General features: G+C 54.9%; 434 protein-coding genes, 5 tRNA genes, 3 rRNA genes, 1 other RNA gene and 2 pseudogenes (2 of these 445 only partly in view). 140 read left to right on the top strand and 305 right to left on the bottom strand.

Translation table 11 applies throughout. The features are described from left to right. Positions 1-114, top strand: partial view of a histone deacetylase family protein gene (locus tag CPH17_RS03125; RefSeq protein ID WP_074396363.1) — the 3' end only. 828 nt of this gene lie to the left of the window's left edge; only the last 114 of its 942 coding nucleotides appear in the window; the start codon falls outside the window, past its left edge; it ends in the stop codon at positions 112-114. Positions 115-178: 64 nt separating this feature from the next. After that, positions 179-814, top strand: coding sequence for a helix-turn-helix domain-containing protein (locus CPH17_RS03130; protein ID WP_074396362.1), 636 nt, complete (start codon positions 179-181; stop codon positions 812-814). A gap of 25 nt (positions 815-839) precedes the next feature. On the opposite strand, the gene CPH17_RS03135 is transcribed toward CPH17_RS03130, so the two are convergent. The 5 genes from CPH17_RS03135 to CPH17_RS03155 form a co-directional block, all read right to left on the bottom strand. After that, positions 840-1,166 (bottom strand): TusE/DsrC/DsvC family sulfur relay protein, encoded by a 327-nt coding sequence (locus CPH17_RS03135; protein ID WP_074396361.1) that lies wholly within the window; start codon positions 1,164-1,166, stop codon positions 840-842. 23 nt (positions 1,167-1,189) lie between these two features. Further along, a complete protein-coding gene (gene tusB / locus CPH17_RS03140) occupies positions 1,190-1,480 on the bottom strand; it encodes a sulfurtransferase complex subunit TusB (RefSeq protein ID WP_074396360.1) in 291 nt (96 codons plus the stop codon). Positions 1,481-1,487: 7 nt separating this feature from the next. Next, positions 1,488-1,853, bottom strand: coding sequence for a DsrE family protein (locus tag CPH17_RS03145; RefSeq protein WP_074396359.1), 366 nt, complete (start codon positions 1,851-1,853; stop codon positions 1,488-1,490). Positions 1,854-1,861: 8 nt separating this feature from the next. After that, positions 1,862-2,254, bottom strand: coding sequence for a sulfurtransferase complex subunit TusD (gene tusD, locus CPH17_RS03150; protein ID WP_074396358.1), 393 nt, complete (start codon positions 2,252-2,254; stop codon positions 1,862-1,864). 107 nt (positions 2,255-2,361) lie between these two features. Further along, entirely contained in the window at positions 2,362-3,042 is a 681-nt protein-coding gene (locus tag CPH17_RS03155) for a Bax inhibitor-1/YccA family protein (protein WP_074396357.1), read from the bottom strand. A 160-nt stretch (positions 3,043-3,202) separates the two neighbouring features. Here CPH17_RS03155 and CPH17_RS03160 point away from each other — a divergent pair, with 160 nt between their 5' ends. Continuing rightward, positions 3,203-3,961, top strand: coding sequence for a dienelactone hydrolase family protein (locus CPH17_RS03160; RefSeq protein ID WP_074398492.1), 759 nt, complete (start codon positions 3,203-3,205; stop codon positions 3,959-3,961). A 50-nt stretch (positions 3,962-4,011) separates the two neighbouring features. On the opposite strand, the gene CPH17_RS20030 is transcribed toward CPH17_RS03160, so the two are convergent. The 6 genes from CPH17_RS20030 to CPH17_RS03185 form a co-directional block, all read right to left on the bottom strand. Continuing rightward, complete coding sequence (locus CPH17_RS20030; RefSeq protein WP_172822099.1) at positions 4,012-4,173, bottom strand: hypothetical protein; 162 nt, start codon at positions 4,171-4,173, stop codon at positions 4,012-4,014. Positions 4,174-4,250: 77 nt separating this feature from the next. Then, positions 4,251-5,273, bottom strand: coding sequence for a hydrolase (locus CPH17_RS03165; RefSeq protein ID WP_074396356.1), 1,023 nt, complete (start codon positions 5,271-5,273; stop codon positions 4,251-4,253). A 47-nt stretch (positions 5,274-5,320) separates the two neighbouring features. After that, a complete protein-coding gene (locus tag CPH17_RS03170; RefSeq protein WP_074396355.1) occupies positions 5,321-5,503 on the bottom strand; it encodes a hypothetical protein in 183 nt (60 codons plus the stop codon). 95 nt (positions 5,504-5,598) lie between these two features. Further along, positions 5,599-7,926, bottom strand: a complete 2,328-nt coding sequence (locus CPH17_RS20080) for a putative bifunctional diguanylate cyclase/phosphodiesterase (RefSeq protein ID WP_074396354.1) — start codon at positions 7,924-7,926, stop codon at positions 5,599-5,601. Beyond that, positions 7,919-8,320 (bottom strand): phosphate ABC transporter substrate-binding protein, encoded by a 402-nt coding sequence (locus CPH17_RS03180; RefSeq protein WP_096298250.1) that lies wholly within the window; start codon positions 8,318-8,320, stop codon positions 7,919-7,921. Before CPH17_RS03180 ends, CPH17_RS20080 begins: the two co-directional genes overlap by 8 nt. A gap of 26 nt (positions 8,321-8,346) precedes the next feature. Beyond that, positions 8,347-9,579 (bottom strand): porin, encoded by a 1,233-nt coding sequence (locus tag CPH17_RS03185; protein ID WP_082934228.1) that lies wholly within the window; start codon positions 9,577-9,579, stop codon positions 8,347-8,349. A gap of 593 nt (positions 9,580-10,172) precedes the next feature. Here CPH17_RS03185 and CPH17_RS03190 point away from each other — a divergent pair. Both CPH17_RS03190 and CPH17_RS03195 read left to right on the top strand, forming a co-directional pair. Then, positions 10,173-11,852: a putative bifunctional diguanylate cyclase/phosphodiesterase gene (locus tag CPH17_RS03190; RefSeq protein WP_074396352.1), complete on the top strand. Its 1,680-nt coding sequence runs from the start codon at positions 10,173-10,175 to the stop codon at positions 11,850-11,852. Between the two features lie 569 nt (positions 11,853-12,421). Beyond that, positions 12,422-13,624, top strand: coding sequence for a tyrosine-type recombinase/integrase (locus tag CPH17_RS03195; protein ID WP_074396350.1), 1,203 nt, complete (start codon positions 12,422-12,424; stop codon positions 13,622-13,624). On the opposite strand, the gene CPH17_RS03200 is transcribed toward CPH17_RS03195, so the two are convergent. The 11 genes from CPH17_RS03200 to CPH17_RS03250 all read right to left on the bottom strand — a co-directional run bounded on the left by CPH17_RS03200 (position 13,607) and on the right by CPH17_RS03250 (position 23,997). Then, positions 13,607-14,752, bottom strand: coding sequence for a glycerate kinase (locus tag CPH17_RS03200; protein WP_074396349.1), 1,146 nt, complete (start codon positions 14,750-14,752; stop codon positions 13,607-13,609). The two genes, CPH17_RS03195 and CPH17_RS03200, sit on opposite strands and share 18 nt — an antisense overlap. Further along, entirely contained in the window at positions 14,727-15,791 is a 1,065-nt protein-coding gene (locus CPH17_RS03205; protein WP_074396348.1) for a LacI family DNA-binding transcriptional regulator, read from the bottom strand. Before CPH17_RS03205 ends, CPH17_RS03200 begins: the two co-directional genes overlap by 26 nt. 75 nt (positions 15,792-15,866) lie before the next feature. Continuing rightward, complete coding sequence (locus CPH17_RS03210) at positions 15,867-16,391, bottom strand: gamma carbonic anhydrase family protein (RefSeq protein ID WP_074396347.1); 525 nt, start codon at positions 16,389-16,391, stop codon at positions 15,867-15,869. Between the two features lie 12 nt (positions 16,392-16,403). Beyond that, positions 16,404-17,336, bottom strand: coding sequence for a 3-keto-5-aminohexanoate cleavage protein (locus CPH17_RS03215; protein WP_074396346.1), 933 nt, complete (start codon positions 17,334-17,336; stop codon positions 16,404-16,406). Between the two features lie 28 nt (positions 17,337-17,364). Next, positions 17,365-18,300, bottom strand: coding sequence for a 3-hydroxyacyl-CoA dehydrogenase (locus CPH17_RS03220; RefSeq protein WP_074396345.1), 936 nt, complete (start codon positions 18,298-18,300; stop codon positions 17,365-17,367). A gap of 19 nt (positions 18,301-18,319) precedes the next feature. Further along, on the bottom strand, positions 18,320-19,093 hold the full coding sequence (locus CPH17_RS03225) for an SDR family oxidoreductase (protein ID WP_074396344.1): 774 nt from the start codon (positions 19,091-19,093) through the stop codon (positions 18,320-18,322). A gap of 22 nt (positions 19,094-19,115) precedes the next feature. Next, positions 19,116-20,384: a TRAP transporter large permease gene (locus tag CPH17_RS03230; protein WP_074396343.1), complete on the bottom strand. Its 1,269-nt coding sequence runs from the start codon at positions 20,382-20,384 to the stop codon at positions 19,116-19,118. Positions 20,385-20,386: 2 nt separating this feature from the next. Next, on the bottom strand, positions 20,387-20,899 hold the full coding sequence (locus CPH17_RS03235) for a TRAP transporter small permease (protein ID WP_074396342.1): 513 nt from the start codon (positions 20,897-20,899) through the stop codon (positions 20,387-20,389). 59 nt (positions 20,900-20,958) lie between these two features. After that, on the bottom strand, positions 20,959-21,957 hold the full coding sequence (locus tag CPH17_RS03240) for a DctP family TRAP transporter solute-binding subunit (protein WP_074396341.1): 999 nt from the start codon (positions 21,955-21,957) through the stop codon (positions 20,959-20,961). A gap of 316 nt (positions 21,958-22,273) precedes the next feature. Beyond that, on the bottom strand, positions 22,274-23,548 hold the full coding sequence (locus CPH17_RS03245) for a Y-family DNA polymerase (RefSeq protein ID WP_331710479.1): 1,275 nt from the start codon (positions 23,546-23,548) through the stop codon (positions 22,274-22,276). Next, positions 23,548-23,997 (bottom strand): LexA family protein, encoded by a 450-nt coding sequence (locus tag CPH17_RS03250; protein WP_074396339.1) that lies wholly within the window; start codon positions 23,995-23,997, stop codon positions 23,548-23,550. The genes CPH17_RS03245 and CPH17_RS03250 overlap by 1 nt, the downstream gene beginning before the upstream one ends. A 156-nt stretch (positions 23,998-24,153) precedes the next feature. Here CPH17_RS03250 and CPH17_RS03255 point away from each other — a divergent pair, with 156 nt between their 5' ends. The 6 genes from CPH17_RS03255 to radC all read left to right on the top strand — a co-directional run bounded on the left by CPH17_RS03255 (position 24,154) and on the right by radC (position 27,994). Next, complete coding sequence (locus tag CPH17_RS03255; RefSeq protein ID WP_074396338.1) at positions 24,154-24,492, top strand: hypothetical protein; 339 nt, start codon at positions 24,154-24,156, stop codon at positions 24,490-24,492. An 89-nt stretch (positions 24,493-24,581) separates the two neighbouring features. Beyond that, the gene (locus CPH17_RS03260; protein WP_096298252.1) at positions 24,582-25,550 is read left to right on the top strand and encodes a DUF932 domain-containing protein; all 969 of its coding nucleotides are present in this window, start codon (positions 24,582-24,584) and stop codon (positions 25,548-25,550) included. Positions 25,551-25,703: 153 nt separating this feature from the next. Next, positions 25,704-25,880, top strand: a complete 177-nt coding sequence (locus CPH17_RS19860; protein WP_156524104.1) for a hypothetical protein — start codon at positions 25,704-25,706, stop codon at positions 25,878-25,880. An 89-nt stretch (positions 25,881-25,969) separates the two neighbouring features. Next, positions 25,970-26,755: an ERF family protein gene (locus CPH17_RS03265; protein ID WP_082934227.1), complete on the top strand. Its 786-nt coding sequence runs from the start codon at positions 25,970-25,972 to the stop codon at positions 26,753-26,755. A gap of 41 nt (positions 26,756-26,796) precedes the next feature. Next, positions 26,797-27,408 (top strand): lambda exonuclease family protein, encoded by a 612-nt coding sequence (locus tag CPH17_RS03270; RefSeq protein ID WP_074396336.1) that lies wholly within the window; start codon positions 26,797-26,799, stop codon positions 27,406-27,408. An 88-nt stretch (positions 27,409-27,496) separates the two neighbouring features. Further along, complete coding sequence (radC, locus tag CPH17_RS03275) at positions 27,497-27,994, top strand: RadC family protein (RefSeq protein WP_074396335.1); 498 nt, start codon at positions 27,497-27,499, stop codon at positions 27,992-27,994. A gap of 236 nt (positions 27,995-28,230) precedes the next feature. On the opposite strand, the pseudogene CPH17_RS03280 reads toward radC, so the two are convergent. After that, positions 28,231-29,018 (bottom strand): annotated as a pseudogene (locus CPH17_RS03280) (M48 family metallopeptidase). 728 nt (positions 29,019-29,746) lie between these two features. On the opposite strand from CPH17_RS03280, the gene CPH17_RS03285 reads away from it, so the two are divergent. Both CPH17_RS03285 and CPH17_RS03290 read left to right on the top strand, forming a co-directional pair. After that, a complete protein-coding gene (locus CPH17_RS03285; protein WP_074396334.1) occupies positions 29,747-32,269 on the top strand; it encodes an McrB family protein in 2,523 nt (840 codons plus the stop codon). 95 nt (positions 32,270-32,364) lie between these two features. After that, positions 32,365-33,666, top strand: a complete 1,302-nt coding sequence (locus CPH17_RS03290; RefSeq protein WP_197703508.1) for an McrC family protein — start codon at positions 32,365-32,367, stop codon at positions 33,664-33,666. Positions 33,667-33,758: 92 nt separating this feature from the next. Here CPH17_RS03290 and CPH17_RS20185 read toward each other — a convergent pair. The 4 genes and pseudogenes from CPH17_RS20185 to CPH17_RS03310 form a co-directional block, all read right to left on the bottom strand. Beyond that, positions 33,759-33,907, bottom strand: a pseudogene (locus CPH17_RS20185) (IS481 family transposase); the annotation flags it as partial. Positions 33,908-34,019: 112 nt separating this feature from the next. Beyond that, complete coding sequence (locus CPH17_RS03300; RefSeq protein WP_074396332.1) at positions 34,020-35,264, bottom strand: hypothetical protein; 1,245 nt, start codon at positions 35,262-35,264, stop codon at positions 34,020-34,022. 347 nt (positions 35,265-35,611) lie between these two features. Next, positions 35,612-35,702 (bottom strand) — tRNA-Ser (locus CPH17_RS03305). Between the two features lie 48 nt (positions 35,703-35,750). Continuing rightward, positions 35,751-37,457 (bottom strand): potassium/proton antiporter, encoded by a 1,707-nt coding sequence (locus CPH17_RS03310; RefSeq protein ID WP_074396331.1) that lies wholly within the window; start codon positions 37,455-37,457, stop codon positions 35,751-35,753. Between the two features lie 306 nt (positions 37,458-37,763). Between CPH17_RS03310 and CPH17_RS03315 the strand changes: the two genes are divergently transcribed. Continuing rightward, a complete protein-coding gene (locus CPH17_RS03315; RefSeq protein ID WP_231896535.1) occupies positions 37,764-38,747 on the top strand; it encodes an ABC transporter substrate-binding protein in 984 nt (327 codons plus the stop codon). 33 nt (positions 38,748-38,780) lie between these two features. Continuing rightward, positions 38,781-39,605: a GIY-YIG nuclease family protein gene (locus CPH17_RS03320; RefSeq protein WP_074396329.1), complete on the top strand. Its 825-nt coding sequence runs from the start codon at positions 38,781-38,783 to the stop codon at positions 39,603-39,605. Positions 39,606-39,612: 7 nt separating this feature from the next. Here the strand turns inward: CPH17_RS03320 and CPH17_RS03325 are convergent, their stop codons facing one another. From CPH17_RS03325 to CPH17_RS03335, 3 genes are all read right to left on the bottom strand, one after another. Further along, entirely contained in the window at positions 39,613-40,419 is an 807-nt protein-coding gene (locus CPH17_RS03325; protein ID WP_096298255.1) for an alpha/beta fold hydrolase, read from the bottom strand. Positions 40,420-40,446: 27 nt separating this feature from the next. Further along, on the bottom strand, positions 40,447-41,115 hold the full coding sequence (locus CPH17_RS03330; protein WP_096298257.1) for a 7-cyano-7-deazaguanine/7-aminomethyl-7-deazaguanine transporter: 669 nt from the start codon (positions 41,113-41,115) through the stop codon (positions 40,447-40,449). A gap of 121 nt (positions 41,116-41,236) precedes the next feature. Further along, the gene (locus tag CPH17_RS03335; RefSeq protein WP_231898074.1) at positions 41,237-43,150 is read right to left on the bottom strand and encodes a propionyl-CoA synthetase; all 1,914 of its coding nucleotides are present in this window, start codon (positions 43,148-43,150) and stop codon (positions 41,237-41,239) included. Positions 43,151-43,438: 288 nt separating this feature from the next. Between CPH17_RS03335 and CPH17_RS03340 the strand changes: the two genes are divergently transcribed. After that, a complete protein-coding gene (locus tag CPH17_RS03340; RefSeq protein WP_074396325.1) occupies positions 43,439-43,756 on the top strand; it encodes an ArsR/SmtB family transcription factor in 318 nt (105 codons plus the stop codon). A 41-nt stretch (positions 43,757-43,797) separates the two neighbouring features. On the opposite strand, the gene sohB is transcribed toward CPH17_RS03340, so the two are convergent. After that, a complete protein-coding gene (gene sohB, locus CPH17_RS03345; protein WP_074396324.1) occupies positions 43,798-44,829 on the bottom strand; it encodes a protease SohB in 1,032 nt (343 codons plus the stop codon). 179 nt (positions 44,830-45,008) lie between these two features. Here sohB and CPH17_RS03350 point away from each other — a divergent pair, with 179 nt between their 5' ends. Next, positions 45,009-45,320, top strand: a complete 312-nt coding sequence (locus tag CPH17_RS03350; protein WP_096300887.1) for an SCP2 sterol-binding domain-containing protein — start codon at positions 45,009-45,011, stop codon at positions 45,318-45,320. A 17-nt stretch (positions 45,321-45,337) separates the two neighbouring features. Here CPH17_RS03350 and nudC read toward each other — a convergent pair whose 3' ends face one another. From nudC to CPH17_RS03370, 4 genes are read right to left on the bottom strand one after another with little or no spacing between them, the layout of a single operon-like run. Continuing rightward, complete coding sequence (gene nudC / locus CPH17_RS03355) at positions 45,338-46,117, bottom strand: NAD(+) diphosphatase (RefSeq protein WP_074396322.1); 780 nt, start codon at positions 46,115-46,117, stop codon at positions 45,338-45,340. Next, positions 46,110-46,841 (bottom strand): DNA polymerase III subunit epsilon, encoded by a 732-nt coding sequence (gene dnaQ, locus CPH17_RS03360; RefSeq protein ID WP_096298261.1) that lies wholly within the window; start codon positions 46,839-46,841, stop codon positions 46,110-46,112. Before dnaQ ends, nudC begins: the two co-directional genes overlap by 8 nt. A 9-nt stretch (positions 46,842-46,850) precedes the next feature. Beyond that, positions 46,851-47,312 (bottom strand): ribonuclease HI, encoded by a 462-nt coding sequence (rnhA, locus tag CPH17_RS03365; protein WP_074396320.1) that lies wholly within the window; start codon positions 47,310-47,312, stop codon positions 46,851-46,853. A gap of 53 nt (positions 47,313-47,365) precedes the next feature. Next, a complete protein-coding gene (locus CPH17_RS03370; protein ID WP_074396319.1) occupies positions 47,366-48,112 on the bottom strand; it encodes a methyltransferase domain-containing protein in 747 nt (248 codons plus the stop codon). A gap of 107 nt (positions 48,113-48,219) precedes the next feature. On the opposite strand from CPH17_RS03370, the gene gloB reads away from it, so the two are divergent. Genes gloB through CPH17_RS03400 form a run of 6 tightly spaced genes read left to right on the top strand, consistent with a single transcriptional unit; the run spans position 48,220 to position 55,921 of the window. Next, a complete protein-coding gene (gene gloB / locus CPH17_RS03375) occupies positions 48,220-48,987 on the top strand; it encodes a hydroxyacylglutathione hydrolase (RefSeq protein WP_074396318.1) in 768 nt (255 codons plus the stop codon). 26 nt (positions 48,988-49,013) lie between these two features. Then, entirely contained in the window at positions 49,014-50,234 is a 1,221-nt protein-coding gene (locus tag CPH17_RS03380) for a transglycosylase SLT domain-containing protein (RefSeq protein WP_074396317.1), read from the top strand. Between the two features lie 33 nt (positions 50,235-50,267). Next, a complete protein-coding gene (locus CPH17_RS03385) occupies positions 50,268-52,166 on the top strand; it encodes an extracellular solute-binding protein (protein WP_074396316.1) in 1,899 nt (632 codons plus the stop codon). Positions 52,167-52,186: 20 nt separating this feature from the next. Continuing rightward, a complete protein-coding gene (locus CPH17_RS03390; RefSeq protein WP_074396315.1) occupies positions 52,187-53,260 on the top strand; it encodes a microcin C ABC transporter permease YejB in 1,074 nt (357 codons plus the stop codon). Between the two features lie 2 nt (positions 53,261-53,262). Then, positions 53,263-54,336: an ABC transporter permease gene (locus CPH17_RS03395; protein ID WP_096298263.1), complete on the top strand. Its 1,074-nt coding sequence runs from the start codon at positions 53,263-53,265 to the stop codon at positions 54,334-54,336. Further along, entirely contained in the window at positions 54,329-55,921 is a 1,593-nt protein-coding gene (locus tag CPH17_RS03400; protein ID WP_096298265.1) for an ABC transporter ATP-binding protein, read from the top strand. The genes CPH17_RS03395 and CPH17_RS03400 overlap by 8 nt, the downstream gene beginning before the upstream one ends. A 130-nt stretch (positions 55,922-56,051) precedes the next feature. Here CPH17_RS03400 and CPH17_RS03405 read toward each other — a convergent pair whose 3' ends face one another. Then, complete coding sequence (locus CPH17_RS03405) at positions 56,052-56,756, bottom strand: pseudouridine synthase (protein ID WP_074396312.1); 705 nt, start codon at positions 56,754-56,756, stop codon at positions 56,052-56,054. Then, the gene (locus tag CPH17_RS03410; protein WP_074396311.1) at positions 56,756-57,571 is read right to left on the bottom strand and encodes an amidohydrolase; all 816 of its coding nucleotides are present in this window, start codon (positions 57,569-57,571) and stop codon (positions 56,756-56,758) included. Before CPH17_RS03410 ends, CPH17_RS03405 begins: the two co-directional genes overlap by 1 nt. Before the next feature lie 72 nt (positions 57,572-57,643). On the opposite strand from CPH17_RS03410, the gene rarD reads away from it, so the two are divergent. Further along, positions 57,644-58,537 carry an EamA family transporter RarD gene (rarD, locus tag CPH17_RS03415; RefSeq protein WP_074396310.1) on the top strand — a complete coding sequence of 298 codons (894 nt, stop codon included), beginning with the start codon at positions 57,644-57,646 and terminating at the stop codon, positions 58,535-58,537. Here rarD and CPH17_RS03420 read toward each other — a convergent pair. Beyond that, the gene (locus tag CPH17_RS03420) at positions 58,523-60,172 is read right to left on the bottom strand and encodes a methyl-accepting chemotaxis protein (protein ID WP_074396309.1); all 1,650 of its coding nucleotides are present in this window, start codon (positions 60,170-60,172) and stop codon (positions 58,523-58,525) included. The two genes, rarD and CPH17_RS03420, sit on opposite strands and share 15 nt — an antisense overlap. A gap of 246 nt (positions 60,173-60,418) precedes the next feature. Between CPH17_RS03420 and CPH17_RS03425 the strand changes: the two genes are divergently transcribed. Further along, a complete protein-coding gene (locus CPH17_RS03425; protein WP_074396308.1) occupies positions 60,419-62,125 on the top strand; it encodes a SulP family inorganic anion transporter in 1,707 nt (568 codons plus the stop codon). Between the two features lie 28 nt (positions 62,126-62,153). Here the strand turns inward: CPH17_RS03425 and CPH17_RS03430 are convergent, their stop codons facing one another. The 10 genes from CPH17_RS03430 to CPH17_RS03475 form a co-directional block, all read right to left on the bottom strand. Beyond that, the gene (locus CPH17_RS03430) at positions 62,154-63,989 is read right to left on the bottom strand and encodes a protein kinase domain-containing protein (RefSeq protein ID WP_074396307.1); all 1,836 of its coding nucleotides are present in this window, start codon (positions 63,987-63,989) and stop codon (positions 62,154-62,156) included. A 12-nt stretch (positions 63,990-64,001) separates the two neighbouring features. Beyond that, positions 64,002-65,255, bottom strand: coding sequence for a 2-oxo acid dehydrogenase subunit E2 (locus CPH17_RS03435; RefSeq protein WP_074396306.1), 1,254 nt, complete (start codon positions 65,253-65,255; stop codon positions 64,002-64,004). Positions 65,256-65,293: 38 nt separating this feature from the next. Beyond that, positions 65,294-66,271: an alpha-ketoacid dehydrogenase subunit beta gene (locus tag CPH17_RS03440; protein ID WP_074396305.1), complete on the bottom strand. Its 978-nt coding sequence runs from the start codon at positions 66,269-66,271 to the stop codon at positions 65,294-65,296. Position 66,272: 1 nt separating this feature from the next. Beyond that, positions 66,273-67,475: a thiamine pyrophosphate-dependent dehydrogenase E1 component subunit alpha gene (locus CPH17_RS03445; protein WP_074396304.1), complete on the bottom strand. Its 1,203-nt coding sequence runs from the start codon at positions 67,473-67,475 to the stop codon at positions 66,273-66,275. 134 nt (positions 67,476-67,609) lie between these two features. Then, positions 67,610-68,332, bottom strand: a complete 723-nt coding sequence (locus CPH17_RS03450; protein ID WP_074398489.1) for an ABC transporter permease — start codon at positions 68,330-68,332, stop codon at positions 67,610-67,612. Positions 68,333-68,375: 43 nt separating this feature from the next. Further along, positions 68,376-69,341, bottom strand: a complete 966-nt coding sequence (locus CPH17_RS03455; RefSeq protein ID WP_074396303.1) for an ABC transporter ATP-binding protein — start codon at positions 69,339-69,341, stop codon at positions 68,376-68,378. Continuing rightward, positions 69,338-70,558 carry an ABC transporter permease gene (locus CPH17_RS03460; protein WP_074396302.1) on the bottom strand — a complete coding sequence of 407 codons (1,221 nt, stop codon included), beginning with the start codon at positions 70,556-70,558 and terminating at the stop codon, positions 69,338-69,340. The genes CPH17_RS03455 and CPH17_RS03460 overlap by 4 nt, the downstream gene beginning before the upstream one ends. Next, positions 70,559-71,473: a glycine betaine ABC transporter substrate-binding protein OsmF gene (osmF, locus tag CPH17_RS03465; protein ID WP_074396301.1), complete on the bottom strand. Its 915-nt coding sequence runs from the start codon at positions 71,471-71,473 to the stop codon at positions 70,559-70,561. It lies immediately after the preceding gene. An 80-nt stretch (positions 71,474-71,553) separates the two neighbouring features. Continuing rightward, the gene (gene cysS, locus CPH17_RS03470; protein ID WP_096298267.1) at positions 71,554-72,960 is read right to left on the bottom strand and encodes a cysteine--tRNA ligase; all 1,407 of its coding nucleotides are present in this window, start codon (positions 72,958-72,960) and stop codon (positions 71,554-71,556) included. A gap of 11 nt (positions 72,961-72,971) precedes the next feature. Next, entirely contained in the window at positions 72,972-74,651 is a 1,680-nt protein-coding gene (locus tag CPH17_RS03475) for a glutamine--tRNA ligase/YqeY domain fusion protein (protein WP_074396299.1), read from the bottom strand. 156 nt (positions 74,652-74,807) lie between these two features. On the opposite strand from CPH17_RS03475, the gene CPH17_RS03480 reads away from it, so the two are divergent. Beyond that, on the top strand, positions 74,808-75,308 hold the full coding sequence (locus CPH17_RS03480) for a peptidylprolyl isomerase (protein ID WP_074396298.1): 501 nt from the start codon (positions 74,808-74,810) through the stop codon (positions 75,306-75,308). A 14-nt stretch (positions 75,309-75,322) separates the two neighbouring features. Further along, positions 75,323-76,093, top strand: coding sequence for a UDP-2,3-diacylglucosamine diphosphatase (locus CPH17_RS03485; protein WP_096298269.1), 771 nt, complete (start codon positions 75,323-75,325; stop codon positions 76,091-76,093). 61 nt (positions 76,094-76,154) lie between these two features. Here the strand turns inward: CPH17_RS03485 and CPH17_RS03490 are convergent, their stop codons facing one another. From CPH17_RS03490 to CPH17_RS03585, 20 genes are all read right to left on the bottom strand, one after another. Beyond that, positions 76,155-77,975 (bottom strand): SurA N-terminal domain-containing protein, encoded by a 1,821-nt coding sequence (locus CPH17_RS03490; RefSeq protein WP_074396296.1) that lies wholly within the window; start codon positions 77,973-77,975, stop codon positions 76,155-76,157. Between the two features lie 113 nt (positions 77,976-78,088). Further along, positions 78,089-78,361: a nucleoid-associated protein HU-beta gene (gene hupB, locus CPH17_RS03495; protein ID WP_027335814.1), complete on the bottom strand. Its 273-nt coding sequence runs from the start codon at positions 78,359-78,361 to the stop codon at positions 78,089-78,091. 185 nt (positions 78,362-78,546) lie between these two features. After that, the gene (gene lon / locus CPH17_RS03500) at positions 78,547-80,955 is read right to left on the bottom strand and encodes an endopeptidase La (RefSeq protein WP_074396295.1); all 2,409 of its coding nucleotides are present in this window, start codon (positions 80,953-80,955) and stop codon (positions 78,547-78,549) included. 176 nt (positions 80,956-81,131) lie between these two features. After that, complete coding sequence (gene clpX / locus CPH17_RS03505; RefSeq protein ID WP_074396294.1) at positions 81,132-82,412, bottom strand: ATP-dependent Clp protease ATP-binding subunit ClpX; 1,281 nt, start codon at positions 82,410-82,412, stop codon at positions 81,132-81,134. 74 nt (positions 82,413-82,486) lie between these two features. Next, complete coding sequence (gene clpP, locus CPH17_RS03510) at positions 82,487-83,104, bottom strand: ATP-dependent Clp endopeptidase proteolytic subunit ClpP (RefSeq protein WP_074396293.1); 618 nt, start codon at positions 83,102-83,104, stop codon at positions 82,487-82,489. A gap of 67 nt (positions 83,105-83,171) precedes the next feature. After that, on the bottom strand, positions 83,172-84,524 hold the full coding sequence (gene tig / locus CPH17_RS03515) for a trigger factor (protein WP_074396292.1): 1,353 nt from the start codon (positions 84,522-84,524) through the stop codon (positions 83,172-83,174). Positions 84,525-84,752: 228 nt separating this feature from the next. Continuing rightward, positions 84,753-85,028, bottom strand: coding sequence for a hypothetical protein (locus CPH17_RS03520; RefSeq protein WP_331712948.1), 276 nt, complete (start codon positions 85,026-85,028; stop codon positions 84,753-84,755). A gap of 107 nt (positions 85,029-85,135) precedes the next feature. Next, entirely contained in the window at positions 85,136-85,603 is a 468-nt protein-coding gene (locus CPH17_RS03525; protein ID WP_074396290.1) for a flavodoxin domain-containing protein, read from the bottom strand. A gap of 202 nt (positions 85,604-85,805) precedes the next feature. Beyond that, on the bottom strand, positions 85,806-86,108 hold the full coding sequence (locus tag CPH17_RS03530) for an integration host factor subunit alpha (RefSeq protein WP_074396289.1): 303 nt from the start codon (positions 86,106-86,108) through the stop codon (positions 85,806-85,808). A 61-nt stretch (positions 86,109-86,169) separates the two neighbouring features. Further along, positions 86,170-88,551 carry a phenylalanine--tRNA ligase subunit beta gene (gene pheT, locus CPH17_RS03535; RefSeq protein WP_096298273.1) on the bottom strand — a complete coding sequence of 794 codons (2,382 nt, stop codon included), beginning with the start codon at positions 88,549-88,551 and terminating at the stop codon, positions 86,170-86,172. A gap of 26 nt (positions 88,552-88,577) precedes the next feature. After that, entirely contained in the window at positions 88,578-89,597 is a 1,020-nt protein-coding gene (gene pheS / locus CPH17_RS03540; RefSeq protein WP_074396287.1) for a phenylalanine--tRNA ligase subunit alpha, read from the bottom strand. A gap of 165 nt (positions 89,598-89,762) precedes the next feature. After that, on the bottom strand, positions 89,763-90,116 hold the full coding sequence (gene rplT, locus CPH17_RS03545) for a 50S ribosomal protein L20 (RefSeq protein WP_018916261.1): 354 nt from the start codon (positions 90,114-90,116) through the stop codon (positions 89,763-89,765). A 57-nt stretch (positions 90,117-90,173) separates the two neighbouring features. Further along, positions 90,174-90,368 (bottom strand): 50S ribosomal protein L35, encoded by a 195-nt coding sequence (gene rpmI / locus CPH17_RS03550; RefSeq protein ID WP_074396286.1) that lies wholly within the window; start codon positions 90,366-90,368, stop codon positions 90,174-90,176. Positions 90,369-90,448: 80 nt separating this feature from the next. Beyond that, a complete protein-coding gene (infC, locus tag CPH17_RS03555; protein ID WP_156524103.1) occupies positions 90,449-90,940 on the bottom strand; it encodes a translation initiation factor IF-3 in 492 nt (163 codons plus the stop codon). Positions 90,941-91,000: 60 nt separating this feature from the next. Next, on the bottom strand, positions 91,001-92,923 hold the full coding sequence (gene thrS / locus CPH17_RS03560; RefSeq protein WP_074396284.1) for a threonine--tRNA ligase: 1,923 nt from the start codon (positions 92,921-92,923) through the stop codon (positions 91,001-91,003). A 206-nt stretch (positions 92,924-93,129) separates the two neighbouring features. Continuing rightward, on the bottom strand, positions 93,130-94,008 hold the full coding sequence (locus tag CPH17_RS03565; RefSeq protein WP_074396283.1) for an OmpA family protein: 879 nt from the start codon (positions 94,006-94,008) through the stop codon (positions 93,130-93,132). 290 nt (positions 94,009-94,298) lie between these two features. After that, positions 94,299-94,766, bottom strand: a complete 468-nt coding sequence (locus tag CPH17_RS03570; RefSeq protein WP_074396282.1) for a DUF2489 domain-containing protein — start codon at positions 94,764-94,766, stop codon at positions 94,299-94,301. 181 nt (positions 94,767-94,947) lie between these two features. Next, the gene (locus CPH17_RS03575; RefSeq protein WP_096298275.1) at positions 94,948-96,069 is read right to left on the bottom strand and encodes a COX15/CtaA family protein; all 1,122 of its coding nucleotides are present in this window, start codon (positions 96,067-96,069) and stop codon (positions 94,948-94,950) included. 33 nt (positions 96,070-96,102) lie between these two features. Then, the gene (locus CPH17_RS03580) at positions 96,103-96,618 is read right to left on the bottom strand and encodes a hypothetical protein (RefSeq protein WP_096298277.1); all 516 of its coding nucleotides are present in this window, start codon (positions 96,616-96,618) and stop codon (positions 96,103-96,105) included. After that, positions 96,618-97,337, bottom strand: coding sequence for an SURF1 family protein (locus CPH17_RS03585; RefSeq protein ID WP_096300888.1), 720 nt, complete (start codon positions 97,335-97,337; stop codon positions 96,618-96,620). The genes CPH17_RS03580 and CPH17_RS03585 overlap by 1 nt, the downstream gene beginning before the upstream one ends. A 19-nt stretch (positions 97,338-97,356) precedes the next feature. Between CPH17_RS03585 and CPH17_RS03590 the strand changes: the two genes are divergently transcribed. Next, positions 97,357-97,509: a DUF2909 family protein gene (locus CPH17_RS03590; RefSeq protein WP_331712955.1), complete on the top strand. Its 153-nt coding sequence runs from the start codon at positions 97,357-97,359 to the stop codon at positions 97,507-97,509. Between the two features lie 4 nt (positions 97,510-97,513). Here CPH17_RS03590 and CPH17_RS03595 read toward each other — a convergent pair whose 3' ends face one another. The 5 genes from CPH17_RS03595 to CPH17_RS03615 all read right to left on the bottom strand — a co-directional run bounded on the left by CPH17_RS03595 (position 97,514) and on the right by CPH17_RS03615 (position 102,116). Then, positions 97,514-98,374 carry a cytochrome c oxidase subunit 3 gene (locus tag CPH17_RS03595; RefSeq protein WP_096298279.1) on the bottom strand — a complete coding sequence of 287 codons (861 nt, stop codon included), beginning with the start codon at positions 98,372-98,374 and terminating at the stop codon, positions 97,514-97,516. 1 nt (position 98,375) lies between these two features. Further along, positions 98,376-98,960, bottom strand: a complete 585-nt coding sequence (locus CPH17_RS03600; protein WP_096298281.1) for a cytochrome c oxidase assembly protein — start codon at positions 98,958-98,960, stop codon at positions 98,376-98,378. Positions 98,961-98,999: 39 nt separating this feature from the next. After that, a complete protein-coding gene (gene ctaD, locus CPH17_RS03605; RefSeq protein WP_096298283.1) occupies positions 99,000-100,634 on the bottom strand; it encodes a cytochrome c oxidase subunit I in 1,635 nt (544 codons plus the stop codon). A 44-nt stretch (positions 100,635-100,678) separates the two neighbouring features. Continuing rightward, positions 100,679-101,794 carry a cytochrome c oxidase subunit II gene (gene coxB, locus CPH17_RS03610; RefSeq protein ID WP_096298285.1) on the bottom strand — a complete coding sequence of 372 codons (1,116 nt, stop codon included), beginning with the start codon at positions 101,792-101,794 and terminating at the stop codon, positions 100,679-100,681. Between the two features lie 148 nt (positions 101,795-101,942). Then, positions 101,943-102,116 carry a DUF2970 domain-containing protein gene (locus CPH17_RS03615; RefSeq protein WP_074396273.1) on the bottom strand — a complete coding sequence of 58 codons (174 nt, stop codon included), beginning with the start codon at positions 102,114-102,116 and terminating at the stop codon, positions 101,943-101,945. Between the two features lie 206 nt (positions 102,117-102,322). Between CPH17_RS03615 and CPH17_RS03620 the strand changes: the two genes are divergently transcribed. Next, on the top strand, positions 102,323-102,529 hold the full coding sequence (locus tag CPH17_RS03620; protein ID WP_096298287.1) for a hypothetical protein: 207 nt from the start codon (positions 102,323-102,325) through the stop codon (positions 102,527-102,529). 55 nt (positions 102,530-102,584) lie between these two features. On the opposite strand, the gene hrpB is transcribed toward CPH17_RS03620, so the two are convergent. Together hrpB and CPH17_RS03630 are read right to left on the bottom strand one after the other, a co-directional pair. Beyond that, positions 102,585-105,023 carry an ATP-dependent helicase HrpB gene (hrpB, locus tag CPH17_RS03625; RefSeq protein ID WP_074396271.1) on the bottom strand — a complete coding sequence of 813 codons (2,439 nt, stop codon included), beginning with the start codon at positions 105,021-105,023 and terminating at the stop codon, positions 102,585-102,587. Between the two features lie 6 nt (positions 105,024-105,029). Then, positions 105,030-105,689 (bottom strand): TetR family transcriptional regulator C-terminal domain-containing protein, encoded by a 660-nt coding sequence (locus CPH17_RS03630; RefSeq protein ID WP_074396270.1) that lies wholly within the window; start codon positions 105,687-105,689, stop codon positions 105,030-105,032. Between the two features lie 201 nt (positions 105,690-105,890). Here CPH17_RS03630 and xdhA point away from each other — a divergent pair, with 201 nt between their 5' ends. From xdhA to guaD, 4 genes are read left to right on the top strand one after another with little or no spacing between them, the layout of a single operon-like run. Next, positions 105,891-107,348 carry a xanthine dehydrogenase small subunit gene (xdhA, locus tag CPH17_RS03635; RefSeq protein ID WP_074396269.1) on the top strand — a complete coding sequence of 486 codons (1,458 nt, stop codon included), beginning with the start codon at positions 105,891-105,893 and terminating at the stop codon, positions 107,346-107,348. Further along, positions 107,332-109,755 (top strand): xanthine dehydrogenase molybdopterin binding subunit, encoded by a 2,424-nt coding sequence (gene xdhB / locus CPH17_RS03640; protein ID WP_096298289.1) that lies wholly within the window; start codon positions 107,332-107,334, stop codon positions 109,753-109,755. The genes xdhA and xdhB overlap by 17 nt, the downstream gene beginning before the upstream one ends. Next, positions 109,752-110,621, top strand: coding sequence for a xanthine dehydrogenase accessory protein XdhC (gene xdhC, locus CPH17_RS03645; protein ID WP_096298291.1), 870 nt, complete (start codon positions 109,752-109,754; stop codon positions 110,619-110,621). Before xdhB ends, xdhC begins: the two co-directional genes overlap by 4 nt. A 1-nt stretch (position 110,622) precedes the next feature. Next, on the top strand, positions 110,623-111,939 hold the full coding sequence (guaD, locus tag CPH17_RS03650) for a guanine deaminase (protein WP_096298293.1): 1,317 nt from the start codon (positions 110,623-110,625) through the stop codon (positions 111,937-111,939). Positions 111,940-112,045: 106 nt separating this feature from the next. On the opposite strand, the gene rrf is transcribed toward guaD, so the two are convergent. The 11 genes from rrf to CPH17_RS03710 all read right to left on the bottom strand — a co-directional run bounded on the left by rrf (position 112,046) and on the right by CPH17_RS03710 (position 125,870). Then, positions 112,046-112,161: ribosomal RNA gene (gene rrf / locus CPH17_RS03655) — 5S ribosomal RNA — on the bottom strand. A 131-nt stretch (positions 112,162-112,292) separates the two neighbouring features. After that, positions 112,293-115,284, bottom strand: a 23S ribosomal RNA gene (locus CPH17_RS03660). A gap of 270 nt (positions 115,285-115,554) precedes the next feature. After that, positions 115,555-115,630 (bottom strand) — tRNA-Ala (locus tag CPH17_RS03670). A 105-nt stretch (positions 115,631-115,735) separates the two neighbouring features. Continuing rightward, positions 115,736-115,812, bottom strand: a tRNA-Ile gene (locus CPH17_RS03675). A gap of 117 nt (positions 115,813-115,929) precedes the next feature. Continuing rightward, a 16S ribosomal RNA gene (locus CPH17_RS03680) occupies positions 115,930-117,462 on the bottom strand. Together the 16S, 23S and 5S rRNA genes with 2 tRNA genes alongside form the textbook arrangement of a ribosomal RNA operon. 363 nt (positions 117,463-117,825) lie before the next feature. Next, entirely contained in the window at positions 117,826-118,815 is a 990-nt protein-coding gene (locus CPH17_RS03685; protein WP_096298297.1) for an adenosine deaminase, read from the bottom strand. A 46-nt stretch (positions 118,816-118,861) separates the two neighbouring features. Further along, positions 118,862-120,574, bottom strand: coding sequence for a thiol reductant ABC exporter subunit CydC (gene cydC / locus CPH17_RS03690; RefSeq protein ID WP_096298299.1), 1,713 nt, complete (start codon positions 120,572-120,574; stop codon positions 118,862-118,864). Further along, the gene (cydD, locus tag CPH17_RS03695; RefSeq protein ID WP_074396262.1) at positions 120,571-122,247 is read right to left on the bottom strand and encodes a thiol reductant ABC exporter subunit CydD; all 1,677 of its coding nucleotides are present in this window, start codon (positions 122,245-122,247) and stop codon (positions 120,571-120,573) included. Before cydD ends, cydC begins: the two co-directional genes overlap by 4 nt. A gap of 4 nt (positions 122,248-122,251) precedes the next feature. Further along, positions 122,252-123,253, bottom strand: coding sequence for a cytochrome d ubiquinol oxidase subunit II (gene cydB, locus CPH17_RS03700; RefSeq protein WP_074396261.1), 1,002 nt, complete (start codon positions 123,251-123,253; stop codon positions 122,252-122,254). Beyond that, on the bottom strand, positions 123,250-124,659 hold the full coding sequence (locus CPH17_RS03705) for a cytochrome ubiquinol oxidase subunit I (RefSeq protein ID WP_074396260.1): 1,410 nt from the start codon (positions 124,657-124,659) through the stop codon (positions 123,250-123,252). The genes cydB and CPH17_RS03705 overlap by 4 nt, the downstream gene beginning before the upstream one ends. A gap of 236 nt (positions 124,660-124,895) precedes the next feature. Next, positions 124,896-125,870, bottom strand: coding sequence for a calcium/sodium antiporter (locus CPH17_RS03710; protein ID WP_074396259.1), 975 nt, complete (start codon positions 125,868-125,870; stop codon positions 124,896-124,898). Between the two features lie 255 nt (positions 125,871-126,125). On the opposite strand from CPH17_RS03710, the gene CPH17_RS03715 reads away from it, so the two are divergent. From CPH17_RS03715 to CPH17_RS03755, 9 genes are all read left to right on the top strand, one after another. Further along, complete coding sequence (locus CPH17_RS03715) at positions 126,126-127,457, top strand: paraquat-inducible protein A (RefSeq protein WP_231898108.1); 1,332 nt, start codon at positions 126,126-126,128, stop codon at positions 127,455-127,457. Continuing rightward, on the top strand, positions 127,450-129,135 hold the full coding sequence (pqiB, locus tag CPH17_RS03720; protein ID WP_074396257.1) for an intermembrane transport protein PqiB: 1,686 nt from the start codon (positions 127,450-127,452) through the stop codon (positions 129,133-129,135). The genes CPH17_RS03715 and pqiB overlap by 8 nt, the downstream gene beginning before the upstream one ends. A gap of 9 nt (positions 129,136-129,144) precedes the next feature. Continuing rightward, positions 129,145-129,726: a PqiC family protein gene (locus CPH17_RS03725; RefSeq protein WP_074396256.1), complete on the top strand. Its 582-nt coding sequence runs from the start codon at positions 129,145-129,147 to the stop codon at positions 129,724-129,726. 37 nt (positions 129,727-129,763) lie between these two features. After that, positions 129,764-130,246, top strand: a complete 483-nt coding sequence (locus tag CPH17_RS03730; RefSeq protein WP_074396255.1) for a helix-hairpin-helix domain-containing protein — start codon at positions 129,764-129,766, stop codon at positions 130,244-130,246. Positions 130,247-130,496: 250 nt separating this feature from the next. Beyond that, positions 130,497-131,750 carry a DEAD/DEAH box helicase gene (locus CPH17_RS03735; RefSeq protein ID WP_074398488.1) on the top strand — a complete coding sequence of 418 codons (1,254 nt, stop codon included), beginning with the start codon at positions 130,497-130,499 and terminating at the stop codon, positions 131,748-131,750. Between the two features lie 76 nt (positions 131,751-131,826). Further along, on the top strand, positions 131,827-132,330 hold the full coding sequence (locus CPH17_RS03740) for a hypothetical protein (RefSeq protein WP_074396254.1): 504 nt from the start codon (positions 131,827-131,829) through the stop codon (positions 132,328-132,330). 9 nt (positions 132,331-132,339) lie between these two features. Further along, positions 132,340-133,572 carry an MFS transporter gene (locus tag CPH17_RS03745; protein WP_074396253.1) on the top strand — a complete coding sequence of 411 codons (1,233 nt, stop codon included), beginning with the start codon at positions 132,340-132,342 and terminating at the stop codon, positions 133,570-133,572. 32 nt (positions 133,573-133,604) lie between these two features. Beyond that, entirely contained in the window at positions 133,605-134,642 is a 1,038-nt protein-coding gene (locus CPH17_RS03750; protein WP_074398487.1) for an asparaginase, read from the top strand. A gap of 73 nt (positions 134,643-134,715) precedes the next feature. Then, complete coding sequence (locus tag CPH17_RS03755; RefSeq protein ID WP_074396252.1) at positions 134,716-134,955, top strand: DUF2789 domain-containing protein; 240 nt, start codon at positions 134,716-134,718, stop codon at positions 134,953-134,955. 66 nt (positions 134,956-135,021) lie between these two features. On the opposite strand, the gene CPH17_RS03760 is transcribed toward CPH17_RS03755, so the two are convergent. Continuing rightward, positions 135,022-135,438, bottom strand: a complete 417-nt coding sequence (locus tag CPH17_RS03760) for an SRPBCC family protein (protein WP_074396251.1) — start codon at positions 135,436-135,438, stop codon at positions 135,022-135,024. 184 nt (positions 135,439-135,622) lie between these two features. On the opposite strand from CPH17_RS03760, the gene queC reads away from it, so the two are divergent. Genes queC through CPH17_RS03780 form a run of 4 tightly spaced genes read left to right on the top strand, consistent with a single transcriptional unit; the run spans position 135,623 to position 138,100 of the window. Next, positions 135,623-136,321, top strand: a complete 699-nt coding sequence (gene queC, locus CPH17_RS03765; protein ID WP_074396250.1) for a 7-cyano-7-deazaguanine synthase QueC — start codon at positions 135,623-135,625, stop codon at positions 136,319-136,321. Continuing rightward, a complete protein-coding gene (queE, locus tag CPH17_RS03770) occupies positions 136,321-136,965 on the top strand; it encodes a 7-carboxy-7-deazaguanine synthase (RefSeq protein WP_074396249.1) in 645 nt (214 codons plus the stop codon). Before queC ends, queE begins: the two co-directional genes overlap by 1 nt. Then, on the top strand, positions 136,965-137,798 hold the full coding sequence (locus CPH17_RS03775) for a 6-carboxytetrahydropterin synthase (RefSeq protein ID WP_074396248.1): 834 nt from the start codon (positions 136,965-136,967) through the stop codon (positions 137,796-137,798). The genes queE and CPH17_RS03775 overlap by 1 nt, the downstream gene beginning before the upstream one ends. Next, positions 137,795-138,100 (top strand): YkgJ family cysteine cluster protein, encoded by a 306-nt coding sequence (locus tag CPH17_RS03780; protein WP_074396247.1) that lies wholly within the window; start codon positions 137,795-137,797, stop codon positions 138,098-138,100. Before CPH17_RS03775 ends, CPH17_RS03780 begins: the two co-directional genes overlap by 4 nt. Here CPH17_RS03780 and CPH17_RS03785 read toward each other — a convergent pair. Further along, the gene (locus CPH17_RS03785; RefSeq protein ID WP_074396246.1) at positions 138,051-141,953 is read right to left on the bottom strand and encodes an AAA family ATPase; all 3,903 of its coding nucleotides are present in this window, start codon (positions 141,951-141,953) and stop codon (positions 138,051-138,053) included. The two genes, CPH17_RS03780 and CPH17_RS03785, sit on opposite strands and share 50 nt — an antisense overlap. Before the next feature lie 30 nt (positions 141,954-141,983). Further along, on the bottom strand, positions 141,984-142,640 hold the full coding sequence (locus CPH17_RS03790; RefSeq protein ID WP_074396245.1) for a tRNA-(ms[2]io[6]A)-hydroxylase: 657 nt from the start codon (positions 142,638-142,640) through the stop codon (positions 141,984-141,986). 420 nt (positions 142,641-143,060) lie between these two features. On the opposite strand from CPH17_RS03790, the gene acnB reads away from it, so the two are divergent. The 3 genes from acnB (at position 143,061) to CPH17_RS03805 (ending at position 148,272) form a co-directional block, all read left to right on the top strand. Continuing rightward, positions 143,061-145,664, top strand: coding sequence for a bifunctional aconitate hydratase 2/2-methylisocitrate dehydratase (acnB, locus tag CPH17_RS03795; protein WP_074396244.1), 2,604 nt, complete (start codon positions 143,061-143,063; stop codon positions 145,662-145,664). Positions 145,665-145,824: 160 nt separating this feature from the next. After that, positions 145,825-146,316 (top strand): ribonuclease E activity regulator RraA, encoded by a 492-nt coding sequence (rraA, locus tag CPH17_RS03800; RefSeq protein WP_074396243.1) that lies wholly within the window; start codon positions 145,825-145,827, stop codon positions 146,314-146,316. 69 nt (positions 146,317-146,385) lie between these two features. Next, a complete protein-coding gene (locus CPH17_RS03805; RefSeq protein WP_096300890.1) occupies positions 146,386-148,272 on the top strand; it encodes a glycerophosphodiester phosphodiesterase family protein in 1,887 nt (628 codons plus the stop codon). Positions 148,273-148,274: 2 nt separating this feature from the next. Here the strand turns inward: CPH17_RS03805 and ggt are convergent, their stop codons facing one another. Both ggt and ppsA read right to left on the bottom strand, forming a co-directional pair. Beyond that, a complete protein-coding gene (gene ggt, locus CPH17_RS03810; RefSeq protein WP_074398485.1) occupies positions 148,275-150,065 on the bottom strand; it encodes a gamma-glutamyltransferase in 1,791 nt (596 codons plus the stop codon). Positions 150,066-150,174: 109 nt separating this feature from the next. Further along, positions 150,175-152,550: a phosphoenolpyruvate synthase gene (gene ppsA, locus CPH17_RS03815; RefSeq protein WP_074396242.1), complete on the bottom strand. Its 2,376-nt coding sequence runs from the start codon at positions 152,548-152,550 to the stop codon at positions 150,175-150,177. A 227-nt stretch (positions 152,551-152,777) separates the two neighbouring features. On the opposite strand from ppsA, the gene ppsR reads away from it, so the two are divergent. Beyond that, positions 152,778-153,611 carry a posphoenolpyruvate synthetase regulatory kinase/phosphorylase PpsR gene (gene ppsR / locus CPH17_RS03820; RefSeq protein ID WP_074396241.1) on the top strand — a complete coding sequence of 278 codons (834 nt, stop codon included), beginning with the start codon at positions 152,778-152,780 and terminating at the stop codon, positions 153,609-153,611. A 17-nt stretch (positions 153,612-153,628) separates the two neighbouring features. On the opposite strand, the gene CPH17_RS03825 is transcribed toward ppsR, so the two are convergent. From CPH17_RS03825 to CPH17_RS03840, 4 genes are read right to left on the bottom strand one after another with little or no spacing between them, the layout of a single operon-like run. Then, complete coding sequence (locus tag CPH17_RS03825; protein WP_074396240.1) at positions 153,629-154,207, bottom strand: hypoxanthine-guanine phosphoribosyltransferase; 579 nt, start codon at positions 154,205-154,207, stop codon at positions 153,629-153,631. Between the two features lie 32 nt (positions 154,208-154,239). Beyond that, positions 154,240-155,265 carry a beta-N-acetylhexosaminidase gene (gene nagZ / locus CPH17_RS03830; RefSeq protein WP_096298301.1) on the bottom strand — a complete coding sequence of 342 codons (1,026 nt, stop codon included), beginning with the start codon at positions 155,263-155,265 and terminating at the stop codon, positions 154,240-154,242. A 57-nt stretch (positions 155,266-155,322) separates the two neighbouring features. Next, positions 155,323-155,847, bottom strand: a complete 525-nt coding sequence (locus CPH17_RS03835; RefSeq protein ID WP_074396238.1) for a L,D-transpeptidase — start codon at positions 155,845-155,847, stop codon at positions 155,323-155,325. Continuing rightward, entirely contained in the window at positions 155,825-156,502 is a 678-nt protein-coding gene (locus tag CPH17_RS03840; RefSeq protein ID WP_074396237.1) for a TetR/AcrR family transcriptional regulator, read from the bottom strand. Before CPH17_RS03840 ends, CPH17_RS03835 begins: the two co-directional genes overlap by 23 nt. Before the next feature lie 256 nt (positions 156,503-156,758). Between CPH17_RS03840 and lexA the strand changes: the two genes are divergently transcribed. Beyond that, positions 156,759-157,421, top strand: a complete 663-nt coding sequence (gene lexA / locus CPH17_RS03845) for a transcriptional repressor LexA (protein ID WP_096298303.1) — start codon at positions 156,759-156,761, stop codon at positions 157,419-157,421. A gap of 2 nt (positions 157,422-157,423) precedes the next feature. On the opposite strand, the gene purU is transcribed toward lexA, so the two are convergent. Beyond that, entirely contained in the window at positions 157,424-158,278 is an 855-nt protein-coding gene (gene purU / locus CPH17_RS03850) for a formyltetrahydrofolate deformylase (RefSeq protein WP_074396235.1), read from the bottom strand. 262 nt (positions 158,279-158,540) lie between these two features. On the opposite strand from purU, the gene CPH17_RS03855 reads away from it, so the two are divergent. Next, positions 158,541-160,136, top strand: coding sequence for a ribonuclease J (locus CPH17_RS03855; protein ID WP_074396234.1), 1,596 nt, complete (start codon positions 158,541-158,543; stop codon positions 160,134-160,136). A gap of 36 nt (positions 160,137-160,172) precedes the next feature. On the opposite strand, the gene moaE is transcribed toward CPH17_RS03855, so the two are convergent. The 10 genes from moaE to CPH17_RS03905 form a co-directional block, all read right to left on the bottom strand. Further along, the gene (gene moaE, locus CPH17_RS03860; RefSeq protein WP_074396233.1) at positions 160,173-160,625 is read right to left on the bottom strand and encodes a molybdopterin synthase catalytic subunit MoaE; all 453 of its coding nucleotides are present in this window, start codon (positions 160,623-160,625) and stop codon (positions 160,173-160,175) included. Position 160,626: 1 nt separating this feature from the next. After that, positions 160,627-161,433, bottom strand: a complete 807-nt coding sequence (gene moaC, locus CPH17_RS03865) for a cyclic pyranopterin monophosphate synthase MoaC (protein ID WP_074396232.1) — start codon at positions 161,431-161,433, stop codon at positions 160,627-160,629. Positions 161,434-161,437: 4 nt separating this feature from the next. Further along, positions 161,438-162,001, bottom strand: coding sequence for a molybdopterin-guanine dinucleotide biosynthesis protein B (gene mobB, locus CPH17_RS03870; protein WP_074396231.1), 564 nt, complete (start codon positions 161,999-162,001; stop codon positions 161,438-161,440). Positions 162,002-162,028: 27 nt separating this feature from the next. After that, positions 162,029-163,276: a uracil-xanthine permease family protein gene (locus tag CPH17_RS03875; protein ID WP_074396230.1), complete on the bottom strand. Its 1,248-nt coding sequence runs from the start codon at positions 163,274-163,276 to the stop codon at positions 162,029-162,031. Between the two features lie 81 nt (positions 163,277-163,357). Then, a complete protein-coding gene (upp, locus tag CPH17_RS03880; protein WP_074396229.1) occupies positions 163,358-163,987 on the bottom strand; it encodes a uracil phosphoribosyltransferase in 630 nt (209 codons plus the stop codon). A gap of 91 nt (positions 163,988-164,078) precedes the next feature. Next, positions 164,079-164,762: a uracil-DNA glycosylase gene (gene ung / locus CPH17_RS03885; protein ID WP_172898686.1), complete on the bottom strand. Its 684-nt coding sequence runs from the start codon at positions 164,760-164,762 to the stop codon at positions 164,079-164,081. A gap of 2 nt (positions 164,763-164,764) precedes the next feature. Beyond that, positions 164,765-165,244 carry a xanthine phosphoribosyltransferase gene (gene gpt, locus CPH17_RS03890; RefSeq protein WP_074398484.1) on the bottom strand — a complete coding sequence of 160 codons (480 nt, stop codon included), beginning with the start codon at positions 165,242-165,244 and terminating at the stop codon, positions 164,765-164,767. An 8-nt stretch (positions 165,245-165,252) separates the two neighbouring features. Next, positions 165,253-165,798: an adenine phosphoribosyltransferase gene (locus CPH17_RS03895; protein ID WP_074396227.1), complete on the bottom strand. Its 546-nt coding sequence runs from the start codon at positions 165,796-165,798 to the stop codon at positions 165,253-165,255. Positions 165,799-165,828: 30 nt separating this feature from the next. Then, a complete protein-coding gene (locus CPH17_RS03900) occupies positions 165,829-167,127 on the bottom strand; it encodes an NCS2 family permease (RefSeq protein ID WP_074396226.1) in 1,299 nt (432 codons plus the stop codon). A 218-nt stretch (positions 167,128-167,345) separates the two neighbouring features. Then, a complete protein-coding gene (locus tag CPH17_RS03905) occupies positions 167,346-167,975 on the bottom strand; it encodes a riboflavin synthase subunit alpha (protein ID WP_096298307.1) in 630 nt (209 codons plus the stop codon). A 436-nt stretch (positions 167,976-168,411) separates the two neighbouring features. On the opposite strand from CPH17_RS03905, the gene CPH17_RS03910 reads away from it, so the two are divergent. The 4 genes from CPH17_RS03910 (at position 168,412) to CPH17_RS03925 (ending at position 171,537) form a co-directional block, all read left to right on the top strand. Continuing rightward, positions 168,412-169,455, top strand: coding sequence for a methionine ABC transporter ATP-binding protein (locus tag CPH17_RS03910; RefSeq protein WP_096298309.1), 1,044 nt, complete (start codon positions 168,412-168,414; stop codon positions 169,453-169,455). Then, complete coding sequence (locus CPH17_RS03915; protein WP_096298311.1) at positions 169,436-170,089, top strand: methionine ABC transporter permease; 654 nt, start codon at positions 169,436-169,438, stop codon at positions 170,087-170,089. Before CPH17_RS03910 ends, CPH17_RS03915 begins: the two co-directional genes overlap by 20 nt. Positions 170,090-170,180: 91 nt before the next feature. Next, positions 170,181-170,966 carry a MetQ/NlpA family ABC transporter substrate-binding protein gene (locus CPH17_RS03920; protein WP_096298313.1) on the top strand — a complete coding sequence of 262 codons (786 nt, stop codon included), beginning with the start codon at positions 170,181-170,183 and terminating at the stop codon, positions 170,964-170,966. 91 nt (positions 170,967-171,057) lie between these two features. Continuing rightward, a complete protein-coding gene (locus CPH17_RS03925; protein WP_096298315.1) occupies positions 171,058-171,537 on the top strand; it encodes a GAF domain-containing protein in 480 nt (159 codons plus the stop codon). A gap of 86 nt (positions 171,538-171,623) precedes the next feature. On the opposite strand, the gene CPH17_RS03930 is transcribed toward CPH17_RS03925, so the two are convergent. Both CPH17_RS03930 and CPH17_RS03935 read right to left on the bottom strand, forming a co-directional pair. Beyond that, positions 171,624-171,700 (bottom strand) — tRNA-Val (locus tag CPH17_RS03930). 62 nt (positions 171,701-171,762) lie between these two features. Then, positions 171,763-171,839 (bottom strand) — tRNA-Val (locus tag CPH17_RS03935). A gap of 189 nt (positions 171,840-172,028) precedes the next feature. On the opposite strand from CPH17_RS03935, the gene CPH17_RS03940 reads away from it, so the two are divergent. Next, positions 172,029-173,099, top strand: a complete 1,071-nt coding sequence (locus tag CPH17_RS03940) for an endonuclease/exonuclease/phosphatase family protein (RefSeq protein ID WP_074396220.1) — start codon at positions 172,029-172,031, stop codon at positions 173,097-173,099. Positions 173,100-173,123: 24 nt separating this feature from the next. Here CPH17_RS03940 and CPH17_RS03945 read toward each other — a convergent pair whose 3' ends face one another. Continuing rightward, positions 173,124-174,500 carry a class II fumarate hydratase gene (locus CPH17_RS03945; protein ID WP_074396219.1) on the bottom strand — a complete coding sequence of 459 codons (1,377 nt, stop codon included), beginning with the start codon at positions 174,498-174,500 and terminating at the stop codon, positions 173,124-173,126. 296 nt (positions 174,501-174,796) lie between these two features. On the opposite strand from CPH17_RS03945, the gene CPH17_RS03950 reads away from it, so the two are divergent. Next, positions 174,797-175,171 (top strand): phasin family protein, encoded by a 375-nt coding sequence (locus CPH17_RS03950; protein WP_074396218.1) that lies wholly within the window; start codon positions 174,797-174,799, stop codon positions 175,169-175,171. A gap of 76 nt (positions 175,172-175,247) precedes the next feature. On the opposite strand, the gene hda is transcribed toward CPH17_RS03950, so the two are convergent. Continuing rightward, a complete protein-coding gene (gene hda / locus CPH17_RS03955; protein ID WP_074396217.1) occupies positions 175,248-175,952 on the bottom strand; it encodes a DnaA regulatory inactivator Hda in 705 nt (234 codons plus the stop codon). Next, a complete protein-coding gene (locus CPH17_RS03960; protein ID WP_074396216.1) occupies positions 175,949-177,055 on the bottom strand; it encodes an AI-2E family transporter in 1,107 nt (368 codons plus the stop codon). Before CPH17_RS03960 ends, hda begins: the two co-directional genes overlap by 4 nt. 192 nt (positions 177,056-177,247) lie before the next feature. On the opposite strand from CPH17_RS03960, the gene purM reads away from it, so the two are divergent. Then, complete coding sequence (gene purM / locus CPH17_RS03965) at positions 177,248-178,321, top strand: phosphoribosylformylglycinamidine cyclo-ligase (RefSeq protein WP_074396215.1); 1,074 nt, start codon at positions 177,248-177,250, stop codon at positions 178,319-178,321. After that, positions 178,318-179,052, top strand: coding sequence for a phosphoribosylglycinamide formyltransferase (gene purN / locus CPH17_RS03970; protein ID WP_074396214.1), 735 nt, complete (start codon positions 178,318-178,320; stop codon positions 179,050-179,052). The genes purM and purN overlap by 4 nt, the downstream gene beginning before the upstream one ends. 90 nt (positions 179,053-179,142) lie before the next feature. Here the strand turns inward: purN and dcd are convergent, their stop codons facing one another. The 4 genes from dcd to cobA all read right to left on the bottom strand — a co-directional run bounded on the left by dcd (position 179,143) and on the right by cobA (position 182,782). Further along, the gene (dcd, locus tag CPH17_RS03975) at positions 179,143-179,709 is read right to left on the bottom strand and encodes a dCTP deaminase (protein WP_074396213.1); all 567 of its coding nucleotides are present in this window, start codon (positions 179,707-179,709) and stop codon (positions 179,143-179,145) included. A gap of 11 nt (positions 179,710-179,720) precedes the next feature. Beyond that, a complete protein-coding gene (apbC, locus tag CPH17_RS03980) occupies positions 179,721-180,521 on the bottom strand; it encodes an iron-sulfur cluster carrier protein ApbC (protein ID WP_074396212.1) in 801 nt (266 codons plus the stop codon). Between the two features lie 144 nt (positions 180,522-180,665). Beyond that, the gene (locus CPH17_RS03985; protein WP_074396211.1) at positions 180,666-181,796 is read right to left on the bottom strand and encodes a kinesin; all 1,131 of its coding nucleotides are present in this window, start codon (positions 181,794-181,796) and stop codon (positions 180,666-180,668) included. Positions 181,797-181,948: 152 nt separating this feature from the next. Then, positions 181,949-182,782: a uroporphyrinogen-III C-methyltransferase gene (cobA, locus tag CPH17_RS03990; RefSeq protein WP_074396210.1), complete on the bottom strand. Its 834-nt coding sequence runs from the start codon at positions 182,780-182,782 to the stop codon at positions 181,949-181,951. Between the two features lie 272 nt (positions 182,783-183,054). Here cobA and CPH17_RS03995 point away from each other — a divergent pair, with 272 nt between their 5' ends. From CPH17_RS03995 to CPH17_RS04010, 4 genes are all read left to right on the top strand, one after another. Beyond that, positions 183,055-183,951, top strand: a complete 897-nt coding sequence (locus tag CPH17_RS03995; protein WP_074396209.1) for a GGDEF domain-containing protein — start codon at positions 183,055-183,057, stop codon at positions 183,949-183,951. A 40-nt stretch (positions 183,952-183,991) separates the two neighbouring features. Next, positions 183,992-184,330 (top strand): 4a-hydroxytetrahydrobiopterin dehydratase, encoded by a 339-nt coding sequence (locus CPH17_RS04000; protein WP_074396208.1) that lies wholly within the window; start codon positions 183,992-183,994, stop codon positions 184,328-184,330. Next, complete coding sequence (locus CPH17_RS04005; protein ID WP_096298317.1) at positions 184,331-185,521, top strand: amino acid aminotransferase; 1,191 nt, start codon at positions 184,331-184,333, stop codon at positions 185,519-185,521. A 210-nt stretch (positions 185,522-185,731) separates the two neighbouring features. Further along, positions 185,732-187,219, top strand: a complete 1,488-nt coding sequence (locus tag CPH17_RS04010; RefSeq protein WP_074396206.1) for a uracil permease — start codon at positions 185,732-185,734, stop codon at positions 187,217-187,219. Here CPH17_RS04010 and CPH17_RS04015 read toward each other — a convergent pair. From CPH17_RS04015 to leuC, 18 genes are all read right to left on the bottom strand, one after another. Beyond that, positions 187,206-188,495 (bottom strand): MATE family efflux transporter, encoded by a 1,290-nt coding sequence (locus CPH17_RS04015; RefSeq protein WP_082934320.1) that lies wholly within the window; start codon positions 188,493-188,495, stop codon positions 187,206-187,208. The genes CPH17_RS04010 and CPH17_RS04015 overlap by 14 nt on opposite strands. A gap of 137 nt (positions 188,496-188,632) precedes the next feature. Then, positions 188,633-189,217, bottom strand: coding sequence for a YceI family protein (locus CPH17_RS04020; RefSeq protein ID WP_074396204.1), 585 nt, complete (start codon positions 189,215-189,217; stop codon positions 188,633-188,635). Positions 189,218-189,299: 82 nt separating this feature from the next. After that, positions 189,300-189,845, bottom strand: coding sequence for a cytochrome b (locus CPH17_RS04025; RefSeq protein ID WP_074396203.1), 546 nt, complete (start codon positions 189,843-189,845; stop codon positions 189,300-189,302). A 190-nt stretch (positions 189,846-190,035) separates the two neighbouring features. Next, positions 190,036-191,235: an O-succinylhomoserine sulfhydrylase gene (locus tag CPH17_RS04030; protein ID WP_074396202.1), complete on the bottom strand. Its 1,200-nt coding sequence runs from the start codon at positions 191,233-191,235 to the stop codon at positions 190,036-190,038. A gap of 11 nt (positions 191,236-191,246) precedes the next feature. Then, positions 191,247-192,770: an amidophosphoribosyltransferase gene (gene purF / locus CPH17_RS04035; RefSeq protein WP_074396201.1), complete on the bottom strand. Its 1,524-nt coding sequence runs from the start codon at positions 192,768-192,770 to the stop codon at positions 191,247-191,249. Positions 192,771-192,833: 63 nt separating this feature from the next. Then, positions 192,834-193,382, bottom strand: a complete 549-nt coding sequence (locus tag CPH17_RS04040; RefSeq protein WP_096298319.1) for a CvpA family protein — start codon at positions 193,380-193,382, stop codon at positions 192,834-192,836. 2 nt (positions 193,383-193,384) lie between these two features. After that, on the bottom strand, positions 193,385-194,101 hold the full coding sequence (locus CPH17_RS04045) for an SPOR domain-containing protein (protein WP_074396199.1): 717 nt from the start codon (positions 194,099-194,101) through the stop codon (positions 193,385-193,387). Between the two features lie 21 nt (positions 194,102-194,122). Then, a complete protein-coding gene (folC, locus tag CPH17_RS04050) occupies positions 194,123-195,394 on the bottom strand; it encodes a bifunctional tetrahydrofolate synthase/dihydrofolate synthase (protein WP_074396198.1) in 1,272 nt (423 codons plus the stop codon). Beyond that, positions 195,387-196,406 (bottom strand): acetyl-CoA carboxylase, carboxyltransferase subunit beta, encoded by a 1,020-nt coding sequence (gene accD, locus CPH17_RS04055; RefSeq protein ID WP_074396197.1) that lies wholly within the window; start codon positions 196,404-196,406, stop codon positions 195,387-195,389. Before accD ends, folC begins: the two co-directional genes overlap by 8 nt. Positions 196,407-196,504: 98 nt before the next feature. Further along, positions 196,505-197,308, bottom strand: a complete 804-nt coding sequence (gene trpA, locus CPH17_RS04060) for a tryptophan synthase subunit alpha (RefSeq protein ID WP_074396196.1) — start codon at positions 197,306-197,308, stop codon at positions 196,505-196,507. A gap of 26 nt (positions 197,309-197,334) precedes the next feature. Continuing rightward, positions 197,335-198,588 carry a tryptophan synthase subunit beta gene (gene trpB / locus CPH17_RS04065; RefSeq protein ID WP_441316758.1) on the bottom strand — a complete coding sequence of 418 codons (1,254 nt, stop codon included), beginning with the start codon at positions 198,586-198,588 and terminating at the stop codon, positions 197,335-197,337. Between the two features lie 91 nt (positions 198,589-198,679). Beyond that, entirely contained in the window at positions 198,680-199,318 is a 639-nt protein-coding gene (locus CPH17_RS04070; protein WP_074396194.1) for a phosphoribosylanthranilate isomerase, read from the bottom strand. After that, a complete protein-coding gene (truA, locus tag CPH17_RS04075) occupies positions 199,318-200,241 on the bottom strand; it encodes a tRNA pseudouridine(38-40) synthase TruA (RefSeq protein WP_074396193.1) in 924 nt (307 codons plus the stop codon). The genes CPH17_RS04070 and truA overlap by 1 nt, the downstream gene beginning before the upstream one ends. Further along, positions 200,238-202,166 (bottom strand): type IV pilus assembly protein FimV, encoded by a 1,929-nt coding sequence (locus CPH17_RS04080; RefSeq protein WP_074396192.1) that lies wholly within the window; start codon positions 202,164-202,166, stop codon positions 200,238-200,240. Before CPH17_RS04080 ends, truA begins: the two co-directional genes overlap by 4 nt. Before the next feature lie 188 nt (positions 202,167-202,354). Beyond that, complete coding sequence (asd, locus tag CPH17_RS04085) at positions 202,355-203,467, bottom strand: aspartate-semialdehyde dehydrogenase (protein ID WP_074396191.1); 1,113 nt, start codon at positions 203,465-203,467, stop codon at positions 202,355-202,357. Positions 203,468-203,544: 77 nt separating this feature from the next. After that, on the bottom strand, positions 203,545-204,624 hold the full coding sequence (gene leuB / locus CPH17_RS04090) for a 3-isopropylmalate dehydrogenase (RefSeq protein ID WP_074396190.1): 1,080 nt from the start codon (positions 204,622-204,624) through the stop codon (positions 203,545-203,547). 32 nt (positions 204,625-204,656) lie between these two features. Further along, positions 204,657-205,304: a 3-isopropylmalate dehydratase small subunit gene (gene leuD / locus CPH17_RS04095; RefSeq protein WP_074396189.1), complete on the bottom strand. Its 648-nt coding sequence runs from the start codon at positions 205,302-205,304 to the stop codon at positions 204,657-204,659. 3 nt (positions 205,305-205,307) lie between these two features. Beyond that, positions 205,308-206,759 (bottom strand): 3-isopropylmalate dehydratase large subunit, encoded by a 1,452-nt coding sequence (gene leuC, locus CPH17_RS04100; protein WP_074396188.1) that lies wholly within the window; start codon positions 206,757-206,759, stop codon positions 205,308-205,310. Positions 206,760-206,934: 175 nt separating this feature from the next. On the opposite strand from leuC, the gene CPH17_RS04105 reads away from it, so the two are divergent. The 5 genes from CPH17_RS04105 (at position 206,935) to CPH17_RS04125 (ending at position 214,146) form a co-directional block, all read left to right on the top strand. Next, entirely contained in the window at positions 206,935-207,819 is an 885-nt protein-coding gene (locus tag CPH17_RS04105; RefSeq protein WP_074396187.1) for a LysR family transcriptional regulator, read from the top strand. A gap of 304 nt (positions 207,820-208,123) precedes the next feature. Further along, a complete protein-coding gene (pgaA, locus tag CPH17_RS04110; RefSeq protein ID WP_074396186.1) occupies positions 208,124-210,550 on the top strand; it encodes a poly-beta-1,6 N-acetyl-D-glucosamine export porin PgaA in 2,427 nt (808 codons plus the stop codon). Next, on the top strand, positions 210,547-212,508 hold the full coding sequence (gene pgaB / locus CPH17_RS04115; protein WP_074396185.1) for a poly-beta-1,6-N-acetyl-D-glucosamine N-deacetylase PgaB: 1,962 nt from the start codon (positions 210,547-210,549) through the stop codon (positions 212,506-212,508). Before pgaA ends, pgaB begins: the two co-directional genes overlap by 4 nt. After that, entirely contained in the window at positions 212,505-213,755 is a 1,251-nt protein-coding gene (gene pgaC / locus CPH17_RS04120; protein ID WP_096298321.1) for a poly-beta-1,6-N-acetyl-D-glucosamine synthase, read from the top strand. Before pgaB ends, pgaC begins: the two co-directional genes overlap by 4 nt. Next, the gene (locus tag CPH17_RS04125) at positions 213,745-214,146 is read left to right on the top strand and encodes a hypothetical protein (RefSeq protein ID WP_096298323.1); all 402 of its coding nucleotides are present in this window, start codon (positions 213,745-213,747) and stop codon (positions 214,144-214,146) included. The genes pgaC and CPH17_RS04125 overlap by 11 nt, the downstream gene beginning before the upstream one ends. A gap of 129 nt (positions 214,147-214,275) precedes the next feature. Here the strand turns inward: CPH17_RS04125 and CPH17_RS04130 are convergent, their stop codons facing one another. The 4 genes from CPH17_RS04130 to CPH17_RS04145 all read right to left on the bottom strand — a co-directional run bounded on the left by CPH17_RS04130 (position 214,276) and on the right by CPH17_RS04145 (position 216,538). Further along, a complete protein-coding gene (locus tag CPH17_RS04130; protein WP_096298325.1) occupies positions 214,276-214,776 on the bottom strand; it encodes a hypothetical protein in 501 nt (166 codons plus the stop codon). Positions 214,777-214,867: 91 nt separating this feature from the next. Next, entirely contained in the window at positions 214,868-214,954 is an 87-nt protein-coding gene (locus tag CPH17_RS20465; RefSeq protein ID WP_197703526.1) for a VOC family protein, read from the bottom strand. Between the two features lie 69 nt (positions 214,955-215,023). Continuing rightward, positions 215,024-215,413, bottom strand: coding sequence for a VOC family protein (locus CPH17_RS04140; protein ID WP_096298327.1), 390 nt, complete (start codon positions 215,411-215,413; stop codon positions 215,024-215,026). A gap of 192 nt (positions 215,414-215,605) precedes the next feature. Next, on the bottom strand, positions 215,606-216,538 hold the full coding sequence (locus CPH17_RS04145; RefSeq protein WP_096298329.1) for a LysR family transcriptional regulator: 933 nt from the start codon (positions 216,536-216,538) through the stop codon (positions 215,606-215,608). Positions 216,539-216,642: 104 nt separating this feature from the next. Here CPH17_RS04145 and CPH17_RS04150 point away from each other — a divergent pair, with 104 nt between their 5' ends. Beyond that, entirely contained in the window at positions 216,643-217,242 is a 600-nt protein-coding gene (locus CPH17_RS04150) for an FMN-dependent NADH-azoreductase (protein WP_096298331.1), read from the top strand. A gap of 107 nt (positions 217,243-217,349) precedes the next feature. On the opposite strand, the gene CPH17_RS04155 is transcribed toward CPH17_RS04150, so the two are convergent. The 5 genes from CPH17_RS04155 to CPH17_RS04175 form a co-directional block, all read right to left on the bottom strand. Then, complete coding sequence (locus CPH17_RS04155; RefSeq protein ID WP_172898687.1) at positions 217,350-217,973, bottom strand: glutathione S-transferase family protein; 624 nt, start codon at positions 217,971-217,973, stop codon at positions 217,350-217,352. Then, complete coding sequence (locus CPH17_RS04160; RefSeq protein WP_096298335.1) at positions 217,970-218,200, bottom strand: serine O-acetyltransferase; 231 nt, start codon at positions 218,198-218,200, stop codon at positions 217,970-217,972. Before CPH17_RS04160 ends, CPH17_RS04155 begins: the two co-directional genes overlap by 4 nt. A gap of 57 nt (positions 218,201-218,257) precedes the next feature. Then, entirely contained in the window at positions 218,258-218,872 is a 615-nt protein-coding gene (locus tag CPH17_RS04165; protein ID WP_096298337.1) for a LysE family translocator, read from the bottom strand. A 262-nt stretch (positions 218,873-219,134) separates the two neighbouring features. Then, complete coding sequence (locus CPH17_RS04170) at positions 219,135-219,485, bottom strand: VOC family protein (protein ID WP_074396177.1); 351 nt, start codon at positions 219,483-219,485, stop codon at positions 219,135-219,137. Positions 219,486-219,579: 94 nt separating this feature from the next. Beyond that, positions 219,580-220,044 carry a GNAT family N-acetyltransferase gene (locus CPH17_RS04175; RefSeq protein ID WP_074396176.1) on the bottom strand — a complete coding sequence of 155 codons (465 nt, stop codon included), beginning with the start codon at positions 220,042-220,044 and terminating at the stop codon, positions 219,580-219,582. A 403-nt stretch (positions 220,045-220,447) separates the two neighbouring features. Between CPH17_RS04175 and CPH17_RS04180 the strand changes: the two genes are divergently transcribed. Both CPH17_RS04180 and rlmF read left to right on the top strand, forming a co-directional pair. Continuing rightward, on the top strand, positions 220,448-221,221 hold the full coding sequence (locus tag CPH17_RS04180) for a bestrophin-like domain (protein WP_074396175.1): 774 nt from the start codon (positions 220,448-220,450) through the stop codon (positions 221,219-221,221). A gap of 95 nt (positions 221,222-221,316) precedes the next feature. Then, entirely contained in the window at positions 221,317-222,258 is a 942-nt protein-coding gene (gene rlmF / locus CPH17_RS04185) for a 23S rRNA (adenine(1618)-N(6))-methyltransferase RlmF (protein ID WP_231896533.1), read from the top strand. A gap of 175 nt (positions 222,259-222,433) precedes the next feature. Here the strand turns inward: rlmF and CPH17_RS04190 are convergent, their stop codons facing one another. The 10 genes from CPH17_RS04190 to CPH17_RS04235 form a co-directional block, all read right to left on the bottom strand. Further along, a complete protein-coding gene (locus tag CPH17_RS04190; protein ID WP_096298339.1) occupies positions 222,434-223,282 on the bottom strand; it encodes a sulfurtransferase in 849 nt (282 codons plus the stop codon). A gap of 295 nt (positions 223,283-223,577) precedes the next feature. Next, the gene (locus CPH17_RS04195) at positions 223,578-223,877 is read right to left on the bottom strand and encodes a helix-turn-helix domain-containing protein (protein ID WP_072795443.1); all 300 of its coding nucleotides are present in this window, start codon (positions 223,875-223,877) and stop codon (positions 223,578-223,580) included. Next, entirely contained in the window at positions 223,870-224,184 is a 315-nt protein-coding gene (locus CPH17_RS04200; protein ID WP_074398482.1) for a transcriptional regulator, read from the bottom strand. Before CPH17_RS04200 ends, CPH17_RS04195 begins: the two co-directional genes overlap by 8 nt. Before the next feature lie 65 nt (positions 224,185-224,249). After that, complete coding sequence (locus CPH17_RS04205) at positions 224,250-224,717, bottom strand: hypothetical protein (RefSeq protein ID WP_197668833.1); 468 nt, start codon at positions 224,715-224,717, stop codon at positions 224,250-224,252. 38 nt (positions 224,718-224,755) lie between these two features. Beyond that, positions 224,756-225,025, bottom strand: a complete 270-nt coding sequence (gene brnA / locus CPH17_RS04210) for a type II toxin-antitoxin system BrnA family antitoxin (protein WP_074396173.1) — start codon at positions 225,023-225,025, stop codon at positions 224,756-224,758. After that, positions 225,015-225,278, bottom strand: a complete 264-nt coding sequence (locus tag CPH17_RS04215; RefSeq protein WP_074396172.1) for a BrnT family toxin — start codon at positions 225,276-225,278, stop codon at positions 225,015-225,017. The genes brnA and CPH17_RS04215 overlap by 11 nt, the downstream gene beginning before the upstream one ends. A 138-nt stretch (positions 225,279-225,416) precedes the next feature. Next, the gene (locus tag CPH17_RS04220) at positions 225,417-225,746 is read right to left on the bottom strand and encodes a DHCW motif cupin fold protein (protein ID WP_074396171.1); all 330 of its coding nucleotides are present in this window, start codon (positions 225,744-225,746) and stop codon (positions 225,417-225,419) included. A 90-nt stretch (positions 225,747-225,836) separates the two neighbouring features. Continuing rightward, positions 225,837-226,370, bottom strand: coding sequence for an AAA family ATPase (locus tag CPH17_RS04225; RefSeq protein ID WP_074396170.1), 534 nt, complete (start codon positions 226,368-226,370; stop codon positions 225,837-225,839). A gap of 98 nt (positions 226,371-226,468) precedes the next feature. Beyond that, on the bottom strand, positions 226,469-226,930 hold the full coding sequence (locus tag CPH17_RS04230) for a GNAT family N-acetyltransferase (protein ID WP_231898075.1): 462 nt from the start codon (positions 226,928-226,930) through the stop codon (positions 226,469-226,471). A 63-nt stretch (positions 226,931-226,993) separates the two neighbouring features. After that, the gene (locus tag CPH17_RS04235; protein ID WP_231898076.1) at positions 226,994-227,455 is read right to left on the bottom strand and encodes a hypothetical protein; all 462 of its coding nucleotides are present in this window, start codon (positions 227,453-227,455) and stop codon (positions 226,994-226,996) included. A 225-nt stretch (positions 227,456-227,680) separates the two neighbouring features. Here CPH17_RS04235 and CPH17_RS04240 point away from each other — a divergent pair, with 225 nt between their 5' ends. The 3 genes from CPH17_RS04240 (at position 227,681) to CPH17_RS04250 (ending at position 230,982) form a co-directional block, all read left to right on the top strand. Next, positions 227,681-228,697, top strand: coding sequence for an IS30 family transposase (locus CPH17_RS04240; RefSeq protein ID WP_027336024.1), 1,017 nt, complete (start codon positions 227,681-227,683; stop codon positions 228,695-228,697). A gap of 413 nt (positions 228,698-229,110) precedes the next feature. Further along, complete coding sequence (locus CPH17_RS04245; RefSeq protein ID WP_096298343.1) at positions 229,111-229,965, top strand: mechanosensitive ion channel family protein; 855 nt, start codon at positions 229,111-229,113, stop codon at positions 229,963-229,965. Positions 229,966-230,046: 81 nt separating this feature from the next. Further along, the gene (locus tag CPH17_RS04250) at positions 230,047-230,982 is read left to right on the top strand and encodes a ketopantoate reductase family protein (protein WP_096300891.1); all 936 of its coding nucleotides are present in this window, start codon (positions 230,047-230,049) and stop codon (positions 230,980-230,982) included. Positions 230,983-230,999: 17 nt separating this feature from the next. Here the strand turns inward: CPH17_RS04250 and CPH17_RS04255 are convergent, their stop codons facing one another. From CPH17_RS04255 to CPH17_RS04295, 9 genes are all read right to left on the bottom strand, one after another. After that, positions 231,000-231,626, bottom strand: coding sequence for a glutathione S-transferase family protein (locus tag CPH17_RS04255; protein ID WP_096298345.1), 627 nt, complete (start codon positions 231,624-231,626; stop codon positions 231,000-231,002). 10 nt (positions 231,627-231,636) lie between these two features. Further along, the gene (mmsB, locus tag CPH17_RS04260; RefSeq protein ID WP_096298347.1) at positions 231,637-232,539 is read right to left on the bottom strand and encodes a 3-hydroxyisobutyrate dehydrogenase; all 903 of its coding nucleotides are present in this window, start codon (positions 232,537-232,539) and stop codon (positions 231,637-231,639) included. 42 nt (positions 232,540-232,581) lie between these two features. Next, positions 232,582-233,697: an enoyl-CoA hydratase/isomerase family protein gene (locus CPH17_RS04265; protein ID WP_096298349.1), complete on the bottom strand. Its 1,116-nt coding sequence runs from the start codon at positions 233,695-233,697 to the stop codon at positions 232,582-232,584. Between the two features lie 54 nt (positions 233,698-233,751). Further along, complete coding sequence (locus CPH17_RS04270) at positions 233,752-234,906, bottom strand: acyl-CoA dehydrogenase family protein (protein ID WP_074396615.1); 1,155 nt, start codon at positions 234,904-234,906, stop codon at positions 233,752-233,754. A 270-nt stretch (positions 234,907-235,176) separates the two neighbouring features. Continuing rightward, entirely contained in the window at positions 235,177-236,169 is a 993-nt protein-coding gene (locus CPH17_RS04275) for a branched-chain amino acid ABC transporter permease (protein ID WP_096298351.1), read from the bottom strand. Between the two features lie 3 nt (positions 236,170-236,172). Beyond that, entirely contained in the window at positions 236,173-237,060 is an 888-nt protein-coding gene (locus CPH17_RS04280; protein ID WP_096298353.1) for a branched-chain amino acid ABC transporter permease, read from the bottom strand. A gap of 83 nt (positions 237,061-237,143) precedes the next feature. Further along, positions 237,144-238,367 carry an ABC transporter substrate-binding protein gene (locus CPH17_RS04285; RefSeq protein ID WP_096298355.1) on the bottom strand — a complete coding sequence of 408 codons (1,224 nt, stop codon included), beginning with the start codon at positions 238,365-238,367 and terminating at the stop codon, positions 237,144-237,146. 111 nt (positions 238,368-238,478) lie between these two features. Further along, complete coding sequence (locus tag CPH17_RS04290) at positions 238,479-239,237, bottom strand: ABC transporter ATP-binding protein (RefSeq protein WP_172898688.1); 759 nt, start codon at positions 239,235-239,237, stop codon at positions 238,479-238,481. Then, positions 239,234-240,040, bottom strand: a complete 807-nt coding sequence (locus CPH17_RS04295) for an ABC transporter ATP-binding protein (protein WP_074396620.1) — start codon at positions 240,038-240,040, stop codon at positions 239,234-239,236. The genes CPH17_RS04290 and CPH17_RS04295 overlap by 4 nt, the downstream gene beginning before the upstream one ends. A 377-nt stretch (positions 240,041-240,417) precedes the next feature. Between CPH17_RS04295 and CPH17_RS04300 the strand changes: the two genes are divergently transcribed. The 14 genes from CPH17_RS04300 to CPH17_RS04365 all read left to right on the top strand — a co-directional run bounded on the left by CPH17_RS04300 (position 240,418) and on the right by CPH17_RS04365 (position 259,050). Further along, on the top strand, positions 240,418-240,870 hold the full coding sequence (locus tag CPH17_RS04300; protein ID WP_074396621.1) for a MerR family transcriptional regulator: 453 nt from the start codon (positions 240,418-240,420) through the stop codon (positions 240,868-240,870). Positions 240,871-240,926: 56 nt separating this feature from the next. Next, positions 240,927-242,096 carry an isovaleryl-CoA dehydrogenase gene (locus CPH17_RS04305; protein WP_074396622.1) on the top strand — a complete coding sequence of 390 codons (1,170 nt, stop codon included), beginning with the start codon at positions 240,927-240,929 and terminating at the stop codon, positions 242,094-242,096. 10 nt (positions 242,097-242,106) lie between these two features. Further along, positions 242,107-243,714, top strand: a complete 1,608-nt coding sequence (locus CPH17_RS04310) for a carboxyl transferase domain-containing protein (protein ID WP_074396623.1) — start codon at positions 242,107-242,109, stop codon at positions 243,712-243,714. Between the two features lie 12 nt (positions 243,715-243,726). After that, positions 243,727-244,560 (top strand): enoyl-CoA hydratase/isomerase family protein, encoded by an 834-nt coding sequence (locus CPH17_RS04315; protein WP_074396624.1) that lies wholly within the window; start codon positions 243,727-243,729, stop codon positions 244,558-244,560. After that, on the top strand, positions 244,557-246,596 hold the full coding sequence (locus CPH17_RS04320; protein WP_096298357.1) for an acetyl/propionyl/methylcrotonyl-CoA carboxylase subunit alpha: 2,040 nt from the start codon (positions 244,557-244,559) through the stop codon (positions 246,594-246,596). Before CPH17_RS04315 ends, CPH17_RS04320 begins: the two co-directional genes overlap by 4 nt. A gap of 9 nt (positions 246,597-246,605) precedes the next feature. Continuing rightward, the gene (locus CPH17_RS04325; RefSeq protein WP_096298359.1) at positions 246,606-247,514 is read left to right on the top strand and encodes a hydroxymethylglutaryl-CoA lyase; all 909 of its coding nucleotides are present in this window, start codon (positions 246,606-246,608) and stop codon (positions 247,512-247,514) included. Positions 247,515-247,575: 61 nt separating this feature from the next. Continuing rightward, positions 247,576-249,273, top strand: a complete 1,698-nt coding sequence (locus CPH17_RS04330; RefSeq protein WP_096298361.1) for an AMP-binding protein — start codon at positions 247,576-247,578, stop codon at positions 249,271-249,273. A gap of 62 nt (positions 249,274-249,335) precedes the next feature. Continuing rightward, complete coding sequence (locus CPH17_RS04335) at positions 249,336-250,169, top strand: class I SAM-dependent methyltransferase (protein WP_096298363.1); 834 nt, start codon at positions 249,336-249,338, stop codon at positions 250,167-250,169. 35 nt (positions 250,170-250,204) lie between these two features. Beyond that, positions 250,205-250,774: a hypothetical protein gene (locus tag CPH17_RS04340; RefSeq protein ID WP_096298365.1), complete on the top strand. Its 570-nt coding sequence runs from the start codon at positions 250,205-250,207 to the stop codon at positions 250,772-250,774. A 172-nt stretch (positions 250,775-250,946) separates the two neighbouring features. Next, on the top strand, positions 250,947-253,016 hold the full coding sequence (locus CPH17_RS04345; protein ID WP_231898077.1) for a type VI secretion system Vgr family protein: 2,070 nt from the start codon (positions 250,947-250,949) through the stop codon (positions 253,014-253,016). Continuing rightward, positions 253,017-253,973, top strand: a complete 957-nt coding sequence (locus CPH17_RS04350) for a DUF4123 domain-containing protein (RefSeq protein ID WP_074396630.1) — start codon at positions 253,017-253,019, stop codon at positions 253,971-253,973. Continuing rightward, positions 253,966-257,325: a T6SS effector BTH_I2691 family protein gene (locus tag CPH17_RS04355; protein ID WP_096298367.1), complete on the top strand. Its 3,360-nt coding sequence runs from the start codon at positions 253,966-253,968 to the stop codon at positions 257,323-257,325. The genes CPH17_RS04350 and CPH17_RS04355 overlap by 8 nt, the downstream gene beginning before the upstream one ends. A 22-nt stretch (positions 257,326-257,347) precedes the next feature. Continuing rightward, on the top strand, positions 257,348-258,097 hold the full coding sequence (locus CPH17_RS04360; RefSeq protein WP_096298369.1) for a hypothetical protein: 750 nt from the start codon (positions 257,348-257,350) through the stop codon (positions 258,095-258,097). A gap of 203 nt (positions 258,098-258,300) precedes the next feature. Continuing rightward, complete coding sequence (locus CPH17_RS04365) at positions 258,301-259,050, top strand: hypothetical protein (RefSeq protein WP_074396634.1); 750 nt, start codon at positions 258,301-258,303, stop codon at positions 259,048-259,050. A gap of 226 nt (positions 259,051-259,276) precedes the next feature. Here CPH17_RS04365 and CPH17_RS04370 read toward each other — a convergent pair whose 3' ends face one another. Beyond that, a complete protein-coding gene (locus CPH17_RS04370) occupies positions 259,277-260,269 on the bottom strand; it encodes an IS30 family transposase (protein ID WP_074394883.1) in 993 nt (330 codons plus the stop codon). Positions 260,270-260,611: 342 nt separating this feature from the next. Here CPH17_RS04370 and CPH17_RS04375 point away from each other — a divergent pair, with 342 nt between their 5' ends. Beyond that, entirely contained in the window at positions 260,612-261,103 is a 492-nt protein-coding gene (locus CPH17_RS04375) for a hypothetical protein (RefSeq protein ID WP_096298371.1), read from the top strand. Positions 261,104-261,248: 145 nt separating this feature from the next. Here CPH17_RS04375 and CPH17_RS04380 read toward each other — a convergent pair whose 3' ends face one another. After that, on the bottom strand, positions 261,249-263,141 hold the full coding sequence (locus CPH17_RS04380) for a monovalent cation:proton antiporter-2 (CPA2) family protein (RefSeq protein ID WP_096298373.1): 1,893 nt from the start codon (positions 263,139-263,141) through the stop codon (positions 261,249-261,251). 110 nt (positions 263,142-263,251) lie between these two features. Between CPH17_RS04380 and CPH17_RS04385 the strand changes: the two genes are divergently transcribed. Genes CPH17_RS04385 through CPH17_RS04395 form a run of 3 tightly spaced genes read left to right on the top strand, consistent with a single transcriptional unit; the run spans position 263,252 to position 265,619 of the window. Then, a complete protein-coding gene (locus CPH17_RS04385) occupies positions 263,252-263,530 on the top strand; it encodes a Trp family transcriptional regulator (protein WP_074396637.1) in 279 nt (92 codons plus the stop codon). Beyond that, a complete protein-coding gene (locus tag CPH17_RS04390; RefSeq protein WP_096298375.1) occupies positions 263,527-264,954 on the top strand; it encodes an anthranilate synthase component I family protein in 1,428 nt (475 codons plus the stop codon). The genes CPH17_RS04385 and CPH17_RS04390 overlap by 4 nt, the downstream gene beginning before the upstream one ends. Continuing rightward, complete coding sequence (locus CPH17_RS04395; protein ID WP_074396639.1) at positions 264,951-265,619, top strand: anthranilate synthase component II; 669 nt, start codon at positions 264,951-264,953, stop codon at positions 265,617-265,619. Before CPH17_RS04390 ends, CPH17_RS04395 begins: the two co-directional genes overlap by 4 nt. Before the next feature lie 11 nt (positions 265,620-265,630). Here the strand turns inward: CPH17_RS04395 and rluF are convergent, their stop codons facing one another. Genes rluF through cysM form a run of 7 tightly spaced genes read right to left on the bottom strand, consistent with a single transcriptional unit; the run spans position 265,631 to position 275,444 of the window. Next, positions 265,631-266,659, bottom strand: a complete 1,029-nt coding sequence (gene rluF, locus CPH17_RS04400; RefSeq protein ID WP_074396640.1) for a 23S rRNA pseudouridine(2604) synthase RluF — start codon at positions 266,657-266,659, stop codon at positions 265,631-265,633. Positions 266,660-266,702: 43 nt separating this feature from the next. Further along, entirely contained in the window at positions 266,703-267,248 is a 546-nt protein-coding gene (locus tag CPH17_RS04405; protein ID WP_074396641.1) for a DUF924 family protein, read from the bottom strand. A gap of 42 nt (positions 267,249-267,290) precedes the next feature. Next, on the bottom strand, positions 267,291-269,939 hold the full coding sequence (gene ppc / locus CPH17_RS04410; protein ID WP_074396642.1) for a phosphoenolpyruvate carboxylase: 2,649 nt from the start codon (positions 269,937-269,939) through the stop codon (positions 267,291-267,293). Between the two features lie 37 nt (positions 269,940-269,976). Beyond that, the gene (gene mazG, locus CPH17_RS04415) at positions 269,977-270,807 is read right to left on the bottom strand and encodes a nucleoside triphosphate pyrophosphohydrolase (protein WP_074396643.1); all 831 of its coding nucleotides are present in this window, start codon (positions 270,805-270,807) and stop codon (positions 269,977-269,979) included. Next, positions 270,807-273,083 (bottom strand): GTP diphosphokinase, encoded by a 2,277-nt coding sequence (gene relA / locus CPH17_RS04420; RefSeq protein WP_074396644.1) that lies wholly within the window; start codon positions 273,081-273,083, stop codon positions 270,807-270,809. Before relA ends, mazG begins: the two co-directional genes overlap by 1 nt. 60 nt (positions 273,084-273,143) lie before the next feature. Further along, on the bottom strand, positions 273,144-274,547 hold the full coding sequence (locus CPH17_RS04425; RefSeq protein ID WP_074396645.1) for a TRAM domain-containing protein: 1,404 nt from the start codon (positions 274,545-274,547) through the stop codon (positions 273,144-273,146). Further along, the gene (gene cysM / locus CPH17_RS04430; RefSeq protein WP_074396646.1) at positions 274,548-275,444 is read right to left on the bottom strand and encodes a cysteine synthase CysM; all 897 of its coding nucleotides are present in this window, start codon (positions 275,442-275,444) and stop codon (positions 274,548-274,550) included. A 95-nt stretch (positions 275,445-275,539) separates the two neighbouring features. On the opposite strand from cysM, the gene CPH17_RS04435 reads away from it, so the two are divergent. Further along, a complete protein-coding gene (locus CPH17_RS04435; RefSeq protein ID WP_074396647.1) occupies positions 275,540-278,233 on the top strand; it encodes an ATP-binding protein in 2,694 nt (897 codons plus the stop codon). An 8-nt stretch (positions 278,234-278,241) separates the two neighbouring features. Here the strand turns inward: CPH17_RS04435 and acpS are convergent, their stop codons facing one another. The 10 genes from acpS to CPH17_RS04485 form a co-directional block, all read right to left on the bottom strand. After that, positions 278,242-278,619 carry a holo-ACP synthase gene (gene acpS, locus CPH17_RS04440; RefSeq protein WP_074396648.1) on the bottom strand — a complete coding sequence of 126 codons (378 nt, stop codon included), beginning with the start codon at positions 278,617-278,619 and terminating at the stop codon, positions 278,242-278,244. A gap of 3 nt (positions 278,620-278,622) precedes the next feature. After that, the gene (gene pdxJ / locus CPH17_RS04445; protein WP_074396649.1) at positions 278,623-279,459 is read right to left on the bottom strand and encodes a pyridoxine 5'-phosphate synthase; all 837 of its coding nucleotides are present in this window, start codon (positions 279,457-279,459) and stop codon (positions 278,623-278,625) included. Positions 279,460-279,489: 30 nt separating this feature from the next. Beyond that, a complete protein-coding gene (gene recO / locus CPH17_RS04450) occupies positions 279,490-280,182 on the bottom strand; it encodes a DNA repair protein RecO (protein WP_074396650.1) in 693 nt (230 codons plus the stop codon). An 8-nt stretch (positions 280,183-280,190) separates the two neighbouring features. Next, positions 280,191-281,090, bottom strand: coding sequence for a GTPase Era (gene era, locus CPH17_RS04455; RefSeq protein WP_074396651.1), 900 nt, complete (start codon positions 281,088-281,090; stop codon positions 280,191-280,193). Next, positions 281,087-281,779: a ribonuclease III gene (rnc, locus tag CPH17_RS04460; RefSeq protein ID WP_074396652.1), complete on the bottom strand. Its 693-nt coding sequence runs from the start codon at positions 281,777-281,779 to the stop codon at positions 281,087-281,089. Before rnc ends, era begins: the two co-directional genes overlap by 4 nt. Before the next feature lie 61 nt (positions 281,780-281,840). Next, a complete protein-coding gene (lepB, locus tag CPH17_RS04465) occupies positions 281,841-282,635 on the bottom strand; it encodes a signal peptidase I (RefSeq protein ID WP_074396653.1) in 795 nt (264 codons plus the stop codon). 15 nt (positions 282,636-282,650) lie between these two features. Next, positions 282,651-284,465, bottom strand: coding sequence for a translation elongation factor 4 (gene lepA, locus CPH17_RS04470; protein ID WP_074396654.1), 1,815 nt, complete (start codon positions 284,463-284,465; stop codon positions 282,651-282,653). A gap of 189 nt (positions 284,466-284,654) precedes the next feature. After that, on the bottom strand, positions 284,655-286,064 hold the full coding sequence (locus tag CPH17_RS04475) for a DegQ family serine endoprotease (protein WP_096298378.1): 1,410 nt from the start codon (positions 286,062-286,064) through the stop codon (positions 284,655-284,657). Positions 286,065-286,125: 61 nt separating this feature from the next. Next, the gene (locus tag CPH17_RS04480; RefSeq protein WP_157742938.1) at positions 286,126-286,581 is read right to left on the bottom strand and encodes a SoxR reducing system RseC family protein; all 456 of its coding nucleotides are present in this window, start codon (positions 286,579-286,581) and stop codon (positions 286,126-286,128) included. A gap of 154 nt (positions 286,582-286,735) precedes the next feature. Further along, positions 286,736-287,488, bottom strand: a complete 753-nt coding sequence (locus CPH17_RS04485) for a sigma-E factor negative regulatory protein (protein ID WP_096298382.1) — start codon at positions 287,486-287,488, stop codon at positions 286,736-286,738. A gap of 35 nt (positions 287,489-287,523) precedes the next feature. Here CPH17_RS04485 and CPH17_RS19865 point away from each other — a divergent pair, with 35 nt between their 5' ends. Beyond that, the gene (locus CPH17_RS19865; protein WP_156524111.1) at positions 287,524-287,664 is read left to right on the top strand and encodes a hypothetical protein; all 141 of its coding nucleotides are present in this window, start codon (positions 287,524-287,526) and stop codon (positions 287,662-287,664) included. Positions 287,665-287,681: 17 nt separating this feature from the next. Here the strand turns inward: CPH17_RS19865 and rpoE are convergent, their stop codons facing one another. Beyond that, entirely contained in the window at positions 287,682-288,281 is a 600-nt protein-coding gene (rpoE, locus tag CPH17_RS04490; RefSeq protein WP_096298384.1) for an RNA polymerase sigma factor RpoE, read from the bottom strand. A 328-nt stretch (positions 288,282-288,609) separates the two neighbouring features. Here rpoE and CPH17_RS04495 point away from each other — a divergent pair, with 328 nt between their 5' ends. Next, positions 288,610-289,686, top strand: a complete 1,077-nt coding sequence (locus CPH17_RS04495) for a 3-deoxy-7-phosphoheptulonate synthase (protein WP_096298386.1) — start codon at positions 288,610-288,612, stop codon at positions 289,684-289,686. Between the two features lie 53 nt (positions 289,687-289,739). Here CPH17_RS04495 and dinG read toward each other — a convergent pair whose 3' ends face one another. Together dinG and rhlB are read right to left on the bottom strand one after the other, a co-directional pair. Then, entirely contained in the window at positions 289,740-291,866 is a 2,127-nt protein-coding gene (dinG, locus tag CPH17_RS04500; RefSeq protein ID WP_096298388.1) for an ATP-dependent DNA helicase DinG, read from the bottom strand. A gap of 5 nt (positions 291,867-291,871) precedes the next feature. Next, a complete protein-coding gene (gene rhlB / locus CPH17_RS04505) occupies positions 291,872-293,146 on the bottom strand; it encodes an ATP-dependent RNA helicase RhlB (protein ID WP_074396661.1) in 1,275 nt (424 codons plus the stop codon). 145 nt (positions 293,147-293,291) lie between these two features. On the opposite strand from rhlB, the gene CPH17_RS04510 reads away from it, so the two are divergent. Continuing rightward, on the top strand, positions 293,292-293,540 hold the full coding sequence (locus tag CPH17_RS04510; protein WP_074396662.1) for a hypothetical protein: 249 nt from the start codon (positions 293,292-293,294) through the stop codon (positions 293,538-293,540). Next, positions 293,540-294,373: an exodeoxyribonuclease III gene (gene xthA / locus CPH17_RS04515; protein WP_074396663.1), complete on the top strand. Its 834-nt coding sequence runs from the start codon at positions 293,540-293,542 to the stop codon at positions 294,371-294,373. The genes CPH17_RS04510 and xthA overlap by 1 nt, the downstream gene beginning before the upstream one ends. 48 nt (positions 294,374-294,421) lie before the next feature. Here xthA and CPH17_RS04520 read toward each other — a convergent pair whose 3' ends face one another. From CPH17_RS04520 to CPH17_RS04610, 19 genes are all read right to left on the bottom strand, one after another. Further along, positions 294,422-295,531, bottom strand: coding sequence for a tetratricopeptide repeat protein (locus tag CPH17_RS04520; protein WP_331710452.1), 1,110 nt, complete (start codon positions 295,529-295,531; stop codon positions 294,422-294,424). 15 nt (positions 295,532-295,546) lie between these two features. Next, complete coding sequence (locus CPH17_RS04525) at positions 295,547-296,293, bottom strand: energy transducer TonB (protein ID WP_074396665.1); 747 nt, start codon at positions 296,291-296,293, stop codon at positions 295,547-295,549. After that, entirely contained in the window at positions 296,290-296,697 is a 408-nt protein-coding gene (locus tag CPH17_RS04530) for an ExbD/TolR family protein (protein WP_074396666.1), read from the bottom strand. Before CPH17_RS04530 ends, CPH17_RS04525 begins: the two co-directional genes overlap by 4 nt. Next, entirely contained in the window at positions 296,690-297,232 is a 543-nt protein-coding gene (locus tag CPH17_RS04535) for a MotA/TolQ/ExbB proton channel family protein (RefSeq protein ID WP_074396667.1), read from the bottom strand. The genes CPH17_RS04530 and CPH17_RS04535 overlap by 8 nt, the downstream gene beginning before the upstream one ends. Before the next feature lies 1 nt (position 297,233). Beyond that, positions 297,234-298,595, bottom strand: coding sequence for a MotA/TolQ/ExbB proton channel family protein (locus CPH17_RS04540; RefSeq protein WP_231896445.1), 1,362 nt, complete (start codon positions 298,593-298,595; stop codon positions 297,234-297,236). 2 nt (positions 298,596-298,597) lie between these two features. Beyond that, entirely contained in the window at positions 298,598-299,377 is a 780-nt protein-coding gene (locus tag CPH17_RS04545) for a DUF3450 domain-containing protein (protein ID WP_074396668.1), read from the bottom strand. Between the two features lie 242 nt (positions 299,378-299,619). Beyond that, positions 299,620-300,018 carry an NUDIX hydrolase gene (locus CPH17_RS04550; protein WP_074396669.1) on the bottom strand — a complete coding sequence of 133 codons (399 nt, stop codon included), beginning with the start codon at positions 300,016-300,018 and terminating at the stop codon, positions 299,620-299,622. 235 nt (positions 300,019-300,253) lie between these two features. Further along, a complete protein-coding gene (locus tag CPH17_RS04555; RefSeq protein ID WP_156524112.1) occupies positions 300,254-300,865 on the bottom strand; it encodes a hypothetical protein in 612 nt (203 codons plus the stop codon). Positions 300,866-300,989: 124 nt separating this feature from the next. Continuing rightward, positions 300,990-301,472, bottom strand: coding sequence for a hypothetical protein (locus CPH17_RS19870; RefSeq protein ID WP_156524113.1), 483 nt, complete (start codon positions 301,470-301,472; stop codon positions 300,990-300,992). 16 nt (positions 301,473-301,488) lie between these two features. Beyond that, positions 301,489-301,986 (bottom strand): hypothetical protein, encoded by a 498-nt coding sequence (locus CPH17_RS04565; RefSeq protein WP_074396671.1) that lies wholly within the window; start codon positions 301,984-301,986, stop codon positions 301,489-301,491. A gap of 767 nt (positions 301,987-302,753) precedes the next feature. Then, positions 302,754-303,140, bottom strand: coding sequence for a hypothetical protein (locus CPH17_RS04570; RefSeq protein ID WP_074396672.1), 387 nt, complete (start codon positions 303,138-303,140; stop codon positions 302,754-302,756). Next, entirely contained in the window at positions 303,140-303,364 is a 225-nt protein-coding gene (locus tag CPH17_RS20470; RefSeq protein WP_074396673.1) for an HNH endonuclease, read from the bottom strand. Before CPH17_RS20470 ends, CPH17_RS04570 begins: the two co-directional genes overlap by 1 nt. 158 nt (positions 303,365-303,522) lie before the next feature. Next, complete coding sequence (nrdF, locus tag CPH17_RS04580) at positions 303,523-304,494, bottom strand: class 1b ribonucleoside-diphosphate reductase subunit beta (protein ID WP_074396674.1); 972 nt, start codon at positions 304,492-304,494, stop codon at positions 303,523-303,525. A 30-nt stretch (positions 304,495-304,524) separates the two neighbouring features. Beyond that, the gene (gene nrdE / locus CPH17_RS04585) at positions 304,525-306,705 is read right to left on the bottom strand and encodes a class 1b ribonucleoside-diphosphate reductase subunit alpha (RefSeq protein WP_441316759.1); all 2,181 of its coding nucleotides are present in this window, start codon (positions 306,703-306,705) and stop codon (positions 304,525-304,527) included. Continuing rightward, positions 306,687-307,121, bottom strand: coding sequence for a class Ib ribonucleoside-diphosphate reductase assembly flavoprotein NrdI (gene nrdI / locus CPH17_RS04590; protein WP_082934248.1), 435 nt, complete (start codon positions 307,119-307,121; stop codon positions 306,687-306,689). The genes nrdE and nrdI overlap by 19 nt, the downstream gene beginning before the upstream one ends. A 7-nt stretch (positions 307,122-307,128) precedes the next feature. Then, the gene (gene nrdH / locus CPH17_RS04595) at positions 307,129-307,350 is read right to left on the bottom strand and encodes a glutaredoxin-like protein NrdH (protein ID WP_074396676.1); all 222 of its coding nucleotides are present in this window, start codon (positions 307,348-307,350) and stop codon (positions 307,129-307,131) included. Between the two features lie 265 nt (positions 307,351-307,615). Continuing rightward, positions 307,616-308,227: a superoxide dismutase gene (locus CPH17_RS04600; RefSeq protein ID WP_074396677.1), complete on the bottom strand. Its 612-nt coding sequence runs from the start codon at positions 308,225-308,227 to the stop codon at positions 307,616-307,618. Positions 308,228-308,442: 215 nt separating this feature from the next. Then, positions 308,443-309,369, bottom strand: a complete 927-nt coding sequence (locus tag CPH17_RS04605; protein ID WP_074396678.1) for an electron transfer flavoprotein subunit alpha/FixB family protein — start codon at positions 309,367-309,369, stop codon at positions 308,443-308,445. A gap of 42 nt (positions 309,370-309,411) precedes the next feature. Next, positions 309,412-310,161 (bottom strand): electron transfer flavoprotein subunit beta/FixA family protein, encoded by a 750-nt coding sequence (locus CPH17_RS04610; protein ID WP_074396679.1) that lies wholly within the window; start codon positions 310,159-310,161, stop codon positions 309,412-309,414. Between the two features lie 430 nt (positions 310,162-310,591). Here CPH17_RS04610 and CPH17_RS04615 point away from each other — a divergent pair, with 430 nt between their 5' ends. Further along, positions 310,592-312,256 carry an electron transfer flavoprotein-ubiquinone oxidoreductase gene (locus CPH17_RS04615; RefSeq protein WP_074396680.1) on the top strand — a complete coding sequence of 555 codons (1,665 nt, stop codon included), beginning with the start codon at positions 310,592-310,594 and terminating at the stop codon, positions 312,254-312,256. Between the two features lie 76 nt (positions 312,257-312,332). On the opposite strand, the gene CPH17_RS04620 is transcribed toward CPH17_RS04615, so the two are convergent. The 15 genes from CPH17_RS04620 to CPH17_RS04690 all read right to left on the bottom strand — a co-directional run bounded on the left by CPH17_RS04620 (position 312,333) and on the right by CPH17_RS04690 (position 325,305). Next, on the bottom strand, positions 312,333-314,519 hold the full coding sequence (locus CPH17_RS04620; protein ID WP_096298390.1) for an ATP-dependent helicase: 2,187 nt from the start codon (positions 314,517-314,519) through the stop codon (positions 312,333-312,335). Next, the gene (locus CPH17_RS04625; protein ID WP_074396682.1) at positions 314,516-315,091 is read right to left on the bottom strand and encodes a DUF1285 domain-containing protein; all 576 of its coding nucleotides are present in this window, start codon (positions 315,089-315,091) and stop codon (positions 314,516-314,518) included. The genes CPH17_RS04620 and CPH17_RS04625 overlap by 4 nt, the downstream gene beginning before the upstream one ends. Before the next feature lie 28 nt (positions 315,092-315,119). Then, entirely contained in the window at positions 315,120-315,950 is an 831-nt protein-coding gene (locus tag CPH17_RS04630; RefSeq protein ID WP_096298392.1) for a TatD family hydrolase, read from the bottom strand. Between the two features lie 19 nt (positions 315,951-315,969). Beyond that, complete coding sequence (locus tag CPH17_RS04635; RefSeq protein WP_074396684.1) at positions 315,970-316,305, bottom strand: PilZ domain-containing protein; 336 nt, start codon at positions 316,303-316,305, stop codon at positions 315,970-315,972. 23 nt (positions 316,306-316,328) lie between these two features. Then, positions 316,329-317,315 (bottom strand): DNA polymerase III subunit delta', encoded by a 987-nt coding sequence (locus CPH17_RS04640; RefSeq protein ID WP_096298395.1) that lies wholly within the window; start codon positions 317,313-317,315, stop codon positions 316,329-316,331. After that, on the bottom strand, positions 317,306-317,959 hold the full coding sequence (tmk, locus tag CPH17_RS04645) for a dTMP kinase (RefSeq protein ID WP_172822134.1): 654 nt from the start codon (positions 317,957-317,959) through the stop codon (positions 317,306-317,308). The genes CPH17_RS04640 and tmk overlap by 10 nt, the downstream gene beginning before the upstream one ends. 20 nt (positions 317,960-317,979) lie before the next feature. Further along, a complete protein-coding gene (mltG, locus tag CPH17_RS04650; protein ID WP_074396687.1) occupies positions 317,980-318,990 on the bottom strand; it encodes an endolytic transglycosylase MltG in 1,011 nt (336 codons plus the stop codon). Positions 318,991-319,011: 21 nt separating this feature from the next. Continuing rightward, positions 319,012-319,815: an aminodeoxychorismate lyase gene (pabC, locus tag CPH17_RS04655; RefSeq protein ID WP_074396688.1), complete on the bottom strand. Its 804-nt coding sequence runs from the start codon at positions 319,813-319,815 to the stop codon at positions 319,012-319,014. A gap of 6 nt (positions 319,816-319,821) precedes the next feature. Then, positions 319,822-321,060, bottom strand: a complete 1,239-nt coding sequence (gene fabF / locus CPH17_RS04660) for a beta-ketoacyl-ACP synthase II (protein ID WP_074396689.1) — start codon at positions 321,058-321,060, stop codon at positions 319,822-319,824. Between the two features lie 198 nt (positions 321,061-321,258). Then, on the bottom strand, positions 321,259-321,492 hold the full coding sequence (gene acpP / locus CPH17_RS04665; RefSeq protein ID WP_008956801.1) for an acyl carrier protein: 234 nt from the start codon (positions 321,490-321,492) through the stop codon (positions 321,259-321,261). Positions 321,493-321,616: 124 nt separating this feature from the next. After that, the gene (gene fabG, locus CPH17_RS04670; RefSeq protein ID WP_074396690.1) at positions 321,617-322,360 is read right to left on the bottom strand and encodes a 3-oxoacyl-ACP reductase FabG; all 744 of its coding nucleotides are present in this window, start codon (positions 322,358-322,360) and stop codon (positions 321,617-321,619) included. 55 nt (positions 322,361-322,415) lie between these two features. Beyond that, the gene (gene fabD, locus CPH17_RS04675; RefSeq protein ID WP_074396691.1) at positions 322,416-323,375 is read right to left on the bottom strand and encodes an ACP S-malonyltransferase; all 960 of its coding nucleotides are present in this window, start codon (positions 323,373-323,375) and stop codon (positions 322,416-322,418) included. A 132-nt stretch (positions 323,376-323,507) separates the two neighbouring features. Beyond that, entirely contained in the window at positions 323,508-324,530 is a 1,023-nt protein-coding gene (gene plsX / locus CPH17_RS04680) for a phosphate acyltransferase PlsX (RefSeq protein WP_074396692.1), read from the bottom strand. A gap of 42 nt (positions 324,531-324,572) precedes the next feature. Then, positions 324,573-324,743, bottom strand: coding sequence for a 50S ribosomal protein L32 (gene rpmF, locus CPH17_RS04685; RefSeq protein WP_021820795.1), 171 nt, complete (start codon positions 324,741-324,743; stop codon positions 324,573-324,575). A gap of 34 nt (positions 324,744-324,777) precedes the next feature. Then, the gene (locus CPH17_RS04690; RefSeq protein ID WP_074396693.1) at positions 324,778-325,305 is read right to left on the bottom strand and encodes a YceD family protein; all 528 of its coding nucleotides are present in this window, start codon (positions 325,303-325,305) and stop codon (positions 324,778-324,780) included. A 155-nt stretch (positions 325,306-325,460) separates the two neighbouring features. Between CPH17_RS04690 and CPH17_RS04695 the strand changes: the two genes are divergently transcribed. Continuing rightward, a complete protein-coding gene (locus CPH17_RS04695) occupies positions 325,461-326,075 on the top strand; it encodes a Maf family protein (RefSeq protein WP_074396694.1) in 615 nt (204 codons plus the stop codon). Here CPH17_RS04695 and sppA read toward each other — a convergent pair. The 3 genes from sppA to CPH17_RS04710 are packed head-to-tail and all read right to left on the bottom strand — an operon-like array spanning position 326,063 to position 328,819. Next, positions 326,063-327,169: a signal peptide peptidase SppA gene (gene sppA / locus CPH17_RS04700; protein ID WP_074396695.1), complete on the bottom strand. Its 1,107-nt coding sequence runs from the start codon at positions 327,167-327,169 to the stop codon at positions 326,063-326,065. The genes CPH17_RS04695 and sppA overlap by 13 nt on opposite strands. Positions 327,170-327,217: 48 nt before the next feature. Next, positions 327,218-327,868 carry an HAD family hydrolase gene (locus CPH17_RS04705; RefSeq protein WP_074396696.1) on the bottom strand — a complete coding sequence of 217 codons (651 nt, stop codon included), beginning with the start codon at positions 327,866-327,868 and terminating at the stop codon, positions 327,218-327,220. A 9-nt stretch (positions 327,869-327,877) separates the two neighbouring features. Then, complete coding sequence (locus CPH17_RS04710) at positions 327,878-328,819, bottom strand: RluA family pseudouridine synthase (protein WP_074396697.1); 942 nt, start codon at positions 328,817-328,819, stop codon at positions 327,878-327,880. 664 nt (positions 328,820-329,483) lie between these two features. Between CPH17_RS04710 and rne the strand changes: the two genes are divergently transcribed. Continuing rightward, complete coding sequence (rne, locus tag CPH17_RS04715; protein ID WP_074396698.1) at positions 329,484-332,744, top strand: ribonuclease E; 3,261 nt, start codon at positions 329,484-329,486, stop codon at positions 332,742-332,744. A 66-nt stretch (positions 332,745-332,810) separates the two neighbouring features. On the opposite strand, the gene murB is transcribed toward rne, so the two are convergent. Genes murB through CPH17_RS04750 form a run of 7 tightly spaced genes read right to left on the bottom strand, consistent with a single transcriptional unit; the run spans position 332,811 to position 340,358 of the window. Further along, positions 332,811-333,827 (bottom strand): UDP-N-acetylmuramate dehydrogenase, encoded by a 1,017-nt coding sequence (murB, locus tag CPH17_RS04720; protein ID WP_074396699.1) that lies wholly within the window; start codon positions 333,825-333,827, stop codon positions 332,811-332,813. A gap of 1 nt (position 333,828) precedes the next feature. Further along, entirely contained in the window at positions 333,829-334,293 is a 465-nt protein-coding gene (locus CPH17_RS04725; RefSeq protein WP_074396700.1) for a low molecular weight protein-tyrosine-phosphatase, read from the bottom strand. 3 nt (positions 334,294-334,296) lie between these two features. After that, complete coding sequence (gene kdsB / locus CPH17_RS04730; RefSeq protein WP_074396701.1) at positions 334,297-335,073, bottom strand: 3-deoxy-manno-octulosonate cytidylyltransferase; 777 nt, start codon at positions 335,071-335,073, stop codon at positions 334,297-334,299. Continuing rightward, the gene (locus CPH17_RS04735; protein ID WP_074396702.1) at positions 335,074-335,283 is read right to left on the bottom strand and encodes a Trm112 family protein; all 210 of its coding nucleotides are present in this window, start codon (positions 335,281-335,283) and stop codon (positions 335,074-335,076) included. A gap of 16 nt (positions 335,284-335,299) precedes the next feature. Next, positions 335,300-336,295: a tetraacyldisaccharide 4'-kinase gene (gene lpxK, locus CPH17_RS04740; RefSeq protein ID WP_074396703.1), complete on the bottom strand. Its 996-nt coding sequence runs from the start codon at positions 336,293-336,295 to the stop codon at positions 335,300-335,302. Beyond that, positions 336,292-338,028, bottom strand: coding sequence for a lipid A export permease/ATP-binding protein MsbA (msbA, locus tag CPH17_RS04745; protein WP_074396704.1), 1,737 nt, complete (start codon positions 338,026-338,028; stop codon positions 336,292-336,294). The genes lpxK and msbA overlap by 4 nt, the downstream gene beginning before the upstream one ends. A 56-nt stretch (positions 338,029-338,084) precedes the next feature. Then, positions 338,085-340,358: a DNA internalization-related competence protein ComEC/Rec2 gene (locus CPH17_RS04750; RefSeq protein WP_074396705.1), complete on the bottom strand. Its 2,274-nt coding sequence runs from the start codon at positions 340,356-340,358 to the stop codon at positions 338,085-338,087. A 97-nt stretch (positions 340,359-340,455) separates the two neighbouring features. Here CPH17_RS04750 and CPH17_RS04755 point away from each other — a divergent pair, with 97 nt between their 5' ends. Continuing rightward, positions 340,456-341,007 carry a DUF2062 domain-containing protein gene (locus tag CPH17_RS04755; protein ID WP_074396706.1) on the top strand — a complete coding sequence of 184 codons (552 nt, stop codon included), beginning with the start codon at positions 340,456-340,458 and terminating at the stop codon, positions 341,005-341,007. On the opposite strand, the gene CPH17_RS04760 is transcribed toward CPH17_RS04755, so the two are convergent. Beyond that, on the bottom strand, positions 341,004-341,708 hold the full coding sequence (locus CPH17_RS04760) for an ABC transporter ATP-binding protein (protein WP_074396707.1): 705 nt from the start codon (positions 341,706-341,708) through the stop codon (positions 341,004-341,006). The two genes, CPH17_RS04755 and CPH17_RS04760, sit on opposite strands and share 4 nt — an antisense overlap. A gap of 10 nt (positions 341,709-341,718) precedes the next feature. Continuing rightward, on the bottom strand, positions 341,719-342,960 hold the full coding sequence (locus CPH17_RS04765) for a lipoprotein-releasing ABC transporter permease subunit (protein WP_074396708.1): 1,242 nt from the start codon (positions 342,958-342,960) through the stop codon (positions 341,719-341,721). Between the two features lie 202 nt (positions 342,961-343,162). Here CPH17_RS04765 and CPH17_RS04770 point away from each other — a divergent pair, with 202 nt between their 5' ends. Continuing rightward, entirely contained in the window at positions 343,163-344,251 is a 1,089-nt protein-coding gene (locus CPH17_RS04770; protein WP_074396709.1) for an agmatine deiminase family protein, read from the top strand. Then, positions 344,236-345,138, top strand: a complete 903-nt coding sequence (locus CPH17_RS04775) for a carbon-nitrogen hydrolase (RefSeq protein ID WP_074396710.1) — start codon at positions 344,236-344,238, stop codon at positions 345,136-345,138. Before CPH17_RS04770 ends, CPH17_RS04775 begins: the two co-directional genes overlap by 16 nt. A 71-nt stretch (positions 345,139-345,209) precedes the next feature. On the opposite strand, the gene CPH17_RS04780 is transcribed toward CPH17_RS04775, so the two are convergent. The 4 genes from CPH17_RS04780 to CPH17_RS04795 all read right to left on the bottom strand — a co-directional run bounded on the left by CPH17_RS04780 (position 345,210) and on the right by CPH17_RS04795 (position 350,717). After that, complete coding sequence (locus CPH17_RS04780) at positions 345,210-346,166, bottom strand: Nudix family hydrolase (protein WP_231896554.1); 957 nt, start codon at positions 346,164-346,166, stop codon at positions 345,210-345,212. 105 nt (positions 346,167-346,271) lie between these two features. Continuing rightward, positions 346,272-347,501, bottom strand: coding sequence for a bifunctional glutamate N-acetyltransferase/amino-acid acetyltransferase ArgJ (gene argJ, locus CPH17_RS04785; protein WP_096298397.1), 1,230 nt, complete (start codon positions 347,499-347,501; stop codon positions 346,272-346,274). 30 nt (positions 347,502-347,531) lie between these two features. Further along, the gene (gene secA, locus CPH17_RS04790) at positions 347,532-350,273 is read right to left on the bottom strand and encodes a preprotein translocase subunit SecA (protein WP_096298400.1); all 2,742 of its coding nucleotides are present in this window, start codon (positions 350,271-350,273) and stop codon (positions 347,532-347,534) included. A 75-nt stretch (positions 350,274-350,348) separates the two neighbouring features. Continuing rightward, entirely contained in the window at positions 350,349-350,717 is a 369-nt protein-coding gene (locus CPH17_RS04795; protein ID WP_074396713.1) for a hypothetical protein, read from the bottom strand. 111 nt (positions 350,718-350,828) lie between these two features. Between CPH17_RS04795 and CPH17_RS04800 the strand changes: the two genes are divergently transcribed. Then, positions 350,829-351,323, top strand: a complete 495-nt coding sequence (locus tag CPH17_RS04800; RefSeq protein ID WP_074396714.1) for a DUF721 domain-containing protein — start codon at positions 350,829-350,831, stop codon at positions 351,321-351,323. A gap of 75 nt (positions 351,324-351,398) precedes the next feature. On the opposite strand, the gene lpxC is transcribed toward CPH17_RS04800, so the two are convergent. The 17 genes from lpxC to rsmI form a co-directional block, all read right to left on the bottom strand. Next, positions 351,399-352,310, bottom strand: coding sequence for a UDP-3-O-acyl-N-acetylglucosamine deacetylase (gene lpxC / locus CPH17_RS04805; RefSeq protein WP_074396715.1), 912 nt, complete (start codon positions 352,308-352,310; stop codon positions 351,399-351,401). A 135-nt stretch (positions 352,311-352,445) separates the two neighbouring features. Then, entirely contained in the window at positions 352,446-353,618 is a 1,173-nt protein-coding gene (gene ftsZ / locus CPH17_RS04810; protein WP_074396716.1) for a cell division protein FtsZ, read from the bottom strand. 34 nt (positions 353,619-353,652) lie between these two features. Then, on the bottom strand, positions 353,653-354,942 hold the full coding sequence (ftsA, locus tag CPH17_RS04815) for a cell division protein FtsA (RefSeq protein WP_074396717.1): 1,290 nt from the start codon (positions 354,940-354,942) through the stop codon (positions 353,653-353,655). A 297-nt stretch (positions 354,943-355,239) separates the two neighbouring features. Beyond that, complete coding sequence (locus CPH17_RS04820; RefSeq protein ID WP_074396718.1) at positions 355,240-355,953, bottom strand: cell division protein FtsQ/DivIB; 714 nt, start codon at positions 355,951-355,953, stop codon at positions 355,240-355,242. Then, positions 355,950-356,891: a D-alanine--D-alanine ligase gene (locus CPH17_RS04825; protein ID WP_096298402.1), complete on the bottom strand. Its 942-nt coding sequence runs from the start codon at positions 356,889-356,891 to the stop codon at positions 355,950-355,952. The genes CPH17_RS04820 and CPH17_RS04825 overlap by 4 nt, the downstream gene beginning before the upstream one ends. Beyond that, entirely contained in the window at positions 356,888-358,297 is a 1,410-nt protein-coding gene (murC, locus tag CPH17_RS04830) for a UDP-N-acetylmuramate--L-alanine ligase (RefSeq protein WP_074398512.1), read from the bottom strand. Before murC ends, CPH17_RS04825 begins: the two co-directional genes overlap by 4 nt. Before the next feature lie 53 nt (positions 358,298-358,350). After that, positions 358,351-359,415 (bottom strand): undecaprenyldiphospho-muramoylpentapeptide beta-N-acetylglucosaminyltransferase, encoded by a 1,065-nt coding sequence (gene murG, locus CPH17_RS04835; RefSeq protein WP_231896555.1) that lies wholly within the window; start codon positions 359,413-359,415, stop codon positions 358,351-358,353. 51 nt (positions 359,416-359,466) lie between these two features. Further along, entirely contained in the window at positions 359,467-360,648 is a 1,182-nt protein-coding gene (gene ftsW / locus CPH17_RS04840; protein ID WP_074396721.1) for a putative lipid II flippase FtsW, read from the bottom strand. After that, the gene (gene murD / locus CPH17_RS04845) at positions 360,645-362,030 is read right to left on the bottom strand and encodes a UDP-N-acetylmuramoyl-L-alanine--D-glutamate ligase (RefSeq protein WP_096298404.1); all 1,386 of its coding nucleotides are present in this window, start codon (positions 362,028-362,030) and stop codon (positions 360,645-360,647) included. Before murD ends, ftsW begins: the two co-directional genes overlap by 4 nt. A gap of 62 nt (positions 362,031-362,092) precedes the next feature. Then, the gene (gene mraY / locus CPH17_RS04850; RefSeq protein ID WP_096298406.1) at positions 362,093-363,175 is read right to left on the bottom strand and encodes a phospho-N-acetylmuramoyl-pentapeptide-transferase; all 1,083 of its coding nucleotides are present in this window, start codon (positions 363,173-363,175) and stop codon (positions 362,093-362,095) included. A 9-nt stretch (positions 363,176-363,184) separates the two neighbouring features. Beyond that, positions 363,185-364,543, bottom strand: a complete 1,359-nt coding sequence (locus CPH17_RS04855; RefSeq protein ID WP_074396724.1) for a UDP-N-acetylmuramoyl-tripeptide--D-alanyl-D-alanine ligase — start codon at positions 364,541-364,543, stop codon at positions 363,185-363,187. After that, the gene (locus CPH17_RS04860) at positions 364,543-366,027 is read right to left on the bottom strand and encodes a UDP-N-acetylmuramoyl-L-alanyl-D-glutamate--2,6-diaminopimelate ligase (protein WP_074396725.1); all 1,485 of its coding nucleotides are present in this window, start codon (positions 366,025-366,027) and stop codon (positions 364,543-364,545) included. Before CPH17_RS04860 ends, CPH17_RS04855 begins: the two co-directional genes overlap by 1 nt. A gap of 15 nt (positions 366,028-366,042) precedes the next feature. Next, positions 366,043-367,749 (bottom strand): peptidoglycan D,D-transpeptidase FtsI family protein, encoded by a 1,707-nt coding sequence (locus CPH17_RS04865; protein WP_074396726.1) that lies wholly within the window; start codon positions 367,747-367,749, stop codon positions 366,043-366,045. Continuing rightward, a complete protein-coding gene (ftsL, locus tag CPH17_RS04870) occupies positions 367,746-368,081 on the bottom strand; it encodes a cell division protein FtsL (RefSeq protein WP_074396727.1) in 336 nt (111 codons plus the stop codon). Before ftsL ends, CPH17_RS04865 begins: the two co-directional genes overlap by 4 nt. Positions 368,082-368,095: 14 nt before the next feature. Next, positions 368,096-369,052: a 16S rRNA (cytosine(1402)-N(4))-methyltransferase RsmH gene (rsmH, locus tag CPH17_RS04875; RefSeq protein ID WP_096298408.1), complete on the bottom strand. Its 957-nt coding sequence runs from the start codon at positions 369,050-369,052 to the stop codon at positions 368,096-368,098. 49 nt (positions 369,053-369,101) lie between these two features. Then, positions 369,102-369,460: RNase P RNA component class A (gene rnpB, locus CPH17_RS04880), an RNA gene on the bottom strand. A 32-nt stretch (positions 369,461-369,492) separates the two neighbouring features. Next, on the bottom strand, positions 369,493-370,350 hold the full coding sequence (gene rsmI / locus CPH17_RS04885) for a 16S rRNA (cytidine(1402)-2'-O)-methyltransferase (RefSeq protein WP_096298410.1): 858 nt from the start codon (positions 370,348-370,350) through the stop codon (positions 369,493-369,495). A gap of 110 nt (positions 370,351-370,460) precedes the next feature. Here rsmI and CPH17_RS04890 point away from each other — a divergent pair, with 110 nt between their 5' ends. The 4 genes from CPH17_RS04890 to CPH17_RS04905 are packed head-to-tail and all read left to right on the top strand — an operon-like array spanning position 370,461 to position 373,582. Further along, the gene (locus CPH17_RS04890; RefSeq protein WP_074396730.1) at positions 370,461-371,990 is read left to right on the top strand and encodes a penicillin-binding protein activator; all 1,530 of its coding nucleotides are present in this window, start codon (positions 370,461-370,463) and stop codon (positions 371,988-371,990) included. Beyond that, positions 371,980-372,351: a YraN family protein gene (locus CPH17_RS04895; protein WP_096298413.1), complete on the top strand. Its 372-nt coding sequence runs from the start codon at positions 371,980-371,982 to the stop codon at positions 372,349-372,351. The genes CPH17_RS04890 and CPH17_RS04895 overlap by 11 nt, the downstream gene beginning before the upstream one ends. A gap of 21 nt (positions 372,352-372,372) precedes the next feature. Beyond that, positions 372,373-372,960 carry a phosphoheptose isomerase gene (locus CPH17_RS04900; RefSeq protein WP_074396732.1) on the top strand — a complete coding sequence of 196 codons (588 nt, stop codon included), beginning with the start codon at positions 372,373-372,375 and terminating at the stop codon, positions 372,958-372,960. A 34-nt stretch (positions 372,961-372,994) separates the two neighbouring features. Continuing rightward, entirely contained in the window at positions 372,995-373,582 is a 588-nt protein-coding gene (locus tag CPH17_RS04905) for a BON domain-containing protein (protein ID WP_231898078.1), read from the top strand. Between the two features lie 93 nt (positions 373,583-373,675). Here CPH17_RS04905 and CPH17_RS04910 read toward each other — a convergent pair whose 3' ends face one another. The 8 genes from CPH17_RS04910 to zapE all read right to left on the bottom strand — a co-directional run bounded on the left by CPH17_RS04910 (position 373,676) and on the right by zapE (position 380,077). Further along, positions 373,676-374,179, bottom strand: coding sequence for a ClpXP protease specificity-enhancing factor (locus CPH17_RS04910; protein ID WP_096298415.1), 504 nt, complete (start codon positions 374,177-374,179; stop codon positions 373,676-373,678). A 53-nt stretch (positions 374,180-374,232) separates the two neighbouring features. After that, positions 374,233-374,859, bottom strand: a complete 627-nt coding sequence (gene sspA, locus CPH17_RS04915; protein ID WP_074396735.1) for a stringent starvation protein SspA — start codon at positions 374,857-374,859, stop codon at positions 374,233-374,235. A gap of 148 nt (positions 374,860-375,007) precedes the next feature. Beyond that, positions 375,008-375,769 (bottom strand): cytochrome c1, encoded by a 762-nt coding sequence (locus tag CPH17_RS04920; protein ID WP_074396736.1) that lies wholly within the window; start codon positions 375,767-375,769, stop codon positions 375,008-375,010. Further along, on the bottom strand, positions 375,769-377,028 hold the full coding sequence (locus CPH17_RS04925) for a cytochrome b (protein WP_074396737.1): 1,260 nt from the start codon (positions 377,026-377,028) through the stop codon (positions 375,769-375,771). Before CPH17_RS04925 ends, CPH17_RS04920 begins: the two co-directional genes overlap by 1 nt. Continuing rightward, positions 377,028-377,627, bottom strand: coding sequence for a ubiquinol-cytochrome c reductase iron-sulfur subunit (petA, locus tag CPH17_RS04930; RefSeq protein ID WP_074396738.1), 600 nt, complete (start codon positions 377,625-377,627; stop codon positions 377,028-377,030). Before petA ends, CPH17_RS04925 begins: the two co-directional genes overlap by 1 nt. Before the next feature lie 217 nt (positions 377,628-377,844). Beyond that, on the bottom strand, positions 377,845-378,234 hold the full coding sequence (gene rpsI / locus CPH17_RS04935) for a 30S ribosomal protein S9 (RefSeq protein ID WP_096298417.1): 390 nt from the start codon (positions 378,232-378,234) through the stop codon (positions 377,845-377,847). A 13-nt stretch (positions 378,235-378,247) separates the two neighbouring features. Beyond that, complete coding sequence (gene rplM, locus CPH17_RS04940) at positions 378,248-378,676, bottom strand: 50S ribosomal protein L13 (protein WP_016913499.1); 429 nt, start codon at positions 378,674-378,676, stop codon at positions 378,248-378,250. A gap of 222 nt (positions 378,677-378,898) precedes the next feature. Continuing rightward, positions 378,899-380,077 carry a cell division protein ZapE gene (zapE, locus tag CPH17_RS04945; protein ID WP_096298419.1) on the bottom strand — a complete coding sequence of 393 codons (1,179 nt, stop codon included), beginning with the start codon at positions 380,075-380,077 and terminating at the stop codon, positions 378,899-378,901. A 195-nt stretch (positions 380,078-380,272) separates the two neighbouring features. On the opposite strand from zapE, the gene CPH17_RS04950 reads away from it, so the two are divergent. Beyond that, entirely contained in the window at positions 380,273-380,728 is a 456-nt protein-coding gene (locus tag CPH17_RS04950; protein ID WP_156524114.1) for a YhcB family protein, read from the top strand. Positions 380,729-380,767: 39 nt separating this feature from the next. Here the strand turns inward: CPH17_RS04950 and CPH17_RS04955 are convergent, their stop codons facing one another. Further along, entirely contained in the window at positions 380,768-381,529 is a 762-nt protein-coding gene (locus tag CPH17_RS04955) for a Nif3-like dinuclear metal center hexameric protein (protein WP_096298421.1), read from the bottom strand. Between the two features lie 121 nt (positions 381,530-381,650). Between CPH17_RS04955 and CPH17_RS04960 the strand changes: the two genes are divergently transcribed. Further along, positions 381,651-382,904, top strand: coding sequence for a Do family serine endopeptidase (locus tag CPH17_RS04960; RefSeq protein ID WP_074396743.1), 1,254 nt, complete (start codon positions 381,651-381,653; stop codon positions 382,902-382,904). A gap of 38 nt (positions 382,905-382,942) precedes the next feature. On the opposite strand, the gene hisD is transcribed toward CPH17_RS04960, so the two are convergent. From hisD to CPH17_RS05005, 9 genes are all read right to left on the bottom strand, one after another. After that, entirely contained in the window at positions 382,943-384,262 is a 1,320-nt protein-coding gene (hisD, locus tag CPH17_RS04965; RefSeq protein ID WP_074396744.1) for a histidinol dehydrogenase, read from the bottom strand. Positions 384,263-384,274: 12 nt separating this feature from the next. Continuing rightward, on the bottom strand, positions 384,275-384,931 hold the full coding sequence (gene hisG, locus CPH17_RS04970) for an ATP phosphoribosyltransferase (protein WP_074396745.1): 657 nt from the start codon (positions 384,929-384,931) through the stop codon (positions 384,275-384,277). 28 nt (positions 384,932-384,959) lie between these two features. Next, a complete protein-coding gene (murA, locus tag CPH17_RS04975) occupies positions 384,960-386,222 on the bottom strand; it encodes a UDP-N-acetylglucosamine 1-carboxyvinyltransferase (protein ID WP_074396746.1) in 1,263 nt (420 codons plus the stop codon). Positions 386,223-386,232: 10 nt separating this feature from the next. Continuing rightward, on the bottom strand, positions 386,233-386,484 hold the full coding sequence (locus CPH17_RS04980) for a BolA family protein (RefSeq protein ID WP_074396747.1): 252 nt from the start codon (positions 386,482-386,484) through the stop codon (positions 386,233-386,235). A gap of 102 nt (positions 386,485-386,586) precedes the next feature. Then, positions 386,587-386,922, bottom strand: a complete 336-nt coding sequence (locus tag CPH17_RS04985; protein WP_074396748.1) for an STAS domain-containing protein — start codon at positions 386,920-386,922, stop codon at positions 386,587-386,589. Further along, positions 386,919-387,554, bottom strand: a complete 636-nt coding sequence (locus CPH17_RS04990) for an MlaC/ttg2D family ABC transporter substrate-binding protein (RefSeq protein ID WP_441316768.1) — start codon at positions 387,552-387,554, stop codon at positions 386,919-386,921. The genes CPH17_RS04985 and CPH17_RS04990 overlap by 4 nt, the downstream gene beginning before the upstream one ends. Positions 387,555-387,680: 126 nt before the next feature. After that, positions 387,681-388,145: an outer membrane lipid asymmetry maintenance protein MlaD gene (gene mlaD, locus CPH17_RS04995; protein ID WP_074396750.1), complete on the bottom strand. Its 465-nt coding sequence runs from the start codon at positions 388,143-388,145 to the stop codon at positions 387,681-387,683. A 17-nt stretch (positions 388,146-388,162) separates the two neighbouring features. Next, a complete protein-coding gene (gene mlaE / locus CPH17_RS05000) occupies positions 388,163-388,963 on the bottom strand; it encodes a lipid asymmetry maintenance ABC transporter permease subunit MlaE (protein ID WP_156524115.1) in 801 nt (266 codons plus the stop codon). Next, positions 388,960-389,784 (bottom strand): ABC transporter ATP-binding protein, encoded by an 825-nt coding sequence (locus CPH17_RS05005; RefSeq protein WP_074396751.1) that lies wholly within the window; start codon positions 389,782-389,784, stop codon positions 388,960-388,962. The genes mlaE and CPH17_RS05005 overlap by 4 nt, the downstream gene beginning before the upstream one ends. A gap of 219 nt (positions 389,785-390,003) precedes the next feature. Here CPH17_RS05005 and CPH17_RS05010 point away from each other — a divergent pair, with 219 nt between their 5' ends. The 10 genes from CPH17_RS05010 to CPH17_RS05055 all read left to right on the top strand — a co-directional run bounded on the left by CPH17_RS05010 (position 390,004) and on the right by CPH17_RS05055 (position 397,100). Continuing rightward, on the top strand, positions 390,004-390,987 hold the full coding sequence (locus CPH17_RS05010; RefSeq protein WP_074396752.1) for a KpsF/GutQ family sugar-phosphate isomerase: 984 nt from the start codon (positions 390,004-390,006) through the stop codon (positions 390,985-390,987). Between the two features lie 20 nt (positions 390,988-391,007). Beyond that, on the top strand, positions 391,008-391,544 hold the full coding sequence (locus CPH17_RS05015) for a KdsC family phosphatase (protein ID WP_074396753.1): 537 nt from the start codon (positions 391,008-391,010) through the stop codon (positions 391,542-391,544). Between the two features lie 6 nt (positions 391,545-391,550). Beyond that, positions 391,551-392,129, top strand: coding sequence for an LPS export ABC transporter periplasmic protein LptC (gene lptC / locus CPH17_RS05020; protein ID WP_074396754.1), 579 nt, complete (start codon positions 391,551-391,553; stop codon positions 392,127-392,129). Between the two features lie 3 nt (positions 392,130-392,132). Further along, on the top strand, positions 392,133-392,633 hold the full coding sequence (gene lptA / locus CPH17_RS05025; protein WP_074396755.1) for a lipopolysaccharide transport periplasmic protein LptA: 501 nt from the start codon (positions 392,133-392,135) through the stop codon (positions 392,631-392,633). Positions 392,634-392,643: 10 nt separating this feature from the next. Continuing rightward, entirely contained in the window at positions 392,644-393,393 is a 750-nt protein-coding gene (gene lptB / locus CPH17_RS05030; protein WP_074396756.1) for an LPS export ABC transporter ATP-binding protein, read from the top strand. Positions 393,394-393,497: 104 nt separating this feature from the next. Next, positions 393,498-394,913, top strand: coding sequence for an RNA polymerase factor sigma-54 (locus CPH17_RS05035; RefSeq protein ID WP_074396757.1), 1,416 nt, complete (start codon positions 393,498-393,500; stop codon positions 394,911-394,913). 86 nt (positions 394,914-394,999) lie between these two features. Continuing rightward, positions 395,000-395,308, top strand: a complete 309-nt coding sequence (hpf, locus tag CPH17_RS05040) for a ribosome hibernation-promoting factor, HPF/YfiA family (protein ID WP_027335376.1) — start codon at positions 395,000-395,002, stop codon at positions 395,306-395,308. A gap of 4 nt (positions 395,309-395,312) precedes the next feature. After that, positions 395,313-395,786: a PTS sugar transporter subunit IIA gene (locus CPH17_RS05045; protein ID WP_074396758.1), complete on the top strand. Its 474-nt coding sequence runs from the start codon at positions 395,313-395,315 to the stop codon at positions 395,784-395,786. 90 nt (positions 395,787-395,876) lie between these two features. After that, a complete protein-coding gene (gene rapZ, locus CPH17_RS05050) occupies positions 395,877-396,758 on the top strand; it encodes an RNase adapter RapZ (protein WP_074396759.1) in 882 nt (293 codons plus the stop codon). 72 nt (positions 396,759-396,830) lie between these two features. Beyond that, the gene (locus CPH17_RS05055) at positions 396,831-397,100 is read left to right on the top strand and encodes an HPr family phosphocarrier protein (RefSeq protein WP_074396760.1); all 270 of its coding nucleotides are present in this window, start codon (positions 396,831-396,833) and stop codon (positions 397,098-397,100) included. Positions 397,101-397,117: 17 nt separating this feature from the next. Here the strand turns inward: CPH17_RS05055 and pmbA are convergent, their stop codons facing one another. Then, a complete protein-coding gene (gene pmbA / locus CPH17_RS05060; protein ID WP_096298423.1) occupies positions 397,118-398,458 on the bottom strand; it encodes a metalloprotease PmbA in 1,341 nt (446 codons plus the stop codon). 95 nt (positions 398,459-398,553) lie between these two features. Between pmbA and yjgA the strand changes: the two genes are divergently transcribed. Further along, entirely contained in the window at positions 398,554-399,072 is a 519-nt protein-coding gene (gene yjgA, locus CPH17_RS05065) for a ribosome biogenesis factor YjgA (protein WP_096298425.1), read from the top strand. A gap of 7 nt (positions 399,073-399,079) precedes the next feature. On the opposite strand, the gene tldD is transcribed toward yjgA, so the two are convergent. The 7 genes from tldD to CPH17_RS05100 are packed head-to-tail and all read right to left on the bottom strand — an operon-like array spanning position 399,080 to position 409,040. Next, positions 399,080-400,531, bottom strand: a complete 1,452-nt coding sequence (gene tldD, locus CPH17_RS05070) for a metalloprotease TldD (RefSeq protein ID WP_096298427.1) — start codon at positions 400,529-400,531, stop codon at positions 399,080-399,082. Then, positions 400,528-404,406 carry a YhdP family phospholipid transporter gene (locus CPH17_RS05075; RefSeq protein ID WP_096298429.1) on the bottom strand — a complete coding sequence of 1,293 codons (3,879 nt, stop codon included), beginning with the start codon at positions 404,404-404,406 and terminating at the stop codon, positions 400,528-400,530. The genes tldD and CPH17_RS05075 overlap by 4 nt, the downstream gene beginning before the upstream one ends. A 3-nt stretch (positions 404,407-404,409) precedes the next feature. After that, entirely contained in the window at positions 404,410-405,873 is a 1,464-nt protein-coding gene (rng, locus tag CPH17_RS05080) for a ribonuclease G (protein ID WP_074396765.1), read from the bottom strand. A gap of 18 nt (positions 405,874-405,891) precedes the next feature. Beyond that, positions 405,892-406,491, bottom strand: coding sequence for a Maf family protein (locus CPH17_RS05085; protein WP_096298431.1), 600 nt, complete (start codon positions 406,489-406,491; stop codon positions 405,892-405,894). Between the two features lie 54 nt (positions 406,492-406,545). Then, positions 406,546-407,034 carry a rod shape-determining protein MreD gene (mreD, locus tag CPH17_RS05090; RefSeq protein WP_096298433.1) on the bottom strand — a complete coding sequence of 163 codons (489 nt, stop codon included), beginning with the start codon at positions 407,032-407,034 and terminating at the stop codon, positions 406,546-406,548. Further along, positions 407,034-407,978 (bottom strand): rod shape-determining protein MreC, encoded by a 945-nt coding sequence (gene mreC, locus CPH17_RS05095; protein ID WP_074396768.1) that lies wholly within the window; start codon positions 407,976-407,978, stop codon positions 407,034-407,036. Before mreC ends, mreD begins: the two co-directional genes overlap by 1 nt. Before the next feature lie 24 nt (positions 407,979-408,002). Next, positions 408,003-409,040 carry a rod shape-determining protein gene (locus CPH17_RS05100; RefSeq protein ID WP_074396769.1) on the bottom strand — a complete coding sequence of 346 codons (1,038 nt, stop codon included), beginning with the start codon at positions 409,038-409,040 and terminating at the stop codon, positions 408,003-408,005. Between the two features lie 229 nt (positions 409,041-409,269). On the opposite strand from CPH17_RS05100, the gene gatC reads away from it, so the two are divergent. From gatC to gatB, 3 genes are all read left to right on the top strand, one after another. Next, positions 409,270-409,557 carry an Asp-tRNA(Asn)/Glu-tRNA(Gln) amidotransferase subunit GatC gene (gatC, locus tag CPH17_RS05105; protein ID WP_074396770.1) on the top strand — a complete coding sequence of 96 codons (288 nt, stop codon included), beginning with the start codon at positions 409,270-409,272 and terminating at the stop codon, positions 409,555-409,557. Positions 409,558-409,624: 67 nt separating this feature from the next. After that, positions 409,625-411,085 (top strand): Asp-tRNA(Asn)/Glu-tRNA(Gln) amidotransferase subunit GatA, encoded by a 1,461-nt coding sequence (gatA, locus tag CPH17_RS05110; RefSeq protein ID WP_096298436.1) that lies wholly within the window; start codon positions 409,625-409,627, stop codon positions 411,083-411,085. After that, a complete protein-coding gene (gatB, locus tag CPH17_RS05115) occupies positions 411,085-412,539 on the top strand; it encodes an Asp-tRNA(Asn)/Glu-tRNA(Gln) amidotransferase subunit GatB (protein ID WP_096298438.1) in 1,455 nt (484 codons plus the stop codon). Before gatA ends, gatB begins: the two co-directional genes overlap by 1 nt. 49 nt (positions 412,540-412,588) lie before the next feature. Here the strand turns inward: gatB and sixA are convergent, their stop codons facing one another. The 4 genes from sixA to CPH17_RS05135 all read right to left on the bottom strand — a co-directional run bounded on the left by sixA (position 412,589) and on the right by CPH17_RS05135 (position 416,599). Continuing rightward, positions 412,589-413,083, bottom strand: coding sequence for a phosphohistidine phosphatase SixA (gene sixA, locus CPH17_RS05120; protein ID WP_096298440.1), 495 nt, complete (start codon positions 413,081-413,083; stop codon positions 412,589-412,591). Continuing rightward, on the bottom strand, positions 413,076-414,143 hold the full coding sequence (locus CPH17_RS05125; protein WP_074396774.1) for an NAD(P)H-dependent glycerol-3-phosphate dehydrogenase: 1,068 nt from the start codon (positions 414,141-414,143) through the stop codon (positions 413,076-413,078). The genes sixA and CPH17_RS05125 overlap by 8 nt, the downstream gene beginning before the upstream one ends. A 104-nt stretch (positions 414,144-414,247) precedes the next feature. Beyond that, entirely contained in the window at positions 414,248-416,152 is a 1,905-nt protein-coding gene (gene htpG / locus CPH17_RS05130) for a molecular chaperone HtpG (RefSeq protein WP_096298442.1), read from the bottom strand. Between the two features lie 99 nt (positions 416,153-416,251). Further along, positions 416,252-416,599: a YkvA family protein gene (locus CPH17_RS05135; RefSeq protein WP_096298444.1), complete on the bottom strand. Its 348-nt coding sequence runs from the start codon at positions 416,597-416,599 to the stop codon at positions 416,252-416,254. A 97-nt stretch (positions 416,600-416,696) separates the two neighbouring features. Here CPH17_RS05135 and CPH17_RS05140 point away from each other — a divergent pair, with 97 nt between their 5' ends. Beyond that, the gene (locus CPH17_RS05140) at positions 416,697-418,631 is read left to right on the top strand and encodes a transglycosylase SLT domain-containing protein (RefSeq protein WP_096298446.1); all 1,935 of its coding nucleotides are present in this window, start codon (positions 416,697-416,699) and stop codon (positions 418,629-418,631) included. 57 nt (positions 418,632-418,688) lie between these two features. Here the strand turns inward: CPH17_RS05140 and CPH17_RS05145 are convergent, their stop codons facing one another. Continuing rightward, on the bottom strand, positions 418,689-419,345 hold the full coding sequence (locus CPH17_RS05145) for a LysE family translocator (protein ID WP_096298448.1): 657 nt from the start codon (positions 419,343-419,345) through the stop codon (positions 418,689-418,691). A gap of 133 nt (positions 419,346-419,478) precedes the next feature. On the opposite strand from CPH17_RS05145, the gene CPH17_RS05150 reads away from it, so the two are divergent. Then, positions 419,479-419,682, top strand: coding sequence for a cold-shock protein (locus tag CPH17_RS05150; RefSeq protein ID WP_027335354.1), 204 nt, complete (start codon positions 419,479-419,481; stop codon positions 419,680-419,682). A 71-nt stretch (positions 419,683-419,753) separates the two neighbouring features. Here CPH17_RS05150 and CPH17_RS05155 read toward each other — a convergent pair whose 3' ends face one another. The 4 genes from CPH17_RS05155 to CPH17_RS05170 form a co-directional block, all read right to left on the bottom strand. Continuing rightward, positions 419,754-420,470, bottom strand: a complete 717-nt coding sequence (locus CPH17_RS05155; RefSeq protein WP_074396779.1) for a hypothetical protein — start codon at positions 420,468-420,470, stop codon at positions 419,754-419,756. 70 nt (positions 420,471-420,540) lie between these two features. Beyond that, complete coding sequence (gene yegS, locus CPH17_RS05160) at positions 420,541-421,500, bottom strand: lipid kinase YegS (RefSeq protein WP_074396780.1); 960 nt, start codon at positions 421,498-421,500, stop codon at positions 420,541-420,543. Positions 421,501-421,535: 35 nt separating this feature from the next. Further along, positions 421,536-424,166 (bottom strand): aminopeptidase N, encoded by a 2,631-nt coding sequence (gene pepN, locus CPH17_RS05165; protein ID WP_096298450.1) that lies wholly within the window; start codon positions 424,164-424,166, stop codon positions 421,536-421,538. Between the two features lie 65 nt (positions 424,167-424,231). Then, the gene (locus tag CPH17_RS05170; RefSeq protein ID WP_074396782.1) at positions 424,232-424,717 is read right to left on the bottom strand and encodes a YajQ family cyclic di-GMP-binding protein; all 486 of its coding nucleotides are present in this window, start codon (positions 424,715-424,717) and stop codon (positions 424,232-424,234) included. A 202-nt stretch (positions 424,718-424,919) separates the two neighbouring features. Here CPH17_RS05170 and cobO point away from each other — a divergent pair, with 202 nt between their 5' ends. Further along, positions 424,920-425,519 carry a cob(I)yrinic acid a,c-diamide adenosyltransferase gene (cobO, locus tag CPH17_RS05175; RefSeq protein WP_074396783.1) on the top strand — a complete coding sequence of 200 codons (600 nt, stop codon included), beginning with the start codon at positions 424,920-424,922 and terminating at the stop codon, positions 425,517-425,519. 85 nt (positions 425,520-425,604) lie between these two features. Here the strand turns inward: cobO and CPH17_RS05180 are convergent, their stop codons facing one another. From CPH17_RS05180 to CPH17_RS05230, 11 genes are all read right to left on the bottom strand, one after another. Further along, positions 425,605-426,900, bottom strand: a complete 1,296-nt coding sequence (locus CPH17_RS05180; RefSeq protein ID WP_074396784.1) for an adenylosuccinate synthase — start codon at positions 426,898-426,900, stop codon at positions 425,605-425,607. Beyond that, positions 426,900-428,093: an ATP phosphoribosyltransferase regulatory subunit gene (locus CPH17_RS05185; protein ID WP_096298452.1), complete on the bottom strand. Its 1,194-nt coding sequence runs from the start codon at positions 428,091-428,093 to the stop codon at positions 426,900-426,902. Before CPH17_RS05185 ends, CPH17_RS05180 begins: the two co-directional genes overlap by 1 nt. 143 nt (positions 428,094-428,236) lie before the next feature. Further along, on the bottom strand, positions 428,237-429,121 hold the full coding sequence (hflC, locus tag CPH17_RS05190; protein WP_074396786.1) for a protease modulator HflC: 885 nt from the start codon (positions 429,119-429,121) through the stop codon (positions 428,237-428,239). Then, positions 429,122-430,375: an FtsH protease activity modulator HflK gene (gene hflK, locus CPH17_RS05195; protein ID WP_074396787.1), complete on the bottom strand. Its 1,254-nt coding sequence runs from the start codon at positions 430,373-430,375 to the stop codon at positions 429,122-429,124. It lies immediately after the preceding gene. A gap of 137 nt (positions 430,376-430,512) precedes the next feature. Further along, entirely contained in the window at positions 430,513-431,823 is a 1,311-nt protein-coding gene (gene hflX / locus CPH17_RS05200) for a ribosome rescue GTPase HflX (RefSeq protein ID WP_074396788.1), read from the bottom strand. A 37-nt stretch (positions 431,824-431,860) separates the two neighbouring features. Then, on the bottom strand, positions 431,861-432,109 hold the full coding sequence (gene hfq, locus CPH17_RS05205; protein ID WP_074396789.1) for an RNA chaperone Hfq: 249 nt from the start codon (positions 432,107-432,109) through the stop codon (positions 431,861-431,863). A gap of 136 nt (positions 432,110-432,245) precedes the next feature. Next, positions 432,246-433,184 carry a tRNA (adenosine(37)-N6)-dimethylallyltransferase MiaA gene (gene miaA, locus CPH17_RS05210; protein WP_074396790.1) on the bottom strand — a complete coding sequence of 313 codons (939 nt, stop codon included), beginning with the start codon at positions 433,182-433,184 and terminating at the stop codon, positions 432,246-432,248. A 62-nt stretch (positions 433,185-433,246) separates the two neighbouring features. After that, positions 433,247-435,133, bottom strand: a complete 1,887-nt coding sequence (mutL, locus tag CPH17_RS05215; RefSeq protein WP_096298454.1) for a DNA mismatch repair endonuclease MutL — start codon at positions 435,131-435,133, stop codon at positions 433,247-433,249. Positions 435,134-435,163: 30 nt separating this feature from the next. After that, a complete protein-coding gene (locus CPH17_RS05220) occupies positions 435,164-436,639 on the bottom strand; it encodes an N-acetylmuramoyl-L-alanine amidase (protein WP_096300895.1) in 1,476 nt (491 codons plus the stop codon). 23 nt (positions 436,640-436,662) lie between these two features. Continuing rightward, positions 436,663-437,160 carry a tRNA (adenosine(37)-N6)-threonylcarbamoyltransferase complex ATPase subunit type 1 TsaE gene (tsaE, locus tag CPH17_RS05225; protein WP_074396792.1) on the bottom strand — a complete coding sequence of 166 codons (498 nt, stop codon included), beginning with the start codon at positions 437,158-437,160 and terminating at the stop codon, positions 436,663-436,665. Positions 437,161-437,171: 11 nt separating this feature from the next. Further along, positions 437,172-438,665: an NAD(P)H-hydrate dehydratase gene (locus tag CPH17_RS05230; protein ID WP_231898079.1), complete on the bottom strand. Its 1,494-nt coding sequence runs from the start codon at positions 438,663-438,665 to the stop codon at positions 437,172-437,174. A 127-nt stretch (positions 438,666-438,792) separates the two neighbouring features. Between CPH17_RS05230 and queG the strand changes: the two genes are divergently transcribed. Further along, the gene (gene queG, locus CPH17_RS05235; RefSeq protein WP_074396794.1) at positions 438,793-439,884 is read left to right on the top strand and encodes a tRNA epoxyqueuosine(34) reductase QueG; all 1,092 of its coding nucleotides are present in this window, start codon (positions 438,793-438,795) and stop codon (positions 439,882-439,884) included. 13 nt (positions 439,885-439,897) lie between these two features. Here queG and orn read toward each other — a convergent pair whose 3' ends face one another. After that, on the bottom strand, positions 439,898-440,479 hold the full coding sequence (gene orn / locus CPH17_RS05240) for an oligoribonuclease (RefSeq protein ID WP_074396795.1): 582 nt from the start codon (positions 440,477-440,479) through the stop codon (positions 439,898-439,900). Positions 440,480-440,567: 88 nt separating this feature from the next. Here orn and rsgA point away from each other — a divergent pair, with 88 nt between their 5' ends. Genes rsgA through asd (CPH17_RS05255) form a run of 3 tightly spaced genes read left to right on the top strand, consistent with a single transcriptional unit; the run spans position 440,568 to position 443,291 of the window. Then, a complete protein-coding gene (gene rsgA / locus CPH17_RS05245) occupies positions 440,568-441,608 on the top strand; it encodes a small ribosomal subunit biogenesis GTPase RsgA (RefSeq protein ID WP_074396796.1) in 1,041 nt (346 codons plus the stop codon). Beyond that, entirely contained in the window at positions 441,605-442,447 is an 843-nt protein-coding gene (locus tag CPH17_RS05250; protein WP_074396797.1) for a sulfurtransferase, read from the top strand. The genes rsgA and CPH17_RS05250 overlap by 4 nt, the downstream gene beginning before the upstream one ends. Positions 442,448-442,457: 10 nt before the next feature. Beyond that, the gene (gene asd / locus CPH17_RS05255) at positions 442,458-443,291 is read left to right on the top strand and encodes an archaetidylserine decarboxylase (protein WP_074396798.1); all 834 of its coding nucleotides are present in this window, start codon (positions 442,458-442,460) and stop codon (positions 443,289-443,291) included. 3 nt (positions 443,292-443,294) lie between these two features. Here the strand turns inward: asd (CPH17_RS05255) and epmA are convergent, their stop codons facing one another. Together epmA and efp are read right to left on the bottom strand one after the other, a co-directional pair. After that, entirely contained in the window at positions 443,295-444,275 is a 981-nt protein-coding gene (epmA, locus tag CPH17_RS05260) for an EF-P lysine aminoacylase EpmA (RefSeq protein WP_074396799.1), read from the bottom strand. 71 nt (positions 444,276-444,346) lie between these two features. Next, complete coding sequence (gene efp, locus CPH17_RS05265) at positions 444,347-444,913, bottom strand: elongation factor P (protein WP_027335332.1); 567 nt, start codon at positions 444,911-444,913, stop codon at positions 444,347-444,349. A gap of 107 nt (positions 444,914-445,020) precedes the next feature. Between efp and epmB the strand changes: the two genes are divergently transcribed. Next, positions 445,021-446,040, top strand: a complete 1,020-nt coding sequence (gene epmB / locus CPH17_RS05270) for an EF-P beta-lysylation protein EpmB (RefSeq protein ID WP_074398515.1) — start codon at positions 445,021-445,023, stop codon at positions 446,038-446,040. Between the two features lie 310 nt (positions 446,041-446,350). Here epmB and CPH17_RS05280 read toward each other — a convergent pair whose 3' ends face one another. From CPH17_RS05280 to CPH17_RS05290, 3 genes are all read right to left on the bottom strand, one after another. Next, positions 446,351-447,478 carry a hypothetical protein gene (locus tag CPH17_RS05280; protein ID WP_231896446.1) on the bottom strand — a complete coding sequence of 376 codons (1,128 nt, stop codon included), beginning with the start codon at positions 447,476-447,478 and terminating at the stop codon, positions 446,351-446,353. A 31-nt stretch (positions 447,479-447,509) separates the two neighbouring features. Further along, positions 447,510-449,216 (bottom strand): 2-isopropylmalate synthase, encoded by a 1,707-nt coding sequence (gene leuA / locus CPH17_RS05285; RefSeq protein WP_074396800.1) that lies wholly within the window; start codon positions 449,214-449,216, stop codon positions 447,510-447,512. A 320-nt stretch (positions 449,217-449,536) separates the two neighbouring features. Beyond that, on the bottom strand, positions 449,537-450,406 hold the full coding sequence (locus CPH17_RS05290) for an ion transporter (protein ID WP_074396801.1): 870 nt from the start codon (positions 450,404-450,406) through the stop codon (positions 449,537-449,539). Positions 450,407-450,573: 167 nt separating this feature from the next. Between CPH17_RS05290 and CPH17_RS05295 the strand changes: the two genes are divergently transcribed. From CPH17_RS05295 to CPH17_RS05325, 7 genes are read left to right on the top strand one after another with little or no spacing between them, the layout of a single operon-like run. Next, positions 450,574-453,411, top strand: a complete 2,838-nt coding sequence (locus CPH17_RS05295) for a monovalent cation/H+ antiporter subunit A (RefSeq protein ID WP_096298458.1) — start codon at positions 450,574-450,576, stop codon at positions 453,409-453,411. Next, the gene (locus tag CPH17_RS05300) at positions 453,411-453,743 is read left to right on the top strand and encodes a Na+/H+ antiporter subunit C (protein ID WP_074396803.1); all 333 of its coding nucleotides are present in this window, start codon (positions 453,411-453,413) and stop codon (positions 453,741-453,743) included. The genes CPH17_RS05295 and CPH17_RS05300 overlap by 1 nt, the downstream gene beginning before the upstream one ends. After that, complete coding sequence (locus CPH17_RS05305) at positions 453,740-455,251, top strand: monovalent cation/H+ antiporter subunit D (protein ID WP_096298460.1); 1,512 nt, start codon at positions 453,740-453,742, stop codon at positions 455,249-455,251. The genes CPH17_RS05300 and CPH17_RS05305 overlap by 4 nt, the downstream gene beginning before the upstream one ends. Next, positions 455,248-455,745 carry a Na+/H+ antiporter subunit E gene (locus CPH17_RS05310; RefSeq protein ID WP_096298461.1) on the top strand — a complete coding sequence of 166 codons (498 nt, stop codon included), beginning with the start codon at positions 455,248-455,250 and terminating at the stop codon, positions 455,743-455,745. The genes CPH17_RS05305 and CPH17_RS05310 overlap by 4 nt, the downstream gene beginning before the upstream one ends. Then, positions 455,739-456,008 (top strand): K+/H+ antiporter subunit F, encoded by a 270-nt coding sequence (locus tag CPH17_RS05315; protein ID WP_074396806.1) that lies wholly within the window; start codon positions 455,739-455,741, stop codon positions 456,006-456,008. Before CPH17_RS05310 ends, CPH17_RS05315 begins: the two co-directional genes overlap by 7 nt. Positions 456,009-456,045: 37 nt before the next feature. Further along, the gene (locus tag CPH17_RS05320) at positions 456,046-456,432 is read left to right on the top strand and encodes a Na+/H+ antiporter subunit G (protein ID WP_074396807.1); all 387 of its coding nucleotides are present in this window, start codon (positions 456,046-456,048) and stop codon (positions 456,430-456,432) included. A gap of 21 nt (positions 456,433-456,453) precedes the next feature. After that, positions 456,454-457,287, top strand: a complete 834-nt coding sequence (locus CPH17_RS05325) for a DUF6694 family lipoprotein (protein WP_231898080.1) — start codon at positions 456,454-456,456, stop codon at positions 457,285-457,287. Positions 457,288-457,313: 26 nt separating this feature from the next. Here the strand turns inward: CPH17_RS05325 and serB are convergent, their stop codons facing one another. The 3 genes from serB to CPH17_RS05340 all read right to left on the bottom strand — a co-directional run. After that, positions 457,314-458,519, bottom strand: a complete 1,206-nt coding sequence (gene serB / locus CPH17_RS05330) for a phosphoserine phosphatase SerB (protein ID WP_096298463.1) — start codon at positions 458,517-458,519, stop codon at positions 457,314-457,316. Between the two features lie 3 nt (positions 458,520-458,522). Beyond that, positions 458,523-460,769 carry a DNA topoisomerase IV subunit A gene (parC, locus tag CPH17_RS05335; protein WP_074396809.1) on the bottom strand — a complete coding sequence of 749 codons (2,247 nt, stop codon included), beginning with the start codon at positions 460,767-460,769 and terminating at the stop codon, positions 458,523-458,525. 109 nt (positions 460,770-460,878) lie between these two features. Next, on the bottom strand, positions 460,879-461,373 hold the final stretch of the coding sequence (locus tag CPH17_RS05340; RefSeq protein ID WP_074396810.1) for a methyl-accepting chemotaxis protein. It continues 1,458 nt past the right edge of the window; 495 of the gene's 1,953 nt are visible here — the last part of the coding sequence; its start codon lies off the right edge, out of view; its stop codon occupies positions 460,879-460,881.

The following is a 461,373-nucleotide window of genomic DNA, read 5'->3' on the forward strand; positions in this document are numbered from 1 at the left end:
GATAACCGGCTGGTCTCATCGCTGGAAGGTGGCTATAACCCAACATCGTTAGCAAGCGGTGTCGAGGCTCACCTGAAAGCCTTGCTGGGTTTACCCTTTTCAGTTGCGCCCTAACCAAACAGCCCTTATGCCACCTATGCTATGATGCGCGTTTTTAACAGACGCTATCGTGACCATTATGACCGCAACTTCGGAAGAGCATGCGGCGTTGCGCATTGCATCGGGATGTAAGCCCTTTGTTGAGCCGCTGCGTCTGGGCGAGCGGCTCAAGCAGATCCGCCTTGCTAACCACTGGACATTGGAAGACGTCAGCCAGCGTACCGGTTTGGCGAGATCCACGCTGTCTAAAATTGAAAACGATCAGGTGTCACCCACCTTTTCAGTGGTGCAAAAGCTGACAACGGGCCTCAATATTGACCTGCCCCAGTTGTTAACACCACCTAAGCGGGAACGTTACACGATGGGGCGACGGGATCTTACCCGCAAAGGCAAAGGCCAGCTGCACCCCACGCCGACCTATGAGCATGAACTTTTAGGCCATCAGCTAGCGCAAAAACGCATGATTCCGTTTAAGACCATTGTTCGGGCGCGGCATTTCGACGAATACCACCAGTGGGTGCGTCACGACGGTGAGGAATTTCTCATTGTTTTACACGGCGATGTGATGCTTTACACCGAATTTTATGCGCCTTTGGTACTGGCCGAAGGTGACAGCCTGTATTTTGACAGTGATATGGGCCACGCATTGATTTCGACCAGCGAGGACGACGCTGTGGTGCTGTCAGTCTGTACCCGCGGGGAAGACCCCAACTGATGTCAATGAAACACCTGAATACGCTTCAAAGGCAGTTGGTGGGTTTGGGAAGCCCCGCAATACGCGCCACCACCTTGGCGGTGCTGCCAGGGAAGAGTCGCATCAGGTAAATAGAGCGGCCTTTGTCATTGCCCAGCGCCTGCTGGGTGGCTTTGACGAGGGGACGCATCGCAGGGGCCATTTCATAGCGCGTATAGAAATTTCGCGCCAGGCGGATGATTTCCCAGTGCTCAGGCGTTAATTCGATCCCTTCATCGTCGGCCAATTGTTCAGCAACGGCTTCCGACCAGTCATTCATCTCGGCCAAGTACCCTTCCGGGTCAAGCGTCACGATAGTGTCGGTATTCTCCATCGGTCTACTCACTCGTTACGAATCTAATACCAGGTGACTGACTGTGCATGTTGCTCAGTCAGTGTTACAAATCCGGCCATGTCCACGGTTGCCAACCTATGATGGGTAGCGGTGCCGGCTAGCCCCCTGGCAACAAGGTCTTCTTCCAGCAAAAACACCGCGTACTCTGTTTGTGTCCAGCAGGGTAAACCCGGGTTTAACGCCGCCGTTACCCCTTCCTCGATCAGCAACAGCGTATCGCCCGCCTGAATGGCCTGCTCGACCTGTTGGGCTACTTCGCTGGTGGGCGCAGTGGTCAAAATATGCAGGATCATGGAACACCTAGAAGTTGAGGATCGGCCGATCTTGGCTAAACAGGGCTTTCACCTGTCCCTCGCTGAGCGGCGTTATACCATCCACCAATGCCTCCAGGGGAAGGTTGAGGTCATCGAGCGTTCGCTGGGGGACGTTTAACTGGTCGATATCATACATCTCAAGCATGTTGATCGTTGGCAGGCTGGCCTTTTGCCCCGGTGCGCCGGCCTGCTGTTCCTTGCACAGTGCCAGAGCCCCCTGCCCCATAAACATCAGCCTGACGGATTGACCAAAGGCGGCAGCTACCAGCGCAGCGTCGAGACCCTCGCGCAGCCAGTTCGAGTTATGGGGAGCATGACGGATGATTACCAGCAGGTCTTCAGATGCGTGCATGATCGGTCTCAACTGGCAAAGGTAATCAAACGATCGCAGCGCTGTTGAAGCGTCAGCAACTGGCCTAACCCCGTCAACTCAAAAGGCGCCGCCAAGTTAAAGGCATCGTGACCATGGCGCGTCGCTTCAGCCTGGCTGACGATTCCACGTCGCAGCGCCGCAGCAATACAGACATCCAGCGTCACAGCGTGTTCTTCGTGTAGCGCCTTCCAGGCATCGCGCAGGTTCAGCTCATCCTGCGGCGGAGTCATTAGCAGTGATGCATTATGAACACCGTCATGATAAAAGAAAACGCCAACAAGCTGGTGTCCTTTGGCAAGCACCGCATGAGCAAACCTGAGCGCCGAATGAGGCGCTGGTTGGCTGTAGGGAGCCCCCATTACTAATAGTCCGTAGTCCATTGCCCTTGCCTATCGTGGTGGCTAATGACATCGCCCATGTAATAAAAAACAGACCCTAATAATAGGGTCTGTTGAGACATGCAGCTCTGCGCCTAACGCCAGATGGGTTAGTCGTTGCTCATAAAGCCGAGCAGCGACAGCAGGCTGATAAACAGGTTGTAGATGGAAACGAAGAGCGTGATGGTCGCCAGAATATAGTTGGTCTCGCCCTGGCGATGAATGATTTCACTGGTTTGGTAAAGAATGGCTGCTGAAGAAAACAGCACAAAACCAGCCGATACCATCAGCGATAGCGCGGGGATATTGAAAATAAGCCCCGCCACCATCGCGAGCACCAGCACAATGGCACCTGCCAGCATAAAGTTGGCAAGGAAGCCAAAGTCTTTCTTCGTTACCAGTGCGACGGCTGAAAGACCGATAAAGGTAACGCCCGTCATTGCCAAGGCGTTCATTATCAACGCGCCGCCATTGGGCAGTGCCAAATAGGCTGACAGGATAGGCCCTAACGTAAAGCCCATAAAGCCAGTGAAGGCAAATGTAGACAGCAGCCCTAACGCTGAGTTGGCCGTTTTATGGACCAGGAACATCAGGCCATAGGCACCGATAAAGAACACGAAGATGTTCATTTGCTGAACGCCCATCGCGACGGAGGCGCCTGCGGTTACCGCAGAGAAGAGTAGCGTCATCGCCAACAGCGCGTAGGTGTTACGCAGCACTTTGTTGGTGCTAACCGAGTTGGCTACACCGCCAGTGGCTGATTGCGCAATATGTGAGTCGTTGTAACTCATGTGTTCATGCTCCGTAATTATCTGTCGAACAATGGACCAGCATGCCGTTACCGAGTTCCAGACGCAAGCCTTTGTCTTCCACGCTAAACATCTTTCTATAATATGTCAGTTTAGCAAGTATTGGCTATGCTTGCTGGACATCTCTCTGGATACCAAAATGATGAAGAAAATTCTACTCCCCTCCTGCGCATTAGCGCTGTTAACGTTGAGTCAAGCGTCACTGGCTTTTTCTCCCGCTGGTGAAAGCATTTCATACACGGTGGATGAAGAAAATTTCGAGGGCTATTTCGTCTCAGGGGGCGACGACGTACAAGGCAGCGTACTTATCATTCATGATTGGGACGGATTGGATGATTACGAGCGTCAACGTGCTGATATGCTCGCTGATCAAGGCTACGATGTATTCGCCGTGGATCTATTTGGTGAGGGTAACCGGCCCCAGGCAGTTGAAGATAAACGAGCCGCCACCAATCGGCTTTACGACGATAGAGAACGGATGCGTGCACTCACGCTGGGCGGCCTGGCGCAGGCAAGAGAAGAAGGCGCCGCCGAGCAAACGGTAATCGCAGGGTACTGCTTTGGCGGTGCAGTGGCGTTAGAAATCGCCCGCTCTGGAGAAGCCGAGGGCATTGCGGCTTACACCAGCTTTCATGGTGGTTTAACAACGCCCGAAGACCAATCTTATTCAAGTGATACCGCGCCTATCTTTATTGCCCACGGGGGAGACGACTCCTCGGTGAGCCTCGACGATGTGGCGACCCTTGCGGATGAGTTGGAAACCGCGGATGTTACCTATGAAGTTGGTATTTATTCCGGCGCGCCACATGCCTTTAGTGTCTTCGGAAGCGATGCCTACCACGAACGTGCCGACCAGCGTTCGTGGGCGGCCTTCAATGACTGGCTGGACGAAATGCTTTAACTATCCGGGTCTTTGGCAGCGCATTGCGCCGCCAAAGATGGTGGTGTACGTTAGCTTTGCACTTCTTTCTCGTCATTTTTCTGCGGTGTGATTTTGACCACCGGCGTTTGACGGGCATCCTGAGGGGAGTTGTAGAGACGCACATCAATGACATGCAGTACTGCTAATTGTGCGAACAGCACAGCAAAACAAACAATCAGACCTTTTAGCATGGTGGTTGTCCATAAGGGCTCCCGATGAGCCTTATAGCTGCATAGTAGTGCAATGCTCCGCCAACACAATCGATATTTCACGCACAGCTTGCTAATTGTTTTGCACCTGACAGCGTAGACGCCAACCATGCTGGCAAGCGTCGTTCCAGATAATAACCAGGTGCCCAGGGCGTGCCCTCAATAAAACCCACATGCCCACCCTGGCGATGAAATTCAAGCGCCACATGAGCCGGTAAGGACGATGGTTGCGGTGCACTTTCAGGGTAAAGAAACGGGTCGTCCTGCGCCTGGATAATCAGGGTCGGTACACTGATCGACGAAACAAAATACAGACTGCTGCATCGCTGGTAGTAATCGGCAGCGCTTGAGAAACCGTGCAGCGGTGCCGTTACCCGTTCATCGAAATCCCAAAGCGTGGCAATACCTCTGAGCGACCCCAAGGCTAAAAGCTTGGCGTACTCGTCAGGGTCGCCATGTATTGCGAACCGCTGGCGTTTATCTACCATGTAGTGGCGTAAGTCGCGCAAAAAGCGCGCCTGGTAAATCTTCGACATCCCCTGGTTAATTCGCTTGGCACTGTGATCCAATCGGAACGGCACCGAGATAGCAGCCGCCGCCTGCAATGGCGTTGCACTGCCCTGCTCGCCCAGGTACTTCAACAGCACATTGCCGCCAAGGGAATAACCAACGGCCGCCAGAGGCCTGCCTGGTTGGCGAGCGGATAGCATTCCAATGACATCGGCTAGATCTTCGCTAACGCCCGAGTGATAGCCGCACGCCAGGCGGTTGGGCTCCCCCGAGCAGCCACGCCAATTCACAGCGACACTCTGCCAGCCTTTCAAAGCGAGCGCTTGCTGTTGTCCTAAAATGTAACGCGATGAAGAACTACCGGTTAGTCCATGCAGCAAAATGACGCACGGCGTGTTGTCGTCACTACGGCCAAACCAGTCGAGATCCACAAAGTCCACATCTCGCAGCGTCATACGCTCTCGCTTACGCGCTAAAGGCAGCCCTGATCGAAAAAAAGGGCTATACAGTGTTTGCGCATGGCCGCCAAGCAGCCATCGGGAAGCAAGAAAGGTGGACATCGACTGCATCATCCATGAAGAAAAGAAGTAATAATGGGAGCGATCAACGCTAAGAGGGATCAGTCATTAACGGTCACGTCTCTTAAATCATCAATGCTCACACCCTCAGGCAACTCTGATTCCGAGCTAGGTACCCACACTGGAGATAGGTCGCTATCTTCTCGACCATCGTCAAAATGGTGGCCGGGCAAACGATATACTACTCGCTGATTATGATGGTCCCAGGCGAAAATGCGGTCCATACATACGTCCTTATTCATAAGCCAGATAATGACTGCCAGTGTAGTACAGAGAGAGTGGACTCAGTAAACAAGTGTGATATCTAACAGTTGGCTTATCAATGATTGTAGAGCGCACGCATCATTAATCCGAACTCTCCAGCTGGTAACGGTTTATTGGCATAAAAACCTTGAAACTGATCACATGAAAGGGAGCGAAGATAGTTAAGCTGCTCTACCGTTTCCACACCTTCAGCAATCACTGTGAGGCTTAATGTTTTGCCTATTTCGATGATTGCCTCCGTCAGTTTTTGATTCTTAGTACAATCGATCATGGCATATATAAATGAACCATCGACCTTGATCGAATCGAGCGGAAAATCTTTCAACCTGGCGAGTGAGGAATAACCGGTACCGAAGTCATCAATTGCAACCCTGACGCCCATTTTTTTAAGTTCTTTGAGAATCCGCACCGTCTGCTTGACGTCATACATCATCATGCTTTCTGTGATTTCCAGCTCAAGTAGTTCAGGCGCCATACCAGTCTCCCGCAGCACGGTATTGATATCGTCGAAAAGGCCTTTATCAAGGAACTGGCGTGCGGAAAGATTCACCGCCATGCTCAATTCTGGAAACCCTTCCTTTTGCCAGGCTACATTTTGCCAACAAGCCGTCTTGAGCAGCCAGCGGCCAATAGGAATGATGAGCCCATTTTCTTCTGCTATAGGTATGAATTCCATGGGCGCCATCAGCCCTAAATCTGGATGTTGCCAGCGTAATAGTGCTTCCATTCCCGTGACCTGACCGTTCATATCCTGCTTTGATTGGTAATAAACTTTAAATTCTTGATTCTGCAGCGCACGGCGCAGGCTCGAGTCCAGGACAAAGCGCTCCAAAGAATCTGAATTCAATGTTTCGGAAGAGAACTGGACATTATTTTTTCCTTTCTCCTTGGCGTAATACATCGCAATATCAGCACTTTTGAGCAGTGATTGCTCGTCTTCCCCGTCTCTAGGGAATAGGGCGACGCCAATACTCACTGTGATGTGAAGTTCCTGGCCCGCTAGCGTGAATGGCACTCTGACAGTCGAAAGAATTTTTTCAGCGACGATTTCCGCTTGTTTGATTGCCTCAATTTCAGGAAGCAACACTACAAACTCGTCCCCGCCCAGGCGCGCTACAACATCGCTTTCACGCACCGCCTCACAGAGGCGCTGCCCCATTTCCTGAAGCAACTCATCGCCAGCGTCATGGCCCAGTGAATCATTGATAATTTTGAAACGATCAAAATCAAGATAAAATAACGCCAATTTTGTGTCGTAGCGACGCGAATGATGCATACCTTGGGTTAGCAACTGGGTGAAGAAGGCGCGGTTGGGCAGCCCAGTGAGGCTGTCATGAAAGGCGAGGTATTCCACACGCTGAGCATGGGCGATACGCTGTTCCATATTGCGAACTTGTGCTCGCTGGAGCTTCCAGCTCAGTCGGCCAAGTAAGGCCAAAACAATTAGAAGCAGAAGGCTTGCCAGCATGGCACGCCACAGGTACGTTTGCTTAAGCTCATTGGCGGCGGCCAAACGCTCAGCTTCAGAGAGCCCAACGACGATGGCGAGGGGGAACTCGAACAGTTCCCTGGCCACGGTATAACGCGGAACCTCATCCCACGGATTAACCGTTACTGCAGCCGATGTTTCAACGTCTCCGCTGTCGGCCAATATGGTTTCGTAATCGACTTTCTGATTCGCACTGATGTGATCGCCAGTCCGTTTGATTCGCAAAATACCATCGGTACCCACTAGGGCCAGCACCCCCTGCTCACCCAGCACCTCTGACTCATAGCTGCTGACGAAATAGCCAGCATGTACCGATACCGTCACTATGACTTCCGAGTCCATATCATCCACTTGTGCACGCCGACTGAAGAATAACTCCCAATCATCAGATTGCTGATTGAACCAAGGTAACCCCACCACCATTTCTTGGGTTTCCTGAGCGAAGCGATAGTAATTATGGATCGCCATATCCGGATGGGCGAGAACCTCTGTGCTAGCAAGCACGTTGCCCCAAGAATCGGTAACGCTAACCGTGAATAAAGACTCAGGCGGTAGCATGCCCCGTGCACGTAAATCTCCCAGTACCGAAGGTGCAGACTGGCCATCGAGGCTGTATAGAACTAGTTTCAGAGTTGTATCAATCTCACGCAGCGCCCGTACTATTTGTGCCTCGTAGGTATCAGCGGTGTCCTCGGCAAGCGCCGCAGCTGTGCGTTCTGCTGACGCTTGCTCCCTGCTAACAAGGTGAAGGGTTGTGGTCCAGATCACCACAAGTGCTATCACCGCAATGCTGGTAAACAAAACGTAGGGTTGGATCAAGCGATCTAACCAACACTGAACAACACTAGGGTCTGAAGACTGCCCATTACGTTTCATTTCATTGTTGTTATTCAATCAACACCACCCGTAGTCTCTCATCAGTGATACTCGAATCGAGATAGCCAATGGCACGTGGTGACGTCGCTATGGTGTTTGCCATAGCGACGTCGTTGGTAACCAGTGGCGGAGGCTGCCCACGGCCAGTGAAGATCAGCTTCGACCTATGCGCCTTGATCTGAGTGGGCGTCATTTCCAAGTAATATCGATAAAACTCGCTATATACAGGTGAGCTCTCCCGCTGGTCGAAAGGCTCCACGGCAGCGCCATTGGAAAAGCGATTCAACCTGCCCAAGTAAATATCTCTGAGCTCAGAGCGCGACAAGGTCTCGGTCGGGTTTTGTGCTGAGACCACTACCACCACTTCAGCCAAGGCGGTGTTAACCATTAGGCTGAAGAGTAGGCCCCACATACTAAATATCCGTCGCATGGGCACCCTTAAAATACAAAGTCGAGCGCGAAGCTGAAGAGGTTGACCGTACCGCCGGGTTCAAACTCCGGCTGGGTGTTAACCAAGAAACCGGGAGATCCTGAATCCAGGTTCATATGGTCGTATTGTGCTTTTAGCGCCATGTTAGGAGTAAAATCCCAACGAACGCCCAACGATAGGCTCTCCTGACGAGGCTGGGATTTCACAATGGACTGTAGGAACGCATCAAGTTCCTCGGTGTAAGGCTGTGACAGACCGGGGTTGGAGGAGCTATTGTGAATACGTTGCTGAGCGTAAGTCAGGTACGGCGTGATGGTTCCGAAGCGGTAGCCGCCGGTGACATACCAACTGCGGCTATCTGCAAACAAACTCCGGCTTTCCATTTGGGTCCATTCTCCCGTTAGGAACCAGTCGCCCGCATCATAACTCGCCCCGAGAGTGAGCACCTCGAAACGTTTGTCATCCAGATCGTAGCGGTTGGCGAGATCATTGCCCTCTGGCCCGAACATCCGATAAATATCGAAAAGGGGATTGAACTCATCAATGGTCAGGCGAGTTTGGCTATAAGCTGCAAAAAAACTGACGCTTCCACGTTCCAGCGTATTGCTGATCGTCAGCCCTTCCCTGGCCTGGGCTTCGCCCTTGGACCAGCCGCCGTTTCCGTCGGCAAAAGGAAATGCCTTGTCGGCTTGGCCGTAAGTAGCCTGAAGAGTATTGGTGAAGTCATCGAAGCGGAACCGATAGGCAGCATCAATACCATCAACGTTGGAGACGGGTACGGTGCGGTAGACTTCTTCAGGAGGTCGGATCCAGGGTATCGCGTATCCCACTTTGCGATACTCTGAATTCATGAAGGTAGGCAACACTACACGGCCCGCTCTAAGGCTCAGCTCAGGAGTTATATCGAACTTGACATTAGCCCACTCAATATCTGGCGTGTAGTGGCCTTTATAGTCCTGCTCTACTATTACCTGCAGAACGCTTGACCACTGTGGTGCAAGGTTAGCGGTAAGTTGCAATCCGAGACGACTATCGACCTCCGCACTCCACTCGTTCTTGTGCCCTGCCCCCTTGGGCACAAAAATGTTGGAAACGAACGTTGCCTGGTCTTCATCAGAATGAACTATGCCGAGCGTGCCAAAACCGTCAAATGAGACACTGGGAGTATCGCCTCCATGCGCCTTTACGTCAGTCACAGAAAGGACCAATGCAACCGCCAGCGCGCTTTTTCGCTTATCCAAAGTTCATCCTTCGCCATCAGCGTTGCCGTATCACAAAAGGTCGGGGTGCCACGAGTAACGTGGTCTGCCATATCCTTAGCAACACCGCTATCCCTCACGACGCTATATGCATCTATGCTAGTTATCGGCAATACTTAAGATTACTTTAAGGGGCAGAAGATGCTTTGTAGTAATTTGTTGCGTTCTCGGTAATGTTTTCGTCCATCGGGAATTTTCGGCAGCACTCTGATTAAGGTTTGCAACGCAGGAAAGTAACGACCTCGTCAAAAAGGGCTGTTTCCCGTTAAATTCGTCTCTATAACATTCGCCTATGACGATACCCCTTCGCTATCGACAAGCCCGAGCTCCTTTAAAACCCTCCCTCGTTTGAGCAGCAGCGGCCCTGTTGTACGGGCTTGACCAGTGAATCAAAGAAGGTTGCTTCATCTTAGGGGAGCGTTGACGCGGCCAAGAATACTGTTGAGCGCTTGGCATTATTATCGATAACAAAACCTGATACGGTAAAAACCTTTCTAGGGATAAACTTCTCAGCACCTGTCCGTAATGGGGCCCGTCGGGAAAATAATCATTAAACGGTATGGGAGTGTTGGCTTATGGCACGGCAGGCGTCGACGTGGCTCTTAGGTGTGAGGGAAAGAAAGACTTCATCGTCTTTTCTTCTGGTGGTTTTGTGCTGCATAGGCATATTGCTTTCCGCAGGAGCCTTGCTTGTAAATCTTACCGGTGGCACACCAAACGAGAATGCCCACTTCATGTATGTGCCTATTTTTCTGGCTGCCGCCATCTACGGAATCGTGGGTGGTGTGGTTGCCGGATTATTCGCGGGGTTGATGCTGGGGCCCGTTATTGGCGGAAACATAGACAGCATAAGTACGATCATAACCACCTGGGGTGTGCGCGCGCTCTGGTTCATGGCGATTGGTGCCAGCTCTGGATTATTGATCCAGATAATTAACTTCCTGAGCAATGAACAACGAAAAAAAGTGTTGCATGACCCTTCGACAGGACTACCCAATCAGGCAGCTTTGATTGAAGACCTTGCCGCTCAAATTACTCCGGAATCTCTTGAGAAAACGCCAATTGCCGTCGTCCTGATTCGTGCCACTGACCACAATGAGTTTGTTGAGGTGTTTGGTATTGAAGAAGGTGATCGAATTATCTACACGGTCAGCCAGCAACTAAATCAATCTTGCCCTGAAGTCCAGAAGAGTTACCGCTTCGGTACTTCTGAGTTAGCCCTGATCGTTGATTATAAAAATGATGAAGACCTCAAGCGTGTTTCTCATTTATTGCATGCTGCCGCCTCGGCGACCTTTATTGTCGATGATGTACCGGTGCGAATCGAACCGGCGTTAGGGTTCGGACATGTACATAATGAGACGGACGTAACGCGTCACCCGCTGGAAATCGTTCGGCGAGCCCGTGTAGCCCTTGAAAAGGCCGTAACTCTGGAACGGCAAATGATGAGCTATGAGCCTGATTTTGATACGGCTAATCGAGATTCGCTCGAACTGATCGCCCGAGCGGAGAAAGGGCTCAAAGCCGGAGAGTTCGAGCTCCACTACCAACCCAAATTGCGGCTGGCTGACCGACATCTTGCCGGTGTAGAGGCATTGATACGCTGGCGGCGCCCGAACGGAGAAATAGTACCACCAGGCATGTTTATGCCTAAACTCGAGAGAACAAGCCTGATTGATGCGTTCAGCTTATTTGTCATCCAGATCGGAATCGAATATGCCCGTTCCGGGCTGTTGGTCCCGGTAAGTATAAACCTTACCCCGCGTAACCTGACTAACGATAGCCTGGTTGACGCGCTGATTGACAGTCTGCATGAATCGGGCGTGCCACCTGAATACATCGAAGTAGAAATCACTGAATCGGGGCTGATGCAAGAACCAGAGTCAACAATCAGGGGGCTTGGTCGCCTCCGAGATCACGGTATCGGCGTGAGTATCGACGACTTCGGCACGGGCTACGCCTCTTTCGCCTACCTGCGCAAGCTACCGGTCACGGGACTGAAAATCGACCGGGAATTCATCAGGCTACTCGAAGACGATGCCAAGACTCGACGTCTGGTCCTCGCAATGATTGAAGCAGGCCATGCCCTCGATCTTACTGTCACGGCTGAGGGTATAGAGACTGAGCAACAGGCCAATATCCTTACTGAGTTCGGTTGCGATCTCGGCCAGGGTTTTCTCTGGAGCCCGGCCCTGGAGGAAAGCGTGCTCTGTCAGCGGATGGCCTCCCTAGATTTCAACCATTCTTCTTCGTGATGTTATGGAATAAATGGGTGGCATACTGCTGGCAGGTGGAAGGGCGATACAAGCAATGCTGGTGAGCCATTTCCCTCTGGCCAGCGCACTTACGAGAACGCTACTGAATGGCTCTATGAAGGCCTACCATTGATGGACGTCAAAGAGGTGCTTGGGCACTCAACGATCAAGATGACTGAGAAATATGCCCACCTGGTTCCCCACCTTGCACGCGATGCGCTCAACCAACTGGGGAATCGCTCAGTACGGAGCACGCCGGCAGAGGTCGTCGAACATTCCCAGACACAATCTGGACACACTGAAAGACCGGTGCATTTAATTGAAGGCATGCTTAGAAGGAAACGGAGGAAATATAAACGATAAAAGCCCCGTAAAAACGGGGCTTTTATGTCGTGTTGGCGGAGGGACAGTCCGTTATTTTTATGTCTATCGCCATTTCATAATGACTATTAACAACATATAAATCATTAAGTTGCATTGCCTTTCTGTCTACCGAAGTCTATGGTGATCTATAATATATGGGGGACTACTTGGGGGACTGCCCAAGCCTTAGCTTAGGGGATAAGACCATGGCAATACACAAACTGAGTCCACGCAAGGTAGCTACTGCAGCCCCTGGCAAACATGAAGATGGTGGAGGGCTACGCCTTGTGGTTTCTGAAGGCGGGGCAAAAAAGTGGGTGCTCAGGTTTACCTTTCACAGTAAACGCCGAGAAATGGGGCTTGGCAGCTTCCCTGATACAAGCTTGGCTGAGGCTCGCAGCAAAGCTGAAAATTTCAGAAAGTTGGCCAAGGATGGCATTGACCCCATCCATGCTCGCGAGCTTGAAAAACAGGAACAATCTACACCGACGTTTATAAATTGTGCTGCACGGTATATCCAGTCACACCGTCGCAGTTGGCGTAATGCTAAGCATGCACGCCAGTGGGTGAGCACATTAAAAACCTATGCGCGACCAGTCATCGGTGACCTACCCATTGATGAAGTAACTACCCAAGATGTTCTCAAAATATTGACACCCATTTGGACGGTAAAAAATGAAACAGCTAAGCGTGTACAGGGCCGTATTGAAAACGTACTAGATTTTGCGGCTGCTCACGGCTACCGAGAGCCCATCAATCCCGCACGCTGGCGTGGGCATCTTGATAAGCTATTGGCAAAGCCATCAAAGGTTCAGAAGGTTACTCATCACCCTGCCATGCCTTACGACCAAGTGGCTGACTTCATGGAAGCTGTTAAAGATTTCAATAGCATGTCATCAAAAGCACTGCAGCTGTTGATTTTAACCGCGACACGAACATCAGAAGTCCTGAATGCTGAGTGGCATGAAATTGACCTTAATAACGCCACATGGACGATTCCTGCTGAACGTATGAAAGCTATGCGTGAACATCGGATACCCCTTTCCTCTCAGGCTTCGCAATTGCTTTCCGATTTGCCACAAGTCAAAGGGAATTCGTATGTGTTTCCAGGCATGAGGGCTGGGCGCCCTCTTTCGAATATGTCTCTACTGCAATTTATGAGAGGAATTGGCTATGGGCAAAGTGGCGAAAAAGGTAACTATGTTCCGCACGGCTTTCGCTCTAGTTGTCGTGACTGGACCGGCGAAGTCACTAGTTATCCTCGGGATGTTGCCGAGATGGCGCTGGCGCACTCTATCGAAAATAAGGTTGAAGCGGCCTATCGCCGTGGTGACCTGTTTGAGAAGCGGCGTAAGATGATGCAGGAGTGGGCTAATTACATCGCGTCAACTTTAAATAAATCGTTGTAATACTGATTGGAACAAGCGTAATGCACTTTCGCTTCGATCTGATAGCAGCTCAGCACAGCGTAAAAGTGCCTCATCTAGTCCCATAGGTCCATCGGCTAAGGACATGGCAGCAGTAACGCCTTCGTTGTAAGCAGACTGCCATCCTTCACCAAGGCTACCCGCCAGCACCACTACTGGCACTCCCATTTCCCTTGCGCAGCGAGCAATACCAATAGGTGTTTTCCCTGACATGCTCTGACCATCCAGCCTCCCCTCACCTGTAATGACCAAGTCTGCATACTCAAGTCGTTGCCGAAACCCCACCTGATGCATTACCAGTTCAATACCTGGACGCAGCTCTGCCCCGAGAAAGGTGCGTGCTGCAAAGCCCATCCCTCCGGCTGCCCCTGAACCAGGTAATTCACGGAAGTCGCCTCCCTGAGCCTCAGCTACCTTGTCTGCGAAATGTGCAAGCGCAGCATCCAGCATGACGACATTTTTGTCGCTAGCGCCTTTTTGGGGACCGAACACTACACTGGCGCCGTGTTCACCAACTAGCGGATTATCTACATCCACGGCCGTCTCAAAGATCACCTCTGACAGGCGCGAATCTAGGCCTTCAAGCTCCACTCGAGCAAGATTGGTCAGAGCCGCCCCGCCCGGTGGCAAAGGTCGTCCTTGATCATCAAGCAATTTTGCCCCCAAAGCCTGCAACATGCCTGCGCCCGCGTCATTGGTCGCACTCCCCCCAAGCGTGAGTATTACGCGCTCTGCATCAGCGTCCATGGCGGCGAGAATCATCTCACCTACCCCATGCGTGGAACTATGCAATGCCGTGCGTTCAAGAGGTGTCAGATGCTGAAGCCCAGATGCCTCAGCTAGCTCAATATAGGCTGTACGATTGACGGAGTGCCAGCCCCACTCTGCTTGCCGAGGTCGACCTAGGGGATCATTCACCTTCTGATAACGTCGCTCCGCTCCCGTCGCACCAATCAGAGCATCTAAAGTTCCTTCTCCACCATCCCCCATCGGGCAAGCATCCCACTGTGCAGAGGGTAATGCTCTCCGAATGCCGTCAGCGATCGCGCTGACGGCTTCCCTAGCCGATAATGCATCTTTATAGCTATCGGGCGCTACGATGATGCGCATCACTCGGCTCCTTTAGATTCTCTTTGGAATGGCGAATTGACCGCCGGGTACTGTTGCGCAGCATCGGTGTCACCGGGAGCATGATATGTTCTGGAGCAGTGTCAATCTGGTTGATCTGCGCCATCAATAACTCAGTAGCCTTTGACGCCATCAATTCGACTGGCTGTTTCAGCGTCGTCAGAGAATGACTCGGCCAAGCCGCCATCGGCACATCGTCAAAACCAATAACCGAAACGTCATCGGGTACTGCAAGACCAAATTCATGACGCAAAGTATCAATAGCTGCGATTGCCATCAGGTCATTTGCACAAAAAAGTGCATCGGGTTGTGACGAATTGGCAAACAGCCGTCTCGTCGCATGGCAGGCATCTGCATAGCGGTAGTTACCAATTTCCGCTGCGTGGCAGGCTAACCCCTCGTCGGCGAGCCCTTCTAGAAAGCCAGCTTTGCGTTGGAGATCGGTGGAAGAGTCTGGCAATCCTGCCAAATAGGCAATGCGGCGATGACCAAGTGAGGCAAGGTAATGGCCTGCCCAATAACCCCCGCTGTGGTTGTCGCTGCCGACCTGGCTGATGCCATCAAAGTTGACGGTACGGTTGATCACAACGAAAGGTATACCAAAATCCGCCACCTCTTCGGCTTGAGCGCTGTCCAGAGTAATAGCCAACATCAAAACACCCTCCACTTGGCTTCTGATAATGTCGTCGATTACTGTGGCGAAACCGCTATCTGATGGAGCGAAGAAAAGCTGAAGATGGTACCCCTGTTGCTGAAAATAGCGTGACGCTTTTTCCAACATGAAACTGTAAAAAGGGTTTTCGAGACTGTAAGTCACCACAGCAATGGTACGACTCGACCTGGTGATCAGCGAACGTGCAATAGAGTTGGGGCGATACCCCAGTTCCCGAGCTGCCTGCATTACCTTTTTGCGGGTTTTCTCCGCTACCTTGGCATTAGGCGAAAAGCTGCGACTCACTGCTGATTGCGACACACCAGCAAGCTTCGCCACATCGCGGGAGGTTACGGATTTTCTTTTCATGCATCACGCTCTCAGAGGGCCAACTAGTGTTAGACAGCCCGATTCACCAGAACCAAAGGCGGTGGCTTACCGCCCTCACTCGCACAGCTTTTCAAGTGACCGATACTGATCGATCTTTTTCACGTAAACCGTGCTGTTATCTAATGCGCCTTGCACTTCTTCATCGGTAAGCTCTCTGACCACCTTAGCGGGTACACCCACAATTAACGAGCGCGGAGGAAATCGTTTGCCTGAGGTGACTAGAGCCCCTGCACCGATGATGCAATGATCACCAATCTCAGCACCGTTAAGTAGCGTGGCGTTCATGCCCACTAGTACGCCGTCGCCAACTTTACAACCATGTAGCATGGCTAGGTGGCCAACAGTTACCTGACAACCGATGTTGACTGGATGTCCGGGATCGGTGTGTACCACACAGCCATCCTGCAAATTACTCCCATCTCCAACGCTGATAGGTTCATTATCTCCGCGTAGCACAGCGCCAGGCCAGACAGATACTTTATTGGCAAGATGAACACGCCCAATCAGCGTAGCTTCTTCCATCACCAAGGCGCCCGACGCTATGTCGGGAGTGTTGCCTTCAAGTCGATACACTGGCATTTGATAACCTCCTTAGAAGCCGACTTGGTCGGCTCCTTTAAGCTGAAGCATTTCTCGTGCTTCTTCGGGCGTTGCTACTTCAAAGGAAAGACCCTCGAGTATTTCGCGAACTTTGGCTACTTGATCTGCGTTGCTTTCAGCTAGCTTTCCGGGGGAAAGCCATAGCGAATCTTCAAGACCGACGCGTACATGGCTCCCAATGGCCGTCGCTTGAGCGGCAATACGCATCTGGTTACCTCCGGCACCCAGAACCGACCATTCGTAGTCGTCTCCGAATAGGCGGTTGGCGGTTCGGCGCATATGCATAACATCCTCAGGGTGGGGGCCGATACCGCCCAGGATGCCAAACACACTTTGCACAAACACTTTTCCGCTAATAATGCCACGGTCCATCAGATTGCGTAGATTGTAGAGATGGCCAATATCGTAGCATTCGCACTCAAATCGGGTGCCGTTCTTTGCACCAAGCGTCATGGCCTTTTCGATATCAGCAAAAGTGTTCTTGAAGACCAGGTCACGACTATTCTCTAGATGGGCACGCTCCCATTCGTACTCGAGATTTTCATAGCGGTTGAGCATGGGGAACAGCCCAAAGTTGATCGACCCCATGTTCATAGAGGCAAGCTCGGGTTTGAACTCCATGGCTGGCCTCATGCGTTCTTCCACGGTCATATGCGGGCTGCCACCAGTGGTAAGATTGATGACCGCATCGGTGGCTTTCTTGATACGCGGTAGAAAGCGCTCGTAGATCGCTGGATCTTGTGTGGGCTTACCATTATTAGGATCGCGGGCATGAAGGTGAAGTATGGAAGCGCCCTCCTCAGCAGCAGCAATGCCGGCCTCGGCAATTTCCTCAGGTGTCACCGGCAGGTGTGGAGACATGGACGGCGTATGGATGGCACCGGTTACGGCGCAGGTAATGATGACTTTGCGCTTGTTAGCCATTGAAAGTCTCTCCTTGCAAGATCAAAAATTATTGGGTCTCGATATGACGCTGATGCGCCATCAATGCCATTAGGCGGCGGTCGCGCCAAGCTTGCCGCTTTGCTAGGCCTTCGGAAGGTAGCTGCTCTCGTCGTTCCTGTCCTAGGGCAGCCAGGGTGGTGACATCCCAGGGGTCATCATCCCCGCGCTGTCGGTCGACATCGCGGTAAAGTGGGCCATAGCGATCGCCATAATCTACGACTCCGTTAGGCGCATTAAGGTCGATGGTTTCGAATGGCCCCATAAACGACCAGCGCAGTCCAAGACCGTGTTTGACAGTCTTGTCCAGATCCTCAGCGGAAACATAGCCATCACGAAACAAGCGTAACGATTCGTTCAGTAATGCGCCTTGCAAACGATTGAGTATGAAGCCTTGAATTTCCTTGCGAACCAGGATTGGGGTCTGCTGCGCTTCTTCCATCAATTGCATGGTGCTGTTAACCGATACTTCCGAAGTAGCGGGTGATGGGGCTACTTCAACTAAAGGAATCAAGTAAGGTGGATTGACAGGATGGGCTACCAAGCAGCGCGCAGGGTGTTTCAGGTGATCCGTGAACCGGGACGCGGAGATACCGGAGGTGGAACTAGCCAGCACGGTATCTGGCGCTACCACCGACTCAAGCTCGTTATAAATACGCCGTTTGGCAGCAACGTCTTCTGGCCCACATTCCTGAACGTATTCAACACCCATCATGGCGTGTGCGAGGTCACTTTCTGTCTGAATGAGGGATAGAGGTGCCTCAACGTCCTCGATCAAGCCCACCTGTTGTAAGTCCTGAAGAGATTGACGAATAGCGTCTCGGGCTTGGTCCAGAGCATTAGCATCAACGTCATACAGGCATACAGTCATACCGCTTCGGGCAAAAACAATGGCCCAAGCGCGACCAATCAAGCCTGCGCCGATTATTCCTATACGTGCTGTCATGGGATGGCTCCTATATCGGTCACAAAGATTCGACGTTGGCACAGACACTCAGCGCCTGACCCGAAATATTGGTGCCCCCCGGAGCTGACAGGAACAGAGCCATAGCCGCAATATCGGAAGGCTCGACCATGCGTCGCATGGATATCTTGGAAAGATTTTCCTGTTCCATTTCGGCATAGCTGAGCCCGCGCTTGGCCGCTCGGTCTTCAATGACCTTTTCGATACGTGGCCCACGCACGATGCCGGGTAAAATTGCGTTGACTCTCACTCCCTCTGGGCCGAGCTCGCTAGCCAAGCTCTTGGTCAGGCCGACCACAGCCCATTTGCTGGCGGCATAAGGCGTACGGTAGGCGAAGCCCAGGCGGCCTGCGACCGAAGCCAGGTTGATAAGCAGTCCCTGGCTTTCCTTCAGTAACGGCGTCGCCCGGTGAGCAACCCGGTACTGACCATTGAGATTGATGTCGATGGTGCGGGTCCAGGTGTCATTGTCGATCTCATCGATCCCCCCGGTTGGCCCCGCGATGCCGGCATTATTAACCACAACGTCAAGCCCACCCAGAGAGGCGACATCTTGGAACAGCCGGTTGATGTCTTCTTCTAGGCTGACATCAGCCACAGTGTGTGATATTCCCTCGGGCAGCGAGGCCAATGCTTGGGTGTCGATATCACATACGTGCACTTGTGCACCTGCTTCCTTGAAGGCCTTGGCTATTGCCAAGCCGATGCCATTGGCGCCTGCTGTAATCAGCACTCTTAGGCCATAGCGCGGTGTCAGGCTTTCTAAGACGGTCATAGAGTTTTCTCCTTAAAGGGACTTACAGCGAAGGCAACCAAGTGGAAAGGAAAGGCAGCAAGCTGATGATTAATAGATTTATTAGTACGATGCCGACAAAGGGCAATACAGCCCAAGTGAGGCGCGAGATACCAACATTGGATATCTGAGACGCTACAAAGAGGTTGAGACCAACCGGTGGAGTGAACATGCCCATGGCCAAATTGACTACCATGATGATGCCGAAGTGGATCGGATCGAATCCGAAATCGATAGCAATAGGTAAAAGGATTGGCACGAAAATGAGGATCGCAGCTGCAGCCTCTATGAACATACCGGCTACTAACAGCAACAGATTCGCTAGGATAATGAAGAGCAACGGGCTATCAATGGCAGAAATCGCGAACTCGGATATCATATCCGGCACTCTAAGGCGTTGAAGAATGCGCCCATAGAGCCCTGCGGTGCCAATAATACTAAGCACCACAGCGGTGGTAACTGCCGACTGCTTGAGGATGCCGACTAGGTCAACCAACTTAATTTCGCGATAAATCACGAAGCCGACCATGAATGAGTAAACCACTGCAATAACTGCGGCTTCGGTCGGTGTAAAAATACCACCGTAAATACCACCTAGGATTATGACTGGCATAAAAATAGCTAGGATGGCCTTTCGCCCAGCGCGAAAAATATCCTTAAGGGAACTCTTTTCGTTACCTTTAAGGCCATTTGCCTTAGCAAAAAAGTAGGCAAAGATTATCAAAGTCAGTGTGACCAAAACTCCAGGCAGGATGCCGGCGATGAACATGTCACCTACGGAAACGTTTGCCGCAATCCCGTAGAGAATTAGCGGAATACTAGGTGGAATGATTACGCCAAGAGCGCCGGAAGCGGCTTGATTGGCAGCTGCATAACCACTTGGATAACCCTTGGACAACATTGCTGGGATAAGAATGGAGCCGATGGCTGCTGTAGTGGCGGCGCCTGATCCCGAGATGGCTGCAAAGAACAATGAAGTAACGATGGCTACCATCGCTAACCCACCCGTCATGCCACCGACTAGCGTATCCGAGAAATCTACCAGGCGTTTAGATATCCCACCCCCCTGCATCAAATAACCCGCCAGAATGAAAAACGGGATCGCCATCAATGGAAATGAGTTCACAGATGCTACGATCTGCTGGGCTACGACTACCAATGGCATTATGTCGCCCTGCCAGACTGTAACCGCAGAGGCTAACCCAAGAGAGAAGGCGATTGGTACACCGATGATGAACAGTGATATCAATAACAAGAACAGGAGAATAGCCATAGTCAAATCACCTCCTGCTTGGGACTTGGCGGTGTGCCGAGCACTTCGTCTATCAGCAAGCCCACGCTATTAATCATAATTACGATGCCACCTACTGGAACTGCGAGATATGGCCACATCATAGAAATCCGAGTGCTGGGTGCGGTTTGGGTTGAAACACGATCAGTCAATTCAAACCCGTATTTCACCATGATGAAGGCAAAGAGGAATGAACACAGAACGACGGCAATTCTCAGCAGGCTAGCCAACTTATTGCCGGAATATTCAAGCAGGATATCTACGGAAATTAGCAACCCATTTCGATAGGCATACCCGGCACCAAGAAACGTCAGCCATAACATGCAGAAACGAGCGATTTCATCAGAGAAATGCAGTGGGCTGCCTATAACGAATCGAGCAAATACCTGCCAGAAGATGAGCACGGTCATCACCAGCAGAAGCGTGGCTAGCCCCCAACCAATCAGCTTGTTGAAATGATCGATGACCCTGTTGGCTAGCAATAGATATTTCTTCATAGCTGCCTCACATTCAAGCGTAGCCCCGCAGAGGCTTAACCCCTGCGGGTATAGCGATTTCAGTAGTCGAAGTTGATGGCATCGTCGACGAGATCTTCACCGACAGTAGAGCTCCATTCATCGATCACCGGACGAACCGCCTCGCGGAAGGGATCAAGGTCGGGCTCGGTCACCGTCATTCCCAGTTCCTCAAGCTCTCCTTGGAAGCGCTCCTCCAGTTCCTGACTTGCTTCACGCTGAACGGGGAGAGCAGCCTGAGCCGCCTCCATGATGATGGCCTGATCTTCTTCACTGAACGAATTGAAGAGATCCAGGCCCATCATTAGAGGTGCTGGTGAGTAAACATGCTGAGTCAGGTTCAGGTAATCCTGCACTTCGTAGAAGTTGACGTCATAGATTGTGGCCAGAGGATTTTCCTGGCTTTCCATAACGCCTTGTTGCAGTGCCGTGTACACCTCAGTCCAGGCCATTGGAGTGGCGTCGGCACCTAAAGCTTCCCAAGTATCAACTTGAACGCGACTTTCCTGCGTGCGGTGATCAATACCATCTAAATCGCTTGGTTTCTCAAGTGGGCGTACCGAGTTAGTGTTATGACGGAAACCATTTTCCATCCAAGCAAGAAACTTAACGTTCATCTCTTCTTCGGCCAACTGAGCAAGCTCCTCACCATGCTCACTGTCCAGGAAAGCATAGGCATGCTCATGATTTTCAAAAATGTATGGAAGATCGAAGAGCAGGAACTCGTCCACAAAACCACCCATCGGGCCAGTCGATGCAATGCCAGCATCAATCATACCTAAACCCATGCCTTCGATGACCTCACGCTCAGCACCTAGAGCATTGTCATACTGAGGATCAATAGTTAGGCGGCCATCAGATAGGCGTTCAAGTTCTTCACCAAATTTAAGCACCCCGACGCCCTGCTGTGATTCGGGACCAAGCGGTAGACTCACTTCAATGACACGCTCTTCCTGCGCAAAAGATGAGCTAGAAGTGGCTAAAGCGACGGCAGCGGCCAGAGATGTAAGAGGTAAGGTCTTTTTGAGGAAATGTGTCATGCAGCACTCCTGGTCGTAGTCCAGCAATAAAGCTGTCTGTTTTGTGTTTGTAGTCAGTTACTTAATTCGATATGGGCTAACAGTCGAGACTCTGTCACGCTGCTCAAGCCCAAGTAAAGTTGTAGTAAATAATGAATACGTATGCAATAAAGCCTATTAAATATTTGGCAAACATAAAATATAAACCCATGATAATATTGAAAATATACTTTAGTATTATTTAGTGAATACGTATTCTATAATTTCCAAAATCTCTCTATGGGAGTATTTTGTCCTTAGAAAGCGGCCTACAAGTTTTGAATTGAATGTAGCCGTCTTACTTAACAGCCAGCAGCTCATTCCACTGTGTCGTGTAACGTGGCGTACGCCGCTCACTGCGTAGCGCCCAAGCGTTCCCTTTGCGGGGCAGGCCCATCTGGATGGTGCCTCGCCCCAGCTCCCGATTGAGCTTATCAACCGTGGCCATCAGACGCTCGCTTCGCTTGGCGTCTGCTTCGGTTTGCGGGGTCTCGGCGAGAGTGAGCTGGCGATTGGCCTTGGGGGAAAGGTCGAGCAGCATCAGGCCGGCTTTTTGGTAGGCGTAGCCCTTACGCCAAAGTTGCCGCAAGCCCTGTACCGCAGCGGCCGTGATCTCCCGATTATCGTCGGTGGGTCGTTCCAATGAGATGACGACGCGGTTGGTGTACTGCGGCAAGTCGTTGCGGAAGGGATTGGTGCGGATGAAGACCATCACGGCACTGGTCACGCTGCCTTGCTTGCGAAGCTTCTCCCCGGCCCTGGCGGCATGCTGCCTAAGCGCTTCGCGAAGATCATGCGGATTATTGGTCAGTCGTCCGAACGAACGCGATACCATGATCTGTTGTTTGGGTTCGCTCATGTTGTCCAGCTGTATCACCGGTTGACCCCTCAGCTCCCACACGATGCGTTCCTGGACCACGCTAAAATGCCGCCGTATGTGCTTCGGATCGGCTTCGCGTAGATCCCACGCTGTCTCGATGCCCATGACCCGCAGGCGCTCGCCAGTGCGGCGGGCCACACCCCACAGCTCCATGACGGGCAACTGTTTCAACAGCGCCTGGGTCTCGATGCTGTCAGCCATCAGCTTGCATACGCCCTGCTCCCTGTAGGCGGGGTGTTTCTTGGCGGCATGGTTGGCGACCTTGGCCAGGACGCGGGAGGGTGCAAAGCCCACCGAGACCGGAATGCCCGTCCACTGTTTAACCGTCTCTCGCAATTTTTGCCCGTAATCCTCCAGCTTGTCGGAGTCAAAGCCCTGGAACCCTACGAAGCTCTCGTCAATCGAGTACACCTCGACATGGGGTGAAAACTCGCCCAGCACCTCCGTGACGCGCCGGGACATGTCGCCGTACAAAGCGTAATTACTCGACAGTAGGATGGCTTGACGGCGGATCTGGGGCGACAGCAGGTGCATTGCCGCGCCCATCTCGACGCCAAGGGCTTTCAGTTCGTTGGAACGAGCCACCACGCACCCATCGTTATTTGAGAGCACGCCCACCGGCCGACCTTCCAGTGCCGGGTTGAAGACCCGCTCGCAGGACACATAGAAATTGTTGCAATCGACCAAGGCCATCATTGCAGGGTTGCCCCGGGCAGGCTGTGCAGCACATGAGTGACGACACCCCAGACGTGGTACTCCCGCCCGTCAATGGGAATGGGTGGGTAAGCGGGATTGCTTGCTTTGAGGTAGGTGCGTTGGCCAACCCGTTCCAGTCGTTTCACGGTCAGCTCGCCATCAACGCAGATCACCACAATCCGGCCTGGCAACGCATCCAGGCTGCGGTCCACGACCAACAAGTCACCGTGATGGATGCCATCCCCTATCATGGAGTCCCCCTCAGAGCGCACGAAGTAGGTCGATGCCGGGCGTTTGACCACATACTGGTGAAGGTCTAGGTCGGTATCCAGGTGATCATCGGCGGGGGACGGAAAGCCTGCACGCACGGCACTCGAATAAAGCGGTAACGGGCATAACGGGGCTGCAACGTCTGCTCGGCCCAGCAGGGAAACGGGCAATGACATGGTAAGGCGTCTCTCTATAACTGTATATATAGCCAGTATCAAGAAAGACGCCGGTTGACGCAACACCAACAAGGTCAACGCCACTTATTTTGAGATCTATATCACTCCCATGAACCCACCACAGGGATCGCTTCCCTGACCATAGGAGTGCCACTTATGCCACCACCCTGCTTTAACTGTGCTGAAACGCGCATGCTCAACCTTGATACCGCTCAACGGATCGGCACCACGGGGAGTTGCCTGATTGGCGGGGCGATCGGTGCCTGGCGATCAGTCGCGGTCACGGGGCCCTTGTCGATAGCCACTGCGCGCTTTCCGCTCGCCAAGCTGCCCGTCGCGATGATGGGTGCGATTGCCGGTGGACAGTCGGGGGCGCGGGTCGCCGCCCTGTTCTTCTCGCAATGGCTGCCGCCCGGTGAAGGCACCCCGTGGCTCTGCCTATCGTGCGGGCATATCTTTCGTCACCCCTTTCCGCCCCTGGCATCCGCACGCTGATACACCGCTTTATAGCGATACAGCTTATTCAACACCTACCCATGCGCTGGCAGCTCTGTCAGCGCTTTTTTTACGTCTGGAGAATGACCATGGCACATCTCGTTGAACAAATGGCTTACGTCGGCGCTACCCCCTGGCATGGTCTGGGGCAACAACTGACCCGTCATCAACCGCTAGAGGTCTGGCAACAACAGGCCGGTATGAACTGGCACATCGAAGAAGCGCCGGTGCGCTTTATTGCCGAAGGGGCTAGCCACCTGGGCAGCATTCATTCCTTCCCCGAGCAGAAGGTGCTCTACCGCTCGGACAACAAGGCACCGCTGTCGGTGGTATCGCAGCGCTACAAGGTGGTCCAGCCGGAAGAGATTCTGGAGTTCTACCGCGACCTGACGGAGTACGCCGGGTATGAGCTGGAAACTGCGGGGGTTCTCAAGGGTGGTCGCAAGTTCTGGGCCCTGGCACGCAGCGGGCTGAGCACGTCGCTTCAAGGCCAGGATGAGGTGAACGACTACCTGCTGCTGGCGACATCATGCGATGGCACCCTAGCGACGATGGCCACGCCCACCACGGTACGGGTGGTGTGTAACAACACGCTGCAGATCGCCATTGATGGCACTTCGCAGGCGGTGAAGGTCCCCCACCGGTCGGAGTTCGACCCGCGGGCCGTCAAGCGACAGCTGGGGATTTCCGTGTCCCAGTGGAACGATTTCATGTACCGCATGAAGGCCCTGTCGGAACGCAAGATCAACCGCCGTGAAGCCCAGCAGTACCTGCAGTCGGTGATTTGCGGGGCCGAAAAGCCTCTGGATGATCCTTCCAAGCTGCCGAACTACCGGGCACTGAATAAAGTGCAGAAGCTTTATAGCGGCGAAGGTCGGGGCTCGCACCTGGTCACCGCCAAGGACACGGCCTGGGGCCTGCTCAATGCGGTCACCGAGTATGTCGATCACGAGAAACGGGCGCGTAGCAACGATACCCGCATGGACTCGGCTTGGTTCGGACAGGGCGCGCAGCTAAAGCAGGAAGCGCTCGATGCCGCACTTGCGCTGGTGGCTTAATCAGCCCCTTAACGTCGCTTCATCGATTTCCCGGATATCCCATTATCACGCTATTCCCTATCCAGTGACACTAACCACCTCCACGGCATAAACGCCCGGCCCCATCAAGGCCGGGCGTTTTGCTGTGGGGCTTACCCTATACGAGGAACTGCCATGACATTCGTTTCCCACACCGTCGAAACCGGGCTGACACAACTGACCGAAGCCCTGCTGGCCAACCAAAAACATCACGCCGAGACCGTCGTCTGCGCCCAGGGGAAGTTCTACCGGGCGGAAGTCCACCTGGAGCCCCTGGATGCCGAGACATTGGCCGATCACCTGGGCGACTAACCCTACCCGCCTTACCGCTTCCAACCAGCCCAGCAACGTTTGGGCGTTGGATTATCCCTGTATCGATTCGAGATAACCGGAGGTGCCTCATGGCACAACGCACCCATGTCATCAATTCCAATCACCCCGAAACATCGTCATCAGCTATTCAGCCAGACGCTGCCTCGACAAACACACCGGCCTCCTTGGAGGCACATCCCACCGCCGACAGCACTGCGATCATTCAGGTGATCGAGCGTGCCGCGCTGAACCCGGACGTCGACATCGACAAGATGGAGCGTTTGCTGCAGATGCAGGAGCGGGTGATGGATCGCCAGGCCATGATGGCCTATAGCGCGGCCATGGCAGCGATGCAGACCGAACTGCCAAGCATCGAGGAGCGAGGGCAAACCAACAACGGCTTCTACGCCACCCTGGAGGATATCGTCGATACCGTGCGCCCGATAATGCAGAAACATGGCTTTGCGGTGAGCTTCCGTATTCAGACGCAGGAGCATGGTATCCAGATCACCGGTGTCCTGATGCACAAGGATGGCCACCGTGAAGAAACCAGCATGCTGCTACCCGCCGATATCAGCGGTAACAAGAACGCGGTACAGGCGTTTGGCTCCTCCACCAGCTACGGCAAGCGTTACGTGCTGTGCGCGCTGCTCAATATCACCACCCGCGGCCAGGACGATAACGGCAATGCCAGTACTAAAACGGGTACCAAGACAGTCACCGCTTTCCAGGCGGGGCAAATACAGAGGCTGATCAGTCAGTGCCCGGCGACGACCCAGGAATGGTTCAGCGGCAAGTACGGGTCTGCCGTGCAGGTGCCCTATAGCGACTTCGACAAGCTGCGGGCGTCCCTTTCCAAGCGGGCCGTTAAGTAACTGGCCTTTTAGTCCTATCTATCCAAGTAAAGGAGGCGACCATGCAGATCCTCAACATGGCGCAAGGCTCCCCCGAGTGGCTGGCGGCGCGTTTGGGGCGCGTCACCATGTCGGAGCTCAATACCTTGCTGGTCAACGGCAAAGGCCCTGGTGGATTCGGTGCCGGGGCCATTACCTACATGCACCAGTTGATGGGTGAGCGGATGACCGGCGAATTGGCCGAGCCGTTCCAGGGCAATGCGCATACTCGCCGCGGTCATGAGTTGGAAGGCGTGGCCCGCTCGCTCTACGTCAATACATCCGGTGAGCCGAAACCCCAGGAAGTGGGCATCATCCTCAACCATGACGTGGGCTACTCGCCCGACAGCCTGGTCGGCGCTAACGGGCTGCTGGAAATCAAGACCAAACTGCCCAAGTTCCAGATCGAGGTACTGCTGAGCGGGGAGATTCCGGCAGAGCACGTTGCCCAGTGCCAGGGCGGCTTATGGGTCAGCGAGCGGGAATGGATCGACTTTGTCAGCTACTGGCCCGGTATGCCGCTGTTCATCAAGCGCGCCTACCGCGACGACATCATGATTAGCACCATTGCCGAGCGGGTTGAGGCGTTCCATGAAGAGATGGAGCGACGCATCAGCCAAGTGATGGTGGCATGAGCCAACCTCATCATCGACGAACCTTCTATCACATAACGACATAGACGCCGGGGCCACCACCCGGCGTTTTCTTTTTTTGGAGACAACCATGACGAACAGCAAGCTCAAAGCCGGTGAAGTAGCTGGCACTTACCATGTCGTAGAACCGGTTACCGAAGCTGACATCATCAACCTCGCCAAAGGCTTTGCACGACGCAAGCTTGCCAAAGGCTGCAAGATCACTCAGCCGTCACAAGCGTTTGAGCACTTGCGGCTGCTGCTTCAGGACTACGAGCACGAGGTATTCAGCGTTCTGTTTCTCGACACCCTGCACCGTGTCATACGCTTCGAGGAAATGTTTCGGGGTACCATCGACACCGCCAGCGTCTATCCGCGTGAAGTGTTGAAAGCGGCGCTAGCCTACAACGCGGCTGCCGTCATTCTGGTGCATAACCACCCCAGTGGTGACCCGGAACCCAGCGATTCGGATAGGCAAATCACCCAGCAACTCAAGGAAGCCCTGGGGCTGATGGACATTCGGGTGATTGATCACGTGGTGGTAGGAAGTGAAGGATGCACGTCGTTTGCAGAGATGGGGTATTTGTAGCGGTATGGTAGATCGAAATGGATCCGCCCGCCGGGGCGGATCCAAGTTGGATGTTTTCTTTCTTTTTATGTCAGCTATCGGTCAAAAGCGGTCTTTCAGCACCTACGCATATACATACCCGCACTTTTCACCAGATCGCGTTTTAAACCAAATTTTCGAGGGAAACTGCTCATTTGATAGTCTGGGATCCAGCATGTATTGGATTTCAGGTGATGGACGACCCCAGCCTGCCGCTATCAGGAACAGTTAGTCGGTGAAGCATCGCGATAGGCTGCTACGACCGCTTCCATGCCCTGCTGCAATGCCTCGATACGTGATCCATGGGCAGGGTGAGTTGAGAGGAATTCAGGGGGCTGATCACCACCGGCGGCGGCCATGTTGCACCATAGCGCCACGCTCTGTTGCGGGTCAAACCCCGCCCGCGCCATGATTTCCAACCCCATTAGATCGGCCTCCTCTCCATGGGCGCGGCTGAACGGCAGGCGGATACCGAGTTGGGAGCCAAGGCCCAGGGCCTGCATCGACTGTTGCTGACCAAGATCCCCCTCTCCTAATTAACCTACCAGCAGCAATCCGGCTTTAATGCCCAACTGCTGGGTAAGCCGCTCATTGCCATGGTCAGCCAGCACATGCGCCACCTCGTGACCGATCACGGTTGCGAGCTGGGCCGGGGTTTCGGCCACCCGCAGCAATCCGGTATGCACGCCGATGCGTCCACCCGGCAGGGCAAAGGCATTGGGTGAAGGATTCTCGAAGACCACGACCTCCTAGGACTTCAGTAATTCGAGGTGCGAGTAGATTGCTTTGGCGGCAGCCACTACCTCCCGAGCTACACACTTTACTTGGCGATTAACATTCGTGTCATGTGACTCCGTTTGGCGACGAAGCAACTGGTCGAAGGCATCCTCGCCCATGTGCCATTAAGCTTTCAGGCACCAAGACCAGCTGGGGAACGCCCAGTTGGCGTCTTTTCACAGCCCGCCAGAAACACAAAAAACAGTATGACCCACAACAGTGGCAGCAAGTGTCAGACGCATCGCTCCTCTCCTTCATCAGGACACATGCCGCAGGCTATTCGGTGCTTCGGTTAACTCATTGCCTTCAAGCGAGATACTATTCCAAGCTTTTGAAAATTGGATTGAATGGTACGCTCAGTCGGCTGGCAAAGGCGGACATTTACCAAAAGATAAAACCGTAACCCAACACAGACGCCGCTGGAGGCTTTATCTTGAGAAGCCACTCGGAAAAATGTATGTTCGTGACCTTAGCCGCCGAGATGCTGTCGAAGCTCTCCAGAAAGTTGCAGCAGAGAGGGAATGTAAAACCTGTCCCCTCCGGCCGGAGGCAAGATGGGCGCTCAGAGTCAAGGTATAATTGGGTATGCTTAGAATGATGATTGAAGTGGCTTAATAGATGTGACGGAGCTCATGTTAATACAAATACTGGCTATGCCGTTCCAGAAACAGCTTGTTAAGAACGCCACAGGCATGATGGCCACAGGGATCAAGGCGGCCAAACTTAAAGAGATCCTAATATCTATGTCGCCACTTGAGTAGCAGCGTCGCATTGTCAAAAAAGTCGAAAAACTCATGGCCTTCTGCGAACAGCTCAGAACCAGCCTCCGCGAAGCCCGCAAAATCCGCACCCATCTTGCCGAAACGGTCGTCGAGCAGGCTGTTCACTGAGTCCAATCTGCCGGCAGAACCGGGGTGATTCAGACGCCGTTATCACCAACGCCAAGGAAATCGAGGCATGACCGACTTTCAGAAGCAATACGCCAAATGGGACGAATTTCTGGCCGCCTGGCCCCGCGAGCGCCTGGCGACCATGACGCTGGACGAATACACCCAGGCGGGGTCGACGGACACCTTTACCTACTGGATCGAGGCCGGCCTCGAAGAACTGGGTAGCATCTGGGGTGGTTCGGCATTCAAGTTCGGCGTGTACTCGAGAAAGGCCAACGATGAAAAATCATCGGGTGCCAAGCTCAGCTACTCCGAGACCCATGGGTGGTATTCCTCGCTCGGTGAGTCAGCCGAAGAGGCCTTCGAGAAGGTTCGCAGCTACGTGGCACAGGTGGCGGAACTTGCTGCCCGAGGCAACGTGGCGAGCATCGAGGCCTTCGAGTATCTGGGCGAAGCCTTCAAGTGGAAGATCGCGTTTCACTACCAGGATCGGCAGGCGCCGGTGATCGTGGGTGTCTTCAAGCGGGCGCCGTTGGCCATGTATGTTGGCAGTACCGCGAAGGACCCCATGGGCAGCCTGCAACAGGCAACCCTTGCCCAGAAACCGCCCGGTTTGGGGGTCCTGGAATTCGGTAAGCAGGTCTGGGAGGCATGGAGTCAGAAGAATCTGGCAATCTGGAAGCTCTCCCATGGGGGAACGGACTTCTCCGACGACGAGCGGCAACGATATATGCATAATCGCTTAGCCGTGATTTACGGCAACACGGCAAAAAAGCAAGGCGAGAACTTCATAAATGCCCCTGTCGGAACCCTTTTCTTCTTAGGCCATGGCAACAGCCCACAACTGGTGGGCCTGTTTGTCTCCAAAGCCAAGCCTTCCTCTAAAGGCGATGGCTGGGTACAACGAGAATACCGCGTGCTAAAGACCGCAACACGAAAGGACCGCTACAAGGATAATTCTAAGGGTTGGTCGCCGCAAGGCAACTCCACTTTCTGGAGAGTCGGCGAAAACGATCTTCCACTGTTCGAGAACACCCTGCTGAATCCCTACTTCGACACCGATTTGGGCGAACTGGCAACATTGGCCGGCGAGCTGCTGGAAACGAAAAGTTTGGATGGAAAGGGTGTGGCCGAACCAATCTCAGAGCCAGAGTCGCCAACGGTGAACAAGCCCATGGCCGCCTGCATCAACCGCATCTACTACGGGCCGCCGGGCACGGGAAAGACCAAGGCCGTGCTCGACCTACTCCGCACCGAATACACCGATGAACCTCAGCACATCAACGCCGAGGAACGGAAGCGACAAGCCATCGCCCAGCGCATGGCGACGGCACGGTGGTGGGAGGCGGCCGCCGCCGCGCTGTATGACATGGGCGGAGAGGCCAAGGTGCCCCAACTGGCTGAGCACCCGTTCATCGAGGCAATCGCCCAGGCCAAAGGACGGACGACGGGAATCAAGCAGACGTTGTGGGGCATGCTGCAGCGTCACACCATCACGGATTCTGAAACCGTGAACATCACGTTGAGACTCGCCCCGGCCATCTTCGACAAGGGAGAGAATTCGGTCTGGGGGTTTGCCGGCGAATGGCAGGAAGTCTGCTCGGACCTGGCAGAGTGGGTGGACTCGATCAACAAAGGCGAAACCGGCCGCCCCGAGCGCAAGCGCTATCGCTTCGTGACCTTCCACCAGTCCTACGGTTACGAGGAGTTCATCGAGGGGCTCCGTCCCGTACTGGCTTTGGATGACGAAACCGAGGTTGGCGGCATCGCCTACGAACTTCGGGCTGGTGTGCTCAAGGAGATGTGCCTGGAGGCCCGGCAATCACCGGACAAGCGGTTCGCGCTGGTGATCGACGAGATCAACCGGGGCAACATCAGCAAGATTTTTGGCGAGTTGATCACGCTGATCGAACAGGACAAGCGCGATCCCATGGGCGCGAGTTCATCGCCAACACCGGTCAGGCTGGCGTATTCCGGAGAACCTTTCCTGGTACCGGCCAACGTGGACATTATCGGCACGATGAACACGGCGGATCGCTCATTGGCCCTGCTGGATACTGCGCTGCGTCGTCGCTTCGAGTTCGAACCCCTGATGCCGGACACCCGTGCCGAGAAGGCCCCAGATGAACCCGACAGCGCTCCGCTGGCTGGTTTAACCGTTACCTCCTCCGGCGTTTTGATTGATGTGCGGCGTATGTTGGAACGCATCAACGACCGGATCGAGGCCCTTTACGATCGAGACCATACCATCGGCCACGCCTACTTGACCCAGCTTCGTGGTATGACCGACGAAGGGGAACAGTTCGCCGCCCTGGCACGAATTTTTCGCAAACGTATCTTGCCGCTGCTCGAGGAGTATTTCTTCGAGGACTGGCAGAAGATCCGCCTAGTGCTGGCCGACAACCAGAAAACCGACCCGGCGACCCAGTTCATTGCCGAGAAGGAGGACCATGAGCAGGATCTGGCATCACTGTTCGGCGGTGAGGATGACTTCGACTTCTACGCCGCCAAACGGCGCTACGAGATTCGGGAAACCGCCTTTGACAATCCCCGATCCTATCTCGGAATCTACGAGTCTCCGTCTCCCTGATGGTCGGTCGTCCGATACGCAGCATTACCTGTTTCGAGTATGACATCCTCGTCCGGGATGAGCCCGGGCAGTCCGTCGGTGGCAATCTGTGTGCTATGCCTTCCGCGGTTTTCGATTGGCTTGAAGCTGAGGCGCTGCGCCTGACCGATCCGTCGCGAGGCACACCCAACCGCTGGGTGCGTCTGACGCAACGGCGAGGACGCCGCGGGGTGCAGATGACGAGTTTCGTCGGCGTGATACAGGCACCGAACGGCTTTCAGATCGAGGTACTGCCAAAGGTGGGCAAGGCCATCGGGGGAGGCATCGTGGAGGCGCGTAGCCTGCTGATCGACATGCTGCGCTGCCTGGGCCCATTCCGCCACTTACAGACCGCCAGCGCCCGCCTCAAAGCAACACGCATGCCGCTGCTCGAGGTGTTCATCGCGGAGTTTCTGCAGAGCGTCGACCAGGTGGTCAAACGAGGACTGCACGGCGGATACGAGGTTCACGAGGGCAATTTATTCGCCCTACGGGGGAAGTTGCAGATGGCGCAGCATCTGCGCGAGAACCTGGTCCGCCGGGATCGCTTCTTCACCAAGTACGACGAGTTCACCTCCAACCGCCCCGAGAACCGTCTACTCCACGCGGCGCTGAGGGTGGTTCTCTCAGCCTCCGCCTCGCATGCAAATCAGCGTCTCGCCCGTGAGTTTTGCTTCGTGTTCGCGGAGGTGCCTGTTTCCGACGTTCCCGCCCGAGACTTTCAGCAGGTTCGACTTGATCGCGGCATGACGCAATATGCCGGCGCGTTGGCATGGGCACGGCTGATACTGGAAAACTCCTCGCCCCTGACAGGGATGGGCAACCACCACGCGCCATCGTTGATGTTCCCGATGGAAGTCGTGTTCGAGGCCTACGTAGCCAAGCACCTTGCCCGCCAGTTGGCCCCTTCATTCACCTTGAAAACCCAGACACGGGTCTTTTCGCTGGTGAAGCACATTGGGCAGAACTGGTTCCGCTTAAAACCCGATCTGCTGATCACCGAGGGGAAGAAGAAACGGGTGGTATTGGACACAAAGTGGAAATTGATCGACGCCGCAAAGGGGAACGGTACGGACAAGTACGGTCTCGACCAGGGTGACTTCTACCAGTTATACGCCTACGGCCAGGGCTATCTCGACGGCGAAGGCGATGTAGTGCTGATCTATCCCCGCACAGATACGCTGGAATACGCGCTCTCCGTGTTCGACTTTCCGAAGTCTAAGGGGCTGCGACTGTGGGTGCTGCCGTTCTGCCTCAGGACCCGGCGGTTGTCGGTTCCTGAAAACGCCCCTTTTGCGGATGTGCTCGTGGGCAAGAGATTGCCCGCAAGCACGCAGTTCGAGACCTCTGCTTCGACTAAAAATGTCAACGCCGAATGAAATGTGCTCCTTCTGGGGATCAAATCGCCGCCATAAAACTGCCCCTCTCGAGCTCATTATCGGTTGGGCTGTTGGTTCATCAAGCCCAGTTAGTAGTCTTTGAAGGGCTTGTATCGGGGCTTCCGGTTTTCGCGTCATCGCCCTTCTGCCGAGCCAATTTCGCCAGTGTCGGCACCTCGCGCCGCTTTAGCATGCGATGCAGACTCAAGCGTAACAAGCGGGAATCCAGCGAAAACTCTCTAGTACGACCAAAGCCCCCTGATGAAACAGGCTCACAAAGTCTAAGACCGTAAGCGTACCTGAGCATAGGTCTTCAACCAACTCTTGGATTCCTATGAGCACGAAGAGAGCCTTTACTCTTCAGGCCAAAGGTACAATGCTGGCTTCAGTTCTTCGTCTCGCCAGTCATCGCTCCAAAGGCTATTGCGATAAGTAAGACCGCCAAGCAGAGTTAGGCTGAGATCGCTATCGATTTGCTGGCCGGGCTTCCATACGGCGCTCGTAGTGGCGTTGGCCTCCAAGTAAGGACCACCTGTACCGTAGAGGATCAGTTCCAGCCGCGGTTCGAGGGCAAAGCTTGCATTTAGGCTGGAATTCAGCATCAAGGAGGGTAGCTCAGGGCCTTGATGTTGAGAATGACGCGGCTGGGGTTGCCACTTGCCGTTTTGAAGCTGTAAGGCACCAGCACTATCGTAGTGTAGTTGAATCGGTTCGCTAATACTGAGACGCCCACTGGTAGACAGCAATGCATTGAGACGAGCATTCACGGTAAACATGATGGGTAGCCAGCCCACCATGCGGTAGAATGGCCCTTGCTGGCGTAACCAGATTGTTTCGTCTCTCTGGAGCTTCTCTTCGAAGCTTGGTGTGATTTCGGTACCCTGGCACATGCGACCTTCCAACTTGGCCTCTTTCAAACGACCGCCTTCAAACGTCATCTGTCGTTTCAAGGCGAAAGTGGCTTGTAAGCGAATTGCGGCGCTGGCTTGCGGTGTAAAGTAAAGAGTTTTCTCGTGCTCGAAGGAGGTGTCTTCGGGTGGGCATGGTTCCCAGCTTCGATCCTGAAAAGTGGTCAGCAGCCATCGACCTGTCGCTGAGGGCGCTTTACCCAGCAAGCTCTCTACTGGAAAATCATCCTCTTCTGAGGTGACGCGCTCCACGACGATGATTGTTAACGTGCCGTCTTCCACCACATCTCCCAGCTCGGCGGACTCTATCGATAGCCTCAAGGTGCCATCTTCGTCTGTATCGGTCGCTGCAACGTGCGCGAGCAGACCTGAGTCCACCAGCTGCCCTTCGGCCTGCCCTAGCGGATGAAGTGGCGCGTCGGTAGCGGCAACCAGCCGCCAGCCGACTGCTAAGGGCTCGAGAAAACTTGGCGGCGACTTGATGACCAGTTCGAAGGCATCGTCGCCCAATGAGTCGATGTTGTCGACTGTATCGAACAGCTTGGCCGAATCATGGCTATCAAGAGCGAGTACTCGGGACTGAGGGGTTAAGTTACCGTCGATGAATGTCTCCCTGGCCAGGCCAGAGCTAGCCAGTCCAACCATCACCGGCACTGTCAGAAAGCGCATGATGAAACGGAAGGTAGACATGATGAGGGCTCGGTTGTGGAGTGGATTCATCTAAGTGTAGCTAGTGGTACCGTGCTTGGTATTCTTTTCTCCCGCTTGGTAAGCGCTCCAGTAACCGTATCTGTTGCGTACTGACTCAGGTCGGTAGAATGACTATCCAGCGCCAGAACTAAAGCACCGTCTTTAGCAGCCAATGCTCATTGGCATACTCTAGCTCAACGCGATCAAGATCATTACAAAAGGAAGGACAGTCCAATACCATCCTGTGATTTTCAGTGGAAGCCAACTCAATGGTGTGGGTCAGAATGTGGGTTAAAATCATAAAGACATAAAAAAGCCGCTGAAATCAGCGGCTTAATCGTAATACTTGGCGGAGGGACAGGGATTCGAACCCTGGAAAGGCTATTCACCTTTGCCGGTTTTCAAGACCGGTGCATTCAACCGCTCTGCCATCCCTCCGGCTTACGGGTGCATAGACTACCAGCTTTTCCTTGGAAGTCAACGTCTTTAGTACAATCTTAGCCCGACCCGGGTGATTTTTCCGCCCTGCATATCGCTGACGACCCAGTGAATGCCGTGCCAATCCACATCGTCGCCAACCACTGGATGGCCGCCAACGCGTAGCGATACAAAGTCGGCCAGGGTCATGTCTTTCTCACCTGGGCTTAGGGTCAGCCCGTAGGCCTGCGCAATATCCTGCATGTGCGCACTACCATCAAGCGTAAAGGTACCGAAGAAGGCGCGTTCTTGCTTTAGCTTAGAGTCTCCGTTGAACAGGCGGTTGAGGGCGTTTAGGTCTTCCGAACGGCCTATCACGCATATCACATCGCCTAATTTTAGCCGTGTGCTGCCTTTAGGATGCAGCATGGCATGTTCACGGAATAACGCTGAGATAAGTGCGCCAGAGGGAAAGCGCAGCAAACGAATAGGCACGTCGTCCAGGTCTTTATTTTCAACCGGGTAAACAAACATCTCGTAGTCGTTTTCCGGCAATATCCCCAGCGGACCTCGCCTGTCCGGTGTAGTGCCCGTTGGCACCTCGACTTTTAACCATCGAGCTATTAATGAGAGTGAGCCACCCTGGATCAGCAGCGACATTAATACCACCGCAAAGGCAATGTTAAAGTACAGTGACGCGTTCTCTACCCCGCCAATCAGAGGGAAAATCGCCAGTACAATAGGCACCGCACCGCGCAGCCCTACCCAAGCAATAAACCATGTTTCCCGCCAACGAAATTTAAAAAACGGCTTGATGGTGATCAGAACCGCCAGGGGGCGGGCAATAAAAATCAGCGCCAATGCCACTAATCCCGCTGGGAGGGCGACTTCCCAGAGCTCGCTTGGGGTGACGAGCAGCCCCAATACCAGGAAGAGCCCGATTTGGCTCAACCACGCCAAGCCATCGTGGACGGGTAAAATAAAATTGAGGTGGCGCCCCGGCTGGTTGCCAATCATCAGACCTGCCAAGTAGATTGCCAAAAAACCACTACCGCCTATAACGCTGGTAAGCCCGAACACGCTAAAGCCCAAGGCAAGCGCCAACATGGCGTAGAGGCCTGGTGCTAAATCAAGCCAGCGCAGCAGCTTGGCACTGAGCCAGCCGCCACCAATACCCACTACCAGCCCAATGCCGAATTGGCTAATAAAAAACATTAGTGTTTCGACGGGGCCGCCGATATCACCAACTAAAATATCGACCAGCATCAAGGTCAGGAAAATCGCCATCGGGTCGTTGGTACCCGACTCAATTTCCAGCGTGGCCCCTACCCGCTCATTGAGGTTTACTCCTCGCCCACTGAGCATCGAAAATACTGCCGCGGCATCGGTGGAGCCAACAATGGCGCCTACCAGCAACCCTTCCACCAAGGTTAAATCGAACACCAGCATCGCGATGCCGCCGACAATGGCGCTGGTGATAAACACCCCAAAGGTAGCAAGCGAAAGCGCCGGCCTGAAGCCGACGCGAAAGGTTTTGAGGCGTGTGCGAAGACCACCATCAAGCAGGATCATCGCCAGGGCGAGATGGCCGATCGTGAAAGCCATAAAGTAGTCATCGAACTCGAGACCCAGCAGCCCTTCTTCGCCGGCCACCATGCCCAATCCCAGGAAGATAAGAAGAAGCGGCACGCCCATCATGGCGGACAAGCGGCTCCCCAGAATACTGAGCGCCATTAATGAGCCGCCGATCAAAAAAAACGTATAGATTGCGTCCATGACTCTCCATCTCTTCCTAAAGCATGTCTATTATCGCATGTCAGCGTTGAATTTACTGCGGCTTATGGCTCGACAAGACGCAATTGAAGGCTGGTCAGATGCTTAGCGCGGCAGATACACTTTGGTTTCTGTTACTGGGAGTTATTGACGATGCTGACCTGTGTATGTCGCGCTTGGTATTTTTCACTGCTTTTAAAGGCCGTTTTATTACTCGTAAGTTCAATGACATACGCAAATGAGCCACAAGTTGACAATGATCCTAGTGAAGATAATCGCGAACTGAACAGTAGTGTATTGGTGCCTCCCATGTGGTGGACAGTCGAAGCCGAGGCCGAGGAGGCGCATCAGGGAGCCCCTACCGCCGCCGCCACGCCACCGCCACCGCTTGAGCCACCGCCGCTCAAACAAATCCGCATCATGCTGGATTGGTTTTTAAGCCCGCAGCATGCAGGCCTTGTTATTGCGCAACAACGCGGCTTATTTACGGCGCAGGGCATGGAGGTGGAGCTCCAAACCCCGGCGGACCCTGCCATAGCGCTTAAATTATTGGTCGCCGGTGAGATTGATTTCGCGTTAAGCCGCCAGCCTGCCCTGCATCTTTATGCGCACGATGGTGCGCCCATCGTGCGTATCGCGACGCTGATTGAAACACCGCTTACAGCGGTGGTCGTGGCAGGCGAGCTTGAAGAGCCTCTCAAGGAAAAGCTGGCGCCGCTGCGCTATGGCTATTCAAGCCTCGAAGGCCGCGACTTGTTCATACCGCACTTAATTCCTGACGCCCTGACACAGTCGGGCAACGTTGCGCCACCGGTTAACCTCCACTTTGACACTCGACGCGCTTTCGTTGAGGAGCAAGTGGATGCAGTCGTCGATGCACCTTTTCACTCATTGCCTGCACAGTTAGCCAGTGAAGGGATCAATACGCAGGTTATTCGCCACGAGGCGCTCGACATCCCCCGCTATGACGGCCTTGTGTTATTGGCCAACCGTGATGGGGCCATGCGGCGTGCAGACACATGGTCTCACGTCGTAATGGCTATTGAAGACGCGCATCACTGGATGCTGGAAAACCCCGACGCCGCATGGGAATTACTGATTAGCGCCGAACCGGTGCTCGACAACGCCATCAATGAGTCGAGCTGGCAAGACTTGCTCAGGCGTATAGCGTTGTCGCCTGGCGCGGTGGACAGCCGTCGTTATCAAGCATTTGAGCAGTATCTACAAAAGCAAGGCGTTAGCGATGAGTTGCTTCCGGTATCACGTTTAGCCATCGACCCACATGCCCAGTAGAAAGGCCGTTGTGTGATATTGACACGTACCTCAATGAATATTGAAAGTGATATTTTTAGGCAGCTACCGTGCGCACCTGGGGTGTATCTTTTCTATGGGCATAACCGGCTGCCGCTTTACGTCGGTAAAAGTATCCGGCTGCGTGATCGCGTGCGCGATCATTTTCAGCGTGCCCACCACCATCACAAGACCATGCGAATGGTCGAGCAGATACAGCATATAGAGTGGGAAGAAACAGCGGGTGACCTGGGCGCTCAACTACGTGAAGCACAGCTGGTAAAGTCATTGCTGCCGATTATGAACCGTCAATTGCGCAAGCAACGCAACCTGACCACCTGGCATTGGCCTGAGGAAGCGATAAAGCCACAACTGCTCAGCGGCACAGCGCTTAATCAACCGGTAACGGGCGCGTTCTACGGCCTCTACCGTAATGCCTCCGCCGCAAAAAAAGCGTTGCGAACGCTGGCCGAAACACACCGGCTTTGTCCGCGAGTGCTTGGTCTGGAAGCAGGTAAAGGCCGTTGCTTTGGCAGTCAGATAGGTAAGTGCCTTGGCGCCTGTTTCGGTAATGAAACGATGGGCGCTCATACACAACGCGCGCAGTCAGCCCTGCAGCCGCTTCAGGTCAACACCTGGCCATGGCCGGGACGAATTGTCATCAGGGAATCCCCTCCGGCACATAAGGCAGTGGCTTGGCACGTGGTGAACCAGTGGTGCTACCTGGGAAGTGTAGGGTCCCTTGCGGAAGCCAAAGAACTGGGCAGCAGCGATGTCAGTTTCGATATCGACAGCTATCGCATCCTTCAGCGCTTTTTACGCCACCCTGATCAATATGGCGTATCCATTATGCCGCTATAAGCGAAGCTCAGGGTGTTTGTGTTGTCAAAAACGCGTCGACTGACTGCTGAAAGGCGGCGGGTTGATCGGCATGTAACCAGTGCCCGGCTTGCTTTAGCGTCACAACCCGCGCGGTGGGGAGTATCTTACGCAGCGCTGGCAGCATGGCGTCGGTCACGTAGGGCGACTCATCGCCGCGCAGCACCAGCGTTGGCCCATTATAAGCAGCGTCCCCCGATGGCAATCCGATAATCCTTTCGTAGTCTTGGCGGATATGATCCAAGCCGACGCGCAGCGTGAGCCCGCCTTGCTCTGCGCGCACCAGATTGGTGGCAAGAAAGAGCCGGGTTGGACGAGAATCGACGTGTTCAGCGAGTAAATCATCAGCTTCTCGCCGATTAGCAGGCTGCCCTTCTCTAACGCGCTCTAACGCAGCAAAGACATCATCATGGCCGTGCTGGTAGGCCACTGGAGCAATGTCAGCTACCACCAGCGAAGCGACACGCTCAGGATGTTGGCGCGCTAAGCTAATGGCCACCTTACCGCCCATTGAGTGCCCCAGTAGATGTACGCGAGCAAGCGATAGCTTATCCATTACATCAACTACGTCAGCGCTCATCTGCGCGTAACTCATACCTGCCGCATGGGGCGAGCGACCATGATTGCGCAAGTCGACCGCAATCACTCGACGCAAGGTCTGCCACGTCTTGAGATGCGAGCGCCAGTTGTCGGCACTCCCCAGAAGCCCATGAATCACCACCAGGGGAATGGCATCGGGGTGCTCACCCGATGGCTGGTCCAGATAATGCAAATCTACTGGCGAGGCATCAGTCATCTAGGCTCCTTATCAGTCGAAGGGAAATCAGGCTGTACGCGGTGCGAGATCTGCCTGGTCGGTCCAAACCACCAAGCGGCGCGTCAACCAGGATAGCAACAGGCCATAAAGTGGCAGGAAAAATAGCAGGCTGATGGCAAGCTTAATGGCGTAATCGACAGCGGCAATTTCAACCCAATGGGTAGCCATGAAGGGGTCTGGGCTTTGGTAAAACGCAACTGAGAAAAATGCAAAAGTATCGGCCAAGTTGCCCATTACGGTAGAAAACACCGGGGCGACCCACCAAACCCACTGCCGCAAACGATCAAACACCTGCACGTCTAACAACTGGCCAATAACGTAAGCCAAAAAGCTCGCCAGCGCGATACGGGCGACAAACAGGTTCCAGTCACTCAACGCTTCTATACCCGCGAAACGTCCTTGGGGAAAGACCACCGATACCACATACGAGACGATCAGCGCAGGGAGCATTACGCGCAGTACAATAGCGCGAGCCGGCTCTTTGCCAAACAGCCGGACGGTCAAGTCGGTGGCCAAAAAAATGAATGGAAAGCTGAAAGCACCCCAGGTGGTATGGAAGCCGAACAGGGTAAACGGGAGCTGAACAAGGTAGTTACTGGCGGCGATAATACCAATGTGGAACGCCACCATCACGGCGAGGCAACGGCGGTGCTGAGCGTCGCTTAAAACAAACATACGGCGGGCCTTTTTTGTGTTGACGAGGGGTTAGGGAACCCTCAACGCATTGCGCACCTAGGTGCAGTGAGAAGCGCATTATACGCCTTCTCAACCGCAATAAAAGTCATCGGTAATCGGGTTAGGCAAGCGGAGGCATCTTATTCGCGCTACCGACCTGATGGTCACGCATGGCGCGATGTACATCATCCACGCTGGTGGGGTCATCAATCGTGGAGGGGATGCCCACCTCCTGACCATCGGCCAGGTTGCGCAACAGTTTACGCAGAATTTTCCCCGAGCGTGTTTTGGGCAGACGGTCCACGACGATAACGTGTTTAAAACAGGCAATCGGGCCAATTTGCTCCCGAACACGGGCAATTAAAGCGGCCTCCAAGGCAGCTTCACCTTCTATATAGCCATCTTTGGGAATCACCAAGCCGACGGGCAATTGCCCCTTTAGGTCATCATGGATCCCGATCACCGCGCACTCTGCAACTGCCGGGTGGCCGCCAACGACTTCTTCCATCTCGCCGGTAGAAAGCCGGTGCCCTGCGACGTTAATGACATCATCGGTTCGCCCCATGATGAACAGATAGCCTTGCTCATCAAAAAAACCACCGTCGCCGGTTAAGTAATAGCCCGGAAACGCAGCCATGTAGGCAGAGTGAAAGCGCTTTGGGTCACCCCAAACACCCGTTAAGCAGCCCGGTGGCATCGGTTGCTTGATGACCACACTACCCTGCTCCATGGGCGCGGCCTGCTGACCATCCCGGTTCAGCACTTGGACATTAAAACCGGGCACGGGCACGGTGGCTGATCCAGCCTTGGTGGGCATGGCTTCGATACCTGGCAGATTAGCGGCAATGGGCCAACCGGTTTCAGTTTGCCACCAATGGTCGATGACCGGGACGTCGAGCAGGTCATCCAGCCAATGATAGGTCGGTGGATCAAGCCGCTCACCTGCCACATAAAGATGCTTGAGACTACTGATGTCGTACTTTGCCAGCCAATGAGCGTCTGGGTCTTCTTTTTTAATCGCACGAAAGGCAGTCGGCGCACTAAAGAAGCTGGTGACGCTATATTTTTCGATAAGCCGCCAAAAACTCCCTGCATCGGGTGTTTTAACCGGTTTGCCCTCATACAGCACTGTCGAACACCCATGCAGCAGTGGGCCGTAAACAATATAGGAATGCCCTACGACCCAGCCAACATCCGATGCGGTAAAGAACACATCGCCAGGCGCCAAGGCATAGATAGCCTCCATGGAATAAGCCAGTGCAACGGCGTAGCCGGCAGTATCCCGCACAATGCCCTTAGGTTTTCCCGTCGTGCCTGAGGTGTACAGCACGTAAAGCGGGTCGGTCCCTTTTACCGGCACACAGTCAGCGGGGGTGGCTTGGCTAACGAGCGTTTCCCAATCGTAATCCCGCTCATTAAACTCAACCTCGCACTCAGGGCGGACTTTAATAATGCAGGCATCCGGCTGATGGGGGCTTAATGCAAGTGCTTGATCAATGATTGGCTTATAAGCCACGACGTTGCCTGCCTCGATACCGCAGGATGCCGCGACGACCACCTTGGGCGCAGCGTCTTCAATACGCGCTGCCAGCTCATGGGGTGCAAAGCCGCCAAACACGACAGAGTGAATCGCACCCAGTCGGGCACAGGCGTACATGGCGACCACGGCTTCCGGAATCATCGGCATATAAATGACAACACGGTCGCCTTTCTCGACCCCTAACTGCTTAAGCACGCCTGCAAAGGTGGCCACCCGCTCCAGTAGCTGGCGATAAGTAATGGTTTGCTGAGCCTGGGTCACTGGAGAGTCCCAGAAGATAGCAGTTTGTTCGCCACGGCCTTGCTCGACATGGTAATCCAGTGCCGCGTAGCAAAGATTCATCTCACCGTCGGAAAACCAGCGTGCATGCTGCTGTTCGTCGTAGCTCAAAATGGTCGCAGGCGGTGTGAACCATGGGATTCGCTTAGCCTGTTCAGCCCAGAAGTGCTCGGGCTGCTCGATAGATTGCTGATAAATCTGCTGGTAGCGACGCATGGGGTACCTATCTTTATTGTGATTAGATGAGGCTTGTAGAATTGTTGACACTTTATGCGCTAAAACGCCGTTTTGCCCTACAACTATGGGCTACAACCCCGTGGCAATTCAGCCGAGGCTGATTCTACTGTCGCTAAAAATGCATTTATTACCATTGATTAACCGTTAAACAACGACTTGGACAAATCCCGCTAAATTACTGATCATTAAATAATCAGATCCTACACGCGGCGATGCCTTCAACAACCAATAACAAAGCTACCTTGATAGGTAGGCCAGGAGATATCCATGTCGGCTTCCACAAGTGCTGCACGCCTGCTTGAACACAATGGCCACGCCATTGAGGCGGGAACCAACTTATTAAAAGCCCTAGCCAATGAAAAAAGGTTGCAAATATTGTGCTTGCTTGCCAGGAAGGAACTGTCGGTAACGCAAATCAACCAGCAGCTGGCATTAAGCCAGTCGGCGCTTTCACAACACTTGGCGATTTTGCGACGTGACCATTTAGTGGAGACCCGGCGGGAATCACAAACGATTTATTATTCTCTTAGCAGTGCGAGCGCCAAGGCCATTATTACGACCTTGGCGGACCATTTTGCGGGATAATGACACCTAAGCGATAAGTGCTTGGTATTGTTCGAGGGCGCCTAACGACGATGCCAGCCTGTCGCTTCGAGCATACTTAGTCCTTTAAGCACGGCGTTCTCTACACCGCTTGCAATCGCCAGCCCAAACTTACGCCCCACTGTTTTGGGGGGCTCTAACTTCACGCGATATACATGAGCTTGTGCGATACGCTCCATCAAATACGCCTCACTGGTGCCGACGCTATCCACCAGCTTGCGATCAAGCGCCTCACTGCCGTACCAAATTTCGCCCGTCGCCAAGGCATCAATATCCATGTCGGGTCGACGCTCGCCAACATAATGCTTGAACAAGCGATGCGTGTTCTCAAGATCTTCGAGGAATTTTTCACGTCCCTCATCCGTGTTTTCACCCAGCAAGGTAAGTGTGCGCTTGTACTTTCCAGCCGTTAGCAGTTCAACGTCCACGTCGTGGCGCTTCAGCAAGCGGTGAATATTAGGGATTTGAGCAACCACTCCAATCGAACCAATCACGGCAAAAGGTGCCGCTTTGATGTGGTGCGCCGTGCAAGCCATCAAGTAGCCGCCACTCGCGGCTACTTTATCTACGCAAACGGTAGTCGTAAGACCCGCGTCGCGAAGCCGGTCAAGCTGGGCCGCCGCTAACCCATAGGCATGAACTAATCCGCCAGGGGACTCAAGACAAATCACCACCTCATCCTCAGGGCTGGCTACTTCAATCAGCGCTGAAATTTCTTGGGCGAAATGCTCGGTCGCTGAGGCTTTCATATCACCCTTGAACGTTAGTACCCACACATTGGGAGTGTCAGTATCAGCTTTTTCTTTACGGCGATGTTTATCTTCTCGCCGGAACGTTTTGAGTAGCTTTTTGCGAATGCCTGCAGGCGTTGCAGCCAGCCGTAGGCGCCGTGCCCGGCTTCGCCGTCTTTCGTGCAACGGTTCCACATGCAAGGTTAAATCTCTCTCACCCTCCGCCTTAGCACGTGCGATAAGCAATACGCTGATGCCGATAACGGCGACGACAATGCAGGCTTGTACGATAAATGTACCAATTTCTACTACCCATTCGTTCACGTGCATCTCCTTGCTTACAATTTAGCGCTAAGCCGACACCGTTGGGCAATGCATTGAAAACGGTGCTTGATATGAAACATATGTTTGAAATATTCTCTTATCAAAGGCCGCAAATTTTACAATTGTTTGGCGCTTTATACGCCAAGAATTTTCTTCTCGCATTTAAATGGAACGCTATTATGTCAACGAATACCCTCGAAAAGTTGCAGGCTCGCTTTGATCCGAAAGCAGCTCAGGGGATGCATGAGATTTTCCAGTTTCATTTTTCTGATGCAGACAGTTATTACCTCGATATTCAGGATGGAAAACTCGACGTTCAACAGGGTGAGCATGATGATCCCTCCGTTAGCCTGAGTCTGAGCACAGATACGCTAAAAGGCATCATGAATGGTGATATCAACGGCATGACGGCATTTATGACGGGCAAGCTGAAAGCCACAGGTAACGTGATGCTGGCCACCAAGCTAACCACGCTATTCCCTAGCGAATAATCGACAGCCTGCCTTGCTTATCGCCAGCGTGCTAAGTGGGTTTCAATCAATTCGCGAGAAATCGAGTAAACAGGCGGCAAGGCGGGTAGTTGGCGTGGTGAAAACCAGGCAGCATCGCTAATTTCCACCTCATCAATACGTATACGCCGCGTGGTCGCCTCGGCAAAGAAGCCCAGCATTAGTGAGTGAGGAAATGGCCACGCTTGGCTTTGGTAGTACCGCAGTTGGCTGACATGAACGCCGACTTCCTCAAAAATCTCCCGATGCACAGCCTCTTCGGCCGTTTCACCCGGTTCAATAAACCCGGCTAAGGTCGAGTAGCGGCCTGGCGGAAAACGCGGGCTACGAGCCAGCAACATCGCCTCACCACTGGTGACCAGGGTAATAATGCAGGGCGAAATTCGTGGATAGTTACGATGGCCGCAGGCGTGGCAATGCATCGCAAACTCGGTTGCCAGCTTAGTGGCCTCGGCGCCACAGCGGCCGCAAAAGCGATGATTTTCCAGCCATGCCCCGACCTGCAAAGCCGTTGATAACAGCGCATACCATTCCGATGGCAACTCGCCCATCCATTGACGCCCATCTATCCATTCATCCCCAGGTTTAGCGGCCAATTGCAACGCAACCGGCTCGTCCTGCCAATAACACAACGGCTGCATGTCGCTGGTCCATGGCTGCCAAGGGTGGAGCGGGGTCAATACATCGCCATCAGCAGGTAACGCAGGTGCCAACCGGCTACGCGAGAGATATAGGACGCGGCCTTCATGTACCTGGTGGGGTATCTCTCTTCTAAGCATCGCTTACCGAGCCCTCACTCCAACGCAGTTGGTGCGCTTGGCATTTAGCCTGATGTGCTCGACGCTCTTCATCATTAGGCGCAATGACCCTAAGCTGCCCAGGCGTTAGCGTCATCCGTTGAATCGAAAGCCCTGATTCAGCGGGTGCATCACTGCGCTGAGATTGATTAGCTTCCGCATCCAGCGTTAGCGCCGTTTGCCCTCCCGTCATGGCCAAATAAACATCAGCCAGGATCTCGGCATCTAGCAGTGCGCCGTGTAATACGCGATGACCGTTATCAATATCGTAACGTTTGCATAGCGCATCAAGACTGTTGCGCTGGCCAGGGTGCATTTTTCTGGCCATGACTAGCGTATCAAGAATACGGCAATGATCCCTGACAGGACCTAGTGGTTGTGCACGGCCCTTGAGCATTTTCAACTCATGATCAATGAATCCCACATCGAAAGGCGCGTTATGAATGACCAATTCCGCGCCTTCGATGAATGCCCAAAAGTCATCGGCCACCTGCGCAAATACCGGCTCGTTGGCGACTTTGGCGTCATCAATGCCGTGAACGGCGACTACCTCAGCATCGATATGGCGCTCTGGGTTGATATATTGGTGGTAAGTACGGCCGGTATAACGCCGGTTGACCATTTCCACGGCACCAATTTCCACCAAACGATGGCCATCTTTAGGATCGATCCCCGTCGTTTCTGTATCCAATATGACTTGGCGCATCATGGTCTCCTACGCGCGTTGTGTTGCTTCATCAATGGCTTGGTTTGCAAGTGCATCGGCTTGTTCATTGCCAGGGTGTCCGCTGTGCCCTTTGACCCAATGCCACTCAACCTGATGCCGCTGGGCTTCGGCATCTAGCTGCTTCCATAGCTCAGCGTTTTTGACGGGTTGTTTCGCGGCGGTTTTCCATTGGCGCTTACGCCAATTATGAATCCACTGTGTAATGCCTTGGCGGACGTATTGTGAATCCGTCCAAATCGCCACCTGGCAGGGTTTATTCAACGTGCGCAACGCCATAATAGCCGCCATTAATTCCATTCGGTTATTGGTCGTCTGTGCTTCATACCCATACAAGGTTTTCTCATGCTGCCCACTTGCCAGCACAACCCCCCACCCGCCAGGGCCAGGATTTCCACGGCAGGCTCCATCGGTATACACGGTTACCTGAGGCAACCGCTCTGTTTCAGTCACGTTTGAGAGTCCTTAAATCGAAATTATCGCGTGCTTAGCGCCTAATGAAACCGTCAGTCATTTTTGGTGCGTGTCGCACCAAGCGAATTTGCTGCTACTGGAGATTTCAAACCAAATTTGATGCGTTGCATAGGCGCTCTGGGCTGGCGACGCTTGGCCAACACTATATAGCTTTCTCCCAGTGGACAGTTATAGCGCCGCCCCAGGGACTCCCAATGCTCCACGCAGCGCCCTCCAGGCCAGCTTCTAAAACAGCAGTAGTCTACGCGTTCGACCTCAAAGTCGACAAATGCTAACCAGTCACCCATTCGGCTGGCCGTGCGCCATTGCCCATTCCAGGGATATTGGCCTTGACGTTTGCGCCATTGCTTAACCACGCCGCTAACGCCGATGGGATTGAAACCAAACAGCACCAAAATACCGCTATCAGAGGTGACGCGCGCGGCCTCTTGCAATGTGTGGTGGGCATCCGGCAGGTGCTCAAGCCAGTGATGAAGCACCACAACATCCAGGCACCGATCAGGCAATGCCAATCGTTCAGCTGGACAAACCAACGTCTGCTCGTGGGGGGCACTCTTTCGGTTGGGCGCCCATTGAAGCGTGTGTGCAATTCCCGACATGGACATCATCGTAGGCCCCATGGCCATCTCAAGGCTATGGCCGCCAGAACGTGAGTCAACCAGGGGCCCCAGGCAGGCTCGCTGGGAATCCCATAACGATTTGCCTGCCTCAGATTCCCAGTAAGCTCGACTCGCGAATAACTGCTTGGCAAGTGTCTCTGTCGCTGCTGAATTTGACATGTACCGCACAACCCTCCAAAGTAACGGCTTTTTGACGTCTTGCATGCACCACGAAAGCGCTATCAAACTAACCGTAAGCGCTAATTCATCGTTAAAGGATCTCGCCTATGATGAGCGTGACACCGATCCCCGCCTTAAGCGACAACTATATTTGGCTGCTTCGACAAGATACCAGCCAAGAAGTATGCGTGGTGGATCCAGGTGAAGCGCTTCCCGTTATTGAGTTTCTGGAGCGCGAGTCGTTATCGCTTAGCACTGTTTTGATCACCCATCACCACCCTGATCATACTGACGGGCTGGGAGAACTGATCAAGCGCTACGCTCCACGGGTAATCGGCCCGAAAAATCCTTCAATTAATGGTGTCGAAGAGCGCGTAGGCGATGGCGATGAAGTTCGCGTCATGGGCCGATTATTTGAAGTCTTTGAGACACCTGGGCATACGTTAGACCATATTAGTTATTTTACACCAGGGATTCCCCCACTGCTGTTTTGTGGTGACACCTTATTTTGCGCCGGTTGCGGTCGCCTCTTTGAGGGAACACCCGAGCAAATGCACGCGGCCTTAAAGCGTCTTGCGGCGCTACCCGAAGAAACCTTTGTTTTCGCCGCGCACGAATACACTCAGGCTAACCTTCGCTTTGCCAGCGAAGCAGATCCTGAGAACGAAGACGTCAAACACGCCTTAATGGAGTGTGATAAGGCGCGGGCCTTAGACCGCCCCACCTTACCCAGCACGATAGGACGCGAGCTGAAAATCAACCCCTATTTGCGCGTCGGCACCGAAAGTGTCCGTAATGCTGCAAGCAAACAGGGTTCTATTGATAATGATCTCGCAACGTTCGCCACTCTTCGCGAGTGGAAGAATCGTTACTAAACGCTATCGCAACGACGTAACCCACTATGACGTATCGCACGATTCGCCAACGCCTATTATTAAGCGCCGGTAGTACAGTGATCATGAGCCTGCTTTTGGCAGCTGCGGCAAACTCGCAGGCCTCTGCGACTAGCTATGATACCTCTCCCCGCGCTACCTCAACGTCCAGCGCGACTAACGAGTCGCGTAACGCTCGCCCCTCATCTTTCCAAATGCATTTCTGGGAAGAACTTATGCTGGAGCCGCAGGATGCTTGGGGGAAACTGCGCGAAAGCTTCCACTGGCGTGAGCAATCGTTGCCCGCCGAGGCTCAAGCACGTGTAGATGAATGGATTGATCACTACAGATCACGCCCGGAAAACATTGTTGAAATCACCGAACGCGCAAGTCCATGGCTTGCCTGGATCACTCAGCAAATCAGTGAGCGCAATTTGCCGGGAGAGATGGCCCTCATTCCTTTCGTGGAAAGCTCATTTGACCCCGGCGCGCGCAGCCATAGTGGCGCTGCCGGGCTATGGCAGTTTATGCCCGGCACCGGCGATGCCTTAGGACTCGTGCGCAATGGGAACTACGATGGCAGACTGGACGTTGTCTCCTCAACCAATGCGGCGCTTGACTATCTCGAAACGCAGGCCGATCAGTGGTACGAAGGTGATTTGCAACTATCGGTCGCCGCCTACAACGCAGGCGCAGGTACGGTCAATAAAGCTAAGCAGCGCGCCGAGAGCGAGGGCCTAACCGGTGAATACTGGGATCTGAGCCTGCCTCAAGAGACCATGCAGTACCTGCCAAAATTGCTCGCTATTGCCACCATTATTGATGACCCAGAGCGCTACGACATCAGCTTGCCTGAAATTCATACGGAGCCCGCTTTTGCCAAGGTGAAGCTTGAGCATTCAGTTACCTTGACTGAAGCCTCCCAGCTATTGGACGTAGAAAAATCGGCGTTGGCTGAGCTCAATCCTGGTCTTATAAATGGTGCGCTCAACCCGTCAAGCGCTCAAACGCTGCTGGTTCCGGAAGACGTGGATCAACAAATGTTGGCTGAGCTTTCTAACGATAGTAGTAATCGTCAGACCGCTACCCGAGACAACGCGCCGGACACTTACCGTGTGGAAAGTGGCGACAGCTTATCGACAATCGCCAGTCGCTATAACCTGAGCGCCCAGGAGTTAATGCGCTTAAACGCGATTGACAGTCCGGATGCTTTACAAGCGGGTCAACTCCTGACACTTTCAGAACGTTGAGATTATCCGCCTTGTTAATAGGGAAACTGCCCCATGCACTGTGGCGTTATTGTGCGTCCCGCTTTATGCATTGCCCGGAACGCCTTGCTTGTGCTCTGCTCACTGGCAAGCTCTTTCGCCTATAGCGACACGGATATTGCCCCCACGGCCACGGACGGCACCGCGCCTATCGAAACGCGCCACGCGCTTTCGCTTTACGGCTCACCGGCGCTGGATGAGGATTTCGAACACTTTTCTCACGTCAACCCAGACGCCCCTAAAGGCGGCAGTATCACGCACACGGCCGTGGGCGGCAGTTTCGACTCGACAAACCCATTCATTACTCGCGGCACCCCGGCAACCGGCGTATCGCGGATTTATGACACCTTGATGGCGAGCAACCCCAACGAGCCCTTCAGCCTTTACGGCCTACTCGCCGAAGGCGTGCGCCTAGACCCCGATCGCGAATGGATCGAGTTTGATATTCGCCCAGAGGCGCGCTTTCATGACGGTGAGCCGGTCACCGCCTACGACGTGGTATTTTCGCTGAACCTGTTGCGTGAGGAAGGCAATCCGTTCTACAGCAGCTACTATGCAGGCGTCGAGCAGGCCGTCGCGCTCAATGAGCACCAGGTACGCTTCACCCTGACCGACACCGAATCCCGGGAGTTGCCGCTCATCGTGGCCCAATTGCCCATTCTGCCGCGCCACTACTGGGAGCAGCATGATTTTAGCGCGCCCTCCCTGGCCATTCACCCCGGCTCAGGCCCCTACAAGATCAGTGAAGTGGACCCGGGACGGCAGATCGTCTACGAGCGCGACGAAGACTATTGGGCAAAAGACCTGCCGGTGAACGTGGGCCGCAACAATATCGACCGGGTGATCTACGATTACTACCGAGACCGGGAGATTGCCTGGGAAGCTTTCAAGGCCGGACTGACAGATTTTCGCACCGATGCCCGTGCCGCCACCTGGGCCATTGGCTATGACTTTCCTGCCTATGAAGAGGGACTGGTCAAGCGCATCACGGTACCCGACGCGAATCCGTCCATGATGCAGGGGTTCGTGTTCAATCTGCGCAAGGAAAAATTCCAGGACCCGCGGGTTCGCGAAGCGCTCAGTCTGGCGTTTGATTTCTCCTGGCTGAATACCAATATTTTCTACGATACCTATCAACGTACCGAGAGCTTCTTCCAGAACTCCGAGATGGAAGCCGAAGGGCCGCCCAGCGACGCTGCCCTCGAACTGCTGGAGCCACACCGTGAAGCGTTGCTGGACTCCCATCAATCCGACCGACTGTTCACCGAGGCCCTGCCGATCGACCACCCCGAGGACCTTCGTGAACGCCTGCGGCTTGCCCTGGACCTGCTCCGTGAGGCGGGATACCGAGTGGAGGACGGCGTTCTCGTCCACCAGGACACCGGAGAGCCGTTGAGTCTGGAAGTCCTGCTCTACGATTCAGGCATGGAGCGCGTGGTTCAGCCTACGCTGCGTAACATGGCCCGCCTGGGCGTGCAGACGTCGTTACGTATTGTCGATATCAACCAGTATCACAACCGTCAGCGCAATTTCGACTTTGACATGGTGGTCAGCCATTTTCCGCAGTCCAATAATCCGGGGAATGAGCAGCGTGACTTCTGGACCAGCCAAGCGGCCGATTCACCCCAGAGTCGCAACCGCATGGGCCTTGCGCATCCGGCGGTCGATGACCTGGTCGAGCAGCTTATCCGCGCTGACGACCGCGAAGAACTGAATACCATTACCCGGACGTTGGATCGGGTGTTGCGCTGGGGATTTTATGTTATTCCTCATTACCATTCAGGCGAGACGCGGATCGCCATTTGGGATAAATTCGGTTATCCCGATCCTTTCCCTGAATATGCCATGGATCTAGACGCGTGGTGGGTAGACCCCGAACGTGAAGCCGCTTTACAGCGTCAATCCCGACGCTGAGCCGGTGTGAGGAGAACGCTGTGGCACGCTACACGCTACGTCGACTGCTGCTGATGATACCTACTCTGATAGGCATCATGCTGCTCAATTTCATTATCGTGCAGGCTGCGCCCGGCGGCCCGATCGATCAGATGCTGGCACGCTTCGAAGGCGCCGATGCCATGGCCAGCACACGCTTGGACATGGGCGGCGCGGATGTCCAGGTGAACGACGAGTCACGCGGAGCTCGCGGGATTGACCCGCGCTTCATCGAGCAGCTCGAACAGCAGTTCGGCTTTGACAAGCCCGCCCATGAGCGTTTTCTGGGCATGATGGGCGACTATCTGACGTTCGACTTTGGCACCAGTTTCTTCCGTGACCGCCCCGTCACGGAACTGATGATCGAGCGCCTGCCGGTGTCGATCTCACTGGGGCTCTGGACGACGCTGCTGGTCTACCTGATCTCGATTCCGCTCGGCGTTCGTAAAGCGCTACGTCACGGCTCGCGCTTTGACGTCTGGACCTCTGGCCTGGTGATCGTCGGCTATGCCATTCCCGGGTTTTTATTCGCCATTTTGCTGATTGTGGTGTTTGCCGGCGGCACCTACCTGGACTGGTTTCCGCTCAGGGGGCTGACATCACCGGATTTCGACCAGCTCTCCATCTGGGGCAAAATCAAGGACTATTTCTGGCATATCACCCTCCCCGTGATTGCCGCCGCGATCGGCAGTTTTGCCACGCTCACCATGCTGACCAAAAACAGCTTCCTGGATGAAATCCATAAGCAATACGTGCTCACCGCCCGCGCCAAAGGCGCCGATGAGCGACGTATTCTCTACGGTCATGTGTTTCGCAATGCCATGCTGATCATTATCGCCGGCCTGCCCTCAGCCCTGATCGGCATTTTCTTCACCGGCTCGCTGCTGATCGAGGTGATTTTCTCCCTCGACGGCCTCGGCCTGCTGGGGTTTGAAGCGGTCATGCAGCGCGACTATCCGGTCATTTTTGGCACCCTGTTTCTCTATACGTTGATTGGCTTGCTGCTCAAGCTGGTGTCGGACCTGACATATGTGTGGGTGGACCCGCGCATCGACTTTGCAACACGGGAATCGTGATCATGGCTGCCTTTTCGTCTCGATTTTCACCTATCACCAAGCGTCGTCTGGCGGCATTCAGATCGAACCGACGGGCCTGGGTATCGCTATGGGTGTTTAGCGTTGTATTTGTGCTTAGCCTGTTTGCTGAGCTGATTGCCAACGACAAGCCAATCGTCATGCAGTATGATGGCGAGTGGTATGTGCCGCTGCTGGTCGACTACCCGGAAACCGAGTTTGACGGTTTTTTGCCCACACGTACCGACTACCTGGACCCCTTTGTCCAGCAGCAGATAGCGGAAAATGGCTGGGCGCTATGGCCGCTGATCCCGTTTTCCTACCAAACGCTCGACATGCAGATGACCCAGCCTTCGCCTGCGCCACCCGACGAACGCCATTGGCTCGGCACCGATGATCAAGGCCGTGATGTACTCGCCCGGGTAATCTATGGCTTTCGCCTCTCGGTTGCTTTTGCTCTGGTATTAACCGCCGGTTCTCTGGTAATAGGAGTTATGGTGGGTGGTGTGCAAGGCTACTTTGGCGGCAAGGTTGATTTGGTGGGCCAGCGCATCACCGAAATATGGTCAGGCCTTCCTGTGCTATTTCTGCTGATTATTCTGGCTAGTTTTGTGCAACCTGGTTTTTGGTGGCTACTGGGTATTATGCTGCTGTTTTCTTGGCTTGGGCTGGTGGATATTGTCCGGGCCGAGTTTTTACGCGCGCGGAACCTTGAGTATGTTCGCGCGGCAAAGGCCATGGGGCTGCCCTCTCGCTTGATCATGTGGCGGCATGTACTCCCCAATGCCATGGTGGCTACCCTGACGTTTATTCCTTTCCTATTTACCGGTGCGATCGGTACCTTAACCGCACTGGATTTTCTAGGGTTTGGACTGCCGCCTGGTTCTCCTTCACTGGGCGAACTTGCCGCACAGGGGAAAAACAACCTGCATGCCCCATGGCTGGGCATTACCGCCTTTATAACCTTAGCCACCATGCTGTCGTTACTGGTATTTATTGGCGAAGGCTTGCGTGATGCCTTTGATCCTCGCCACGTTCAACTAAGCCCGTCGCCCGCTAAGGAAGCGCATCATGCCTGAGCCCCTACTTTGCGTCGATAACCTAAGCGTTGCCTTTAACGGTACTAGTGTTGTCGACTCACTTTCCCTGGAACTTCATGCAGGTGAAACACTGGCGATTGTCGGCGAGTCCGGCTCGGGTAAGTCGGTATCCGCCCTTGGGCTAATGAACTTATTGCCTGCCAATGCTCAGGTAAGCGGTGAACGACGGTTAAATGGCGCGCGCTTAGATTTGCTTAGCAACGCCGAGTGGAACGACTTGCGCGGTAATAAAGTGGGCGTTGTCTTCCAAGAGCCTATGACATCGCTTAACCCACTCCATCGCATTGGTAAGCAAATTGGCGAGTCCCTTCGTTTGCATCAAGGGCTCACTGGAAAGGCTGCGCGAGCAAAGGCTAAAACATTACTCGAACAGGTTAAACTACCCCGATCTGAAGAACTGCTTGATGTTTGGCCTCATCAGCTATCAGGTGGTCAACGTCAGCGGGTAATGATTGCCATGGCCATTGCCAATAATCCATCGTTGCTGATCGCCGATGAGCCCACCACAGCGCTTGACGTCACTGTCCAGCAAGACATTCTGAGATTGCTTAAAGAGCTACGCGACCAGCATGGCATGGGGTTGTTGCTGATTAGTCACGATCTTAATCTGGTACGCCGTCACGCAGACCGCGTATGCGTCATGTATCAGGGGAAAATTCAAGAATCGGGGCCTGTCGAGCGCGTTTTTGAGCAGCCACAGAGCGAATACACCCAGCGTCTTCTGGCCGCTGAGCCGGAAGGACGACCATCACCGGTTACTGAGAGCCCACCGTTACTGACTGTACGTCAGCTAAGCGTCAGCTTTAAACGGCCCAAAACCGGTTTATTCAAGCGCCAGCCGCCCGCATTTGAAGCGGTAAAAGCCACCGATTTAACGGTCGCCCCGGGTGAAACGTTGGGCATCGTGGGCGAATCGGGCTCGGGGAAAACCACCCTCGCCTCCGCGATCATGCGCCTAGTCGCTAGCCAGGGGGATATTACCCTTGGTGAGGCGCCCTTGAGCCAACTGAGCGGTAACGATTTGCGCCGCCAGCGCCATCGATTGCAGATGGTATTCCAAGATCCTTATGGCGCATTATCACCGCGCATGCCGGTATTTGATATCGTCAGTGAAGGATTGCGCTTCCACTCTCCTGATTTATCCGATACGGAAGTTACTCAGCGTGTCCATCAAACGTTGAGCGAGGTTGGGCTGCCGGAAAGCTGTGCGGCGCGCTACCCACATGAATTTTCCGGTGGTCAGCGCCAGCGCATCGCTGTCGCCCGGGCAATTATCCTCGAGCCTGAGCTGTTGGTATTGGACGAACCAACCTCTGCGTTGGATCGCACCGTTCAAAAACAGCTGGTGACGCTGTTGCGTGAACTTCAGGCACGGCGCCAGCTTAGTTATCTGTTTATCAGCCATGATCTAGCAGTGGTCCGCGCCATGGCGCACCGAGTTATGGTGCTTAAAGAAGGCGAAGTGGTCGAGCAAGGCCCTTGCCTGGAGCTGCTTGCCTCTCCTCAACATCCGTATACCAAGGCACTTATAGAGGCTGCTTACCTAAAAGACTTTGTTGGCTAATATTCTGCGCCACCCAGGTTCTCTCAGTCTTTTGCGTGTTAGCTTTAGAAACAAAGATAACGGTATAAAACTAAATAAAGAGGTTACTATTCAGCGATTCAAGTAACTCAGAACGTTAGCCATAAAAGAGTTAGAAGCTGGCTATTTCGTCAGGGGTTAGTTCGCGCCATTCGCCGGGTGCCAAGTCGTCCGTCAACACAAGCTCCCCGATGGAACGTCGATGCAGCGCCTCAACATGGTTGCCTAACGCCACAAACATGCGTTTAACCTGATGGTAGCGGCCTTCCGTGATAGTCAGCTCAGCTTGTTGCGGCGACAAAAAACGCAGTGTCGCTGGCTGAGTCGGCGTTTCTTCACCGTCAAGCATGATCCCTTCTGATACTTGGTGTATAGCCCAATCAGCGGTAGCGCCTTCCATGGGCTCGGCAAGCTCAGCAATATATACCTTGGCACAACGGTGACGTGGAGACGTCACACGGTGCGACCATTGACCATCATCGGTAAGCAGCAATAAACCCGTGGTATCCACATCAAGACGACCGACGGGCTGCAAGCGTTCCGCTTTGGGCAGGTCGATCAAGTCAATCACTCGCGGGTAGAGCCCTCGCCTAGCAGTACACTCTACATCAGCAGGCTTGTGCAGCATGATATAACGTAGCCCTACCAGCGCCAACGTCACACCGTTATGTACCACCACATCGTTTTCCGTATCAATGTGTGTCGCTGCTTGCTTGATCGGCTCACCGTTCAAGGTGACCTCACCATTTTTTAGCGCTCGCTTTGCTAAGCTTCGCGTTAACGGGGTCGTTTCACTTAAAAAGCGGTCAAGACGCATTAGTGGCCGACTCCTGACAGTAGCGAAAAGCGGTCGGCATCTTGCCAGGCAGGAAATTTTTCTCGAAAAGCATCTAAATCCGTTTTATTGAGGCATCCCGTTTCAAGAAACGGCGTATGCGCTGAATGATCGATAAGTGGTTCACCTTTAAAATCCACCAGCATGGAATCGCCGCTATAAGCCATTCCTTTGGCATCTTCGCCTACGCGATTAACGCCAATCACGTAAGTCAGGTTTTCAATAGCACGAGCTTGCAACAGCGTACGCCAGGGTTGACGGCGAGGTGCAGGCCAGTTGGCAACGCACAGCAGCGCATCATACTCGAAATGCTCGCCTTGTGTAGGCTGCTGGCGCAGCCAAACCGGAAATCTTAAGTCATAGCACACCGTCAGTAGTATTTTAAAACCGTTCAGCTCGACAATTTTGCGCCGCTCCCCCATGTCGTAACGTTCATGCTCGCCAGCCATGCGAAACAGGTGTCGCTTATCGTAGTAGGTCAGAGCACCTTGAGGGGTCGCCCAGATTAAACGGTTATAGAATTCTCCGCCCTGCTGGATAGCAACGCTACCGGTCATCACACAGTTACGCGACCGCGCCTGATCCAATAGCCACGCTACGCTTTGGCTGTCTTCCATGGGCTGCGCCATCTCACGGGAGTTCATCGTAAACCCAGTGGCAAACATTTCGGGAAGCACAATCAGGTCGGTATCCCGGCCATCAAGATCGCCAAGCAGTGTTTCAAGATGGGTATGGTTGGCGTGGGGGTTTTCCCAGCGCAAATCGCATTGCACCAGGCTAGTTCTAAGTTGGCTCATCGAATCACTCCTTTACGCCGCTCACGTTGTCACGGGTGTGTTAGATTAGCATTTTTAAATAATGAGGCTGCTATGCTTCCTACTCCATCACGCGATCCTGAAGCAGTCAAAGGCGTTACCTTTGCCCTGACGGCCTATATCATGTGGGGTTGTTTCCCGCTTTTTTTTGCACTGTTTGATGGCGTGCCGGCTGTCGAGGTGCTGATTCACCGCATTCTGTGGTCGTGTCTGTTTTTGGTGGGTCTTATCAGCCTCTTGCGTCGCTGGCCTCCCGTTGTTGCCGCTCTGGTGGAACCCAGGCGACTCTGGCGTGTCCTCGCCTGCGCTTTGCTGATCGCATTCAATTGGGGAATTTACATTTACTCGGTGGAAACCCATCAAGTATTACAGGCAAGTTTAGGCTATTTTTTGTCGCCACTGGTGAACGTGGCGCTAGGTATACTGGTGCTACGTGAAGTAATGGCGCGACTGCAGCTGGTTGCCTTGGGCTTGGCTAGCCTTGCCATCGCCATCCAGTTTGTCATGCTCGGTGAGTTGCCGTGGATTAGTCTGCTACTGGCATTGAGCTTTGGAAGTTACGGACTATTTCGCAAACAAGTGCCGCTTGATGGTCTATCAGGACTTTTTGTGGAAACGTTACTGCTGTTTCCTATTGCACTGCTTGCGTTGGCAGGGCTGAGTTGGCAAGGGGTTTCCCATTTTTTAAGCGATACACCAACCACCGCCCTGCTCGTTGCTAGTGGCATTATGACGGCCCTCCCTCTCATGGCTTTCGCGGGTGCAGCGCGGCGTTTACGTCTCGCCACGCTGGGGTTTCTAATGTACATCAACCCCAGCATTCAGTTTTTTATTGCGCTGACGATTTTCAACGAACCCCTGAGTCTTATCCAGTTAGTGACGTTCGTCATGATTTGGACAGGACTGGCCCTCTATTCGTGGTCAGCATGGCAATCACGCACTCGCTAACTGGCGACTAGGTAATGCCAGCGCCTCTTGATCATCAACTGTTAGTTGAGGCGTTGGTTCACGCTCTGGCTGATAGCCGATGCGAAACCCTCCCCAGTGCCGACCATTGATATAAATAGGCACTGATAGATCGTGCATAATTTCACCGGTATCACGTTTATAGGTTTGTAGTAGCAATGGTTTCTCGTGGGCACCGCACCGACGCCCAGTAGGATCATCGAAAATACGTTTGCTGCGACAAAATTTCAAATCGTGATCATAGTCACCGGTGGGTTTACGGCTCACCGCCTGATTATGGGTTGGCACATAGCCTTGCCGATCGCAGGTAATGGCATAGCTCAGCTCAAGCTGGCTGAGCAACGGTTCTTGAATATCGGGGAGATGTTTATCGGTGAAAGAATCAAAAGACGTGCGATAAAGCGGTGGCTGAGTATCGGGGATCTGCTGATATTCAGGCTGAAAAAGTGCCGACTCGCTTAATTCTCCTCGTTTAAGAGCACTTTCAAATAACTTGCCCAAACGATCTGCTGTTTTACGCGCCGCATGGAAAACTTGCTGATGACGGCCGTTAAGACGCTGTTGCGCCAGCTCTCCATCGACGCCTTCAGCCGCCTCCATCAAAGCACGTGCCTGGTTTGCCAGGTCGTGCATATTGCGGTTGCCTTCATCAACATCCGCCTCTAGCTGATGCAGGGTATCCGCGACGGTTTGGCTATGCTCGCGCGTATTATCAATGGCTTGCGCTACACTGCTGATTTCGCGTTGCACCTGATCAAATTCTTGGGTAATAGTGCCCAAACTGGTGCCAACGTGCTGCATATCAGCCGAGCGATGGCTAATGCGGCTCATCAAACTGCCCATTGATGAAACGACATTCTGACCGCTTTGATGCATATCCTTAACGAGTTCATCGACGCTTTGGGTGGCCGTTGACGTTTTGTGCGCCAGATTACGAACCTCTCCGGCCACTACCGCAAACCCGCGTCCGTGCTCGCCCGCCCGTGCGGCTTCAATGGACGCATTGAGCGACAATAGATGCGTTTGTTCGGCAATGTCTTCAATCATTGACGTAACGTTGCGAACGCGCTCAATTTTATCATTGAGCGACGTCAACATTTCCAGTGCTTGCTGGGATTGCTCAGAGACCTCGCTCATCTCATTGATAATATCAGTCAAGGCTTCTTGATTATGGTGACTGGACTCACGCGCGCTTTCTGCCAGCGCCGCCACCTGGGAGGCGCTGGCGCTGACTTGCATAATGGCTGTGTTGATCGCGCCCATACTAGCTGATGACTCACGCGCCATTTTTTCTTGCTTACTGAGACGCTGGTCCATCAAATCGGCATAGTGCGACACTTCAGCTGAAGCAATAGCGGTGCTGCTGGCGCGACGCATAAGTCGAAACGCCATCGCCCGAAGCGACGCGTAATCCGCCATGAGGCGATTGCCAGTGCGCTTGCCTTCTAACTGCTGCTGATCGGCTTGATAGAGTCCCCACCATGCGATCCAAACGCTCAGTGCACCGGCAAGTGCCGACAAACCAACCGCAATATATCCCCCGACGGTACCGTAAGACACCAGCCAGCCGGCAAGTGCCAATAGCACTATGGGAACCATCCATCGAATGACACGCATAGTCAGTACTCTTGTTATTAACGTGAAATGAGGTCCCAAACCCTTGAATGGGCTTAGCGTTAAGCTTACCCACTAATCAGGATTAAATAAGTAACACTTTGGGGGAAGAACCTGTCCAGGGCATGAATTTATCGGCGAGTACCGTAAATTGGCTTATAACGCGTTAATATAAAGCGCTACGTTCGCGTTAGGCTATGACGTAGCTTATTGTTTAGATAATTTGACGGCGAATCGCCCTTGGAGCTCATGCTAAAGCGCTACTTGCCCATCCTTTCGTGGCTGCCTTACTACCATAAACGGTTACTAGGGGCGGATTTACTCGCCGGCTTGATTGTTACCGTCATGGTGATACCGCAATCGCTCGCTTATGCGCTACTCGCAGGTCTGCCTGCGGTAGTGGGTTTGTACGCCAGTATCCTGCCACAACTGGTATACACCCTATTTGGCACCAGCCGCACCCTGGCCATTGGCCCGGTGGCCATCATTGCGCTGATGACCGGGGCCGCCCTTTCGGCTGTCGCCACGCCTGGTAGCGATGCCTATCTTCAGGCTGCGCTGGTACTGTCGTTGCTTTCGGGCGTCATGCTGGTAGCCATGGGGCTACTCAAAATGGGCTTTTTCAGCAATTTCTTGAGCCACCCTGTGATTTCGGGTTTTTTAACAGCCTCTGGCATTTTGATTGCGGTCAGCCAGCTCGGCAGCCTGTTAGGCATTGAAAGCAGCGGGTTTACCCTGGTCGAACGCTTGATAACGCTCACCCCTCACCTTAATGCCATCAATGTGCCTACGTGTGCCTTGGGCGTTAGCACACTGGTGTTTTTAGTCTGGCTTCGACGACATGGAAAATCGACGCTTCGGCGACTGGGACTGCGTGACAGCGTGGCTGATCTGGTGGCCAAGGCAGGGCCCGTTATCGCCGTTGTTGCCACCACGCTGGCTACTTGGTATTGGGGACTCTCGAACCAGGGGGTCAGCGTCGTGGGTGATGTACCCGCTGGCCTCCCCGCTTTCAGCCTACCTTGGGCCGACACCTCACTGTGGCGAGCGCTTTTCATACCGGCTTTGTTAATCAGCCTGGTCGGCTTCGTCGAGTCGGTTTCGATGGGGCAAATGTTGGCTGCTAAACGGCGCCAGCGTATTTCCCCTAATCAGGAATTGATCGGGCTCGGTGCTACTAACATAGCCGCTGCCATCAACAACGGTATGCCAGTCACCGGGGGCCTTTCACGCACGGTGATTAATTTCGATGCGGGCGCCCAAACGCCAGCCGCTGGCGCTTTTGCCGCCCTAGGCATTGCATTGGTGACGATGGCGTTTACCGGTTGGCTTTACTACCTGCCGATTGCCACTCTGGCGGCGACGATTACCGTATCTATTTTAACCCTCGTGGATATTCCCATGCTGCGCCAGACGTGGCGCTATTCGCGCAGCGATTTTTCCGCCATGGCGTTAACCATCACCCTTACACTTGTTGAGGGTATTGAGGCGGGCATCCTGGGAGGCGTTACCCTGTCCATCGCACTCTACCTATACCGCACCAGTCGCCCGCACAGTGCATTGGTCGGGCGAGTGCCTGATACAGAGCATTTTCGCAACGTCGAACGCCACGATGTCGAAACCGTCAGCCGTGTAGCGCTGCTGCGTATTGATGAAAGCCTTTACTTCGCCAACGCCCGATACCTGGAAGATACCCTCTATAACTTGGTGGCTAGTCGTCCCGAACTCGAGCACGTCGTGTTGATCTGCTCCGCGGTTAACCTGATCGATGCATCGGCCCTCGAGAGCCTTGACGCCATCAATGCCCGCTTAAAAGATTCAAATGTGAAACTGCACCTTTCTGAGGTAAAAGGCCCTGTAATGGACCAACTTAAGAAAAGTGACTTTCTCGACGCCCTCACCGGTCGCGTCTTTCTCAGCACCTACGCTGCATGGCGGGAGTTTTATCAGCCATAGATTTCACAACCGGCAGCCATTGCTGACATCAATTGCTAATATATTCCCGCGGATTACGCGGATAATAGCGTTCGGGCTGGCTTTCCAGATGGGTAAAGTAGCGGGTGTCTTTGTAGGGCATTTTCATAAAACCTGAAACTCCCAACCCTTCAATTTGGCTTACCGATGCAAGCATTCGCGCCAGTAACTTACGAAACTCATTTTCCCTGACGGGATCGAGAAGACGGTAGTAGCTATGAATTTTGAGGTGCCTGGGGAGTGCTTCAAAAATGATCATGCCGGTGTGGTGTATCTCATTAAGTTGCTGTAATACCCGCATAATCGACGCTGGAAGCACTAATAGCTCCTCGGGATCAGGGCCATCCTCGAAATAGCTATGCTGCCGCGTTTGGTCTTCTAGCTCGGGGACGGCGCTCATTTCATAGCTGATCGCCATACCCGGTTCGCAATAAAAAGGCTCTGTGGCTGCTTCCCTTTCCAGGTGCAACGTTTGGCGGGCATTAAATAAGCAACTTTTGAATACCCCTTGACGGTGAATCGCCCGCGCCAAGTGGACCATATTGTTAACCGCTTCGATAAACGCGGGCTTAAGCTCAGGGTTGTGCAGGTTTAATGACGAATCGATATACACCCCTTCCCGCTCCCAGCGCACCGCCAAGCCACCCACCACGGGATATTTACCAAGGCGACTGACCGAGGCCAAAAAAGCTTTTTCTGTTTCGCCCATGCCTTGCATGAACTGTTTGTAATAGCGGTCCAGCTGTACATCGTTGACGTCGTTAAGGGTTTCCGGCGCATTGGCTTCACGCAGAAAGGCCTTGCGCGAACTGTACACGACGGTATCGATTTCATATTCAGCGGGGCGCCCCCACACCGGCACCAGCGGTGATTGTGCCCGGCCGGGCAGATCAATCATTACCACCCTGGCCATGCGAGGCATCGCCTGCAGGAAGTAGTCGCCGGCCTGGCGGCGAATGTGGGGGTCAGGATCCAGCATACCGTCGAGTGTGCGGGCAAACTCCATGGGCAAGCCCAAGGAGTTTGCAGGAATGGCGCGGTGTCCAAAACGGCACGATTGCGCCGACGCCAACGCATAAAGAGTGCCAGCCACGCCCTGCTCGTCAAAGCGCGGTGAAGAAAGCGCGCCGTTTAATTGATCTTCGCCGATAAAGTAAACGTCGCCCAGCCGAGCATTGGTTTGTTGCAGGTTGTCCGACATCAGTTCCATCACGTTAGCGCCGACGAACTGCAACTGGGCATCGAGCTGGGCAAATACCGACGAGCCCCAGTCAATCAATGCAATGGACTCCTCAGCAGGGTCAAAGACCAAGTTGGAGGGTTTGATATCGCCGTGTACGACGGGCCGAGCCTGGGGCCCTGCCTCACAGCGCAGAGCGGCGAGAATATCCGCCAACTGGGCCGCAATGCGCATGATCAAACGGGGCGATAATCGCCCCTCTTTGAGGGATATCTGCTCCAGATTCCAGCCCGGCGCACGTTCCATCACCAGAATGGATTGACCTCGTGACCGTTGATAGGTGATCAGCCTGGGAATGCGTGGGTGCGAGACCTGCTCCAGCATGAAAGCCTCTTCTTCCAGGCGTTCTTGCAGGTGAGTGGGTAGCGTAATACGTGAAAATTTAAATACATAATGGTCGGTCGCGCCTAGGCTGGACGCGCTACCGGCGAACACAAACCCATAGGCACCTTTGCCAATCAGCTCAATGTCTTGATACCCCAACTGGGCAAGCTGTGCCTGGCACAGCGCCACCCAGTCCTTGAGTTTTCGGGCATCGTGATGACTCAGCAGATAGACCGATTGTTCTTCGGGTATGTAGAACTGCTGAAGCGGTGCCTGGGCCATAGTTCGCCTGCGTTAGCCTAGATGAAGAAGCATGGTCTCCGGGGCTTCCAGGAACGCTTTCCAGGCATTGCAGAAACGCGCGATAGTGCCGCCATCGATAAACCGGTGATCCCCCGCCCAGGTGATGGTCATGATCGCGCGCCGCTGCACGTCGCCCTGTTCATCAAAGCGCGGCAGCCACTGGGTTTTGCCAAGCGCTACAATGGCGGCTTCTGGAGCGTTAATAATTGGTGCCGCGTAGGTCCCTCCCAGCGCCCCAATGTTGGAAATGCTGATGGTGCCGCCCTTGAGGTCGGCCTGATCAACTCGCCCCTCCCTAGCCGCGTTGGTTAAGCGTCCTACCTCCCTGGCAATGTCCAATAGCGTCAAGCGTTCAACGCCTTTTACATTTGGCACTAACAAACCGGCTTTGCTATCCACTGCCATGCCGATATTGCACTGGGCATAGTAATGCAGTTCATCGCCTGCGGGGTTGAGTTGTGCATTGATAATCGGCTGCTCTGCTACGGCCAGGGCCATCGCTTTCATGAAAAACGGCATCAGCGTTAAGCGCTCACCGTGAGCCTCTGCTAGAGGCTTCAAACGCTCTCTCATGGCGAGAAGTGCCGTCACGTCTATCTCATCGCCATAGTGAAAGTGCGGAATAGTACTGGCCGCTTCTACCATACGCTTGGCCATCACCGCTCGCATGCCGCGCAGTGGCTCGACTCTGGCCGCTTCACCACTCCCTCGTGAAGCGGTGTACCCAGCGGGCGACACTGATGCCTCAGCCGGTTGGTCTAGGTGCGCCAATACGTCTTCCTTGAGTACCCGACCCTCTTTACCGCTGCCTGAAATCTCCGCCAGACTGAGGTGATGTTCCCGCACCAGCCTTCTGACCGCCGGGCTGGCAGGCACTTTTCCATGCCCTTTTACAGGTGTTGACAATCCAGACGCTGGCACCTCGGCTGGTTTTCCGGTGCTTGACGCTTGAGAGGCTTGGGGCGCGACTTGTTCATCCTTCGACGCGTTGGTCTCGATGGTCACTTCACCTTCCGCCTGGTAGGCATAAAGCGGCGCGTGAACTTTGGCAATTTGCCCCTGCTCGACATACAGTTTGCTGACCACACCCGCCTCAGGTGCGGTAATTTCCACCAGCGCCTTATCGGTCATCACCTCGACGATGGGCTGATCTTCTTCAATGCGATCGCCTTCCGCGACGCGCCATTCGACCACTTCACATTCAACAATGCCTTCGCCGATATCCGGCAGCATAAAATCGCTCATTGTGTTTCTCCCCATGCGTTCTTCGGCCTTTTAAGCCGCTAAAAGTTGACGCTTTCGCGAATCGCTTCAAAGATTTTGAGATGATCGGGCAGATACTCTTTTTCCAGCACCAGCGGGAAAGGCGTATCCAGCCCGGTCACCCGTGCAATGGGCGATTCCAGGTAGAGAAAACAACGTTCCTGTATCGTCGCGGCGATTTCACCGGCAAAGCCACCGGTCAGTGGCGCTTCATGGCTCACCACCAGGCGGCCGGTTTTGAGCACTGATTCAGCCACCGTATCGGCATCCCAGGGCAACAGCGAACGCAGGTCGATAACCTCACAGTTAATGCCCTGCTCTTCTGCCAGCTCCACCGCCTTGCCGATCACTTCCATTTGCGCACCCCAGCCCACCAAGGTAATGTCAGTGCCTTCCTTGATGATTTCGGCTTCGCCAATGGGCAGTTGATAATCGTCTTCCGGCACCTCGCCTACCGCTGCGCGATAAAGCCGTTTAGGTTCTAAAAAAAGCACCGGATCTGGGTCACGAATCGCCGCTAGCAAAAGTCCTTTGGCTTGATAGGGATTGCGCGGCACGACGACTTTTAAACCCGGCGTATGGGTAAAATAAGCCTCGGGCGATTGCGAGTGATAAAGCCCGCCGGAAATACCACCACCGTACGGCGTCCGAATGGTCAAACCGCCAACGTTAAACAGATCTCCTGAGCGGTAGCGGTACTTGGCAGTTTCGTTAACGATCTGGTCGAAGGCGGGAAAAATATAGTCGGCGAACTGAATTTCAGCGACCGGCACTGAGCCTTGAGCAGCCAAGCCGTTGGCAAAGCCAATGATGCCCTGCTCAACCAGTGGCGTATTGAAACAGCGAGCTTTGCCGTATTTTTCCTGTAGATGGCTGGTGGCGCGAAAAACACCGCCAAAGATACCCACGTCTTCGCCAAAGCAGATGACTTTTTCGTCTTCCGCCATAGCGATGTCGAGGGCATTATTGATCGCCTGCAGCATGTTCATTGTGGGCATGTTACGCCTCCCCCTGTGAGTCGGTATCCGTGCTTACGCCAAGGTCCAACGACTTGGCACCGCGGGGATAGGCATCCGGGTAACGGCGAATATGCTGCTTGAGCTGATCAAATTGACGCTGCAACGCCGGTGTTACGTCGGCATAGACATCGCTAATCAATGAATCGAGAGGCGGGGGCGAACGCTTTTCAGCGCGCTTCATAGTATCCAACACTTCGCGGCGCAGACTTTCCTGCTCGCGGGTTTCCTCTTCCTCGCTCCACCAGCCTTTGGCCAAAAGCCATTTCTGCATTCGTAACAGCGGATCTTTTATTCGCCAGGCTTCTTCTTCATTTTTCGAGCGATAGCCTGACGGATCATCGGAGGAAGAATGCGCGGCCAGTCGGTATGTCATGGCCTCAATGAGTACCGGCTGATTGCGTTCAACGGCAAGCTTGCGTGCCTGTCGGGTGGCTTCATAGACCGCCAGCACATCGTTGCCGTCCACCCGAATGACGTGCATGTGGTAGCCAAACGCCCGGGGAGCGATGCCATCGGCGGCGAACTGCTCGACCGCTGGGGTCGAAATGGCGTAGCCGTTGTTGCGGCAGAAAAAAATCACCGGCACCTGATGCACCGAGGCCATATTGAGCGCCGCGTGAAAGTCACCCTCCGATGCAGCGCCTTCGCCAAAAAAGGTCAGTGTACAGTGCCCATTTTCGGCCATTTTTTGACCGTAGGCGTATCCGGTCGCTTGGGGAATCTGGGTGGCGAGCGGTGACGAAATCGTCATGTAGTGAAGCTTGCGCGAGCCGTAGTGAATTGGCATCTGGCGGCCCTTGCCGTAATCCAGTTCATTGCCAAATAGCTGATTCATAAACTCGTCGATGGAGAAACCGCGGTACATCAATGCACCCTGCTCACGGTACTGGGCCATGATCATATCGGCATCGTCAAGTGCGGCGGTAGCACCCACCACGGCGGCTTCTTCGCCCGTGCATTGCATGTAGAAAGACAGTCGCCCCTGGCGCTGGGCCGCGAGCATGCGTTCATCAAGAATACGCGTGGCAAGCATAGCGTAGTACATACGCCTCGCATGAGCTTGTTCTAGCTGAGGAGCGTCAGCCTCGCTATAAAGTTCGCCCTCAGGGCTTAGCAAACTAAAGGTGGGAATCGAGAATTCATCGCCTGTTAGAAAAACAGGCTGGTGCGATTGCTGTGTCATCATTATTGTCCTTGTCGTACCCCTTTTGAGGGCAGTGTTGTCGGTGATGACCATTTATGCCAGTGGATTTATCTGCCATTGGTCAACGCAACACCTGCGACAATAACGCAGCTGAGACACATTAGGGATTCGACTTAAGAGGTATAGAGGCGCAAGCGCAGCCGTTCTTGGATTCGTTCAAACAGACTATCAACGGTCAACGCCAGCAACGCAATCGTCAGAGCACCCTGAACGATATACGCCATATTGCCATTCACAATACCGGCAATAATGGGGTCACCCAAATTGCGTGCGCCTACCGTGGCCCCGATCGCGGCCGTTGAAATATTGATGGTGATGGAAGTACGAATACCCGCCAAAATGACTGGCGCCGCTAGCGGTAACTCTACTTGGCGTAGGACTTGCCAGGGTGTCATGCCCATGGCAATTGCAGCACTTTTAATCTCTTTATCAACGCCTTGCAGCCCCCCTAGCGTGTTGCGCACAATCGGCAGCGTGCCATAAAGTACCAGGGCAACGATGATCGGAAGCGTGCCAAACCCTAAAGCAGGCACTGCGAGCGCCAGCACCGCCACCGGTGGAAAAGTTTGACCCAGCGAGGCGACCTGAGCAACTAAAGGCAAAAAGTTTCGCCCCCACGTGCGCGTTACCATAATCGCCGCCAGCACCCCACACACAGTGGTAAGCAAAGCGGCAACGCTGACCACGAGGAGATGCTGTACCAATAGTGAGGCAAGACTCGCCCGCCGGTAAACAACCTCATTAGCGCTCGGCTCAATAGCACGCAGAAGCGCATCGGCGTAGGGAAACCCCCAAACGCTTACCATCAAGAGTGTGAACCAGATAGCCGGCCACATTGCTTGGTTAACGCCAAGCGATGTATGCGAACGTTTCAACGTGCTATGACTCACGCACTTTTCCTTGCTCAGGTTGAGCTTCTTTTACTATTTTGCGCAACGTGAGTTCACCAACGGGTATGTCGTGTTGATCCACGACTGTGAGGCGATCGGTATGATCGCGCAGCATCATGGAAAGCCCCTGACGCAGGGAAAACGCAGCGGGAATTCGCGACTGTGCGGGTAACGTTGGCCCCATCGGCGACATATGATCCTGGACGCGGGTTAGTGCTGCTTGCTTTAGACCGCGCTCAAGACCACCCAGCAACGATTCGACAAAAGGATCTTTTGGGTGCTGCAGCAATGACAGCGGTGATCCCTGCTGGACGATACGACCCTCGCGCATCACCACTAAATGGTCGGCCAGCCTTAGCGCTTCATCCATATCGTGAGTAACAAACACCACTGTTTTATGCATTCGCGCCTGTAGCTTGGCAAGCTCGTCCTGCAGCTTCTCTCGAGTAATGGGATCCAAAGCACCAAACGGCTCATCCATCAATAAAATATCCGGATCAGCGGCCAACGCACGTGCAACGCCAACACGCTGCGCCTGGCCTCCTGAAAGTTGATGAGGGTATTTATGAGCGAATTCGTCTATCGGCAAGCCTAGAAGGCTCATTAACTCTGCAACCTTTGCCTGAACATCGGCCGTTGACCAATTAAGCAAGCGAGGTACCAAGCCAATATTGCGTGCCACCGTCCAATGCGGAAATAGCCCGGTATGCTGAATAACATAGCCAATACGCCGCCGCAGCTTAACTGGATCGTAGGCTGTAATCGGTTGACCGTCTAATATGATCTCACCATCGCCATGCTCAATAAGACGATTAATCATCCGCAACGTCGTTGACTTGCCGCACCCGGAGGTACCCACGAGCGCACAAAATTTTCCTTTTGCAATGCGCAGTGAAATGTTATCCACTGCCGCAACGTCACCAAAATGTTTGGAAACGTGGGCGAGCTCGATCATTCGTTTTCTCCAGGCCGTATGGTGTCTTTCGGCCGAAGAGCATCAGCTAAAGCCCCCAGCCCGGCATCGGCCATCAGCGCAAGTATTAGAATCGGCAGTGCACCCAATAGCACCATATCCATGGCCGCCTGTCCCAAACCTTGGAAAATAAAAGCCCCCAACCCTCCCGCGCCGATCAACGCAGCAACAGCCGTTAGACCAATCGCTTGAACCGCGGTAATCCGTATACCTTCCAGCAGCACCGGTAAGGCAAGCGGTAAGCGGACTTGCCAGAAACGTTGGCTATTGCGCATACCCATCCCCCTTGCGGCTTCGAGGGTCTCCGGGCTTACCTGCTCAAGGGCAACATAGGTATTACGCACCATGGGTAATAAGCTATAAGCGACGAGCGCCAGCAATGCCGGTGCCCAGCCAATACCGCTAACGCCGAGCTGTGACAGCAATGGCCATTGAGCCGCTAGCCACGCCAAAGGGCCTAGCATTAACCCGAACAGTGCAATGCTGGGTATCGTTTGCAAGAAGTTAAGTAGCCCAAAGGCGATCTTTTGAAATTTAGCGTAGCGCCGCATCAGCATGGCTAACGTCAGTCCTAAACCAATACTGATAGCAACGGAAACGCTCACCAATGTTATATGTTGGCGCAATGCTCGCCAAAACTCATCGTCTCGGGCGCGAAACTCCTGCCCCAACGCCAAAGCCTCGAGTCCCAGCATAGCGCACAGCCACCATATGAGTACTACGCCTAGCAATAACATGACGGTCCATCGCCGGGGTAGCATCAAGCGCAAACGCAGTTCAATCCAACATAGCAGCAATAGTGATAGCGTTACCCAATAGGCCATCCCAAGATTAAGTCGTGCCTGAGGGGTATCGCTGCTTATCAGCCGATTACTGGCAACCATTAAGCCAAATGGCATTAAAAAAAGCAGTAAGGAAACGCCGACTAAAGCAATACGATAACCCTGCTGGTTTGGCTGGAAGGCTAGCGCCAGTAAAGTGATAATGACACTACTGACTAACAGTGCCCCCAACCAGCCGACTGCCTCAATCAAGCCAGCGCCTTCCCCACTCACGATACGATTAGGCGCTATGCTAACTAGATCAAACACCCAAATAGCCAACAGCATCACGCTGAATAGCAACACCAAAACACTATTTGGCTGCCACTGCCGCCAAGACACCTGAGGGGGACTTGGCAATGCATCCAATAACGACATTCAGTCGTCGTCCAAGCTATCGAGGTAATCGCTTGCGACCTTATCCGGTGACATGCCATTCACTGCTACATCGGCATTGAGCTTCTGTAGCGTTTCGAGGTCCAGGGTGCTAAATACATCTTCAAGCAACGAATCGATGTCAGGATACGCTTCTAACACACTTTCGCGCACCACCGGGGCAGGCTGGTATACCGGTTGTACGCCCTTTGAATCTTCAAGCACCACAAGCCCTAGGGCACTTAAACCACCATCAGTACCATAAGTCATCGCTGCATTGACACCGTTGGTTTGCTCGGCTGCTGCTCGCATAGTGGCCGCCGTGTTACCGCCAGAAAGCACGAGAAGCTGGTCTTCGCTGAGCTCAAACCCGTATGCTTCCTGAAATGCGGGCAGTGCCTGCTCAGACTCGACAAACTCCGCACTTGCCGCAAATTTAAATTCGCCGCCCTCCTCAAGGTAGGTAGCCAAGTCGTCGAGCGTTGATAGGTCGTTCTCCTCTGCTACGTCGCTACGCACGCTCATAGCCCAGGTATTATTAGCACTCGCCGGGGTTAACCAGATCAAGCCCTGTTCTGCGTCGCGTTCGCGGACAGTCTCATAGGCTTGCTCGGCATCTTTCCACACGTAACTGTCGGCCATATCGAAGAAAAAGGCCCCATTACCCGTATATTCGGGGTAAAGGTCTATTTCTCCTGCTTCTAAAGCGCTACGTACGACACTGGTACCGCCAAGTTGCAAACGGTCTTCGGTAGGAATGTCCTGCCGCTCCAGTGTTTGGATGATCAGCTCACCGAGCACTGACCCTTCCGTGTCAATTTTCGACGAGACCACTACCTCATCGTCAGCATTAACCAAAGATAACGGTATAAATGAAAAACAACCGATAGCGATAGTTGATTTGGTGACAAAGCGCATTGTTATCATCCTTTTAGCATGAACTCTTTAGGAGTATATGCCCGTCGTGCGTTGAAGTCAGATTCCTCTCGCCGGGCAATCTAGTGAGAAGTATCAACCACCCAGGTCGTCCCTTCCCGTGAATCTTTAAGAATAACGCCCTGTGCCGCCAGTTCATCGCGAATCGCATCGGCTTGAGCAAAATCTTTATTGGCCTTTGCCGCCTGACGCTGAGCAATTTTGTCATTAATTGCGGATTCACTGATTGCCAGATTTTGTTGCTGTGAGCCCTTCAAGAATGCGTCAGGCGATTGCTGGAGAAGCCCTAACACGCTGGCTAACTCCCTTAACTCAGCCGCCAAACTTGACGCTTTTTCAGGTGTCTCTTGCTTAGCTCGGTTAATATCACGCGCCAAGTCGAACATTACCGCTAACGCGTCAGGGGTATTGAAATCGTCGTCCATCGCCGCCGTAAAACGTTCACGGTAGGCAGCAACACCCTGGTTATTAGCCATACTTGGGCAGTCAATCTCCACTCCCCCAAGCGCTGTATAAAGCCGCGTTAATGATTTCCGGGCCTCTAAAAGCGAATCCTGCGAGTAGTTGATTGCGCTGCGGTAGTGGCTGGCAACCAATAAATAGCGCACCACTTCAGGGTCATGTTCTGTCAGTACTTCACGAATCGTGAAGAAATTGCCCAACGATTTCGACATCTTTTCCTGATCAACCCTTACCGCACCTGCGTGCATCCAGGTGTTTACGTAGGGCTTGCCCGTAGCCGCTTCAGATTGAGCTATTTCATTTTCATGGTGGGGAAACGTCAAGTCCGGTCCCCCGCCATGAATATCGAAGGTATCACCCAGGCAGCAGGTCGACATCGCCGAGCATTCAATATGCCAGCCAGGTCGGCCATTTCCCCAAGGGGAATGCCAATGAGCTTCACCAGGCTTGGCGGCCTTCCATAACACAAAGTCGAGAGGGTCTTCCTTGTGCACGTCAACGTCGACACGGGCACCGGAGCGCATGTCATCCAGCTGGCGGTTATTCAGTTTGCCGTAGTCGGCAAAACGCCGAACGCGATAATACACGTCGCCGTTATCCGCCGGGTAGGCATAGCCTTTTTCAACCAGAGTCTCGATCATGGCAATGATATTGTCGACGTGCCCAGTCGCTCGTGGCTCATGGCTAGGCGGCAACACATACAGACGAGCTTCATCCTCGTGCATCGCCTCAATCATGCGCTCAGTAAGCGCCGAGATACTCTCGTTATTTTCATCAGCACGCTTGAGGATTTTATCGTCTATATCGGTAATGTTGCGCACATAATTAACGTCATAACCACGCTCACGTAAATAGCGGGTAATGACATCGAACGCGACCATAACGCGGGCATGGCCAAGGTGGCAGTAGTCATACACCGTCATGCCGCAGACATACATACTTACCTTGCCCTTTACCAGCGGGGTGAAAGGCTCCTTGCGACGTGTCAGCGTATTGTAAATATGCATATGCCGGTTCCTTAACCTTTCTGTTTGATTTTCGCCCAGCTATCTTTTAAACCCACGGTACGGTTAAACACCAACTGGCCTGGTACCGAGACGTGACGATCTGCGCAGAAATAACCGATCCGCTCAAATTGGAAGCGTGCCTCAGGCCCCGCATCAGCCAGACTGGGCTCACCAATAGCGTTGCAAACAGTTAGCGACTCAGGGTTTAAATGATCCAAAAAGTCGACATCTTTATCGCGGTCGGGCTGCTCGACCATGAACAAGTTGTCGTACAGGCGCACTTCTAGCGGAATACCGTGCTCGGCACTTACCCAGTGAATGACCCCTTTCACTTTGCGACCTTCCGGGTTTTTCCCCAGGGTGTCAAAATCGACCGAGCAATGCAGTTCCGTGACGTCACCTGCTTCGTTCTTGATCACCTCATCGCAACGGATGACGTAGCTGTTACGCAGACGAACTTCTTTACCGGGCGCAAGACGGAAGAATTTTTTCGGTGCGTCTTCCATGAAGTCATCCTGATCGATGTACAGCTCGCGGGTCAGGGGCACCTTGCGCACCGGCATATCCTCACGCGCGGGGTGGCCAGCCACCTCGTAGATTTCTTCATGGTCTTCCGGCACGTTGGTGAGCACCACTTTGAGCGGCTTGAGCACACACATCGCCCGCGGCGCATTGTCCTCCAGGTCCGAACGAATCGCGTGGGTCAACATGGCTATGTCAACCAGGCCGCCGTCGGCGCGGGTCACCCCGATCATGTCGCAGAACTTGCGGATTGACGCGGGCGTGTAGCCCCGCCGGCGCATCCCCGAGATCGTCGGCATGCGGGGGTCGTCCCAGCCGTCCACGATCTGTTCGTCGACCAGCATTTTCAACTTGCGCTTGGAGGTCAGCGTATAGTTGAGGTTTAACCGGGCAAACTCGATCTGGCGGGGTTTGGCCGGCACCGGCAGGTTATCCAGGAACCACTCGTATAGCGGGCGGTGGTCTTCAAACTCGAGGGTACAAATAGAGTGGGTCACGCCTTCCAGGGCGTCAGACTGGCCATGGGTGAAATCGTAGGACGGATAGATTTTCCATTTATCACCGGTCTGATGATGGCTGGCGTGGCGGATACGGTAGAGAATCGGGTCGCGTAGATTGATGTTTGGCGAGGCCATGTCGATCTTGGCCCGCAAGACTTTCTCGCCCTCGCCAAACTCGCCTTTGCGCATGCGCTCCAGAAGGTCCAGGTTTTCGTCGACGCTGCGTTCGCGATAGGGACTCGGCTGGCCCGGCTCGGTCAGCGTTCCGCGATATTCACGGATCTCATCGGGTGTCAGATCATCGACGTAGGCCTTACCCTCACGGATCAAATGCTGCGCCCAGGCGTAGAGCTGATCAAAGTAGTCCGAGGCAAACCGTACGGGACCCGCCCATTCAAACCCCAGCCAACTGACGTCATCCTTGATCGCGTCAATATAGGCCTGCTCTTCTTTGGCCGGGTTGGTGTCGTCAAAGCGCAAATGACACTCACCACCCATCTGCTCCGCCAACCCAAAGTTGAGACAGATCGACTTGGCATGGCCGATATGCAGGAAACCATTGGGCTCCGGGGGAAAGCGCGTCACGATTTTTGTGACCTGGCCGCCCTCAATTTCGTCGCGTACTTGGTTGCGAATGAAGTTCGGCGCTGGGGTGGTCTCGTTGGTCATGGTGGTGTTGATAACCTCATGGTGGATGGCGTGCCTGGCATCGTCTGCTCTACGCTAACGGTATAGCGCTTCGCGGTGCCAAGCAAAACCGTTATTATAACGTGACGCCGATGCACAGCGCCAAGGCGAACGCCTTTATTGAACAGGAATTTATCTATGATCGTATTACAGACTAACCATGGTGACATCACGATTGCGCTTAATCACGAAAAAGCGCCTGCCACCGCCGCCAATTTTGAGCAATACGTTCGCGATGGCTTTTACGACGGCACTCTTTTTCACCGCGTCATTGATGGCTTCATGGTGCAAGGTGGCGGGTTTGATCAGGATTTCAATCAAAAGCCCACTCGCGATCCGATCGAAAACGAGGCGGATAACGGGCTTAAAAATACCCAAGGCACCCTGGCAATGGCCCGTACCCAGGATCCGCACTCGGCCACCGCACAGTTTTTTATTAACGTTGGCGATAACAGCTTTTTAAACCATAGCGGGAAAAATCTGCAGGGCTGGGGTTACGCCGTTTTTGGTGAAGTCGTCGACGGAATGTCTGTTGTTGACGCCATCAAGAGCCTCAGCACTACCCGCCGTGGCATGCATGCCGATGTTCCCGCAGAGGACGTGATTATCGAGCGCGCCTATATCAAAGAAGCGGAATAACCCCTGGGAGCTCTATGCGTACTCTGCTGATAGCTGATATGCACCTGAGTGATGATACCCCTGAGATTAATCAGGGGTTCTATGATTACTTGGAGCACACTGCTAAAGGGGCTGATGCCCTGTACATTTTGGGTGACCTGTTTGACGCCTGGATTGGCGATGACCTTATCGATACCCCCCACCCGCTGGGGGCTATCGCTCGTGAGGTCATTCAGCGGTTACATAAGCTTAGCAGCGACGGAACCGCTATTTATTTTATACACGGAAACCGCGACTTCCTGATCGGCGAGCGCTTTATTACCGCATGTCAGGCGACTCTATTGCCTGATATAGAAGAAGTCGAGCTCCAAGGTCTGCCCGCCGTCATTCTGCATGGTGACAGCCTTTGCACCCAAGATGACGACTATATGGCATTTCGCCGACAATCCCGGGACCCTGAATGGCAAGCTCAAATACTTGCCTTGCCATTGGAACAGCGGGTGGCGTTAGCCAGCAGCCTGCGGATGCAGTCAGGCGATGCCAATGCTGGCAAGGCGGACGCCATTATGGATGTTACCCACAGTGAAGTCGTTGCACTAATGGAAAGTCATGGGGTTGCAACCATGATTCATGGGCACACCCATCGTCCCAAAGTGCATGACTTGACCGTAGAAGACGTGCCCGCTAAACGCTTCGTACTTGGCGATTGGGATGACCAACACGGTTGGGATATCGTCATTGAAAAAACCAATCATACCGAGCCACGGTTACGTCAATTTCCCTTAAAAAACCCGCCATCGCCCTAATTGAAGGCATAAAAAAGCCGATCATGACGATCGGCTTTTTAATTGGCGGCAAAGACTACGGTTAACGTTCTATGTCCGCATCACGGCGTAGGTCATCGATTAGCCCCTGGATAATCGACTGCGACCGTAATTGCTCCGACATCTGGGCAGCAAAGCGCTCACGCTCTTCATCGACATCACCGCTGGTCACCTCGTCAAGGGCGACAAGCGCAACACCGCTGGGCATTACCACCGTTTGATAAGTGCTCTCACCCTCATCAGGATGCGGCATACGGAAAGCGGCCTGAACAATCAACTGCGATGCGGTCACGTCATCCTGGCGGCGCACGTCGGCTGCTTCCAGCCATTCCATATCGATGGATTCGCCGTCTTTAAGCCGACCGATCATGTCGTCAGCTTGATCCTTTAGCCGCTCTTGCTGCTGTTGGGCACGCACGGCGGTTTCGACTTCATCGCGGACGTCATCCAGCGGTAGTTGGGTTTGCTCCCGATGCTCAGCAACACGAACAACCAATCGACGATCTTCGTCGAGTTCGATCACTTCGCTGTTATAGCCTTCTTCCAGCACATCGCCACTGAAAGCTTGCTCCATAACGCCTGGCTCAAAAAGAACGCTGTCACCCTCGTCGTCACGGGCAAGCCAGTCACTTTCCTCAAGAGACAACGATAGATCTTCCGCTACGCTTTGTAGATCGTCGGCAGCAAAGCTTTCATCAATCAACCGCTGTACTTTCTCGTTAAACTCATCATTCACGTCGCCCATCGCCACGTCTTCACGGAGTGAGTCGCGCTGGTCTTCAAACGCCGGCCGATCAATATCGGTGACTTGAATGATGTGAAAGGCGCCATCCATCTCCACAACCGAGGATGTCTCGCCTTCATCGATAGAAAATGCGGCTTCATCAAACGCATCGCCAAAAAAGCCGCGACTAATCGTCCCTAGATCGCCGCCTTCTTCTGCGCTGGCCGTATCATCTGAGTAACGTACCGCCGTATCGGCAAAAGAATCGCCATCTTCGAGGGCCTGAAGGGCCTCATCAGCTTTCTGTTGGGCTTCTTCTCGTTCCCGCTCATCGCCGAACGTAACCATAATATGGGAGACGCGACGGTCAGCATCTTTATTTTGCTCGCGCCAAGCCTCGCGTAGCGCGTCCTCGTCAACTTCGGTGTCGCTGGCCATGTCGCGACGATCAACTAATACGTACTCGAGGCGCACCTGCTCAGGCCGTTCAAAACGGTCGGCGTTGGCTTCGTAATACGTTTCAAGCGCCTCTTCACTGATCTCATTATCATCGTCAACATCATCAGTATCCAATATCACGTAACGAAAGCTACGCTGCTGACGCTGAAGCTCTGCTAAGCGCTGGCGTTCGCCCTCCAGCGAAAAATCGCTGAACGCTAGGCCCTGCTGAAGCTGTTGACGTTTTACGTCCACTTCAAGTTCTTCACGAAATGAAAGGGGAGTATACCCAGCGCCGGATAAACGATTACGAAACACTTCCGGGGAGAAGCGTCCGTCGTCATCCTGAAATTCGGGGATACCGACTATAAGTTGGTCGACCTGGTCTTCCGATACGTAGAGGCCCCCTTCTTCAGCGTATTGGGTAACCAGCTCTTGGGTAACTAATTCATCCATCACATCATTACGCAGTCCACGTTCTTGCTCGGGGGGGACCTCCCCTGAACGCATTGCACGCTGAACTTCCATTTCAACTTGTTGGCGCATGATGGGCTCGCCATTCACACTAGCTTCTTGATCTGGGTCATCACCAAACAGGCCAAACAATGACTCCACACCAAAGAGCGCCATGGCGGCCACCATGACACCAATAATAATCTTGGCTCCCCAGCTTCTGGATCCATTTCGAATACTTTGCAGCATGTTGGCCTCAGGTAGTCACAGCTAAACGGGTCGCCCGTAACGAGTGGGCTAAAAAATAACATGGGCGCATCGCGGTTGCGATACGCCCATAGATAACAACAAACGCGTACAAATTAGTTAACGGCGTCTTTCAATGCTTTACCGGCTTTGAAGCTAGGTACTTTTGCCGCACTGATCTGGATCGGCTGACCTGTTTGTGGGTTACGACCAGTACGCGCAGCACGTTCTTTAATCGCGAAGGTACCAAAGCCCACCAGTGAAACACTGTCGCCTTTTTTGAGGCTATCGGTGACAGACTCCACCATGGCATCCAATGCGCGGGTTGCCGCTGCTTTTGGAATATCGGCAGACGCGGCAATGGCTTCAATCAGCTCAGACTTATTCACACTTCACCCCTTGACTGTTTCAAAAATGGCTCTAATGGCATGGTCACCGATGTAATCGACGATCAAAGCATAGCAGCGTTTTATAGCAATGCCCTGAAACGACTGTCAAGCGACCTTACCTAGATATGCCCGCCCCAATGGCATTGGGCAATGATACAAAAAATGCTAGCGGTTGTCCGACGTTACTAATGTGTATTAGCGACGGCAGTATTACCAAACGCTTTATCCGTTTTAGGTAGCGGCGCCCCCTCAAGGGGTTCATCCGCCAACGCAACGGCCAGTACATCATCAATCCAACGCACCGGACGAATATCCAATGCGTCCTTGATGTTATCCGGTACCTCTTTGAGATCACGGCGATTTTCTTCCGGAATCAAGACTATCTTTATACCACCACGGCGAGCTGCCAGCAATTTCTCCTTTAGCCCACCAATCGGTAATACTTCTCCACGCAGATTCACTTCACCTGTCATCGCCACTTGGCACTTCACAGGACGCTGGGTGTAGGCTGAAACTATCGCTGTGACCATTGCGATCCCGGCACTGGGCCCATCTTTGGGCGTAGCCCCCTCAGGTACGTGGATATGCAGGTCTTCTTTCTCGAAGCGCTCAGCATCAATACCATACGACTGCGCACGCGCACGCACCACCGTTTGCGCAGCGCTGACGGACTCTTTCATGACATCGCCCAGAGAGCCTGTTTTGTTGATCCGACCTTTACCTGGCGTTACGACCGATTCAATATTGAGTAATTCACCGCCTACCGATGTCCACGCCAGCCCGGTCACGCGGCCGACTTGATCATCTTCTTCGGCAAGCCCATAACTATAGCGGCGCACACCCGCGTAATGCTCAATATGGGTGGCCAACAGCAGGTTCGGTGGCATCTCGTCGGCATTTGAGGCCGGCTCTAAATGCTCCCGCAGTACTTTACGACAGACCTTGGCAATTTGGCGCTCTAATTCACGCACCCCCGCCTCGCGAGTGTAGTAACGAATGAGCTCAAGCAATGCCGCATCCTCGATCGCTAACTCATCTTTTTTCAAGCCGTTAGCCTTCAACTGCTTAGGCAACAGGTAACGTTTGGCGATCGCCAGTTTTTCGTCTTCGGTGTAACCAGGCAGGCGAATAATTTCCATACGGTCCAATAAAGGACCTGGAATATTCATTGAATTCGCTGTGCAGATAAATAGCGTTTCTGACAGATCATAATCAAGCTCTAGGTAGTGGTCGCTAAAGCTGTTGTTCTGCTCAGGATCCAACACCTCTAACAGCGCCGACGCAGGGTCACCTCGGTGATCCATACCCAACTTGTCCACTTCATCAAGCAGAAACAGCGGATTTTTAACACCTGCCCGACTCATTCGCTGCATTAACTTACCTGGCAACGAACCAATATAGGTACGACGGTGGCCACGAATCTCAGATTCATCACGCACCCCACCGAGGGCAAGACGCACGTATTTACGGTTTGTCGCCCTGGCAATCGATTGACCCAATGACGTTTTACCTACCCCAGGCGGGCCAACCAAACACAGCACGGGGCCTTTCATCTTGCGCACCCGTTTTTGTACCGCCAAGTACTCCAAAATGCGTGCTTTGACTTCTTCTAGTCCGAAGTGATCTTCATCAAGCACCTGCTGGGCTTTGTGCAAATCGTGCTTAACGCGGGTGCGTTTTTTCCACGGCACCGCGATTAGCCAGTCCAGATATGACCGGACTACGCTTGCTTCAGCAGAGTTGGCCGCCATCATCTTAAGCTTGTTCAGCTCTTGGGTGGCTTTATCAGCCGCGTCTTTCGGCATGCCCGATGAAGCAATCGCCTGCTCATATTTTTCAGTTTCATTAGGTACATTATCGAGCTCACCCATCTCTTTTTGGATGGCTTTCATTTGCTCGTTCAAATAATACTCGCGCTGGGTCTTTTCCATCTGCTCTTTGACCCGCGAGCGAATCCGCTTCTCAACCTGCAATAGGTCAATCTCGGACTCGATAAGTGCCATCAAGTGTTCAATGCGATCACGCACGCGATCCATCTCTAAAAGCTCTTGTTTATCGCCAATTTTGAGCGACAAATGAGCACAGATGGTATCCACCAGACGGCTAGGATCCTCAATGCCTGACAACGAGTTAAGCACTTCGTTGGGGACTTTTTTGGATAGCTTTACATACTGCTCAAACTGATTAAGCAGCACGCGAACCAGTGCCTCTTGCTCTCGGGACGTCAGTGGTTCGCTTTCGCGGGCGGCAAGGTGGGCTTGAGTGTAACCATCGGCATGCTCCTCAATGCGAAGCACATCCGCACGATAGTTGCCTTCGATCAGCACTTTTACTGTTCCATCGGGCAGCTTTAATAGCTGCATGATGTCGGCAACCGTCCCCATTGCATAAAGGTCGGCGTTGTCAGGCTCGTCTTGAGATGCCTCACGCTGGGCTACAAGCAGGACGCGTTTATCCGCCTCCATCGCCGCTTCAAGGGCTTGGATCGACTTTTCACGTCCCACAAAAAGGGGGATCACCATCTGCGGATAAACCACCACATCGCGCAATGGTAATAGGGGTAGACATTGTGTCTGTTCGGCACTCTGCTGCATCGCAGACGTTCCTCGATAAATCAGATGAGTTCTGGGAAGAGAACTGACTACGTTTAAAGCACGGCCTAAGCACCATGTAGCACTGCGCTACGAATGACAAGGGGCCGCCTAGGCGACCCCTTGACTGGCGCTAACCGTGAAAGCGATAGAAAGCTATGCAATCTTGGGCGATGGCCTTAACCATCGGTGCCGTCGACGCGCGCCTCTTCTTGCTGGGAATAAATCAACAGCGGTTCACTTTCTCCGGCAATCACCGAGGCTTCTATCACCACTTTGCTGACACCATCCAAAGAAGGGATTTCATACATGGTATCAAGCAATACGGATTCCAGGATCGACCTTAAACCACGAGCACCGGTCTTACGCGCCATCGCTTTTTCAGCAACGGCGCGAAGCGCATCATCACGAAACTCAAGCGTTACGTTCTCCATTTCAAACAGCTTGGCGTACTGTTTGATCAACGAGTTCTTGGGCTCGGTCAGTATTTCTATCAGCGCTTCTTCAGTAAGTTCGGTGAGCGTGGCGATAACCGGCAGACGACCGACGAACTCTGGAATAAGACCAAATTTGACCAAGTCATCCGGCTCGACATCGGCCAGCATTTCGCCGACACCACGGGAGGATTCCTTGCTCTTCACCGTCGCATTGAAACCGATACCACCCTTTTCAACACGGTCACGTATGACTTTATCAAGTCCTGCAAATGCCCCACCGACAATAAACAGCATGTTGGCGGTATTGACTTGCACAAACTCCTGCTGCGGGTGCTTACGGCCACCCTGGGGCGGAACAGATGCTGTCGTGCCTTCAATCAGCTTCAAGAGCGCTTGCTGAACGCCCTCACCCGATACGTCACGCGTAATTGATGGGTTGTCAGACTTGCGAGAAATTTTGTCGATTTCGTCAATGTAGACGATACCGCGCTCTGCTTTCTCGACGTCATAATCACACTTTTGCAGCAGCTTCTGGATGATGTTTTCAACATCTTCACCCACATAGCCCGCTTCCGTTAGCGTGGTGGCATCGGCGATCGTAAATGGCACATTCAACAAACGTGCCATGGTTTCGGCCAATAGCGTTTTACCACTGCCGGTCGGACCAATCAGCAGAATGTTGGATTTACCTAGTTCAACATCACCATCGCGAACCTCAGATTTCAGTCGCTTGTAATGATTATACACCGCGACGGAAAGCACCATCTTGGCGCGGTCTTGCCCGATAACGTAGTCGTCAAGCGTATGACGTATTTCGCGAGGCGTAGGTAAACGCTCTTCATCGCTCTCGGCATCGGCTTCGAGAACTTCCTCGCGAATGATGTCATTACACAGATCGACACACTCATCGCAGATATAGACGGATGGACCCGCAATCAGCTTTCTTACTTCGTTTTGGTTCTTTCCACAAAACGAGCAGTAAAGCAGCTTGCCACCTTCGTCTTTGCCTTTGCCGTCGGCCATTCGCGTACCTCTTTCACTGCGGCGGTGAACACCGCCTTGTAAGCTCGTTGGAAATGCAGTATCCCATCACGCTATCAGGATGTAGGCCGCTTATCCAGCACTGCATCAATCAAGCCGTACTCTTGGGCTTTGCTGGCACTCATAAAGTTGTCGCGGTCAGTGTCGCGAGCAACGTCGTCAAGATCCTGGCCGGTGTGATGAGCAAGAATTTGATTCAGCTTTTCACGGATGCCCAATATCTCACGGGTATGAATTTCGATATCTGATGCTTGTCCTTGATACCCACCCAGCGGCTGATGAATCATCACGCGTGAATTAGGCAAGCAATAACGTTTGCCCGCGGCACCTGCCGTTAACAGTAGAGCACCCATACTAGCCGCTTGGCCAATACACACCGTCGAGACATCAGGTTTTACAAACTGCATGGTGTCATAAATCGACATGCCCGCCGTCACCGAGCCACCGGGGGAGTTAATATACAGATGAATATCTTTGTCAGGATTTTCTGACTCAAGAAATAGCAACTGAGCAACCACCAAGTTAGCCATATAGTCTTCAACGGGGCCAACCAAAAAGATGACGCGTTCTTTCAACAGCCGCGAATAAATATCGTAGGCTCTTTCCCCTTTGGCGCTTTGCTCCACCACCATGGGTACTAAACCGCCGGCGTTTTGAATATCAAACTCACTCATTTCGGTGATTCCTTGCGTCCGATAAGGGCATGGTGCACCCGCCAGCGGGTGCACCTACGTCAGGATATTAAGCGCTGGTTGTTTCGTCTTCCTCAGCACCCTCACCTGCCTCAGCCTGTTGCTGAGCCGCTGCTAGCACTTGCTGGTAGGACATATCAACGTCGGTTACGGCTGTCTGCTCAAGCAGCTTATCAACCGCCTTTTCTTCGAGAATGGCAGATTTTACCTGGGTTTTCATCTGATCGTTGCCCATGTAGTAATCAACCACCTCAGAGGGGTCCTGATACTGTTCTGCAAGCTCTTCTACTTTTGCTTTGATCTCTTCGTCCGAAGCATCCAGCTCATTCGCTTTGATAACTTCAGCTAACAACAGACCTACCTGTACTCGACTTTTGGCCTGCTCTTCGAAAAGTTCATTGGGCAATTGGCTAACGTCGAAATCTTCACCGAGGCCAAACTGCTGGGCAGCCTGACGCTTCATACCGTCAGTCTCTTGCTGAACCAACGTACTCGGCACAGCAATTTCATTGGCTTTTTTCAGTGCATCCAAAACTTGCTGCTTCACGCGATTATCGACCGCTTGAGCCGCTTCACGGGTCATATTCTTTTTGATTTCAGCACGGAATTTGGCTTCATCGCCGCCTTCAACGCCGAAACGCTCGATAAACTCAGCATCAACCTCAGGCAAAGCCTGGCGACTTACTTTGTGCACTTTCACTTTGAAGGTAGCTTCTTTACCCGCCAAATGTTCGGCTTGATAATCATCGGGAAAGGTCACATTGATGGTCTTATCATCGCCTGCTTTCGCGCCGATCAGTTGCTCTTCAAAACCAGGGATAAAGCTGTTCGAGCCAATTACTAGCTCGTGACCTTCTGCACTACCGCCTTCGAAAGGTTCATCACCCAAGTACCCCTGAAAATCGATAGTGATTTGATCACCGTCTTCAGCGGCAGCTTCTACCTCTTCCCAAGCCGCATTCTGCTTGCGAAGCGTGGCGATCATTTCGTCAACGTCGGCCTCAGTCACTTCAACCACTGGACGCTCAACTTCGGTACCTTCGATCGATGCAAGCTCGACCTCGGGATAAACCTCCATGGTCGCGACGAACTCGAAGTCTTTGCCGGCTTCGTTGACGGTTGGCTCAATTTGCGGGTAGCCCGCAGGGTTAAAACCTTCATCGGTAATCGCACGCACGTAGCGCTCACGCATCACTTCGCCAACCACTTCGTTACGCACGCTTTCACCGTAACGTTGACGAACCACGGCCATCGGCACTCGCCCCTGGCGAAAACCATTCAAGCGAACGTTCTTCGCCGTTTCTTTTAAGCGAGTATTGACAGCCTCATCGATTTCGCCTGCAGGCACTTGAATCGTGATGCGGCGCTCAATCTGGGAGGTCGTCTCGACGGAAACTTGCATGAATTGTCCTCTAACGGCTGGGCGTTGTGTTGATTGCTGTAAAATAAGTCCAATGGGCAATTTTAAGAACCCTAGCGCATGGTGGCAAGCGCCATGCTCGCAAGATGGGGGCATCAATGCGAAATACAAGGGGATCACCCTGGTTAAAAGGGGTAATCGTCACCGACCTGGGACCGAAAAAGGTTTATCTCAGCCAGCCATCGATACTTGCTAATTTACAAGCCCTTATCACGATTTAGCGCTCTCATTTTCTGTCGTCCACCATAGACTTACGATGTGTGTAACAAGTCCGAAAGTACTCGCATGCGAAATAAATACTTGCCAGCTTATCCAATCGGTGAATAACGCATGCCAAATACCCATCACCATCAGGCCTAAGATCATCATGAAAGCCAGGCGCTTAAGCATAGCGGGAAGCCGCCGCCGGCCGGCACTGGGCAACAGACGCCACTGGAAAACGGTGGCGACTAGTACAGCCACGAGCGCCATAAAAATCAGCGTCATGCGTGTTTCGTTTCCACCCGCCAGGTAGCGAGGCAATGTCGCGAGCATTACGACACACAGACCGAGCGCGCTACTCACTCGTTGAGCCGAAGTTGGTAACCGCTGCACTAGCCACCCACCGCTAGCTGTTGGGACTCAAGCCACGCTTCCACCCAAGGCAAAGCCGCATCGTCAGCCATAAACGTTTCCATGGCATCGATTTCCAGCCGATCACCCAAACGTACCGCACCATGGTCAGTCAGCAGCTCATCCAAACGACGACCCGCTCCGCAAAAAGTGTCTCCGTAAGAGCTATCGCCAAGCGCTATAAGTCCATAGGTTAGCGACGACAGTGATGGGCTCTTAGCCTGAAGGTCGCGGACAAAAGGTACAAAGTTCCCCGGAAAATCACCGCTCCCGGTCGTTGAAACGCAAAATAACGCAAGGTCCGGCGTTGAGTCGGTGATGTCAGTCAAAACGGGCTGCTCTAGGACATCAACCGTATACCCCGCCTGTTCAAATAGTGGCTTAACCTGCTCCGCCACATCTAACGCTCCGCCGTACATGGTGCCTACGAGTATACTTAGCCGAGGCATTACGACTCCTCAAACAAGATGATGTACTGCCGGCAGCAAGCCGATCAATACTTGATGAATTTACTCAAATATTAACATGGCCCAGTGAATTGACACACCCTCAAAGGCTTCTACTATGGATGAAAAGCAAAGCCCCCGATAACACCTAATAATGTCAACGGGGGCCGTAAGCAGGGCTACTCATGCACTAGCAGGAAGCTTTCTATGAAGCTGGACCTCGGTAGTATTCCACCTGCTGCTTAAGTTTTTGCCCGGGACGAAAGGTAACAACACGGCGCGCTGAAATCGGAATTTCCTCGCCTGTCTTGGGATTACGTCCTGGACGCTCACGCTTATCGCGTAAGTCAAAATTACCAAACCCTGACAACTTCACTTGCTCGTTCTCTCTCAGGCAGGCACGAATTTCCTCGAAGAAAGCTTCGACCATGGCCTTCGCTTCCCGCTTAGAAAATGATAGCTCGGTGTGTAAATGCTCCGCTAGCTCTGCTTTGGTCAACGCACCCATAGGACTCCTCCATGTAGCACAACGCCTCCAAGCTTACGAAACAGCTCGCAACTTGGCACTGTTAGCCGCGTAGCTCGGCACCTAACTCAGCTTGCACCTGCGCTACTATCGACTCTACCAACTGATTGATTTCTTCATCATTAAGCGTGCGCGATGGGTGCTGCCAGGTCAAGCCTAGCGCGATACTCTTGCGTCCTTCGGCAACGCCTTTACCAGCATAGACATCAAATAGCGTTATGTCTTTCAGGTATTCACCCGCTTTTACACGAGCACTATCCAGCAACGCCTGTACAGGGCGGTCATCGGGCATGGTAAAGGCTAGGTCGCGGCGCACTTCAGGAAAGCGCGATAATGGCTCAAAAGCGGGCACCTGCCCTTGGCTTAAGTAATCCAGCCGCACCTCGAACACAATGGCGTCAACTTTCAGCCCAAGCGTCGCCCGCACCTGGGGATGCAAAGTGCCAATCCAACCCGCTGACTTGCCTTCAAACAGCACTTGCGCGCTTTGCCCTGGGTGCAATGCAGGATGCTCAGCTGGCTCAAACCGCCATGCTTCGCGATTCCCGCCTAGCGCTAACAAGCTCTCCAAGTCGCCTTTAAGGTCGTAAAAATCAACGCGGGCTTTAGCGCCGCTCCAGCCTTCCGGGTCCCGCGAGCCACACACTAACGCGCCCATCATAGGTATCTGCGATAACGCATCCAGCTCGCCATTGAACACTAGGCCTGTTTCAAAAAGGCGCACTCGGTTTTGCTGGCGATTGAGGTTGTGCTCCAACGCACGAACCAACCCTGGTAGTAAACTGGCGCGCATCACCGACAAGTCTGCTGAAATAGGATTGGCCAGCACCGGCGACACCGCTTCGGGCAACATTGCGGACTGCAGTTCAGGAGCAACAAAGCTATAGGTGATTGCTTCTTGGAAGCCTTGAGCCACCATCTGACGACGCAACTGACTTAGCGGCAGCATTGCCTCATCAGCTGCACGTAGTGAGAGTCGCGCGGCGGGACGGCGCACTGGCAAATTGTTGTAACCATGAACCCGAGCAACTTCTTCGATAAGGTCTTCTTCAATAGCCACATCAAATCGCCAGCTGGGCACATCGACCAGCCAGTTGCCCCCACTTTCGGCCACCGCAAAGCCCAGCCGCTGCAAAATATCGGTCACATCATTGTTGGCCAATCGCTTTGAGAGGGCTTTTTCAAGCCGAGCTTCACGCAGTGTAATCCGCCCGGAAACCGGCATAGAGGCATCACTTATCGCCTCCACCACCGGCCCTGCTTCACCACCGCAAATTTCCAGGAGTAGCCGTGTGGCGCGCTCTACCGCGAACGGCGTGAGCTGCGGGTCTACACCGCGTTCGAAGCGATGCGATGCATCGGTATGTAGCCCGTATGAGCGGGCCTGGCCGGCAATCGCTAGCGGGCTAAAAAAAGCAGCCTCCAGGAAGATCGTCCGCGTTGCTTTACTAACGCCTGACATCTCTCCGCCCATAATACCCGCCATCGCAAGAGGGCCTGACGCATCGGCAATCACAAGCGTTTCGGGACGCAAGGCGATTTCCTGGCCATCAAGCAGTGTCAACGACTCCCCGGGGCGAGCCATCCTCACGACGATGCCGCCGCTAAGGTTGTCCCGGTCAAAGGCATGCATTGGCTGCCCAAGCTCCAACATCACGTAGTTGGTAACATCAACCACCGGGTCAATCGAGCGCACACCACTGCGCCGCAATCGCTCAACCATCCAAAGAGGTGTCTCAGCAGTGACGTCAACGTTGTTGATCACACGACCAAGATAACGTGGGCACTGTTGCGTTGCTTCAATGTCGACTGCAAACGTATCGTCAATCGTGGCAGGTACAGCCGTTATTTCTGGCCCTGTCACCGCCATACGATTGAGGACGCCAACTTCTCGCGCCATCCCTTTGATGCTTAGACAGTCGCCACGGTTAGGCGTGAGATCTACCTCAATGGTCATATCGTTGAGGCGCATAAACTCACGAAAATCCATGCCGACGGGCGCTTCGCTGGGTAACTCTAGGATACCGTCGGACGCCTCTTCCTCTAGACCAAGCTCAGAGGCAGAACAAATCATACCGCGGGATTCGACTCCTCTGAGCTTGGCTTTCTTAATTTTGAAATCGTGCGGCAATACACCACCTACCTGGGCAAAAGGCACCTTCTGCCCCACTCCCACATTGGGCGCCCCACACACCACTTGAACCGGCAAACCACTTCCATCATCCACCGTACACACGTTGAGCTTATCAGCATCGGGGTGCTGCTCTTTCGTCAACACCTTGGCCACGACCACTGCGCTAAACGAGGCCGCTACTGGCTCAATGGCGTCGACCTCCAGGCCTGCCATAGTGATCTGGTCGGCTACTGCTTGAGCACCAAGTTCTGGGGAAACCCATTCACGCAGCCACTGCTCTGAAAATTTCATACTCATTCCTATGGTTGGCCGTGGACTTAAGCGAATTGGCGCAAGAAACGCAAATCGTTTTCAAAGAACAAACGAAGGTCATTCACGCCATAACGGAGCATCGCCAAGCGTTCAGCCCCCATGCCAAATGCAAACCCTGTAAAGCGCTCTGCATCAATACCAGAATGCCGAAAGACTTCAGGATGCACCATGCCGCAGCCCATCACTTCCAACCAACCACTATGCGAGCAAACACGGCACCCAGAGCCGCTGCACATGACACACTGGATATCGACTTCCGCCGAGGGCTCTGTAAAAGGGAAATAAGAGGGCCGAAAGCGCACTGATAGATCGTCGCGCTCAAAAAACGCCTGCAAGAAATCTTCGATCGTGCCTTTCAAATCCGCAAAGCTGATGTCCTCGTCCACCAGTAGTCCTTCGACTTGGTGGAACATGGGTGTATGGGTCAAGTCTGAATCACTGCGGTAGACACGCCCTGGGCAGACAATACGGATAGGCGGCTCGGTACTTTTCATGGTTCGCACTTGCACAGGGGAGGTGTGCGTACGCAATAGCCGAGTCGCATCGAAATAGAAGGTATCCGCCATACCGCGAGCGGGGTGGTGCGCGGGAATATTTAGCGCCTCGAAATTATGGTAATCATCTTCAATTTCAGGCCCTACGGCAACGTCGTAGCCGATTCGGGTGAATAGCCCTTCAATCCGCTCTAATGTGCGGGTCACCGGGTGCAAACCGCCTGCAGACTGGGCGCGACCAGGCAATGTGACATCAATGCATTCAGCCGCTAAACGTTCGCCTAGCGCTTCATGCTCAAGCTGTTGACGTTTAGCGTCAATCTCTCCGGCCAGCGTCTGCTTGGCACGATTAATACGCTCACCCGCAGCTGGACGCTCTTCGGCGGAAAGTTTGCCTAGCCCCTTAAGCAAAGTCGTCATTTCGCCCTTTTTGCCCAAGTAGCGAACGCGCACTTCATCCAATGCAGCGACATTTTGCGCAGCCTGAATGGCGTCGCGCGCCTGAGAAACCAGCGCCGGAAGGTGGTCCATCCTGTTTACTCCGAATTAAGCGATTTCCACCCGTTAAGGATGGCGAGTCACATTATGATTGAAGGGCGTGACATAAAAACAGGGGAAGAGCGGCTGCTCTTCCCCTGTATGGGTCACACTAAAATGACCGTGGCTTCCTCTGGCGCGCTTAGCGCCGGGTGAAGCTTATTGGGCAGCCTTGGCTTTTTCCACGATCGCAGCAAATGCCGCTTTCTCGTGAACTGCCAGATCCGCCAGCACCTTGCGGTCGATTTCGATACCGGCTTTCTTAAGACCGCCAACAAAGCGGCTATAAGACATACCGTTAATACGTGCGGCCGCATTAATACGCTGGATCCACAGCGCACGGAACTGACGCTTACGATTACGACGGTCGCGATAGGCATACTGACCGGCTTTGATAACCGCCTGCTTAGCTACACGGAATACGCGCGAACGGGCACCGTAATAACCTTTGGCCTGCTTCAATACTTTTTTATGGCGACGACGGGCAACTACGCCACGCTTAACACGAGTCATAACACACTCCTGACTTTATGGCTGAGGCAAACGCACTCAGAATAAGAAAATTCGACGTTACAGATTCGGCAGCATTCGCTGAACGAGCGCTTTATCAGACGCGTGAATCTGCTTCATACCGCGCAGCTGACGCTTACGCTTGGTCGATTTCTTGGTCAAGATGTGGCTACGAAAAGACTGCTTGTGCTTGAAGCCATTGGCGGTCTTTTTAAAGCGCTTTGCAGCACCACTGTTGCTTTTGATTTTCGGCATGAGAAAAACTCCGCTCGATGTTTTTTAGAAAACCCAGGGCCAACTACCAGATAAGGTAGCCCGTTAACTTCGCCGTTGGATCACTTCTTTTTCGGGGCAAGGATCATAATCATCTGGCGGCCTTCCATTTTTGGAAATGATTCCACCGCTCCGATCTCTTCCAGGTCGGCGGCAATCCTTTCCATCAGCTTACGGCCGATATCCTGGTGCGCCATTTCACGACCACGGAAGCGCAATGTGACCTTACCCTTGTCACCACCTTCTAAAAAGCGTGTCAGGTTTTTAAGCTTAACCTGATAGTCGCCTTCATCGGTGCCAGGCCGGAATTTGACTTCCTTAACCTGGATTTGCTTCTGCTTTTTCTTTTGAGCCGCTTTTTGCTTTTTCTGCTCAAAAACGAATTTGCCGTAATCCATAATCTTACAGACGATGGGGTCGGCATTCGAAATTTGCACGAGATCAAAACCGGAAGACTGAGCACGCTCTAACGCTTCAGTGGTGGGCACTACACCCAACTGTTCACCGTCGCTATCAATAAGACGCACTTCTTCTTCGGTAATTCGCTCGTTCATTGGTGGGCGCTTGTCTGCTGGGCGCCCTCGCTGATTGCTTCGCTTGATCGCTCCGTCTCCTTAGGCAATTGACGATGTCGCCAGGGCTGCTCGCTCTGTACCAAACCGTTCGATAAATGCATCGACCGTCATGGTGCCGAGATCTTCGCCGCTGCGAGTTCGCACGGCCACTGAGTCAGCGTCGACTTCCTTATCTCCTACCACCAGGAGATAGGGAATTTTCTGTAACGTATGTTCGCGGATTTTAAAGCCGATCTTCTCGTTCCTCAAGTCCGCTTTCGCACGCATTCCATTTTTTTGCAAACGCTGCTCTAAAGCAAGGGCGTAATCACGCTGCGCGTCGGTAATCGTCATAACGATGACTTGCTGCGGCGCTAGCCATAATGGCATTGCGCCAGCATAGTGCTCAATCAAAATTCCTAAGAAACGCTCAAAGGAACCTAAAATTGCACGATGCAGCATCACCGGGGTTTTACGAGAGCCGTCTTCAGCAACGTATTGTGCCCCGAGCCGACCTGGCAAATTAAAGTCGAGCTGTAGCGTACCACATTGCCAGACGCGATTCAGGCAATCGCGTAGCGCAAACTCAATTTTCGGACCATAAAAAGCCCCTTCCCCCGGCTGCAGGTCCCATTCGAGCCCTGTCGCATTGAGTGCCGCTTCTAGCCCTTGCTCGGCTTGGTCCCACATGACCGCTTCGCCAAGAAAATCGTCAGGCCGCGTCGAGAGCTTAAGCTCTACATCCTCAAAACCCAGCGTTTTATATACTTGCAGCGTTAACGCAATGAAGGCTTCCGCTTCAGATTGAATCTGGCTTTCGGTACAAAAAATGTGCGCATCGTCTTGGGTAAACCCTCGTACGCGCATCAGACCGTGTAAGGAGCCAGATGGTTCATTGCGGTGGCAGCTACCAAACTCTGCCAAACGGAGTGGTAAATCACGATAGCTTTTGAGCCCTTGGTTAAAGACTTGCACGTGGCAAGGGCAGTTCATCGGTTTAACCGCGTACTCCCGTTTCTCAGATTCGGTGGTGAACATCAGCTCATTGTAGTGCCCCCAGTGGCCTGATTTCTTCCACAGGGACAGGTCCACGACCTGGGGCGTTTTTATTTCCTGATACCCGTGTTCGCGCTGGATTTGGCGCATGTAATCTTCCAGCGCTTGGTACATCGTCCAGCCGTTGGGGTGCCAGAACACCATACCCGGCGCTTCTTCTTGCAAGTGAAAAAGGTCCATTTTGCGGGCCAATTTCCGGTGATCACGTTTTTCTGCTTCTTCTAACCGCTTCAAGTAGGCCTTGAGCTGCTTTTTATCTCCCCAAGCCGTGCCATAAATCCGCGTCAACATGGCGTTCGAGGCATCACCGCGCCAATAAGCGCCCGCTAGCTTGGTCAGTTTAAATGCCTTGAGGTGACGTGTATTAGGCACATGAGGGCCACGACACATGTCAGTGTATTCTTCATGATGATACAGGCGGATGGTAGCATCTTCGGGAATATCGCGAATGATCTCTTGCTTATAAGGCTCATCACGATGCAGGAAGGTCAGCATGGCTTGATCACGATCGACGTATTCTCGAACAACGTCATATTCATGCTCAATCAGTGCTTTCATGCGTGCTTCAATCGCATCCAAATCATCAGGCGACACTGAGTTGCCAAATTCGATATCGTAATAGAAACCATCTTCGATGACCGGCCCGATAGCCATTTTGGCATTGGGATATAGTTGTTTGACTGCGTGACCAATCAAATGGGCGCAGGAGTGCCGGATAACATCCAGCCCTTCAGGGTCACGGGCAGTAAGAATTGCCACCTGGGCATCTTTCTCAATTAAGTCCGCGGCATCAACCAATACACCGTCTATCTTTCCAGCAACACAGGCCTTAGCCAAACCAGGGCCAATGGACTCTGCCAGCTGCATAATGGAAAGCGGTACATCAAACGTTCTCTGACTGCCGTCTGGCAGTGTCACAATGGGCATGCAAATTGTCCTTGAGCGCAGTGGTGATCCATACCAAGGATCACATTTCGCTATCAATGATGTCGAAGATAGTTAAATACTAAATCAGGCGACAAGGCTAACAGATGTTAGCCCTAGCATAAATAAAAAGCGGAAGGCTCAAGGCCCTCCGCTTCATTTAAATTAACGCGTGGTAAACCGTTAGGTAAACGCGCTAACTGCTTACCTTAATTCCACTCATCCAGCTCTACGCGACGGTTTTCAGCGCGACCTGCATCAGTGTCATTGGTTGCAACTGGCTGCTCTTCACCGAAGCCTTCAGCCATCATGCGATCTGACTCAACGCCACGAGTAGCGAGGTAGTCGGTCACGGATTCAGCACGTGCTTGAGAAAGCTCTTTATTGTACTCAGCAGAACCAACTGAATCGGTGTGGCCTTCGATGCGAACGCGAACATCGGGGTTATTAACCAGACGCTCGGCAACACCATTAAGCACGTTACGCGCTTCAGAAGTCAACTGGGCAGAATCAAACTCAAAGTTTACATCTTCAAGCACAACGCTTTCAGGGCAACCTAGTGAGTTAACTTCTTCGCCAGCCGGTGTGTTGGGGCACTGATCACGATAGTCCGGTACACCGTCTTCGTCTGAATCGATCGGGCAGCCGTCAGCGTCAACCTCAACACCCGCAGGAGTACCTGGGCACTGATCACGGAAGTCCGGTACGCCGTCATCATCAGAATCTAACGGGCAACCTTCAGCGTCAACAGCGGCACCTGCAGGGATGTCGCCATCAAAACTCGGACATTGCGGTTCTTCAGGTTCAGGAGTTTTATCCGCACACAGCAAACCACCAATTGTGGCACCCGTTGTTGCGCCAACAACCGTACCAGTATCTTCATCAGAGCTACCGCTCGTTGCGTAACCGATGCTGCCGCCAATAATACTGCCTGCCAACCCACAAATGGCAGGGTGCTGATACCAGCTACGGTCTCCACTAGCGCTCGCTTGGCTTTGCCCAGAAGACTGGGAGGCAGAGCTAGCACAGCCGGAAAGGCCAACTACCAAAGCGGAACCGATTAGTAAGCCAGTCGTTGATTTTTTCATACAAGACTCCTTCTTGATCCAATGCTGACATGGCCATTAGTGACCAAATCTATATAATGCTTCTTTTTTTAAAGCGAGAGCATCCATTTTTCGCCTGCTTAACATCGTACAAGTTGGCCTCCCTCGATGCCAAGCTATTGCCCACGGTACCAAACCAGTGTTCGTAAGCAAGTTGTCGATATATCAACTTGTTGCTGACCAACACCCTTCAGCATAGCAAAATAAGTGTAGAGAGCACTAAATACCAACGGCTATGCTAAAAAAATATGGACGATCAATCCATTGACAGCTCAATGAAGCCCCTGCCCGCCTTTTTTGCGCCATGTAATAACGGCCTGTGCAGCCGCTAACACAGCACTTCGCATCTGTTCCTCAGCTGCCAAGCGCTCACGGTCTTCTTGCATGCGCTCACGCGGCGTTAGTTGCTGCCGTGCAGAATGGGTTTTCAGATGTTTTGTGAGCTGGTAATGATCGGAAAAGGCTTTAAACTCAGGTTTCTCAGTTAAATTTGGGTCAATAATTTCAAGCAACACTTTGCAGCGCCAGGCGCCTTCGGTCACATCAACTTGTTCCTGGACCAATGCAGCCGTCACCCAATCAAGATTTTCCAAGCTGTTAAGCTGTGCACGCTGGTCTTCTGCAACGCGAAAGGCATCACGACGCTTTACTTCCTGACGTAGGCGATAGGCATAACCCGCCAAGCCTAAAATGACCACTATCGCGACGAACAAAAGTAACATTGCGCTCGTCAGACCCATGATACTCCTTACCCAAACTTATCAATTACTTTACTAGATTTGTACACCTTATACCATTGAGTACGTACAAGATATACCCTTTTGGCGCCATATATGCATTTTAGCAATATCGAAACAACCTTAGGGCCGGTATTTTTGAGTATTAGCTCTTAAAACAACACCTTCATGAAAACACACAACCTCAATCGAAACGTGCTGACCGGCTGGCATCAGGCGTTACAATGTCAGCGTGTGCACGCGCAGCATTATGGGTCAACACCTCAAATGGCCGATAACGACGCAATGACGAGGCACTGAAATGAGCAGTCTCATTGCCAAGCGGGCCATAGCGCCACCGCCACCAAGCAAGTAAATAGCTGACAGTAAGCGCCATAGCCCCTGCGGTGTGTAGTAGTGCTAACCAAAGTGGCAACCACAAAAGAACGCTGGCAATACCTAGCGTGACTTGAAGACAGTACATTTTTAATACACTTACCAAACCTCGCGCCGCTTTATAATGACGGTATCGCCACCACAACATCAGGATAGCCACCCCCAATAAGCCACCCCATAAGCGATGCACCATGTGAATGGCCGTTCGCGCATCAGCATGTAGCTTGCCGTGTAAATAATTGGGACCTACGGTTTGAGTTAGATGGAACCCCTCACTAAGGTCCATGTCCGGCCACCATTGCGTATTACAAGACGGGAAGCCCTGACATGATATCCCCGCATAATTGCTCGAAACCCAGCCACCCAACGCTAACTGACCAAGTAATAAAACCGCTACTAGCCACCAATACACAGATGCCTTACTGGGTGTTCTATAGGTACCGTTTTGCAAGGCTTTCAAACGACAGTGCAGCCAGACAAAAATCGATAGAATTCCCATGCCACCTAATAAATGTAGCGTTACAACTTGGGGCCACAATGTGAGCGTTACAGTCAGCGCGCCAAAAATCCCTTGAGCCACGATAACAAGTAACAAAAGCACACTAATGCGCCACGGATAGTGCTTAGTTCTTCTAAATGGCCAGCCTAGCCACAGCAGCAATATCGCGGTAGCACCTAGCAGCGTCGCGATATAACGATGAAACATCTCAAGCCACGCTTTTGAAGCTTCTAGCGGAAAGGCTGGATAGCTTACCGCCGCATCATATGCCGTGGGCACTACCCACTGACCATAGCAACCAGGCCAATCCGGACAGCCAAGGCCAGCGTCGGATAAGCGTGTCCAGGCACCTACCAACATCACTAAAGCAGTTAAGGCGATACCAATCAAGGAGAGTGCCTTTATGACGGCAATACGCTGATGATTAACCATTGAGACCCCTCCACGGCAAATATTAGCTCTGAACTACCTAGCGTTTACCTTGAATAAGTGCTGTGTATCATCGAGTATTTTCTCCACTGAAATAGAAGCTGGGAATGACAGTGCAGGACGTCCTTCTGGATCGATAAGCCATACACTATTCGCTTTCCGCCAAGGTGGAGATTCATGCCAACGTGCCAATTGCTCACCAGGCAAGGTTTCATCATCTCCTCCAATACGTAGGCGCGTTAAGCGATCAGCGTCACGCCCCAAAGCGCGATGCATCCGCCACAGAACATCCCGACGTTCAGCACACTGCTGCGAACAATCAAAGGCAAGCGTCCACCGTTTCTGCGAAGTGGCAAAATTTGCCTCTGTGTCAATGGGCCAGTCCTCGAGTGATGGTATTTGCTCAGCTGGCGAACCATTGGCGATACTTTGCTGTGGAACCCCCACTCGCCACTCAACCATTCCCCAAGCAGTGACAATAGGAGCAGCAAAAATAATGAATATCAGCAACAGCTTAACTCGCTGACGATTAGCCGAATTGAGGGCGGCCATTAAGTCTCCTTATTGTGTCCACGTTCAGAGTTAAAGTATCGTCCACCTATCCACATCGTAATTAGCGCGACGAGCGCAAGCCCCCACCACTGAAATGCATAGGCAAGGTGCCTACTGGCAGGCATCACATTGGCCTGCCACCATTCTGAAAAGACACCGCCACCATCTTGCGCATGCACCCACCCTTGATAACGAAAATCTGGTATTACACCTTGCCAAGGCGCTAAGCTAATTTGCTGCAGCCGAGTCCCCTCAATGTTTGGTCCAAACAGCAAGCCATCATCCTTTGTAGACTGCCATTCGCCCGTTAATGAGACCTGTCGGTCAGGTGTCGATACACTAGGAGGGTCGCGACTCGTGCCGGTTTCAATAAAACCGCGCTGAATCAGCCAGTAATGACCAAATTTATCTTTTAACGGCGTTAAAACGGCGACACCCAAACGCCCCTCAAGGATACGATTATCTAAAAAAAAGGTATGTTCAGGCATATACTCTCCGTTGAGCGTAACGTCTGCCCCTTCAATGGGCTGGGTTTGTGGGTCAACAAGGGCTGGGGCACTGGCTCGCGCCGATGCCGCTGCTTGTTTGTTGTCGGCTCGGTCCCATTGCCATACACCGAGGAACCCACCTAACAAAACCAACGAAAGCCAAAAGGCATACCAGCCATATTGACGCCAGCGACATAAGGAACGTTTTTTTATGCTACTTAAATCACTCATTATCATTATTTTTATCGCCATGTTGCTTAGTTTAGCGGCAGGTGCTGGTTACCTGTTACGCGATGGAACATCGTCCAAGCGGCTACTCACCTCATTGAAGTGGCGAATAGGCTTCGCCGCCCTACTCTTAGTACTTATTACGTATGGCTTTTTGAGCGGCCAACTCACTTAATAACTCAAACTACATAAACAAAGATAAACAACCCCAGCCATACAACGTCGACAAAATGCCAATACCAGCAAGACGCCTCGAAAGCAAAGTGCTGAGAATCCGAAAAATGCCCACGGAAAATACGCACCAACATCACCATAAGAATCAAAGTGCCAATAATAACGTGAACACCGTGAAAACCCGTTAATATAAAGAACGTAGAGCCAAAAATACCAGCTTCCAGTGTAATGCCATAATGTTGATAAGCTTCATAATATTCGACACCTTGAATAAAAATAAAACAACAACCAAGCAAAACAGTGCCAGCCAGCCAATTCCTACATACTGAGCGATGCCCCTCTTTAAGTGCCTCGTGCGCAATCGTTAAGGTGATACTTGAGGTAACCAATAACAAAGTATTCACCAACGGCAACTGCCAGGGACTGAATACATTATCAGGCCCCGAAATGGAGGCGTCAGGCGGGCTCAATAAAGGCCATTCGGCTATAAAGTTTGGCCATAAAAGTGCAGATACACCTTTCGTTCCTTCACCGCCTAACCATGGAACGGCAAACGTTCTAACGTAAAATAAAGCACCAAAAAAAGCAGCAAAAAACATCACTTCAGAAAAAATGAACCACCCCATCCCCCAACGGAATGAGCGATCCATTTGGTTATTATAAAGCCCGAGATGAGACTCTTTAATGACATCTCGAAACCAAAATGCCATTACCGTCACAATCGAAAGAAAGCCTATTGCGATTACCAGCGCAGTGGTACCATAAACAAGCTGCGCGCCTAAACCTATCATCAGCAAACCAACTGCCAGAGACCCTAATATCGGCCAGCGACTTGTTGCAGGAACGTAATAGCTAGCGCCACTCATATCAAATCTCCCCATTTTTGTTATTCATGTTTTTTGCTACAGCTGGGCTATCATCATTTTCTTTTATGGGGTATAGCGTATATACCAATGTAACGGTCGCTATATCCTTTGGCAATGTATTGTCTAATTGAAAAACAAGTGGAATTGTAAGGCTTTCATTAGCCTCGAGTCGTTGCTCCTGGAAACAAAAGCAACTCACCTTACGCACATGCGCTGTTGCAGAAGAGGGGCTAACACTGGGCACAGCCCGCCCCCAGCTAACCGACTGGCTGCGATTGGAAAACGTAAAATCAATCTCAGTCGTTTGGCCTGGATGAACCTGTACTTGGTGGCTTTCAACCCCTAGTTGCCAAGGCAGCCCTGCACTCGTGCGCGTAATAAACTGAACCGTCACATAACGTTCGCTATTAACGTCGTCGCCTAAAGCACGTTTCGCTGTCGTACTCACCTTGCCATTGATACCAGTTACATCGCAAAAAACGTCGTACAGTGGAACCAGCGAAAAAGCAAAAGCAAACATACCCACCAAAGCGAAAATTGTCTTAGTGACCGTTTTCTTAACCCCATCTGCTTGGTATGAATGCATATACCTCTCCATGTAATGCTACATAGTGGGATTAACTACTTATTTTTCTGCCGGACGAAATACAGGAGGCGTCTCGAACGTATGTAAAGGGGCCGGGCTAGGTACCGTCCACTCTAAATCGACCGCACCTTCCCATGCTTGAGCAGGTGCTTGCTTCCCCCCTTTCACGCATAAAACGATTACCAGCACGAAAAGCAGTTGCGACGTGCCAAAAAAGAAAGCGCCTATACTGGAGACCAAATTAAAGTCGGCAAACTGAAGAGCATAGTCCGGTATCCTTCTGGGCATGCCGGCTAAACCGGCAAAATGCATAGGGAAGAATGTCAAGTTAACACCAATAACGGAAAACCAGAAATGCCACTTTGCAAGCGTCTCGTTTGGATAGTGCCCTGTCCATTTGGGCAGCCAGTAATATACCCCCGCCATAATGGCAAAGATGGCACCTGGGACTAAAACGTAATGAAAATGAGCCACAACAAAATAGGTGTCGTGATATTGAAAATCAGCTGGTGCAATAGCAAGCATTAACCCCGAAAACCCGCCGATGGTAAATAACACTACGAAAGCAAGCGCGAATAACATTGGCGACTCAAAACTAATTGAGCCCCGAAAAAGAGTTGTCACCCAATTGAAAACTTTAACCCCCGTAGGTACGGCGATCAGCATCGTCGAATACATAAAGAATAATTCAGCGACCAAAGGCAGCCCCACTACAAACATATGGTGCGCCCATACCAAAAATGATAATAGAGCAATGGCAGCGGTTGCATATACCATGGAGGCGTACCCAAAAAGCGGCTTTCGGGCGAAAGTGGGAATGATCGCCGACACAATACCAAAAGCCGGCAAAATCATTATGTAAACTTCAGGATGACCAAAAAACCAAAAAAGGTGCTGAAAAAGCACAGGGTCACCGCCCCCACCCGCATCGAAAAAACTAGTCCCAAAGTTAATATCCATCAGCATCATCGTAATGACGCCCGCCAAAACCGGCATCACTGCAATGAGTAAGAAAGCGGTGATTAACCAAGTCCACACAAATAGAGGCATATCCATCAGACGCATGCCAGGTGCACGCATGTTTAAAATGGTAGCGATAATATTAATCGCGCCCAAAATCGAACTAATCCCAGCGATGTGTAAAGCGAGAATAAAAAAGGTTGTCGATGCCGGAGCATAGGTCGTAGACAAGGGCGCATAGAACGTCCAGCCGAAATTCGGACCACCCCCCGGCATTAATAGTGTGGAAAGTAGCAATGTAAACGCTACAGGCAGAAGCCAAAAACTAAAGTTATTCAATCGCGGCAATGCCATATCAGGTGCGCCGATTTGCAATGGAATCATCCAGTTAGCTAGCCCTGTAAAGGCTGGCATAACAGCGGCAAACACCATAATAAGGCCATGCATCGTTGTCATCTGATTAAAAAACTCAGGATTGACTAACTGCAAGCCCGGCTGAAATAGCTCCGCACGAACCACAAGCGCGAAGATACCGCCAACAAAAAACATGGTTAAAGAAAAAATTAAATAAAGCGTGCCAATTTCTTTATGGTTAGTGGTTAAAACCCAACGCCGCCAACCTGTTGGCGACGACGCATGGTGGCTAACACCACCAGCGCTGGCTATTGACTCGCTATTCTGTAGCGTCGACTGCAGAGGTATCTTTGGTGCCATATCCGTCTCCAAACATATTATTATCGGTTTTACCTGCAGTACATCTATGGGTCGATTTGTTCTGCAACGCTTGCGGGCTGAACTTGCTCTTGGGTGTCATTACCCCAAGCGTTTTGGGTATAAGTAACTACCGCAGCAATTTCAGCCGGATTCAAGGTACTGCGGAACGCCGGCATCGCCGCCCCAGAAACACCATTGATAACTTTATCTAAATGCCAATCGAGATCATCAATTAACTGTTGATTACCCGCGAGCGCCGGAAATGCCGGTGGAGACCCCTCTCCATCCGATTCATGGCACGATGCACATATCGACTCGTAAACCGTTTCCCCCCTTTCCATCAACTCATCCATGGCCCACTCGCGATCAACGCCTTGAGATTCTTGCTCAGCTGCTTGTTTACGCTCAGCAATCCATTCATCGAAGGCGTCTTCTTCCATTGCTTGAACCACCACAGGCATAAACCCGTGGTCAATGCCGCAAAGCTCTGCACATTGCCCCCGATAAATGCCCGGCTCATTAATTTTGACCCAGTTTTCGTTTATAAACCCAGGAATAGTGTCTTGCTTAACGGCCAGATCAGGCACCCACCAGGAGTGAATAACGTCGTCAGAGGTCATCAGAAAACGAATTTTACGGTTAATCGGTAGAACAAGAGGCTCGTCCACTTCTAGCAGATAATGCTCTCCTCGGCTTTCGTCGCCACCAATTTGGTTACGAGGGGTACTAAGATTGGAATTAAAGGCAACATCCTCGCCCAGATATTCATAACGCCAACGCCATTGCTGGCCCGTTATCATGACGTCCAACTCAGCATCGGAAGCATCGTACATATCTTTCAGTGTAGCCGTAGCAGGCACGGCCATGCCGACGAGAATAAGAACGGGAATTACCGTCCAAAGTATTTCTACCTTGGTGTTCTCATGAAAGTGGGCCGCTTTGGCTCCCCGTGCATGACGGTAGCGCGCAAGCGAATAAAACATGGCTCCAAAGACCACCACCCCAATGGCGACACATATCCAAAAAATGGTCATGTGAAGGCCGTGGATCTCACGACTCACATTGGTCACACCAATGGGCATATTCCACGATTGGGCGAAGCAAGCAGCACTACTTAACACACCTGCACAAACCACTAATGGTCGCCACCATAAGCGCATTGAAGCCCCCTTGTTATTGTTGTTGTGGCGGTACGCCACTTCCCAAATTTAGGTGCTAGACAGACAAGTACCGAAAAACGCTATCAAATGTAGTATAGAAAACACCCGCCAATGTTCACGTCATTTAAGAAAAATAAAGCCGTCTCGTTTAACCTGCAATAAAAAAAGCCAGCCCCCATAGCACCATAACGAACAATAAAGTGATGATAATGAAAGCAATAATAAACATAGCCGGGTGCTTGTGGCTGAAATCCTCACGCCGTTTGCGATCACTTTGCACCCCGATGAGTGCTGCAAGCACCGATTTAATTACCGACCACATACTCACCTCTTTGGATCGCTAGTGCCGCTAGCCTATCGCTATGCTCTGGTTATGCTTATTAATTCACAATAGCTCACTGCCAACATGTTACCGTACGAGCTTTCAACGCTTTAAACGCATCAAGCATTTGCTAATTTACACTTTACACTACTGGCTTCTATAGTTGATTGATAATATTGATTTTCAAAAGCCCAAGGAGACGACTGATGAATACTCGACTATTGAAAATTTTGGCCCCGTCCTTCACCGCCTGCCTATTGGTCGTGTCGCTTTCTGGGTGCACCACTTACACCTGGGAGGATGGCTCAAAAGAGACCCTATTAGGCGTGCCGCCAGAAGATGAAAGACTTACTGAAGAGGAGCGCCGCGCTCAAGGCGTCCGTTACCGCAAGCCCGGCGAGATACCCGAATAAATGTGATTTAGCGTTCTTTGCCAGACAAGGGCTGCGCTGATTACGGAGCTTTCGTTTATCGTCTCCGGTTCGTCCTTGAGGTGGCTGTCGCAGACAAGGGGTCTTCTGGCCATGGGTGCTTTGGATAGCGCCCTCGCATTTCTTTACGTACTTCTGGATAGCCATTAAGCCAGAAACTACGTAGATCCTGCGTGACTTGAAGGGGACGCCTGGCCGGTGAGAGCAAGTGAATCATGACCGCGACATGGCCATCGAGAAGAGTGGGCGTCTCCTGCCATCCAAACGCTTCTTGAAGCTTAAGCGCCAGAATCGGTGGCCGGTCCTCCAAGCAAGGCGTGTAATCAATAGCCACTTGCTTGCCACTCGGCACCGTCAGCAAAGTAGGCGTCAAACGCTCAAATGATACCTGCTTATCCCACTTCAGCGAGCCCAGTAAGTAGGTATGAAAAGGCATTTTTTCGAGCTGACTCATGCGCGACACCCCCTCCATATAAGGTGCCAACCATGCTTCTAGGCTACCTACCAGTTTTTTATCAGACCAGTCAGGCCACTCTTTCGGAGAGGCTTGATGAAGAAGCGCCATGCGCCCCTGCAACTGCTTAACATTGTCGGTAAACAGCGGTTCCGGTCGTTGCTTTAATGCCTTTAGCAGCGCGTCGATAACCGCGCCTGCAGGCAATTCCTCAAGCGGTTGAGTCGCCAGTATCAGCTCACCATGGCGCTGAATCGCTTCGCCGATGAGTTTTCCCTGAGCATCTGACCAATAGATGTGGTCGTGCCAATGCTGGGTAGCTGGGTAAAGGCTGACGAGCGTAGCGTATTCAAGTGGCTCAGCCACATATATCCTGGCCTCGCTAGACGCGCTTTCTACGCTTAATGCCACAAGATAGGGCTCATTCGCCAGTGGATGACTAATCGGCAGCGTGGCGGTTTTGCCATTTGCGAGTTTAAAGCGCCCCAGGCTGATAAACTGACCGATACGATCAGGATAAGCCAGTGCCAGCAATGTACTTAGCGATGCATAGCCAATATGGCGAGGAAAAGCCGTATTACCCATTACCGCCAAGCGTTTAGCCTCACGCTGCCAGTAGGGGAAGCGTGCAGCCTGGCAATAACGTTCGTCTAGCGCATCGCGAAGCGAATCGTTGATACGGTCCTGGCTTTCTAGCAGTGCAGCCAAGCCACAGGCCAGCGGCATCATGCCTAGTGAACCAGCTTTCGTTAGCATCGCAGCCAGCCGAGGCTCTAACGGCCAACCAGCACTTTGTTTACCAAAAGGGGTCAACATACCCGCTCGGTCAATGATGCCCAACTCACGTAGCAGTGCTTGGCCACTTTGCCAAGCACCTCTAGGTGGCGGAGTCATCCATGTTAAATCGTTTGGGGACTGTACGCCCCACGCCGCTAGTTCAAGTACCAGTCGGGATAAGTCAGCTTGCAGTATTTCCGGCTCACCGAAGGCAACTAATGGCTGTTCTGGAGACCATAATCTAAAGCAAAGCCCTGGGCATTGCCGCCCCGCTCGCCCGCGACGCTGATCGGCACTGGCCCGATTAACACGTCGCGTGGTCAATTGTGTAAGCCCTGTGCGCGGTTGAAACAACGGAACCCGCTCTAGACCCGCATCAATGACCACGCTCACACCGTCTACCGTCACACTGGACTCCGCGATAGCCGTTGACACGACAACGCGTTGGCGTAAGACATTTTGCTTGAGGGCCTGCTGCTGGGCCTCTATTGACATACGCCCGTGCAAGGCCCTCACCTCGATATCGAGATCGGCATTTTCCAGCAGCTCGATCAGGCGGTTAATCTCAGCCACACCAGGTAGTATTACCAGGATATCGCGAGTGTCCGGCTTCGCTAAGGCTTCACGGACTACTTGACAGCCCAGCGTTTCCAGCGCGATTTCACTTGTCGCTGGCCGATAGAAGGTGTCAACGGGATACTGACGCCCAGTGCTTTCAATAACCGGTGTCTCTAGCCCAAGGACGTTCTGCAACGCCACGACATCAATAGTGGCGGACATGACAATAAGGCGGAGATCGTCGCGAATACTTTGCTGGACATCCAGCGCCAACGCTAGCCCCAGGTCCGCCTCGATGCTGCGCTCATGAAACTCATCGAAGATAATCCCGCCAATCCCCTCAAGTAACGGATCATCCTGCAGCATACGGGTAAGCACCCCCTGGGTGACGACTTCTAACCGGGTATGCTCGCTGACTTGGCTGTCACCGCGCATTCGATAGCCCACCGTATGACCCACCGGTTCATTAAGCTGCAGGGCCATAAACGTTGCCGCCAGCCGCGCTGCGACTCGACGGGGTTCCAGCAGCAATAGCCTTTGACCTTGTGCCCACTGGCTAGAAAGCAGAGTCAGCGGGACACGAGTGGTTTTACCAGCCCCTGGCTGAGCCACCAAGATAAGTCGATTGTGTGCGGTTAAGGCCTCTTGCAGAGAAGCTAAATGCGGCTCGATGGGTAACGTCGACATAGACAGTCACACAGGAGCAGAACGTGGGGCAACTGGATGCTGAATACCGCACCCTTTTAAGATCACTTGTTCAAGGAATCGGGAGATCGATTCAAGGCCTTCTTCATTAAGCGCATCTTTACCTAGAATTGCGCTGACCTGAGCACTATATTCAGTGTAATGCTGAGTTGCGGACCAAATCAGAAAAATAAGTAAGCGTGGATCAATATTGTCCATTTTGCCTTGGCTTGACCACTGTCGAATAATGGCCGCCCGAGAAGCGACCCAATCGCGTAATTCGCCAGATAAATACTCATTTAGGAAAGGAGCACCCGCTAAAATTTCAGCGGCAAATAATTTAGAGCCTTCAGGATATTGCTGACCGAGCACCATCTTAGTGCGTATGAAATCGCTAAGGACACGACCAGGATCGCTTTCAGGCGTTATGTCTTCAAGAACCGCGTTCCAGCGAGTCATCATGCGGTTGAGCAATCGGACGTAAAGTGCCTGCTTGCTACCCATGTAATACAGAATATTGGCTTTGGGCAATCCTGCCTGATCAGCAATTGCCTGCAAACTGGCCCCCCGATATCCATGCTGCGAAAACACCTGCTCAGCAGCACTCAATATAATCCGCTCGATGCGGTATCGACCGGCGCTTTCCTGGTTAGCTGTTTCAGCCGTCATTCGCTGGGTTCCTTAATTCATTGCTAAAAGAGAGGAATATCGATGATAACCGCGGCTTCCATAAAATGCCCCAAAACCAAGCGCTATACGTTTCCTCGCACTACATAAGCGCAGCGATCAAAACCTTGCAAGAAGCGCTATTTTGTCTCAAGCTCAAGCAGTATTGACCGATCGGTCAAAGCAATTACGATGGAGTTTGGTATGGCTACAATTGAGTTTTTGCTCAATGGCACCCCCAAGCAGTGCAGCGTGTCACCAGACACTAGCATTTTAACGTTATTACGCGACCATTTGGGCATGACAGGCACCAAAGAGGGATGCGCTTCCGGCGACTGCGGGGCTTGCACGGTAGCTATTTGTAATCCTGAGAACGCTGCGCCCTGCTTTCAAAGCGTCAACGCCTGCATTACTCCAGCGCATCAGCTTCATCGCCGCCATGTAGCCACTATCGAAGGCTTAGCTCAAGGCGACCAGCTACACCCAGCGCAACAAGCCATGATTGAATGCCACGGTAGCCAATGCGGATTTTGTACACCGGGGATCGTCATGTCGCTTTTCACCCTGCACACCACTCAGCAACAACACCCCGCTCCTTTAACTCCAGAGCGATTGGAAGCCGTATTGGGTGGTAACTTATGCCGCTGTACTGGCTATCGCCCCATACGCGATGCAGCATTAAGTATGCAACAGATGCCCTGGCAGGCACCGCAGTGGTTCGATGCTTCGCTGCCCATCGCACCACCTTCTGGTGTGTCGGACGTCAAAGACAACAACGCGCCGTTGTTTGCTCAGCCAACCACACTTGGCGAACTCACCAATTCGCGCCGCCTTTATCCCAGCGCCCGGTTAGTCGCCGGCGCAACGGATTTATGGCTGGAAAATACTCAGCGGTTAGTAAAACTGGATCAGCTTATTGATGTTTCACAGGTTAGCGAGCTGCGCCAAATCGAGGAAATCACTTTCCATGAGCAGCCGGGCTGGTGGGTAGGCGCTGGAGTCACTTACACCCAGCTAGAGCCGCTGCTAGGCAACCACTTTCCGGCATTTGCGCACTTGCTACAACGTCTGGGCTCTCAGCAAATACGCAATAGAGGAACCATCGGCGGCAATATTGCCAACGCATCTCCTATTGGCGATACGCCACCTGTCTTACTAGCGCTTAACGCTTGGGTAGAGCTTGCCAACCACGATGGTTCAAGACAGCTCCCTTTGAGTGCTTTCTTTATCGACTATAAAAAAACCGCTCTGGCAGCAGATGAAGTTGTCAGTAGAGTGTTTATCCCAAAATTGGCTAGCACCGCGACGCTTCGTGTTTGGAAATTATCTAAGCGGCGCGAAGACGATATATCAGCAGTATTGGGTGCATTTTGCTACCGACTGGAAGATGGCGTGATACAAGACATGCGCATCGCGTTTGGCGGCATGGCCGCTACGCCTAAACGAGCGCTCGAAACCGAAGCGATGCTGGAAGGCCAACCGCTCTCCAAAACCAGTTTTCAAAAGGCGCAGCGGGCACTTGCCGATGAGTTTCAACCGATGAGCGATGTGCGGGGCAGCCAGAATTATCGTCAGCAAGCAGCCCTCAACCTGCTAGAGCGTTTATATATGACGCTTTCAGCGCCCGACCAGGAGGTGATGCTTCATGCGTACGCTCACTAAACTCGATGGCGACAGCAGTCGTGCGCGCCGTGAGCTATATGATCAGATTAAAGGCTCTAGCCCGCTTGCCCGCCACACGGTCGACAGTGATGGGCAACGCCAGGCAGGAAGCGCAAGCTTTCACGAAAGCGCGAAAAAGCACGTCACTGGCAAAGCAGCTTATATTGACGATTTAAAAACACCCGCAGATGCTCTGCACGTTGCGCTTGGCTTATCAACCGCCGCCCATGGCACGTTAACAAAACTTGAGCTTGATGCGGTTAAACAAGCACCTGGGGTCATCGACGTCATAACGTTTGACGATGTACCGGGCCACACTGATATTGGACCGGTATTTCCGGGCGACCCTATCTTTGTGGACCACGAAATCAGCTATGCTGGCCAGTGTATCTTTGCGGTGGCCGCGACATCGTTACAGGCAGCCCGCCGGGCCGTGAAGCTCGCCAACCTGCATATCGATGAACAACCTGCGAGCCTTGATCCCGTGGCTGCCGCCGAGCGTGAAGAATTTGTCCGCCCTACGCACGTACAAGAGCGTGGTGACTGGCAGGGAGCCTTGGAACAAGCAGCACAACTCATCGAGGGCGAACTCTTCATCGGCGGACAGGAACACTTCTATCTTGAGGGCCAAGCATGCATCGTGCTGCCTACCGAAGATGAAGGTGTCATAGTCCACACGTCTAACCAGCACCCCAGTGAAACTCAAAAGCTTGTTGCCGAAGTGTTGGGTATTCCCTTCCATGCGGTCACCGTTGAAGTTCGCCGCATGGGTGGCGGGTTTGGCGGCAAAGAAACCCAAGCCTCTCCCTGGGCGTGTATTGCTGCACTCATTGCCCGCCGAACGGGCAAAGCCACCCGCTTGCGCTTGCCTCGCAGCGAGGATATGCGCGCGACGGGAAAACGACACCCTTTTCATAACCGCTACCGGTTGGCGATTGATCAACAAGGCATCATTCAGGGCGGCGAGCTTACCCTTATCGGTGACTGCGGTTACTCCCCTGACCTCTCCGACGCCATTGTAGATCGTGCGATGTTTCATGCTGATAACGCCTACTCATTGGGCAATGCGCGCGTCACCGGCCATCGTGCAAAAACGCACACAGCATCAAACACAGCCTTCCGAGGGTTTGGCGGGCCACAAGGAATGATGATCATTGAGGCCGCAATGGATGACATTGCCCGCAAGGTTGGCGAAGACCCGCTAACCATCCGTAAGCGGAATTTTTACCGAGAGGGCCGCGACGTTACTCATTATGGCCAGCAAGTGGATCAAAAACAGTTACTTCACACCCTGGTGGAAACACTTGAGAACAGCAGTGACTACTGGTCACGCCGCCATGCCATAAATGAGTTCAACACGACGAGCCCAATTATCAAAAAGGGCCTTGCCCTTACGCCGGTTAAATTCGGCATTTCGTTTACCGCCCAGCACCTTAATCAAGCGGGTGCGCTGCTTCACGTGTATACCGACGGCAGCATCATGATCAATCATGGCGGCACGGAAATGGGTCAGGGGCTGCATACCAAGATTTGCCAAGTTGTGGCAAGAGAGCTTGGGCTTGATCTGGACAGCGTACGCATCAGTGCAACGCGTACCGATAAAGTACCTAATACGTCGCCCACTGCCGCCTCCAGTGGCGCCGACTTAAACGGCATGGCAGCACGGGATGCGGCAAGTAAACTACGCGAACGCCTCTTCGACTTCGCTGCAGAACATTTTACTGAGGGCTTAGACCGCGAAGGTATGCATTTGAAAGACGGCATGCTGGTGGCTGGATTCGGCGAGAGCGAACGCCGTATCCCTTGGGGCGAGCTTGTACAAACCGCCTACCTGAATCGTATCTCGCTCTCTGAAAAAGGCTTCTATGCCACACCACTGATTTATTACAACCGGGCCAGCGGCCAAGGGCGCCCTTTCTATTACTATGCCTTTGGCGCCGCCGTGAGCGAAGTGAGCGTGGATACGCTGAGCGGCGAGTACCAGGTGGATCGGGTGGATATCCTTCATGATGTCGGGGATTCGCTCAACCCGGCCATCGATATGGGCCAGGTGGAAGGCGGCTTTATACAGGGCATGGGATGGCTAACCAGCGAAGAGCTAAAATGGAACGATAATGGCGTGTTAGTCACCGATGGCCCAGCGACTTATAAGATCCCAACCTTCGGTGATCTTCCACCTATTTTTAATGTTGACCTGCTGGAGGGCCACCCTAACTCCATGGCTAGCCTATATCGCTCCAAGGCCGTCGGCGAACCCCCTTTTATGCTGGGAATTTGCGTATGGTCAGCGCTGCGGGATGCACTCGCCAGCCTTACGGATTATCGCACCTCACCTCACTTGGACACGCCAGCCACCCCTGAAAGAGTCATGCTGGCAGCCAATGCCATTAGGAATAAAGCGTTATGACGCAGGCTTCTGAAACATGGCACGCTGCTCTGCACCGCTTGCAGCGCAGCGGTACACCCCATGTGCTGGCTACACAGGTCACTAGCGCGGGCTCGACGCCACGTGAGCCGGGAGCGCGTATGGTCATTACTGCCGATGCTATCTTCGACACGCTCGGGGGTGGAACATTTGAGTGGCAAACCATCAGCGCCGCCCGGGGCTTTTTGCAACAAGGCAGCGCAGGCTTTCATTTAGAATCCTTTTCGCTGGGTGGCCGCAGCGGTCAGTGCTGCGGCGGCTTTGTGAATGTCCTGCTAGAAGTATTCCCCGGTGTAGAAGCGCATATCGCTATCTTTGGCGCAGGCCATGTCGGCCGCGAAATAGCTACCTTAAGCGCCCCACTACAATGGCAATTGCATTGGTACGATAGCCGTAGCAATGTCTTTAGTGGTCAGGATCAGCATCAATCACGGGTTAGCTGTCACCTGCTTAAGGATGTCTCTCAAAGTATCGCTGCATTGCCCTCGCAAGCCCATGCGCTGGTGCTTACCCATAGTCATGATGAAGATTACGCACTTATTGCAGCCCTCATCGAACGTAATGACGTTGCGTCTATCGGGTTAATTGGCTCCGAGAGTAAGTGGGCAAGCTTTCAAGGTCGCCTCCAGAGAAACGGCTATACCGCGGAGCAGATTGCCCGTGTGCGAAGCCCTATTGGCCGCATTTACGGCCAGAAGCTCAACAATAAGACGCCCTATGCGATTGCCCTAACAGTCGTGACTGAGCTGCTGTGGTTAACAGACACCTCTCCCTCTCAAGAAAACCGCGGACTTGACCCTCAGGCCCTGCGTGCGCTACTCGCCGATTCCCCGATTGCCTCGAGTTAATATGACTTCCTCTACCGATACGTTTATTCGTGCTGAATTAATTAGCTTTGCACACGATCCTGGCGAAGGAAATACGCCGTGCCCCGGCAGCCTGGAACACTACGCCGATGGGTTACTCTGGTTAAAAGGGCAACACATACACGCCGTTGGCCACTTTTATGAAGTAGCACCGTCGCTACCGGAAAATATTTCAATATTGGACTACCGCGACAAGCTCATCATGCCAGGGTTTATCGATACCCACGTCCACTATGTTCAACTGGACATTGTGGCCTCCTATGGGCGTCAGCTACTTGACTGGCTAAACGACTACACTTTTCCAGAAGAGTGTCGTTTTGCAAATCACGCCCATGCGGAGGCTTTATCAAATGCCTTCATAGACGAAATGCTGCGCGCTGGCACCACAACAGCCCAGGTCTTCGGATCTAGTCACCCAGGCTCCGTAGATGCGTTCTTTACCGCCTGTCAAAAACGAGATCTGCGTATGATCGCAGGCAAAGTGCTTATGGATCGTAACGCGCCAGATGCATTACTGGATGGAGCGTCAGGCATTGCTGACAGCGAACGACTCATTGAGGATTGGCACGGCAAGGGGCGACTAGGCTACAGCGTCACGCCACGCTTTGCGCCCACGTCCACGAAGGCACAAATGGATGCCGCTGGCGCACTTCTGCGTAACGACCCCACGCTCTGGCTACAAACCCACTTGGCCGAAAATAGTGGTGAGTTGGACTGGGTAGCGGAACTGTTTCCGGGAAGCCAAGACTATTTGTCCGTGTATGAAAAGGCAGGGTTAGTTGGCCCTCGTAGTACCTTTGCTCATGGCATTCACCTTGATAACGGTATGCGAAGGCGGTTAGCAGAGCGCGGCGCAAATATCGCCTTCTGTCCGAGCTCTAACCTTTTTCTTGGCAGCGGACTTTTTGATCGAGAGGCCGCTAAAGAGACTGGCATGGCGTTTACCTACGCCACCGATATTGGGGCTGGAACTGATTTATCTGGGTTTGGAACGCTAAAAAGTGCTTACCAGGTTGGCCAACTTCGAGGGCAGCCTCTTACCGCTTGGCAAGGCTTTTATGGCCTCACCCATGGTAATGCCAAAGCACTCTCTCTCGACAGTCATATTGGCCAGCTTGCGCCTTCCTATGAGGCAGACTTTGTGGTCATTGATCCACAGGCAACGTCGCTGCTTTCCAGACGCATCAAGCACTCCACTACACTCGGCGAGCGACTCTTTGCGTTAATGATGCTTGCGGATGACCGCGCCATTTATGAAACCTGGGCAGGCGGGCAGTGCCAGCACCGCAGGGACAGTTAATCGCCATATTCGAAGCCCCTCAATGGGCGGCTTTTACGCATATTTCTTTTTCTTTCGCGCAATAAAAAGCCCCAGCTTCGTTAGAAGCTGGGGCTTTGGTATAAGTGCCTGACAATGACCTACTCTCGCATGGGGAGACCCCACACTACCATCGGCGCGAAGCGGTTTCACTGCTGAGTTCGGCATGGGATCAGGTGGTTCACGCTTGCTATGGTCGTCAGGCGTAACTTTAAATGTCTATCATGCTGTGTTTTGTGGCGTCTCTCTTACCAAGCCCTGTGCCTTAAACACTTGGCTCAGTGCGCGTATCCGGTTTCATCATTATCATCACGACCAGACCCCTTGGGTGTTATAGGGTCAAGCCTCACGGGCCATTAGTACACGTTAGCTCAACACCTTGCAGCGCTTCCACACCGTGCCTATCAACCAGCTGGTCTCGCTGGGCCCTTCAGGAGGCTCTAGGCCTCAGGGATGTCTCATCTTGAAGGGGGCTTCCCGCTTAGATGCTTTCAGCGGTTATCCCGTCCGCACATAGCTACCCGGCAATGCCACTGGCGTGACAACCGGAACACCAGAGGTGCGTCCACTCCGGTCCTCTCGTACTAGGAGCAGCCCTTCTCAAACATCCAACGCCCACGGCAGATAGGGACCGAACTGTCTCACGACGTTCTAAACCCAGCTCGCGTACCACTTTAAATGGCGAACAGCCATACCCTTGGGACCGACTTCAGCCCCAGGATGTGATGAGCCGACATCGAGGTGCCAAACACCGCCGTCGATGTGAACTCTTGGGCGGTATCAGCCTGTTATCCCCGGAGTACCTTTTATCCGTTGAGCGATGGCCCTTCCATACAGAACCACCGGATCACTAGAACCTGCTTTCGCACCTGCTCGACGTGTCTGTCTCGCAGTCAAGCACCCTTATGCTCTTGCACTCATTGCACGATGTCCGACCGTGCTGAGGGTACCTTCGTGCTCCTCCGTTACGCTTTGGGAGGAGACCGCCCCAGTCAAACTACCCACCACACACTGTCCTCGATCCGGATAACGGACCTGAGTGAGAACGCCAATGATGCCAGGCTGGTATTTCAAGGTTGGCTCCACCCGAACTGGCGTCCGAGTTTCAAAGCCTCCCAGCTATCCTACACAGGCAACATCAGCGTCCAGTGTGAAGCTATAGTAAAGGTTCACGGGGTCTTTCCGTCTAGCCGCGGGTACACCGCATCTTCACGGCGATTTCAATTTCACTGAGTCTCGGGTGGAGACAGCGTGGCCATCATTACGCCATTCGTGCAGGTCGGAACTTACCCGACAAGGAATTTCGCTACCTTAGGACCGTTATAGTTACGGCCGCCGTTTACCGGGGCTTCAATCAAGAGCTTCGGACGAATCCTAACACCATCATTTAACCTTCCGGCACCGGGCAGGCGTCACACCCTATACGTCCGCTTGCGCGTTAGCAGAGTGCTGTGTTTTTAATAAACAGTTGCAGCCACCTGGTATCTTCGACCGGTTCTCGCTTAAGCCGCAAGGGCTCTCACAATACGCCGGCGTGCCTTCTCCCGAAGTTACGGCACCATTTTGCCTAGTTCCTTCACCCGAGTTCTCTCAAGCGCCTTGGGATTCTCACCCTGACCACCTGTGTCGGTTTGGGGTACGGTCGCACATGATCTGAAGCTTAGAGGCTTTTCCTGGAAGCGTGGCATCGATGACTTCAACACCTTAGTGTCTTCGTCTCGTCTCTCGGCCTTAAGGGTCCGGATTTACCTAAACCCTCAGCCTACGGACTTTCACCAGGACTACCAACGCCTGGCTCATCTAGCCTTCTTCGTCCCCCCATCGCAACCATGTCCGGTACGGGAATATTGACCCGTTTCCCATCGACTACGCCTTTCGGCCTCGCCTTAGGGGCCGACTCACTCTGCTCCGATTAGCGTCGAACAGAAACCCTTGGTCTTCCGGCGAGGGAGTTTTTCACTCCCTTTATCGTTACTCATGTCAGCATTCGCACTCGTGATACCTCCAGCAGACTTCTCAATCCACCTTCATCGGCGTACACGACGCTCCTCTACCGCGCATTCCTAAGAACGCACCCGTAGCTTCGGTACCTGGTTTAGCCCCGTTACATCTTCCGCGCAGGCCGACTCGACTAGTGAGCTATTACGCTTTCTTTAAAGGATGGCTGCTTCTAAGCCAACCTCCTAGCTGTCTGAGCCTTCCCACATCGTTTCCCACTTAACCAGGATTTCGGGACCTTAGCTGACGGTCTGGGTTGTTTCCCTTTTCACAACGGACGTTAGCACCCGCTGTGTGTCTCCCACGCTCGCACTCACCGGTATTCGGAGTTTGCCTCGGGTTGGTAAGTCGGGATGACCCCCTAGCCGAAACAGTGCTCTACCCCCGGCGGTGATACGTGAGGCGCTACCTAAATAGCTTTCGAGGAGAACCAGCTATCTCCGAGCTTGATTAGCCTTTCACTCCGATCCACAAGTCATCCAAATCTTTTTCAACAGATCCTGGTTCGGGCCTCCAATTGATGTTACTCAATCTTCACCCTGCTCATGGATAGATCGCTCGGTTTCGGGTCTATATCCAGCGACTGCGTCGCCCAGTTAAGACTCGGTTTCCCTACGGCTCCCCTATACGGTTAACCTCGCCACTGAATATAAGTCGCTGACCCATTATACAAAAGGTACGCAGTCACCCCATCACTAAGCCACCTCTGCTTGTTTGGGTGGGTTGAACGTTGCAAGCAACGTTAACCGTCAAGCGGGGGCTGATGGTGTTCCACATCACGAAGAAGCTTAGTGATGGGGCTCCTACTGCTTGTACGCACACGGTTTCAGGATCTATTTCACTCCCCTCTCCGGGGTTCTTTTCGCCTTTCCCTCACGGTACTGGTTCACTATCGGTCAGCCAGGAGTATTTAGCCTTGGAGGATGGTCCCCCCGTCTTCAGTCAAGGTTTCTCGTGCCCCGACCTACTCGATTTCACATGATCAGACTTTCGACTACGGGGCTATCACCCGCTACGGCCGCGCTTCCCAACGCATTCGCCTAATCAGTCACATGCTTAAGGGCTGGTCCCCGTTCGCTCGCCGCTACTGGGGGAATCTCGGTTGATTTCTTTTCCTCAGGGTACTTAGATGTTTCAGTTCCCCTGGTTCGCCTCCTGGCCCTATAGATTCAGGACAGGATACCGATCTTGTGATCGGTGGGTTTCCCCATTCAGAGATGCCCGGGTCACAGGTTGTTTGCCACCTCGCCGAGCCTTATCGCAGGCTTCCACGTCTTTCATCGCCTCTGGCTGCCTAGGCATCCACCGTGTGCGCTTCATTGCTTGACCCTATAACCCGAAGGAGTCTGGTATCTCGCAATGATAACGATTGCCGGATACGCTTGAGACGTATCACAAAACAATTACGTAGGAACGTGTTCAACACACGTTCCTGTCAGCATGATATACATTGTTAAAGAGCGGTTAGAGCTAGAAGCCCTAAGCTGGAAGCTTGAAGAGAAAACTTTCTCCCAAGCACCTAGCTTAAAACTTCGTCAAGACGGTTTTGATGTCGTTCAAGTTGGGCTTTTTCTTCAAGCTTCTAACGTCAAGCTTGATTGGTGGAGCCAAGCGGGATCGAACCGCTGACCTCCTGCGTGCAAGGCAGGCGCTCTCCCAGCTGAGCTATGGCCCCATTAACACACAATTTTTCCGGGAAATTTTATTCAGAACAAGGCATTTTATGGCGACGCATAGCCTGCTATGCGAGTCATAAAATAACGCAGTGCTGGATAAAATTTGGTGGGTCTGGGCAGACTTGAACTGCCGACCTCACCCTTATCAGGGGTGCGCTCTAACCAACTGAGCTACAGACCCGGCTATTCAGCCATTACAGATATTGGGAACCTGTAGCAGCTAAATTAACTACCGTTTGCTCTATCACTTGATCAGGTAATTCATTGTGAGCGCTTACCGCGAGCATGATGCATCGTTTAAGGAGGTGATCCAGCCGCAGGTTCCCCTACGGCTACCTTGTTACGACTTCACCCCAGTCATGAACCACACCGTGGTGATCGCCCTCCAAAGTTAGGCTAACCACTTCTGGTGCAGTCCACTCCCATGGTGTGACGGGCGGTGTGTACAAGGCCCGGGAACGTATTCACCGTGACATTCTGATTCACGATTACTAGCGATTCCGACTTCACGGAGTCGAGTTGCAGACTCCGATCCGGACTGAGACCGGCTTTAAGGGATTCGCTGACTCTCGCGAGCTCGCAGCCCTTTGTACCGGCCATTGTAGCACGTGTGTAGCCCTACCCGTAAGGGCCATGATGACTTGACGTCGTCCCCACCTTCCTCCGGTTTGTCACCGGCAGTCTCCTTAGAGTTCCCGGCATTACCCGCTGGCAAATAAGGACAAGGGTTGCGCTCGTTACGGGACTTAACCCAACATTTCACAACACGAGCTGACGACAGCCATGCAGCACCTGTCTCTGCGCTCCCGAAGGCACCAAGGTATCTCTACCAAGTTCGCAGGATGTCAAGGGTAGGTAAGGTTCTTCGCGTTGCATCGAATTAAACCACATGCTCCACCGCTTGTGCGGGCCCCCGTCAATTCATTTGAGTTTTAACCTTGCGGCCGTACTCCCCAGGCGGTCGACTTATCGCGTTAACTTCGCCACAAAGTGCGCTAGGCACCCAACGGCTGGTCGACATCGTTTACGGCGTGGACTACCAGGGTATCTAATCCTGTTTGCTACCCACGCTTTCGCACCTCAGTGTCAGTGTCAGTCCAGAAGGCCGCCTTCGCCACTGGTATTCCTCCCGATCTCTACGCATTTCACCGCTACACCGGGAATTCTACCTTCCTCTCCTGCACTCTAGCCTGATAGTTCCGGATGCCGTTCCCAGGTTGAGCCCGGGGCTTTCACAACCGGCTTATCAAGCCACCTACGCGCGCTTTACGCCCAGTAATTCCGATTAACGCTTGCACCCTCCGTATTACCGCGGCTGCTGGCACGGAGTTAGCCGGTGCTTCTTCTGCGAGTGATGTCTTTCCTGGCGGGTATTAACCACCAGGCGTTCTTCCTCGCTGAAAGTGCTTTACAACCCGAGGGCCTTCTTCACACACGCGGCATGGCTGGATCAGGGTTGCCCCCATTGTCCAATATTCCCCACTGCTGCCTCCCGTAGGAGTTCGGGCCGTGTCTCAGTCCCGATGTGGCTGATCATCCTCTCAGACCAGCTACGGATCGTCGCCTTGGTGAGCCGTTACCTCACCAACCAGCTAATCCGGCATAGGCTCATCCGATAGCGGGAGCCAAAGCCCCCTTTCTCCCGTAGGACGTATGCGGTATTAGCCTGGGTTTCCCCAGGTTATCCCCCACTACCGGGTAGATTCCTATGCATTACTCACCCGTCCGCCGCTCGTCAGCATCTAGCAAGCTAGATCTGTTACCGCTCGACTTGCATGTGTTAGGCCTGCCGCCAGCGTTCAATCTGAGCCATGATCAAACTCTTCAGTTTAAGATCGTTGCGGTTCTTACCTGCCACCCAAAAGCGACAGAAGCGAACCAAACTTGGCTCAAGGGTCAAACGAATTCATTCAGTATCGGCTTCGAAAAGCCGTAGTGCTTGAGTCGCTTGCCTTGATAATAGGTGATTTATCACCCTCATCGGCAAGCGCCCACATGAATTACCTGATCAAATTATTAAAGAGCCGTCGAAAAGCGTTGCCGTTCAACGTGGTGCGTATAATACGGTTTTTTCTTACAGAGTCAACCTGCACAGACAGAATTTACGCGCAGAATGTTACGCGCCAGATGTGCAGGAAGACCGTCCGGCGCTTACCATCAAAGATACTCAATCGCGGATCGCGCTGAGCAATTCTCAGGCCGCTAGCCGGGCCAACAAATCCGAGCGACGGTTTTCGGATACGAATGCCGCGTTGATGGCGTTTCGGGTTAGCGTTGCAAACACCTCTTCGGACCATCCGAAGGCATCAGCACATGCGATATGGTTGGCCAGCATGCCACCGCCGAAATACGCCGGATCATCGGAGCTGATGGTCACGTTAAGCCCTGCATCCAACAACGCGGGTAAAGGATGGTCGCGCAAGTCATCTACCACCTTCAGGCACACATTGGATAGCGGACACACCGTCAACACGACATGGTCGCGACGAAGACGCGCCACCACATCACTGCTTTCCAGACAACGTACGCCGTGATCGATGCGTTCGACGTCCAGGAGGTCCAGGGCTTGGGTAATGTAGGCCGACGGGCCTTCTTCGCCAGCATGGGCGACACGCGCCAGCCCGATTTCCTTGGCACGCTCAAATAGCGACGTGAATTTTTCCGGCGGATGGTCACGCTCGGCACTATCCAGGCCAATCGCATCAATCAACTTCCAGTAGGGCGCCGCCTGCTCGAGCACATGCAAGGCCTCGTCGGCGGGGCGATCGCGCAAAAGGGCCATGATCATGCCAACCGAGAAATCCATGGTCTGCTCAGCGTCCTGCTTGGCTTTCAACAGGCCGCCCATGACCACCTCCAACGGCACGCCCCGCTGCAGGTGCGCCTGAGGATCAAAATGCATGTCAATATGCACAACGCCCTCCCGGCGAGCTCGATGGAAATAGTCCATGGCCAGGTCATAAAAATCCGCTTCCGTGCGAAGCACATTCATGCCTTGATAATAAAGGTTCAAAAACGCCTGCAGATTCTCAAAGTCGTAGGCGTTTTTTGCCTCCTGAACGCTGGCATAGGGCAACTCAATACCGTTGCGCTGGGCCAAGGCAAACATCAACTCGGGTTCAAGCGACCCTTCAATGTGTAGATGGAGCTCTACTTTGGGAAGTTGACGCAAAAAGTCGTGCATACTGGGCTCCTTGGTAAACATGCGACGAAAATAAGCCAACCGCTGATTAGCTTACGTCAGTGGACGTCGCATTAAGCTTACCTGCATCAAGGTGCCAGTGGTAATCGATCCGGGGCAATAAGTCAGGCTGGTCGATTTGATGAACAAAATAGATGACCGTTCTGGTGGCTAGCCAGCGGTCAAGACTCGTAGCGACATACTGAGCTGTCGCCGCATCAACGCTGGCAAAGGGTTCATCAAGGATCACCACGTCCGGGTTACGCAGCATCAGCCGCGCCAAAGCGACCCGTCGCGCCTGCCCTCCTGACAGCTGCTGCCCCTTTTCGCCCACTGGGGTGTCAAGCGCCTTGGGCAGTTGCGTTACCCAGTCTGCCAAGGCCACATCGCCAAGCACCTGCCAAAGTCGTTCGTCAGTGGCTGACGGATCCGCAATGCGTAAATTTTCAGCCAGGGAGTCATCAAATAAATCCACCTGCTGGGTCAGCATTGCCATGTGTTCAGCACGATACGCCATCGATAGTTCGGCCGGTGCTTTGCCCAGCACATGGACAGCACCACTCGTCGCAACCAGACGCCCCATGAGCAGCGATGCCAGCGTGGACTTGCCAGCCCCCGACATCCCTGTGATGACGGCACGCTGCCCCGCAGGAAGGTGGAAACTGACATCATCCAGCGCCAGGTCGAGTGCGCCGGGGTAGCGAAGCGATACCTGCTCGAACGACACACCACGATCAGACAGCATCTTACCGGCAGTCGCCGCCATGGGCGCTGCGTCAGACTGGGCGAGCTTATTCAGGCGCTCGGCAGCGGCATAACTTGCCCCCAAACGCACAAACGCATTCGGTAGTACGCTGAACGCCTCATTCACCCCCAACGCCATCAGCACCGCCATCACCACAATGGGGCCTGCCACCAGGTCTTGCACAAACACCTCGCCAGCCACCCAAAGCACGGCTAACGCAACCAGACTGGTCACCGCTGCCACCAGCGCATTACCCATCGCCAGCCTGGAACCCACCAGGCGCTGATTGTGCAACGCCCGATGCTCATGCGAGTCCACGATGGCCCGATGCCAATGATGACTTCGATAGCTGGCCAATTCGGCGCTCCCCTGGACCTGGTCGACAACCAAGTGGCGCAGCACCTCCTGGTTCTCGACGTGGCGATAGCTTTGGCGCCACCCCCAGGCTGCCAGCCCCAAGGTGGTGACCAGCCAGAGCAGACCCAGCACGGCGGCCATAACAAGAGCCGCACCAGGGAGCCAGAAAGCAACAAAGGCAACGATGATCACGCTGCCGAGCAAGGCAACCAGCGGCGGTATGAGCACGCGTAGGTAGAAGTTGTCTAACGTATCGATGTCCGAGGTAAGCCGCGTCAGCCAGTCACTTGCCCGCTGTCGGCCCAAGGTCAGATCGTCGAGTCGGGTCAATTGACCAAAGACGTGAAAACGCAATTCTGCCAGCAATGCTAGCACGCTATTGTGGTTATAGACCCGCTCAACGTAGCGCGAGACGGTACGCGACAAGGCAAAGAAGCGTATGCCACCCCCGGGTACGTAGACATCGAGCGACACGGAAAGCCCCAGCGCCAGGGCAATGCCGGTTAACGCACTGGCGGTGATAAACCACCCGGATAACCCCAGCAGTGCAACACCGGACAGGAAGGTGGCGCCAGCCAGCAAAGCGCCCAGCATCAGGGCGCGACGCCGTCGCGTCAGCAAGCGCAGCCAGGGTAAAAACTGGCGATAAATTGCACTCAAGCGGGCACCTCCTGAAGCTGGCCGTTGTCCACGCGAAGATGGCGACTCGCCGCCGCTATGACGGCAGGATGGTGAGTGGCGACAACCAGCGTGCGCCCTTCTTTCGCCCAGTCAAACAAGGCCTCAACGACCGCTTTTTCCGTGGCGCTATCGAGCCTGGCGGTAGGCTCATCAAGCAGCACCAAGGGCGCACGGCTCAAGTAAACGCGTGCCAGGGCAAGCCGTTGTGCCTGACCACCGGACAAGCCCACCCCACGTTCGCCAAGCACAGTGTCGAGCCCTTGCGGAAGCGCATTCAGCACTTCACTGAATCCCGCACGCCTTAACGCCGACTGCATGGCCTCTTGCGTCGCTTCGGGGTCCGCCAAGCGCAGGTTATCGGCCAGACTGCCCTGCAGAAGACATGGCTGCTGATCCAGCCAGGCGACTTGGTTCGTCGCCGCATGACGACACGCGCCCTGGCTCGCGCCAACAAAGCCTGCCAGCAGCGCCAGCAGCGTTGACTTTCCACTACCCGACTCGCCGCTGACCGCCACCACATCACCGTGCCGTACGGTCAGATCCAACGGGCCCAGAACGACACCTCGGGCCGCATAGCTGACTTCAACCGCTTCAAGCTCCACCAGCGCTTCCGCGTCTTGAGTAGCGGGCGGAGAAGCAGTCCTCATGACAGGCGGCTCATTGAGCGTATTGACGATACTCTCTGCAGCGCCTAACGCCGCGGCACGGTCGTGATAGTGCATGGACAACGTTCGCAACGGCTGGAAAAACTCGGGCGCCAGCAGCAACACGGCCAAACCGGAAAACAGCGTCAGCGAAGGCGCAGGGCCATACTCGATGTAACCGAGCAGGCCAAAGCCCACATACATGGCCACCACAGCGATGGCCACCGACGAGAAAAACTCGAGGACTGCCGATGACAGAAAGGCCAGCTTCAGCGTGCGCATGCTCAAATGACGATAGTGATCAGCCGCCTGCCAAACGTCTTGCTGGGCGGCGGCCGTATGACCGAAAAGCTGGAGCGTGGTAATCCCGCGTACGCGGTCGATGAAATGCGCCGACAGCCGTGCCACCGCCGCGAACTGATCACGGTTCATGCGTTCAGCCCCCATGCCGACCAGAGCCATGAACAAGGGAATCAGCGGCGCCGCCAGCAGTAGAAAAATGGCGGCCAGGTAATCCAGCGAGACCACCACCGCCAGGATGACCAGCGGCACCCATACGGTAATACGCATTTGCGGATGGAAACGCGCAAAATAGCCGTCCAGGGCGTCAACATGCTCGAGGGCCTGGGCGGCAATGGCACCGCTTTGCTGAGTGGTCAACCAGACAGGCCCCAGCGCCGTGACTTTGTCCAGTAGCTGCGAACGCGCGTGACGTCTTATCCGCAGGCTGGCCTCCAGGCTCAGGCGCTCCGACGCCCACTGGCAAAGCGCTCTTCCGACAACGGCGACGGCCAACAGAATGAAAACTGATGATAAATCACGGGGAGCGCGGTCATGCACCATCAACTGATCGATCAACCACGCAAGGCCCGTGACTATCAAGACGGTCTGAAACCCCGCCAGACTACCGAGGAACGCCGCGCCCCTCAGTCGCTTGCGTTCCAACGATGCAAGCGACTGCAACCAGCGGCGCGGCGTTAACCCGTTTTGCTCAGATGTTGAGGCCATGGGCTCAGTGATAGCCCTCTCCTACACGCACCTTGCCGCGAAATACCCAGTACGTCCATGCCGTATAGGCCAGCACGATGGGGATGACGAACAGCACGCCGATAAGCAGGAAGAGCTGCGATTCGGGTGCCGAGGAGGCGTCCCAGATCGTGTAGTTGGGCGGCACAATGACCGGCCACTTGCTCGCGATCAGACCCAGGTAGGTAAAGATGAACAGGCCTAACGAGGCGACAAACGGCAGGCCTTCTTCCTGACGTTTAACGGCCCGGTAGAGAACATAAGCACACACCATGGCAAGGATCGGGAACACCCAGATCAGATGAATCTGGTTAAGCCAACGATCGCGCACTTCGGGGCTAACCAGCGGCGTCCACAGACTGACGATGCCAAATACGACCAGTACCGCCACCAATAGCTTGGGTGTGATGCGATAGGCCCACTGCTGGATGTAGCCTTCCGATTTGAGAATCAACCAGGTAGCCCCCAACAGGGCATAGCCCGCCATCAGGCCCAGGCCGGTCAGCACGGTAAACGGCGTTAGCCAGTCGAGGGCGCCGCCCACATAGACAAAGTCTTCAACGGCAAAACCCTGGATGTAGGCGCCGACAACGGCCCCCTGGGCAAAGGCCGCAACCGCCGACCCGCCGCAGAATGCTATGTTCCACCAATGGCGGTTTTTCTTGGATTTGAAACGGAATTCGAAAGAGATGCCGCGGAAAATCAACCCGGCCAGCATCAAAAACACCCCAATATAAAGCGCCGGCAGGAACACCGAATACACCAGAGGGAAGGCGCCCAGCAGCCCGGCACCGCCAAGGACCAGCCAGGTTTCATTACCGTCCCACACCGGCGCGACCGAGTTCATCATCACATCACGGGATTCGTCGTCGGGCGCGAAGGGAAACAGTATCCCCAGCCCCAAATCGAAGCCGTCCATGATCACGTACATGATAACGCCGAAGCCGATAATGCCGGCCCAGATTATTGCAAGGTCAAGGCTGATCATTTGCTCGCTCCTTCAAAATCACCATCGAACGGCGTATGGGCCGCTGAGAAAGGCCGTTTTGCCCGCTCGACTTCACCGGTTACTTCCGCAGTATCTGGGATCATGCCGTTACGTACCACACGGGTCAGGTAGTAAATACCTACCCAGAAAACGACGGTATAAACCGCGACGTATCCAATCAGGGTAAACAGCGCCATTCCGCCAGTGAGCGAAGGTGTCAGCCCCTGGGCATGGGTCATAACACCGTATACCAACCAGGGCGCGCGCCCCGCTTCGGTAACCACCCAGCCGGCAAGCACGGCAAGGAAAGGCGACACAATCATACCCACCAGCGTCTTGAGGAAGAGCGGCGATTGGAAGACGCGCCCCCTGCGGCGTAACAACAGCCCCGCAATCGCCACGCCGATCATCAACATTCCGATCGCCACCATCACGCGGAATGACCAGAACACCAGCGCCACAGGAGGCTGTTCGTCAGGGGCCGCTTCGCTGACGCCGGGAACTTCACCGTCGGCACTGTGCGTAAGCACGATACTTGCAAGGCTGGGGATGCCGATTTCGAAGTGGTTGGTCTGCGCCTCCTGGTCGGGAAGAGCGAACAGCAGAAGCGGAACGTTGGACCCGGTTTCCCAGTTACCTTCCATGGCCGCCACTTTGGTCGGCTGATGCTCGAGCGTATTCAGACCGTGGAAATCCCCGATGACGGCCTGCGCAGGCGCCAGGAACAAAAGCAGCCACAGGCACATCGAGAGCGCTTTTTTATTCGCCTCGACGTCGCGATTACGCAGCAGGAACCAGGCGCTGATTCCCGCCACCACAAAACCACCGGTCAGGAACGACGCCATCCCCATATGGACAAAGCGATACCAGAAGGAGGGGTTGAAGATTGCTGCCATCCAGGAAGTGATATGGAAATGACCGTCGATCATTTCATAGCCGGCAGGCGTCTGCATCCAGCTATTGGCGGAGAGAATCCAGAACGACGAGATGAAGGTGCCCACGGCCACCATGATAGCGGCAAACAGGTGGACCCCTTCAGGCACCTTGCCTCGACCAAACAGCAAGACACCAAGAAAGGCCGCTTCCAGGAAGAAAGCCGTCACCACTTCATAGCTCAGCACCGGCCCCAGGAAATTAGACGTTGCATAGGAGAAGTTGCTCCAGTTAGTACCAAACTGGAACGACATCACAATGCCGGTTACCACGCCCATGCCGAACACCACGGCAAATACCTTGGTCCAGAACAGCGCCAGGCGATCCCAAGCCTGGTTGTCCGTTTTATAGAACAGACCGTGCAGTACGGCGATATAAGACGCTAGACCGATCGTAAACACGGGGAAGATGGCGTGAAAGCAAACGACAAACGCGAACTGTATTCGCGAGAGTAACAGCGGATCGAGCTCCATAATTCGCTCCTAAGGCCTGAATGAACTCCCCTCTTGCGAGGGCGTGTAACAAGCTTAGTTGAGCCGCTATCGGTCACGCTTTATTCTTATAGTTACTAAGCTTATCGATTACCAACCCGTTAAGTTTACAGCTTAGAAGGCCCGTACGCGGCATGAGTTTGGGTATTTACCTGTGTCCCGTTGACGCAGATCAATTTTTAACGATCAGGCAAGCGTTTGTTAAAAAACTTAGTGACTTACGCGAGCACCACCAAGCTCACCATATAGCCAGTGTAGGCAATAAACAGGGCTAGTAAACCACCCCCTTCAAAGCGGTTGATGCGCCGTGGGCGACCCCGCCAGGAAAACGCAAAGATCATCATCAGCACGGTCATGACCAGCATGACGCTCCAGTCACGCTGAAGCACTTCCTGCCCGGTTTCAATCGGGGCGATAACACCCGCCAACCCCACCACGGCGAGGCTGTTAAACAGGTTCGACCCCACCACATTCCCCAGCACCATGTCATGTTCGTTGCGGCGCAGCGCCGTAATCGACGACGCCAATTCCGGCAGGGACGTACCAATGGCCACAACGGTCAAGCCAATAATCAGATCGCTGATACCAAAACGCACGGCGATCTCGATGGCCCCCCACACCAGCAGCCGCGAGCTGGCGATCAACAACACCAAGCCTACCAGCGTCCACATCATGGCTGTGCCACGGGACATCGGCTTGCTATCGAGGGTTTCGGCCACTTCAGAGACAAGCGCATCGTCCTGCTGGCCTCGCGAACGCACAATGCTGACAACGATAAATACCAGCAGCGTCAGCAATAGACAGACAGCCTCCCAACGGGCCACCCACCCATCGAGCAACATCAGGCCGGTTACCAGCATTACCACCAGTAACAACGGCATTTCTTTTCGGATGACGCTTGAGTGAACAGCCAAGGGGGCAAGCAAGGCCACGAAACCCAGCACCAGTCCAATATTGACGATATTCGACCCGTAGGCGTTACCCACCGCCAGCCCCGGGTTGCCCTGCATGGCGGCAAGAACCGACACCATCATTTCCGGGGCCGAAGTGCCAAAGCCAATCACCAGCATGCCGATCAATAGCGGCGATAGCCCCAGCCAGCGGGAGGTCGCCGCTGCGCCGTCAATAAACTTTTCAGCACTCCATATAAGTAGTATCAAGCCAACGACAACGGCGATGAGAGCAAGTAACATAAGATTCCCTTTGGTGACATATTCCAAGGACAGTCGTGATAGTTGGAGGTTGAAATTCTCGGCAGCCTCTGACCGGCGATATCGACGGAGCCGATCATTGTCCATTCACCGCTTTAGGTCAACGGTAAAGAAGCTACTGGGACACCAATTTTATCTGAAAATTGACAGACTTATCACCGACAGCGTATTGGTTTAGTTTCTCAACATGAGTGGGAACATTATTTGTCACAGCACTGGCTCCCTAAACGACCATCGTTGCATGTCAATGCGCCGCTGGTTGACCAGCAACCACCTGAAATCCGCACTCAGCGGCGACGCCTGCGCGCCTGCCACGAATGCGACTGGGTCTCGGCCCTACCACCACTCAAATCAGGCGAAAAAGCCAGCTGCCCACGATGTTCACATGTGTTAGTGAAACGCCATCGCTATCCAGCACAACGCAGTATGGCACTCGCTGCGGCATCGCTTATTGCTCTCTTGCTGGCGGTCTCCTACCCGTTTGTGAGTTTCAGCTATAGCGGAGTAAGCAACCGTATCGAACTTTCCGAAACGGCTAGTACGCTCATAACGTTTCATCAACCCGTGGTCGCTATTGGCGTTGTCATGACCATCGTAGTGCTACCTGCCGTGTATTTACTCGGCACCCTTTGGCTGCAATATGGTTTATTGCGTAACGATCCCCTGCCCTTTAGCCGATCAACGGCACGTTCACTAAGCCATTTAACTCCCTGGATGATGGCCGATGTATTTATTGTCGGCGCTTTGGTCAGCTTATTTAAAGTAGCCGGGCTTGCCGATATTGATCTTGGATTGGCTTTTTGGGCATTTTGCGTTTTTGCCATTTTGCTACTGATGACCGTTCAATCGATTGATGCGGACTGGATGTGGTTTGCCCTAGAAGGCGAGCCACTCGTCCCTGAGGGCACCCAAACAGGTATGTCAGCCGCTGCCCAGCGGCTTACCAGTTGCCCTACTTGCGGGCTAATTAATCGAATATCTCCGGACAGAAAACATCATTGCGTGCGCTGCCACGAGCGACTGCACCCTCGCTTGCCGCATAGTATTCAACGCACTTGGGCATTACTCGCCGCCGCTACGGTCATGTACATTCCTGCTAATATATACCCCATCATGACCACGACAAGCTTGGGCGATAGCTCACCGTCGACTATCGTTGGCGGTATTGTCGAGCTTATTCAAGCAGGCTCTTGGCCAGTGGCTGGCGTTATTTTTGTCGCCAGTATTATTGTGCCCGTCGGCAAGCTATGTGCATTGGCTTGGCTATGCACTGTTGCCAACCGAAGCCATGCCCTCAACGCCCAAACGCGGACAACGCTTTACCGAATCACCGAATTTATTGGACGCTGGTCGATGGTCGATATCTTTGTGGTCGCGATTTTAGTCGCGTTGATACGCGCAGATTCACTGATGACAGTCAACCCTGGGCCGGCTGCCCTCGCCTTTGGATCGGTGGTGGTCTTAACCATGCTGGCCGCAATGACTTTCGACCCACGTTTACTATGGGATGCGCCCATTACCAAACACCCAGGACGCCAAGCCGCCCGTAAGGAAATAATTGATGGCTGACGAAAACAATGTTCACTCCAATGAGCCACATAGTGATGCGGCTTTGCACCGAGCCAAACCCGGCCCCCAGACACGGCTCTCGCCTATTTGGATTGTGCCCATTGTCGCCTTAGTCATCGGTTTATGGCTGGTGTACGACAACTATTCTAGCCGCGGTACGATGGTTACCTTAACGATGGAGAACGCCGAAGGTATAGAAGCAGGTAACACACTGATTCGTAGCCGCAATGTGGAAATTGGCCGCGTGCAAAGCGTTCAGCTGTCTGATGATCTTTCTCAGGCGGTATTGCGAGCGCGCATTCAGCCTGAAGCAGAAGCCATGCTGCGTGAAGATAGTCGCTTCTGGGTGGTTAAACCGCGCATTGGGCGTGAAGGAATTAGCGGTTTGGGTACGGTCCTTTCGGGTGCTTATATCCAACTCCAACCCGGCTCTTCATCCGCACCTCAGCGAGAGTTCGAAGTAAGGGATACCCCACCTGTGGCGCCCGCAGGGGTCGCTGGATTGCAAATCAGCTTAGTCAGCCAGTTGGGCAATTCATTGAGAGTTGGCGACCCTGTTTCCTATCAGGGTTTCACCGTAGGTCGTATAGAAGAAACTCGCTTCGATGCCGAATCAAGCACCATGCACCATCAAGTATTCATTGAAGAACCCTACGACCAACTGGTCACTGAAAGCACGCGTTTCTGGACGGCCAGCGGCATCGATTTTCGCTTAGATGCCGACGGGGTGCGTGTCAATGTTGAATCAATTGAGGCCCTCCTGGGTGGTGGGGTTACGTTTGGCGTACCAGAAGACCTCCCAATGGGGAAACCTGTCGATAATGACACTCGTTTTGAGCTCTACACGGATGAAGATAGCGCTCGGCAAGGCACTTTTAACCGCTATTTGGAGTACGTCCTGCTTGTCGACGATACCGTACGAGGTCTCTCCAAAGGGGCTCCAGTCGAGTTTCGTGGCGTCCGCCTTGGTACCGTGGCGGCTGTGCCATGGAATTTCACAGCGCCACAGCCTGACTCCCGCGAGCAATTTGCTATTCCGGTATTGATCCGTATCGAACCGCAGCGTCTGGGCATTGAAAATAGCGAGGTCGATTTAGATGAGTGGGATGGTCGTCTAAAAAGAATGTTTACACTGGGTCTGCGCGCGTCACTTAAGAACGGCAACCTACTGACGGGTGCCATGTTTGTGGATTTAAACTTCCGCCGCGAGCTAGCTTCCCAATATGTTCCGGAATCGTTCTCCGATCGCACGGTATTCCCCACGGTCTCTGGTGGTTTTGCGCAAATCCAAGCCCAGGTAACCGATTTATTGGAAAAGCTTAACAGCTTGGAAATCGAGCCGTTATTAACGGGGCTTGACCAGAATTTACAGGCTTCTGAATCGGTGCTTGAAGAAGTACGCGGCGTAAGCGAATCCTTGAATCAGCTACTTAACGATCCAGAAACCCAATCCCTGGGCGGCAACGTGAACCGCACGCTTGAAGAACTACAAGAGACGCTCGATGGCTTGTCCCCCGAGTCGGCGGCCTATCAAGAACTGACGTCGACGGTCGAACGGCTTGACCGCGTAATACGCGATGTTCAGCCATTAACCCGAACGCTCAGCGAAAACCCACGCGCACTGCTATTCGACAGTGTCGAAACCGAAGACCCGATACCTCGCGCACCACGCGAATAAGGACACACAATGCGTTATTTGTCTCGAAAACTAGTTGTGATGTTACTGCTGCCGCTTTTACTCAGTGCCTGTGCCAGCAACACACCCTCGGCCAGCCGCTATGTATTGCCGAGCGGGTCATTATCAAGCCCGCCCAGCGCACCTGAAGGCACCCTTAAAGTGACAGCGCCGCGCTTGCCACACTATTTGGATGTCGAAGGTATTGTCATGCAAGTAGATGACATTACCTTGCAGGAGGCAAACAGCCATCAGTGGGCAGAAGCCATTGGCCGCCAATTGGAACGCGGGCTGCGGGCCCGCCTGTCCAATGCGCTGCCCACATGGCGCGTGGTGCGCGACACATCTAGCGACGAGCGAGTGATCACGCTACGCTTAGAGGTAGACCAATTCCAAGGACGCCATGACGGACGTGCCATTGCCAGTGGTCAATGGCAACTACTCAATCAACAGGGTGATGTATTGGCGATGGAAACATTCCATGCTGAAACACCGCTCGTGGAAGACGGGTACCCTGCGCTCGTTCGGGCCCTAGGTAAAAGTTGGGACACCGTAGGTGAGCAGATTGCCCAGGCGCTTGAAGATGTTCGATAGAATCGATTAAGCCCACAACAAACGGAGTTGAACGGCAATGACGGACTCGCCCCAACACTTAGATGGCTGCCTTGAAGCGGTTCAAACACTCTACAAAACAGTGGAGCAGCTACTCTACGAACCCGCCACCGAGGCGCGGCTTATTACCGCCATGACCCATTGCCATAAAGTCCATCAGACGCTGATGGCTGATACACCTTCAGCCGCGACAAGAGCTGCATTGGCACGTACAGAACAATTTATCATTGCCTCTGCCGAGGACTATTATCGCCAGCTACCTGATAGCTCCAAGACAACCCTCAACGGGAACGAGCGGACGAAGCTGTTTGGCAACCGTTTAATGGCCCTTGATGGCATTGGCCCTGCAACGGCTATGCAGCTAATGGAGCGTGGCATTTTTACCCCCGAACAGCTATTTGACCTATCGTTTAACGCACTTAAGGCACTGGACCTGCCTCCGGCGTCTCACGCTCGTGTCGCATCGCTCCACAGCACCCAACACGTCAAGACACCAGACTGAACGCCTATAGCATGATATAGTGCTCGCTTAATCAATCGTTCGTTATGAGTGAATCTTGTCACTGGTCACTAACGCCCCTCCTGGCATGCTCACGAGAGGCGTGAATCGTCAATTCTAAAGTGGCTGGCCATTGTTATCTTCAATTCATTACGGTTATTAGCGCTCTTCTAGAGCGCCCTTCATTCTCAATCTTAACAGTGCGCTGTTTAACGATGCCTAAAGCATGCGTGAGCAGCCACTGGGAGAACGCATGAACTTTTCTGATCTCGGCCTTGATGCCGACTTACTTCGCGCGGTAACCGATCAAGGATATACCGAGCCGACGCCTATTCAGCGTCAAGCCATCCCTGTGGTATTGCAAGGCCGCGACCTGCTCGCCAGCGCCCAAACCGGCACAGGCAAAACTGCCGGTTTCACACTGCCCATGCTGCAGCGTTTATCAGCAGGTAAGCCTGCCACCAAACGCCAAGTGCGTGCTTTAGTGTTGACCCCAACCCGAGAACTGGCCGCCCAGGTAGGTGAAAGTGTCACCACTTACGGGCGACATCTTTCTCTGCGTTCACATATCATCTTCGGTGGCGTCGGCCAGCAACCCCAAGTCGACGCACTGAAACGTGGCCTTGATATCCTGGTGGCCACACCGGGACGATTGCTCGACTTGCAACAGCAAGGGCACGTTGATCTGTCAAGCGTTGAAATTGTTGTTCTGGATGAAGCTGATCGCATGCTCGACATGGGCTTTATCCATGATATTAAACGTCTCTTGAAGCTGGTACCCAGCAAACGCCAGAACCTACTGTTTTCCGCCACTTTTTCTGACGAGATCCAGACGCTGGCGCAGCAGTTCTTGAGCGACCCGGCGTTTATCGACGTAGCGCCACGCAATACCACGGCGGACAAAATTGCCCAATCGGTCTACCGGGTTGACCGAGAGAAAAAGCGCGAACTACTGGCGCACCTCATCAAGCAACACCAGTGGTATCAAGTGTTGGTGTTTACGCGCACCAAGCACGGTGCTAACCGCTTGGCAGAACAGTTATCCAAACAAGACATCCCCGCGATGGCCATCCACGGCAACAAGAGCCAGGGTGCCCGCACACGTGCGCTTGGCGCATTTAAAGGTGGAGATTTGCAAGTATTGGTCGCCACCGATATTGCCGCACGTGGTCTCGATATCAATGAGCTGCCTCACGTGGTCAACTTTGAGTTGCCCAACGTAGCGGAAGATTACGTGCACCGCATCGGGCGGACAGGTCGTGCTGGCAGTAATGGCGAGGCGATTTCACTGGTATGCGTCGATGAGCACGCGTTATTACGCGGCATTGAACGGCTAATTAAACAGACCCTCACCAAGCACATTGAGCCCGGATTTGAACCCGACCCGAATGCCACAGCCCAGCCTATCGAAAATGGCCGTCGGCAACCGCGTAACGCTCGCAGCCAACGCAAACCGAGTCAGCATACCGACCGAGATGCGGCCCCCAAGCGTCGCGCTCGCCGCTAGCCCGGCCGAAAAGAATATGCGATGGTAGCGCTTTTATTAGGCTTACTCGTTAAGCACCGGTTTTCATGGAGTGATCATGGCGTCTTCCCAACTTATTGCGCAATACCGTCAGTGGCAAACGTTCCAACGTCAAGAGCAGTTAAGCAGAGAGCATTTTGGCGTTGTGCAACGCTTAGAAGATGCCCGTGCGTCTTCAACGCAAGTGGTTCAGGCGTATCGCAGCATGGCGGAAAAAGCCTCGACGGAAGGGGCATGTTACCGCACCATCTTTTTACGTAAGCGGGATGACCAGTATGCCCTACCCTGCGAAGGCTGGCTGTTCGTCCGCCGAGTACTAAGCGAAGGCAATAGCACTCGGGTAAGAGTCACTCTAGTCGAAACCTTTTCTCTCGAAGATGGGACCATGGCACCCGGCGATAAACCAGCGCGTAAACTGACTCTTGAAATTTTCGACCAAGTTCAGGTGGATAAAGGCATGCGAACCAGCGTACGCGTTGATTGCCTGGAAACCACCGAGGATTATCACTTTATTACGCTAATAGATGCCGTACGCGGAGACTTACGCCCCTATTTAAAATAAGCCGCCGCCATGAGGGCACGCCATACCGTATTTATTGCGCTGATGGTCATCGTAGGGCTCAATCTCCGCCCTGCGATGTCTTCGGTTGCACCGCTACTTAATCGCTTACAGGAAGTCGCTGGCCTTTCGGCTGCCTCAGCGGGCGTGCTCACCACGTTGCCGGTGCTATTTTTGGGCCTCGCGGCGCCGCTTGCCCCTATCCTTGCTCAACGCATTGGTAGCGAACAGGCGTTAAGCACTGCACTAGGTCTGCTAATGGTTGGCCTGATAATGCGAGGCTTGCCGTTTCCTGGGGTTCTTTTTATCGGTTCAGCGCTTTCTGGCGCTGCCATCGGGCTTGCGGGCACCCTGCTTCCTGCACTGGTAAAACGCCAGCTGCCGCATAGTGCCGACCTCCTGACCGGTCTGTATACCATGGCACTATGTCTGGGCGGCGCTTTAGGAGCAGGACTAAGCGTCCCCCTTACCCACTACCTTGGCAGTTGGCAAGCCAGTTTAATGAGTTGGTCCCTGCTGGCCTTTACCGCACTGGTGTTATGGGGCATTTATATGCCCAATACTAAAACCTCGTCACCCATTACTGCCGTACCTCAAACCGGTACGCTGAAGCTCCTCAGCCAGCCGCTTACCTGGTACGTCATGCTCTTTATGGGCATTCAATCATCGATGGCTTATATCGTGTTTGGGTGGTTACCGACACTCCTGGTCTACCGTGGTTATAACGAAGCCACTGCTGGATGGACCATGGCGATCTCGATTCTTTGCCAACTTGCCTCAGCGCTCACCGCCCCGTGGCTCGCCCGCCTAGGACGTGATCAGCGCCCGGCGTTACTCTGCGTTTTACTATCCACCGCCTGCGGTTTGTGGATGTTGTTGATAGCGCCACTTCACTGGCAATGGCCAGGCGCAGTACTTCTCGGACTAGGCCAAGGCGGGAGTTTTAGCTTAGCGCTCAGCCTGCTGGTCTTGCGCACGGCGAATGCACGCCTTTCAGGTCAACTCTCCGGGCTGGTTCAAGGCGGTGGCTATACCATCGCGGCAATTGGCCCTTTCGGAGTGGGCTTATTACTGCAGCACGGTGCTAGCGGTGCTCAAATCACATGGCTGCTGATTTCGCTGCTGTTGGTGTGCGGTGGTTTCGCACTGCTTGCCGGACGCAAACGCTGGCTCGACGATAGTTCGGGGCAGCTTTTAGTGCACAATGAAAAATACGATGACCGCCTAAATAAGGAGACGCCGTGAGCACCCCTGCTTCTTCTCGGCAATCAGCCACGATGCCGCGCCCTCGCCTGTTAATCATTTACACTGGCGGAACGCTAGGCATGCGCGCCGGCGAATATGGGCTAGTCCCCTCGGGCGATATTGAATCTCGATTAGCAAACGCGTTTCGTCAATTACCGCTAATGCAACAGCAGGCGTTACCCAGTTATGACGTATTAAGTTACCTTGAGTTAATCGACTCCAGTGCCGCGACACCCAGCCACTGGGCGCAGCTAGCGCATGATATCGCTGAGCGCTTAACTGACTACCAAGGGTTTGTGATCATTCACGGTACCGACACGCTCAGTTGGACAGCGGCGAGCCTCGCCTATCAACTTCAAGGAATTGACCGGCCTGTTATTTTCACCGGCGCCATGCTGCCTCTGGAAGCACCGGGCAGCGACGCTCTGGACAATCTCTACGGTGCGTTACGCTTTGCAGACGAATCAAACGTGCAAGAAGTGGCGATTTACTTTCACGGCAGATTGCTACGTGGCGTTCGCGCGACCAAGCAACACAGCGAATCGGTCGATGCGTTTACCAGCCCGAACTACCCGTTGCTGGGCGAACGTGTAGGTGACGATATTGTTCACTATCCCAGTCGCGGCTTGGCCGAACAGCAGCGAGGAGCCCCTCGTTTTGAACTACCCGACTACGACACACTCCGTGAAGGCTCTATCATTCGCTTGGTATTGTGGCCCGGTATCACGGCTTGGCAATTAGCGGCCTGGTTAGACGACCCACGCGTGAAAGGAGGTGTGCTCCAGTTGTGGGGGGCTGGCAACCTTCCCAACGATCCATCGCTGTTAGCCGTTCTTGCAAAGGCCAGTGGCGAAGGCAAACTGCTCGTCGCCATTAGCCAGTGCCCTCAAGGCAGCGTGCATTTAGGAGCTTATGCCGCCGGTCAGGGGCTGCACGATGCCGGCGTCTTATCAGGCGATGACATGACACCGGAAGCTACGTTTAGCAAACTCGTCCATCTGTTGGCGCAGCCGCTAACGAACGAGAATCGTCGTCAGCGCTTCTTAACACCTTTGGTAGGTGAGCGTTAAATACAGCCCTGGCAATCGCGACGTTTAACGCTAAGGTGAAAGCACACCCAGCGGATTAACAGGAATGTCATTTATGGAAAAGCCGGTCCATTACTTCAGCGAGCTGTTCGAGCAGCTAGGCCTTGCCTCTGATGCAGCGTCGATTGAACGCTTTATTCAACGTCATGCGCCACTTCCCGACGCGATGCCGCTAGCCGATGCGCCCTGCTGGAATGAGGGACAAGCAGATTTCCTCAAGGAAGCCGTAGAGGAAGACGCAGACTGGGCTGAAGTCGTCGACCATCTCGACGCATCCATGCACAAAACCCCCTAAGCTATAAAAATGCCAAGTTTTGCGTTTTTTATCACAGAAGGCTTGGCATCTTTAAGACCGACATTACTAGCACTGCAACCGCGCCTCCACCCGCTCTAGAATCTGACGACTCACTTTACCTACCAGAGGGGTGGCGGCCTTATTCACGGCTTTTTCCATCAAACGGCTACCTATTGCATAGCTAAGTGTTAGCCCTACCTCAGTTCCTTCCGGCACTTCACGCAGTTGATAGCGCCCTTGGTTTTTCACTCCGTCTACCGACTCCCAGGCGAGTACATGAGGCGATTTGACTTCAGTGATCACTACATCAAAAGTCCAGTCCATGCTGAGTGCGCGGACATGCCACCGGTAGCGTTCGTCACCAAGTGGCTCAATGGCGGTTATCAGATCCGAATAATCGGCAAAGTCCTCAACACGTCTTAACAATGCAAAAACCCGCTCGGGCGTTGCCTTAACGATGGCGCTGTGTTCGATAGTGGCCATAACGAAAATCCCTTCAATGAAGCCTCTAGCGTAGCACTTTCGACGTACTCTATGAGTGTACTTGCGCTAGCCAGAAACATGTCAATTGCGTACACTCACGCCCTTCCGGACCGGACCCCGGAACGCTGTAGCGACGTTTATTCACGCTACGATCAATAAATTCTCCGGCAAAAGAGTGCTTATCATGTCAACTTCTCCATCTCTTCATAGAGATACCGTCGTGGTGATCTATTCCGGCGGCATGGACTCGTTCACCCTGCTTCACCGTGCGCTAAATGAAGGTTATCACGTTCATGCACTGTCATTTGATTACGGTCAACGCCACGCTCGCGAACTCGATACCGCCCGCTTGGTATGCCAACGTTTGGACATCCCTCACCAAGTCGTAGATATCCGGGCGATCCATTCGCTAATCGATAATTCGGCGTTAACCAACCCCGACCATCCCATGCCTCATGGTGACTATGACCGCGACAATCTAGCCGCCACCGTCGTCCCCAACCGCAATATGATCTTGCTGTCATTAGCCATCGCAAATGCTGTCAATATTGGGGCGCAGCGCGTTGACTATGGCGCTCATGGCAGCGATCACGTCCTCTACCCCGACTGCCGCCCGGCCTTTGTGGAGGCCATGGATCAGGTGGCAAAAATTGCCAACTTTTCTCCCGTGTCAGTACATGCCCCTTACTTGCATGCCAGTAAAGCCGACATTCTTGAAGAAGGCTTGGCAATGGGGCTCGACTACCGCCACACCTGGACCTGCTATGAAGGGCGCGAACTTGCCTGTGGCCGCTGCGGTAGCTGTCGTGAGCGATTGGCCGCTTTTGCAGCCAATAACGTTACCGACCCATTGCCTTATGCTAAAACGCAGGAGGTACGTTGATGTATCAAGTCAAAGAAGCTTTCTACACGCTTCAAGGCGAAGGGGCACAGGCTGGTCGTGCTAGTGTTTTTTGCCGTTTCAGCGGCTGCAATCTATGGAGTGGCCGTGAACAGGATCGGGCAACAGCAAAATGCACCTTTTGTGATACCGATTTCATCGGCATCGATGGTAACGGTGGCGGTAAGTTTGCTACAACCGACGCACTTGCGAATCACATTACCTCGCTATGGCCAAGCGACGCAGGCCATGCCGTACCGTATGTAGTGTTTACCGGCGGAGAACCTCTCCTTCAGCTTGACGCACCTTTAATCGCTACGCTTCACAGCCTGGGTTTTGAAGTGGCTGTTGAAACCAACGGGACGCTTCCGCCCCCCGCCGGCATTGACTGGCTTTGCGTGAGCCCCAAGGGCAAAAACCCCTTGGTTGTTCATCAAGGCGATGAGTTAAAATTAGTTTTTCCTCAAGTTGAGGCGCCTCCTGAGGCATTTGCTCAGATGAACTTCCGCCACTTTTATCTTCAACCCATGGATCTATCGCCAGTGCACGATGGCACTGACACCGTTGCCCGCACCACTGCCTATTGTTTAGCTCATCCGCAGTGGCGTTTATCGCTACAAACGCACAAAATCGCAGGCTTTGACTGATGTCCCTATTTGTTAATCAATTGACCCATATCGACGCATCTCTGTGGTGCTCGAAAGAAGGCCTCAAGGGCGTGAGTTGGCAAGTCGACGCGCTACTTGAGGGTAAGCTTGGTGTGGATGGCATGCTGTTTGATTTTGGCGAAGTTAAGCCATGGATCAAACACCATCTGGACACGGGTTTGGACCACACGCTTCTGGTACCCGTTAATGCCCCTGGCGTCACCATCAATGAGTGCGAGGAAGGACTATGTGTTGCCACTACCACGCCTTACGCCATGGAAGTGAAAGGACCAGAGGAAGCGTTCACCTTACTACCTGTCGCCGCGATTGAGCGTGATGCTGTGGCCGAGACATTAAGCGCCCAGCTCACAGAGCATCGGCCGAACAATGTCACGCGTGTACATCTTACACTCAGCGATGAAGCTATCGAAGGCGCCGCCTACGGGTATAGCCATGGTCTTAAGCGCCATGCGGGCAACTGCCAACGAATTGCACATGGCCACCGCTCGCGCTTACATATCTGGCAGCAAGGCGCCCGCCAGCGCCAGCTTGAACAGCAGTGGGCGGCTTGGCTTGATGATCGCTACTTAGTAGAAGCGGATGATATTATCGAGCACGACAGGCAAACACTGACTTGCCGTTATCAAGCAGCCCAAGGAACGTTTAGTCTCACACTCCCCAGTGAGCGATGCGCTGTGCTGACCACTCCCACAACCGTAGAAAATATTGCCAGCTGGTTAGCCGACAAAATCGCCGCTCAAAGTCGCGAAACCACCAAGGTATTGGCGTTTGAAGGTTTCAATAAAGGTGCCATCGCAGTAGGCGAGTTATGACGGATGGGTGTCGAGCAGGATGCGGGGCATGCTGTATTGCCCCCTCTATCAGTTCAGCGATTCCAGGCATGCCTGATGGCAAGCCTGGGGGCGTAAGATGCGCTCAGTTAGACGAGCAAAACTTATGCCGCCTGTTCGGCGACCCTCGCCGGCCCGCCGTTTGCGAAAATTTTCAATTCGATGCTGCCATCTGCGGGCAACAGCGAGACGAAGCGCTGATCACGCTCACATGGCTTGAGCGTCACACTCAAACTAGCTCTCCAGACGCTCAGGAGATGCCAAGCGATGATCCAGCAGACTAACCCAGCGGACCAAAACCGGTGCGTCACTGTGACTTACATCGCCAAGCAGGCGGTGAAAGGCTTGCCGCGCAGGTTCATCGTCTGGCGCAATTCGGGTCAGCCATAATTCCAGTGCCGCCAGCTCCTGGTGGCGGTTACCGTGCTCGCGGGCCTGGGAAATGGCCATCTCAGCCAAAGCGCGTACTTCATTGGCGGGGTGATCGAGCATAATACGCACCCGGGCAAGCTGTGTCGCAAGTTCGGGTAGGAATAGCGTGGTTCTCTCCTTAGCAATCACCAAACACTGATCCAGATAATCTTCCGCTGCTCTTAGTTCCCCCAATGCTATACAGGCATCTGAATACCACAATACCGGTCGCTGAAAGCGATCGCGTCCATTGAGTTCAGCCATTTGATCAAGGCTATCCCGTAGTTGAGCAAGCCCTCCATGGTCACCCGCTAGAGCCCGCTGCCATCCCAGAATTCCCTGGGCTGAAATTTGCCATAGCTGCAAATCCGGTGTGGCGGTCATCGCCGCAGCCTTTTCAGCATGACGCGCGGCTAAATGGACGTGGCCAAGCTGACGGTAGAGCGAGGCAGCAAACAGAAGCGCCATGGCAAGCGTACCTGGATGGCCGAGTTTCTCAGCCAAGCGTATTGCGGCCGAAACTTGCCGTTCAGCCCGTTGGTAATCGCCACGTAAACACAGCGCCCATCCTTGGAAACACGCAGCGGTTACTTGAGGATGATCCGAGAACGGTAGCCATTCGATCATCATCGGCGCGTTTAGCGGATCGATTTCATTAAGATGATCATGAGCCTGGGGAATACGGCCCGCCCAGTATTCGCAGTGAGCGCGTGCGTAGTCCGCTAGCCGCTGGTAGCGCGGATCGTCAAGCCGAGCCGCGATATCCGCCAGGGTTGAGGCAAGCGCAAACGCATCGGCGTGGGCGTAGCGCTGGCTGCGCCCTACCCATAGCCCCCACTTAACCAGGAAGATTTGCTCAAGGTCTTCTGGGTCTTCCAACGCGTCGGCCCCTGAATGACGTAACAATTCGCGTGCGCGCACAAAGCTTTCATGGGCCGTGGGCGAACCATGTCCTTCCAGCGCGAACGCCGCCTGGCCCCGCACCGTCAGCAAACTCACCTCGCGCTCCACTTCATGCTCAACGTGCCGCAAGCTGGCGAGACCAAAATCCGCCATGCGCAGCGCGGTACGATTAGCGCTCACTTTCAAGGCTTCTCGGGCAGCGAGTTCAAAATAGCGTGCGCCTCTGGCGTAGTGCCCGCTGCGCCGCAGGTGGGTGGCAAAATCACCAGGATGACGGCTGATCCACATCGGGAATCGCTCTTCTATCAAGCTGACCACCTGCTGGTGGAGCGTGACGCGAACATCTCGAGGACAAGAAAGGTAGGCGGCCTCTTGCAGAAGCTGATGGCTAAACTGGAATTCAACTTCGCTGCTTGAACCATTATCCACTGGCTCGATAATTTCAAGCTGCCGCATATGATCCATCGCTTTTTGCAGGCGCGTGGTGTCATAACCGCTGCACTCGCGAAGAAAATCTAGACGAAACCGCTTACCTAACACGGCAGCGATATGCGCAATGTTACGATCGGCTTCCAACTGGTCGATACGACTGGCCAACAGTCCTAAAAGCCCCTTGGGTAACTCATCAAACTGCACACTACGCCCTTCACGGCGGTCCATATCCAGACGCCGACAAATCTCTTGCATGTATAATGGAACACCATCGCAACGCTCGATAATCTGATTACGCAGCCGCGGACTTAGATGAATCCGGTACCGCCGCGAAAGCTGAGATAGCAGCCGTGATGATTGCAGTGCATCCAGTCGACCCAAACTGATTTGCTGGTCCCAATGCAGCTTCACGGGTAAAGGCTCGCGGCCATGATGACTCGCCACTAGCATAAAGGCGGTATTAATCGGCAACCGGGCCTGAAGTCCTGACAGTACTTTAAATGACGGCTCATCGAGCCACTGAAGATCATCTACCATCAAAACCAGCGTATGAGTAGCCGCCTGGCGCTCAATTAGTCGGTGAAGCAACATAACCACCAGCTCAACCGCTTCACCGTTTTGCGTGAGCTGCGCTACTTCCTGCACGCTTCGCACTCCAAGCGCTTCTTCCAGCAAACATTGCTGCTCATCGCTCAACGCATTGAAGTCTAGGTCTGTTTGCAGGGTGTGAAGGGCATCAAGATCGGCCGCACCTTTCAGATACCAAGACAATAGTGTCCGTGCGACCCCATAGGGTTCCAAAACCGATAGGCGGGTAGTAGGCTGCCAGCAAATAGCGGCGTCTCGGCTCAGCTCAAGCTGGCGAAAGCCAACCATCAAGGCCGATTTGCCCATACCCGAAGCCCCGCGTACCAGCACGCTCTGGCGAAGCCCAATGCCAGCACGGGCTAACGCATCTCTAAGGGTTCTTAACGAGGTTTCGCGCCCGACAAGACTTGGCGGCAGCGCATCACGGCCACCTTCATTCTGACCCAGCACCAGCGCACGCTGGCGCACGCGACCATCACTTGCCAGCACACGTGAAACCAATCGTGGCTGAAGGTCGAGTGCCGGCGGCATATGCTGACTCGATTCCTGGGAGATCACCAACTCACTACCTTCTGCCACACTCATCAGCTCAAGGGAGATTTGCGTTACTTGGCCCAGCGGGTCTGCTAGCTGACGCTCGGGCAAGTAGACAACCCGACCGCTATGCAATCCCGCCGCTAATTCAAACTGCGGCGGCTCACCTTCACCGGTCCAATGTTTGGCAGATTCTTGCGGAAGCGTTTGACGACAGTGCTCGTAAAGCGCAACTAACTCAGCTAACTGATGGGCGGGACCATGGGTACCAAAACAAGCAAGCCCCAATCCCCCCGTAGCACCGGGCAACCAAAAACCACCCAAATGATGACACTGCTGTTCAAGCCAGCGCAGCAATTCCAGCTGAAGCGCAAGGCAATTACGCGTGGCTGCGCGATCCTGCCAGTCACCCTGAAGCCGTAAGCGAATGGCCATCACCGACAACTGGCGGAGCTCTATTTCATCTTCGCGCAAAGGCTTACTGTCAGTCGCCAGCGCGCGTGAAAATGCCCCCTGAGGCGACATGACACGAGCATCGTGGTGTCCATCAGACCAATAGCTGGCCAGCTGAAGAAAGCTTGGCTCGGGTTGCTGGCCGGATAGGGCAAGAAGCTGAAGATAGCTATTGTATTGCTCATGAGCCGCCGCCATCTGCTTTTGTTCGGCAAGCTGTTTAACCAGCCGCTCATGGAACGGGCCATACCCTGAAAAACGGCTAACCAAGGTTTCCAGGAGGCCATCAGGCACCTCCTGATGGTTATCTAGCACATGCTCAGCGAAACGAATAACACGCTGACGCCATTCATTTCGCGCTTGTACTAGCCAGCGCTGAAATTCACTGCAATTAGCTAGCTGCAACTCTTCAATGAGGTCACCTTGGTAGCAGGTTAATACCGCATTCAACGTAGCTAGGTCTCTTGGTCCCTCAAGCAGGGTTTGTAATTCATGCAGGTCTACCTGCCAACTGGCTGGCAGTTGAAAAGCAATCGTCTGGCGCGACACGTTGAGCACCTGCTCGGCATCCTCACCTAGCGATTGACGTAGGCAGTGCAGCGCGTGGCGCAGGTTGGTTCGGCCCGATGAAAGCCCTTGATCCGGCCAAAGGAGTTCTGCTAACGCGGCCCGATTGATCGGCTGACGATGCAGCAACAAGTAGACTAGCAACGCCTTCACTTTGTCGTAGCTAAAGTGAGTTAGTACGTCATCCCCTTGGTACAAGGCGAAATGGCCGAACAAGGTTAGTTGGTCATACTTATGAGCATCGCGCATAGTAAACATCCTATCTGGACGAACGGCGATTTACGCTGGCACGCCGCTATGAAAACGGAAAGCCGAATCCGGCGAAGTAATTAAGTCTGCTTCACATGCGACAAAAAAAGCGATTCGTTCATCAATCGATTGGTCGGTCTGCTGTCGAGCAAGTAACAAATAGTCTTCGAAATGGCGGCCTTCTGACTTGACGAGAGTGCGGTAAAACTTTGCCAACTCTTCGTCAAGATAAGGAATTAAGCACGCAAAACGCTCACAGCTCCGCGCTTCAATAAGCGCGCCAATAATCAGCACATCAATTAATCGCTCAGGATCCTGAGGGCGAATATGGCGACGTAATCCCTCTGCATAACGTGAAGCGGTCAAATGCCGGTATACGACGCCACGGCTCTCCATCAGTGCCACTACCTGCTCAAAATGCAGGAGTTCTTCACGCGCTAACTGTGACATCTTGCTCAATAGAAGCGGTTGATTCACATAACGATAGAGAAGACTCATCGCCGTGGAGGCCGCCTTTTTTTCGCATTGGGCATGATCAATGAGCAAAATCTCAGGGTTATCCAATGCCCACATCAGCCAAGCGTTTGGCGTTGGACAGGCCAAAAAACTGTGCAGGCTGTCGGGCAGCAAATCATCAGCGATGAGCGAATGATTGGCCTTGTTACCAGAGATTACTTGTATAGACATAACACCGTCGCCAAATGGTTATCAAACTATTGTACAACACTAGAACGCCTTGGGTAATGCGAACATTGCATTAAATTCGCCTTATCAGCGTATCAGGAGGCCATCAGCCCTCCCAGTAGTAACGCGGTGTTACGAGAATCACACTTTAAGCAACCTCTGTCGATAGTTTGTGGTTTTCCGCAAGTAAAGCATGCCAGAACGTTTGGTCCAAGCAGGCTTTGTATGCCTTGCACGCTTTTATCATCACAAAGTACAACGCCTTGACGACGGACTCACCTTAACATTGTCGACAGTTTCACGTAGAATTGCCGCCATCCAACCAGCGCTGTTTGTCAAGCGCATGTCAGTGTCCGGCGGCCTCGTGCAGCGTATTGCCCACCTACCGCCGCCACCATAAAAGCAGATGAGAGGGCCCCCAACGTGCTTGAAGCTTACCGCCAACATGTCGAGGAACGCGCCGCAGAGGGCATCCCAGCCAAGCCCCTGAACGCCGAGCAAACCGCAGCTTTGATTGAGCTACTAAAAACACCCCCGGCCGGCGAAGAGGAATTCATACTCGAGTTAATCACCAACCGCGTTCCTCCCGGCGTTGATGAAGCCGCTTACGTAAAAGCGGGCTTTTTAACCGCTATCGCCAAAGGCGAAGCCACATCCCCCCTCATTGATAAAGTGCACGCGGTTAAGCTGCTGGGCACCATGCAGGGTGGTTACAACATCGTCTCGCTGGTCGAGTTGCTTGACGACCAGGAACTTGCCCGGGAAGTCGGTGAACAACTCAAACATACGCTATTAATGTTCGATGCATTCCACGATGTTGAGCAGCGAGCGAAAGCAGGCAATACCGTCGCCAAAGACGTTATTCAATCCTGGGCGGATGCCGAGTGGTTCCTCTCCAAACCGGCACTGGAAGAAAAAATCACGTTAACGGTATTTAAGGTGCCTGGCGAAACCAATACCGACGACCTGTCACCCGCTCCAGATGCTTGGTCACGTCCTGATATTCCGCTGCATGCCAATGCCATGCTGAAAAACGAGCGCGAAGGCATTGAGCCAGTAACCCCAGGCACTACCGGACCACTCAAGCAAATTGAGGAGGTGAAAGCTAAAGGCTTCCCCGTGGCTTACGTCGGCGACGTCGTGGGCACTGGCTCCTCGCGCAAATCGGCAACCAACTCTGTGCTGTGGTTCTTTGGCGATGACATGCCTTATGTACCCAACAAGCGCGCTGGCGGTTTCTGTTTTGGCGCCAAAATCGCCCCGATCTTCTTTAACACCATGGAAGATTCCGGCGCACTGCCGGTAGAGATGGATGTCGAAAAACTTGCCATGGGCGACGTTATCGATGTCTATCCTTATGAAGGCAAGGTTTGTAAGCACGACACCGACGAAGTACTCACAACCTTCGAACTAAAAACACAGCTAATTCTCGATGAAGTACGCGCTGGCGGCCGAATCCCATTGATTATTGGCCGTGGCTTGACCGGCAAGGCGCGTGATTCCCTGGGCCTTGCTCCATCCGATGTATTCCGTCTTCCCGAGCAGCCTCACGACACTGGCAAAGGCTTCACTCTGGCACAGAAAATGGTCGGCAAGGCTTGCGGCCTTGAGGGTGTTCGCCCCGGTATGTATTGCGAGCCTAAAATGACCACGGTCGGCTCTCAGGATACCACCGGCCCCATGACCCGTGACGAACTGAAAGACTTGGCATGCCTTGGGTTCCAGGCCGACCTGGTAATGCAGTCGTTCTGCCATACTGCCGCTTATCCGAAACCAGTAGACGTGGACACCCACCACACCCTGCCCGACTTTATTATGAATCGCGGCGGCGTATCACTCCGCCCGGGCGACGGCATCATCCATAGTTGGCTCAACCGTATGCTGCTGCCAGATACGGTCGGCACCGGCGGCGACTCTCACACCCGTTTCCCGCTGGGCATTTCGTTCCCTGCCGGCTCTGGCTTGGTCGCGTTCGCCGCGGCAACGGGCGTTATGCCGCTCGACATGCCGGAATCTGTGCTTGTGCGCTTCAAGGGCAAGCGACAGCCGGGCGTGACACTGCGCGATCTGGTTCACGCCATTCCGCTCTATGCCATCAAGCAGGGCCTGCTCACCGTCGAGAAGTCCGGCAAGAAAAATGCCTTCTCAGGACGCGTACTGGAAATTGAAGGCCTGGAAGATCTGACCGTCGAACAGGCCTTTGAGCTTTCCGATGCTTCCGCAGAGCGCTCAGCCGCAGGCTGCACCATCACGCTTTCAGACGAAAGTGTGACCGAATACCTCAAGTCCAACATTACGCTGCTTAAGTGGATGATGGCTAACGGATACGGCGACGAGCGCACTATCAGTCGCCGCATCGAAGGCATGGAAGCGTGGCTGGCCGACCCGAAACTTATGCGCGCCGACCAGGACGCTGAGTACGCGGAAATTATTGAGATCGATCTCGACGAAATCAAAGAGCCGGTGCTGTGCGCGCCGAATGACCCCGACGATGCCCGCTTGCTTTCAGACGTTGCCGGCACGAAAATCGACGAAGTATTTATCGGTTCGTGCATGACCAACATTGGCCACTTCCGCGCCGCAGGCAAGTTACTTGAGAAGCAACCTGCCGGCAGCCTCAAAACCCGCTTATGGTTAGCACCGCCGACCAAAATGGATCAGCACCAGCTTACCGAAGAAGGTTACTATGGGATTTATGGCCGTGCAGGCGCACGCATGGAAATGCCCGGCTGCTCACTGTGCATGGGCAACCAAGCACGTGTAGCGGCCAAGAGTACCGTCGTTTCCACCTCAACGCGGAACTTCCCCAACCGCCTTGGCGACGGCGCTAATGTGTATCTGGCGTCCGCAGAACTGGCCGCCGTTGCCGCTGTTGAAGGGCGTCTGCCTACGGTCGACGAATATCGCCGCTACATGGGCGAATTTGACGCCATGGCGGGCGAAATCTATCGTTACATGAACTTTCACGAAATTGAGGAGTACCAGAAGGTTGCCTCAAACGTGATTCCGGTGGCTCAAGAAGCTTAGGCTTTATCGTCACCGCTCCATCGCCGATGCTCGCACCATCACAAAAGAGTTACGTACTCTTTTGAGTCGATGAACGAACGCCCCGCCACTGTTTTCTTCAGGGCGGGGCGTTTTTTTAAACTCATCATTGACGCAGGCTCAACACTGACAGGAATACCCCATGACGACGATTATCACCCCCGATATCTGCGATGCCTTTCCCAGCGTTCAGGTACTTGAACCTATTTTCGCCAACTATGGCGGTGTAGATGCATTCCACGGCCCCGTTCGCACGGTCAAATGCTTTGAAGATAATTCGTTGGTTAAACAGGCAGTCGCCGAACCCGGTGACGGTGCCATATTGGTGGTCGATGCAGGTGGCTCCCCTCGCTGCGCTATGCTTGGCGATATGCTGGCTGAACAAGCCGTTGAAAATGGCTGGGCTGGCGTCGTAATGTACGGCTGCGTGCGCGACGTGGACATCCTCGCTACGCTTGCGCTCGGCATTCAAGCGCTTGGCAGTCACCCGCGCAAAAGTGAAAAACGTGGAGAGGGGCAACGCGATGTGGCCGTTACTTTCGCAGGTGTCACTATCACGCCAAGCGACTGGCTTTACGCAGACAACAACGGCATCCTGATTGCTGACCATGCGCTAGCGCTTGATCGAGTATAAAGCACCTCCCTTGCCAGGGGTGGCGGTTGCTGCCACCCTAACCCTTCATATCATGACGTTATTGTGACCATGCAGCCTCTAACCCAGTTGGGCTCAGCACTTGTTCGCACGTTACGCGATCATTTGCGCCCACTTATTGCGTTTCATTTATTTTTCACCCTCCTTGCGTCAGCTCTCCTACTGCCCACCATTGCCTGGGTAGTGCGTGCCTTACTCGCGCAGCTACAACGCAGCGTGGTCACCAACAATGAACTCGTGACACTGGTATTTAGCCCTCTTGGGCTATTGGGTATGCTGATAGGCATTGGGCTGTTTTTTGTAGTGATTTATTGGCAACAAGCCGGCATGCTCCAAGTCGCTATACGCCCCCGAGATAACCACTACCGCCTCGCCTTTGAGGCTCTTTGGCTCAGTAGTCGCCGCTTGCCTGCACTCAGTGGTTTGGTGGTTTTACAAGTCGGCAGCCATCTTTTATTGCTCACCCCATTTATGGTGGCCCTGGCCTGGCTATATGATATATGGCTGAGCGGCATTGATACCTATTACTTACAGCGCGTTAAACCACCCTCTCTATGGTACTTTCTCGCCTGTGCAGTCCCCTTGCTACTCCTCTGGATGGGCTTGGCGGCCAAACTCTATTTACGCTGGCTATTGGCACTTCCCTTAGTGGCGCTGGAGCGCTACTCGCCCTGGCAGGCGCTACGCCGCAGTGTTGTGCTTACCCGCGGTTGGCACGGCTCCATTGGAGGTGCTGTTCTTTTGGTGCTGGTGCTAATTATTGCCCTACCGCTTGCCACCACACTGTTATTCGACCACCTATTCACCCCAATTTCATGGTGGTTACCCGAGCATACCGCCATCCTGGTTCCTGCCATGCTGGGCTATTTAACCAGCTATGTGCTGATTACCTTGGCGGTCACTTTTGTGGGCATCGCCGCCAATGCGCTGCTATCCGCCTGTCTGTATCTGCAACTGGTGCATCGCGAAGCGCGCCCCGCGCCTCCGCCAGCCGACGCCCACCCTGGGCGCCTGGCATGGGCAGTTGAACTCAGCGTACTGGCCTTCGCGGCGCTTCAAGCCTGGTGGATACTGACAAGTTTCGACATTCACGACGACGTAGACGTGATCGCTCACCGAGGCAGTTCAATGGCAGCCCCGGAAAACACCTTGGCGGCATTGGATCAGGCGATTGTGGATGGTGCCGACGCCATTGAAATCGACGTGCGTCTGACGGCCGACCAAGAAGTCATGCTCTATCACGACCGCAACATGGCACGCCTTACCAGTGATCAGCAGGAATTCGGAGACTTAACGCGTGAGGAGCTCAAGCGTTATGACGTCGGCAGCTGGTTTGGCGATGTTTATGAAGGTGAACCCATTCCAGGGCTGGACGATGCGCTCGCACTAGTACGTGGGCGCGCTGACTTGATGATCGAAATAAAACCCTTGCCCGGTCAAGGACAAGCACTCAGCGATGCGGTGGTTCGGGAATTGCAACAGGAAACCGACACGCGCTATCGCTGCTGGGCATCCGCTGGTAGCCCAATAGATGCTTATGCAGAGTGTGGCTACCCGAATGCCATGTACAGCATGCGTATTGCTACCATGTCACCTGGATTACTGACCTTTATCAAACAGCAGGCTCCAGAGCTCAAGGTCACGCTAATCGCACAGCTTATCTTGCCAGGTACATTGGATCGCAGTGCCTTTGACGCACTGGGATTACGTCACAATCGCATCACACCACAGGAAATACGCTTAGCGAGACTCTACGGCTATGAAGTACACGCCTGGACAGTCAACAGCCGAGCGCGTATGTCCACGCTGATTGATTTGGGTGTAGACGCCATCATCACCGATTACCCTAGTCAACTGGTGGAACTGCGTGATGATCGCCGCGCGCTAAGCGACGGCGCGCTGATGTTAGTAAAACTTCGCAACTGGCTGCGTCGTTAAGCTTAATCGCCCATCACCACCCCTTCCCGGCGCGGGTCGGCCCCGCCAAACAGCTCGCCATCCTCTGAGCGCATGATGGCCTGTAGACCGCTGGTTAGTTCACGCTCGCTGATGTTATGCCCCCGCTCTCTAAGTGCCTCAAGGGTCGCCTCAGGAAAACGCCCTTCCTCTACCCACACATCGTCTCCAAGGGTAACTGCATGGGGCAGGTTTAACGCTGTTTGTGCGTTCATTCCCCAGTCGCGAAGTGCCATCAGCGTGCGCGCCGTATAATGAATGATGGCCGCACCACCGGGGGAGCCGAGGCTTCCTATCAAGTCGCCGCTATCATTATCCAAGATCAACGTTGGGCTCATACTGGAACGTGGCCGTTTGCCGGGTTCAACACGATTAGCCACGGGCTCGCCGTCCTGCTCGGGCTCGAAGGCAAAATCCGTAAGCTCATTGTTGAGTAAAAAGCCCCCCGGCAGATCAGTACCGCCATCGGTCATAATTCGCGAGCCAAATGCCTGCTCAATGGTGGTCGTCATGGCAACCGAGTTACCCTCAGCATCGACAATACTGATATGGCTCGTCCCGTATTCGGGCTGAGTTGGCTGCGGTGCCCAACTGGTTTCAATATCACCGGGTTGGCCGGGCTCGGCATCGCTTCCCATGCTCTCTTGACCGATCATCGCGCTGCGTTCGGCAAGGTAGCGTGGCGCCAGCATTGTCGACCAGTCACCGCCGGGGGCATCAACAAAATCCGGATCGCCGATATAGTAGTTACGATCTGCGAAGGCTAAACGCGAAGCTTCTAAAAACTGATGTAGCCAGCCGCTGCTGGTCACGCCGTCATCAAGGGGCGCTTCGAGTAGAGGCTGTTGATCGAGCATGCCTAAAATCTGCATGACCGTAAGATGCCCTGACGAGGGCGGTGGAAAGCCGCACACCTTCCACTGCTGCCAAGGTGTACAAATCGGATCGCGGGTAACGGCTTCGTAGGCGTCAAGGTCCTCAAGTGACAGCTCCCCTGGCCGCTCGGGGTGCTCACTGACTCGGTCAACAATATCTTGAGCTATATCACCCTCATAAAAAGCACTGCTGCCTTCCTCGGCGATGCGTTTTAATATCTCGGCTAAAGCCGGATTTTTGAGGGTCTCGCCTACCTCAATGGGCTCTCCCTCCTGATCATAATAAAAGGCCCGCGCCAGCTCGTTATCGGGCAAGGCATCATCACTGTCTAAGCTAGAGTGGAGCCGCGGGCTCACTTCAAAGCCCTCTTCCGCCAGAGTGATCGCCGGAGTAAATAGCGCTTCCCAGGACAGGCTGCCATGGGCCGCATGCGCCTTTTCCATCAACCGAACAGTACCCGGTACGCCCACGGAACGGCCACTAGCCACCGCCTCCATAAACGCCAATGGCTCGCCATCTTCCATGAACAGTTCGCCGTCCACGGCGCTCGGCGCGGTCTCACGACCATCGTAAGCACGCACGTCCTCGCCATCGTAGTAAAGCAAGAACGCCCCGCCACCCAGGCCGCTGGATTGCGGCTCAACCAGCCCGAGCACCATCTGGACGGCAATAGCCGCGTCGATCGCATTGCCCCCGGCTTTTAATATCTGGTAACCCGCATCGGTGGCCAGCGGATTGGCAGCTGCCACCGCGAAGGAGTCAGCAGACCAGCCAGGCTTTTCCTCATAGCCAGAACCGTCTTCAGGTGAGATGGAGGGCGTTTCATAATCGAAGCCCCAACTATGGAGAGACACTACCAATAGGCCGGGCAGTAACCAGGCAATTTTTTTCGAGGGCATCACGACCGACTCCGCCAATTCGTTCAATCCAACCGCGTTAGATCGCTAGCCTATTAAACCCAAGCGCCCAGCACAATGGCCGGGCGCTTATCAACTAGCCTGCTAATTATTATTCTGCGATGGTTTCGCCAGCCAGCATAAACCAGGTTTCAATCACTGCGTCTGGGTTGAGCGATATTGAATCGATGCCCTGCTCCATCAGCCACTTCGCAAAATCAGGGTGATCAGAAGGCCCCTGGCCGCAGATGCCGACGTATTTGCCCTGGGCTTTACAGGCCTTGATGGCCATCGACAGCAGCTTTTTGACCGCTTCGTTTCGCTCGTCAAAGAGATGCGCCACGATACCGGAGTCGCGATCCAACCCAAGGGTTAGCTGTGTTAGGTCGTTGGAACCAATCGAGAAACCATCGAAATGCTCAAGAAACTCATCCGCAAGCAGCGCGTTGGCGGGTAGTTCGCACATCATAATGACCTTAAGGCCATTATCGCCACGCTTGAGACCGTTGGTCGCCAGCAGTTCGACCACCTCGCGAGCTTCTTCTGTCGTGCGAACGAAAGGCACCATAATTTCAACGTTATCAAGCCCCATTTCTTCTCGCACACGCTTGAGCGCCCGGCACTCAAGCTCAAAGCAGGGACGGAACGCCTCTGAGATATAGCGTGAAGCCCCCCGGAAACCGAGCATCGGATTCTCTTCGCCGGGTTCGTAAAGCTTGCCACCAATCAGGTTTTCGTACTCGTTTGACTTAAAGTCGGAAAGCCGCACGATGACGCGCTGAGGATAATAGGCTGCCGCCAACGTCGAAATACCTTCTACAAGCTTATCAACGTAAAAGCTGACCGGATCGGCATAGCCGGCGGTACGCATATCAATCACCTGCTGCAGATCAGACGGCAGTGTGTCGTACTCCAGCAGCGCTTTGGGATGAACGCCAATCATGCGGTTAATAATGAACTCAAGTCGCGCAAGCCCCACCCCGGCATGAGGAAGACCGGCAAACCCAAACGCGCGGTCCGGGTTACCCACGTTCATCATGATCTTGAAGGGGATCTCGGGCATGGTATCGACGTTAGAAACTTTACAGTCGAAGGCCAGCAGCCCCTCATAAACATGACCGGCATCCCCTTCGGCGCATGACACGGTAACGTCGCTGCCCTCGCTCAATCGCGTGGTGGCATCGCCACAGCCGACGACGGCAGGGATTCCCAGTTCCCGAGCAATAATCGCCGCATGGCAGGTTCTACCCCCACGGTTGGTCACGATGGCTGAAGCGCGCTTCATGATCGGTTCCCAATCAGGGTCGGTCATATCGGTCACTAATACATCGCCATCATGGATTTTATCCATGTCGTCAGGGGTCATGACTATCTTGGCAGTACCACGGCCAATGCGCTGGCCGATCGCGCGGCCGGTGACCAGGGTGCGGCCTTTCTCGCGCAGGTGGAAACGCTCAAGCTTGCCGCCTTCCTGCTGCGACACGACGGTTTCTGGCCGCGCCTGCACAATGTATAGTTCACCATCGTCGCCGTCCAGCGCCCACTCAATGTCCATGGGTCGTTGGTAGTGTTGTTCAATGGTCACGGCTTGTCGCGCCAATGCCATCACCTGTTGATCGTTAATGCAGAAACGCCCACGATCGACTAACGGCACATCGATAGTCTCAACCGATTTACCCGCACTGGCATCTTCGCCATAGACCATTTTGATCAGTTTTGAACCCAGGTTACGCCGAAGTACCGCAGGGCGCCCCGCCGCCAGGGTCGGCTTGTGAACATAGAATTCATCTGGGTTAACGGCCCCTTGCACAACGGTTTCGCCTAACCCCCAAGACGCTGTAACGAATACCGCATCGCGGAAACCCGACTCGGTGTCCAACGTAAACATGACGCCCGACGCGCCGGTTTCAGAGCGCACCATTTTTTGCACGCCCGCCGACAGCGCAACATTCTCATGCGCATACCCACGATGAACCCGGTAAGAAATCGCTCGGTCATTAAACAGTGACGCAAAGACTTCGTGGACAGCACGCTTGATATTGTCAAACCCCTCGATATTGAGGAAGGTTTCCTGTTGTCCAGCGAAGGAGGCATCGGGCAAGTCTTCAGCGGTGGCCGAGCTGCGCACCGCGGCTTTTAACGCAGGATGACGCTGCTGAAGCGTCTCGTACGCAGCGCGCAGTTCGTTTTCAAAGGTGGGGGGTAACGGCGTATCAATGACCCACTGGCGTATCATTTTGCCCGCTTCAGCCAGCGCCTTAACGTCATCAACGTCGAGACGCGCCAGGGTCTGGTTGATACGCTCATTGAGTCCCTCATGGGCAAGAAATTCGCGGTAGGCGTGAGCCGTCGTCGCGAACCCGCTGGGAACGGTAACCCCTGCCCCGGATAAATTGGAGATCATTTCGCCAAGCGAGGCATTTTTACCACCCACGCGTTCGACGTCGGCCATGCCCAGTTGATCGAACCATAGAATGTAATTGTTCACGCAACCCCCTCGCTCAATAGGCCAGCGGTCATGTCAACCGCTGAAGATGAATGCGCTCACCCTAGCACCGCCTCTGCGTATTCGCCATTAGTCTAATAGCGAAGAGAGTGGAGGATTTTTACAACAGGTGGCATTTTTGAGCGTTTGTTGTAGTCACCGATCAAGCACAGTTGTGCCCAACGCTATCCCAGCACACAATATGCGCAACGTTACGGGGAGCGAATACCATGCAGCGCACGGCTTTTTTTATTTCGGACGGGACCGGCATTACCGCCGAGAGTCTGGGCAGGAGCCTTTTAGCCCAATTCAGTGATGTCGAGATCAATATGCAAACCAAGCCTTATATCGACACCGTGGAAAAAGCTAAGGCCTTAGCTCAGATCATCGACGCCACGGCGGTCCACGACGGCCAAAGGCCAATTATTATCGATACGATTGTCGACCAACAAATCCGCGACGTGATTCGTCAAGCCTCCGGCTTCAAGGTAGATATTTTCTCTACGTTTCTTGAACCTCTGGAGCAGGAACTCGCCACCCATTCGTCCTATAGCGTGGGGCGAACGCACTCGATTGGTAGCGACGACGTCTACATGGATCGCATTCACTCAGTGCATTTCGCGTTGGATAACGACGATGGGGCGCGCACCCATCAGTACGATAAAGCCGATATCATCCTGGTAGGCGTATCGCGCTGCGGCAAAACACCTACCTCGCTCTATCTGGCCTTACAGTTTGGTATTCGCGCCGCCAACTACCCGCTTACAGAAGACGACCTGGATGAAGATGGGATGCTAAAACTGCCCAAGGCACTCGCACCCCACAGGCACAAATTATTTGGCCTAACGATTGACGCACGGCGTCTGGCGGCGATCCGCAACGAGCGCCGACCTAATAGTCGGTATAGCTCGATGGATCAATGTATGCAGGAAATTGAGCAGGCCGAAGCGTTGTATCGACGACTGCATGTGCCTTACATCGATGCCACTCGTTTCTCAGTGGAAGAGATATCCACTCGCATGATTGCCGAAACCGGGTTAGCGCGGCGTTTTTCGCCCCGCTAACCCCGGAAATCGCAGGCTCACATGCCCTTGGGTGCAAAAATCCCTGGGGCATTACGCCAGTAGCCTTTGTAGTCCATGCCAAAACCAAACACGTAACGGTCGGCAACTTCCAGACTGCAATAGTCCGCTTTTAAACCAGGGACTGCTTTTCGGTCATGACGCTTATCGACCAGCACCGCCGTGGTAATACTGGCCGCTTGCGCTTCCTGACAGTAATTCAGAATCGCAGCCAATGTCGTCCCTTCATCTAGAATGTCATCGACGATGACCACGTGCCGTCCGGCCATGGGGATTTCCGGCGACACCCGCCAGAACAGCTCACCACCGCGGGTTTCATTGCGGTAGCGCGTGGCATGTAAGTAATCCACCTCAAGGGGAAACCCCAGTCGGGTTAACAAGTGACCAGTGGTAATCAACCCGCCATTCATGACGCAATAAAAAACCGGCAGTTTATCGCCTAGATCGTCGCTGATCTGTTCGGCCATACGGTCCAGCGCCTGCTCCACCTGCTGCTGGGAAATCAAACAGTCGGCGTTGTCCATTAGCTCGCGCATGGAGTCGAGCGACGCGAGCGCTTCTTTATCTAGCTTTGCCATTAAAATTCCAACCTGCTGGGTAAAAACGGTCTTTAATTGCCAGTTGACAGGGTCGCCATTGCCTCAAGCTGGGCATGCGTGCGACGCCAGCGGCTGAGCGCGGGCAATGCATCCAAGTCTGGCCGAGCACGCTTATAGCGAAGTTTTCCAGGCCGGACGGACTGGGGTGCGGGGACGGCGGACACCACTTCAAGCGCCGCATTACGATCATTGCATACCAGCAACATATCGCAACCCGCTGCCAACGCAGCCGCCGCACGTTCGCGTGGCCCCCCGGCTTGATGAGCACCAGCCATGCTCAAGTCATCTGAAAAGATGCAACCTCTAAACTCCAGCGACTGGCGAAGCATGCCAAGCCAGCTAGGCGAAAAACCAGCGGGTCGCGAGTCAAAGGCCGAGTACACAATATGCGCGGGCATGGCTCCATCGAGCTTTTTCGCCAGAGCGCTAAAGGGAATCAGATCGTGTTGTTTCAGGGCTTCAAACGAGCGATCGTCAATCGGCAGCGCAAGATGCGAATCCGCCGCCACGCCGCCATGCCCTGGGAAATGCTTGCCAACCGCCGCCATACCGGCGTCATGAAGCCCCGCCACTAACGCCCCGCCCAATTCGCTGACTTGCTCGGGCTCAGGGCCAAAGCTGCGATCACCAATCATGCTGGACAATCCGCTGTCAACGTCCAGCACGGGGGCAAAACTAATATCCAAGCCGCAGGCGGCCATCTCCATGCCCAGTAGCCACCCAACATCCTGGGTAAAGGCAAGCGCCGCCGCGCGATCCTGCTGATAATACTCACCGAGACGCGCCATCGGCGGCAGGCGCGTCAATCCTTCCTTGATGCGCTGAACGCGACCGCCCTCCTGGTCCACTGCCAACAACAAATCAGGCCGTAACTTGCGCAACTCGCCACACAATCGACGTACCTGATAGGCGTCTTCGACATTGCGCGAAAATAGGATGACGCCTCCCACCGCGGGCGTTTTCAGCAACTGCCGGTCTGCAGCGGTCAACGTGGTCCCCTCAAGGTCCAACATGACCGAGCCTAATGGATGTGTCATAGCGGGATGTCCAAAAAAAGCGCCAATACTAGACGATGATTAGCGTGAATCCAACGATCAATGCCTGTCGTGAAGCCAGACAGGCGTTCCGGGTGGGGCCTGTTCAAAGAGCCAAAGGAGGTCGTCATTACGCAAACGCACACAACCATGCGAGGCTGGCTGGCCCATTGGTTGATCCGGCGGCGTACCGTGCAGATAAATATAACGACGCTGCGAATCCACCAGGCCGCCACGGTTTAACCCCGATTCAAGTCCACATAGCCATAGAATGCGCGTCAGAATCCAATCTCGCTCAGGGAACTCAGCAGCCATCTCAGTGTTAAACACTTCCCCCGTCCAGCGACGGCCTTTAAACACGGCGTTTTCCGGGGCATTACCGCCAATCGCGGCGCGAATATAGTGCCAGCCAATAGGCGTTTTCCCACTCCCGTCTTGACACCCAACGCCGGCACGCCCGGTGGAAATATTACACTCATAGCGACATACATCGCCTTGCCAGGCACGTAACTGCTGTGCCTGAATGGCAATTTCGAGCCATAACGCCTGGCGGGGAGGCAACTCAATGAGCGACGGTGTCTGCATGATTCTCAATGTCTTTCTCGTCAGGTAGCGGCGCGTTCATTGCCGCCACCACCACCGGTCGAAGGCGGCGAACCAAGTCGCGCACCGTGACGTGCTGGTGGTAATCCTTTTCAGCAATATCGCGCAGCGCATCCAGTCCCGAAAGCGTAAAGATGACGGTACCTAACATAAAGTGTAGCCGCCAAAAGCGCTCGGCGTCCGGCAAATCAGGAGTGGCGCGGCGCACTAAATCAGTGAATCGGCTAAAGACATCCCCGTATTCTTGCTGAATGTAGCGGCGCAAATGGCCCTGGGCTTGGCTGTACGCAAGGCCAAGCAAACGCATAAAGACTTTTAGGCTATTGCGCTCAGCGGGCACCGTCAGCACGGTTGTCGCCATGGTTTCGAGCAGCACCTCAAGGGGAATATCGCGCCCTTCATAGCGAGCTTCAAGATCGTCTAGAGCACTATGAAAACGCTGCGAAAACGGATCCAGATAACGCGCGAATACCGCCTGAATAAGCGCTTTTTTAGAGCCAAAGTGATAATTCACCGCGGCCAAGTTGACTCGCGCCTTACTGGTAATATTGCGTAAGGACGTCTCGGCAAAACCACGCTCTGCAAAGAGCACTTCCGCAGTATCTAGAATGCGCGTCACCGTATCCGATTGAGCCATGCTGCTCTCCATAAAAACGGTCCATAAAAACGGCTGTTTTAAACAAACTAGGATACTACGTTATCGCTAGATAGCTCTCAACGTTTACCTGGCGATAAAAGACGCACCTGTAGCGCAACCGCATCTCCTTATACATCAGGTTGTTAGCCAGACTAACTCAAAGATATACTGGACAGGGAAACATACTGTATACTTAACCACATAGCCAAAAGGTAAACAGACGCTGTCTTGCCCACTTATTCAATTGGAGGCTGGTATGTCGCGGCCGTTAACTGTTCGTCAACAAAATGTCTTCGACTTTATTGTCAAAACCATGGCCGAGCTTGGCTATCCGCCTACCCGGGCCGAAATCGCCAAAGCGCTAGGGTTTCGCTCGCCCAATGCGGCAGAAGAGCATTTGCGGGCACTTGAGCGCAAGGGCGTCATACGCATCATCCGCAACACATCCCGCGGTATCCGCTTACCCAACCAGGAGCCCCAGGAGACGCTTGATACCCAACCATCAGCAACGGATCAGGCGACGGGTTTACCTATTATTGGCGAAGTCGCGGCAGGCAGTCCTATCCTGGCCGCCGAGCACATTGACCGCTACTGCCCCTTACCCGCCGACTACTTCACGCCCAAAGCGGACTATTTGTTACGTGTGCGCGGGCTTTCAATGCAAAACATCGGCATTCTGGAAGGCGACCTGCTCGCTGTACACCGTACCCAGCACATTCGGGATGGGCAAATTGTCGTTGCCCGCCTGGAAGATGAAGTGACCGTTAAGCGTTTTAAACGCGAAGGCCATCACGTCACTTTAATCGCGGAAAACACCGACTTTGCCCCGATCGAGATCGACCTACGTAGCCAGCCACTCGAAATCGAAGGTGTGGGCGTCGGCGTTATCCGCGGTGGCAATGGCCAAGCGCTTGGCTAACGCTAGCTAAACACGATGGTTTTATTACCGTGCACCAGCACGCGGTCTTCCAAGTGCCAACGAAGACCTCGTGCTAGCACGGCTTTTTCCACGTCACGCCCAAAGCGCACCAGAGCCGTCGGTGTATGACAGTGACTGACCCGGTGGATGTCTTGCTCAATGATAGGTCCCGCATCCAGCTCTTGGGTAACGTAATGGCAAGTTGCGCCTATTAGCTTTACACCGCGCTCATAGGCTTGGTGATACGGCTTGGCACCGGCAAATGAGGGCAGAAAGCTGTGGTGGATATTGATCACCTGCCCCGCATAGCGCTGGCACAACGCTGGCGGCAGAATTTGCATATAGCGGGCCAACACCACGCAGTCTGCTCGCGCTTGGTCAATATGCGCTTGCACTTGCCCAAAGGCCGCTGGTTTATCCTTGGGATCCACGGGAACATGGTGATAGGGAATACCGTACCACTCGGTTAACGACCGCATATCATCATGATTCGATATCACGCCAACAATATCGCAATCAAGCTCACCTACCTGCCAGCGGTAGAGTAAATCAACCAAACAATGTGATTCTCGCGATACCATCAACACGACCCGCCGACGCTTCTGGGTATCGACCAACGCCCACTGCATATCAAACTGCGCAGCCACAGGTTCAAAGGCCGAACGTAACGCTTCCGCCGACATACCCAATGAATCCGCTAATATTTCGTAGCGCATAAAAAAACGCCCGGTTTGCAGATCAGAATGCTGACTAGCCTCAGTAATAGACCCGCCTTGCGCGGCAATAAAACTCGATACTTCCGCCACAATTCCCACCTGGTCTGGGCAGGACACCACTAAACGATAAAAATGCGACATAGTCATTACTCTTAACGGTTTACCACGCGGCTATTGTCATGGCCGTCCATGGGCATTCAACAAACGTCTAGTGTACCCAATGCGACGCCCGCAATCATCGACTGTCACGGCGATGATTGTTAGCCGACCGCCGCTTACCGTATAGTTGAGGAATTATTTTTTAGGCTTTATTACTCTGATGCATCCACCGCGCGCTCATATTCGTCCCCGTCGTCGCCCCCCATTGCGCATCTTGCCGTTAGGCGGTTGTGGGGAGATTGGCATGAATCTGACGCTATATGGCTACGAGGATCACTGGATCGCCGTGGATTGCGGCATGATGATTCGTCAGGATTTACCCAACGCTCCGCTCCAAGTCCCCAACCTGGCGACGCCGAAAGCATTGGGCATCGCGCCTAAAGCGCTGTATATCACCCACGGGCATGAAGACCATATTGGCGCAGTTGCCTGGCTCTGGCCTCACTGGCAATGCCCCATTTATGCCACGCCCCTGGCGGCAGGCTTATTGCGTCTCAAATTTGCCGAGCATCAACTCAGCAGCGCCGCCATCCATGTAGTCGAGCCCGGTGAGGCCTTGCAAAGCGGCCCTTTCATCCTTCGCTATCTGGCGGTTCCTCACTCAATACCCGAGAGCTGCGCGTTGATCGTCATGGCAGGTCTCTACCGCGTGCTGCATAGCGGGGACTGGAAGCTTGATCCCGAGCCGATCATCGGTGAGCCGATCAATCAAGCACAGTTCAAGGCACTCGCGCCAGTTGACTTGGTGATAGGCGATTCCACTAACGCTCCGATGCCAGGCCACTCGGGCAGCGAAGGTGATGTCGCCCGAGCACTTGCCGCAACGCTCGCCGCCTGCGAAGGCAGAGTGATTGTTTCCTGCTTCGCCAGTAATTTAGCCCGCGTGTTGGCAATTGGGCGCGCAGCTTATCAGTGCGGACGGCGTGTTAGTTTGATGGGACGCTCAATGGAACGCATGGTAGGCGTCGCCCGCGGTCTCGGCTATTTGGACGATTTTCCGACGTTAGTGCCCGCCCACGACCTCGGTTACCTCCCCCCCGATGAAGTCGTCGTCATTGCCACAGGCAGCCAAGGCGAGCCGCGTGCTGCGCTTCAACGGCTTGCTCAGGGCCGTCACCCTCACGTTGATTTACAGCCAGGCGACAACGTGATTTTTTCCGCGAAAGCGATTCCCGGGAATGAGCGACCCATTGAGCAGCTAAAAAAGCGTTTGCAACAACTTGGCGTTCGGCTCTTCGATGAATTCAGCCACCCCGAACTACACGCGACGGGGCACCCGGCACAGGAGGAAATGACTCGCTTTTATGAGTGGTTAATGCCAAGACACCTGCTGCCTGTCCACGGGGAAAGCCAACATCAACAGGCCCATCAACAGCTAGCGGCGACTCTTGGTATTAATGCACCGCTAGCACCCGTCAATGGCGACATGATTCGCTTTGATCAAGAGGGGCTGCATCACGAGCAGCACTACCCGCAACCACCATGCATCGTCAGTCAGAACAGTGTTGTCCCCCACCCTGGGCTGGAAAGCGACAGTAGCGCCCACCCGCGCCGGGGCAGCCTTTATTTAGCGCTGCCAGTTACCGCTACGACTACCGGCTGGGCGCGCATTGGACGCCTAATGCTGGATAACACAAGCGCCAATGCGCTGGACGAAGACAGCTTCAGCGAATGGTTGGATGACCAGCTTGCCGAACTGCACGCTGATACGTTAGCGGACCTGAGACTTGGCCTCCAGCCGCGTTTAATCGCCTGGTTAGCCGAGCGGCTACAGCATTTACCTGATGTTCACCTGCAGATTATGGCCAGCGAACTGCCTGCTCCCATCGTTGACGATTAAGACAACGCTACTTCGCCGTTCTGTCGGCCTGCGAAATTACCAGCGGGCGGCATCGTCGATATCTGAACGGCGCTCTTTAACCCAGTAATCACCCTGAAGGCCGTGTTCTTTTTTCCAAAAAGGCGCTTGGGTTTTTAACCAGTCCATAATGAAATCACAGGCCTCAAAGGCTTCCCGGCGATGCGCGCTTGCCACTAGCACTCTAACAATGGCATCACCCGGACGCATATGCCCCACTCGGTGAATAATCGTAACGGCGTTGAGTGACCAGCGCTGCCCCGCCTGCTCAGCAATACGCTGGAGGGTGGCCTCGGTCATTCCTGGATAGTGCTCCAGGGTCAGCCCCGTAACGTCAGGGGTTTCGTTAAAGTCACGTACCAGCCCAGTGAAGCTAACAACCCCTCCTATATCCGTGCGTCCGGCGATGCAGGCATCATAACCATAGGCCATATCAAAAGGCGCCGCTTGAACGCGGATGCTAATATCCATCTTAGCCCCCTGTAACGGGTGGGAAAAAAGCCACCTCGTCATCGTCGGTAATTCGCGCGCCATCGTTGGCCATGACCTGGTTGATCGCACAAAGCGTGCGTTGGTCCTGCAATAGTTGAAAGCGTTCGTCCTGAGCCGCTAAAGCGGCTTTCAGCCCCGCAATATCGCGACTGGGCAGTTGGTCAAAAGTCACCACCCGTTCGTTTTCACCCAGTTGCTCACGCAGCTCGGCAAGAAACTTGACCAGTACGCAAGGCGAATGACAACGATCTCCCAAGCTGACTTCACCGGCGGTGCCTTGGCCTGTGACAATCGGCGGCGGCGCTTCAGGCGTGGTCTCGCGCTGATACTCTCCCCGCTGACCGCCGCGTTTGCTATCAAGCTGTACCGCGTCAATACGCATGCTTTTATCTACCGCTTTACACATATCGTAAAGCGTTAAACAGGCCACCGAGACTGCTGTCAGTGCTTCCATCTCGACCCCGGTACGCCCATTTAATCGACAACTCGCGGTAACATGGACACAGCTTTCTGCGGGATCCACATCAAACTCAATGGCCACTTTAGAAAGCGCCAACGAGTGACAAAGCGGGATCAGCTCATGGGTACGTTTTGCCGCCTGAATCCCCGCAATACGTGCAGTTGCCAGTACATCACCTTTAGGTAAAGAGCCTTCACTTAGCTGCGTCAGGGTGGCAGGAAGCATCACAATGCGCCCAGATGCAACCGCCTCGCGGCGCGTCTCTTGTTTATCTGAAACGTCTACCATACGGGCTTCGCCGCGGCTATTGAGATGAGTTAACTGCATGGTGTCACCTATCAGTGCGTGAAACATCATTGAGCCGTTGGCCCGCCATCCATTCGATTATCCAACTTGCAATGGCGTCCGTATCATTAAGCGCTAGCTGCCTCCTTGCAGCGGGCAAGGCGACCGGCGACGGCCCATCAAGCGCGACGGCTTCAACGCCTGGGCCTAGTAGAATATCTGCGTCCCCAATGCCATTACGATAAAGCACCAGCTTGGCCAAGGGCCATGCTTTAAAGCCTTCCACCAGCACCAGATCAGGTGAGTGTACAGCCATCATCGCCAGTAGCTGATTTAAATCCGGCTCTTCACCGCCTGGGGTTTCCTGCATCAACGCTAGGCGTTGGTTTGATGCGACCAGAATAGGTGTCGCCCCGGCACTGCGTAGCTTATAGCTATCTTTCCCGGGTTGGTCGACATCAAAGCGATGGTGAGCATGCTTAATCACCGCCACCTTAATGCCCTCGGCCCGAAGCCGCGGTAACAACTGCTCGAGCAGCGTCGTCTTCCCCGTCCCACTCCAGGCAGCAATCCCCAACACGGGAAAAGCTAGCGATGAATTCAACTGCATAAGCGAGCTGCTCCAAATAGACAAGGGTTAGTGAGCATCGCCAGCGTCAGCTTTTTCCTCGGCTGGCAGTATCCAGTTCAACGCAATACCGACCAGCGCCGCCAGGCTAACGCCTTGCAGCGTAAACTGGCCACCGCCCACCTGCATGCCGCCAATACCAAAAACAAGAATCAACGAGACAACGACCAGATTACGCGGGGCGGTTAATGAATGCCCGGCACGCACCAACGTATTCATCCCGATGACCGCGATAGAACCGAACAGTAGCGTCATAATCCCCCCCATTACAGGCCCGGGGATGGTTTGCAGAAGCGCCCCCAACTTGGCAATAAAGGCCAGCGCAACGGCCAGTACCGCCGCGACCACCATATAGCGAGGGTTAAACGCCCGGGTTAGCGTCACCGCCCCCGTTACTTCTGAATATGTAGTATTGGGCGGGCCGCCAAATAGCGCGGCCACCGTGGTCGCTAAACCATCGCCTAACAGCGTACGATGCAGCCCCGGCTTCTCCAGGTAGTTACGCCGAGTTACCGAACCAATAGCCACCATATCACCAATATGCTCCACCGCTGGGGCAATCGCGACAGGAATCATAAACAGAATGGCCGCCCAGTGAAAACTTGGCGCAGTAAACGCAGGGATGGCCAACCAGTTAGCCTCACGCACCGGCGTAAAGTCGACCAGGCCCATTAACAGCGCCAGGCAATAGCCAACTATTATGCCGCCCATAATAGGGATCAAACGCAGCAATCCACGGCTAAATACAGCCAAGACCAAGGTAACCAGTAGACTTACCATGGATAAAAACAGCGCCGCACCATAACCGATGTGATCGCTGGTTTCGCCGGTGGCCATATCAACCGCCACTGGAGCCAACGCCAGGCCAATAACCATAATCACCGGGCCTACTACGACGGGTGGTAATAGGCGATGCAGCCACTCGGTTCCCTTCACGCGGATCGCCGCCGAAATGGCCACGTATACCAACCCTGCCACCATCAAACCACCGAGCGTTGCCGAGACACCAAAGTTAGCTATCGACCCTTGAATCGGTGCAATAAAGGCAAACGAAGAGGCAAGAAAGACCGGTACCGTTAAGCCGGTTACCGTATGAAACACCAACGTACCGACCCCGGCGGTGAACAACGCCACACTCGGATCAAGCCCCGTCAACAGTGGCACTAAGACCAAGGCGCCAAATGCCACAAATAGCATTTGGGCCCCGGTTAGCAACACTCTAGGCCAAGATTCAGGCTGGCTTGGGGCATCTTTCATCACGCGGCTCCTCTCAGATTTATGCTAGGGCAAAAAAATGCCCCTAACGTAAGACGCCAGGGGCCGGTTAACATGAAAGGCTTATCTTGTACCGAAGATTTTATCGCCAGCATCGCCTAAGCCTGGGACGATATAGCCGTTCTCATCCAGCCGCTCATCCACCGCGGCTGTGTAAATGTCTATGCCCGGATACGCCTCTTGCACACGCTTGATACCTTCTGGCGCCGCCACCAATACAATCACCTTCATGTGCTCGCAGCCGCGCTCACGCAGCATATCCAAGGTGGCCACCATTGACCCCCCGGTCGCCAGCATGGGGTCAATTACGATTGCCATGCGCTCTTCGATGTCATTGGTAAATTTGGCAAAATACGGAACAGGCTGCAGCGTCTCTTCGTCACGATAAAGCCCAACGACACTGACACGCGCACTGGGAATTAGATCAGTGACACCCTCAAGCATACCCAACCCAGCACGAAGGATCGGCACAACCGTGACTTTTTTACCCTTTAGCCGCCTCGTAGCAATAGGTTCACCATTCCATCCCTCAATAGTGTGATCTTCGAGCTCAAGGTCCTTGGTTGCTTCGTAGGTTAAAAGCTTAGCCACTTCACCTGCCAATTCCCGAAAGCTCTTGGTGCTTATATCAACTTCACGCATCAGTCCCAGTTTATGCTGAACAAGCGGATGATTAATGGAATAGACACTCATGGGACGTCCTCACTGCAGGGGGTGATAGGCAACGCGGCTGGTCGCAGACTTGCAAAATTGGGCAGCATTCTACCCGTAAGCCGCCGCCAGGTTAAGGGGTGGCGGGTAATTGCCACTCAACGGGAGCGCGCCCATGCTCGACCAAAAAGCGATTCGCCTGTGAAAAATGGCGGGTTCCAAAAAAACCCCGATGGGCAGATAACGGGGAGGGATGCGGCGCTTCCAATACCAAATGACGCTGTGTATCAATCAGCGTTTTCTTCTGGCGGGCGTGACTGCCCCAGAGCAGGAATACACTAGGCAGCGCATGCGCGCTCACCGTCTCAATCGCCCTATCCGTGAAAGGTTCCCAGCCTTTCCCTCGGTGAGACGCAGCATTGCCCCTCTCAACCGTTAACGACGTGTTTAGCAGCAACACTCCTTGCTTCGCCCAGGCTTCCAAATGCCCATGGCTAACAGGTTCGGCACCTACATCGCTGGCCAGTTCTTTATAGATATTCAGCAACGAAGGAGGCACCGCCACCCCCGCCTGTACCGAAAAACATAGCCCGTGTGCTTGGTTGGGTCCGTGGTAAGGATCCTGACCTAATATCACCACCTTTACGTCATTGAGTGGCGTTAACTCAAAGGCGCGGAACCACTGAGATGAATGGGGATAAATGATTTTTTTGGCCGCTTTTTCGTCAGCCAGAAAGCGTTTCAGTGACCGCATATAGTCAGCCTGAAACTCATTTCCCAGCCAGTGATTCCAGTCGTCGGGAAGCGGATTCGACATGATTATTTCTTCACTTGATCAACCAGTGGTTCAACATAGGCAACGCCCATATCCCAGGGGAACTGAATCCAGCAGTGCTGGGCAACTTCGGTTAAATACTGATCAACCAAAGGACGCCCTTCCGGCTTGGCATAGATGGTAACAAAATGCGCCTTGGGCAACATTTCGCTCACCGCACGAGCGGTTTTACCCGTGTCGACCAAGTCATCGACCAACAGCCATCCCTCGCCGTCGTGATCAACGCCTTTAAGAATATCCAGCCCACCTTGATCCATGTGGTCATAGCTTTTGATACACACGGTATCGATGAGCCGCACGTTCAGCTCGCGCGCGATCAAGGCGGCAGGAATCAGCCCCCCACGAGTAATCGCCACAATTCCATTGAAGTCACGTTCGACCAGCTGATGGCAAAGCTGGCGCACATCGCGATGGAGCTGATCCCATGAGACGGTAAAATGCTGATGGTAGCGTTCGCTGCTCATATCGTTCATTACTCGTCTTCGGTGAAAGAACAAACCGCGAAAACGCTGTAGCCCGCGTCGCGAATCCTTTGCGAGCCACCCAGCTCAGGCAAATCAATAATGGTGGCCGTCTCAACGACATGCCCACCGCTGCGCTGGATAAGATTCGCGGCGGCCAGCATGGTCCCGCCGGTAGCAATCAGGTCATCCATCAGCAAGATGCGGTCGTCTTTTTGGAAAGCGTCCGAATGAAGCTCAACTTCTGAATGGCCATATTCGAGCGTGTAAGTTTCGCTGATGGTTTTAAACGGCAGCTTACCCTTCTTACGCACCGGGACAAAGCTACAGCCCAGCTCGTAGGCCAAAGGAGCCCCAATGATAAACCCACGCGCGTCGATAGCCGCGATGGCATCCAGGTTCATTTCCTGATAGCGGTGTACAAAGCTATCGATCAGCTTGCGAAATGCCGCACTATTTTGCAGCAGCGGGGTAATGTCACGAAAGTTGACCCCCTTTTCTGGCCAGTCAGGCACTGTGCGTATCACGGACTTAATGTAATCGCCGTAGATGCTCATCGCGTCTCTCATTGGGTTAATAAAATTACGTTAGTCTAGAAACAGAAATTTCACCGCAAACAGCAGTGCCAGAATAATCACTGCTGGATTAAGGTCTTTAAAGCGTCCCGACAGGGTTTTGATCGCCGCATAGCTAATAAACCCAAGGGCAATACCCTCGGCGATCGAAAAGGTCAGCGGCATCGCCAGAGCCGCAATCAGCACCGGCGCGGCGTCGGTCGGGTCATCCCAGTTGGCATGCGCCAAGCTACCTGCCATTAGCACAGCCACATAAAGCAATGCACCGGCGGTCGCAAAGGCGGGAATTGAGCCTGCCAATGGGGCAAAGAACAAACTGAACAGGAACAGCACGGCGACGACGACCGCCGTCAGACCTGTCCGGCCACCCGATGCGATACCCGCCGTCGACTCGATATAGCTGGTCGTGGTGGAGGTACCCAAAGCAGCACCGGCCATGGACGCCGTACTGTCAGCCATCATGGCCCGGCCCAGACGCGGCAGTTTGCCATCTTTATCTAAAAGTTTGCCGCGATGTGCCACACCGACCAGCGTGCCTGACGTATCGAACAGATCAACAAACAGGAAGGCGAAAATTACGCTCAGCATGGCGACATCAAGCGCCCCCATGAGATCCATTGCCATAAAGGTAGGGGCAATTGAGGGCGGCATAGACATAAGGCCGCCATACTCATTATGCCCAAGCACGATAGACGCAATGGTGATCCCCAGGATACCGATCATGACGGCACCGGTGACCTTTAAATAGGACAGAGCGGTTATCACGAAAAAGCCCAGCAGCGCATAGAGTGCCGCCGGTTCAGAGAGATCTCCCAGCGCAACTAATGTCGCGTCATCAGCCACCACGATACCGGCATTTTTCAATGCAATCATGGCCAAAAACAGACCAATACCCGCGGCAATCCCTAAACGCAGCGAGAGCGGAATAGAGTTAATAATCCACTCGCGAATTTTAAAAATACTCAGCAAGAAAAAGCATAGACCCGAGAAGAACACGGCCCCCAATGCCGCTTCCCACGTATAGCCCATCCCAAGGACGACACCGTAAGTAAAGAAAGCGTTGAGCCCCATGCCTGGTGCCTGGGCAATCGGATAGTTGGCCCACAGCCCCATGATGAGACAGCCAATAGCGGCGGCTACGCAAGTGGCGACAAACACCGCCCCATAGTCCATCCCAGCTTCAGAAAGGATACTGGGGTTAACGAAGATGATGTACGCCATCGTAAGGAAGGTGGTTATTCCGGCGATGACCTCGGTCTTAACACTGGTTTGGTGCTCGGTAAGCCCGAATTGCTTATCCAGAAAATTCATAGGTATTTTTATCCTTCGCGTAAACGCTGATGCGCCCTGGCAGCGCGAAAAGCCGCACATACTACCGAAAGGTCACGCATGATGCGAACACCTCGTGCAGCCGTCGATAGCGGACTAGCGCCCGCTTGTTAAACCTCATCGCTTAGCATAAGCAATCTTCAGGCCACGTTATAACCAATCGGTCAGAAATGCACTATAACGCTTGCCAGCAGCGAAGATCAGCGCGTCTGACTCGCCAAAACACGCTCCACCGTTTCAACAATGACCTGTGTTTGGGGATCAATTTCAATATTGACCTGATCGCCGGGCAACCGCTCACCGAGCGTAGTGCGATGCAGTGTTTCAGGGATAAGATTAACACTGAACTCGACACCATCACCCTGCGTCGAAGCCCGCACATCGCCGATCGTCAGGCTTATTCCATCAACACCGATGTAGCCTTTTTCAAAAACAAAGCGCCCCATCGAGGCCGGTAACGCAAACCACAATCGACGGTTGTTGGGGGCCTCATCAATGGCGACTACGTCTGCCATGCACATCACATGACCCGACATGGCATGCCCGCCAATTTCATCGCCAAAGCGCGCTGCTCGCTCGATGTTGACGCATTGCCCGGGGGTAATTGCACCAAGATTGGTCAGGCGCAAAGTTTCACGCATTAAATCAAAGCTCACCCGATCACCTGAAATCTCAGTGACCGTCAAACACACCCCGTTATGCGCAACTGAGGCGCCAATTGCTAACCCCTCACGCAGTACATCTGGCATTTCCAATACGTGGGTACGGAATTTATCAAGCTCGCGTACTTCCACTACCTCTACCTTGTCTTGCACGATGCCAGTGAACATAGCGCCCTCGCATTAAATGATCCGCGTGCAAGCTTACTACTGCACGAACCTTCTTGTGCACCCCAAACGTCTCCTCCACTAAAGCAGTGACGACGCGATGGAGGCCTCTCGAGATGATAGATGCCCTACCCCAATAGGAATTAACACTTTTATAATTCAATTTTTTAGTTGAAAAAATTGCCATAATTCACAACCGCATAAGATACTGTGCTTTTAGATTGACTTCCTTTTACAGCCTCTTTAGACTTTCGCCGCAAATGTAAAGACGCCGATTTGTACCCAGATTGCGGGCGTCCACCAAGTACACGCTTGGTGAAGTGCAGCTAAAAGGGTGTGTCCAGCGTTGATGGCCACCCGCCAGGGTGGCCTTTTTTTATTTCCCGCCCTACGCTTGCGCTCTCACCTTCGTCTTTGGCCTATAGGAAAGGCAGACGCTATGATCGAACTTAATAATGTCAGCAAAACCTATGGTTCTGGCCGCGACGCCGTTCACGCCCTCAAAGGCGTCAATCTGGCGATCCCCAAAGGAGCCATTCACGGTGTTATCGGCCTATCTGGCGCGGGCAAGTCGACTCTCATTCGCTGCGTCAACTTGCTAGAACGCCCCACCCAAGGGACGGTCACCGTTGATGGCCAAGAGATCACGGGGTTAAGCACCACAGCGCTTAATCAAGCTCGTCACCGGATCGGCATGATATTCCAGCATTTTAACTTGCTTACTACGCGTAACGTGTTCGACAACGTGGCGCTACCGCTGGAGTTGATGGGCCAACCTCGCCGCGATATCCAAGAACGCGTCACTCCGCTGCTCAATCTGGTGGGGCTATCGGATAAATCAGACCAGTACCCGGCCCAGTTATCAGGCGGGCAAAAACAGCGCGTTGCAATTGCCCGCGCACTGGCCAGCAACCCTCAGGTGCTGCTTTGCGATGAAGGCACCTCCGCGCTCGACCCCCAGACGACCAGCTCGATTCTGGAACTGCTGCGCGATATCAATCAGCAGTTGGGTATTACCATTTTGTTGATTACCCACGAAATGGAGGTCGTTAAATCGATCTGCCATCGAGTCAGCTTAATATCCGATGGTGAACTGGTCGAGGACGCTGAAGTTGGCGATTTCTTTACCGCACCACGCACCCAGTTAGGTCGCGAGTTTCTCAACGACTTCCTGCAGCTTACGCCTCCCAAGGACCTGCTTGAACGACTCAGCGACGACTCGAGCGTCAATGCACACCCTGTTGTACGGCTGACGTTTTCAGGCGATGCAGTTTCCACACCGCTTATCTCCCGCTTAGCACGCGATTGCGGCGTCGACGTGAGTATTCTCCAAGCCAAGGTGGAATCGATCCAGGATCGCACACTTGGTTTAATGATCGCCGAACTACTGGGCACGTCTGAGCAAACCCAAGCGGCAATGAACTACTTGGCAGATCATCAATTACAGGTAGAGGTACTTGGCTATGTCCAGCGCAATGATTGAGCTTATTTTTCAGGCAACGCTAGACACGCTTTACATGGTCGCAATATCAGGGGTGATCTCAACGTTATTGGGGTTGCCGCTAGGTGTCATGCTTTACGTGACGCGCCCCAGACAGATTTTAGCCAAGCCTGCACTCAACCACACGCTTGGCATTGTGACCAACGTGGGTCGCTCCATTCCGTTTATTATTTTGATGGTGGCGATTATTCCCTTTACACGGATGTTGGTGGGCACCTCCATTGGCATCAATGCCGCCGCGGTGCCGCTGACCATTGCGGCAATTCCCTTCGTCGCTCGGCTGATTGAAGGGGCGCTGAATGAAATCTCGCCGGGCTTGATTGAAGCTGCCCAGTCCATGGGCGCAACACCGTGGCAAATTATCGTCAAAGTTCTCATCCCTGAAGCACGCGGAGGCATTATTACCGGCCTCACCATCACCCTGGTAACGCTGGTGAGTTACTCCGCGATGGCAGGCGCTGTTGGTGGTGGCGGCCTTGGCGATCTTGGCATTCGCTATGGCTATAACCGCTTTAACCCTACCGTTATGCTGATCACGGTGGTGGTGCTGGTTATTATGGTACAAGGCTTCCAAAGCGTGGGTGACTACTTGGTACGCAAAACCGACCGGAAATAGCGGCGCTGCTTTTAGTAGACATATAACGAAAAAGCATTAAAATTAACTTTATTATCACCAAAAAGAAAACCAAGACATAACAGGAGTTGCGATGAAAACGCTAGCCTTCAGTACCGTTACCGCATTAGCCTTGGCCGTTAGCGCCAGCGCTCAAGCCGCCAGTATCAAGATGGGCACCGTCGCCGGCCCTGAAACCGAAGTGATGGAAGTCGCCGCGCGGATTGCCAAGGAAGAGTACAACCTTGATGTTGAAATCATTGAGTTCACGGATTACGTAACGCCCAATGCCGCTTTAGACGATGGCAGCCTCGATGCCAACGCCTATCAGCACGAGCCCTACATGCAGTCGATGGTCAATGATCGTGGCTACGATTTCGCTATCGCAGGCTACACCTTTGTTTACCCTATTGGCGCATACTCTGAGAAATACGACAGCATCGAAGAGCTGCCGGAGGGAGCTCAAATCGCGCTGCCTAACGACCCTTCCAATGAAGGTCGTGCGCTAATTTTAATGCATAACGAAGGCCTCATCACACTCAACGACCCTGAGAACCTGGAAGCCACTCCCATCGATATCGCGGAAAACCCCAACGATTACCGTTTCCGCGAAATCGAAGCCGCCCAGCTTCCCCGCGTTTTGCCGGATGTGGATATGGCCTTCATCAATAACACCTTTGCACAGCCTGCCGGCCTAAGCCTCGACGACGCGCTGATTAAAGAAGGCCCTGAGTCTCCTTACGTCAACTTGATTGCGGTTAGAGGCGGTGATGAAGACCGTGAAGAAATCCAGCAGCTGGTGAGCGCCTACCAGAGCGAAGAAGTGGTTGAAAAAGCCGAAGAGTTGTTTGATGGCGGGGCCGTCCCCGGCTGGGAATAATCAATCACCCCGCCATTAACGTTAGGCAACTGGGCCGGCTACTGTCGGCCCAGTGCGTTAATAGCCGGGGAAACATAATGTGAGAGATGGCATGTCGGCTGATACCGTGGACTATGGTCTTTTGGATCGCCAACTCGCGGCGTTGCTAGATAGCCGTGACTGGCTAACCAACAGTGCGCAAACCTGTGCGTTTATCATGCAGGCTCTGCCCCATTTGAATTGGGTGGGCTTCTACCTGCAACGAACACCCGAGATGCTTGCGTTAGGGCCTTTTCAGGGAAAGCCCGCCTGCCATCCGATCCCGTTTAGCAAGGGCGTTTGCGGCGCGGCGGCTCGAAAGCAAGTCACCCAGCGCATTGATGACGTGCATAGTGTTGCCGACCATATTGCATGCGATAGTGCGTCACGGGCGGAGTTGGTTGTGCCTATTGTTAACGATGGTCAACTGTGGGGCGTGTTGGATATTGATAGCCCACTGGAAGCACGCTTTAGCCATGAAGACCAAACCGGCATTGAGGCCTTAATAGAGACCTTTAAACGCCAAACAGACTTACCTCTTTGGAAGCCCTGACAGCCGACACCTTAGCGGATTTATAGCGCTACTCGGATACTCGCCCATACAAAAAACGCCCCGTCATTAAATGAGGGGGCGTGATCTGGTAGGACCAGGCGGATTTGAACCGCCGACCTCCACGATGTCAACGTGGCGCTCTAACCAACTGAGCTATGGTCCTATAAAAGGTGAGCTATCACTACATTGAATAGCAAACGCTATCAACCACTATACAAAATGTGATGGTAGGACCAGGCGGATTTGAACCGCCGACCTCCACGATGTCAACGTGGCGCTCTAACCAACTGAGCTATGGTCCTGCCGAGCAACGGATGCGTATTTTACGTTTCCGGCACTGAATTGCAAGCTATTTATCCACTTCCCCGGGCTTTTACGACCCGTCAACACGGTGAGTATTTAGCCCGTTGCAAAATGCGCAGCCTAAAGAATCTAAGTGCTACACTGGTATCACGCCAAATCGACGAGCGCCCGACAAAAGGAGACCGGCCATGCTAGGCCTAATGCTAGGAAGCATCGCGATCGTCTTACTACTAGCGACTTTCATTGCCCGTATTAGGCTACGCTGGTGGTGGATTCGCAGCTGCGAGTTTCCACGTTTGCAGATTGCAAGCCTCGCTATCGCTTGCTTGATAGCAGCGCTACTGCTCCCCATATCGCCAACGTGGCAGATAATAACGCTCCTCGCTTGCCTGACCGTGATCATCATACAAGCCTGCTATATTCTTCCTTGGACACGTCTCTGGCCAAAACAGGTTCACTCGGTCAAGGTCGACAACCAAGCACAGGACGTGACACTGCTCATTGCCAATGTGCTAACGCCGAACCGTCAATCCGCCGGTTTGATCAAGCAAATCCATTCACATCAACCCGACATCATTCTTACCCTGGAATCTGATCAGTGGTGGCAAGACCAGTTGGATCCTGAGCTAGAGGCGCAATGGCCGCATAGCGTTAAAATCCCTCTCGACAACCTCTACGGCATGCATCTTTACTCGCGCCTGCCGCTTGAAGACACTTCCATCGAGTGGCTGATCCAAGACGATATCCCTTCTATTCATACCCACGTCAAGCTACCTAGTGGCGATTTGATCCGACTGATTGCCGTACATCCTCGGCCACCTGCGCCCGGCGAAAGCGAAAAATCGCTTTGGCGTGACGCCGAGCTGTTATGGGTCGGTAAAAAGATCCAAAAAACACCTGAGCCCACGCTAGTAGCCGGTGATCTTAACGACGTTGCCTGGTCACGTACCACGCGGCGCTTTTGCCGCGTGGGCGGCATGCTGGATCCACGTCGCGGTCGTGGCATGTTCAGTACCTTCCATGCCCAGTACCCAATACTGCGTTGGCCCCTCGACCATATTTTTGTGAGTGAACATTTCATGCTCGGCAACATGCGTCGCTTAAAAGGCTTTGGTTCGGATCATTTTCCGATCCTTGCCACGCTGTGCTATCGGCCCGCCCGCAAGGACGAGCATGAAACACCCACGGCAAGCGCAGAAGAGGAAAGCGAGGCTAGCCAAACGATCCGCCAGGGGCAACGCGAAGAGCAGAAAACGTAAAGAGCCTGCTAGCCGTTACTGTGATTAGTCAGGCACACCGCCCAACGTCAGCGCCTTCGGATCAAGTAACCGCTCGAGGGTATTACGGTCAAGGTCGGTGTGCTCTTCGGCCACATCGATAATTGGTCGTCCGGTCTGATATGCCTCTTTGGCAATAGCCGCCGCCGCATTGTAGCCAATCGCACTGTTAAGGGCCGTGACCAAAATTGGATTGCGGGCAAGCGGACCTTCAATGTTGTCTTGTCGAATTTTAAACGTCGCGATAGCACGGTCGGCCAATAGCCGCGTGGTATTGCTCATCAGCGATATACCAGTCAACAAATTATAAGCGACCAGCGGCAGCATCACGTTAAGCTGAAAGTTACCACTCTGCCCCGCCACGGTAATCGCAGTATCCAGCCCAATCACCTGTGCAGCAGCCTGAGCGGCAGACTCCGGAATCACAGGATTGACTTTGCCTGGCATAATGGAACTACCCGGCTGCAGCGCCTCGAGCTCAATTTCACCAAGCCCCGCCAGCGGGCCGGAATTCATCCAGCGCAAGTCATTAGCAATCTTCATTACAATGCAGGCTAAACCCTTGAGATGTCCGGAGAGCTCTACGGCCGCATCCTGGGAAGCGATGCTCGCAAAGAAGCTATCATTGGGCGTAAATGGCAAGCCTGTTTGGTTGCTTAACTGTTTCGCCACTTGATCGGCAAACCCTTCTGGCGCATTAATACCAGTGCCCACGGCAGTACCGCCTTGAGCCAAACGACACAGCCGTGTCATACAGCTATCCAAGCGCTCAATGGCTTGGCCCAGCTGGCTCGACCATGCCCCCAACTCTTGATCCATACGCAGTGGCATGGCGTCCATAAGATGCGTACGGCCGGTTTTGACCACGTTTGATAGCTCGGCCGCCCGTGAATCAATCGTGTTGCGAAGATGCTCAAGTGCCGGACGCAGCGACTCATGTACGGCCAGTGCAGCCGATACGTGTATCGCGGTAGGAATCACGTCATTACTTGACTGCCCCATATTGACATGATCATTGGGTAACACCTCAACCCCTTGGCGACTCGCCAAGGTGGCAATCACCTCATTAACGTTCATGTTGCTAGAAGTGCCAGAGCCCGTCTGAAACACATCCACTGGAAATTGGTCATCGTGCTCGCCGTTCATCACCTCTTTCGCTGCCTGCTGAATGGCCTCCGCACGGTCGGCGTCCAACTCACCCAGCGCTAAATTAGCCTGCGCGGCGGCCTGCTTAATCCGTGCGATCGCATGAATAAACGCAACCGGCATCGGCGTGTGTGAAACAGGAAAATTATTAACCGCGCGCTGGGTTTGGGCGCCATATAACGCCTCAATTGGAACTTCCAATTCCCCCATACTGTCGCGTTCAAGGCGCGTTGTCATGGTGATCTCCTTATAGATATCGGCTGGTAAATACTGAGTCGCCCGCTACACATGGTCATTAACTGGCGCACATAGTTAGCTCAATTCAGCGTCTCGCCTTATTAGGCTAGTGTTCGCAGGGTAAAACTCAAGTGACCTGTCTGAAGCAACATTGAACACCAATGTTGCACTGCACAAAAACGCCTGCTATGCTGCAACGCAGAACATCAGGGAAAGCACCACCGGACGAAATTTCGTCTAGCGTTGCTACCCATTTTATCTAGACGCGTTAGCACCGCTAATCAGGAGATTTAATTATGAGCACTTTCAATACTAACGAATGGACACAACAGTTTGATAATTTCTTCATGGCACCGGTACGCGCTTATGCCGCGTTGAGTGTCGACATGACAGAAAAACTGTTCAACACCCAGTTAGATGCTCAGAAAGCCTACATGGACACCAACATCGCCCAAGCGCGTCAGTTGATGAGCGTTAAAGACGCTGAAGGCCTACGCAGCTATATGGAAGGCCAGCAAAAAGTCGCGAAAGAAGTGGCTGAACGCCTGAAGAGCGACGCTGACAATGTGGTTTCCTTGCAACAGGATTTCGTGCAGAAAAGCCAAAAGCTCACCGAAGAAAACATCAAGCAGGCACAAACCGCTGCCAGCAAGATGGCTAAAACAGCCTAACAGTGATCGCTAAACGCAGCTAAGCTGCGATAGTGACATCCAAAAACCGCCAGCCAATCGCTGGTGGTTTTTTTTGTTACCAATTAAGTGCGGATTTCACAAACGGAATGGTTAATTTACGCTGCGCCGAAAGCGACGCTTGATCCAGGGTTTCCAGTGCCCGACAGAGTGCACCGAGCTCGCGGGGCCCGCGGTGAAGTATATAGCGCCCCACATCATCCGGTAATAGCATGCCCCTGACGCTGGCACGTAACGTTAGCGCCGCCAATCGCTCCTCATCATTCAGCGGGTGCAAATGAAAGATTGTTCCCCAGCTCAAGCGAGAAGCCAAATCAGGAAGCGCTACGCCTAACTGACGGGGCGGCGCATTAGCAGCAATAACCAGATGCTTACCCGCATCGCGCAAGCGGTTGAAGGCATGAAAAAGTGCTTCTTCCCAGCGCTTTCGGCCTAACACCTGTTCCAAATCGTCAATACACACCATGTCTAGTCGTTCAATATCTTCCAACATCAAGGGCGGGAAATGGCCCAGCTCGGCCAGCGGCAAGTACAGTGCCCGCTTGCCCTGATCCGAGGCGGCATGGCAAGCGGCCTGCAATAAATGGCTACGCCCTGAGCCCGGCGGGCCCCATAGATAAATGAAGTCCTCACCGGCCGTCGTACCTTGCTGCTGCAGACGATTCAACAAGGCAGCATTGGCTTTCCCAGGGTAATAGTTATGAAACGTAGCGTCGTCGCGCAAGCCAACCCCAAGGGGAAGTTGCGCCGGCACTTGGCTCATGAGGGCTCCCTTTTATCACCGATTGCGGGCAACTTATCGGGCTTTTGATCGTATTCGTCATCAGCATTATAAAGGTCGCTGCTCTTATAGCGGTCTTTCGCTTCCCGTAACAGCACCATAATGATCGCAGCCGCAGGCAAAGCAAGCAGCACCCCTGTCAGGCCGAATAAATTACCGCCCGCCAGCACCGCGAAGATGACCGCCACCGGATGAAGGCCAATTTTGTCACCTAGCAGCTTAGGTTGTAGGACCACGCTTTCCGCCACCTGGCCAATCGCAAATACGGCAATGACGCCCAACACTGCCCACAAGGTGCCAAACTGGAAAAGCGCGACAATCAACGCAATGCATAACCCTAAAATAAAGCCAAGAAACGGCACAATGCTCACTAACCCGGATACCACGCCGATTAATAGCCCAAAATCAAGCCCCAACAGGGTTAACCCGCCCGCATAAATAATGCCTAAGCAAAGCATAACCAGCAGTTGCCCACGTAAAAAAGACGCTAACACTTCATCACAGCGGCGCACCAGGCGGCCTACATCGTCTGCCCACTGACGCGGAATCAAGTTGGCAATATTGTTAATAAGACGGTCCCAGTCCAATAGTAAATAAAACGTCACAACGGGGATCAAAGCGACATAGGTCACCCAGGAGACGAATGCCATCCCCGAGCGGCCTATTTGGCCGAGCGCTTGGGCCAAATAGCCGCCGGCATCGCGCCAATTTTCCACCAATGTCTCACGCACGTTAACCAGTTCAGCACGCAGATCGTAACCGGTCCATTCAAATACCTTCGGCGCCAGGGAGTTTTCCCCCCAGGCAAAAATACCCGGCACGGCTTCGCCTAACTGCTTTATCTGCTGGATGACGAGCGGAATTAAAATCAACAGGCTGACCACGAGCACAGCCAACAGCACACAAAAAACGCTACTAACCGCTACCGCGCGGTTCATACCCCAGCGCTGGAATTGGTTAGCCAGCGGGTCCGCCAAATACGCCAGGATGACACCGGCGACAAACGGCATTAGTACCGAGTCCAGTAAATATACCAGCCCCACAACAATGACTAACAGCAGGATGCCCCACCATGAATTGCGCATATTTCTCCCTTAACGACCACTTTGGCGACAGCCTACTATGCCGTATATAAATAAAAACCGCCTGCTTTTGTTCACGTCAAGCGCGAGCGATGCGGGCCACGCCACCGGGTGTTACAATCCGCCTAGCTATTGCCAGCTCTGGCGGCGTACGCCAGTTACTATTGCACCGCACTTTGCTCCATAGGACCTGTCATGACCGAGACCTCTTCTTCCCACGCCTCATCGGCTCCATCGCTCAGCTACAAAGACGCAGGCGTTGATATTGATGCCGGCAATGCGCTGGTCGATCGCATCAAGCACGTTGCCAAACGCACGACACGCCCGGAAGTGATGGGTGGGCTTGGTGGTTTTGGCGCCCTATGCGAGCTACCCCAGGGATACCGGCAGCCGGTATTGGTCTCCGGGACCGACGGCGTCGGCACCAAACTGCGTCTCGCCATGACATTAGGTAAGCACGACACCATTGGCATTGACCTGGTGGCCATGTGTGTCAATGACCTTATTGTTGCCGGTGCCGAGCCGCTAATATTCCTCGACTACTATGCCACGGGTAAATTAAATGTCGATATAGCCGCCGATGTCGTTACCGGCATTGGCGCTGGCTGCGAACAAGCTGGCTGCGCCCTCGTTGGCGGTGAAACCGCCGAAATGCCGGGCATGTACGAAGGCGACGACTACGACCTGGCCGGGTTCTGCGTTGGCGTGGTTGAGAAGAGTGAGATTCTCGACGGCAGTCGCGTGGCTGAAGGAGACGTTTTGCTCGGCCTGGCCTCCTCTGGACCGCACTCTAACGGCTACTCGCTGATTCGTAAAATCATCGAACGCAGCAATACCCCTTTAGACACCCAGGTCGACGGCACCCCCCTTGGCGATGCGCTGATGGCCCCAACACGAATTTACGTCAAGGCACTGCTTTCCCTGCTGCGTGATAGCAACCTATCGGTTCACGCCCTATCACACATCACTGGCGGTGGCCTGCTTGAGAATATCCCCCGAGTGCTCCCCGACACGCTTGCTGCGCGCATCGACACTCAGGCGTGGAAGCGGCCAGCTGTTTTTGACTGGCTGCAAACCCAAGGCAATGTGACCGACACAGAGATGCACCGGGTGCTTAACTGCGGTATTGGCATGGTGGTCGTCGTTCCTGAAGCCGACGCCAGCCAAGCCATTGCGCACTTAGAAGCTCAAGGTGAAACCGTCTACCGTCTGGGAACAATTGAAGCGCGCCAGCAGGACGCCGTGGTGTTGGAGAATTTACCGGCATGAGCAGCACCGACTACAACAGCGACACCCTAACGGACATGACACCCGAGCCTGCGACGACGCCCCGGGTGGTTGTATTAATTTCCGGCAGTGGCAGCAATCTTCAAGCGTTGATTGAGGCTCAGTCCCATGACCGGCTAGGCGGCGAGATCGTCGCCGTTATCTCTAACGAGCCCGACGCCTATGGCCTTAAGCGTGCCCACGAAGCGGGAATCGATGCCGTTGCCCTGCCGCACCGTGAATACGATAGCCGTGACGCCTATGACGGAGCGCTGATCAAAGTCATTGAGCGACATGAGCCTGACCTCATTGTGCTGGCTGGCTTTATGCGGATTTTGACACCACGTTTCGTTCAGCGCTATCTGGGTCGTATGCTAAATATACACCCGTCGCTACTACCAGCTTACCAAGGCCTTAATACCCATGCCCGCGCCCTTGCAGATCAGGTTACTCAGCACGGCTGCAGCGTTCACTTTGTTACCGAAGAGCTGGATGGCGGGCCGGTCGTTTTGCAAGCCGAACTTAACGTTGCTGCTGATGACAGCGTTGAAACGCTAAAACAGAAGGTCCACGACCGGGAACATCTTATTTATCCCATCGCCGTGCAATGGTTTTTACAAGGTCGTCTTCAATATAGCGGAGAAGGCGTTACCATGGACGGCCATCTGTTACCGCCCCACGGCATGCGGCTTTCCCACGCCGATGCTGCTGAAGAACTCGACGAATCTATCTGACCACGGCAGGTCTCGCGACACTTTTGGCGATATCAAAAAAACCGAGCGGCCAACACCGCTCGGTTTTTTTAATATGACAACTCAAGGTAATCAAGTACGCGGCAACGTCACACCCCGCTGGCCCATGTATTTACCTCCCCGATCTTTATAAGAGGTTTCGCACACTTCATCGGACTCCAGAAACAACATCTGTGCAACACCTTCGTGGGCATAGATTTTAGCCGGCAAATTGGTGGTGTTCGAAAACTCCAGCGTCACATGCCCCTCCCACTCAGGCTCTAGCGGCGTTACGTTGACGATAATGCCGCAGCGCGCATAGGTTGATTTACCCAAGCAGATGGTTAGCACATTACGGGGAATACGGAAGTACTCCACTGTGCGCGCCAGCGCAAATGAGTTAGGCGGAATAATACAGACATCACCCTTCACATCGACAAAGCTCTTATCATCAAAGGCTTTAGGATCAACGATCGCCGAGTGAATATTGGTAAATACCTTAAATTCATCCGAACAACGTACATCATAGCCGTAACTTGAGGTGCCATAGGAGATGACGCGCTGATCATTATTATAACGAACTTGGCCGGCCTCGAACGGCTCGATCATGGCATCACTTTTCGCCATGCGCCGGATCCATTTATCAGACTTGATGCTCATTGGTTACGTATTCACTCGCTGAAGGAAATAGTAGGGCTTTCTTTATTTTGGCCATCCACGCTTTGCGCCACCTTGGTGGCAATCGCAGCAAATGTTTGACTGACGGCACTATCAGGTTCCGACACCACGCTAGGCCGCCCGGAATCAGTAAGCTCACGGATCGACAAGGTTAATGGCAAACGGCCTAACACTTCAGTTTGGTACTCTTCGGCAATACGGTCACCGCCGCCAGAGCCGAATATGGGTGCCTCATGGCCGCAGTTTTCGCAGTGGTAAAGGCTCATGTTTTCAACCACGCCTAGAACCGGCACGTTCACTTTACGGAACATCTCAATGCCTTTACGCGCATCCAACAAGGCGATGTCCTGAGGGGTTGTCACAATCACCGCGCCTGATACCGCTACCTTCTGGGCCAGCGTCAATTGAATATCGCCGGTGCCGGGCGGCATGTCGATAAGCAGGAAATCCAGGTTATCCCACTGAGTTTGATTGAGCATTTGCTGGAACGCCCCAACCACCATCGGTCCACGCCATACCATGGCTTCACGGGTATTGACCATAAATGCCATCGACATGGCTTGAAGACCATGCGCTTGGAGCGGTAAAAACTTATCGTTACCCGCCGCTTGAGGGCGCACCCCTTCGGCGACCCCCAACATTTGCGCCTGGCTTGGACCATAGATATCCGCATCCAATACGCCCACACGATAGCCTTGGGCGGCTAACGCCAGTGCCAGGTTAACGGTAACCGTGGACTTACCAACACCGCCCTTACCTGAGGCTACGGCTATTATATGTTTGACGCCTTCCATTAGACAGACTCCTCGTTTGGCGTTGTATCAATAAGTGTGCAAATCATACTCCTCGCGGGAGCATTCATAAACCAACGCCCAAAAAAACGGGTACTGACCATGTCAGCACCCGCTCGACTGAAGGGTTACTTTATAAAGAGAAGCTTAGCTAGCTTCCTCTTCCTCGCCGTCCTCTTCATTATCCCCTTCATCTCCAGACGATTCCTCTTCGCTGCTCTCTTCATTGTTTTGCGACTCACCATTTTGCTGGGCATCTTCACCCGCATCATTGGCGGCATCCGCTATGCGAGAATCCAATGTTGAAAGCTCATCGCGCCAATCATTCAATTGCTCTTCCAAGCGCTGCAGTTGCTCTTCACGATTAGCCACATCGTCTTCTACGCTGGCCAGCTCTTCGCGGCCCATATCCAGTGCCACCATTATATCTTCCAATTCAGTGCGCACATCGCTCAAAGAGCTTTCTTCTTCTTCGCGTAGCTCAGTCAGTGAATCGACTTCTTCTTGAAGCGTATCGCGCTCGCTGGTGGCGTTATCACGCTCTTCACGCGCTTCTTCGCGCTCAGACTCTGCACTTGCAATCTCGTCTTCGAGGGTAGACAAGCGTTCGTTGGCTTGTTCTATTTCGCTATTAAGTTCATCCAGCGTTTCGTTGGCAGCATCACGCTCATCAACCGCCTTCTGACGCTCACTTGCCGCTTCTTGCCGCGCATCTTCAGCCTCTTGTCGTGCGTCTTCAGCACTCTGACGTGCTTCTTCAGCCTCTTGGCGCGCTTTGTCGGCCTCATCACTGGCCTGCTGGACTTCTTCGCGCTCTTCACGCAGCGTTTCCATCTCGCTTTCAGCGTCACTCACCTGCTGGTTCAACTCGTCAACTTCACCCTGCCGCGAGTCACGCTCTTCTTCCAGCGACTCAAGCTCCGAACGGGTATCACTGACCTGTTGCTGCGTACTTTCCAGCGCTTCTTGCTCCTCTGCCTGCTGCTCCTCTAATGTACTCATTTCATCTTGCAATGCCGTGAGATCGGCTTCAGCATCATCAACTTCACTAAGCTGCTGTTTAAGCGAGTCATTTTCTTCTTCAACGCTGGTCACTTGGTCTTCAAGTGCCGCCACGCGGTCGTTGCTGGTGCCTACATTTGACTGCGCCATGATCGCCCAGATCACCGCTATCGCGGCGATGCCCGCAATCCCCTTCACGCGATTATCGCGGAAGAGAGTTTTCATATCCGGTTTACTATTGGTTGGCTTGTGATCGGAATGCTGCTCGTCTGACATGTCGCCTCTCCCTTAGATAGTCGCTGCACGTAACGCGTATTGCTACTAGCTGCGCAGACAGCGATTAAGTTTCAGCCTACTGTCTACCAGCATACACAGCTTAGTGTATCTAGCCAGTTTCGTATGACGACATAAACGTTGATTGGTTAACGTTAGGTTTCAGAATGGGGTGGCGGCGTGGGATGTTTACCTTCACTAAATCCCTTGGCGTGGGTCTGATCCACATCAAACCATGCGAGCTGTGCGTTCAATGACACAACGTGCCCCACAATCAACAAGGTTGGAGGCTTTATTCTGCCAGCAAAAAAAGCATCAGGCAGAGCATGCAAACTACCAATATGGGTCTGTTGCTGTTGTGTGGTGCCCTGCTCAATCAAGGCCAACGGCGTCTCTGGCGCCATGCCGTGGGCGATAAGCGCTTGGCAAATCACATCGACACTGCCTAACCCCATGTAAAACACCAGGGTCTGCCCAGGGCGCGCTAGGGTCTGCCAATCTAAGTCACACTTACCGTTTTTGAGGTGCCCGGTCACAAAACGTACCGATTGGGCGTGGTCACGATGGGTAAGTGGTATCCCCGCATAAGCGGCACACCCCGAAGCGGCGGTAATCCCAGGTATCACTTCCACGGGCACCCCAGCAGCTATCAGTGTTTCCAGCTCTTCTCCACCGCGGCCAAAAATGAATGGGTCTCCTCCCTTTAGCCTCACCACGCGATTACCTGCTTGAGCCCACTCGACCAGTGCTTGATTGATCCCCTCCTGTGGGACGCTGTGCGCCGAGCGCGCTTTACCGACATAAAACCGCTGAGTCTTCGACGGCAGTAACGCTAAGATTTCATCGCTAACCAAGCGATCATGCAACACCACATCGGCATGCTGTAAACGATGAAATGCCTTGAGCGTCAGTAGCTCAGGGTCCCCTGGCCCAGCGCCCACCAAACTCACGCGCCCTTGCACGGAAGAGAAGTCACCAGATATAGACATGCTGTGCGACAAGACACACCCCAAAGGAATAAAAAAAGTATTTTATATGCACAAAAATAATGCTTTTTACGAGCACGTGCCATCAGTAATCGTAAACCAACGTATTATATGCCTTTTTAATCTTATTTATTCATTAGATATAGCAAAAAGGTATAAAAATGTGTCGAATTGTAGGCGATCGCTTACATTTTAATTACGTTTTTAGCGCTACCCTTGTCGATTGATTTTTAAATGGCATAGCTTTTCAATGGCACAGCTTCGGAGATTCACGCATGCCCGTGAATGATAGCCCTTTAACGCTCAACGCCGAGCAACTTATCCGTCAAGTCCCTGGCGTCGTGTTTCAATTTCACCGTACCCATAATGGCCATATGGCATTTCCCTTTATGGAAGGCGCTGGGCTAACGGTGGCCCCTATTGACCGAGACCAGCTAGCGCAAGATGCCAACACCGCGCTCGAACAGCTGACCGGCACTGACTACCCAAAGCTGATGTCTGCCATTGAACGCTCGGCCCGCTGGATGTTGCCGTTAACCACTCGCTTTCGCTTAGCGCTACCTGGGCATAAATCCCCATGGATGGCTGTCAGCGCTACCCCCGAGCCTATCCCGTCCGGCGTGCGGTGGCACGGCATCATGATGGACATCAGCGACCAAGTCTCTGAAGAGCAGCGGCTGCGCAAACTGTGTGATACCGACCCGCTTACCAGCCTGCCAAACCGGCGTAAATTAATGGTGCATCTAACCAACCTGGCATCGCTCAGCTCTCGTCATGGCACCCCGCTTTCCATCATGATGGTCGACATTGATCACTTTAAACATCTCAACGATCGCTGGGGGCATTTACAAGGCGATGAGGTCTTAAAACAGCTGGCCAGTCTGTCCCAGTCGCTGCTGCGTAGCGAAGACATGATCGCTCGGCTGGGTGGTGAAGAATTCATGGCTGTTTTGCCGCTTACCCCTGTCAAGCAGTGCCATCAGTTGGCAGACCGGTTACGCCAACATATTGCAGAGTATGATTTCGGCATCGGGGTCGGACAAGTAACGCTGAGCATCGGCGTCGCCGAATATCGTTGCGGCGAACCCTTGACGAGCCTTATCGAACGGGCTGATCAAGCCCTCTACAGTGCCAAAGACGTTGGCCGGGACTGCGTCTGCCTTCTACCCTGAAAGGATGAGCCATTCATTATTAATGTTAAGGAGGCCGTCCATGACATCGCTTGCCCAACAATCGTGCGAACCCTGCAGCGGTAACGCAAAGCCAATGACCCAAAGCGAGTGCGAAAGCCAGTTAAAGGCCCTCCCCCAGTGGCGGATTGTCGATCACGATGGCATCATGAAGCTGACACGAAGCTATACGTTTCGTGATTTCGTTGGCGCTCTGGACTTTACTCAGCGCGTTGGCGAAGTGGCCGAACAGGCAGGCCACCACCCCGTGATCACCACCGAGTATGGGAAAGCCACGGTCACCTGGTGGAGCCACGCCATCGATGGCCTGCATCAAAATGATTTCATTCTTGCCGCTAGAACTGACGAGGTAGCCGAATAAATGTTTGAGCACATTGAGCGAGTCCCTGGAGACGCCATTCTTGGGCTAATCGAAGCTTTCAAAAAAGACACAAATCCTCAGAAAGTCGACTTAGGTGTTGGCGTTTACCGTGATGCACAGGGCAATACGCCGGTGATGCGCGCGGTCAAAGAAGCCGAAGCTCGCTTGCTCAGCAATGAAACCACCAAAACCTATATTGGGTCGCACGGCGCGCCCGCTTACGGTGGTGTTGTGCTGCCAATGGTATTGGGTGCCAGTTCACCGGTGCTGGAAGCCAATCGCGCCAGCGCCACCCAGTCGCCGGGTGGAACCGGGGCCTTACGCCTAGCCGCCGACTTTATTGCCACTCAGTTGCCCGGTAAAGGCATTTGGGTTAGCGACCCTACTTGGCCAAACCATCTCGGTATCTTTACCGCAGCCGGGATTGAACTGCATAAGTACCCCTACGTTGACCCAGACAACCGCCTTGATTTTGATGGCATGTTAGGCGCGTTGAAAAAAATCCCCCACGGCGATGTCGTGGTACTCCATGCCTGCTGCCATAACCCAACCGGATTCGATCTTTCTGAATCTCAATGGCAGCAAGTGCTTGAAGTAGTTAAAGAACGCCAGTTACTACCGCTGATCGACTTCGCCTACCAAGGGTTTGGGCAGGGGCTTGACGAAGATGCCTACGGCGTTCGGCTATTTGCCGAGCAGCTTGACGAGGTCATCATCACCAGCTCGTGCTCGAAAAATTTCGGCATCTACTGCGAGCGGACCGGCTGCTTGATTATGGTGGCTAAAAACGCCGAGCAAATGGAAAATATTCGTTCTCAGGTCGCGATCGTCGCGCGGGAAAACTACTCCAACCCACCCGCACACGGCGGCGCCATTGTCAGTGAAATTCTGCACGATGCTGAACTTTCTGCGATGTGGCGCGAAGAGCTGACCGAAATGCGTGACCGCATAAACACGCTGCGCCGTGATTTCGTAGAAGCCCTCAAACCCTACGGGCTTGATGAGAAGTATGCCTGCGTTGCCGAGCAGCGGGGCATGTTCTCTTACACGGGCCTTACACCGCAGCAGGTTGACCGATTGCGCGATGAGTTTGGGATTTATATGGTGCGCTCAGGCCGCGCCAACGTGGCAGGCTTCTCCCAGGAAAACCTCCCCTACCTCGCCAAGGCGATTGCGGCGGTTAACGACTAGACGATGACCACCGTCGTAACAATGTGCCCAGGCTTGCCTGGGCACTTTTATGTTTTGGCGAGTATTTTGAGTTGTGTAAAATCGCGCTTCGTCGCCAGTGCTTGGGAGGCCTCGCGGCGAAACCAGGAAAGCAGAAGTTGACCGATCAGTCAGATCGGCGGCACACTCACTTGAGCCTTGCTACAAAAAACCCATAACTCAGAGGCACTCATGGCGACGCAACATTACTACCCGTGGTACAAAAAAGAAGACACCGACGCATTTTTCGCGCTGTTCCAGAACAACATTGCGAATTTTGTGATTATTGCCATCACCATGCTCGGCATGGACTTCCCCGCTTCAATTGTTTACGGGCAAGTTCTTCCTGGGGCGGCCATTGCGGTGATGGTCGGCAATTTTTATTACGCCTGGAGCGCCTCGAGGCTAGCACGCAAAGAGCAGCGTACCGACGTCACGGCCTTGTCCTACGGTATTTCAACACCGGTGATGTTTGTCTTCTTGTTTGGCGTTTTGTTGCCCGCCAAAGAGCTGACGGGGGATGTGGATCTTGCCTGGAAAGTGGCGGTAGCCGCCTGTTTTATCAGCGGGGCGATTGAAGCGGCCATCAGTTTAATTGGCCGCTGGGTACAATATCACCTTCCCCGTGCTGCCATGTTGGGGGCCGTCGCCGGGGTCGCACTTACCTTCATCGCCGGTGAAATGCTGTTCAAAACACTGGAAATGCCGCTAATTGGCTTACTAGTCCTAGCCATTATTATCGTCGGCTTAATTGCCCGCGTAAGCATGCCGTTTAAAATCCCCACTTCACTATTTGCCATCATCGTGGGCACCGCCATGGCCTACATGATTGGCGACGCAGGCGGCGAGCGATTCAGCGATGCCTTTACCCACCTTGGCTTTTATCCTTTGCTACCCAACCTGGCCTGGTGGGAAGGCTTAGGGCTTCTCGCCACGGGGATGCTCGCTATTCTGACCGTGGTCTTGCCGATTACGCTGTACAACGCCATTGAAACCATGAACAACGTCGAAGCCATGGAAGCCGCTGGCGACAAGTACGATGTACGCGAATGCCAAGCGGTGGATGGCGTGGGCACCATGATAGGCGCACTGTTTGGCGGCGTGTTTCCCACCACCGTGTATATCGCCACCGTGGGAGCGAAATGGATGGGCGCTGGCCGGGGCTATAGCCTGTTAAACGGAGCCGTTTACGCCATCGCCACTATGTTTGGCCTAATCGCCATGATCTCGGCAATCATCCCTGTATCGGTGGTCGCTCCGATTCTGGTTTTTGTGGGGATTTCCATGATTGCCACGGCGTTTCAGGCCAACGATAGCCGTTACTATCCCGCCGTCGCACTGGCAATGCTGCCCTACTTTGCAAACTACGTGATGACGCGCTTTAATCGTGGTGCGGAAGAGGTTGTCAGCGATATTTCAACATCGATTGTAGCCGCCGGTCAGGGCGCGATGTTCATGGCGATTTTCCTGGGCGCGATGACGGTTTCAGTGATTGATCATCAGTTCCGCCGAGCAGCCGTTTTTGCGCTCATCGCGGCGGCCTTTTCGTTTGTCGGGTTAATGCATGCCCCTGAACTTGCGATCAATGCAGCACCCAACTTTGTCTTGGGTTATATCGCCATGGCACTACTATTTAGCTATTTCGCCTTTCAAGAGACGCCCAAATCTACTGCGGGGTGACGCCCGACTGGCGATGCGGACGAGACAAAATACGCTTAAGCAATAACCAGGCTAGCAACCCCGCTAGCACATTACCGATGGCCGCCCCGGCGGCCAGTCCCCACCACCCTGCCAACTTCTCGCCTATCCACAGGCAGGGTAAGTAGCATACGAACAGGCGCGCAGAAGACAAAAGCATGGCACGCAATGGCCACCCCAACGCATTACCTGCCGATACGATCAGCATGCAAATGCCGAGGGCAGCATAGCTGGGCAGCAGAAAGCGAATCAGTATTACCAGTTCCTCTTGGACGTCGGGATTGCCTGCCAACGCCATGCCAAGCCACGGCGCGCCTAGTGCCAGCAATATGCCCAGCGTTAACTGCCATACCATGGCAACGCCAAGCGCCAGCCGCAGAAGTCGATGGATTTGATCCCAATCACCTGCCCCATAGCAACGCCCCAACCATGGCGGCAACGACATCGTCATGGCGAGAATTACCATTAATGACAACGTTTCCAGTCGGCTGGCCAATCCCCAGGCAGCCACCTGGCTTTCGCCCAAGCCTGCCACCACCGAGATAGCCAGCATCGCCGCCAGTGGCGGCATCAATTGGCTCACCATGGCAGGCGCCGCAATGCCCATAAAGGGCCGCCATGACTGCTGGCCTTCTTGCCATAGCCCATCCCGTGAGGCCCACCCACGCCCCCACAGACGACCACCGGTAACCAGCAGTCCAACACTAAAGGCAATTGCCGTGGCCCAAGCGGCGCCGGGCAGGCCCCAGCCCTCCCAAGGCCCAATGCCAAAAATCAACAAAGGATCCAGCACCAGATTAATCAGGCTGGTGATCACCATCATTTTACCTGGCAACCTAGTGTCGCCGTAGGCGCGAAAAACGCTGTATACAAAGTACAGCAGCGCCCCTAGCCAGGCCGCTAAAAGCTGCGGTGGCCAATAACGTTGTAAATACCCATAGGTGTTACTTTCAGCACCTAACAAACTAAATATCGGTATCTGGAAAGCCCAAAGGACGAGGCCTAGACAGGCAATCACACCGCCACCGGCCATCAACACCAAACTGCTCAAGCGTTTTGCCCGCGCCTGCTCGCCAGCGCCCAACGCTCGGGAAATCAGCGCGGCAATCGCGATACCCATACCCACCTGGATACCAATAATCAGAAATGACAGCGGAAAAGTGAAAGACTGTGCCGCTAGCGGCACCGTTCCTAACCGTGCGATGAAGGCGCTGTCGACCAGTTGAAACCCAAGTAGCGAGAGCACACCAATGGCCATGGGCCAGGTTTGCCGCCACAGGGTCTTGACTAACCCTTCCGTTTGCTGCTTGCTAACAACCAACGCCTGTCTCCTAATGAATAAACGCAAAAAGCGCCACCACCCCGAATAGGGTGGTGGCGCTTTTCAGCGCTGTATTACTGGCGAATACCTTCAAACGTTACGTAAAGCTCTAACTCATGCATGGCTTCAGGGAAGTCGCTCATATCAATATCAAAATCGCTCAACGTAATCATGGTGCTGCCCTCAAAGCCAGCACGGTAGTCCCCCCAGGGGTCATCGCCTTCGCCCATTAACGTTACGGGCATTTCAATTTCTTGGGTTTGGCCGTGCAGGGTAAGGTCACCCGTCACCACACCTTCATTATCACCGCTCGACTCGAAACCTGTCGAAGTAAATGTGGCAGTGGGATATTCATCGACGTTAAGGAAATCGCTGCCCAAAATGTGGCGATCGCGCTCAGCATGGTTGCTGTTCAAGCTATCTACCTGAACTTCCATATCGACCGATGACGCCTCAAGATCGTCAGGATCATAGCTGAAGTCGCCCGAAAATTCTTCGAAGCTACCCAGAATATAGGAATACCCCAAATGGCTAATCTTAAACTGCACAAAGGCGTGCTGACCTTCGGTATCGATCGTATAGTCAGCGGCTTGGGCCTGACCCAGCGTTACAAACGCCGCAGCGGCGACTGCCGTGCTCAGTACGGTTTTCTTTAACATGCGTGCAACTCCTTTCTCGATGAACAAGCACCGTGTTGAGGGGTGCCCTTTTAAAGCCATCCCAATGGGGAAGCCTCATATCTTAACGCGTCGTAGGTTTAAGCATGCGTACCAGAGTGTCGTGGCCGTCGCGCCAATGATGTTTGAACGCTGCCAGCGCATGACCAACGGCTAGTACAATCAACCCCCATGCGCTATACCAATGCAGGTCTCCGGCAATACGCGCTTGCTGGGGAAGGTCATACACCAGTGCTGGCACCATAAACCAATCAAAAACACTGATGCCGCTCCCATCCGCCGTTGAAATCAAATAGCCGGTGGTCATTACTACTATCAGCAAGAGATACAGCGTGATGTGACCGACATGAGCTAGCAAAATTTCAACGCGACTACCCTGGCTACGGGGTGTCGGCTGCAACCATCGCCACACGATCCGCGCCAGCGTAGCCATGAATAGCAACAGGCCAATGGAACGATGCACCCAGGGCCCTAAGTTGTACCAAGTGTCGTAATAACCTAACCCGGTCATCCACCAGCCTAGGGCAAATAGCCCTACAATCGTAATAGCACTGAGCCAATGCAGCGCAATGCTGACGACTCCCCAACCCATTTGCGTGTTACGCCACATCGTGCCTTCCTTAATCTTACGCCCGCCGTGGGCGTTGTAATACCAAAGATGATAGCGTCAAAGCAGATCGTAAACTGCTGAAAAAAGCAGAACACACCATTCGTAAAAACCGTTGATCGACGCCAAGGTTCAGCGTTGTGAAATAAAAAACCGGCCTTTACGACCGGTTTTGTTAATTCAGGAGAAGCGGTTAACGCATCAGCAACGCATCAAGGCCCCTGGCAAGATCCGTTTGAATATCCCGCTGGCTTTCTAGCCCCACCGCGACACGAATCAGCCCCGGCGTGATGCCGGCGGCCGCTCTTTGCGCATCGCTTAAACGCCCATGGGTGGTAGTGCCCGGATGCGTAATGGTGGTTTTGACATCACCCAGATTACCGGTAATCGACAGCATGCGAGTAGCATCGATTACCTGCCACGCGCCTTCCTGTCCATGGATAACCTCGAATCCAAGCACTGCGCCAAAGCCTTCTTGCTGCTGTTTGGCGAGCCTATGCTGAGGGTGGTCTGCCAAACCACTGTAAAACACCTTGCTGACCGCCGGGTGGGCATCCAGCCACTGGGCAAGCACCATTGCTTGCTCGCAGTGCGCCTTCATGCGCAGCGAGAGCGTTTCCAGCCCTTTGGTAAATATCCAGGCATTAAAAGGGCTCATGCACGGGCCACAGGTCCGCACGACGCCAAACACTTCCTCTAACACATCGTGCTTACCGACCACCGCCCCCCCTACCGCACGGCCCTGCCCGTCCAGGTACTTGGTTGCGGAGTGAATGACCAGATCAGCCCCCAGCGCGATGGGCTGCTGAAGCGCTGGCGTTAAAAAGCAGTTATCAATCGCCAGCCAAGCATCATGGCGTTTCGCCAACGCTGACAGCGCAGCGATATCGGCAACTTCAGACAGCGGGTTCGACGGTGTCTCAGCAAACAACAATCGCGTTTTGGGGGTGATCGCCGCCTCCCACGCTGCTAGATCAGAAAGCTCCACATAGCGTGTGGTAATGCCGAACTTACCAAAGTACTTATCAAACAGGCTTACCGTTGAGCCAAACAACGAACGTGAAGCGACAATTTCATCGCCGGCGGATAACAGCGCCAGCACCGTTGACAAGATGGCGGACATCCCTGAGCTGGTCGCCACACAGCGCTCACCGCCTTCCAACGCCGCCAAACGGCGCTCAAAGGTATGCACTGTCGGGTTGGTGAAGCGAGAATAAACGTTACCGGCTTCCTGGCCACCAAACTTGCGCGCCGCCTCGGCGGCGCTACCGTAAACGAAGCTGGAGGTAGGAAAAATCGGCTCGGAGTGCTCCTGCTCAAAGGTGCGCTCATGTCCCGCCCGAATCGCTAGGGTTTCTAGCGACCACGCGTCTTGCTGGCTGTCATCATGCATGGGCTGGCCTCCTAGTCATCCAGATCGTCATCATCCTGATTATGCATATCGACAAGGGCATGGTCACCTGCGCTCTGGTCTTTGGCCAGGTCGTTACGGCTGGCTTCCAGCACCGCCAAGTAGGCGTCATCAATGTCACCGGTGACGTAGTTACCGTCAAACACCGAGCAGTCAAAGGCTTCCATCTCGGGATTTACTTCACGACAGGCATCTTTTAAGTCTTCTAAATCCTGGTAGAAGATGCGATCCGCGCCTATTAATTGGCCAACTTCTTCTTCCGTACGCCCATGGGCAATCAGCTCTGATGCCGCTGGCATGTCAATGCCATAAACGTTGGGGTAACGCACCGGCGGTGCGGCGGAGGCAAAATACACATTACGAGCCCCGGCATCGCGAGCCATTTGAATGATCTGCTTGCAGGTAGTCCCGCGCACAATCGAGTCATCCACCAGCAGCACATTTTTATCTTTAAACTCAATGTCGATGGCATTGAGTTTTTGGCGCACCGATTTCTTGCGCTGGGTCTGCCCCGGCATAATGAAGGTGCGGCCGATATAGCGGTTCTTCATGAACCCTTCACGATAGGTGACGCCGAGATGTTGCGCCATTTCCAACGCCGAGGTACGCGACGTATCGGGAATCGGAATCACCACGTCGATATCATGGTCGGGCCATTCGTTAAGCACGCGATCGCCGAGTTTACGGCCCATTTGCATGCGGGTGCCGTATACATAAGCGCCGTCGAGAATCGAGTCGGGACGCGCCAGGTAAACGTGTTCAAAAATGCACGAGCGTAGCTGGGGCCGGTCGGCGCATACTTGGGTATGAATTTTACCCTGCATGTCAACGAAGATGGCTTCGCCAGGCGACAAATCCCGCTCAAGCTCAAAGCCGCCCACATCCAGGGCAACTGATTCGGAGGCAATCATGACATCCTGGCCGTTTTCCGCCTGGCGCGTACCAAACACCACCGGCCGGATGCCGTGAGGATCACGAAACGCCACCATGCCAAAGCCGTTAATGATCGCCACGGCGGCATAACCGCCCTGACAGCGTCGATGGACTCTACGCACGGCATCAAAGATATCTTCAGCTTCCAAGTGCAGCCCCTGCTTGCCCAATTCGTGGGCAAACACATTAAGCAGCACTTCAGAATCGGAGCTGGTATTAATATGGCGTAAATCAGTCGAAAACAGCTCCTGCTTGAGCTGTTCAGAATTCGTCAGATTGCCGTTATGGGCCAGCGCAATGCCATAAGGAGAGTTAACATAAAATGGCTGCGATTCGGCTTCGCTGGAGGAGCCAGCGGTGGGGTAACGCACGTGACCGATACCCAGGTTGCCCTTGAGACGCGCCATATGCCGCGTATGGAACACATCACGCACTAAGCCATTACTCTTGCGCAGTAAAAAGCGTCCTTCGCTCCAAGTCATCATCCCAGCAGCGTCCTGGCCACGATGCTGAAGAACGGTCAGAGCATCGTAAATACCCTGATTCACCGCTTGCTTGGCCAGAAGGCCGACGATACCGCACATTCCCGTTACCTCGCTGTATGCTGGCTTAACCTACGTAAGCCGGTACATTACTGATTAAAACTATTAAAGTTCGCGCCCCTGACGTAAGTCAGGCAGCGTGATGTCGTTTAGCGAGGACGGCGCTTCGGGAAGTTCGCCGCCCCATTGATCTAATTGGCTGATGGCATAGTTACGCAATTCGATAAAAGTGGGGCGTAGCTCGGCCTCCTGCCACGCTTGCAGCTCAGAAAGTGGCGTGAGCGTAATCAGGACAGTCACCACCAAGAGTATGACCGCCCCTCGCGCGACACCGAACGCGGCCCCGGCAAACCGATTGAGTAAACCCATCCCTACCCACTCAACCGCGGCATGAACTAAGCGAATGACAATACCGCAAAGTAGAATCACCGCAAAAATCACTAACGCAAAGGCCAACACCAGGCGCGCGTCAAAACTTTCGATAAAACCACTCATCAACTCGGCAACGGGTTCCGCCAGCACCCGGGCCACCATCACCGCCACCACCCAAGCCGCTAACCCCAGCGCTTCACGTACAAAGCCACGTACAAAGCCCGCCAACATCGAAAGAGCCAATACGGCTAAAAAGGCGGCGTCTATCCAGGTGAGCGCCATGGTTATTCCCGAACTCGAACCAGCAAGCCTTGTACGTTAGCCCGTTGCTTAACATCGCTCACCGCGGTTTCACCCTCTTCCGAGGTTGCAAAAGGGCCAACATAGACGGTCGTCATTTCATTGTCGCGTTCGCGCTGATAAACGGTAAAACCTTCTTCGCTTAACTGATCACTCAAGCGCTGGGCATTATCCGCATCACCAAAGCTACCCACCTGAACGGCCCACTCACCGTTTGAGTCTGCCTGAGAGGTTGATTCAGTCTGCTCGTTGGAGGACTGCTCCTCGGACGAATCAGTTACCGCCTGACTATTAGAAGCAATAAGATCGGCTATCGGATCGCTCTGCTCATCCGCTGAAGGTTCTTCGGTCTCATTCGAAGTGTCCTCATCATCGGAGGCGCTATCGTCATCGCTTTCGTCGTTATTCGCCAGCTGGTCGGTATCGGGGCTCACAGGGTCGACTTCAAGCGGCTCTTCAGTCGCCTGGGCGGCCACACCCGGGTCTACCTGTTCCTGTTCGGCCGGATCGTCAATAGAGTCAGGTCGCTCTGGGGCTTCAACGTCACGACGTTCAGCCTCTACCGGTTGCTCAATCACAAAATTCGGTTGTGGACGTTCTTCACGCGGCGCGGGGTCGCTCATTAACCAAGGCACAATAATGGCCAACAGCGCGAGCAAGATGACGATACCGCTAATGCGTTCCGTTTTACCGTATTTCATATCCCTCTCCATCAAGCGACGCTACGCCTGTGGCAGTGGCTGCGCCAATAACGCTGCCACCGTAAAAAAAGAACCTGTTGCCAGCACACGATCTTCCGGGCTTAGCCGGGTCGCCAACCACTCCACCCCTGCTGCGGGCGTTGCCGCGCAATAATGCACGCGTCCGCCCTGGGCTGCAATCCGCTCGGCCAGTTCATCGGCGTGGCGAGCTCGTTCGCCGTCTAAACTTACGCACACCCAATCGCTAATACGTGATGATAACGCGGCGATCACCCCGTCGGCATCTTTATCGCTGAGCATGCCGATCACTCCCCACTGAGTCCCACCCACACCGACTGAAGGCAAGTGCTGCGCCAGGTAGGCTGCCGCGTGGGGGTTATGACCCACATCAAGACACCATTGGCCACGCCACTGCATACGCCCCGGCACCACCAGATTGGCCAGAGCTCCCCGAGTGGGGGCAACTGCAAGCGAAAGTCCTGATAATACCAGCGCTTGAAGCGCCGTGGCGGCGTTATCGAGAGGTAGGCCTGGGTCAGGCAAGGCATCCAGTGACAGCGGGTCACCATCGGTGGTACAGCCCTGCCAGCACCACCTAGCAGTCGGCTCACCCTCTTGGTTAAAGTGACTACCGAGTTGGTATACTGGCGTTTGTAGCGCCTTTGCAACGTCTAAGACGCTTTCGGGTAGTTCGCGGCTGCCTAATACCGCAGGCCGCCCCGAACGAAAAATACCGGCTTTCTCACGCCCGATTTGGGCGATATCAGTACCTAAAAAGCTGGCGTGATCTTGGGCGATGGTGGTAACGATGGCCACATCGGCATCAACGATATTGACGGCATCCAAACGTCCGCCAAGGCCGACTTCAAGTACCGCCAAATCCAGCGGTTGCTGAACCAAACACCACAGAGCGCATAGCGTACCGGCTTCGAAATAGGTCAGGCTAATCGCCGGCGGAGCAAGCCTGGCTTGCTCCACGGCTTCAAACCCCGCTACCAATTGATCGTCGTCTGCCATGCAGCCGTTAAGCTGGACGCGTTCGTTATAATGCAGCAAATGCGGAGACGTATAGGTGCCTACTCGCTGCCCGTGAGCGCGTGCCACACTGTCGATCATTGCCAGGGTTGAGCCTTTACCATTAGTGCCTGCGACGCTAATTACCCGCTTTGCAATGGGCCGATTTAAAAGCCCCATCCGTTCAGCTACCTGGCTTACCCGCGCTAACCCCAACTCGATGCCCACCGGATGGAGGGTTTCTAAATAGTCCAGCCATTGCGCCAGGGTTTTAGACATTGCGAGAGGAATCGTCGCGCTTGGCAGAATCCGACTCGCTGCTGCCGTTAATTGCCTCGATCCACTCGGGGTCTTCGGCGTAATCGGTCACCTGGGGCTCATCTACCACTGGTTCGGAGAAAACGGTTTCTTCGCTTGAAGATTCGTCATCCGCCACAGGCAGATGGGTCAGCTTGCGCAGCACACTTCCTACACGCTCGCGCATATCGTGACGATGCACGATCATGTCCACCGTGCCGTGCTCAAGCAGAAACTCGCTACGCTGGAAGCCTTCGGGTAGGGTTTCGCGAACGGTTTGCTCAATAACCCGCGGGCCGGCAAAACCAATCAACGCATTAGGCTCGGCGATATTGAGGTCGCCCAGCATGGCAAGCGATGCTGACACACCTCCAAACACCGGATCGGTCAGCACCGAAATATAGGGCACGCCTTCTTGCTTTAACTTTTCAAGGGCAGCCGAGGTTTTCGCCATCTGCATCAGCGAGAACAGCGCTTCTTGCATACGCGCCCCACCGGATGCCGCAAAGCAGACCAACGGCACGCGAGACTCCAGTGCCAAAGTGGCGGCGCGTACAAACTTCTCACCAACCACCGCGCCCATAGAGCCACCCATAAAGGTAAACTCGAATGCCACGGCCACTACAGGAAGACCATTTAACTCACCGCGCATGGCGACCAACGCGTCTTTTTCGCCGGTCTCTTTTTGCGCCGCAGCTAAACGGTCTTTGTATTTTTTGGAATCGCGGAACTTGAGGCGGTCAACCGGCTCAATGTCGGCGGCGATTTCCTCGCGGCCCGTTTTGTCTAGAAACCAATCCAAGCGCTTGCGTGCGGTTAAACGCAAATGATGCTCGCATTTAGGGCAAACGCTGTGATGTTTCTCTAACTCAGGAAGATAGAGAACGGCTTCGCACTTGGGGCATTTACGCCAGAGACCATCGGGAACGCTAGCGCGACGGTCCTTACGCTGGATACGCCCCATGGAGGGCACAATCTTATCTAGCCAGCTCATATCAAAAAGACTTCCGTTGTACGTCAACGCTTGGCAACGCCAAGCTTGATGAATGGGGTCAAACTAATGTCAGTTAGTGTAGACGATGAAAGGACTATTTAAGCATCCATGGCCGCCCGCATTTCGCCGAGCACTTGTTTTAACTGGGCAGCGATGGTGTCCGGCGCATCAGCACTCTCGGCAATCCGGTTGACCAGCGCACTGCCGACAATCACGCCATCGGCCACCTTGGCGACTTCTGCGGCTGTCGCGCCGTCGCGGATACCGAACCCAACACACAATGGTAAGTCGGTCATACCACGCAACGGCGCCAAGTGCTCAGCCACGTCATCAGCATTAAGTGTCGCCGCACCCGTCACGCCCTTGAGCGATACATAGTACAGATACCCCTCACCGTGGGCGCATATTGTAGCGGCCCGTGCATGGGAAGTGGTAGGTGCAACGAGAAAAATCGCCGCTAAATCACGTGCTTTCAAAAGCGGACCGAAAATATCCGCTTCCTCGGGCGGCATATCCACGGTCAATACACCGTCGACGCCCACGTTCGCTGCTTTATCAGCAAAGGTTTCGTAGCCAATCCGTTCGAAGGGGTTGAGATAGCCCATCAGTACCACAGGCGTGGTGGCATCGGTTTGGCGAAACTCGGCCACCATATCGAGCAGGTCGACTAACCGAGTGCCTTGTTTGATTGCGCGTTCACAGGCTTTTTGAATGACCGGGCCATCCGCCATTGGGTCGGAGAACGGTACGCCTAACTCAATGATATCCGCACCGGCTTCCACCAGAGCGTGCATAAAGCCGACGGTATACTGAGGCGCAGGGTCCCCAGCGGTAATGTAAGGGATTAGGGCCTTACGGCCCTGCTGCTTAAGTTCACTGAAACGCTGATCAATACGGTTCATGCTTACCCTTAAAATAACGTGGACCCTTAAAATTCGATGCCGTCAATTTTGGCTACCGTCATAATATCCTTGTCACCGCGACCTGATAAATTGATGATGATATGTTGATCAGAACGCATGGTGGGTGCCAAAACCTTGGCATAGGCCAACGCGTGTGCGGTCTCAAGAGCAGGCATGATGCCTTCCATGTGGGTGAGCTCGCGGAAAGCCACCAACACATCGTTATCATTCGCCGCGACATAGTTTACCCGCCCGACGTCTTTCCAAAGGGCATGCTCGGGCCCCACCCCAGGGTAATCCAACCCGGCTGAAATCGAGTGAGTATCCGATACCTGCCCGGCTTCGTCCGACATCAGGTAAGTACGGTTTCCATGCAGTACACCGCGCGGCGCGTTAGACGACAACGGTGCCGCATGACGCCCTGTTTCAACTCCATCACCACCGGCTTCAACACCGTACATGGCGACATCATCGTCTTCCACAAAGGGATAGAACAGGCCAATGGCGTTGGAGCCACCACCCACGCAAGCGACCAGAGCATCCGGCAGTCGGCCGATCTGCTCCAGCGACTGGCGACGCGCCTCGCGACCCACTACCGCGTTGAAATCACGCACCAACTGCGGATAAGGATGAGGTCCCGCAACGGTCCCGATAATGTAGAACGTATTATCAACGTTGGTGACCCAGTCGCGCAGCGCTTCGTTCATGGCATCTTTTAGCGTGCGGGTGCCCGACTCAACCGGAATCACCCGCGCGCCAAGCAAGTGCATGCGATACACATTCAGTTTCTGACGCTCAACGTCCGCAGCCCCCATGTAAACATCGCACTCAAGGCCCAGGCGTGCCGCAACAGTAGCGGTTGCAACGCCGTGCTGCCCAGCGCCGGTTTCCGCAATGACTCTTGGTTTGCCCGTTTTTTTGGCCAGCAACGCTTGGCCAATCGTGTTATTTACCTTGTGAGCACCGGTATGGTTCAGGTCTTCGCGCTTCAGCCAAATTTGGGCCCCACCCAACGCCTGCGACCACCGCTCGGCGTGATAGAGCGGCGAGGGCCGCCCTACAAAATGGGCTAAATCACGGTCAAACTTGGCCTGAAAGTCGGGATCGTCACGTAGACTTAAATATGTCTTCTCCAACTCTTCCAAGGCAAAGCTCAGAGTTTCTGACACAAACCGGCCGCCATAGGGGCCAAAATGACCACGGGCATCCGGCATTTTAGTCAGTTCACTGAAACGTGTTTTCGGAACGGTTTCAGAAGCACCAGTTGCTGAGACAGTCACAGGAATACCTCACAAGATCGCCAGAACAGGCAAACAATAAATGAATTCACATTACGACGCAGCACACCGGCGAGGCGAACGGCGTAGCGAACTAACGGGCGTCGGCTAACGCTACTTGACGCACAAACGACGCCATTTTTCCGGCGTCCTTACAACCGCGAGAAGCTTCAATCCCGCCGGAAACATCAACCGCATAAGGCATCACTTGGTGCACTGCCTGCGCGACATTATCCGCCGTTAGCCCGCCTGCGAGAATAACAGGTTTTGCCAGCGTTGCGGGGATTCTCGACCAATCAAATGACTCGCCGGTGCCGCCCGGAGTTCCCGGTCGATAGGCATCTAACAGCAGCGCCTGGGCCTGGAAATAACGCTCGGCCTCAAGGGCAAGATCAATGGCATCGCGCATGCGTAGCGCCTTGATCCAGGGGCGGCCAAAACTGTCACAGAATTCGGGCGTTTCATCACCATGGAATTGCAGCAGGTCCAGGTGCGGCAGACACGCTTCGACCAACTCGGCAGACGGGTCGACAAAAAGCCCCACGCGGCTGACAAACGCGGGCACCTTTGCCGCAAGCACCGCCAACTGCTCAACGTTGATGCTGCGCGAACTTTGGGGCCACATCACAAAGCCCAGCGCATCCACGCCCAGCGCCACGGCATGGGCGACGTCTTCATGGCGGGTAAAACCACAAAATTTCACTCGCGTACGCGTCAAGGACCCAGCACTCATCACGGCGTCTCCTGGGGCTTTTTGGCAAAGGTCAGCTTTCGCCTGGCGGCCACGCGCGGGGTCTCGGGGAGCTCCCGCTCACCGGTCCACTCCCCGGAAAAGGCCATCAGGTTTGGCCCCAGCGGCTCTTTGGGCAGCGCAAACCGCTCATCGTAGATCGAGTCGACAAAGTGCAGCCCACAGGCAGGCGCGGTGACATCGCCCATCTTGCGATTCTTGAGCGCCAGCAGCCGCTCGATATAATCTTCGTCTTGAGCGCCCCGACCTACACTGGCCAAGGCCCCGGCAATATTGCGAATCATATGGTGCAAGAACGCATTGCCCTGGATATCGATCATGACCAGCGGGCCATAGCGTTTGACGTCAACAAAGTGCATCTGTCGCCACGGCGTTTTCGACTGGCATCCCGCTGCACGGAAACTGGAGAAATCATGCTCTCCCACCAGCGCCTGGGCGGCACGGTGCATGGCATCAGCATCCAGCGGGTCTCTGCACCAAGTGACATTATGCCGCTCCAGCACCGGGCGACTGATTTGATTCAGCAGCAGGTAACGGTAGCGACGCCCCAGCGCGCCCAGCCGCGAGTGAAAATCATCTGAAACCGGCTTGACCCAGCGTATCGATACATCGCGAGGCAGGTAAGTATTCGCGCCGAACACCCAGGCTTTTTCCGAGCGTTGGGCAGGCGGATCCAGATGAACAATCTGACGGGTAGCATGCACGCCGGAGTCAGTTCGCCCGCTGGCATGAATTTGCACCGGCGCACCGGCCACTTTGCTCAGCGCGTCTTCCACCGATGCCTGCACCGAAGCGGCGTGTTTTAACCGCTGAAAGCCACAAAAACGCGTGCCATCATATTCGATGGCCATCGCCAAGCGGCCGGTTAACGGTTGCGTCTCATCAAAATGGTAAAACAGCGTCATCGCCTCTTATCAACATTGCCGGGAGTGGAAGGCGCACTATTATCGCGAGGTGTGGGGGCAAATGCCACCTCTTCAATATCCCACTCTTCCTCACGGGCAGCAGGAGATGGCGTCGGTGCAGGCGCCTGGGTATCGAACTCAACGGAGGGTTGCATAGGCGTTTCCTCTCTAGGCGCATTGCTTGAGGCCAGCGTTGGCGGCTGATAATCGATGACCCATGCCCGCTCGTTATCGGCCGGCACCTGAGCCTCACCAGGCGAAGCGGCAGGCGTTTCCTCAATCGGCCGCATCCCCATCGCCGACAGCATGGCCGCCACCGTTAAAGGGTCAGCGGGAGGCGCCAGCCATAACGCAGGGTTGTGCCCGACAGGTAGCGCCTTTAGCGCCAAACGGCGCTCCTGGCCAATTTCAATCAGCCCGGCCGCCTGGGTATTGGCCATGGCTGCTCGGTCAAATGGCGCCTCATAAGCGGGATATGTCTCATCGATATTGCCGGCGGGTGACCGGCTGACCGCTTCGTCTGTTGCCGTTTTGTTCACTGGCTCGGCGGCCATTGTTGCGTCAGCTTGTGGGGGTGGCGTCGGCGACACCATGGAGGGGTCACGCCTAGGACTTACGTTACTTGCCGACGGCGTATGAGGTTGATTGGTGCCCGGCGCCGCCATAGCAGGCGGCGCTTCCCAGTGCTGGCGACGACGGCGCATTATCACCAACAGCGCTAACAGCAGAATCAACGCAATCATCGCTAGCCACCACTGATACTCGCTCAGCCGCTCCATAATGGATCGGCGCTCAGTTGCCGGGGCTGGCGAGGCGGATACCATTTGCTGCGAGGCGACGGTTTCGCTTAGCCGTTCCACTTCTTCGCGAAGCGTCGCTATTTCACGGCGCATGTCGTCGCGTTCTTGCTGCCATTGCAGCGCAAGCGCTGGCGCAACCGAGGGTGATGGTGCTCTTTGATTCGCGCCCTCTTGCTCCCCGCCAGCAAGCACATTGACGGCGCTCACCACCGTGGGCTCAATCGATTGCCCGTCATTTTGCCCAGTCGCGGGCGCGGAAGCCACCGCCTGATTTGTTGAAGTGCTCTCTGGCTCCGCCGACTCGTCCTCTTGCACTTCAGCAGACGATTCACTTTCGCCAGTGCCATCCACTTCGGGTAACGCCACCGGAACGGGGACGTTTTCATCGCGGCGTTGCCCCCCAGTGTTCATTTCACGAATGGTGGTAGCGGCCTGCTCCGCCGAGCGGGCCGTTACGCGATCATCGTCCGGCAGGTTGAGACGTTGGGCCGCGCGCATGGCGTGGATATTACCCGAAGGGAACACGCTGGGATTGGCTTCCAGCAATGCCAACATCATTTGCTGGACGCTTGCCTGCTCAGGCTTGGTGCGCGCGGCAACACTCCACAGCGTATCGCCGCTGCGTACATAAGCGTCCCCTTGGGCAACTTCACGGCTGGGTGGCTCAGCGGACGCGTCATCTTCGGCGATGGGTTGAGCAGGCGCACGCTCGGCAGGCTCATCGCGGGCGCCGTAATCGGGCGGGTCAAACAACAACGTCATTTCTCGAGTTTGCTGCCCATCGGGCGATGACACGGTTAACAGCAGGTCAAGCCACGGCGACGTCACCGGATCGTCGCTGGTGAGCACCACTACGGGTTGGCCTTGACGCTCTTGAATGTTGGCCTGAACGCGCCCCGCAAGCGATGTCCATTCAACACCTGCGTCCTCAAATGCACGTTGATCAGACACACTGATTTCAAGGTCTGAAGGCGAATACTCTGCGCTATCGACAAGTGGCAACGTGGCTTGAAGTGGCTCCTCTAAACGTGACTGCACCTCGGCGGGCCCAAGATCAAGCGCCCAGCCCAATGACCCCACCATGCTTAGCCAAAGCCCAACGGCCAGCGCGCCTACCTGTTTCATGGATGCCCCTGTTCCCAATCTGGCTTTTTTATATGCAACCTAACGCCTTATCGTGTTGCGGTCTCATACGTTTTTACCATAGTACCGCCCCTTTACGCACAAAAAACAAGCGCGCATAAAAAACGGGAAGCGTCTGATTCGCTCCCCGTTTTCGTCCGCTAAGGATGCGGAATTAGCCTTGGCGAGGCTTACTGCTCGCGCAGGATCGTCAGCATACGCTTAAGCGGTTCGGCCGCGCCCCACAGCAGCTGGTCGCCAACGCTGAACGCGGAGAGGTATTCACCGCCCATCGCCAGCTTGCGCAGACGGCCTACTGGAACTTGCAGTGTGCCCGTTGCCGCGGCGGGCGTTAGACCTTCGATGGTAGCGTCTTTGTCGTTGGGAATTACCTTGACCCACTCGTTATGCTTGGCGAGGCGGTCTTCGATTTCATCCAGCGGCACATCCTGCTTCAACTTGATAGTGAACGCCTGGCTGTGCGAGCGCATCGCGCCGATACGCACGCACAGGCCATCGATGGGAATCGGGTTGCTATCGAGACCTAAAATCTTGTTGGTCTCGACGCTGCCTTTCCACTCTTCGCGGCTCTGACCGTTCTCAAGCTTGGTGTCGATCCACGGCAGCAGACTACCCGCCAACGGTGCACCGAAGTTCTCGGTGGGGAAGTCGCCACCGCGCATGGCCGCCGTCACTTTGCGGTCGATATCCAGGATCGCGCTTGAGGTGTCTTTCAGCTCTTCGCCCACGCTGTCGCGCAGCGTGCCCATTTGATTAAGCAGCTCGCGCATATGCTTGGCACCGGAGCCCGAGGCCGCCTGATAGGTCATGGAGGTCATCCACTCGACCATATCGGCTTCAAACAGACCGCCCAGGCCCATCAGCATCAGGCTGACCGTGCAGTTGCCACCGACAAAGGTTTTGGCCCCTTTGGCCAGCTGCGCGTCGATCACCTTGCGATTGACCGGGTCCAGCACGATGGTCGCGTCATCTTCCATACGCAGCGTGCTGGCCGCATCGATCCAGTAGCCTTTCCAGCCAGCGGCGCGCAGGTCTTTATAGACGGGCTTAGTGTAGTCACCGCCCTGACAGGTTACGACGACATCCAGCGCCTTGAGCGCTTCGATATCAAAAGCATCTTTCAGCGGAGGCACGTCCACACCGATGTCGGGGCCGGGTTGGCCGACCTGGGAGGTGGTGAAGAACACCGGCTCGATGCCGTTGAAATCACCATCTTCCAGCATGCGCTGCATGAGCACCGAGCCCACCATGCCGCGCCATCCCACGAAACCGACTTTCAACATTATGAAGTCCTCCTGCAAAGAATGAGTGCCTGCATTATACACGATTCTTTATGGTGATTTTGACCACGATAAATCGTTCACTGCTTAGCAAACGCCGCCAGCACCGCATCGCCCATGGCGTCTGTGCCGATGGTTTGCATACCTTCAGAGGCTATGTCCGCAGTGCGTAGGCCGTCATCCAGCACACTGCCCACGGCCGCTTCGATACGCTCGGCCATGGCGTTTTCGCCCAGCGAGTAGCGCAGCATCATGGCCACCGAGAGCATCATAGCCAACGGGTTGGCGACGTTTTGCCCGGCGATATCCGGCGCGCTGCCGTGGCAAGGCTCGTACATGCCCTGGCCGCTCTCGTTAAGCGATGCGGACGGCAGCATGCCGATGGAGCCGGTGAGCATGGCGGCAGCATCGGAGAGGATATCGCCAAACATGTTGCCGGTGACCACCACATCAAATTGCTTCGGCGCCCGCACTAGCTGCATGGCGGCGTTGTCCACGTACATGTGCGATAGCTCAACATCAGGATATTCCGGTGCTAGGCGTTCCATGACTTCGCGCCACAAGATCGTCACTTCCAGCACGTTGGCTTTATCCACCGAGCACAGTTTCTTACCGCGCTTCTGAGCCATTTCAAACGCCACGCGGCCGATACGTTCGATCTCGCTTTCGGAATACACGTAGGTATTAAAGCCCACCCGCTCGCCGTTGCGCTCTTCGATGCCGCGCGGCTGGCCGAAGTAGATGCCGCCGGTCAGCTCGCGGACGATCATGATGTCCAGCCCAGCCACCAGTTCAGGCTTCAGGCTGGAGGCGCTGGCGAGCTGCGGGTAGAGCATCGCGGGCCGCAGGTTGCCGAACAGGCCCAGGTTTTTGCGCAGCCCCAGCAGGCCTTTTTCGGGCCGCTTGGAGAGGTCTTCGAGCTTGTCCCATTTGGGGCCACCCACCGCCCCCAGCAGAATGGCGCTGGCTGCCTTGGCCTTTTCCAGCGTTTGCTCCGGCAGCGGATCACCGTGGGCATCGTAGGCTGCGCCGCCGACCAGCGCTTCTTCGACGTCGATATCCAGTCCGGCTTCCTGGCAGGCTTTTAACAAGCGCGCCGCCTGGGCAGCAATCTCGGGGCCAATGCCGTCACCCGGTAGTAATAGAACCTTATGTGTCATGCAACGTCCTTAGCATTTATTTGAGCGGTGACTTACGCAGGCTGGCGAAACAGCCAGGGGCGCTGTTGGCGATGCTGTTCTTCAAAGGTGCGAATCGCATCTTCGTCTTTGAGCGTCAGGCCGATATCGTCCAGGCCTTCCAGCAGGCAATGCTTACGGAACGCATCCACTTCAAATTCAAGAATCTCACCTTTCTGCGTGATGATTCGTTGCTGTTCTAAATCGACATCCAGTTGGTAGCCTTCTTTGGCTTCCACTTCGTTGAATAAGCGGTCCACCGCTTCTTCCGAAAGCGTGATCAGCAACAAACCGTTTTTGAACGCGTTGTTATAGAAAATATCGGCGAAGCTGGGCGCAATCACCACCTTGAAGCCGAAATCTTCCAGCGCCCAAGGCGCGTGCTCGCGAGAGCTGCCGCAGCCAAAGTTACGCCGTGCGAGCAGCACTTCGGCGTTTTGATAACGCGGCTGATTCAAGACAAAATCAGGGTTCAGCGGTCGCTGCGAGCAGTCCTGGCCGGGCTGGCCTTCATCCAGGTAACGCAATTCGTCAAACAGATTGACGCCAAAGCCAGTGCGCTTGATCGACTTCAAAAACTGCTTCGGGATAATCAGATCGGTATCCACGTTGGCGCGGTCCAGCGGGGCCACCACGCCTTCAAAACGTTCAAACTTGTTCATGGCTTAGGCCTCCTGAGCGTGGGTGGCGTCGTTGGCGGGCAGGCTGCGCACATCGACAAAATGACCGGCAATCGCCGCCGCAGCCGCCATGGCCGGGCTTACCAAGTGGGTACGCCCGCCGTAGCCCTGGCGCCCCTCAAAGTTGCGGTTGGAAGTCGAAGCGCAGTGCTCGCCCGCACCCAGTTTATCGGCATTCATCGCCAGGCACATGGAGCAGCCTGGCTCGCGCCATTCAAAGCCTGCCTCGATAAATATCTTGTCGAGGCCTTCCTCTTCTGCCTGGCGCTTCACTAATCCAGAGCCCGGCACCACCATGGCGAGCTTGATCGAGTCGGCGATTTTCTTGCCCTTCGCCACCTTGGCGGCTTCGCGCAAATCTTCAATGCGCGCATTGGTGCAGGAACCAATGAAGATTTTATCCAGCTTGATATCGGTAATTTTCTGGTGAGCTTTGAGCCCCATGTACTCGAGTGCCCGGGTGTGGCTGCGCTGCACGGTTTCATCCGGTGCGGCGTCGGGGTCCGGCACCTGGCCGGAAATACCGGTAACCATTTCCGGGCTGGTGCCCCAGCTAACCTGGGGTTCGATGTCTTCAGCCTGGAGGGTGACGACGTTATCGAACACGGCGTCCGGGTCGGAGACCAGATTGCGCCAGTCCGCTACCGCTGCTTCCCACTGCTCGCCGGTGGGAGAATAGGGGCGGTTGCCGATGTAGTCGATGGTGGTGTCGTCCACGGCAATCATGCCGACCCGCGCGCCCGCTTCAATGGCCATGTTACACACGGTCATGCGGCCTTCCATGGACAACGACTCGATGGCGCTACCGGCAAACTCGATGGCATAACCGGTACCGCCCGCCGTGCCAATCTTGCCGATAATCGCCAGCACCACGTCTTTGGCGGTCACGCCGAGGCCCAACTCGCCTTCAACGCGCACCTGCATGTTCTTCATCTTCTGGGTCAGCAAACACTGGGTCGCGAGCACGTGCTCGACTTCAGACGTGCCGATACCGTGGGCCAACGCCCCGAAAGCGCCGTGGGTCGCGGTGTGGGAATCGCCGCACACCACCGTCATGCCTGGCAGCGTCGCGCCCTGCTCCGGCCCCACCACGTGAACGATGCCCTGGCGCGGGTCGTTGATGCCGAACTCGGTGATGCCGTATTCAAGGCAGTTATCATCCAGGGTTTGTACCTGGATCAACGACACCGGGTCTTTAATGCCGCTGTTGCCTTGTGCTCGCTCAATCAGCGTGGTCGGCACGTTGTGGTCGGTGGTCGCGAGGTTCGTGTCTAAACGCCACGGCTTGCGGTTCGCCAAACGCAGCCCCTCAAAGGCCTGTGGCGAGGTCACTTCGTGGAGCATGTGACGGTCGATATAAATCAACGCGGTACCATCATCGCGCTGCTTGACCAAATGCTGATTCCACAACTTATCGTAAAGGGTTTGACCTGACATGTGCTTCTCCCGGGCTAGGCCCTGCTAGTTCGTAGCGACAGCTTTTTTTGGCGCTGCTTTATATTGCGTGTCGTAGGAGTGTCACGCGGCTCGCAGATAAAAGCAATTCATGTTATTCATAGATTGGATTCCAACATGGAATACAAGATAATTTGCTTAGTGGATACGCGACGCGATGGACACCCAAAGTCTTCAAGCCTTTTTGGCCGTAGCCGACACACAAAGTTTCTCCCGCGCGGCGGAACAGCTGCATTTAACACAACCGGCGGTCAGCAAGCGCATTGCCACTTTAGAGTCTCAGGTAGACGCGCGGCTGTTTGATCGCATTGGCCGACGCATCGCGTTGACCGAAGCGGGCAGCCTGTTGCTGCCCCAGGCGAGGCAGATTCTGTTCACGGTGGAAGACAGCCGCCGGGCGCTCGCCAATTTATCCGGTCAGGTGGGCGGGCCGCTCACCCTGGCCACCAGCCACCATATTGGCCTGCACCGCTTGCCGCCGGTGTTAAAGCAGTATACCCAACGCCACCCGGAGGTAGCGCTGGACCTGCATTTTCTGGATTCGGAGCTGGCCTACCAGGGGGTGCGCGATGGTTCGCTGGAAATGGCCGTGGTGACGCTTGCGCCCCACCCCGTCGAGCAACTGCACGTGGTGGAACTATGGCGCGACCGACTGTGCTTCGTTTGCGCCAACGACCACCCTCTCGCCACCCAGGCTCAGCAAAGCACGCTGTCACTCGCCGACCTGTGCGAACACAACTGCGTGATGCCGGGGGCCAAGACCTTTACCGGCTCGCTGATCGCCCTGCGCTTTGAAGAAGCAGGCCTTGAGCTGCCGGTAAGCATGGCGACCAACTACCTGGAAACGCTCAAGATGATGTGCAGCGTGGGTCTTGGCTGGAGTCTGCTGCCCGAGAAGATGATCGACCACGAACTGGTGGAGCTCGACGTTGCCACTGCCCCACTCCACCGTCCGCTGGGCTATCTGGTTCATACCAGCCGCACGCTCTCCAACGCCGCAAGGCAGATGATCGAAGCGTTGGAAGCCACCAGAAAAATCTAACACGATAATTCAAAGCCTCACAAAAACGCCATTGGCAGTTCGCCCAACCAGCAGCATCAAGTCACTCACACTGATATTTTATAAATAAAAACAAGCCGTTTTTGCTTATCATCAGTACTTTCCACCAAGAACATAAGCGTTGACCGCATTAGATAAACATAAACCTCCCCACCTTTTTTGCTGACGATAATCCTTTGCAAGTTAACAATTTTGTTCAGTATTTACTTAACGATACTTCGATACACTGGCAAACATCGTTGCGCACAAACATGTGCCCATTAGTTTCCAGGGTAGGAATATCAACATGCACCGTCGCCATAACTCCCTACTGCCAATTTGCCTTCTGGCCTGTCTGACTACGGGTGTGGCGCAGGGCCAAACCGTGACTGATGCGCAACGCGAAGCGCTGGTTATCCAGGCACGCCAAGGGGAGCTGGCACCGTCAATTGATGGCCTGAAGACCCTCTACCACCAAACGCGCAATGCGCGTGTTCGCGAGGATTTAGTGGCACTGCTGGTGCGTGCCAATCGGCATCAGGAGGCGCTAGCCGTTTGCTCCTGGTGTGAAACAGAGAATCACAGTGACTCCGAACTTGCCAACCTGGGCACAGCGGCTCGTAGTGAGGGTGACTACGAACAGGCGTTGACGCTATTTCGGACACTTACCTATCGCGATCCGTCAAACGAACAGGGCTGGCTTGGCCAAGCCTTGGTACATACCGATATGGGCAGCTATACCCTGGCGGATATCGCCCTGCAACAATACAACCAAGTGGCTGGCACCACCAAAGCGGGGCTAGAGGCTAAAGGTTACTTGGCAGCGGGCACCGCGAATGCGATGCAAGAGCTGGATGCCCGCCAGGCACTGGTTGCGCAAGACCCAGGCAACACAAGTGAACTACAAGCGCTTTACCGACTGGCCGTTGGCCTTGGCGCCAGCTCAGCGGCGCGCCGCATCATGCAGTCGAACCCGGATGTATTCTCTGGAAGTGACCGGCTTTGGCTGACCTACTATGAAGGCGTGACGGATATACGCCTCGGCATTCACACGGATCAACCCTCAAGAACCCGTAACGGCCTGGAGCAGTTGAATAGCGTACTCAGTAGCCCAGACGCGCCTGAGGAGCTTGTTACCATTACGGAATACGACAAGGTAGTGGCCCTGGCCCAATTAAGGCGTTTTTCCGAAGCGGTAGCGCTCGCCGAAAAGCTTGAAAACCAGCATGGCCAGTTACCAAGCTATGTGGATCGCGCCAGAGCTCACGCCCTGAATGGCATGGGTCGTCCCAAAGAAGCCATCACCCTTTACGAACACCTTATACGACAGTCCCCCGAGCAGGCGACTGACCCCGATGATCCTCTCAATGAAGGGCTTTTTTACAGTTACTCCGATGCGCAACGTTTCCGGGACGCTGATCGCCTGTTGCAAGACTGGATCGCAAGCGAGCCCGAAAAGCGCCTGGACTTCACCAGAACCACGCAAGTAGACAACCCCAATTATCAAAAAGTGTTGCTGCTTAGCGTACTGCTCGACAGTTGGCGTGGCCGCACAGACGAGGCCAGCGAACGCCTGGCTGCTTATCAGAACCAGGCACCTGAGGATCCTTATCTGTGGTTGATGAAAGGCGATATCGAACGTGATCGAGGTTGGCCCAGAAAGGCCGAAGCATCTTTCCAGCAGGCCCTCCCTTTACTGCCCCCAGAACGACAGGACTCCGCCCGTCACGGCGTACTGCTTTCACGATTGCAGCGCGGTCAGTGGAAAGGCACCACCACCGACATCGCCCGAGAAATCGAAGACGCCCAGCCAAGCGTTACACGGGATGACCTAGAGCGGGAATGGCGCGAACTGCGCGCCCCTCAGTTAAGCACTTCCTTCGAGCGTAGCGAGGGGCAAGGAAGCGGCACTCAAGCATCACGTGAGTGGACCTATGAAGTTCTGTTTGAAGGGCCCCGCAACGCGAATGGCTCTCGCCCCTTCGCCCAACGGATCGGCCAGTTCGGCGAGTTTGATGACGAGAATCTTTATGCGTCTTACAACATGGCTGGCTACGAATGGAACCTGCATCCATCCACGGTCACCTTGGCCGCAGGCCATGGATCACAGCTTAACGAAGATTTCCTTGCGCTTGCTGAACTGCGCTATGCCGCCTCCGACCATATCACTGCCACGGTAGGTATTGAGCGCAATACCACCGATACCCCACTACGGGCGCTGCGCGATGATATCAACGCCGACCGTTATCGTGGTGAACTGGCTTACCGGCGCAACGAGCGTGGCGCAGGCGCCATCGGGTTTATGGCGACCGATTTTGATGACAGCAACCTGCGGCATTCTGTCTACGGCTACTGGAATCAGACGCTCTACCACCTGGATCGCTGGCAACTCAACGGCGAAGTGCAGATTTCCGCGTCACGCAATGATGAAGTTGACGCCAGCTATTTCAATCCGCGCCGCGATGCCAGCCTCGCGGGTGTGCTGACGCTCGATTACGAGACGCCGCTCGACTATCGCCAGTCCTTCATTCAGTCGTTTTCCCTCGGTTCAGGCCGCTACTGGCAGAAGAATTACGACACAGAGAATACCTGGTCGATCGGCTATCAACACAGCTGGGAGCTGACCCCTACCGTAAACTTCGAATATGGCATCACCCGCGAAAGAGCCGTCTACGACGGTGTTCCTGAGTATGACAACGTTATTTCAGCCGGCTTTGTATGGAGATTCCTATGACACTCTGGCGCATCATTGTGATGGGCGCAGTTATGATAGCAATGGTGGGTATTCAACAAGCCCAGGCAGCCCGGACGCCGAATGATTACGTGGTAATCAGTTACCACGATATTGTCGATACCAGCGTTACCCCCAACCTTGATATCTATCCCCAGACCATTACCCGCAACCGATTGGTCGAGCACTTCAATTTAATTGATGTCGGCGGCTATAACCCGGTGAGTCTGCAACAGATCATCGATGCCAAAGCAGGTAAGCAACCTCTGCCGGAAAAAGCCGTGCTGCTGACGTTCGATGACGGATATCGCAGCTTTTACGACATCGTCTTTCCATTACTCAAACTATATGGTTTTCCCGCCGTGCAGGCAGTGGTCGGCAGTTGGCTGGATGTACCTGAAGGTGGCCGGGTGCCCTACGGCAATACCACCCTGCCCCGTGAGCGTTTTTTGTCATGGGAACAGGTTAAAACCCTGGACGAATCACCGCTGGTGGAAATAGCCTCGCATTCCTACGACCTTCACTACGGGGTTGTCGGTAACCCCATGGGTAACGAGCAAGCCGCCGCCGTTACCAGCACTTGGAACGCACGCAACGGGTATGAAAGTGAAACGGCCTATATCGAGCGGGTACGCAGCGATATGGCACGGACACAGCAGCGTTTTCAGGAACAGATGGGGCGAAGCCCTAGGATCATGGTTTGGCCCTACGGTGCCTATAGCCAGGCAACGCTCGATATCGCCGCGGAATACGGCATGGACTACACCTTCAGTCTACTCAGCGCACCCAACCGTCTCAGCGACTCGATGCGTACCATGAACCGCTATCTCATCGATCAGGAAACCAGCCTGCAAACCATCGAAGAGATTCTCTCCAACCGAATATGGGAGCCAGAAAAGCTGCGCATTGTTCACGTTGACCTGGACTACGTGTATGACCCGGACCCTACCCAGCAGGCACAAAATCTCGACAGGCTGATCGAGCGCATTGCTGAGTACGGCGTTAGCACCGTTTATCTTCAGGCCTTTGCAGACCCTGATGGAGACGGCGTTGCCGATGCCCTCTACTTTCCTAACCGCCATTTACCGGTCAGGGCAGACCTTTTCAATCGCGTTGCGTGGCAGTTGAAGAAACGTGCCAATGTAAAAGTGTACGCCTGGATGCCGGTGCTGTCCTTTGACCTGGGGAGCGGCCACCGGTATGTCACCGATGTAACAACCGGGCGCGAGTCCCCCGATCACTACTTGCGCCTATCGCCTTATGTAGAAAGCAACCGTCGTATAATCCGTGAAATTTATCAGGATCTCGGTCGGCTGACCAAATTCGACGGCCTGCTCTTCCACGATGACGCCTTCTTTACTGACTTTGAAGACGCCAACCCAGAAGCCCTAGCCGCCTATGAGCGCGCTTCGTTACCGGGGGATATCAACGCAATACGCAACGACGATGACTTGATGTCGACCTGGGCTCGCTTCAAGACAGAGTATCTCACCGATTTCACGCTGGAGCTGGAGCAGGCCGCTAACTACTATCGCCAAGCCGACAACGTGGTCTTTACCACCGCTCGCAACCTCTATGCCAAGACGGTGATGGAGCCGAGTAGCCAGCAATGGTTTGCTCAAGATCCCAGGGACTTCGCCACCGGCTACGACTATGTGGCCGTCATGGCCATGCCTTATATGGAAGAAGCCGAGAACCCCGATGCGTGGTTAAGAAGCCTTGCCCAGCGCTCGCTTTCGCAGGTAAGCGCCGACCAGCTGGTCTTCGAGCTTCAGGCGCAGAACTGGCACACCCAGACACCCATTCCCAGCGAGGAGATAGCGCAATGGGTTCGCGTACTCCGCGAAGAAGGCATCAAGCACATTGGTTACTACCCTGATGATTTTCACCAGAATCATCCTGATATCAATACCATGAGACCCGTCTTTTCCATAGGACGCCGGTTCAGGGCCATCCAATGAACCTACTAGATTACCTAGCCATCTTTACCCTCGGCTACCCAAGCTTGATGGCCACTATATGGATCTGCGGCGGCCTTTACTTCTATTGGCACTGGGAACTCAAGCAGCCCTGGCCAGCGACATTCGAGTGGGACGAAACTGCCCCCACCGTCACGGTTCTCCTGCCCTGTTATAACGAGGAAGCGAATGTAGAAGAGACGATTCATCACCTCTTCAAGCAGAACTATCCGCATATGGAGGTCATCGCCATTAATGATGGCAGCCTCGATGATACCGCCGATCGATTAAATGGGTTATCGCTAATATACCCAGCGTTAACGGTGCTACACCAAGCCAATGAAGGTAAGGCAAGCGCCATGAACCATGGCTTGAGCAAGGCCAATGGCGAGATTATTGTCGGGATCGATGGCGACGCCATTCTCGACTACGACGCCATTGGCTATATGGTAGGCCACTTCATTAGCAGCCCTAACGTTAGCGGCGTGACCGGCAATCCCCGTGTGAGGACCCGCTCGACTGCCATTGGTAAAATTCAAACCGGCGAGTTTTCCGCCATTATCGGCCTAATCAAACGCGCCCAGCGCATCTATGGAATGGTGTTCACCGTTTCCGGCGTTATCTGCGCCTTTCGGCGTAAGGCGCTGGAAGAGATTGGTGGCTGGAATACCGACATGGTCACTGAAGATATTGACGTTAGCTGGCGGCTACAGCTAGCAGGCGGGCAAGTGCGCTACGAGCCTAGAGCCCTCTGCTGGGTGCTGATGCCCGAGACATTGCGGGGGTTGTTCAAGCAGCGGTTACGGTGGGCTCAAGGGGGAGGCGAAGTTTTTCTACGCTACTTCCCTCAGACGATTCGCTGGGCTAATCGTCGGTTTTGGCTGCTCATGCTGGAATACATCATAAGCGTCATGTGGTGCTACTCAGTCATTACCCTATTGCTCGTATGGCTGGTTTCTCAGCTTGTCGCACCCACTGCATGGCCGATCACGGCCCATCTGCTTTCCTATTTCGGCAGCATCCTGGTCGCCCTTAGCTTTATCCAATTTACCGTCAGTTTTCATATTGATAGCCGTTACGACAAAGAGATATTCCGCTGCATTTACTGGATGATCTGGTACCCCTTCGCCTACTGGATTCTCAACATGACCACCGTTGTTATTGCCTTCCCCAAAGCCCTACTGCGGCAAAAGGGAAGGCAAGCCACATGGACCAGCCCTGACAGAGGAGAGCATTTTAATGAACAATAAACTAGTGCCTGTCATCATCGCCAGACCCAACCAAAAAGGCTGGGGATACCGTTCCCGTGATAGCCTTTTCGCCCTTGCTGCCTTCGCACTATGGACACTGGTGATGGCGAAACTGTTTTTATTTTTTATTATCGATGATGCCGCTCTGGAACACCTATATGAGTCCATCATGATCAAGGTGGTGTTGGTGGGTTTTATTGTCACCTTCCTAACATTCCACTGCTGGGCGCTTTATAACAAACGCCTGTACTCCAGCTATCTAAGACGCCAGCTGCACACCCCCCAGCAGCTATCGCCTGACCTGCCTAGTGAAGTAGATCATCAAGTTGAGAGCGAGCCTATTATGCAAACGCAGGCAAACGCCGAACTGAGCAGCCAAACGACAAATTAACACCCTCATCAACGCATCCATTTAGGCCACCGCTAGGCCTGAATGGATGCGCCGCCTTACAGCCAACCTGCCTGTATTATGTAAAGCGTCATATATAAAGCACGCATCAATGCGATCCCCTGCTCACTTTTAATCGCCAAAATAAGCCTGGTAGTTCACCTTAAGCAAGGAATCATCCTGCCCCATGGACATCAGAAAAACTCCAATCTTGCGGCTACCCTCAATCCAGCTCACGTTGGCTTTTCGCATGATGCCTGCCTTGGTGGTTTCGGAATCGACCTCTTCACCAAATTGCTCGCGCAGATCTTCCGTTAGCGCATCCACCAGCTCCATATTGGTATCGAAATCCCGCGCGTCGTCCAGTTTGAAGGTGACTTGGGTAAGCTGGCCATTCATAAAGTAAAACTGCTGGGTAAATGACTCGCCCGCGAGCTCCACGTCATCCTTGCGCACTTCTTCAACCGCCGTGGTGGCCAAGCGGCCGCCATCCTCAATGCGGTAGGCGTCATCCACATCGCGCAATACTTCTTTTACCGTCATCCCTGCATTAGTCGGCCCCCATAGCTGCTGAGCAAATGCAATATTGGGCAGCAGTAGTAACAGCATGGCACCAGCGATTAGCCTGCGCATTAGCGACCCTCCTTGAGTCTTATTGTTTGTTGGGTAAGCGTTTTTTCGGCACTCTGCTATTCCGCCAATAAGTATTATTCCCATATTAAGGCTAGAACAGATTGAGCTGCCAAGATACGCCGTATCTATCGTTCAACCACCCAAATTTTTGGCTAACCCCGGAGTTGTCCAAGGGCATTAACTCCGCTCTACCTTTGGCTAAAGCTCGATTCTGGACACCTAAAGTGCACCGCCGCGATTGCACTGGTTATGCATTTTCTATCTGAACAAGCACTAACTTGTTTCCATATAAGTCTGAGAAATGAACAGATATTGTTCCCTCAGCCGTTACCGGTTCCTCCGAGAACCGAACACCTGCTGCTTGGAGTCGAGCAAACTCATCGTAAAAGCTATCACTATAGAGGACTCCGATAGGCTGATCGCCCGCCTGTTGACCAACAGCAGCTACATCTCTTTCCGTTTCCGCTTTCAAGAGCCAGAGACCTGCATCTTGTTGGTTTGGAAAGGTCACATGGACGAAGCGACGCTCCCCAGCCTCAACATCCGTCGATAGTTCTAGGCCAAGCTTATCAACATAAAAACTCAGCGCATCCTCATAGTCTTTGACAAGAATGACCACCCTTCCAAAAGAGATCATGATTCCTCCCTTTAAAACTCTAAATATGCGTAACGCCACCCGTCAGACAGACCGTTAACGGCCCTACTGCCTTGGATTTTTATGCTCAGCGTTGTTTGACATCACCCTGCGATCTACGAATTGAACTGGGAAAATGACTGTACCGCTGCCTAAGTTGACCTGAACCCGACCTCTGGGCGGCCATGGCAGCAATCACTCCATGATGGCTGGTCCGATACCCCTTGAGCCTTCGCACCTATCCCTGAAGACCTGTGCCAGGCGCTCGACACCGGGGCCGATGGCCTCGACGTCCGCAAAAATCAGGTAAAAATCGGCCAGCCGCTCGCCACCACGCAATGGCAAAGGCCTGAGAACACCCGCATCCAGCTCGGGACGTATTTTGTCCGTGGCCAGCCAGGCAAAGCCATACCCGCGGGAAACCGCACCGATCAACGTCGCCATGTTGGTAACCGTCCACCGTTTGGCCACATCCACCGTATGGATTTTGTCGCTGCGTCTGACGGAGGTATCTCGCACGACAATATGCCGTTGTGTACGCAGGTCACGTACTGACAGCTCACGACCAAGCTGATGCAGAGGGTGATCAGGATGTGCAACCGGGACAATGGTTGCCCCTCGCAATAGGACCTCACCGCTATACCCCGGCGGTATCCGGGGTAAGATCGCCAAGTCCACCTTGCCCTGCAGCAATAGCTCAGCGCCACCGTCAATAACGGTTTCGTACAGATTGATCCGGGTCTGGGGACTGATATCACCGAATTCATCAAGGCAACCCAGCGTTAACCAAGTCGGGAACAGCACCTCCACCGCTATCGCAATCTCGCTCTCCCAGCCAGCGGATGCTCTACCCGCCGCCCGCTCCATTACCAGGGAATCTTCCAACAACTGGCGCGCCCGCTGGTACAGCATTTGCCCTACGGGTGTGAGCACGGCTTTTCGTCCCTGCATGGAGAACACTTTTACATCCAGTACATGCTCCAGCCTTTGTACCGCATAGGTAATCGACGACTGGCTCTTGTGCAGTGCTTCGGCGGCCTGCACGTAGCCGCCAGCGTCAACAACAGCAACCAGACTGCGCCATTGCTCCAAGCTGATGTGCGGGGTAGAGATCGGGTCGGACGCCATATATCAAACCATTCGATGGGTTTAAGTAATTTTTTACATTTTTATATCTAACCATTCAATGCTCAAATAACCCTATCGAACATCATCCTATGGGGGATAACACCATGAGCACCTTACTGAAAATCCAGAGCAGCATCTTTAATAACCAGGGGCAGTCGTCCGCCCTAGCCACTCGTTTCGCCGACGAATGGCTGGCAAAAAACCCGGACGGCCAGGTCGTCACCCGCGACCTGACCAAAGACCCGGTTCCACACCTCACCCTGGACAGTTTCCAGGCATTCATTACCAGTCCGGATGAAATGACCGAAGAACAACACCAAGTCGTTGCCTACTCGGATGCGTTAATTGAAGAGGTGAAAAATGCCGATGTAATCGTGCTTGGCGTGCCAATGTACAACTTCAATGTGCCGTCCGTGCTACATGCCTATTTTGACCACATCGCACGCGCTGGTGTCACATTCCGCTACACAGAAAACGGCCCCGAGGGGCTGATTACCGGCAAGAAAGCCTACGTCTTCATCAGCCGTGGCGGGATCTACGGCGAGGATCACTCCCAAACCCGCTTCCTTCGCGAAATTCTGGGATTCATAGGCATTACGGATGTCGAGTTCGTCCACGCCGAAGGCCTAGCTTTGAACGACAGTCACAAGGCTGAAAGCCTCACCGCTGCAGAGAACTGCATCGGCCATTTACTGAGCGCCTGAAACGAAATGTAAGGCGCTATTTTTGAGTGGCTTGTTATGCGGGTAATTATACAGTTTGCCAATTTTAGCGATTCGCATATGGATCCGTAGCGTTCAGCCATTGGCAATCAGTCCGCCTTCGCGAAATGCACGAGTTGATCTGCAAGGGCCTTTTTAAATGCAGGGCGCCCTGTGATCCGTGCCACATAACGTTCCGTCACCGGCCGATTTCCGAAAGAGCGAATTTTCTCAACACGCAGGACATCGGCCAGCAGCAGATCTGCGACAGTAAAGCGGTCGGCCACAAGCCATTCCCTGTTTTTCAGAATGCTCTCAATGTGATCGAGGCGACTTTCCATCCAGCCGGTAAGCTGATTCTCTTTTGCACCGGACACTTCTAGAAACCACCAGGGAACTGTCACCATCTCGATCGAATTAAGCGCACTGATTGTCCATTGCAGCGTTTGAGCTTCCCCAACGGGATCGCGCGGTAGCAGCTTTTCGCTTTTTCGGGCGAGATGTAGCAGCCCCGCACCACTTTCGAATATCTCAACCTCACCATCGCTCAGGAATGGGACTTGACCGAATGGTTGACGTGCCAAATGATCAGGACCGCGATCCTTGAAAGGAACGGTACGCACGGTATAGTCAAGCCCAGCTTCCTCGCACGCCCACCTCAGCCGTATGTCGCGCACAAAACCACGGGGGCCTTCCGGCACCCAGTCATAGGTCCAAACAATTAGCTCACTCATCGCCCTTTTGCCCATAGCCAGTGCCAGTGGGATACTCGATAAGCCTGCAAGGAGTGAACCCCCTTGTGATTCAGAAAAGGGGTAGACACACCATGCGCCTCAGGGTCACGACCAACGTCTGCCGCCAGATCACTGCGGATCGCCTCCCTGGTTCCGGGCGAACCAGAAAAGGATTGAGATATCACCTCATCACTTAACGCCTGCCAAGTAGCGTCTTCGACCTGCATGTGATTTGACCTCCTGAGTGACACTACTGGTCTACAGGTACAAGCAATCGTCAAGGCTCACCTCTCCGTCAGCGCAAGCTGTGTGCCAAGGCCTGCGAAAGCCGCGGCGAAGCTTCGACGCAGCCAGCTCTGAACCTTAGGCGACTCAATGACTACTGCTCGGAACGTATGGGCGAGTTGGCCATAGATCATGAAGACAGCAAAGGTCATCACCATAAAAATGGCGCTTAAGCCGAGCAACTGCCCTGTTGGTGACTGAGCATCAGTTGCAACAAACTGCGGCAAGAAGGCCAAGAAAAAGATGGTCAGCTTGGGATTAAGGATATTCAGCAAAAATGCCTTGATCATCAGCGACATGACGTCACTTTTGCGCCTCACCTCTTGAACGGAGAAAGCACTACGGTCACGCCAAGTAGCGACGGCAAGGTAAAGGAGATACACCACGCCCGCATACTTGAGTATCTGGAAGGCTATCGCGCTCGTATGCATGATGACGGCGAGCCCCAGAATAGTGGCCAGAAGGTGAGGAACAATGCCAAGTGTGCAACCAAGAGAGGCGAAGAAACTCGACTTACGCCCGTACATTAATCCAGTAGAGACAGTAAAGATGACTCCCGTACCAGGGATAAGCACAACAACCAACGATGTGAACAAGAACTCAGTAGTGAACATGCGTAATGACTCCTCTACAGGCCTGACGTTTTTGCTCAGTCACCAGTTTGGAGCGTCAGCGGAGAACCGGACGCTGCAGCCCTTGGTTAAAAAGACCTATAACGACTTTGTCGAGCTACATGCCTGTTTTGGCGACGAATTTCAGGAGTTTTGATAGCTCAGCTTAACGTCGATGCCACCAAATGCGCGGCTTTATAGTGGAAGCGAAGCCGCAACGAAAAAGCCGCCGCTGTGCTTGGTATTGTTAGAGCCTGCCCGAAAATCACTCATGCTGTAATACATTGATGAGCTTCCCAAAAGGATCACGGATATAGAATCTGCGAACGCCCCAAGGCTCGCTTACTGGCCCGTACTCAACCTCAATATTGTGGTTCTTCACTGTCTCCAAAACTGCTTCAAGGCTGTCAACTTCTATAGACACATCAGGAACCGGGGTACCAGATCCGCCCTGCGAAGCCACGCTTAACTGCGTGGTCATTTTCTCGCCTGAGCTATAGGTTCTTAACCACCCATGATCCATTACCACGTCTAGTCCGAAAACGGCAGAATAAAACTTCTCCGCGTCTTCAGGGTTGGACGCTGCAATGTTCAATACTATACGTTTTACCGTCATTCCCCCTCCCGAAGCAGGCTTCATCTAGCTCTAACGCCAGTAGTAATGGGCGGAAACGGAGCGCAGCGTAGTTGGCGCCCCGTTTACCACATGGTTAAGAGGCGATCTGCTTCCACATGACATCAACCGTCTCGCCCCTATATTCGCATCGCTCCAAATGACACCAGCCAAGGTTTTCATAAAGTTTCGAGGCGAACTCGGTGTAGAGATACCAGACATTAGCATTTGAGCGGACTGCCTCATCTTCGCACCGAGCAATCAATTTGGTTGCTATTCCTTGATGCCGGAAGCCCTCTTTTACATAAACAGCTGCCAACCAAGGGGATAAATCCAGCTTAGTGTCCATATCGTTCTGTACTAGCGCAGCTGAACCAATAAGCTGACTCCCTGACGTGGCAATAAAGATTGAAGGAATACCCCCTCGCCCCGCAGCTTTAGCGATTGCTTCGGCTCGCCCTTCCAGAGTAAGCGACGGATTAAGATGCTGCCACTCTGCGTGGTGAAGCTCCGCTAACTCGGCGATGAACTCCTTCTTATCAGCCAGAGGAAGGATTTCCACAGTCTTTGCCTCTTAACGCTAGGGCTGAGCCGCGGCCATTAGGGCGTCGGCTCGAGCCCATTGTGGGGCCACAGTGACACCTAGTTATCCCAAGCTGACACCGGCGACATCAATAGACTTGATAGAGCGCTCTCAAACTCAGGGTGTCTATGTTCGTGCTTTTGCCGGGTACATGAGTGTGCTATACGTAGCTCGTATCTTGCAGTTGGTGTCCTCGATTGCCCTGCCGATGTTATGCGGTAGCCAATAATAGTCGTATAAGAACGCAAGAACCGAGGTGAACGATGCGCCCGCTTTTCCTGTTGCCAACGCCTATCTCTGGGAAGACAAGCCGAGATTTCTTACGGCTGGGCCGGCCAACGGCAAGACTTGAGCCGTACCGCACCTCAGTCGACGCATTGCGATGATCCGCCTCTGGTTCGAGTTCCACCCCCTGTTGATCCTGCTGTTCCTGCTGATTCTATTTCTAGCTTCCGGAGCTTTGATCCACTGGCTCCAGTTTCATTCTTCACTCAGCACTCGCCTCAAGGGTAGCGCTCTAGGCTTGCCGACCTTCGTGGCCGTTTCGACCTTGTTTGCGCTGTTCGCGTCCTTCCTGCTCGCTGACACCATGGCCCGGAAAGATCGAGCGTCCCAAGCCGTGCAAACCGAAAGTGCGGCGATCTTCGGCCTCGGCGTCGCCAGTGAAACGACAATAGACAGCGAAGGAAGGATCCGCGCGGCAATTCTCGACTACGCTGACTCGGTGGTGGAAGACGAATGGCCGCGCCTGCTTCAGGAAAGCGGCAGCAGCAGGACGGAAAAAGCGCTGCTAGAACTGTTGCGCGCCGTTCGAGACGCCGCGAATGATGAGGGCTACTCGGCCACGGCCCATGGTCAGATGCTGGCGCTGGCACAAGATATTGTCGACGCGCGGACAGATCGCATCGCCGTTGTGGCCAATCATTACCAGAAATTCTCGTGGAGTGCCTTGTTCCTGCTCGGCTTCCTGACGCAATTTGTGATGGGCATGGGATTCCTCGATCGGGCGTCTTCGAACCGGCACGCGATTGTCGTCTTCAGCCTCGCTGCGGTCGTCGCCCTATGGCTGATTGCCATTCAGGATAACCCCTTCCGGGGAGCGGTCCAGGTCTCACCCGAGGCCATCGAACAGGCGGTGAGCACCTGGCGCGATTGAGTCCGATTAGAAACCGGCATTCGGCAGGCGGGCGAATTCATGACAACATCGGTTGTCCAGACCCACTCGACTCTTGAACGCTAAGACTTAGGCCTATGACAGTGAACACTCTCCATCACAGTAAAAAAACGAAAAAGCCTGTTCGCAAAGGCCTGCACCCGAAGAATCAACACAACCAAGGCTATGACTACCCTGCTCTGGTAAAAAGCCACCCAGATCTCGCCCCCTATGTGAAACCGAACGCTTATGGCGACCTTTCCATCGATTTCGCAGATCCATTGGCAGTAAAAACGCTCAACGCCGCGTTATTAAACCGGCACTACAACATTATCGATTGGGATATTCCAGAAGGCGCGCTTTGCCCTCCCATCCCCGGCAGAGCCGACTATATCCATTACATGGCTGACTTAATTGGGCTTGGGCGTGAACAGCCCAACATCAAGCTGCTCGATATAGGGACGGGAGCCAATGGGATCTACCCGCTACTGGCCTGCCAAATTTACGGCTGGCAGTGTGTCGGTAGTGACATTAATCCTCAGTCGCTTGAGAACGTCGCCGCGATTATCACCCACAACCCCACACTCAAAGATCGCTTCACGCTGCGCACTCAGCACGATAAAAACCATATCTTTGAAGGGATCATTCAAGCGGGAGAGTTCTTTGACGTCAGCGTATGCAACCCACCCTTCCATGCCTCGCTCGATGAAGCACTTAAAGGTAGCCAACGTAAACTCAATAACCTTGCGCGTAGTCGCGGTGAACAAAAAGCAGAAGCCAAGTCGCCTACCCTGAATTTTGGCGGACTGGAAGCAGAGCTTTGGTGTAAGGGGGGCGAACAGCTGTTTCTTAAAAAACTGATAAGAGAAAGCCAGGTGTATTCGACTCAATGCCGCTGGTTTAGCAGCCTGGTTTCAAAAGCCGACAATGTTAAGCCTGCCAAGAAGTTGATTCGCAAGCTCGGTGCCGTTGATAGTCGGGAAATAGAGATGAGGCAGGGAAATAAGGTTACGAGGGTGTTGGCCTGGACGTTTATGTGAGGCATTACTGGGGTGGGGTATGATTATTCGAGGTCTGCCGTGGCATTACTCTGGTATAGGCACATCGCCGGGGATGGGAAAAAGAGAAGTGGAGGCGAAGCCGCAATGGAGCCGACGCCGCCGTGCCTGTGATTGTTAGGAACTGCCGATTCATCTCGTAGCGAGATGATATCCGCTACGCCACCGGCAACGACTCACTGCTGCCCCAGTCGGCCCAGGAACCGTCGTACAGCGACAGCTGAGTATACCCGGCCAGCTCGGCCGCCAGTAGGATGATGCAGGCGGTGATGCCGGAGCCACAGGAAAACACCAGTTGGTGTCCGTTGCTGGGCTGAAGGGAGGGAGCAAGGTGGGCAAACGTTGACGCCAACTGGCTGGCTGGCTTGAACCGATAGCCCTCCAGCACCTCTGTAAACGGCAGGTTGAGGGAATTGGGGATGTGGCCACCGCGCACACCAGGCCTGGGTTCTGGCGCTTGCCCCAGGAAACGTGCCTGTGATCGCGCATCGATGACCGTTACTTGCTCGTCCTCCAGGTGCTGGAAAACGTAGGCTGAATCTCGAACCAGGGTGTCGTCGAGCTTGCCAACCACGCTGCCATGCTTGGCCGCATCCGGCACCGGAGCAGAAACGGTGTCCCGACCTTCGGCCAACCACTGCGGCAGGCCGCCATCCAGAACAAACACCTGTTTGAGGCCCATAGCCCGCAGAATCCACCAAGCGCGTGGTGACGAGTAGATACCCTGATCGTCGTACAACACCACCAGGCTCTCGGGCTCGATGCCCAATCTACGGGTCTCCGCCGTGACCTGCTCTTCCGTCGGGAAGGCGTGGGCTTGGGAAGCTCCGGTATCACAAAGCGCTCCTTCCAGGTCGATCCGGAAACTTCCCGGGATCAACATCGGACGGTCATAAATGATCGGCTCCTTACCAACGACATTGGCCATGCTAGCGTCGATCAGTACCAAATGTTCGTTATCCAGATTCTCCTGCAGCCAGTCGGTGGTCACGAGGGGGGAAGGCATGGCGTTCTCCGGTCTAGGTCGATAGGTAACAGTACACGATCGCGGACGGGCGCGACCAGCAAGTTGACGCGGAGCGCGTCATCCGCAGCATGCTGATCGACGAACTACACTAATAGCCGACACAGGCGAGGATTTCAGCAGCCGTGCCAAACCTCGCAATCAGGCCTGATATCACTTCGGGACTACTTATCTCGCAGCCGCAACTCTCCTCATCTGAGGATATTGCAGCATCCTAACGCCCGGCTTGGCGGCGCGCCGGAGCGACAGCCCAGGCGCGTCCGACAGCCGCCGCTTGTTAACCCCTTAGCTCAAGATCTTCTCGGATTACCTCTGGATGACGGAAAGCTATCTCGATGAGTGCTTTTGCCGGCCCGGAGGGTTTACGTCGACCTTGCTCCCACTCCTGCAGGGTACGCGGAGAAATATGCAGCACCTCAGCAAACTCTACCTGTGTCAGGCCAGTTTTGCCGCGGGCCTCTGCAACTTCGTTGGGCTCAACACGACTGACTCGTGCAGCTTTGCCCGCTTTCATCTCTTTAACAGATTGGAGCAGCTTGTTACCAAGTTCCTCTGCACTCAGGGTCTCGTTAATCATTTTCCAGTGCCTCACGAATCGACTTCAGGATATGCGCGGGTATGTTATCCTTAGCGTCCTTTTTGTAGATCATCAACAACCAGATCTCACCATTAGCCAACCTGGTGAAGTAGATGACTCGCACCCCTCCACGCTTTCCTGAACCCGCCACCGACCAACGAATTTTTCTACACCCGCCACTGCCTGGAATGGGATCCCCAATTTCCGGGTTGGCTGCTAACCAGGCGAAGAAGGAACTCCGCTCCTCCTCAGTCCAGATTTTTCTGGCATCTGCTTCGAATGTAGGGGTTTCGATGATGGTAAACATGACGACCAATATACGTCATTGACGGACTTTTGCAATATGGATGATTGGAGGGGTTAACGCCTGATTTAAGCCGTGCCGCGAAGCAGCATCGGCTTGGACGAATTGTTAGGCCGCACCACGACTCTCGAGATGCTGCGCGAAACGAAGTAGGTAGCCATCCGGGTCTTGAACAAGGAACTCGCGCCGCCCTTTTTTAGATCGGGCGAGACCGAGTACCACGTGTCCTTAACTTCCCTAAAGATGGTCACGCCGGCAGCCACCAAAGCAGAATGAACCGTATCGACGTCCGGGACCTCGATCTGGAAGTTAATGCCTCGCCCAAGTGGGCGATCAAGAGGGATGACATTCCATCCGCGCTCGTGCTGTTGTTCCAACATCAGCTGAGCGTGCCCAAGTTCTAGGTAGGCGAACTGAGGGTCGTCTCGCTGAAATCGAATAGAAAAGCCAGCAATTGTGTAAAAGCGAAGCGAGACTTCGATCTGCTCGACCGTGAATTCAGGTACAAGAGCGTTCCAGTTCGGTTCTTCGGGCATGTGAGAGAGTCCTCGGCGACTTGTGCGACAAAGCTCCGCTAATGTGCGCCGCCTGCGGCGTCACCATTGAGTGGCTTGTTAGCAGATTCTGCCTGAAGACGCTCCACCAGCCACACTTTGATGATTGATTGACGGGTAACGCCTATGCGTGCAGCCTCACGATCCAACGACTCGACAACCCAAGCCGGGAAATCGACGTTGATTCGCTTTTGTTCCTGATTAACGCGGCGAGCAGAGGACAAATCGAGGTCATCGACGATATCTTCCTGCCCTTCTTCAAATTTCTTGTCGAAGTCTTTAGCTTTCATAGAGCTCAACCTCCTTCTTACGGGAACGTCTGACTGAAATCAGACGAATACAAGCATCCCTGTATGTGACGACAGCCGACCAGTGCTTTTCACCAATCTTGCCTATCAGCAAAAACCTCTGCTCATCCTCTGATTTAGCGCGGATCTCCAGCAGGTATGGATCTTTCCATAGCCCTTGGGCAGCAACGAAATCTATACCGTGCTTGTCCAGATTGGCCTTGCTTTTGGCTTCGTCGAATTCAAACTCATCCATGAGTACAAATTATTCCTTTTTTACTCAACCCGCAAGATTCGGAAGGAAGCTGTAGCTGCTAACGCCCGCCATCACCGGTGACAAAGCCGCAGCGCAGCGGAGGTTTTGGCATCCGGTGCATAGCCTGGTTATGTGTGTTTAGTCGACAACGAATAGCTTAGCGCCTCGCTCTGTCGATGAACGGTGAAGCTCGGCATTATCTGCGACCTGATAGCTCGAACCGGGACTGAGTAAGAAATGCCGACCGTCTTCTAGTTCAGTATGAAGCTCGCCTTCCAGACAGAGAAGTATGTGCCCCTTGGCACACCAATGATCGGCCAGATAGCCTGGGCTGTACTCAACCATTCGCACTCTGATGTCGCCGAAGTTTCGAGTTTTCCAGTAAGCCACACCCTGTTCCCCAGAGTGCTCGGTCTTCTCAACTTCAGACCAATCAGTAACCCCAAAAGGCAAATTAGTGATGTTCAAGACTGTTCCTCCTTAAGCACATAACGCTGAACTTTGCGGCAATTTTGGAGCCGCGAAGCGGCGGAAAAATTGTCCGCCAACAGTGAATTGCTAGGGGGTATCTATACATTGCAAAATGAACGATACGCGCTCATGAACATTGTCACGTGGTACTTCTACTGTTTCGTAGCCCCATTGCGAATACCACTTTTTCATACCTTCAAAAACTTCTATAGATTCCTCAAAACTTTGATCACGCTCTGAGTCTTTAACGTAAATTTCTTCCCATGGGGGAAGCAGGAAAACAACGCCGTTATAGGGAAACTGTTGGACGTACTGCTCAATTTTATCGCGTTTTAACGCTCCCACTGCATTAAGCACATACAGTGCGTCCAGCACCCCGCGATCAAAGAATACAGCATGGTCGCAGGAAGCTGCACTTCGGTATTTTTCAACATCCGAACTGAGAATCGCTTGGCCGAAAGAAATCGGGTCTGGTCGAGGTGATAGCCCAGCCGTTAATCGTTCTTTGATGATTCGACGGGCAGCCTCCGTCACGACGCGATATCCACGACCCTCTAGGGCATTAAGGATTGTAGTTTTGCCGCCACCGGGGCCGCCAGTGACTACGAATCGATGGTTCATTTCACCCCTAACGCCCGGCTTTAGGGCTGGCTTATAGCCGCGCAGCGGCGGAAAGGCCGTCCCAGCCCCGAAGGGGCGATAACAGCCGTTTGTTAGCCTTACTCACTGATTCGCACCATTTCGTTTGCCAATACTGATTTTCCGTTGTATGACGCCTCAAACTCCCCAGTAACCGTAAAACCGTATTTATGGTACATGGATTTTGCTGGCAAGTTGCTCTTCGCAACGTATAGTTTAGTAGGAGTCCCAACCTCAGCAATCAGATGATCAAACAACGCGCTACCAACCCCTTCGCCACGATACAACGGATGGACAAAAAGAGATCTAATTTCATTTTGGTAAATAGCACCATAGCCAAGAATACCACCGTCCTCATAAACAAAAATTTCGGACTCCATGAGATCTCGAAGTCGTTTCTCGTCCTCCTTCAGGGGCAATAACTGGAATACCTCTCGCTCAAAGCGGAGTTCGTCCAGCTTCGACAGCGAGTAAATTTCGTTCACTTTCTCAAAATCGCTTTCTTGAAATTTCCGTATCATCATAGAGGCTAACGCTGCCAACACGCGCAGCTTTGGAGTGTAGGCATAGCCGCAACGGAAAAGCTGTCGCTGTGCTTGGCCTGGTTATGCATTTTTACCTGTATACAGAGGACTAGCACCATTATTTGTTGCCAGCCACTGCTCGAACCCTTCTATGGTTCGGCCACCTATGTTCAGAGTAAGCTCAACGCCGAAGATCGAAACCACAGAATAGTACTCCGAATAATCTGTGATAATCATGTCGAGCTCATGGAGAATTTCGTAGCTCTCCGTACCGTCGTTAAAAACTTCGTTAACCGGATGAAGGGTTCGGGCTATAAATGGCCAATCTTCGCCTTCGTTAAAGCGTACGTGCCTTCTCAGTTCATCAAGTGCGCTCTGTTCTACAATCTCCGTATTCCAAGAACTAACTTCCTGTGTCTTATGAACTAAAACCTCTAGGCCAACTTTTCCTAAAAATCGCCCCATCAGGCGTTTGCCTGGAAGGTCCAACCCATCTGAAGCATTCCATGCTGGAACTCGACCACGTTTTGAAGGAACTTGCATTCCAGCTCTCAGGTGCCGAAAAATCGGAGACTCCAACAAGGGCCTCTCAACTTTTCTGGCGAAGTACTGATTGCAGTTGTGGCAAACAGCCCCCGGCGGAAGAATATGGTTAACGTTCCCCATCGACTCCGGGATTATGTGCTCACGGGAGCGTTCATTCTTCGTATCTGCTTGGCCGCAAATTCTGAGTGCAACACCTGACCAAACCGGTAGGGTGTTGTATCCATGTCATATTCTGAACTCTGCACTGAAGAACGTGCCACGATCCATGTCAGCTTCGCGCAAGGCTTGAGCATCAGGAAGGTAGCGGCCCTGCTCGAGCGCTCCCCGGCAACGATTAGCCGAGAAATACGGCGCAATAGATCGTCCGATGGCAGCTATCGTGCGCCACATGCGCAACAATGCCGTGATCACCGTCGAGACGGTTGTCGACCAAGGCGCAAACTGCTTCCTGGCAGCCCTCGGTTCGCCCTGATTCAGCACATGCTGCGTCGGCGCTTGTCTCCCGAACAGATCAGCGGCAAGCTCAAGCATATGAATATCCCTGACCTTCGAGACGCCTACGTCTGCCGAGAAACGATCTACAGTGCCATCTACGCGTTGCCCGTCGGTGAACTGAGAAAGGAGCTGATCCATTGTTTGCGGCAAGGCAAGCCAACCCGTAAGCCGCGCCGTGGCCAGGTCGACCGGCGCAACCAGATCCCGGACATGGTCAGCATCCATCTCCGCCCTCCAGAGGTGGAAAAACGTGAATTTCCTGGCCACTGGGAAGGCGACCTGATCAAGGGCAAGAACAATGCATCGGCTGTCGGCACCCTTGTCGAACTCAAAAGCGGTTACCTGATCCTAGCGAAGATGAACGATGCGACTGCTACCTCTGCTGTAGAAGGCTTCAGCGCAGCGCTGAATCGCATGCCGTTGGCCGCACGGAAGAGCATGACGTATGACCAAGGACGTGAGATGACGCAGCACGCCAAGGTCACCCAGAATACTGGTGTCGCTATCTACTTCTGTGACCCACACAGCCCATGGCAGAGGGGCGCCAACGAAAATATCAATGGGCTCATACGACAGTACTTGCCCAAGGGAACGGATCTATCGATCTATAGCCAGCAAGAACTGGATGAGATCGCGCTTGAGCTGAACATGCGCCCGCGAAAGCGCTTCGACTTCAAGTGCCCTATTGAGGTGATGAGCGAGGAGCTGGCGAAGTACCATGAGGTTCCGTCATCGACACATTGACGGTGTTGCACTCAGAGCCTGCATCCGCCATGATTCTGTTCACTTTGGGTCGTTAACTGACTAGACCCAACTTTCAAAACGAGCCCATAAACCCTCGCAGGATATTCCTTTATCAATGCTCACGCGCTGACAACGTCGCCAGTGGCCTTCTGCACTCCATCTGCATAACGAAAGGCTAACTCCTCAACCACCTTAGCACCTGAGCATCGGCTCTGCCCTTTACTCTGCGATTTTTTCATGGGAAGCGTTGTTGCAAAATATCATGTTAATCATGAACTCCACAGCGCTTAAGGCCTTTGATAGCCAAGTCGCCGATATCACGCTTGGCGCTGGCCCTCAATCGACGGCGTAGTGTCACTGTGCCAAGATCATCATGAATCATTGACCCGCAGAAAGAGGAGCACAGAACCACCATGCCTGAGGATTCCTTCTGGTTGGAGCTGTTGAGCAACCGTCTGGTGAGCTCGATTGCGCTCGTGGCGATTCTTATAACGCTGCGCATCCTTGCCGTGCGCGTCATCCGCGGGCGAGAAGAGATTTTGTCCGATTACCGTCGCGCCTGGCTGGCCAGGATCCGCAACGTTGCCGTCATCCTTACGTTACTCGGCCTGGCGTTGATCTGGCTGCCTTCCCTGCACGCCTTTGCGCTGTCCATCACCGCCTTCGCCGTGGCCTTGGTGATCGCGACCAAGGAGCTGATTCTTTGCCTTTCGGGCACCGTGCTGCGTATTGTCAACCAGCCGTTCGAGATTGGCGACTGGGTCGAAATCGGCGACCTGCGCGGCCAGGTGGTCGACGAAACCATGCTGGCAACGACCCTGCAGGAAATCGGCGGCGCGGTGGGACGTTTTGAATACTCCGGCAAGACCATCGTGGTGCCCAACAGCATTTTCCTGACCACGCCGATCCAGAATCAGAACTTCTTCAAGAAGTGGGTGTATCTTGAAGTCTGCGTCGTTTTAGAGCCCAACGTGGATATGCGATCCGAACTGCCAGCCCTTGAGGAGGAGGTGGCATCGCTTCATGCCCCGCATTCCGAATTGGCCCAACGCTACAGCGAAGTGATCAGAAAACGCAGCGGCATCGACATCGCCGATCCACGCCCTCGCGTGACTCTTTCGACCACAGACATTGGCAAGCAGCGCATCGGCGTCACGCTTTTCTGCCCCACGCCCAGCGCCTTTGATATGGAGCACGCCATCAACGACGCTGTGCTGCGCCGTTATTGGCATTTGCGCAATGTGACGAACGCCTCTGCCCCCGCGTGACTAGAAATCGCCTAGTTTCATTTATTGGCAATGAACACGGTAAGCTTGGTCGCACACCACTGCTGAGTAACAATCTCGATGATGATATCCCACTGGATACTCGGCCCTGGCGCCATTGGCCGCCTGTTGGCGCACTCGCTCTCGCCCATGGCGGCGGTCACGCTGATTGGTCGTCGGGCGCTGGCTGAGCAACAATGGCTTACCACACCGGAAGGCGAGCAACGGTCGCAGCTCCTTAATACGTTTACGGTGGCCCAACTGGCTTCTGAAACGCATGCGCCACCTGCCTTTGTGCATATCACCACCAAAGCCATGGCGGCTGAAGCGGCGCTTGAAAGCATTGCAAAGGTCATCCCTTCGACTACCCCGCTGGTGCTTTGGCAAAACGGCTTTCTGGCACAGCCGCGGATTACCCAGGTATGGCCTGGGCCGGTGCTCTGCGCCACCACTACTGAAGGCGCTTATTTAACCGGCGGCGATGGCGTGGTGCATGCGGGGCGCGGGGCGACGTTTATTGGCGATTTGAATAACCAGCACGGTGCTCTGGCGGAAGCGCTGGCGCAGACGTTAACCCAGGTGGGGTTTGCCGCGACGGCAGTGGACGATATTCGAAGCCGCCTGTGGCAGAAGCTGGCGGTGAACGCGGCAATTAACCCACTTGTCGCGCTGCATGGGGTGCGCAACGGCGAGTTGCGTGAAGCAGCGTATGCAGGCCGGGTGAAAGCCATAGTGAAGGAAGTCGCGGCGATCATGCAGGCTGAAGGCATTCAGCCACCGAATGGTGGCCATGGCGAAGACGCATGGCGAGCGCTGGTCTTGCAAGTGGTGGAGAACACCGCCAATAACAAGGCCTCGATGCTTCAGGATGTAGAGGCCAAACGCCCCACCGAGCGCGAGGCGATTTTGGGGCCATTGATCGAAAGCGCCCGTCACCACCACTTGCCGCATGGCGTTCTGCAGGCACTTGATGATGAAATCACCGCATTAGAAGTGGGTTATTCAGTTTCGGCTACCTAAGCCATGAGGACCTTGGCTCACGCCACCGGAATCATCACCACCTTGCGGAAGCTGGGGCGTTCGGTGAGCGCTTGATACCAACGCTCCAAATGGGGGCGTGGCTGCCAGCTAAGGCCGCAGTTGAGCAAGTTGTAGACTGACGGCGCGATGGCAACATCACCCAGACCAAACGCTTCGCCAGAGAACCAGCGCTGCGTGGCAAGCGCGTCATCCATCATGCTAAACAACCCTTCACAGACCTTAAGGGACGCTTCAATGGCCGCATTGTCACGCTGTTCCGGTGGCGTTCTGACATAGCCCGCTAAAATAGCGCGATGCGTGGGCGAAAGCGCGCCAATCGACCAATCCATCCATTTTTCTGCTTGGGCGCGTTGGGCGGGTTCCTCAATCCAGAACTTACCCTCGCCGTACTGGGCCGCTAGGTAACGGATGATGGTGTTGGATTCCCACAGCAGACTGTCGGTGGCATCGTCACGAAATAACGGCACTAGCCCATTGGGGTTCATGGCTAGGTATTCCGGTGTGTTATTTACCCCGTGATGCAGCCCGGCCTGTATCTGCTCGTAGGGCAATGCCAGCTCATCCAGCACCCAGCGGACTTTCTTGACGTTGGTGGAAGTATCGCGACCCCAGAGTGTGATCATGGCCATTCCTTTATGCGTTAGACGCGTTGTCCTGATAAAACCGCATCAAGCTTGAAAAGTCGAGTTTGCCGTTACCGCCTGCTTTATGGAAGGTAAATAGCGAACGAGCGGCGGACCCCATGGGCACGGGCGAGGCACTTAGCTGACTGACATCCATGGCAAGCCCCAAATCTTTGATCATCAAGTCGACCTGGAAACCGCCTTGATAGTCTTTCGACGCAGGCGCATTTTCCATTACCCCTGGGTAGGGGTTATACACATTCAGCGCCCAGTTGCCGCCGGAGCTTTGTTTCATGATTTCTGACAGCACCGCCGGGTCTAGGCCGTTCTTGACGCCCATGTTGATGGCTTCACAGGTGCCCGCCATCAGGATCGACAGCAGCATGTTGTTGCACACCTTGGCGATTTGCCCGGCCCCATGGTCGCCGGCGTGGAAGATGTTTTTGCCCATGGCGTCCAGTACCGGTTTGGCCTGTTCGAACTGGGCTTCACTGCCGCCGACGATAAACGTCAGCGTGCCTGCCTGAGCGCCGCCTACGCCGCCAGAAACCGGCGCATCGACAAAGCCGATGCCCTTTTCGGCGCCGATGGCGGCTACGCTTCGGGCCGTATCGGCATCGATGGTGGAGCAGTCGATAACGATGGCGCTTGATTTAATAACGTCAAACAGCGGCGCGTCGCCTTCGGCGTACAGGCCCATCACATGCTTGCCTGCAGGCAGCATAGAGATCACAACGTCGGCGTCTGCCACGGCCTCCTGGGCGGAGCTTGCCACTTCGCAGCCCTGGGATTTTGCGGTGTCCAACGCGCTGGCTGAAAGGTCAAAAGCACGTACCTTAAAGCCTCCCTTGACCAAGTTAGCGGCCATCGGGCCACCCATATTGCCTAGACCGATAAATGCGACAGTTTTCATGGCGATTGTCCTTGTTATAAGTAAGCTAAAGGTCAGTAAAAATTAGTGAAGATCGTCGAGCGGGTTATTTGCCCACGGCGGTGTTAGCAGTTCATCAATGAAAGATGCCTCCACCGTGGCCACATCGGGGTAGGTCCAGTTGGGCTTGCCATCTTTATCCACCAGCAAAGCACGCACGCCTTCGGGGAATTCTCGGTGGCGGCAACACTGCACCGAAAGCGCCAGCTCAGCCTGGAACACTTCGGCCAATGACATGTACTTAGCGCGCTTGAGCTGTTCATCAATCAGCTTGATGGACACCGGGCTACCGTGGGCCAGTGTTTTTTGCGCTTTGCCAAACCACTTGTCGTCGCTTTTAACACCGGCTATGGCCGCCACAATTTGCTCGACGGTGTCGTGGTCCATCAACTCGCGGATCAGCGGCGAGAATTTATACACCGGCGCTTCCAACTCTTCGAAAACAGGTCGTGAGGCGTGCTCAAGCTCGCGCAGAATACGATTAACCACCCCATGGGTATCGGTCTGCTCGCCTTCGCCCCAAGCGGCGTCAGTTAACTTTTGCGCTAGCGCATCGCGCTGGTGGCTGGCAATGGCTCGGTCAGCAAGGCCCAGATGAACGGCATCCGGTGCGTTGATTTGGCTGCCGGTCATGGCAAGAAACCGGCCGGTGCCGTTGGGCAAACGGTTCAGAAACCAGCTGGCGCCCACATCCGGGTAAAGCCCAATGGTGACCTCGGGCATCGCCAGGCGCGAGGTTTCGGTCACCACCCGGTGGCTGCTTGCGCTAAGCAGGCCCATACCGCCGCCCATGACAATACCGTTGCCCCAGCAAATCACCGGCTTTGGGTAGGTGTGCAGGGCGAAATCCAAACGGTACTCGTGGTTAAAAAAGCGCTCCGGAAAGTCGGGGTCGCCCTCACCTTTTATGGCTTTATAAAGGTTGACCACATCGCCACCGGCGCAAAAGGCTTTTTCCCCTACGCTATCGAGCAGCACGGCAACCACGCGTTCATCGTCCTGCCAATCAGCTAAGCGAGGCAGCATTTCGTCGATCATTTCCAGGGTCAGGGCATTCAGCGAACGCTCAGCATTGAGGGTTATTTCTGCAATGACGTGGCCGTCCTGGGTGGGGTGTTCGGTAAACAGTACGCTACTCATCTAACCATCCTTATTTCGGGCAATCACCATAACGATAAGATCCACACGGCAGCGCTACAGCTCGGCAGCCCCCTCCGCCAGCACGCGGCGTGAAATGATCAGGCGCATGATCTCATTGGTGCCTTCAAGAATACGATGCACGCGGGTATCGCGCACAAAGCGTTCCATTGGGTATTCCTTGATATAGCCGTTACCGCCATATAACTGTAGCGCTTCGTCGCACACCTTAAAGCCTACATCGGTGGCGAAACGCTTGGCCATGGCGCAATAGGTGATCGCATCGGCATCGCCCGCATCCAGCTTAGTGGCCGCTAAACGCACTAGCTGACGCGCAGCGACCAGCTCAGTGACCATATCGGCCAGGCGGAACTGGAGCGCCTGAAAGTCCGCCAGGCGCTTGCCAAACTGCTTGCGCTCCAGCATATAGGCCCGCGCCTCGTTGATGGCCTGCTGAGCCGTACCAATCGAGCAGGTGGCAATGTTGATTCGTCCACCATCCAGGCCTTTCATTGCGATTTTGAAACCATCGCCTTCCTTGCCCAGCAGTTGGCTCGCGGGCACGCGTACGTCTTCGAAGGTGATCATGCGGGTTGGTTGGCTATTCCAGCCCATTTTGGCTTCTTTGCGCCCGTAACTGATGCCGTCAGCATTGGCCTCCACCACAAAGGCGGAAACGCCACCAGCGCCCTCTCCCCCGGTGCGCGCCATTACGATCAACACATCGGTACTGCCCGCGCCGGAAATGAACATTTTGCTGCCGGTTAGCAGGTAGTCATTTCCATCGCGCTTGGCGGTGGTTTTTAACGAAGCCGCGTCGGAGCCGGAGTTGGGCTCGGTGAGGCAGTAAGAGCCAAGCAGTTCGCCGCTAGCGAGCTTTTCACCCCACTGCCCAACGGCGTCAGGCGTGCCAAAGTCTGCAAGCATCCAAGTGACCATATTATGGATGGTGAGGTACGCGGTGGTTGAGGTGCAGCCCATGGAGAGCTGCTCGAAGATGATGCTGGCATCCAGCCTGGAAAGGCCAAGCCCGCCGACGCTTTCCGGCGCGTAAAGCGAGCAAAAGCCCAACTCGCCCGCTTTGCGTATTACATCAACGGGGAAAATAGCCTCCTGGTCCCACTCGGCGGCATGGGGGGCCAACTCGTTTTGGGCAAAGGCGCGCGCCATATCGGCAAACGCAACCTGGTCTTCGCTTAGCTCAAAATTCATAGCGTGTCTCCGCTGAAAGCCGCCCACTTAATCCCAATCGTTTTAAGCGCGCGCTTTCGTTGTTGTGATTGTGTGCTCGAAGCGTGTTGGCCGGTGAAGCCAAAGGGGTTAATTGACGTTTACGTTAACTTATATTTTAAGCCTATCGCAAGCAACTATCTTGCTTCCTCGACCTTTGGCGTAGGCAGATGCTTGGCATAAAAAAAGGGTGCCAAACGGCACCCAACAATGGACAGACTCGGTACGGCTGTATCGATAACACAGCAGAATTTACTTAAAGTTTTTGCGGTACATTTTGCCAAGCTCTCCCACAATACCGCTGCGAAAACTCAGTACGCAGACTACGAAAATAATCCCCAGGATGACGCTCACCCAGTTGCCCAACGGCGACTGAGCAAGGAGATGCTGGAGACTAACCACTAGGCTTGCCCCCATTACCGGGCCTAGCAAGGTGCCAACACCGCCCAGCAGCGTCATCAGAATCACTTCGCCCGACATATGCCAATGGGCATCCGTCAGCGAGGCTAGCTGGAACACGACGGTTTTAGTAGAGCCTGCCAATCCCGCAAGCGCCGCCGAGATAACGAAGGCCACCAACTTGTAAGCGTCCACGTTATAGCCAAGCGATACCGCACGCGGCTCGTTTTCGCGAATGGCCTTGAGCACCTGCCCGAAGGGCGAATGCACCGTACGCTGAATCAACGCAAAGCCAAACACAAAGATCGCCAGCACGAAATAATACATCGCCACGTTATTACGCAGACTAATAAAGCCAAATAGCTCTCCGCGCGGTACGCCGTGAAGGCCATCTTCGCCCCCAGTAAAGGGTGCCTGAACGTAAACAAAGAACATCAGTTGCGCCAGCGCTAACGTCACCATGGCAAAGTAGATACCCTGACGGCGAATCGATAGCACACCAAACACTAGCCCCAACAGGGTTGCCATTAACGTTCCGGCGAGAATACCCAACTCCGGCGTAAGGCCGGGGTAACTGGCCAGCAAATAGCCGGTCACGTAACCGCCACTGGCCAGAAAGGCTGCATGGCCAAACGATAGCAAGCCCGCATAGCCCAGCAATAAGTTGAACGCGCAGGCAAACAGCGCAAAGCAGAGAATTTTCATCAAAAAGACAGGGTAGGCCACAAAGGGGGCTACCAGCGCTATCGCCACCAGCGCGACAAGGAACAGCGTACGCCGCTGTTTGGCCCGCCGCTGCCGCTCGATGACGACCGAAGGGGCCGTTGCGTGTTGAGATTGCGTCATGATTTACGCCTCCTTACCGAACAGCCCTGAGGGGCGTAACAGCAGCACTAAGATCATCACCAGGAAGATCACCGTATTGGCCGCCTCGGGGTAGTATACTTTGGTTAACCCCTCAATAATGCCCATCGACAACCCCGTAATGATGGCGCCTAAAATCGACCCCATACCGCCAATAACGACGACGGCAAACACCACAATCAAAAGGCTTGAGCCCATGGTGGGCGAAACCGGATAAAGCGGCGCCGCCAAGACGCCAGCAAAAGCCGCCAAGCCGACCCCAAAACCATAGGTCAGCGTAATTAGCAGCGGCACATTAACGCCGAAGGCCTGCATTAACTGGGAGTTTTCAGTCCCGGCCCGCAGGTACGCACCCAATCGAGTACGCTCGATCATGAACCAGGTGAATAGGCACATAGCCAACGCGGCGACCAGCACCCAGCCGCGATAAACGGGTAAAAACATAAAGCCTAGATTCACCCCGCCTTGTAGCGACTCAGGCATCACATAGCGCGCGCCAGAGATGCCGAAAATATTGACCAACGTGCCCTCGAATATCAGCGCCAGACCAAAGGTCAACAGCAAACCGTAGAGGTGATCCAGATGGGCAATGCGACGAAGCAGAAAACGCTCCATCAGCATACCGAAAGCCCCTACCACCAGCGGCACCAAGATAAGTGCCAGCCAATAATTAATACCCAAATAGCGAAAGCCCAGCAGCGCGGCAAACGCACCCAGCATGTATTGCGCTCCGTGGGCAAAGTTGACGATCTTCAATAGGCCGAAGATGACCGCCAGGCCCAGACTGAGCAGCGCATAGAAGGCCCCATTCACCAGGCCCAGCGTCAACTGCCCCATGAACACGGCCATTGGCACACCGAATATCATCGTCATGGTACGACTCTCCCCGCCATCAAACGGGTAGCAGCCGGTGGCCGCTACCCGAGGGTGGTTGCTTAGTTATTGCGAAGCTTGGTTTAGTTCTGCACCAGCTTGCACTGGCTCTCAGACAGCGGACGGTAAGCTTCTTCGGCGGGAATGGTGCTGAGGATTTCGTAAAGATCCCACTCACCGGTGGATTCCTCGGGCGTTTTCACCTGAGCAAGGTACATATCGTGAATCATGCGGCCGTCTTCACGAATTTGACCGTTGCGAGCGAAGAAGTCGTTGATCGGTTCCTCGGCCATTTTGGCGCGAATAGTTTCAGGGTCATCAGTCCCTGCCGCTTCAACGGCTTTGAGGTAGTGCATGGTGCTTGAGTAGATACCTGCCTGCACCATGGTCGGCATGCGCTCTTCTTCTTCATAGTATCGCTCTGCCCACTCGCGGGACTCTTCGTCCATATCCCAGTACCAACCGGTGGTCAGTAGCAGGTTTTGAGTGGCTTCAAGCCCCAGCGCATGAACATCGTTGAGGAAGATCAGCAGCCCGGCAAGCTGTTGGCCCGAATCGGTCAAGCCAAACTCGCTAGCGGTGGTAATCGCGTTGACGGTGTCGGAACCAGCGTTCGCCAGACCCACAATCTTGGCACCAGAGCCTTGGGCCTGGAGGATGTAAGAGGAGAAATCATTGGTGGGGAACGGATGGCGCACGCTATCAACAATTTCGCCGCCGCTTTCTTCGACCACCTTGGTAACATCGGCTTCCAGGGCATGGCCAAAGGCGTAGTCCGCGGTTAGCATAAACCAACTATCGCCGCCCTGCTCGACCACCGCTTTCGCCGTGCCGTTAGCCAGCGGGTAAGTATCGTACACCCAGTGAATATGGTTAGGAGTGCAATGCTCGTTGGTGATGCTGGAAGCGGCAGACCCCGAGACAATACCCAGGCCGTCGTTTTCCTCCAGTACTTTGGTGACGGCAATGGATACCGACGAGGCTACCAGCCCGGCGACCATATCGACGTTATCCTCGTCAACCCACTCACGCACTGCGTTGGCCCCAACGTCGGCACTATTACGGTCGTCGGCACTAAATATCTCGATAGGCGTACCATTAACGCTGCCACCGAAGTCTTCAACGGCCATTTCCAGCGCGGTTAAGCCACCCGGCCCGGCTAGGTCGCGGTAGGTACCCGACATATCAGCCAAGTAGCCAATGCGAATTTCGTCATCGCTCATTTCTGCCTGAGCAGCAGAAGCCATTAGGCTCGAGGCTGCCGCAGCGGCAATACAGGTAGCTAGCGTTTTTTTGTTAAAGGTCATGCTGTTCTCCTGGCTCTTGGGAGCCTTTGTTGTTGTGGTGCAGGCGAAGCATTAAGTGCGCTTGGTCAAGCGTTAGCTTGGGCATTAGAGCAAAAAGGTCGTGTCGGTGAGTTATACCCCCAGCATTGAATTTAAATGGTCGCGACGTGACGGCAGCTCGGCTGCGCTAATTTCTTCTACGATTTGCCCGTGCTCCATAACGAAGTGGCGATCCGCCAGCGGGGCGGCAAAGCGAAAATTTTGCTCCACCAGCACAATGGTCATGCCGCGCGACTTAAGCTGCTGCAATACTTCACCAAGCTTTTGTACTATCACCGGTGCCAAACCTTCGGTAATTTCATCCAGTAACAGCATGCGCGCGCCGGTACGAAGAATGCGCGCCATCGCCAGCATCTGCTGCTCGCCGCCCGACAGTCGCGTGCCTTGGCTTTTGCGACGCTCGTACAAATTGGGGAACATGGCGTAAATGTCATCCAGGCTCATCCCGCCTGAACGCACGGTGGGCGGCAGCAGTAGGTTTTCGTGTACATCAAGGCTGGCAAAGATGCCCCGCTCTTCGGGGCAATAGCCAATACCTAAACGCGGAATATGGTGCGGCTTCATGTGCAGGGTTTCGTTGCCATTGATCACGATGGACCCGGTACGCCGCCCCACCATGTTCATAATCGCTTTTAGCGTCGTGCTACGCCCTGCCCCATTGCGGCCAAGCAAGGTCACCAACTCGCCGCGCTTTACGTCAAAATTAACCCCGTGAAGGATGTGCGACTCGCCGTAGAAAGCGTGCATGTCTTGAACACGCAACATTTCCAGAGATTGAGCATCCGGCGAGGCAGTATCGGTATGTGGTGCTTGGGTTTCGGCAGTGTTCATACGGCGACGCCCTCTTTTCCAGGACCCTCTTCTTCTGCGGCATCGCTGCCCATATAGGCTTCGCGGACCAACGGATTGCGGGACACATTATCGTAGTCGCCTTCAGCCAGCACCGCGCCTCGCGCCAGAACGGTAATACGGTCACACAAACGGCTCACCACGCTTAGATTATGCTCGACCATCAATACGGTTCGCCCTTTTGAGACGCGTTTAATCAGCGCCACAATGCGGTCAACATCTTCTGCGCCCATGCCCTGTGTAGGTTCATCCAGCAGCATCATAGTGGGATCAAGCGCCAACGTGGTGGCAATCTCTAGTGCTCGCTTGCGGCCGTAAGGCATCTCTACCGTTAACGTATCGGCATACTCAACAAGCCCGACTTCATCCAACAGCGCCAGCGCCCTTTCATTTAAATGGTCAAGTGATTTGCCCGACTTCCAAAAATGAAAGGACGTGCCCAGCGGCCGCTGAAGCGCTACCCGCACATTCTCAAGCGCTGTCATATGGGCGAACACAGCGGAAATTTGAAACGAGCGCACGAGCCCCAGGCGAGCTATTTCATTGGATTTCATCGAGGTAATCGATTTACCACGGTAGAGAATTTCACCCCGCGTGGGCGGCAAAAATTTGGTCAGCAGGTTGAACACCGTGGTTTTTCCGGCGCCATTAGGGCCAATCAAGGCATGAATGTGCCCCTCTTGTACCTGCAGATTGACATCATCCACCGCCGTAAAACCACGAAACTCCTTGGTCAGCCCTCGTGTTTCGAGGACATGTGCTTTTTGAACATCGTCTGCACACATGAAGTGGTAAGCCTCTTGTTGTTCTTGTGCTGACTCAGAAGGCCCTGACTTACGTTAACGCCGTATTGATCAGTAGCCTCCATACACCAGCCTCTACACTCGGGAGTGGAAATCGTTAGCTGGCAACGCATCCTTACCTGAACGTAAGGTGTAAGTGCAAACTAGCAACCTCTTGCAGGTGATTACAATTACAACTTTGGTCTACGAAAATATACAAAGCTGACAGAAACCTCCAATAATTACTTCAAATTCAGTTAATTACACAAAGTTAATAGCAAACATCGCATTGCAATAATTGCTTTACGTTAACGTAAACTTGTTTTAGCCTCATGGTCAGTGTTCCATAGGGGCATATACTTATTTAAGAGAAAGTCATCATGAGCAAAACCTACTCGATCAGTGAACTAGCCAACGAGTTTGATTTAACCACCCGCAGCATCCGCTTCTATGAAGATCAAGAGTTATTGCACCCGACACGACGCGGACAAACCCGCGTGTACAGCAGTAAAGACCGGGTGCGCCTTAAATTGACCATTCGCGGTAAGCGTCTTGGGTTTTCACTCGCCGAAATCCGCGAGCTATTCGAGCTATGGGATGAAACACGCAGCGGCAGTAAAAAACAGCTGCATTTAATGCTCAGCAAAATAGCCGAACGTCGAGCGGCGCTCGATCAGCAAATGAAAGACATCACCATGGTGCAGCTTGAGCTTGAAAGTGCCGAGATTCGCTGCCGCCAAGCGCTCGAAGAGCTACATCAGAAACAGAGAGAAGAAGAGCAGACGGAATCGTCTGATCAAGCATCGCCCTCTTCGTCCGCGACCACGCACTGACTCAGCCCCATACCGCCAGCACTCTTATCAACACAATGAACAACAGGTGATTGACCATGTTTTCACACTACTCAGAACTGAACTTCGGTCTTGATGACGAACTGAATATGCTGCGCGAGCAGGTCAACGCCTTTGCCTCCAGCGAAATTGCCCCGCGTGCCGCTGAGATCGATCAGTCCAATGAGTTTCCTAATGATTTATGGAAGAAGTTTGGCGATATGGGACTGTTGGGAATTACCGTATCTGAAGAAGACGGCGGCAGCGGCATGGGCTATCTCGCCCACTGTATAGCCATGGAAGAAATTTCCCGGGCCAGCGCATCGGTGGCGCTATCTTATGGCGCGCACTCCAACCTGTGCGTCAACCAAATCAAAATTAACGCTTCTGCCGAGCAAAAAGCCAAATACCTGCCCAAGTTAATCAGTGGCGACCACGTGGGGGCACTTGCCATGTCCGAACCCGGTGCAGGCTCGGATGTGGTCTCTATGCAGCTGCGCGCCAAGCGAGATGGCGATCATTACATTCTCAACGGCAACAAGATGTGGATCACCAACGGCCCGGATGCGGACGTACTGGTGGTGTATGCCAAAACCGATCCAGACGCCGGCTCCAAGGGCATCACTGCCTTTATTATCGAAAAAGGCATGCCCGGCTTCTCTACCGCCCAGAAGCTCGACAAACTCGGCATGCGCGGCTCCAATACCTGCGAGTTGGTGTTCCAGGACTGCGCCGTTCCCGCTGAAAACATACTCGGCGATGAAGGCAAGGGCGTTCGGGTATTGATGAGCGGATTGGATTTTGAGCGCACCGTGCTGGCCGCTGGCCCCATCGGCATTATGCAGGCCGCCATGGACGTGGTGTTGCCCTATATCCATGAGCGCAAACAATTCAATCAGTCGATAGGTGAGTTCCAACTGGTACAGGGCAAAGTGGCCGATATGTACACCACTCTGAACGCCTGCCGCGCCTATTTATACGCGGTCGCGGGCGCCTGTGATCGGGGCCAGACCTCCCGTAAAGACGCAGCCGGCGTAATCCTCTACTGCGCTGAAAAAGCCACCCAGGTGGCACTGGACTCCATTCAGCTACTCGGCGGCAACGGCTATATCAACGAATACCCCACCGGACGCCTGCTGCGCGATGCCAAGCTATATGAAATTGGCGCGGGCACCAGCGAGATTCGGCGCATGCTGATTGGCCGCGAACTGTTTACTGAAAGCAAATAAAGGTCGCGCCATGAGCACTGTGAATAGCCAAGTCAATCCGCGTAGCGATGTGTTTCAAGCCAACGAAGCCTCTATGCTGGGTGAAGTCAACAAACTACGTGCGCTGACCGCCGCCGTCGCCCAGGGCGGCGGTGCCAAAGCCCGCGAGCGTCACGAAAGCCGGGGTAAGCTGTTTGTGCGTGACCGAATCGATCACTTGATCGATGAAGGCTCGCCGTTTCTCGAATTTTCAGCGCTTGCCGCCCACCACGTTTATGAAAGCGAGATACCGGCGGCAGGTGTGGTGACCGGCATTGGCCGCGTTTCCGGCGTCGAGTGCGTGATTGTCGCCAACGATGCCACGGTGAAAGGCGGCACCTACTTCCCACTCACGGTGAAAAAACATATTCGCGCCCAGGAGATCGCCCGTAAACATCGCCTGCCGTGTATCTATTTAGTCGACTCCGGCGGCGCTTTTCTGCCCCGCCAGGATGAAGTCTTCCCCGACCGCGACCACTTCGGGCGCATCTTCTACAACCAGGCGACCATGTCCGCCGAAGGCATTCCGCAAATTGCCGTGGTGATGGGCTCCTGTACCGCGGGCGGCGCTTATGTACCCGCCATGGCGGATGAGTCGATCATCGTTAAGGAGCAGGGCACGATTTTCCTCGGCGGCCCACCCTTGGTAAAAGCCGCCACCGGCGAGAGCATCAGCGCTGAAGACCTGGGGGGCGCCGATGTCCACGCCAAGGTCAGCGGCGTGGCCGACCACTATGCAGAAAACGACGCCCATGCACTTCAACTTGCCCGCGCCTGTGTATCACGGCTGAACTGGCAAAAGCGCGGCAAGCTTGCCATGCAGGCGCCCAAGCCGCCCAAACTCGACCCGTCTGAACTGTATGGCATTGTCGGCACCGACCTTAAAAAGCCTTTTGATGTACGCGAAGTGATTGGCCGCATCGTCGATGACTCCGACTTTGACGAGTTCAAGCGCTACTACGGCGAAACCCTGGTCACCGGCTTTGCCCATATTCACGGCTACCCGGTGGGCATTGTGGCCAACAACGGCGTGCTGTTTTCCGAAAGCGCCGTGAAAGGTGCGCACTTTATCGAGCTATGCGCCCAGCGCAAGATTCCGCTGGTGTTCCTGCAGAACATCACCGGTTTTATGGTCGGTTCCAAGTACGAGCACGAAGGCATTGCCAAGCACGGCGCCAAACTGGTGACTGCCGTGGCCTGCGCCAAGGTGCCCAAATACACCGTGCTAATTGGTGGCAGCTTTGGCGCCGGCAACTACGGCATGTGTGGTCGCGCCTATGACCCCAACCTGCTGTTTATGTGGCCTAACGCGCGCATTTCAGTGATGGGTGGCGAGCAGGCAGCAGGCGTACTTGCGCAGGTAAAACGCGAACAGTACGAGCGCGATGGCAACGAGTGGACGAAAGCCGATGAAGAAGCCTTTAAGCAACCCACCCGCGACCAGTACGAGCACCAGGGCCACCCCTACTACGCCAGCGCCCGACTATGGGACGACGGCGTCATCGACCCGCTGCAAACCCGCGATGTGCTGGGGCTTTCACTAGCCGCCGCGATGAACGCAGACATCGAAGACACACGTTTCGGCGTGTTCCGCATGTAGAGGTTGGACATCATGGCTTATTCAACACTAAGTATCGAAGACAACGTGGCGCGCCTTACGTTAAACCGCCCCGAGGTGCATAACGCCTTTGACGATAGTTTGATCGCTGAGCTAAACGCGCACCTTGACCAGTTGCATACGTTGGCCGAAGCAGGCGATGTGCGCGCGGTAGTGCTGGGGTCAGAAGGCAAAAGCTTCTCAGCGGGTGCCGACCTGAACTGGATGAAGCGCATGGTCGATTACGGCCTGGAAGATAACCTCGCCGACTCCCGCAAGCTTGCCGCCCTCATGCACGGGCTCGATACACTGCCCTGCCCCACGGTTTGCCGCGTTCAAGGGGCTGCCTTTGGCGGCGCGGTGGGCTTGGCTGCCTGCTGCGATATCGTGATCGCCTCAGGAAAAGCCAAATTCTGCCTATCGGAAGTCAACATCGGCCTATCGCCTGCGGTCATCAGCCCCTATGTGCAGCGAGCCCTGGGCGAACGACAGATGCGCCGCTATGCGTTAACCGCCGAAGTCATGGACGCCGAAATAGCCCTCGCGCTGGGCTTAGTCCATATGGTGGTGGAGCACGATAAGCTAGACGACGAAGTGGACATCATGCTGGCAACACTACTAAAAGGCTCCCCTCAGGCCCAGCGCGCCACCAAAGCCTTAATGGCCACGGTGGCTCAAGCGCCTGACAGTGACGACACCCGCGAGCATACCTGCCAGGTGATCGCCAAGCTGCGGGTAAGCCAGGAAGGTCAAGAAGGCTTATCCAGCTTTCTTGAAAAGCGCCGCCCCGCCTGGACAGCGCCGTCCAGTCCTCAACAACATAACAACGCTGCGGAGCCACGCTTATGACGTCTAATCCCACGAAATTCGATACGCTGCTAGTGGCCAACCGAGGCGAAATCGCCTGCCGTGTAATGCGTACCGCGCGCCGCATGGGCTTAAAAACCGTGGCTGTTTACTCTGACGCCGATGCCAGTGCTCGTCACGTGCGCGAAGCCGACGAAGCGATACGCTTAGGCCCCGCCGCCGCGCGGGAAAGCTATCTGAATATCGAGGCGGTCATCGACGCCGCTAAACGTACCGGTAGCGGCGCGATACACCCCGGCTACGGCTTTCTTTCCGAGAATGGCAGCTTTGTAAAGGCGCTTGAACAAGCAGGTATTACCTTTGTGGGCCCGCCCGCATCGGCAATTGCCGCCATGGGCGATAAATCTGCCGCCAAGGTGCGCATGGCCAATGCTGGTGTCCCGCTGGTGCCTGGCTACCACGGTGATGACCAAGGCGACGCTCTGCTTCGTGATGAAGCCGACAAGATCGGCTACCCGGTAATGCTCAAAGCCAGCGCAGGCGGTGGCGGCAAAGGCATGCGCGTGGTCGAATCCACTGACGCCTTCCAAGCCGCGCTAGACGGCTGCCGACGCGAGTCCAAGGCCGCCTTCGGCGACGATCGCATGCTGATAGAGAAGTACCTTGTGCAGCCGCGCCACGTGGAAGTGCAGGTATTCTGCGACCATCAAGGCAACGGCGTCTACTTGTTCGAGCGCGACTGCAGCGTTCAGCGCCGCCATCAAAAAGTCATCGAAGAAGCACCCGCACCGGGTATGACAGCGGACCTGCGCCGCGCCATGGGTGATGCCGCAGTGCGCGCTGCCCAAGAGATCGGCTATGTAGGCGCGGGCACCGTCGAATTTTTGCTAGACGCGGATGGGTCTTTCTACTTTATGGAGATGAACACCCGCCTTCAGGTTGAGCACCCGGTCACCGAGATGATCACCGGGCAGGATCTTGTCGAGTGGCAGCTGCGCGTGGCGATGGGCGAACCGCTACCCTGCACCCAAGACGAACTGACCATTACCGGGCACAGCTTTGAAGCACGTATTTATGCCGAAGACCCGGATCAGGACTTTCTGCCCGCCACTGGACTGCTGACGCGCTTCGCGCTGGATCTAGAGGGTGCCGATTTAAACGCCGATCAGGTTCGATTGGATAGCGGCGTGGAAAGCGGTGATGCCGTGTCGATGCACTACGACCCTATGCTCGCCAAACTGATCGTTCACGGCGTTGACCGCGACGCGGCGCTCGCAACGCTTAATCGTGCCCTGGCGGCGCTGGACGTCCAAGGCGTGGCCACCAACCGCGCCTTCTTAATGCGTTTAGCAACGCATCCCAGCTTTAAAAATGTGGAGTTGGATACGCGCTTTATTGAACGCAATGAAGCCACGCTGTTCGCGCCGAAAACCTATAGCCGGGAAGCCTACGCCAGCGCCGCGCTGATTGGCCTGAACCAACTAGCGCAAGAATGCGAGAGCGACTCGCCCTGGGACCGCCATGATGGCTTCCGCCTGAATGCACCCCACACTATTCGCATTGCACTCTGCGATCCGGCAAGTGCTCAGGCACCGGATAACGACGAGGCCGTGGTGATTGTTGAGGGCAAGCGCAGCAGTGGCGAGTCGCTGTGGAATCTCACCATCGGCGATGAAACGCTTACCGCCAGCCTGCAGCCGCTCACAGGCGATGCCGTCGCGGTCACGCTGAACGGCCACCGCCATCGCCTTCAAGCACGCCGTGATGGTCATATTGTGGTAATGGCCGACCCCAGCGGCGAAACCCGCCTGTTCTGGCGGCGTATCGACGCCATCGATCACGGCCACCACGAAGCAGAATCCACGCTGACGGCACCCATGAACGGCACCGTCGTTGCACTACTCGTTGAGCCCAGCGTGGCCGTTGAGAAAGGCATGCCGCTGATGGTCATGGAAGCCATGAAAATGGAACACACCATGACCGCTCCGGCCGATGGCAGCGTGGCGTCGTTCCACTTCCGGGCCGGTGATACGGTCAGCCAGGGCGATGTCCTGCTCGACTTTGCCCCCAGCGAATAGGAGCTCACCATGGCGCTGCCTACGTCCGTCAAACTGTTTGAAATGGCCCCTCGCGACGGCTTGCAAAATGAGCCGGGTGACCCAGTGCCCACCGCTATTAAAATCGAATTGATTGAGCGGCTTGCCAAGACGGGTATAGCGCACATCGAAGCCGCCAGTTTTGTCTCCCCCAAGTGGGTGCCGCAAATGGGCGATGCCGCTGAGGTAATGGCCGGCATTCAGCGCCATCCAGGAGTGGTTTACTCCGCGCTGACACCTAATATGAAAGGGCTGGAAAACGCTTTAGCGGTTGGTGTTGAAGAAGTCGCGGTGTTCGGCGCGGCCTCCGAAGCGTTTTCGCAGAAGAACATCAACTGCTCCATTGCCGAATCCCTAGCGCGCTTTGCACCAGTACTTGAACGCGCCAAGTCGGCGGGCGTGCCGGTGCGCGGCTATGTGTCCTGCGTGTTGGGCTGCCCCTACGAAGGCGATATTGTGCCGCGCAAGGTGGCCGAGGTGGCCAAAGCACTTTATGACATGGGTTGCTACGAAATCTCGCTGGGCGACACCATTGGCGTTGGCACCCCGCTCGCCGCCAAGCGCATGATTGAGGCGACCCGCCAGCATGTGCCTGTTGAGCATCTCGCTGCCCACTTTCACGACACCTATGGCATGGCGCTGGCAAACCTCTACGCCGTGTTGGAAGAAGGCGTCAGCGTGATTGATGCGGCTACCGCCGGGCTCGGCGGCTGCCCGTACGCCAAGGGCGCGTCAGGCAATGTGGCCACCGAAGACGTGCTCTATCTATTAGCAGGACTCGGCATCGATACCGGCATTGACCTGCAAGCAGTGATTGATACCGGCTATTGGATTACCGGCGAATTGGGGCGCAAACCCAACTCTAAAGTCGCCCTGGCAAAAGGCCGCGCCAGCTCATAACACACAATAAACAGTCGCTGCCTATCCGCTCGGACAAGACAATAATATTTGGAGAGATACCATGGCATCACCTGCACTTACCCTCCCAAGCTACACCAGCAGCACCGCCGATAAGCCACTGCTGGGCATGACTATTGGCGATAAATTTGATCAGGTCGCTGCGCAGTATCCCGACAACGACGCGTTAATTTCGCTACACCAGAACATCCACTGGAGCTACCGGAAACTTCAGGAAGAGGTTAACCGCTGCGCCCGCGCGCTACTCGCCATCGGCGTTAAAAAAGGCGACCGCGTGGGTATTTGGGCACCCAACTGTAGCGAGTGGACGATCACCCAATTCGCCACCGCTAAAATTGGTGCGATTCTGGTCAACATTAACCCATCATACCGTACCCACGAGCTCGAATACGCGCTCAACCAGTCCGGCGCGCGCTTTCTGGTAACGGCCGATAGCTTCAAAACGTCGGACTACCGCGGCATGCTGTATGAGCTGGCCCCTGAGCTAACAGCCAGCGCCGAGGGCAAGCTTAGGTCACAAAAACTACCCGACCTTGAGTGCGTGATTAATCTAAGCGCCGACAAGCACAACGGCATGTGGCGCTGGGCCGACCTGATGGACGAGGCCCACCACGTCAGCCAAACCGACGTTAACGATCTACAGGCCACGCTGCAGTTCGATGATCCGATCAACATTCAGTACACCTCGGGCACCACGGGCTTCCCCAAGGGCGCCACACTGTCCCACCACAACATTCTCAATAACGGCTTTTTTGTCGCCGAAAGCATGGGCTTTACCAGCGAAGACCGCTTGGTGATTCCCGTACCGCTCTACCACTGCTTCGGCATGGTGATGGGCAACCTGGGCTGTATGACCCATGGCGCAGCGATGATCTACCCAGACGAAGGCTTTGATCCTGGCAAAGTGCTTAAGGCGGTACACGAACAAAAAGCCACGGCGCTTTATGGCGTGCCGACCATGTTTATCGCCGAACTGGATCACCCCGACTTTGCCAGTACCGACCTTTCGTCGCTACGCACCGGCATTATGGCGGGGTCGATCTGCCCGGCGGAAATCATGAAGCAGGTCATCAATAAGATGAACATGAAAGGCGTACAGATCGCCTACGGCATGACGGAAACCAGCCCGGTATCTACCCAAACCGGCGCCGACGACAGCATAGAAAAGCGCGTGTCGACTGTCGGCCGTACCCAGCCGCACCTGGAAACCAAAATTGTCGACCCAGGCAACGGAGGGGTTCTGCCCCGCGGTGAAATTGGCGAGTTGTGCACCCGCGGCTACAGCGTGATGCTCAAATATTGGAACAACGATAAAGCCACCGCCGAGGCCATTGACGAGGCAGGCTGGATGCATACCGGTGACCTAGCCACCATGGATGAAGAAGGTTACGTCCAGATCGTCGGGCGTATCAAGGACATGGTGATTCGCGGCGGTGAAAACGTTTACCCCAAAGAAATCGAGGAGTTTCTCTACGCTCACCCGGCCATTTCAGAGGTGCAGGTCACTGGCGTGCCGGACAAAAAATACGGTGAAGAGTTAATTGCCTGGGTCAAACTCAACGCTACTGCCGACGACATCACTGGCGAAGAACTGCGCGAATACTGCAAAGGTAAGATCACCCACTTCAAGATTCCACGCTACTTCAAATTCGTCGATGAATTCCCGATGACTGTCACTGGCAAAATCCAGAAATTTAAAATGCGTGAAATTTCCATTCAGGAGTTGGGGCTGGACGACTAGCCACAAGAGCGCCCAGCACGCCGCCCCCGTCGGCATGCTGGGCTAGCGGAGGAGCATCAACCATGGCTTTCCACTCGCCCCTCGTGGCGCATTATCAGCAGGCGCTGCGTGATCGCGAGGTGTTGGACCAAATCCGTGCCCACTATCCTGATGGCCCAACGCTGCGCCAGCTTGCTCCCCTCGACCAGCTGCATATTGGCGGTATGGCGGCTTCCGCCAAACTGCTCAATTTGATTGACCCCAGTGAGCCGACACGCGTGCTGGATATAGGCGCGGGGCTAGGCGGGCTAATGCGCCAGGGTGCGGCCCTTGGCTATCACATGGTGGGTCTTGATCTTACCCATCGTTTTAACGCCCTCAACCAATCGCTGAGCGCCCTGGCAGAAAACCCAGACACCCCGCCACTTGCTTGGATCACCGCTGACGCCTGCGCGCTCCCCATTACAGCGGGGTGTTTCGATGCCGTGGTGTTTCAACACAGCTTGCTCAACATGCCCGACGCGGCCAGGGTGATTGGCGAGTGTCACCGCGTGCTAAGCTCTCAAGGCCAATTAGTGATGCATGAGGTGGTCAGTGGACCTAACGTGGCGAATCTCACTTACCCCGTGCCATGGGCAACCTCGGCCGCGCATTCCCATCTACTTACCCAAGAGGGATTAGTCCAACTGCTCACGTCGAAAGGCTTTCACATTCAACACCTCGACGACTGGAGCGATACCGCCCTTGAGTGGCGCCAGCGCCAGCGCCAAAAAGAGCAGACCCCACGCCAGGCGGTGCTTTCCCCTCAGTGGGTCTTTGGCGAGCGTTTCATGGCAATGGGCCAGCATCTGGTCGAGAATCTGGTCAGCGGCGCAATTAAATTGGTAGAAATCAAGGCCAGTTGCTATTCTCAATAGATCTGCCTTTACTGGACGCCTCCAGGTATACAAAAATGCCAATAAAACGCTTGGCAAGCACCCTACTCTGTTGCGTCGTGCCCTACGCTAGCGCCTATGCTGACGAATACTCGCCTGCCATGGCGTATACGTCACCGCAAAGCGAGCTGATGCAACTCGATAACGGCGTTATCCTCGAAGGCAGCGACCTCACCAGTATCGATAGTTATACCAGCGGTTTTCGCTTAACGGCGGGATTTAGTCCTTGGCAGCTCCCCCAGGTCGATATTGGCGCTGAACTGGCCTACCGCGAGAGTGAAGAAGTCTCCATTTCATCCAGTATTAGCCCGTTGATTATGGATACCCTCAGTTTGGGCGGCGCCGTGGTAGCCGGTTTGCGCATGGGGGCATTCAGCGTGTACGCCAAATCAGGGCTGACTGAGTGGCGTGGCGAAAGTTACCGACCATTGCAAGATATCGATGAAAGTGGCACCGCGCTCTTACAGGGGTTTGGTGCCACCGTCACCATTGATCGTCTTGTCAGCCGTCTTGAATACGAACGCATCGACGCCCCCACCCTCGACCACCTCAGTATGCTCAGCGCTTCGCTGCATCTGCCGTTTTAACGACTCTACACCACAGCCTACTTCTCGTTCTCGTGATTACCTATTGCTCTGTAAGCGATCTCTTACGCGTGTAAGAGATCGCTGTGACTTGCCCTAAATGGGTTGTGCTTCGCTTCTGGCTCGCTATTCTGACCGTTTCTCATTAGCAGTTGACGATCCAGGGAGCGGCATTATGTCTGACAGGATGGGGGCGGATAAGACAGGCCTGCAATTCACCCTGACGCTACCTAGCGTTGACGACATCGCGGTGATCGACTTCACCCACCGCGAAGCGCTCTCCCAACCTTTCGAGCTGGCGCTTAACCTGGCCAGCCGCGACGGCAGCTTGGACGCGGCTGAGCTGCTGGATCGTGAAGCGTCATTAACCATCTGGCAGGACGGCGAACCGCTGCGCCGGGTGCACGGCATTGTCAGCGAGTTTGGCCGCGGCGACCGCGGCCACCGGCGTACCTTCTACTCGCTGGTGTTACGCCCCGCTGTGTGGCGGCTCTCGCTGCGCCACAACTCGCGGATTTTTCAAAAGACCAACCCGCTTACCATCATCAATACCCTGTGCGACGAGTGCGGCATTCGCGACGTGGCCTTTGCGGTCACCCGCGAGCTCCCCGAACGCGAGTACTGCGTGCAGTACCGTGAGACCGACCTTGCCTTTATCGAGCGCCTGGCCGCCGAAGAGGGCCTGTTTTATTTCCATGAGTTTGAAGCGCGTGATGGCGGCGCCCATCGGCTGGTGTTTGCCGACGACCCGCAGCTACTCACTAGCCTAGGCGAGCGCAGCTATCACAGCCGTGCCGGTGGCACCGCCCCCATGCGCCATGTGCGCAAGCTCAGCCACACCGCGAGGGTGGCGAGTTCATCCGCCACGCTGAAAGACTACAGCTTTAAAAATCCCGCCTATGCGCAACTCCACGACCATCTGGGCCGCGACGTCGAGCAGCACGGCCAGCAGGTGGATTACGAACACTACGACTACCCCGGCCGCTACAAGCAGGACGCCTCCGGCGAGCCGTTTACCCGCATTCGCCTGGAACAGCTGCGCCGCGAGGCGATTACCGCCAGCGCCGAAAGCGACCTGCCCGAACTCGCCCCCGGCCTGCGTTTCACGCTGACCGACCACGACACCGACAGCCTCAATCGCGACTGGCAGGCGATTGAAGTACGCCACGTCGGCGAGCAGCCCCAGGCGCTGGAAGAGGACGGCATCACGCAGGGTGACGCTGCCGGGATGACCCGCTACCACAACCAGGTCACGCTGATTCCCGGCGATGCGCCCTGGCGCGCCACGCCCAACCCAAAACCACGGGTGGATGGCCCCCAGGTCGCCTTCGTGGTCGGCCCCGACGGCGAAGAGATTCACTGCGACGAACACGGCCGGGTCAAAGTGCACTTTCCCTGGGACCGCTACGCCGAGCCCAATGAAACGTCGAGCTGCTGGGTGCGGGTTGCCCAGGGCTGGGCAGGCGGCGGCTACGGCAGCATCGCGATTCCGCGTATTGGCCACGAAGTGATTGTCTCCTTCCTGGAAGGCGACCCGGATCAGCCGCTGGTCACCGGGCGTACTTATCACGCCGTCAACACCGCGCCTTACCCGCTGCCGGAACACAAGACCCGCACGGTACTGCGCACCCAAAGCCACAAGGCCGAAGGCTTCAACGAACTGCGCTTTGAAGACGAAGCGGGCGAAGAACAGATATGGCTCCACGCCCAGAAAGACCTTGAGTTATTAACGCTTAACGACCGCACGGAAGAGATCCGCCGCGACAGCCACCTCAAGGTGCATAACGACCGCATCAGCGAGATTGATAACGACGATCACCACACGGTGCATAACAACCGCCATACCCAGGTAGACGGCGACGACCACCTGATAATCGACGGCACCCGCCATGAGAAAGTCGGCCAGGCGCAGTTGATGGAAGCAGGGCAAGAGATTCATCACAAAGCGGGCATGAAAGTCGTGATTGAAGCCGGTGCCGAAATTACCCTAAAAGCAGGCGGCAGCTTCCTGAAGATTGACCCCAGCGGCGTCACCATTGTTGGCCCGCAGGTCAAGATCAACTCCGGCGGCAGCCCAGCCTCGGGCAGCGGGCAAGCGGCGCAGGCGCCGCAGTTGCCGGAGGAGGTGGAGGCTGAGAGCCATCAAGTCGTTGCACCCATCAACCGCCCTGCTCAGCTTAAAAGCTTACTCAAAGCGCCCGCTAGCTGTGAGATTTGTGAAGATCAGCATCAAGGAACCCGATAAATGGAACATGTTCGGGAGGCGACGCACGCGCTAATAGATGGCGTGCGTTATCCAGAGGCTTTTAAGCGTCTCTATAGCCGAGACGACCTTGATGAGATTGAGCCGGTGTATTTAACGACACGCTGGGCTTCACTGGCCGAGCAGGGGCCCATACTGGTGCGGTTAAGGGGCACTAGTCTTGCCAATGAAGCCAGCGTCTGTGGCGAAGAAGCGCTTTACCGCTCGCTCTCGCTGTTGAGTAGTTCGGCGAGTACGGCATCGCTAGGCGAGCATCTACGCCAATGCGTCACATTTAAAGGTGAAGGTGGTCAGGAGAAACTACTGCGCTTCGCTGACCCACTTGTTACCCGCCACTGGTTAGCGAGTTATGAAAAGGCCCCGTTGAGGGCACTAATGGGCCCCATTGATCGCTGGTGGGTAGCGGACTGGGCGCCTAATTGGGAAGCATCACGCCCGCTAAAATGGCAATCGTTTAGAGCGGATGCCAGCCTTGAAGTGCCTGAGGCAGAGCAAACGCCCGACTTGCCTCCTTTTGGGCGCCATCAGTTTACCGCCCTGGATGCCGTGGTCCGCTGGCAGCTCAAGGAACGACTGACGAATTACCTTAGCGAGCATGCGATCACAGCGTGGGAACATCTTCCTATCAACGAGCGTGGTCAATGGCTTGACGACCGCTTAGACGATGCCATCGCGTGGGGAGTCAGCACGGAACGCCAGGTCGCCATCTGGGTGGAGCTCAGCTTGAACTGGGGCGAAGACTATATGACCGCGAGCGATGGCTTGTATGCCGATTGGGCACGGCATTCGCCTAACGACGCTCGCCTCTCCCGGCAAGATCAGCTTTATGCATTGGATGCTTGGAGCCGCACCCCGGCCGCTAACGCCCCTCAAAGCGCGCAGAGTCACGCATCACTTTCCCAAGAACCACTATTTATAGACGAGGAAGCCGATGGCTAACACGGATGCTCAAGCGCAGGCACGCGATGCCGCCTTTGATGAAACGCCCCTTGGTGGCGGTGTCTGCCCACTGTTTATCGACATCGATATTTTCCCCGTGCGTTACGCCATTGACGAGGCGCCCACCGAGGCAGATGCGCCAGCGCCACACCCGATTGACGATGATTGGCAGGGGCCAGATTACCCTTCACTCGAAACCCGCGACTACACGCTTCGACAACTGCGAGACGGCTGGCTCTATGTCTGGGTGGAGGAAGAGGGAGAGCAACGACTTGACGAATACCGCGTGGAAGGCGCTACGTTCAGCGGTGCCTCCCACCTCACTTACTCGACGTGCACGTCGCTGGCGTTGGCTTACTCATCGGTACAGTGGACCGAGCGTATTCGCGAGCACATGCTGGAAAATGCAGAAGTACGTCAGCGTTTGATGCGCCCCCTTGACCCGATGGCAGCATTGAACGCCACCGCAGACGGAACGTCATTCACTGCCCACGTAGGCCCTTTAACCCAACTCGCCAAGCACGTGGCGGATATCACGCCTAATGGGGCGGCCGATGGTTTTACCACCACCACGGTCTCGACCATTGAGCGGGATAATGATGCCGAAAACAGCTTAGTCGAAGATGACAGCCTCTACGAGCTGCTCAAGGTCAAACCTGAAATCACCCAGGACAGCGTGCTAGCAGACGTTGAGAAACACGACGAAGCACTCTTTATAGCCCTTGATGACGATTTAGGGATCGTTAACGATCTACACATGGCACTGGCCGGGCGCGAAATGGAGCTTGAGGCTTTTCTGGATGAACATGGACATCGATTAGAGATGGCCTCGGTCACGCAACTGTTATGCGGCCCTGACGATAGCGAATTACCCGAAGACGTACGCGATGATCCAGAACGGCATCGGCAGGCCCAGGAACTGCTTCAGCAGCGGTTGGAAGCCCTAGAGGCCCAGGAACTGTCTAGCGCCGTTAACCGCGGCTCTCCCTTTGGGCAGCAGGGCTCCACCCTAGAGCGCCATCATGAAGAACGGCTTGATACGATCGATTCCAATTTAGCCGCCCTGGGGATCGAGCCGCCAAGCCGAGAGGACCTGGAGGCTTGGAGAAGCAAACGTCCATGGCGTGATGATGTATATCATGACGAGGCTGTCGATTTTCTTACCACTTACGAACCCAAGCGAGAACGGTTACGTGGCCATGTGCATGCCAGCCTCAACGATATTATCGTCTGGCTTGAACGGTTACCGGCTCAAGCGGAAGAACTCTTTTATGACAACTGTGATGAGGCGCAAAGCCAGTGTCTGCTGGAGTTAGTCGCTTTGATCGCCGAAGTCATCGGAGCCAGTGAAACGGGCCGTGAATGGCTAACCCGCACCTTGCGTGAGCGCGCTACGCTGGTGGGCACCGGCCCCTACAACTTTTCACCAGTGTTGGCACAAGCTCTGGATCAAGTGGCGGCCCAGTGGCTGGCAGCCGGTGACCCAGATGATCAGGCAATCGCCATCGAACTGAGTGATGCGCTGAACCTTGGTAATGTGGCCGTTAACCTTGACACTGTCCTGGGCTACGAACATGTTCAACAGTCGGCCGTTTTTCAAGCGTTGGCGACGCCTGTCAAAGAGGCTTTCTCTGTACTCAAGCAAGTCGCCGCCGGAGCGGGCAAGGCGAGTTGGCAATCCATTGCTTATCATGCGCTTCCTACCGCTGGGGCGGGTGCCCAAGTCGCCTCGCAGCAGTTAGTCAGAAACCTCTCGATCACCATGGTGGTGGCCTTCGTCCATCCTGATAATGACGGCCTTTATTTAGAACAACACGACGCCGCACGCGCACAGCACCGCCGCTGGCGACGTGACATGCAGCGTTTATCGCAGTCCAAGGCACATCTCAAGGGCAGGTTAAGCTTGCCTATGTCACCTAGGGGGCGTGCCAATATCCATCGAGAAATCACTCACCTTGAACAGGAGCAGCGTTTGCTAGCGCTAAACGAACCCAAGCGCTTCACCGCAGGGGGTGGTAGCCAAGCGAGCGCAGGCGTGCTGGCTGACCTTGGGTTTGGTGAACTGCGCGAACAACACCAGCAGCGGTTTGGCAGGGCCACGGCGAACGCCGCCGCCGCGCGGCAGCGCATGCAGCGCTGGATAAATGCCCGTGGCATCGGTGGGCTACCGTTATTGATAGCGGCGATTAACCTAGCCAATGTGACTAATACCCTGCTTGATGCGGAAAAAGATGGCGTCGACCGCGAAGAGATGACCACCCTGGCTAGTCAGGCAAGTTACGCCACCTCAGCCGTGATGTCGCTCTGGGTAATACCGTATTGGCAACGGCATGCCAAAAACTTAGCGCCATTGCGTGACTCAATGACCAGGATTACTGGTGTGGGTATATCAGCTTGGAAAACCGCAGGACAATCTAATGCCGCGAGAATTGCTGGCAAACTCGCAAGTCGCGTTGCCGGTTTAGCCGCTTTTGCGGCGATTGGGGCGGGGGTAGAGTCGTGGCAGATATGGCAGCAACGCAAAGACTCAACAAGCAAGGAAGAGCGACAAGCTCTGACAGGAAAATTCTTAATGACGTCAATCATGACAGGTGTTGGTGGTGTGCAATTGGTTGGCGCGGCAGTTGGCCGCTGGTTAGCCTTTGGCTGGATAATGGCGCCCTGGGCGGGGTGGGCGATGCTGATACTCAGCGCCGGCTACCTGGTGTTCTCCGGATTGGCAGGACATTATCGTCGCGAAGGGGTGCGCTTATGGCTTTATCAAAGCACCTGGGGTAAAGCCAATAAGTGGACGGGAAGTGATGATGATAATAGTTCAGAACTGCGCGCCTTGAATGAGGCGCTGCTTGAACCTTCTCTAAAATTAACGCCCGTGACCACTTTGGGCGCGGAGTTCGATACTTCCCATACGATGTCACCTTACTCCCCTGGGAGACGTGTGCCTATCATACAAGGCTACTGGGTGCAATTAGCTCTGCCTACCAGCCTAGCGGGCGAAACCGTTACTATCTCGGAGCGATTGGTCGCAGGCTCCTGGGCCCCCTCGGATAGCTATCAAACGACACCGCCATCGGAAGTGCCCCTGCAGCTTCAAGAGTCTGTTTCTTATAACGCAGATGACCCGCTACGGGTATGGCAGGCTTGGCTATCGGTGGATAAGCTCCCCAAAGAGCAGGCGTTTCTGATGGAAGTTGTGTATGACAAGGCGGTCTACAGCGATAGCCAGGGGCCGTTACGTTTTCCCTTTTACAAGGCCGAGCCTGGTCAGGGTAATGGGATTGTCGAGGTCGATAAACGCTACAGATACTCAGACAGCTCAGCGACCCTATCTCTGACACTACCGACTACCTGATTGATCAAAGAGAGCATTCACCATGTGGTTTATTCAACCCAAGCGGGATTACGTTGCCGAAATGCCCTGGAAGCATGACGATGAACCAGCGGTGATGACGTGGCAGATTCGTGCACGTGATTACAATACGTTTATTGCCAATATTTTATTTTGTATAAATTTTATTATTTCACTCGCAGTAGGGTTTGCAATTTTCTCTTTTAATGAACCTGGTATATCCTCATTTTTATTAGGAGCTGGGGGAGGGGGATTTGTCTTGCTAATTAGCATGAGCATGACCCACCAAACGGCGATCATTGTTTATCGTTTAACCGATAAGCGCATCGAGGTATTTTCCTGGAAACCGCAGATCGATTCGGTCAAACCGGTGATGAAATGGACGGCCATTATTTCCGGTTTGGGGGTGTTGTGTTTGGTGTTTATTAATCCTGATTTCATTATTGCCGCGATTGGCCCTATTGGCATTGGCGTGATGGCGACGTTGATGGGGAATTCTAAAGACTACCAGTCGATGGTGCGCAATGAAGAATACCATGAGATAGATTGGCCAAATGCAGAAGATATTGCGGTTTGGAGAAAGCGCTGTCTGATTGGCCTGCGTTTTACTTGGTATAATGAAGATGGTTCACATTACTCTGTTTATAGCAAAGTTTATTGTCATAAAAAAGATTTTGAGAAGTGTCTAGATATATTTAAGCAGCGTCTCCCGAATACGCCCTATCGTGAAGGAAAGCTTGTTGTACATTCGCATTTTGCGACGCTGCCGGAATAAGCACTGATGGCGTGGTGAGTTCACCTAAGACCAGAAATAAAATAGGACTTGCTATGTCGCTCATGCTTTCACCTTTCCTTTCTATCAGTCAACTCCCAGCCAAGGGAATATCGAGATCGATAAACGCTACCGTCACACGGACAACTCAGCAAGCTTGCCTCTGACGTTACCGACTGCCTGATTGATAAAAGAGAGTATTCACCATGTGGTTTATTCAACCCAAGCGAGACTATGTAGCAGAAATGCCCTGGAAACATGCCGATGAACCAGCGGTGATGGCGTGGCAGATTCGTGCACGTGATTACAATACGTTCATTGCCAATATCCTTTTTTTTATTATGTTTTTTATAACTTCAGGTGTTGGCTTACTTTTGTTTTTTGTAGAAGCTACACTACTCGCTTCGGTCCTAGGTGGGGGTGGGATATTTATTTTTGGTGTGCTCATTACCATGAGCATGACCCACCAAACGGCCATTATCGTGTATCGTTTAACCGATAAGCGCATCGAGGTATTTTCCTGGAAACCACAGATCGACTCAGTCAAGCCGGTAATGAAATGGACGGCTATTATTTCCGGTGTGGGGGTGTTGTTTTTGGTATTTATTAATCCTGATTTTATTATTGCAGCGATTGGCCCTATTGGCATTGGCGTGATGGCGGCGTTGATGGGGAATTCTAAAGACTACCAGTCGATGGTGCGCAATGAAGAATACCATGAGATAGATTGGCCAAATGCAGAAGATATTGCTGTTTGGAGAAAGCGCTGTCTGATTGGCCTGCGTTTTACTTGGTATAATGAAGATGGTTCACATTACTCTGTTTACAGCAAAGTTTATTGTCATAAAAAAGATTTCGAGAAGTGCCTAGATATATTTAAGCAGCGCCTTCCGAATACGCCCTATCGTGAAGGAAAGCTTGTTGTGCATTCGCATTTTGCGACGCTGCCGGAATAAGCACTGATGGCGTGGTGAGTTCACCTAAGACCAGAAATAAAATAGGACTTGCTATGTCGCTCATGCTTTCACCTTTCCTTTCTATCAGTCAACTCCCAGCCAAGGGAATATCGAGATCGATAAACGCTACCGTCACACGGACAACTCAGCAAGCTTGCCTCTGACACTACCGACTACCTGATTTATAAGAGAGAGTATTCACCATGTGGTTTATTCAACCCTGAATTCAACTAATAAGTGCAGCACCCGCGGTTTCTAGCGCTCCTGAATATTCTCCTAAGAACACCTGGGCTGGGGTTCGGTATCCCAGCCGCTTTCTGGGTCTATCGTTCAGCTTGTGAACAACGCGTCGCAGCTCTACATTAGTCACCTTCCGGAAGTCTGTACCTTTCGGAAAATACTGCCTGATCAGGCCGTTGGTGTTCTCGTTTGTCCCACGTTGGCCTGAGCAGTAAGGATCACAGAAATACACGGAGGCGCTAACCGCTTTTGCGACCGTCTCGTGGTCTGCAAACTCCGAGCCATTGTCTAGCGTGATCGTCTTCACCGCGCCCCGACGAGGCTTAAGTAACCGAACCATGGCTTTCTGCGTTAGTTCTGCCGTTACCTTTGGAAGACGTGCCGCCAACAAGTAGCCACTTCGTCGCTCTACCAACGTCACTATCCCCGCTTGCTTGTGCCCATAAAGCACCGTGTCGCCTTCCCAGTGACCGATGGTGAGGCGTCTTTCGATAGCAGGCGGCCGATGCTCTATCCCCACACGCTTAGGAATCTTGCCTAGTCCTGCGCTTTTGGCATTGGCACGATGTTTACTGCGACGCTTGGGCTGGCGGAGGTGTCGCCACAAATCGCCACCCTTGGCCTTATCGTCCCAGATCAACGAATAGACCCATTGATGACTCACCCCTATACCCGTCAACGGCGCCATAAAACCGCTAATCTGCTCTGGACTCCATTCTTCCCTAAGCCTGTCAGCTACGGCATTGATCAGGCTAGGGAGTCGCTTTGTCCACTTCCAAGCAGAGCGGCGTCTCTGATCGCTGTAACGCTGCGCTTTTGCGGGTTCATATCCCTTGGCACCTGAATTACGTCTCAGCTCACGGCTCACGGTACTGCTGTGAATGCCAAGCTGTTGAGCAATCTGACGTTGGCTCACCCCTACATCCCTGTGGGCAAAAATTTGATATCGTTGTGCCTGGGTCAGTTGTCGGTATCCCATACTCTGCTTCACTTTGGTCGGTAAGGCGGAGAGGGTACCGCTGCTGGCCCTCCTGCCTCTACCGTATGATCCAAAGTGCTGCAGTTATTCTATGAATTCAGGAACCTAAGCGGGACTATGTAGCAGAGATGCCCTGGAAGCATGCCGATGAACCAGCGGTGATGGCGTGGCAGATACGTACTCGGGACTACTATACGTTTCCAGCCAATATCATTCTGTTAATAATGTCCTGCATCTCTATGATGTTGGGGCTTTGGTTTGCATTTGGGTGGGGGGTTGGAATCTATTGTTAGTAAAATGCTTTTGTGCGGAGGGGTTTTTTCATTTGGTGTACTTATTACTATGAGCATGACCCATCAAACGGCGATCATTGTTTATCGTTTAACCGAAAAACGCATCGAAGTTTTTTCCTGGAAACCGCAGATCGATTCGGTCAAACCGGTAATGAAATGGACGGCCATTATTTCCGGGGTGGGGGTGCTGTTTCTGGTATTAGTGAACCCTAACTTGATAATTGCGGCGATTGGCCCTGTTAGTATTGGCGTGATGGCGGCGCTGATGGGTAATTCTAAAGGCTATCACTCGATGGCTCGCAATCAGATGGAAGATAATGTTGCTTGGCGGGATGCGCAGAATATCTATGCTTATTCAAAGAGAAGCATCATTGGTTTGAACTTATACTGGCAGCATCCTGAGACTGGGAAAGAGATGAAAAATTTCGTTAAAGCCATATTCATCCCTAAAGAAAAATATGGCGATGTTTTGAGCTTTCTTCAAAAAGAGCTTCCCCACACCCCCGTTATCGAAGGAAAATTTGATGTGTACCATGTTTGAATCCGAGACACTTGCTTGGCAGAACATGGTGTAGTGACAACTAACCCAGACCCAACGATATCAGATTCAAGCTTGTATAAGAGCAAATCGACGACCCCACCCTTGATCATCTCAATATGCTCAGCGCCTCATTGCATTTACCGTTTTAACGATTTTCCAGGTTATCTGGCGGTGTCCAGATCGGTACATCTTCGCGCTTGGGTTCGGGCCAGTCTTGCTGCATGGCGCTGTTCAGCGCTTCTTCCAGCTTCATGAACAGCTCTCCATAGCGAGGGCTGAAGTTGATGCCTTCTTCGATCTCTTTCCAGGCGTCAAACAGTTCGTCCTCGTGGGCGTCCTCGTTCTGCACGAACGTCCAGGTCATCTGCTTAGCGCGCATAGGGTGAACCCCCATGGCCGTCAGCGCATGCCCGCCCAGCTCCAGTGCCGAGTGGTAGGTTTCACTGACGACATCATCGGCCCCAGCCTCGCGAAGCTGATAGCCGTGGCCGCGATCAAATCCCCGTGCTAACACCCATACGTTGGGATAGTACTGCTTTACATGCTTCACCATATGCACGGCGCGATCACGATCATCAATCGCGACAACCAATAGGCGGGCGCTTTTAATGCCGGCCATTTCGAGTAGGTCAGAGCGGCTGGCGTCGCCAAAATAGCTTTTAATGCCAATTTTTCGCAGGATCTCGATTTGCTCGATTTCGTGGTCAAGCGCGACGATGGGGATATTATTGGCCCGCAGCAGTCGGCAAATAATTTGTCCAAACCGCCCTACTCCAGCCACGATAACCGGCGCCTGCTCTTCGATAGCATCGGCGTCACGTTCATCGTTTTTAACACTGCTATAACGCGGCAGTACTAACCGGTCGTAGGCAATAAATAGCAGCGGCGTTAAGAACATCGATAACGCCACGACAAGCGAGAGGATCTGAGCAATATCAGTGGGAATAACGCTGTTTTGTACGCTGTAGGTGAGTAGTACAAAACCAAACTCACCGGCCTGGGCAAGGCTTAGCGTAAATAGCCAACCATTGCTGCCACGCACCCGAAACAGCAACGCCAAGCCGAGCAGAATGGCCGCCTTGACGGCAATCACCAGAGCGCCAAGGGCCAGCACCGTGCCCCACTGCGAGGCCAGTACCCGAAAGTCGATCCCCGCACCGACGGTGATAAAGAACAGGCCCAGCAGAAGCCCCTTGAACGGCTCGATATTGGCTTCGATTTCATGCTTGAACTCGCTGTTGGCCAGCACGATACCGGCCAGAAACGCGCCCAGCGCCGGGGAAAGATTTACCAGGCTCATGAGGGCGGCAATGCCGATGACCAGCATCAGCGCCGTGGCCGTAAACACCTCACGCAGGCCTGAGCCCAGCACATAGCGAAACAGTTTCGGGCCGAGGTAGTAACCGCCGGCAATCACGCTGCCGATCGCCGCGACCACCACCAGGGCATGCGCCCAGCCGGGCAAGTGCGCCACCAGGCTTATGCTCGCGTGACTCGCTTGATCGCCACCGCCCCCCACCAACTCGGGTAGCGCCAGCAGGGGAATCAACGCCAGCATGGGAATGACCGCGATATCCTGGAACAGCAACACGGAGAAGGCGCTCCGGCCGCCCTCGGTTTTTTCTAGGCCTTTTTCACTCAGGGTTTGCAGCACAATCGCCGTCGAGGACAGCGCGAACAGCAAGCCGATAGCCAGCGACGTTTGCCAGGTAAGCCCCAGCCACCAGGCAATGGCGGTCCCCGCGGCGGTGGTCAGCGTCACCTGTAGCCCGCCCAGGCCGACCAGCCGCACGCGCATCGCCCAGAGGCCTTTCGGGTCGAGCTCCAAACCCACCAGAAACAGCATCATCACCACGCCAAATTCGGCAAAGTGCTGGATCGTGGTGGTTTCCTGGCCCACCAGGCCGAGTATCGGGCCAATGACCACGCCGGCCATCAGGTAGCCGAGCACCGAGCCAAGCCCGTAGCGTTTTGCCAGAGGGACGGCAATCACCGCCGCCACAAGATAAATAAACGCCTGGATAAAGTACGCGGTCATCTGGGTTCCTTATATTTTTTCGAATAGCTTGACTTCACTGAGCAATCAGGTAGCGTACTAGTACGCTAGTACGACATATATCACTTGGTGTCACACGATGTATTCAAAATATGCGCTCAAATGATGATTACCAGGCCGAACTGATTGGGTATTTGCTCGCCATTGATTCCCCCGATGCAATGGACAAGGCGCTCGCCAGCCTGTTAACGCCTGCAGAATATCAAGAAATCAGTAAACGCCTGCAGATTTTTAGGTTGCTACGCGAGGGTGTGCCCCACCGCAAAATCGCCGAGACCCTAGGCGTGGGGATCGCCACGGTGTCGCGTGGCTCACGCGCCTTAACCACGTTGCCTTCTTTACGACCCTCTTCACGGAATGATCAGCTATGACGACTGCCGATACGCAAGACGCAAAAGGCCCAAAGCCCTTTACGCTGCCGCGCAAGCCTCACTACGTTACCCTGGCGGCAGACTGCGACTTTTTTGCCTTGTTTCAAAAAATCGAGCGGCGGTTTGCCTCCTGCTACATGCTGGAGTCGCTTGGCGAAGACAGCCACATGGCGCGCCACTCGATTATCGGTTTTGACCCCGAATACACGCTTTACGCCAACGGCCACACGCTGACGATCGAAGACCGCGATGGAAATGCCAGCCACTACCCAAGCGATAACCCTTATGAGCTGCTGCGCAGCCTGATACCCCAGAATATTATTTCGCGTAAGTATGCGGGCGGTTTGAGCGGCTATCTGGGCTACGATGCGATGCAGTATTTCGAGCCTTCGCTAACGCTAAAGGCCAGCAACGACTTCGATACGTTCCGGTTTGGGCTCTATAAAGATGGCCTGATTCTCGACAAGATGACCGGAGAGGTCATCTATTTCTACTATGACAATAGCCGCTATGCGTTTCTGCAAACACTGATCGACGCTGACGACACGCCGCCTGGCCCGCTGCACATCACCGCCCTGGGCGATACCATGAGCCAGGATGAGCACGCCGAGGCTGTGGCCAAGGTGAAACAGGACATCATCGACGGCAAAGTATTTCAGTGCGAAGTCGGCTTTAAAAAACGCTTCCAGATCCAGGGCGACACCCTCGCGCTGTACGACCAGCTACGTACCATCAACCCTTCACCGCAGATGTACTACGTCAAGTTTGGCGAGCAGAAACTGATTGGCGCAAGCCCAGAGTTGCTGTTTCGCCTGCGCCAGGGCGAAATGGAAACCTTTCCGCTAGCGGGCACCACCACCCGGGGTCAAACACCGCAGGAAGACACTCAGTTAGCCCGCGCGCTGCTCAATGACCCTAAAGAGATCGCCGAGCACAATATGATCGTCGACCTGCACCGCAATGATATTGGTCGCGTGGCGCAATTTGGTACGGTCAAAGTACGCAGCCTGATGGATATCAAGCGTTTTAGCCATGTGCAGCATATCTCCAGCGAGATCGTCGGCATTATTGCTGAAGGCGAGGATATGTTCAGCGCCCTGGCCAGCAACTTCCCGGCGGGCACCCTCACCGGCGCGCCGAAAATCGAGGCGATGAAAATTATCGACGATCTGGAAAATGACGGGCGTGGCCCCTACGGCGGCGCGGTGGGCCAGTTCTCGTTCAACGGCGACTGCACCTTTGCCATCCCCATTCGCACGGTGTTTGTGAATGGTGAGAATGCCTATGTGCAAACCTGTGGCGGCAACGTGTTTGATAGTAACGCCGCCGATGAATACGAAGAAATCCGCCGCAAATTTGCCGGCACCCGCAAAGCCCTTGCTCCTTTTATGAGTACGCATATGGACACGGAGAGCCCCGCATGAAGGTGCTGATTATTGATAACTACGACTCCTTCACCTATAACCTTTACCAGTTTATCGGTGAGATTCTGGCCACGGAGAAGAATCTCGGCAGGGTGCCTCACTTTGAGATACTCGTTAAACGCAATAACCAGATCGATTTCAAAGCAATAGAGGCCATGGCGCCGGATCGCATTATTATCTCCCCCGGCCCCGGCTCGCCGGATGATCCGCGCTACTTTGGCGTGTGTGCCGAGGTAATTGAAAAGCTTGGCAAGACCATTCCGCTACTGGGGGTTTGCCTGGGCATGCAGGGCATTGTGCACGTGTTCGGCGGCAAGGTAATCAAAGCGCCGCTACCCATGCACGGTAAGATCAGCCCAATTAACCACAACAACCATTCGGTATTTAACGGCGTACCGGACCAGCTTGAAGTGATGCGCTATCACTCGCTGATTGCCGATGCAGCGACTCTGCCCGAGTGTCTGGAAGTAACCGCCACCGTGGGCGCTCTGGCGGCTGACAACTTTGAACAGCGCAGCCGCTGGCAAGCGCTCGGCGAGTTTGAGCTGATGGGCGTGAAGCACCGCGACTACCCGATTCACGGTATTCAGTTTCACCCGGAGTCGTTTGCCACCGAAGGCGGCAAGGAGCTGATCGCTAATTTTCTGTTTGCCTATGACGTCTAACGTCCGAACGACTACTTTCGGCGCGCAGAGGCCTTCCCTTTCATAGGCTTGTTTCTGCCAGCAACGCCCTTGCCAGGCTTGCCTCGCCCCGCGGCTTTCTTGCCAGAAGGCATACCACTCGACTTGCCCTTAAGCGCTGGTTTACCGCCAGCGCTTTTGGGTTTGGCCCGCCCCGAACCGGTGGCACTGCGTTTCGCTGCGCCTTTACCTAACGCTTTTTCACCGGGTTTACCGCCCTTTCCTGGCCTAGCAGCGGCACTTTTTCGCGTTTTTTTCTGGCCGCTAGAACGCTTTGCAGTAGGTGGCGGCGCGGGCTTAGCCTCTGAACTTGCTGTTAACGCCTCAATCGTTGCGATCTCTTTCGGCGTTAAGTCTCGCCAGTCGCCTAACGCCAATCCCTGCAGCGATACATTCATGATGCGCGTGCGGATAAGCTGGGTAACGTCATAGCCGAAGTAATCGCACATGCGGCGAATCTGGCGGTTCAGGCCCTGCACCAGCGTAATGGTGAACTCGAACGTGGATACCTTCTCCACATGGCACTTTTTAGTAACCTGACCAAGAATCGGTACCCCGCTTTGCATCCCTTGAATAAAGTCATCAGTGATCGGTTTGTTGACCGTTACCCGATATTCTTTTTCGTGCTGATTATTGGCACGCAGGATTTTATTCACCAAGTCGCCGTTATTGGTGAGCAATATCAGCCCCTGGGAGTCTTTATCCAGCCGACCAATGGGAAAAATACGCGTGCCGTGTTTTACAAAATCGACAATGTTGTCTTTCTCGCTCGACTCGGTGGTGCTGACAATGCCCACCGGTTTATTGAGCGCAATGAGGACCAAATCCTCCTCTTCCTGCGGCTCGATATCCTGGCCGTTCACTTTGACCCGATCGCCCGCCACCACCTGATCACCCGTGGTCGCCCGGCGGCCGTTAATCCAGACGTTGCCCTGTTCCACAAAGCGGTCGGCCTCCCGCCGCGAGCACAGGCCGCTCTCACTAATGTATTTATTGATGCGGGTAGATTTTCGTAACGACATAGAACGCCATGTGGCTAAAAGGGATAAATGCAGCGTTAAAAACTTAGAAAGACGAACCGGGCTGCTTCAGGAACGCCAGTTCCTCATCGGTAGACGTTCGCCCCAGTAGCGCATTGCGGTGCGGGTAACGGCCAAAACGGTCGATAATGGCTTTGTGACGCACTTCATAATCTAGGTTGTTCTCCAACCCCGGCTGGTTATAAAGCGCCATTGCCCGCTCGTGAATCACCGCCGACTCGCTATGCATATAGGGCATATACAGAAACACCCGTTGATTGCTGGAAAGCTCTGCGTCGGCGCCAGCGGCCACCGCTTCCTGAGCAAGCGCCAGCGCCAACGCATCGGTGGCAAAGGCGCGGGCATCGTCGCGGTAGATATTACGCGAGAACTGATCCAGCACAATGATCTCCGCGAGCCGCCCTTGGGGCGTTTGCCGCCAAGCGTAGCACTCGCAGGCGGCCGCTTGAGCATGCAGAGCGCCGAACCGCTCGAGGATCGCCTGATCCATCATAGGGTCTTTTTTAAACCACTGAACAGGCGTTAATTCCTCAAACCAGAAATCAAGTACCGCTTGAGCATCCGACTTCATTGACGCCTCCTTGTCGTAATAAACGCTGTGGAAATAAAAAACTTAACCTGTATTGCGCAAACCGGCGGCAATGCCCGCCATGGTGACCATCAGTGCTCGTGAGAGATCGGCACTGATCGCCCCATCGGCATCGCGATTACGCTGCAGTAGCTCTGCCTGAAGACCATGGAGCGGGTCGATGTAGGGATTGCGAACATCAATCGCCTGGCGAATTAGCGGGGTATTTTCCAGCAGCTCTTGCTGCTGCAATATATCCAGCACGGCTTCCTCCAGCCGTGCAAAGCGTTCGCGTAGCTGTTTACCTAACGCTTTGAGGGAGGGCTCGTCCACCAGACGGTGCTCGTAGTAGGCCGAAATCGCCACGTCGGCCTTGGCCAGCAGCATCTCCAGCATGTCCAGGTAGGTACCAAAGAACGGCCATTCATTGCGCATTTCCTGCAGCACCTCGCGACCGCCAGGCTGTTCTAAGCGACGCGAGAACGCTTCGCCACTGCCCAGCCACGCCGGCAGCATTAGGCGAATTTGCGTCCAGGCGAAAATCCATGGGATCGCACGCAGCGTTTCCACCCCGCCGTCCTGGCGGCGTTTGGTGGGCCGCGACCCAAGCGGCAGCCTGCCCAGCGCGCCTTCCGGCGTGACCGCCCGGAAGTACGGCACAAAGTCAGGGTCTTCGCGCACCACCCCTACATAAGCGGCGTGGGCGACCTTGGAAAGCTGGTCCATCTCCTCGCGCCACTGAGGCTCGGGCGCTCTCGGCGGCAGCAGCGTTGCTTCCAGCACGGCGCAGGCATAAATCTCCATTGAGCGTAGGGCAATATCCGGCTGGCCAAACTTGAAACGAATCATCTCGCCCTGCTCGGTCACCCTGAGGCTGCCGTTTACCGAGCCCGGCGGCTGGGAGAGAATCGCCGCATGCGCGGGGCCGCCGCCACGCCCGACGGTACCGCCACGGCCATGAAATAGCGTTAAATCAACCCCATGGCGTTCACATACATTGACCAACGACTCCTGGGCCCGGTACTGCGCCCAGGCCGCCGCCAACTGGCCGGCGTCCTTGGCCGAGTCCGAATAACCAATCATCACTTCCTGGCCGTTGCGCATCAGCTTGCGATAGCCCGGCAGCGCCAGCAGCTGGTCGATCACATCGCCCGCGTGGTCAAGGTCGTTAAGGGTTTCAAACAGTGGCGCAATCGGCAACGTCACGTTGCCGCTGGCTTCTTTCATTAACAGCGCCACGGTGAGCACGTCAGACGGTTCAGCGGCCATGGAGATGATATAGGTGCCCAACGCTTCGGCATGTTCCTGTGCGATCACCTTGAAGGTATCAAGCACCTCGCGGGATTCCGCCGAACACTCCCAACGGCGGGGAATCAGCGGGCGCCGCGAGGCAAACTCGGCAAGCAAAAACTCCTGACGTTGGGTTTCATCCCACTCGCGATAGCGGCCAAGGTTCAGCGCATCCGTTAGTTCTTCCATTACCTGGGCATGGCGACTGGCTTCCTGGCGCAGGTCGAGCTTGGTCAGCGTGACGCCAAAAACCGCGACCCGGCGTAGTGTATCCAGCAGCGCACCGTTGGCGATGGTATCCAGGCCCACATCGCACAGCGAGCGGTAGCAGGCCAGCAAGGGCGCATATAGCTGGTCACGAGTCTCGATGATCGCGCCGCCGTCATAGTTTCGACCTTCAAGCTCGGCCTTGGCCCAGTCGCGGGTGGACTCCATCTTTGCCAGCAAGCGCTTCAGCACTTCGCGATAGGGCTCGGCCACATCGCCTGCCTCAGCCTTGAGGGCGCTATTGGCTTTCCACATGGAGAGCTCGGTCTTGAGCTGTTCAAGGTCGCGCAGGTAAAGGTCCGCCGCCATCCAACGACCTAACAAAAGCACTTCTTTGGTGACCTTTGCCGTGACGTTCGGGTTGCCATCCCGGTCGCCGCCCATCCAGGACGCATAGCGAATGGGCGCGGCATCCAGCGGCAAGCGCTCGCCTGCGGTATCCAGCAGCAGGTTGTCCAGATCCCGGTGAAAATCGGGGACCGCTTGCCACAGTGAGTTTTCGATAACCGCAAACCCCCACTTGGCCTCATCCACGGGTGTCGGGCGCTCGTGGCGAATTTCGTCGGTATGCCACGCCTGGCTGATCAACTCCTCAAGCCGCCCTTGGGCACGGGTGCCGCGCTCGGGGTAGTCTTCAGAGCCTTCAATGGCCGTCAGGCAGTCGTCGATGGCATCGTACTTTTGAATCAGCGTACGGCGAATGACTTCAGTCGGGTGCGCGGTGAGCACCAGCTCAACGCGCATATTGGCCAGTGTTTCGACCAACTTGCGCGGCGAGTTACCCGCCAGCTCGGCGCGTTTGAGCAGCTCGCCAAGCACCGGCTGCGAGCCCGGCTTATAGTCTTCAACGCGGCGAAAGCGTGCCCGATAGTGCTGCTCGGCGATATTGGCGAGATTTAGAAACTGGTTAAAGGCGCGGGTGACGGGCAGTAAATCCTGCTCGGGCAGTTGGCGCAAATATTCGATCAAATTGCGTTGCTGTAGCGAATCACCCTGCCGACCCTGCTTAGCGTGGGCACGAATGGTTTCAATTTTATCGACAAAGGATTGGCCTAGATCATCGGCAATGGTTCGCCCCAGGCTGTCGCCCAGGATACGCACGTTATCGCGTAGCGATTCGTGTAAGTCATGGCTCATAGCGTGGCCTCCTTGCAGGGGTCGCGGAAACGATTAATCAATGGGTTTCTTCGGCTTTGGCCGCCAACCAGTGAATTTCCATCTCGTCTAGAGAGGCATCCGCTAATGGCTGCCCAGCCGCTGCCAGCTCACGCTCGACAAAACGGAAGCGACGTTCAAATTTGGCATTGGTGTTGCGCAGGCACTGCTCGGGGTTGGCCCCAAGTGTGCGGGCTAAATTAGTGACGGCAAACAATAGGTCGCCGACTTCTTCCTGGGCGTGAACGTTATCGCCAGCGGCGAGGGCTTCTTCAACTTCATCAAGCTCCTCACGGATTTTGGCCAGCACGCCCTGCGAATCAGGCCAATCAAACCCGACCCGAGCCGCGCGCTTGGAAAGCTTGGCCGCACGGCTAAGCGCAGGCAAGGTGCGCGGCACGTCATCAAGCACCGAGGGCACTTGATGGTTGGATCGCTCGGCGCGCTCATCAGCCTTTAATGCCTCCCAGCGGCGATTGACCTGCTGGGTTTGCACGTCGTCGGCGCTGACGCCCGGCGGGCGGCGCGATTCCAGAGTGCCGTCGGGGAACACATGCGGGTGACGGCGGAGCATTTTCGCGGTCAACGTATCGACGATATCGTGAAAGTCGAAACGCTGCTCTTCCGCTGCAAACTGGGCGTAATAAACCACCTGAAACAGCAGGTCGCCCAGTTCGCCGGGCAGCTCGTCAAAGGCGCGCCGTTCGATGGCGTCGGCCACTTCGTAGGCTTCTTCAAGGGTATGGGGGACGATACTGTCCCAGTCTTGCTTGATATCCCAAGGGCAACCTTGCTCGCGGTCACGCAGCACGTGCATCAGGGTAAGCAAATCATCCAGCGAGTAACGCATTAGGCCCCTCCCCTACGCGTGGTTTTCTCGGGGTCGGTGTCGCGCAGGCGACGGACTTCGGTCACATTGGGCAGTTGTTGAATACGCGAGAAAAGACGCCCCAGCGCTTCCAAGCCATCGACTTCCAGGGTGATGCGCAGCCGCGCAATACCTTCGTCAGTGTCGGTCAGCGTATTCACCGCCAGCACGTTGACTTTTTCATTGCCCAGCAGGCCCGTGACATCGCGCAGCAGGCCCGAGCGGTCCCAGGCCTGGATCTCAATGGTCACAGGGTAGCGCGTCTCGGCGCGTTCGCCCCATTCCACCTCAATAATGCGTTGGGGTTCATCGAGACGCAACTGCAGGATATTGCTGCAGTCCTGGCGGTGCACGGTGACGCCACGCCCTTGGGTAATAAAGCCGACGATGGGCTCGCCGGGCACCGGCCGACAGCAGTTGGCCATGCTGGTTTTCAGGTTGCCGACGCCGAGCACGGTAATATCGCTTTTAGTCGCCTTGCTGGACTGACGCTTGGGCTTGGCCAACAGTCGGTCGAGCTGCTCCTGATCATCGGTTTCCCCAAATAGCTGCTGGGCCTGGTGAAGCACTTGCCCAATGCGCAAGTCGCCCGCCCCCAGCGCGGCGTACATATCATCCGCCGTCTGGTAGTTAACCGATTTAGCCAGTTTGGGCAGGTCGAGTCCATCGACATCCAAGCGGCGCATTTCGCGTTCAAACAGCGCACGCCCCTCGTCAAGATTCTGATCGCGGGCCTGGTACTTGAACCAGGCTTGGATCTTCGCCCGAGCGCGGGAGGTGCGTACATAGCCCAGGCTGGGGTTCAGCCAGTCACGACTTGGCCCGCCTTTTGTCGCGGTCAGAATCTCAACCTGCTGGCCGGTTTTTAGCTTATAGGTGAGTGGCACGATACGGCCGTTGATTTTGGCTCCCCGGCAACGGTGGCCGATCTCGGTATGCACGCGGTAAGCAAAATCAATCGGCGTGGCGATCCGGGGTAAATCGATGACGTGGCCGTCGGGCGTAAACACATAGATGCGGTCCGGAGCGACGTCGCTGGACAGCCCTTCGCGCAGGTCACCAAAGCCGCCAACCTCGTCCTGCCACTCCAACACTTGGCGCAGCCAGGCAATTTTTTCCTCGTAGCTACGACTCTTGGCGTTGGTGTCGTGGCCTTTGTAGCGCCAGTGGGCACAGACACCCAGCTCGGCTTCGTCGTGCATCGCAAAAGTACGAATCTGGATTTCCAGGACTTTATTTTCCGGCCCCATGACGGCGGTATGCAGTGACTGGTAGCCGTTTTTCTTGGGGTTGGCGATGTAGTCGTCAAACTCGTTGGGCACGTGGTGCCATCGGGAATGGACAATCCCCAAGACGGTGTAGCAGTCGGCCACTTCAGGCACCAGAATGCGCACGGCGCGCACGTCATGAACCTGGGAGAAATCAATCCGCTTGCGCTTCATTTTGCGCCAGATCGAATAGATGTGCTTGGCGCGCCCGTCTACATCGTAATGGTGGATATTCTGAGCTTCCATCAAGCCTTTGATGGTTTCCACCACATCGTGGATATAGCGATCACGGTCCAGGCGTTTTTCGGCCAGCAGCTTGGCAATCGCTTTGTATTCGTCTTCATGAAGGTAGCGGAACGATAGGTCTTCAAGCTCCCACTTGATTTGCCCAATACCCAGACGGTGCGCCAGCGGCGCGTATATATCGGCCACTTCCCGGGCGACCTGGAGGCATTTCTCCCGCGGCGCATCCTTGACCTGGCGCAGCGCACAGGTGCGCTCGGCAATTTTAATCAGCGCAACGCGTACGTCCCCCACCATGTTGACCAGCATTTTGCGCAGGTTTTCCTGCTGGTTGTGCTGGCCCATGCCGTGGTTGGGGGCCAACGGATAGCTAATTGCCGCCATCTGCAGGACGCCATCGATCAAGTTGGCGACTTCGCCACCAAACCGTTTGGTAACGGTCTCCAGGCTCAACAGACCTTCACGCACCGCACGGTAGAGGACCGCCGCCTCCAACGTCGACTGGTCAAGCTTGAGCTCACCTAAAATGTCGGCCATCTCCAGGCCCATGCGAAAGCTGGAACCCGGCGTCAGCCAAACGCGATGCGACCTTGGTGCGTCTAGCTCCAGGGTTTGGGCAAGCTCGCAGGCCTGTTGTAAACGTTCAGGTTCGGGAAGACGCACATCTTCTTGCAGGCGCGTTAACCATTGTTTTAGGTCCACCGTTCCGCTGTTGGTTAGCGGCTGGTCTTCACGCACTTTTACCATGACGATATCTCATCCATTCGAGGCAACGGTTTTCTAAACCGCTGCCGAGGCTAACTGCGTTTACGCACACCCCGTGTGTTCAAACAGCATCAGCGTTTCCATATGAGCAGTGTGCATGAACATATCCGCCACTGCGACTTGCTTAATGCGGTAACCTGCATGCACAAGGTGTGCCGCATCGCGGGCAAGCGTTGCAGGATCACAGGAAATATAGACCACCTTGGGGACCGGGTAGCGTGCCAATCCCTGACAAATGACTTCCGCGCCGCTTCGCGGTGGGTCGACCACGAGAGCATCGAGATCAGCCTGCGCCTGGAGCAATGAGGCGACGGTATCCGGATCACTTAAATCGGCCTGCTGGCCCGTCACATTCAGTCGATTTCTGTGCGCGTTATCGGCAAGTCGTTCGATCATGGCAGGGCTGCCTTCCACGGCATGCACCAAAGCTCCAGACGCCGCTAACGGAAGGCTGAAGTTACCAATACCGGCAAACAAATCCATTAGCCGCTGGCCCGGTGAGGGCATTAGCCAGCGCATGACGGTCGTGACCATTTGCTGGTTAACCGCGGCGTTGACCTGCAAAAAATCGCCCGGCTCGAAATTTATTGTTAACGGCCTATTATCAGGCGTTTTGAGCGTCTCTTCGAACACCGGTGGCGCACCATGCCAGTGCAATACCGGCGACTCACGCCCTAGCCAAGTGCCTAGTACGACCTGATATTGATCGGCAAATACCTGCCATCGCTCAGCATCAGCCGCATTGGCTTTCAATTGACGAACCAGCACGACCTGCTGTGTGGCCGTTGACAGCAGTTCGATATGCCCGACCTGGCGCGGTGCTTCAAGTGTTGCCAACAGCGTACGTAAGGGCGCTATGAGGGTTTGTAGCGCATCCACCAGCACTACGCAGCGTTCAATATCGATCAGCCGGTGGGAATGTGCGGCACGAAAGCCTAACCGCGGTTGGCCGTCACTATCGACCTTGACCCCCAAACGAGCGCGCCGACGATACCCTTGCACATCGCTGTACAACGCCTCAATCGCGCCGATGGCGATGCCTTGGCGGGCCAACAAATCGCGCACGGCTTCGGCTTTATGGGCACGTTGCGACACTATGTCCAGATGCTGTAAATCGCAGCCGCCACATTGGCCAAAATGCGGGCATGGTGGCGTAACGCGTTGGGCTGATGGGCTCAGCAGTTTTTTGACGTGGGCTTCGTCGTAACGCTTGCGAGTCAGGTGAACGGCCACTTCAACATGCTCACCGGGCAGCGCTTGGTCGATAAACACCGTTTTGCCCGCACTGTTATGGGCAACCCCTCGTCCATCGTGGGCTAAGCGCTCCACCACCAGCTCAGTTGCGTCGTGCAGCGTTTGATTGGGCGTCTTGCTCGTTTGTTGGCGTGCCAATCCTGAATGCCCTGAGGCAGGACGCGGTGGCCGCCGTTTACCCAACATGGCCATCTATACCTCCGGGGCAAATAAGCCCGTGGAGAGGTAGCGGTCTCCGCGGTCGCAGACAATAAACACGATGACCGCATTCTCGGCTTGTTCGGCGATACGCAGCGCTCCCGCCAGACTCCCCCCGGATGAGACGCCCGCAAAGACACCCTCTTCACGCGCCAGACGCCGCATGTGCTCTTCGGCTTCGTGCTGCGCAATATCCAGCGTGACATCTACGCGCGGCGCTTCAAAAATGGCCGGCAAATATTCCTGCGGCCAGCGCCGAATACCCGGAATGCTCGCCCCATCAGCGGGTTGCAGGCCGACGATCTGAATCGCTGGGTTTTGCTCTTTCAGATAGCGCGACACCCCCATGATTGTGCCCGTCGTTCCCATGGAACTGACAAAGTGGGTCATTTCACCGCCCGTTTGTCGCCACACTTCTGGCCCGGTTGTGCGGTAGTGAGCCAGCGGGTTATCCGGATTGGCAAACTGGTTGAGCGGCTTACCCTCACCCCGCGCAATCATGCCATCGGCAATATCCCGCGCCTCTTCCATGCCGCCTTCTTTACTCGCCGACACCAGCTTAGCCCCGAATGCCGCCATTGCCTGCTTGCGTTCTTCGGAAGCACTTTCAGGCATCACCAACACCATCCTATAGCCTTTGATGGCGGCAGCCATGGCCAGGGCAATGCCGGTATTGCCCGACGTGGCTTCGATCAGCGTATCGCCGGGAGCGATGTCACCCCGCGCTTCTGCTTCACTGAGCATCGACAACGCTGGCCGGTCTTTCACCGACCCCGCTGGGTTGTTGCCTTCGAGTTTCGCCAGGAGGGTATTGTTGCGCCCCGCGCTAATACGTTTCAGACGTACCAGCGGCGTATTGCCAATTACCTCTTCTAACGTGGGATAATCCATCGCATCGATTCCTTATCGTGACCGTTACCCTGCATTATATCGGTGCTACCGTACACTGGACAGGTTACCCTCTTGAATCTCAGCAGGCTGCTTTCATGTCTTTGAACACACGACTTCTTTTTGCGCTGCTTGGCCTACCGCTCGTGGTTTATGCCTGCATGGCGGTGCTGCTCGTCGTGCAAAACGACCATAAATCCCGGGCGCTTTTGGAAGAACGGATTGTCAGCGCCAGCGAATACATTGCCCCAAGCATGGCAGAGGCGCTGGCGGACACCGACATTGACCAGCTAGAGACCCACGCCTCACAGTTCCTCGAACAGGAAGGCGTTAACGCCGTTAGCGTGTTTGATGATCAAAATAGCCGCCTGCTGGTACGTGGACGCACCACCGACGCATCGCCAACCTCGTCACCACCTGACACCACGCGGCTCTCAACTACCGATGACGTGTGGCGCTTGCAAGTGCCCCTTGAGATCGCCGCAATGGATAATGCAGCCGCCCCACGGGTGGGTTGGCTGGAAGCCACGATAGATACTCAGTCGCTTAACCTTGCCCGCTATCAATTGATTGCCAGTTTAAGCCTGGGGGGAATGCTCCTCGGGCTTTGCCTGTTTTTGATTGCCTTTGCCATTAGCCGCTATGTCACACGTCCCATTGAAGAAGCTAGTCATGCTCTATATCGCCTGTCGCGGAGCGATTATGAGCAAACGGCTACGCCCCATAACGCCATTGAACTCGACCAACTAGCCAAACAAATCAATGCACTGGCCAGCCATCTACAGCGTGCCCAACACGATATGCAAGCGCAAATCGAACAGGCGACCAGCGAACTTCAAGAATCAATGGAAACCATCGAAGAACAGAATATCAAGCTCGACCTTGCTCACCGCAGCGCGGTGCGCGCCAATACGGTCAAGTCCGAATTTCTGGCCAATATGAGTCATGAAATCCGTACTCCGCTTAATGGTATCATCGGCTTTTGTCGACTGCTCGGCCGCTCGTCCCTCGATGAACGCCAACGCGATTGGCTGCAACACGTGCACCGTGCCTGCGATAACCTGCTGATGCTGGTCAATGATGTCCTGGATTTCTCCAAGCTGGAAGCTAACCGCTTAACTCTGGAAGAAGCCGATATCGACATCGTCACGTTAGTGGACGAAATTCTTGGCCTTCACGCCCCCGAGGCCCAGCGCAAGCACCTTCATCTGGTCGCTATGGTTTACGATGATGTGCCGACACCGCTATGCGGCGACCCACTCAGACTCCACCAAGTGCTCAATAACCTGATCAGTAATGCCCTAAAGTTCACCCACCAGGGCGATGTCGTGGTGAGGGTCATGCTGGAACACTACGCGGGTAAGCATGTCGTGCTGAATATAAGCGTGAGCGATACGGGCATCGGCCTGAGCGAAGACCACCAGCAACAGCTGTTCAGCGCCTTTTCCCAAGCCGAGCCCAGTCACCCTCGCCAGTTTGGCGGCAGCGGACTCGGTTTAACCATATGCCGTCAGCTCATTCAACGCATGGGCGGGGAAATTAGCGTTGAGAGCGAGCTAGACAAAGGCGCGACATTCTCATTCACCCTTCCCCTCCAGGCGCCAAACGCTGACGAACGCCGCCCGGAGTTACACCTTGACGGCCCAATCATTCGCGTGCACGAGCCACACACCACGACGCGTCATGTGCTTGAGCATTTACTGGAACGCTGGGGAGCGATTCCCGTTGCGCTTTCAAGCGACGCGACCAGTGACTTATTGCTGATCAGTCTTGATCAGGATGATTTACAAAACACTGCCCTTGCTCAGTGGCAGGCGCTTATCAGCGCTGCGGGGTGCCCTGCACTGGTCCTGGTGAACGGTTCCAGCTTTGACCTACCCCAGCTCGACTTCCCCTTCAAAGGTGAATTGCTCTGTAAGCCATTCACCCGCGCGCAATTGGTTGCCTCGCTGACCCATTTATTGGTGCCGGTCGGCGAGGCACGGCCTCAACCCAGCGCGCCCCTTCCGGCATTACCCGCCGCCGATGAGGGGTATCGGTTATTAGTCGTCGATGACAACACCTCAAACCGGCAACTGCTCAGTGCTTTATTGGAAGCACCTGGGCGGCATATCAGCCTGGCGGAAAGTGGTCAAAAAGCGCTTGAGATAGGCCGTGACCACACCTTTGACATGGTGTTTATGGATATACGCATGCCGGGAATGGATGGGCTACAAACGACCCAAGCGCTACGACGCATTAATGCCGCCTGGAGTCGTTGCCCAATTGTCGCGGTAACCGCCCACGCCCTGAACAGCGAGCGACAACGCTGGTTAGCAGAAGGGCTGGACGACGTGATTATCAAACCGATTGACGAGCATGAATTGGGGCAGTTGCTAAGCCGCTTTCTGGGCATCCCCCCCCCGGAAGGGTCTTCCCCGCAGCCAAAGAAGGTATCGCCTAGCGCTGCAGCCGCTACGCTACCGGTGATCGACCTTACGCTGGGCGCCCGCTTAGCGGGAGGCAAAGAGGATTTAGCGCGAGCCCAATTAAGGCGGCTGATCGATAACCTGCCCGCCACCCGAGCTGAAATGGACGCCGCTTTTCAACAACGCGATCTGGAAGCCCTGCTGGACAGCGTTCACGGCTTGAATGGTGCAAGCCGCTACTGCGGCGCGCCCGAGTTGGCGCTGATAGTCGAGACGTTGGAAACCCGATTGCGTACCAGCGGGCTAGACCATGTAGATACGTTAATTGATGATCTTTACCACGCCATGGACAAACTCATCGCCCAGCGCAGTTCGTTAGGGTAAGCGGGGACTTAGCGTTCTAAAACCACAAAAGCGATGGCATAGTCGTCTTCATCACTGAGGGTAATATGCATGGTAGTCACTCCGGCGACCGCCGCCTTTTCAGCGGCAGTCCCGTGAAGCTCAAGAAACGGCTTGCCCAACTCGTCGTTGTGCACTTGAATATCGCGCCACTGCAGCCCGTGGCGCAACCCCAAACCTAGCGCTTTCACAAACGCCTCTTTAGCCGCAAACCGCTTGGCAAGAAACGCAGTGGGCTGCGATTTTTGCTGCCAAACGGCGTGTTCGTCGGGCCCTAATATACGCAGCGCAAAGCGCGGCCCGTGGCGCTGTAACGCCCGAGCAAAGCGCTCAACCCGCGCAATATCAGAGCCAATACCGACAATCACGCGCTAGTGTCCGCAGCAGCCGCTATGGGAAGCGTCATGCCGATGATCGTGGTCGTGGTCGTGGTCGTGGTCGTGTGCATCCAACGCCGCCATAAGTCCGGCTTCCTGGCCCGCTATAATCAGCCGCTTCATCTCTTGAACGGCTTCTTTTAGGCCAACAAAAAGCGCACGGGCGATAATCGCGTGGCCAATATTCAATTCATTAACCCCAGGCAACGCCGCAATGGCTTCCACATTATGGTAATGCAAACCATGACCGGCATTGACCACTAACCCTAGTGAAACCGCGTGTGTTGCGGCCGCCGTCAACCGCTGGTACTCCGCCATTGCCATCTCGCTACCGGGGCGCGCTTCAGCATAAGCCCCGGTGTGTAATTCGATGACGGGGGCTCCAGCACGCTGGGCGGCATCAATTTGCTCATCGTCGGGGTCGATAAATAACGACACCTCGCAACCGGCGGCGGCAAGGCGTTGGCAGGCGCTGGCAATGGCGTCAAAGCCGCCGACCACATCCAGACCACCTTCGGTGGTCAGCTCTTCGCGTTTTTCGGGAACAAGGCACACGTGGGCAGGCTGAATCTCTTCGGCTAGCGTCAGCATCTCTTCGGTGACGGCCATTTCAAGATTCATACGCGTATTGAGCACTTCAGCAAGCAGCTTTACATCGCGCAGTTGAATATGACGGCGGTCTTCGCGCAAATGCACAGTGATGCCGTCGGCCCCGGCCTCCTCAGTTATCAGCGCCGCCTGAACCGGATCCGGATAGCGCGTACCACGCGCTTGGCGAAGAGTGGCGATATGGTCGATGTTGACCCCGAGCAGTATCCGAGGTGGATGCATAATGGCCTCCGGTGATAAAAAAGTGACAGCCTAGCGTTGACGACGTTTGGCGAGGTCGTGCATTAATTCGCGGGAGCGTAACGCCGTCGTACCAAGATGTGGCGCCAGTGCAGCGCGCATAATGGCTTTTAAGGCGTTGGCTAAAGCGGGTTCCTGCCAGTCATGGTGGTCAATATAGCGCAGAGTACGACCATCCAGCCCCTTGGCTGCCGGAATAAACGCGCGGCTCGATGCATCAAAGCGATACAGTGCTTGAGGGTCGAGTGCGCCACCATCGGGCGTACAGAAGCGCGGTGTAGCGTCCAAAACCTCCAGCAGCGACCACTCGTAACGCCGCAGAGCGAGCGCGCGGGCAGCGGGCACCGGCAGCGCTTCAAGCAAGGCCGTATAAAAAGCAAAGACGTCCCCAGCAGGAAGTTCCAACGGCAGCAGGCGCGTGGCGATTTCATTGGCATAAAACCCACACAACAGGCCCTCGCCAGCCAGCAGCGCCGTCTGCCCACGGGACTCCATCAGCGTCAGGCGTTTGAGTTCACGTTCGCCTCGCCACGTCACCAACAGCGGTGTAAACGGCTGCAGACGCTGACGCGACTTTGACGATGGTCGCTGACCGCCTTGAGCCACCGCGCGAATCCGACCATGATGCAGCGTAAGAAGATCCACCAGCGCACTGGTTTCTCGGTAGGGCCTGCGGTGCAGCAAGAAGGCCGGCTCCGCTGACATTGCCCTGCTCAATCGAGATCGTAGCCCAGGCTTTTAAGCGCGCGCTCATCGTCCGACCAGCCCCGTTTCACCTTCACCCACAGGTTAAGCATAATTTTGGTGCCCAACGCCCGCTCCATATCCAAGCGTGCCTCACGACCGATGCTTTTGATTCGCTCGCCGTTCTCGCCGATCAGAATGACTTTTTGCCCCTGACGCTCGACTAGAATCAGCGCGCTGATATGTGTAACGCGTTCAGTTTCGCGAAACTCTTCGATTTCCACGGTCATCTGGTAGGGCAACTCGTCGCCCAACTGGCGCATGACTTTTTCGCGCACCAGCTCTGCTGCCATAAACCGCAGACTTTTATCGGTAATTTGGTCTTCAGGGAAATAGTGAACGCTCTCGGGCAGATGCTTGGCGACTTCTTCTTCCAGCGTTTCTACCTGAGTCCCATGTTTAGCAGAAATAGGCACGATGGCGGCAAACTCGCGACGGGCTCCCACGTCGGCCAGCCAAGGCAGCAAATCGCCTTTGTCATTTAGCCGATCCACCTTATTAACCGCTAATACCACCGGTGCCTTAACGTGCTCAAGCCTTTTGAGCACCGCTTGGTCCTCATCTGTCCAGCGGGTGCGGTCAATAATAAACACCACGCAGTCTACGTCACGCAATGCCTGGGTCGCTGCCTGGTTCATAAACCGATTGATCGCTTTATTGCGATCTTTCGACATGATGTGCATGCCAGGCGTATCGACATAAATAAACTGGGCGTCCGCCTCCGTTTTAATTCCCATCACCTGATGGCGCGTGGTCTGAGGCCGCCGGGAGGTAATTGAAATCTTTTGCCCCAAGATACGGTTCATCAACGTGGACTTGCCGACATTGGGGCGACCGACAATCGCAACGAATCCACAGGTTTGGCTCATGCATTGTCTCCAGGACGTTTTTCAAGGTAGGCAAGCGCTTCTTCGGCCGCCTGCTGCTCTGCGTGGCGGCGGCTCGGACCTTTACCCGTAGTGTGTTCAGTTAACAAATCGATATAGCACTCTACGGTAAACATCTGCGCATGCGCTTCTCCCTTAACGCTCACTACTTCATAACGCGGCAGCGCAGCTTGTCGGGACTGGAGAAATTCTTGCAGCCGCGTTTTCGGGTCTTTTTGAGTATCTTGCAGCGAGATGTTCGCTAGCCGTTCGGCGTACCATGCCAGAACGCGCTCACGAACCGCGTCCATGCCCGCATCTAAATAGATAGCACCAATCACCGCTTCAACCGCATCCGCTAAAATCGATTCCCGGCGATGACCGCCGCTTTTCATTTCGCCTGAGCCTAACCGTAAGCACTCACCAAATGTCATTTCTCTAGCCAGTTCAGCAAGCGTTTGCCCTTTCACCAGACGCGCCCGCAGTCGGGAAAGCTGCCCTTCTCGCGCCTGGGGAAAACGCTGGTAAAGCGCTTCAGCAATCACGAAGTTGACGATTGAGTCACCTAAAAATTCCAGGCGTTCATTGTTACGACCGCCATAGCTGCGGTGGGTCATGGCCAGTTCTATCAGCGTGGCATCGCCGAACGTATGGCCGATGCGTCGGCAAAAAGCGGTTAACGAAGTACTCACAGGGCCCCTACGTCGTTGACGTTGACTAAAAAATAATGACTATACATAACGGTTGGCCTTATCACTCAATGCGGCGCACGTCGGTAAAGCTTGGCAGCCCACCGTCCCAGTGCATCCATACGGCAAAGGCGCGCCCGACAATATTTTCCTCAGGCACAAACCCCCAGTAGCGGCTGTCGTTGGAGTGATCACGGTTGTCACCCATGGTGAAGTAGTGGCCTTCAGGCACTTCAACTTCACGCATTTGCGGCCCAGAATCCCGGGGATTGTTATAAATATAGTGTTCAATTTCACCTAAACGCTCTTCAAGCAATAGCTGCTGAGAAACATCTTCTTCCATCAGCTCTTTGGGCACCGCTTCGCCGTTGACATAAAGCTGCTTGTCTTCATAACGAATACGGTCGCCGGGCAGCCCGACTACGCGCTTAATGAAGTTAACCGAAGGCTCTTCGGGAAAACGAAACACCATTACATCGCCACGTTCAGGGTCATCGACCTCAAGAAAGCGTGTATTGATGACCGGCAAACGTAGCCCGTAGGCAAATTTGTTGACCAGTATGAAATCACCCACTTCAAGCGTTGGCCGCATTGAGCCAGAGGGAATTTGAAACGGCTCGACGACAAAGCTACGCACCACCAGCACTACCAGCAATACCGGAAAGAAAGAGCGTGAGTAATCGACGGGCCACGGCTCTTTAAGCAGCTTGTCACGCGTCGCCTGATCGAGTCCCTCTACGGTATTCGCATCGGCGTGGGCAACCCGCTCACGCCGTTTGGGGCGTAACCAGACCACATCGAGCAAATAGATAACGCCAGAAAGCGCGACGGCAAGTACCAGCAGTAATGCAAAATCCATGGGTGGAAGTCGTCCCTAATCGTTAACCTTGAGTACAGCAAGGAAGGCATCCTGGGGGATTTCCACCCGACCGACCTGCTTCATACGTTTCTTACCAGCTTTCTGTTTCTCTAGCAGTTTTTTCTTACGGCTGACATCACCGCCATAACATTTAGCGGTCACGTTCTTGCGCAGCGCCTTGACGGTGGAGCGTGCCACTACCTGACCGCCAATAGCCGCCTGGATCGCGACATCAAACATTTGCCGGGGGATTAACTCTTTCATTTTCTCCACCAGCAGGCGGCCACGCGTGTGAGCGTGATCACGGTGAATAATCACTGCCAGGGCGTCTACTTTATCACCGTTAATCAACACGTCCAGGCGAACCAACTGGGCTGCCTCAAAGCGTTCAAAATTATATTCAAGCGAGGCATAGCCACGTGAAATAGACTTCAGTCGATCAAAGAAGTCCATCACGACTTCAGACATTGGTAATTCGTAAGTCAGCTGGATCTGATTGCCGAGAAACTGCATATCCAACTGAGTGCCACGGCGTTGTTCACACTCGGCAATTACATTGCCGACGAATTCCTGGGGCACGAGAATACTGGCACGCACTACTGGCTCGCGCATGTGCTCGACATCTGCCATATCCGGCAGTTTGGAGGGGTTCGAGACATAGTTGAGATCGCCATTTTTCATGGCCAGCTCATAGACCACGGTCGGCGCGGTGGTCAGCAAGTCTAGGTCGTATTCGCGCTCCAGGCGTTCTTGAATGATCTCCATGTGGAGCGTGCCCAGAAAGCCCACGCGAAAGCCAAAGCCCAGCGCATCTGAGTTTTCGGGCTCGTATTCAAGCGACGCATCGTTAAGCGCCAGCTTCTCGAGCGCATCGCGGAATTCTTCGTAGTCATCGGCACTGACCGGGAACATACCCGCATATACTTGAGGTTTGACCTTCTGAAAGCCAGGCAGTCGCGGCACATCGGGCGTTTTAGTGTGGGTAATCGTGTCCCCCACTGGCGCACCGTGGATGTCTTTAATACCCGCCACAATGAAACCGACTTCTCCCGCGCGTAAGATATTGGTCTGTTTGCGCAGCGGCGTAAAAATCCCTACTTCTGTGGAGTTCCAGTCCCGCCCGGTGGAGTTGATGCGGATCTTATCGCCTTTGCGCAGCGTACCGTCGAAAAGGCGGACTAAAGAGACGACACCCAAGTAGTTATCGAACCAAGAGTCGATAATAAGCGCTTGCAAAGGGGCGTCAGGGTCACCTTTCGGGGGAGGGATATCACGCACTAAGCGCTCTAACAGCGCGTCGATGCCAATCCCGCTTTTCGCTGAGACTTGGCAGGCATCGGTGGCATCAATGCCAATAATCTCTTCGATTTCCTGAGCTACCCGGTCGGGATCCGCTTGGGGCAAATCGATTTTATTCAGCACCGGTAATACTTCCAGGCCCTGCTCGACGGCGGTATAACAGTTGGCCACTGACTGTGCTTCAACGCCCTGGGCGGCGTCCACAACCAATAGGGCGCCTTCGCAGGCATATAGCGAGCGCGACACTTCATAAGAAAAGTCCACGTGCCCAGGCGTGTCGATGAAGTTGAGTTGATATACCTGGCCGTCAGGGGCGGTATAGTCCAACGTCACCGATTGCGCTTTAATGGTAATGCCACGCTCGCGCTCGATATCCATGGAATCAAGCACTTGTTCTTTCAATTCACGCTCAGTTAAACCACCGCAGGTTTGAATTAACCGGTCTGAAAGCGTGGACTTGCCGTGATCGATGTGGGCAATGATCGAGAAGTTACGTATATGTGTTAGCTTGCTTGGGTTTTCGCTGGTCATTGGCCGTTTTTAATCCGCTTGGAGTACGCACTCAGGAAAGACAAACCATCAGTCCTTGCGGTGCGCATCAAAATTTGTCGCCATTGTACCGTTACGACGGTCTTGGTGCTATGTACAAAAATCAGGGCAAAAAAACGGCAGCCCACCGATTTTGACGGCGGACTGCCTGACGGAGAAACGCTAATTCAATTATTCAAAACGCAGCGCTACGAAAAGCGAGCGGCCATCGCGATAGAGACGCAAGGGAATCGCTCGATCAGTGGGTAGCTCTTCAACGATGCGGCGCAACTCTTCGGGTGACGATAAGCTGCGATGATCCAAACTAACCAGCACATCGCCTGCGCGAAGGCCAGCGCGAGCCGCCACGCTGTCGGGCTCAACTTCACGCACTATTACGCCACCTTGCAGATTAAGCTGCTCTTGGGTTTCCTGGTCTATTTCAGCAACCGAAGCACCAAGGCGCACTTGGCTATCGCTAGATGATGAAGCGGGCGCCCCCTCGGCATCAGGCCAACTACCTAGCTCTACGGCTTCACTACGTTCTTCACCATCACGCATGAGCCGTAGATCCACTTCATCTCCCGGTGCCACCCGGCCAATCAGACGCGGTAGGCTGCTCGAGCGATCCACGGCTTCACCGTTAACTTCCAGGATGACATCACCGGCTTTAAGACCGCCTTTTGCTGCGGGGCCATCAGGATCCAAATCGGCGATCAACGCGCCTTCAGCCTCTTCCATGCCAAATGATTCAGCCAAATCACGCGACACCGGCTGGATCATGACTCCCAACCAGCCACGGTTAACGTGCCCATCTTCGCGAAGCTGATCGGCCACATCCAACGCAACGTTAATCGGGATAGCGAATGAAACTCCCATAAACCCGCCGCTACGCGTAAAAATCTGTGAGTTAATACCGATGACTTCGCCATCGAGGTTAAACAATGGCCCACCTGAGTTACCCGGATTGATCGCCACATCGGTTTGGATGAACGGCACATAGGCATCGCGCGGGAGCGTTCTATTAATCGCGCTGACAATACCCGCCGTCACCGAATGATCAAAGCCAAATGGCGAGCCTATGGCGGCGACCCATTCACCTACGCGAAGCTCATCCGAATCTCCCAGATTCAAGGTGGGCAGAGCATCCGCATCGACCTTAAGTAGTGCCACATCGGTTTGTGGATCACTGCCGATTAGCTCAGCGGTTAACTCGCGCCGATCGTTCAAACGAACGAGAATTTCGTCAGCGTCCTGCACCACGTGCGCATTGGTCATCACGTAGCCATCTTCGCTAATAATGAAGCCAGAGCCCAGTGATTGACGCTCTTCGCTGCGCCCCTGCCCCCCTCCTGGCGGCGCGGGGAAGCTATCGCCAAAGAAGTGACGAAAAATCTCCGGCATTTCCTGACCACCGAAGTTATCAAAGGAAGGCCCGCCGCGCTGCACCGTTCGGCTGGTAGAAATATTCACCACCCCAGGAGCGGCGTGCTCAACGAGGTCGGTAAAATCCGGCAGATTTTGTGCTTGGGCGCTTTGCGCCACAAAGAGCAACAATACAAAACACATCCACAACGCAGAGGGAAAGTTTAAGCGCTTCATGCAAGAGCTCCTACTGAAAACACCATCAAGCCAATCAATGCAGCTCACCGTGAGCCACCGATCAAGATGCATCAGCCAACCGCGGACGGAAGTGCTCCGCACGCCGACCTAACGCGTATTTAAGGCCTATCATGCCACTAATCAAGACGCTGAAGAAAAGACTCGGTGCAAACCACATCTCATCGCTGAGCGTGCCAAATAACCCAGCGATAGCCAAGGCCATTAAGAGCGGCAATCCGTAGACCAGCCACGCTAAACATGTCATGGACGTCTTAAGCATCACCAACGTTACCTCGCTATTCAGTGCCAGCTCGTCATCATTGTCGCGCGGCAGCCGCGTATCTACCGACACCTGCCAGGCAGGTCGGCGTTCAAGCAGCCCTGCCCCGCAGCCTTGACCTTTAGCACATTGCATGCAGCCAGGCGAGGCCGCGACTTCGACGATAACTCCATGCGCGTGGTAGCCCACGACTCGCCCTTGGCGCTTAATAAATGCTTCATTTGATGCTGCCGACACAACATTGACTCCCACACTGCTTCTTAAGAGCGCTGATTAAGTGGTTAACAACCGTTGTATTGTTTACGACCATAAAAAATGGACGTTGAAATAGAGTGCACCTCTTTCCAACGTCCATTTGTATAATTGTCCTATCGCTGACTAGCCGGACTGATCAGCGTTGCCCCAAAGGCTCTGTGGCACCGGATGAATGCATCAAAGGTGACCATTGATCGTTTTGGCCCCCTGCCGAACCTTGAGTCTGCTGCTCAAGATAAGACTGCAACATGCGAAGTTGCTCAACATCGATATTAGTACCCTGCTGAGCCGATACGCTTTGCTGCTGACCTGAACCGGAGAAGCCGCCTTCACTAACGTTCATCAGGCCATTTCCCGATCCTTGCCCACTCATCCTAAAAGGGGTTTGCTCAAACATGGGCATTTCGCCCTGCTGAGTGCCTGCTGATTGGCTATTGGTAACAGACGGTGTGGACGCGAGGTTTACCGGCTGCACCTGATTAGATGTCGTCGATTCGGAGCTTGAAGCCACTCCACCCCCCTGCTGCGACTGTGACGTTCCACTGCTATTGCCGAAGAACTGCACGCCGGTGATCACCATCAGCGATACCGCCGCTGCAACGCCTGCACCGCGCACAAATGACACATTACCCGTACGGCTATGTGCAGTCGCATCATCCAGCGCTGGAGCAGGCTCATCTTGCAAACGAGCCATGACACCAGCAGAGAGATCAACGCTGACATCCACATCACGTTCACGACGCATCATGCTACGAGCCAAATGATAGCGTCGCCACGTTTCAGCGGCATCGTCATCGTTCGGTAGTGCCTTCAACACTCGGCGCAACTCTAGCTCATCACTTTCACTATCCATCAATACCGAAAGTGATTCCCGTGTGTTTTGACTCATACTTCACACCCTCACACTGTTGAGAAGAAGCGCTAATGGCCATCGTACGTATTGCGTCTACGCTGGCATTCACCGGCAACTTCACTATAGCTTCCCATTGGGAATGTAATGGCTTTGACGGTGATGCCACCAAACAGTTCACGGTCATCCGTAGTTTTTCGCCATCACGCTTTTAACGTACCCACATTGACCATTAATCTTCTCGCCTGTTCCGTGCCGTGGTCACTAAAGGTCGAATATGTTCGTCAACGGCTTCGCGCGCCCTGAAAATACGTGAACGCACCGTGCCCACGGGACACTGCATAACCTGCGCAATATCTTCGTATGCCAGCCCGTCCAACTCGCGCAGCGTAATTGCAGTGCGTAAATCATCCGGTAACTTTTCGATTGCCTCATATACAGCGGCCTCCAACTGATCCCGCGCAATAGCAGCCTCAGGCGACTCGGAATCGGCCAAGCGACCGCTTTGGTCGATAATTTCGGCATCGACAATATCTAGGTCGCTACCTGGCGGGCGACGCCCGCGCGACACAAGATGATTTTTTGCGGTGTTGATCGCGATTCGATACATCCAGGTGTAAAAAGCACTTTCAGCGCGAAACTTTCCCAGTGCCCGGTAGGCTTTTATGAAGGCCTCCTGAGCAACATCGTGGACCTCGGCGTGGTCATGCACGTAGCGCCCAATCAAGCCAATAATTTTGTGCTGATATTTTTTTACCAGCAGATCAAATGCGCGGGTGTCGCCTTTTTGAGCACGCTCAACGAGCTGTTGATCTGTTTCACGAGTGCTCATTCACGCGCCCCCTCTCACTCGGGCAGTGATCACCGAGCACTACTCTTCCTTTTAACCCGATACACTGGGCATTAACAGCAAGCAACATAGCGTTCCTTGGGCATTGGTTAATTATACGAATGACATAAAACGGTACTGTAACGTGATCGCCGATTATTGGCTAAGTGTTACGCGTTCTACACGGCGCATCAAGCGTTTACCCCCTTGCTCAAAACCCAGCGGCTGACTTCATTTATCATTGTTAAGTTCCACAACAATTGATTTTTACTGCGTCGACAAGCGATAGTAGGCGTCTTTAGTCGCCCATTACGCATGCACAGGTAGCACAATGTCAGATCAGCAGGTCAACAACCTTAACGTCCTTGCCCAGGACGTGCTCACTACCCCTGAAGCCCTTAAGCAAGATGTGCCGCTTACCGAAGCTGCCGAGCGCACCGTCATTGAGGGCCGTCACACCATTCAGCGTATCCTGGACGGTAGCGACCCACGCTTATTGATGGTGGTTGGCCCTTGCTCTATTCATGATGTCGACGCCGCCCTGGATTATGCCAGGCGTCTGCGCACCCTCGCCGACCAAGTTAGCGATAGCCTTTACATTGTAATGCGGGTGTATTTCGAAAAACCCCGCACTACGGTGGGCTGGAAAGGTCTCATTAACGATCCTCATCTTAACGACTCCTTTGAAATCGATGAAGGCCTGCATATCGCGCGCAAACTGTTGGTAGATCTTGCCGAGATCGGCTTGCCGCTGGCAACTGAGGCGCTCGACCCGATCTCGCCACAGTACCTGCAGGACTGCATTAGCTGGTCGGCGATTGGCGCCCGCACCACCGAGTCGCAGACCCACCGCGAGATGGCATCAGGCCTTTCCTCACCTGTGGGCTTCAAAAACGGCACCGATGGCAGCCTGGATGTGGCCATCAATGCCTTACAGTCTGTTGCCCACCCACACAATTTTCTGGGCATTAACCAGTCAGGCCAAGTCGCCATTATACGCACCCGTGGCAACGGCTATGGACACGTCGTCCTACGCGGCGGCAACGGCAAACCCAACTACGATAGCGTCAGTGTCGCCTTGGCCGAACAGGAACTCAAAAAAGCCAACCTTTCCGCCAACATTATGATCGATTGCTCTCACGCCAACTCGAACAAGGACCCTGCACTACAGCCACTGGTCCTCGAAAACGTGACCAACCAAATACTCGAAGGTAATACCTCCATTATCGGTCTTATGGTGGAATCCAACATTGGCTGGGGCAATCAAAAAGTCCCTGCCGATATTAACGAGCTTCAATACGGCGTTTCGATAACCGATGCCTGCATTGATTGGCCAACAACCGTTGAAACGTTTACCCGCATGAATGACAAGCTCGCACCGGTGCTAAAAAAACGCCACCGGTCGTAGCTTCCCCTATCGCCCACTGCGTGCGACCTGCGCAGTGGGCGAGCGTAATGTCATTAGGCGATTTCTCGCCGGAAAGGTGGCAACGCATCCAGCAACGCCTGACCGTATCGACGCGTGATAACACGCTTATCCAATAGCGTAATCGTGCCTGTATCACTCTCCTTGCGGATCAGCCGGCCACAGGCCTGCACCAGCTTGATTGATGCGTCTGGCACACTGATGCGCATAAATGGATTACCGCCCTGACTCTCAATCCACTCGGCGAGCGTTGCTCCCACCGGGTCATCCGGCACCGCAAACGGCAACCGGGTGATGACAACATGCGTAAGATAATCCCCTGGCAAGTCGATGCCCTCGGCAAAACTCGCCAAGCCGAAAATAATACTGCCCTTACCGCTATCCACCGCCGCGCGATGGCGCTCGATCAACTCGCGCTTGGGCAAGGCATCTTGGGCCAGTACGCGCTCCTTGACCGATTCGCTCAGCGCTTTCTCTACCCCGCGCAGCTGTGCACGCGATGAGAACAGCACCAGCGCCGCCTCGCGATCCGCCAGCTTTGTCACGAAATCGACGATGGCTTTTTCGTGGGCTTCTTTATCGCTTGGATCAGTCGCCTCCTTGGGCACGCTTAATACAGCGTTGGCGTAATCAAACGGGCTGGGCAGCGCCTGATAACGGTAGCGATTGGCCAGCCCCGCTCGCTCCTGAAGCCGCTCGAAACGCCCCAGCGCCGTGAGCGTGGCAGATGTGACCACAGCGCCATGGCAGCGCCCCCACAAGTGTTTCGCCAAGGTATGCGCGGCAGATACCGGGCTTGCCGAAAATTCAAGTTCCGGCTCTCCCGCGACACGGCTTAGCGTGATCCAGCGCGCGCTAGGCGGCGCATTAGCGGCATCGCGCTCGCTGAACGCCTGCCATAGCGCGTGAGCCTCTAGTGCCCGGCCGTGAAGCAGCGCCACCAATGGCAGCCAAGCTTCCGCCTGCTCGCGCTCAAGGCCGGTTTGCTTATCCGGGTCGAGGCTTTCGCGCAAAATATCGTTGATACTTTCAAGGCTGCGCGACAGCGTGGCAAACATCACCACCAATTGCTCGGCCTGCTCGTGCAGCGCATCGGGAATTTGGCCCTTTTCAAACCGCGACTGAAGCGTGCTTTCTTCGTCAGCCAACCCATTCGCGCGCCCTGCAAGCTGATGCCCCATGCTGAACACATCGCCCAACGCCGGCTCCAGGGCATGAATAAGCTCGGGCAAGCCAGCAAGCAACCGAGCAATCGTCGGTTGGACGGCAAGCCCTTGATGCAGGTCGGTCAAGCTGCTTTTGAGGGTTTTAAGCCAGCGTAAACAGCCATTGATAGCGAAGCGATGAGCAAAATGCGACAGCGCCTTATCGGGCAGATGATGGCCTTCGTCAAACACAAAGATGCAGTCGGCCGGGTCCGGTAAGATGGCCCCGCCGCCCAGCGCCAGATCGGCCAGCACCAAGTCATGGTTGGCCACAATGACGTCGGCGTTTTCCAGTTCCCGGCGAGAACGGAAAAATGCACAGGCACCAAAATGGCCACAGCGTCGTCCGGTACACTGACGATGATCGACGGTCAAACGCCGCCAGTGGGCATCGTCAATCGGATGCGGCCAGTTATCGCGGTCGCCTTCCCACTCCCCCTGACCGTAAGCCTCAGCCATATCGCTGGCAATCAGGCCAAAATCACTGCTTTGTGCCTGTAAAGACTGCTCGAACAGCGACAGCGTGGGATTTGGCTCGGTCCCTTCCAACGCTTGATCAAGCCGCGCTACGCATACGTAGCGCCCGCGCCCTTTAGCCAGCGCGTAGCGAAATGCCAAACCGCTATGGTTCGCCAGAGACGGCAAGTCGTGGTTGAGCACCTGCTCCTGAAGCGCAACCGTTGCGGTCGAGACAATCAGCCGCTTGCCACGCGCTTTGGCGATAGGCAGCGCGGCGATTAGATAAGCCAGGGTTTTGCCTGTCCCCGTGCCAGCCTCAAGCACACACACATGACTGTCGCTTGTGCGCTTGCCGTCGCCATCGCTTTCGATATCACCCAGCGTGCGAGCAATCTCGGCAATCATCAGCCGCTGACCGTAGCGTGGAGTCAACTCAAGGTTTTCCACCACGCGACGGTAAGCGTCCTGAATTTCGCTTTTAAGGCCAGTATCTAGCATGCGGCTTAGAGCATACCTTCCGGCGGGTGCTCGCAGGGCAGCTTGTCGTTGATATAGCGCTCAATCTCCGGCAGGGAGAAAGCATCTTCTTCACCCACAAAGCTAATTGAAACGCCTTTTGCACCAGCCCGGCCAGTACGCCCAATACGGTGGACATAGTCTTCCGGATCTTCAGGCAGCGTGTAATTGATGACGTGGCTGACGTCTTCAATATGAATGCCGCGGCCCGCTACATCGGTGGCGACAAGCACTTGAATATCGCCTTCACGGAAGCTCTCAAGGGTTTTGATGCGTTGGTTCTGCGGCACATCACCAGACAGCATGGCGGCACTCACGCCGGCCTTTTTAAGCAGGTCGTCAAGTTTGCGCACCAGATCGCGGCGATTGCCAAACACCATCACACGCTCGAAGCTTTCCTGCTCCAACAGCTTGACCAGCAGACGCTGCTTGTCATCGTCAGAGACCATATAAACCCGTTGGTCGATATCGGCCTGGTTCTCCACGGTCACTTCGATCTCAACGTGGGCCGGGTCCATCGTCCACTGACTGGCCAGGTTGAGAATATCCTCGGTGAACGTCGCCGAGAAAAGAAACGTCTGACGCTCTTCTTTCTTGGGCGTGTAGCGGATGATCCGCTTCACGTCGGGAATAAAGCCCATCGACAGCATACGATCGGCTTCATCCAGCACCAGCACTTCCACTTCGGAAAGGTCGATATCACGCTTCTGGTGAAAATCGAGTAGCCGCCCTGGGGTCGCGACTAGAAGATCGATTTTTTTGCCTAGACTATCGCGCTGCTTTTGATAGTCCATCCCGCCCACAACGCTTGCCACGTTGAGCTTGGTAAAGCGGGCAAGGGCCTTGGCATCTTTCTCGATCTGCAGTGCCAACTCGCGGGTAGGGGCAATAATCAGCGCCCGCGGCGCCCCTGGCTTCTGGCCGTCCGGGGTTGGCTCTTCCAGGAAATAGGCCAGCGCTGAGATCAAAAACGCAGCGGTTTTGCCCGTACCGGTTTGTGCCTTGCCGACGATATCACCGCCCAACAACGTGTGGCGCAGCGCCTCTGCCTGAATAGGCGTGCAGTATTCAAACCCTTGGGCATGAATCGCGCGCATTAACGGCAGCGGCAGATCAAAGTCATGAAAGCGCCACTTGCCAGCCACGGCAGGCACCTGAAACTGACGAAGATCCCAGTTCGACTGGCGACGACGCGGTTTCCGACGACGACGTTTTGGCTTACGGTTCTGGGCCGATGCTGTGGTCTGTTCCGACTCGCTCATAGGCTATGTATCTGTCCATTGCTGTGGATGTTAGGCATCTTGACGTGCGCATTGTACCAGGGCTTGGCAATAAGAGCGCGCCCTGCTGTCGAAGGAGGTCGCTAGGCTGCTAGAATAGGCCTATTACCGAACCAAGGAGCGCGATATGACGCGTAAAAAAAAGACCCGTTCGCTGGCGGATAAAGTCACCATCCGTACTGGTCGGCGTAAAGACTTTAAAAAGTGGCGCCATGATAACCCCGATCAAGTGACGTCATCACGTCGCTTTGTGGCTAAAAAACAGCAGCAACGCAAATTGCAGGCGGTGCGTAAGCTGGCTCGCCAGCAGAGTGGCCAGGATATTGCCATTCACCCAGACAAAGATACGGACAACCCGCCGGGAGACCGCTCCTGATGCGCCTTGTTTCATTCAACATTAATGGCATTCGAGCGCGGCTTCATCAGCTACAGGCTCTTATTGATACACAAAAGCCCGATATTATCGGGCTTCAAGAGACCAAAGTACAAGATAGTGAGTTTCCACTCGCCGATGTAGAGGCCATGGGTTACCACGTTTTCTACTACGGGCAGAAAGGACACTATGGCGTCGCGATGCTTTGCCGCCAAAAGCCCCAAGCGGTATTTTACGGTTTCCCAGACGATGAGGAAGACGCTCAGCGTCGCATGATTGGCGTCAAGCTATTGACCGAGGACGGCGATCCCGTCACCGTTTGGAACGGCTATTTCCCCCAAGGGGAAAATGTTACCCATCCCACTAAGTTCCCCCACAAAACGCGCTTTTACCAGCAGTTGGCGCGCCTGCTTAGCGAGCAGCACCACCCTGATGAGCGGGTTGCCGTAATGGGCGACTTCAACATCTCGCCGGAAGACCAGGATATTGGCATCGGTGAAGCCAATCGCAAGCGCTGGCTGCGCGAGGGTAAAACCAGCTTCCAGCCCATCGAGCGGAAGTGGCTTGAAGGCATTAAAGCCTGGGGATTGCATGATAGCTACCGGCTTTGTTATCCAGCGGACGCCGAGTGGTTTAGCTGGTTTGATTATCGCTCCAAAGGCTTTGACCGCGAGCCCAAACGCGGACTACGCATCGACTATATTCTGGTGACCCAGCCGCTGGCCGACTGCGTCACTGCCGCCGGGATCGACTATGCGCTGCGCGGTATGCAACGCCCGTCTGATCACGCACCCACTTGGAGCGACTTTTCACTCACGCTGGCGTCTTCCGATTAGCCAGCGCGCATAACCTCCAGGTAAGGCGGCCATGTTATCGCGACCAGGCTAAGGTGAATGGTGAGGCGACTGCTCAAGCGTCGCCAGCCATTCAGCGGCTTGCTCATCGCCCAATGTATGAGCCCGCGACAGCGCCTTCTCGGCGCGCTCATCCTGCCCCCAGGCAAAGGCTAGTTGACCATATTGCCGCCAGTCGCCGCCATCCTCACTCAACGTCGCTAATGCCTGCCAGGCATCCAGCGCTTGGGTCTTATCCCTTGCCTGATGCCAGGCGTTCGCCAACAAGCGAAGGGTAGCTTCATCCCGCACTACTTCACCTTCTGCAAGCCAGTGCTCAAGATATTCCGCCGCTCTCGCCGGCGTACCGCCCGCCATGTGCAGGCGTATCAGTTGCCACCGGTCATCGTCTTCATCTAGCTTATCCAACTGCCAAGCGGTATCCCACAACGCCGCGGCGACACCCGGTTGGCCAGACTGCTGCGCAAGAGCAGCGGCCTGACGCCAGCTATCAATATCACTCTGTTCGTTGAGCCCGCGTAACAAAAAGTCGAGCGCTTGATCGGTTTGCTGGGTGCGTTGATAGATCGCCAACGCCAATCTGCGCTGGGCTTCATCGGGTTCAGAGGTCTGACTAAGGCTACGCTCAAGCCATTCAGCCGCCTCTTGCCAGCGCTGATCATTAGCTAACCAACGGGTCAGCTTCCAACGCTCTTGCCGTTGGCTACTTGCATCCTGGCCGGCCTGGGACTGCAAGGCGCTGGAAAGCAACTCGGTCGCCCGATCCGCCTGGCCCGCCGCGCGGCGTAACGACGCTTCTTCTCGCAGCCAGCGAGCGGCCTGAGCTTGCTCTTCACCGCTCAGTTCACGTGCTTGTGCCAGCCGGTCAGCCGCAGCACTCGGCTCGTCTTGGCGCGCCAGCGCGTTAGCTGCCAACTGCTGATAAAGCGCACTCGCCCATCGATCAGCATCGTTGCCAGCCCGCAAGCGCTCTGCCTGCTGAGTGGCTTGACTCACCACGCTAGCGTATTGCTGCTCGCGTAGCTGCGTTTGCAAACGGTTCAGGTCGTCAATGACATCGCTGGGCAGCGCAGGACTAGCATGCGCTAGCGACGTCCATAGACCTAGTAAACAGATGCACCACCATAAACGCATGGTCATACCTCAATAAAGTCGTTAGCGCAGTTGAAACTCGATACGCTGGGTGGCGTTGCGCAGCCGATCACTAGGCTCGAATTGCCATTCCCCAATCGCTTCACGGGCCGCATCATCAAATACGCGGCGTGGTTGGGCGTCGGTAACGCGGATCGAAGAACCCTCAACGCTGCCGTCACGACGAATGGTAAACGACACCTCAACATAGCCTTCCATGCCGCGACGCTGGGCACGCGCAGGATATGTCGGATTGACCCGGTTGGTCGGGGCGGCTTCGCCAACATTCACCGGCTCATCGGACTCAGTCGGCTCAGCTTCTGGCGCTGCTTCCCGCTCGGCATCAGAGGGCTCCGCCTCACTTTCTGCCTCCGCTGTCTCTGTCGGCTCTGGTTCCGGTTCCGGTTCCGGCTCAGGTTCGGGCTCCGGCTCTGCTTCGGTCATTTCCGGCAGTTCACTGTCCATTTCCACCGGCTCTTCGGGTGTCTCGGGCAGGTCAACTTCCGGCATCTCGATCGCACTATCAGCCACCGGCGGCGGCTCGGGCGTCGGCATGGGAGCCGAGGGGGCCGGCGTTGCTGCCTGGTTGGTCTCCGGCGGCGGTGTTTCTTCCTGCGGCGCTTCTTCCGGTGCTTCGACCATATCCATGGAGACGGTTTCTTCGGGGGGCTCGACTGGATCCTCCGGTGGTGCAACCAGTAACGCCAGCAGCCAAAACAGACCAATGGCCAACACCCCACCGACGATCAATGATACCGCTTGGCGCATCATTGGCCGCTCCGGTTGGCCGCCACCGCGACTTGGTCTACGCCTGCCTCCTGTAGACGGTCCATGACCTCAATCAGCAGCCCAGTGGTTGACTCACGATCAGCCTGAATAACCACCGAACCATCATCGCTGATCATGCCCGCCACCTCTTCACCCACCCGGTGGGCGTCGATGGCGCGACCATCCACCCAGACCGCACCTTCGGGTGAAACCGCGACCAATACCTGGGCATCAGGCCTGGGGCTCGCGTCACTCGACTCCGGACGGTTTATTTCAATGCCGCTTTCTTTAATAAAGCTGGTGGTGACAATAAAGAAAATCAGCATGATGAACACCACGTCGAGCATGGGCGTGAGGTTCACCTCGTTATTTTCTGCGGCGCTTTCCATCGAACGTCGTCTACGCATCATTTTCCTCCAGTGCCCGCGCCATCCGGTCGTGCAACCGCTGATCTTCGCGTCGAATAATATGTTCCAGGCGGCTAATAAACAGTAGGCCCACCACGGCGATTGCCATGCCGGTCAGGGTGGGCAGCGTTGCTCTCGCCACGCCATCAGCCATTGCCCGCGCCTGGTGCGTATCACTTAACGAAAGGCTATCGAAGACGCCGATCATGCCCGTGACGGTACCCAGAAGGCCGAACAGTGGACATAGCGCGACCAATAGCTTTAACCAGGGCAGCGGGCGACGCAGGCGGACCACAAGATCTTCCGTCCAAACGTTACGCAATGTGCGGGCGCTCCAGCTTTGGTGATCATCTCGCTTGGCCCAGCGTTTAATGAGCTGGCGCCGCGCTCGCCGCCAGGTGATGCGATAGAACCAGAAGCGCTCAATGGCCATGCCAAATACCAGCAGCGCTACCACGGCCAGCACCACCAGCACGACGCCGCCCGCATTCATCAGCCGCTCAACAGGCTCAAGCCAAAGGGGAACTGTGAACATATCAGGTCACCGGTGAGGCATGGGCAGGCTGATGGGCTTCCAAATGGTCCGCCAGCGTTGCGCTTGCCTGCCCTTCAATGACGTGAGTGAGATAGCGGCTACGGCTAGACAGTGCGGTTTGCGCAAACAGCAGCGGCACCGCGGTAATCAGGCCGAGCACAGTGGTTACCAGTGCCTGGCTAATCCCGCCGGCCATAAATTGCGGGTCGCCAGTGCCAAACACCGTGATCGCCTGGAAGGTGACGATCATACCGGTCACCGTCCCCAGCAGTCCTAGCAACGGCGCAATGGCGGCGAGCAGTTTGACAATCGGTTGGCCACGCTCGAGACGGGGTAGCTCGGCCAGCACCGCCTCATCCAGCCTGGCTTCCAGCGCTTCCGGCGTCTGGTGTTTGTCCATCTCTTCAAAGCGCAACAGGACGCGACCAAGGGGGTTGTTCGCCTGCAGCTGGTCGGGATGTTTAAGCTGACGATTCACCCGCTGGCTGGTAACCAGCAGGTACAGGTATTGCAGCATGGCAACCAGCAACCCTATGCCACCCAACGCGACCACGACATAGCCCACGTACCCGCCTTGATGAAAACGCTCCATAAGGGTGGGACGCTGCGCCAAGGCATCGATAACGCTGTCTTGGGTTGGGTCCATCGCGAACACGCGTGTCTCACCCTGATGATAATCCGCCAAATAATCGGCTACTTCTGCCGGGGTGCGGGGCAATACGGCCAAATGCCCTTCATCGTCCTGACGCAGCAGATCAGACTCTGTGAACGCAGCAAAGTCACCCAGCCGCACGATGGTCTGGGTTGAAACTTCGCCATTGGCATCGGCCACCGGGCGCTCCAACCGCTCAGCACTGCCGGTATTTTGCGTGAGCTTCGCCAGGCTATCGACGACATCTTCAAGAACCTCACGCTCCAGAACATCGACATCGCTGAGTCGTGGCGGCAACGCTTCTTCATTCAGGGTCAGCCAACTGTCATCGCCCAAAGCGTTGCGCACCTCGCTGCTATGTTCATTGAGCGCGGCCAGCAGGTTGCTCAACGCCTCACCTTGCTCAGATTGACGCGCGGAGAGGCGCTCCGCCTCCACTGACTGCGCTGTCTCCTGAGCCTGTAACGCTTCGTTGCGCTCCTGCGCGGCTTGCTGACGTGTCCGTGCTTGGTCGAGCGCGTCTTCCAGCGAGGCTTGGTCGTCAAGCAAGTTAATCAAGCGTTGCTGGTCGCGGACCTCAGCGGCTTCGCGGGCTTCACGCAACGACGTGGCGTCTTGCGACTGAGCGCTCGCCAGCGGGCTAATGCTCATCAGCCCCATCAGAAGTGCTACCGCTACGCCACGATAGCTTTTTTTCATGTCGCGTATCATGGCTACTCTCCCTGATCGGCTGAGACGGTGATGGATAGCGGCAACGTTAATAGGTCCGGCGCGCGTTGATCTTCCGCCATACGAAGCCCGTTGCGCACCTGCTGAACCTGCCGCGAACTGAGTGGCTGCCACTCATCGTCCTGGGCATTCCATACACCGCCCTGACGGCCATCGGGGGTCAGGTAGTAAAAACCGATGCGCCCAATGCGCAAGAAGTCCACTTCCAGCTGCTGGTCATCGTCAAGCTGCAAGCGCCCCCGCCAGGTATCCATTTCACGGCCGTAATCCAACTCTGTGCGCCAGATATCGAGCATGCCTTCGATTCGCTCGGCAGGCTCAGCGCCTTCGTCATTTTTCAGCGTTTCAACGCGTGCAAGCCGCTGTTCTTTAAGAAACGGCAGGTCGCGTTCGATCCATTGAGTTAGCTGCGTTTGCATGTTTTGTTCGATATCCGGCAGCGCGGCGCGCGTATCGGCAAGGGTATCAAGCGCGGACGCTAACCGGACCTGACGTTCGGCTTCCTCAGCCAATTGACCCGTTAGCGACGCATTCTGCGACTCAAGCTGCCTTGTTTCGCGCTCACGCTCGCGCAGCTCTTCCAAAGCTGCCCGCGTTTCGTCGTCCGAGTCATCTATCTGCTGCTGAAGTTCGGCTTGAATGCGCTGGGCATCGACACTTTCGCCCGCTTGATCGAGCGTCTCGTCACTTGCCGCTAGCGTGCTGCTGACGAGCATGCACGCTAGCCAGCACCCACCTATGGCAAAGAAAGGCTTGTTCAGCACATCGACTCTCCGTCACTGTTCACCGGCAGTCACACTGCCTTTATATAGGACACTTCAAATATAAGAACGATTTGCGTTTCATATCGACTGCGCATAGCCTACCATCCACAAAATAAATGACAATATTTATCATTAGCGTTTAAATAAATTTAGCTTGCTACCAAACAAAACGGGAGCCGCTAGGGCTCCCGATATCATCAATGTTAGTGATGGGCTAACACCATAATGTCAAACGTGTTTTGCTAATGGACCACGACGTACGCTTTCGTCAGAGGGGCTAGCGGAAGTTGCCAAGCCTCTTCACGGGTCACCCACCTGGCTTCGGCAATTTCAGCAGCGGCCTCGACCGGCTCGTCAATCACCAAACTGAACAAATGCGCTTCCAGCATCACACCCGGCTCATTGGCTGCTGGAGCGGTGTGTACGCCCATGGGGATCAGTTGATCCTGATTAATATGCAGGCCCAGCTCTTCTTTCAGCTCACGGGATAGTGCCTCAAGCGCGGTCTCACCCGCATCAATCTTGCCACCTGGTTGCATATAAATAGACGTATTGTGCTTACGCACCAACAACAAGCGACCATCCGGGTCGCTCACCACGGCAGCCGCTATTTCCAATACGTTAGCTGGGTTGGTTGGCATACTTTCTCCTTGGTGCACTGATAATATCCAATGCTACTCGTACTGTTTCCACCAAGCGAGACAGAGTTTGCAAGCGCCAGTTAAGGATTAGTCGGCTGCAGGCTAGCTCCGGGGCGGCTAACATCGTGCTTTGGATGGCGGAGCCGGTGGAGTTTCTAAAGAAGGCGGCGACTTCAGTCGCCGCTTTTTTGGCATCAAAGTGGTTGCCGGTGCAAAGCACCGGCAACCGAACAGGCTAGGCTTCGCTTAGCATCTGCTTATTTCGCGGATATATCTTGTTCTCGAACTCCCGCATGCATGAGTCCGCAACGGCCCTGAGCTCCCGCTTGAGTCGCTCGGCACCGTTTGCTAATAGCTCAGCATGGCTCGGTGAGTCATCGGTCTTATCCGGCTGCCTGTGACAATGGGCTTCAGCCACTGCCTGCATCGATCGCGTATCAATCACCTTAAGCTTTGCGGAATATGGCACATGGTAGGTTCTCATGGCGAAAGGATAGTAGGAAAAACCCCAGCCCAGGGTTTCAACATCTACCAGCAAGTCGCTAGACGCATAGTCTCTTGACAAGCCTGCCACCCCAGATTCCTTGGTCACAACTCCGTTTTCCTCAACTTGCTCTATACCAAGCCGCTCAGCAAGTGACGCCGCCAAGCCACTGCTTATATGGCCAGCTGGATCCTCGATCTCGTTCTCTTCAACGATGTTATTGCCTGATATCATCATTGCTGCAACACCCACCAGCCCGCCCACCATGGCTTTCCCTGCTGTCATGGCAGCAAAGCTAGGTTTTTCACGACTGGATATTGTGATCGAGGCTGGTGACGTCTGCTCTACCTTAGCGGTATCCATGGGGACTGTTTTGGTGCTAGCACAGCCGACCAACATGAAGCCTAAGATGAATATTGTGATCCCTTTCTACACCTGACACCCCTTTTCTAATTTTCGCAATATGACTTTATACAGCTTCGAAAATTTAACTTTCTGTTGTGGCATTATTACTAATTGGATGACACCACTGGGCCGGTGTGTAGCTTTCCTGACCTTCTTGAGATCTAACTTCCAGGACAAGCAGGTGGGCACTATATCCACGCACGACAACCTCTGTCTTATATTCTTTTCCTGCCTCGGCGACAAAGCATGAATACAAATATCTAGGCGAGCTTCCATAACTATAAAGAGCTTGGACATTTCTTTTTCCAGGCCTCAAGAAAGCCTCAGATGGATATTGGCACCCATTAGTATAAGAAGTCATAAAGCGCGGAGTTGGCCTTCCGTCAATGGCAGAAAAAAGCACAATAGGCTCACCGACCTCACATGACTCCGAAGCACTATTAACATTTCCCCTAAGATATGCACGCTCAGCTGTAGAAAGCTCCCCTTCGTAAGACTTGTAAACACCTATAGACGTACAGCCTTGAAGAAAAAGAAGCGTCATAAAAAGTACAGCCCTTTTCATTATATATTCCCCTGACTTATCCTACCGATTCACCTGCAATACAACGCTTGCCTGGCTCTCCCTGTACAGTCTCTGATCCAGGAACCCCTCCAACCTCTTCCCCAGTTTCCTGATCTTCAAGCCATATCCTCACTCTACTGCCTTGAGTATCATGTCGTATCAGGTAAATATCGCCCCCTTTAGCATCCACCCACACAGGCGTGTATGCTCGATACGTCCCAACATTATATACATATCTTTGATATAATATTCCTATGTAGCGAACACCTGTTGAAACTTTGGCTTCTTTTGTTGTCGAGGTCAGACCTAAGCTGCTTTCAATAAACTCTCCATCAACACACGCGATTACCGGCCCTCCCGGATCCTGGAGACGCTCTTTATATGTCGTAGAAGGAACCATGATTCGAGCAAACTGATCTGGCGGTGTATTCTCAGGCACACCCTCATAGGGTGCAGACACGCACCCCGCAATACCACTGAACAACATTAGCATGCCCCCCACTTTCTTAAGCATCCTGCTTCTCCCCTTCTCTTAACAAAAGAACCAACGTATTTATACTCAGCTATCTACACTTCCTAGTCGCTAGCTGCTTCCGCTAAACTTCTAACGCACTCCCCTCTATCTCCAACAGTAGACCAGGGCCAATCATCAGTTAGCCGGCACATTTAACTGCCAGACCCTATCTGGATGATGAACACAACGATTCCTTTTCGGACAGCCAGTCAAGTTCCACCACGGAAAACGACAAGCGAAAATAAGCCTGCGAGTTCACGCTCATGCTGATGGCGCAGTGCCCTTCGACCGAGTGCAGCATACCAGTCCCGACCAACACCAAAGGGCGCAAGAAATGGCGGAGCAACCTGCAGACTCTTCCGGCTGCCTCTTGGCCGACTGACTGTGAAGAGCAACCGGTAATTCCCTGTTGCACTGCGTCCATTGCACCACTTTCTATATCGCTTAAGCCTCATGGGTATATCGTGTGAGCAATGATTGCCACAAGGCTGTCAGCATCTAGAAACCGTCGTAAGCGCCTAATTGATATAGCTATCGGCCGATTGATCTCAAGCTTTAGGCCTGTTAGCAATTTTGACCTGCCGACGTCGGGAGCACTCGTGCTCCTAGGCGATCAAGAGTCCGATGTCGCCACCGAATCAAAGGGACATCACGCCATTTGGCTATGACGAATTATTGTGCCAAGCCCCAGAACTTCAGTTATAGCAACCAATTATTAAAAATTAAGCCAAGCGCTACATTTAGCCCTTGGACCGCCGAATCCAAAGTTACCAATCAATGAACGGGAACGTTTCTCTAAAACGTTTCTCAACGTGTGGGTTCCTATCGAGTTCTTGCAGCGCCACTTCACGTGGCACCGCATCGCTTAAAAAATCATTCCATCGTCTGTACCCAATTCCATCTAGAGCATCACTTTCGGACTCTGTATGCTCCCAAGAAGGATTGAACCCCATTACTGAAAAGGGTTTGAAGTCAAACTTATTCTCGATATCTAAGATATCCCAAAAATATGCAGGAACTTGATCTTGATGCTCGATGACATAATAAAGCCATTGCTTAAATTCGCTGAACTTTAAGACACCTGAAACCAAGCTTGCTTTCGCGAAACCAATATCATCGCTGTCATTTTTCTCAAGTCGAAAGTTACGTGTCATTATTTACCTCCTGACAAAGCTTCACCGCCTATGTGACCTGTTTCTCTATGAACTCTTTCCCTAACGAGTTGCATACACCCTCTGTCTTGATGGTGGTACCAAGTATAATCTGGAATTTTGGCGTTCCCAGATTGAATTGCCTGTAGCTGCTGATCAGTAAATAATGACCTCAATTGAGGGTTATTCTGAATCTGCGCTATAAGGTCTCTTGTCGCTATCCTCATTTGCGCCTGATAACTGGCTGCCTGAAAATCAGCGCCAGGGAGTCGAGTACCGAGGCTGAATGACTGTCAAAAAGAGGTTATTCTCTTATAGCCAGCTACAAAAAAACGGGAGCCGCTAGGGCTCCCGTTTTTTATTAGGTTTTATGCTCAATGATTGTCTAGAAAGCCCAATCATCATCCTCAGTGGCCACAGCCTTGCCGATTACATAGGAAGACCCCGAGCCTGAGAAGAAGTCATGGTTTTCGTCGGCGTTGGGAGATAGCGCCGCCATGATCGTGGGGTCGACATCCGTTTCGCTGCTGGGGAAAAGCGGCTCAAAACCGAGATTCATCAGCGCCTTGTTGGCATTGTAGTGAAGGAACTTCTTGACGTCTTCGGTCAGCCCTACTTCGTCGTACAGCGACTCGGTATAGCGGACTTCGTTATCGTAAAGCTCCAGCAGCAGCTCGTAAGCGTAGTCTTTGACTTCCTGCTGACGCGCCGGTGTTGCCTCAGCCAAGTCCTGCTGGAACTTGTAGCCGATATAATAGCCGTGCACCGCTTCGTCGCGGATGATCAGGCGGATCAGGTCGGCCGTGTTGGTCAATTTGGCGTGGCTGGACCAGTACATCGGTAGGTAGAAGCCGGAGTAAAACAGGAACGACTCCAGGAAGACGCTGGCGACCTTGCGCATTAGCGGGTCGTCTGAGCGATAGCGGCCGAGAATCAGCTCCGATTTCGCCTGCAGCATGGGATTTTCTTCGCTCCAGCGAAAGGCGTCGTCCACATCGCGGGTAGTGCACAGCGTCGAAAAGATCGAGCTGTAGGAGCGCGCGTGGACCGATTCCATAAAGGCAATATTGGTGTAGACCGCTTCTTCATGGGGGGTGCGTGCATCTTCCATAAGTACCGGCGCGCCGACACTGCTCTGGATGGTATCCAGCAGCGTCAACCCGGTAAACACGCGAATGGTCAGCTGCTTTTCTTTGGCCGTCAGCGTATTCCACGACTGGATATCATTGGACAGCGGGACTTTTTCCGGCAGCCAGAAGTTGCTGGTCAGGCGGTTCCACACTTCAAGATCTTTATCGTCCTGAAGGCGGTTCCAGTTAATCGCGTCCACCCGCGATAAACGTTGCATGCTGGTCATATCATCACTCTCTTCGAAGTCGTTATACGCTTACAGCGTGCAGGAAACGCAGCCTTCCACCTCGGTGCCTTCCAGCGCGCTCTGGCGCAGGCGGATGTAATAGAGGGTCTTGATGCCCTTCCGCCAGGCGTAAATCTGCGCCTTGTTGATATCACGCGTCGTCGCGGTATCCGGGAAGAACAGCGTCAGCGAAAGCCCCTGGTCGACGTGCTTGGAGGCTTCGGCGTAGGTGTCGATGATTTTTTCAGGGCCGATTTCGTAGGCGTCCTGAAAGTAATCAAAATTGGCTTCATTGAGGAACGGTGCTGGATAGTAAACCCGCCCCAGCTTGCCTTCCTTGCGAATCTCGATCTTGGCCGCGACCGGGTGAATGCTCGACGTTGAATGGTTGATATAGGAAATAGAGCCCGTCGGCGGCACAGCCTGAAGGTTACGGTTATACAATCCGTGTGCCATGACGCTTTCCTTGAGCGCCTGCCAGTCCTGCTGAGTAGGCAAGGCAATCCCGCTACGCTCAAACAGCTGACGGACTTTTTCGGTCCGCGGCTCCCAGGCCTGATCGGTGTACTGATTGAAGAACTCACCGGACGCGTAGGTAGAGTCGGCAAAGCCCGCAAAGGTATCCCCGTGTTCAATCGCCAAGCGGTTTGACGCCCGCAGCGCGTGGAAGGCCACGCAATAGAAATATAGATTGGTAAAATCGAGGCCTTCATCGGAGCCGTAATAGATATGCTCGCGGGCCAGGAAACCATGCAGGTTCATCTGGCCAAGGCCAATCGCCCGAGACTTGGCATTACCCTCGGCGATGGAGGGCACGCTGCTCAGGTTGCTCATTTCCGACACGGCCGTCAGACCGCGAATGGCCACCTCGACGCTGGTGCCGATATCGCCCGAGTCCATCACCTTGGCAATGTTCATGGACCCCAGATTGCAGGAAATATCCTGGCCGACCTGGCGATAGCCGAGGTCTTCGTCGTAATCCGTCGGCGTGTTCACCTGGAGAATCTCGGAGCACAGGTTGCTCATGTTGATACGCCCGGCGATGGGGTTGGCGCGGTTCACCGTGTCTTCGAACATGATGTACGGATAACCGGACTCGAACTGCAGCTCGGCCAGGGTCTGGAAGAAGGCGCGCGCGTTGATCTTCTGCTTGCGAATGCGCGCATCCGCCACCATCTCATGGTACTTCTCGGTCACGCTGATATCGCCAAACGGCACGCCGTACACCCGCTCGACGTCATAGGGCGAGAACAGGTACATGTCCTCGTTGCGCTTGGCCAGCTCGAAGGTGATGTCCGGGATCGTCACCCCGAGCGAGAGCGTCTTGATACGGATTTTTTCGTCGGCGTTTTCGCGCTTGGTATCCAGGAAGCGCAAAATATCGGGATGGTGGGCATTCAGGTAAACGGCACCGGCCCCCTGGCGCGCGCCAAGCTGGTTGGCGTAGGAAAATGCATCCTCGAGCAGCTTCATGATCGGGATAATGCCCGACGACTGGTTCTCGATGCGCTTGATCGGGGCGCCCGACTCGCGAATGTTGCTGAGCAGGAAGGCAACGCCACCGCCACGCTTGGACAGCTGAAGCGCCGAATTGATGGAGCGGCCAATCGACTCCATATTGTCTTCGATACGCAGCAAAAAGCAGGACACCAGCTCGCCGCGCTGCTGCTTACCGCAGTTCAAAAAAGTGGGGGTCGCCGGCTGGAAACGGCCGCTGATGATTTCATCCACCAACGACTTGGCCAGGGTTTCATCACCCCGCGCCAACGCCAGCGCGACCATGCAAACGCGATCTTCATAGCGCTCCAGGTAGCGCTTGCCGTCAAAGGTCTTCAGCGTATAGCTGGTGTAATACTTGAAGGCGCCCAGGAAACTGGGGAAACGAAACTTATAGGCATAGGCCTGCTCGAACAGCGCTTTTACGAAGGAAAAGTCATACTGCGCAAGCGTCCCCGCTTCGTAGTACTGCTCTTCAACCAGGTAATCAAGCTTCTCTTCGAGCGAGTGGAAAAACACCGTGTTCTGGTTAACGTGCTGCAAAAAATACTGACGCGCGGCTTCGCGGTCTTTATCCAGCTGTAATTCACCGTTGGCACCGTAAAGGTTCAACATCGCGTTCAGCGCATGGTAATCCATTGTGCGACCGTCGGTTGCCGCTGCAGGCCGTTTTGTTTCAGCCGAATTGTTCGTGGCTAAGGTTGTCGTTTCCAAAACTCTTCTACTCCTTTGCGGACCTTGGCGACATCGTCATCAGTGCCAAACAGTTCGAATCGATAAAGCAACGGTACGTGGCATTTTTTCGCAATAATGCGGCCCGCCAAACCGTACGCATCGCCAAAATTGGTGTTACCCGCCGCAATCACCCCGCGTATCAAATGGCGATTGTGCTCGTCATTTAGAAATCGGATCACTGGACCTGGAACCGCCCCTTTTGCCTGACCGCCTCCATAGGTGGGGGTCACCAATATGTAGGGTTGATCAACTTGCGGTATCGCCTCTTCGCGATTGAGCGGTAACCGTTGGGCGGCCAAGCCTAATTTTTCAATAAAACGGTGGGTGTTGCCTGACTTGGTAGAGAAATACACCAGATTGCCGACCATGGAGGAAGTACATCCATTTGCCAGCATGGGTGACTTATGCCAACGCTTGAATGCGGTCTGGACGAAAACCCGACCAATGGTCTTCACCGGCAACGACTACGGGAAGCTGACGATATCCAAGCGCTTCGACTTCTTGTTGGGCACTGGATTCAGCCGTGATATCAATCACGGTGTATTCAAGGCCCTGCTTGTCCAGCGCGCGGTAGGTAGCGGTGCATTGAACGCAGGCGGGCTTGCTATAAATCTGAATTTCCATGGTCATTTCCCTTTTCATAGCGGCATTTTTCGGGTAGGGCATATCTTGTGCCCACCCTCCCTAGAAGATACAACTCATACTATATATAGACCAGTAGAAAATCAATTCAAGCATATGTGGTATTTTTCATCCACAGGATATTGACAGCTAACACCCAACTCTATTCAGTGCTGGGGACAAACAACAAAAAAACCGCCCACTTAAAAGTGGGCGGTTTTTTATAACAAACGCCTTGAATCGGCGTCATACTTGGCGTGCCAGGACGTTAGGCGATGGCCGCTTGATAGCGACGTTCAACGTCTTCCCAGTTCACCACGTTAAAGAAAGCGGACACGTAATCAGGACGCTTATTTTGGTACTTGAGATAGTACGCATGCTCCCAAACATCCAGGCCTAACACTGGTGTGTTGCCGTGCATAAGCGGGCTGTCTTGGTTAAGCGTATTTTCAACGACCAGTTTTTTCTCAGGGGTAACTGAGAGCCAAGCCCAACCACTACCAAAACGGCCAAGGGCTGCTTTCTTGAAAGCTTCCTGGAAGGCTTCAAAACCGCCAAGCTCAGCGTCAATAGCTTTAGCGACGCCACCTTGTGGTTGGCCGCCGCCGTTAGGCGACATCATTTGCCAAAACATAGAGTGGTTGGCATGACCGCCACCGTTATTGATAACGGGCTGACGCTTGTCTTCCGGAACGCGATTCAGGTTAGCCACAAGCTCTTCTACCGGAACGTCTTCAAGCCCAGTGCCTTCAAGCGCAGCATTCAGGTTGGTGACGTAGGTATTGTGGTGACGCGAGTGGTGGATCTCCATGGTCATCGCATCAATGTGCGGTTCAAGCGCATCGTACGCGTAGGGTAATTCAGGAAGTGTATGTGCCATATTGATCATCTCCTTGAGTGGCTTTCGTTGCGTTCAGCAATTCTCGGCTTTAATAACTAGGTATGGTCACCTCTTAGCTTTTTCAACCACCGAGGGGGCTGATTTCGTTTTTGCCCCAGCATTTTAGTCAACTACTAGCAGTTTACCTAATCTAGCCCACACAAAAAAGCCGACTTCTCCAGAAGCCGGCTGTTAAGTTCTATCATTTCAGCAATTTATAGTTTGCTTTCAAGCTCAGGCAGAATCTCAAACAAATCGCCCACCAGGCCGTAGTCGGCCACCTGGAAGATAGGCGCTTCGTCGTCTTTGTTGATGGCGACAATCACCTTAGAGTCCTTCATGCCCGCCAAGTGCTGGATCGCGCCCGAAATACCCACCGCAATATACAGCTCCGGCGCGACGATCTTGCCGGTTTGCCCTACCTGCATGTCGTTGGGCACAAAGCCTGCGTCTACCGCTGCGCGAGACGCGCCAATGGCCGCTCCCAGCTTGTCGGCAATACCATCAAGCAGCTTGAAGTTCTCGCCGTTGCCCATACCGCGGCCGCCAGAAATCACCACCTTGGCGCCGCCAAGCTCCGGGCGGTCCGACTGGGCCAGCTCTTCTTTGACGAAGCTGGATTGGGCGTTCTCAACCACCACGTCAATCACCTCAATCGCAGCGCTGCCGCCCTCGCCCACCGCGTCAAAGCCGGTAGTGCGAACGGTGATGACTTTTAGCGCGTCGTCACTTTTCACCGTGGCGATGGCGTTACCGGCGTAGATGGGCCGCTTGAAGGTATCGGCGCTATCCACGGCGAGCACATCGGAAAGTTGGCTGACGTCTTTCAGCGCCGCTAGACGCGGTAGCACGTTTTTACCCGTGGTGGAGGCGCTAGCCAGTATGTGCGTGTAATCACCCGCCAACTCAAACAATAGCGCGCCTAGCGGCTCGGCGAGCTGGTAGGCATAAACGGCGTTGTCCGCGACGCGCACTTTGTTGACGCCGTCGAGCTTGGCGGCAGCCTCGGCGGCGGCTTGAACGCCTTCGCCCGCAACCAAGACGTCAATGTCGCCACCGATCGCTTTTGCAGCGGCGACCACGTGGGCCGTAGCGCCCGCCAACTGACCTTCATGAAGATCGGCAAGTACCAGAATGCTCATGGAATCTACTCCTTTCAAAGCTCTTTTATGCAAACAATGGGCTCAAAGAACTTTGGCTTCGTTTTTCAGTTTGTCGATCAACTCGTCTACCGAAGCGACTTTGACGCCGCCTTTACGCTCTGCTGGCGATTCCACTTTGAGCAGACTGACCTTGGAGGCGACCTCAATGCCGTAATCGGCAGGGGTTTTGACATCCATCGGCTTCTTCTTGGCCTTCATGATATCCGGCAGCTTGGCGTAGCGTGGCTCGTTGAGACGCAGGTCGGTGGTGATAATGGCAGGCAGCGTCAGCGCGACGGTTTGCAGGCCACCGTCGATTTCCCGCGTCACGTGCACCTTATCGCCGTCTACCGCGACTTCGGAAGCAAAGGTACCCTGAGGCAGGTTGGTCAACGCGGCGAGCATCTGGCCGGTTTGGTTATTGTCAGTGTCGATAGCCTGCTTACCCAGAATGACCATCCCCGGCTGTTCTTCATCGACCACTTTGGCCAGCAGCTTGGCAACCGCCAGCGACTCTGCACGCTCGTCGGTTTCAATATGAATAGCGCGATCCGCGCCCAAAGCCAGTGCGGTACGCAGCTGTTCCTGGGCAGCCTTGGGGCCAACCGTCACTGCGACCACTTCTGTCGCCACGCCCTTCTCTTTCAGGCGCACGGCTTCTTCCACGGCAATTTCGCAGAAGGGGTTCATGGCCATTTTGACGTTGGTAAGATCGACGTCAGAATGATCCGCTTTGACACGAATTTTGACGTTGTAGTCGATGACGCGTTTCACCGCGACAAGTACTTTCATAGGTTCCTCGCTTGGCTTGTGGTAGAGCCGTTAACCCTGGATGGCACCCACTAGGCAGGCACCTTGAGAAGGTTTGGTATCACGTTGCGGCACCTAGGATGGCTGCCAGCATAAAATTCATTCAAGCGTTTGATAGGCGTGCAAATGAAAAACCTTTTTAATTTGCCACAGCCTACCTGCCTGCAACAACAGGGATTGCTTACGGCCTTGGTCGAACCCGTCGAACCGAGATAGGGGTCACCTTTCACAATCGCTAAACGCGAAATCGCCATTTAGCATCGTAGGCGTGACCTGACACAGGTATTATGCCTATCATGAGGGATAACCAGAAGCAAACGACCGTTTAAAATTAAGGCCGTGTTTTTATAAGCTAGTTCCAATAGCTAGTTATTGTAAACGATGGCACTTATGAGAATAAGGAGACAACCAGGTGGATAACGTTGAACGCGATGTGATGGACTTTGACGTGGTCATCGTCGGAGCGGGCCCATCAGGGCTAGCGGCGGCCTGTCGTCTAATGCAACAGGCCAATGACGCGGAACAAGAATTGACCGTCTGCGTGGTTGAAAAAGGCTCGGAAGTCGGCGCGCACATTTTATCCGGCGCGGTATTTGAACCCCGCGCCCTTAACGAGCTGTTTCCTGACTGGCAAGAACGCGGCGCACCGCTCAACACCCCGGCCATCCGTGATGATGTTTATCTGCTAAAAGACGCTGACAAAGCGCAGAAACTGCCCAACGCGCTGGTGCCCAAGAGTATGCATAACACGGGCGGCGACCTTACCCGCTACGTGATTAGCGCAGGTAATTTATGTCGTTGGCTGGCGGAGCAGGCAGAAGCCCTGGGGGTCGAGATATTCCCGGGCTTTGCCGCCCAGGAAGCCATTGTTGAAGACAATGCGGTACGCGGCATCCTGATTGGCGACATGGGCGTTGCCGCAGACGGCACGCCCAAAGATGGCCATATGCCCGGTATGGAACTGCGTGCCAAATATACCCTGTTTGCCGAAGGCGCCCGTGGCCACATTGGCAAGCGCTTGATTGAGGATTTCTCGCTAGACGCCGGTCGCGACCCGCAACACTACGGTATCGGCTTAAAAGAGCTTTGGGATGTGCCAGCCGACAAGCACGAACCCGGCGTTGTTGTGCACGGCTCCGGTTGGCCGCTGGACAAGCATACCCACGGTGGCTGGTTCCTGTACCACGCTGAAAATCAGCAGGTAGTGGTCGGGCTGATCATGGACCTCAGCTATCAAAACCCGTGGCTCTCGCCGTTCGACGAATTCCAGCGCATGAAACATCACCCGGTGCTCAGCCAATACCTGGAAGGCGGCAAACGCGTCGCCTACGGTGCGCGGGCGCTTACCAAAGGCGGCTTCAATTGCTTGCCTAAAATGACGTTCCCGGGCGGCCTGCTTATCGGTTGCGATGCTGGCACGCTCAACTTTGCCAAGATCAAGGGCCTACACACCGCCATGAAGTCGGGCATGGTGGCGGCAGAAAGCGTGTTTGAAGCCCTTCAAGGCGGCGACGAAGGCGCCCAGGAACTGACGAGCTTCAGCGATAAATGGGAGGCCAGCTGGGCGTATCAAGAGCTGAAAGAAAACGCGAGCTTCGGTCCGGCGATACATAAATACGGTACGGTCGGCGGTGGCGCTTACAATTTTGCCAATCAGCTGCTGGGTGGCAAATTGCCTAATGTGCACGATACAACCACCGACCACGGGGCACTCAAGCCCGCCGCCGAATTTGACAAGATCGACTACCCCAAACCCGATGGTAAGTTATCGTTCGATAAGCCTTCGTCCGTGTTCTTATCCAACACTAACCACGAGGAAGATCAGCCGTGCCACTTGCGCCTGGATGATCCCGACCTGCCGATTCGCCACAACCTGCCCAAATACGCAGAGCCCGCTCAGCGCTATTGTCCGGCGGGGGTGTATGAAGTGGTCGAAGACGAAAAGGGTGAGCCGCGCTTTCAGATCAACTTCCAGAATTGCGTCCACTGCAAGACCTGCGACATCAAGGACCCCGCCCAGAACATCACCTGGGTAGCCCCGGAAGGCGGCGGCGGGCCCAACTACCCGAACATGTAGCGCCCGAGTCAGGCAGATCTGTCCGCAGTCCGATACCCCCGCGTCAGCATCCTGGCGCGGGGGTATTGTGTTTTGCTCAGGCCAATCGTTCGATGGGCGCACGACTGGCAATCAACCGTCGGCGCCCCGCTTGATCAAAACGCACGTCGATCACCGGATCACTGGGGTTGCCCTCCACCGTCGCCACCTCGCCCTCACCGAACACGGCATGATGCAGCCGCTGGCCGGGATAGAACGCGTTTGCGTTATATGCCGCTTTAGGTGCTTGAACCTCAGGCGCTGACAGCACGATATCGTCACGGCCCAGTTGAGTGAGATAGCGCTGCACCAGCGCCGGCTCGGTCACTGAGACCGTTGGGGATGGCGAGTTGGGGCTGGTCAAGCATGCTGCCACTTGCATGCTATCCTGCCATGCACTTTCGGCAATAAAGCGGCTGGGGCGATGCGACCCGCCATCATGCAACACCAGCAGCCGTTCTTTTGAGCGCGTAATCGCCACATAAAACAGCCGCCGCTCTTCTTCCAGGCGGTCATCAGTAAGCGGGTTATCCCGGCTATAATAAGGAAAATCTTCTTCATTAACGCCTGCAACGGCGACAAATGGCCATTCGAGCCCCTTGGCGCCATGCACGGTGCTCACCAATACACCCGCCGCCTGATTCTCGACGGGGCGCTCTAATAACTCGATAAAGGCATCCGGGTCTTCAACGCTTTGTGCCTGTTCAATGAGCACATCCAGCAAGCGCACGTCTTCCTCACCTTTATCACGACGCGCTGCAGCGCGTTTTAGGGTTTTCTCGGCCTCGATGGTGTCTACAACGTGCTGCAATAGCTTGGCGGGCGGCCACGCGCTTAGCTGCGGTAGCTCGCACAGTAAGGCCCAACGTTTTTTTAGCGTGCGTCGTTGAATGGGTTTTAAATCGCTAATCACCGGATCGTGACGCTCTGGCCACGCTTGACGGCTGGCGAGCTGATGCGCCAGGCGCTGCAGGCGCTCGCGGGCCACAAAGGGGGTCGGCTGCGCCAGCAGTAGAGTCAACTGCTCGGGGTTCTGCAGCAAGGCCGGGCGTCGGGAAAGTTTTAAATAACCCGCCAATGCCTGAACCAAAGGCAGGCGGAATACAAACCGGTCTTCCCGAGCCAGCCGAAACGGTATTCCCGCTTGTAATAGCGCCAGCTGGAACGGGACCGACAGCGCCCAACTGCGTACCAACAGACTCACATCGCTTAAAGCCCGACCCTGGGCTTGCCAATCGCTTAACGCATCCAGCAACTGACGACCGCCCTGCCCCACTGCCAAGCGGGTATCGGGGTTTTGCGTCGCCGCCAAACATAACTGATCGGGTCGTCTTTGATTGGCAGCAATCGCATGGTTGGCCGCCAGCGCCAGGGCATGACCATGACGAAATGTAGTTGAAAGGGGGTAATCGGTGGCTTGACCAAAGGTGGCGGTAAAATTCTCCAGCATAGTATCCGGCCGTGCGCCTCGCCACTCGTAGATGCATTGATTGGCATCACCAACCGCCATCACCGACGCCCGGCTACCCGCCAATACCGCCAGCAGTCGCTGCTGGGCCGCGTTAATATCCTGATACTCATCGATAATAACGTGATCCAAGAAGCCTTCTACCCGGCCACGTAACGCGCTGTCAGCTTCTAACACCTGTAACGGGCGATAAAGCAGATCGGCATAGGTCATCACCCTTTCGCTATCCAAGAGTCGCTCGGCTTCGTTGAAAGCGGCGGGGAAATAGTCGGTATCGGGGTCGTAATGAAGGCGCTCGTATAGTGCTTCAGGAGTCAGCATTTCGGCTTTTACCAAGCCGCAAAAATGCGCCAAGGCTTCGAGTCGATCTCCCTCAAGCGCTGCATCGCGCCGCTCAACAGCATCGCTAAGAACGTTCAAGCTGGCTTGGCGAAGCAGGCGTTCCAGTTGCCATTCCGCCGACAACAGCCGCCGCGGAGCCAAGGCGCCCCAGCGACTCAGGCTTTGGGTTAGCCGGTGACCCAGCGAATGGAAGGTGCGTACATCAGGTAGCGCCTGCCCAGGCGGCGCCATGCTGACCAGGCGGCGCTGAAAATCATCCCGTGCGGAACGGTTAAACATCAGCACCAGGATGCGCTTGGGTGGAACACCGCTTGCGAGCAGGTGAAGGACACGCGCTGCCATCGTCGTCGTCTTACCCGCTCCAGCAACGGCCGCGACGCGGGCATGGCCGTGCGCATGGTGAATGACAGCTTGCTGTTCGGCGGTTAACTTCACGACTCCTCTCTGGCCGCTAACCCATCAAGATCACCCGCGTCGAGGTAACCCAAAGGATGCCATTGACCGGCGCTGTAGACACTCAATGCCTGCTGGCCCGTCTCTGCTTCGCGTAGCGAGGCGGCCTCGGCCAGTTGATAATAAACGTGGCGATGCAAGCGGGCAGCGAGCCCGAACCGTACGGCAATTTCCGGCACTCGGTCGCCCTGTGGCGTGTGCGTCAAGGCTAGCGGGTGTTCGTGATCCAGGCGCACAACATCATCAAACTGGGTCGTTAACCACCACGCATCATCGTGAAAATCGGCCTCAACGGCGACCAGCGGCCGATCATCCACCTGAATACGCCAGCGCTCAACAGGCGTCACCAAGCAGTATCCCTCGGCATCATGGCGCAGCAGGGTAGACAGCAGCCGCGCAATGCTTGCACGGGCAAAAGGCTGGCCTTCGTGCCACCAGCCTCCTTGCGCATCGATACGTATATCCATGTCCCCCGACAACGCTGGCTGCCAGTCATTGAGCGGCGGTATGCTAGACGCTCCCTGACGATAATCAAGCAATCGATCTATGTTCATCGTATTATCCCGCCCGTGCCAACTTGCGCTATACGAGGCCCGCGTCTGCCAACGCTTGTTTAACCTGCTCAGGTGCCTCAGGCACTGCGCCACGAAATAGCTGATAGAAATTGGCAGTGGTCTGCATCGCCACTTCATCCACGCTAATATCTCGCGCTTGGGCAATACACTCGGCCACTTCGACTACCCAAGCAGGTTCATTGGGTTTGCCACGGTGTGGCACCGGCGCCAAGTAGGGGCTGTCGGTCTCGATCAATAGCCGGTCAAGGGGTAGCTTGCGTGCCAGCTCACGTAGCGACTCGGCGCTATTGAAGGTGACGATACCCGACAATGAAATATAAAAGCCCAGCCGCACGGCTTCTCGAGCCATTTCAATGTCTTCTGTAAAGCAGTGCAGCACGCCGCCAATACGCGGATCACAGTGTTCGCGCAGTAACGCCAGCGTGTCTTCTTTAGCCTCTCGGGTATGCACCACGACCGGCAATTCGAGTTCCCGAGCCGCCATCAGATGCCTTTTAAAGCGTTCGTGCTGAACCGCCGCCGGCACGCGATCGGCATAATGGTAATCAAGGCCCGTCTCGCCAATGGCCACCGCGCCGAATTGTTCAGCGGCTTCTTGAATATCGCTAACGCTGGGCTCAACCGATGCTTCATGAAGCGGATGCTGACCCGCTGATATCACCACATCCTCGTGTGCCCTGGCAATCTCGGCAAGCGTAGGCATATCCTCGAGCGTCACGGAAATCGCAAGAAACTGATTAACGCCAACGTTACGAGCCGCCGCCAGCGTCGCCGCAAGGCTGCCATTGTGGGTGGTATCGGATAAGCGGTCCAGGTGACAGTGGGAATCAGCAAACATGTCGCTCTCAAGGTGGGCATTAAAGAGTAAATGAGGGCGCGGCCTTGTCTAACTGGCCCGCCAATAGGGTTTCAATGCGGTCTCGCACCGTATAATCCTGCGCATTGAAATGGATACCAATTCCGGGCATGCGTCGCCCGCTGACGCCATCGGGAGACACCCAAATAACCTCGCCGCTAAGCGAAAGACGCTCGCTCTCGCCCGGTAGTGTCAGCAGTAAATAAACGGTTTGGCCTAATTCATAAAGGCCGCGCGTAGGGATAAACATGCCACCTCGGTCGAGAAAAGGCATGTAGGCAGACAATAACGTGGGTACATCGGGCACCGTGAGCGAGAGCGCTTTTTGCGTTGCCATAACACCTCATCGATTCGCCAAGCTTAAGAGCGTAGTAAGGCCGACCAGCGCACTAGCCACGCTTCTAACACCAACTGCGGATTAGGGTTAGCGCCCACGGCAAGCAATCGGCGTTGCTCGCGGGCATAATCCAGCAGTTTAAACCAATCCCGCACCCGGGCATTTTTCACCGCTTGACGATAAAGCGGGAGTAAATCCGGGTTACGTAAGGAGGCGGTGGTGCCTGACAAGCCCAACCTAATCAGGTCTTCCAGCCAGGCGATACCGTACCATAAAATGGCGTCTATCGCCTGGCGGTCTAATCGCGCGGCTTCCGCCACCGGCTCGCCACCGCGCACCAGCTGCTCGAAACAGTCATGCAATTGGTGGCGTAAAGCGCGTGCATCGGGAGCCGCCAGCTCAACCGCGCTTAACGGCAACCCACCTGACACCTGCCACCAAAAGCGGGCCTCGTCTTCGCTTGCCAACTGCTCGGTCAACCAACCAAGGCAGTCGTCTATTGCCACGCTGGGCAGCGTCCACTGCTGACAGCGTGAACGAATGGTCGGCAACACCCTTGATGGCACATCCGCCAGCAAAATAAATAACGTTTGCTGCCCCGGCTCCTCCAAGCTTTTCAACAACGCATTAGAGGCGGCTACGTTCATCGCTTCAGCGGGCGAAATAATGATCACACGATAACCGCCTTGCTGCGCTGTTTGCGAGACGAAGCGATTGACTTCGCGGATGGTATCAATACGAATGTGGCGCTTGCCTTCCTCAGGTGAAATACGCAGTAGGTCGGGGTGGGAGCCAGAAGTCAGCAGTTGGCAACTGCGGCAATGGCCACAGGCCTGGTCGCCAGGAGCAGCACACATCGTTCGTTCAATCAGTGCCTCTGCCAAGCGCTGCTTGCCTACACCATGCTCGCCGCTGAACAACAAGGCGTGGGGCATTCGATCGGTGTCGGCAAGACGACATAACTGCTGCCACGTCGCCTGATGCCATGGCAATACGCCGCTTAATCCCATAGCGAAACTCGCCCGGCTAGAGTGTCGCGGATATCGGACTGAACGGCGGCAAGAGGTTGGTCGGCATTAATCACGGCAAACCTTTCGGGCGATTGTTTCGCCCGTGCTAAGTAGGCGCTTCGTACGGACTGAAAAAAGTCTGCCTGCTCCTGCTCAAACCGGTCTCGCTGAGTATGCTGATCACGCAGCCGTGCTTCCAGGCGTTGTTTAGCGGCCTCTTGGGGCATATCCAACAGTAGCGTTACATCGGGAGTGAGGCCCTTCTGAACAAAATCCTCAAGGGCCGCAATCCGTTCTACCGGAATCCCACGGCCACCGCCTTGATACGCGTAGGTGGCATCAGTAAAGCGGTCACACACTACCCAAGCCCCCCGTGCGAGTGCCGGCAGAATTTTCTCGGCCAGGTGCTGGGCCCGGGCGGCGAACATAAGCAGCAACTCAGCATCGGTATGTAGCCACTCATCAGGAGCGGGGTCGAGCAGCAGTTGGCGAATCGCCTCTGCACGTGGCGTACCACCGGGCTCACGAGTGGCGACCACCTCTACCCCCTGGGCTTCCAGCCAGGCCACCACAAACTGCATATTGGTGGATTTACCCACGCCTTCACCGCCTTCTAACGTGATAAAACGACCGCGCTTCGTCATCATTGCCTCTGGTAACGTTGTTAGTCACGATTACGGATATACCGATTCACGGCATTATTATGTTCGCGCAACGTACTCGAAAATTGATGGGTGCCGTCTCCCCGTGAGACAAAATACAACGTATCGCCCGGCAAAGGATTTACCGCGGCTTCCAGCGAGGCCCGCCCCGGCATGGCAATAGGCGTAGGCGGTAGCCCCTCAATCACGTAGGTGTTGTAAGCCGTCGACTGGCGCAGGTCAGCCCGGGTGATCTTCCCCTCGTAGCGAGTTCCCATGCCATAAATAACGGTAGGGTCGGTTTGCAAACGCATGCCGCGCTCCATCCGCCGCTTGAATACGCCCGCAATCTCTCGCCGCTCTTCCGGCGCCCCGGTTTCACGTTCGATCAACGACGCCATAATCAGCGCTTCATAGGGTGAATCAATGGTCAGATCATCGTCACGCTCAGCCCACACCTCTTTAAGCATACGCTCCATGCGGTTGAGCGACTGACGGAGGATATCAACATCACTCATGCCCAGGTGATAGCGATAGGTATCGGGGAAAAACCAGCCTTCAGGATAGGTGCCCTCCCGATCAAGCAATGCCATGACGTCTTCATCGCTCATATCAGCCGTGCGCTGCTCAAGCTTTGGGGCATTTGCAAGTTGCTCGCGCATCTGACGAAACGTCCATCCTTCAGGAATGGTCAGCGGATAAGTGACAACGTCGTTACTGTCGAGCAGCGCCAACAGCTCCATGCCGGTCATACTAGGCTCGAGGAGGTATTCACCGGTGCGCAGGCTGGGCAGTTTTTCTGGCTCCAGCTTACTTAGCACACGAAATGCCCAGGCATCATCAATCACCCCCCGCGCTTCCAGCTCGCTGATTACGCGGCTAAAACCGGCACCCGAGGGGACTTGGTAAAGCACGGGTTCCTCAATCGTCAATGGCGTATTAAGCCGCTGCTGCCAATAGGCATAGCCACCAGCAGTACCGACAACGCCGATGACCACTACCACGGCAAGAGCCGCCAAGATGCGTTTCACTATGAGACCTCAATATTCAATGCGTTAAGGCGTTGCAGGATATCCCATCAATGGGTGCGCCACTGCTTGCAAGGGATCTGGCTTAGTGGGCTCCCAGCGACGTAGGCATTCGCCTTGAGCCGTCCATACGTCATTGACCGGCCACACCCCCTGAACAGAGTTCGCCAGCCAAAGCCGATCCACTGCAGCGACGTCATCCAACGCCAACTGCGCCGGCGTTACTAGCTGCGCATCAATCAATGCGGCACGCAGCGTTCCTGCGACGCCGCAGTGATCCAAGATAGGCGTCATGATGCGCCCCTCCTGCTGCCAAAAAAGATTCATGCTGGTGGCCTCCACCATCCATCCGTGGCAATCGGCCAACAGGCCTTCACGGTAGGCAGGTGTTTGCAACTCCTGGCGAGCCAGCACATTTTCAAGGCGGTTAAGATGTTTAATACCTGCCAAGCAAGGTTGTCGGGCCAGGCGCAGCGAACAGACACGCACGCTGACGCCCTGTGCCCAGGCCGATGGGTCCGGCTGAAAAGGTGTACGGCGGCTGATAAGACGCGGCGCCGCCACGTCGGGAGCCGCATAGCCACGGCCGCCACTACCACGGGTGACGATGATTTTAAGCACCTCCCAAGTAGCCGTGGGCAGCGCTTGCCAAGTGGCCGATAATGCCGCCTCCGAGGGAGGATCGATCGCCAACCGCTGACAACCCAGCTGCAGGCGTTCGACATGCTGCCGCCAAAGTACCGGTTGGCCTTCGCGCAGCAGCACGGTTTCAAATACGCCATCACCATAGGCCAGCCCACGGTCATCAAAAGGTACCCAGGGCTGACTCATAGGAAGTTACACCTTTTTGAATAGCAGTGACCCGTTGGTCCCACCAAAGCCAAAGGAGTTCGACAGCGCGACATCGATAGGCATATCACGGGCAGCGTGAGGCACATAATCGAGTCGGCAGCCTTCCTGAGGCGTATCCAGGTTAATGGTGGGAGGTGCGACCTGGTCGCGAATGGCCAGCACGCTAAACACTGCCTCGACCGCACCCGCGGCACCCAGCAGGTGACCAATCATCGACTTGGTCGAACTGACCGCCACCCGCTGAGCCGCCTGCCCCATAACGCGCTCGACGGCACGGCTTTCGGCTAAATCGCCAGCGGCCGTTGAGGTGCCGTGGGCATTGATATAATCCACCTCGTCAGGATTAATCTGCGCATCCTTGATGGCGTTGCTCATCGACAGCGCGGCACCACTGCCATCTTCAGGCGGCGCCGTCATATGATAAGCGTCATCGCTCATACCAAAACCCGCCAGTTCGGCGTAGATGGTCGCGCCGCGTGCTTTGGCGTGCTCGAGTTCTTCAAGCACCAGCACACCCGCTCCGTCTGACAATACAAAGCCATCACGGTCGGCGTCCCAAGGACGACTAGCGGCTTGGGGGTCGTCATTGCGCGTAGAGAGCGCGCGAGCAGCAGAAAAGCCACCCAGGCCAAGCGGCGTAGTGGCCATTTCTGCTCCGCCACACACCATCACATCAGCATCGCCATAGGCAATGGTGCGTGCGCTATAGCCAATGTTATGAGTGCCTGTTGTGCAGGCCGTGGTGATCGCAATATTGGGCCCTTTAAAGCCATGCTGAATCGCCATATTGCCCGAGATCATATTGATGATGGACCCAGGAACAAAGAAGGGCGAGATACGCCGTGCTCCGCCTTTATTCAGCGCATTGTGGTTGTGCTCGATCATTGGCAGACCGCCAATGCCCGACCCAATGGCTACACCAATGCGATCAGCGTTGGCATCGGTACATTCAATACCTGAATCCTGAATCGCTTGGCCACCCGCCGCCATACCGTACTGAATGAACAGGTCCATCTTGCGGGCGTCTTTGGGGTTCAGATACGGGCTAATATCAAAATCTTTAACCGACCCACCAAAGCGCGTGTTAAAACCGCTGGTATCGAAATGCTCAATCGGCGCAATACCGCTTTGCCCGGCCACAATATTGGCCCACGACGCTTGAACTGTATTTCCAACTGGGGTCACCAGGCCTAACCCAGTTACCACTACCCTTCTTCGTGCCATCAAGTTTCCTCCAGGCATCCATGGTGACTCGACCCTTGTGGGTCATTAGCAGCCGTCAATGTTGTCGCTAGTATAACGGAGATTGAACGTTATATTCAGTGGGACCGCAAAGCAAAAAAAGCCGTCCTACGGAAGGACGGCTTTTTAATGCGGGTAGACATAAAGCCACCTACCCGGGTTCGATGCATCAACTACCCCTTACTGATGGGCGTTAACGTAGTCGATGGCTTCTTGAACCGTAGTGATTTTCTCGGCTTCTTCGTCCGGAATCTCAGTATCGAATTCTTCTTCCAGCGCCATGACGAGCTCAACTGTGTCAAGCGAGTCAGCACCCAGATCTTCAGTAAAAGAAGAACTGTTCTGGATATCTTCTTCTTTAACGTTCAGGCGCTCAGCCACTACTTTCTTTACGCGCTCTTCAATAGTACTCATCAACGTACTCCAGTCATTCACATTAGCCGTTTTGGATAACCAGCTATTTGGGAACCGCAAGCCAAAAGCTGCGGGGTAGTTTATAGACGCCCTTAAGCTGACGCAACCGCCAAACTAAAGGCCATCAACGCATATTCATGCCGCCATTAACGTGCAGCGTCTCTCCGGTGATATATCCTGCCGCATCGCTGGCCAGAAAACCAACCGCAGCAGCAATTTCATCCGCAGAGCCTAAGCGCGCCAACGGAATTTGTTTCAACAGCATCTCGTGCTGCGCTTCCGGCAGCGCTTCGGTCATATCGGTGGCGATAAAGCCCGGCGCCACCGAATTAACCGTAATGGCCCGCGAGGCAACTTCACGGGCTAGCGCCCGGCTAAACCCTTCCATACCGGCCTTAGCCGCCGCATAGTTAGTTTGGCCCAGGTTGCCCATGGTCGCCACTACCGAACTGATCGATACGATACGCCCAAAACGCGCCTTGGTCATCCCCCGCAGACACGCTTTGCTAACCCGGTAGACGGATTTGAGATTGGTGTCCATCACCGAGTCCCACTCGTCCTCTTTCATACGCATCAACAAGTTATCACGGGTAATGCCAGCGTTGTTGATCAAAATTGTCGGTGCGGAAAACCGCTCAGCGATGGTTTTTAAAACGCTGTCGATACTCGCCTGATCGGTCACGTTCAGGCACAAGCCGGCCCCTTCAATACCTTGGGCCGCGAAGTCGGCATCGATTTTTTCAGCACCGGCGTCGGTGGTCGCCGTGCCGACAACAATACGCCCCTGGCGACTCAGCTCGTGAGCGACGGCTCGGCCGATGCCACGGCTCGCCCCTGTGACGAGGGCTACTCTACGTTCTTGGGTCATAAGGTCCTGCCTTTCGCCATGTAAACAAGCAAGGATAGCGGAAACTTACCACTTATCATGCATTATCAGCCAACGCATCGCGGGCTAACTCAAGCGCTGCATCTAAGCTATCGGGATCGTTAACCGCCAAGCTTTTACTGCCGCGCACAATACGCTTATTCAAGCCGGTGAGCACTTTGCCCGGGCCGCACTCAATAAACACATTAGCGCCCTGGGCCGCCATCGCTTCAACGCAAGACGTCCAGCGCACGGGTTGATATAGCTGCTCAATCAAACGGGTGCGCAGCGTGTCAACATCGGCATGCGCCTCAGCATCAACGTTTTGGATGACGGTATAGCGTGGGGGACGTAGTTCAATGTTCTGCATCGCTGCTGCCAAGCGTTCTGCCGCCGGGCGCATGAGATCACAATGTGAAGGGACCGAAACGGGTAGTGGCATCGCACGCTTAGCACCCGCGTCCTGGCAAGCCGCAATCGCCCGCTCTACGGCTGCCTTGCCGCCAGCAATCACTACCTGCCCTGGGGCATTATAGTTAACCGCTGATACCACCTCACCCTGCGCCGCCTTGGCACAGGCAGCCTCCACTGAAGCGTTATCCAGGCCCAAAATAGCGGCCATACCGCCTTCTCCTGCGGGCACCGCTTGCTGCATGGCATCTCCCCGCAGGCGGACTAACTTAACGCCCTCGGCAAACCCAAGCACACCCGCGCACACCATGGCGCTGTATTCACCCAGGCTGTGACCCGCCATGACGGTTGGCCGCGGACCTTCCAGCTCTTGCCAGACACGCCATATCGCGATACTGGCAGATAGCAACGCTGGCTGAGTGCATTCGGTAGCGTTTAAAGAGGCTTCTGGCCCCTCTTGAACGACTTTCCACAAATCGTAGCGTAACGCATCCGAAGCTTCCTCAAAGGTCGTTCCCACTACGCTGTAACGTTCGGCAAGCTCACGCAGCATTCCAAGCTGCTGAGAGCCCTGCCCGGGAAAGATGAGGGCAAGGGGTTGAGACATGTCGTTCACCTTTGCTCTTGTAGGCATTTGCTCAATTGAGCGATAGACGCGGTTATGGGCACATCCTGCTACTCGACATAACCCGCTAACGTGCGGCGCAATGACCTGATCATTACACCTATGAATTAGGCGCTACCCATAAAAAGACCAGCATTTGGCAAGCCGCTCAGGCAGGTTATGCTCAACCTCCTGCATAGCGCGGCGAATAGCATAGTAAAAGCCATCTGCATGGGTACCACCGTGGCTTTTCACCACAATACCCTGCAGACCTAACAAGCTGGCACCGTTGTAGCGCACCGGGTCTAGCTCTTGTTTTAAGTGCTTTAACACTGGCTTGGCGATCCAGCTCGCCAAACGCCCTCTTAGGCGTGACGAAAAGACCAGCTGTACGCGCTCGATCAACATACTGGCCAAGCCTTCACTGGCTTTGAGCACGGCGTTGCCCGCAAAGCCATCGCAGACGATCACATCCAGTTCGCCCTGGAAGATATCGCCTCCTTCGGCATAGCCACAATAAGCAAATGGCAAGGTCGCCGCCGAGTCACGCAATAACCTATCGGCCTCTCGCACACTGGCGCTGCCTTTGGTTGACTCTGCACCAACGTTCAGCAGCGCCACACGTGGCCGGTCGACGCCATCCATCTGCTGCGCCATTGCCGCCCCCATCAATGCAAACTCGACCAGACGACTGGCAGGAGAGTCGACATTCGCGCCTAAATCCAGCAAATAGCAGTGGCGACCATGACGCGCAGGGATTGCCGTACTGATAGCCGGTCGCGACATTCCCGCAAGCGTACCCAGCTCACGCCGTGAAAGGGCCACGAGGGCAGCGGTGTTGCCAACGCTCACGCCCGCCTGGGCATCACCTAAGGCCACACAGCGCAGCATCTGCGCCATGCTGGTCGATTGGCCATGGCGCAACGCCCAGGCGGCTGTTGCCGTGGGCGCCATGCTATCAACCACATCGTGAACCGCTAAACGTGACGTTGCCGCAGCCAGAGGCCGCGGCAAACGCAAAAGTTCAGCATCGATCTGCTGATGCGGACCAAACAGAATCAGTTCTAAGCCAGGGGTATCGGTGACGGCCCTGGCAGCCCCTTCAATTAGCGCGCGGGGGCCTTGGTCGCCCCCCATCACATCAATTGCTAGGCGCACATAGCACCCATTCGTTTAGTCGAATCGATAGGTAAAGACGCTTTATGCGTCTACTACCTTACGACCGCGGTAGAAACCATCCGGCGAAACATGGTGACGCAGGTGAGTCGTGCCGGTTTCTTTGTCTTGAGACAGCGTAGGAGCGCTTAGCGCATCGTGGCTGCGACGCATACCGCGCTTGGAACGAGTTTTACGATTCTGCTGAACTGCCATGGGAGTACTCCAGGGTCTGTCGGATTATGGGTGCTTACTTCTTGCCTTTCAGCGTGCTAAGCACCGCGAAAGGATTGGCGGGGGCTGTTTCTTCTTCCCCGCCTTCTGTCTTGCTGACCAGTTGTTCCGCCGAAACGTGGCACTCTGCTTCCTCGTGATATACCACTTGGGGCAGGCTGAGGATTAATTCATCCTCAACGACCGTCAGCAAGTCCAGCTGTTCATGTTCCACCAGCACCGGCTCGTGACTGGCTGGCAGCTCTGCGGCCAAGCTTTCATCAGCGACCATCCCTAACAGAAAGTCGCTGGTGACATCTTGGCTGAGCGGCTCCAGACAACGGCGGCACGGAAGCGCCAACGTTGCTTGCAGGTGACCACGAATTTCACGTCGCCCTTGAGCATCAACACCAAATTCGAGCACGACGAGACAGTCGCCCGATTGGTTACCGGCTTCTTCGGCAAGGCGCGGCAGCTTATTAAGCGCCACCAGGCCTTCGAGTCGTTCGCGGCGGGCTGCAAGCTTATAGGGCTCGACCCGGCTGGGGAGTTGTGAGGTCAACATAGGCGCGCAATGATAGGCACTCCCCATGCTGGTGTCAAAGCTAAGGCCACAATTCTTTGCGGTCGTGGGATAAGATAAGGCGCTGGCTTGGGCACACGGGATACAAACGTCGCCCCTTGAGTCACAAAGACACTTGCCCCAGAAAGGAAAACCGCATGCCTAACGCAACGCCTGAACTGGTATTAGCCTCAAGTTCACGTTCGCGCCGTGAGCTACTCGACCGGCTGCAAATGCCCTATCAATGCTATTCGCCTGACATTGATGAAACACCGCAAAGCGGCGAGACGCCGCACCAGCTAGTGCATCGACTGGCGTTAAGCAAAGCCACTGCGGTGGCGGACCGCTTTGCTCACCACTGCATCATCGGCTCCGACCAGGTGGCCGTCTTTGAGGGCGACATATTGGGCAAACCCCACACTATTGAGCGCGCCGAACATAATTTAAGACGTTTTTCTGGCCAGCGGGTGACCTTTCTTACCGGCTTGGCGCTACTCGATACGCGCCAACATACCCACCAGGCTCACGTGGAACCGTTTGAGGTAGTGTTTAGAAAACTAAGCGACGCAGAAATTCGTGTTTACGTTAACAAAGAGCGCCCCCTCGATAGCGCGGGAAGTTTTCGCATGGAAGGCTTAGGCATTAGTCTTTTCGAACGCCTGGAGGGACGCGACCCGAACGCACTAATAGGCTTACCGCTGATCGCGCTTTGCAACATGCTGCGCCAAGCGGGCCTCGACCCACTTGGCGCTGGCATTGATCAAGGCGCTTGAAAGCGCAGCGGCGAAGGAGACGTATCCACCCCCAGAAGCTGGGCAGCGGTCTGAGTGAAGCGCCGGGTTATACGATCAAACGGATCCAGGCTCGGCGTGTAGTTTTGCCACTCAGCCTCGTCGGCATACTGGCGGGCTACATCATCCATGCTCCCGAGTTGATCAACAAGCCCCAGCGCCTTGGCTTGTTCGCCACTCCATACCAGGCCGCTAAACAAATCGTCGCTATCGCTTAAGCGATCACCGCGCCCTGCTTTTACATCATCAATAAACTGCTGGTGTGTGCTGTTCAACACGCTCTGCCAAAACGCCTCGTCGTCATCGTCAAACGGTTGAAAGGGGTCCAGAAACGCCTTGTTATCGCCTGCCGTCAACACACGCCGCTCAACGCCTACCCGGTCAATGGCTTCTTCTAACCCAAAGCCGGCATATATCACCCCAATCGAACCGACGAGACTCACCGGCGATGCCACGATATCGTCAGCTGCCGCCGCTATGTAATAAGCGCCACTGGCACCAATGTCTTCAATAACGGCCACAATGGGTTTATCGCCCGACTCGCGAAGCCGCATGATTTCCGCAAAAATGCGCTGGGACTGCACAGGACTGCCGCCTGGGCTATTAATATGCAGCACTATTGCTTCGGCGCTATCGGCTTCCCAGGCATTGCGCAACCCTTCGATAATACGCTCGGCATTGGCCGGGGCATCCTCAGCGATCACCCCGTTGACGTCGACTCGGGCAAGGTGTGCTTGGTCCGTGGGCGCTCCCGTCGACGGGGCATAAAACTGGTAAAAGCCTAACCCCAGCGCCACCGCGAGCAAACTAAGCATCAATAAGCGAAAAAATAGCTTCCAGCGACGCGAACGGCGCTGTTCGGCCAAAACACCGCCAATCCAGTGATCCATCATTTCAATTTGCGCTAACCGCTGGCGCTCACGCAGTGTGGCAGCATCGTCGCTGGGCTGCCCTACGTCGCTGCTCCCCTTGGGAGGCACTTCGGGCCCCTGAGTCCAACGATCTTCAGCGTCTTGGTGCCCCGTCGGGGAGGATGTGTCTTGAGACGCATCGCTTCGCGAATCATCATCCTTCATAGTTCATCCGTTCCTCTGTTCATCCATTCTTGGCAATAAGATGGCCACTCATGCTTGTAGCCACGAAAACAGTTCATCGACACTATGCACAATTTTTTCCGGCTGACTGGCAGCAAGGCGCTCAGGCGTGTGGACACCGTAGCTAACGCCAACGCGTGGCATGCCTAGCGCCCGAGCCATTTCCAGGTCGTATTCGGTATCGCCGACCATGATCGCCCGATCAACGGGGACCGATAATTCGTCGAGCAACTCTTGTAGCATTTGCGGATGAGGCTTGGAGCGCGTTTCATCAGCGGTGCGGCTGGCGTGAAACCACTCGAGACTCCCCGTCTCGCTAAAAATCCGGTCGAGCCCCCGGCGGCTTTTACCCGTCGCAACCGCCAACCGCTGCGCTGTGTTTGTACGCAAGCGAGCTATGTGGTCCTCAACACCGCCAAAAAAACGCATCGGCGTAGTATCGACATGGACAAAATGGTGTGAGTAACGTTCGCGTAAGCGCTCTGCTTGGTCAGGCATGATGCCGGGGCAAAGCGTGTCGATAGCTTCGGGCAACCCCAAGCCGATGATATTTTCTATATCCGCCTGCAGAAGCTCCCCCACCCCTGCTTCAATACCCGCCGCCTGCATACACGACACAATACGCGGTACCGAATCCATTAAGGTGCCGTCCCAATCAAAAATAATCAGCTCATAACGCATGAGAAGTCCTTAGCGGCGCAGGCGATTAAGCACGTCTTCCAGCGCTTCGGGTAACGGCGCTTTGACCGTCACCAGACGTCCGTTGGAAGGTTCAGGAAAAGTCAGGGAGCGGGCATGCAAAAACAGCCTACCAACTCCCAACTGCTTGGTGAGCAAGCCGCTTTCGCGATTGGCATACTTGTCATCACCGAGCAGCGCATGGCCTGCATGCGCTGCATGAACGCGAATCTGATGCGTCCGCCCGGTCACCGGTTCAGCTTCGACCAACGTGGCTTTTTCAAATGTTTCCACCACAGAAAAATGCGTGCGCGATACCTTGCCGTTGGGATCTACTCTCACCCTTCGTTCGCCATTGCCAGCATCATAGCGATCCAAACGAGCGCTTTCGTAGGTTTTGCGTGCTGGCCACCGCCCTGCTACCAGCGCCAAGTAGCGCTTATCCATACCGTGCTTTTTAAGTGCTTCGTTCAGGGTAACCAGCGCATCGCGGGATTTGGCCAATAGCAGGCAGCCAGACGTGTCACGATCCAACCGGTGTACCAGCTCTAAAAACGTCAGGTCGTCGCGCACCTGCCGCAGCGCCTCGATCAGGCCGATCTTGACCCCACTACCACCATGCACCGCGAGACCCGACGGTTTATTGAGCACCAGCCAATCGGGGCCTTCCATAATGACACTGCCTAACAGTAGGTCGCGCAGGTTGTCGCTTACCTCTTTGACAGCATCACGAGGCGCCAAGCGAAGTGGCGGTATACGTAATAGGTCCCCGGCTTGAAGACGATAGTCGACTTTGATGCGTTTTTTATTGACCCGCACTTCCCCTTTACGCACGATCCGGTAAATCAAGGCACGCGGTGCTCCCTTCAAGCGTGTCATCAAAAAATTATCGATGCGTTGGCCTGATTGTTCTTGGGCAATTTCCACCCACTGTACTTCACGCCCTTCGGCCATTGCCGCGCACTCCTGCTGATAGGCTAAAAACGGCATTCTACCGTAGACCTAACTCCAATGCGTCAATTGCTGGTCGTTCGCTTTACTGTTATATTCCAAAACGCTTACCGGCTGATGCGGATCAATGATGCCATTGCGTTGTCATTAGGTAATTGAAGGTATCAACCATCATTGGCCAGCGCCTGCCCGACTAACACGCAGGCCGAAGCAAGAGGCGTGGTTCAGTGTACGCATTAACCCACCCTCGACGTAATAAAATGCAGTAACTCTGCCGCCCGTGTTCAAGACGGCAGACAAGATTGAGCCCAACCCTCATCGGTGGGCAATCGCTAAAAACGCCACGTCCTAAGTAGCCACGCTGAAACGTCACAACGCGCTGCCTGCTTAAGACGATAAAGTTCAACGCCGTGCCGATGGTCGGTGTTGGTGAATCTATGAATGCCAGGTGTTGGCGGTGTCAGCAGGGCCGGATGGACGTGACAGCCACCGAAACATGTCCTGCCTCCGCCACGTACTCAACGCCCAATTGGCCAGGTCGGCGATCACGCCTGCCTGGTAAAATGCGTCAGCATCGCTATGCGCCGAGCACAAGCACGCAGCACCCAGAGGTTCGCCACATCACCCCCGAGGTGGTTCGTCGGCACGCTTCGCTATGCGAGACACTATGAAAAGAATGCTGATCAATGCGACCCAGCCTGAAGAGCTGCGCGTCGCTCTGGTTGATGGACAACGGTTGTATGACCTAGATATCGAGTCCGGCGCACGGGAACAGAAAAAAGCCAATATTTACCGTGGTAAAATTACCCGCGTTGAACCCTCACTAGAGGCTGCCTTTGTTGACTTCGGCGCCGAACGTCATGGTTTTCTGCCGTTAAAAGAAATCTCACGGGAATATTTTGTAAAAGATGTTTCCGGCCGTCCGAGCATTAAAGAAGTGCTCAAGGAAGGCCAGGAAGTTATCGTTCAGGTCGATAAAGAAGAGCGCGGCAATAAAGGCGCTGCGTTAACCACCTTTATTAGCCTTGCGGGCCGCTTCCTGGTGCTGATGCCTAATAACCCTCGCGCTGGCGGTATTTCGCGCCGCATCGAGGGTGACGAGCGTAGCCAGTTGAAAGACGCCATGGGCCAGCTTACCGTGCCGGACAAAATGGGGCTGATCGTGCGTACTGCTGGTATCGGGCGAAGCCCTGAAGAACTCCAGTGGGACCTGGACTATCTCGTGCAGGTGTGGGAGTCGATCACGACCGAAGCCGGCAAACGCTCCGCCCCGTTCCTCATTTACCGCGAATCCAACGTGATCATCCGCGCGATGCGTGACTATCTGCGCCAGGACATCGGCGAAGTCCTCATCGACAGTCCGGAGATACATGCTGAAGCGCTGGCGTTTATCCGCCAGGTGATGCCCTCCTATCAGCAAAAGATCAAGCTTTACGCCGATGAGGTGCCGCTGTTCTCGCGCTTCCAGATCGAATCGCAGATCGAAACGGCCTACCAGCGCGAAGTCAAACTGCCGTCGGGCGGCTCAATTGTTATTGACCATACCGAAGCCCTGGTGTCGATCGATATTAACTCGGCTCGGGCGACACGCGGCAGCGATATTGAAGAAACCGCGCTGCAAACCAACTCCGAAGCCGCCGATGAAATCGCGCGCCAGCTGCGTCTGCGCGACATTGGTGGCCTGGTGGTCATCGACTTTATCGATATGGGGCCCGCACGCAATCAGCGCGAAGTTGAAAATCGCATGCGCGATGCCCTGAAGCTTGACCGTGCTCGGGTACAAATCGGGCGTATCTCGCGCTTTGGCCTGATGGAAATGTCTCGCCAGCGCTTACGCCCCTCGCTGGGCGAAACCAGCGGCGTGGTCTGCCCGCGCTGTAACGGCCAGGGCACCATCCGCGATGTACGCTCGCTCTCGCTATCCATCATGCGCCTGATCGAAGAAGAGGCCATGAAAGAGCGCAGCGCTCAAATTCGGGCCATCTTGCCGGTGCCTGTGGCGACGTACCTGCTTAACGAAAAACGTAGCGTGCTGGCCGATATTGAATCTCGCCAGGGCGTTCGCGTCGTGCTGTTGCCTAATCCGGAAATGGATACGCCTCACTACGATGTTCAGCGTCTGCGTGATGATCACATGGACGAAGACGACAGCCAAACGCTGTCTAGCTTTGAGCTGTCCACCGATAGCGATGTTGGCAAAGAACCCGCTCCCAGCTTTGTACCGCCTGCTCTGCGTGCCGAAGCCGCGGTTAAAAGCGTGACTCACAACGCACCCGCTCCTGCATCGTTGCAACACGAACCAACCCCGCAAAGCACTGCGCCTGCCAAAAGCGCTGACGAGGCCAGTATGCTGGGTCGTTTCATGCGTGGATTTGCCAAATTGCTAGGCAGCGATGAGCAGCGCCCGGCTGCAACCGAGCAGGCTCAGACACCGGTAGAGCAACCTGCGCCGCGTAAAACGGCTGATCGCTCATCCTCCGCTCGCAAGGAAGCACAGCCAAGTCGCGAGCGTAACGAGAGTGCTACGGCCAAAAATGAGGCGCAGAGCCCATCACGCGGTGCTAACAACGAAACGGGCGACAAGCGTAACGGCCCCAGCCGGACGCGCAATCGTCGTCGCCATCCCCAACAGGACGATGGCACTAGCACCCAGGGCAACAGCAACAAGCCTAACCGTCAAAAAGATACCGCTTCAGCGAGTTCCGCCAAGGACGCCGACAGCGAGACGACAGACAAAAGCGCGCCCACCAAAGCGCGCCGCGAGTCGAATCGAGACGCACCTCGCAGCACCAACGCCGTTCAAGAGCAAGATAGCGCCAACGCTGATGCATCATCAGCTCAGCAGGATGACGGCAAGCCCAAGCGCACGCGCAATAATCCGCGCCAGCGCTCGCGCAAGCAGGCCATTAATCCGAATGCCGAAGCCGAGCAGATGAAGCTTCAGGCACAAGCGGCCAACACGCCTGGCGAAGCAGAATCCAAGCCCAGCGAAACCCGTGAGGATAATGCAGCAGTTAGTCAACCGACGATGCCAGAGCCAACAACGTCCGCACCCGCTGATGCTGCCGAGGAAAGCCGCACTGAACCTGCAGCCGAGCAACTCGCTGACACTCGGGACGATACGGACAGCGAAGCGTCGGCGACCACTGCAGAACGCCCCGCCGCCTCTGCGGTAAAAGCGCGCAAATCGACGCACCAGCGTCGTCAGCCCAAGGAGTCGTCGCGTCAGGCAACTGACAAAACGTCGTCGACTGAAAACCAAGCCAACCAGACGGCACAGGCTCCTACTGCTGATTCAGCGCCTGAAGAACCCAAGGCAGAAGCGCGCACCTCAGAAGAGCCCAAGGCAGATGAAGCTACATCCCATGAGCCCGAGGTAGAAGCGCCCATGACGCAAACCACCGATGCCCCTCGCGCCGCCACCCAGGCGCCGATGACGGACGACGATGCGTCACCGCATGAGGAGACCGCCGCCGATAAAACCCAGGATAATAATGCGCCTGTAACGGCGACACCTGAAGCGGCAGACGAAGTAGCAGCATCTGAAGACGCTGGCGAAGCGGCCGTGGATACCGACAAGTCCGCCCCCCCCAGTGGCACTTTAGAAGCCTCGTCAACGCCGGCTCCAAGCGACACGTCAGCTGATGCTGATACGTCTCAAGCCAGCGACAAAAACGACGTGGTGGATGAAGCGCTGCCAGCGGATCACGAACGTGTCGCTGACGAGACTAAAACGCCAACTACTGACGACGCCACTGCACAAACGCCCGATCAGCTCGAAGCGACGCCTGCCGATGCGCAAGAACCGGCTACAAACAGCGAAGCCGTGGCCGACGAGGCCGTCAAACCACGTCGTCGTCGCAGTCGTGCGCACAATGATCCACGCGTTCGGCGCAAGCAACAGACGCAGGACGCTAGCACCGACTAATCGCTACGTGCACTGAAACCTAAACGCCCCGCTTATGCGGGGCGTTTTCTTTTGCTCAGGTTGAGATTAGGCCGCTATCAAGCGGGGCTCTGAGGTTAACGTCACTCCAAACTGTTTAGCCACTTGTGCCGCAACGCTATTGGCTAACGCAAGCAAACCCTGGCGATCTCCGCCCCCGAAATGGACGAGCACTAGCGCTTGACGCTCATGAACCGCGAAAGCCCCCTTGCGAAATCCTTTCAAGCCACACTGGTCAATCAACCAACCCGCTGCCAACTTTGTTTGCCCATTACCCTGGGGAAAACAGGGCATATCGGGATAGCGTTGGCGTAGTTGCTCGGCGAACTGATCGGTCACGAACGGGTTTTTGAAAAAACTGCCCGCATTGGCCAGTTCTTTAGGGTCCGGCAACTTCTCACCACGAATAGCACATACGGCGTTTGCCACCGCCAGCGGCGTGGGCGATTCAGGGACGCGCATCGCCAAATCCCCATAGCCGAGCGTCGGCCTGGGCAAACGCGAAAGTTTCAGTACCACTCGAGTAATAATTACGCTTTCCGCGAGTGCACCTTTGAAGATGCTGTCGCGGTAGCCAAACTGGCAAGCATCACAGCTTAACCAGCGCACCTTGCCGGTTGCCCGCTCCACTACTTGCACAGCCGCTAACACATCCGCAAGCTCAACACCGTAGGCGCCTATATTTTGCACTGGAGCCGCACCGCTATCGCCTGGGATCAAGGCAAGGTTTTCGGTGCCCCATAAACCCGACGCCGCCAGCGCCATGACCAGACGGTGCCAATTAACCCCTGCGCCCACATGGGCAAGTAGTTGGCCTCCCTGCGCTTGTACCCACCATTGATTAAGCGATGGCCTGATCACGATGCCACTAAGCCTTGCGGGTAACAGCACATTACTGCCTCCACCCAGCACAGTAATCGACCAGCCTTCATGGCGGGCCACAGCAAGCACCCGCTGCAACTCAGCAAGCGTGCCAGGCGCGGCGTAACGCTCAGCCCTACACGGCAGGCGCAGCGTATTGGCACCACTGAGGTCTACTTCTTGCTGGACGCCCGGTACATTCATCTCAGCGGCCACGCTGGATATGCTCGACCAGCCCTTTAGCAGCGGCTTCCAGCAGGTTTAGCACGTGCTCAAAACCTTCATCGCCGCCGTAGTAGGGGTCCGGCACTTCGTTCTCCGCCATGTCGGCAAAGTCCAGAAACAGCCCGACATGCGCGTTGGCGTGGTCGGGCTTCATGGCTTGCATGGCACGCAGGTTATCGCTATCCATACCCAGTACATAGTCGAAATCCATAAAATCCTGGGGCTTGAGCTGGCGAGCTCTTGAGCCACTGATATCGATACCCCGTTGTTTAGCCGCCGCCTGAGCGCGCAGATCGGGGCTACTGCCCACATGCCAATGCCCCACACCACAGGAGTCGACGCCCACCCGATCCTGCCATCCGGCATGTGCCAATTCACGGCGAAAGATCCCTTCAGCGGTAGGCGACCGGCAGATATTACCCAAGCAAACAAACAGCACTTTCACAGTTCACTCCTTCTGCGACGTTGGCGTTAATAACGCACGCACGCGGGCTAAGTCTTCAGCCGTATCGACCCCTGCCGGGTTTACGTCACAGGCCAAAGCAACCTGAATCGCATGGCCATGTTGGAGAGCGCGCAACTGCTCAAGCTGCTCAAGCTGTTCCAAACTGGAGGCGGGCCATTCGCAGTAGGCGTGGAGAAAGCTGACCCGGTAGGCATAAAGGCCGATATGACGTAGCCACGCATCGGTGTGGAGCACCGTTGGCGGCGCAGAAAATTGCTCACGGTCCCAGGGGATGGGCGCCCTTGAAAAATACAGCGCCCGCCCCTGAAACGAACGAACGACTTTTACGACATTAGGATTAAACAGGGAGTCGATATCGGTAATTGGTTCTGCCAGCGTCGCAATGGACGCCTCACCATCGTCTGCCAAGCGCTCGGCAACCTGATTGATCAGCGCCGGGGGGATTAATGGCTCATCGCCCTGAACATTGACTACCAACGCCGACTCATCCAGCGCCAACTGATCAGCTACTTCAGCCAGCCGGTCGGTCCCAGAAGCATGATCCGGACGCGTCATGACGACTTCGGCGCCGTAAGGCTGCATGGCCGCTTGAATGCGCGCATCGTCGGTAGCCACGACCACACGGCTGGCCCGACTTTGACAGGCACGCCGCCATACATGAGCGATCATCGGTTCGCCTGCAATGTCCAGCAACGGCTTGCCGGGCAATCGACTTGACCCATAGCGAGCGGGGATCACCACGGTAAACGCCAAGGTCATTCATCCCTCTCCTGTGCGACCCGGTGATGGGGGAAGCTTTTCGTCAACGTCCAGCGGGCGGGCAGCTTCGGGCAACATGACCGGGATTCCCTCGTCAATCGAATAGGCCAGACCATCGTAAACACAATGCAACTCCTGGGCCTCACGGTCATACTTCAGTTTGCCTTGACACAGCGGGCAGACCAACATTGCCAGCAGTTCCTTATCCATGAGAGTTTCTCCTGCCTCAGGTAAGTGCTGACAGTTTGTCTGCCAGCCAGTGCTCAAAATCAGGTGGAAGCGATGCTTCCACGTCGAGAACCCAACTATCAGGTGGGGCAAACGCCTGACATTTCACGGCATCCTTGGCGGTCATCACTAGCGGGCGCCCTCTCCACTGGTTCAATAAGACCTCCGTCAACGGCTGGTGATCCGCCAGAGGGTGCCATTCACCTTCCACCCCCAGCGACGCCAACACAGCAAAAAACCGCTGGGGGTTGCCAATGGCCGCCAGACCGTTAACCGGCCCCGTAAACGGCAGCGGCATCAGTGGAAACCGCTGGCCATCATGTATACGCCGCCAAGCACATGGCGTAAGGCGCATGGTGACGGTCTCCACCGGCAGTTCACACGCTGTGTCGCCATTAACGATCACGGCATCGGCACGCTTCAATCGGCTAGACGGTTCGCGTAAAGGGCCTGCCGGTAAGCAGCAACCATTGCCTAACCCACGCGCGCCATCAATGACCACCAACTCAATATCGCGTGCCAGGGCAAGATGCTGCAATCCATCATCGCTGATAATCACGTCACAGCCAGCTTCAACCAGCGCGGCCGCTGCCCGGCCACGCTGCGGGTCAACCATGACCGGAAGCCCTGTTTGCTGGGCGAGCATCAGCGGCTCATCGCCACTTTCAGTCACGGGGGTGGCCGTCGTTACCCGCAGGGGATAGCGCTTGGCACTGCCGCCATAGCCGCGTGACACGATTCCCGGCGACCATCCCTGTGCCACTAGCCGACGCCCAAGCCATGCCACCAACGGCGACTTGCCGGTGCCGCCCAAGGTGATATTACCCACAATGATCACCGGAACGGACACACGCCAGACGGTTCGCTTGCCGCGTTCGTACTGATTTGCTCGACGCTGCATCAGCCATTGATAAAGCCGACCTAGCGGCCGCAACGGCCACAGCCAACGGCTACCCTGATAGGCACCAGCAAGCCAACGCTCAGCAAGCTTCACTGCGGCTCCTGAAACTGCAACTGATGCAGCGCGGCGTAAGCACCGCCTGCCGACAGCAGCGCTTGATGGCTGCCCTGTTCGATGATACGCCCCTGGTCCATCACAATGATTCGGTCGGCGCGTTCAATGGTGGATAACCGATGGGCAATCACCAGGGTCGTGCGCCCTTGGCAAACATCTTCGAGCGCCTTTTGGATATAACGCTCTGACTCGGTATCCAGGGCGGACGTTGCCTCGTCCAGGATTAACAAAGGGGCATCCTTGAAGATTGCCCGCGCAATAGCCAATCGCTGGCGCTGGCCGCCTGACAGCATCACGCCGTTTTCCCCCACCACTGTGGCGTAACCTTTGGGTAGCTGATCAATAAACTCATCGGCATAGGCCGCCTCAGCCGCCGCTTTTACGGCGGAAGGGTCGGGGTTATCCACGCCATACGCAATGTTGTCGGCAATCGTGGCGTTGAACAGCGTGACCTGCTGGGACACCAACGCCATTTGCTGACGCAGGGGACGCAATGCGTACTCTTCAAGCGGCACGTCATCGACGCTAATGCGTCCTTCACTGGGATGGTAAAAACGCGGCAGCAAACTCACCAGAGTCGATTTTCCACTGCCAGAACGCCCCACGATGGCTACCATTTCACCAGGCGCCACTTGCAGGTTGATATCACGCAGGACGAAGGGTTGGTCATCGGCATAACGGAAACTGAGGTTTTCAAGCTTGACGTCGCCCGCCAGCCGTTCGACACGGTACGTGCCGTTATCACTCTCAGGGGCGACATCCAGCAGTCCGAACAGTTCCGACGCCGCGGCGATGCCCTTTTGGATCTCGCTGTTAATTTCCGTCAACTGGCGCACCGGCTTGATCATTAGCGCAGCGGCGGTAATAAACGCGACAAACTCACCCGGTGTCATGCTCGCCATCAACGCCGGGGCCATGGCCAGCCAGACGAGAATGGCCATCGAGATTGCCACCAGAATCAAAATCACCGGCGAACTGATGGCGCGGGTCATAGCTTCTTTCATGCTTTGGCGACGGTTCTCTTCGCTGACGCGTTCGAAGCGCTGTTTTTCATACATCTCAGCGCCGTGGGTGCGTACCACCCGGTGACCCGATAGCGCCTCAGACGCTACGTGGGTCACATCACCCATCGAGTGCTGAATACGTTTGGAAAGCCGCCGGAAACGCTTGCTGGCATAGCTGACCACGCCCGCGATAATCGGGGTGACCCCCAGGAATAGCAGCGTCAGCAGCCAGTTGGTCCAGAACAAGTAGCCCAGCAGACCAATCACGAAGAGTCCCTCGCGCAACAGAATCGTGAAGGCCTTGGTCGCCGCCCCGGCGACCTGCTCCACGTGATAGGTGACCCGCGACACCAGGTGACCACTGGAATGATGGTCAAAAAACATGCCGGGCAAATGGAGCATATGGGCAAAGACGTCACACCGCAGGGTGTGGATCACATAACGCCCCACATAGGCCATGAAATAGGTGCTCAGAAAGGTGCCGATACCCCGCGCGGTAAACATAATAATGACGAATAGCGGCAGAAACAGCCGGAATGAGGCGTCGGGATTTTGGATACCATCAATCAAGCGTTTCATCATTTCGGCCAGCGCCGTACTCGACGCGGCGTAAATGACAAACCCCACCAGCGCCAGGCTAAAGGCTCGCCAATGCGGTTTCACATAGCCTAATAAACGTTTATAGAGGACCCAGCCTGATTCAGTCACACGAGCTCCTAGCAATAGCGTGCAGTGGGGGAAATTCTACCTGATGGCGCACAGCATCAACACCGCTGTCGCGGATTAGCCGTTCGGCGATGGGTATTTATTTCAAGCGGAGCGTCGGGTGAGAGCTTAAGTTGTATCGCTCCGTCATGCGCCGTATTCCATAAACAACTTCCCTGCTCTCGAAAACGCCGCACAACGGCATCGTTAGGATGACCAAAAGGATTGTCTCGTCCGGCACTAAAAATAACATGCCAAGGGTCTGCCGCCCGCACGAATTGCAGCCCCGAACTTGAGGCACTGCCGTGGTGGCCGGCCACCAACGCTGTGATTGGCGGGTCCACATCGCCTATCAAACGCCTTTCGACTTGGCGACTTACATCCCCAGTGATCAACACACGCTGCTGCCCCACTTGAATGGATAGCACGCACGAACGGTCATTTGCCGAGGAATCGGCCTGATCAGCGTTAGGCCACAATACTTGATAGTGAACGCCATCGCGCTGCCACTGATCGCCTCGTTCACAGGATCGGGTCTCCACCGCGAGTGGCTCACTGTTCGGCGCACGCCACTCATCAACTTGATGCTGATCGAGCAGCGCCTGCACGCCGCCGGCATGGTCGGTATCCGCATGGCTAACCAATACCTGATCAAAATGCCTTCCGGGCGGCCATAGCGTTTCCAATGGCATAAACCCTGAGCGATAGCGCGGGCCAGTATCCACTAGCATACGATGATGAGCACTGCGCAGTTCGATCAACTGCCCTTGCCCCACATCGTATACGGTGATGGTTAACTCGCCATTCGAAGGACCTTGCGATACAGGCCAAAAAGGCACCAACATGACCATGATAAGCGAGCCGCGCTTCAACCACGTTGCTGTGCCGGGCAGTCCCCAACATAACGCCGTCAGAAAAAGCCCCAAGGCCCACGGCAAGTGCAAATATCGGGGAGGCTCCCACAGCGGCCAATGTACTACCGCGTGCTCCAGAGCATGGTAGAAGCCACCAAGCCCCTGCTCGAACAACCACCAAGCCGCCGTCGACGCATAAGGCAACGGCGTCAACAACCAACCCAAAAGCGCCAACGGCACCATCACAAGGCTCATAAAGGGCACGGCGACAAGATTAATCAGCGGGGCGGCAGGTGCCACGCGGCCAAACGCAATAAGTACCGCAGCCGCTATGAGTGGGGCTAGCAGTAACTGAGAACGCAGCAATGCCCAACACCATCCGCGCACTCCCTGTGGACGAGCCCGCCCCTGCCAGATGATGATCAGCCAGGCCACCGCTAGAAACGATAGCCACAACCCTGGCCGCCATAAGGCAATGGGATCAACCATTAACACCGCCGCAAGTGCTAACCACCAGCCTTGCCACGGCCCCGGTGCATGACGGCCACTCAACACCCATAACCCGACGACACTCATGATCATGGCGCGCATCGCGGGCGGCGCCATTCCCGCCAAGACCGCATAGCCTACCGCTGACATCCCGGATAGCCACCATGGCCAAGCACGCAAGCGCCAGTTGCCAGGCGTTATTAAACGCGCTGAGCGAGTTGCCAGTAACAACACAAATGACGCCACTAACCCCACGTGCAAGCCAGAGATGACGACCAAATGAGTGGTTCCACTGGCGTTAAGTAATTCCCAGTCCTCCTGGGTAAGCTGATCACCCAATCCAAGCGTAAGTGCCGCTAGCCAGCGCTGGGTTCGCGGTGCCAGCGGTTGCTCTTCTAGCATGGAATGCGCTTGATGCCGCAGCGAGAACGGGGCTGGGGCTAGCCGCTGCGGAGGCGGCTCTTGGCGCACATACCCGGTGGCATGAATACCTTCCCGCCAAAGCCAGTGGGCAAAATCGAAGGCGCCCGGGTTCATAAACCCATTGGGCGGCCGTAACCGCAAGGTCATCCGCCAGCGCTCGCCCGGCTGGGGTGTGGATGCCTCAAGATCATAAGCGCTGACCCGTACCCGTTTGAGACGTTGGCAGTCTGGTCGCTGAGCGGGAGCCACACAGTGGTCCACCTCCAGCAACAAGCGCAAACCTCCGGCAACCTGCTGGGAGTGCGCCACCCGCCCTTCTACTCTGACATCCTCACCAGTAAGCCCCTCCGGCAACTGGCGTGCCCATTGGGACTGGACAGCCACTACCCCCCAACAAACAATCGCTAACCACAGGCAGTAGCGAAAACGCACTGCTGCAAGCATTAGCAGCAAACTAGCTAATATGGTGGTCAAAAGCGTGGTGCTACCGCTTGGCCCAAGCCAGTTACCCAGCGCCCCACCTGTCATTACTGCCAACGCTGCTGGCATGGCAAGCCCAATGCGCATATTGCCCTCCCTGGCTCACGCTTACCCGCGTCTTGCCGTAGCCGAAAGCCTGCCCCTTGTGGATAATGGGCGGCATTCATAGGCAAGAGTGTCTGACATGCCTCGCCGTTTTTTGCAGCGTTACATGCCCAAGCCCGATACCATCAAGCGTCAGCGGTCGCTCCGTTTCATGGCCCCGCTAATCGCCGATCCGGGTTTATGGCAACTAACTCGTCGCAGCGTTGCCAATGCGTTTAGCGTTGGCCTGTTCTGCGCCATGCTGCCCATTCCTTGCCAAATGGTAGCGGCCGCGCTTGGCGCTCGCTTAACTCGTTGCAACCTAGCGCTGGCGGTCGGCCTCGTATGGATCACCAACCCACTAACAATGCCGCTGTTTTTTTACGGTAATTATTGGATTGGCACCTTCTTTCTGGACACACCGGTCCGCGAAGCGCCTTCACGCATCTCAACGCGCTGGCTAGCCGAGCAAATGCACGACCTTATGCCCGCGCTATTACTGGGGTCATTGGTGTCAGCGCTGGTACTGGCAGTGGTGGCCAACGTTGCGGTGCGCCTAATCTGGCGCTGGCACGTTTCTCACCACTGGAAACGCCGCCGCCAAAAACGTCGGCTGCGGCGCGCTAGCATCGAAGCCGAATTTGACGATTAAGGCTGCGCCACGAGTTTACCTGCATCCAACTTCATCACCCGATCTTGATGAGCAGCCAGGCTGATATCGTGGGTAACAATCACGAAGGCACAGGCGCTTTCCTGGGCAAGCTCATCCATCAACGCAAGGATAGTGGCCGCCGTGGTTTGGTCTAAATTACCCGTAGGCTCGTCCATCAAGACAAGGCTTGGGTCGGTGACCAACGCGCGGGCAATCGCCACCCGCTGACGTTCCCCCCCGGATAACTCGCCTGGTTTATGATCAGCCCTGTCTTGCATGCCCACTCGCGACAAAATCTGCATGGCGCGTTGCTCAGCGGTTTTCTTGGCTTGCCCACGAATGATCAACGGCAGTGCGGCATTTTCTACCGCCGTAAACTCCGCCAGCAGGTGGTGAAACTGGTAAACAAACCCGATATAGCGGTTGCGAAACCGCCCCAAAGCGGCCTCATTCAACCCCGATAGGGGCTGGTCGGCGATCACCACGCTACCTTCGCTGGGCCTGTCCAGGCCGCCTAACAGATTCAACAACGTGGTCTTGCCCGACCCCGAGCTACCCACAATGGCCACGCGTTCACCCGCATGCACTTGAAGGTCCAGCGTATCGAGCACGGTTAAATCCTGTGGCCCTTCGTTGTAGGTGCGGGTCAATCCTTGGCAATTGAGCATCACAGGGGCTTGAGTCGATGTCGTTTCAGACATGTTGGCATCCTTATTCATAGCGCAGCACATCCGCAGGTTGGACACGAGCCGCGCGCCAAGCTGGGTATAACGTTGACAAGAAGGTCAACCCAAAGGCAGCCAGCACAATGTCGCGGACATCTTCAAAGTGTAAACGCGACGGCAAATCACTAATGAAATAGACCCCTGCGTCTAAGAACTTAATATTCATAAAGCCTTCAACCCAGCCGATCAGGTCTGAGATCGTCAGGGCCAGCAGCACACCCACCGCCACGCCAAAGGCAATGCCAATCAGGCCAATGGCTAAACCTTGCACGATAAAAATACCCATAATCGAACGTGGGGTGGCACCGATGGTTCGCAATATCGCGATGTCGGCACGCTTGTCAGTGACGACCATGACCAAGGTGGACACAATATTGAAGGCTGCTACGGCGATAATGACGGTCAACAACAGCGCGATCATGCGCTTTTCCATCTGAATCGCTTGGAAAAGGTTGCCCTGGGAGTATGTCCAATCACTGCCGCGATAGCCTGGCCCCAGTTCGTTGAGAATGTCTTGTGTCTCACTACCGGCGACAAACAAGTCATCCAACTCAAGGCGCAGCCCGCCAATGGCATCATTCAGACGCCCTAATTTCTGCATATCCTCAATATTAGCATAGGCTAAATTTGCGTCCAGCTCGGCACCTACGCTGAAGATACCGCTAACGGTAAAGCGCTTAAGGCGAGGAAACACGCCAGCGGGGGTAATAGAAGCCTCAGGAACAAGCAAGGTCACTTGATCGCCCACTTCGACGCCCAATCGTCGGGCCAGCATGGAGCCCAGCACCACGTTCCACTCACCGGGCACCAGGTCACTTAGCTCGCCCTGCTGCATGTGATCGCCAATAATCGACACCTTGTCTTCCCACTCAGGATCAATGCCGTTGACCATTGCCCCTTCGTTGCGTCCGCCAACCGAAAACATGCCCTGCTGTTCCACGTAAGGGGCTACCCCCTCAACACGGTCACGCTCCATGAGCTCTTCGGCTAGCGACTGCCACTCCACCATACCCTCTCGGGCTTCAATTTTGGCGTGCGGCACCATTCCCAATACGCGAGTACGTAGCTCGTGATCAAAACCGTTCATTACCGAAAGAACGAGAATAAGAACGGCCACCCCCAGCATCAATCCGAGCATAGAGGTCAGCGATATAAATGAAATAAAATGGTTTCGGCGTTTAGCGCGCACGTAGCGCAGCCCCACCAGAAAAGGCAAACGATCAAGCATGGCGTCATTCCTTATAAGTCAGCGCTCATGGTACGGTTTTTTTAGCATCCCTGCATGTGTAAACGGGCTTTAGAGACACATCAGTCGCCAGCGTTCCCTTGTCGTGATCAGGACTTGCAACTTTTGACTTGAGCCCCTACATTGCGCCGGTTCGGCAAGCGCTTAGCATGCCTCTTTTCATCTTCGCTGCGAGCGATTATACGTGACGACTTCGACCTATCGTTTATTACCCGAATGGCATCCCCAGGATGGCATTCAACTTACCTGGCCACGCCCGGATGGCGATTGGCAGGCGCTCTTGGAGTGCATTGAAGGCACGCTGGAGCGCATCGTCGTCGCCGTGACACGTTATCAGCGGGTAATCATCAGCGTGCCTGACGCTGCCATACGCGCACGTCTGACAGCAACATTCGATGCCTATGGGGTACCCGAAGGTCAGATACTGTTGCGCGTCGCGCCCACCAACGATACCTGGGCGCGCGATCACGGGCCGATTACCGTCGCCGATGAAGAGGGTAGATTGCAACTGCTGGATTACACTTTTACCGGCTGGGGCGGCAAATTTCCCGCCAACCAAGATAACCGGTTAACGCAGCGGCTTGCTGAGTCAGGCCTATGGAACTGCCCTGTCAGTACCCGCGATCTAGTGCTGGAGGGTGGCGCGATTGAGACAGATGGCGAAGGCACCTTGCTCACCACCGAAGCCTGCCTGCTTAACCCTAACCGCAATCCGCAGATGACGCGGCGCACCCTTGAAGCACAGCTGTATCAGGATATGGGCATTGACCGCGTATTATGGCTAACCCAGGGTTATTTAGAAGGTGACGATACTGACAGCCACATCGATACCCTAGCGCGATTTTGCAACCCCGGAACCATCGCTTATGTACGTTGTGACGACCCGACAGACCCTCACTTCGACGCCCTACAAGCGATGGAGCAGGAATTACAGGCGTTTCGCAAACGTAACGGCGAACCCTATCAGTTGGTCCCGCTACCCTGGCCAAATGCCTGCTATGCTCCAGACGATGGCCGACGACTGCCCGCCACATACGCCAATTTTTTGATTATTAATGGGGCTGTTCTGGTACCCACGTATGGGGATCCCGCCGATGTTATCGCGCTACAAGCCTTGGCGGCGGCCTTTCCTGAGCATACGCTTATTCCCATTGAGTGCAGTCACGTCATTCGTCAGCACGGCAGCCTGCATTGCTTAACCATGCAACTACCCCGCGGTACGCTTGCCGTTGCTCACCCGCCTGATATGGAGTCGTCATGCCAAGTCCTCTAACCGTTGGCGTCGTGCAACAACCTGCTTGGCCCGATAAGGCCAAAAGTTTAGCGGCCAGCGAAGCTGGCATTCGTGAGGCCGTTCAGCGCGGCGCGCAATTGGTCTTACTTCAGGAGCTTCATGCGACGCACTACTTTTGTCAGTATGAAGACCCTGCACTTTTTGATTTGGCAGAGCCACTAGACGGACCAACGGGACAACAGCTTGCCAAGCTGGCCCGTGAGCTGGACATTGTTCTGGTTGGCTCCCTATTTGAACGTCGTGCGCCTGGGCTTTACCACAATACCGCGGTGGTTTACGACCGAGCCCTAGGGCGGGTTGGCCACTACCGCAAAATGCACATTCCCGATGACCCCGGGTTTTACGAAAAATTTTACTTCACCCCAGGCGACCACGACACCGAGCGCGCCGAAGGTTTTACACCCATTGATACCTCCGTGGGCCGTTTGGGCGTATTGGTTTGCTGGGACCAATGGTACCCCGAAGCTGCGCGGCTAATGGCGCTTGCCGGGGCCGACTTACTCCTCTACCCCACGGCGATTGGCTGGGACCCCGGCGATGACGATGCCGAAAAAGCCCGCCAGCAGGACGCATGGACGCTCATTCAGCGCGCCCACGGCGTCGCCAACGGCTTACCCGTGATTGTCGCTAACCGCGTTGGGTTTGAGGCTGACCCTTCTGGCACCGGGGGTGGCATCCAGTTCTGGGGAGGCAGTTTTGTCTGCGGCCCACAAGGAGAACTGCTGGCCAGGGCAGGCGAAACGGCAGAGCAACTGATAGTGGAAATCGATATGGCGCGCAGCGAAAACACTCGGCGCATTTGGCCTTACCTGCGGGACCGGCGCATTGATGCCTACGGCGAATTAACACGCCGTTTCAGAGACTAGCGCTTTACAATGTCTCAACCAACGCAAAACGCCTGCCCGGCTCGCCGGGCAGGCGTTTTTCTATGCCCGCATTACTTCCAGAAATCGCGAATAGAGGCAATGCCCTGTGCGCCGACGGCGCGGGCATGGTTGGCGTCAAAACGGGTCATTCCACCAAGGGCAAACACCGGCATGCCAGCCCGCTCTACCCACTGCTGGAAATCATGCCAGCCCATGGGGGCTACTTCAGGGTGCGACGGCGTAGTACGCAATGGCGACAATGTCACAAAGTCACAGCCCAGAGTGGCGGCCTGCGCCAACTGCTTGGGATCATGGGTCGAAGCCGATAACCATTTGTGTTCTGCGATGGGACGACGCTCTAGCTGCATAAGTCGTTCGCTCGTTAAATGAATACCGTCGGCATCCACCTGGTCGAGTAACGACGGGTCGCCGTTGAGCAGTAACCGTGCACCGACCTCACGGCATAAGGTGAGCGCTCGTTCAGCCCGAGCCACATAGGCCTCGGGTGTTAGCTGCTTAGCACGCAGTTGGACTAAGCGGATGTGATCTTCTTCCAGCGCACGGGTTAACAAGGCCTCGAAACGGGCTTCATCGGCTTCTTCGCCGGTAATCAGGTATTCAGTCGGTAACATGACGGCGCGCAAAATAGGCAGATTGGCCGCCGGGAACGGATAATTGACCAGCTCTTCCATCGGCACCCAACGCACCGCCTGACCTTCACGACCAAACGGCTCGCCGGCAAAAGCATGCACCTGCCATACATCTAGCAATATGTGCTTGTCCGAGTACTCGTGATGCACCCGGATCAGCGGCTGTGCATTGACAATTTCGACACCCAGCTCTTCATGCAGCTCGCGTTTCAAACCTTCTAACCCGGTTTCATAGGGCGCCAGCTTACCGCCTGGAAACTCCCATAACCCACCGTGATCCACGTTTGATGGACGCCTGGCAATTAACACCTGCCGCTGGTCAGCGCTGATAATGGCCGCTGCCGCCACATGAACCCGTCGTTTAACCATGATATTCATTACGTCTTTATCCACTGTGTGCATACCCGCTAGGCAATTGGCGGTGTTATCTTGCTGCATTAACGCTAGCTTTGACGACGAGTGAGCGACAACGGCTCACATTCGCTAGCTACGATAATCGGCGTTGATCGATACATAGTCATGGGAGAGATCCGAGGTCCATACGGTGGCGTTTTCTTGTCCTCGACCCAAGCTGATGCGTATCGTTATCTCGTCTTCAGCCATCACTCTGCTGCCGGCTTCTTCCGTATACCCTTCAGCCCGTCCGCCGTTTTCCACCAGGCGCACGTCGCCTAACTCAACCGTCACCCTCTTTACATCAAACTCATCCACTGGTGCACGGCCAATCGCTGCCAAAATACGGCCCCAGTTAGCATCTGATGCATATAGCGCCGTCTTGACTAACGGGGAGTGAGCCACGGTAAAGGCGACATCGAGTGCCTCCTGGCGCGTATGGGCCTGATCAACCTGCAATGTGACAAACTTGGTCGCGCCTTCGCCATCGCGAATAATCGCCTGCGCCAGCTCCGTCATTACCCGCTGCAAGCCGTTGCGGAATATCTCAATGTGCGCTTCGCTTTCAATCCGCGCGCCCGTGCCGGTGGCTGCCAGCATACAAGCGTCATTGGTTGAGGTATCGCTGTCCACGGTAATACAGTTAAACGACCGGTCGACCGTTTCGCGCAGCAAGCGATCCAGCAATGCTTGCTCAACGCCAGCATCGGTCACCACAAAGCCCAACATGGTTGCCATGTTGGGCTTAATCATCCCCGATCCTTTGGCGATACCGTTGATGACGACCTCGCTGTCTCCCATCGTCAAGGTGACACTCGCCCCCTTGGGACGCGTGTCCGTCGTCAAAATACCTTCAGCCGCATGCTGCCAGGCTTGGCTATCAGCCGCCAGGTCTGCAAACGCCACCGGGATGCCGTCCAGCAATCGCGCCATGGGCATCGGCTCCCCAATCACGCCCGTTGAGAACGGCAGTACCGCTGCATCGTTGACACGCGCCTGCTGGGCAAGCGCCGCACAGCAGGTCAACGCATCACGATGACCTGCGTCTCCTGTCCCCGCATTGGCGTTGCCCGTATTGATCAACCAATAGCGAGGCACCTCGCCGTTTTTACCCGCAAGCTGCAAATGAGCCTTGGCCACCGTTACCGGGGCGGCACAAAAGGCGTTACGGGTAAACACTCCCGATACCGTTGACGCTTCGGGAAGTTCAAACACCACGACATCGCGACGGTTCGGCTTTTTAATCCCTGCCATTGCCGAGCCCAAACGCACCCCCTCAAGGGTTGGCATATGGGGAAAAGGCATCGTTCCTACCGCCATATGGCTCTCCTTTGGCGTGGTTCATAGCGCTTAGTTAAGTTTACCGCAGCACTGCTTATATTTTTTACCTGAGCCACACGTGCAGGGATCATTGCGCCCTACTTTGGGCCCTTCGCGGCGAACGGGGCGACCATCTGCGCCGGGAGCTTCTTGGGGAGTGTCGCTGTCATCGGTCCCCGGCGATTCTGGCTCATCATGCCGGCTATCAGCGGTGGCTTTTTCGCGTTCTAATGCCTCACGACGCCTTTTCTCAAGTGCTTCCACTTGTTCAGGCTGGCGCACCTGTACATGACTGAGAATCCGCGTTACGTCTGCCTTGATGTTAGTTAGCAACTGCTGGAAGAGTTCAAACGCTTCACGTTTGTATTCCTGCTTAGGATTTTTTTGCGCATAGCCACGGAGATGGATACCGCGGCGCAAATGATCCATAGACTGCAGGTGCTCTTTCCAACGAGTATCCAGCACTTGCAGCATAACCTGCTTTTCAAAGCGGCGAATCAGCGCTTCACCGGCGGCATCCACTTTAGCGGCATAGGCTTCACGGTGCATGGTGTGAAGGCGCTCGCGTAGCTTATCTTCATTAAAGCGCTGGTCCGCCTCGGCCCACTCCACCACCGGCGCATCCAAATTAAACTCCGTTTTTAGATGCGCTTCTAAGCCAGGCAGATCCCACTGCTCGGCGAGGCTTTGCGGCGGTACAAAATCGCTAATACTGTTATCCATGACTTCTTCATGGATGCCTGCAACAGCGTCTGCCACATCATCTGCCGCTAATACATCGTTGCGCTGTTGATAAATAACACGACGCTGATCGTTGGCCACATCATCATATTCGAGTAGCTGTTTACGAATATCGAAGTTGCGTCCCTCGACTTTCTTCTGTGCCCGCTCGACGGCATTGGAGACCATCTTGTGTTCAATGGCTTCGCCCCGCTCCAGCCCAAGCGCTTGCATCAGGCGCTTAACGCGCTCAGAACCGAATAGACGCATCAAGCTGTCTTCAAGGGATAAGAAGAAGCGGGTAGAGCCTGGATCCCCCTGGCGCCCAGCACGACCACGCAGCTGGTTATCAATCCGCCGTGATTCGTGGCGCTCGGAGCCAATTACATGCAAGCCACCAGCTTCCAATACGGCGTCGTGACGCTGCTGCCATTCGGCTTTCAGGGCATCAATTTGCGCTTGGCTGGGCTGTTGTAATTTAGCCACTTCGGCTTCCCAGTTACCGCCTAACACGATATCGGTACCGCGGCCCGCCATGTTGGTGGCGATGGTCACCGCCCCAGGACGCCCTGCCTGGGCAATGATTTCCGCCTCGCTTTGGTGCTGCTTGGCGTTGAGTACGTTAAACGCCAGATTGGCTTCACGCATTAGCCGCGCGATGTACTCCGAGGTTTCAATTGATGCCGTACCTACCAGCACAGGACGACCGGCCTCTGTCTGTTCTTTGACATCCTGGATGATGGCTTCGTACTTTTCCTCCGCACTAAGATAAACCAGATCATTGAGGTCTTTCCGCGTGAGCGGTCGATTGGTGGGGATCACCACGACGTCCAGCCCATAAATCTGGCGGAACTCGAAGGCCTCAGTATCGGCCGTCCCCGTCATCCCCGCGAGTTTTTCGTAGAGGCGGAAGTAGTTCTGAAACGTTGTTGAGGCTAAGGTCTGGCTCTCACGCTGCACCGTGACGCCTTCTTTGGCTTCGACGGCTTGGTGCAAGCCTTCGGACCAACGACGTCCGGGCATCGAACGGCCGGTATGTTCGTCAACGATCACCACCTGACCATCGGAGATCATATAGTCAACGTCAACGTGATAGAGGTGACGCGCACGCAACGCCGAATGCATATGCTGAAGCAAGTTCAGGTTCTGAGCGGCATAGAGGGAGTCATCTTCGCCCAGTAGCCCCTCCTCGCGCATTAGCGCCTCGACCTTGTTATGGCCCTGCTCGGTCAGCTCGACCTGTTTTTGCTTTTCTTCAAGCAAAAAGTCGCCGGTAACTGGTGCGTCCTCGTCTTCGGACACCTCGCCTTTTTCTAGTTGCCGCGATAAACGATCAACTACGTTGTAGAGGTCTGTGTTTTCGTCGACAGCACCAGAGATAATTAACGGCGTACGGGCTTCATCGATAAGGATCGAGTCCACCTCATCCACAATCGCATAGTGAAGGCCTCGCTGGACTTTATCTTCCAGTGAAAAAGCCATGTTATCGCGTAGATAATCGAAGCCAAATTCGTTATTGGTGCCGTAGGTAATATCGCAGTGATACGCATGGCGCTTTTCAGCGCTGGTTTGGCCTGCAAAAATAACCCCGACGGTAAGGCCCAGAAATTCATAAAGCGGGCGCATCCATTCAGCGTCACGACGCGCTAGATAGTCGTTCACCGTGACCACATGCACGCCTTTCGCCGGCAGCGCATTTAAGTAAACCGCCAGCGTGGCCACCAGGGTTTTACCTTCACCCGTTTTCATTTCGGCGATACGCCCACGGTGAAGAGTTATCCCACCCACCATCTGCACGTCAAAGTGGCGCATCCCCATAACACGCTTACTCGCCTCACGCACCACCGCAAAGGCCGTTGGCAGCAAACTGTCCAGGGATTCACCGTCGTCTAATCGCTGACGTAACTTAGCCGTTGTGGCTTGCAGGTCGGCATCGCTTAACGCCTCAAACTCACTTTCTAACGCATTAACATGCTGTACGCTTTTATGCATGCGCTTAACATCGCGGTCATTCTTAGAACCAACGACTTTACGTAATAAATTATTGATCATGTAGTTTCCAACTAGCAGCGAGCGCCCTTTGTCGGGGACACCCCGTTCCATAAAAGAAGAAGGTTGGCTGACTTATCAGCGGTAAAACGGGGGGTAGCACGGCGGGCCACGACGACTGAACACATCGTGTGCAGCAACGAGCACACTTACAAAACACCGAAATACCGCACGCTGCGGTGACAACAAGGTGAAGGGTTTTATCACGACCCACCAGCGTCGCAGAGCGCGCCGCCGGGTTGCCATTAAACGAGTTCGGGCACGCAATACGGAAGGCACCCAAAAACACGCCACTACACTACGCTCACCGCCCCTGAACGCTTCCACATAGGTCAGGTTAGTGGGTAATAGGCAGCCGACCAACAGACCCGCCAGCCACCAACGCGCTAAGCCATGACGGCGCTGACGCCGTGGCAATACCGAGGCAATGTTTAACGCTTGCGACATGCTGTGGACAAGCTCCTGAGCGTGTTAGGCTTTAATGGCCGGGCGATATACTGCATGCTGCCCGAGAGCACCCTTTATGGTGCACTAAGCGATACCTTAGGAATCAAGTGTATGAGTATAAAGGTTAAGCGATCTCAGGCACAGCCCATCGGCCGTCTGATGGGCAAGTCGGGCGATATCGGCAAGCTTATGCGTCTCTCGAAGCTGATCGATCAGGCGCAGCGGCACTTGCAGGCGCATCTTCCCGAGCCCATGCGCGAGCACATTTATGTTGGCGGGTTTCGCGATGGACGATTGACGCTAATCAGCGGACAAGCGCAATGGCTAACGTGGCTACGCTATGAACAAGCACGTCTGCTCAGCCTCATCCATCAACTACCCGGATTCGAAGGCGTTACCGGGTTTACCTTTAAAGTGCGGCCAATTAGAACTATCCAAGCCCCTTTACGCAATACACGCTCGCTGTCTTGTTCGGCGGGTAAAACTCTAGCTGACTGCGCCCAGGACACTAACCACCCCGCGCTCAGGCAAGCATTGGAACGACTGGCCTCGCACGCCCCTAGCTCTCACCATCCTAACGAGCGCAACGATGAATCGACCCACTAAGTATAATATTGACGCGCAAAGCAAAACGCACCGCCGAGGCGGTGCGTTTTCAAAGCTTAAGGCGTGCACAGGCGATTACGCCATAGCAGGTGCCGCGTAGGAAATCGGCGCAACCGCTTTTTCTTCTTCAAAGGTCACGATTTCAAACGCATCCGGCTGAGCCATCAACTCTCGACAAAGCTGGTTGTTCAATGCGTGTCCCGACTTAACGCCGCGGAACTCGCCAATCAGGCTATGGCCTAGCTGATACAGATCACCAATGGCATCCAACACCTTGTGCTTGACGAACTCGTCTTCGTAGCGCAGTCCGCCTTCATTGACGATCCGATAGTCATCGACAACGATCGCATTATCAAGACTGCCACCTAATGCTAAATTGTTGGAGCGCAGAAACTCCAGGTCACGCATAAAGCCAAATGTACGGGCACGAGAGACTTCTTTTACGAATGACGTAGTAGAGAAATCTATCTGCGCCTTTTGCTTCTGCTGGTCGAACACCGGGTGATCAAAATCGATGGTGAATGAGACCTTGAAGCCCTGATGAGGCAAGAAAGTCGCCTCTTTGTCATCTTCCGTTACGCTGATGGGTCGCTTGATGCGAATAAATTTCTTGGCCGCCTCCTGCTCCAGAATCCCCGCTGATTGAATCAGGAATACAAATGGGCTGGCGCTACCATCCATGATGGGAACTTCCGGCGCGCTAACATCAACGTAAGCATTATCGATCCCCAGCCCAGCAAAGGCCGACATTAGATGCTCAACTGTCGCCACCTTAACACCCTGATAGCTGAGCGCGGTGCATAGCTTGGTATCTTCAACCAACTCAGCTCGGGCAGGTACATGAACCACTGGGTCAAGATCCGTTCTGACAAACACAATCCCCGTATTGGCGGGTGCCGGACGCAAAGCCAAGTGAACTTTTTTTCCAGAGTGTAAGCCCACTCCGGTGGCGCGAATGACATTTTGTAGGGTGCGTTGTCTGATCATGGGCAGTGGTAGAACTCTAATAACGGGGAAACCGCAAGGGATGAAAGTTATCAAACAGTGTTCACTTTAACAGCAAACGAGGGTTTTAACCAATAAAACTCTCGTTTGCTGGAAGCATGAACCTAATCGCTTGTATCAATCCGCTTGGCGGCGAAGAAACGCAGGGATGTCTAAATAATCGTCAGCATCCGCAGCACGACGTTTTTCAGGGCGCGCAGGAGCACTCTCAGCGGCTTCGGCACGACTGGTCGCCTGCTGGCGCATTACCGTCGGCTGTTGCAGCTTGCGATAATCGGCAGAGGTTTCCGTCGCACGACGAGCCGGTTCACGGGCTGCCGCTTTCGGCTGCCCACCATCCAAACCTGCCGCAACGACCGTTACGCGCAACTCGTCGGACATTTCCATATCGATGGAAGTTCCCACCACAATCGTTGCTTCTTGAGAAGCAAACTCTTGTACGGTGGCGCCTACGTCGTTAAATTCGCCAATCGAGAGATCCGGGCCTGCCGTGATATTGACCAGGATGCCTCGCGCACCATGCAAGTCGATATCTTCCAGCAGCGGGCTGCGGATGGCTTTTTCAGCGGCTTCGCGGGCACGATTTTCGCCAGTGGCACCGCCCGTACCCATCATAGCCATACCCATTTCTGACATTACCGTGCGCACATCAGCAAAGTCGACGTTGATAATCCCAGGGCTAGTGATCAGCTCGGCGATACCCTGTACAGCGCCCAACAGGACATCGTTAGCCGCACTGAAAGCGGTCAACAAGGTCGCGTTTTTGCCCAATACCGAGAGTAACTTTTCATTGGGGATGGTAATCAACGAGTCAACGTGCTCAGAGAGCTCTTTCATGCCCTCTTCTGCCGCGCGCATCCGCTTAGGCCCTTCGAACGGGAAGGGACGCGTTACCACCGCGACCGTCAGAATACCCAGTTCCTTGGCCACCTGCGCGACCACGGGCGCACCGCCAGTGCCGGTGCCGCCGCCCATACCGGCGGTGATGAACACCATGTCAGCCCCGTTGAGAAGCTCGGCAATACGCTCCCGGTCTTCCATCGCAGCTTGACGGCCGACGTCGGGATTTGCACCCGCGCCCAGCCCTTTGGTGATCTCTCCCCCAAGCTGCAGGACCGTTTTAGCGGACACGCGTTTCAATGCCTGGGCATCGGTGTTGGCGCAGATGAACTCGACGCCTTCGATGTTGCTTTCGACCATGTGATTAACAGCGTTGCCGCCACCGCCGCCAACGCCAACCACTTTGATGACCGCACTGCTCGAGGGTGCGCTATCTACCAATTCGAACATAAGCCCCGTCTCCTGAACCGCGCTTGCGGCCCTGTCAGAAATTTCCTTTGAACCAGCCTTTGATTCTTGCCAGCGCTGCACTGCCATCCTTGACGTCACGCCGGGAGACGTCAGTACGCCCCTTGTGCACAGGGATGACTCCCCGTTGACTTTCTCGACCATGCCCATGGCGGGATTCCTGCAATGCATAATGCAGTAAACCAACGCCCGTTGCATAGATAGGATTGCGTACCACGTCTGACAACCCTTTTACATTTTGCGGACACGCAATGCGAACTGGCATGTGAAAAATCTCTTCTGCCAGTTCACTCACGCCTTCCATGCGTGACGTACCGCCAGTCAGCACCACACCCGCCGCGACCATATCCTCATAGCCGCTGCGCCGCAGCTCGTCTCTGACCAGCGTAAAAAGCTCTTCATAGCGTGGTTCGACTACTTCGGCCAAAGCTTGTCGGGAAAGATCCCGTGCTGGCCGGTCACCCACGCTAGGTACTTTGATCATTTCATCACTTGCCGCTAACTGCGTCAGCGCACAGGCATACTTTACTTTAATTTCTTCAGCGTGCTGAGTCGGCGTTCGCAGCGCCATGGCAATGTCGTTAGTGACTTGATCACCGGCGATAGGAATAACCGCTGTATGGCGAATAGCCCCTTCGGTAAAAATCGCCATGTCGGTGGTTCCCCCACCGATGTCGACCATACAAACACCGAGTTCACGCTCATCTTCAGTCAGCACTGCCATGCTGGACGCCAGCTGCTCAAGAATAATGGCATCCACATCAAGGCCGCAGCGACGCACACATTTTTCAATATTTTGCACCGCGTTAAGCGCGGCCGTCACCAAATGAACCTGGGCTTCAAGCCGGACCCCCGACATCCCCAAAGGTTCGCGAATACCACCCTGGGCGTCAATTGAGAACTCCTGGGGCAGAACATGCAGCACCCGCTGACCTTCAGAAACAGCGCGCGCTCGTGCTGAGTCAATCACACGATCAATATCAGAGGGGGTTACTTCGCGCTCTTTAATCGCCACCACCCCATCGGAGTTCATCGATTTAATATGGCTACCCGCCACACCGACATAGACCGAATGAATATCACACCCCGCCATCAATTCAGCTTCTTCTACTGCACGCTGAATTGACTGAACGGTGGATTCAATATTAATCACCACGCCGCGTTTCATGCCCCGCGAGGGATGCGAGCCAATACCTGCAATTTCAATCCCGCCATCGTCAGTTGGCTGACCGACTATCGCGACGACCTTGGACGTTCCAATGTCCAGCCCGACCACCATGTTGGATGCGTTGGGTGAGCCTGCCATGAGTCGGGAAATCTCCTTGTCGTCTTAAATAAAAACAATTAACGCTCAATGCTACTTGGGCACTAGTTAATAAGAGTGCCAACTTTCGCCTTTGTGACGCTTGGCAATGAGCCAACTTAATCAATGGGATTAACATTTATAAATCCCAATTGGCACATAGTATAGAAACAATTGGCACAATACGACTAGTCAAATATCACAATAGTCGCGATAAAAGCGAAATAAAACCCCAAGCGCGCAGTTTTCACCGACAGCGACTGCTTACTTTACACCTTTAAACACCCTTTCATCCCCTGGTTACTCTTCTTGCACATCAAATTCACTTTCGCCATGCCAAGCTACCGCCACTCCATTGGGATAGCGTAAATCGATATAACGGATTCGTTCGCTTAAACGACTCAATTCGCGCTGCCAGGAAGCACTTAAACGCGCCAGTCGTACTTCATGTTGACGACGCCCCAACATAACCCAAGCGCTATCATTTAACTGTAAGCGCCAAGCACCACGAGGCTCTAAGCGTAGTTGTGTTAAACGTAAATCTAGTCGTGCAAAATGCGGCGTTAATTGATGATAGTAATTTAGCACTTCTTCACTGCTACCCGCTGGCCCTGCCATATCGGGCAATCCTTGAGGCACCCCTAATGGGGCGAACGCAAATGCTTCCCCCTCTTCATTAAGCAAAAAATCGTCATTCCAGCGGGCTACCGGGGTTTGTTCGACCAATTCAAATACCAGCGTGTTAGGCCACTCACGCGTAATGCGTACTTCATGTAACCAGCCAATGCGTAAAGCCTGTCGCCTTATTGCACTCAGATCAGCGGATAGCCACTGACGATCCTCAACGACCGGCGCCAACTGGGTGCGCAAGTAGTCAGCGTCAACATACTGCCAGTCGCCTCGTATAGATACACGCTCAATGGGGCGATCAAGCCACAGCCAAAGCGCCTGCCCCCCCGCTACTAACAGAAGGCCCAACATCAAACCACCCAACCAGGCCTGGCGTTTTTTCATGAGGCACTCTGCTGACCGGCCGTTTTTAATATACGCATGACGAGCTGGTCAAAATCGATACCTGCATATGCCGCTGACTGAGGCACAAGGCTGTGGTCGGTCATGCCCGGCACGGTGTTGACTTCCAGCAGCCAAAAACGCCCCTCATTGTCGTGCATCACATCAACACGCCCCCAGCCCTGCCCACCCACGGCGGCAAAGGCTTGTTGGCAAAGCGTTGCTAGGGCAGCTTCATCATCTTGGCTAAGGCCGCACGGCAAATGGTACTGTGTCGTGTCAGTTAAATACTTGGCTTCATAGTCGTAAAACCCACCTGGGACTTCAACACGAATGGCGGGAAGCACCTGATCGGCCAGCAAACTCACGGTGTATTCGTCACCTTGAATAAATCGCTCCGCCATGACCCGCGCATCGAAACGTGCCGCGTCGTGGTATGCCGCTTCAAGGGCAGCTTGGTCGTCAACGATACTGATGCCTAGCGTCGACCCTTCATGAACAGGTTTAACAATCAATGGCAAACCAAGCTGGGCCACAACTCCCGCCCAATCAGCATGGGCATGCAGCATAATGCTCTCAGGCGTTGGCAATGCAAGGGCATGCCATACTTGCTTGGTACGTTGCTTATCCATGCCTAATGCTGATGCCAATACGCCACTGCCCGTGTAAGGAATGCCCAGCAGCTCAAGCGCGCCTTGCAAGGTGCCATCCTCACCACCACGGCCGTGCAACGCCACAAAAACAGCCGTCGGTGCCAGCTTTTCAAGGCCAGCCAGCCCGCCTTCGCGAAGGTCGTAGCCCTGTACGTTCACGCCCTGCCGCTCGAGGGCCGCGAGAATAGCAGCACCACTTTTTAAAGATACATCGCGCTCGGCAGACTGGCCGCCATACACTACGACGACTCGCTCTAGCGACAAGGGTTGAGAGTTAACTTCGCTCACAGCTCTACCTCATTTAACGCCATCTTTGCTTGCGCTAAGCGCAGCGAGATACCACCTACATCACCCGCGCCCTGGGTAATCAAAATGTCGCCGGGGCGAAGCACGTTGCTTAATAGACTGGGCAATTCGTGTTTATGCTCAACAAACAGCGGGTCGACTTCCCCCCGCTGGCGAATGGAGCCCGCCAAGGTACGCCCTTCTGCGCCGGGAATAACCGCTTCGCCAGCACTGTAAACATCCAACAGCACAAGCGTGTCCACCTGAGATAGTACACGCACAAAATCTTCGTATAAATCACGGGTACGGCTGTAGCGATGGGGCTGATAGAGCATAACAAGACGTCGATCCGGCCAACCTGCGCGGACCGCCTGAATCACCATATCGACTTCCCGCGGATGGTGACCATAGTCGTCGACCAGCATAACCTCTCCACCGGTCGGAGAGGGGTAATGTCCATGCACTTGAAAGCGTCGCCCGACCCCGGCGAAACCTGCCAAACCGCGCATGATAGCCGTATCGCTAACCCCTGCATCGGTGGCCACGACAATCGCCGCCATGGCGTTTAGTGCATTGTGACGCCCTGGCATCGCCAGACGAATGGGTAGAGGCTCAGCTCCCGCTGGACGCAACGCAGTGAAAGAAACTTCGCCGCCATGCTGGGCAAAATCAACAATCCGATAGTCGGCATCCGCATCAAACCCATAGGTGACAAACTGACGTTTTACCTGGTCACTCAGCTCGCGCACATTGGCGTCATCAATACAAAGCACTGCTAGCCCATAGAAAGGCAGGTTATGTAGAAACTCGACAAAGGTGCTTTTAAGGCGGGAAAAATCACCGCCGTAAGTCGCCATGTGGTCTGCGTCAATGTTGGTGACAATAGAGACTAGCGGCTGGAGATGCAGAAAAGACGCATCCGACTCATCGGCCTCGGCCACTAAGTAATCGCCCTCGCCTAACCGCGCGTTAGTACCCGCACTGGTCAACTTACCACCGATAACAAACGTTGGATCAAGGCCACCCTCAGCCAATAGCGTCGCCGTCAAACTCGTCGTTGTGGTTTTGCCATGGGTGCCGGCTACCGCGATACCGTGGCGAAACCGCATCAACTCAGCGAGCATTTCGGCGCGACGAACCACGGGCACCCGATGCTCGTGGGCCCAGCGAATTTCGGGGTTGGTAGGATCAATGGCGGTCGACACCACTACCACATCAGCCCCCGCCACGTGCTCTTCAGCATGGCCAATCGCTATACTCACGCCGCAATGGGTCAAACGCTCGGTGACCGTAGACGGTTTCAAATCACTGCCGCTAACAGCATATCCTTGATTCGCCAACACCTCTGCGATGCCGCACATGCCTGCCCCGCCAATGCCGACAAAATGAATACGGCGAATGCGGCGCATTCCTGGGCCGCCAGTTGTGGCCGGCGAGGCCGCAGCCTTGGTTACAGAATCGGTCACGCAGTATCTCCTTGCGGTATCACAGCCAAACACCCAGCGACCAGCCGTTGCGTCGCCTCTAAGTGCGCGGCTTGGCGGGCGTTAGCGGCCATTGTCGCCAAGGTGTCGGGCGTTAATAGGTTTGCCAGTTCATGGCTTAGGCGCTCGTCAGTCAGTTCAGACTGAACAATGCATAGTGCTGCCTGCGCATCGACAAGCACCTGTGCATTGATCCGCTGATGATCGTCAACGGCAAAGGGAAAAGGCACCAACAGCGCTGGCTTTGCCGCTGCTGCCAGCTCGGCAACGGTCAACGCTCCGGCACGGCAGACGACTAAATCCGCCCAGTCGTAAGCGGCCGCCATATCGTCGATAAAAGGCTCAACGCGTGCCTCTATGCCATGCTTCGCATAAAGCGCTGCAGTATCGCTATCGCGTGCTTTTCCGGCTTGATGCCACACGTCTGGACGCTGAGACAACGGCAGTTTGGCTATCGCTGGAGCCAGACGCTCGTTAAGTGCAACCGCACCCAGCGACCCACCTACGACTAACAACCTGAGACAACGCGCCGACATGGCAGCCTCATCCCGCGGTGTATCGCCCAAAGTGGCGATATCGTCGCGCACCGGATTACCAATCACTTCCGCCCGCTGGCTAAATGCCTGCGGAAAGGCGGCATAGGTTTTCGTCGCCAAGCGTGATAGTACCCGATTGGTCAATCCCGCCACGGCGTTTTGCTCATGAATGACCAGCGGAATAGCTAATGTTTTAGCCGCCAGGCCGCCAGGGCCACTGGCAAAGCCCCCCAGTCCAACCACAACCTGGGGGTTGAAAGTCGCAATAATGCGACGTGACTGGAGCACCGCACGACTCAAATTTAATGGCGCTTTCAGCCAGCCCGCCACGCCGTTGCCGCGGAGCCCTGAAATGGCAATGGTATGCAAGCGGATACCCGCTTCGGGAACCAGTCGATTTTCAATACCTTTCGGACTGCCCAGCCACTCAACTTCAATGCCCTGAACCATCAAGGCGCGCGCCAATGATAAGGCAGGTATCACGTGGCCACCGGTCCCTCCCGCCATGATCATTACGCGGCGCGTTGACTGTGTCACATGCAACTCCTTAACCTTAAACTATGAAAGACGTGGCTCGCGACGCGGTCTATAGGGCGTCGAGGCACGCTTGGGATAACGACGCGTTTCAGCATCAGTGCGTAACAACAGCCCGATCATCACGCCCGTCACCAGTAAGCTGGAACCACCGTAGCTCATAAGCGGCAGTGTCAGCCCCTTGGTAGGCAGCAACCCCGAACTGACCGCCATATTGATAAATGCCTGAGCAGCAATAATAAAGCCGATGCCATAGCTGACGTAAGCACCAAATAAATGGCCTGAAAGCTCAGCTCGACGCCCTACCCACATGGCACGAGCAATCAACAGCGTAAATAGCACCACTACCGTAATGGCACCCAGCATCCCCAACTCTTCAGCAACAACCGCAAAAATAAAGTCGGTGTGTGACTCAGGTAGGTAATGCAGCTTCTGCACACTGTTACCGAGCCCGGTCCCAGTAACGTGGCCACGACCAAAGGCAATCAATGCCTGGGTCAACTGATAACCGGTCGCGAACTGATCGGCCCAAGGGTCTAGAAAACTGGTCCAGCGAGCCAAACGGTAGGGTTCCAGCGCCACCATCATCACGGCACCCGTTGCTAACAGGCTGCCACTGCCGATCAACAGCGTTAGCGAGGCACCCGCCATCATCAGCATGCCAATGACACACACGGTAAACACCACCATGCCGCCAAAGTCTGGGGCTAAAAATAATAGCCCCGCCGGCACGGCCAATACGGCCAACGGCCGCCACATACTAAATGGCTTGCGCCGAAGATCATAAGTAAAGCGTGACATAAAGGCTGCCATGTAGAGAATCAAGCCAACCTTGGCAAACTCAGACACTTGCAGGCTGGGAAGCGGCCCCGGCAGCGCTATCCAGCGTTTACTGCCATTAATCTCCTGGCCAATGAAAAGCACCAGCGTTAAGAGTGCGATACTGACTAGCAGGATCAGGCCAGCATTTTGTCGCCACACCTCGAGCGGCACGCATAGCATCAAAACGCAGATCGAGACGGCAAAAACAAGAAAAATGCCGTGCTGCCGCGCATAATGATAACTGTCATCCAATAATCCGATTGAGGCGGAACTTACCATCACCCACCCAAACCCGGCTAAGACCACAGCGATCACAATTAACCAAACATCGCAGGGCATCCCCTGGGTGGACAATGCTTGGCGCAGATCTTGTAGTCGCTTCATGGGGTTGCCTCGCTTTGCTGTGCTTTTTGGGTCACCCAATCACGAAATACATCACCCCTTGCCTGATAATTAGCGAATTGATCCAGGCTAGCGCAGGCGGGGGACAACAGTACGCAATCGCCCGGTTGGGCGAGCGCATACGCCTCTTCCATTGCGTGCGCTAAATCTGGCACCAAGCGGGTCTCGACGTGGCCAGCTAAAGCGTCTTCAAGGCGCAGCGCATCCTGCCCAAAAAGCACAACGCAGCGTGCGGCCCGGCGTAATGGCTCCGCCAAAGGAGCAAAATCGGCCCCTTTGCCCACCCCACCGGCCAGCAATATCAACTGACCTGTCAAACCAGCGCCAATGCCTTCAATAGCGGCGAGAGTAGCGCCCACATTGGTACCCTTAGTGTCATTCACCCACTTCACTCCGTTGAGTTCGGCGATGAATTCGCTGCGGTGAGGCAGACCTTTGAATGCCTTAAGGGCCTCGCACATGGCGGCCGGGTCAAAACCTAACGCATCCCCCATGGCCAGAGCGGCCAGCCCATTAACGTAATGATGCCGTCCCACCATGGCCAGCTGGTCGGCATCAAGCCAGGGGGTCGCCCCTTGCATCAGCATCAAACGTCCCTGCTGGTATGCCAATCCCCAGTCGTTCCCGCTTGGGGGCTGATGACCAAAGCGGGTCAGCTTGGCAGGCGGATGACTGGGGAAGGTCATTGGATCGTCGGCATTCACGATAGCGTGTTGCGCACCGCGGAAAATTCCTTGCTTGGCTTTGCGATAGCCCTGCATATCGCCATGCCGGTCTAGGTGGTCTTCAGATAAATTTAAAAACGCCGCCACCTTCGCTCCAAGGCAGGGCGTTGTTTCAAGCTGAAAACTGGAAAGTTCTAGGATGAATAACTCGGCGTCAGGCTGTTGCGCCAACAGGTCCAACGCGGCGGTGCCGAGATTACCGCCGACGGCGGCGTTGACGCCCGACGCCTGAGCCATCTTGCCGAGCAGGGTCGTCACGCTTGATTTGGCATTTGAGCCGGTGATGGCAGCAATGGGTGCACGTGTTGCGCGCGTAAACAGGGCCATTTCACCTACCAAGCGGGGGTCGCCTGTGCACGGGTTTAGGTGTCCCGCGAGCGGCGCCAATACCGGATGGTGTGGGTCAACGCCGGGGCTAATCACCACCTCTTCCGCTGCCTCAAGGTTCAACACCTCAAGGGGCCCACAATGCACGACCACCTCAGGATGCGCGTCGCGGAACGCTGCAAGCCCAGGCGGTTCCTCGCGGGTGTCGGCCACCATAAAAGGCACGACCAGTCGCGCCAGGTGGCGGCATATCGCCCGCCCTGAGACCCCCAGCCCCACTACTAACGTCATTCCTGGTGGAACACGAACCATCCCGGCTCCCTCAAGCCAAGCCGACAATGGCTCAGCCGTGTTAAAAATGAAAAATAAAAGGTTTAACGAACTTTTAGTGTTGCCAGTCCCAACAACACCAGCACAACGGTAATAATCCAGAAGCGCACAATAACACGCGGTTCTGGCCAACCTTTCAATTCATAGTGGTGATGCAAAGGAGCCATACGGAAGATACGTCGCCCCGTTAGCTTGTAAGAACCAACTTGTAAAATGACCGAAACGGTCTCCAGCACGAAAATACCGCCCATGATAAACAATACAATTTCCTGCCGGACGATAACGGCAACCACACCTAATGCAGCGCCTAGAGCAAGCGCTCCCACGTCGCCCATAAACACTTGCGCAGGGTAGGTGTTGAACCATAAAAAGCCCAGCCCAGCCCCGGCAATGGTGGCGCAGAAAACCGCCAGCTCACCGGTGCCCGCAATAAACGGAATATGCAGATAATTGGCAAACAAGGTGTTGCCACTAACATAGGCAAACACAGCCAGTCCCATCGCCACCAGCACGGTTGGCATGATGGCCAACCCATCGAGGCCGTCAGTTAGGTTGACCGCATTGGAGCTCCCCACAATCACCAAGTAGGTTAACAAGATGTAAAAAACGCCCAGCGGTATTGCCACGTCTTTTAACGTAGGTATTAACAAGCTGGTTTCCAGTGCAGAGGCCGCAGTGAAATATAGAATTAACGCCGCGCTCAAACCCACCACCGATTGCCAAAAATATTTCCAGCGTGCGGGCAGTCCTCTGGGATTTTTCTCAACCACTTTGCGGTAATCGTCAACCCAGCCAATAGCGCCAAAACCCAGCGTGACGCCCAGTACGACCCAAACATAGTGATTGGTCAGGTCGCCCCACACCAAGGTACTGATCGCCATGGCCATCAAAATCATCGCACCGCCCATGGTCGGCGTGCCGGCTTTGGAAAGATGTGACTGCGGCCCGTCATCACGAACAGCTTGACCGATTTGGCCTTCGACCAAGCGCTTTATTACCCACGGCCCCAACCATAAGCACAAAAATAACGCCGTTAGAGCAGCTAAAATCACCCGCAGCGTTAAATAATTGAAAACCTGAAAGACAGATTGATACTGCGCCAGAAAATTCGCCAAGTGAAGTAACATGAACGGCGTTTACCTTATTTCATCCGTGCGCAGGGCGGTGACAACATGTTCCATGCCTGCGCTGCGCGACCCTTTAACCAACAAACTGGCATTGGGCGGCAACGTATTATGAAGATGACGCACAAGCGTCGCGTGATCATTAAAATGCAATCCACCATCAAAGGCATCGCTGGCTGGCCTTGCGGCTTCACCTAGGGTTAAAAACGTCTCTACCCCCAATTGCGCCGCATAACGGCCAATCTCTGCGTGTAGCTCGCGAGAATCGCTACCCAGCTCACCCATAGCTCCCAACGCACACCAATGCGGCCCCGGCAGACTCACCAGAGTGTCCAATGCCGCTTTGACTGCACCTGGATTGGCGTTGTAAGTGTCATTGAGCACCTTCGCGCCCCGTGGCCCTGGAAGCACACTGAGCCGGTTAGGCAGCGCAGTTAAACACGCTAATCGCTCAATGACCTGCTCTTCCGACACACCCAAGCTGAGTGACGCTGCGGCCGCTGCTAAAGCATTACTGACATTATGTTTGCCAAGCAACGGCAGTTGCACCCGACCAAGGGCTCGCCGTTGATAGTTAAGCGTGAAAGCATAACGCCCTTGAGAGTCACAGGAAAGCGCTTCAGCATAGATATCTGCCGTTGCCTCAACGCTGTAGCTAATGACGCGGCGCGGCGCGGCGCAGGCTGTCCAGTAGGCAAAATACCGATCGTCACGGTTTAAAACCGCCACACCATCAGCCTGCAAGCCACCCAGCACCTCGCCCTTAGCCTGGGCGATTTGCCCCATTCCACCGAACTCGCCAACGTGGGCACCGGTTACATTAGTGATAATCGCGACCTTGGGCTGGGCCAAGCGGGTCGTCCAGGCGATTTCACCCAAATGATTGGCACCTAGTTCGACTACCGCCGCTTGATGGCTAGGCGCAAGCGCCAGCAAGGTTAGCGGGGCGCCAATGTCATTATTGAGGTTGCCTTGGGTGGAGTGAACGGGCCCCAGCGATGCTAAAAGCGTCGCAGTGATGTCTTTTACCGTGGTTTTGCCACTGTTCCCGGTTACCGCCACAAGGGGACCCTGCCAGGCTTGGCGTGCGGCAGCCGCCAACAACCCCAACCCTAAGCGGGTGTCGGAACACACCAACTGAGGCAGCGCGCTATCCACCGGTGCTTCCACCAAGGCAGCAACAGCTCCCGCCTGTTGTGCTTCAGTCAATAAATCATGTCCGTCAAAACGTGGCCCTTTTAGCGCCACAAATAAACCGCCAACCACCATATGGCGCGTGTCGGTGACGATATCTTTTATTGGCATGGTCGCCAAGGCAGGCGGCACTTCAACAGCAAGGGCAGCGGCTACATGACCCAATGTCCAGTCCATCAACGAACTCCCCGGGTCGCCAATGCCGCCTGCACCGCTTCCCCGTCATGATAGGGATAGCGAACGCCTTGAATTTCCTGATAGGGCTCATGCCCTTTCCCCGCGACCAGAATGACATCATCAGGGCTTGCATGACGAACGGCGTAAGCAATTGCCTCGCCCCGCTTTGCTATTTCAAGTGGCTGAGCCTGGTGGCTAAAGCCCGCCAAAATCGCTTGGCGAATACCATCAGCGGGCTCACCACGGGGGTTATCATCGGTCACGATCACGCTATCCGCATGAGTTTCTGCTACACGGGCCATCTCGGCGCGCTTACCGGTATCGCGCTCACCGCCACAGCCAAACACGCACCATAAGCGCCCTGCGTGACTCGCCAGTGCGCGCAGGGCGTTATCAAGTGCATCCGGCGTATGAGCATAGTCCACTACGACGCTGGGGGCGCCCGCTTGACGATAACATTCCATACGTCCTGGAACGGGAGCAAGCGATGCCGCCGCATCAAAAAGCGCCTCCAGAGGCTCGCCTAAGCCGTATAGCGTTGCCATTGCCAACAACACGTTATCCAGATTGAAGCGGCCCATCAGCGACAGCGACAGTGCTTTCTCCCCCTCTGGCGTGGCGATCAAGGCCTGCTGTCCTTGACTATGGGGATGCCAACCCACCACGCGCAGCGTCACCGCCTCGTCCTGGCCCGTCGCCAAAACGCGCACGTGACTATCGCATCCTGCCAACATCAGACGCGCCAGAGAATCATCACCGTTGACAACGGCCAGGGTGAGCTCCGTACGCCGGAACAGTTTGGCCTTAGTCGCTGCATAGGCAGCCATGCTGCCATGATAATCCAAGTGGTCACGGCTCAAATTAGTAAACACACCCGCCGTGATATCAACGCTATCCAGCCTAGATTGATCAAGGGAATGGGACGACACTTCCAACGCCACACGCTTTACGCCCTGGCGAGCCAATTCACCCAGCGCTGCATGCATGGTGAGGGTACCTGGCGTGGTCAAGCCCGTATCGCGCAGCGCACCTAATCGACCGACTCCCAAGGTCCCGATAACCCCCGCGGAGGTCCCCAAGGCATCGCTTAATGCGGCGATGTAATGCGTCACTGAACTCTTTCCATTCGTTCCGGTGACTCCAATCACCTCGGGCCCTTCAGGCAACTGAAAGAGCGCACGGCCAAGCTCGCCTAAACGACGCGTGAGATAGGGCAACTGAAGCACGCGCCCCTGCAGGGTAATATCCCCCTGACTCACATGCGCCAAGACCAAGCCCGCCCCTGCGGCAATGGCATTATCAATAAAATCACGACCATCGAACCGGCCACCGGGGATAGCCACAAACACATCTCCCGGAGTAATTTGCCGGGAGTCACTGGTGATATTAATCCGTTCGGGCAGCGATGGCAGCTCGCTTGGCAACCCGCCCGCGGGCCACACTTTGGCCAGTGCTTGTACCAATTCACTTGGGCTGAGCGTCATGCAATCTCCTTCCCACTAGTCCACCTCATGATCGGGCGGTACATCCAATAATCTGAGTGCGTTACCGGTGACACTTGAGAATACCGGTGCTGCCACTGCTCCACCGTAAAACTCACCTGCTTTCGGGTGGTCAATCATTACCACCGTCACAATGCGCGGATCCGATATCGGGGCAATACCAGCAAATACACTACGATAAGCATCTGTTGCATAACCTCCCTGCCCCGATTTACGTACCGTGCCGGTCTTGCCACCTACGCGATACCCCTCTACCCGGGCTCGGCGACCACCGGAGTAGGCACCTACTGACGTTTCAAGAATGTCAAGCAAATCATTGGCAACATTGGGAGACATTGCCGAGGTTCCCTCGGGAGGCGAAGATAGTCGCAGTAGTGACGGCGGTAATCGCGTGCCATCGTTTGCAATAGCAGTATACGCGCTGGCTAGTTGCACTGCTGATACCGACAACCCGTAGCCATATGAGAGCGCTGCCCGCTCACTACGCGACCAGCGTATCGGGGCAGGCAAATGGCCGTTGCTTTCCCCCGGAAACCCCGTTTCAGCGCTTTGGCCAAAGCCCATTTGATGATATTTTTCCCAAATCGCGTTGTCGTTAAGCTCCAGGGCGAGACGCGACATGCCAATATTGGAGGATTTCTCCAGAATACCCGCCAGATCCAGCTCACCGTAGTTGCGAATATCACGGATTGTGTATTCGTCGATACGCATCCAGCCAGGAGACGTATCGACGACGGTCTCGCTATCAAACCCCTCGCTCTCCAATATCGCCGACATCGCTAATGGCTTCATCACCGAGCCAGGTTCAAATACGTCCACCAGTGCCTGATTACGCAGCCCCCGGGGATCCATGCCGGCCCGATTATTAGGATTGTAAGAGGGCAGATTTGCCATGGCCAGCACCTCACCGCTGCGTGCATCCAGCATCACCACCGAACCGCCGTTTGCCTCGTTTTCGGCAACCGCTGAGCGCAGTTCGCGATAGGCCATATACTGCAGGCGCTGGTCAATCGAGAGAGTCAAATCACCGCCGGGCTGGGCGTCGCGGATAACGTCCAATTCCCTGACTAAGCGCCCTTGGCGATCTTTAATGATGCGACGCTGTCCTGGGTGACCAGCCAAATGAGGCTGGTAGGCAAGCTCGAGACCTTCCTGTCCCACATCATCAACATTGGTGACGCCAAGCAGTTGGGCAGCAACTTCGCCTGCGGGGTAATAGCGCTTGTATTCGCGCTCGGGATACACCCCGGTCGTGCGCAAATCGAGGATGCGCTGGGCGGCTTCTGGCGTCATTTGGCGACGCAGATACATGAATTCACGCTCGCTATAGCGCGCCACGCGGGCCTCAAAATCATCTAGCGACATTCCAAGCGCTTGCGCTAACACAATGCGCTGGATAGGGTCGCTGGGCAATTCCTGAGGATTCGCCCATAGCGTTACAACAGGTGTGGAAATTGCCAGCGGTTCGCCATTGCGGTCGGAAATCATCCCTCGGTGAGCAGGAATAACCTCGTTACGCAGCGTGCGGGCATCGCCCTGGCTTTGCAGAAAGGGGCGATCTATCACTTGAAGCAGCGTAATCCGCCCAATCAGAATGGCGGAGACGATAACGATCGCAAGCAAAATAAAGAAAAACCGCCCACCCGGAAGTGGCGGCGCAACAGGTGGTTGACGTGAGCTGACACCTCGACGCTGAGCACTCATGGCCGAATGACCTCAACATCATTGACGTCTGGAATTCGCATGCCTAAGCGTTGGGTGGCGATTTGTTCGATGCGCGCGGGCGTCGACCAAGCGCCTTCTTCAAGTAGCAGCTGCCCCCATTCGGTATTTAATTGACTCTGCTCCTGCTCTAACCGCTGCAGTTCGGCATATTGGCCACGCGTCGCGTGAGTTGTCGCCACTACGCCAAAAGCCGTTACCAGGCAGGCTACAAAAATCAAACCAAACACCACCGGCCAGGGCCGTAAGCGAAAAGTAAATGGCCACTCAGCTTGTAGGGTGGACAGCCACCGATCAAATTGCTCCATGCTCATGGTTGCATCCGTGGTCACACTCGTTTGCGCGCGGCTCGCATAACCGCGCTGCGGGCACGTGGATTATCGTTCACTTCGCCATCACTTGGACGTTTCCCTTTGCCTAACGCCTCAAGACGACGATTTAATTGATCATCACGAACAGGAACGCCCCGAGGCAAATGGGTATCGCCTCGTACGTGATGCCGGATGAATCGCTTTACGCGGCGATCTTCCAGTGAGTGGAAGCTGATGACCACTAGATGACCACCGGGTGCCAAGGCATCAAGCGCTGCTTCCAAGGCAGCATCCAACTGCTCCAATTCGCCATTTAAATAAATTCGCAGGCCTTGAAACGCCTTGGTCGCAGGATGCCGGCCTTTTTCCCAGGCGGGATGGGCCTGTTTCAGCACTTCGGCCAAATCGACGGTATGCGTAAAAGGCGATTCAACACGGCGTGTGACGACCGCACGTGCTAATCGTTTTGCAAAACGCTCTTCCCCGTAGGTTTTAAATACGTGCGCAATGGTGGCCTCACTGGCGTGGGCAAGAAACTGGGCGGCGCTTTCCCCTTGAGAGGGGTCCATACGCATATCCAGCGGCCCATTGCGCATAAAACTGAAACCACGCTCAGGGTCGTCGAGCTGCGGAGATGAAACGCCTACATCCAATAAAATCCCAGCAAGCTTGCCGTGAACACCTTGTTCACGCGCCACATCGGCCAAGCGGGCAAAGTCGCGCTGGACCATGGTAAAACGTGAATCGGATATCTCCGCTGCAGCCGCCACGGCTTGAGGGTCACGGTCAAGCGCAATCAAGCGCCCCGCCTCGCTCAAGCGCGATAAAATAACCCGTGAATGCCCGCCCCGCCCAAAAGTGCCATCAAGATAAGCACCCTCGGGTTGATGCACGAGAGCATCAACGGCGCCGTCCAGTAGCACGCTGGTATGTTGGAAAGGGGAAATAGCCTGATCCGCGTCAGGTGGCGACATAGTTCACTCACAGCATATTGAGGGGGCGCGCCAAAGCACGCCCCTATGGTTGGGGAGTCGGCCGATAAGCCGGGTTCTGTCGTGGACAGCCATTCCTCTAGGCGCTGCGTTACCCCAGCGCTCAAGCAACCTACCCGGACCCAGCGCGGGCCACGCCATTGGGTCCCTATTTGGTCTTGCTCCGAGTGGGGTTTACCTTGCCACGCACTGTTGCCAGGCGCGCGGTGCGCTCTTACCGCACCCTTTCACCCTTACCGGCCCCGAAGGGCTTAGGCGGTCTACTCTCTGCTGCACTTTCCGTCGGCTCACGCCGCCCAGGCGTTACCTGGCACTCTGCCCTATGGAGCCCGGACTTTCCTCCCCCAACACCTTTTGAGGGGTATTAGCGGCGACTGTCTGGCCAACTCCGGCAGCAAGCATACCAGCGCCCACCGTTCGCCTCAATGCTCGCCTTTCATGCCCTGCAGTCGGGCATACCACGTTTGCTTGCGACCGCCAAACAAGCCAGCCGCCACGCTCGCCGCTTGTTTCACTCCAACGCCCTCATTAAGCAGCGTATGCAGCAATATATCAGCCTCGATAGTCTGGTGTTCGCTTTGTGGCAAAGGCGGAGCACCTGCGACTATCACCACGAACTCCCCCCGCGCTTGATTAGGGTCAGCGGCTAACTGCTCCAATAACGATGCAGGCGTACCGTGAAGAAACGTTTCGAAGGTTTTGGTTAACTCGCGAGCCAGCACGACGTCGCGGCCTTCCATCTGCTCGTGAAGGGCCTCAAGGGTATGCACAATACGATGTGGAGATTCGTAAAATACCAGCGTTTCTTCTCGAACCTTCCATGTGTCCAGCGCCTGTCGGCGAGCTCCCGGCTTGGCCGGCAGAAAACCAGCAAACACAAACCGATCGGTGGGCAAGCCCGCCGCAGACAACGCAGTAATTAGCGCACAGGGACCAGGTATCGGCACGATATGGCGATTACGTGCGCGAAGCTCGCGCACCAACACAAACCCTGGATCGCTAATTAGCGGCGTGCCTGCATCACTAATCAGAGCAATATCCTCTCCCGCTGCAAGATAACCGTCTAACGTATCGACCCGCCTCGCTTCATTATGCTCGTGCAAAGACAGCATCGGTTTATTCAGCCCTAAGTGCGACAGCAAACGCGCACTATGGCGGGTATCCTCGGCGGCAACACGTGCCACGTCGCCAAGCAGGCGAACCGCACGAATGGATAGGTCATCCAAATTCCCAATCGGCGTGGCAACCACGTACAATGTGCCGGGTGCTATATGTGTCATTGTGACTCCCAATTCGTCAATGGCTTGCTCCACGGTACGCTATGCTTGTGCAGTAGCCGCCAAATCGTTGACAAGCAGCGACGGCGCAAATGAAAACTAAGGAAGGATACATGAAACAGTCATTACGTGGCTTTCTGGCCGCTACGCTCATGGCGCTTCTCATGGCGGGTTGTGCGACACAGTCTCCCAGCGTTGTCGACCGCGAACCCGACCAAGACCCTGGCCAACTGCTCAGCCAAGCGGAAGAACAGGGCCCCGAAGAGGCGGCTAAGACGCGCCTTGAAGCGGTCGACATTTTAGCCCGCCAGGGCGAGCGTGAGGATGCGTTTGACGTCGCCAAGTCTCTCGACGAGCAAGCGTTATCCGAGTCAGACCGGGTACGTTGGGCACTGGTATTTTCCGAGCTAGCCCGAGCGCTCGACGAGCCCGATAGCGTTTTGCGCGCCACCCAAGTGCTTAACGACGAACTGCCCATGGAGTCGGACCAACAGCGCACGCTTGAAGACCGCCAGCGCTGGGCGCGCGAGGCGCTCGACAAACCTGACCCAGAACGTTTTGCGCTCCCTGAATTAGAAGGCGAGACGATTAACCGCATCGCCGTAGCGCTACCCGAGTCCGGCACGCTTAGCAGCGTAGCCGAAACCATTGCCGACGCCATGCGCCGCCACCACGACATTCAAGATGACGATGTACAGCTGAGCTTTCTAGATGCTTCGGAATACTCGCTCAACGAACTTTATGATCGTGTTGAGCAAATGAACGCGCAGGTTATGATTGGCCCGTTAGATAAGGAACAAGTGACCCAGCTTGAACAGCGCGATAGCGTGCCGGTACCAACCCTGGCGCTCAATTACGGCAGTAGCGACCGCAATCAAGCAAAGCGGCTTTTCCAATACGGCCTCTCAGCTGAAGACGAAGCGCGTCAGGCAGCACGCCGCGCATGGCAGGATGGGCACCGTCAAATGTCCCTCATGGTACCAGACAACAACTGGGGGCAGCGCGTTGGCGAAGCCTTCTGGAATGAGTGGCATCGCCAAGGCGGCGATATCAGCAATGCAGTGCGTTACAATCCTGACAACCCAGTATCTGATGCGGTTGAAACAGCCTTAAACGTTCGCGGCGAACGTGCACAGCTTGATGACATTGACGCTCTCTTTTTGCTAGCGCTCCCGGACTACGCGCGCCAAGTTCCGCCCACAATGGATTACTACTACGCGCCAGACCTTCCCGTTTATGCCACGTCTCACTTACATGAAGGTCAACGCCAGACACGTCTTGACCAAGACCTCAATGAAGTGATGTTCATGGATATTCCGTGGCAAATTCCCGATGCCGCTGTGGGTGGCGAAGAAGTCCTGCCGTTCTATGACAGTTACCAGCGCATGCGTGAAGAGTCTGACGCCTCATTATTTCGTTTGATGGCAATGGGGGTCGATGCCTATGAAATCGCCACCCGCCTCTCTGACTTTTCTGAACTTGAAGGCTTTGATGGCAGCACAGGCAGGCTGTTCCTCACCGGCGATGGACGCATTTACCGCGAACTGCCCTGGGCCAAGTTCCAAAACGGCACGCCGTCGCCGATTCTGATCCCTGGTTTAATGGGTGATGAAGAAGATACCGACGAGCGCGATGACAACTAGCCCGAAGACGGCGCGAGCACGCGGCCAGGCCATTGAGCAGTTTGCTGCTCAATGGCTGCAGCAACAAGGGCTGCGTTTAATCGCCAGTAATCACCATGTTAAGGGTGGCGAGCTTGACCTGATCATGCAAGATGCGGATATTCTGGTCTTCGTAGAGGTCAAACACCGTAAATCAAGCCGCTATGGGCATCCACTTGAGTCAGTAACGGCTCAAAAACAGCAGCGGTTGGTTCGAGCAGCAAGGCTTTACTTAGCCACAATGCGCCACCCATCAGCGTGTCGTTTTGATGTCGTCGCCATCTCCGGCACGCCCCCTCAGGTGGAAGTTGAGTGGGTAAAAGCCGCGTTTGACGCCTTTTGAATTCACAACCAGGAAGCCCTAATGGACTTTCAATCACGCATACTGGGCCATTTCAACGCCAGCATTGATACCAAAACCTACGCCAGCGAGGTGCTACCACCTTTCATCGAGGTCGCCAGCCAAATGATGGTGCAGTGCCTGGTTAGCGAAGGCAAAATTCTCGCCTGCGGTAACGGCGGTAGTGCCGGTGATAGCCAACATTTCTCATCAGAACTACTCAACCGCTTTGAGCGTGAGCGGCCAAGTTTACCCGCGCTGGCATTAACAACGGACACCTCCACGCTAACCTCAATTGCCAATGACTATACGTATAACGAAGTATTTTCAAAACAAATCAGGGCATTAGGCCAGCCTGGCGATATTCTTTTGGCGATTTCAACCAGCGGCAATTCAGCCAATATTGTCCAGGCGATACAAGCTGCCCATGATCGCGACATGGCGGTTGTGGCGTTAACTGGCCGGGATGGCGGTGACATGGCATCGCTACTAGGCCAAGATGACTGCGAAATTCGCGTGCCAGCCACTTCCACGGCCCGCATCCAGGAAGTCCACTTATTGGTCATCCACTGTCTATGCGATTTAATTGATGAGCAACTATTCGGTGGCTAGTCCATCGCCACCGACGATGAAAAGGAACCTACCAATGACGCTACAACTCCCCTCCTTGCGCACGTCTCGCCTATTGATGGCTGCCGTGCTAGGTGCCAGCATTTTGCTTGCAGGCTGCGCGACTAACACCCGGGTTGATTCATCAAACTATGCCCAGCGTAGTGAAGACGTGGCCGCTGTTGACGCCACCATCGAACGAGAAGTGGGCCGCGCTTTAGAGCGCGCCGACGGACGCTTGGGTGATGCACGTATTCGCCCTCATAGTTTCAATGGCATCGTGTTGCTAGTCGGACAAGTGCCCAGCGAAGAACTACGCGAAATGGCAGAAAAAGTCACCTCTGACTTGCGCGGTGTCGAAGAGGTGCATAATGAATTGAACGTGGCAGCGCGCTTGCCATCTACCCAGCGTCTTACCGACACTTGGTTAACTAGCAACGTAGTGAGCCGACTGGCTACCAATGACAGCATCGACTCCTCGAAGCTAAAAGTAACAACGGAAAACGCTAGCGTTTACATCATGGGCATGGTGTCACGCGATGAGGGGGAGCGCATTGTTAACGCTGCCTCTAACGTGGCAGGTGTACAGCGCATTGTAAAAGTCTTCGAGTATATCGACGATTGAATTGCGCACTGTCATCGAAAGCTAAAAGGCCTCGCCGTTTTACGGCGAGGCCTTTTAATATTATAGCTAACTTAACAAATAGCTAAAAACAGACTACTTCACGACACGCAGTGATGGTTTTTTCTTGCTACTGCTGGGTTTATTTTTGAACTCTTCCTCTGACGCATCTGCCGACGTATCTTCAGGGGATGACTCGGCGTCAGGCGTTGAATCTGTCACCGTCAACGTTGGCTTGCTGGCAGAAGACGTGTCATCTAACGACTCTTCACCTTCGGACGAGGCCAATTCCGGCTCGTGTCCGAAAACCATTCCGGCCCCGTTTTCCCGCGCATAAATCGCGATCAGCGCCGGCGTAGGAATCATCACCTGCATAGGCTGGCCACCAAAACGCGCGTTGAAGCCAATCGCTTGGTTTTCCATGAACAAGTCTCGCACCGCTGTGGGAGCGACATTCAGCACGATTTGGCCGTTCTGCACAAATTGGCGCGGCACTTCAACACCGGGCTGAGTGGCATCCACGACGAGATGCGGCGTTAGCTCATTGTCTAGCAACCATTCGTAAAGCGCTCGGGCGATATAAGGACGGCTCGATTTCATCTAGACTCGCTCCTCCTAGAGACAAGGCCCCGCCACGCGAGGCCCAGGTGGGTTCAAGCACGCATCTCTTTTTCGCGCTCGTTCAACGCGGCCTTAAAAGCCTCGCGCTCAAACACCCGCGACATATAGCTTAGTAGCGGCTTTACCTGTTTTTCTGGCAGCTCAATATTCAGCGCCGGCAATCTCCATAGAATCGGCGCCAAGCAGCAGTCCACGAGAGTGAACTCGTCACTCATGAAATACGGCATATCTTCGAAAATAGGTGAAATACCAATCAAGCTCTCGCGCAGTTCTTTGCGTGCTTTTTCAGCGTCTTTTTTCCCACCGCTGATAATTTGCTCCACCATCGGACACCATTCGCGCTCAATGCGATGCATCCATAGGCGGCTCTGGGCACGCGCCACGGGATAAACAGGCAGTAACGGCGGATGCGGGAAACGCTCATCCAGGTATTCCATCATGACTTTCGACTCGTAAAGTACCAAGTCGCGGTCAAGCAGCGTCGGCACGCTGTTGTATGGATTCAAGTCGGCGAGCTCGTCGGGCACATTCTCGCCAGAGACATCGACAACGTCGACAGCCACGCCCTTCTCAGCCAGTACAATGCGCACACGATGACTGAAATGATCATCATTACCTGAATAAAAAATCATTGACGACCGTTTGGCCACAACACCCATGAAACCATCCTCGCAACGAATCAATCTTGGATAATAACACGTCCACCCCACCCTTGGGGAAGCCAACGCTCTGCATTACCGACAAGACTAACACGCAAAAAGGCGCACGGACCGGCCGCACGCCCTAGGTTGCCCTTTCCCATCACTTTCAGTGAATGTCGCGCCAGTACTCACGCTTGAGAAAATACGCAATGACGGCAAAAATAAATAAAAATATTAGCACCTTCGGCGCTAATGCCTGTGCTTGAAGTTTGGAGGGCTCGCCCACATAAGCGAGGAAGTTGGTCAGATCATAGACCTCACCTTCAAACTCCTCCGGAGTTAATTCCCCCTGCTCGGTAACCTCTAATGTATTGCAGTCGGCTTCTTCCTCGGAGGCTTCCTCTTCGTTACCCTCTGAGGCACTCTCTTCAGGGCATACCTTTTCTTGCACACCCTGCAAGGGCTCAAGCACGTTAGGCATGGCCACCAGCTCAAATACGGTGTTGTTAACCCCTGTGGGGCGCTCCGGATCCTGGTAAAAACTGAGCAGGTACGAATACAGCCAGTCAGTGCCGTGCAGTCGCGCTGACAACGTCAAATCAGGTGGTGGCGCACCAAACCAGGCCTCGCCGTCATCCTCGCTCATAGCCGTATTCATCTGATCATTGAATGCCATTTCAGGGGAGAAAATAACGTTGTCTTCAATGATATCCTGGGGAATCGCCAAATCCTCGGCAGCACGCGAGAACCGCTGGTATTCAAGCGAATGACACCCCATACAGTAGTTAACGTAAAGCTTCATCCCATTTTGCAGCGACGCCTTGTCTTGCAAGTCAGGCTCCATTGAATGAGGCGCACTCCCCCCCCCAGCAGCCATAACTGAGATGGGGGCCAGCGCGGCGAGCAGTGCGATCAGTGTTTTTTTCATTAGCCAGTCACCCTTTCTGGTACGGGTTTTGTTTTTTCTAACCGCGTATAGATCGGCATCAACAGGAAATAAGCGAAGTAGATCACCGTGCATAATTGGGCCACTAACGTTCGAGTGCCGGTTGAAGGCAACACTCCAAGCACGCCCAGCGTCACAAAGCTTGCCGCAAATAACGCCAGCATCAACTTGGAGATCCAGCCCTTATAGCGAATTGATCGCACGGGGCTGCGGTCCAGCCAAGGCAACACAAACATCACCGCAATAGCGGCGCCCATACACATCACACCCAGGAATTTTGCCTCCAGACCAAAAATCGAGAAAGTGATCGCTCTTAAAATGGCGTAGAAGGGCGTGAAATACCACACGGGGGCGATATGATCAGGCGTTTGCAATGGGTTAGCCGGTTCAAAGTTAGGCGTCTCTATGAAATAACCACCGCCTTCCGGGAAATAAAACACCACCACGCAAAACACAAACAGAAACACCGCCACGCCGACCAGATCTTTCACGGTGTAGTAAGGGTGAAAAGGTATGCCATCCCGAGGGTTACCGGCTTCATCCTTTTTCTGCTTGATATCGATACCGTCTGGGTTATTTGAGCCCACCTCGTGTAGTGCAATAATATGCAGCACAACCAGCGCCAAAATAACAATCGGCAACGCCACCACATGGAGCGCAAAAAAACGATTCAGCGTAATGCCCGAAATCAAGTAGTCACCGCGCACCCACTGCGCCAAATCCGGACCAATCGCCGGGATGGCCGAAAAGAGGGAAATAATCACCTGCGCGCCCCAATACGACATTTGCCCCCAGGGCAACAGGTAGCCCATGAATGCTTCGGCCATCAGCGTCAAATAAATCGCCATGCCGAAAATCCACACTAGCTCGCGGGGCGCCTTGTAGGAGCCATACAGCAAACCGCGAAACATATGCAGATAAATCACCACAAAAAAGGCCGACGCCCCTGTGGTATGCATATAGCGGATCAGCCAGCCCCATTCCACATCACGCATAATGTATTCAATGGAGTCAAAGGCCCCTTCAGCGCTCGGGTTAAAGCTCATGGTCAGCCAAATCCCGGTGAGGATTTGATTGACCAGCACCAACAGCGCAAGAGAACCGAAAAAGTACCAGAAGTTAAAGTTTTTAGGCGCGAAGTAATGAGACAGGTGGTCTTGAAATAGCTGCGTTGCCGGGAAGCGGTCATCCACCCAACGCATCAGGCCACGCAGGGCTTTAGCTTTATTCGGATTACCCATTAGGCCGTCTCCTCATCTTCGCCAACGACAATGATGTTATCGCCTTCAAAACGATAAGGGGGAACTTCCAGGTTGGTCGGTGCGGGAACATTGCTAAAAACACGCCCCGCTAAATCGAAGCGCGAGCCATGACAAGGACAGAAAAAGCCGCCGGGCCAATCGTCGACGCCAACGCCATCTGCGTCAGGCTCAGGACGATAAACAGGCGAACAGCCAAGATGGGTGCAAATACCGATCAGCACGCCAATTTCGGGACGGATTGAGCGCATTTGACCGGCACTATAGGTCGGCTGCAAAGAGGATTCAGAGTCCGGGTCAGCGAGACGATCAACAGCGAAGGCTTCGGTACGCTCGATCATCTCGGGCGTACGATTGATAATCCAGACGGGACGCCCCCTCCACTCGACCGTCATGCGTTGCCCTGGGGCCAATTTCGATACGTCCGCCTGAACAGGCGCCCCTGCCGCTCGCGCTTTTGCACTAGGTTGCCATGCCGACACAAACGGGATTGCGACTCCAACTGCCCCTACCGCGCCGACAACGGTCGTCGCCCCTACAAGGAAACGACGCCGCCCCTTGTTAACGCCGCTATTTGCCATCTCCGGTCTCCCCCACTTTTTCCTCGCCGCACCATTAAGCGCCTGGGCAAGGCTTGCTATTGTTATTTACTTGCTATGCATAAAGTTGGCTGGTCCGCATGCAACGCACGCTTAACATTCCATCATTAACGTACACCTTGTCGAGTTATTGTTGTAGCAAAAAAAAACGCCCAGGCCGATGGCCTGAGCGCTTTTCGCAGTGTTGCTGAAGCGTTGATTAACGCTTGGAGAACTGCGGGCGACGACGCGCTTTGCGTAGGCCGACTTTCTTACGTTCTACCTGACGAGCGTCGCGCGTTACATAACCAGCCGCACGTAATGTAGGACGTAAGCCCTCATTGTAGTCCATTAACGCGCGAGTGATGCCGTGGCGAATAGCACCGGCTTGAGATGAGCCACCGCCGCCTTCAACCGTGACGTAAATGTCGAACTGGTTGACAGTTTCGGTCAGCTCTAGTGGCTGGCGCACAACCATACGACCGGTCACACGACCAAAGTACTGGTCGAGTTCACGATTGTTGACGGTAATTTTGCCGGAGCCCGGCTTCATAAAGACGCGAGCGGTGGAAGTCTTGCGGCGCCCGGTACCGTAATACTGCTGTGTCATGGCGAAGATTTCCTCAGATGTTCAGTTCAAGCGGCTGTTGGGCAGCATGCGGATGCTCGGCACCAGCGTACACTTTTAGCTTTGAGTACATGGCACGGCCTAACGGACCTTTTGGCAGCATGCCTTTAACGGCAGACTCAATGATGCGCTCGGGAGCATGGTCGAGCATTTTATCGAACGTCATGGAGCGCAAACCGCCCGGGTAACCAGTGTGGCGGTAGTAGGTCTTGGCCTTCGCCTTGTTGCCGGTCACTTGGACTTTTTCCGCGTTGATCACCACGATGTAATCGCCGGTATCAACGTGAGGGGTAAATTCGGGCTTGTGCTTACCGCGTAAGCGGCGAGCAATTTCGGTAGCCAGACGACCGAGCGTTTTGTCCGTTGCATCAACAACGTACCAATCGCGCTGGACGGACTGCGGCTTAGCACTGAACGTCTTCATGGATGAAATCACCAGTTAAAATGTATTGGGTGCTACACACCGCCAAGCGGTATTGCACCATCCCTATTTTTTTTGGTTGTAGGTAACGTCCCTACAACGTGTAGCGAGGCGGCATTCTACAGGATGCCGCGCGCCAAGTTAAGCCTTAATGCGGTTGCCGAGCAATTTTCTGGGCGTCTTTTCCATCGACAAGCTCAAGAGGCAGCTATTTAAGCCGAATCATCAGGGCTTATGCGGAAGCGCCAGATACTCATGAGACTGCATTTCCTGCAGCCGTGAAAGCGTGCGCTGATATTCAAAGGTGAGCTTTCCGTCCTGGTAGAGCGATTCCACAGGGGCTTCGGCCGACATCAATACTTTGACGCCGCGGTCATAGAATTCGTCGACCATGTTGATAAAACGCCTTGCCTGGTCATCGTCAGCGCCGCGCATTGCGGGCACGTTAGAAACGATAATCGTGTGGAATTCCCGCGCCAGCTCTATATAGTCATTTTGACTTCGCGGCCCATCACACAGCTCGGCAAATTCAAACCAAGCGATATCATCGTGCAATCGGCGGGTCGTCAGCACACGTTGGTTGATTTCAAGGGGCGCATCCTCCTCCCCAGGTTGTCCGGCAATCTCACGAAAACTACGCGAAAGCTCTTTCTCGGCTGCCTCATCCAGCGGTGTATGAAAGATTTCAGCGCGTTCCAAAGCTCGCAGGCGATAGTCAACGCCCGAGTCCACATTTACCACACGACAATGGCGATTAAGCAAGTCGATCGCCGGCAGGAAACGTTCGCGCTGCAAGCCATCTCTATACAAGTCGTCAGGCACGATATTCGATGTAGCCACGAGAACAACACCTCGCTCAAAGAGGGCCTCAAGCAGATTCGCCAGTATCATGGCATCGGTAATATCTTTGACGAAAAACTCATCGAAACAAATCACCCGCGCCTCATTGGCGAACTTGCTCGCTACCAACGTCAGGGGATTTTTTTCACCTTTGTAGTGAGTCAATTCATTATGAACACGCTGCATAAACCGATGGAAGTGAGTACGCATTTTATCGGCAAATGGAAGCGTCTCGTAAAAGGTATCCACCAAGTAAGTCTTACCCCGGCCGACCCCGCCCCAAAAATAAAGCCCTTGGACACTTGGCGTGGCGGGCTCAGATACTGTGTTTCTTTTGCCCAGCAGGCCCGCCACTTTGGCTTTTAGCCCTTTATTGGCAAGAACCGTTTTCGGCACCGTTGATGGCGTCGACAGCAATGCATCGTACAAGCGTTGCAATTGAGCAACCGCCGCTTCCTGGGCAGCGTCATACTCGAAACCTTCGCGCTTAAGGTCTTCCCGATAACGCCCCATTGGCGTTGCCGCTCTATACGCTGGCTCACCACCGGCCGACGTCGCGCTCATCGTTTAACTCTCCCGTTATTTGCAGTTTGAGGTTGCTGAAAAGCACCAGACGAGCTGAAATAAAGCACTAATTATACGTGGTTACGCTTGCCAACGCATGAGCATTGACCCAACCATCATGAAGACGCCTATAATAGCGGTCGACTGTTATACGCGCTGCACGATAAGCAGCGGCAGGCATCAAGGGAGATAAATGTGGAAAGCGAGCCATTAACCTATGCAGCAATAGGCCTTGTGATCGGCTTAATAATCGGTGCAGGATGCTACCGGTTACTGAGTAAAAGCCAGCGTCAACTTGCATCGCTGCGCCAGACGCTACTTGAGCGTGAGCATCAGGTCGCATCACTCAAAAACGGTGTGAGCAATCAATTATCCAGTGTCCACGAATCACTAGCGGCCATACGTCAAGAAACCGACGAGCTGGAAAAAAAGCTCCACGATGATGCGGGCCAATGGCAGCTAGATAAGTTGACACACCACCCAGCCGAACTCAGCGACCTGCGTCTGACAGCCGATGCAGCCGTTGAAAAACCCAATGAGCCTGCTATGCCTCGCGATTATGCCGATGGAAAAAACGGCACGCTATCCGAAGATTTCGGTCTTAAAGATAAAGACGCTGACGAGGACACGGCAACGCCTCCGCGTTACTGAGATTGAGCCCCTCAGTTGCATTACCGAGGGGCCGAGGCTTCACGCAGGGTTATCAATATCAACAAAGCGGTGTTGTATAGCGTATTCGTCCGCTAACCACTCGCCCAGCGCCTGAACACCATAGCGTTCAGTCGCATGATGCCCTGCCGCCACATAATGAATGCCCATTTCTCTAGCCAAGTGGGTGGTTCGCTCAGAAATCTCTCCGGAGACAAATGCCTGAGCCCCACCTTCATAAGCCGCGCTGATCATGTCTTGCGCACCGCCCGTACACCAGGCAATACGCTCTATGTCGCCCACCTCTGGAGCTTCGATCAACAGGGGCTCACGCTGCAACATTTGGCCTATTTGCTCTGCAAAGGCGGTTGCGGACAGTGGCTTGGCAACACGCCCCGCCCATAGCAGACCCTCGCCAAACTCTCCATCCAAACAGCCTTCGACTTTCCAACCAAGACGCTTGGCAAGCTCCGCGTTGTTACCCAACTCGCTGTGGGCATCTAAAGGCAAGTGATATGCCAACAGATTTATCTCATGATCAAGCAACGTTTTAATACGCTTGTGTTTCATTCCGGTAATGGCGACCGGCTCGTTCTTCCAAAAATAGCCATGGTGAACAATCAGCATATCGGCTTGCCAACGCACCGCCTCGTCAAGCAGTGACTGACAGGCCGTCACGCCGGTCATAACCCGCGTCACCTGCTCACGACCCGCCACTTGAAGGCCGTTAATCGTAAAGTCCTTAAACTGTGAAGCTCGCAACTGATGGTCGCAGGCCGCCACTAATACATCGCGTTGAATCACCGTCACTCCTTTGGATCTGCAAGCACCCATGAGATATAAACCAATAAAGTGTTACCATTTACAAGTGTAAAACTGACGACCGGTCAGTGCTAATATTTAGACGTTTCCCAAGGAATCCCCAATGCGACGCTTTGTGCTGCCTTATGTATGGCCCATCATTACTGGCTTTTTGCTGGCAGCTTTAGTTTTGCTTGCGTTTCCTGAGCGCTTTCCACTGCCTTTTCAAAGCTCGCCGACCCAAATCGTAGAGCCACCGCCCGCCTTAGTGACCACGGCAGATCAAGATACCGACCCTGACCGAGCGGCACCAGACATTCGTCAAGCGGCTCCTTTGGCCCGCAACCAAGGGCCCGCCAGCTATTCTGACGCGGTCAATCAAGCGGCGCCCGCGGTGGTTAATATCTATTCGTCACGCATCGTTGAGCGCGACGAGCACCCACTGATGTCGGACCCGTTCTTCCAGCAGTTTTTCAACGGCGATGATACCACCAGCCACCAACGTATGCTGTCCAGTCTAGGGTCTGGTGTCATCGTCAGCGATGAAGGCTATGTGCTCACCAACCACCATGTGATCAACGGTGCCGACGAAATTCAGGTCGCGCTGCGCGATGGCCGTGAAGTGCTTGCTGAAGTGATCGGCACCGATCCGGAAAGCGACCTAGCCGTACTAAAAATTGACCTGGACGAACTGCCGGTTATTGAGCTGAGCGACTCGACGGATGTAGCCGTTGGCGATGTCACATTAGCCATTGGCAATCCCTTTGGCGTTGGCCAAACCGTGACGATGGGTATTATCAGCGCCACCGGGCGCAGCCACTTAGGCCTAAACGCCTACGAAGATTTTATTCAAACCGATGCGGCCATCAATCCAGGTAATTCAGGGGGGGCATTGATCAATCCAGAGGGCGCCCTGGTGGGTATTAATACCGCTATTTTCTCGCGCTCAGGCGGCTCGCAAGGCATCGGGTTTGCCATTCCAGCCAACCTTGCCCATAGCATTTTAGACGAGTTGGTCACCCAGGGCCGCGTTATCCGTGGATGGCTGGGCATTGAGGCTCAGGCGCTATCTAGGGAACTTGCCGCCTCCTTTGGCCTGCGCACGCCCCAGGGGGTTATTGTCGCGGGCATCGTTGATGGAGGACCAGCAGAAGCGGCGGGACTGGAGCCTGGCGATGTCCTGCTGGCAGTGGATGGCGAGCCGATCCTTGATGCCCGCGAGACCATGAGTGATATTGCCTCGATTGAACCGGGTACCTCGCTGCCGCTAACTATCGTGCGCGATAGCGAACGCATGGAGATGACACTAGAAGTCGGCGAGCGGCCAGTACCGTCGACACTTCCACAGCCCGACGGCACACGCCGAAGCAGCGACTAAAACCAGTTTCAAGACTGGCCGCCCGTCGCGTTAGTCCATCAAGAAGAATGGATACGGTATTCAGCCGAGCGCGCATGGGCAGTTAGCGATTCCCCCCGCGCCAACACGGATGCAATCTCTCCCAGCGCCGAAGCCCCCTGAGCGGAGCAGTGGATCAACGACGAGCGTTTTTGGAAATCATAAACGCCCAGCGGAGAAGAAAAGCGCGCCGTACCCGATGTCGGCAACACATGATTGGGCCCTGCACAGTAATCACCTAGCGCCTCTGCCGTATAGCGGCCCATAAAAATCGCCCCCGCATGACGAATCTCAGACAGCCAGGTTTCAGGGGTTTCCACCGATAGTTCGAGGTGTTCAGGCGCCACGCGATTGATCAACGCGATGGCTTCTTGGGTATCACGACAGTGGATTAGGGCGCCGCGTCGACGCAGCGACTCGCGCACGATGTCTTGCCTTTCCAGGCTGGGCAGTAAACGCTCAATAGCGGCTTCCACATCCGCCAGATGCTCTGCGTCCCAGCTCACTAAGATAGCTTGGGCATCCTCGTCGTGCTCCGCCTGAGAAAACAGGTCCATCGCCAACCAATCAGGGTCGGTCAGGCCATCAGAAACCACCATGATTTCCGAGGGGCCGGCGATCATGTCGATACCCACCTGACCAAACACGGCCCGTTTGGCCGTGGCCACATAGATATTGCCCGGCCCAACGATTTTATCGACCCTTGGTATGCTTTCTGTGCCATAGGCAAGCGCGCCAATCGCCTGGGCACCGCCGATGGTAAACACCTGATCCACACCGGCCACATACGCTGCCGCCAGTACCAGATCGTTAAGTATGCCATCGGGTGTGGGTACCACCATTATGATCTCTTGCACACCCGCCACATGGGCAGGAATCGCATTCATCAATACCGATGAAGGATAGGCTGCCTTGCCGCCCGGCACGTAAATACCCGCTCGGTCAATCGCCGTCACCTGCTGGCCAAGCACCGTACCGTCGGACTCTTCGTATTGCCAAGACGTGGGTTTTTGCCGCTCATGGTAGCGCCGGATTCGCTCGGCGGCACTCGCCAGAGCATCACGCTGCGCGACGGGTAGATGCTCAAAGGCATTGCGCAATTGCTCAGCCGTTAAGCGCAACTCATCCATACGGGTAACCGAAACGCGATCAAAGCGGTTGGTTGCTTCAATCACGGCCGCATCACCATGGCGCTTCACGTTAGTAAGAATGTCGTCAACGCGTGCCTGAACGGCACTGTCTGACACGCCTTCCCAGTCCAACAACGCGTTCAGCTGGGTATCAAATGACTCATCCGTCGTATTGAGTCGTGCTATCGTCGCAGCGGCATTCTCGTTCATAGCAACCTCACGTTAATCGGCGGGCGATATCGTCTTGCGTTCGGCAACGGCACGCTCCAAGCGAGCCAACAGCGGCTTAATACGCGCATGTTTCATCGTCATGGCCGCTTTATTAGCCACCAGACGAGTGCTTATCGATGCAATCAATTCGCGTGGCTCCATACCATTAGCGCGCAGAGTGTTACCGGTATCAACGATATCTACGATTTCATCGGCCAAATTCATCAACGGCGCTAACTCCATCGCACCGTAAAGCTTAATGACCTCAGCCTGGATACCCTGCTCCGCGTAGTAGCGCCGGGCAATATTGACAAACTTGGTCGCTACTCGGCGGCGCGCCAGCCTCGGCGGCTCGCCGGTAACGCCAGCGGTCATCAGTTTGCAACGCGCAATATCCAAATCGAGCGGCTCATAGAGCCCTTCGGCACCGTGCTCAAGTAATACGTCCTTACCGGCGACACCCAGATCGGCAGCCCCCAACTGAACATAGGTCGGCACGTCCGTCGCTCTGATTACGACAAATTTAACGTCGGGCAAATTCGTATCAAACAGCAGCTTGCGGCTTTTGCGGATATCCTCGATAGGGGTGATGCCCGCGTCGGCAAGTAACGGCAAGGTTTCATCCAAAATGCGCCCTTTCGAGAGCGCGACAATTAATTGATTACTCATTTCGTTTGCCAGTGGTTGGGGGCCAGGCTCAGCCAGGGATACGCCGGATGCGCGCACCCAATAGCTGCAACTTTTCCTCAATGCATTCATAGCCACGGTCAATATGATAAATACGATCGACCAAGGTTTCGCCTTCCGCCATCATGGCGGCAATCACTAACGAAGCGGAAGCACGTAAATCCGTTGCCATCACCGGCGCACCAGAAAGCTTATCGACGCCGTTAATCAAGGCGGCATTACCCTCCAGGACGATATCCGCCCCCATGCGATTCAATTCCTGAACGTGCATAAAGCGGTTTTCAAAAATCGTTTCAACAACTCTCGACGCCCCTTCCGCCACCGCGTTCATGGCTACAAACTGGGCCTGCATGTCGGTAGGAAAGGCCGGATACGGCGCTGTACGGATATTCACAGCACGAGGGCGCTTACCGTGCATGTCCAAGGCAATCCAATCATCCCCGGAGGTAATCTCGGCGCCAGCTTCTTCCAGCTTAGCGAGCACGGCTTCGAGGATATCCGCCCGCGTACGCTTTACTTTCACCCGCCCGCCAGTCATGGCCGCTGCCACCAGAAAGGTGCCTGTCTCGATCCGGTCGGGCATGACATCATGATGACAGCCGCTGAGTGTCTCCACCCCTTCGATGGTAATGGTATCGCTGCCGTGACCGCTGATGCGCGCACCCATCTTGATCAGGCACTCAGCCAAATCCACCACTTCGGGCTCGCGGGCGGCGTTTTCAAGCACTGTAACGCCATCAGCCAGCGTAGCGGCCATCAGTAGATTTTCCGTGCCGGTGACCGTCACGGTATCAAAATAAATCGTCGCCCCTTTCAAACGGCCATCCACTCGTGCGCGAATATAGCCCGCTTCAACGCGTATTTCAGCGCCCATGGCCTCCAGCCCACGAATGTGTAAGTCCACGGGCCGCGAACCAATTGCACAACCACCCGGCAATGAAACGTCGGCTTGTCCGAAATGCGCCAGCAAGGGGCCCAGCACCAGAATAGAGGCGCGCATTTTCTTTACCAACTCGTAAGGCGCATGACAGTGAGTCACTTGAGAACCATCTAATTGGATGGTCAGATTCTCACCCATCACCGGCTCAACGCCCATGCGGCCGAGCAGTTCTAGCGTGGTGGTAATGTCCTGCAAGTGCGGCAAATTACCGATAACTACCGGACCTTTGGATAATAAGCTAGCGCAAAGAATGGGCAGTGCCGCGTTTTTCGCACCGCTGGCCCAGACTTCGCCGTCAACCGACCCATTGCCGGTAATAATAAGTTTATCCATAGAATAACCGTTACTGCGCGTTTTCAGCGGCGGTTTGCCACTGTGCTGGCGTGTAGGTTTTGATGCTGATTGCGTGCAAGGCACCCGTGGCGATCTCATCGCTTAACGCGGAATACACCAGCTGCTGGCGCTTGACGGGCGACAACCCTTCAAAGGCATCACCCACTGCAATCACCTGGAAATTACAGCCTTCGCCCTGAATATGGAACTCGCATCCATCGATACGTGATTCGAGCAGGGCTTTCACCTCATGGGGTTGCATAGGTCAGACACTCCTTAAAGGACGTTATATAACGTGGAAGATGGGCATCAAGGGGAGAACATCATAAAGAAAAGCCTGCGGTTTGGCGACGCCCAAGGCTTATTAGACAGGCTTTTCACCCGGCGCGTTAATGAGTGCGTCCAACTCGGCAAGCTCCGCAAGCCGCATAAGCGGTGCTGATAGCGTGATAGATATGACGTTGATGCGATGCTGGTGGCAGATACGTAGCCACTGAAGTAAAACGCTCAAGGCAACGTTACGTGGCGTGTCCACCTCGCTAAAATCAAACGTTATCGCCGCAGGATGATGAGCAGCCAACCAACGCGAGCCCTCGGCAGCAAGCGCAGCTGCCGAGGTAACGTCCACATCGCCCTGCACACTCAAGCCGTCGGCTCGCTGGCAAAGCGATACGTCGCGATCGGTAAAAATCGCCGTCACGCATCGCCCCCTTCTTCCAGTTCGTCGACACCCACATCCGGCGACCACCCATCAATCACCGCGTCATAGTCGCGGTTATTGTCGCGCATGGCCTGATCGAACTGGTTACGGAAGGTAAGCCCCAGGTTGATGCCGTTAACGATGACGTTCACGACGCGCCACTCGCCATCGGATAAACGCAGGCTATAGTTGACTGGGTAGACATCCCCATTCGTGCCGACGACTTCCATAGCGACGCTGGCACGGTCTTCTTCGCGCTGAGGACGCTGATCATCAAGAACGCGAATTTCATCGTAGTCAAAGGTCACTAAGCCACGCGTATACGTATCGATGAGTGTTTGGCGAAAGACATCGACGAAACGGCTGCGCTGTTCCGGTGACGCATTACGGAAATAGCTCCCCATCACGCTGGCACCGATGTAGCGAAAGTCCGCCACTTCCTCGAGGCTTTCGTCCACCTCTTGTTTAAGTTCGTCAAGGTTGTCTTCGTAATACGATTCGCGACCTTCCAACTGCTCCATAAAATCACTGATATTGTCGCGGATCATCGCTTCGGGGGGCTCGGGCTGCGCGCTTGCCGACAGCGGCATCAAGGAGGCAAGTAACGCGGCGGCCAGGGTGAACCCTGTCATTAATGAGTATTTTTTTAACAACATCATTTTCTTCTCCTAGCGACGGCGAACATGTCCCCGTCATTTATCTCGTCTTGAGCGACCCGCCCGCAGCGTGGCAAGCCGTTCGCCATCACAACGATTAATTTAATTACTTGCCATATTGGATATAAATTGCTGGATAAGTTCTTCAAGCACCAGAGCCGATTGGGTATCACGGATCGTATCGCCTTCCTCCAGCATTTCAGGATCGCCTCCCATGCTCAGGCCAACGTATTGCTCGCCGAGCAAACCCGAGGTCAAGATAGACGCGGTGGCATCACGGGAGATCTGCCCTTCCAGCTCACTGTCCAAGCTCAGCGTCACGCGGGCGTCATACCACTCAGTGTCGAGTTCGATCGCTTCAACGTGGCCTACTGTAACACCTGCCATAGACACACGTGCCCGAGGCTTTAATCCGCCAATATTGGAAAAGTTAGCGTCCAACTGATAGGTGTTCGACGCCCCGGAAAGGGTTAACCCGCTAACGCGCAGCCCCAAAAACACCAGCCCCAAAATACCCACTAAAATAAACAGGCCGACGCCAAACTCCATGGTTCTACTTCGCTTCATGAAACTGCTCCACCTAATCAGAGGCCGCCGAACATAACGGCGGTTAATATGAAATCAAGCCCCAGAACCGCAAGCGACGAGTAGACAACGGTACGCGTGGTCGCTCGGGAAATCCCTTCAGAAGTTGGCAGCAAATCGTAACCTTGGAAGACCGCAATCCAAGTCACCACCACCGCAAACACAACACTTTTAATCATGCCGTTGCCAACGTCATTAATAAACGCCACGCTGGCCTGCATGTTGCTCCAGTAAGAGCCCTCGAATACGCCAAGCCACTGAACGCCGACGAGATAACCACCCCAAACGCCGACGACGCTGAACCCAACGGTAAGAATCGGTAGTGCGACAACGCCTGCCCAAAAACGCGGAGCAACCACTCTTCTGAGGGGGTCGACGCCAATCATTTCCATACTGGTTAACTGCTCGGTGGCTTTCATCAAGCCTATTTCAGCGGTTAGCGCCGAGCCCGCGCGGCCGGCAAATAACAGCGCGGCGACCACCGGAGCCAATTCGCGCAACAGCGATAGCGCCACCATCTGCCCAAGCGCATCCTCAGCACCAAAATCAATGAGAATCGTATACCCCTGAAGCGCCAACACCATGCCGATAAACAGGCCTGACACCAGCACAATCGCTAGCGATAATACACCGACAAAGTGCAACTGGCGTATCCAAAGCCGAATGCCCTCTGCCGATGGCACCCCTACCGCCGATTGAGCAAGAAATACCCCAGCGCGCCCCAGCGACTCGACCACGTCACAGCTGCGACGCCCCAATCGAGTAATGCGCGTGGCGACCTGCCCTTGCTTCATCGTCATTTGGCATCTCCCTGAGTCGCCACATCGCCCAACATATCCTGGTAAAAAGCCGGCGCGGGGTAATGAAAGGGGACGGGACCGTCGGGCTCACCGTGTATAAACTGCTTCACCCGAGCATCCTGATTGGCATCGAGTTCTGCTGGTGTTCCATGCGCAACCACATGGCCCTCGGAAATAAAATACAGATAATCGGCAATTGTCAGGGTCTCCTTGATATCGTGGGACACCACCACCGACGTCAGGCTTAATGCCTGGTTGAGGCGTTTAATTAACTGCACAAGCACGCCCATGGAAATAGGATCCTGACCAACAAACGGCTCGTCGTAAAGAATGAGCTCTGGATCAAGCGCCACGGCCCGCGCCAGCGCCACACGTCGGGCCATTCCGCCGGAAAGCTCGGCTGGCGAAAGGTGGCGCGCGCCACGCAAGCCCACAGCTTGAAGTTTGAGCAGCACCAAATCGCGGATCATCGCATCGGGTAGATCCGTATGAACACGCAGCGGAAATGCCACGTTTTCATAAACATCCAGGTCTGAAAACAGCGCGCCGCTTTGAAACAGCATGCCCATGCGCTTGCGCAGGGCGAACAATGCCTTACGCGATAACCGGTGGACATCGTCTCCATCAATCAACACGCGGCCCTGATCGGGTGTAAGCTGGCCTCCGATCAGCTTCAATAAAGTCGTTTTACCGGTACCGCTTGGCCCCATGATTGCCGTCACTTTTCCTCGCGGGATGGTGATATTCACCCCGCGAAAAATCTCGGTATCACCCCGCGAAAAATACAGGTTCTCGACTTCAATAAAAGGCACATCGCTCATGGAACCATCAACTCTCGCGTTAACGTGCGTACTCACTGGCTTCACGCAGCATAAAGAAAACAGTGTTTAAAAACTATTATCGAACATCGTATTCTAACCTTACCTGACGACGACAAGCGAGCCTCTGTTCACCTCACCACAAAACGATGGGGCAAAGTCCACTCAGTCAATGTTATTCTTATCTTCTATTTATTATTTTAACGAGCCACGCTAATACTCATGCCAGAGACAGCTGCTAGCACGCCTTTTCGTCAAAGCGCACTGCGCACGCTAAACATCGAGCAAGCCGCGATCGCAGGTTTGGCCGCCAAACTGGATGCGCATTTCGACCATGCCTGCGAGCTTATCTTGGCCTGCCAAGGACGCGTAGTCGTCACCGGTATGGGAAAATCTGGCCATATTGCGGGTAAGCTCGCGGCTACATTAGCCAGCACCGGATCGCCCGCTTTTTTCGTTCACCCGGGCGAAGCCAGCCACGGCGACCTGGGAATGATCACGCGCAGCGACGTCGTTATAGCGCTCTCTAACTCAGGGGAAACCGCCGAAGTGACCGCCCTGCTGCCGCTACTCAAGCGGCTGGGGACGCCACTAATCAGCATGACGGGGCGCCCCACCTCGACCCTGGCCCAGCATGCGGATGCTCATTTAAATAGCAGCGTGGATCGCGAAGCTTGCCCCCTTGACCTTGCCCCGACAAGCTCAACCACAGCGGCCTTGGCCCTCGGCGACGCCCTCGCGGTGGCGCTTCTGGAAGCGCGTGGTTTTACCGCAGAGGACTTTGCATTGTCGCATCCTGGCGGCAGCCTCGGCCGACGCCTGTTGCTGCGCGTTCGCGACCTTATGCATCAGGGTGAACGTTTACCGCAGGTTGCATTAGGCAGCCCACTACGCGACGCCTTATTGGAAATCACCCGGCAAGGCTTGGGCTTCACCTGCGTGGTGGACCCCAACGGCCAACTAGCCGGCGTCTACACGGATGGCGATTTACGCCGCACGCTGGATAACTTCCACGATTTGCGTGAAGTGCGGGTAGATGACGTCATGACGCGGCCCGGCAAGCGGATATCCCCCGACCTGCTGGCGGCGGAAGCCGTGCGCATCATGGAGGACAACCGCATTACCGCCCTCGCGGTGGTGGATGAACAACAACGCCCAATAGGCGCTCTACATATGCATGACCTGCTCGCCAGCGGCGTCATTTAATTGAATCGACCGGAGGCTCAATGACCCTTTCCACTGACCTACTCGACCGACTGCGTCGCATTCGCTTATTTGCCCTTGATGTTGATGGCGTACTCACCGACGGTCGGCTTTACTTTCAGGCCGATGGCGTGGAAATCAAAGCCTTCCACACCCAAGACGGCCATGGGCTCAAACTACTTAAACGCGCGGGTATTTCAGTCGCCCTGATCACCGGTCGTGACTCACCCATGGTCAGTCAACGCGCCGCTGCGCTGGGCATTCCTCACGTCTACCAAGGCTGCGAGGATAAATTGACCGTGCTGCGCGACCTTTGCCAACGCCTTGGGCTTGAACTGCCTCAAGTAGCGTATTGCGGCGACGACCTACCCGATTTGGCAAGCATCAAGCGAGCGGGGGTCGGGATCACGGTGCCCAACGCACCTGACTACATGCACACCCATGCTGACTGGGTGACAGAGCGCCTGGGCGGCCACGGAGCGGTTCGTGAAGTCTGCGATGCGCTACTCGACGCCCAAGGGCACTGGGGCGCCGTCATCGATACCTACTTACACGGCTGAGGAACTATGTTGAAGCAACTTCGCACGCGCGTGGGACTTGCGCTGATTGTGCTGGCCCTCGGCGGCATGCTGGTATGGCTGGACCCTGGCGGCCCGCAAACTGTCCCCCAGGACCCAGATGCGCGTGCGGAAGAGCCGGGGCATGTCCTACACAATGCCGAGCTCACGCTATTTGACGAACAGGGTAATATCCAGCAGGGGCTGACCACACCCCGCCTGGTACATACCCCTCAATCTGCGACGACCCAGACCGAAACACCCCACGCCACACTTTATGACAGCGAGCGACGCGTGTGGAACGCCACGTCAGAGGTGGGCACGCTTAACACTCGCTCCCAGGAACTGACGCTTTCCGGCAATGCCAAGCTCATAGCACCCGAAGAGGGCTGGCAACTCGATACAGATGTCCTGCACTATGAAGGGAAAAACGCCCATGCATGGAGTGACACCCACGTGCTACTCCAGCAACCGCCCCAGCGAACAACGGCGCAGCGGATGGATGCATGGCTAAACGAGGATGAGGTGAGGCTTGAAGATAACGTTCAAGGCCACCACCCCCCAGAGACGCAACCTGGACAGGAATAAAACATGAAAGCGTTTATCTACACGGCGGTTGCCGCTGCCTGCTTAGTCCCTTTTTATGCGCTGGCGGATAATCACCAGCAACAGCAACCGGTTGAAGTCGAAGCCGATCAGCTTGACCTTGACCAACGTGCCGGTACGGCGGTTTACACCGGCGACGTAGAGGTTCGCCAGGGAGATATGCTGATCAGAGGCGATGAAGTTGAAATCCAACGTAACGAAGAAGGCGAGCTCTCGCGGGCGACGGCACTGGGTGATCGCGCCTATTTACGTCAGCAACCCGAGGACCAAGATGGCCCGATAGAAGGCTGGGGCCGGCGCGTGATTTATCACGTCGCCGAGCGCCGGGTTGAGTTGATTGACCAGGCAGAAATCATTCAACAAGGCGACCGCTTCACCGGCGGACGTTTGGATTATTTCATCGACCGCGAGGTCGTCGAAGCACGTTCCGATGTTGAGAACCAAGAGCCGCAACGCATCCGCATGACGCTGCAACCCGAAGACTAAGGAGAGCCCGATGGTAGCTGCCGCCGAAAGCGCAACTCGAACGCTACACGCCCGCCATTTGGCAAAAAGCTATAAGCGCCGACGCGTCGTAAAAGATATTAACCTGGACATCTCCCAAGGCAGCATTGTGGGCTTGCTTGGCCCCAACGGCGCGGGTAAAACCACCTCGTTCTATATGATTGTCGGCTTGGTCAAGGCAGATGCAGGCAGCGTCGGCATCGACACCCTTGATCTTTCTCGCGCCCCTATGCACGAGCGCGCCAAGGCAGGCATTGGCTACTTACCTCAAGAAGCGTCTATTTTCCGCAAGCTTTCCGTCGCCGATAACATCATGGCCATTTTACAGACCCGAAGCGACCTGGACCGCGCCGGACGCGAAGCTCGTCTGGAAACACTGCTAGAGGATTTTCATATCACCCATATCCGCGACAATATGGGCATGAGCCTATCGGGTGGTGAACGGCGGCGCGTCGAAATCGCTAGGTCACTGGCCACTGAGCCTGCATTTATTCTGCTCGATGAACCCTTCGCGGGCGTAGACCCTATTTCAGTGGGCGATATCAAGTCGATCATCCGCGCATTGAAGGACCGGGGCATTGGCGTATTGATCACCGACCACAACGTGCGTGAAACGCTGGATATATGCGACATCGCCTACATTGTCGGCGATGGCCACATTATTGCCAGCGGCACACCAAACGCCATTCTTGACAATCAAGAAGTGCGCGACGTTTACTTAGGCGCTGATTTCCGTCTGTAAAGCTATCAATGGCATATTTATTGCCGGTGGCATGCTTATTGCACTTGCACCAAAACAAAACTCGCACTAGGGTGGATGCTTTCCGATAACCGAATGGTTCTCTGATGGTCATGAAAGCTTCTCTTCAACTGCGAATTGGCACCCAGCTCACCATGACACCTCAGCTGCAGCAGGCAATTGCTCTGCTGCAGCTATCAACGCTCGATTTACGCCAGGAAATTCAGCAAGCGCTGGACGCCAACCCCATGCTTGAGCAGGAGGATGAGTTCAGCGAACAAGCCGCCAGCGAGCCGGAAGAAGCTGAATGGGCAGACAGCATCCCCACAGAGCTCTCCGTCGACAGTGACTGGTCGGATACCTACCAGGACACGGGCAGTACCGGCAGCTCGAGTGGTGAGGGCCCTGACTTTGAACGCCAAGCGGCGGGGCAAAGCCTACACGGCCACCTCCTCTGGCAACTGGCCATGACCGACTTAAGCAGCCGCGAACAGCTGGTTGCCGAGAGCCTGATTGATGCTCTCGATACAAACGGCTACCTCACCCAACCACTCAACGATATCCGCGAAGGGCTGCGCGCCCAAGGCGTGGAAGGGCTCAGCCAGCGTGAGGTTGAAACCATCTTGTTACGGCTTCAACAGTTTGAGCCCACCGGCGTGTTCGCCCGTGATCTTCGCGAGTGCCTGATGCTTCAGCTCGCCACGCTACCCGACGATACGCCGTTATTGATTCCCGCGCGGCGTTTGGTGCGCCAGTTTCTGGAAGCCTTGGGCAAAAATGATCAACGTCTACTCAAGCGACGATTAAGCCTCGACGATGCGCAGCTAGACGAGGTCGTCCAGCTCATCCGCAGCCTTGACCCGCGCCCTGGCAGCGCTTATAGCGCCACTGACGACAGCTATGTGATCCCCGATCTAGTGGTTCGCCACGATAACGAAGGCTGGCACCTTGAGCTCAATCCAGAGGCGCTGCCTAAGCTCAGGATTCAACCCGACTACGCCAGCCTGATTAAGCGCGCCGACAAAAGCCAGGATAACCAATTCCTCAAAGACCACTTACAGGAAGCCCGCTGGCTGATCAAAAGCCTTTCCAGCCGCAACGACACGCTACTGCGTGTCGGCCGCGAAATCATCACTCGCCAAATCGGCTTTTTAGAGCAGGGCGAAGAAGCCATGAAGCCGCTTATTCTGGCGGATATTGCGGATGCGGTAGAGATGCACGAGTCGACGATTTCTCGCGTCACCACCCAGAAATTCATCCATACCCCAAGGGGTATTTTCGAGCTTAAATACTTCTTCTCCAGCCAAATAAGCGGTCAAGACGGTGACAGCCACTCCAGTACGGCGATTCGTGCACGGCTCAAAAAATTAATTCAGGAAGAGCCCTCCGGCAAACCACTGTCGGACAGCCGTTTAGTGACTCTACTGGAAGACGTCGGCATCCACGTGGCACGCCGCACTGTTGCCAAATATCGAGAAGGCATGGGCATTCCCTCATCCAGCGAGCGACGTCGTTTGCGTTAGATAAACGGAAACTCATCACAAGGGCTTTGCTTAACGGCAAAAAGGGTTACAATCGAAGAACAGTCCGATGGATAAGGAGTACGTCAATGCAAGTCAATATCACCGGTCATCATGTGGAACTGACTGACGCCTTGCGTGACTATGTCAACGAAAAGTTGGAACGCGTCGAGCGCCATTACGACAACATTACCACCGTGCAGGTAACGCTTTCGGTTGAAAAAGAGCGCCAACAAGCGGCCTGCACGTTGCACGCAGCAGGTGCTGACTTGCACGCCGAAGCCCTTGATAATGATATGTACGCCGCCATTGACGCCCTAGCGGACAAAATCGATAGGCAACTCGTTAAGCATAAGGAAAAAGCACAAGCCCGCGCCCAAGGCGCAGGCGTGCGTTAATTCAATGACGTTGGCCACTATCCTCCCCCCGGAGCGCGTTCTCTACGATGTGCCTGGGGGCAGTAAAAAACGGGTGCTGGAGTTTTTCAGCACCTTCATCGCGCAAAACATCCCAAGCCTCGATAGCCAGGAAGTATTCAGTCGCTTGATTGGGCGTGAACGCCTGGGCAGCACGGGAATTGGCAACGGTGTGGCGATTCCTCATGCGCGAAGCCCACACTGTGAATCGCCTATCGCGGGCTTTCTCAAACTCAATGAAGCGGTCGACTTCGATGCAATTGACGGCGATCCGGTGGATTTGGTGTTTGTCCTACTTGTGCCCGAAGAAGCGGACGACACGCATTTGGCCTTGCTGGGCCAAGTCGCTTCCATCATGAACGACGCCGACACACGCCAGCAGCTACGCAAAACGGGCAGTCAACGTGAACTGCTGGATCTCATCTCCGCCAAGATACGCGACCAAGCAGCCAGTCAGTAACCCGCTGGCACGTCCGGTGGGTATAGATTGAGTTAACGTCTTACTCTGGCTGGTTACCCACGTCACTTGACCGCAAGCAAGAGAGCCTTCATGCAACTCGTCATTATTAGTGGACGATCCGGGTCAGGCAAATCAATTGCCTTACAGGCGCTGGAAGATTTGGGCTATTACGCCATTGATAATTTGCCAGCCATGCTACTGGACTCGCTGATTGATGAGCTACGCGACCAGGGGGAACGCACCCATCTGGCGGTTAGCATTGATGCGCGCAATCTGCCGGGCGCGCTTGCTAAGCTTCCCAAGCTTCTCGAAGAGCTTCGCCAACGTACCATCAAGTGTCAGATTGTATATCTGACCACCGATGCACGTATTTTGCTGGAGCGCTATTCGGCTACTCGAAGGCGCCACCCTTTAACACGCAATAGCACGCTCACGCTTGAAGAAGCCATTGATCAAGAAGAGCAAACGCTGCACGAAATACGTGACCTCGCCGATCTCACTATCGATACATCGCGCCTGTCGGTACACGATCTTCGTCGTCGTATCACCGACCAGGTAGCGCATCAGCGACGTGATCAGCTAACGCTGACCTTTGAGTCATTCGGCTATAAGCGCGGTGTGCCGCTCGATGCCGATATCGTTTTCGACGTGCGCTGCCTGCCTAATCCTTACTGGGATCCCTCTCTGCGCTCGTCTACTGGCCGCGACGCCGATATAATTGCGTTTTTAGCTAACTATCCCCTGGTCGATGACATGGCCAGCGATATTCAGGCGTGGCTTGAACGCTGGCTTCCGGCGTACCAAAACAGCCAGCGCAGCTACATGACCGTCGCGATAGGATGTACCGGGGGTCAGCATCGCTCAGTGTATATGGTTGAACAACTGGCGCAGCGCCTCGCCGGGCAAGCAGGTGAGGTACAGTTACGTCACCGCGAGCTGGGCTTACAATACACGGTCAACGCGCCGCTTTAGCATTAGTCGCCCTAGCCGTTTAGCAAGGGCCATCATCTATTGCGACGACCCTAGCAGCCAAAAGGAATCAGGGTGCCCGAACGTAGACTTACCCTTACAAACCAGCGCGGCCTTCACGCTCGCGCCGCGACCAAACTTGTACAGTGCAGTCAGCAATTTGACGCCAACGTACGTGTCTTGAAGCAGCAGCAGGAAGCCGATGCCGCCAATATCATGGCCCTCTTGATGCTTGCAGCGCCTTGTGGCACGGAGCTATGCATAAGAGCAGAAGGCAATGACGCCGAACAAGCACTGGATGCGATTCAAGCGCTGTTCGACGCACGTTTTGACGAGGACAAGTAAAGCCCTGCCTTGCTAAGCTAGCTACCCGCGATAGTCATCCCATCAATCAGCCAACTGCCGGAATGGATACTACCCCGCCGGTCAATGTCATCACCCACGCCGATCAAGTTTGCGTACATACGCTCCAGATTACCGGCAATAGTGAACTCTTCTATGGGGTATTGAATCACGCCTTTCTCGACCCAGAAACCCGCAGCACCGCGTGAGTAATCGCCAGTCACGCCGTTAATTCCCTGGCCCATTAACTCGGTCACCCAAACGCCAGTGTCCATTTGTTCCAACAGCGATGCCTGGCTAGTTAACGGCGCGGTAATGCGCATATTGCGTGCGCCGCCAGCGTTACCCGTCGTGGTCATACCCAAGCGCCGGGCGCTGTATGAAGACAGCATGTAGCTCGCAATTTTGCCTTGGTCGATAAATCGGTTATTGCGCGTTTGTACACCTTCTCCATCAAACGGAGAGCTAGCTGTTGCCCCAACTTCCATTGGCCGCTCTTCGAGGCTAAACCAATCGGGGAAAAGAGGCGTGTTGAGCCGATCGCACAGAAAAGACGCCTGACGGTATAGCGCACCGCCCGCCAGGGCGCCCATTAGATGGCCCACCAGACCACTCGACAGACTGGGGTCGAACAGCACCGGGTAAGTTCCCGTAGGTGGTCGTTTGGCCCCCAGCCGACGCAGCGTTCGTCTGGCCGCTTCGCGGCCAACCGCCGCCGGGTCAGATAGCTGATCAGGATCGCGCGCCGAGGTGTAATCCATGTCACGCTGCATACCCTGCGCGTCTTCGGCAATCAGCATGCAAGAAAGCGAATGCCGACTACCTTTCTGGGTACCGATAAAACCGTGGCTGTTGGCATATACGCGCACGCCTTCACCGCTGGACAGCGAGGCGCCGTCTGATTGGGTAATGCCTGCCACCTCGCGACCCGCTTGCTCACAGGTCAATGCCAGCTCAATAGCCTGATCAGTGGTTAACGCCCAAGGATGATGAACGTTTAAATCGGGCAGCTCGGTCGCCATCAACGCCGCATCGGCAAGCCCTGCCGACGGGTCTTCTCCCGTGTAGCGGGCAATCGCCAGGGCTTTTTCGACGGTGGCCTGTAGCGAAGCGTCGCTGGCATCCGTCGAAGAGGCGCTGCCTTTGCGCTGGCCCACGTACACGGTGATCGCAATGCCTTGATCTCGGGAAAGCTCAACGGTTTCAACCTCGCCCTGGCGGACACTGACGCCAATCCCCTGATCCACACTTGCGCCCACCTCAGCGGCATCGGCGCCCATCCGTTTGGCCATCGCTAATGCACTTTCCGCACGAAGGATGAGCAGTGCCTGCTGGGCAGATGCATCGAACGCTTGAGCCATACAATCTCCTTAACCACCGACATAGCCGGTAGATCAATATTGAGCATCGCAGCCTGATATAATAAGGCCACGAATTCTGTTTAAGAGAACCCACGATGCCAAAACAACGCCCCGAGCCTATAGACGATGACATGGCAGAGCGCCCCAGCAAGTCCCAGTTAAAGCGCGAAATGCACGCGCTTCAGGCATTGGGGGAAACATTAATCGCCATGCAACCCGCCGAGCGGGCCCGTTTCCCACTATCCGATGACATGCTGCGCGCCATCGACGAAACCGCTCGCATCCGTTCCCATGAAGGGCGCCGTCGGCATATGCAGTACGTCGGCAAATTAATTCGCAAGGAAGACCTTGCGGCTATTCAGGCCGTATTCGACGGCATCGAACAGGAAAAACAGCAACGCGACCACGCCTTTCATCGACTTGAAAAATGGCGCGACCGATTAATCGATGAAGGCGACCCGGCAGCGGAGCAATGGCTCGTTGAGCACCCGGATACCGACCGCCAAACCCTGCGCCAATTAATCCGTAATGCCCAGCGTGAGCGAGATCAAAACAAGCCGCCGGCCAGCGCTCGCAAGCTGTTCAAGTTTTTACGCGATACCGTCCAGCTTTAATCCTGGTTTAAGACTGCGTGCCGCCGACGGTCAGCTCGTCAACTTTCAACGTCGGCTGACCAACGCCGACCGGCACGCCCTGGCCTTCTTTGCCGCACACGCCGATGCCGGTATCCAGCGCCATATCATGACCGATCATCGACACCCGGCTCATGGCCTCAGGGCCGTTGCCAATCAACGTCGCGCCTTTCACCGGCGCCGTTACACGGCCATCTTCAATCAAATAGGCTTCGCTGGCGGAGAACACAAATTTTCCAGAGGTGATGTCGACCTGGCCACCACCAAAGCTCACCGCGTAAATACCCCGCTTGACGCTCTTGATAATATCGCTTGGCTCATCCTGCCCCGCCAGCATGACAGTATTGGTCATTCGCGGCATCGGGATATGGGCAAATGACTCGCGACGGGCATTGCCAGTCGGCGCCATCCCCATTAGACGCGCATTAAGCTTGTCTTGCATGTAGCCGGTCAGGACACCATCTTCAATCAGCGAGGTATATTGCCCCGGCGTGCCTTCGTCATCGACGCTCAGAGAACCACGACCATCGCTTAACGTGGCATCATCCACCACCGTGACGCCTTTTGAGGCCACGCGCTGGCCCATACGTCCTGCAAAAGCCGAACTACCCTTACGGTTAAAGTCACCTTCTAAACCATGCCCCACGGCTTCATGCAGCAAAATGCCTGGCCATCCGGCACCCAACACCACCGGCATTTGCCCAGCGGGCGCATCGACCGCCTCGAGATTGACCAGCGCTTGGCGCACTGCCTCTTTGGCATAGCGCTCTGAGACCTGTTCATCGCGCAGCCGCGACATCGAATAACGCCCCCCGCCGCCAGCGCTACCGCGCTCCCGGCGGCCGTTTTTAACGGCAATAACACTGACATTGAAGCGCACAAGGGGGCGAATATCGGTTGCCAATGTACCGTCGCTGGCACGCACTAACACTACTTCGTAGGTTCCGGAAAGCGATGCACTAACTTGGCTGATGCTGGGATCTGCCGCGCGGGCAGCGCGATCCGCCTCTTTGAGCATGGCGACTTTTTCATCGGCGCTAAGGCCGGCGAGAGGATCGATGCCGGCGTAGTAAGGCGACGCCGTTACGGGTTTAACGGCCTGCCCGGTCAGACGCTTGCCACTGCGCACAATACCGGACGCGGTACGCCCCGTATCCATCAGCGCATCGGCAGTGATCTGGTTGGAGTATGCAAAGCCGGTTTTCTCGCCGGCAAGCGCACGGACGCCGACGCCACCGTCAATATTGTAGCTTGCTTCCTTAACTTCGCCGTCCTCCAGTACCCAGCCTTCTTGCCAGGTACGCTGAAAATACAGGTCGGCGTAGTCCACACCAGCGCCCATGGCGTAGCCCAGGCCAGCGTCAAGGGCGCCAAGGTCTAATCCGCCTGGGGTGAGCAAAATCGAAACGGCGGTTTGTAAATCGTCAGTGTGTGCGGTCATCGAGAACCTTCTAAAGTCACTTGCGGCGAGGCCCACGGCCCCTCCACACGGTAATAAATCGTGGTCGCCTGATCCAAGGCATCGCCAAACATCTGGTCGGCTAAAAACAGCGCGCCGCCCACCACGGGGGCCCCAATAGCGATCGCCGCCATGGGCAAGCCCTGGCTTAGCGGTAATGCGACGCCAAGGCGTTGATCAAGTTCACGGTTCACCAAATCAACGTCGCCACTAAGGGACAGCGTGGCGGCGGGCGCCTCGATTTGCAATGGACCGCGCAGCATAAGCTTACCGTCGGCGATATCCGCCGCGCCATGCACACGATCAAATGCCGTGCCCTGTCCGGTCACATCGGAAAAATCCAACCGCAAACGGCGTAAGATATTGTCAAAGTTTAACAGCCCCACCAAGCGGGCCGGTGCCGATTCAAGGGTAAGAAAGCGACCATCGCGTATGTCGGTGGTCATCTCTCCCCCGGCCTGGGCGAGATCCAACTGCCACGGAGCCCCCGGCCAGGCCAGTGTTGCATCCACCTGAGTGCTCCGGCTACGCATGGCCACCGGCTGGTCGAGATGCTCAAGCGCAGTGGCAATATTACCGCCCTTGATCGCCATTTCCGCGCGGGTTTTGCTAGTGGCGGCGCCACCTTCCCAATGCAGCGCACCGGTAGCGGTTAGTTGCCCAAGCGTCAAGCCAACCGGTTCTAGCGAAATACCGTCACCATCAGCTTGCCAGAAGGCTGTCAAAGGACCGATTCGCTTATTGTCGAGCAGCATCTCGGACAAGCGTAAGCGACCATTAGGAACATCGGCTAGCCACGCGGGCAATGCTATTGGGGTTGATGCTTCAGGCGTCGTTGTTTCAACCGACTCCGTCCAGGAAGACGGCATAGACACAATTTGCTGCTCGCTATTGCTTCCAGACACTGCATCAACAATGGGATCTAAATAGAGCTGAGAGAGCGCAATATCCAAGGGCGTCGCCCCTCTGGGACGATAATCAACCCGCCCTCTCACCAAATCGCTGTCGAGCACCAGCGATAAGTTGCTATCGTACAGGTCGCCCTCGGCTGTGCCACCACCCAAGCAATCCTGCTTGTATACCACGCAAGACGTGGTGACACTCAGCGAAAGCGGCGGGAATGCTGAGATTGACGCCTCGTCAGCATCTACCTTGTCGCCGCCCTGAACGATGGGCGAGAACGCCTTCTGCCAAGCGGCGATATCCAACCGCTCGAGTTCCGCACCCAGCTGCCAGCCAGGGGTGTTTCGCCAGTCCGGCGTACGACGAACGGCTTCGCCCAGGCGCACGCTGCCCGCAAGCTCACCGCCAGCGCTAGATTGAATATGCAAATCGGCAATCTCGGCTACACGGCTCTGGATACGTATGGGGTCAAGATCCGCTGTCAGGGTCCAGGGCCATGCCTGCTGGGCGCTTTTAGCAAACGGATCGGGCAGTTTGACGGCCACGCCTTGCCAATCACTTTCCATCTCCAATCTAGGGGAAGGCGATAGCGTTAGTTGCCCCTGCCAGGGTGAACGGCCCTCGGCAAGCGCCCCCGCCGCCTCCCGGCTCACCCCTGCCAGACTCAACAACCCACGGGCCGACGCCTCGCCCTGAAGCGCGACGCTGTCTTCCCGGGTGTCGATCGCCGCTTGAATCGCGCCATCCAAAAGCTGCCCATTCAACTCGCCCACCAGTGCACTTTGCTCGCCCTGCTGCTGCCAGGTAATCTGGCCCTGCAGCGACTCGATGCGCTCAGCAAGCTCCCCATAGCCTATCTGCATATCTCTGGGCTCGGCGTTGACTTCCAGCGTGAGGTCATCTTCATCGTCCAGCGACATGGCAAGTGCCACGTCACCGTCAATATCGCCCTGAAGGTCAAGGGCACTCATGTCAGGTGTCCCTATATCGGGCATCGCCGACAAAAACGCCAGCGCGTTTTGCCCGCTTGCCTGCCACTGACCAGACAGGTTCAGCACATCATCCTGTAACCGAACCGCCCCGCCGCTTAACACAACCCCTTGTGTTTGGCCACGCTCAACTTCGGCCAACAGACGGTCGTTTTGCCACTTCAAGCGACCGGCCAAACCTTCAATCTGTGGCCATTCCGGAGCCATGGGAAGGTGTCCATCGCGCAACCTCAGCTCAAGGGTGGACGTTAACGCATCAGCGTCAACGTCATCACCTAAAGGCTGGCTCAGCTTTAACGCGCCTTGCGTGACATAGCCGCCCACATCGTTACCCAGCCACTCGCGCAATTCCGGCTCTAGTGCCTTCATGGGCACCCACTGTGCGAGTGGGTTCTCCAGAGCATCGACATCCTGAAAGTCAATATCCAGACCAAAGTGGCCGCGATCCGCATCAGTGACCAACCCAAAGCCACCGCTGACGCGTGCGCCATCCCAGTCAAGCACGATGTCGCGCCCACTCACTAGCGCCCGCGGGCCATCGTAAACCCACTCCACCTGCCCTGTGGCGTGCTGCAGCTGCATGGGAGCATCGAATAATTCCGGGAAATAGAGCGTGCTCTCGCGATGATTGGCAAATTGAACCCGCCCTCTGAAATCGCGTGCCTGTACCCAGGCATCCAGCGGACCTCCCCCGGGGGCCTGCTCCCAGGGTAATACTTCGAGGTTGCTGATGGCTGCGTCAACGCCCCATTCACCTTCCTGCTGACCGATCCGGAACCCTTCTACCTGGCCACGCGGAGAAAGCGTTTGCAACACGCGGGTAACCGATTCCGGCATCAGCACATAGTCTCGCCATGCGGCGAGGGACGCCAGCTCAAAAGCGCTGGTGCGCAGCTCCCAATTATCAGGCTGGTGGGTCACGTACCAATGTCGAGGCAATGCCGGGCCATCGCTGATGCCCGAGGGCTGTGCCCACTCGACATTTTCCGCATCACCACTAATCCAGGCTTCACCACCATCGCCGTCTCGCCGCCACTGCCCCAGGGCTTCTACATTTCTCAATATGGCACGCTGTACATCGTGACGTAGCGTCAACTGCGGTATATCCACCCCCACACGCGCCTGGTCCAACTGGCCTTTGTACCACTGTCCCCAGAGGCGTGCATCACCTCCGGCCTGGGTAACCTGGGGAACATACTCAGGGCGGATAACGTCCGCCAGCAGCGCCAGGTGGTCAAGTTGAACGTCCAGGTTCAACACTGCCGAAAAGTCTCGATACCCCTCTTCCCCCGGCGAGACTTCCGCCTGCAGAAACGCCATCGGCAACGGCTCTGAAGGCTCCTCTTCGGTCTGATCGATAATATTGATGCTGCCTTCAAGCTGGGTATGCTCTTCGTCGCCCCCTAGCAACAGTGTCGGCGCATGTAAATCGACGGTGTTATCCTCACCGTGCAGTATCAGGCGAGTGTCTTCCACGCTTAACCGCTGGCGGAGAAGAATCCCCGTCCAGCGATCCAGCGCGGTTAAATTGATATCAGGCTGGTCCTCCACCACTGGTAATTTGGCAGGCGCAGGCCACTCCCATCTATCGCTGAAAAGGCGATAAAGGTGGAATTCGGTGCCGCGGATATCGGCGTCGTTGAAAATAGGCGTGAGCGCTTTAAGCGATGCCCAGACGTCGAGTCGTAATTTGGCATGGTCCAGTTTGAAAAGCGGGTAGCCATTGGGAGTTTGCGCGCTGACATCGCCCACCATGAGTTGGATATCGTTGCGCTCAAAGGCTAGCGTCAGTCGTTCGATGTTGACCGGCACGCCTACCCTGGTTTCTAGCAATGCCTCAATACGCGGCGTCAGCGCATCCGCCTGGCTCATCGCCAAACGCAGCAGCAGCAGCACAATTGCCAGTGCCCCTAGCCACCACGCTGTCAACCTCAATGCAGTACGCACCACCGGGTGAATCGTCATGGATTACATCAACACAATGTCATACTGCTCTTGAGAGTAGTGCTGCTCCACTTGAAAGCGTATCGTCTTATTAATGAAGGTTTCCAAATCGGCCACGGCGGCCGACTCTTCATCTAATAAGCGGTCAACGACCGACTGGGAAGCCAACACCATATACGTTTCGGCACTGTAGGCCCGTTCTTCGCGCAGAATCTCGCGGAAGATTTCATAGCACACCGTTTCAGGTGTTTTGAGCGTTCCCCGACCGCTACAGGTAGGACACGCCTCACATAGCGTTTGCTCAAGGCTCTCCCGTGTACGCTTACGGGTGAGCTGCACCAAGCCAAGCTCTGTGACCCCGGTACATTTCGTCTTGGCGTGATCCCGCTCCAGAGCCTTTTCAAGTACACGCAATACTTGCCGCTGGTGCTCGACATCTTCCATATCGATAAAGTCGATAATAATGATGCCGCCTAGATTACGCAGCCGCAGTTGCCGCGCTATGGCCGTTGCCGCTTCTAAGTTGGTCTTAAATATAGTTTCTTCCAGGTTGCGATGCCCGACATAGCCCCCGGTGTTGACGTCAATGGTGGTCATCGCCTCCGTGGGGTCAATTACCAAGTAACCACCCGACTTCAACTGTACTTTTCGCCCCAGCGCCTTTTGTATTTCATCTTCGACGCTGTACAGGTCAAATATAGGCCTTTCGCCGGGATAATACTCGATGCGATCCACCGCGTCGGGCATAAACTCCTCGGCAAACTCCACCAACTTGACGAAATTCTCACGGGAATCGATGCGGATTTTTTCGATATCATCGCGCATTACATCCCTCAACGTTCGCATAAATAACGGCAAATCGTCGTAAATGACCGTCGAGGGGGCCGCGGTAATTTTTCGCTCACTAACTTTGCGCCATAGCCGCAGCAAAAAATGCATATCACCGATGAGTTCCTCATCGCCGACACCTTCAGCCGCGGTGCGGACGATAAAACCGCCGACAACGTCTAAGGTTTGTTCGCCAATGCTGCTATCCAGTAATGCTTTCAGCCGCTCGCGCTCACGCTCATCTTCGATTCGCTGTGAAACGCCATGGTGAGGGGAATCGGGCATATAGACGAGATAGCGCGACGGAACTGAGAGATGAGTCGTCAGCCGGGCGCCCTTACTGCCAATGGGGTCTTTTGTGACCTGCACGACCAGCGCCTGACCTTCGTGAAGCAGTTGCCCGATCGTTTGCTGCTCTTCGACCGGCGTGCCGGGCGGCATCACTTCGTGGGCGTGGATAAAGGCAGCACGCTCGAGGCCAATATCAACAAAGGCAGCCTGCATTCCAGGCAGCACACGGACAATTTTGCCTTTGTAGATATTGCCGACAATGCCACGCCGACGAGAGCGCTCGATTAACGCCTCTTGAAGAACGCCATTTTCGACCAGGGCTACGCGGGTCTCCATCGGCGTTAAATTAATCAGAACCTCACCGCTCATGCAAAAATCCTTGTGGGTTTACGCGGGTAAATATCCATCCCATAACGGTACCCCCTGTCGACGCAGCAAGCACGCTGTTTCAAATAATGGCAGCCCCACCACTGCCGAATAGCTGCCTTCAATTCCTGCCACAAACACCGCTGCCATGCCTTGGATGGCATAGCCGCCCGCTTTGCCCCGAGGCTCAGAGGTACGCCAGTAAGCGGCTATCTCAGCGTCACTGATGCTACGCAGTGTCACACGCGTCTCCACACAGCACGTCAAAACGCCCTCTGGCCCTATCACAGCGACACCGGTCAACACCTCGTGTTGTCGTCCTGAAAGCCGCCGTAACATAGCCGCAGCGTGCTGCTCATCCGCGGGTTTGCCTAAAATCTGCCCATCAATCACTACTGCCGTGTCTGAGCCTAATGTAGGCAGAGATGTCATGGGCGTTGCGGCTTGCGCTTTGGCCTCTGCCAAACGCCTCACATAGCGCTCAGCAGGCTCATTCGTTAATGGGGCTTCAACAATATCGCAGGGCTGTATCTGTACCGATACGCCTATCGATGCGAGCAAAGACCGCCGCCGCGGCGACGCTGACGCTAGGCATAAAACCGGCGCTGACTCCAACGACATACATGCTCCAACTTGATCACTCAAAAGCACCCTTACAGCTCATCTTGAGACGTATCAAGAAATGGCAAAACGGCGCTGTAACGCTGCAAACATGGTTGCAAGCCAAGGCCATAAAACCGCGCTAACCAACGACGAGGTTAAAAATGCCAAATGAATGGAAAAATCGCCTACCAGGCTGCGCACCCACTGATCAATCAACTGCACCAACCCCAATAGCACCAGCACTAGCAGCGCTTGTTGGAGCAATGAATAGGCTCGGAACCTGGCATAAACCAACGCGCACAGAAACGCTAACAATGAAAACATGATGGCATGCTGACCTAAGGGCGTTCCCTCGATAAGATCCAGCAGAATGCCCAGCACGAAGCCGTGAAAAACGCCTACTTGATCCGGTTCGCGCATGCACCAGTAAATCAGCATCAGCCCCAGCCATTCAGGGCGAAATATCTGCCAGCCGTCGGCCAACGGCATCACCTGCAGACAAAGTGCCAACAGCAAGGTCAACCAAATAACCACCAAGGGTGTCACCGGGATGCGGGGCATTAGGGCACCTCCTGAGATAACGATGTATCGTCGGGATTAACTACCTGGTGTGCACTACGTAACGCCTCGACCGAGACCCTTAGGGTGTCGTCCCACTGTTGCTCATCAGGAGACACCTGCGGCGGCGGTGAAAGTAACAGGAAATGACGCGAGCGTTTTAACTGCGCCATGGGCTCCGCTGTCACTTTGGCAAACGGTTGGCCAGGGTCATGTTCCACCTCGGTGACACGGGCAACAGGGTAACCAGGCGGGAATCGCCCAGCCAAGCCTGATGTGGTCAGCACGTCCCCTTCACGAATATCTGCTGTGTTCGGGACATGTAATACGTTCACCCGGCCATAGCGGCCCGCTCCCTGGACGATGAAGCGCAACCCGTTACGATTGACCTGCACTGGCAAGGCATGACTGGCATCAGCCAGCAAAAGCACGCGACTGGAATACGTCGAAACGGCCGTCACCTGACCGACAAGCCCCGTCGCATCAATCACCGGCTGACCCACATAAGCCCCATGACGGTGACCGCGGTCTACCACCATTTGATGGCTGAAGGGATCGTTATCAAGCGACAGCAGCTCGGCGGTCATGTAGGGGATATCACGCTGCTTAGCGGCATCCAGCAAACGTCGCAGTTCGGCGTTTTCCTTGGTGAGATTGGCCATCTGCTGACCGCGATGCGATAGCGTCAAGATTTGTTCACGCAGGCGCCGATTTTCATCGACAAGCGCTTGCTGGTCGGAAAACGCCAGCGACCCCCAATCCAAAAAACGGCTCGGCACTCCGACCACCCATTGGATGGGAGCCACCACCATAGACATCTGGGCGCGCACGTTTTCCATGCGCGTGAAACGCTGGTCGACAAACATCAGCGCACTAGCAATCAGCACGCAAAAAAACAGCCGATATCCCGGTAACGGACCGTGCGAAAACAGCGGCTTGATAGGCAAATCCCCCGCAATTAACCGCTGCGATTAGTCGCTCGACAGCAACTCAAAGGTATGCTGATCGATCATTTCAAGGGCCTTACCTCCGCCTCGAGCCACGCAGGTCAGCGGATCTTCCGCCACAATGACGGGTAGCCCGGTTTCTTCGGCAATCAGCTTGTCAATATCGCGTAGTAGCGCTCCACCACCGGTCAACACCAGCCCACGCTCCGCAATATCAGAAGCCAGCTCGGGAGGCGATTGCTCCAGGGCATTCTTAACCGCCGATACGATAGCACCCAGCGTTTCTTGGAGCGCTTCCAGGATTTCGTGGGAATTGAGTGTGAAGCTACGCGGAATGCCCTCTGCCAAATTACGACCACGCACATCAATCTCGCGCAGTTCGCCGCCGGGGTAAGCGCAACCAATTTCTTCCTTGATGCGCTCGGCGGTGGCTTCGCCAATCAAGCTGCCGTAATGGCGGCGAACATAGGCGATAATCGCCTCGTCGAAACGGTCACCACCGACCCGAATGGATTCGGAGTAGACAATACCGTTTAGCGAAATAATCGCGATTTCGGTTGTCCCACCGCCGATATCTACCACCATGGAGCCTTGTGCTTCCTCCACGGGCAGCCCGGCGCCAATCGCGGCCGCCATCGGCTCTTCAATGAGATCCACCCGGCGCGCGCCTGCGCCTTCGGCAGATTCACGAATCGCTCTGCGTTCTACCTGCGTCGCCATATACGGGATACAGACAAGCACGCGCGGGCTAGGCGTGATGAACGTGCTTTGGTGCACTTTACGGATAAAGTGCTGAAGCATTTGTTCGGTGACGGTAAAGTCGGCAATGACGCCATCTTTCATCGGGCGAATAGCGGTAATGTTACCCGGCGTACGCCCCAACATGCGTTTAGCGTCGGCGCCTACCGCGGCTACGGTGCGCATATTACCGGATTGACGGATAGCAACGACGGACGGCTCATCAAGCACGATGCCACGACCGCGTACGTAAATCAGTGTGTTGGCCGTACCCAAATCGATCGATAGATCGCTGGAAAACAGCCCCCTCAGACGTTTGAACATGGATGTTGTTACCTAGTGCAGACTGGGAACCCTGTGCGGATGCAAACGGTATCACCGCAACCCCCTGGCAGCAAGCACGAGTCTCGCTAAACACTGCCCGTGCGCGCCAAGATGTGGTACCTTTTGCGGTTATTTTCCACGTCTGCAACACAAGACGTTATTTCGATGACTGTCTGTATACCGCGTTACACGGTATATGTTCCATCACCTTCGCGAGGAATTTCCGATCATGGCGCTTGAAGACTCCCATGTGCGCCGGGCCGCCCACTTAGCCCGACTCGCCGTTAGCGATGACCAAGCCAGCGGCTTCGTAGAGGACCTGAGCAGAATTTTGGACATGGTCGACCAACTACAAGGCGTCGATACCGAAGGCGTCGCGCCGCTGGCCCACCCGCTTGATGCCACCCAGCGCCTGCGTGCCGACGAAGTCACCGAATCCAATCAGCGTGACACTTTCCAACGCTGCGCGCCAGCGGTGGAAAATGGCCTTTATTTAGTGCCCCGCGTGGTTGAGTAATTTATCGCCTGAGCATTAGCGGGCTTTTTTTACCTTTATTTTTCGCTTCGAACGGAGCCCTCAGGTCATGCACGACAAGACACTGACGCAACTCGCCAACTCGTTAGACAGCGGTGAGCTGTCTAGCCGCGAGCTAACCGAGCACTACCTGCAACGCATCCAGCAATACGGCGCCACGCTGAACAGCTTTATTACCGTGACTGCCGATCAAGCCCTTGAGCAAGCCGATGCCGCCGACCAAGCGCGCGCCAAGGGAGCGGCGAGCTTGTTAACAGGCCTGCCGTTGGCACTGAAAGATATTTTTTGCACCCAGGGAGTTAAAACCAGCTGCGGCTCCAAGATGCTGGATAACTTTAATGCGCCTTACGATGCGACCGTGGTGGAAAAGCTCAAGGCGGCGGGCACTGTCACGCTCGGCAAGACCAACATGGATGAGTTTGCCATGGGCTCCTCCAATGAAAACAGCTACTACGGACCGGTTAGGAACCCCTGGGATCTCACTGCCGTGCCCGGCGGGAGTTCGGGAGGCAGCGCGGCCGCCGTCGCCGCGGGGCTAACCCCGGCAGCCCTGGGCACCGATACCGGCGGTTCGATCCGTCAACCGGCTGCGTTTTGCGGCATTACCGGCCTTAAGCCCACCTATGGCCGCGTTTCGCGCTATGGGATGATCGCCTACGCCTCAAGCCTTGATCAGGCGGGCCCCATGGCGCGCAGCGCCGAAGACTGCGCACACCTGTTAAACGTGATGGCAGGCCACGACGTGCGCGACTCCACCAGCGTGGCCCGCGGGGTGCCGGACTACGCGGAAACGCTCAATGCGCCACTTTCCGGGCTGAAAATAGGCCTTCCCAAGGAATACTTCGGTGATGGCCTGGACCCCGAGGTCGAAAAAGCCGTCCGTGAAGCGGTCAACGTCTACGAGTCATTGGGCGCCACAGTGCGCGAGGTCAGCCTGCCGCACACCCACTACGCTATTCCCGCCTATTACGTGATCGCCCCTGCCGAAGCGTCATCCAACCTGTCGCGTTTCGACGGCGTACGCTTCGGCCACCGCTGCGATAACCCAAGCGACCTGATCGATCTTTACAAGCGCTCGCGGGCCGAGGGATTTGGCGAAGAAGTGCAACGCCGCATCCTGATCGGCACCCATACGCTGTCAGAAGGCTTCTTTGACGCTTACTACACCAAAGCGCAGAAAGTTCGCCGCCTGATTCGCCAGGACTTCCTGGACGCCTTTGAAGACGTCGATGTGTTGATGGGGCCCGCCTCGCCTACTCCAGCCTTCGATCTAGGGGCCAAAAAAGATCCGGTCTCGATGTACCTGCAGGACATCTATACCATCGCAGTGAACCTCGCGGGCATCCCCGGCATCAGCGTACCGGCCGGCTTCGCCGGTGGCCGCCCGATCGGCCTGCAAATTCTCGGCACTCACTTCGCCGAAGCCCAATTGTTAAATGTTGCCCACCAGTTCCAGCAGGCGACCGATTGGCACACACAACGTCCTGCTTTTGTCGAGGAGAGCGCCTAATGCAATGGGAAACCGTGATTGGGCTTGAAGTCCACGTTCAGCTCGCCACTCACTCGAAAATTTTTTCCGGCGCCTCAACGGCGTTTGGCGCTGAGCCAAACAGCCAGGCTTGCGCGGTCGACCTCGGTCTACCCGGCGTGCTGCCGGTGCTCAACGAGCAGGCGGTGGCCATGGCGGTGCAGTTTGGTCTGGCGGTGCATGCCGATATCGCTGAAGTGTCGGTGTTCGATCGTAAAAACTACTTTTATCCGGATTTGCCCAAGGGCTATCAAACCAGTCAGATGTACCACCCCATCGTAGGGCCTGGCGAGGTGGAGATCACCCTGGACGACGACACCACAAAACGGATTCGCATCCACCATGCGCATCTGGAAGAAGACGCGGGTAAATCGCTGCACGAAGACTTCCACGGCATGACCGGGATTGACTTGAACCGCGCTGGGACACCGTTGCTGGAGATCGTTTCCGAGCCGGATATGCGCAGTGCCAAGGAAGCGGCCGCTTACCTGAAAGCGATCCATTCGATTGTTACCTATCTGGGCATTTCCGACGGCAACATGGCCGAAGGCTCGATGCGCTGCGACGTTAACGTCTCGGTACGCCCCAAGGGCCAGGAAGCCTTTGGCACCCGGGCCGAGATCAAAAACGTCAACTCCTTCCGCTTTGTGGAGCGCGCCATTGCCTTTGAAGTTGAGCGTCAGATTGAGCTGATTGAAGACGGCGGCAAGGTGATTCAGGAAACGCGCCTATTCGACCCTGAGCGCGACGAGACGCGCAGCATGCGCACCAAGGAAGAAGCCAACGACTACCGTTACTTCCCCTGCCCTGATTTGCTGCCGGTGGTACTCGACCAGGCTTACCTGGACCATTTACGCGGCCAACTGCCCGAGCTGCCCGCTGACAAGCGCGAGCGTTTCCAGCACGCGCTGGGCTTATCGGCCTACGATGCGGCGGTGCTTTCCGCCAGCCGCGACGTGGCCGAATATTTCGAGGAAGTCCATCGCGTATGTGGCGACGCCAAACAGGCAGCCAACTGGGTGCAGGGCGAGCTATCCGGGGCGCTCAACCGCGAAAGCTTAAGCATCACCGACAGCCCGGTCTCGGCCGTGCAGCTGGGCGAGCTGGTCCAGCGCGTGCTTGACGATACCATCAACGGCAAAGCCGCCAAGCAGGTCTTCCAGGCACTGTGGCACGGTGAGGGCGACAGTGCCGATGCGGTCATCGAGGCGAAAGGCCTCAAGCAGGTCACCGATACCGGCGCCATTGAAGCGATGATCGATCAGGTGATCGCCGACAGCCCCGCCCAGGTCGCGCAGTATCGCGACGCTGAGCCCGAGAAGCGCGGCAAGATGATCGGTTACTTTGTGGGCCAGGTGATGAAGGCATCGCGAGGCACGGCCAACCCGCAGCAGGTGAACGGCTTGCTAAAGGAAAAGCTCGACGCGCTACTTTAGGTCCAGGTTTTTCCATCATAAAAACGGCCGCGCTTGCGGCCGTTTTTTGTTACGTCAGCTGACCGGGATGCACAAAGCGTTTCAAGTGGGCACAACCTGACGCCCATACTGGTGCGGTCAACTCGGCAACCCCCGCGGTGGGAAACCCGATACCGCGAGCCGTGTGGCCTTCCACTAACATTGCGGCAAGCTCTCCCACCAGCGGCATATGGCTGACCAGAATCAGTTGCTTATCGGTTTGCGTAAGCAGCCACTCAATGACCGTTTCAGGTGCATCGTCCGGGGTAATTAGCGGCAGGGTTTCAACCGGCACCGACAAGGCCTCGCCCAGCCGCGTGGCTGTCTGTTGAGCACGACGATAGGGGCTAGCCAGCAGCCTCGGCGATGACCCAGCCTCCGCCGCTACATACGCCGCCAGCCACTCCGCCATTTTTTCCACTTCACGCTCGCCTTGCAGTGTCAGCCTCCGCTGCTCATCGGGGCGCCCGGGCCCCGCTTCGCCGTGGCGCATGATCCAAAGGCGATATGTAGATGAATTACTCATGCCAACGCCCTGTTTCACGGTGGGCTTGCTTAACGTCTTCACGCGGCAAGATGAACTCAACGTCGCTGCTTTGCTCGCCCATCATTAATGTCTTCGCCATGTCCTGGGCGGGCACGCCATCAAACAGCACGTGATAAAGTCCTTCGGCCAGCGGCATATAGACGCCAATCTCGGCCGCTTTGGTGCAAACGAGTTTGACAGTATTAACACCTTCCGCGACCTGCCCAAGGGCGTCGACGGCTTCATCCAACGAGCGCCCCTCACCAATGGCGTAACCCACGCGATAGTTACGCGACAGATCCGACGAGCAGGTGACAATTAAATCCCCCACCCCGGCAAGACCTAAAAACGTCATGGGGTTAGCTCCCTGGGCAACGGCAAAGCGACTCATTTCCGCCAACGCCCGGGTCATCAGCATGCTGCGGGTGTTTTCACCCATGCCCAGCGCGGCCGCCATACCCGCGGCAATCGCGTAGATATTTTTCAGCGCTCCACCGAGCTCTACCCCGTGGCGGTCGTTGCTTGCGTAAACGCGGAAATAGCGACAGCCCAATGCTTGCTGAACCCGTGTGCGGGTCAACGCATCCGCACTGGCAATCACCGTGGCGGTCAGCTGTTTATCGGCAATTTCCGACGCCAGATTGGGGCCGGCTATTACCCCGATATGCGTAAACCCGGTTTCCTGCTCAAGCACTTGGCTCATCAATAAAAAGCCTTTCTGCTCAATACCTTTCGTTGTACTGACCAGAATCTGCTCGGGTTTCAACCAAGGCTTGGCGGCCTGAACAACGCTGCGAAAGGCCTTTGAAGGAATGGCAATCAATACCAGTTCAGCGTCGTGCAGTACCGTTTCAAGATCGGTAGAGGCCTGCACAGCGGGGTTAATGGGATAATTCGGCAGGTAGCGACCGTTACGGCGCTCCCGATTAATTTGCTCCACCAGCGTCTCGTCACGCATCCATTGGCGCACCTGAGCGCCATTATCGGCAGCGATGCTGGCCAGGGCGGTACCAAAACTACCCCCGCCCAGTACGGCGACATGAATCTGCTGCTCAGCCATTGGAATTCCTGGATAGTTGATTAGCGAAACGTTAAGGGTACGACAAAAACAAACGGCCCGCTTGGGACATACCCAAGGGGCCGTTATACCTTAGCGAGCGTATGTTATGCCGCCAATACGCCGTTGAGACGCTTCACATAGGCGGCGGGGTCATCCAGATGGCCGCCTTCAGCGATAATCGCCTGATCCAGCAGGATGTGGGCCAAGTCAGCAAATAAGCTATCGTCAGCGTTTTCCAGCCGCGCCACCAGCGAATGGCTAGGGTTGAGCTCCAGAATCGGTTTCACTTCAGGAAGTGGCTGCCCTGCCGCCTCCATGATACGGCGCATTTGATAACCCATTTCATGCTCCGGAAGCACGACGCAGGCTGGCGAGTCGGTAAGACGATGGGTGACTTTTACGTCCTGCACGCCTTCGCCAAGGGCTTCCTTGACCCGCTTGACCAGCGACTCCTTGGCCTTGGCGGTTTCTTCCTGCTCTTTTTTCTCGGCTTCGTCTTCCACATCGCCAAGGTCGAGCTCGCCTTTGGCCACGTCCGCGAACGATTTACCGTCAAACTCGGTCAGGTGACTCATCAACCACTCGTCGATGCGGTCAGAAAGTAGCAGCACCTCGATGCCCTTTTTACGGAAGATTTCCAAGTGCGGGCTGTGCTTGGCGGCATTAAAGCTGTCGGCCACCACGTAGTAGATTTTCTGTTGGCCTTCTTTCATACGACCGACATAGTCGGCAAGCGATTGCTCCTGGGCGGCGGTGTCGGTATGCGTTGAGGCAAAGCGCAGTAGGCCAGCGATTTTCTCACGGTTGGCAAAATCCTCGCCTGGCCCCTCTTTAAGCACGCTACCAAAGGTGTTCCAGAAGGTCTGATACTGCTCGCCGTCTTTGGCAAGCTTCTTGAGCATATCCAACACGCGCTTGGTCAATGCGCCTTTGATCTTGTCGACCTTGGGGTCCTGCTGCAGAATCTCGCGGGAGACGTTGAGCGACAGGTCGCGGGTATCCAGCACCCCTTTGATGAAGCGCAGGTAAAGCGGCAGGAACTGCTCGGCGTCGTCCATGATGAAGACGCGCTGGACGTAAAGCTTCACCCCACGGGCGCCGTCGCGGTCGAACATATCGAAGGGCGCGCGACCAGGCACGTACAGCAGGCTGGTATATTCCAGCTTGCCTTCCACCTTGTTGTGGCTCCAGGTCAGCGGGTCACTGAAGTCGTGGGCGACGTGCTTGTAGAACGCCTTGTATTCGTCATCCGAAATATCGCTCTTGGGGCGTACCCACAGCGCCGTAGCTTCGTTAACGGTCTCCCAGGTGGTGACTTCGCTGCCTTCGACGGGATTGCCGTCATCATCCTTAGCCGTTTCGGTCTTGGGCATACGCACCGGCACTTCGATATGATCCGAGTACTTGCGCACCAGGTTTTGCAAACGGAAATCGTCAGCAAATTCCTTGGCGTCGTCTTTCAGGTGAAGCGTAATCTCGGTGCCATGCTGCTCAAGCTCGATATCGGCGACGGTAAACTCGCCCTCACCTTTGGAGCGCCATTCAACACCGGCGCTGGTCTCATCGCCTGCTTTGCGCGTGCGCACTGTGACGTCGTCGGCGACGATAAAGCTAGAGTAGAACCCCACCCCGAACTGACCGATCAACTTGGCGTCTTTTTGCTGCTCACCGGATAGCTGTTTGAGGAACTCAGAGGTCCCACTGCGTGCGATAGTCCCCAGATTGGAAATGACATCGTCACGGTTCATGCCAATTCCGTTGTCGCGCAGCGTCACCGTTCCAGCTTCGGCATCGTGTTCGATTTCGACCCGCAGTTCGCTATCGCCTTCATAAAGGCCATCGTTATCCAAGGCTGCATAGCGCAGCTTGTCGCAGGCATCCGCGGCATTGGATATCAATTCGCGCAGGAAAATTTCACGGTTGGAATACAGCGAGTGAATCATAAGATTCAACAGCTGCTTAACTTCCGTTTGAAAGCCAAGAGTTTCTTCGTGGTTCGTATTGGACATGCGCTCAGCCCTCGTTGATCTCGTTGCGTAAAGCGCCTTGCCAGAGCGACAAGGCATAAAATCAGGTGTGAACGAGATATGGGGCTGAGGGATGATTTTTCAAGCGGTAGGAGGCGATGAAGGCGCGGACTCACCCTCGGGGTATTTCCAGGCACGATAGCCGGCGAGCCGCTGGTCAATACGGTTAAGCAACCAACCGACGATCACAACGTCGTCAACCACGCCAATCAAGACCAGAAAATCGGGAATCAAATCAAACGGCAGTACCAGATAAAAAAGCGCTGCCGCCATCAACCCAAAAGCGGCCCAAGGCACCGGGCGAAAATGCCCCTTGATAACATCGCGGGTCATGGGCAGAAACAATTTCAGGGCACGCACAATGCGTTTGATTGCCCAGGCACGGGATTTAAGTCGACGCATCAACCACCACGTGGATAATGGAGCCATTAGTATTGAATCCTCTCAGGCGTTCGGTTGTCAGAACCTTTCGCGTTAGGATAGTTCATTATACCCAGGTGACCGAACGCCTTATCGAGGATGCATCATGCCCCGCACCGCACGCGTATTATCAATCGCTTTTATCGCCTGCTTGCCGACGATATCTTGGGCTGCTAGCGACAGTGCGTTACGCGACGCACTTGAGGCCGCACGTGACAAACAATGGGATCGCATTAACATGTCCGCCATTGAGGATCATCCGTTAAGCGGCTATGTCACCTATCATCGGCTACGCGACCAGCTACCCGAGCTACCGCCGGAGACGGTCAATCGCTACATCGACACGCACAGCGATTCACCACTCAGCGACTGGATGCGAGGTCAGGCTATCGACCAATACGGGGAAGCCAAGCAATACAGCGATGTGCGTGCGGTGAGCAATGGCGAGCCCACCGGGGCCGCCCGGCAATGTCACTACCACACGGCACATCTTGATAGCGCTCCTCAACAAACAGCGGAAGCTGGCTTACGCCTGTGGCACACGGGTCAATCCCAGCCCAACGCCTGTGATCCATTGTTTAAACGCTTGAGGGCTAACGGCACTATCGATGACGAAGCGATCTGGGAACGCCAGATGCTCGCCTGGCAGGCGGGTAACAGCCGTCTGGCTGACTATCTGAGCAAGCAGCTAAGCGGTGCTTGGCAAACCGCCATTGATACTTATGAAACAATAGATAGCGATCCACAGAAACTGCGTGAAGCCCCCACCTGCTTAGGGCCAGAATGCGCCGCTACAGCCACCTTTTACCAAGCGGCTATGCAGCGTCTCATCCATGAGGACACCTCCCAGGCCCTCGCCGTATGGCGCTCTCTGGCTGAGCGATTAAGCCTCCTACCTAGCGATCAGCGTCTTATCGAAGAAGAACTGGCGTATTATGCGCTGGTGCATGAGGTGCCCAACTCAATGGCGTGGGTCGATAGCGTTTTGCCACACCTGGAAAGCGAGCGCGCCTTTGGACTCCGGGTTCGCCGCGCCCTCCAGGCACAGCAGTGGGAAGGGGTGCGCCACTGGATCACCCAAATGCCTGCCGAGCAGCAAAAGGATGCACGATGGCAATATTGGCTCGCCCGCGCCAGCGAACAGCTAGGCGATCAGGCCGCTGCAGAAAGCCATTTCCAGCAAGCCGCTTCACAGCGTAGCTTTTACGGTTTTGCCGCTGCAGAGCGCTTGGGGCAGCCGCTGGCTCTGAATAACGAACGCTTCTATTTTGATGACGCGTCACGGGAACGTGTCGCACAACAGCCTGCGGTGCAGCGCACTCAAGCATTAATGCGCATTGGCGAAGATGGATTGGCTAATAGCGAATGGCTGCATGTCGTTCAGCAGGCGTCCACTGAAGAAGCCCGGGCGTTAGCCGATTTTGCCGCCGAACAAGGCTGGCATGCTCGACTGGTTCAAACCACTATTGCAGCAGGCTTATGGGACGCGCTGGAGTGGCGCTTCCCCCAGGCCTATCATGACGAATTCATCCACTGGGGACGTCTCAGCGGGGTTGACCCCTATTTACTAATGGCCATTACCCGTCGTGAAAGTGCCTATAACCCCAATGCTTTGTCTCCTGCCGGTGCCCGTGGGCTAATGCAACTGATGCCGGGCACTGCCTCCCAGGTAAGCCGCCAAATTGGGCTTGAAGACCCTGGCGCCTATGGCGTGCTAGATCCAGAGCTTAATATTCGCTTAGGCAGCACTTATTTGCGCGACAAATTGCAGCGCTACCAGGGCAACCGATTAGCCGCTACCGCCGCCTACAACGCAGGCCCTGGGCGAGTGGATCGCTGGCTAGGGGACTACAGCATTGAGGCCTTTGACCTTTTTGTTGAGCGTATTCCCTACCGTGAAACGCGGGACTACGTGCAGGCCGTGCTGAGCTATCGCGCCATTTTTGAGAGCCTTGCAAACGGCTCAAGTGATGGCGTATCGCTGCTTAGAGATGGCGAAAAGCAGGTGCGTTACAACCGTGCGTTGGTGCTGCGAGATTGATACATACAGCACTCTATTTTGAAGATTTATTCGGTGCCCTTAGCCACTATGTACGCACTAGACTGGCCGCTGCGAGAGCGCCAGCCGAATTCCCAGTACCACTAATACAGCGCCGGTCATGGCATTTAGCGTCTGAGCAAACCGCGCGCTGGCCAGCCATTTCCCGGCGCTGCCAACCATTAGCACTACGCTTATTTGCCAGAGGTTGGCAATTACGAAATGTACGCCCGCCAACCATAACGATTTGACCAACGCGGGGTCGCTTGGGGCAATGAACTGCGGCAAAAACGCCATATAAAACACCACTGTTTTGGGGTTAAGTACATTAGACAGAAACCCCTCTTTAAGCGGTTGCCAAAGCGGCACAGCGTCGCTCTTGGTCATCATCCCTTTCACCGGCAGTGTTTGACCACGCCTAGCGGCCAGTAAGCTGCCAATCCCCAGCCAAATCAAATAACCCGCCCCAACCAACTTCAATGCATGAAACGCCCAGGCCGATTGCAGCAAAATCAGCGAAATCCCCATTGCCGAGATGGTGGCATGCACAAACAGCCCGCTGCAGATGGCCATACTGGTAGCCACCCCGTCACGAAAGCCACCCCGAGCTGTGTTGCGTATTACCAACAGCGTATCAACGCCCGGGGTAATCGACAGCAAGGTAATGGCAATCACAAACGGCACGAACTGCCCGTCAATAAGACTAAAAGGAGTCATAACAACGCACTCATACAGTGGAAATGATTCGTCATATTGATACTGGACGACAGCTTTTTTTACATCTAAAGTGATTTTTGCGGGCACGCAATAGCGTCCCGTTTGATTATTAAGCTCGTTAAGGAAATGGATAATGGCAACTGGCACTGTCAAGTGGTTCAACGATACCAAAGGTTACGGCTTCATCTCTCCTGATGATGGCGGTGACGATTTGTTTGCCCACTTCTCCGAAATTCAAGCTGAAGGTTTTAAGAGCCTGCAAGATGGTCAAAAAGTCAGCTTTGAGGTGACACAGGGTAAAAAAGGCCTTCAGGCTTCCAACATTCGCTTAGCCTAATAGCGCTAATGCATAAGGCCCGCATTGATGCGGGCCTTTTTTGTTCCCTTCGCGCTCTCTTTTCAGATGACTTACTCCTCCTGATCAAGGCTTTCAGGACGCTCCTGTTCAATTGATTCGAATTGGTCATTCAGGCGCTCCTCGGCCTCTTCAAAACGACGCTCGGTATCTTCAATCAGCTCCTCAACGTCGCTGCTACTGGTTTCCTCTTCATTACGCGCCGATTCAGGCAGGCTACTTTCAAATTCCCAGCGCTCGTCCGCTTCTTCTTCACTGAGTGCCTCTCCAGCTACCGGCTCTTGCTGCTCTACTTCTTGAAACTGCTCTTCAAGGCGCTGCTGAGCCTCTTCAAAGCGGCGTTCGGTTTCGGCAATCATATCGTCAACATCAGAGCGGGTCGCCTCGCCCGGCATTGCACCACCTTCGTCTAACACCTCTTCAGGATCAGCGGCCAAAGTATCTTCATCGGCTTCAACGTCTTCGGTTTGTGTCGTGGCGGCTTCTTCCTCGGCCTGCTCACCTTCTAAAGCCTCTGCTCTCTCCAATTCCTCTTCCGCTTGGCGCGATTCAACTGCGTCACTATCTTCTGCACTGCCGTCGGTATCGGAAGCCGCCGCTTCGTCTTCCTCTTCACTAGCGGCTTCAGCATTAGTGGCCTCTGACTCTACGTCATTTGTGGACGAAGCGGACTCCTCCTGGTTGCCGTTCGACGTTTCATCGCTATCGCCACAGCCACTGATCACCAGCATGATAGCTGCTAGCACGGGTAGCCAAACGCGGTTAGCCATTAATCTTTTCTCCTCAATGTGTACTCCTCATCGCCTCTATACAATCGGTCAATGATAGGGATTATCGGTTTCAGACCTCTACGACCGACGTCAGTAGCGGACAATTATCGGGCAGTATCACCCGTACCGCCAACGGCACGACTTCGGCGCGAAAGCGTCTATAGTGGCGCGCTTCACCGTCGAGCGTGAGCGGCCAGGGCGGATCTTCGGGTAACGTCGAGACGCTCAACTCATTTACCGACAAATAGCGTACAAAGCGTCCCTCCCTCGGAAAATCCTGCAGTTCGCTGACTAAATCGGGCAACGCCGTCGCGGTGAGGAAGTCTTTCACCACAAGAACATCCAGCAGTCCATCATCTAATTTAGCCTTTGGGGCTAATACCTGACCTCCCCCTGACTGTCGGCCGTTGCCAATCGCCAGCAATAGCAGCGATGCCGATTCTTCTTGGTCGCGCCAGTGTAGCGTGCCACGATAGCAACGATGCCGCCATGCCTTGACGGCTCCCATTAAGGAATAGGCCCCCCCACCTAGCATGCGCTTGAGCATTTTAGGGGTCGACGAGGTAATTTCAGCGCCAAAGCCACCGGTCATCATATTGACGTAATAGCTAGTCTCCGACGTAGTGTCGCCCTCGGCACACAGCTTGACGACATCAATAGGGTAATCGGACAGCGACCACGCCGCTGAGAGTGCTTCTTTCGGCTCCAACGGCAAGCCGACCGAGGTGGCAAAGTCATTTGCACTACCCAGAGGCACAACACCCAACACGGGCCGTTGCGCCTTATCTAGGCGCATCAGCCCGTTTATTACCTCATTGACGGTACCATCCCCGCCGCAGGCAACGACATGGGTCATCCCCATGTCGACTGCCACTTCGGCGAAATGTGCTGCGTCACCTGCTTCCCATGTTACCCGAACACTGATCGGCATCCCTGCCTTTCGCTGCTCAGCCACTGCTTCACGTAGCGCCGTATTACCGGCAGATTTACCATTAACAATGAGTAAAAAACGCTGCTGTGTTGTTGTCACTGAGATTTCCTTTCGTTATCTCTCCATCGGGTTCGTCATGCCAGCGCCTTTTCCACCACCTCGTACACATTACTCGAGAGGGGTTCACGTTGGATGCGTTCAAGCTGTGACCGCATCAAGCCCTGTCGTGTTTCATCGAATCGCTGCCAACGAGTCAACGGGGTGATCAAACGCGACGCTATTTCAGGGTTCAGGCGGTTCAGCTCAATCACCACATCGGCCAACAGCGCATACCCTTGTCCATCCAAACGGTGGAAATTCACCCGGTTTTGGGCAAAGGCACCAATTAGGGCCCGCACGCGGTTGGGGTTTTTCAGCGAGAAGGCAGGGTGCGCCATCAAGTACTTCACCCGGTCGAGTACATCCGACTGAGGACGCGAAACCTGAATGGTAAACCATTGGTCCATCACTAATGGGTCGTGAGCCCACTTTTCACCGAAGGTTTTGAGCGCCGGCGACGAGAGATCGTCGCGATCGCTGTGAACCAGCAGCGTCAAGGCGTGGCGCACATCGGTCATGTTGTGGTTTGCCGCAAACTGACCCTCGCATAGCGCCACGCCCTGCTCGTCTTCAATCGACATTAGGTAGCTGAGCGCTACGTTCTTCAGGCTACGCTGGGCAATTTGCTCAGGCGTAGGGGCATAAGGTTCACTCGAAATATTGGCCTCAAAGGTGGCCATGAATTCATCGCGCAGCGCCATCGCCAGTGATTGCCGGACGAATTCTCGCGCCGCATGAATAGCATCAACGTCGACAATCGGCTGCTGCTCAGCGATGTATGCCTCAGAAGGTAGCGTGAGCATTTCAGCAAGTACCGCCTTGTCCGCCGGTGCATTGGCTAATAATGAGCGAAAGGCCTCAATAACCCGGCTGTCCATCACCTTTTCCACACCGTTACGATGCGCGGCAATCAAATCGTCAAGTGCCAGCATGGCCAGCCGCTGCCCGGCATCCCAGCGATTAAATCCGTCGCTATCATGGGTCAACAGAAAAGCAAGGTCTTCACGCGAATACGGGAAATGCAACTTCACTGGCGCGGAGAAGTTACGCAGTAGCGAAGGCACCGGCGCTTCTGCAACATCGGTAAACACGAAGGTCTGCTCGTCATCGCGGAGATGTATTACCGTCTCTTTACCGAGCTTTTCTCCCTCCAAAGAGAGCGTCAACTCTTGGCCAGACTTAGTGCCCACCAAGCCCATGGCAACGGGAATGTGCAACGGCGATTTGTCCACTTGGCCAGGTGTCGCGGGAGTTCGTTGGCGTAGCGTCAAATGGTATTCACCGTGGGTGTAATCATACTCACCGTGAGCATCAATCTCCGGCGTACCCGCCTGGGAGTACCAACGCATAAACTGACTGAGATCAAGCCCCGAGGCCTTCTCCATGCAACTGACAAAATCTTCAATGGTGACGGCTTGCCCGTCAAAGCGTTCGAAGTAACGATCAGCTCCCTGCCGGAAAGCTTCCCAGCCGACCAGGTTGCACAACATCCGGACGATTTCAGCGCCCTTTTCATAAATCGTCAGGGTATAGAAATTAGTGATTTCAATGTAATGATCGGGACGAACCGGGTGGGCCGTCGGGCCTGCATCCTCGGCAAACTGTGCCGTACGGAAAAACGACACATCTTGAATTCGCTTCACCGGCGCGGAGTTGGTCTCGGCGGAAAAACATTGATCACGAAACACCGTAAAACCCTCTTTCAAAGAGAGCTGAAACCAGTCGCGGCAAGTCACGCGGTTGCCCGACCAGTTATGGAAATACTCGTGGGCAACGATGCCTTCGACGGTCTGAAAGGCCGCGTCGGTAGCGGTATCGGGATGGGCCAAAACGGCCGCCGAGTTAAAAATATTGAGGCCTTTATTTTCCATCGCCCCCATATTGAAGTCGTTAACCGCCACGATCATGAACAGATCCAGGTCATATTCGCGCCCGTAAGCCTGCTCATCCCATGCCATGGCTCGCTTGAGCGAGCCCATGGCATGGTCGGTTTTGGCTAGATTCTCTTCTTCCACCCAAAGCTGAAGGGTCACTTCGCGACCGGACTGGGTGGTGAAGCGATCTTCTACCTTCTGTAAATCCCCGGCGACCAAAGCAAACAGGTAACAGGGTTTGGGATGAGGATCTTCCCAGGTTGCAAAGTGGCGGCCATCTTGGAGATCGCCTTGTTCAACCGGGTTGCCGTTGGCAAGCAGAATGGGTTCGCGCTGGCGATCGCCGATAACGGTCACTTTAAAGGTCGACATCACATCCGGGCGATCAGGATAAAAGGTGATGCGACGAAACCCCTCGGCTTCGCACTGGGTGCAAAACATGCCATTGGACTGATAGAGGCCTTCCAAAGCGGTATTGTCCTTAGGCGAGAGTTCCACATCGCTTTCCAGCGTGAAGCGCGCTGGCACCCGATCAATCCGCAGCCCCGCTTCGGTTAACTGATAATCGCTACTGGCCAACGGGGTACCGTCAATCGACAACGCCTGAAGGGTAAGCTGCTCGCCATCCAGTTGGAGTGGCGTGGCAGCATCGACACTAGCCTGGCGCTCAATCTGTAATCGTGCTTTAACTCGAGTTGCGGCGGGGTCAAGATCAAACGTCAGCTCGGTATGGGTCACCCGGTAGGCGGGGGGCTGGTAATCGCTTAAATAAACCGGCTGCGGATCAGACATGATGCGAAACTCCTTTATGGTCGGTGCTGTTATTGTCGGCGCAAAGAGGCGGTTAAGGCGTCGGGTCAATCGCGGAAATTGTCAAATTGCAGGGGCAGGTCGGGCCCTTCTTCACTGCGCAATAACGCCATAACGCTTTGTAAGTCATCACGCTTTTTACCCGTGACACGCACTTTCTCGCCTTGAATTTGCGCTTGAACTTTTAGCTTACTGGCCTTGATACGCTTCACGACGTCCTTCGCCTCGCTTTGATCCAACCCTTGCTTGAGCGCCACTTCCTGACGGGCTTTAACACCGGATAGAACGGGCTCTTGGGCATCCATGCAGCGTGCATCAATACCTCGAGCAATTAAGCGGTTACGCAGCACATCCAGCATCTGTTTGAGTTGAAAATCGACCTCGGCTTCGAGTTGGACAGTGTCTTTCTCAAGCGTGAAAGACGCATCTACCCCTTTGAAATCAAAGCGTGATTGGACTTCGCGGTTGGCTTGGTCGACGGCGTTCGACGCTTCGTGCTGATCAAACTCGGACACAATATCAAATGAAGGCATAGGCAAATTCCTGACAAGACATGACCCACTATTCTAGAGCAGCCAGCCCCCTACCGGCCAATTCTGTTCGCTGAAATAGCCAAAATATCGAATCAACACCAACTTATCGTTAAATAAACGAGACTGCGCCTTGATGTTAAAGCGCAATTGAATCGCTTAGGCTGGCGAACTGGAACGCCATATTCGACACCGAGGAAATCGCATGACTGACCGCAATACACGCCACAAAGCTTCGATGGAAAAACTCAAGGCGCGTGTCGATGAGAAAGTTGCAGAGGCTACCGAGCAGCGCGGCTTACTGCTAATTAACACCGGCAATGGCAAGGGTAAAACGACCGCTGCCTGGGGCACCGTGACCCGCGCCCTTGGCTATGGCTACAAAGTTGGCGTTGTACAATTTATCAAAGGATTGTGGGAATGCGGCGAACGCAACCGCTTGGAGGAAGACCCCAACCTAAGCGTTGCTATCATGGCCACCGGTTTCACTTGGGAGACACAAAACCGTGAAGCAGACACCGAGGCATGCCACGCCGTTTGGCAAGACGCAGAGAAAATGCTCGCCGACCCAGACACCTACCTAGTGGTGCTCGATGAGATCACTTACATGCTTAAGTTTGGCTATCTGGATATCGCCACGGTCAAGCAAGCACTGGATAATCGGCCGCGTGAACAAACCGTCATTATCACCGGGCGCAACGCTCACCGTGAACTTGTCGCCATGGCGGACACGGTGACCGAGATGCAGGAGGTACGCCATGCCTTTAACAACGGCATTCAAGCGCGTCGGGGCATCGACTTTTAACCGCTACTAGAAAATAAAAAGGGGCGACCCTGTCGCCCCTTTTTTCGCCTTACCGCAACACCTGTGCTGTCGATACCTTGCTTGCTTACCCGTCGAACGGATTACGCAGCACAATAGTTTCAACACGGTCAGGGCCGGTGGAAATAATGTCGATGCTGGTGCCAACCTGTTCTTCCAGGAAACTAATGTAGGCGCGCGCATTGGCAGGCAGGTCTTCGACTTTTTTAACGCCCAGCGTCGACTCTTTCCAGCCCGGCAAATCCTCATAAAGCGGTTCGATGGCTTCGTAGCCTTCTGAATCGACTGGCGTATCAAGTACGTCGCCGTCCTTGCTGCGGTAGCCCACACAAACGCGAATGTTTTCCAGGCCGTCGAGGACATCAAGCTTGGTCAGACAGATACCCGACACTGAGTTAATTTGCACCGCATGGCGCAGCGCTACAGCATCGAACCAGCCACAACGGCGCGGGCGGCCGGTAGTCGCGCCGAACTCATGGCCTTTTTCCGCCAGATGGCGCCCGTGGTCGTCAAATAGCTCGGTGGGAAACGGGCCTGAGCCTACACGAGTGGTGTAAGCTTTGGTGATCCCTAACACATAATCGAGATATAAAGGCCCGACACCGGAACCCGTCGCCGTTCCGCCAGCAGTGGTATTTGAGCTGGTCACGAACGGGTAGGTGCCGTGGTCGATATCCAACAAAGAGCCTTGGGCCCCCTCAAAGAGGATATTCTCTCCGGCTTTGCGCAGGTCATGCACCATGCTCACTGTGTCGCGAACCATCGGGCGCAGCTCGTCTGCCATCTGCATGGCTGTGTCGAGCACTTCCTGGAAGTCAACGGCTGGCTCGCCGTGGTAATTAACCAGGACGAAATTGTGGTAGTCGAGCACTTCGCCCAGCTTAGAGGCGAAGCGTTCGCGGTGAAGCATATCGCCTAACCGTAAACCACGGCGGGCCACTTTATCTTCATAGGCGGGACCAATGCCCCGGCCTGTCGTGCCAATTTTGGCAATTCCGCGAGCTTTTTCACGCGCTTGGTCCAAGCGAACGTGATACGGCAAAATCAACGGGCAGGCGGGCGACAAACGTAGCCGTTCTCGCACCGGCACGCCCTTTTCCTCAAGCTCACGAATCTCTTTGATCAGCGCTTCCGGTGAAAGCACGACGCCATTGCCGATAATACAGGTCTTATCAGGCCGCAACACGCCAGAAGGAATGAGGTGAAGCACGGTTTTTTCACCGTCAATGACCAGCGTATGACCGGCGTTATGGCCGCCCTGAAAACGCACCACCGCCGCTGCTGATTCGGTCAGCAAGTCAACAATTTTGCCCTTGCCTTCATCGCCCCACTGGGTTCCCAGGACTACGACATTCTTACCCATTATGCACTCGTCTCTTGTGTCAGGGCCGTTGGCTGCCAACGACCGTCGATAAACTCAAGACGGCGGTCACAATCGTGTTCCGCCGGTCCCGTGCGCTGCCCTGGCAGCGCCTGAATTACCCGCTCGCCCTGCGCACGCAGTGCGACGATGGCAGCATCAAGCGACGCGGCCTGCTCTGCGGGCGCCCAAATGGCACCTCTTTCCGATGTAGCAATGTCCAGAGAAGCCAATTGCTTCAAGTCCATCGAAAAGCCGGTAGCTGGACGCGCACGACCAAAGGCACGCCCGGTATCATCATAGCGCCCGCCTTTCGTCAGCGCATGACCATAACCTGGCACATACGCCGCGAACATCATCCCCGTGTGGTACTGATAGCCGCGCAACTCTGCCAGATCAAAATACAGCGATACATCAAACTGTGCCAACACACCTTGATAGAGGGCGTCTAGTTGGTCCAATGCCGCCACCACTGATGCGGGCGCACCGGCCAAGCGCTCTCGGGCGTGAAGCAAAATCTCAGCATCACCATGCAAATCACCAAGGGCTAGCAGCATCTCGGCGATCGCGGGATCGTTTACGCTGGCACTAACTTGCTCGGCCAATAGCCCCGGAGACTTAAGCGCCAAGGCGTCAAATAACAACGCTTCTTGCTCAGCATTTACGTCAGCGGCTTCCACTAGGCTTCGGTAAATGCCGATATGCCCTAGCGCCAAATGGATTTCTTTCGCACCCGCTGCCTGCAGGCTCGACAATGCCAGATGGATAATCTCTTTATCGGCATCCAAACCGGCATGACCAAACAGCTCAACACCCACCTGGACCGGGCTTCTTCCACCCTGGTGCTGGTCGGCTTTAGCGCGCAGGACGTTGGTGCAATAGCACAGTCTCACCGGCCCCTTGCGCTTGAGCGAATGGGCATCCATCCGTGCTACCTGCGGCGTAACATCCGCTGATGCGCCCATCATCCGCCCCGTCAATTGATCGGTCAACTTGAAGGTTTGGAGGTCAAGATCGGTTCCCGTTCCGGTAAGCAGAGAATCCAGAAACTCTACCGGGGGCGGCATGACTTGGTCATAGCCCCAGCAGTGGTATAGATCCAGCAACGTGCGGCGTAGCTCTTCCATACGGCTTGCCTGAGGCGGCAGCACTTCGTCCATGCCGTCGGGCAATAGCCAGCGGTCAGCGATGGTCATGTGAACAATCCTGCGAGACGACAATAATGAAGGCCCAATGACGTAGGGCCACAAAAAAACCGGGCGACGCCCGGTTAATAAAGTCTATCACGTTTTGTGACGGGTTGAACCCCGCCGATAGCGACGGGGCCAGCGTTAAACGACTATCCGTCTTCGTCGGGCATGGCACTGCGCAAGTAGCGGAAGAAGTCGCTATCTGGCTCTAGCACCAACAAGTTGTCATCACCCGAGAAGCTCTCACGATAGGCATTCAGGCTACGCCAGAAGGTGAAGAACTCTTGATCCTGACTGTATGCTTCCGAGAAGATACCAGCCGCTTCGGCGTCACCCTCACCACGCAGTGTTTCTGAACGCTCATTGGCCTGCGCAAGCAGAACCTGGCGGCGGCGGTCCGCATTAGCACGAATACGCTCGGCCTCTTCTTGACCCTGAGCACGCCATTCGCGGGCTTCACGCTCACGCTCTGAGCGCATCCGCTCAAATACGGCTGCCGAGACATCTTCGGGTAAGTCAATGCGCTTGATACGAATATCGCGAATCGCGACGCCAAGCTCATCGCGCATCAAGTCATCCAATTCTTCGGTGGGACCGTCCATCAAGTCATCACGCTGCTCTGCGATGATTTGCTGAAGATTCAGCCGACCAAACTCATTACGCAGACTTTCGTCAACGCGGGGCTGAATCAGACGAGTCGCCATCATTTCATCACCCGATGTCGCTTCGTAGTAGCGCGTCGGGTTGATGACTTGCCATTTCACATAGGAATCGACAATTACCGCTTTCTGCTCAAGGGTCAGATAACGGCTGGTATCGGTATCCAGCGTCAGCAGGCGTGTATCGAAGGTACGCACAGTCTGCGCAATCGGTATTTTAGCGTGCAGGCCTGGCTGGATATTTTCCTCGACAACTTCACCGAAGCGAAGTTTAACCGCACGCTCGGTTTCGTCGACGACGTACAGCGTATTGCTGGCAAGCCACGCGACGGCGGCGATGCCGCCAACGACTAGCAGGGATCGATTATTAATCATTTACCGGCCCTCCCTGCGGATGGAGCTACTACTTGATGAGGAACTACTGCCTGAACTGGTGTTACGCAGACGCTCCAACACTTGAGGGTCAACACCATCACTGCTGCTGCCTTCCGACGAACGGCCGGAGCTGCCCTGACCACGGTTTAACTGCTCAAGGGGTAAATACATCATCGGCGCGTTGTCACTCACATCCAGCAGCACCTTGGGCGTTTCGCCAAACACATCTTCAATGGCATCGATGTACATCCGCTCACGCATAATATCGGGCGAATTCTCGTACTCGGCAAGCAGCGAATTAAAGCGGTTTGCCTGACCCTGGGCTTCAGCCACTACCGACTCACGGTAACCTTGACCTTGCTCGACCACACGCTGCGCCTGACCCTGGGCTTCAGGAATAATCGCGTTAGCGTATGCCATGCCTTGGTTAATCGTGCGCTGGCGATCTTCACGAGCACGAATAACGTCATCAAAGGCATCAATAACGGGCTCAGGAGCCGTTGTCGATTCGATGTTGATCGTTTGCAGCTGAATACCGGCGCCGTAGTTATCCAGATAGGACTGCAGGCGGCTAGTCACCGAGCTACCCAAAATCTCACGGCCCGAGGTCAGGATATCGATCATGTCGGTACCCCCCACCACATGACGCAGCGCCGAATCGAGCGCGTTATCAATCGACAATTCCGGGTCGCGAACGTTAAGTACGAAATCACGCGGGCTGGCAACTCGATACTGAGCAGAAATTTCCACTTCGACGATGTTTTCGTCGCGGGTTAGCATCGATTGCGTTTGCGTCAGCGAGCGAACGCGCGTGACGTTTACCATCCGCACTTCATCGATTAAAGGCGGATGCCACTGCAGGCCTGGATTCACAATGTCTTGATATTCGCCAAAGCGTAATACGACACCACGCTCGGATTGGTCCACCAAGTAAAAGCCCATCGCGGCCCAAATAGCCAACGCGACGATAGTCAATAAGGCTGGGAGTGCCAGGACATTACGGGGCTTACCGCCTCCGCCACCTTTCTTACCACCACCTGATTTTTTGCCACCGCCAAATACGCCGCTAAGTTTTTCCTGAAACTTTTTCAGCGCTTCATCGAGGTCTGGAGGGCCTTGGTTATTGCCTCCTTTGTTACCGTTATTGTCGTCGTTATTGCCACCACGGTTTCCACCGCCGTCGCTGCCACCACGTCGGCCACCACCACTCCAGGGGTCATGCTGGTTGCCACCACCAGGCTCATTCCAGGCCATACTTCGTCTCCACTGAGGTATTCACTCACGCTCATGCCCCGACGTTAACACGGGGCCACAGCGCGTTTTAGTATTATTACGATACGGAGCTTATTCGGTCACTGTCCAAACTCTCAGGCCAGCCATTTTAACGAGGCTCACCACTCTTTCGTTTCGCGCAACTCTAAGGGTAAGTAGGTATTGGCGCGCTCGCCTAATTGCGCCATCAACTGGTTAAAATCACGGCGTGGCAAGCGCACATCCAGCACCGAACGCCCTTGGTCGTCAAACGCTTCCTCCCGCACGGCATTCAGTTCGTGAAGGCCAGCGCGCAATTTGCCTTGCTCAGGGGCAAGCGTTAACGAGAAACCAATGACATCGCTTGCCAAGCGCTCAGTGAGTGCTTCGTGAAGCAGGTCAAGGCCTTTGCCTTGCTGCGCCGAAAGCCATACGACCTCAGGAAGCCCCTGCCCGTCGCGCTCGATGCGCGGGGCGCTATCCAGCTTGTCGATTTTATTCATGACTTTCAGAACCGGTACGTCATCGGCACCAATTTCTTCTAGCACTCGCTCGACTTGCTCGACGTTGAGGTCACGATCAGGGTCGGCGGCGTCGATGACATGCACCAGAAGCGTCGCTTCAGCGGCTTCCTGAAGCGTCGCCTGAAATGCTTCAACCAGTTTGTGCGGCAGGTGCCGGATAAAACCAACGGTGTCGGCCATTACGACAGGCCCTACGTCCTCAATTTCCAAGCGCCGGAGCGTTGGGTCAAGCGTTGCAAACAGCTGGTCGGCAGCATACACGTCTGACTGCGTTAACGCATTGAAGAGCGTTGACTTCCCCGCGTTGGTATAACCTACCAACGAGACACTATGGATTTCGGCCCGAGCGCGGGCGCGACGGTTCTGCTCACGCTGACTGCGCACTTTATCAAGACGTTTGTGAATCGATTTAATACGACCACGTAGCAGTCGACGATCAGTTTCCAGCTGCGTTTCACCCGGGCCACGCAGGCCAATACCGCCTTTTTGGCGCTCTAGGTGGGTCCACCCGCGTATCAGGCGAGTGGATACATATTCAAGCTGGGCAAGCTCAACTTGTAGCTTACCTTCGTGGGTGCGTGCTCGCTGTGCAAAGATATCAAGAATCAAGCCCGTGCGATCTAATACGCGGCACTTGAGTTCACGTTCCAGATTACGTTGTTGCGAGGGACTTAAACCGTGGTTAAAGATAACCAGCTCAGCCTGGTGAGCTGCGAGCATTGCCCGCAGCTCTTCCAACTTGCCTGACCCAATAAAGGTGCGAGAATCAGGACGCTGTCGGCTAGCCGTGAGCAATGTCGCAGGCTCTGCACCAGCAGAGCGTACGAGTTCTAAAAACTCACCCGGGTCTTCACGCGCTTGTTCATCTTGAAAATCAACGTGAACAAGGATTGCCGTTTCACCGGCTTCGGGGCGTTCAAAAAACAATCAATACCTCGTGGACTGTTTTGCGGATCCCACCGAGTTACTCATCGACGTCCGGAGCGGCCGGATCTTGTACAGGTAAACGCACATTTCGCGATGGCACTACGGTCGAAATCGCATGTTTATAAACCATCTGACTGACGGTATTGCGCAACAAGATGACAAACTGGTCAAACGATTCGATCTGGCCCTGCAATTTAATGCCGTTCACCAGAAAAATAGAGACCGGAATGCGCTCCTTGCGCAAAATGTTCAGGTACGGGTCTTGAAGGGACTGCCCTTTGGACATGTTGCTCTCCCTAAAACTGTCGTTGGGGTTGATTATGGATGGCGTGCCCAACTGGTGCTACGCCGACATCTTGTTGCCCGAAAGGCCAGCTCACTCGGCCACTCGAAAACATCACTTACGAAACATCTATCTTACGCTAAGCACCGCTTTCGCGCACGAGTTTCAGCACCTTATCCAAGGGGTTGGCCTGCAGGGGGTCTATCCATTGCAGTGACGGCCAACGCCTTAGCCAGGTAATTTGACGCTTAGCCAGCTGTCGTGTGGCAATAATGCCGCGCTCAACCAGTGTATCGCCATCATAGCGACCGTCCAGATATTCCCAAACCTGTCGGTAGCCAACGCTTTTCATCGCTGGCAAATCGCCATGCAGGTCATTGCGTTGTTTGAGGGCGGCGACCTCATCTATCAAGCCCTCTTGCAACATTAATTCAAACCGCTGCGCAATTCGCTGGTGTAATACCGCACGTTCAGCGGGCAACAGCGCTATCGACAGCACACGCCATGGAAAGGTTTCAGGCCGCTGCTCAGCCCAAAGCTCGCTCATGGGTCGGCCGCTCGCGTAATACACTTCCAAAGCACGCATGAGCCGTTGCGGATCGTTGGGATGAATACGCTGAGCAGCAAGAGGATCAACGTCTGAGAGTGTTCGGTGCAGCGCTGAAAGCCCTTCTGCCTGCCACTGCGCCTCCAACCCTTGGCGGATAGACGCATCCGCCGAGGGTAGATTGGCGACGCCTTCAACCAAGTGTTTGTAGTAAAGCATGGTACCGCCTACCAGCAGCGGCACTTGACCCTCCGCGCTGATTTGTCGCATCTCATTGAGCGCGTCGCGGCGAAAATCCGCCGCCGAATATGGCTCAGCCGGGTCGCGTATATCGATTAATCGGTGAGGCGCACGGGCAAGCTCGTCGGCACTTGGCTTGGCGCTGCCGATGTCCATCCCCCGGTACACCATCGCCGAATCGACACTGATCAGTTGGTGGCCCAGCCGCTCATGCAGCGCCATTGCCATATCGGTTTTACCGGCTGCGGTCGGCCCCATTAAAAAAATCGCCCAAGGGCGTGTATCAGCCATGCGCTGGTAGAACTCCGCTAACTATCAAAATCTAACCATCAACAAACACACCGATATAATCGCTACTGACCACGCATAAACAGCCGGTCCAGTGCCTTTAGATCCATTTGCGTCCAGGTAGGACGCCCATGATTACACTGGTCGCTTCGTTCAGTACGCTCCATATCGCGCAGTAGCGCGTTCATTTCATCTACCGTCAGTCGTCGGTTGGCTCTCACACTACCATGACAAGCCATGGTGGAAAGCAGCTCGTGAATCCGCGCTTCGACTTGGTGCGAACGCCCAAAGCGTGCCAACTCTTCAAGCATTTCACGCACCAAAGCCTCAGGATCCGCCTGGGCAAGCAAGGCCGGGAGTTGCCGTACCAACAGGGTTTCAGGGCCGGCCACATCCAGCTCCACCCCAAGCTTGGCAATCGCCTCGCGTTCGCTTTCCACGGTGGCCACTTCAGCACGACTGGCCGCCAGCGACACGGGCACAAGTAGCGGTTGTGTGTCGACTCCCTGGGCCGCCGCAAGCTGATTTTTCATCCGCTCATAGACAATCCGCTCGTGGGCAGCGTGCATGTCTACCAGCACTAAGCCATGAATGTTCTGCGCCAGGATATAAATCCCATGAAGCTGCCCCAAAGCAAAACCTAACGGTGGAGCGCTGGTGGGGTCATTGTGCGGCATACTCAGTGGTGGCGCTTCGCGCACTTCCCCGTCCTCAAGAGGCGTGCTTTCTTGGGCGGCTGCCTGAGGTGTTAACAACGTCTCTTCGTGATTGGGGTGCAGCGCTTGGTAGCCCTGCATAAAGCGGCGCACCCGCTCACCGCCGGGATGTCGATCGGCCGGAGGGGAAAGCGCCATCCCCTGCTGCTGCCAGCGCGCCGAATCGTCGGGCGCCGTCTCAGCCACTGCGGGGTCCGAGGCCGAGGCGGCATGGGAGTCTTCCGTACTAGGTCGCGCATCGGCCAAACAGTGGTGCAAACTGGAGTAAAGAAAGTCATGCACCATGCGGCCATCGCGGAAACGCACCTCGTGTTTTGTGGGGTGAACATTAACATCCACCACATCAGGATCAAGCGTTAAGTAAAGTACGAAAACAGGACGGCGGCCATTAAAAAGCACGTCGCGGTACGCTTGGCGAACGGCATGAGCAACCAGCCGGTCGCGTACAACACGGCCATTAACAAAAAAGTACTGCTGGTCCGCCTGAGAGCGTGAATGAGTCGGCAAGCCTACCCAACCACTTAAACGCAGCCCGCCCGCCTCGCGCTCGATATAGCGCGCGTGCTCAATAAAGTTTTTGCCAAGTAACGAGGCAATCCGCCGTTCACTAGCCGAAGGCGTTTGCCCTGGCGGCAACTGATGCACCACTTTTTGGTTATGCCGTAGGGTCCAGGCGATGTCGTAACGCGATAAAGCCTGGCGACGAAACGCTTCCTCAACGTGAGCAAATTCCGTTTTTTCGGTGCGCAGAAATTTACGCCGCGCCGGGGTATTAAAAAACAGATCACGGACCGACACACTGGTGCCCCGCGGATGTGGCGCTGGCGTCACCCGGGCTTCCATCCCGCGCCCTTCCGCTACTACACGCCATCCTTGGCGCGGATCGTCCAGCGCGTTAGACACCAGTTCCAGGCGCGAGACCGAGCTAATCGACGCCAGCGCCTCACCGCGAAACCCCAGCGAGCTGACCCCTTCCAGATCTTCCAGGCTATCGATTTTGCTAGTGGCGTGCCGGGCAAGCGCCAGCGGCAAATCCTGCTCGCTGATACCTACGCCATCATCGCGAACTTTGATAAGCCTGGCACCGCCTGCCTCAATATCCACCTCGATGCGCTGGCTACCTGCATCAATGGCGTTTTCAATCAGTTCCTTGGTCACGGAGGCCGGACGCTCAACCACTTCTCCAGCAGCAATTTGGTTGGCCAACCGGGGATCCAATACGTGTATACGCGGCATAGCGGGCGTCGTTTCAGACAATTCGGCACCTCATGAACTGGGAATACGCAGCACTTGCCCCACCCGGAGGGCGTCACCGTTGAGGTCGTTGGCCTGCTTTAGCTGGTTCACCGGCACGCCATGGCGTACCGCTATCGCCGAGAGCGTATCACCGGACTGAATCCGATACTCATCGCCACTCGGGCTGCGTTGATTATCCCGCTGCCATGCCAACAGACTAGCCGGCGGGGGGTAACGCTCAAAATGGTTTTGCAGACCGCCCATAATCGCTTCGGAGACGCCTTGCTGATGTATAGGGTCGCGTAACCGCCGCTCTTCGTCAGGGTTGGATATAAAGCCAACCTCAACCAATAGCGAGGGGATATCAGGCGACTTGAGCACCATAAACCCCGCCTGTTCGACCCGCGATTTATGCAGTCGATTCACCCGGCCTAGCTGATCAAGCACCTGCCCGCCAATCGACAGCGAGTCGTTGAGCGTCGCCGTCATGGTCAAATCCAGCAGCACACCACGCAATACCTCATCTTTATCGCGCAGTGACAGGTTGCCATCCACCCCGCCAACCAAGTCGGAGCGGTTTTCGCTATCGGCCAGCCACTGCGCCGTTTCTGAGGTGGCACCACGCTGAGAAAGCGCATACACCGAACTGCCCTGGGGGCGTGGGCTGTTAAATGCATCGGCGTGAATGGATACAAAAAAATCAGCTTTTTGGTCGCGGGCAAGCTGTGTTCTCTGGCGCAAGCCGAGATAATAATCGCCATCACGAACCAGCACGGCTTTAAAACCATCGACCGCATTGATGGTGTCCGCCAGCCGCTGGCTAATGTCCAGCACCACGTCTTTTTCGCGGTTACCTGACGGGCCAATCGCCCCTGGGTCTTCACCCCCGTGGCCCGCATCCACCGCGATGATAATATCGCGCTTAGGATGTGGTTTGGCTTCTTCGGATGCCGACGACGAGTCCGCCTCTTCGTCCGATGAAGCCGTTTGTTGAGGATCGTCGACCTGACTCTGGGCGCTAGCACGTTGCGCTTGAATTTCCTGCTCGCGAATCATCGCCTCGATAGGATCGATGGGGTTTTCCACCGCGCTTTCGCCGGGGTATTCCAGATCAACCACCAGCCGGTGTCCGTACTGATCGTTCGGCGCCAAGGTGAAATGACGCGGCTCAACCTCCCGATTGAGCTCAAGCACCACCCGCAACCCATTACCTTCACGGCTACCGGTGCGCACGTCGCTAATCGCGCTGTCGTCAAGTGACAGGCTATCGGCATCGGTGTCCATCTGAGTGTCGTCCAGGTCGATGACCAGCCGGTCAGGATCATCTAAAGAAAATACGTTGGCCGGTGCTGCTTCCGATAAATCAAACACCAAGCGCGCATGATCCGGGGCCGCCCAGAGCCGCATTCCTTCCACGGTTGCCGCCTGGAGAGAAGTCCCCACCCCTGCGGCGATGACCGCTATGGCGCTGAGCACCACCCGGCGCAGTGAAATCGCTTTGCTCATCCTTGCACTTAACACCATCACGCTCACGACCATTGAAATACACCGCCCTGTTGGGAATAGCCCGACATGCGATCGCTTAACGCAGTCAGCACAGTGACGCCGAAGTCACTCCCGGCGCTTAGCTGGGCCCTACGGCCGGGCTCAACCACCGCTAATTGAAGGCGAATATCCGGCGCCGGCAGCCAACCGGCGCCACGGCTAGGCCATTCGATCAAGCACAGCGCATCATCAGCCAACACGTCTCGGCCACCAATAAATTCAAGCTCTTCAGGGTCAGATAACCGGTACAGATCCAAATGATAAAGCCTGCGGCCGTCGAGCTCGTAGGGCTCAACCAGCGTGTAAGTAGGGCTTTTTACCGCCCCTTGATAGCCATAGGCACGCAATACGCCACGCGTAAGCGTCGTTTTACCTGCACCCAAGTCGCCTTCCAGATAAATACGCCCGCGTCCTTGCAATACGTTACCCAGGATTTCGCCAAACGCTACCTGAGCCTCTTCATTATCCAGTTGCACCTGCATGTAGGCTGCCTTCACGGGTTAATTAATTCTCGCGCATAGGATGCCAGATCACTCGCCAGCAAGCCACGCTCACCGCACGCAGCCGCCGCCCGATCCGCCGCCAAGGCGTGCACCAAAGTACCCAACCAGGCACTGGTTTCGATATCACCGCGTTGGGCGATCAGCGCACCCAGCATACCGCTTAGCGCATCGCCCATACCGCCGCTGGCCATGCCCGGATTACCGTAGGGACACACCATCAAACCGCCCGGGCCAGCCACCAAGCTGCCTGCACCTTTCAAGATAACCACGCCGCCTCTGGCGCGCTGAAGGGCCTGAGCCGCCGCTGGCCGGTCCGCCTGCACATCCTCCACCGAGCAGCCCAATAAGCGGGCCGCCTCACCAGGATGGGGCGTGAGTACCCAATCGTCGCGGCGCAAATCCGGCCAGTGACGAGCCAGCAAGGTCAGCCCATCGGCATCCACTACCAGCGGCACGGTGGCGTGCAAAGCACTCTGCAGGATGGCCTGCCCCCAAGCAGCCTGACCAAGCCCGGGACCAACAACCACGGCATCCGCCTGCTTTGGAAGCTCACTGGCCTCAGCGCCGCCGCGAACCGCATGAGCCATCACTTCCGGACAACGCACTAAGCTTGCAGTAATATGCTCGGCAACGGTTGCCAGGCTGACTTTCCCCGCACCTAAACGCGCTGCCGCTTGAGACGCCAGCAGCGCGGCGCCGCCAAAGCCGGGGGCGCCGCCCATAACTAACACATGCCCCATGCGGCCTTTATGGCTGGTACGCAAACGCGGAGTGAAAGCCTCACTGAGCAAGGCGTCATCCAGGCGCCACGCGTAGGGTGGAATATCGAAAAACGCCTGGGCTTTCACGCTCAGCGGACGAAAGTCGATTTCGCCTGTATAGGCCGGCGCCTCGCCTGTATGCAGGCCAATTTTATCGCCAATAAAGGTGACGGTGCATGCCGCTTCTACCGCTATGCCAAGCACCGCGCCGGTATCGGCGGCCAACCCCGACGGAATATCAATTGACAGTACCGGCTGAGGCGCGGCGTTGATCAGCTCAATCGCCCGTTGGTAGCGCCCTGTTACCGCGCCACTTAGACCCGTTCCCAATAGCGCATCAACAATGACTTCTCCGGACAATACGACCCCGGGGTGCCACTCTTCACAGCTCACACCAGCCTGACTGGCCAGTTGGGCAGCACGAAAGGCATCATCCTGTAGTTCGTCCAGCGGCTTTAAAGCAATGCGCTGAACTTTAAGTCCCGACTGCATCGCCAGCGCCGACAACACATGACCATCACCACCGTTATTGCCGCTTCCGCACAGCACTGTAACACTACGCGCCTGAGGCCAGCGGGAGCGAAAGCTATGCCAGGCACTGGAGGCCGCGCGTTGCATTAAGGCAAAACCATCAATTCCCCCGGCAATCGTACGCCTATCCAACTCGCGCACTTGAGCCGCTTTATAAAGAGGGCGTAACGTAGAGGTTATTAAGCGAGACACGATCTCTCCTTTCGCATGTTGTGATGGCCAGCAATGCGTTAGCATAGCGCGGCTGACGCCTAACCGTTGAGTATCAACGCCCAATTTTCTCTGGCTTTTCTTTTTTTGCGACGAAGCGGCGCGCCCCATGCTTTCAGACAATACCCTTGCCGAACTTGCTGAGCTCATCAAAACCTGGGGGCGTGAGCTCGGCTTCCAGCAGGTCGGCATTACCGACACTCGACTGGACACCCATGAAACACACCTCAACGCCTGGCTGGACAAAGGTTACCACGGCGAAATGGGTTTCATGGCCAAGCACGGCACCAAACGTACCCGCCCGGACGAGCTAGAGCCCGGCACGCAGCGGGTCATCAGCGTACGCATGGATTACCTCCCCGCCGAGGTGGAAAGCACCAAGGTACTTGGTCAACCTAATCGTGGCTATGTATCGCGCTACGCCCTCGGGCGGGACTACCACAAACTGATGCGCAAACGCTTGGCGCAGCTGGCCAAACAGATCGAACAAGAGGTCGGGGCATTCGGCTACCGGGCATTTGTCGATTCCGCCCCGGTGATGGAACGGGCGCTTGCCCAGAAAGCGGGCCTTGGCTGGTTCGGCAAAAACGCCATGCTGCTCAACCCCAAAGCAGGCTCGCTGTTTTTCCTGGGCGAGCTTTACACTGACCTACCACTACCCGTCGATACGCCGTTTGAAGAGGAACACTGTGGTAGTTGCAGTGCCTGCCGCACCGCCTGCCCCACTGGCGCCATTGTCGATGACAAGGTGATCGACTCACGCAAGTGTATTTCGTACCTGACCATTGAACTGCACGGCGCCATTCCAGTGGAATATCGCCGCGCCATGGGTAACCGCATTTATGGTTGCGACGACTGCCAGCTTGTATGCCCCTTCACCCGCTTTACCCGTGTGACTCAAGAGGAAGACTTCGCGCCGCGCCATGACCTTGACCGCGCCTCGCTTGTCCGCCTGTTTAGTTGGTGTGAAGAAGAATTCCTCGCCAAAACCGCTGGCAGCCCCATCCGACGCATCGGCTACGAGCGATGGTTGCGTAATATTGCTGTAGGCCTAGGCAACGCGCCCTGGAGCGACGCGGTGGAAGCCGCCCTATGGGCACGACGCGCCTACCCCAGCGCCCTGGTTCGTGAACACGTTGCCTGGGCACTGGAAGAGCAGCGCCTTAAGCGCGCCACGCGCATTGCCACTGAAGCGTCTTAGGCGCTGCAGGTATCTATTCCTCTTCGTCACTCTGCGGCTCGAGGAGTAAAAACGTACTGCGATAATGAGAAAGCTCGGCAATTGACTCTTTAATATCGTCCATCGCCAAGTGCACGTTCTGCTTTTTAAATCCAGCCAGTGCGCCAGGGTTCCAGCGTTTGGCCAGCTCTTTGACGGTGGATACATCCAAGTTGCGGTAGTGGAAAAATGCCCACAGTGCTGGCATTTCACGCTCCAGGAAACGCCGGTCCTGATGAATGCTGTTGCCGCACATGGGCGAGGAGCCCGGGGTAACGTACTGACGCAAAAAATCGAGCGTTTGCTGCTCTGCTTCAGCCGTTTCCACCGCACTGGCTTTAACGCGTGCTACCAGACCTGACTCACCGTGTGTCTTTTGATTCCAGTCATCCATGCCAGCCAGCAGGCTATCGGACTGTTTCACGGCGATCACCGGCCCTTCAGCCACAACATTCAAGTGGGCATCAGTGACCAGGGTAGCGACTTCGATAATACGTTCCTTGTTGGGGTCAAGCCCGGTCATTTCCAGATCGATCCAGACCAGTAGGTCGTCACGCGGTGCGGCATGTTCGCTCATAGTGCTCTCCAACGGTGGTGGGGATATCAAGTTACCCAGCGGCAGTTAACAGGTACAATGAACCCATTGTACCGAGCATCGGGTGGTCATGAGCAAACGTAAATTAAGCCGTCAGCAACGTTGGCGGGTCGAGAAGGTTCAGGCAGAACGTGCCCAGCGCGCTGAAAAGCGCGATACGCAAGATGCCGAGAAGCTCGCCGCTGGCGAATACGGCGCCGAACAACCGGGTCGTGTGATGGCGCATTTTGGGCGCACCCTCGAGGTGCGCAATGCCGATGGCACGCCCGTGCGCTGCCACCTGCGCGCCAATATGGATGGCTTGGTGACCGGTGACCGGGTGATCTGGCGGGCAGGTCAAGACTGCTCAGGGGTGGTGGTGGCCCGCGACGAGCGCCATAGCGTGCTCAAGCGCCCAGACGCGCGTGGTTTGCTCAAACCAGTGGCGGCAAATATTGATCAGCTACTCATCGTTTTTGCTGTCGAGCCCGCGCCGCACCCCAACTTGATCGACCGTTATCTAGTCGCCGCCGAAGCCACTGGCATCGCGCCGGTACTAGTGCTTAACAAAACGGACTTGTTGCCGGACGACGGCGGTGAACTCGGCCAGTTGCTTGAGCGCTACCGCTCGCTGGGCTACCCGGTTGTGCGGACTACCACAGCAAGCGACGACGGCCTTAATGCGCTTCGCCAACAGCTAGAGGGGCGTACATCGGTATTTGTCGGCCAAAGCGGCGTGGGCAAATCATCGCTTATTGATTTACTTTTGCCCGATGAAACCCTGCGTATCGGCGCGCTGTCGGAAGATTCACGCAAAGGCACGCACACCACGACGACAGCACGGCTGTACACCATGCGCACTGACGAAGTTACCGATGGTGAGCTGATCGACTCGCCCGGCATTCGTGAGTTTGGGCTGATTCACCTTGATGAACAGACGGTTACCAACGGCTTTATTGAATTCCGGCCGTTTATCGGTCACTGCCGTTTTCGTGATTGCCGCCACCGGGCTGAGCCGGGCTGTGCTTTACTCGAAGCCGTAGAGGCAGGCAAGATTCATCCAGAACGATTTGCCAGCTATCGGCGTATTCTTGATAGCCTGGACGCTGAACCTATAAGGAGTCGCCCATGAGCACCGAGAGCCACTCGTCTGAAACCAACGTGCTACCGCTGATTATTGAACCTGAGCAGCTTCAGGAGTGCCTGGATGACCCACAACTGCTCATCATCGATGTGCCAGTAAACGCCGACAGCTACCGCCAGGGCCATGTCCCCGGTGCTATTTTCCTTGATTTTCGCCATCTCATGCGAGGCGAGGGGGCAGTGCCAAGCGATGTACCCAGTACCGAGGCACTGTCGCGGTTATTCAGCGCGCTCGGCCTCACCCGCGATACCCATGTGGTTGCCTACGACGACGAAGGCGGCGGCTGGGCGGCGCGCCTGCTGTGGACACTGGAGCTTATCGGGCATACCCGCTACTCCTATTTGAACGGCGGCATACACGCTTGGCGCGATGAAGGGCTTGAAGAAACCACCGAGCCCACGGCGCCTATACCAAGCGATTACCAAGCAGAGATACTTAACCCCCAGGCACTGATTACCTGCGACGAGATCAAGCAAAAGCTCGACGACAAGCAGTTTGCCGTTTGGGACGCGCGCTCAAAAGCCGAGTACGACGGCGAGAAAGGTAACAACAAGCATTTGGGTCATATCCCAGGCGCGGTGAATATGGATTGGCTGAACGCCATGGACCGCAACCGGGCGCTGCGTATCCGCGATTACGCCGAACTGGTTACCGAACTGGGTGCGCTCGGCTTGACCCCGGAGATGGAAATCGCCACCCACTGCCAAAGCCACCACCGCAGTAGCTTTACCTGGCTGGTCGGCAAGGCACTGGGCTTTAATATGCGCGGCTATGCGGGATCCTGGGGTGAATGGGGCAACCGCGACGACACACCGATTGAGAAGTGAAAATATTACTGTGACCTTTTCCCAAAAAGCCTTTTCGCTACTCCAATACCCGCTGCCCCACCACGCCATCTCGCGACTAACCGGCAAGTTTGCGCAGTGCGATAACCCCTGGGTGAAAAACACCCTGATTAACGCCTTCATAAAGCGCTTTAACGTGGATATGAGCCAGGCATTGGAGCCGGATCCGGCGGCCTACGCCACCTTCAACGACTTCTTCACTCGCGCGCTGAAAGACGATGCCCGCCCGCTGGAAGAGGGTATCATTAGCCCCGCCGATGGCACGCTTTCTCAGTATGGACGCCTTCAGGCCGGGCAACTGGTGCAAGCCAAGGGGCACACCTACTCCGCGCAAACGCTACTCGGAGGCGATACTGCCCTGGCGGAGGAATTTCTCGGCGGCAGCTTTGCAACGGTGTATCTCTCGCCAAGGGATTACCACCGTGTGCATATGCCGATCACCGGCACGCTACGGGAAATGATTTACGTACCGGGTCGGCTGTTCTCGGTTAACCAGGCCACAGCCAACTATGTGCCCGGGCTATTCGCCCGTAACGAGCGCTTGGTGTGCATCTTTGATACCGAACAAGGTCCGATGGCCATGGTACTGGTCGGCGCGATGATCGTCGCGGCGATTGAAACGGTTTGGTCGGGTCAAGTCACTCCACTTGCTGGACATCCTCAGCGAATGCAGTTTGGTCAACCGATCACGCTTGCCAAAGGCGCTGAAATGGGCCGCTTCAAACTCGGCTCCACCGTGGTGATGTGCTTCGCCAAGTCCGTTAACTTCAATGATCTTCCAACCAATACGATGGTGCAGATGGGCCAACGCCTAGGCGATGGGTAGCCGCTAACAATTAGGCGTTGAGAACGCGAGCACGTCTTCCAGGCGTGCTTTGCCTAGCGCCAGTTGGATCAAGCGGTCAATGCCCAACGCCACACCGGCCCCAGTGGGCATGCCGTGCTCAAGAGCCGCCAGCAGGCGCTCATCCACATCCACTTCCGGCAATCCCAGTCGGCGGCGCTCAGCGTTATCTTCGCTAAAGCGGGCACGCTGCTCATCCGCATCGGTCAGTTCATCGTAACCATTGGCTAATTCAATGCCATTTAGATAGAGCTCAAAACGCGACGCGACCCACTCACCGTCAGCATCCTGATGACGGCGGGCCAGCGATGCCTGACTGGCCGGGTAATCAACCACCACACTCAGTTCGTTGCGGCCTAACTGCGGCTCAATCACCAGGCTCATCAGCAAATCGAGGCAGGTATCGCGTCCCTCATTGGCCATCGCACTGGGCGGCATCTGACCGCGCTCAGCCGCCAGCCTGCGCAGGGTATCAAGCGGGCTAGTGAACGGGTCGACCGCTAAATGGGTATGAAACAGCTTACGGTAGCGATAATGTGCCACCGGCCCTTGAAAACGTGGCAGAATATTGGCGACCAGCGTCGTGGTTTCGTCGATCAAATCGGCCAGGGAAAATCCTGGGCGGTACCATTCCAGCATGGTGAATTCGATATTGTGCCGGGCGCCGACTTCGCCATCTCGGAAGCTTTTTGCCAGTTGAAAAATGGGCCCGCTACCCGCCGCCAGCAGCCGCTTCATATGAAATTCCGGCGAGGTTTGCAGCCACAGCCTGCGTTGGCCACGATCAGTACGCGCCAGCGTCGAAAGCGATACTAGGTGCACATCGGTACTGCCCCCCTGACCCAACACCGGCGTTTCTACCTCAAGCACACCCCGCTCGGCAAAAAACTTGCGCACTTTGGCCAGCAGCCTTGACCGCTCACGCAATGTTTCGATATCTGCCGTAGGCCGCCAGCTAGCACTCATTGCCGCCTCCCTAACGTAATAAAGCCACGCATGATGCGTGGCTATTGATGCAGATTCTTACGGCAGCGTGATCAAGCACGCGAGACGTATTCACCGCTGCGCGTATCAACCTTCAGAACTTCCCCCTGATTGATAAACAGCGGTACGCGCACCACCGCACCAGAAGACAGCGTCGCCGGCTTGGAGCCACCTTGGGCAGTATCACCTTTCAAACCGGGATCGGTTTCGACCACTTCCAGCTCGATAAAGTTAGGCGGGGCCACATGAATAGCGTTATCGTTCCACAAGGTAACGGTATAGGGTACCTGTTCTTTCAACCACTTTTCCGTATCGCCCAGCGCTTTCTTCTCGACCGCATACTGCTCGAATGAACCGTCTGTTTTCATGAAGTACCACATTTCGCTGTCGTTATAGAGATACTCCATCTCCAGCTCCATGACGTCGGCACCCTCTAACGAATCACCCGATTTGAAGGTGCGTTCCCCTACGCGGCCGGTCATCAGATTACGCAGCTTGACGCGGTTAAAGGCTTGGCCTTTGCCCGGCTTAACCAGCTCATTCTCTATGATTGAGCAAGGATCGCCGTCGAGCATTACTTTCAGACCGCCCTTGAATTCGTTGGTAGAATAGTTCGCCATATTGCCTCTCAATGATGCGTTTCAATAACATGAGGCGCCACGTGTCGTTTTGCCTCTAATGAACGTTGTGGAATAAGTGCGCGCATGATAACCCGATGGAGGGCTTTTTGCAGGAGAACATCATTATTGCTGACAAGGGCCCCACAAGCCAAACAGGGTCCTGGCAACAACAGCTCTCGCAAGCGATTCGCGACCCGGCGGCCCTTTGCCAGCGCCTGGGGCTGAGCGATACCTGGCTGCCGGGCGCTCGCACCGGCCACCAGCTGTTTGAGGTCTGCGTGCCCGACGCCTATTTATCGCGCATCAAGTCAGGCGACCCGCATGATCCACTGCTCCGTCAGGTGCTGCCGCTGGGCGATGAAGCCCTGACACCGCAGGGTTATGTGGCCGACCCCCTCGAAGAAGCTGATCATCAACCGGTCAAAGGCTTGATTCACAAGTACGCGGGCCGTGTGCTGTTAATCGCCAGCCCCACCTGCGCGATCAACTGCCGCTACTGTTTTCGCCGCCACTTTCCGTACAGCGACAATTCACCTTCCCGGGCACAGTGGCAACAAGCGCTGGATTACCTGCGCGCCGACACCACTATTCAAGAGGCAATTCTTTCTGGCGGTGACCCCCTCGCCGCTAATGATCGTCAGTTGGCGTGGCTGGTGGCGCAGCTTGAAAGCATCCCGCACCTTAAACGGCTGCGTATTCACACGCGACTACCGGTGGTCATCCCCGACCGCATTGATGACACGCTGGTCGAGTGGCTTTCCGCTACACGCCTGCAAAAAGTCGTGGTCCTGCATATCAATCACGCCAATGAGATTGACCAGGCGGTAGTCGATGCCTGCGCGCGGCTTAAACAAACAGGCGTCACACTACTCAACCAAAGCGTACTGCTGCGCGAGGTGAACGACAGTGCCGCCACCCTGGCCACCCTGTCTGAACGGCTATTTGAAGCGAGCATTCTGCCCTACTACTTACATGTGCTTGATCCGGTGCAAGGTGCTGCGCATTTTAATGTGCCGGATGAAGAAGCGCGCGAATTAGTCACCCAGCTTCGCGACTACTTGCCTGGATTTCTAATGCCACGGTTGGTCAGGGAAATTCCAGGTAAAGGGAGTAAAACGCCGCTGTGAAAAGTTAACTTAACCTCAACCCATCAATAGCGAAACAGGCACTTAGAAGGCAACGTCTCATTCCTTTCCATCGGAAGGGGATAGATGTCAAACCTTCTTTATCGGGCCAGCATACTTAGCCACCATCTCATCCGCCGTCAGCAGTAAAAACCCTTCGGCTTCCGCCTGAGCCACTAGAATCCGATCAAAAGGATCTGTGTGGATGGTGGGTAAATGAGCAACGTTGAGAGTATGCAATGAACTGATGGGAAGTTCTAAATAACCATTATCAACCAGCCCTCTTCGTAGCAAATGCGGGTCAACGTGAAAGTCAGAGCGTTGCAGCCCCGTTATTTCGTTTAACCGGGCGTTTGGCGAGTGAGCGGTCAGCGACCTTGAAACATAGCTTCAGCAGTGGCGCCACCAGCCACAACAGCGGCGTGAGTAGCCAGCGGTAAACAAATCGCGCAATGAAAAGAATTGGCAGCAGCACGACCAGCCAAATAACAAACTGACCAAGCCATGTTGGCCAACCGAGCCATTTGGACACGTTGACACCCAGGGCGCTCACTAAACTGGGATGGCGAACCACCACATAGGCAGTACCCGCTACCGCGGCCACTTTTGCCATACGCGGCAAGGCAGCAAAACGTCCGCCGGTGGCCAATGCGCCCTGACGCAAACCGGCGCGGGTGGCCTGCCCTTCAACGCTGCCCACTCGTGCAGCACGAGCAGCCTTGCCTGCCCTTAGCACTTTGACGGTGCTGGCCATGACCAGCAGATCAACACCGGCCCAACCAACATCGCTTGCACCTACCTCCTCGCCACGACGCCACTGGCTTTCAAGGTCGCGCAGGCCACTGGTAAAGAAATCCCCTACCCCCGTTACCACCCGCTCGCCCTGCAACCACTCCACGTTACCCTTATCACTCACCACAAACTGATTGAGCAGCGCGTGACCATTTTCATCCAGCAGTGCAATACCCACCTGGCCGCGGCGATGGGGGGTCAGCTCGCCCGACGCTGCTTCCGCTTCATCGCCCCACCAGCGGCTCACTTGACGATAACGCTCACCAAACCAGTGTTGGGCACTTAACGTGGCAATGTCATTATCGCGAAAGTAGCTGATGGGCAGCACGGCGTCTGCCCCGTAGCGGACCAATACGCGCTGAAATTCAGGCACGTGGCCAAAGTCGGTGAGCACCTCTCGGGCTACATCCCCATGACGGGTTAACGCAAGGTAGGCGCTCATCCATAGTGCCCGATCTGACGCGTAGCCAAGAAAGAGCACATTGATTTCCGATGATTCCTGTTCAAGCGTCGGCGCAAGTTCAGGCAACGCTTCCTGGGCTTCCAAGCGAACCAGTTTGGGCTCATAGGCCTCGTGAGAGGCGACGGCTGATGCAAGCCCTGCGATCACAATCGCGGTCAACACTATCATCTGCCAGGGCCGCATCATTACCTACCTCACTCAATGGGCATTCGACGGATCACACCAACGTCTCTGCCGTCACGTTCGCTGCGGGTTCCTGGTTGGAGTGGTGCCGATTGATGGCGCTCAATACGCCCTTCATCGATGCACTGGTGATGCTTTCATCATTGCCGACACCGAATACTGCTTTACCGTCGATGCGGACTTCAACGTAGGCAATCGCTTCGGCGTCGGCGCCTTGGCCACGTGAGTGCTCGTGGTAGTCAATGATTTCGACATCGTGACCAGCTGCCGCCAGCGCTTTAACAAACGCGGCTAACGGCCCGTTCCCCTCCCCACTGAGCGTTTGCCGTTCGCCGTTTTCCTCGACCACGGCGTCAAGCGTTACTTTAGGGCTATCAGGCTCCGACGACAAACGGTGGTTAACCAGCGCAAAGGGTGTGCGCTGCTCTAAGTACTCATCGGCAAAGGCCTGATAAATCATCTGCGAGGTGATCTCTTTACCGGTACGGTCGGCCACTTCCTGCACCACCTGGCTGAACTCGATGGAAAGACGACGCGGCAATTCGATACCATGCTCCTGCTCGAGAAGGTACGACACTCCCCCTTTGCCGGACTGGCTGTTAACCCGGATCACCGCTTCATAGCTGCGACCAACATCCAGCGGGTCGATGGGCAGATACGGCACGTCCCAAACCGCGTCGGGATTGGCGCGACGGTCGAGCATGCCTTTCTTGATCGCATCCTGATGAGAGCCCGAGAACGCAGTAAATACCAAATCACCCACATAAGGGTGGCGCGGATGTACCGGCAGTTGGTTGCAGTACTCCACTTCGCGCATGACCGGCGTGATATTGGAGAAATCGAGCTGCGGATGAACACCCTGGGTGTACATGTTCATCGCCAAGGTGACGATATCCACGTTACCGGTCCGTTCGCCGTTACCGAACAGCGTGCCTTCCACACGGTCAGCGCCGGCCATAAGCGTTAATTCCGCGGCGGCGACGCCAGTTCCCCGGTCGTTGTGGGGGTGCACGCTGACGATCAGGTGATCGCGATTTTTGACGTTGCGGCAGAACCATTCAATTTGATCGGCGTAGTTATTAGGCGTTGCCACTTCAACCGTTGCCGGCAGGTTGACGATCATCCGATTATCGGCACTTGGTTTGAAGGTCTCCATCACCGCTTCGACAATTTCAACGGCAAAGTCCATTTCTGTTGTGGTAAATAGCTCCGGCGAATACTGGAAAGTCCAGTTAGTGTCGGGAGCGGCGTCCATTTCAGCGCGAATCTGTGCGGTGGCGTCGGTCGCAATCTTCACGCATTCCGCTTTATCTACGTTGAATACCACACGCCGGAACATCGGGTCGGTGGCGTTGTAGACGTGCACAATGGCGTTCTTGGCGCCTTTGAGTGCTTCGAAGGTGCGCTCAATCAGGTGCGGACGCGCTTGGGTCAGCACTTGAATGGTCACGTCTTCAGGAATTTTATCTTGTTCGATCAGCGTACGGACAAAGTCAAAATCGGTTTGCGAAGCAGAAGGAAACCCCACTTCGATCTGTTTGAAGCCGACCTTCAGCAGCATGTCGAATAAGCGCTCTTTACGCTCTTGGTCCATCGGGTCAATCAGCGACTGATTGCCATCCCGCAGGTCAACGCTGCACCAGATCGGCGGCATTTCAATCCGCTTGCTGGGCCATTGGCGGTCGGGCAAGTCCACCGCAACGAACTGGCGGTATTTCTTGGCGGGATCAGACAACATCATGACGGCTCTCCTGGAAAATGGGGGCAAAGACTGTCGATTGGAATGACGGTGGGCGTGCCAACGAAAAACGCCCCATCGCCAATACAGGCAATGGGGCGCAAAAAAAGTCGATAACGGTGCGCGCACTAATGAAGAAAGTGCGGCAGCCAAATTGAATTGATTCAATAAATCCAGTGTATGTATCCATGTCTACCTCGCAACTAGTGTAACCCAACGACAATGCCAGCAGCACTGCCCGACCCTGATATTCAGAGACGGGCGATTAGTAGTCGTAGGTCTAGCGCAAAAGTATTCATGGATGTATTCATACCTATAGAAAATCAGTCTTGGTGAGTTTTGTCAACCTGCGAGTGCGCATTGCCAACCGCTTGCCTCGATATGGATGCCTCCATTCGATCTAACTGTTGGCGCATTTCACTGACCTCGTTACGCAAGATGTGTATCTCGTCGATTTCTTCCTCGTTGTTGAGTAAATCAAGCGCTGCACTCTCTTTCTGCATGACGTCCAACACAATGCCAATCATCATATTGAGGAAAATAAACGCCGTCAGAAAAATAAACGTCAGATAGTAAATCCAGCTCCATGCGTATACTTCCTGAGTTTCGTAAAGCACATCGGTCCAATCTTCAAAGGTGGCGATACGAAAAAGTGTCAGCATCGAAATGGAGATATTGCCCCACAAAAAATCGTCCACTTCAGCGAACAGGAAGCTGCCTACCGCGGCATAGATGTAGAAGATAATAAACATCAACAGCACCACATAGCCCATGCGCGGAATGGACTTCACCAGGGCTGAAAGCAGCATTTGCAACTCAGGAATCATCGAGACGAGGCGCAGTACGCGGAAAATACGCAGCAGCCGCGCCAGCAGCACCATCTCGGAATCGTCCATGGGGATCAGGCTGGCAGTCACGATAACGAAATCAAAGACATTCCATCCCCGCTTAAAAAAGCGCACCAAGCTGCCTTCTGCGGCTAACCTGATGAGGAGTTCAATCAAGAAAAAAATCGTGATCGCAAAATCCAGGTACAGAAGCCCCTGTTCGAACCGAGAGGTCTCCTCTTCATAGGTTTTGGCACCTATCACCAATGCGGAGATGACGATTATCGCGATTACAAAGGCTTCAAAATATTTGTTCGAACGCAGGGTTTCGAAACGCTGTTGCCATGTATCGAAAGGTTGATTCATAGGGTAAATAGACTCGCTACGGTGGACGGCGACACTTTATACTAAAACTTCACAACGGCACTACAAGTGATATCCTCTTGTTTCATTTGTGGTATCCCATGCCTCAGCCGACGCCTTTACGATGACGGCTAGCGGGCTTTTTTTGATTATTGCGCTGGATGACTTCCATGACACTGCTGTGGATAGCCTTACTACCGTTACTAGGCGTCTTGGTGCCGGTCCTCAACGCTCAACGCAGCCGCTTTACCTGCTCGTGGGCAACCGCCTTGCTGCCGGCTATTGCCCTACTGCTCACCTTGATGCAGATACCCGCACTGCTCGACGGCGAGACACTTCGCTTTGCCATCGGCTGGCTGCCCGAGCTCAATCTTGAGCTAGCCCTGCGCTTGGACGGTCTGTCGCTACTATTCAACATTTTAATCATGGGCATTGGGCTGCTGATACTGCTGTACGCCCATTTTTATCTAGCAAGTGACGAACCTGTTGGTCGCTTCTATGCTTTTTTAATGCTCTTCATGGCCTCCATGGTGGGCATTTCAATGTCAGACAATCTGATTTTACTGTGGCTTTTTTGGGAGCTCACCAGCCTTTCTTCGTTTTTATTGATCGGCTTTTGGTCGTATCGCAGCGATGCACGCAAAGGCGCACGCATGGCGTTGACCGTCACCGGTGCAGGCGGTCTGGCACTGCTAGCAGGGCTACTGCTACTCGGCGATATGGCAGGTAGCTTCAGCATGGGTGACGTCTTGGCCAGCAGCGAGGTCATTGTCGCCGACTCGCGCTATCCGCTGATGCTCGGCTTGGTGCTGCTCGGTGCCTTCACCAAGTCAGCCCAGTTCCCTTTCCAGTTTTGGCTTCCACACGCCATGGCCGCTCCGACACCCGTCTCGGCCTACCTGCATTCCGCCACAATGGTGAAAGCAGGCATTTTCCTGATGGCAAGGCTGCATCCGGCGATTGCCGACAGTGAATTATGGACCGTGGTGGTATCGCTGGTCGGCACGATAACACTGCTTTACGGCGCTTGGTTTGCACTATTCAAAACTGACCTGAAAGGCATCCTAGCGTTTTCCACGGTCAGCCATCTGGGGCTCATTACGGTGCTGCTGGGTATCGGCAGCCCAATGGCCGTTCTGGCGGCCCTGTTTCATATTCTGAATCATGCCACCTTTAAAGCCGCGCTATTTATGAGCGCTGGCATTATCGACCACGAGACTGGGACGCGTGAATTAAAACAGCTTGGCGGGCTCAGAAAGGCCATGCCGGTCACCGCGCTGCTGACCACCTTGGCTGCCGCAGCGATGGCAGGCGTTCCGCTGTTCAATGGCTTCCTCTCCAAGGAGATGTTCTTTACCGAAACGTTGGAAACGCCCGTTCTGGGTGGTTTAAGCTGGCTATTGCCTACGCTTGCCACACTGGGCGGTATCCTCTCTGTGGCTTACTCGCTACGCCTCGTTCATGCGGTTTTCTTCAAACCCGCCCGCGAGGCACCGCCTAAATCTCCCCATGAGCCACCGCATCTGATGCGTTTACCCGTGGAGATTCTGGTGGTGCTGTGCGTCGTTGTAGGTCTGCTTCCCGCCCTGATGGCAACTAACCTGCTTGATCTGGCTGCGCAAGCGGTACTGCAACGCCCGCTGGATTTTAAGCTGGCGATTTGGCATGGCGTCAACTTACCTTTGCTGATGAGCATTGCCGCCTTGGTGCTCGGCACCGCCCTTTACTGGCGTCACAACGATATGCGTTTGTTCACCAGACAATTCGCCAGTGTTGATGCAAGGCGCGTGTTTGAGCGCTTCGTGGTAACGATTGGCTACCGTGCAGAACAATTACTGGCCTTTTTTGAGGGCAACTCATTACAGCGCTACATGACGCTTTTGTTGTTCGCTGCTTTTTTAATGGGACTAATAGGTCTAGTACGGGTCACCGACCTAACGGGTGCCGCAGGTAACCAGCCAGTCGACGGCGTGGTAATTCTTGGTGCGGTGATGCTTATTTTCGGCGGCATCGCGACCGCGGCCACCCATCGCTACCGCTTGATTTCATTGCTCATGCTGTCAGTTGTAGGGCTATTTGTTGCTCTCACTTTTGCGCGTTTTTCCGCGCCGGACCTGGCCCTGACCCAGCTATCCGTAGAAGTGGTCACCATGATATTGCTGATGCTAGCGCTGTTTTTCCTGCCGCAAAAAACACCCCAGGAATCAAGCCCACTGCGCAACGTGCGCGACATGTTACTGGCGGGTTCTTTGGGTTTGGTGATTGCCAGCCTCAATTACGCGGTGATGACCCGAGAAACGCTGTCGATCTCCAACTTTTTTGTCGAAAACAGTAAACCCGGCGGCGGTGGCTACAACGTGGTTAACGTTATTCTTGTCGACTTCCGCGGCTTCGATACGCTAGGTGAAATCACGGTACTGGCCATTGCGGGGCTTGCCATCTTTAAGCTACTTAACCGCTTACGCCTGTTTATCCCGCATAGCGACGGCGAAGGACGCGTATGGTCGCCGGACCGCTACCCCGCTATTTTGACGTCTATTTCCATGACGCTATTGCCACTTGCCCTGCTGGTATCGGCGTTTATCTTTCTGCGCGGCCATAACCAACCAGGTGGCGGCTTTATTGCCGGTTTGATTACTGCTGTCGCGTTGATTCTATTGTATATGGCCCGGGGCGTGGAGTGGGCACAAGAGCGTCTCAACTTCCCCTTCCAGCCGGTGGCCGTTGTAGGGGTCGCGGTGGCGACGCTAACCGGGCTTGGCAGTTGGCTGTTTGGCTACCCGTTCCTGACCTCGTCTTTTGGCTACTTTACTCTACCCGTTGTCGGTGAGTTTGAGTTGGCGACAGCGCTGCTCTTCGATCTGGGTGTTTATCTCGCAGTGGTTGGCGCCACGCTCATGATCCTCGCCAACTTGGGCAAAGTGACCACTGCCCACCGCCCGGTACCCGAACAGCCCGAAAAAGACGCTGAAACGCCTTCCACCCCCTCCAGCAAGGAGCCTCGCTAATGGAATTGCTTTATGCGATCACGACCGGTGTACTGACCGCATCCGGGCTTTATCTGACGCTGCGTGGGCGCACCTTCCCAGTGGTGGTAGGCCTTACGCTACTCTCCTACGCGGTCAATTTATTTCTATTTTCGATGGGCGGGCTGACCACTGATGGCGCTGCACTGGTCGATGAAGGTGATGGCTTCGCTGATCCACTTCCTCAAGCCTTGGTACTAACGGCCATTGTGATCGGGTTTGCGATGACGGCCTTTGTGGTCATTCTGGCGATGCGCGCACGGAGTGAAGTGGGTAACGACCACGTGGACGGCAAAAAGGATGACCGCGAATGATCCAGCATTTGATTGTTTTACCCGTGGTTCTGCCGTTAATCGCGGGCATTTTATTACTCTACCAACGTCAGGGAATGGTTCGCTATAAACGCATCGTCAGCGTGGTAGCAACGCTGGGGCTTCTGTTGGTGGCCATTGGACTGGTCACTCAAGCCGCCAGCGGGGAAATCACCTATTACGCCTTGGGCGATTGGCAGCCGCCATTTGGTATAGTGCTTGTGCTTGACCGTTTATCAGCGCTTATGTTGATAGTCACCGCCCTGCTTGCAGTGGGCGCGGTGGTCTTTGCCTGCGGCGGTGATGACGAAAAGGGCAGCAACTTTCACGGCCTCTTCCAGTGGCAGTTGATGGGCATCAACGGTGCTTTTCTCACCGGCGACCTGTTTAACCTATTTGTGTTTTTCGAAGTGCTACTGCTGGCCTCGTATGCCTTACTGCTTCACGGCGGGGGCAAAGCACGCATTCAGTCCAGCGTCCATTACGTGGTGTTAAACCTAGCAGGTTCATCGCTTTTCCTGATTGGCGTGGGCATTCTTTATGGGGCGACGGGGACGCTGAACATGGCCGACATGGCTTCTCGCATGGCCGAGCTACCCGCCGAACGTGAAGGCCTAGTGATAGCCGGTGCCTTGATGCTGCTAGTGGTATTTGGCCTAAAAGCCGCCATTTTACCGCTGTATTTTTGGCTACCCCGCGCCTACGCCGCGGCCCCAGCCCCGGTGGCTGCCTTATTTGCGGTGATGACCAAGGTCGGCATCTATTCTATTTTGCGCGTCTATAGCCTCATTTTTGGCGACCAAGCAGGGGGGTTGGAAGCCATTGAGCAGTCCTGGGTGTGGTGGCTTTCGCTTGCCACCTTGGCTGCCGCCGGGGTTGGCGTGATGGCCGCCCGTGACCTTCGCCTTTTGATAGCCTACCTGGTATTGGTTTCCGTGGGCACGCTGCTCGCAGGTGTGGGCATGCGTAGCCCCGCTGCCACATCAGCACTGCTCTACTACTTGATTCACACCACGCTGATTACCGGTGGGCTGTTCCTGTTGGCTGAAATGATTGGATTGCAGCGAGGCAAACCGGGTACGCGACTAGTTAAGGGGCGGCCAATGGTACAAGGCGCGGCACTGGCACTGGCTTTCTTTTTCGGGGCAATTGCGGTCGCTGGATTACCGCCTCTCTCTGGCGCTTTCGGAAAAGCGCTAATGCTTAATGCCGCGGAAGACAGCCAACGGCTTTGGCTGTGGCCATTATTACTGCTGGCAAGCTTGGCATCACTCATTGCGCTCTCCCGCGCAGGCTCAACTCTGTTTTGGCGCAGCCATCGGGGCAATCTTAGCGGCAGCTCGCTGCCTCGTTACCAGTGGTTTGGCATGGCGTGGTTGTTAAGTTCCTCGCTACTAATGGTCGTGTTTGCGGGCCCCGTAAGCGACTATACCCAGGCCACCGCTGAGCAATTAGCCAACCCAAGTTTGGTGATTGACACATTAATCAATGATGCTGGAGGCACCCAATGATTCGACCACGCACTTGGTTGCCGACCCCGGTTTTTTCACTGCTGTTACTGGTCGTATGGCTATTATTAGTGCGCAGTGTTGCCGCGGGTCATATCGTATTGGGTGGGACATTGGCCATTGTTATCCCCTTGCTAACCCATCGCTTTTGGGATGCTCGCCCGCGCATCAAAAAGCCACTATTGCTACTGCGCTTTGTGCTGCGCGTACTGGGCGATATCATTACCGCCAACTTTGAAGTGGCTTACCTGATCGCCAACCCATGGCGTAAGCTAAATCCCCACTTTGTGGAATACCCCCTCATGTTAGAGGAGCGTTTTACCATTACGCTGCTTGCCAACACCATTAGCCTGACGCCGGGCACGGTATCCGCCAACCTGCGTATGGACGGTAAATCACTGCTCATTCACGCCCTCGACACAGACGATGAAGAGGCGCTGATTGAGCAGATCCGGGAGCGCTACGAACGCCCGCTAAAGGAGATTTACGAATGCTGAGCATCGCACTGTTCATCACCCTAACCCTGGTGGTAATGGCGCTGCTGTTAAACCTTTATCGGCTTACTGTTGGCCCCGATTTACCGGACCGCGTGTTGGCACTGGACACCATGTACGTTAACTCGATTGCGCTGATTGTGTTGCTCGGGCTGTGGCTGAATAGCAAGACCTATTTCGAGTCGGCACTGTTGATCGCCATGTTGGGATTTATCAGCACAGTAGCCGTATGCAAGTACATATTACGCGGGGATATTATCGAATGAACCCTGTCACCCTCTTCGTTGCTATGCAGGTGCGCTTATGTCGCTATGGGTAGAGGCACTTATTTCATTACTATTGATCGCAGGCGGCCTCTTTGTCTTTATCGGCTCACTGGGGATGGCTCACCTACGCGATTTCTATATGCGCTTGCATGGCCCCACCAAGGCCACAACCCTGGGTATTGGCTGTATGTTAATAGCTTCAATGGCCTATTTCTGGAGCGTTGAAGGCAGACCCGACATTCAGGAAATGCTGATCACCTTGTTTTTATTTATTACTGCCCCGGTCAGTGCCCATTTGCTCGCCAAAACGGGCCTTCACATGCGCCTGAAGCACATTGATATAACCCAGGGTAAGCCAGTCGAACTTCGCTCCGAGGAAGTAGGTAAAAAACCGGTTCCTCACCCCGATAAAGGGCATGGTTAATTACATCGTAAAGGAAATTGTATGTGGAGCCTGTTCAGGCTATCGACATTGTCACTGTCGATGATAATGCTCGCGGGTTGTTCAGAGCCTAAGATTGATACCAGCTCGATGCCCGCTGCCGTTGTATCGGTTGAAAAAGTACGCGAATCGCTGCCCACCTATAAACGCGACGAGTTTGATCAAGCGCTGACCATCATGGCGATGTCATCGTTTAGTGGTATCGATATACTCAACCCAAGACCGATGAACGCCGCAGAAATTGCTGAGTCGGCTAACGCCTATATGCATGGGCTAACGGGTGATGAGGCGATCGAAAAAGCCAATGAAATGTTACGTAACCGTCGCGCGCGCGAGCGTAATCAGGCGCTCGCTATTCTCTCAAGACTTGAAGAAAAGCAGGCTAACGCAAAGCATGACCGACAGCAGCGAGAGCGCATTACCATCGATAGCGCCGACTTTTATATGAGCACAAGTCCCTACGGGGCGTTAGAACCTATCATTGAGCTTGAAGTCACCAACGGCCCTGATGAACGTATCGTAGAGCTATCGCTTAGAGGCGTAGTTACCAGTCCTAATCATGAGGCACCCTGGGTCGATGAGTCTTTTTACTATGTGATTCCCGATGGTTTGGAACCCGGCGAAAGCGCCAAGTGGAGCCTGGCGCCCAATCGATTCGGCCCTTGGGGTAACCAGGACATTCCCGACAATGCAGAATTAGCCATCACCATTGAGAGCGTGCATGGCGATGACGGTAACGCCCTGTGGGATTCGGCGCCGCTAAGCGAACGGCAGCGCGAAAGGCTAGACGAGCTGCGCGATGAATATGGCGCTATTGCGGAGCATTCCCTCGAATAAAAGAGGCCCCGAAGGGCCTCAACGTTTTAGTCAATCAAATCGGTTTGGCGGTAGCCGATAAGGTACAGCACCGCATCAATGCCGAGGGTTGAGATGGCCTGCTGGGCCTGGGCACGCACCATAGGTTTAGCGCGAAAGGCAATGCCCAGGCCAGCTTTAGCGAGCATTTTAAGGTCATTAGCGCCATCGCCTACGGCAATGGTCTGCTCCAGCGTCAAACCTTCGCGCAGCGCTATTTGTTCAAGCAACTCGGCCTTACGCTCGGCATCGACAATGGGCTCGCGCACCTCACCGGTGACAACCCCCTGCTCGATGACCAACTCGTTGGCGTGGATTTCGTCAAAGCCAAGCTTGTCCTGTAGGTATTGGGCAAAGTAGGTGAAACCACCAGAAAGAATGACCGTGCGATAACCAAAACGCTTTAAATTGACCATCAGGCGCTCAAGGCCATCCATTAACGGCAATTCGGCCGCGATGTCGGCCAATACAGCTTCATCAAGCCCTGCCAGTTTGCTCATCCGCTCGCGGAAGCTGTCCTGGAAATCCAGTTCGCCGCGCATGGCCCGCTCAGTGACATCCGCCACCTCATCACCCACGCCATGACGGCGTGCAAGCTCATCAATCACCTCGGTTTGGATCAGCGTCGAATCCATATCGAAACACACCAAACGGCGGTGACGTCGCCAGATCGAGTCTTCTTGGATGGCAATATCCACGCCATGCAGGGCTCCCAGCGACAGTGCTTTCTCCCGCAGCGCCACCACATCGGCATCATCGCCGCGCAGCCAGCATTCGACACAAGCCCCGTTGGCGGGCGCGTCTCCTTCTAGCGGCTCTCGGCCCGAAAGGCGGTGAATCAACTCAACGGTTAGGCCAAATTCAGCGGTTAACGCCCCCACTTCCGCCAATATGCCCGCCGGAAGGCGTGGTGCCAATAGGGTCAGAATTAGCCGTGGCTGGCTTTCTTGTTCGCTCCAGCGCTGATAATCATCAGCGCTCACGGCAATCGCTTGTACATCCAACCCAAGCGTATCCCCTGCATCGCTTAAGGTGGCTTCAAGTGCACTATCGCGATCCAGCCCCACCAGCGCTTCCAGAGATAGCATGCCAAAGGTCACGCTTTGATTGATATCCAGCAGCCTTGCGCCGCTATGGGCAAGAGCTTTGCCCAACCCGGCTAATTGGCCGGGGCGCGCCAGCCCTGTTGCGCGAATCAAATAACGTGTAGCCATGACCTATTCCCCTGCGCCTATCCAATCAACTTTTTGGAAACCTCGCGGTAACTTACTACCACGACGCCCTCGCTCGCCGCGATAATACGCCAAATCATCGGCTTTCAGGGTGAGTTTTCGCTTACCGGCATGCAGCTCCAAGGCGTCGCTGTCTGTTATCACGGCAATACTGCGCACAAACTCCTCGCGGCGTGCAGCGCGTGGCCCGGGGATATCTAACATCTTATTGCCTTTGCCTTTGGCCATTTCCGGCAGCTGGCCCAAGGGGAACACCAGTAGCCGGCCTTCATTCGAGACCGATGCCACCCATAGGTTATCTCCCTCGGGCACTTCGATAGGCGACATGACACTGCATCCTTTAGGCACGCTCAATACCGCTTTGCCTGCTTTATTTTTGCCGGTGAGCGCATCCAAACGGGCAATAAAGCCGTAACCACCATCACTGGCCAGCACAAAACGCCGCTCGGCAGGCGCCAGCATTAACCCCGCCATGCGAGCACCCGCAGAGACATTCGCCCGACCCGTCACTGGTTCACCCTGCCCCCGCGCACTGGGCAAATTGTGGGCGCTGAGCGTATAGGCGCGACCTGTATCATCCAGCAGCACTAGCGGCTGGTTGGTCTTGCCTCGGGCGGCCAACTGGAAACGATCACCTGCTTTGTAGGAAAGCCCTTCGGGGTCAATATCATGACCTTTGGCTGATCTAATCCAGCCCTTTTCAGACAGCACCACGGTGATTGGGTCGGCCCCCAGCAGCTCGACCTCGGACAACGCTTTAGCATCGGCACGCGCCACCAGCGGCGAACGGCGCTCGTCACCATGCTCTTTACCCGCCGCGCGAATTTCTTTTTCGATCAACGTGGTAAGTTTGGCTTCGCTACCTAGCAGGCCCTCTAAATATTTGCGCTCTTTTTCCAGCTCATCCTGCTCACCGCGGATTTTCATTTCTTCGAGCTTGGCAAGATGACGCAGGCGAAGCTCTAGAATCGCTTCCGCTTGGCGGTCAGAGAGACTAAAGGTCGCGATCAGAGAAGCTTTGGGATCATCCTCTTCACGAATGATACGGATCACTTCGTCAAGGTCGAGATAGGCTATCAGCAGGCCTTCGAGAATATGCAGGCGGTCTTCTACCTTGCCCAGGCGGTGCTCCAAGCGGCGGCGCACCGTGCTGCGCCGAAACTGAAGCCACTCGCCCAGCATTTCGGGCAACGGCATCACCCGTGGGCGACCGTCCAGGCCAATCACGTTCATGTTCACCCGCACGTTCTTTTCCAGATCCGTGGTGGCAAACAGGTGGTCCATCAGCGACGCAACGTCGACGCGGTTTGAGCGCGGTTCAATCACCAGCCGGGTAGGCTCTTCATGGGTCGATTCATCGCGCAGATCGGCCACCATGGGCAGCTTTTTGGCCTGCATCTGCGCGGCAATCTGTTCTAGCACCTTGGCACCACTGACCTGATAGGGCACCGCGGTGATCACGATATTGGCGTCTTCCCGCTCGTAGCGGGCGCGCAGCTTGACCGACCCCCGCCCGGATTCATAAAGCTTACGCAGGTCTTCTTGGGGGGTAATAATCTCCGCATCGGTCGGGAAGTCCGGCGCGGGGATAAATTCCATCAGATCGACGGTGGTAGCCTTAGGATTACGCAGCAGGTGGCAGGTGGCATCGACCACCTCAGACACATTGTGGGGCGGTATATCGGTGGCCATCCCCACGGCGATGCCGGTGCCGCCGTTGAGCAACACATGGGGCAAACGCGCCGGCAGCACCAGCGGTTCCTGCATGGTGCCGTCGAAATTCGGCGCCCAGTCGACGGTGCCCTGCCCGAGCTCGCTAAGCAGCACTTCGGCAAACTTGGAAAGCTTGGCCTCGGTGTAACGCATGGCAGCAAACGATTTGGGATCGTCAGGGCTACCCCAGTTGCCCTGGCCATCCACCAGCGGATAGCGATAGCTAAACGGCTGTGCCATCAGCACCATGGCTTCGTAGCACGCGCTATCGCCGTGAGGGTGGAATTTACCCAGCACGTCACCCACGGTACGCGCCGATTTTTTGTACTTGGCGTTAGCGTGGAGTGCCAATTCGCGCATGGCGTAAATAATCCGCCGCTGCACAGGTTTCATGCCATCGCCTATGTTGGGCAAGGCGCGGTCTAAAATGACGTACATCGAGTAGTCGAGATACGCTTTTTCGGTGTAATCGCGCAAGGACAAGCGTTCGACGTCGCCTTCCGCTACCTGAATATCCATGGGGTATTCATCCTTTCCTGACAAGCAAAGCCGCCCCAACGGGAGCGGCTAATCCTGCTACACATTGATACACAACGTGTTAGTAGTTGCTTATGTCATATTAATTGCTTTACTGAGGCCCCGAGAGTGGTTTCACTTCCGGGGAACGTTCATTATCGCGCTGAAAGTCATCAAGTAAGCTTTTCAAACGCTGTGCCTGAACAGACAGTTCATTGGCCGCCCCCGACGCCTGACTAACCAGCCCTGCATTCTGCTGGGTGACAGTGTCCATTTGCGAGACGGCACGGTTGATTTCATCAATACCGTTCGTTTGTTCGCCAGACGCTTGACTGATTTCTCCTATGCGCTGGGCAATTTCTTCAATCGCTACTACGATTTCCTGCATTGCCCCTTCTGCCTCACGGGCATAGCCACTTCCAGTTTCAATTTGCTTGGACGTGGTTTTAATCAGCTCGTTAATATTACGTGCCGACGTGGCACTTTTGGATGCCAGTTCGCGCACTTCGCTAGCCACAACGGCAAAACCTCGCCCGTGTTCACCAGCCCGCGCGGCTTCTACCGATGCATTCAGCGCTAAAATGTTAGTTTGAAATGCAATATTTTC

Source organism: Halomonas sp. hl-4 (genome assembly GCF_900215475.1).
GTDB lineage: Bacteria > Pseudomonadota > Gammaproteobacteria > Pseudomonadales > Halomonadaceae > Vreelandella.

What these genes read in the sequence shown, in the direction of transcription:
- CPH17_RS03130 (WP_074396362.1), top strand. Translation starts at nt 179, where the DNA reads ATGACCGCAACTTCGGAAGAGCATGCGGCGTTGCGCATTGCATCGGGA.
- CPH17_RS03135 (WP_074396361.1), bottom strand. Translation starts at nt 1,166, where the DNA reads ATGGAGAATACCGACACTATCGTGACGCTTGACCCGGAAGGGTACTTG.
- tusB (WP_074396360.1), bottom strand. Translation starts at nt 1,480, where the DNA reads ATGATCCTGCATATTTTGACCACTGCGCCCACCAGCGAAGTAGCCCAA.
- CPH17_RS03145 (WP_074396359.1), bottom strand. Translation starts at nt 1,853, where the DNA reads ATGCACGCATCTGAAGACCTGCTGGTAATCATCCGTCATGCTCCCCAT.
- tusD (WP_074396358.1), bottom strand. Translation starts at nt 2,254, where the DNA reads ATGGACTACGGACTATTAGTAATGGGGGCTCCCTACAGCCAACCAGCG.
- CPH17_RS03155 (WP_074396357.1), bottom strand. Translation starts at nt 3,042, where the DNA reads ATGAGTTACAACGACTCACATATTGCGCAATCAGCCACTGGCGGTGTA.
- CPH17_RS03160 (WP_074398492.1), top strand. Translation starts at nt 3,203, where the DNA reads ATGAAGAAAATTCTACTCCCCTCCTGCGCATTAGCGCTGTTAACGTTG.
- CPH17_RS20030 (WP_172822099.1), bottom strand. Translation starts at nt 4,173, where the DNA reads ATGCTAAAAGGTCTGATTGTTTGTTTTGCTGTGCTGTTCGCACAATTA.
- CPH17_RS03165 (WP_074396356.1), bottom strand. Translation starts at nt 5,273, where the DNA reads ATGATGCAGTCGATGTCCACCTTTCTTGCTTCCCGATGGCTGCTTGGC.
- CPH17_RS03170 (WP_074396355.1), bottom strand. Translation starts at nt 5,503, where the DNA reads ATGGACCGCATTTTCGCCTGGGACCATCATAATCAGCGAGTAGTATAT.
- CPH17_RS03180 (WP_096298250.1), bottom strand. Translation starts at nt 8,320, where the DNA reads ATGTGGGGCCTACTCTTCAGCCTAATGGTTAACACCGCCTTGGCTGAA.
- CPH17_RS03190 (WP_074396352.1), top strand. Translation starts at nt 10,173, where the DNA reads ATGGCACGGCAGGCGTCGACGTGGCTCTTAGGTGTGAGGGAAAGAAAG.
- CPH17_RS03195 (WP_074396350.1), top strand. Translation starts at nt 12,422, where the DNA reads ATGGCAATACACAAACTGAGTCCACGCAAGGTAGCTACTGCAGCCCCT.
- CPH17_RS03200 (WP_074396349.1), bottom strand. Translation starts at nt 14,752, where the DNA reads ATGCGCATCATCGTAGCGCCCGATAGCTATAAAGATGCATTATCGGCT.
- CPH17_RS03205 (WP_074396348.1), bottom strand. Translation starts at nt 15,791, where the DNA reads ATGAAAAGAAAATCCGTAACCTCCCGCGATGTGGCGAAGCTTGCTGGT.
- CPH17_RS03210 (WP_074396347.1), bottom strand. Translation starts at nt 16,391, where the DNA reads ATGCCAGTGTATCGACTTGAAGGCAACACTCCCGACATAGCGTCGGGC.
- CPH17_RS03215 (WP_074396346.1), bottom strand. Translation starts at nt 17,336, where the DNA reads ATGGCTAACAAGCGCAAAGTCATCATTACCTGCGCCGTAACCGGTGCC.
- CPH17_RS03220 (WP_074396345.1), bottom strand. Translation starts at nt 18,300, where the DNA reads ATGACAGCACGTATAGGAATAATCGGCGCAGGCTTGATTGGTCGCGCT.
- CPH17_RS03225 (WP_074396344.1), bottom strand. Translation starts at nt 19,093, where the DNA reads ATGACCGTCTTAGAAAGCCTGACACCGCGCTATGGCCTAAGAGTGCTG.
- CPH17_RS03230 (WP_074396343.1), bottom strand. Translation starts at nt 20,384, where the DNA reads ATGGCTATTCTCCTGTTCTTGTTATTGATATCACTGTTCATCATCGGT.
- CPH17_RS03235 (WP_074396342.1), bottom strand. Translation starts at nt 20,899, where the DNA reads ATGAAGAAATATCTATTGCTAGCCAACAGGGTCATCGATCATTTCAAC.
- CPH17_RS03240 (WP_074396341.1), bottom strand. Translation starts at nt 21,957, where the DNA reads ATGACACATTTCCTCAAAAAGACCTTACCTCTTACATCTCTGGCCGCT.
- CPH17_RS03245 (WP_331710479.1), bottom strand. Translation starts at nt 23,548, where the DNA reads ATGGCCTTGGTCGATTGCAACAATTTCTATGTGTCCTGCGAGCGGGTC.
- CPH17_RS03250 (WP_074396339.1), bottom strand. Translation starts at nt 23,997, where the DNA reads ATGTCATTGCCCGTTTCCCTGCTGGGCCGAGCAGACGTTGCAGCCCCG.
- CPH17_RS03255 (WP_074396338.1), top strand. Translation starts at nt 24,154, where the DNA reads ATGCCACCACCCTGCTTTAACTGTGCTGAAACGCGCATGCTCAACCTT.
- CPH17_RS03260 (WP_096298252.1), top strand. Translation starts at nt 24,582, where the DNA reads ATGGCACATCTCGTTGAACAAATGGCTTACGTCGGCGCTACCCCCTGG.
- CPH17_RS19860 (WP_156524104.1), top strand. Translation starts at nt 25,704, where the DNA reads ATGACATTCGTTTCCCACACCGTCGAAACCGGGCTGACACAACTGACC.
- CPH17_RS03265 (WP_082934227.1), top strand. Translation starts at nt 25,970, where the DNA reads ATGGCACAACGCACCCATGTCATCAATTCCAATCACCCCGAAACATCG.
- CPH17_RS03270 (WP_074396336.1), top strand. Translation starts at nt 26,797, where the DNA reads ATGCAGATCCTCAACATGGCGCAAGGCTCCCCCGAGTGGCTGGCGGCG.
- radC (WP_074396335.1), top strand. Translation starts at nt 27,497, where the DNA reads ATGACGAACAGCAAGCTCAAAGCCGGTGAAGTAGCTGGCACTTACCAT.
- CPH17_RS03285 (WP_074396334.1), top strand. Translation starts at nt 29,747, where the DNA reads ATGACCGACTTTCAGAAGCAATACGCCAAATGGGACGAATTTCTGGCC.
- CPH17_RS03290 (WP_197703508.1), top strand. Translation starts at nt 32,365, where the DNA reads ATGCCTTCCGCGGTTTTCGATTGGCTTGAAGCTGAGGCGCTGCGCCTG.
- CPH17_RS03300 (WP_074396332.1), bottom strand. Translation starts at nt 35,264, where the DNA reads ATGTCTACCTTCCGTTTCATCATGCGCTTTCTGACAGTGCCGGTGATG.
- CPH17_RS03310 (WP_074396331.1), bottom strand. Translation starts at nt 37,457, where the DNA reads ATGGACGCAATCTATACGTTTTTTTTGATCGGCGGCTCATTAATGGCG.
- CPH17_RS03315 (WP_231896535.1), top strand. Translation starts at nt 37,764, where the DNA reads ATGTGGTGGACAGTCGAAGCCGAGGCCGAGGAGGCGCATCAGGGAGCC.
- CPH17_RS03320 (WP_074396329.1), top strand. Translation starts at nt 38,781, where the DNA reads ATGAATATTGAAAGTGATATTTTTAGGCAGCTACCGTGCGCACCTGGG.
- CPH17_RS03325 (WP_096298255.1), bottom strand. Translation starts at nt 40,419, where the DNA reads ATGACTGATGCCTCGCCAGTAGATTTGCATTATCTGGACCAGCCATCG.
- CPH17_RS03330 (WP_096298257.1), bottom strand. Translation starts at nt 41,115, where the DNA reads ATGTTTGTTTTAAGCGACGCTCAGCACCGCCGTTGCCTCGCCGTGATG.
- CPH17_RS03335 (WP_231898074.1), bottom strand. Translation starts at nt 43,150, where the DNA reads ATGCGTCGCTACCAGCAGATTTATCAGCAATCTATCGAGCAGCCCGAG.
- CPH17_RS03340 (WP_074396325.1), top strand. Translation starts at nt 43,439, where the DNA reads ATGTCGGCTTCCACAAGTGCTGCACGCCTGCTTGAACACAATGGCCAC.
- CPH17_RS03350 (WP_096300887.1), top strand. Translation starts at nt 45,009, where the DNA reads ATGTCAACGAATACCCTCGAAAAGTTGCAGGCTCGCTTTGATCCGAAA.
- nudC (WP_074396322.1), bottom strand. Translation starts at nt 46,117, where the DNA reads ATGCTTAGAAGAGAGATACCCCACCAGGTACATGAAGGCCGCGTCCTA.
- dnaQ (WP_096298261.1), bottom strand. Translation starts at nt 46,841, where the DNA reads ATGCGCCAAGTCATATTGGATACAGAAACGACGGGGATCGATCCTAAA.
- CPH17_RS03370 (WP_074396319.1), bottom strand. Translation starts at nt 48,112, where the DNA reads ATGTCAAATTCAGCAGCGACAGAGACACTTGCCAAGCAGTTATTCGCG.
- gloB (WP_074396318.1), top strand. Translation starts at nt 48,220, where the DNA reads ATGATGAGCGTGACACCGATCCCCGCCTTAAGCGACAACTATATTTGG.
- CPH17_RS03380 (WP_074396317.1), top strand. Translation starts at nt 49,014, where the DNA reads ATGACGTATCGCACGATTCGCCAACGCCTATTATTAAGCGCCGGTAGT.
- CPH17_RS03385 (WP_074396316.1), top strand. Translation starts at nt 50,268, where the DNA reads ATGCACTGTGGCGTTATTGTGCGTCCCGCTTTATGCATTGCCCGGAAC.
- CPH17_RS03395 (WP_096298263.1), top strand. Translation starts at nt 53,263, where the DNA reads ATGGCTGCCTTTTCGTCTCGATTTTCACCTATCACCAAGCGTCGTCTG.
- CPH17_RS03400 (WP_096298265.1), top strand. Translation starts at nt 54,329, where the DNA reads ATGCCTGAGCCCCTACTTTGCGTCGATAACCTAAGCGTTGCCTTTAAC.
- CPH17_RS03405 (WP_074396312.1), bottom strand. Translation starts at nt 56,756, where the DNA reads ATGCGTCTTGACCGCTTTTTAAGTGAAACGACCCCGTTAACGCGAAGC.
- CPH17_RS03410 (WP_074396311.1), bottom strand. Translation starts at nt 57,571, where the DNA reads ATGAGCCAACTTAGAACTAGCCTGGTGCAATGCGATTTGCGCTGGGAA.
- rarD (WP_074396310.1), top strand. Translation starts at nt 57,644, where the DNA reads ATGCTTCCTACTCCATCACGCGATCCTGAAGCAGTCAAAGGCGTTACC.
- CPH17_RS03420 (WP_074396309.1), bottom strand. Translation starts at nt 60,172, where the DNA reads ATGCGTGTCATTCGATGGATGGTTCCCATAGTGCTATTGGCACTTGCC.
- CPH17_RS03425 (WP_074396308.1), top strand. Translation starts at nt 60,419, where the DNA reads ATGCTAAAGCGCTACTTGCCCATCCTTTCGTGGCTGCCTTACTACCAT.
- CPH17_RS03430 (WP_074396307.1), bottom strand. Translation starts at nt 63,989, where the DNA reads ATGGCCCAGGCACCGCTTCAGCAGTTCTACATACCCGAAGAACAATCG.
- CPH17_RS03435 (WP_074396306.1), bottom strand. Translation starts at nt 65,255, where the DNA reads ATGAGCGATTTTATGCTGCCGGATATCGGCGAAGGCATTGTTGAATGT.
- CPH17_RS03440 (WP_074396305.1), bottom strand. Translation starts at nt 66,271, where the DNA reads ATGCCCACAATGAACATGCTGCAGGCGATCAATAATGCCCTCGACATC.
- CPH17_RS03445 (WP_074396304.1), bottom strand. Translation starts at nt 67,475, where the DNA reads ATGACACAGCAATCGCACCAGCCTGTTTTTCTAACAGGCGATGAATTC.
- CPH17_RS03450 (WP_074398489.1), bottom strand. Translation starts at nt 68,332, where the DNA reads ATGTGGCCGGCTATCTGGTTCACACTCTTGATGGTAAGCGTTTGGGGG.
- CPH17_RS03455 (WP_074396303.1), bottom strand. Translation starts at nt 69,341, where the DNA reads ATGATCGAGCTCGCCCACGTTTCCAAACATTTTGGTGACGTTGCGGCA.
- CPH17_RS03460 (WP_074396302.1), bottom strand. Translation starts at nt 70,558, where the DNA reads ATGTCGTTATTGGATGCATTGCCAAGTCCCCCTCAGGTGTCTTGGCGG.
- osmF (WP_074396301.1), bottom strand. Translation starts at nt 71,473, where the DNA reads ATGCGCTTTGTCACCAAATCAACTATCGCTATCGGTTGTTTTTCATTT.
- cysS (WP_096298267.1), bottom strand. Translation starts at nt 72,960, where the DNA reads ATGCATATTTACAATACGCTGACACGTCGCAAGGAGCCTTTCACCCCG.
- CPH17_RS03475 (WP_074396299.1), bottom strand. Translation starts at nt 74,651, where the DNA reads ATGACCAACGAGACCACCCCAGCGCCGAACTTCATTCGCAACCAAGTA.
- CPH17_RS03480 (WP_074396298.1), top strand. Translation starts at nt 74,808, where the DNA reads ATGATCGTATTACAGACTAACCATGGTGACATCACGATTGCGCTTAAT.
- CPH17_RS03485 (WP_096298269.1), top strand. Translation starts at nt 75,323, where the DNA reads ATGCGTACTCTGCTGATAGCTGATATGCACCTGAGTGATGATACCCCT.
- CPH17_RS03490 (WP_074396296.1), bottom strand. Translation starts at nt 77,975, where the DNA reads ATGCTGCAAAGTATTCGAAATGGATCCAGAAGCTGGGGAGCCAAGATT.
- lon (WP_074396295.1), bottom strand. Translation starts at nt 80,955, where the DNA reads ATGCAGCAGAGTGCCGAACAGACACAATGTCTACCCCTATTACCATTG.
- clpX (WP_074396294.1), bottom strand. Translation starts at nt 82,412, where the DNA reads ATGGCCGACGGCAAAGGCAAAGACGAAGGTGGCAAGCTGCTTTACTGC.
- clpP (WP_074396293.1), bottom strand. Translation starts at nt 83,104, where the DNA reads ATGAGTGAGTTTGATATTCAAAACGCCGGCGGTTTAGTACCCATGGTG.
- tig (WP_074396292.1), bottom strand. Translation starts at nt 84,524, where the DNA reads ATGCAAGTTTCCGTCGAGACGACCTCCCAGATTGAGCGCCGCATCACG.
- CPH17_RS03520 (WP_331712948.1), bottom strand. Translation starts at nt 85,028, where the DNA reads ATGACGCTGATTTTTATGGCGCTCGTGGCTGTACTAGTCGCCACCGTT.
- CPH17_RS03525 (WP_074396290.1), bottom strand. Translation starts at nt 85,603, where the DNA reads ATGCCTCGGCTAAGTATACTCGTAGGCACCATGTACGGCGGAGCGTTA.
- CPH17_RS03530 (WP_074396289.1), bottom strand. Translation starts at nt 86,108, where the DNA reads ATGGGTGCGTTGACCAAAGCAGAGCTAGCGGAGCATTTACACACCGAG.
- pheT (WP_096298273.1), bottom strand. Translation starts at nt 88,551, where the DNA reads ATGAAATTTTCAGAGCAGTGGCTGCGTGAATGGGTTTCCCCAGAACTT.
- pheS (WP_074396287.1), bottom strand. Translation starts at nt 89,597, where the DNA reads ATGGACCACCTTCCGGCGCTGGTTTCTCAGGCGCGCGACGCCATTCAG.
- rplT (WP_018916261.1), bottom strand. Translation starts at nt 90,116, where the DNA reads ATGACTCGTGTTAAGCGTGGCGTAGTTGCCCGTCGTCGCCATAAAAAA.
- rpmI (WP_074396286.1), bottom strand. Translation starts at nt 90,368, where the DNA reads ATGCCGAAAATCAAAAGCAACAGTGGTGCTGCAAAGCGCTTTAAAAAG.
- infC (WP_156524103.1), bottom strand. Translation starts at nt 90,940, where the DNA reads ATGAACGAGCGAATTACCGAAGAAGAAGTGCGTCTTATTGATAGCGAC.
- thrS (WP_074396284.1), bottom strand. Translation starts at nt 92,923, where the DNA reads ATGCCCATTGTGACACTGCCAGACGGCAGTCAGAGAACGTTTGATGTA.
- CPH17_RS03565 (WP_074396283.1), bottom strand. Translation starts at nt 94,008, where the DNA reads ATGAAAAAATCAACGACTGGCTTACTAATCGGTTCCGCTTTGGTAGTT.
- CPH17_RS03570 (WP_074396282.1), bottom strand. Translation starts at nt 94,766, where the DNA reads ATGGGTCTGACGAGCGCAATGTTACTTTTGTTCGTCGCGATAGTGGTC.
- CPH17_RS03575 (WP_096298275.1), bottom strand. Translation starts at nt 96,069, where the DNA reads ATGGTTAATCATCAGCGTATTGCCGTCATAAAGGCACTCTCCTTGATT.
- CPH17_RS03580 (WP_096298277.1), bottom strand. Translation starts at nt 96,618, where the DNA reads ATGGCCGCCCTCAATTCGGCTAATCGTCAGCGAGTTAAGCTGTTGCTG.
- CPH17_RS03585 (WP_096300888.1), bottom strand. Translation starts at nt 97,337, where the DNA reads ATGAGTGATTTAAGTAGCATAAAAAAACGTTCCTTATGTCGCTGGCGT.
- CPH17_RS03590 (WP_331712955.1), top strand. Translation starts at nt 97,357, where the DNA reads ATGTTGCTTAGTTTAGCGGCAGGTGCTGGTTACCTGTTACGCGATGGA.
- CPH17_RS03595 (WP_096298279.1), bottom strand. Translation starts at nt 98,374, where the DNA reads ATGAGTGGCGCTAGCTATTACGTTCCTGCAACAAGTCGCTGGCCGATA.
- CPH17_RS03600 (WP_096298281.1), bottom strand. Translation starts at nt 98,960, where the DNA reads ATGCATTCATACCAAGCAGATGGGGTTAAGAAAACGGTCACTAAGACA.
- ctaD (WP_096298283.1), bottom strand. Translation starts at nt 100,634, where the DNA reads ATGGCACCAAAGATACCTCTGCAGTCGACGCTACAGAATAGCGAGTCA.
- coxB (WP_096298285.1), bottom strand. Translation starts at nt 101,794, where the DNA reads ATGCGCTTATGGTGGCGACCATTAGTGGTTTGTGCAGGTGTGTTAAGT.
- CPH17_RS03615 (WP_074396273.1), bottom strand. Translation starts at nt 102,116, where the DNA reads ATGTGGTCGGTAATTAAATCGGTGCTTGCAGCACTCATCGGGGTGCAA.
- CPH17_RS03620 (WP_096298287.1), top strand. Translation starts at nt 102,323, where the DNA reads ATGAATACTCGACTATTGAAAATTTTGGCCCCGTCCTTCACCGCCTGC.
- hrpB (WP_074396271.1), bottom strand. Translation starts at nt 105,023, where the DNA reads ATGTCGACGTTACCCATCGAGCCGCATTTAGCTTCTCTGCAAGAGGCC.
- CPH17_RS03630 (WP_074396270.1), bottom strand. Translation starts at nt 105,689, where the DNA reads ATGACGGCTGAAACAGCTAACCAGGAAAGCGCCGGTCGATACCGCATC.
- xdhA (WP_074396269.1), top strand. Translation starts at nt 105,891, where the DNA reads ATGGCTACAATTGAGTTTTTGCTCAATGGCACCCCCAAGCAGTGCAGC.
- xdhB (WP_096298289.1), top strand. Translation starts at nt 107,332, where the DNA reads ATGCGTACGCTCACTAAACTCGATGGCGACAGCAGTCGTGCGCGCCGT.
- xdhC (WP_096298291.1), top strand. Translation starts at nt 109,752, where the DNA reads ATGACGCAGGCTTCTGAAACATGGCACGCTGCTCTGCACCGCTTGCAG.
- guaD (WP_096298293.1), top strand. Translation starts at nt 110,623, where the DNA reads ATGACTTCCTCTACCGATACGTTTATTCGTGCTGAATTAATTAGCTTT.
- CPH17_RS03685 (WP_096298297.1), bottom strand. Translation starts at nt 118,815, where the DNA reads ATGCACGACTTTTTGCGTCAACTTCCCAAAGTAGAGCTCCATCTACAC.
- cydD (WP_074396262.1), bottom strand. Translation starts at nt 122,247, where the DNA reads ATGGCCTCAACATCTGAGCAAAACGGGTTAACGCCGCGCCGCTGGTTG.
- cydB (WP_074396261.1), bottom strand. Translation starts at nt 123,253, where the DNA reads ATGATCAGCCTTGACCTTGCAATAATCTGGGCCGGCATTATCGGCTTC.
- CPH17_RS03705 (WP_074396260.1), bottom strand. Translation starts at nt 124,659, where the DNA reads ATGGAGCTCGATCCGCTGTTACTCTCGCGAATACAGTTCGCGTTTGTC.
- CPH17_RS03710 (WP_074396259.1), bottom strand. Translation starts at nt 125,870, where the DNA reads ATGTTACTTGCTCTCATCGCCGTTGTCGTTGGCTTGATACTACTTATA.
- pqiB (WP_074396257.1), top strand. Translation starts at nt 127,450, where the DNA reads ATGGCTGACGAAAACAATGTTCACTCCAATGAGCCACATAGTGATGCG.
- CPH17_RS03725 (WP_074396256.1), top strand. Translation starts at nt 129,145, where the DNA reads ATGCGTTATTTGTCTCGAAAACTAGTTGTGATGTTACTGCTGCCGCTT.
- CPH17_RS03730 (WP_074396255.1), top strand. Translation starts at nt 129,764, where the DNA reads ATGACGGACTCGCCCCAACACTTAGATGGCTGCCTTGAAGCGGTTCAA.
- CPH17_RS03735 (WP_074398488.1), top strand. Translation starts at nt 130,497, where the DNA reads ATGAACTTTTCTGATCTCGGCCTTGATGCCGACTTACTTCGCGCGGTA.
- CPH17_RS03740 (WP_074396254.1), top strand. Translation starts at nt 131,827, where the DNA reads ATGGCGTCTTCCCAACTTATTGCGCAATACCGTCAGTGGCAAACGTTC.
- CPH17_RS03745 (WP_074396253.1), top strand. Translation starts at nt 132,340, where the DNA reads ATGAGGGCACGCCATACCGTATTTATTGCGCTGATGGTCATCGTAGGG.
- CPH17_RS03750 (WP_074398487.1), top strand. Translation starts at nt 133,605, where the DNA reads ATGCCGCGCCCTCGCCTGTTAATCATTTACACTGGCGGAACGCTAGGC.
- CPH17_RS03755 (WP_074396252.1), top strand. Translation starts at nt 134,716, where the DNA reads ATGGAAAAGCCGGTCCATTACTTCAGCGAGCTGTTCGAGCAGCTAGGC.
- CPH17_RS03760 (WP_074396251.1), bottom strand. Translation starts at nt 135,438, where the DNA reads ATGGCCACTATCGAACACAGCGCCATCGTTAAGGCAACGCCCGAGCGG.
- queC (WP_074396250.1), top strand. Translation starts at nt 135,623, where the DNA reads ATGTCAACTTCTCCATCTCTTCATAGAGATACCGTCGTGGTGATCTAT.
- queE (WP_074396249.1), top strand. Translation starts at nt 136,321, where the DNA reads ATGTATCAAGTCAAAGAAGCTTTCTACACGCTTCAAGGCGAAGGGGCA.
- CPH17_RS03775 (WP_074396248.1), top strand. Translation starts at nt 136,965, where the DNA reads ATGTCCCTATTTGTTAATCAATTGACCCATATCGACGCATCTCTGTGG.
- CPH17_RS03780 (WP_074396247.1), top strand. Translation starts at nt 137,795, where the DNA reads ATGACGGATGGGTGTCGAGCAGGATGCGGGGCATGCTGTATTGCCCCC.
- CPH17_RS03785 (WP_074396246.1), bottom strand. Translation starts at nt 141,953, where the DNA reads ATGCGCGATGCTCATAAGTATGACCAACTAACCTTGTTCGGCCATTTC.
- CPH17_RS03790 (WP_074396245.1), bottom strand. Translation starts at nt 142,640, where the DNA reads ATGTCTATACAAGTAATCTCTGGTAACAAGGCCAATCATTCGCTCATC.
- rraA (WP_074396243.1), top strand. Translation starts at nt 145,825, where the DNA reads ATGACGACGATTATCACCCCCGATATCTGCGATGCCTTTCCCAGCGTT.
- CPH17_RS03805 (WP_096300890.1), top strand. Translation starts at nt 146,386, where the DNA reads ATGCAGCCTCTAACCCAGTTGGGCTCAGCACTTGTTCGCACGTTACGC.
- ggt (WP_074398485.1), bottom strand. Translation starts at nt 150,065, where the DNA reads ATGCCCTCGAAAAAAATTGCCTGGTTACTGCCCGGCCTATTGGTAGTG.
- ppsR (WP_074396241.1), top strand. Translation starts at nt 152,778, where the DNA reads ATGCAGCGCACGGCTTTTTTTATTTCGGACGGGACCGGCATTACCGCC.
- CPH17_RS03825 (WP_074396240.1), bottom strand. Translation starts at nt 154,207, where the DNA reads ATGGCAAAGCTAGATAAAGAAGCGCTCGCGTCGCTCGACTCCATGCGC.
- nagZ (WP_096298301.1), bottom strand. Translation starts at nt 155,265, where the DNA reads ATGACACATCCATTAGGCTCGGTCATGTTGGACCTTGAGGGGACCACG.
- CPH17_RS03835 (WP_074396238.1), bottom strand. Translation starts at nt 155,847, where the DNA reads ATGCAGACACCGTCGCTCATTGAGTTGCCTCCCCGCCAGGCGTTATGG.
- CPH17_RS03840 (WP_074396237.1), bottom strand. Translation starts at nt 156,502, where the DNA reads ATGGCTCAATCGGATACGGTGACGCGCATTCTAGATACTGCGGAAGTG.
- lexA (WP_096298303.1), top strand. Translation starts at nt 156,759, where the DNA reads ATGTCGCGGCCGTTAACTGTTCGTCAACAAAATGTCTTCGACTTTATT.
- purU (WP_074396235.1), bottom strand. Translation starts at nt 158,278, where the DNA reads ATGTCGCATTTTTATCGTTTAGTGGTGTCCTGCCCAGACCAGGTGGGA.
- CPH17_RS03855 (WP_074396234.1), top strand. Translation starts at nt 158,541, where the DNA reads ATGAATCTGACGCTATATGGCTACGAGGATCACTGGATCGCCGTGGAT.
- moaE (WP_074396233.1), bottom strand. Translation starts at nt 160,625, where the DNA reads ATGGATATTAGCATCCGCGTTCAAGCGGCGCCTTTTGATATGGCCTAT.
- moaC (WP_074396232.1), bottom strand. Translation starts at nt 161,433, where the DNA reads ATGCAGTTAACTCATCTCAATAGCCGCGGCGAAGCCCGTATGGTAGAC.
- mobB (WP_074396231.1), bottom strand. Translation starts at nt 162,001, where the DNA reads ATGCAGTTGAATTCATCGCTAGCTTTTCCCGTGTTGGGGATTGCTGCC.
- CPH17_RS03875 (WP_074396230.1), bottom strand. Translation starts at nt 163,276, where the DNA reads ATGAAAGATGCCCCAAGCCAGCCTGAATCTTGGCCTAGAGTGTTGCTA.
- upp (WP_074396229.1), bottom strand. Translation starts at nt 163,987, where the DNA reads ATGAGTGTCTATTCCATTAATCATCCGCTTGTTCAGCATAAACTGGGA.
- ung (WP_172898686.1), bottom strand. Translation starts at nt 164,762, where the DNA reads ATGTCGAATCCGCTTCCCGACGACTGGAATCACTGGCTGGGAAATGAG.
- gpt (WP_074398484.1), bottom strand. Translation starts at nt 165,244, where the DNA reads ATGAGCAGCGAACGCTACCATCAGCATTTTACCGTCTCATGGGATCAG.
- CPH17_RS03895 (WP_074396227.1), bottom strand. Translation starts at nt 165,798, where the DNA reads ATGAGCATCTACGGCGATTACATTAAGTCCGTGATACGCACAGTGCCT.
- CPH17_RS03900 (WP_074396226.1), bottom strand. Translation starts at nt 167,127, where the DNA reads ATGAATTTTCTGGATAAGCAATTCGGGCTTACCGAGCACCAAACCAGT.
- CPH17_RS03905 (WP_096298307.1), bottom strand. Translation starts at nt 167,975, where the DNA reads ATGTTCACTGGCATCGTGCAAGACAAGGTAGAGGTAGTGGAAGTACGC.
- CPH17_RS03910 (WP_096298309.1), top strand. Translation starts at nt 168,412, where the DNA reads ATGATCGAACTTAATAATGTCAGCAAAACCTATGGTTCTGGCCGCGAC.
- CPH17_RS03915 (WP_096298311.1), top strand. Translation starts at nt 169,436, where the DNA reads ATGTCCAGCGCAATGATTGAGCTTATTTTTCAGGCAACGCTAGACACG.
- CPH17_RS03920 (WP_096298313.1), top strand. Translation starts at nt 170,181, where the DNA reads ATGAAAACGCTAGCCTTCAGTACCGTTACCGCATTAGCCTTGGCCGTT.
- CPH17_RS03925 (WP_096298315.1), top strand. Translation starts at nt 171,058, where the DNA reads ATGTCGGCTGATACCGTGGACTATGGTCTTTTGGATCGCCAACTCGCG.
- CPH17_RS03940 (WP_074396220.1), top strand. Translation starts at nt 172,029, where the DNA reads ATGCTAGGCCTAATGCTAGGAAGCATCGCGATCGTCTTACTACTAGCG.
- CPH17_RS03945 (WP_074396219.1), bottom strand. Translation starts at nt 174,500, where the DNA reads ATGACAACGCGCCTTGAACGCGACAGTATGGGGGAATTGGAAGTTCCA.
- CPH17_RS03950 (WP_074396218.1), top strand. Translation starts at nt 174,797, where the DNA reads ATGAGCACTTTCAATACTAACGAATGGACACAACAGTTTGATAATTTC.
- hda (WP_074396217.1), bottom strand. Translation starts at nt 175,952, where the DNA reads ATGAGCCAAGTGCCGGCGCAACTTCCCCTTGGGGTTGGCTTGCGCGAC.
- CPH17_RS03960 (WP_074396216.1), bottom strand. Translation starts at nt 177,055, where the DNA reads ATGCGCAATTCATGGTGGGGCATCCTGCTGTTAGTCATTGTTGTGGGG.
- purM (WP_074396215.1), top strand. Translation starts at nt 177,248, where the DNA reads ATGACCGAGACCTCTTCTTCCCACGCCTCATCGGCTCCATCGCTCAGC.
- purN (WP_074396214.1), top strand. Translation starts at nt 178,318, where the DNA reads ATGAGCAGCACCGACTACAACAGCGACACCCTAACGGACATGACACCC.
- dcd (WP_074396213.1), bottom strand. Translation starts at nt 179,709, where the DNA reads ATGAGCATCAAGTCTGATAAATGGATCCGGCGCATGGCGAAAAGTGAT.
- apbC (WP_074396212.1), bottom strand. Translation starts at nt 180,521, where the DNA reads ATGGAAGGCGTCAAACATATAATAGCCGTAGCCTCAGGTAAGGGCGGT.
- CPH17_RS03985 (WP_074396211.1), bottom strand. Translation starts at nt 181,796, where the DNA reads ATGTCAGACGAGCAGCATTCCGATCACAAGCCAACCAATAGTAAACCG.
- cobA (WP_074396210.1), bottom strand. Translation starts at nt 182,782, where the DNA reads ATGTCTATATCTGGTGACTTCTCTTCCGTGCAAGGGCGCGTGAGTTTG.
- CPH17_RS03995 (WP_074396209.1), top strand. Translation starts at nt 183,055, where the DNA reads ATGCCCGTGAATGATAGCCCTTTAACGCTCAACGCCGAGCAACTTATC.
- CPH17_RS04000 (WP_074396208.1), top strand. Translation starts at nt 183,992, where the DNA reads ATGACATCGCTTGCCCAACAATCGTGCGAACCCTGCAGCGGTAACGCA.
- CPH17_RS04005 (WP_096298317.1), top strand. Translation starts at nt 184,331, where the DNA reads ATGTTTGAGCACATTGAGCGAGTCCCTGGAGACGCCATTCTTGGGCTA.
- CPH17_RS04010 (WP_074396206.1), top strand. Translation starts at nt 185,732, where the DNA reads ATGGCGACGCAACATTACTACCCGTGGTACAAAAAAGAAGACACCGAC.
- CPH17_RS04015 (WP_082934320.1), bottom strand. Translation starts at nt 188,495, where the DNA reads ATGGCCATTGGTGTGCTCTCGCTACTTGGGTTTCAACTGGTCGACAGC.
- CPH17_RS04020 (WP_074396204.1), bottom strand. Translation starts at nt 189,217, where the DNA reads ATGTTAAAGAAAACCGTACTGAGCACGGCAGTCGCCGCTGCGGCGTTT.
- CPH17_RS04025 (WP_074396203.1), bottom strand. Translation starts at nt 189,845, where the DNA reads ATGTGGCGTAACACGCAAATGGGTTGGGGAGTCGTCAGCATTGCGCTG.
- CPH17_RS04030 (WP_074396202.1), bottom strand. Translation starts at nt 191,235, where the DNA reads ATGCATGATGACAGCCAGCAAGACGCGTGGTCGCTAGAAACCCTAGCG.
- purF (WP_074396201.1), bottom strand. Translation starts at nt 192,770, where the DNA reads ATGTGCGGTATCGTCGGCCTTCTGGCCAAGCAAGCGGTGAATCAGGGT.
- CPH17_RS04040 (WP_096298319.1), bottom strand. Translation starts at nt 193,382, where the DNA reads ATGGCGCTCACCTGGATAGACGCCGCCTTTTTAGCCGTATTGGCTCTT.
- CPH17_RS04045 (WP_074396199.1), bottom strand. Translation starts at nt 194,101, where the DNA reads ATGAAATACGGTAAAACGGAACGCATTAGCGGTATCGTCATCTTGCTC.
- folC (WP_074396198.1), bottom strand. Translation starts at nt 195,394, where the DNA reads ATGTCTAAAACCCTGGCGCAATGGCTGGACTATTTAGAAACCCTCCAT.
- accD (WP_074396197.1), bottom strand. Translation starts at nt 196,406, where the DNA reads ATGAGCTGGCTAGATAAGATTGTGCCCTCCATGGGGCGTATCCAGCGT.
- trpA (WP_074396196.1), bottom strand. Translation starts at nt 197,308, where the DNA reads ATGAACCGTATTGATCAGCGTTTCAGTGAACTTAAGCAGCAGGGCCGT.
- CPH17_RS04070 (WP_074396194.1), bottom strand. Translation starts at nt 199,318, where the DNA reads ATGAGTGCTGGGTCCTTGACGCGTACGCGAGTGAAATTTTGTGGTTTT.
- truA (WP_074396193.1), bottom strand. Translation starts at nt 200,241, where the DNA reads ATGACGCTGTTTTACCATTTTGATGAGACGCAACCGTTAACCGGCCGC.
- CPH17_RS04080 (WP_074396192.1), bottom strand. Translation starts at nt 202,166, where the DNA reads ATGAAACAGGTAGGCGCGCTGGCCGTTGGGCTTTGGCTAAGCATGGTG.
- asd (WP_074396191.1), bottom strand. Translation starts at nt 203,467, where the DNA reads ATGTTGAAAGTCGGTTTCGTGGGATGGCGCGGCATGGTGGGCTCGGTG.
- leuB (WP_074396190.1), bottom strand. Translation starts at nt 204,624, where the DNA reads ATGACACATAAGGTTCTATTACTACCGGGTGACGGCATTGGCCCCGAG.
- leuD (WP_074396189.1), bottom strand. Translation starts at nt 205,304, where the DNA reads ATGAACAAGTTTGAACGTTTTGAAGGCGTGGTGGCCCCGCTGGACCGC.
- leuC (WP_074396188.1), bottom strand. Translation starts at nt 206,759, where the DNA reads ATGTCAGGTCAAACCCTTTACGATAAGTTGTGGAATCAGCATTTGGTC.
- CPH17_RS04105 (WP_074396187.1), top strand. Translation starts at nt 206,935, where the DNA reads ATGGACACCCAAAGTCTTCAAGCCTTTTTGGCCGTAGCCGACACACAA.
- pgaA (WP_074396186.1), top strand. Translation starts at nt 208,124, where the DNA reads ATGCACCGTCGCCATAACTCCCTACTGCCAATTTGCCTTCTGGCCTGT.
- pgaB (WP_074396185.1), top strand. Translation starts at nt 210,547, where the DNA reads ATGACACTCTGGCGCATCATTGTGATGGGCGCAGTTATGATAGCAATG.
- pgaC (WP_096298321.1), top strand. Translation starts at nt 212,505, where the DNA reads ATGAACCTACTAGATTACCTAGCCATCTTTACCCTCGGCTACCCAAGC.
- CPH17_RS04125 (WP_096298323.1), top strand. Translation starts at nt 213,745, where the DNA reads ATGAACAATAAACTAGTGCCTGTCATCATCGCCAGACCCAACCAAAAA.
- CPH17_RS04130 (WP_096298325.1), bottom strand. Translation starts at nt 214,776, where the DNA reads ATGCGCAGGCTAATCGCTGGTGCCATGCTGTTACTACTGCTGCCCAAT.
- CPH17_RS20465 (WP_197703526.1), bottom strand. Translation starts at nt 214,954, where the DNA reads ATGCCCTTGGACAACTCCGGGGTTAGCCAAAAATTTGGGTGGTTGAAC.
- CPH17_RS04140 (WP_096298327.1), bottom strand. Translation starts at nt 215,413, where the DNA reads ATGATCTCTTTTGGAAGGGTGGTCATTCTTGTCAAAGACTATGAGGAT.
- CPH17_RS04145 (WP_096298329.1), bottom strand. Translation starts at nt 216,538, where the DNA reads ATGGCGTCCGACCCGATCTCTACCCCGCACATCAGCTTGGAGCAATGG.
- CPH17_RS04150 (WP_096298331.1), top strand. Translation starts at nt 216,643, where the DNA reads ATGAGCACCTTACTGAAAATCCAGAGCAGCATCTTTAATAACCAGGGG.
- CPH17_RS04155 (WP_172898687.1), bottom strand. Translation starts at nt 217,973, where the DNA reads ATGAGTGAGCTAATTGTTTGGACCTATGACTGGGTGCCGGAAGGCCCC.
- CPH17_RS04160 (WP_096298335.1), bottom strand. Translation starts at nt 218,200, where the DNA reads ATGCAGGTCGAAGACGCTACTTGGCAGGCGTTAAGTGATGAGGTGATA.
- CPH17_RS04165 (WP_096298337.1), bottom strand. Translation starts at nt 218,872, where the DNA reads ATGTTCACTACTGAGTTCTTGTTCACATCGTTGGTTGTTGTGCTTATC.
- CPH17_RS04170 (WP_074396177.1), bottom strand. Translation starts at nt 219,485, where the DNA reads ATGACGGTAAAACGTATAGTATTGAACATTGCAGCGTCCAACCCTGAA.
- CPH17_RS04180 (WP_074396175.1), top strand. Translation starts at nt 220,448, where the DNA reads ATGATCCGCCTCTGGTTCGAGTTCCACCCCCTGTTGATCCTGCTGTTC.
- rlmF (WP_231896533.1), top strand. Translation starts at nt 221,317, where the DNA reads ATGACAGTGAACACTCTCCATCACAGTAAAAAAACGAAAAAGCCTGTT.
- CPH17_RS04190 (WP_096298339.1), bottom strand. Translation starts at nt 223,282, where the DNA reads ATGCCTTCCCCCCTCGTGACCACCGACTGGCTGCAGGAGAATCTGGAT.
- CPH17_RS04195 (WP_072795443.1), bottom strand. Translation starts at nt 223,877, where the DNA reads ATGATTAACGAGACCCTGAGTGCAGAGGAACTTGGTAACAAGCTGCTC.
- CPH17_RS04200 (WP_074398482.1), bottom strand. Translation starts at nt 224,184, where the DNA reads ATGTTTACCATCATCGAAACCCCTACATTCGAAGCAGATGCCAGAAAA.
- CPH17_RS04205 (WP_197668833.1), bottom strand. Translation starts at nt 224,717, where the DNA reads ATGCCCGAAGAACCGAACTGGAACGCTCTTGTACCTGAATTCACGGTC.
- brnA (WP_074396173.1), bottom strand. Translation starts at nt 225,025, where the DNA reads ATGAAAGCTAAAGACTTCGACAAGAAATTTGAAGAAGGGCAGGAAGAT.
- CPH17_RS04215 (WP_074396172.1), bottom strand. Translation starts at nt 225,278, where the DNA reads ATGGATGAGTTTGAATTCGACGAAGCCAAAAGCAAGGCCAATCTGGAC.
- CPH17_RS04225 (WP_074396170.1), bottom strand. Translation starts at nt 226,370, where the DNA reads ATGAACCATCGATTCGTAGTCACTGGCGGCCCCGGTGGCGGCAAAACT.
- CPH17_RS04235 (WP_231898076.1), bottom strand. Translation starts at nt 227,455, where the DNA reads ATGCAAGTTCCTTCAAAACGTGGTCGAGTTCCAGCATGGAATGCTTCA.
- CPH17_RS04240 (WP_027336024.1), top strand. Translation starts at nt 227,681, where the DNA reads ATGTCATATTCTGAACTCTGCACTGAAGAACGTGCCACGATCCATGTC.
- CPH17_RS04245 (WP_096298343.1), top strand. Translation starts at nt 229,111, where the DNA reads ATGCCTGAGGATTCCTTCTGGTTGGAGCTGTTGAGCAACCGTCTGGTG.
- CPH17_RS04250 (WP_096300891.1), top strand. Translation starts at nt 230,047, where the DNA reads ATGATATCCCACTGGATACTCGGCCCTGGCGCCATTGGCCGCCTGTTG.
- CPH17_RS04255 (WP_096298345.1), bottom strand. Translation starts at nt 231,626, where the DNA reads ATGATCACACTCTGGGGTCGCGATACTTCCACCAACGTCAAGAAAGTC.
- mmsB (WP_096298347.1), bottom strand. Translation starts at nt 232,539, where the DNA reads ATGAAAACTGTCGCATTTATCGGTCTAGGCAATATGGGTGGCCCGATG.
- CPH17_RS04265 (WP_096298349.1), bottom strand. Translation starts at nt 233,697, where the DNA reads ATGAGTAGCGTACTGTTTACCGAACACCCCACCCAGGACGGCCACGTC.
- CPH17_RS04270 (WP_074396615.1), bottom strand. Translation starts at nt 234,906, where the DNA reads ATGAATTTTGAGCTAAGCGAAGACCAGGTTGCGTTTGCCGATATGGCG.
- CPH17_RS04275 (WP_096298351.1), bottom strand. Translation starts at nt 236,169, where the DNA reads ATGACGCAATCTCAACACGCAACGGCCCCTTCGGTCGTCATCGAGCGG.
- CPH17_RS04280 (WP_096298353.1), bottom strand. Translation starts at nt 237,060, where the DNA reads ATGACGATGATATTCGGTGTGCCAATGGCCGTGTTCATGGGGCAGTTG.
- CPH17_RS04285 (WP_096298355.1), bottom strand. Translation starts at nt 238,367, where the DNA reads ATGACCTTTAACAAAAAAACGCTAGCTACCTGTATTGCCGCTGCGGCA.
- CPH17_RS04290 (WP_172898688.1), bottom strand. Translation starts at nt 239,237, where the DNA reads ATGAACACTGCCGAAACCCAAGCACCACATACCGATACTGCCTCGCCG.
- CPH17_RS04295 (WP_074396620.1), bottom strand. Translation starts at nt 240,040, where the DNA reads ATGTGTGCAGACGATGTTCAAAAAGCACATGTCCTCGAAACACGAGGG.
- CPH17_RS04300 (WP_074396621.1), top strand. Translation starts at nt 240,418, where the DNA reads ATGAGCAAAACCTACTCGATCAGTGAACTAGCCAACGAGTTTGATTTA.
- CPH17_RS04305 (WP_074396622.1), top strand. Translation starts at nt 240,927, where the DNA reads ATGTTTTCACACTACTCAGAACTGAACTTCGGTCTTGATGACGAACTG.
- CPH17_RS04310 (WP_074396623.1), top strand. Translation starts at nt 242,107, where the DNA reads ATGAGCACTGTGAATAGCCAAGTCAATCCGCGTAGCGATGTGTTTCAA.
- CPH17_RS04315 (WP_074396624.1), top strand. Translation starts at nt 243,727, where the DNA reads ATGGCTTATTCAACACTAAGTATCGAAGACAACGTGGCGCGCCTTACG.
- CPH17_RS04320 (WP_096298357.1), top strand. Translation starts at nt 244,557, where the DNA reads ATGACGTCTAATCCCACGAAATTCGATACGCTGCTAGTGGCCAACCGA.
- CPH17_RS04325 (WP_096298359.1), top strand. Translation starts at nt 246,606, where the DNA reads ATGGCGCTGCCTACGTCCGTCAAACTGTTTGAAATGGCCCCTCGCGAC.
- CPH17_RS04330 (WP_096298361.1), top strand. Translation starts at nt 247,576, where the DNA reads ATGGCATCACCTGCACTTACCCTCCCAAGCTACACCAGCAGCACCGCC.
- CPH17_RS04335 (WP_096298363.1), top strand. Translation starts at nt 249,336, where the DNA reads ATGGCTTTCCACTCGCCCCTCGTGGCGCATTATCAGCAGGCGCTGCGT.
- CPH17_RS04340 (WP_096298365.1), top strand. Translation starts at nt 250,205, where the DNA reads ATGCCAATAAAACGCTTGGCAAGCACCCTACTCTGTTGCGTCGTGCCC.
- CPH17_RS04345 (WP_231898077.1), top strand. Translation starts at nt 250,947, where the DNA reads ATGTCTGACAGGATGGGGGCGGATAAGACAGGCCTGCAATTCACCCTG.
- CPH17_RS04350 (WP_074396630.1), top strand. Translation starts at nt 253,017, where the DNA reads ATGGAACATGTTCGGGAGGCGACGCACGCGCTAATAGATGGCGTGCGT.
- CPH17_RS04355 (WP_096298367.1), top strand. Translation starts at nt 253,966, where the DNA reads ATGGCTAACACGGATGCTCAAGCGCAGGCACGCGATGCCGCCTTTGAT.
- CPH17_RS04360 (WP_096298369.1), top strand. Translation starts at nt 257,348, where the DNA reads ATGTGGTTTATTCAACCCAAGCGGGATTACGTTGCCGAAATGCCCTGG.
- CPH17_RS04365 (WP_074396634.1), top strand. Translation starts at nt 258,301, where the DNA reads ATGTGGTTTATTCAACCCAAGCGAGACTATGTAGCAGAAATGCCCTGG.
- CPH17_RS04370 (WP_074394883.1), bottom strand. Translation starts at nt 260,269, where the DNA reads ATGGGATACCGACAACTGACCCAGGCACAACGATATCAAATTTTTGCC.
- CPH17_RS04375 (WP_096298371.1), top strand. Translation starts at nt 260,612, where the DNA reads ATGAGCATGACCCATCAAACGGCGATCATTGTTTATCGTTTAACCGAA.
- CPH17_RS04380 (WP_096298373.1), bottom strand. Translation starts at nt 263,141, where the DNA reads ATGACCGCGTACTTTATCCAGGCGTTTATTTATCTTGTGGCGGCGGTG.
- CPH17_RS04385 (WP_074396637.1), top strand. Translation starts at nt 263,252, where the DNA reads ATGCGCTCAAATGATGATTACCAGGCCGAACTGATTGGGTATTTGCTC.
- CPH17_RS04390 (WP_096298375.1), top strand. Translation starts at nt 263,527, where the DNA reads ATGACGACTGCCGATACGCAAGACGCAAAAGGCCCAAAGCCCTTTACG.
- CPH17_RS04395 (WP_074396639.1), top strand. Translation starts at nt 264,951, where the DNA reads ATGAAGGTGCTGATTATTGATAACTACGACTCCTTCACCTATAACCTT.
- rluF (WP_074396640.1), bottom strand. Translation starts at nt 266,659, where the DNA reads ATGTCGTTACGAAAATCTACCCGCATCAATAAATACATTAGTGAGAGC.
- CPH17_RS04405 (WP_074396641.1), bottom strand. Translation starts at nt 267,248, where the DNA reads ATGAAGTCGGATGCTCAAGCGGTACTTGATTTCTGGTTTGAGGAATTA.
- ppc (WP_074396642.1), bottom strand. Translation starts at nt 269,939, where the DNA reads ATGAGCCATGACTTACACGAATCGCTACGCGATAACGTGCGTATCCTG.
- mazG (WP_074396643.1), bottom strand. Translation starts at nt 270,807, where the DNA reads ATGCGTTACTCGCTGGATGATTTGCTTACCCTGATGCACGTGCTGCGT.
- relA (WP_074396644.1), bottom strand. Translation starts at nt 273,083, where the DNA reads ATGGTAAAAGTGCGTGAAGACCAGCCGCTAACCAACAGCGGAACGGTG.
- CPH17_RS04425 (WP_074396645.1), bottom strand. Translation starts at nt 274,547, where the DNA reads ATGGCCATGTTGGGTAAACGGCGGCCACCGCGTCCTGCCTCAGGGCAT.
- cysM (WP_074396646.1), bottom strand. Translation starts at nt 275,444, where the DNA reads ATGGATTATCCCACGTTAGAAGAGGTAATTGGCAATACGCCGCTGGTA.
- CPH17_RS04435 (WP_074396647.1), top strand. Translation starts at nt 275,540, where the DNA reads ATGTCTTTGAACACACGACTTCTTTTTGCGCTGCTTGGCCTACCGCTC.
- pdxJ (WP_074396649.1), bottom strand. Translation starts at nt 279,459, where the DNA reads ATGCATCCACCTCGGATACTGCTCGGGGTCAACATCGACCATATCGCC.
- recO (WP_074396650.1), bottom strand. Translation starts at nt 280,182, where the DNA reads ATGTCAGCGGAGCCGGCCTTCTTGCTGCACCGCAGGCCCTACCGAGAA.
- era (WP_074396651.1), bottom strand. Translation starts at nt 281,090, where the DNA reads ATGAGCCAAACCTGTGGATTCGTTGCGATTGTCGGTCGCCCCAATGTC.
- lepB (WP_074396653.1), bottom strand. Translation starts at nt 282,635, where the DNA reads ATGGATTTTGCATTACTGCTGGTACTTGCCGTCGCGCTTTCTGGCGTT.
- lepA (WP_074396654.1), bottom strand. Translation starts at nt 284,465, where the DNA reads ATGACCAGCGAAAACCCAAGCAAGCTAACACATATACGTAACTTCTCG.
- CPH17_RS04475 (WP_096298378.1), bottom strand. Translation starts at nt 286,064, where the DNA reads ATGAAGCGCTTAAACTTTCCCTCTGCGTTGTGGATGTGTTTTGTATTG.
- CPH17_RS04485 (WP_096298382.1), bottom strand. Translation starts at nt 287,488, where the DNA reads ATGAGTCAAAACACACGGGAATCACTTTCGGTATTGATGGATAGTGAA.
- CPH17_RS19865 (WP_156524111.1), top strand. Translation starts at nt 287,524, where the DNA reads ATGGCCATCGTACGTATTGCGTCTACGCTGGCATTCACCGGCAACTTC.
- rpoE (WP_096298384.1), bottom strand. Translation starts at nt 288,281, where the DNA reads ATGAGCACTCGTGAAACAGATCAACAGCTCGTTGAGCGTGCTCAAAAA.
- CPH17_RS04495 (WP_096298386.1), top strand. Translation starts at nt 288,610, where the DNA reads ATGTCAGATCAGCAGGTCAACAACCTTAACGTCCTTGCCCAGGACGTG.
- dinG (WP_096298388.1), bottom strand. Translation starts at nt 291,866, where the DNA reads ATGCTAGATACTGGCCTTAAAAGCGAAATTCAGGACGCTTACCGTCGC.
- rhlB (WP_074396661.1), bottom strand. Translation starts at nt 293,146, where the DNA reads ATGAGCGAGTCGGAACAGACCACAGCATCGGCCCAGAACCGTAAGCCA.
- CPH17_RS04510 (WP_074396662.1), top strand. Translation starts at nt 293,292, where the DNA reads ATGACGCGTAAAAAAAAGACCCGTTCGCTGGCGGATAAAGTCACCATC.
- xthA (WP_074396663.1), top strand. Translation starts at nt 293,540, where the DNA reads ATGCGCCTTGTTTCATTCAACATTAATGGCATTCGAGCGCGGCTTCAT.
- CPH17_RS04520 (WP_331710452.1), bottom strand. Translation starts at nt 295,531, where the DNA reads ATGACCATGCGTTTATGGTGGTGCATCTGTTTACTAGGTCTATGGACG.
- CPH17_RS04525 (WP_074396665.1), bottom strand. Translation starts at nt 296,293, where the DNA reads ATGATGCGCCAAGCGGTATCATTGATCGTCGGTGGGGTGTTGGCCATT.
- CPH17_RS04530 (WP_074396666.1), bottom strand. Translation starts at nt 296,697, where the DNA reads ATGCGTAGACGACGTTCGATGGAAAGCGCCGCAGAAAATAACGAGGTG.
- CPH17_RS04535 (WP_074396667.1), bottom strand. Translation starts at nt 297,232, where the DNA reads ATGTTCACAGTTCCCCTTTGGCTTGAGCCTGTTGAGCGGCTGATGAAT.
- CPH17_RS04540 (WP_231896445.1), bottom strand. Translation starts at nt 298,595, where the DNA reads ATGATACGCGACATGAAAAAAAGCTATCGTGGCGTAGCGGTAGCACTT.
- CPH17_RS04550 (WP_074396669.1), bottom strand. Translation starts at nt 300,018, where the DNA reads ATGCCAACCAACCCAGCTAACGTATTGGAAATAGCGGCTGCCGTGGTG.
- CPH17_RS04555 (WP_156524112.1), bottom strand. Translation starts at nt 300,865, where the DNA reads ATGGATACCGCTAAGGTAGAGCAGACGTCACCAGCCTCGATCACAATA.
- CPH17_RS19870 (WP_156524113.1), bottom strand. Translation starts at nt 301,472, where the DNA reads ATGAAAAGGGCTGTACTTTTTATGACGCTTCTTTTTCTTCAAGGCTGT.
- CPH17_RS04565 (WP_074396671.1), bottom strand. Translation starts at nt 301,986, where the DNA reads ATGCTTAAGAAAGTGGGGGGCATGCTAATGTTGTTCAGTGGTATTGCG.
- CPH17_RS04570 (WP_074396672.1), bottom strand. Translation starts at nt 303,140, where the DNA reads ATGACACGTAACTTTCGACTTGAGAAAAATGACAGCGATGATATTGGT.
- CPH17_RS20470 (WP_074396673.1), bottom strand. Translation starts at nt 303,364, where the DNA reads ATGAGGATAGCGACAAGAGACCTTATAGCGCAGATTCAGAATAACCCT.
- nrdF (WP_074396674.1), bottom strand. Translation starts at nt 304,494, where the DNA reads ATGACCAGCATGCAACGTTTATCGCGGGTGGACGCGATTAACTGGAAC.
- nrdI (WP_082934248.1), bottom strand. Translation starts at nt 307,121, where the DNA reads ATGCTGGCAAATGGATGTACTTCCTCCATGGTCGGCAATCTGGTGTAT.
- nrdH (WP_074396676.1), bottom strand. Translation starts at nt 307,350, where the DNA reads ATGGAAATTCAGATTTATAGCAAGCCCGCCTGCGTTCAATGCACCGCT.
- CPH17_RS04600 (WP_074396677.1), bottom strand. Translation starts at nt 308,227, where the DNA reads ATGGCACATACACTTCCTGAATTACCCTACGCGTACGATGCGCTTGAA.
- CPH17_RS04605 (WP_074396678.1), bottom strand. Translation starts at nt 309,369, where the DNA reads ATGAGCATTCTGGTACTTGCCGATCTTCATGAAGGTCAGTTGGCGGGC.
- CPH17_RS04610 (WP_074396679.1), bottom strand. Translation starts at nt 310,161, where the DNA reads ATGAAAGTACTTGTCGCGGTGAAACGCGTCATCGACTACAACGTCAAA.
- CPH17_RS04625 (WP_074396682.1), bottom strand. Translation starts at nt 315,091, where the DNA reads ATGAACATAGATCGATTGCTTGATTATCGTCAGGGAGCGTCTAGCATA.
- CPH17_RS04630 (WP_096298392.1), bottom strand. Translation starts at nt 315,950, where the DNA reads ATGTTTGCTGATTCCCACTGTCACCTGGACCGCTTATCCGATACCACC.
- CPH17_RS04635 (WP_074396684.1), bottom strand. Translation starts at nt 316,305, where the DNA reads ATGGCAACGCAAAAAGCGCTCTCGCTCACGGTGCCCGATGTACCCACG.
- CPH17_RS04640 (WP_096298395.1), bottom strand. Translation starts at nt 317,315, where the DNA reads ATGGGATTAAGCGGCGTATTGCCATGGCATCAGGCGACGTGGCAGCAG.
- tmk (WP_172822134.1), bottom strand. Translation starts at nt 317,959, where the DNA reads ATGACGAAGCGCGGTCGTTTTATCACGTTAGAAGGCGGTGAAGGCGTG.
- pabC (WP_074396688.1), bottom strand. Translation starts at nt 319,815, where the DNA reads ATGAGTCAGCCCTGGGTACCTTTTGATGACCGTGGGCTGGCCTATGGT.
- fabF (WP_074396689.1), bottom strand. Translation starts at nt 321,060, where the DNA reads ATGGCACGAAGAAGGGTAGTGGTAACTGGGTTAGGCCTGGTGACCCCA.
- acpP (WP_008956801.1), bottom strand. Translation starts at nt 321,492, where the DNA reads ATGAGTACTATTGAAGAGCGCGTAAAGAAAGTAGTGGCTGAGCGCCTG.
- fabG (WP_074396690.1), bottom strand. Translation starts at nt 322,360, where the DNA reads ATGACCCAAGAACGTAGAGTAGCCCTCGTCACAGGGGCGAGCCGTGGC.
- fabD (WP_074396691.1), bottom strand. Translation starts at nt 323,375, where the DNA reads ATGTCTCAACCCCTTGCCCTCATCTTTCCCGGGCAGGGCTCTCAGCAG.
- rpmF (WP_021820795.1), bottom strand. Translation starts at nt 324,743, where the DNA reads ATGGCAGTTCAGCAGAATCGTAAAACTCGTTCCAAGCGCGGTATGCGT.
- CPH17_RS04690 (WP_074396693.1), bottom strand. Translation starts at nt 325,305, where the DNA reads ATGTTGACCTCACAACTCCCCAGCCGGGTCGAGCCCTATAAGCTTGCA.
- CPH17_RS04695 (WP_074396694.1), top strand. Translation starts at nt 325,461, where the DNA reads ATGCCTAACGCAACGCCTGAACTGGTATTAGCCTCAAGTTCACGTTCG.
- sppA (WP_074396695.1), bottom strand. Translation starts at nt 327,169, where the DNA reads ATGAAGGATGATGATTCGCGAAGCGATGCGTCTCAAGACACATCCTCC.
- CPH17_RS04705 (WP_074396696.1), bottom strand. Translation starts at nt 327,868, where the DNA reads ATGCGTTATGAGCTGATTATTTTTGATTGGGACGGCACCTTAATGGAT.
- CPH17_RS04710 (WP_074396697.1), bottom strand. Translation starts at nt 328,819, where the DNA reads ATGGCCGAAGGGCGTGAAGTACAGTGGGTGGAAATTGCCCAAGAACAA.
- rne (WP_074396698.1), top strand. Translation starts at nt 329,484, where the DNA reads ATGAAAAGAATGCTGATCAATGCGACCCAGCCTGAAGAGCTGCGCGTC.
- murB (WP_074396699.1), bottom strand. Translation starts at nt 333,827, where the DNA reads ATGAATGTACCGGGCGTCCAGCAAGAAGTAGACCTCAGTGGTGCCAAT.
- kdsB (WP_074396701.1), bottom strand. Translation starts at nt 335,073, where the DNA reads ATGACCTTGGCGTTTACCGTGGTGATCCCCGCTCGCTATGGGTCAAGT.
- CPH17_RS04735 (WP_074396702.1), bottom strand. Translation starts at nt 335,283, where the DNA reads ATGGATAAGGAACTGCTGGCAATGTTGGTCTGCCCGCTGTGTCAAGGC.
- CPH17_RS04750 (WP_074396705.1), bottom strand. Translation starts at nt 340,358, where the DNA reads ATGCGCATTGGGCTTGCCATGCCAGCAGCGTTGGCAGTAATGACAGGT.
- CPH17_RS04755 (WP_074396706.1), top strand. Translation starts at nt 340,456, where the DNA reads ATGCCTCGCCGTTTTTTGCAGCGTTACATGCCCAAGCCCGATACCATC.
- CPH17_RS04760 (WP_074396707.1), bottom strand. Translation starts at nt 341,708, where the DNA reads ATGTCTGAAACGACATCGACTCAAGCCCCTGTGATGCTCAATTGCCAA.
- CPH17_RS04765 (WP_074396708.1), bottom strand. Translation starts at nt 342,960, where the DNA reads ATGCTTGATCGTTTGCCTTTTCTGGTGGGGCTGCGCTACGTGCGCGCT.
- CPH17_RS04775 (WP_074396710.1), top strand. Translation starts at nt 344,236, where the DNA reads ATGCCAAGTCCTCTAACCGTTGGCGTCGTGCAACAACCTGCTTGGCCC.
- CPH17_RS04780 (WP_231896554.1), bottom strand. Translation starts at nt 346,166, where the DNA reads ATGAATATCATGGTTAAACGACGGGTTCATGTGGCGGCAGCGGCCATT.
- argJ (WP_096298397.1), bottom strand. Translation starts at nt 347,501, where the DNA reads ATGGCGGTAGGAACGATGCCTTTTCCCCATATGCCAACCCTTGAGGGG.
- secA (WP_096298400.1), bottom strand. Translation starts at nt 350,273, where the DNA reads ATGATCAATAATTTATTACGTAAAGTCGTTGGTTCTAAGAATGACCGC.
- CPH17_RS04795 (WP_074396713.1), bottom strand. Translation starts at nt 350,717, where the DNA reads ATGTCGCAAGCGTTAAACATTGCCTCGGTATTGCCACGGCGTCAGCGC.
- CPH17_RS04800 (WP_074396714.1), top strand. Translation starts at nt 350,829, where the DNA reads ATGAGTATAAAGGTTAAGCGATCTCAGGCACAGCCCATCGGCCGTCTG.
- lpxC (WP_074396715.1), bottom strand. Translation starts at nt 352,310, where the DNA reads ATGATCAGACAACGCACCCTACAAAATGTCATTCGCGCCACCGGAGTG.
- ftsZ (WP_074396716.1), bottom strand. Translation starts at nt 353,618, where the DNA reads ATGTTCGAATTGGTAGATAGCGCACCCTCGAGCAGTGCGGTCATCAAA.
- ftsA (WP_074396717.1), bottom strand. Translation starts at nt 354,942, where the DNA reads ATGGCAGGCTCACCCAACGCATCCAACATGGTGGTCGGGCTGGACATT.
- CPH17_RS04820 (WP_074396718.1), bottom strand. Translation starts at nt 355,953, where the DNA reads ATGAAAAAACGCCAGGCCTGGTTGGGTGGTTTGATGTTGGGCCTTCTG.
- murC (WP_074398512.1), bottom strand. Translation starts at nt 358,297, where the DNA reads ATGCGCCGCATTCGCCGTATTCATTTTGTCGGCATTGGCGGGGCAGGC.
- murG (WP_231896555.1), bottom strand. Translation starts at nt 359,415, where the DNA reads ATGGCGGGAGGGACCGGTGGCCACGTGATACCTGCCTTATCATTGGCG.
- ftsW (WP_074396721.1), bottom strand. Translation starts at nt 360,648, where the DNA reads ATGAAGCGACTACAAGATCTGCGCCAAGCATTGTCCACCCAGGGGATG.
- murD (WP_096298404.1), bottom strand. Translation starts at nt 362,030, where the DNA reads ATGGTTCGTGTTCCACCAGGAATGACGTTAGTAGTGGGGCTGGGGGTC.
- mraY (WP_096298406.1), bottom strand. Translation starts at nt 363,175, where the DNA reads ATGTTACTTCACTTGGCGAATTTTCTGGCGCAGTATCAATCTGTCTTT.
- CPH17_RS04855 (WP_074396724.1), bottom strand. Translation starts at nt 364,543, where the DNA reads ATGGACTGGACATTGGGTCATGTAGCCGCTGCCCTTGCTGTTGAAGTG.
- CPH17_RS04860 (WP_074396725.1), bottom strand. Translation starts at nt 366,027, where the DNA reads ATGACGCTCAGCCCAAGTGAATTGGTACAAGCACTGGCCAAAGTGTGG.
- CPH17_RS04865 (WP_074396726.1), bottom strand. Translation starts at nt 367,749, where the DNA reads ATGAGTGCTCAGCGTCGAGGTGTCAGCTCACGTCAACCACCTGTTGCG.
- ftsL (WP_074396727.1), bottom strand. Translation starts at nt 368,081, where the DNA reads ATGAGCATGGAGCAATTTGATCGGTGGCTGTCCACCCTACAAGCTGAG.
- rsmH (WP_096298408.1), bottom strand. Translation starts at nt 369,052, where the DNA reads ATGTCGCCACCTGACGCGGATCAGGCTATTTCCCCTTTCCAACATACC.
- rsmI (WP_096298410.1), bottom strand. Translation starts at nt 370,350, where the DNA reads ATGACACATATAGCACCCGGCACATTGTACGTGGTTGCCACGCCGATT.
- CPH17_RS04890 (WP_074396730.1), top strand. Translation starts at nt 370,461, where the DNA reads ATGAAACAGTCATTACGTGGCTTTCTGGCCGCTACGCTCATGGCGCTT.
- CPH17_RS04895 (WP_096298413.1), top strand. Translation starts at nt 371,980, where the DNA reads ATGACAACTAGCCCGAAGACGGCGCGAGCACGCGGCCAGGCCATTGAG.
- CPH17_RS04900 (WP_074396732.1), top strand. Translation starts at nt 372,373, where the DNA reads ATGGACTTTCAATCACGCATACTGGGCCATTTCAACGCCAGCATTGAT.
- CPH17_RS04905 (WP_231898078.1), top strand. Translation starts at nt 372,995, where the DNA reads ATGACGCTACAACTCCCCTCCTTGCGCACGTCTCGCCTATTGATGGCT.
- CPH17_RS04910 (WP_096298415.1), bottom strand. Translation starts at nt 374,179, where the DNA reads ATGAAATCGAGCCGTCCTTATATCGCCCGAGCGCTTTACGAATGGTTG.
- sspA (WP_074396735.1), bottom strand. Translation starts at nt 374,859, where the DNA reads ATGGGTGTTGTGGCCAAACGGTCGTCAATGATTTTTTATTCAGGTAAT.
- CPH17_RS04920 (WP_074396736.1), bottom strand. Translation starts at nt 375,769, where the DNA reads ATGAAAAAAACACTGATCGCACTGCTCGCCGCGCTGGCCCCCATCTCA.
- CPH17_RS04925 (WP_074396737.1), bottom strand. Translation starts at nt 377,028, where the DNA reads ATGGGTAATCCGAATAAAGCTAAAGCCCTGCGTGGCCTGATGCGTTGG.
- petA (WP_074396738.1), bottom strand. Translation starts at nt 377,627, where the DNA reads ATGGCAAATAGCGGCGTTAACAAGGGGCGGCGTCGTTTCCTTGTAGGG.
- rpsI (WP_096298417.1), bottom strand. Translation starts at nt 378,234, where the DNA reads ATGACACAGCAGTATTACGGTACCGGGCGCCGCAAGACTTCCACCGCT.
- rplM (WP_016913499.1), bottom strand. Translation starts at nt 378,676, where the DNA reads ATGAAGACGTTCAGTGCTAAGCCGCAGTCCGTCCAGCGCGATTGGTAC.
- zapE (WP_096298419.1), bottom strand. Translation starts at nt 380,077, where the DNA reads ATGAGCGCGACGTCGGCCGGTGGTGAGCCAGCGTATAGAGCGGCAACG.
- CPH17_RS04960 (WP_074396743.1), top strand. Translation starts at nt 381,651, where the DNA reads ATGCGACGCTTTGTGCTGCCTTATGTATGGCCCATCATTACTGGCTTT.
- hisD (WP_074396744.1), bottom strand. Translation starts at nt 384,262, where the DNA reads ATGAACGAGAATGCCGCTGCGACGATAGCACGACTCAATACGACGGAT.
- hisG (WP_074396745.1), bottom strand. Translation starts at nt 384,931, where the DNA reads ATGAGTAATCAATTAATTGTCGCGCTCTCGAAAGGGCGCATTTTGGAT.
- murA (WP_074396746.1), bottom strand. Translation starts at nt 386,222, where the DNA reads ATGGATAAACTTATTATTACCGGCAATGGGTCGGTTGACGGCGAAGTC.
- CPH17_RS04980 (WP_074396747.1), bottom strand. Translation starts at nt 386,484, where the DNA reads ATGCAACCCCATGAGGTGAAAGCCCTGCTCGAATCACGTATCGATGGA.
- CPH17_RS04990 (WP_441316768.1), bottom strand. Translation starts at nt 387,554, where the DNA reads ATGACAGGGTTCACCCTGGCCGCCGCGTTACTTGCCTCCTTGATGCCG.
- mlaD (WP_074396750.1), bottom strand. Translation starts at nt 388,145, where the DNA reads ATGAAGCGAAGTAGAACCATGGAGTTTGGCGTCGGCCTGTTTATTTTA.
- mlaE (WP_156524115.1), bottom strand. Translation starts at nt 388,963, where the DNA reads ATGACGATGAAGCAAGGGCAGGTCGCCACGCGCATTACTCGATTGGGG.
- CPH17_RS05005 (WP_074396751.1), bottom strand. Translation starts at nt 389,784, where the DNA reads ATGAGCGATGTGCCTTTTATTGAAGTCGAGAACCTGTATTTTTCGCGG.
- CPH17_RS05010 (WP_074396752.1), top strand. Translation starts at nt 390,004, where the DNA reads ATGCCAGAGACAGCTGCTAGCACGCCTTTTCGTCAAAGCGCACTGCGC.
- CPH17_RS05015 (WP_074396753.1), top strand. Translation starts at nt 391,008, where the DNA reads ATGACCCTTTCCACTGACCTACTCGACCGACTGCGTCGCATTCGCTTA.
- lptC (WP_074396754.1), top strand. Translation starts at nt 391,551, where the DNA reads ATGTTGAAGCAACTTCGCACGCGCGTGGGACTTGCGCTGATTGTGCTG.
- lptA (WP_074396755.1), top strand. Translation starts at nt 392,133, where the DNA reads ATGAAAGCGTTTATCTACACGGCGGTTGCCGCTGCCTGCTTAGTCCCT.
- lptB (WP_074396756.1), top strand. Translation starts at nt 392,644, where the DNA reads ATGGTAGCTGCCGCCGAAAGCGCAACTCGAACGCTACACGCCCGCCAT.
- CPH17_RS05035 (WP_074396757.1), top strand. Translation starts at nt 393,498, where the DNA reads ATGGTCATGAAAGCTTCTCTTCAACTGCGAATTGGCACCCAGCTCACC.
- hpf (WP_027335376.1), top strand. Translation starts at nt 395,000, where the DNA reads ATGCAAGTCAATATCACCGGTCATCATGTGGAACTGACTGACGCCTTG.
- CPH17_RS05045 (WP_074396758.1), top strand. Translation starts at nt 395,313, where the DNA reads ATGACGTTGGCCACTATCCTCCCCCCGGAGCGCGTTCTCTACGATGTG.
- rapZ (WP_074396759.1), top strand. Translation starts at nt 395,877, where the DNA reads ATGCAACTCGTCATTATTAGTGGACGATCCGGGTCAGGCAAATCAATT.
- pmbA (WP_096298423.1), bottom strand. Translation starts at nt 398,458, where the DNA reads ATGGCTCAAGCGTTCGATGCATCTGCCCAGCAGGCACTGCTCATCCTT.
- yjgA (WP_096298425.1), top strand. Translation starts at nt 398,554, where the DNA reads ATGCCAAAACAACGCCCCGAGCCTATAGACGATGACATGGCAGAGCGC.
- tldD (WP_096298427.1), bottom strand. Translation starts at nt 400,531, where the DNA reads ATGACCGCACACACTGACGATTTACAAACCGCCGTTTCGATTTTGCTC.
- CPH17_RS05075 (WP_096298429.1), bottom strand. Translation starts at nt 404,406, where the DNA reads ATGACGATTCACCCGGTGGTGCGTACTGCATTGAGGTTGACAGCGTGG.
- rng (WP_074396765.1), bottom strand. Translation starts at nt 405,873, where the DNA reads ATGAGCGGTGAGGTTCTGATTAATTTAACGCCGATGGAGACCCGCGTA.
- CPH17_RS05085 (WP_096298431.1), bottom strand. Translation starts at nt 406,491, where the DNA reads ATGTCGTTGGAGTCAGCGCCGGTTTTATGCCTAGCGTCAGCGTCGCCG.
- mreD (WP_096298433.1), bottom strand. Translation starts at nt 407,034, where the DNA reads ATGCCCCGCATCCCGGTGACACCCTTGGTGGTTATTTGGTTGACCTTG.
- CPH17_RS05100 (WP_074396769.1), bottom strand. Translation starts at nt 409,040, where the DNA reads ATGTTCAAACGTCTGAGGGGGCTGTTTTCCAGCGATCTATCGATCGAT.
- gatC (WP_074396770.1), top strand. Translation starts at nt 409,270, where the DNA reads ATGGCGCTTGAAGACTCCCATGTGCGCCGGGCCGCCCACTTAGCCCGA.
- gatA (WP_096298436.1), top strand. Translation starts at nt 409,625, where the DNA reads ATGCACGACAAGACACTGACGCAACTCGCCAACTCGTTAGACAGCGGT.
- gatB (WP_096298438.1), top strand. Translation starts at nt 411,085, where the DNA reads ATGCAATGGGAAACCGTGATTGGGCTTGAAGTCCACGTTCAGCTCGCC.
- sixA (WP_096298440.1), bottom strand. Translation starts at nt 413,083, where the DNA reads ATGAGTAATTCATCTACATATCGCCTTTGGATCATGCGCCACGGCGAA.
- CPH17_RS05125 (WP_074396774.1), bottom strand. Translation starts at nt 414,143, where the DNA reads ATGGCTGAGCAGCAGATTCATGTCGCCGTACTGGGCGGGGGTAGTTTT.
- htpG (WP_096298442.1), bottom strand. Translation starts at nt 416,152, where the DNA reads ATGTCCAATACGAACCACGAAGAAACTCTTGGCTTTCAAACGGAAGTT.
- CPH17_RS05135 (WP_096298444.1), bottom strand. Translation starts at nt 416,599, where the DNA reads ATGGCTCCATTATCCACGTGGTGGTTGATGCGTCGACTTAAATCCCGT.
- CPH17_RS05140 (WP_096298446.1), top strand. Translation starts at nt 416,697, where the DNA reads ATGCCCCGCACCGCACGCGTATTATCAATCGCTTTTATCGCCTGCTTG.
- CPH17_RS05145 (WP_096298448.1), bottom strand. Translation starts at nt 419,345, where the DNA reads ATGACTCCTTTTAGTCTTATTGACGGGCAGTTCGTGCCGTTTGTGATT.
- CPH17_RS05150 (WP_027335354.1), top strand. Translation starts at nt 419,479, where the DNA reads ATGGCAACTGGCACTGTCAAGTGGTTCAACGATACCAAAGGTTACGGC.
- CPH17_RS05155 (WP_074396779.1), bottom strand. Translation starts at nt 420,470, where the DNA reads ATGGCTAACCGCGTTTGGCTACCCGTGCTAGCAGCTATCATGCTGGTG.
- pepN (WP_096298450.1), bottom strand. Translation starts at nt 424,166, where the DNA reads ATGTCTGATCCGCAGCCGGTTTATTTAAGCGATTACCAGCCCCCCGCC.
- CPH17_RS05170 (WP_074396782.1), bottom strand. Translation starts at nt 424,717, where the DNA reads ATGCCTTCATTTGATATTGTGTCCGAGTTTGATCAGCACGAAGCGTCG.
- cobO (WP_074396783.1), top strand. Translation starts at nt 424,920, where the DNA reads ATGACTGACCGCAATACACGCCACAAAGCTTCGATGGAAAAACTCAAG.
- CPH17_RS05180 (WP_074396784.1), bottom strand. Translation starts at nt 426,900, where the DNA reads ATGGGTAAGAATGTCGTAGTCCTGGGAACCCAGTGGGGCGATGAAGGC.
- CPH17_RS05185 (WP_096298452.1), bottom strand. Translation starts at nt 428,093, where the DNA reads ATGACCATCGCTGACCGCTGGCTATTGCCCGACGGCATGGACGAAGTG.
- hflC (WP_074396786.1), bottom strand. Translation starts at nt 429,121, where the DNA reads ATGATTAATAATCGATCCCTGCTAGTCGTTGGCGGCATCGCCGCCGTC.
- hflK (WP_074396787.1), bottom strand. Translation starts at nt 430,375, where the DNA reads ATGGCCTGGAATGAGCCTGGTGGTGGCAACCAGCATGACCCCTGGAGT.
- hfq (WP_074396789.1), bottom strand. Translation starts at nt 432,109, where the DNA reads ATGTCCAAAGGGCAGTCCCTTCAAGACCCGTACCTGAACATTTTGCGC.
- miaA (WP_074396790.1), bottom strand. Translation starts at nt 433,184, where the DNA reads ATGGCTGATACACGCCCTTGGGCGATTTTTTTAATGGGGCCGACCGCA.
- mutL (WP_096298454.1), bottom strand. Translation starts at nt 435,133, where the DNA reads ATGCCGCGTATACACGTATTGGATCCCCGGTTGGCCAACCAAATTGCT.
- CPH17_RS05220 (WP_096300895.1), bottom strand. Translation starts at nt 436,639, where the DNA reads ATGAGCAAAGCGATTTCACTGCGCCGGGTGGTGCTCAGCGCCATAGCG.
- tsaE (WP_074396792.1), bottom strand. Translation starts at nt 437,160, where the DNA reads ATGCAGGTGCAACTGGATAATGAAGAGGCTCAGGTAGCGTTTGGCGAA.
- queG (WP_074396794.1), top strand. Translation starts at nt 438,793, where the DNA reads ATGCTTTCAGACAATACCCTTGCCGAACTTGCTGAGCTCATCAAAACC.
- orn (WP_074396795.1), bottom strand. Translation starts at nt 440,479, where the DNA reads ATGAGCGAACATGCCGCACCGCGTGACGACCTACTGGTCTGGATCGAT.
- rsgA (WP_074396796.1), top strand. Translation starts at nt 440,568, where the DNA reads ATGAGCAAACGTAAATTAAGCCGTCAGCAACGTTGGCGGGTCGAGAAG.
- CPH17_RS05250 (WP_074396797.1), top strand. Translation starts at nt 441,605, where the DNA reads ATGAGCACCGAGAGCCACTCGTCTGAAACCAACGTGCTACCGCTGATT.
- epmA (WP_074396799.1), bottom strand. Translation starts at nt 444,275, where the DNA reads ATGAGTGCTAGCTGGCGGCCTACGGCAGATATCGAAACATTGCGTGAG.
- efp (WP_027335332.1), bottom strand. Translation starts at nt 444,913, where the DNA reads ATGGCGAACTATTCTACCAACGAATTCAAGGGCGGTCTGAAAGTAATG.
- CPH17_RS05280 (WP_231896446.1), bottom strand. Translation starts at nt 447,478, where the DNA reads ATGATGCGGCCCTGGCAGATGATAGTGTTGACCGCGATTGTGATCGCA.
- leuA (WP_074396800.1), bottom strand. Translation starts at nt 449,216, where the DNA reads ATGATGTTGTCTGATCCCGCCAAGAAATACCGCCAGTTCGTTGCGGTG.
- CPH17_RS05290 (WP_074396801.1), bottom strand. Translation starts at nt 450,406, where the DNA reads ATGAATCAACCTTTCGATACATGGCAACAGCGTTTCGAAACCCTGCGT.
- CPH17_RS05295 (WP_096298458.1), top strand. Translation starts at nt 450,574, where the DNA reads ATGACACTGCTGTGGATAGCCTTACTACCGTTACTAGGCGTCTTGGTG.
- CPH17_RS05300 (WP_074396803.1), top strand. Translation starts at nt 453,411, where the DNA reads ATGGAATTGCTTTATGCGATCACGACCGGTGTACTGACCGCATCCGGG.
- CPH17_RS05305 (WP_096298460.1), top strand. Translation starts at nt 453,740, where the DNA reads ATGATCCAGCATTTGATTGTTTTACCCGTGGTTCTGCCGTTAATCGCG.
- CPH17_RS05310 (WP_096298461.1), top strand. Translation starts at nt 455,248, where the DNA reads ATGATTCGACCACGCACTTGGTTGCCGACCCCGGTTTTTTCACTGCTG.
- CPH17_RS05315 (WP_074396806.1), top strand. Translation starts at nt 455,739, where the DNA reads ATGCTGAGCATCGCACTGTTCATCACCCTAACCCTGGTGGTAATGGCG.
- CPH17_RS05320 (WP_074396807.1), top strand. Translation starts at nt 456,046, where the DNA reads ATGTCGCTATGGGTAGAGGCACTTATTTCATTACTATTGATCGCAGGC.
- CPH17_RS05325 (WP_231898080.1), top strand. Translation starts at nt 456,454, where the DNA reads ATGTGGAGCCTGTTCAGGCTATCGACATTGTCACTGTCGATGATAATG.
- serB (WP_096298463.1), bottom strand. Translation starts at nt 458,519, where the DNA reads ATGGCTACACGTTATTTGATTCGCGCAACAGGGCTGGCGCGCCCCGGC.
- parC (WP_074396809.1), bottom strand. Translation starts at nt 460,769, where the DNA reads ATGGATATTCAGGTAGCGGAAGGCGACGTCGAACGCTTGTCCTTGCGC.